The following is a 393081-nucleotide window of genomic DNA, read 5'->3' as shown; positions in this document are numbered from 1 at the left end:
CGCGACGGTGGTGCGCTGGGACCCGGCGGCGCTGCGCGGGCTCGACGTCGACCCGGACGCCGTCGGGTCCTGGTTCCAGCTCGCCGGCGAGGACGAGGACGCGGTCATCAACGAGGTCAGCCAGCTCGCGGTCGACTGCCAGCGGCACCGGGGGGTGGCGGCGGCGCGCGGCCTGCTCCGCCACCAGCTCGCCGTGCTGCTGCTGCGGCTGTCGCTGCTGCCCGAGCGCGCCTCCCGGGCCACGCGGGCGGAGGCGGCCACGTTCCACCGGCTCTGCCGGGAGGTCGAACGCGGCTACCAGCACACCCGCCGCGTCGAGGACTACGCCGACCGGCTGGGCTGCTCGGTGCGTACGCTCACCCGGGCCTGCCTGGCCGTGACCGGGCGCAGCGCCAAGCAGGTGGTCGACGAGCGGGTGGCCCTCCAGGCGAGCCGGCTGCTGGCGGCCACCGACGAGCCGATCGCCCGGATCGGCCGGCGGCTGGGCTTCTCCGAGCCGACGAACTTCGGCCGGTTCTTCACCCGCGAGGTCGGGGTGAGCCCGGGTGCCTTCCGCGCGGCCCGCGAGCAGCCGCTACCCGGGCCGCTCGTGCGGCCCCGCCCGCCCGCCGACGCGACCGGCCGCCCGCGCGGGGCATGATGGCGGGGTGCAGATCTCCGCGCGCGGCGACTACGCGGTACGGGCGGCGCTGAGCCTCGCCACCGCGTACCCCCGGCTGCTCTCCACCCAGGCCATCGCGGCGGAGCAGGACATGCCCCGCAAGTTCCTGGAGGCCGTCCTGGCCGACCTGCGGCGGGCCGGCGTCGTGCGGGCGCAGCGCGGCGCGGAGGGCGGCTACACGCTGGCCCGGCCGCCGCGCGAGGTGACCGTCGGCGCGGTGCTGCGCGCCGTGGAGGGGCCGCTGGCCGGGGTCCGCGGGCTGCGCCCGGAGGAGACCAGCTACGAGGGCGCGGCGGAGAACCTGCCGGGGCTGTGGGTGGCGGTACGGGCCGCCGTGCGGCGCGTGGTCGACGAGGTGAGCCTCGCGGAGATAGTCAGTGGCCGCCTGCCCGCCCACGTCCGTAGGTTGACGGCGTTGCCCGACGCCTGGGAGCCACGCTGATGCCCACCCCCGTCCTGCGCACCGCGCGCCTGCTGCTGGAGCCCTACCGGCCCGACGACGCCGAGGACTTCGTCGCCCTGCTCGCCGACCCGGAGGTCGGCCGGTTCATGGGCGACGGGCCGCTGAGCGCCGAGGAGGCCGGCGCCCTCTTCGGACGGGTGTTCACGAAGGTCTACGCCGATGACCTCTTCGACGTCTGGGCGGTACGCCGCGACGGCCGCTACGTCGGGCACGCCGAGGTCAAGCGGACGGACCAGGTCGACGGGCATGAGATCATCTACGCGTTGGCGAAGCCGGCCTGGGGCGTGGGCCTCGGCACGGAGCTGGCCCGGGCCCTGGTCCGCCACGGCTTCGGCACCCTCGGCCTGCCCCGCGTGTACGCGACCGTCGCCGAGGCCAACTACGCCTCGCTGGCGCTGCTGGGCAGGATCGGCTTCGTCCACGAGCGCGACATCGCCGAGGACGACGGCAGCGTCACCCGCGTGCTCGTCGCCGACCGCGCCACCGCCTGACGATCCGCCCGTCCCCGCCACCGGCCGCGTGCCGCCATCCCGTGGACCGCACGACGGTGCCGCCGGCCGACGTGCCGGCGGGGCACCGGCCGGGTCACGCCCGCGTCGGCGGGCCCGTGGTGGTGTAGCCACCCCGGTGGTAGACCAGCGGGTCCCCGTCCTCGCCGCCGCCGAGCGCGAGCGGCTCGGCCACGAAGAGCGTGTGGTCGCCGGCCGGCACCCGGTGCGCGACGCGGCAGAGCAGCCGGGCCAGCACGCCGGACAGCAGCGGCACGTCGAACGGCCCCGGCGTCCAGTGCGGATAGGCGGCGAACCGGTCGATCCCGCCGGTGGCGAAGACCCGGGCGGCCTCCCCCTGCTGGGCGCCGAGCAGGTGCACGGCGACGTGCTCGGCCCGGGCGAACACCGGCCAGCTCGACGAGGCGGTGCCGAGGCAGAACGAGACGAGCGGCGGGTCCAGCGACACCGACGTGAAGGACGTGGCGGTGAAGCCGGCCCGCGCGGGCTCGCCGGAACCGTCGGCGCGGGTCGGCCCGGCGGCGTCCGGGGCGGCGGTGGTGACCACGGTGACGGTGGCGGCCTGCCGGCGCAGCAGCGCCCGGAACAGGTCCCGGTCCACCGGCAGCAGGTCGGCCGCGTCGGGCCGGGACCACTCCACGGTGGTCACGCCGCCACCGCCGGGCGGACGTGGGGCAGCCCTGCGGCGACGGGCGGGCGAGCCGCGTGGAGAGGATCGTCCCGCTGCGTCATCGCCCCATGCTGCCGCCGGCCGCATCCCCGGTCAATGCCCCTATCGAGGGCAGCATCGGCGTCGGTCGACGTCGGCGCCGACCCCTACCCCGGCGGCCGGGCCGCGCAGCGCCCGGCGGCGTAGGGGTTACCGGCGGCCCCTGGGTTCGTTCCACCCCGGACGGAGCGGGTTTCCCGATCCGGTCATCCGGGAACGTTCGGTTTCGACAGGGCAGGGAAGGGATTCGAAGGGAGCTTGAGCGATGGGTCTGATGTTCCGTAAGCGCAAGAAGTACGGCCCGATCATCCTGAACTTCACCGAGAACGGATTCTCGTCCTGGAGCATCAAGATCGGTCGCTGGTCCTGGAACTCGCGGGCCAAGGCGCACCGCGTCGACCTGCCGGGCCCGCTGTCCTGGAAGCAGGACAAGTCCCGGGCGTGAGGTCCCGAGGTCGAGCGGGGTGCCGGTGATCCACCGGCACCCCGCTCGGCGTCGGGTCAGGGGGCCGTCGCGGCGCCGTGGGCGGCGATGACCACGTCGCCGCCGAGCCGGCCGTGCTCCGGCTCGCGGGTCGCCTCCCCCGCGTCGAGCAGCCCGGTCAGCGCGCGGACGGCGTCGGAGGACCGGTAGGCGGTCGCGGTGAGGGCGTGCCGGCGCAGCTCGGTGACCGTACGCGGGCCCGAGCGTCGCAGCTCGGCGAGCAACTCCTCGCGCAGCGGGCCCGCCTCCGGGACCTCGACGACGTCGAGCAGCCCGCCCGCCGGGTCCCGGTAGCGCACGCCGGAGGCGCCGTCGCCCGCCCAGAGCGCATCCTTGAACGCCTCCAAGCTCTTGTCCGACCCGGTCGCGAAGGCGAACAGCCGCGCCGGGTCGCCGTCGGCGGTCACCAGCTCCACCTCGCTCGTCAGCGGGAAACCGGCGTCGGCGAGGGCCGCCCGCGCCGGGGTGCCGACGGCGGTGGCGAGCAGCACGTCCGCCGGCTTGCCGGCCGCCGCGGCGGTCAGCACGGCGGGATCGGCGGCGTCGTCGTCCACGACGGACAGCAGGGGCGCGCCGGCCGCGCCGGCCGCCTTCACCGCGACCGGTAGCCGGGCCGGGCCGCCGGGCACGAGGTGCACGGCGACGCCTGCCGGCAGTTGCGCCTCCACGGCGCCGAGCCGTGCCGGCAGTTCCTCGGTGCCGTCGGCGAGCACAAGCACGGTGAGCTGCCGGCCCCGCAGCCGGTCGGCGTGTCCGGCGACCACCCGCAGCGCGGCCTCCGCGCAGCCGGCGTCGCCACCGGCGTACGCCAGGGCGAGGGTGGCCCGGCGGGCGCGGTGCAGCGCCCCCGGCAACCAGGTCTCCAGGTGTCGGACGAGCAGCTCGCGCAGGACGGCGTCGGTCGGCATGCTGCCGTTCTACCGCACGCCGCCCCGGGCCGGGGCACGGCTCCCCCGACAGCGCGGGCGTCGCGACACCCGGCCGGAACCCTTCGCGACGCCCGGCCGGGGCTCGTCACCGCACCCCCGGCGGGCCCGCCGGGTCCCGTGTCGGCTGCCGACGGGCCCCGCCGAACGCCCAGGGCGGGTCAGGCCGGGACGGAGACGCCCACGCCGCCCCGGGTCTGGCCGCCGTAGCGCCGCCGCTCGGCGTCCAGGTCGAGCCGGCCGATCCGCTTGCGCGCGGCCAGGGCGGTCTCGTCGAGCCGGTCGGCCGGCACCAGCCAGACGATCTCGAACTCCAGCCCGTCCGGGTCCTGGCCGTAGAGGCTCTTGGTGGTGCCGTGGTCGGACGCGCCGACGAGCGCGCCGGCGGCGGCGAGCCGCTGCGCGGTGGCGTCCAGCTCGTCGAGGGTGTCGACCTCCCAGGCCAGGTGGTAGAGGCCCACGGTGCCGCGGCCGGCGGTGGAGCGTCCGGCGCCCGCGCCGACCTCGAACAGGCCGAGGTCGTGGTCGTTGGTGGAGCCGGGCGCCTGGAGGAAGGCGGCGCCCCGGAAACCGTCCGGCGTCATCGGGATCGGCCGGAAGCCCAGCACGTCGCGGTAGAAGTCGACGCTGCGGGCGAGGTCACTGACGTAGAGCACGGCGTGGTTGAGGCGGTGGATTCCCATGCCACCGACGCTAGCGCGGTTTCGTTGAACGTTCAACTACATGCCGTATGATGGGCGTCATGACCCGCTGGCTGGATCCCGACGAGCAGCGCACCTGGCGCGCGTACCTGACCGCCTCCCGGGCGCTCACGGAGGCGCTGGACCGGGAGCTGCAACGCGACGCCGGGATGCCGCACGCCTACTACGAGATCCTGGTCCGGCTCTCCGAGGCACCCCAGCGGCGGCTGCGGATGAGCGAACTGGCCGAGGTCAGCGGCTCCTCGCGCAGCCGGCTCTCCCACGCCGTGGCCCGGCTGGAGGCCGAGGGCTGGGTCCGCCGCGAGGAGTGCCCCACCGACCGGCGCGGGCAGATCGCGGTCCTCACCGACGAGGGATTCGCCACCCTCGCCGCCGCCGCGCCCGGCCACGTCGAGGGGGTACGCCGGCACCTGTTCGACGCGCTGACCCCCACCCAGGTGGACCAGTTGCGCCGGATCAGCGAGACGCTCGCCGCACACCTGACCGGTTCTTGACCAATACACTCCCCCTCGGGTCTTGTACTTACCGTCGCCGGATGAGCACGATGGGGCGTGCCTTCCGGCTTCGGTGATCTGACTGACCAGGCGCACCACCTGGTGTCCTCCGGCGACCTCGCTGGCGCCCAGCGGCTGCTCGCCGACGCGCTGACCGACGCCGACCCGCGTCCGGCCAACGCCACGCCCGAGCTGGCCGAGGCCGCCAGCCTCCAGGCCCGCGTACTGGTCGCCCTCGGCGAGCCGCACTCGGCCCGGGGCTGGGCCGCGTTCGCGTACGCGGCCACGACCCGGTTGCACGGGCGCGCCGACCAGCGCACGGTGGCCGCCGCGGCCACCCTCGCGGCGGTGCTGCACCGGGTCGGCAGCTGGTCGCGCGCCGCCCGGCTCTACCAGGAAGTGATCATCGAGCTGACCGCGCTCGACGGGCCGGAGTCGCTGCGGGTGCTCGCCGCCCACGCCGACCTGGCCACCGTGGAGTACGCGCGCGGCCAGTGCCAGGTGGCCCGCGACCGCTTGCAGGACGCCTGGGAGCTGCACCGCGAGGTCTACGGCGACGGGCACCCCAGCGGCATCAAGATGCTGGCGCGGCTCGGGGCGATGCAGCGCGACTGCGGGCAGTTCGCCGAGGCCCACGACAACCTCGCGCTGGCCAGGGAGCTGTGCCGCCAGCACCTGCCGGCGGACGATCCGCTGGCGGCGCAGGTGGCGGGGCTGGCCCGGGCGGCGGCCAACCCGGACCACGTCTGCGCCGACACCGCACCCGTCGGCCGGGACGGCCCGATCGTGCCGTCCGCGCGTACCCCGCCCCCGGGCGACGGGCCGACGACGGCGCAGCACCCCTCGCAGCCGGGTTACCGCCCGGCGGAGCCGGACCCGTACGCCGCGGCGGCACACGCCGACCCGTACGCCGCGCCGCCGCACCCGGTGCCGACGCCCCGGCAGCCGACGGAGGATCCGCCGCCCGGCTGGTGGCCTCCCGACGCCGACGACGGGCCGGCCGACAGCGCCGTGCCGCCGACGGTCGTACCCCTGGCCGGTGGCGCCGCCACCGAGGAGGCCGACGGGGTGCACCGGGTGCACCGGCCCGACACGCCCGAGGAGCCCTACCAGCCGTCGCGGCTGCTGCCGGTGCCGGTGCACCGCGCGCCGGCGCGGCGCGGCAACCGGCTGCTGCCGCTCGCCGTCGGTGGCGTCGCGGTGGTGCTGCTGGGCACGGTCGCGGTGATCACCGGGGTGGCCGCGATGGACGGCGCCCCCGATCCGGCGCCCCCGGCCGCGACCGGCGCGCCGGCCTCCACGCCCGCCGGCGGGTCGACCGGCACGGGCGCCCCGCCCGCCGCCAGCCCGACGAGCGGGGCAGCGGCCTCCCCCGGCAGCCCGCCGGGGGCCGTCACGCTGCGGGACAACCGGGACAACGTGGCGCTGCGCTGGACGTACCCGGCCGGCGGGGAGGGTCCCGTGGTCATCTCGGGCGGCCGGGTCGGCCAGGCGCAGACGGCCTTCGCCAACCTGCCCGCCGGCACCACGACCTTCGTCGTCTATGGCCTGAACCGCAGCACCGACTACTGCTTCACGGTCGCGGTCGTGTGGTCGACGGACACGATCGCCCGCGCGCAGCAGGTCTGCACCCGTCGCGGCTGACGGTTCGTCGGAGCTGACGGCCGCGTCCCGGCTGACGGTCCGTCGCGGCAGTCGGTCCGTCCCGGCAGTCGGCCGGTCGCGGGTCCCGGGGGCGGCGACGCCGATCGCAGGCGTACCGGATGGTCCGGATCGGGCCCGCCCGGCGCGGCGCCGTCCGTCAGGGTCGCTCCGGGTCGGGCAGGGCCGGCAGCAGCAGCCGTACCCGCAGCCCCGGCCCGCCGGTCCGACCGGGGTGGGCGTCGGTCAGCTCGATGCCGCCACCGGCCCGGCGGACCAGCTCGCGCACGATGGCCAGGCCGAGGCCGGCGCCGCCGTCGTCGCGGGCGCGGGCGTCGTCGAGCCGGGTGAACCGGCCGAAAACCCGCTCCCGGTCCCCGGCCGGGATCCCCGGCCCGTCGTCGGTCACCGTCACCAGGTGGTACGCCCCGACGCCGCTGCCGCCCCCGCCGACCGTCCCGCCGTCGCCGCCCGCCTCGCCGGCGCCCGGGCCGGCGGCCAGCACCACCTCGCCGTGGGCGTGCCGGACGGCGTTGTCGACCAGGTTGGTCAGGATGCGGCGCAGCTCGTCGGGATCGCCCTCGGTCCACAGCGGCGCCGCCGGGGCGTCGAGGCGCACCGGCGGCGACGGATACCGGGCGGCCACCGCCGCCAGCAGGGCCCCCAGCTCGACGGGCCCCGTGGCCCGCGCCGGCGGCCGCTCGTCGAGTCGGGCCAGCAGCAGCAGGTCGTCGACGAGCCGCCCGAGGCGCTCGGTGTCGGCGAGCAGGTTAGCCGACACCGCCGTCCAGTCCGTCCGGTCGGCGAGGCGCCGGGCGACCTCCAGCTCGGTACGGATGTTCGCCAGCGGGCTGCGCAGCTCGTGCGCGGCGTCCGCGACGAACGCCCGTTGCCGGTCCCGGGCGGACTCCAGCCGGCCCAGCATCCCGTTGAGCGTCACCGCGAGCCGGTGGATCTCGTCCCGCGACGCCGGTACGGGCAGCCGCCCGCCCCCGTCCCGCCCGGTGATCTCCTCGGCGCCCCGGCGCAGCGCCTCCACCGGGCGCAGGGTCGCGCCGACCACCCGCCAGGCCACGGCGGCGAGCACCGCCACCAGCAGCGGGAAGCTCACCAGCAGGATGGTCCGTACGACGTGCGCGCTGTGCCGCACGTCCGCCAGTGACCGGGCCACCAGGACGGTACGCGGGTCGGCGGCGGTGCCCGCCGGTACGGCCACCACCCGCACCGGCCCGGTCAGGCCGACCCGCTCCCCCGACACCGTCAGCCGCTGCCGCACGCCGGCGTCGAGGCTGCCCGGCGACACCATCGGCACCAGTCGGTCGGCGTCGATGGAGGCGGCCCGCACCCGGCCTGCGGCGTCGATCACCTGCACCCGGACCTGCCCGCCGGCCACCGGCAGCGGATCGGGCAGGACCTCCTCGGCGGCGAGCAGCGCGACCGCGTCGGCGGTCCGGAACGCCTCGGTGTCGACGGCACGTTGCAGGGCCCAGCCCAGCACGGCGAGCAGGACGAGCCCGCCGACGGCCAGTCCCCCCGACACACCGAGTACGCCGACCGCCATCAGCCGCCCGCGCAGCCCGGGCCCGGCGCGCAGCCGCCCGCGCGTCCCCCGCGTCACGGGGCGAGCCGGTAGCCGGCGCCCCGGACCGTCTCCAGGCGCTCCCGGCCGATCTTGCGGCGCAGGTAGCCGACGTAGACCTCGACCGCGTTGGGCGCCGTCTCGACGCTGGCGTCCCAGACGTGGTCCAGCAGTTCGGTCTTGGAGACCACCTCGCCGGGGCGGCGCATGAGGTAGTCGAGCAGCGCGAACTCGCGGCTGGTCAGCGCGACCTCGGCGTCGGCGCGGGTCACCCGCCGCCGCGCCGGGTCCAGCCGGAGGTCGCCGACCGCGAGCACCGTCGGGCGTTCGGGGGCGCCCCGGCGCAACAGGGCGCGCAGCCGGGCCAGCAGCACGACGTACGAGAAGGGCTTGGTGAGGTAGTCGTCGGCCCCGCAGTCCAGCCCGTCGGCCTGGTCGTACTCGCCGTCCTTGGCCGAGAGCATGAGCACCGGCAGCCAGTGCTCCTCGGCGCGCAGCCGGCGTACCAGCTCGTAGCCGGAGAGGCCGGGCAGCATCACGTCGAGGACCATCGCGTCGTACCCGCCGTGGCGTGCCGCGTCGAGCCCCTCCGGGCCGGTTGCCGCCACGTCCACCGCGAACCCCTCGGCCTGCAACCCCCGTTGCAGGGCGGACGCCAGCCGCGACTCGTCCTCCACCACCAGCAACCGCACGCCTCCAAGGGTGCCACCCGGGCGCCCGGGGTCGTACGGCCGTCCTCAGCGCCCTCACAGCGTCGAGGAGGCAGGATGTCCGGCAGGAGGTGTCACATGTCCGTCCTGAAGAGCCGTCCCGTCCTGCGCTGGCTGGTCCCGGTGACCGCCGTCGCGACCGTCATCGGCGGCGGCGCCGCGCTCGGCACGTTCGCCGCCCAGGCTGAGCCGAGCCTGCCACCGCGTACCGCCGCCCAACTCCTGGTCGACCTGCAGACCTCCCGGCTGGAGGGGCTCTCCGGCACCGTCGTGCAGCGTGCCGACCTGGGCCTGCCGCCGCTGGCCGGCCTCGTCGGCGGCGACGGCCTGACCGGCCTGCTGACCGGCACGCACACCCTGCGGGTCTGGCACTCCGGGCCCGACCGGCAGCGCGTCGCCCTGGTGGACACGCTCGGCGAGCACGACATCGTGCGCAACGGCCGGGACGTGTGGGCCTGGAACAGCCGGTCCAACACCGCCACCCACCGCACCCTGCCCGAGGGCACCGCCGGGGCCCAGACGCCGGAGCTGCCGGTCACCCCCGGTGAGGCAGCCGACCGGGCCCTCGCGGCGATCGGCCCGAGCACCGAGGTGAGCGTCGGCCGCTCCGCCACGGTCGCCGGCCGCGACGCGTACGAGCTGGTGCTCGCCCCGCGCGACGCCGCCTCGCTGGTGCACCAGGTGCGCATCGCCATCGACGCGCGGCAGCACGTGCCGCTGCGCTTCGAGGTCTTCGCCGACGGCAGCGACAAGCCGGCCTTCGAGATGGCCTTCACCCAGGTGTCGTACGCCCGGCCCGACGCCGACCAGTTCACCTTCAACCCGCCGCCCGGCGTGAAGGTGACCGAGGAGACCGCCGGCAGGCAGCCCGCCGACGCCCCCGGGAAGCGGCGCGCGGACGGCGAGCGGCCGGACGTGCGTACGGTCGGCGAGAGCTGGACCACGGTGGTGGTCGCGCGGCTCGACGGCGCCGGCGCGCCCGCGGACCGACCCACCACCGGCGGTCGCGCCGGGAACGGACCGACCGGCGACCCGGCGGCGCTGCTCGGCGCGCTGCCGAAGGTCAGCGGCGACTGGGGCAGTGGCCGGCTGCTGACGGGGAAGGTGTTCAGCGCGCTGCTCACCGACGACGGCCGACTCATCGCCGGCGCCGTGACGCCGGAGCGGCTCTACGAGGTGGCGAAGGGCTGAGGATCGGCAGTCCGGGGGCCCGTCACGCGGCGGGCCCCCGCTGTCTGTGCGGGACGAGTCGTGGTGTGGCCCGGCGCGCTTGGTCGAGGCGACCGGCGCACGGTATCTTTCTCAGTTCAGGCAACAAAAAAGAACGGCTTAAATAGCCGTTCCGAGAGAGATGCTAACCAAATGGGAGACGGCTTGTCAAGGCATTCCGCCGATTCCGCCGAATTGCAGCCCGATGACGAGATCGGCCGCGAACAGGAATACGTCTCGATGCTCTATCGCCGGCTGGACGAGCTGCGTGAGCAGGCCTCCCGCCGGCTGACCGACGAGCTGCGGGCGACCGGCGGCACCCTCCAGGCCCGCTCCCAGCGCGACAGCGCGGTGCGGATGTACGCCGACCAGGTCGAGCAGTTCTCCTCGGTGGAGAGCGGCCTCTGCTTCGGCCGGCTCGACACCGACGACGGCGGCCCCCACTACATCGGCCGCATCGGGATCTTCGACACCGGCGGCGACTACGACCCGCTGCTGATGGACTGGCGCGCCCCGGCCGCCCGCGCCTTCTACCTCGCCACCGCGGCCAACCCCCAGGGCGTACGCCGCCGCCGGCACCTGCGCACCCGCGAGCGCAAGGTGACCGCGCTCAACGACGAGGTGCTGGACCTCGCCACCGCCTCCCCCACCGCCCACGAGGAGCTGACCGGCGAGGCGTCGCTGCTCGCCGCGCTCAACGCCGGGCGCACCGGCCGGATGCGCGACATCGTCGAGACCATCCAGGCCGAGCAGGACCGCATCATCCGCGCCGACCTGCCGGGCGTACTGGTCGTGCAGGGTGGCCCCGGCACCGGCAAGACCGCCGTCGCGCTGCACCGCGCGGCGTACCTGCTCTACACCCACCGCGAGCAGCTCTCCACCCGCGGCGTGCTCCTCGTCGGCCCGAACGCCACGTTCCTGCGCTACATCTCCCAGGTGCTCCCCGCGCTGGCCGAGACCGGCGTGCTGCTGCGTACGCAGAGCGACCTCTTCCCGGGCGTCAGCGCCCGCCGGGCGGAGCCGGCCACGACCGCCGCGCTCAAGGGCCGGGCCGTCATGGTCGAGGTGCTTGCCGCCGCCGTCCGCGACCGGCAGTGGGTGCCCGACGAGCCGCTGGAGATCGAGCTGCCGCAGCAGGAGGTACTGCGGCTCGACCCGGAGACCGTCCTCGCCGCCCGCGACCGGGCACGCCGCTCCGAGCGGCCCCACAACCTGGCCCGGGCGCTGTTCGACGTCGAGATCGTCCACGCCCTCGCCGCCCAGGTCGCCGAGCGCATCGGCGCGGACCCGCTGGGCGGGGAGAACCTGCTCGACGAGGCCGACGTGGCCGAGATCCGCCGCGAGCTGCGCGAGGAGCCCGAGGTACGCGCCGCGCTGGACCAGCTCTGGCCGGTGCTCACCCCGCAGCGCCTGCTCGCCGACCTGTACGCCAGCACCGACCGGATCGCCACCGCCGCGCCCATGCTCAGCGACGCCGAGCGGGCCATGCTGCACCGCGAGCCGGGCGGCTGGACGCCGGCCGACGTGCCGCTGCTCGACGAGGCGGCCGAGTTGCTCGGCGAGGACGAGCGGGCCGCCGCCGCCCGCCGGGAACGGATCCGGAGCCTGCAACGGGAGTACGCCGAAGGCGTACTGGAGATCGCCCGGGGCTCCCGCTCCATCGACGTCGAGGACGAGGCCGACGGCGGTGAGATCCTCGGCGTCACCGACCTGCTCGACGCCGACCGGCTGCTCGAACGGCAGGAGGAGGCCGACCGGCTGACCACCGCCCAGCGGGCCGCGGCCGACCGGCGCTGGGCGTTCGGGCACGTGATCGTCGACGAGGCGCAGGAGCTGTCGCCCATGGCCTGGCGACTGCTGATGCGCCGCTGCCCGAGCCGCTCGATGACCATCGTCGGCGACGTGGCGCAGACCGGCGCGCTGGCCGGCACCCCGTCCTGGGCCGACGCGCTGGAGCCGTACGTGGCGCAGCGCTGGCGGCTGGAGGAGCTGACCGTCAGCTACCGCACCCCGGCCGAGATCATGGCGGTCGCCGCCGAGGTGCTCGCCGAGATCGACCCGGCGCTGCGCCCGCCCCGCTCCGTACGCTCCAGCGGGGTGCCGCCGTGGGACCGGGCGGTGCCGGCGGAGCGCCTGGCGGCGGAGCTGGTCGCCGCCGCCACCCGGGAGGCGGCCGGTTTGGACGACGGCCGGCTCGGGGTCATCGTGCCGGCCGGGCGGGTCGACGAGCTGGGGGGCGCGCTCACCGCCGCCGTGCCCGAGGCCGCCATCGGCGAGGACCCGGCGCTGGAGAGCCGCGTGGTGGTGCTCACCGTCGGCCAGGCCAAGGGGCTCGAGTTCGACTCGGTCCTCCTGGTCGATCCCGACCGCATCGTGGCGGAGTCGCCCCGGGGTCGCAGCGACCTCTACGTCGCCCTCACCCGCGCCACCCAACGCCTCGGCATCGTCCGCCCCACCTGACCCACACGCCCGCCTCCCACCACGCCCGCCTCCGGACGCCGATGATCATGAGGTTGGCGGCGGTGTCGATATCTACAGCTGCCGCCGACCCCATGATCGACCCGGTGGGTCATGGCGGAGGGGGCGGGGAAGGGCGGCGGGTGGGCCTGTCAGTCCGGGGTGAAGTCGCCGACCTGGCTGGCGGGGCCGGACTGGTCGCTGGTGGAGCCGCCCGCCGGGGTACTCAGGCCGCCGGTGGTGGCGTCGCCCGTGGTGGTCGGGGCCACCTTGCCGGGGTGCCGCTCCGGCTGCCGCGCCACCCGGCGCACGCTGGCCGGGCCCGCGGTGCCGCCGGTCGTGGTGACCGCGCCCTGCCCTCGGGTGGGTCCGCCGTCCCGCAGCACCTCCGGGTCGATCGGGACGTGGGCGGGGTCGTCCGGGTCCTCGTCCTGGATGACCCGCTGCACGTCGGTGCGGGGCACGGTCACCTCGTCGAGGGCGCCCTCGCCGTACACGCCGCCGGCGATCCGGTCCTCGGCCTGCCGGGCGGCTTCCTGTCGCATGTCGTCCTCACGCACGTCCATCACCTCGCAGAAGTGTCGGTGCGGATTGCGTGCCCGAGGGCCGGCCCGGCAAACCCGCCCCGACGCCCCACCCCACACCTCGGTCGATCATGCAGTCGTGGTGCCGGTCAGATGCCCGTTCGGGCGTTTTGCCTCCCATCACCACCGCATGATCGACGCCGGCCTCCGGGGCGCGGGGGCAGGGCAGGGGTGGTCGGCTATTCGGGCAGCCGTGGGGGTTACTGGCCCCCACGGCTCGGGTAGACGGCGGGTGCCCCCGCCATGAACGCGAACCGTGCCGTGGCCGACACGCGGTAGCGGGGCGAGGGAACGCAGGTACGACTCATCGCATCCTGAGGAGGACAAGATGAGCACGCAGGCTGCTTCCACCAGGCCGATGAACCGGCCGACGCAGGACATGCCCAACCGGGCGATGCAGGACAGGGCCATGCAGGAGACGCCCACCCGTCCGATGCCGATGATGCACGACGGGCACCGGGAGGCCATGCAGGCGCCCGGCACGGAGACCAAGCCGTCGCTGCGGACGACCGAGTTCTGGGTCTACATCGCGGCCGTGATCGGCGTGCTGGCCGCCTCGCAGCTGGTCGGCCGGAACTCGGCCGGGGTGGACATCTTCCGGGCCGACAACGCCTGGTTCATGATCACGCTGCTGACCATCGGGTACCTGGGTAGCCGTGGTCTGGCCAAGGCCGGCAGCAACTGGCGCAGCGGCGAGGAGCGCAAGGCCCGGCACTGACCGGCACCGCGTAGCCGCGCACCACGGCACCGCAGTGGCCCCCGGGACTGTCGTCCCGGGGGCCACCGTCGTGTGTGGTCCTACTCCTCGAAGCCGCCGAAGTCCTCGCCGTCGCCCTCGAAGGCATCGCCGATCATGTCACCCACGATCATGCCGCCGACGGCTCCCACCGCGGCGCCGGCGACGACGCCGCCCATGCCGACGCCCCGGCCGTGACCGTGCCCGTGCCCGCCGAAGCCGTGCGCGCCGCGCAGGCTGCCGTAGCGGGACGTCGTCTCCCGCAGCCAGCCGTCGACCACCTGGACCCAGTCCGTCCCGTCGGCGTCGGTGTGCGCGACCCGGTAGTGACCGAACGCGTCGTGACCCGGGGTGAGGAACCCGCCGCGCTTGTCGCACTCGAGGATGACCTCGACACCGTGCGGGCTGGTCACGAAGGTCAGCTCGACCTCGTTGATGGTGCTCGCGTACTGGGGCGAGGCGAAGAACTCGATCTCCTGGTAGAACGGCAGCGTCTGCTGCGTGCCCCGGATGTGGCCGCGCTCCAGGTCGGCGTGCTTGAACCGGAAGCCGAGCCGCTGGAACGCCTCCAGGATCCGCTCGTGCACCGGCAGCGGGTGCACGTTGACCTGGTCCAGGTCACCCTTGTCCACCGCCCGGGCGATGGCCAGCTCGGTACGCAGGCCCATCGTCATGCCGCGCAGCCGCTGACCGTAGACGTCGGTGATCGGGGTCTCCCACGGCATCGGGAGCTGGAACGGAATGGCGAGCTGCTGCTTCGCGGCGAGCTGGAGCGGGCCGCTGACCGGCAGCCGGTGGAACTCCATGACACCGGCGTACTCCGTGTCGTGGCCCTCGATCTCGACCCGGGTGACCAGGCCGACGACGACCTGCTCGATGTTGGCCGGCGCGTCGCCGCCGAGCAGGTTCACCTGCCCCTCGAGGGTCAGGCCGGGCCGGGTGTTCGGGTTGGTCAGGACGGTGTCGACGCTCGGCCCGCCCACGCCGAACGCGCTCAACATCTTCTTGAAGACCATCGGAACTCCCGTGCAAAGACACCGCGCTCCACCCTGGAGCCGGTCGCTGACTTCCCGGGACCCTATCCGTGGGCGCTGTGAAGTGCCTGTGAAGGCCCGCCGTCCGACGTGGAGAGATCGCGTGGATCGACGGCGGCGGTACGCGATGATCGGCTCATGTCGCTGTGGGAGGCCACCTGGCGCGTCGGGGCACCGCTGTTCGTCGTCGTCTGCGCCGCAGCCGCCGTCCTCGTCGCCGTCTCCGACCCGCCGGACAGGTTCTCCCGGCCACGCGGCTGGCAGTGGGCGTGGGTGGGACTGTGGCTCATGGCCACCGGTGGCGCAGGCGTGTCCGGCCCACGCCGGGCTCCACGGGCTGAGGGTCACGCCCCCGTACGGGGGGCGGTAGGCACCGGTCAGCCGCCCTCGACGACGACCAGCTCCCCCACCTGGTCGGCGAGCTGAGCGCGCGCCTCCGGGGGCAGGCCCGCGTCGGTGACGAGCAGGTCGGCCGCGGAGAGCGGGGCGATGGTGGCCATCCCGACGGTCTCCCACTTGGTGTGGTCGGCCAGCACCACCAGGCGCCGCGACGCCTCGATCAGGCACCGGTTCGTCCCGGCCTCCAGCAGGTTCGGTGTGGTGAACCCCGTACGCGGGCTCATGCCGTGCACGCCGAGGAAGAGCACGTCGACGTTGAGGGAGCCGATCGCCGCCTCGGCCACCGGGCCGGTGAGGGCGTCCGACGGGGTACGGATGCCGCCGGTCAGCACGACCGTCCGGTCGGCGCGGGGGTGCTGGTGCAGGGCGTCGGCGACGGGGATCGAGTTGGTCACCACGGTCAGGCCGCGTACGTCGGCGAGCAGGGTGGCCAGCGCGGCGGTCGTGGTGCCGGCGGAGAGCGCGACGGCCATGCCGGGCTCGACGAGGGCGGCGGCCCGCTCGGCGATGGCCCGCTTCTCGGCCTGCTGGCGGACCGACTTCGCGGCGAAGCCGGGCTCCTCGGCGGAGCCGGGGCCGGGCAGGGTCGCGCCGCCGTGGACCTTGTCGACCAGCCCCAGCTCGGCCAGCACCTCCAGGTCACGCCGGATCGTCATGTCGGAGACGCCGAACCGGCTGACGAGGTGGCTGACCCGCACGCCGCCGTGCTGCCGGATCAGGTCGAGGATCGCGGTCTGCCGTTGTCGGGCCAGCATCCGGAAGTCCTCCTTCGCGCCGTCACCGGGCCGCGCCGGCGGCCGGTTCCTCGCGGACCACGGCCACCTCGCCGGCCGGCACGACCAGGTGGCCGGCGCAGGGTGCCCCGGTCAGCAGCTCCACGCCGGTCGCGTCGAGCCGGGCGTCGGCGTCGGTGTGGTTGATCACGAAGAGCCAGCTGCGCCCGCCGGCACGCCGTCGGACCACCTCCACCTCGGCGGGGGCCTGCGCCGCCGGGCGTACGCCCGCCTCGGCCACCAGCCGGGCGACCAGCCGGTCGGTCGCCGCCGCGTCCAGCCGGGTGCCGACGTACCAGGCCGCGCCCGCGCCGACGGCATGCCGGGTCAACGCCGGCACGCCCGGCAGGGGCCCGTCGGCGTACGCGGCGAGCACCTGCGCGCCCTCGGGGTGCAGCCACTCCGTCCACACGTCGGCGGCGGAGCCGTCGTCGAGGGTGACCCGCTCCCCCGCCCGCAGCGGGAAGAACTCCTCGACGCGTACGCCCAGCAGCTCCCGGAACGCCCCCGGGTAGCCGCCGAGGCGGATGTGGTCGTGGTCGTCGACGATGCCGCTGAAGTACGTCACCAGGGCGGTGCCGCCCGCCTCGACGTACGCGCGCAGCGCGGCGGCGTGCGCGTCGCGTACCAGGTAGAGGGTCGGGACGAGCACCAGCCGGTAACGGGCGAGGTCGGCCGACGGGTGCACGACGTCGGCGGTGATCCCGGCCCGCCACAGCGCGTCGTGCAGCGCGCCGAGGCGGTCGGCGTACGTGACGTCGACGGTGGGGTGCGAGTCCAGCTCGGCGCCCCACCACGCCTCGTAGTCGAACAGGATCGCCACCTCGGCGTCGACCCGGCTGCCGCGCACCTCGGCGAGGGCCCGCAGGTCCGCGCCGAGCCGGCACACCTCGCGGAACACCTTGGTCTCCGGGCCGGCGTGCGGCAGCAGCGCGGAGTGGAACTTCTCCGCCCCGGCGCGGGAGGCCCGCCACTGGAAGAAGAGCACCCCGTCCGCGCCGCGCGCCACGTGCGCCAGGCTGTTGCGCCGCAACTGGCCGGGTGCCTTGGCGACGTTGCGCGGCTGCCAGTTGACGGCGCTGGTGGAGTGCTCCATGAGCAGCCACGGCGCGCCGCCGGCGACGCCCCGGGTGTGGTCGGCCGCGAGGGCGAGGTCGACGTGGGCGCGCGGGTCGGCGGCGGTGAGGTAGTGGTCGTTGGCGACCAGGTCCACGTCGGACGCCCACGAGTGGTAGTCGAGGTGCTTGATGCCGGTGCCGACCATGAAGTTCGTGGTGACCGGCTGGCGCACCAGCCCGCGCAGCACCTCGGCTTCGGCGCGCAGTTGGGCGCGCTGCTCGTCGGAGGAGAAGCGCAGGAAGTCCAGCTGCTGGGTGGGATTGGCGAAGGTCGGCGCGGTGCGCGGCGGGTTGATCTCGGCCCAGTCGCCGTAGCGCTGGCTCCAGAAGGCGGTGCCCCAGGCGTCGTTGAGCCCGTCCAGGTCGCCGTGGCGCTCGCGCAGCCAGCGGCGGAACGCCTCGGCGCTGACGTCGCAGTAGCAGTGCACGTTGTGGCAGCCCAGCTCGTTGGAGACGTGCCACATGACGACGGCGGGGTGCTCGGCGTACCGGGTGGCGAGGGCCTCGACCAGGGCCAGCGACCGCTGCCGGAACACCGGCGAGCTGGGGCAGTACGCCTGCCGTCCGCCGGGCCAGAGGATCGCGCCGTCGGCACGCCGGGGCAGCGTCTCCGGGTGCCGGTGGGCCAGCCACGGGGGCGGGCTCGCGGTGGCGGTGGCGAGGTCGACGGAGATCCCGCCGCCGTGCAGCACGTCGAGCACGCGGTCGAGCCAGCCGAACTCGTACGCGCCGGGGGCGGGCTCCAGCAGCGCCCAGGAGAAGATGCCCACCGACACCAGGTTGACGCCGGCGCGGCGCATCAGCTCGACGTCCTCGGCCCAGGTCGACTCGGGCCACTGCTCGGGGTTGTAGTCGGCGCCGAACCACATGTCGTCGCCCTGCCATCGCCGCATGAACGCAGAGCGTGCCCGGCGGAGCCGGCCAAGTCAACACGTTCCAACATCGATCATCTTTACAACGTTTACCTCCCAATGCCCTTGTCGCGGCCGGATTGGTGGGCTCCCGCCGCCCTCTTGACAGCGCCCGGAGGACGAGTAGCTTGAGGCGCCACTGGCAATTCGTGTTCGCCAATGTGGATTCGCGATGGATCCGGATGTGTGATCACGGTTGCCGGGGCACCGCCACCGACGGCCCTCGGGCACTCCTCTTCATCCGCAGGAGGCACCATGTCCCGTCCCCGCACCCGAGCCGAGTACCTCGCCCGGCTCGTACCCCCCTCCGTGGCCGGCCTCAACCGTCGTTCGCTGCTGGCCGGCGCCGCCGGCAGCACCGCGCTGCTCGGCACGGGCCTGCTCGCCGGCTGCGGTTCCGACTCCGGCGGCGCCGACGCCAAGACGGTGTCGCTGGGCTCCAACCAGTCCGACCCGAAGCCCAAGGAGGTGGTCGCGAAGGTCGTGGACGGGTTCCAGACCTCGTCCGGCCTCCAGGTCGCGGTCAACACCGTCGACCACAACACGTTCCAGGAGAACATCAACAACTATCTCCAGGGCAAGCCGGACGACGTGTTCATGTGGTTCGCCGGCTACCGGATGCGGTTCTTCGCCGCCCGGGGCCTCGCCGGGGACCTCAGCGACGTCTGGGGCAGGCTCTCCGGGATGTCCGACGCGTTCCGCAAGGCGTCGACCGGGGACGACGGCAAGCAGTACTTCGTGCCGTCGTCGTACTACCCGTGGGCCGTCTTCTACCGCAGGTCGGTCTGGCAGCAGAACGGCTACCAGGTGCCGAAGACCCTCGACGACCTGACCGCGCTCGCCGGCGAGATGAAGAAGGACGGCCTCACGCCGATCGCCTTCGCCGACAAGGACGGCTGGCCGGCGATGGGCACCTTCGACATCCTCAACCTGCGGATCAACGGCTACCAGTTCCACATCGACCTGATGGCCGGCAAGGAGTCCTGGACCTCCGAGAAGGTGAAGAAGGTCTTCGACACCTGGCGCGGCCTGCTGCCCCTGCACCAGCCCGACAGCCTCGGCCGGACCTGGCAGGAGGCCGCCCAGTCGTTGCAGCAGAAGAAGAGCGGCATGTACCTGCTCGGCCTCTTCGTCGGCCAGCAGTTCGACGGCGACGACCTTGCCGACCTCGACTTCTTCACCTTCCCCGAGATCGACCCGGCGATCGGGGCCAGGGCCCTGGACGCGCCCATCGACGGCTACATGATGGCCCGCAAGCCGAAGCAGGAGGCCAACGCCAGGAAGCTGCTGGAGTACGTCGGCTCGAAGGCCGCCGCGGACATCACCGTCAAGAACGACCCGAGCACGCTCGTCGCCAACGGCGAGGCCGACACCAGCGGCTACAGCGCCCTGCAGAAGAAGGCCGCCGAGCTGGTCGGCTCGGCCACCGAGATCGCCCAGTTCCTGGACCGCGACACCCGCCCGGACTTCGCCTCGACGGTGATCATCCCGGCGCTCCAGCAGTTCATCAAGGACCCGAAGGACATCGACGGGCTGACGTCCAGCATCGAGAAGCAGAAAAAGTCGATCTTCACCGACTGACGGCGAGAGGGTGAGGGCACCGTGTCCGACCTGCCCCTGATCCAAGCGGATCGCGCCGCGCCGCCGCCGGCGGCGGCCACCACCCCCACGGGTGGCCGCCGCCGGCGCGTACGGCTGCTGTCCCGCACCGACCGCGTGGTCGTCGCGCTCATGGTGGCCGTACCGCTGCTACTCGTCGTCGGCCTGGTCTGGCTGCCGGCGGGCGCCACCGTGCTGCTCTCCGGCACCGACTGGGACGGCATCGGCCCGGTCTCCGGCATCGAGTGGGTCGGCGGTCGCAACTACGCCGACGTGGTCCAGAACTATCCGCCGTTCGTACCGGCCGTGCAGAACAACCTGCTCTGGCTGGCGGCGCTGTTCGCGGTGGCCACCCCGTTCGGCATGTTCCTGGCCGTCCTGCTCGACAAGGAGCTGCGCGGCACCCGGTTCTACCAGACCGCGCTCTACCTGCCGGTGGTGCTCTCCCTGGCGCTGATCGGGTTCGTCTGGCAGCTGCTCTACTCCCGCGACCAGGGCCTGCTCAACGCCGTCCTCGGCACCGACGTCGACTGGTACGGCGACCCCGACGTCAACATCTGGGCCGTGCTGGTGGCCGCCGGCTGGCGGCACGTCGGCTACATCATGCTGCTCTACCTGGCCGGGCTCAAGGGCGTCGACCCGTCCCTGCGGGAGGCCGCCGCCGTGGACGGCGCGTCGGAGGCCCGGACGTTCTTCAAGGTGATCTTCCCGGTCCTGCGGCCCATCAACATCATCGTGCTGGTGGTGACGGTGATCGAGTCGCTGCGCGCGTTCGACCTGGTCTGGGTCATCAACAAGGGCCGCAACGGCCTGGAACTGATCTCGGCGCTGGTCACCCAGAACGTCGTGGGCGAGGCGAGCCGCATCGGCTTCGGCTCCGCACTGGCGACGATCATGCTGGTCGTCTCGCTGCTCTTCATCACCGTCTACCTGGCGACCGTGCTGCGGGAGGGACGCCGATGAGCACCGCTACCGTCACCCGGGATGCCGGCACCGCCCCCGCGTCCCGGCGGCGCCCGCCGCCGCGCCCGGCGCGGATCGTGCTGCACGTCTTCCTCGCCGCGGTGGCGATCGGTTGGCTCTTCCCGATCCTCTGGGCCGTGCTGACCTCGCTGCGCTCCTACGAGTACACGGCCACCAACGGCTACGTCTCGCTCGGCGGGTGGACCTTCGACAACTACGTCACCGCCTGGCGGACCGCCGAGTTCGGAAAGCACTTCCTCAACTCCGTCTACATCACCGTGCCGGCGGTGCTGCTGACCCTCTTCCTCGCCTCCTGCGTGGCGTTCGTCATCGCCCGGTTCAGCTGGAAGACCAACATCGTCCTGCTCGGCCTGTTCACCGCCGCGAACCTGCTGCCCCAGCAGGCCCTGCTCATCCCCCTGTTCCGGCTCTTCACCCAGGTGCCGCTGCCGGCGTTCATGAGCGACTCGGAGGTGCTCTACGACAGCTACTGGGGGCTGATCCTGGTCAACGTCGCCTTCCAGTGCGGCTTCTGCGTCTTCGTGCTCAGCAACTACATGAAGGCCCTGCCGCACGACCTCTACGAGGCGGCGATGATCGACGGGGCGAGCGTCTGGCGCCAGTACTGGCAGGTCACCGTGCCGCTGTGCCGACCGGCCCTCGCCGCGCTGGCCACCCTGGAGGTGACCTGGATCTACAACGAGTTCTTCTGGGCCACCGTGCTCATGCGTACCGGCGACAAGTTTCCGGTGACCAGCTCGCTGAACAACCTGCGCGGCGAGTTCTTCACCGACAACAACCTCGTCTCGGCCGGCTCGGTGCTGGTCGCGATCCCGACCCTGGTGGTGTTCTTCCTGTTGCAGAGGCAGTTCGTCCGGGGCCTGACCCTGGGAGCGTCGAAGGGATGAGCGTCGTCCACCTGCGCCGTGCCCGGACCAGCCTGGTGCTCGACGCGCGCGGCCCGGGGCTGCCCCGCCTCGCGCACTGGGGCGCCGATCTCGGCCCGGTCCCGGCCGACGACCTGCCCGCCCTGCTCACCGCGACCGTCGCGCCGGTCGTACCGAGCAGCTTCGACGCGCCGACGGTGCTGTCCCTGCTGCCCGAGGCGTCGGCCGGCTGGGGCGGCCGGCCCGCGCTGGCCGGGCACCGCGAGCGCCGGGACTGGTCCACCGCCTTCCGGCTCGACGGCGTCGACGTGGCCGACGACGGCAGCGGTCCCGCCCGGGTCACCGTACGGGCGGCCGACGCCGCCGCCGGGCTGTCGCTGACCGTCGAGCTCACGCTCGACGCCACCGGGCTGGTGCTGCTGCGCCACCGGCTGCGCAACACCGGCGACCACCCGTACGAGCTGCGGGAGCTGACGCCGGTCCTGCCGGTGCCGACGGTCGCCACCGAACTGCTCGACCTGACCGGCCGGTGGTGCCGGGAACGGTCCCCGCAGCGGCACCCCTGGCCGATGGGCACCTGGGTACGCGAGGGCCGGCACGGCCGCACCGGGCACGACGCGACCCTGCTGCTGGTCGCCGGCACGGCGGGGTTCGGGTTCGGTCACGGCGAGGTGTGGGCCGTGCACACCGCGTGGAGCGGCGATCACGTCACCTTCGCCGAGCGGCGGCCGACGGGCGAGTCGGTCCTCGGCGGCGGCGAGCTGCTCGCCCCCGGCGAGGTGGTGCTCGACCCCGGCGGGGAGTACGCCACTCCCCTGCTCTACGCCGCCTTCTCCGCCGCCGGGCTGGACGGGATCAGCGACGTCCTGCACACCCACCTGCGCGCCCGCCCGCAGCACCCGGCCACGCCCCGCCCGGTCACCCTCAACGTCTGGGAGGCCGTCTACTTCGACCACGACCTGGAGCGGCTGCTTGCGCTGGCCGACCACGCCGCCGAGGTCGGGGTGGAACGCTTCGTGCTCGACGACGGGTGGTTCCGGGGGCGTCGCCACGACCGCGCCGGCCTCGGCGACTGGTACGTCGACGAGACCGTGTGGCCCGACGGCCTGCACCCGCTCGTCGACCACGTACGCGGGCGCGGGATGCAGTTCGGCCTCTGGGTCGAACCGGAGATGGTCAACCCGGACTCCGAGCTGTTCCGCGCCCACCCGGAGTGGGTGCTGTCGACGCCCGGCCGGCTGCCGCCGACGTGGCGGCACCAGCAGGTGCTCGACCTGGCCCACCCGCCCGCGTACGCCCACCTGCTGGAGCGGCTCGACGCGCTGCTCACCGCGCACCCCGGCATCGACTACCTCAAGTGGGACCACAATCGGGACCTGACCGAGGCCGGTCACCACGGCCGCCCGGGGGTGCACGGGCAGACCCTCGCGGCCTACCGGCTCCTCGACGAGCTGCGCCGCCGCCACCCGCGGGTGGAGATCGAGAGCTGCGCGTCCGGCGGCGCGCGGGTGGACCTGGAGATCCTGCTGCGCACCGACCGGGTCTGGGCCAGCGACTGCAACGACGCCCTGGAACGGCTGGCCATCCAGCGCTGGACAGGGCTGCTGCTCCCGCCCGAGCTGGTCGGCAGCCACATCGGGCCGGAGCGCTCGCACACCACCCACCGCGTGCACGACCTGGGTTTCCGCGCCGCGACCGCGCTCTTCGGCCACCTCGGCATCGAGTGGGACATCGGCGCGATCGACGCGGGACGGCGTCGCGAACTGGCCGCCTGGGTCGCGCTGCACAAGCGGCTCCGCCCGCTGCTGCACGCCGGCCGGGTGGTCCGGGTCGACCACCCCGACCCGGCCGTCTGGGCGCACGGCGTGGTCGCCCACGACGGCTGCCGCGCGGTGTACGCCGTGGCCCGGGTGGCCACCTCGGTGGCGCAGACGCCCGGGCCGGTCCGGCTCCCCGGCCTCGACCCCCGCCGCCGGTATGCGGTGCGGCCCGTCGCCGGCGTGCCGGAACCCGCCACCCTCGAACTGACCGGGCCGGGTTGGCTGGCGGACGGGAACGGCGTGACGCTCGGCGGCGCGGTGCTGGCGACCGTCGGGCTCCAGATGCCGGCGCTGCACCCCGAGCAGACCCTGTTGCTCGAACTCACCGCCACCGACGAGTGACGGCCGGCGGCGGAGCGGCGCCGCCGCCCGCCCGATCCTCATGAACCGTCGAAGACGCGGTCCGGGCGGCAATGTGGATGGTGGGGCGGGATGTCACCGACTGTGTCGTCGTGGCGTCAGGTGCGGGCCGCCGTGGGTTTCGTGTCGCCGGCCGGTCGGGGGCAACGGCACCGGTGGCTGAAGGTGGCTACTCTCGCCCGCATGCCGCACTTCCGCCCCAGAGCGCGTTACGTGGCCCTCCTCGCGCTTGCCGTTACCGCAGCCTTCTTCTGGCACATGGCAACGGACGCCGACGAGCCGGACCTGCCGACAGAGCTGTTCGTGGTGACGGGCACGGTCGACTCGATCGGGACCGCACAGGAGATGTCGGGATCAGGCAATAGAAGGACCTTCGTCGTGCGTAATCTGGTGAAGCTCCGCGAGCACCCCGGGGTCGAGTTCAGGGTACGGAGTCTGCCGGGCAGGGAGCTGGTGCCCGGCACGCCGGTCCGGTTCGAGCTGCGCGAAGACCCCGCGCCGACGCTGGAGAACGCCAGCTCCCTCGGCAAGGTGCACCACCGGATCACCGCCGACGGTTTCGTCGCCGACGGCACTGTGGTCTACACGGCGACCGAGGCCCAGGTACGCCGCGACGCGGCAGTCAAACGGTTCCGCAGCATCTCTCTGTTGCTGTGGGCTGTGGTGGTCTTCTGGATCGCGCTACTGGCCTGGCGGCACCGGGTATTTCTGCAATCTCTGCGGCAGCCCGACGGCGCGTCAGCCGTGGCTGACAGGTTACGGAAGTGGGTGTACAGGGAGTAGGGCGACAACACCGCCATGCGAATGCGTAACGCATCGACGCAGGAGAGATGGACGAGCCGGAGCTGTCTGCAGCTCTGGCGGTCGGCGTGGGCGGGGGCGGTCATGTGTCGATCGCACGGACGGGGCAGCTCGACAGCGTGTACGGCAGGGTCCCACCGGTGGCCGGGGACACGCGGACCGGCCACCGGTGGGAGCGGGTCTCAGCTCGCGGTGCAGGTCACCGCAGGCGTGGCGTTGGTGCCGTTCCAGCTGGCGATGAAGCCGAAGCTGGTGCTGGCGCCGGCACCCAGCCGGCCGTTGTAGTCGACGTTGCGGGCGGTGACGGCCGACCCGCTGCTGCTCAGGGCGGCGTTCCAGGACTGGCTGACGGTCTGGCCTCCTGCGAACGTCCACTTCGTCGTCCAGCCGGTGATCGCGGCCGAGCCGGCGGTCACCTTCACCTCACCCTGGAAGCCGCCCTGCCACTGGTTGGTCACCGCGTACGTCGCCGTGCAGCCGCCCGGCGGCGGGGTGGACGGCGGCGGGGTCGTGGGCGGGGGCGTCGTCGGCGGCGGGGTGGTCGGCGGGGGCGTCGTGGGCGGCGGGGTGGTCGGCGGCGGGGTGCTGCCGAAGACCGTCGCCTCCTTCGCGGTGGCCTTGATCCCGTTCGCCCCGTTGAAGATGCGCTGGCCCCAGGTGGTCAGCGCGGCGGGGTTGAAGCTGGTGACCATGTCGAGGTACTCGACGCCGCCGCCGTTGCCGCTCCACGACCAGCCCAGGTAGCCGATCCCGTTGGCCTGGGAGTAGGAGAGGATGGTGTCCTCGTCGGGGTTGCCGTCGGAGTGGTCGAAGCCGAACTCGCCGACCACGATCGGCAGCTTTGCGGCGCGGAACCGGCCGAGGTAGTCGCTGATCTCGGCGGCGGTGTCGAAGACGCCGTACATGTGGATGGAGAAGACGGTGTTCTTCTGCGGGTCCGCCGCGAAGACCGACGCGGCGTTGTCGCGCATGGTGAACGACCAGTCCTGGCCCCAGTTGGGGGCGTCGACCATGATCGTGTGGGTCAGGCCGCCCGCCCGCAGCCGCTTGATCGCGTTGGCGGTGTCGGTCGCCCAGGTGCCGTAGCCCTGGTTGCCGTACGGCTCGTTGCCGATGTTGACGATGACGTACTTCTCCTGGCCGGCGAGGGCGCTGGAGACGCTGAGCCAGTAGTCGGCCGCCTGGTCCAGGGTGGCCGCCCCGCTCTGCTCGCCGAAGCCGGTGGTGTCGTGCACCTCCAGCACGCAGATCAGCCGGTTGGCCTTGCACAGCGAGATGACGTTGGCGACGTCGGCGGTGTCGTTCTTCGCCCACCGCTGGCCGCTGGCCAGCACCACGCGCACCGTGTTCGCCCCGAGCGCCTTGATGTTGGCGAAGGAGCTGGTCTGCTGCTGGTACCAGGTGTGCGCGTGGTTGACGCCGCGCATGACGAACTCGCTGCCGTTGGCGTCGTAGAGCTTGCCGTCGGCGACGGAGAAGCCGGTGGCGGCCCGCGCGGGCTGGCCGAACGCCAGTACGGCGACCAGCAACGCGAGCAGGGCCGCACCGGCGGCGGAGAGTCTCTTCTTCATGGCCTTCCTCAGAGGGAGGACCCCCACTGCCCAGGTGGGGGTGGGACGTCACAGGGGATGGCGGCTGCAGCCCGGCAGCCGCCGCCCGGCTCCCGGCGGCGCAGGGATCAGCGTAGGCGGGTCGGGCCGGTCACGCAATGAACCGGTTAAGCAGCAGTCGGTCGACACCGGACGCGGGGGGTTGACCGGGGCTGGCCGGGGTATCCGGGGATGATCCGCCCGGGTCGGAAGGAGACATCCATGGTCAACGTCGGCTACACCCTGATGTGCGAGCAGGCCGGTCCGAAGCAACTGGTCGACTACGCGGTGCGGGCGGAGGCGGCCGGCTTCGACCAGCTCGTCATCTCCGACCACTACTACCCCTGGCTGGACTCCCAGGGCCACTCCCCGTACGCCTGGTCGGTGCTCGGCGCGGTCGCACACGCCACCAGCCGCGCGGAGCTGATGTCCTTCGTCACCTGCCCGATCCGCCGCTACCACCCGGCGGTCGTGGCGCAGAAGGCCAGCACGGTCGGGGTGCTCTCCGACGGCCGGTTCACCCTCGGCCTGGGCGCGGGCGAGAACCTCAACGAGCACGTCGTCGGCGGCTGGCCACACGTGCAGCAGCGGCACGAGATGTTCGAGGAGGCGCTCCAGATCATCCGGCCGCTGCTCAACGGGGAGACGCTCACCTTCTCGGGCAACCACTACGACGTGCCCGACGCCTACGTGTGGGACCGCCCGGCCCGGCCCGTGCCGATGGCCGTCGCCGCCTCCGGCCGCCAGTCGGTCACCCTCGCCGCCGAGTACGGCAACGGCCTCGTCGCGACCGAGCCGGACCCGCACATCATCGAGATGTACGACGAGGCCGGCGGCGCCGGGCAGCCCCGCTACGGCCAGGTGGCCATCTGCTACGGCCCGGACGAGGCGGAGTGCCGCAAGATCGTGCACGACCAGTTCCGCTGGTTCGGGATGGGCTGGAAGGTCAACGCGGACCTGCCCGGGCCGGAGTCGTTCGCCGCCGCCACGCAGTTCGTCCGCGAGGAGGACGTGGCCGAGGGGATCTCCTGCGGGCCCGACGTGGACCGGCACGTCGAGGCGTTCCGCAAGTTCGTCGACGCCGGCTTCACCCACGTGGCGATCGTGCAGGTGGGCGGCGAGACGCAGCCGATGTTCCTGGACTGGGCGCAGGAGCAGCTCCTGCCGAGGCTGCGCGAGCTGTGAGGACCACACCGACCCGGCGGCCCCGGGTGAGCCCGCCGGGCCGGTTCGGTCCGGCGGAGCTGCGCGTCGCGCTGGCCGCCCCGAGACCGGCCGCCGGGCTGACCAGCGAATGGCGGCTGGTCGACGGGCTGCGTACGCACACCCGCCGCGCGGGCGACCCCGGCACCGCCGCCACCCCGGTCGTGCTGGTGCACGGGCTGGCCGTGTCCCACCGCTACCTGACCCCGCTCGCCCTGGCGCTGGCCGACACCCATCCGGTGTACGTGCCCGACCTGCCCGGCTTCGGGCTGACCGAGCGCCCCGGCCGCGCGTACGACGTGCGCGAGCACGCCGCGCACCTGGCCGCCTGGCTGGCCGCGTACCGGATGCCGCCCGTCTGCCTGCTCGGGCACTCGTTCGGCGCGGAGGTCGTCGCGGCGCTGGCCGCCCGGCACCCCGACGCGGTCGCAGCGGTGGTGCTCGCCGGCCCGACCAGCGACCCGGCCGCCCGGTCCCGGCGGGCGCAGTTCGGACGCTGGCTGGTGGACACCCTGTGGGAGGCGCCGTTGCAGGCGCCGATCCTGCTGCGGGACGTCGTCGACGCCCGCCCCTGGCGGGTCTACGCGACGCTGTCGCACTCGGTACGCAACGGCGTCGAGGCGGATCTCGTCCGCATCGCCGCACCCACCCTGGTGGTCGCCGGCTCCCGGGACCCGATCGTGCCGCCGTCCTGGCGTACGCAGGTGGGCCGGCTGGTGCCGCACGCCCGTACGGTCACCGTGCCCGGCGCCGCGCACAACGTCGCCACCACCGCGCCGACGCAGCTCGCCGACGCGGTGCGCGCCCTTCTCGCCCCCTCGCTGACGAACAGGTGATCACATGCGTATCGGCAACACGGAGATCCGGCCGGCCGGCGGCGGCCTCGGCTGCCTGCTGATGATCCTCTTCTCGATCGTCGCGTCGGTCGTCCTGACCGTCCTGCTCAACCTGCTCCTGTAACCCGCCCCGCTCCCGCTCCGGAGATCTCGGTACGGGGGTGCCCCTGGAGGGGCCGTTCCGCGCCAAGATCTCGCTCGGGCGCCGCTCACGGGGCCGCGTGGGCGGTCAGCCGCGCAGCCCCAGGGCCGTCGACACCTCACGGGTCGCCTGGCGGACCGGGCCCACGACGGCGCGGCGCACCCAGCGCACGGCCGGCGACACCGTCGCCCGCCACGCGGCGGCCACCGCCCGGCCCACCGGGCGGACGGCGTTCCGCCACAGCCAGCCCGCCGCCAGCACGAAGAGCCGCAGCGTGAGCGCGTAGCACCACCACAGCAGCCGGCCGGCGGCCCACCAGGCCCAGGCGAGCGCGTGCAGCAGCACCCGGCCCGCCGCCGCCAGCCAACGGCCGACCGCCGCGAACCCGGCCACAAGCAGGCGTCCGACTGGGGCGAGCACGCGGCCCAGCCAACGCAGCGGCACCCAGATCAGGTGGTACGCCAGCCAGGCCAGCGGCACCCACACCACCGTCCGGAACAGCCAGCCGAGGCCACGATCGAGCCACACCAGCGGCACCCACAGCAGCATCCGCAGCAGCCAGCCCAACGGGCGCAGCAGCCAGCGGTCCAGGAACCGGCCGACCGGCGCGAGCAGCCAGCGGTGCAGCCAGCCGCCGACGGCGGCGACCAGTTCCCAGGTCAACCGCAGCGGCACCACCACGACCAGCGCGATTCCCCGGGCGACGGCGACCAGCAGCGGAGCGGGCGACGACCCGGTGCGCCCCGGCTCCGGACTCGGCGAGTCGATCACCAGCTCACGGTAGTCCGCAGCGGCAACGCGCCGTCCTCGCGGCCCTCGGGACGGCCAGGTGGTCAGGCGGGGTCGAGGTCGAGGTCCGCGACGACCGGGTAGTGGTCGGAGGCGTACTCGGTCTCGCCGCCGCGCAGCACCCGGCAGTCCCGCACCCGCTCGGCGAGCGCGGCGGTGCCGAACAGGTAGTCCAGCCGCATCCCCGAGAACTCGGCCCCGCCCCCATGCCGGGTGGGGGCCGTCAGCCCGTCGTCCGTCCGGCCGGCCGCCGCGTACAGGTCGACCAGGCCGGCGGCGAGCAGCCGGGCCACCGCCCGGGTCTCCACCGTCCGACCGTCGCGGCGCAGGTGACGACGGCGGTACGCGGCCGGCAGCCGGGCGATGCGGTCGGTGTGCTCGGCGACCGGGTCGAGGGTGTTGAGGTCGCCGGCCAACAGCCCCAGTCGCCCCGGCGCGCGGCGTAGCGCGGCGGCGGCCCAGCCCGCCTCGACGCGCCTCCGCAACCCCGAGTACGGGTCGAGGTGCACGCTCAGCACCGTCAGCGCGCCCGCGGTGGTGGCCACGCTGACGCGCTGCGCGGCGTGGTGGAACGGCCGGCGCACCCGGGTCGCGGCGAGCGCCCGCAGCGGCGGGCGGAGCAGCACCGCCACCGGCTGACCGAAGCAGGACCGGGCCAGGTGGGGGCGCATCCCCACCCGGCCCGCGAAGTCGGCGAGCACGCCGCCCCCATCTGCGCGGAGACCACCGGCGGGGGCAGGCGCAGCCGCCGGCCGGTCGTCGAAGTCCCGCAACTCCTGCAACGCCAGCACGTCCGGCCGCTCGGCGGCGACGACCCGCACCAGCAGGTCCCGGCGGTCGGCGCCGCCCCGGTCGCGCCCGCCCGTGCGGATGTTCCAGGTCATCGCCCGCAGCATGGGCCGGGTCAGTCCGCCCGGCCGGCCTTGGCCAGCTCGTCGTCGAGGGTGTCGACGTCCTCGGACTCGATGCTCGGTTGGTTGCCCTCGCGCAGGTCCTCGTTGGGACGTACGACCCAGTAGAGCAGCCCGATCCAGAGGGTGGTGAGGATGATCGCGCCCATGAAGTCGGTGGGGTGGTGCATCCCCCGGTACATCCGGCTGATCGCCACGCCCGCCGGCATCACGACCGCCAGCGCCACGAAGATCCACCGCCACCACCGGTCGGTACGCGGAAAGACGATCACCGCGATCGCCACCCAGACGCAGAGCGTGGCGGCGATGTGGCCGGACGGGAAGGAGGAGGTCGGCATCGGCCCGTCGAGGTTGCCGACCGGCGGGCGCGGCCGGTCGACCGCGGCGGCGGAGGCGAGGAAGAGGCTCAGCTCGCCGAACATGGTCAACGCCACGAACAGCACCGGTCGCCAGCGCCGCCACACCGCGAGCACGAGCGGGCAGAAGACCAGCGAGATGAGCAGGATCGCGTGGGTGTCGCCGACCTTGCTCCACCAGTAGCTGAAGTCGTCCCTGCCCGGGGTGCGGTGCTCGGCGAACCACCGTGGCACGTCGGTGTCGAGGGTGGCGAAGAAGGTGCCGTCGGCGTAGTAGCTGACGAACATGCCGAAGCCGTACAGCGCGCCGAGGACGAGCACCCAGCCGACGATCAGCTCGAACACGGCGGCCCGGGGGTGCGGTAGCAGGTGCGCCTCGTCGGGGGCGGGCGCGACGTCGTGCGCGGCCTCCGGCTCCAGCCCGTCGGTCAGCGCCGGGACCGGACGGCCCCGCTCCAGCCGCCAGAGCCGGAAGGCGTACGCGGTGACGCCGAGCCAGGCGGCGCCGAGCAGCCAGGCCCCCAGCACGTCCGAGACGAAGTGCACGCCCAGCGCGATCCGGGTCAGGCCGATGAGGAAGACGACGAGGGCGACCAGGGCGATCGCGGGCTTGCGCCAGCGGCGCGACATGGCCGGCAGGAAGACCAGCAGCAGCGCCCCGTACGCGACCATCGAGCCGAGCGCGTGGCCGCTGGGGAAGCTGTCCCCGGCGTACGTGCCGATGGGCACCTCCACCTCGGGGCGCAGCCGGTCCACCAGGGTCTTGAGCGCCGGGTCGAGGACGAGGGCGCCGACGCCGGTGACGATCAGGAAGACCGCGAGCCGGCCCTGCTTGCGGATCAGCAGGCCCACCACGGCGACCGACACCAGCCAGATGATGACGGCCCGCCCGCCGAGGTCGGTGAGGGCGTTGAGCACGGTCACCAGTGGTCCGTGCGGGGCGACCAGGTCGTTGAGCCACTGGGCCACGCCGTGGTCGACGTCGTAGAGCGGGGTCCACCGGGTCCGGACGAGCACGAGGAGCACCCCGAAGCCGACCCCGGCACCGAGCACGATCGCCAGACCGGCGAGGGTCCGCTCGGTGAAGTGACCCAAGGGTCGTCGTAACACCTCTTTGACCGCGTCCACGGCAGCCTCCCTCTCGCCTCTGGCGTGCCGCAATACCCGATCGGCGCTCCGCGTACACCGGGGGTGTCCGATGCGGAGCTACAGCGAGGTCATCTCGCCGGTGTCGTGGGTCTCCTCGCGCGTGGCCTCGGGCTCCCAGAGGTCGGGCTGGGCGGGCTCCCGCACGCCGATGCGCAGCGCCTCGAGCTGGGCGGCGAAGGAGAGTCCACCGAACAGCGCCATGCCCGTCAGGTTGGCCCAGAGCAGCAGCGCCATCATCCCGGTCAGCGCCCCGTACGTCTGGCCGAACCCCCCGCTGACGCGCACGTACGCGGCCAGCAGCAGGCTGGCCAGCCACCACAGGGCGGTGGCGATGCCGGCGCCGAAGAAGAGCCAGGACAGGCCGGGCTGCTTGCGGCGGGGGGCGTGCCGGAAGATCACGGCGACGGCGAGGACGGTCAGGCCCAGGCTCAGTGGCCAGCGCACCACGTCCCAGAGGCCGTTGGCGAGTTCGCCCCAGGCGTAGTGCCGCTGCACGGAGTCGCCCATCGGGCCGCCGCCGACGAGGATCAGGAACCCGGTCAACGCCGGTACGCCGGCAGCGAGCGCGAGGATGGTCGCGCGGACGTACTTCCACAGCGCGGGCCGGTCCCGTTCCACGCCGTAGATGCGGTTGGCCCCGCGTTCGATCTGGGCCATGGTGCTGGTCAGCGCGACCAGGCCGGTGAGCATGCCCAGGCCGAGCGCCAGCTCGCCCGCCCGTTCGGTGCGGTCCCCCTCGCCGAGCAGCTCGGCCACCATCGGCTCGCTCGCCCCGGGGGTGAGGGCCAGGACCGTGTCGGCGACGACCTGGCCGCCCTCCTCCACGCCGAGTTCGCTGATGAGGCCGGTCAGCGCGATCAGGAACGGCACCACGGCGAGGCAGAGTTGCAGCGCGAAGGCGCGCGAGTGGCTGAACCCGTCGCCGTAGCGGAACCGGATGAACGCGTCGCGCAGCAGGTGCCAGCCGCCCTGCCGGCGCAGGGTGTGCCAGGCGTCGTCGGCGTTGAGTTCCTCGTCCGACATCAGCCGGGTCTCCGGCACGATGCGGGTGCTACTCACGGCGGGCTTCCTCGATCAACTGCTCACCACGCTCGGCGGCCGCATGCGCGTCCTCGGCCAGGTCGGGATCCTGCTCCGGCTGCGGCACGCAGAGCCACAGCGCCCGTCGCCGGATCTCGGCCTTGAGGGTGCGCCCCGGCTCGATGAGATCGCCGTCGAGCTCCCGGGGCTGGGCCCGGTTGCTGGTGATCTCCACCCGCCGGGCCCGGAAGACCTCCATCCGGGGCACACGGTCCTGCTTGCGTACGACCGCCCAGCCGAGCGCGAGCCAGTGCCGCAGCGTACGCGGCGTGAGCACCGCGACGTCGAGGTAGCCGTCGTCCGGTTCGGCCTCGGTGAGCAGGCGTACGCCGCCCTGGAGGCGGCCCACGTTGGCGACGAGGACGGAGCGGGCCCGGCGGCGCAGCGGCTGCTGGTCGTCGATGCGGATGGAGACCCTCATCGGCCGGTCCCGCAGGTGCCGGGCGGCCCCCACCACGTACGCCGGCCAGCCGATGCGCTTCTTGGTGGTCTCCGAGGTGTCGGCGAGCATCTGGGCGTCGAAGCCCATGCCGGCCATCACGGTGAAGTAGTGGTCCTCGACGGCGCCGACGTCGAGCAGCCGGCGGCCGCGCTCGACGGCGACCTCCAGCCCGGCGGCCAGGTCACCCGACAGCCCCAGGTTGGCCGCGAGCAGGTTGCCGGTGCCCTGCGGCAGCACGGCGAGCGCCACGTCGGTGCCGACGAGGCCGCTGACGCAGGCCATCACGGTGCCGTCGCCGCCGCAGGCGAAGACGACGTCCACGCCGGCCGCGACCGCCTCCTCCGTCTGGCCCCGGCCCGGGTCCTCGACCGTGGTCTCGAACCACAGCGGCTCGGGCCAACCGGCCGCGGCGAGGGCGTCGTGGACCGTACGACGCAGCTCGTCGAGGTCGGCCACCTTCACCGGGTTGACCACCACGGCCGAGCGCAGACCGCCGTCGTGCGCCGGGCGTCCCTTGTCCTGTCCAGCATCCACGGCGCCAGTGTGCAGCAGATCCGGCACGGCAGCGACCCGGCGGCGCGGTGACGTTACGCGCAGCGCCAACACGTTTGCCGCGCCCCGGTGCCGCTCCGGCCTCCTCCCCCACTTCCGCCTCACCCGCCTCGCCCGCCGCGTCCCGTCGTCCGGGAGGCCGACGGCGGGGACGGGAGGTCAGGCGGGCGTGCGCAGCGCGGTCTCCACCCGGCGGCGCAGGTCGTCGAGGTCGGCGCCGGCCTCGGTGAGCACCAGCGCGCCGAGGCCGTGGCCCTCGCGGAGCACGCCGAGCAGGATGTGCTCCGTGCCGATGTGCCGGTGGCGCAGGCGCAGCGCCTCCCGCAGGGCCAGCTCCAGCACCTTCTTGGCGCGCGGGGAGAAGGGGCCGCCCGCGTACCGTCGACGACCCCAGCGGCGACGCGGCGCCGGCGCGGCCTCGCGCAGCGCGTCGGGGCCGAAGGACTCCTCGATCCGGGCCACGATGGCGGCCAGGTCGATGCCGATCTCGCGCAGGGCCGCGGCGTCGGCGTCGCCGAGGCCGGTGGCTCCCCGCTCGGTGTGCCGGCGGATGCGGGCCCGCAGGTCGTCGGCGCGCAGGCCGGCCTCGGCGAGCACCCGGGCGGCGAGGCTGTCGCCGTCGGAGAGCAGGGCGAGCAGCAGGTGCTCGGTGCCGACGGGCCGCTGGCCCTCGGTCCGGGCCTCGTCCCGGGCGTCGCGCACGACAGTGCGGGCCCGGTCGGTGAACCGTTCGAACATCACGCCTCCCAGGAGGATCCGACCGCCGGACGACCGGCGTGCTTCTTGTGGACCGCCTGCCGGCTGACTTCCAGCTCGTCGGCGATCTCCTGCCAGGACCAGCCCTGTCGACGGGCGTTGTCCACCTGGACCACCTCGAGCCGCTCGAGCAGCCGGCGCAGCGCGCGGACGGCGCGCAGCCCGACCCGGGGGTCGGTGCTGCCGGCTGCCGCCGCGAGTTCCGTTGCCTGACTCATGTCGTCAACCTACGTTGACACCGCGGAACTGTCAACCCATGTTGACAGCGGCTATGGTGTATCGATGGCGTCGATCAGGCAGGTACAGATCACCTTCGACTGCGCGGAACCCGAGCGCGTCGCCCGCTTCTGGTGCGAGGTGTTGGGCTACGTCGTACCGCCGGCACCGGAGGGGTACGCCACCTGGGACGGCTTCGATCGCGCGCTGCCGCCCGAGCGACGGGGTTCGGCGTTCGCCTGTGTCGACCCCTCAGGCGCAGGCCCGCGACTGTTCTTCCAGCGCGTCCCCGAGGGCAAGGTCGCCAAGAACCGGCTGCATCTCGACGTACGCGTCGGCACCGGGCTCGTGGGCGAGGAGCGCCTGGCCGCGCTTGAGGCCGAATGCGCGCGGCTGGTCGCGCTCGGCGCGGTACGCGTGCGACTGCTGCGCGCCGACGGCTACGACGAGTCGTGCCTCGTGATGCAGGACGTCGAGGGCAACGAGTTCTGTCTCGACTGAGTGGCCGCTGACGCCTCTCAGTCGAGCAGGTAGGCGGTCAGCCGGTCGGCGAGCCGCTCCGGATGGCTGAGCGCCACCGAGTGCCCACCGTCGATCTCGTCCGGGGCGACGCCGAGCCGCTCGGCGGCCACCCGGCGCTGGAAGTCCGCCAGGAAGAACTGGTCGTCGCGGGCGATGAGCACCTTCGTCGGCACGGCCGGCCAGGCGTCCAGAGGCCACGGCTCGTTCCACTCCACGCTGACCTGCGCCCGGCTGTGCGCCGCAGCCTCCGCGACGACCTCGGCCGGCAGGCCGTTGTAGAACTGCTCCTCCTCGCTCAACCCCTCCGCGACCCGGTGACCGGTGTCGTCCCACCAGTCCCCGGGCCTCTCACCGGGCTTGGGCACCATCGGCGCGAGCAGGACGATCAGCCGCACCGGCAGCCTGTCGGCGATCAGCGGCGCGGTGAACGCCCCGTACGAGTGCCCGACGACCACGAGATCGCCCCGGTCACCGATCGCGCCGACGACCGCTTCGCGGAACTCGGCGAACCCCGCCGAGGCGTCCCCGATCGGCAGCTCCGGCACCACCACGTCGTGGCCACGACCGACCAGCTCAGGGGCCAGGAGATGCCAGTCCCAGGCGCTGCCCCCGCCGCCGTGGATCAGAACGAAAGTCGCCACGTACCGAAGCCTCACACACGCGTACGACAGCAAGCCGGACACCCGGCCCGGTCCTGGTCGTGCGCGCGTCGCCAGCTGCAACAAACCTGCATGTCTTCCACTCTTGCCTCCCCGGCAAGCGCTTTCCTAGCCTGTGTTTCATCGATGTTTCCGATTCTCGACCGGGCCGAGGGTGCGGACACGAAGCCACCTGCGGTGCCGGGCGGCAAGGCAGCGCCCCGCGCCGCGCCTACTCCTGAGGAGTCCCAACAGTGAGAACCGCAGTGCGACACAAGCTTCTCGCCGGCGGCACCGCCGTGGCCGCCGCAGCCGCGGTCGCCGCGGCGCTGCCGATGACCCAGGCGTCGGGTGCGTCCGGCGGCCCCAGTCCCGCATCGGTGAGCGCCAACGCGACCAACCTCAGCCTCGGGGGCGACTCCGACGGCTCCAGCAAGGCCAGCGGCACCAGCTACGGCAACGTGCGTGACGGCAACATGAGCACCTACTGGTCACCGGCAGGCTCGACCGGCCGCATCTCGATCAAGTGGGATTCCGCCACCACGGTGGCCTCGATCAACATCCGGGAGGCGGCCGGCGCCGTCGGGGCCATCGGCTCCTGGCGGGTCGTCAACCACGACACCGGCACCACCCTGGCCAGCGGCGCCGGGGCGGGGGCCATCAGCTTCGCCGCCACCTCGCTTCGCAAGATCAATTTCGAGATCACCAGCTCGACCGGCACCCCGAGGGTCGCCGAGTTCGAAACGTACGCCTCTGGCACGACGACCCCGCCGCCGACGACCGGGCCGACCACGCCCCCGCCGACCACGCCCCCACCCACCACACCGCCGCCGACCACGCCCCCGCCGTCGAGCAACACGCTGTACGTGGCACCGACCGGCACCGACAGCGCGGCCGGCACCGAGGCGAACCCGACGACGCTCACCTCCGCGATCACCCGGATCACCGCCGGCGGCACGATCTACCTGCGCGGCGGCACCTACCGCTACTCGCAGACCATCACCATCGGCCAGGGCAACAACGGCACGTCGAGCGCGCGCAAGAACATCTTCGCCTACCCGGGCGAGACCCCGATCCTGAACTTCTCGGCCCAGAGTGAGGACCCGGCCAACCGCGGCCTCGCGGTGGGCGGATCGTACTGGCACATCCGCGGCATCATCGTCGAGCGGGCCGGGGACAACGGCATCCTGCTCGCTGGAAACAACAACATCATCGAGCGTACGGTGACCCGCCACAACCGGGACTCGGGACTCCAGCTCTCGCGGCTGGTGGCCAACGCGCCCCGCGACCAGTGGCCCTCCAACAACCTCGTGGTAAGCACCGTGTCGCACGACAACGTCGACTCCGACGGTGAGGACGCCGACGGTTTCGCCCCGAAGCTCACCGTGGGCCCGGGCAACGTCTTCCGCTACACCGTGGCCCACAACAACATCGACGACGGCTACGACCTCTACACGAAGAGCGACACCGGGGCCATCGGCGCGGTGACCATCGAGTCCTCCCTCGCCTACGACAACGGCACCCTCAGCAACGGCGGCCAGGCCGGGGCCGGCGACCGCAACGGCTACAAGCTCGGTGGCGAGGACATCGGGGTGAACCACATCGTCCGGGGCAACATCGCCTACGACAACGGCAAGCACGGATTCACCTACAACCGCAATCTGGGCACCATGCAGGTGTCGAACAACGCCAGCATCGGCAACACCGAACGCAACTTCACCTTCGACGGCGGCTCCTCGGTGTTCCGGAACAACACCTCGTGCGACGGCGGTTCGAACGACAAGATCGTCGGCAACTCCGACAGCTCGAACCAGTTCTGGTCCGGCACCAACGGATCCCGGTGCTCCCAGTACTCCGGCGCCCTGGGCTGGTCCTTCGCGTCCGACGGTCGCCTCGTCGTGACCTTCGGCGGCAGGGTGGTCACCCCGTAACGAGCGGGACGACGTCGGCGTCACCGCAGCGGTGACGCCGACGTCCTGCTGCCGCGCCGCAGACGCCGCTGGCCGGCACCCCGGGTGGGGTGCCGGCCAGCGGCAGTCGTTCACACTGCTCGGGGTCAGCTGTTCCAGTGCTCGGCGACCAGGTCGGCGGCCATCTGCTCCCACTGGGCGTAGTGGTCCGGGTACGCCGACACCTGCACGGTCTGCGCGGCCTTGGTCAGGGGCATGTCCTGCCACCCGTCGACCTGCTTGAGGCCCTTCAGGAACGCGGTGGTCGAGTACTCGGGGTCGGTGATCTGCTCGACCGTGCCCCAACCACTGGACGGACGCTGCTGGAACAGGCCCTGCGAGTCGTGGTCGTTGCGGTCACCCAGGTGACCCAGGTTCTCCAGCTTCGACTCCTGCAGGGCGGTCGCGATCGAGACGACGGCGGCGCGCTCGTCCATGCCGGCCTTCTTCGTCGCCGCGATGATCGCCTTGACGTTCTCCACCTGCTCGTCCGACAGGTCGATGTGCGACTGCGCGCCCTGCACACCGTGCGGCACCAGCTTGCTCTTGTCCACCGACGGCTTGTCGGCCTGCACGACGGCGACAGCCGTGGCCCCCACGCTCGGGGCGCTGGTGTGGGTGGTGTCGGTCATCGGGCCGGCGGCCACACCACCGGCGAACGCGAGACCGGCGATACCGAGAACGCTGTTACGGATGATCGTGTTCATCGCAGATGCTCCATTCGGGGGTTGGCACCCACGCACCGAAGGGGGATCGGCTTTCGCGCGGGTGCAAGCACCGTCCGGCGCCCAAGAAGATCAGGGGGATCTCCAGCCGAACCGGAGGGATCTCCGGCGTCGTACCAGAGGAAAGATCAGGTCGGCCGTGTCGGCCGGATGTCCGACCTGTGCGGGTCGGAAGAGGCCGGCTGTTTCGCGGGGCGGGGGGTGCCCTCACGACGGCCGGACCATGTGTAACGACCGCCGGCCCGCCATCATTCCGGGACCCCGGCACGCCATCCCGTAGAAGCGGCGTGGCCTCGGTGCGTGGCCTTGCTCGGTCGTACGCAGGGTGTAACGACCCCGCCCCGCCCACGATTCCACCCCCACGATGCCCCCGACCACACCCCCAAACCGGACACCCGCCCCCGGAGGGCTCGAACACCGCCGCCCTAACCGAGCCCACCCGGACAGCAACGCCGGAACCGGACAGGCGACGCAAGCGGGGCGGGGCGGCGATGCACGGAGATCTTGGTACGTACCGGCCCCTGGAGGGGCGCGTTCCTACCAAGATCTCGCCGGAACCCGAACCGGAACCGGAGCCGCCGCGGCCGGACGTGGGAGTGGGCACCGAGGGGTGTGGCCCGCCGCAGCGCAAACCGACCTCACCCCCACGCCGCGCATCGACCCACCCGAGACCCCTCACAACCGACCCACCCAGGACGTCCCGCAACCGACACACCCGCCGAGCAGGTACGACGCAGCGCAACCAGAGACCGCGCCACCAGCCACGGCAGAGACCAGCAGGTCGCGACACGCGATCCCGCCCCACCCACGTACGGACGCGACTAGCCTCGACAGGAGGGCCGGGCGCGACGCCTGCGGAGGTGATTCGGATGGCCGCACCCACCGACGCGGCGGTGCTGGTCGGGCTCGGCACGGAACGCAACCTGCCGGTGGTCCGACTGGCGGCGCAGGAGGCCGCCGCGCACGGGCGTCCGCTGTGCCTGTTGCACGCGTTCGACTGGGCGGCCGCGCTGGAGGCGCCGTCGGTCGCGGGGCCGCGCGCGGACGCCGAGGAGCTGATCTCCCAGGCCACGCAGGTCGCCAACGAGGTCGAGCCGGCGCTGCCGGTGAGCGGCGAGATCCTCGAGGGTGCCCTCGTCCCCACCCTGGTCCGCCGGTCGGAGTCGGCGTTCCTGCTCGCCGTCGGGGACGGCGGCATGGCGGCCAGCGGCGAGTGCGTGTCGGTCGACGCGCCGGCGGTACAGCTCGCCGCCCGGGCCGGTTGCCCGGTGCTGGTGGTCCGCCGGGATCCACCGCCGCAGGGGCCGGTGCTGGTCGGGGTGGACGGCTCGGACAGCTCACAGGCCGCGCTGGAGTGGGCGTTCGAGTGCGCGGCCGGGCGGGAGGCGCGGCTGTTGGCGGTCCGCGTCGTCGAGCCGGAGGACGGCGACGAGGATGCCGGGCCGCTGGTCGGGATGGTGGCGCGCTCGGCTCAGCGGTTCCCGTCGGTGGCCACGGAGTGCCACACGATCCGGGGTGATCCCGGCACCGTCCTGGTGGAGCAGTCCCGCTCGGCGCAGGTGGTGCTGGTCGCCTCCCGGGGCGACGAGCCGTGGCGGGGCATGCTCGGGGCGGTGAGTCAGGCGCTGCTCTACCACTCCCCCGCGCCGCTGATCGTGGTGCGCGGGCTGACGGGGATTCCGGTGGACGGGCGCAACGCCCGCCACCCACGGGACCAACGGCCCTGATCCACATCGGCGTCGACCGGCGACGATGGGGCCGGCCCGGATGAATCCGCGCTCTGAGGATGCAGGATTCCCCTACCCGCGAGAGGCTCATGCAGTATGGACACCGCTCTCGACCTGCACGGCCCCCTGACCGAAGACGAGCTGCGCCGGCTGGACGCCTACTGGCGGGCGGCGAACTACCTGACCGTCGGGCAGATCTACCTGCTGGACAACCCGCTGCTGCGCGAGCCGCTGGCCCCCGAGCACGTCAAACCGCGCCTGCTCGGCCACTGGGGCACCAGTCCCGGCCTGAACCTGCTCTACGCCCACCTAAACCGGGTCATCGTCGCCCGTGACCTGTCGGCCCTGTTCGTCACCGGCCCCGGTCACGGCGGTCCGGCGATCGTCGCCAACACCTGGCTGGAGGGCACCTGGAGCGAGGTGTACCACCACATCGGCCGCGACGAGGCCGGCATGGCCAGGCTGTTCCGCCAGTTCTCGTTCCCCGGCGGCATCCCCAGCCACGTGGCGGCGGAGGTGCCGGGTTCGATCCACGAGGGCGGCGAGCTGGGGTACGCGCTCAGCCACGCCTACGGCGCGGCGTTCGACAACCCCGACCTGTTGGTGGCCTGCGTCATCGGCGACGGGGAGGCGGAGACCGGCCCCCTGGCCGGGAGCTGGCTCTCCAACGTCTTCCTGAACCCGGCCCGGGACGGGGCGGTGCTGCCGATCCTGCACCTCAACGGCTACAAGATCGCCAACCCGACGGTGCTGGACCGCATCCCCGAGGACGATCTGCTGGCCATGATGCGCGGCTTCGGCTACGAGCCGTACGTGGTCGCCGGTGACGACCCGGCGACGGTGCACCAGGCGCTCGCCGGCACGCTGGACCGGGCGCTGGACGAGATCGCCGCCATCCAGCGGCGGGCCCGCTCGGGCGGCGCCGTCGAGCGCCCCCGCTGGCCGATGATCGTCCTGCGTACGCCGAAGGGCTGGACGGGTCCGCACGACGTCGACGGCAAGCAGGTCGAGGGCACCTACCGCGCGCACCAGGTGCCGCTGTCGGAGGTACGCAAGAACCCGGAGCACCTGGCGGAGCTGGAGCGCTGGCTGCGCAGCTACCGGCCGGAGGAGCTCTTCGACGCCACCGGCGCCCCGGTCGCCGAGCTGGCCGAGCTGCCGCCCCGGGGCGAGCGGCGGATGAGCGCCAACCCGGTCACCAACGGCGGGCTGGTGCTGCGTGACCTGGTGCTGCCGGACTTCCGCGACTACGCCGTCGACGTGCAGCGGCCCGGCGGGACCGTGGCCGGGGCGACCGGCACCCTCGGCCCGTGGGTACGCGACGTCATCACCGCCAACCCGGAGACGTTCCGCCTCTTCGGTCCGGACGAGGTCGCCTCGAACCGGCTCGGCGCGGCGTTCGAGGTCACCGACCGGGCCTGGGTGGCCGGCACCGTGCCCGGCGACGACCACCTCTCGCCCGACGGGCGGGTGATGGAGGTCCTCTCCGAGCACCTGTGCCAGGGCTGGCTGGAGGGCTACCTGCTGACCGGCCGGCACGGCATCTTCACCAGCTACGAGGCGTTCATCCACATCGTCGACTCCATGCTCAACCAGCACGCGAAGTGGCTGAAGGTGACCCGGGGCATCCCGTGGCGCGAGCCGGTGGCCTCGCTGAACTACCTGCTCTCCAGCCACGTGTGGCGGCAGGACCACAACGGTTTCTCCCACCAGGACCCGGGCTTCATCGACCACGTGATGAACAAGAAGGCCGAGGTGGTACGCGTCTACCTGCCGCCGGACGCCAACACCCTGCTCTCCACCATGGACCACTGCCTGCGCAGCCGGCACTACATCAACGTGGTGGTGGCCGGTAAGCAGCCCGCCCCGAATTGGCTGTCGATGGACGAGGCCGTCCAGCACTGCCGGCGCGGCATCGGCATCTGGGACTGGGCCAGCACGGACGCCGGCAGCGAACCCGACGTGGTGCTGGCCTGCGCGGGCGACGTGCCGACCCTGGAGACGCTGGCCGCCGCCGACCTGCTGCACAAGCACCTGCCGGAGCTGAAGGTGCGGGTCGTCAACGTGGTCGACCTGATGCGGCTCCAGCCGCCCACGGAGCACCCGCACGGGCTGTCGGACAAGGAGTTCGACACGATCTTCACGCGCGACAAGCAGGTCATCTTCGCGTACCACGGCTATCCCTGGCTGATCCACCGGCTTACCTACCGCCGGACCAACCACGACAACCTGCACGTGCGCGGCTACAAGGAGGAGGGCACCACCACCACGCCGTTCGACATGGTGATGCTCAACGACCTGGACCGCTTCCACCTGGTCATCGACGTGATCGACCGGGTGCCGGGGCTGGCCGACCGGGCCGCCCACCTGCGGCAGGAGATGGTCGACGCGCGGCAGTCCTGCCGGGACCACACCCGCGAGCACGGCGAGGACGACCCGCGGGTCGCGGAGTGGCGATGGGTGCGCGAGACGGACCCAGGGCTGCGGGGTGACCAGTGAGCGCGAGGAGTGAGCTTGCGAGCCCCGCAGTCGCGCACGAAAGGCCAGCCCAGTGAGCGGGAGGAGCGCAGTCGCGAACGAGAGGTGGACCCGATGAGCGGCAACGAGATCCTGGTCGGCTACGACGGCTCCGCCGACGCCTCCGCCGCGCTGGAGTGGGCGTTGGAGGAGGCCGGCCGCAGCGGGCGGCCGGTGCGGCTGGCGTACGTCTTCGAGTGGCTCACGGTGGCCGGCTGGATCGGCCCCGGCGTCGCCCCCGGCATCTGGCCCGACGAGACGGCCCGCCGGCAGGTCGAGGAGCTGGTCCGCAAGGCGGCGGCGGACGCGTCCGCCGCGCACCCGGAGCTGACCGTCACGGGCGAGGTGTTCGACGGGCCGCCCGCGCTGGTGCTCCAGGAACGCTCGGCGCAGGCCGACCTGCTGGTGCTGGGCACCCGGGGGCACGGCGGCTTCGGCGGGCTGCTCGTCGGCTCGACCGCGGTCGCCGTGGCCGCCCACGCGCACTGCCCGGTCGTGGTCGTGCGCGGCGAGGCCGCCGCCGGTGGGCGCAGCGGGCACGTGGCGGTCGGCGTGGACGGCTCCGACTGTTCGCTGCTGGCGCTGGGCTTCGCCTTCGAGCAGGCCGCCGCCCGGCGGGTACCCCTGCACGTGGTGCGGGCCTGGCAGCCACCGACCGGCCAGCGCCCGCCGTCGGGCCCCGAGGCGCGGGAGGCCGCGGCGGCCGACCGGGCCGAGCTGGACGAGCCGCTGGCCCGGTGGGGCGCGACGTTCCCCGACGTGCCGGTCACCGTCGAGGTGGCGGAGGGGCGCCCGGCGTCCCTGCTGGTCGACGGCAGTCGCAACGCGTGCCTGGTGGTGGTGGGCACCCGGGGCCGGGGCGGCCTGAAGGGGATGCTGCTCGGCTCGGTCAGCCAGCAGCTCATCCAGCACGCGCACTGCCCGGTGGCGGTGGTCCGCGAGCGCTGAACGGGAGGCCCCCCGCCGACGTGCGGGGGGCCCTTCGGTGCGGTCACCGGGTCTCGGCCGGTTCCGCGGGGCTGAGCGAGAAGTAGTCCTCCTCCTCCTGGGCGAGGTGCAGCCGCAGGATCGCCTCCAGGCCGTAGAGGGTGGCGAGCAGGTCGGTGAGCTGGTCGCGGCGCAGCGGGCCGTCGCCGGCCTGCGCGAGGTGGGCGCCGAGCCGCTCCACCAGTCGCCGGATCTCCACGTGGGCGCGGCTCATCGTCGAGGTCGCCTCGGCGCTGCCCAGCGGGTCGGCCAGCGCCGGGTAGAGCTGCCGCTCCTCGGCCGCCTCGTGCGGCAGCACCTCCCCGGTCAGCCTGCGGTGCGTCCCGCGCAGCGCCGGCAGGCACTGCGGCGCGTCCGGCGCGGTGGCGACCAGGTCGGCGGTGTCCCGCAGAGCGGCGAGCACGTCACGGACGCCGCCGTGTTCGGCCGCGTACCGGTCGAGCAGTTCGCGGGTGCCCGGCGGCACGTCGCGGCGGCGCAACCCGCCCCCGAGGGCGCGCAACGCGTTGAGGATCACCAGCACGTCGATGCCCTCCTGGAGGAACGCGCCGGCGACCGGGGGCAGCCGGCCCAGCGCGGCGGCCAGCATCGCCAGCACCGCGAGGCCCATCCCGACGGTGGCGCTCTGCACCGCGATGCGGCGCGCGTGGCGGGCGATCTCCACCGCGTCGGCGAGCCGGTCGAGTCGGTCGACGGTGAGCACGGCGTCGGCGACGTCGGCCGAGGCGGTCGCCCCGGTTGCGCCCATGGCCACGCCGACGTGCGCCTCGGCGAGGGCGGGGGCGTCGTTGACCCCGTCACCGACCATCACGGTGACCGCCCGGTGCGCCTCCTCGCGTACGCGGGTCGCCTTCTCCGGCGGCGAGCACCGGGCCACCACGTCGTCCACGCCGACCACCCGCGCGACCTGGGCGGCGACGTCGGGCCGGTCCCCGGTGACCATCACGATGCGCCGCAGCCCCGCCTCGCGCAGCCGGCGCACGGTGCGGCGGGCGTCGGGGCGTACCGGGTCCTCCAGCAGGATCGCCCCGAGCGGGCCCCGCTCGCCGCTGACCCACACCACCGAGCGGCCTGCCAACTCGGCCCGGGACCGGGCCCGCCCCGCCCAGTCGGGCAGGTCGCCGTCGAGCTGACCGACCCGCACCTGCCGCCCGTCGACCGCCCCGCGTACGCCCCGGCCCGGCTCCTCGGTCACCCCCGCCGGCTCGGTCAGCGGCAGGCCCCGCCCGCGCGCCTGCGCCACCAGCGCGCGGGCCAGCACGTGCGGGGAGAGCTGCTCCACCGAGGCGGCCAGCCGCAGCACGTCGTCGCGGTCGCCGCCGGGGGCGGCCACCACCTCGGCGGCACGGGGGCGGCCCGCCGTCAGCGTGCCGGTCTTGTCGACCAGGAGGGTACGGGCCCGGCCGAGCAGCTCCAGCGAGCCGCCGTCGCGGACCAGCACCCCGCGCCGGGCGGTACGCGACAGCCCCGACACGATGGCGATGGGGGTGGCCAGCAGCAGCGGGCACGGGGTGGCGACCACCAGCACGGCCACCGCCCGGACGAACTCGCCGGAGAGCAGCCAGCCCAGCCCCGCCAGGACCAGGGTGAACGGCACGAACGCGGCGGCGTACCGGTCGGCGAGGCGGACCATCGGCGCCTTGCGGGCGGTCGCCTCCTCGGCCAGCCGGACGATCCCCGCGTAGGTACTCCCCGCCGCGTCGCGCGTCGCGCGCATGCCGAAGCCGGCGCCTGCGTTGACCACGCCGCTGGCGACCTGCTCGCCCGCCGCGCGCCGCACCAGCCGGGACTCGCCCGTCACCACGGACTCGTCGAGGGTCACCGGCTCGTCGACCTGCCCGTCGACCGGCACCACGTCCCCCGGGCCGACCAGCAGCCGGTCCCCCGCCGCCACCCGGTCCAGCGGCACCTCCTCGACGCCCCCGCCCGGGGTACGCCGGCGGGCGGTGCGGGGGGCGCGGGCGAGCAGCGCACGCAGGTCACGGGTCGCCCGCCCCTGGGCGTACGTCTCCAGCGCCCGCCCGGTGGCCAGCATCACCGCGATCACCGCCCCGGCCAGGTACTCCCGGACGACCAGCGCGCCGACCAGGGCCAGCACGGCGATCACGTCCACCCCGAACTGCCGGCGCCACAACTGACGCAGCACCGACCAGGCGGCGGGTGCCAGGGCGGCCACGGTGGCGGACGCCCACACCGCCTCGGCCGCGTCCCGCCGCCCGGCGAGGCGCAGCGCCGCCCCGACCAGCACCAACGCCGTCACGCCGGCCAGCGGCGCCCAGAGCAGCAGGCGCGACCGGTCCCGCCGTACCGGCCTTTCCGGCACGCACTCGCGCGGCTCCGTTCCCACCTGCGGATCGTCTCAGCGCCCACCGCGTCACGGAGGGCATCCGGGCGAACCGGAGGGGGCGACATGCCCTGCCGCGCCGGGACCTGCGTACCGTGCGTCGGCACGGCCGATGGCGCAGGATGGAGCGGCAACCCCGCCCGGGGCACCGTCGGGCTGGGGCACGATGGGGAGAAACGGAAAGGTCGTGACCATGAGCCACGAGACGCCGGCGACGGATCGTCCGCTGACCACCGCACTCGCGGAGGCCGCCGCGACGGCCGGGCACGCCCCGTCGGTGCACAACGCCCAGCCGTGGCGGTGGCGGGTCCTGCCGGACGCGCTGGAGCTGCGGGTGGTCCGCGATCCCCGGCTGGCGGCCACCGACCCGGAGGGCCGGCTGGTGGCGTACAGCTGCGGGGCGGCGCTGCACCACGCGCGGGTCGCGCTGACCGCGGAGGGCTGGACCGCCGTCGTGGAGCGGATGCCCGATCCGGCCGACGGGGACCTGCTGGCCCGGCTGACCGAGCTGGCCCGCGCGCAGGCCGACCCCGGGGCCATGCGCCTCGTGCAGTGCATGCAGGTGCGGCACACCGACCGGCGCCCGGTCAGCGACGAACCCGTGCCGACCGCCGCGCTCGGCGAGATCGCGTCGGCGGTCGCCGCCGAGGGCTGCCAGCTGCAGTTCCTCGACCGCGACAACGTCCTGGAGCTGGCCGCCGTCGCCAGCCGCGCCGCCTCGGTCGAGGCGGAGGACTCGCAGCTGCGCGAGGAGCTGGAGTACTGGACCAGCCGGGCCGGCACCGGCACCGGACTGCCGCCGGAGGTGCTGCCCGCCGAGGCGCCCCGGACCACCGTGCCGGCCCGTGACTTCGGCCGCCCCGGCACCCTGCCCGTCGGCCCCGGGCACGACCGGACGGCCGTGTACGGGGTGCTCTACGGCGACGAGGACGAGCCGGACAGCTGGCTGCGCGCCGGCGAGGCGCTCTCGGCCGCCTGGCTGACCGCGACCCGGCTCGGGGTCTCCGTGGTGCCGCTGAGCGGGGTGGTGGAGGTCGCGGGCACCCGGCAGACGCTGCGCGGACTGCTGGCCGGCCTCGGCTACCCGTACCTCGTGATCCGGCTGGGGCTCGCGGACCCGGCGCACGCCGGCCCGCCGCACACCCCGCGCCTGGACGTCGCGCAGGTCGTCGACACGTCCGCGGTGCGCTCCCCCGACGCGTAGCGGAGCCCGGGCCACGGCCACCGGGCGATACCATCGCCCGGTGGCCAGCACCCCGAATCCCCGCCCCGAACCGCACGTGACGCCCTCGCTGGGGCTCAGCCCGCTGTCCCGGGTTCGGCTCGACGAGCTGCTCCAGGAGATGCTGGACCGGGTCGGCGAGGTGGTGACCAGCCGGGAGCGGCTGCGCGCCCTGCTCGACGCGGTGGTGGGCATCGGCACCGACCTCGACCTGCGCAGCACCCTGCAACGGATCGTGCAGTCGGCCTGCGACCTGGTCGGCGCCCGCTACGGCGCGCTCGGCGTGATCGGCCACGACCGCCTGCTGCACGACTTCATCACCCACGGCATCGACCCGGAGCTGCACGCCAGGATCGGTGACCTGCCCCACGGGCGGGGCGTGCTGGGCCTGCTCATCGACGATCCGCGTCCGCTACGGATGCCCGACATCACCCAGCACCCGAAGTCCTACGGGTTCCCGCCGAACCACCCGCCGATGCACAGCTTCCTCGGCGTGCCCGTACGCATCCGCGACCAGGTGTTCGGCAACCTCTACCTGGCCGAGAAGCAGGGCGGCGCGCAGTTCACCGAGGACGACGAGGAGATCGTCGTGGCGCTCGCCGCGGCGGCCGGCGTGGCGATCGAGAACGCCCGCCTCTACGCGCTGGCCCACCGCCGGGAACGCTGGCTGGCGGCGACCGCCGAGATCACCGCCGTGCTGCTGGGCGAGGTGCGCCGCACCGACGCCCTCACCCTCGTGGCGCGACGCGCCCGCGAGGTCGCCGAGGCCGAGGTCGCGCTGGTGCTGCTCTACGACCCCGACGCCGAGGAGTTCACCGTCGAGGTGGTGGACGGCGCCGACGAGCAGGCCGGTGCCCTGGTCGGCACGGTGCTACCGGCGGCCGAGACGAGCTTCGCCGCCGCCGTCGTCGAGGGGCGGCACGACCGGGTGGACGACCTGGCCCACGCCGCGCCCTGGCCGGCGCTGCTGCGCACCGGCCCGGCGATGGTCGCGCCGCTGACCACCGCCGACACCCTGCACGGGGTGCTGGTGATCGCGCACCGGGCCGACCGGGCGCCCGTCGCCAACGACGACGACATGGCCCTGCTGGGCAGCTTCGCCGGCCAGGCCGCACTGGCCATGGAACGCGCCCGGGGGCAGGAGGAACGGGAGTTGCTGGTGGTCCTGGAGGACCGCGAGCGCATCGCCCGGGACCTGCACGACGTGGTCATCCAGCGGCTCTTCGCCACCGGCCTGCAGTTGCAGAGCGCCGCCCCGATGACGACGAAGCCGGAGGTCGCCCGGCGGATCAACGCGGCGGTCGACGACCTGGACGCCACGATCAAGGACATCCGCCGCACCATCTTCGAGCTGCGTACCCCGATGAGCGCGGCGCTGCGCACCGAGATCCGCGAGGCGATCGAGGTGGCCGCCGAGTCGCTCGGCCACCGCCCCCGCCTGGAGCTGAGCGGGCCGATCGACAGCGCCGTGCCCGACGCGGTCCGCCCCGACCTCACCGCCGTGCTGCGGGAGGCGCTCTCCAACGCCGTACGGCACGCCCGGGCCGACCGCGTGGCGGTGGCGGTGCGAGTCGACGCCGGCCGGGTAACCGTGACCGTGACCGACGACGGGGTGGGCTGCGATCCGGCCGCCGCGCGGGGCGGCCTGGTCAACCTGCGCGAGCGCGCCGAGCGCCACGGCGGCGAGTTCCACGTACGCCGGGCCGAGCCCCGCGGCACCGAGGTGTGCTGGTCGGTGCCGCTGCGGGACTGACCCGCGGGCGTCGGGGGTCTCGCCGAGCAGGCGGATCGGTCAGGGGGTCTTGCCGAGCAGGCGGGTCGCGAGGACGGCCGCCTGGGTGCGGCGCTCCAGGCCCAGCTTGGCCAGCACGCTGGAGACGTAGTTCTTCACCGTCTTCTCGGCGAGGAACATCTTGCCGGCGATCTCCCGGTTGGTCAGGCCCTCGGCCACGTACTCCAGGATCCGCCGCTCCTGCTCGGTGAGCGACTTCAGCTCGCGCGGCTGCTCCACGCCGCTGCGGATGCGCTCCAGCACCCGCGTGGTGATCGCCGGGTCGAGCAGCGACTGCCCGGCCGCGACCCGGCGCACCGCGTCGACCAGGTCGGTGCCGCGGATCTGCTTCAGCACGTAACCCGACGCACCGGCCATGATCGCGGCGAAGAGCGCCTCGTCGTCCTCGTACGAGGTCAGGATCAGGCCCTTGATCGAGGAGTCCACGGCCCGCACGTCGCGGCACACGTCGATGCCGTTGCCGTCGGGCAGCCGCGCGTCGAGGATCGCCACGTCCGGCCGCAGGGCCGGGATGCGCCGGGCCGCCTCCTGGGCGAGGCCGGACTCGCCGACCACCTCGATGTCCCCGCTGCTCTCCAGCAGGTCGGCAAGGCCACGACGGACGACCTCATGGTCGTCGAGCAGGAACACGCGGATCATCCCTCGTTTCTACCCCCGCCCACCGCTTTCCGCACGGGCCGAAGGTCCCGAACCGGCAACACCCGCGCCGCCGGCCGGGGGCGACCGCCACGGGCGCGGACGTCGGTGGCCGGTCGGGTCGACGTTCCTGGACGGGGCCGGTCGGGCCCGGCGGGACGGGACGTCCGGCCCTGCCCGGGAGCCGTCGTCGTGACGCACCGTGGATACGTACCACCCCCGCCGGCGCAGGACCTGTCACGGAAGGAGCACGACCATGGACACCGGCTTCACCGTCGAGCAGCTACGGGCCGCCGCCACCGACGCAGTCCGCGCGCCGTCGCTGCACAACACCCAGCCGTGGCGGTTCCGACTGCGCGACGGCGGCATCGAGGTGCTCGTCGACCCGGCCCGGCGCCTGCCGGCCACCGACCCGAACGGCTGGGGCGTCCGCATCGCCTGTGGGGCGGCCCTGTTCAACCTGCGGCTCTCCCTGGCCGCGGCCGGCACCCCGGCGAAGGTACGGCTGCGCCCCTACCCGGCCGAGCCGGACGTGGTGGCCCGGCTGGTCCCGGACCTGCCGCGCCGCCCCACCCCCGCCGAGCAGGCCCTGCACGCGGCCATCCCCCGCCGGTTCAGCAACCGTGCGCCGTTCTGGCCCGACCCGGTGCCCGCCGACGCCCGCTGGCGCCTCGCCGAGGCGGCCCGCGCCGAGCAGTGCTGGCTGGAGCTGCTGGTCGGCGTGAGCGCCGTGAACGCGTTCGCCGAGATCGCCCGCAGCGCCCACCGGGTGCTGGAGCGCAGCCCCGAATACCGGGCCGAACGCCAGGAGTGGGTACGCGCCACGCCCGCCCCGGACGGCATCCCGGCCGCTTCCGGCGGACCGCAGGGCGAGCCGCAGGACCTGCTGCCCTCCCGGGGCTTCGGCGGCCTCGACCGGGCACCGGGGCGGGACTTCGAGCCGGAGCCGCTGGTCGCGGTGCTCGGCTCCCCGGGCAACACGGCCGTCGACCAGGTCGTCGCCGGGCAGGCGTTGCAGCGGGTGCTGCTGACCGCGACGGACTCGGGGCTGTCGGTGTCGATGCTGTCCCAGCCGATCGAGGTGCCGTCGGCGCGCGAGCAGCTGCGGCTGTCGCTGGGGCGGTTCGGTACGCCGCAGATGGTGATGCGCGTCGGCTACGGCCAGCCGGGCTGGCCGACCCCGCGCCGCGAGGTGGACGAGGTGCTCGATCTGGCGGTCGTCCGGTCCTGACCGGCAGCGGGCCGGCGGCACCGCGTCACCCGGTCGGCGCACCCGCCCGCTCAGGTGCCTGTCGCGTGCGTGGCGGAGAGCAGCACCGCCTCCCGGTCGGGGTCCAGCCCGACGGGGGCGCGCTGCGGTCGGCCCGCCCGGGGCGGGACGGTGCCGACCTCCCGCAGCCACGCCCAGGTGTCGGCGACCGTCTCGGTCACCGGGCGACAGGTCAGCCCGGCCGCGTACGCCCGCTCGACGCCGCGCTCCTGCAACCAGCGGTACTCGTGCCCGACCGGGATCCAGATCGGCAGGTCGTTCCACGGCACGACGCCGGCGGCCAGGATCGGTTCCGGACCGGTCCAGCGCAGCCGGGCGTCGGCGCCGGTGACCGTGACGCAGGCGTCGAGCAACTCCCCCATCGTCGTGTGCCCGGGGCGGCTGACCACGTTGAACGTTCCGCCCGTGCCCGCCGCGCCCCGGTCCAGCAGCCAACCCGCGAGGTCACGCACGTCGACGTACTGCACCGGCAGGTCGACCGGGCCGGGCGCCAGCACGTCCCCGCCCCGCGCGACGCGCGTCAGCCACCAGGGCAGCCGGCCGATGTCCTCCCCCGGCCCGAGGATCAGCCCCGCCCGGGCGATCAGTGCACGCTCGCCGAACGTCTCCCGTACGGCCCGCTCGGCACCGGCCTTGTTGGCCGCGTAGTCGCCGTCGTCGGCGTCCGGCTCCGCGTCCACCAGCGGGGCGTCCTCGCCCACGCCGGGGGCGACGGGCTCGGCGTAGACCGAGCCGCTGGAGACGTAGACGTACCGGTCGACCTGCTCGGCCAGCGCGCGGGCGGCGTCCCGCGCCGCGCGGGGCGCGCCGTCCCAGGTGTCGACCACCAGGTCCCACTCGCCGTCCGCGAGCGCCGCCAGGCCGTCGGGCGCGCTCCGGTCACCCCGCAACCGGCGTACGCCCTCCGGCGTCGCGCCGTGCAGCCCACGGTTGAACGCCGTCACCGACCAGCCCCGGCGCACCGCCTCGGCGACCGTCGCGCCGCCCACGAATCCCGTTCCGCCCAGCACCAGCAGCCTCATGCGCTCCACTGTGCCGGCTGCCGGCGGCGACGCGGTCCCGTGTTCACCGTCGGCGGATCTGCCCTCGGCAGAGCCCGATCGCGGTCGGGGCGTACGCGTGGTGGGACCCGTCAGCTCGGTCCGCTCGCGGCGGTGTTCCCGCTCACGGCGGGACAGGCTGGCAGTCGGATGGTGGGCGATACTGGGTTTGAACCAGTGACCTCTTCCGTGTCAAGGAAGCGCGCTCCCACTGCGCCAATCGCCCGGGGTGACCGCCCGCTCCGGCGGACCGGAGCACGTGGGGCGGATCGCGAGCGGACGACGGGATTCGAACCCGCGACCCTCACCTTGGCAAGGTGATGCGCTACCAGCTGCGCTACGTCCGCGTGTCGCCGGTGTTCGTCGGCGACGAGGGAAACTCTACCCGACGGCAAGATCGCCTCACACGCCACCCCGCCGGGGGCCCGACCGGGCGAGGATTGCGCTGCTCACGCGAAGGGTACTGAGGTCCATCGACGGCACACCACATCCCTGACGAAGGAGGCTGTCGTGGGTATCGGCACCAGCATCTTCCTGATCGCGCTCGGCGCGATCCTCACCTTCGCACTCGACGCGAACCTCGGCGGTCTCAACCTCGACGTCGTCGGGTGGATCCTGATGGCCGCCGGCGTGCTCGGTCTCATCATGACCACGCTCATCTGGGGGCGCCGCCGCCGGGTGGTCAGCACGGCCGAGCCGGTCGAGTACCGGCGCGTCGAGGAGCGTCGGGACGTCGCCCCGCCGCTCTGACGCGGGCTCCACGCGGCCGCCGGAGCTGAACGGTCGCGCGGCACACCGTCGATGTGCCGGTCACCCGGCCGAGTGAGCAGACGACGAAGGCCCGTCACCGGATGGTGACGGGCCTTCGTGCTGGTGGGCGATACTGGGTTTGAACCAGTGACCTCTTCCGTGTCAAGGAAGCGCGCTCCCACTGCGCCAATCGCCCTCGCTTGTTACCGAGGTGGGGACGGGATTTGAACCCGCGTACACGGCTTTGCAGGCCGTTGCCTCGCCTCTCGGCCACCCCACCGAGGTTGCCCCCGTCATGCGTGGCGGCAGCTCCGAGCGGACGACGGGATTCGAACCCGCGACCCTCACCTTGGCAAGGTGATGCGCTACCAGCTGCGCTACGTCCGCTTGTCTCCGGCGTTAACCGGTGACGGGTGAGAACTTTAGCCGAGCCGGCGAGCGGTTGCCAAATCGGGGGCACTCCCGGCGCGTCCGACAGGGTCGGGCCTGCTTTGACCACGACGTGATCGACTCCGGCGCAGGGCGCGCGGGGCGCGGGGTGACGTCCGCCTCCCGCTCTAGCCTTCCTAGGAGGATGGGTCGGGATCCTCGGGGCCGCCTCGCGGCCGGCGGGGCGGGGTGGAAACTGTCCGGCTTCCGACTGCATCGGGGCAACGGGGCCGTGATCCGTAACTGCTCGTGTTCGGCCGGATGGGCTACGGTAACGGCGTGACGAGACGTGCGGCCGAGATCCGCCTGGATGCCCTGCTGCGCACGGCCTGTGACGTGATCGTGGAGCGCGGTCTGGCCAACACCCGCACGGCCGACGTGGCGCAGGCCGCCGGGGTGAGTCAGGCGCTGGTCTTCTACCACTTCGCCACCAAGGACCGGCTGCTCGCGCAGGCGTTCGCGTACGCGGTGGAGCAGGACCTGGCCCGGCTCGACGCGGTGATGCGCTCCAGCGCCCCGCCCCTGACCAAGCTCCGCCGGATCGTGCGGCTCTACACGCCGGCGGGCCGGGCGACGTCCTGGGCCATGTGGATCGACGGCTGGGCGGAGTCGCTGCGTACCCCCGAGTTGGAGAAGGTCTCCCGCCGACTCGACCTGCGCTGGCGGGAGGACCTGGCCACGGTCATCGCGGACGGGGTCCGCGACGGCACCTTCGAGTGCGCCGACCCGGCCGGGGCGGCGTGGCGGATCAGCGCGGTGGTCGACGGGCTGGCGGTGCAGCTCGCGGTGCACGAGCGGGTGATCTCCCGTCGGCAGTTCGCCGAGTGGGTACGCCTGCTCACCGCCCGCGAGCTGGGGCTGGACCCGGCACAGCTGGACTGATCCGGGCGGCGGCGGGAGGGCCGCGAAGCCGGCAAAACGGCTCGGCTGCCCGGGGCAGCCGGAACAATCGTCGGCATGGACCCGCTGGAGACGTACCGCCGCAGCCTGGCCGAGTTCACCGACCGGGTGGACCGGGTCGGCCCCGACCAGTGGTCGGACCCGACCCCGTGCCCCGACTGGGACGTCCGGACGTTGGTCAACCACGTGGTGGGCGAGGACCGCTGGAGCGTGGCGCTGCTCGCGGGGCGGACGATCGAAGAGGTGGGCGACCGCTACGACGGCGACGTGCTCGGCCCCGACCCGGCCGGCACGGCCCGGGAGGCGGCGGGGCAGGCCGAGCTGGCCTTCACCCACCCGGGGGCGCTGGAGCGCACGGTGGCGCTCTCCTCCGGCGAGACCCCCGCCGACGAGTACCTGCACCAGTTGATCGCAGAACACCTGATCCACGGCTGGGACCTCGCCGTGGCGATCGGCGCGGACCCCCGGCTGGACGCCGACGCGGTCGCCGCCTGCGCGCGGTGGTTCGACCAGCGGATCGGCGACTACCAGCGCGGCCGGCTCGTCCGCCCGGAGGTCGACGTGCCGGCGCGGGCGGACCAGCAGGACCGCCTCGTCGCCGCCTTCGGCCGCGACCCCGACTGGACGCCCTGAGGAGCCCTCGGAGGGCCAGCCGCCGCGACGCGGGTCCGCGTCAGTCGGCCCCCGGGCCCCGGCGGCGCTCGCGCAACCGGCGCAGCGCCAGCGGGTGGACGTTGGCGCGGCTCAGGTCGCCGCCGTAGTGGGCGAGCACGCGGTGGTCCATCAGCCGGCGCCACACCGGCGGCACCAACGCGGCCACCACCATCGTGGCGTAGCCGGCGGGCAGCTGCGGGGACGACTCGAAGGTGCGCAGCGTCTGGTAGCGGCGCAGCGGGTTGGCGTGGTGGTCGCTGTGGCGCTGGAGCTGGAAGAGGAAGATGTTGGTCACGCTGCGGTCGCTGTTCCAGCTGTGCCGGGGGTCGACCTTCTCGTAGCGTCCGGCGGGGGTGCGCTGCCGGGCCAACCCGTAGTGTTCCAGGTAGTTGACCACCTCGAGCAGGGAGAACCCGACCACCGCCTGGAGCGCCAGGAACGGCAGTACGCCCGGGCCGAAGGCGACGGTCAGCGCCGCGTAGAGCGCGAGGGTCATGGCGAACGCGTTGAGCACGTCGTTGCGCCACGTCCACGGGCTGCGGCCCCGCAGGCGGAACCGGGCCGCCTCCAGCCGCCACGCCGAGCGCAGGCTGCCTGAGACGGTACGCGGCCAGAACGCCCAGAAGCTCTCCCCCAGCCGGGCGCTGGCCGGGTCCTCGGGCGTGGCGACGCGGGTGTGGTGGCCCCGGTTGTGCTCGACGTGGAAGTGCCCGTACGCGGCCGGCGCGAGGGCCACCTTGGACAGCCAGCGCTCCACCGTCTCCCGCTTGTGGCCCAGCTCGTGGGCGGTGTTGATGGCGATGCCGTCGACCACCCCGATCGTGGCGACCAGGCCGGCCGCACCGGCCACCGTGAGGCCGCCCCGGGCCCAGACCGCGCAGCACAGCACGAGGGCCGCGTACTGGGCGGGCAGGTAGAGGTAGGTCAGCCAGCGGTAGTAGCCGTCGGCGGCCAGCCGGGGCACCGCCTCGTCGGGCGGGTTGCGTCGGTCCTCGCCCACCAGCAGGTCGACCACCGGGATCAGGACGAAAACGGCCGCCGGGGTGAGCCACCAGGCCCACGCGTCGCCGGTGGCCCGCCAGGTCGCCCAGCCGACGAACGGCAGCGAGGGGACGAGCAACGCCAGCGGCCAGAACGGTCGGCGGGCGTCCCGCCAGCCGGCGGCCGAGGCTGTCGCTGCGGGGTCGAGGGCCATGGGCCGGCCTCCGAATCTGTCGCGGTCCTGCCTCGACTGTGACAGCCGTCACGCTCCTGTACAAGGGACTGTTTTTGTCGAAACCGACGCGGGGAGCGGTCCCGCGGCGCGGCGCCCCCGCGGGCCGCGGGGCCGCCTTGAGTAGGTGCGCCCCTTGTTCCCGACCAGGCAGGCTGATATCCACAGATGCGCATGCGTAAGCGCACTGCGCGGGCCGGCGGAGAGAGCCGGTCACCCCGCTCCCACGAGGAGGTCCCGTGGCACAACCGGAGTGGACACCCTGGATGAGCCGGCGGCGACGCCGGCTCATCCCCGTCCTGGCGGCGACCGCGGTGGCGGCCGCGCTGCTGCCCACCGGCCCCACCGCCGCCGCCCCGGCCGGCGGCGCCTCCGCCGAGCGGCGCTCCGGCCCGTTCGCCGAGGGGCAGCACCAGCACGCCGACGTCGACAACCGCCCCGGCACCGCCGCCCCCGACGCGCGGCAGCGGGGCCTGGCGCGCAAGGCCGACCCGGACGCCCGCTGGAACTGGCTCGGCACCCCGCACGCGCTCGGCCCCGGCAGCGCGCCCCTCGCCACCGGCCTGCCCGCCGAGCCGGAGGCGGCCGCCCGCGCGTACCTCACCGGCCACCACGACCTCTTCGGCCTGGACGCCGCGGCGGTCGACGCGATGGACCGGGTCCTGGTCCGCCCGATCGGCGCCGGCGCCGTCGTCACCCTCCGGCAGCGCTTCGGCGACCTGCCGGCCGGGCACGACGGTCTGGTCACCGTCGCGGTCGCCGGCGGCAAGGTCCTCGCGGTCAGCTCCTCGCTGTCCCGGGACACCGCCGCGCCGGCACCGGCCACCCTCACCGACGAGCAGGCGTACGCCGCGGCCCGCGCCGACGCCGGCCTGAGCGCCGAGGCGGTACGCAGCCACAGCGTCCGGGCCGTCGCCGTGCCCACCCCGCTCGACGGCCCCCGGGCCGCCTACGAGGTGACCCTGATCGGCGCGGACGCCGACCACCCGGCGGCGTTCACCACCTACGTCGACGGGATCACCGGTCAGGTGCTCGTCCGCGAGGACCTCGTCGACTTCGACTCGGACAACCCGAGCTGGGCGGTCTTCCCGGCCACCCCGCCGCGCGACCTCGGCCCCGGGCAGGACCCGCGGGTGCGCTGGTGCGGCGACCCCGCGCCGAACTGCGAGGCGGCCTTCCGCGACCCGGCCACCGGCCAGCCGTGGGACGTCGACGCGGCCACCGGCACGCCGACCGGCACCGCGCGCGGCAACTCCGCCAACACCGTGCTCTCCTGGGGCGGCGGCACGCCGGCCGTACCGGCCACGCCCAGCCTCCAGCGCCGCTACGAGTACCCGTTCACCGACCGGTGGCACCAGGCCCGCTGCAACCCCGAGGTGTTCACCTCGGCGCAGCGCAACGACGGCGACGCCGCGATCGCCAACCTGTTCGCCATGCACAACCGGATGCACGACTGGGCGTGGCACCTCGGCTTCACCGAGGCGACCTGGAACCTCCAGGCGGTGAACCTGACGCCGGAGGGCCGGGGCGGCGACGCCGAGCAGGGCCGCGCCCAGCAGGGCGCGCTCAGCGGCAACCGGAACAACGCCAACCAGGGCACGCCGCGCGACGGCCTGCCGCCGACCACCAACATGTACCTGTGGCAGCCGCAGGCCGGCGGGCCGTACCCGCCGTGCGTCGACGGCGACTACGACATGACGGTGATCGGGCACGAGTACACCCACGCCATCACCAACCGCATGATCGCCGGCCCGGACAGCGGCATCAGCGGGCACCAGGGCGGCTCGATGGGCGAGTCGTGGAGCGACCTGCTCGCCGCCGAGTACCTGTTCCAGCACGGGCTGCGCGCCCCCGGCGAGACGCCCTACGTCACCGGCGGCTACGTCACCGGCAACCTGGTCAGCGGCATCCGCAACCACGACTTCAGCCGCAGCCCGCTGAACTACTCCGACGTCGGCTACAACACCGGCGGCCCCGCCGTGCACGCCGACGGCGAGATCTGGAGCGCCACCAACTTCCGGGTGCGCGCCGCGCTGATGAAGCGCTACGGCGCCGGCACCCCGCAACGGCAGCTCGACTGCGCGCAGGGCAGGGTGGCGGTGGAGCAGTGCCCGGGCAACCGGCGCTGGTCGCAGCTCGTCTTCGACTCGTTCCTGCTCCAGGCCGCCAGCCAGGTGAGCATGCTCGACATGCGGGACAACATGCTCACCGCCGACCTGCTGCGCTTCGGCGGCGCCAACCAGGACCTGCTCTGGGCCGAGTTCGCCCGCTCCGGGATGGGCCGCGACGCCGCCACCAACGGCGCCGCCGACACCGACCCGACGCCGAGCTTCGCCGCCCCCGGCGCCGACAACGCCGTGCTCACCCTCCGCCCGAAGGGCGACAGCGCGCAGGCGCCGATCCGGGTGTACGTCGGGGCGTACGAGGCGCGGGCGGTGCCGGTGGCCGACACCGACCCGGCCACCGCGCTGCCGGACACCGTCGAGCTGGTGCCCGGCACGTACCAGTTGCTCGCCGTCGCGCCCGGCTTCGGCCACCAGCGGCTGACCGTCGTCGCCAAGGCCGGCAAGCAGGGGTACGTCGACCTGCGGATGAGCCGGAACCTGGCGTCCACGGCGTCCGGCGCGACCGTCACCGGTGACGGGGTCAACCTGGATCGCATCGCGGACGACACCGAGGCCACCAACTGGGCCTCCCTCGACGGCGTGGCCGGCCGGCAGGTCACCGTGGCGCTGCCCGGAGGCGCCCCGCAGGTCGTCAAGCGGGTGAACGTCAGCGCCATGCTGCGCCCGGCGATCGCCGGCGACGCCGACGCGGGCGGCCAGAACGCGCTCAGCGCGCTGCGCTCGTTCGCGGTGTCGGCGTGCAACGCGAAGACGACCGACTGCGCGGACCCGGCGAACTGGCGGCGGATCCACACCAGCGCGCCCGACGCGTTCCCGGGCGGGGCGTACCGGGCGTACGTGCCCGACATCAACCTGCGCGGGTTCGCGGTGCCGACCACGCTGGCCACGCACCTGCGGTTGGAGGTGCTCGCCAGCCAGTGCACCGGCGGCCCCGCCTACGCCGGTGAGCAGGACGACGACCCGGCGACCACCACCGACTGCGCGACGGCCAGCCCGGCGCGTACGCAGGTGCGCATCGCGGAGTTCCAGGCGTTCTCGAAGTGACCGCCCGTCGGGGCCGGTCGGCGTACCGGCCGGCCCCGACGGACCACCGCCGGTCAGCGGCGCGCCGCCCGCCACCGTGCGGACGCGACGGGTCGTTCCCGGCGTCGGTCCGGCCCGGCGTCGGCGTCGCCCGCGTCGGTGGCCCGGGTCAGGTGGCGCAGCCGCAGCAGCAGGCCGAGACCGAGCGAGAGCAGCAGCCCGCCCAGCAGGAACGCGGCCTGCACCACCCCGAAACCGCCGGATTCCGCCACCGGCCGCCCCGCGCCGGCCGGGGGCGGCCCGTCGGACGCGGGGTCGTCGGTCACCGGCTCGTCGGTGACGGTTTCCGCTCCGCGCTCCGTCGCCCCGGTTTCCGTCGCCCCGGTCTCCTCCGCCGCCGGTGGGGTCGGCTCAGGCGGGGTGTCGCCGGGCGCCGGCTCCCCCGTCGGGGCCGGCCGGGCGTCCGGTCCGACGACCGACCGCGTGGCCGTCTGCCGCGACAGCAGCCGCAGGTTCGCGTCGTACGCCTCGGCCGCCAGGGTGATGCGCCCCCGGGTGACGTCCCCCGCGAAGGCCACCCGGTAGCGGGCGGTGACCGTCCGCCCCGGGCAGAGCGTGCCCGGGTCGAGCCGGCGGTCGGTCAGCCGGGCCACGTCGCCCTCGGCGCGGACCTCCAGCGGGAACGAGCCGGTCTCCTCGATCCGGTCCATCCTGACCTGGTCGAGCCGGAGCCCGCGCACCCGCAGCACCATCGACCAGCGGACCTTGACGCAGCCGCCGTCGTCGCGGGAGACCACGGCGGAGACGGTCCGCACCCGGTCCCCGGCGGTGAACTCGTCCGGCAGTCCGCTCAGCTCGGTGGTGAAGGCCGCCTGCGCGGGCGCGGGCAGCCCCGCCCCGGCCAGGCAGGCGAGCACCACCGCGGCCCGTAGCGCGTACCGCCACACCGTCGCCACCCTCGCCACCTCCCGTCCGTCGCCGCCACCCCGCAACGCTGCCAGCGCCGCCGGCCGGCCGGTAGACGGGCGTGTTCGCACCGGTCGCCAACCATGGGGCCCACTTTCACCGACGGTGGTGAACCGGTCACCCCTCCCCCGCGACACGCCGATCGTCCGACGCCGGCGGGTCGACGGCCGGGTTCGCGGGGACCGGCGGCCGGGTCGCGGGGACCGGCCGGGGTGGCGGCGGTCGGCCGGTGCGGGTGAGGGGGGACAATCGCCGGCGTGTCCGAGCTCTCCACCGCCTTCGTCCGGCTGCACGCCAGCCTCACCCCCGTCGCCTTCGTCCCCGAGGTGCGGCTGCACCAGGCGGACGACGCCATCGGGCTGTGGGAGTTGACGGAGGGCGAGTTCCGCAGTTCGCAGCCGCCGCCGTTCTGGGCCTTCGCCTGGGCCGGCGGGCAGGCGTTGGCCCGGTACGTCACGGATCACCCGGAGCTGGTCGCCGGCCGCCGGGTGCTCGACCTCGCCGCGGGCTCCGGCCTGGTCGCCATCGCCGCCGCGCGGGCCGGCGCCGCCGCCGTGCGCGCCGTCGAGATCGACGAGCTGGCCGTCGCGGCCGTCGCGGTCAATGCCGAGGCCAACGGGGTACGCGTCGACGCCGAGCTCGGCGACATCCTCGACGGCGACGCCGGCGGGGCCGAGGTGGTGCTCGCCGGGGACGTCTTCTACAGCCAGGCGATGGCCAACCGGGTACTGCGCTTCCTGCTGCGGGCCGCCCGCGCCGGGGCCCGGGTGCTGGTCGGCGACCCCGGCCGTGCCTTCCTGCCGCACGACCGCTTCGACGAGCTGGCCGTCTACGACGTGCCGGTACCCGAGACGCTGGAGAGCGTACGGGTGAAGCGCACCACGGTGTGGCAGTTGCGGGCGGGGCTGCCGGGCGCGGGCCGCTAGCGTGTCGGCGTGCTGTTCCGGAGCTGGGCGCAGACCGCCGACGCGCACTGGCCGGACGTGGCCCGGGTCTCGGACCACGTGGGGGTCGCGCACCTGGTGGTGACCCGGCACGCCCTGGTCCGCCAGGTGCTCACCGATCCGGCGACGTACCGGCCGGACAACGCGCTCGACGCGGTGACCCCCGTCCCGGTCGCCGCCCTGCGGGTGCTGGCCGGGCACCGGTTCCGGCTGCCGCCGACCCTGGCGAACAACGGTGGCGCCAGCCACCCGGCGATCCGGGCGATCGTCGCCGACGCCCTGCACCCGAGCCGGGTCGCCGCGCAGCGGCCCTGGCTGACCGGGCTGGTGCGGGAGCGCGTCGCGAGGATCGGCGCCGCCCTGGACACCGGCACGCCGGTGGACCTGCACGCCGAGCTCGCCGCCGACCTGCCGCTGCTGGTGCTGGCCCGGCTGGTCGAGCTGCCGGACGCGCCGGTCGGCGCGGTGAAGGAGTTCGCCCGCGCCGCGCTGGAGCTGTTCTGGGCGCCGCTGGACGCCGAACGACAGCAGGCCCTCGCCGCCGAGGTGGGCCGCTTCCACCGGGTACTGCGGGAGTTCGCCGCGACCGGGGGCGGGCTGGCCGGCTCGCTGCGGTCCGCCGGGCACCCGCCCGACGTGGTGGTCGGCGCGCTGTTCTTCCTGCTGGTGGCGGGCCAGGAGACCACCTCGCAGTTCCTCACCCTGCTGCTGCACCGGCTGGCCGGCGAGCCGACCGTACTCGCCGGGCTGCGCGACGGCACCGTCGCGGTCGCCGACGTCGTCGAGGAGGGACTGCGGCTGGAGCCGCCGATCGTGACGTGGCGGCGGGTGGCGGCGCTCGACACCACACTGGGCGCGACAGCCGTGCCGGCGGGCAGCAGCATCGTGCTCTGGCTGGCCCGCGCCGGCCGGGACCCGGCCACCGTCGAGGCGCCGGACGAGTTCCGGCCCGGGCAGCGCGGCTCCCGCCGGCACCTGGCCTTCGGGGCGGGCGCGCACCGCTGCGTCGGCGACCAGCTGGCCCGGATGGAGGCGGCGGTGGTGGTCGCCGAGACCGCCGCGCTGCTGGACGGGCTCACCGTCGTTCGTGAGCCGTGGTGCCCGGACAACCTCACCTTCCGCATGCCCGACGCCTTCGTCGTCCGCCGCCGCTGACCGGCCCGCGCACGCCGTACCGCACCGGCCCGGGGTTGACGCGCTCCCCGGGGTGCCCCCGATGGCCCGCTGGTCCACTCGGACATACCCCGGCTCGCCGAACGGCACGCGGCTCGCCGAGCGGCACACGGCTCGGTGATCAGGACGCCATGGACCTTTGCCGGTGGTTTTAAGGTCCATGGCGTCCTGATCACCACCGGTCACCACCGACGAGGCGGCACCGCGGGCTGCGTCGGCGGGCGGTGAGCAGGTCGCGGCGGCGGCCCATGTGGGAAAGGGGCGGCCCGCGTGGGAGAGGTCGCGGCCCATGTGGGCGAAGGGGTGGCCCGCGTGGGAGAGGTCGCGGCCCGTGTGGGCGAAGGGGCGCGGGACTCGACGAAAGTCAGTGGACGGTGGTGCCGTTCGGGCGCGGTCGGGGCGGGGGTTCCGGACCTAGCGTCGACGCATGATCACATTACGTGGGTTGACGAAGCGGTTCGGGGACGTGACCGCCGTCGACGCCCTGACCGTCGACATCGGACCCGGGCGGGTCACCGGCTTCCTCGGCCCGAACGGCGCGGGCAAGTCCACCACCATGCGGATGATCCTGGGGCTGGACCGGCCCACCGCCGGTCAGGCGCTCGTGGGCGGGCGGACGTACGGGGAACTGCGGCGGCCGCTGCACGAGGTCGGCGCGCTGCTCGACGCACGGGCGGTGCACCCCGCCCGGTCGGGTCGGGCGCACCTGTTCGCGATGGCCCGCAGCAACGGGATACCGGACCGTCGCGTGGACGAGGTGCTCGCCACCGTGGGGCTGGACGCCCGCGCCGCCGCCAAGCCGGGCCGCACCCTCTCCCTCGGCATGGGCCAGCGGCTCGGCATCGCCGGTGCGCTGCTCGGCGACCCGCCGGTGCTGATGTTCGACGAACCGGTCAACGGCCTCGACCCGGACGGCGTGCGCTGGGTACGGCAGCTGATGCGGTCGCTGGCCGACGAGGGCCGGACGGTCTTCGTCTCCAGCCACCTGATGACGGAGATGCAGCTCACCGCCGACCGGCTGGTGGTGATCGGCCGGGGTCGCCTGCTCGCCGACGCCCCGATCGACGAGGTGATCGCCGGCAGCGCGGTGGCGGTGCGCGTACGCAGCCCGCAGCCGGCCGGCCTCGCGGCGCTCGCCGCGCGGCTCAGCGCGACCGGGGCCGCCGTCGAGGCCACCGGACCGGACGAACTGACCGTCACGGGCGCCACCGTCGAGCGGATCGGCGATCTGGCGTACGAGCTGGGGGTGCCGCTGCACGGGCTCAGCCCGCACGGGGCGTCCCTGGAACAGGCCTTCATGGAACTGACCGCCGACAGCGTCGAGTACGCCGGCACCCCGACCCGGAGCGAGGCACGATGAACACGATCTCCGCCGAGTGGACCAAGCTGTGGTCCGTACGTTCCACCTGGTGGTCGCTGCTGGCCGGGGTGCTGCTGATGGCCGCCACCGCCGGTCAGCTCGCCATCTACGCCGCCAACGCGAACACCAACGACGACCCGGCCGACGACGCCGGGATCGTCACCGTCGGCAGCGTCGTGATCGGCTCGGTGGAGCTGACCCAGTACGCCGTGCTGGCCCTGGGCCTGCTCGTGGTCACCAGCGAGTTCACCAGCGGCACCATCCGTACGACCCTGCAGTGCACGCCCTCGCGCGGCCGGGTCCTGCTGGCCAAGGCGGCGGTGACCGGGGCGGTGACGTTCGCCCTCGGGCTGCTGCTGGGCACGGTCGGCGCGCTCGTGGCCCGCCCGGTGCTCGGCCGCTGGGGCGCCGCGCCGGCGGGGGGCACGGTCGGCGACGTGCTGGCGGTGGCGACCTACCTGGCGCTGGTCGGCGTGCTGGCCCTGGGGCTCGGCGCGGCCCTGCGCAGCGCGGTGCTCGCCCTCGTCGTGCTCGTCGCCACGCTGATGATCGTCCCGCTGTCGTTGCAGGAGCCGGACATCGCCGTGCTCGACCGGATCGCCGACGCCTTCCCCGGGGTCGCCGGCGGGCACTTCATGGCCGGGGACACCGGCCCGTACCCGGCTCCGGTCGGGTTGCTGCTGCTGGCCGCCTGGGCCGGCGCGGCGCTGCTGCTGGGCCGGGCCGCGCTGCGCCGCCGGGACGCGTGAGGCACCGGAGAGCGGGCGGGGCGGGTCAGCCGGTCGGCTCGACCAGCCCCGCCTCGTACGCGAGGATCGCCGCCTGCACCCGGTTGCGCACCTCCAGCCGAGTGAAGACGCTGGTCAGGTAGCTCTTCACGGTCCCCTCGACCAGGTGCAGCCGGCGGGCGATCTCGGCGTTGGACAGCCCGGCCCCGACCAGCGCGAGGACCTCCCGCTCCCGCTCGGTCAGCCCGGCCAGCCGGTCCCGGGCCACCGGCCGGCGGGCGACCCGGTCACCGCCCATTTCGATGACCCGGCGGGCGACCCTCGGCGAGAGGTACGCGCCGCCCTCGGCGACCGCGTGCACCCCGGCGATCAGCTCGCGCGGGTCGCCCGCCTTGAGCAGGAATCCGCTCGCCCCGTGCCCGAGCGCCCGGGCGACGTGGTCGTCCTCGCCGAACGTGGTCAGCATGAGCGTCGCCGTCTCCGGCACGAGCCGACGGATCTCGGCGGCGGCGGTGAGCCCGTCGAGCCTCGGCATCCGGATGTCCAGCAGCGCCACCCGGGGCCGGTGCGCCCGGACCAGCTCCACCGCGCTGCGGCCGTCGCCGGCCTCCGCCACCACCTCGATGCCCGCATCGGTGGCCAGGATGGCCCGGACCCCGGCCCGGATCATCGCCTCGTCGTCGGCGAGGACGACCCGCACCGGGCCGGCCGTGTCGGCGTTCATCCGTCGATCCGCTCCTTGCTGACCAGTCGGCCCTCGACGAAGCAGAGCCGCCACGTCGGCTGGGCCAGGGGGAAGTTGCCGTCGGTGTAGTGCTCGCAGCCCGGGCGCACCGTGCCGTCGGGCGGCGTGAGCTGCCGGCGGGGCAGCCCGGTCAGCTCGGCGCGCTGCGCGCCGAGCGGCAGCCGCGCGAAGGTCCCGTCGTCGAGGACCGTCCCGGCGGTGGCGACCGGGTAGTAGACCAGCGAGAGCACCAGCGCCAGGCCCGCCGGGGCGCCGAGTGCGGTCAGCAGGCTGAGCCGGACCCGACGGCGGGCGTCGCGCAACCGCCGCTCGGCCTCGGTCGCGGACTTCGACGGCGACGGTCCCGGCCGCTCCCCCGGCGACCGGCCGTCCGACGCGTCGGTGCCCGCTCCCGGGGCGACCGGAAACCCCGGCTCGTCCGCCCCGCCCGCTGGCCAGCCGCCCACGCTGACGGAGCTACCCCCGCGCGGCGGGAGGGCGTCGCCGCCTGCCCGGGCCGCCACCGGCAGGCGGGCGCGGACGGCGAAGCCGCCACCGTCCTGGTGACCGGTCGTCAGGGCGCCGCCGACGAGCCGGACCCGCTCGGCGAGGGCGAGCAGGCCGGAACCGGTGGACGGCGGTCCCGGCAACGGCCCGGCCGGTGGGGGCGCGTTGACGACGGCCACCTCGATCCGTTCGCCGTCGCGGCGCAACACGACGTCGACCGCCGCGCCGGGTGCGTACCGGGCGGCGTTGGTGAGCGCCTCGCGGACCACCCGGTGCGCGGCGTGCGCGGCCATCGGGGGCAGGTCCGCGAGGGCGTCCGCGCCGTCCAGCCGTACCGCCATGCCCGCCTCGCGGGCCCCGTCGACCAGCTCGCCGACGCTCTCGTCGGCGGCCCGGACGGTCGCCGCGCCGTCCGGCTCCCGGAGCACCCCGATGATCCCGTGCAGCCGCTCGGTGGCGGCGGCGACGCTGGCGCGCAACTCCCCGGCGGCGGCCCGGTGCCGGGGCGCCAGGTCGCCGGCGACCTCCAGCGCGGCGGCGCGCAGGGCGATCAGGCTCAGGTCGTGCCCGAGCGAGTCGTGCATCTCCTGGGCGATGCGGGCCCGCTCCCGCAGCCGGATCCGCTCGGCGGCGCCCCGCCGCTCCCGGTCCCGCGCCTCGGCGTGCCGGCGACCGGCCTCGGCCAGCACGGCCTGCTGGCGCCGGTACCGCCCGACGAGCCAGGGGAAGACCCCGGCGAAGAGCAGCACGGAGGCGAGCAGGAACCAGGTGGCCGCGCCAGTGCCGAGCAGCCCCAGGTTGAGCACGGTGCCGCCGGCCGCGAGCACGGCGAAGGCGACGGCGGCCGGGACGGCGGTGGCGCTGCGGCGACCGGTCAGGTAGGCGAACACCGGGATCGCGAAGAGGAAGTTGCCGTCCAGCAGCGACCCGAGCACCACGACGACCAGGGCGGCCACCGGCCATCGCCGGCTGGCCGCGACCGCCGCGGCGAGCAGCAGCAGCGCGCCGAGCGTCAGGGCGGTGGCGCGCCCCGAGTGCGGCGGGGTCACGCCCGCGTACCCGATCGGAGCGGCGGTGCCCGCCCACAGCAGCAGGTCGGCGGCGCGCCGCCGGACGACCGCCCGGGACCACCGACCGACGCCCGCCCGGGCGGACCAACAGCTCTCCACGGCGGCCAGGCTACCGACGCCCGACCTGCGCCGACACCGACGAAAGTCAGGTGCTCAGCTGATCTCCTCGGCCCACGCACGCCAGTCGTCGAGCACCCCGTACAGCGGCGGGGTTAACCAGCCGGGCGCGGACCGGCGGAAGACCCCCGGGTCCATCGCCCCGGTGCCGGCGGGCAGGGCGCCCAGCAGCTTCGGCACCAGGTCGGTCAGGTTGGCCCAGTGCACCAGCTCCGGCGCGGCCGGCCAGGCGCCGACCACCACGCCGGCCGGCACCGCCCGGCGCTCCAGCGCCTCCAACGTCAGCGCCGTGTGGTTCAGGGTGCCCAGGCCGGCCCGGGTCACCACCACGGCCGGGCAGCCCAGCTCCACCGCCAGGTCCGCCACCGTCCAGGGCTTCCCCTCCGGCCACAGCCCCATCGGTACGAGCAGGCCGCCCGCGCCCTCGACGAGCACCAGGTCGTGCTTGTCGGCCTCCTCGTGGACCGCGTCGACGGCGGTGTGCAGCTCCAGCGGCGGCAGCTGGGCGACCCGGGCCGCCGCCAGCGGGGCGAGCGGGTCGGGGAAACTCGCCAGGGTCCGACCGGTCAGCGGGGCCGCCAGCCGGTTGACCGCGTCGACGTCGCCGGGGTCACCGCCGGCCGTACCCGTCTGGGCGGGCTTGACCACCGCGACCCGCAGGCCGGCGGCCTGCGCGGCGGCGGCGATCGCGGCGGTGACCACCGTCTTGCCGACGTCGGTGTCGGTGCCGGTCACCAGCACCGGCCCACGCCAAGGCCCGGTCACGTCACCACCCCGGCTCACGGGGCCACCTCTGTTCGCGACTGCGGGGCTCGCCAACCCCGCTCACTCCTCGCGCTCACGGGGCCACCTCTGTTCGCGACTGCGGGGCTCGCCAACCCCGCTCACTCCTCGCGCTCACGGGGCACACTCCACGATGGTCTCCAGGGCACGCTCGAAGTCCGCCCGGGGGACGCCGGCGCCGATGGTCAGGCGCAGCCGGGACCGGCTGTCGGGCGTGGACGGGGGCCGGAAGCAGCCCACGGCGACCCCCCGGTCGCGGCAGTCCGCCGCCCAGGCGGTCGCCGCCTCGGGGCCCGGCGCGGTGACCGAGACGACCGCGCCGTCGGGGACGGAGACCGCCAGCCCGGCGGCGCCCAGCCGGCGCGCGGCCAGGGCCGCCCGGTCGGCCAACTCGGCGCGCAGGTCGTCACCGGCGCGGGCCAGGCCGACGGCGGCGTGCACGCCGGCGGCGACGGCCGGGGGCAGCGCGGTGTCGAAGATGAAGGTGCGGCCAGTCTCGATCACGTGCCGGACGAACTCCGCCGGCCCCGCCACCACCCCGCCCGCGCCGCCGAGGGCCTTGGAGAGGGTGGCGGTGACGACCACGTCGGGCTGGCCGGCGAGGCCGGCGGCGGCCACTCCCCCGGCGCCGGACGGGCCGGTCACGCCGAGGGCGTGCGCGTCGTCGACCAGCAGCAACGCGCCGTGCGCCCGGGCGACGGCGTGCAGCCGGGCCAGCGGGGCGAGGTCGCCGTCGACGGAGAAGACCGACTCGGTGACGACCACCGCCGGACGGCCCGGCGCGGCGGCGAGCGCGGCGGCCACCGCCGCCACGTCGGCGTGCGGGGTCACCACGGTCTCCGCGCCGGAGATCCGGCAGCCGTCGATCAGGGACGCGTGGTTGTGGGCGTCGGAGACGAGCAGCGTACGGGGCCGCACCAGCGCCCGCACCGCCGCGAGGTTGGCCAGGTAGCCGGAGGAGAAGACGAGGGCCCGTTCGGCGCCGAGCCAGTCGGCGAGGGCGTCCTCGAGCGCGTGGTGGGCGTCGGTGGAGCCGCGCACGAGCCGCGACCCGGTGGCCCCCAGCCCGTACGCCGACAGCGCCCGCGCCGCCGCGGCGGTGACCTCGGGGTGGGTGGCCAGGCCCAGGTAGTCGTTGCCGGCCAGGTCGACCACGGCGTCGCCGGCGGCCCGGGCCCGCAGCTCGCGGGTCAGTCCCGCCTTCGCGCGCAGTTCGGCGCGGCGGTCGAGCGCCGCCAGCCAGTCCGCCACCGTCACCCCCCACGCGCCCGCGCCGGCCACCGTCGGCCGCTTCCGCCGGGCGAAATTACCACCCACCGGCCACCGCCCGGCGTGTCCACCCCGCCGTCGGAGCCCCGACACGCGGGCCGTTCGCCCCGGCCGGGCGGCCTTGTAGGGTACGAGCCATGCCAGAGATCCTCGACCAGGCCCGAACCCAGGTGCTGGAGAACGGCGTCGGTCTCGACGAGGCCGGCGTCCTCGCCGTGCTGAACCTGCCCGACGAGCAACTGCCCGCCGCCCTCCAGCTCGCCCACGAGGTGCGGATGCGCTGGTGCGGGCCGGAGGTGGAGGTCGAGGGCATCGTCTCGCTGAAGACCGGCGGGTGCCCCGAGGACTGCCACTTCTGCTCGCAGTCGGGCCTGTTCACCTCCCCGGTGCGCTCGGTCTGGCTGGACATCCCCTCGCTGGTCGAGGCGGCGAAGCAGACCGCGGCGACCGGGGCGACGGAGTTCTGCATCGTGGCCGCCGTGCGCGGCCCCGACGCCCGGCTGATGAAGCAGATGCGCGAGGGCGTCGCCGCGATCAAGGCCGAGGTCGACATCCAGGTGGCGGCGTCGCTGGGCATGCTCAGCAAGGAGCAGGTCGACGAGCTGGTCGACATGGGCGTGCACCGCTACAACCACAACCTGGAGACCTGCCGCTCCTACTTCCCCAACGTGGTCACCACGCACTCGTGGGAGGAGCGCTGGGAGACCCTGCGGATGGTCCGCGAGTCGGGCATGGAGGTCTGCTGCGGCGGCATCCTCGGCCTCGGCGAGACGGTGGAGCAGCGGGCCGAGTTCGCCGCGCAGCTCGCCGAGCTGAACCCGCACGAGGTGCCGCTGAACTTCCTCAACCCCCGCCCCGGCACCCCGCTGGGCGACCGCCCGGTGGTGGAGGGCAAGGACGCGCTGCGCGCCATCGCCGCCTTCCGGCTGGCCATGCCGCGCACCATCCTGCGGTACGCGGGCGGCCGGGAGATCACCCTCGGCGACCTGGGCACCCGTGACGGCCTGCTCGGCGGCATCAACGCCGTCATCGTCGGCAACTACCTGACCACCCTGGGCCGGCCGGCGACGGCCGACCTGGAGCTGCTCGACGACCTGAAGATGCCGGTCAAGGCGCTCTCCGCGACGCTGTGACCATCCCGGTGACGACGAGTGACGCGGCGACGGCGGCCGTCTGGTGCGACCGCTGCGGCGACGCCGTGACGGCCGGGTCGCACGGCGCGTGCGCGGCGGCCCGGGTGCTGGAGCCGCCGCGCTTCTGCGCGTACTGCCGCCGGCGGATGAAGGTGCAGGTGCTGCCGGTCGGCTGGGCGGCGGTCTGCGTCGAGCACGGCGAGACGCGGGGCTGAGGGCGATGCTGCGGGGCCGGGCGGTGACCCTGCGGCCGGCGACGGCCGGGGACGTGGCGGCGCTCGCCGCGATCCGGGCCGACCCGGAGGTCCGGCGCTGGTGGCGCGGGGGCGACGACCTGGTCGCGGCCGTGCGGGCCGACCTCGCCGACGAGGCCCTGTCGGTGTACGCGATCGAGCACGACGGCCGGGTGGTCGGCGCGATCCAGTGGTACGCCGAGGACGACCCCGACTACCGGCACGCCAGCATGGACGTCTTCCTCGACCCGGCGGTACGCGGCGCGGGGCTGGGCGGCGACGCGATCCGCACCCTGGTCCGGCACCTGATCGACGAGCACGGCCACCACCGGTTCACCATCGACCCGGCGGCGGCGAACACGGCGGCCGTGCGGGCGTACGCGAAGGTCGGCTTCCGCCCCGTCGGGGTGCTGCGCCGCTACGAGCGCGGCGAGGACGGGCGCTGGCACGACGGGCTGCTGATGGACCTGCTCGCCGACGAACTGGCCGACTGAGCCGGTCAGCCGTCCCGCCCGTCGGTCAGCCGTCCCAGACGAGGTCGCCGTCGGGCAGCCGGCGGGCGCCGTCGGCGGGGCGGTGCGGGGTCAGCCGGCCGTCGGGCATCAGGTGGCACACCGGCACGCCGCGCCCCAGCACGGCGACGTCGGCGACGAGCCGCCGATGGCAGCGCCACCAGACGCTCTCGCTGCACATCACCGCCGTGCTCCGGGCCGCCGCGTCGGCCAGCACCGCGTCCAGCGCCGCCCGGAAGTCGGCGGTACGGGTGTACGCCGCGTACGCCCGGAAGGCGGCCACGGTCCACCAGGTGTCCGGTTCCTCGGTGCCGGCCGGGGTGTGCCGCCGGCCGCCGAGGCGCTGCTCCCAGCGGTAGTCCACGCCCGCCGCCGGCAGCCAGCGGGCCAGCTCCTCCCGGCGTACGTCCGGGTTGGTCCGGCTGGCCGGGAAGCGCCGCACGTCCACGACCAGCGCGACCCCGGCGTCGGCCAGCAGCTCGCCCAGCCGCTGCCGGTCCGCCGTCCCATGTCCCACCGTCAGCAGTGTCACGCCTTGGGAATGCCCCGAATCCCGGGCGGCTACCACCCACGCGAGGCGGAGATCGCCCGGAATCTGCGGGCGGGCGGCCGGCGGCGAGGGTGGTACGGGGGTGCCCCGACCGTCCGGCCGACGAGGCCGCCGCGTCCTGACGGCCGCCGGCCGGCGCCGCGCAGGACAGGCCCTGGACTGTCACCGTCGCGCGGGAACGGCGACCGTCCCAGGTGCCGCGGGTGGCCCGGACGGCGACGTCCGGGCCACCCGCGGGTGGTGCGTCAGGAGACGGTGCAGGGGGTGCCGTCGAGGGTGAACGCGGCGGGCTCGGGGTTCGAGCCGGTGTGGGTGCCGTTGAAGCCGAAGCTCGTCGACGCCCCCGGCGCGAGCCTGCCGTTGTAGGAGATGTTGGTGGCGGTGACCGCGGTGCCGGTCTGGGTCCAGGTCGCCGACCAGCCCTGGCCCACCTTCTGGCCGGCGCTGGGGAAGGTGAAGGCGAGCGTCCAGCCGTCGATCGTCGTCGTGCCCGTGTTGGTGAGGGTGACGTTCGCGGTGAAGCCGGTGTCCCAGCTGCTGGCCGTCCAGGTCACGGCGCAGCCGCCGGACGTGGGCGGGTCGGCGGTGGTGACGGCGACCGGCGCGGACGCCGCCGAGACGTTGCCGGCCGCGTCCACGGCCACCACGTGGAACTGGTACGCCGTGGCGGCGGTCAGCCCGGTCACCGCGAGCGTGGTGCCGGTGGGCGAGCCGACAAGCGTGTTCCCGCCGGCGGCCGACCGGTAGACCCGGTAGCCGGTGACCCCGACGTTGTCGGTCGACGCCGCCCAGCTCAGGGTGAGCCCGGTGGCGGTGACCGCCGAGGCGGTCGGCGTGCCGGGGCGCGTCGGCGCGACGGTGTCGGGGGCCGGGGCGGCCGGCGTGGTCACCTCCGCCACGGGCGAGGCGGTCGAGCGGTTGCCGGCGCCGTCGCGGGCCCGCACCGTGAACCGGTACGTCCGCTCGGGCAGCAGCCGGGTCACGGCCAGGGTGTTGGTGGCCGAGTTGAGCAGGACGAGCGCGTCGCTGCCGACCTGGACCTGGGTGACCTCGTAGCCGGCCAGCCCGCTGCCGCCGGCGTCGGTGGACGCGGGCCAGGTGAGGGTCAGCCCGGTCGCGGTGACCGCCGAGGCGACGGGGGTGCCGGGGGTGGTCGGCGCGGTGGTGTCCGGGATGGCCGGCCCGGGCTCCTCGCCCCAGATGCGGGTGGCGCCGGAGTGGAGCGTGACCTTCCGGTTCGGCCCCGCCGTCGCCTGGTACGACGGGTCGTTCGTCGGGTCCCAGGTGCCGCCCTCGGGTACGCCGATCTTGAACTGCACCTCCATCCGGTGCTGCGACTGCCCGGCGGGCGCGATGGTGTGCCCGGTGCAGTCCACCTCGACGTACCAGACGTCGCCGGAGAACTGCCTGGCGCTGGACGGCGACGGGCAGCCCTGGGTGTAGCCGGGGGTGACGGTGACCGGGCCGGTGCCGTCGGGACGGAAGTAGTAGCGGAACTTCCCGTCGGTCAGGGCGCGGGCCGGGAACGCCGACTTGTTGTAGACGATGGCCTTGAGGCCGGTGGCGCGCGGCTCGGCCTGCATCACCGTGGTCTCGACGGTCAGCTCGTCGATGTCGGGCGTCTCGGCGCGGGGGAAGCCGGCGAGCGGGGTGCCGCCGTACTCCTTGGTGAGCCGGGCCAGCGCGGAGGTGAAGCCGGCGTTGTAGTCGGTGGCGACCTCGTTCATCACGTAGTCCGACCGGTTGTCGGTGTACGCGTCGTTGGCCGCCGACGGGCCACCGACCAGCGCGCCGTAGAGGGTGTGCCGCGTCTCGACGGGCACGGTCTGGCTGTCCCACCAGGAGCCGTGCGCGGTGCGGTGGTGCGGGTTCTTCGGCGGGTTGGCCCCGAAGCCGATGACGTAGCTGGAGGCGCGCGGGTTGTCGCCGAGCGCGTAGTCGATCTGCCGGACGGCGAAGTCGTGGTAGCGGGCCTTGCGCGTGGCGTCGGTGGTCCTGTCGCTGTAGACGAGGGCGGCGAAGGCGGTGTTCGCGGCGTAGCGCAGCGCCCCCCACGAGTCGAGCACCGCCATCCCGCCGGGCGAGTACGGCACCCGCTGCCCGTTGACGCCGACGGTCCAGTAGTCCAGCCAGCGGTTGGCGTCGTCGACGTACTTCTGCTTGCCGGTCAGGTTGGCCAGCAGCACGTACGCCCCGAACTGCTTGTTGTCCCAGGCGATGGTCCACTTGTAGGAGCGGGTGGTGCTCTGGTTCTCGGTGCCGAGCCTGTCGTACTCGCTCTCGGCCTTGGCCAGGTAGGCGGCGTCGCCGGTGGCCCGGTACAGCCAGATGGCGGACCAGACCAGCTCGTCCTGCCAGCCGCTCCAGGAGCGGTAGAAGCTGGTCGCGTCGGTGATGCACTCGTGGTAGTTCTTCCGCACGGTGTCGGCGAAGGTGTGCAGCTGCTTCGCGTGCCCGAGCAGCCGGTCGGCGTAGGCGGCGTCGGTGGGCCGGAAGACCATCGACGACGCGGCCATCGCCGCCGCCGTCTCCCCGGCCAGGTCCGCGCCGCCACAGCTCGCGTCGATCTTGTACGCGGGCCGCGCCATCGGCATCACCTCGGCCGGGCCCCACCACTTGTGGTCGTCGTCGCCCTTGCCGACCTGCCCGTAGAGGACGTTCGGCGCGGGGTGCGCCTTGACGAAGTAGTCGTTGACGAAGCGCAGGTTGTTGAGCAGGTGCGGCAGTTGGCCGCTGGCCACGTAGCCGTCGCGGTACTCGACCGCACCCCAGGCGAGCATGGTGGCGCTGAACGCCATCGGGAAGCCGAACTTCACGTGGTCACCGGCGTCGTACCAGCCGCCGGTGAGGTCCACCCCGACGTCGGCGCCGTCGGTGAGCGCGGAGTCGCCGCGCCAGGAGACCCGGTTCCACGCCGGCAGCGGGCCGGACTGCTGCGCCTCGTAGAAGTAGAGCGACTTCTGCAACGCCTCGGCGTAGTTGAACGCGCCGGCCGCAGCGGGTGCGGTCCGTGTCGTGGCGGTCGCGGCGGTTCCCGTGGCGTCCACGGCGGACGCGGGCGCCGGGCCGGTGACGGCGAGGGCGAGGCCGGCGACGAGGGCGGTGCCGGCGGCCAGCAGGCGGCGCGACCGGGGCGGGGCGCCCGGCGGGCGTGGAGAGCTCGGATGGCGCATCAGGTGCTCCTGTCGGTGGTGTCGGTGGTGTCGCCCTTCGGGCACCGTCGGGCGCGGCGCTGCGGTCGGTGCGGGTCCGCGTGGCGACGAGGTGGTGGGTGGCAAGGGCAGGGTCGGTGCGGTACGACCACGGTCGCCGGGAGCGCTCCCATGGATAGACGACAATGTAAGGCGGGCGCGGACGATTTGGGAAGCGTCGCCGCGCCGGACAGGGCGACCCGGTGCCGCCGGAGCGCCCGCGGGACCGAAAGCGTTACAGCGACACGCCCACCGAGAGTCACGGATTCCCGTGCCGTCGAGAAGAGAGGTGACGCGTATCGGCAGCTCAGCCCGATCGCCCGATGCCCGGGACCGTCACTCATCGTGCGATCATGGGCCGTCCCCTCGATCAATTCCGGAGGAATCCTCATGGCACACCGTCGGCGCGTGGCGCGCGCGGCCGTTTCCACCGCAGCCGCCACCGCCTGTCTCGCCCTCGCCACCCCGGCGTGGGCGTCGAGCACCATTGCGATCAACCCGGACCACCGGGACGAGACGGCCGGCGGATTCTCCACGCGGGACTGCGGCGACCCGCGGTTCGCGGACCGCCCGGCGGACCACGACGGCTGGCACTTCGTCCTGCCCGGCGGCAAGGCCTCGGGCGGCTTCGAGAGCCTGACGCTGACCTTCGGGACCGGCACGGGCGAGGTCACCGTCACCGTGCCGGACGCCGACGACGCCTACCCCGACGCCCTCTACCCGGCGGGGAGGAACGAGGACCGGCTGATCCACGCCTACCTCTTCACCCCGGCCGGCTGGACCCTGCTGGACGGCAGCGCCGTCATCACCGGCACCGCCGGCAAGTTCAACCTGAGCCACACCTGCGGGGGCACCGCGCCGTCGCAGTCGCCGAGCCCGAGCCCGTCGCCGACCACCTCGGAGTCGCCGCAGCCGTCGGAGTCCCCGTCGGAGTCGGCCTCCCCGAGCGCGTCCGCCACGCCGTCGGAGTCGGAGTCGCCGTCGCCCTCGGACTCGCCGTCGACGCCGGCCACCGCCTCGCCGACCGCCAGCTCCGGTGGCAGCGGCGGCGGTGAGGGCGGCCTGCCGCTGACGGGCGTGGCGACGACCAGCATCGCGCTGGGCGGCCTCGCCCTCATCGGCGGCGGCGCGCTGCTGATGCTGCGCCGCCGTCGCGACGACATCACGTTCACGAGCTGACCCCACCCAGCGCCGACCCGGCCGCCGGACACCTCGTCCGGCGGCCGGTCCTCGTCTCCGCCCCGGACGCCCGCCACCCGGACGCCCAACGGGCCTCCCGCGACCACCGGACGTGCATCACATAATCTAAGTACGTCGATGGATTGACGACATATGCCCAGGCCAGGCCACCGGACGGCGTCCGGAAACGTGCGGCGGGACCGGCGGGACGCGGGGCCGGCGTTCCGGCATACGAACGTACTGTTGCCGCGCCGCTTTCCGGCGCGCGACAGTACGCCTCACCAGCGGTGCCATCGACGCCGCCGCTCCCCCGGTCAACCCTGAGGAGATCGCGATGGCTCTACGACTCGCCGACGGCACCGCCTGGTCCGACACCCTCGCCCGCGCCGTGGCCGCCGCACCGGAGGCGTTCGGCTCCCCGGTCGACGGCGTCACCACGCTGCACAACCTCGTACGCGGCGACTGGCACGCCGTGGGCTCACCCAGCCCGGTCCGCACGCCGGTGGACAACACCGTGCTGGTCAACCTGGCCCGCCTCGACGCCGACTCCGCCCGCGCCGCGGTCGCGCACGCCGCCGCCGCGCACCGTGCCTGGGCCGACACCCCGCTCGCCGAGCGCAAGGCCCGGGTCAGCGACGCCCTGGACGCCCTCACCGCCCACCGCGACCTGCTCGCCATGCTGCTGGTCTGGGAGATCGGCAAGCCCTGGCGGCTGGCCTGCGCCGACGTGGACCGGGCGCTGGACGGCGTCCGGTGGTACGTCGGCGAGATCGACCGGATGCTCGCCGACGGCCGGGAGCCGCTGCCCGGACCGGTCAGCAACATCGCGTCCTGGAACTACCCGATGAGCGTGCTCGTGCACGCCGAGCTGGTGCAGTTGCTCGCCGGCAACGCGGTGATCGCGAAGACCCCGTCGCAGGGCGGGGCGGTCTGCCTCACCGTCGCGCACGCGCTGATGCGCCGGGCCGGGCTGCCCGCCACCCTGGTCTCCGGCGGCGGCGAGGAACTGTCCGAGGTGCTCGTACGGGCGCCGGAGATCGGCGCGGTGGCGTTCGTCGGCGGGCGCTCCAACGGCGGCAAGGTCGCCGCCGCGCTGCTCGACTCCGACAAGCGGCACTTCATCGAGCAGGAGGGCCTCAACGCGTGGGGCATCTGGGACTTCTCGCAGTGGGACCTGCTCGCCGGGCACCTGAAGAAGGGCTTCGAGTACGGCAAGCAGCGCTGCACCGCGTACCCGCGCTTCGTGGTCCAGCGGGACCTCGTCGACGAGTTCCTCGACATGTACCTGCCGGTGGTGCGCTCCGTCCGGTTCGGACACCCGCTCGCCGTCGGCGACGACTGGGCCGCCGGTGACCCGCTGCCCGAGCTGGACTTCGGCCCGCTGATCAGCGGCGCCAAGGCCGACGAGCTGCGCCGCAAGGTCGACGAGGCGGTACGCGGCGGCGCCGTGCCGCTGCACCGGGGCAAGCTGCACGGCGCGCCGTTCCTCGACGGGCAGGACACCTCCGCGTACGTGGCCCCGTCGGTGCTGCTGGCCCCGCCCGGGCGGTCCCGGCTGATGCACGCCGAGCCGTTCGGCCCCGTCGACACGATCGTCGTGGTGGACACCACCGACGAGTTGCTGGCCGCGATGAACGCCTCGAACGGCGCGCTGGTCGCCTCGCTGGCCTGCGACGACGAGGAGCTGGCGGGCAAGCTCGCGGTCGACCTCCAGGCGTTCAAGGTGGGCATCAACAAGCCGCGCTCGCGGGGCGACCGCGACGAGCCGTTCGGCGGCCGGGGCGCGTCCTGGAAGGGCGCCTTCGTCGGCGGGGACCTGCTGGTGCAGGCCGTCACCCAGGGCGGCGACGGCCGGCTCTACGGCAACTTCCCCGACTACAGCAGCTACCCCGCCACCTGAGACGCGAGGCAGGGCCCCGGTGCACGTCGCAGGGGCCCTGCCGCCACCACGGCCGCGTACCGTCGAGCGATGTCGATCATCGCGCAGCTCTCCCTGGGAGTGTCCGATCCGCAGCGGGCGGCGGCCTTCTGGTCAGCCGTGCTGGGCTACCACCGCCGCCCGCTGCGGTACCCCGGCGACGACTGGATCGTGCTGGAGCCGCCGCCCGGCGTGCCGGGCACCGCCATCGCCATGGACGTCAGCGAGAGCCCGGCCGAGGAGTTCCCCCGCATCCACCTGGACATCGACGCCGGCGACCGGGACCTCGACGAGGAGGTGGCGCGGCTCGTGGCGCTCGGTGCTCGCCCGGTCGACTGGCGGCACTACCCGACCGACCCGCACCCGGCCGAGCCGCCGTACGTGGTGCTCGCCGACCCGGAGGGCAACCGGTTCTGCGTGCAGGGGACGCGCGCACCCGCGACGTGACGCCTCCGCGCGCCCGCCGCGTCAGCAGGAGCCCCGCCCGTTGACCGAGGGCACGCCCGCGGTGAGCGGGACGGTGAGGCTGACCAGCGCGCCGTCCCGCTCGGCCGCGGCCGGCCGGTCGAGCCGCCGCACGGTGCGCAGCATCGGCGTGTTCTCCGCGTGGACGTGCAGCACCAGGGCCGCGTGGCCGGCCTGCTCGGCGTGCCGGACCAGCCGGCGCAGCAGGGCCGAGCCGAGGCCCCGCCGCTGCCAGTCGTCGCGCACCAGCAGCGCCGCCTCGGCCTCGTCGCCCTCGGCGAGCAGGTTCGCCATCGCCACCACCGACCCGGTCGCGCCGGCGTCGCCGGCCGTGGCGAGCAGGGTCACGCCCCGGGCCGGCTCCAGCAGCCGGCGCAGCCGGGCCGGCGAGGGAGCCGCCGCACCGCCCAGGTAGCGGCGGTGCCGGCTGCGCGCCGAGCAGCCCTCGTGCAACTCGACGACGCCGGGCAGGTCGTCGACGGTCGCGGGTCGTACGGCCGCCTCGGCGCCGTCGGGCAGCACCAGGGTGACCTGCTCGGCGGCCCGGCGCGCGACGGCCGCCGACAGCTCGACCAGGGCCTGGGCGCGGGCGTACTCGGCCGGGGTGAAGCCCGGCACGGCGCGGCGCAGCGCGAACGACCCACCGGCCGGGTCGTCCAGCAGCATCGTGGTCTCGGCGAGCCCGCCGCCGGAGCCGGTCGACGCGGGCCGCCAGGCGACCGCGTCCGCGCCGAGCAGGGCGCGCAGCGCCTCTCCGGTCGCGTCCGGGTCCCGCACCAGCCGGGTGGCCAGGCCGAGCGCCCGGGTCGGCTGGTCGGCGAGCCCGCGCGCCTCGCTGCGCGCCACCCAGCAGTCCCGGCCCCGCCCCCGGTGCACGGCGGCGACGAGGCCGGCCTCGTCGAGCGAGTCGGGCGCGTCGACCAGGAAGTCGTCGACGGCGCCCCGCTCGGTGGTGTGCACCTGCACGGCGAGGATGTTGACCCCTCGCAACGCCAGGCTCGCCGTCAGCACCGACAGGTAGCCCGGCCGGTCGTCCACGGTCGCCCGGATCCGCCACAGCGTCATGGTTCGCTCCCTTCCCCCGTACGAGGCTCACCGGTCGCTGTTGCGGGCCGGTTGCTACCGGGTGACGGCTCCGGTCCCGGCACGGCGACCTGCGCCACACCGACCGCCGCCGGGCGGCCCGGCTCAGGGGTTCGCGGCCACCGGCGGCGCCCCGACCAGGTCGAGCCGGTCGCCGAGGATCACCGCGGCGGCCCGCACGAGCTGCGCCAGCCGGTCCACCTCCGTGGCGTGGAAAGCCGCCGCGGCCGGCGTCCCGGCGCACTCGCGGGCGGCCACCAGCACCAGGCCTGCCCGGCCGAACGGAGCGACCGCGACGTGCGGGCCCGCCGCGACGCTGATCGCCCGGGCGCGCAGCGGGGTCACCTCCGGCAGCGGCGGCGGTACGGGGGCGCGCCAGCTCGCGTAGCCGACGGTCGCCTCCCCGGCGGCGCCGGTCCGGGAGGCCCAGTCCACGGGCACCACCGCGGCCACCGCCCAGTCGGCGGCGAGCAGCCCGGGCACGGCGTCGACCAGGGTGGCGACGCCGTCGACCGGGTTGGCCGCGACCTGGGCCAGCAGTTCGGCGTCCTGCCCGGAGGTGGTGGGCGCGCCGATCGCCCGCCACACCCCGTCCACCCGGACGCCGGGGATCGCCGCCAGCCCGGCGAGCAGCCGCTCGACCCGCGCCGCGCCCGGCCAGACCACGGTGAAGTCGTCCACCGCCCGCCCGCCGAGCCGCTCCAGGACGACCACCTGGACGATGTCCGCACCGGACACGCCCATGGTGCGCGCCACCTGACCGAGCGTGCCCGGACGGTCCGGCAGGGTGACCCGAACTCGCAGCAACATGTCTGAACCCTCCGCTCGGCGGGCCGGCACCGCTGGCCGGCAGGCTGGGCCCCAGCCTGGTGGGTGGCCGTTTCACCCCTGTTGCAGCGGCATGTCCCGAGGGTCAAATCCCGACCTTGACAGAATGGCGGAGCTGCCATCAACTAATCGGATGACCGAGCCGGCCGTCGACGCGCACGGGCCGGGCAGCGTGCCCGCCTCCGCCTCCGCCTCCCCCCGCGGGCTGGATCTCGACCGGCTCGCCGATCATTTGGCCCGGCACCGGCCCGACCTGGCCGACGGCCCGCTGCGGGCCCGGCTGATCGCGGGCGGCAAGTCCAACCTGACCTACCTGCTGGCGCTCGGCGAGCGCGAGGTGGTGCTGCGCCGCCCGCCGCTCGGGCACGTGCTGGCCACCGCGCACGACATGGCCCGGGAGTACCGGGTGATCTCCGCGCTGGCGCCGACCGACGTGCCGGTGCCCGCCGCGCTGCTGCTCTGCGAGGACGCCGAGGTCATCGGCGCGCCCTTCTACCTGATGGAACGGGTGCACGGCGAGGTGTTCCGCACCCGCGCCCAGACCGATCCGCTCACCGCCGAGCAGCGGCGGGAGCTGGCGCTGGCGATGATGGACACCCTCGCCGCGCTGCACGCGGTCGAGCCCGCCTCGGTCGGGCTGGCCGACTTCGGCCGGCCCGAGGGCTACCTCGCGCGGCAGGTACGCCGCTGGGCGGGCCAGCTCGACCGGTCCCGCAGCCGGCCGCTGCCCGGCATCGAGGAGCTACGGGACCTGCTCGCCGGCACCGCGCCGGAGGGCGCCAACGCCGGCCGGATCGTGCACGGCGACTACCGGCTGGACAACCTGCTCGCCACCGTCGACCCGGTGGCCGTACGGGCCGTGCTCGACTGGGAGATGGCCACCCTCGGCGACCCGCTGGCCGACCTCGGGCTGCTGCTGACCTACTGGGACGTGCTCGGCGGCAGCGACTCGGCCGCCGGCAACCCGGTCGCCGACGGGCTCGGCCCGCGCGCCGGGTTCCCCACCGGCACGGAACTGATCGCCCGGTACGCGGGGCGCGGCGACGTCGACGTCGGGCCGCTGCACTGGCACGTCGCGCTCGGCTGCTTCAAGCTCGCGGTGATCTGCGAGGGCATCCACTACCGGCACACGCTCGGGCAGACGCTCGGCGAAGGCTTCGACCGGATCGGCGACATGGTGGCACCGCTGGTCGAACACGGGCTGACCGCCGCCAGGGAGCGGTGATGGACTTCGCGTACGACGCCCGCACGGAGCAGCTGCGGGCCGAGCTGACGGACTTCCTGGAGCAGCACGTCTACCCCTCGGAGCCGGTGCACGCCGCGCAGGTGGCCGCCGCCGGCGACCCGTGGGCCCGGCCCCCGGTGATGGCCGAGCTGAAGGCCGAGGCGCGCAAGCGCGGCCTGTGGAACCTCTTCCTGCCCGACCCGCGCCACGGCGCCGGCCTGACCAACCTCCAGTACGCCCCACTGGCCGAGCTGACCGGGCGCAGCCCGCACCTGGCCCCGGAGGCGCTCAACTGCGCCGCGCCCGACACGGGCAACATGGAGCTGCTCGCCGAGTTCGGCTCGCGGGAGCAGCAGGAACGCTGGCTGCGGCCGCTGCTGGAGGGCGAGATCCGCTCCGCGTTCTGCATGACCGAGCCGGAGGTGGCGTCCTCGGACGCGACCAACATCGCCACCCGGATCACCCGCGACGGCGACCACTACGTGGTCGACGGGCGCAAGTGGTGGTCGTCCGGGGCGATGGATCCGCGCTGCGAGATCTTCATCGTGATGGGCAAGACCGACCCACAGGCCGACCGGCACCGCCAGCAGAGCATGATCCTGGTGCCCCGGGACACCCCCGGCGTCGCCGTGCGGCGGGGCATGACGGTGTTCGGCTACAGCGACGCCTCGCACGGCGGCCACGCCGAGATCGACTTCACCGACGTCCGCGTACCGGTGGAGAACCTGGTCGGGTCGGAGGGCACCGGCTTCGCGATCGCCCAGGCCCGCCTCGGCCCCGGCCGCATCCACCACTGCATGCGGCTGATCGGCATGGCGGAGCGGGCCCTGGAGCTGCTCTGCCGGCGGGCCCTCGACCGGGTCGCGTTCGGCCGGCCGCTCGCCGAGCAGGGCGTGGTGCGCGAGTGGATCGCCGAGTCGCGGGTGCGCATCGAGCAGGCCCGGCTGCTGGTGCTCAAGACCGCCTGGCTGATGGACACGGTCGGCAACAAGGGTGCGCACACCGAGATCCAGGCCATCAAGATCGCCACTCCCGCCATGGCCGAGTGGGTGATCGACAGGGCCATCCAGGCGTACGGCGGCGCCGGCGTCAGCCAGGACACCCCGCTCGCCGCCCTCTGGGCCCAGTCACGGACGCTGCGCCTGGCGGACGGCCCCGACGAGGTCCACCGCTCCTCGCTGGCCAAACGCGAACTGCGCCGCTGGTCGAACTGACCCCAGGACACCCCACACCGCGCTTCCCGCCCGCTCCCCCGGCCCGACCCGGCCTGTTGATCATGAGGTTGTTGTCGCGACACGCCGACGTCGGCGGCGACAACTTCATGATCAACCCGAGGTGGGTGGGGTGGGCGGGTCAGGCGGAGGCGCGTTCGATCAGTTGGGTGTCCAGGAGGATGTGGGGGGACGGGAGCTCGTCGCCGCGGATGCGGCTGACCAGCAGGCGGGCCATCTGCCGGCCCATCTCCTCCACCGGCTGGAAGACCGTGGTCAGCGGCGGCTCGGCCTGCCGGGCGATCGGGGCGTCGTCGAAGCCGATCACCGCCACGTCCTCCGGCACCCGCCGGCCCGCCTCGCGCAGCGCGCGCAGCGCCCCGAACGCCATCAGGTCGGAGGCGACGAAGACGGCGTCGAGGTCGGGGCAGGCCTCCAGCAGCCGACGCATCCCGGCCGCCCCGCTGCCCTCGCTGAAGTCGCCGTACGCGATCAGCGCGGGGTCGACCCCGCGCCCGGCGGCCTTGACCGCCTCCTTATAGCCGGTCAGTCGGCCCAGGCCGGCGCCCATGTCCTGCGGGCCGGCGATGGTCGCGATGCGCCGCCGCCCCCGGCCGGCCAGGTGTTCCACCGCCCGCCGGGCACCGCCGACGTTGTCCACGTCGACGTAGTACGCCGGCTGGGCGCCCGGTTGCAGCATCCGGGCCGGACGGCCGCCGAGCACGGTGGGCAGGCCGCGCTCCTCCAGCAGGGTGGGCAGCGGGTCGGAGTCGTGCAGCGACAGCAGCAGGACGCCGTCGACGTGCTGGTTGGTCAGGTGGTGCTCGACCCGCTCCCGCTCGATCGGCGACTGCACCATGGCCAGCCAGAGCTGCAACGGGGTCTCCAGCAGCCCCGAGCTGACGCCCCGGACGATGCCGGCGAAGAACGGCTCGGTGAAGACCCGGTCGCCGGATTCGGAGACCACCAGGGCGATCGAGTCGGTGCGCTGGGTGACCAGGGCGCGGGCGGCCCGGTTCGGCACGTACCCCAGCTCGGCGATGGCCTGCTGCACCGCGGCGCGCGCCTCGGGGCTCACCTGCGGCGAGCCGTTGACCACCCGGGAGACCGTCCCGCGACCGACGCCGGCGCGGGCGGCGACGGCGTCGAGGGTCGGGCGCCCGAGCGACCGGGTGCGCTGCGTTGTCATTGTCTGCTCCTCCGACGGCGGACCGGCCCCGGCGCCACCCCCTGCGGGGTGGCGCCGGGGCCGCCCGTTGATGACTGGCCCTGGCCTATTGTGCGGCCAGACCGTTGCGTCGGATCACCTCGGCGTACCACCTGGCGCTGGACTTGGGGATGCGCACCTGGGTGTCGTAGTCGACGTGGACCATCCCGAACCGCTTGGTGTAGCCCCAGGCCCACTCGAAATTATCCATCAGCGACCAGGCGAAGTATCCCCGCAGGGGCACCCCTGCCTCGATCGCCTCGTGCGCGGCGCGCAGGTGGGCGTCGAAGTACGCCAGCCGGTCGACGTCGTCGACCCGCCCGTCGACCACCTCGTCGACGAAGGCGGAGCCGTTCTCGGTGACGTAGAGCGGCAGGTCGGTGTACTCCTCGTGCACCCGGCGCAGCGTCTCCACCAGGCCGGGGGCGTCGATCTCCCAGTTCATGTCGGTGACCGGCACGCCCCGGGTGACGAACCGCACGTCCTCGCTGCCCGGCCAGCACGACGGCGCCCGCCAGTACGGCTCCGGCTCGGCGTCGGGCACCGGCGCGGCGACGACGTGGCGGCTGTAGTAGTTGACCCCGACCACGTCCAGCGGGGTGGAGATGGTCGCGAGGTCGCCGTCGCGCACGTGCCCGAAGTCGGTGACCCCGGCGAGGTCGGCCATCAGGTCGGCCGGGTAGGACCCGCGCAGCAGCGGGTCCAGGAAGAAGCGGTTGGCCAGCCCGTCGATGCGCCGCGCGGCGTCGACGTCCGCGGGCGCGTCGCTGGCCGGGGTGACCGGGTAGAGGTTGACCGTCACCCCCACCTCGGCGCTCGGCCGGGCCGCGCGCAGCGCCTGCACCGCGAGGCCGTGCCCGAGCATCAGGTGGTGCCCGGCGCGCACCGCGTCGGCGCCGTCCGAGCGGCCCGGCGCGTGCACGCCCGAGCCGTAGCCGAGGAACGCCGAGCACCACGGCTCGTTGAGCGTGGTCCAGTAGCGCACCCGGTCGCCGAGCGCGTCGGCGACCAGCGTGGCGTAGTCGGCGAAGCGCGCGGCGGTGTCCCGGGCCGGCCAGCCGCCGGCGTCCTCCAGCGGCTGCGGCAGGTCCCAGTGGTAGAGGGTGAGCCACGGCTCGATGCCGTTGGCGAGCAGGTTGTCCACCAGCCGCCGGTAGAAGTCCAGACCGGCCTCGTTGGCCGGGCCGGACCCGCCCGGCTGCACCCGGGGCCAGGAGACGGAGAACCGATAGGACTTCAGTCCCAGCTCGGCCATCAGCGCCAGGTCGGAGTCCAGCCGGTGATAGTGGTCGCAGGCCACGTCGCCGGTGTCCCCGTTGACCGTCCGGCCGGGGGTGTGGCTGAAGGTGTCCCAGATCGACGGGCCCCGGCCGTCCTCGGTCGCGGCTCCCTCGATCTGGTACGCCGCGGTGGCGGCACCCCACAGGAAGCCGGGCGGGAAGGTGAGCGGCGGACGCTCGGCGAGGGCACCGGAGGCCGGCGGGCGGGCGGGGTTGCTCACGATTTGACGGCACCTTCCATGATCCCGCCGATGATCTGGCGGCCGAACAGGAGAAAGACGAGCACCAGGGGAATGGTGCCCACCGCCGTGGCGGCGAAGACCTGCGAGTAGTCGGTGTAGTAGGCGTACGAGAGGAAGGAGAGCGAGACCTGGAGGGTCGGGTTCTCCGGGGAGAGGATCGCGTACGGCCAGAGGAAGGAGTTCCAGGTCTCCATGAAGGTCAGCAGGCCAAGCACGCCGGCGGCCGGACGCAGGGCGGGCAGCACGATGCTCCAGTAGATCCGGAACGTGCTGGCGCCGTCGACCCGACCGGCCTCGATCAGCTCGTCGGAGATCGCCTGGCTGGCGTACTGGCGCATCATGAACACGCCGAAGGCGCTGACCAGGAACGGCACGGTGACGGCGTAGAGGGTGTCGTACCACTTGAGTTCCTGCATCATGCCCCAGAGCGGGATGAGGCCCATCTGGGTCGGGATCATCATGGTGACGATGATCGCCAGCAGCAGGACGTTCCGGCCCCGGAACTTGAGCTTCGCGAAGGCGAACCCGGCCAGCGACCCGGTGAGCACCACCGACAGGGTGACCACCGAGGACACGATGATCGAGTTCATCATGCCCTTGAGGAAGTTGGCCGCGTCGTTGTCGAGCACCCGGCCAAAGTTGTCCCCGAACGCCCCGGCGGGGGTCAGCGGCGGTGGCACGTCGTTGATGGAGTCCAGGCTGCGGGTACCGATCACGATCATGTAGTAGAAGGGGTAGATCGACAGCAGCGCCGCCAGGACGAGCGCCACGTAGGTCAACGGACTGGTGCGCCACAGGCGCTGGGAACCCGAGATCACCGAGCTCTCCTCACTTCGCCGAGCGGCGGACGAGTAGGAAGTTGATCAGGGACACCAGAACGATGATCATGAAGATCGCCCAGGCGACCGCGGCTCCGTAGCCGGCGGTGTTCAGGTTGACGATGCCCATCTCGTACATGTACATGGCCAGCGTCTGGAACTCCCGCTGGTTGCCGCCGATGATGTTGCCGTTGCCGAAGAGCAGCGGCTCGGTGAAGAGCTGCATGCCGCCGATCGTGGACAGGATGACCACGAAGATGAAGGTCGGCTTGAGCATCGGCAGGGTGATCTGCCAGAACTGCCGCCACTGGCTGGCACCGTCGATCGCCGCGGCTTCGTAGAGGTCCTTCGGGATGGCCTGCATGCCGGCGAGCAGGATCAGCGTGTTGTAGCCGGTCCACCGCCAGTTGACCATGGAGGCGATGGCGGTCCAGGAACTCCACCGTTGGCCGTCCCAGTCGACCGCGTCGACACCGACGAGGCTGAGCAGCCAGTTGAACAGGCCGAACTCCCGCTGGAACAGCATGCCGAAGACGATCGCGACGGCCGCCACCGAGACCACGTTCGGGACGAAGATGGCCATCCGGAAGAAGGTCTTGGCGCGCAGGAACGTGCGGTTGAGCAGGTTCGCCAGGAAGAGCGCGAGCAGCAGCTGCGGGATGGTCGACAGGGCGAAGATGCCGATCGTGTTGCGCAGCGCGTTCCAGAAGTACTCGTCGGACAACAACCGGGTGTAGTTGTCGAATCCGATGAACGAGTGGTCGCCGATCATGTCCCAGTCGTGCAGCGACATCCAGGCGGTACGCACCATCGGGTACAGCCCGAACGCGCCGAAGATCAGGAAGAACGGGGCGATGTAGAGGTACGGCGAGTACTTGAGATCGAGGCGGTTGAGGAGGTATCTCCGGCGACGCCGGGACGTGACGTCTGGAGGTGGCGGTGCTGCTGGCGACGGCGGCGCCGTCGTGGCCGACAGGCTCATGCGAATTTCCTTTTCCGGCGAGGCCCGGGGGCCCTCGGCAGGGTGCTACGCGGAGGGGACCGACCGGTGGCGTCCGGGGAGTCCCGAACGCCACCGGAGGGGAATCACTCAGAAAGCACCCTGAGTCTTCGCGTCCTTCGTGAACTGCTCCCAGGCCTTGCCCTTGTCGGCCTGACCGTTCTCGAACGCCCGCAGAGCCGGCTCGAGCGCGTTCTCCTTCACCGCCTGGTGCTTCGGGCCCAGGTGCACCGGCTGGATCTTGCTGACGCTCTCGCCGAAGATCTTGCCGGTCGGCGCGTTGCTGAAGTACTCGTTGGTGTAGCTGAGGAACGCCTCGTTCTTCAGCGCCTCCAGGTTGGTGGGCAGCGGGCCCTTGGCCTTGAAGGCCTCCACCTGGCTGGTGGCGTTGGTCAGGAACTCGGCGAGCTTCGCCGCCTCCTTCTGGTACTTGCTCTGCTCGGGAACCGCGAGCCACGAGCCACCCCAGTTGCCGCCGCCGCCCGGAACGGCCGCCACGTCCCACTTGCCCTTGTTCGCCGCACCGGAGTTGTCCGCGACGATGCCGAGCATCCAGGACGGGCAGAAGGTCGCCGCGAAGGTGCCCTGCTTGAAGCCGCCCGACCACTCCGGCGACCAGGTGGACGCCTTGGCGGAGATGTCCACCATCGAGGTGGCGGTGTCCCAGGCGGCCTTCACCGCGGGACTGGTGTCCGCGATGATGTTGTTCTCCTTGTCGTAGAACAGGTCGCTGCCCTGCTGGAAGAGAACGCCGTTGGAGACGGCGGTGATCGAGTCGATGAACGCCTTGCCGCCGCTGCCCTGCTTGTACTTCTTGCCGGCCTCGTGGAAGCCGTTCCAGTCCGGCCAGAGCGCCGACACCTGGTCGCGCTCGGTGGGCAGGCCGGCCGCCTGGAACAGGTCCTTGCGGTAGCAGACGGCGAGGCTGCCGACGTCGGTCGGCAGGCCGATCAGCCGGCCGTCCGGCGCCTTGCCGAGCTCCCACTTCCAGGGCAGGTACTCCGTGGAGTGGTCGGCGACCAACGGGTTCAGGTCGGCCCAGTTGCGCGGGTTGGCCTTGAACTCGTTGAGGATGCCCTCCTCCAGGGCGGTGACGTCCGCCGCGCCCTTGCCGGTGGCGAGGTAGCGGACCAGCTTGGGCCGGTACTCACCGAGCTGCGCGGTCTTGCGCAGCTCGACCTTGATGCCGGTCTCCTTCTCGTACTGCTTGACGAGCTCGTCGTAGCCCATCTCGCCGAACGTGTCGACGACCAGCTTGGCCGGCTTCTCGCCGGCAGCGGGCTCGTCGTCGTCGTTGCCGCATGCCGAGAGACCGCCGACGGCGGTGATCGCGGCCAGGGCGACGGCCGCCAGGCGGGTACGCCGCGTGGTGAGGCGCATCTGTAACCCCTCTTTCGGTGGTGAGGCTGTCAGTCGGGTGTGGTGGGGGGTGCCGTGGTGCGTCCCGGTGGGTGCCACCCCGGATGGCGCCCGGTGCGCGGCGGGTGACCCGCACCACTCCGGGAGCGCTCCCATGAGATTGCCGGGGGGTGTCGGGAGTGTCAATAGGCCGTTTGGGAGCGTTCCCAGATCGTTACCACCAGGACGTTTGCCGATCATCACCGGCTGCCGACCTGCGCCGAAGCGGTTCAGCGCCGAATCATGCCCGGGGTCACGCTGACCGGTGATCGCTCACCCTCGCCTGCGCCATCATCTGCCTGGCGCCGACTCCAACGCTCAAGGAGTTAGGACCTTCAAGTCGGCGCGAGCGGTCAGCAGAGCCGACGCAGCAGGGTCGACACCGATCCGGGGTCGAAGGCGGCCGGGTCGAACCGCTCCCCCACCCAGGCCCGCATGTCCCGGTGTTCGGGATGACCGGGATCGCCCCACGCGGCCAGCAGCACCCGGTAACCGTCCGGTCCGCCGACGTCCTCCGGCGGTCCCGCCCGCTCCCCGTCGAGGCAGACCGGGTAGCGCTCCCGCGGGTCGGCGGCGCAGACGTCCTCCACCAGCAGATCGTGCTCCCACCAGTCGCCGAAGTCGTAGGTGTAGTGGAACCGGCTGCCCTTGCCGACCACGGCGTCCAGCCGGACGTCCAGCTCGTCGTGCACGGCCAGCTCCCCGTCCTGGTCCGGCTCGCCGTACTGGGTGCCGTCGACCTCGAATGAGTGCAGGTGGCAGTCCCGCCAGCCCACCGCGTACTGCACGACCCGGTGCACCCGGTCGAGGGTGAAGCCGCCGGGCACCAGGACCCGACGCCAGACCGGGGGCCGGACCCCGGTCACGGAGATCCTCAGTTGGAAGATCTGACGTGGCATGCGCTCCCACCCTCCTCCGGGGAACTAGGCTGCCAACATGATCTGCCGAGCGTGCCGGGCGAGGCGGCACGACGACTGCCCGGGCCGGAACTGGTGCGACTGTCAGCACCGTACCTCCCGACCCACCCCTCCGGTCACCGGTCCGGCCGGCGAATGACCGTCGGGATCCCGATCTCCCGGCTCTGGCCCGACCCGGCCGCCGAGCCGTTGGACGACGCCGCGCTGACCGCCCTCTACCGCCGCGCGGACCACCCCCACCTGCGGGTGAACTTCGTGGCCAGCGTCGACGGCGCGGTCACCGTCGACGGCTACTCCGCCGGCCTGTCCGGCGAGCCGGACAAACGGGTCTTCGGCCTGCTCCGGATGCTCTGCGACGCGCTGGTGGTCGCCGCCGGCACGCTGCGGCACGAGGGTTACCAGGCGGTCCGGCTCAGCCCGCGGCGCCGGGCCTGGCGCCGGGAACACGGCCTGGCCGAGTACCCCACGCTGGTGGTGGTCTCCGGCTCGCTGGACCTGGACCCCGGGCAGGCGGCCTTCGCCGACGCCCCGGTCCGGCCGGTCGTCCTCACCCACGCGCGGGCCACCGCACCGCCCGGGCTGGTCGACGTCGCCGACGTCGTACCCGTCGGCGACGACCGGGTCGACCTCGCCGCCGGCCTGGCCGAGCTGCGCCGACGCGGTCTCGGCCAGGTGCTCTGCGAGGGCGGCCCGCAGCTGTTCGGCGCGCTCACCGGGACCGACCTGGTGGACGAGGTCTGCCTGACCGTCGCCCCGCTGCTCGCCGGGCCGGGCCCGGGCCGGATCACCGCCGGCGCGGCCGCCGCCGTCCGGCACCTGTCGCTGCGGCACGTGCTGGCCACCACCGACGGCGTCCTCATGCTCCGGTACGCCCGGGCCTGAACCCGAGCGGCCGCCGCCGGGCGACGACACAGCGCGGCGAGAAGGCGACCGTGGGTGGCGGTGCCGCACGGACCACGTGGCGTCCGCCGCGTCGCGTGGCAACCTGTCGTACTCCTCGGGCAGGATGCAGGCGTGTGCCCCGACCGCGACGACCAGCCGACCGGAGTTGCCCGATGACTGACGACGGGTTCGACGGCCCGGGCGAGGCGGTCGGCCGGGTGCTGGGCACCGCCGACGCCACCCCCCTGCAGTTCTGGACGGCGGTCTCCCCCGGCAGCTACCTCCAGCTCGACGACGTGGTGGTGACCCGGCGCGAGCTGCCCGACCGCGAGCCGGTCACGATCGCCGGGGTGGTCACCCAGGTGCGGGCCCGGCACGAGGGCGCCCAGTTCGAGTCCGACGTCTTCGCCATCGCCGACGGCACGCTGCCCGCCCAGGTGCAGGAGGCCGCCGAGGTAACCACCACCCGCGTCGACCCGGAGCTCTACGTGCCGCCGTCGCCCGGTGCCGTGGTGCACCGCGCCGAGGGCGACGCCCGGGCCCGCGCGCTGCACTTCGACCGGATGGAGCGGCGCATCCCCATGGGCATGGGCCGCGACGGGGTGCCGGTCTACCTCAACGCCGACTTCCTCGACGGCAGCCGGGGCGCGCACGTGTCGATCTCCGGCATCTCCGGCGTCGCCACGAAGACGAGCTTCGCCACCTTCCTGCTCTACTCGGTGTTCCGCTCCGGCGTGCTGGGCGGCGACGCGGTCAACGCCAAGGCGCTCATCTTCAACGTCAAGGGCGAGGACCTGCTCTTCCTCGACCACCCCAACACCCGGCTCGACGACGCCACCCGCGCCTCCTACGCGAAGCTCGGCCTGGTCGCCGGCGCCTTCCCCGACGTGCGGGTCTACGCCCCGCCCCGGGTGGGCGACTCCTCCGGCACGCCCGACGTGAGCAGCCGCCTCACCGGGGTCGACAGCTTCTACTGGACGCTGAGCGAGTTCTGCGCCGACCGCCTGCTGCCCTACGTGTTCGCCGACGCCGACGACGAACGCCAGCAGTACACGATGGTGGTGCACTCGGTCGCCGCCCACCTGGCCCGCTACGCCCAGCCCGCCGACGGCGGGGTGAGCATCGACGGGGTGCGCCTCGGCTCGTACGCCGACCTGGTCGACCACGTCGTCGAGCAGCTCAACGACGACGAGACCCGCTCCGACTGGGCCGGCAGCGCCGTCGGGCTGGGCACGGTCAACGCGTTCGCCCGGCGGCTGATCGGCAGCAAGAAGGACCTGTCCCGGCTGATCCGGGGCGACCTGGCCACCCGCCGCCCGCACAGCATCAACACCGCCGAGAGCGCCCAGGTCACCGTGGTCGACCTGCACAACCTCCCCGACCGCGCGCAGCGGTTCGTGGTCGGCGTGACGCTCAAGAGCGAGTTCGAGCGCAAGGAGAAGGCCGGCACCGCCAAGCCGCTGCTCTTCGTGGTGCTCGACGAGCTCAACAAGTACGCCCCCCGCGAGGGCTCCTCCCCCATCAAGGAGGTGCTGCTCGACATCGCCGAGCGGGGCCGCTCCCTCGGGGTGATCCTGGTCGGCGCCCAGCAGACGGCGAGCGAGGTGGAACGGCGCATCGTCACCAACTCGGCGATCCGGGTGGTGGGCCGGCTCGACCCCGCCGAGGCGTCCCGCCCGGAATACGGCTTCCTGCCGCCCGCCCAGCGACAGCGCGCGCTGCTGGCCAAGCCGGGCACGATGTTCGTCAACCAGCCCGACATCCCGGTGCCACTCTGCCTGGAGTTCCCGTTCCCGGCCTGGGCCACCCGGGTCTCCGAGGCCGGCCGCGCCCCGTCCGAGACGCTCCGGTCGCTCACCCAGTCCGTCGACCCGTTCGCGGTGGTCGGCTCCGGCGGCGGCACCTCCGACGACGACATCCCCTTCTAGGGAGTGACCCGTGAAGATCCTGCACACCTCCGACTGGCACGTCGGCAAGGTCCTCAAGGGGCAGTCGCGGGCCGAGGAGCACAAGCGGGTCCTGGCCGGCGTGATCGACGTCGCCCGCGCCGAGGCGCCCGACCTGGTCATCGTCGCCGGTGACCTCTACGACACCGCCGCCCCGACGCCGGAGGCCACCCGGCTGGTCACCCGGGCGCTGACCGCGCTGCGTCGCACCGGCGCCGACGTGGTGGCAATCGGCGGCAACCACGACAACGGCCAGGCCCTCGACGCGCTGCGGCCCTGGGCCGAGGCCGCCGGCATCACCCTGCGCGGCGGGGTCCGGGACAACCCCGACGAGCACGTCATCGACGGCACCACCGCCGGCGGCGAGCGGTGGCGGCTGGCCGCGCTGCCGTTCCTCTCCCAGCGCTACGCCATCCGCGCCGTGGAGATGTACGAGCTGACCGCCGCCGAGACCACCCAGACGTACGCCGACCACCTGGGCCGGGTGCTGGGCCGGCTGACGGAGAGCTTCACCGAACCGGACCGGGTGCACCTGGTCACCGCCCACCTGACCGTGGTGGGCGCGACCACCGGCGGCGGGGAGCGCGACGCGCACACCGTGCTGGGCTACGCGGTGCCCGCCACCGTCTTCCCGGGCACGGCACACTACGTGGCGCTGGGCCACCTGCACCGCTCGCAGCGGGTGCAGGGCCCCTGCCCGATCCGCTACAGCGGCAGCCCGCTCGCGGTCGACTTCGGCGAGCAGGAGAACGTGCCGTCGGTGACCGTCGTCGAGGTCACCGCGACCACGGCGGCCCAGGTACGGGAGGTGCCGGTGACCGCCGCCACCACGCTGCGTACGGTCCGGGGCACCCTGGCCCAGCTCGCCGAGATGGACGTGCCGGACGCCTGGCTGCGGGTCTACGTGCGGGAACAGCCGCGCGCCGGGCTGCGCGAGGAGGTGCAGGAGCTGCTCCCGCAGGCCCTGGAGATCCGGATCGACCCGGAGCTGGTGCCCGCCCCGGGCAGCGGCGCGCGGGTGGCGCAGCGGGCGGGCCGCTCGCCCCGGCAGCTCTTCGCCGACTACCTCGACAGCCGGGGGCACACCGACGACGGGGTGCGGGAGCTCTTCGACGAGCTCTTCGAGGAGGTCGACCACTGATGCGGCCGATGCGGCTGGACATGGCGGGCTTCACCGTCTTCCGCGACGAGACCACGATCGACTTCACCGACGCCGACTTCTTCGCGCTGGTCGGGCCGACGGGCTCCGGCAAGTCGACGGTGCTGGACGCGATCTGTTTCGCCCTCTACGGCACGGTGCCCCGCTGGGGTGGCGCCCGGGGCCTGACCAACGCCCTGGCGCCGTCGGCCACCGAGGCGCGGGTCCGGCTGGTCTTCGAGTCCGCCGGTTCCCGCTACGTGGCGACCCGGGTGGTCCGCCGCGACGGCCGGGGCAACGTCAAGACGGCCAACGCCGGATTGCAGCTGATGCCGGCCGGTTTCGACGTGACCAAGCTCGACACCGGGCTGAGCCCGGAGGACCTCGGCGAGGTGGTGGCCGGCACCCCGGCCGAGATGGAGCAGGCGGTGCTGGAGGCGGTCGGGCTGCCGTACGAGCAGTTCACCAGCTGCGTGGTGCTGCCACAGGGGCAGTTCGCGGACTTCCTGCACGCCAAGCCGGCGACCCGGCAGCAGATCCTGGTCAACCTGCTGGGCCTCGGGGTCTACGAGGACGTGCAGAAGAAGGCGACCGCGCGGGCCGCGCAGGCCGAGGCGAAGCTGGAGGCGGTCGACCGGGCGCTCGCCGGGCTCACCGACGTCGACGACGCCGCGCTGGAGGCGGCGACCGGGCGGGTCGACCGGATGCGGGAGCTGGCGGGGGCGGTGGCGGGCGCCGTACCGGAGCTGGAGGCGGCCCGGGCGGCGGCGCGGGAGGCGGGCGCGGCCCTGGCGGCCCTCGACGCCGACCTGGCGGTGCTGGCGGCCGTGCGGGCACCGGACGGGGTGGCGGAGGTGGCCCGGGCGGTGGCGTCGGCGCGGGCCGGCGCGGACGAGGCGGCGACGGCGGTGTCGCTGGCCGAGGAGCGGGAGGAGAAGCTGCGCGGCGAGCTGGCCGCCGCCGGTGACGAGAGCGCGCTGCGGCTGCTGCTGCGGGCGTACACCGATCGGGAGAAGCTGGCCGGCGAGGCGGCGGCGGTCCGCGCGGCGGTGACCGGGGCGCAGGCCGAGCACGGCGCGGCGGTGGCGGCGCTGGCCGAGGCGCGGGCGGCGGCCGAGCGGGCCGAGACGGAGCTGGAGGCGGCCTTCCGCGCCCACGAGGAGGCGAAGGCGACCGACCAGGCGGTGGCGTTGCGCGCGCACCTGCGCGCCGGGGCGCCCTGCCCGGTCTGCGAGCAGACCGTCGCGACGGTGCCGGCGGTGCCGGCCGACTCGGCGGTGGCCGCCGCGACGGCGGCGGGACGGGCGGCGCGGGCCGCCAGCAAGGCCGCCCAGTCGGTGGTGCAGGAGCGCGACGGGGCGGCCCGGGAGCTGGAGCGGGTGCTGCTGCGCGCGCGGGCCCGGCAGGACCAGGTGCAGGCCCGGCTGGCCGAGCTGGACGACCAGTTGGCCGGGGCGGCCGAGCCGATGGTGCTGCGCCGCGAGCTGGACGACCACGCGCGGCTGCGCCGGGCGCTGGAGGAGTCGGCGGCGGCGGTGCGGGCCGGTCGGGAGGCCGCGCGGCGGGCCCGGGCGGCGGTGGACGCCGCCGAGGAGCGGTTGCGGGCGACCTGGCGGGCGTTCGACGCGGCCCGCGACGGGCTCGCCCGGTTCGGGCCGCCGACGGCGGACCGCGACGACCTGGGGGCCGCGTGGGCCGCCCTCACCGGCTGGGCCGGCGAGGAGGCGGAGCGGCGCCGCGCCGAGCGGGCCGGACGGGCCGGGGCGGTGGCGGCGGCCGAGGCGGCGGCCGCCGAGGTCGGCGAGCGCATCGCGGGCGTCCTCGCCGCCGCCGGGCTGCCGCCCGCCGACGATCCGCTGCGCGCCACCGACCGCGCCCTCGAGCGGGCCGAGGCCGACCTGCGCGAGCTGGAGCGGCGCCGGGAGCAGGCCGGTGGCCTGCGCGAGCAGCGGGCCGGCTACGAGCGCGAGGCGCAGGTGGCCCGGGCCCTCGCGGGGCACCTGCGGGCCAACAACTTCGAGCGGTGGCTGCTCGCCGAGGCGTTGGACCTGCTGGTCGACGGCGCCTCGGGCATCCTGCGGGAGCTCTCCGGCGGGCAGTACGACCTGGTGCACGACAAGGGCGAGTTCTTCGTGGTCGACCACCACGACGCGGGGTTGCGTCGGGGCGTACGCACCCTGTCGGGCGGTGAGACCTTCCAGGCGTCGCTGGCGCTGGCGCTGGCGTTGTCGGAACAGCTCGCCGGGATGTCCACCACGGCGGCGAGCCTGGAGTCGATCGTGCTGGACGAGGGCTTCGGCACGCTCGACGCGGCCACCCTCGACACGGTGGCCGCCACACTGGAGAACCTGGCCGCCCGGGGCGACCGGATGGTCGGTGTGGTCACCCACGTGCCGGCTCTCGCCGAGCGCATCCCGGTCCGGTTCGAGGTCAGCAAGGACGCCCGGTCGGCCCGCGTCGAACGGACCGGCCGGTGAGCGGGGCCCCGGCGCGCGCGACGGGAGGTCCGCTGCGGTGACCGATCCCCGGTTCTTCGTCGACGCGTGGGACCCGGCGTACGGCGCGTCGTTCGAGGCGTCCGGCGGCGGTCCCGCCGCGCCGAGCAGCGCCCAGGTCGACGCGGACGCCGAACTGCCGGCGGTGGACTGGCGGGCGATCGGGCCGCGCTCCGACGTCCGGGCCCCCGACGTGGTGCTGCTCGTCGACGGGGTGCGCCGCATCGACGCGAGCGTGTGGACGGCCGAGGACGACGGCGCGTCCTTCCCCGGCCTCGCCGCGTCGTACGCCGCCGGCGTGGTCCGGTGCGACCTGGAGCGCGGCGCGGCGCAGCTCGCCGGGGCGAAGGTGGGCCGGGGCCTGTTCACCGCCAGTCCGTCGGCGGTGGACGTGGTGGCCGGCAGCGTCCGCTACCCGGTGCACCGGGTGAGCGGCACGGGCGAGCTGAACAAGCTCCCGGCCGCCGTGCAGGGGCCGCTGACGGCGCTGGAGGTGGAGGTCTCGGGGGCGGCCCGCACCGACGGCGACCTGCTGGTGGTCGACGGTCCGCTGCGCAACCGGCGGCAGCTGCCGCGCACCCTCGGCTACATCAAGACCCAGCACAGCCAATACCTGGACGCCCGGCTGACCGCCGTGGTCACCGGGTTGGCGGCCGGCGAGCGCTCCCCGGTGTTCAAGCTCGGCACGGCCTGGGGCGGCTGGTCGTGGTATCTGCGGCTGCCGGTGGCCCTCGGCGCACCGTGGGCGGGCATCGTCCGGATGGAGTGCTCCGCCGAGCTGGGCATCGACGAGGCGGTGGGGCTCGCCGACCTGTCGCTGGTCACGCTGCCCCGGTTCGCGTCCACCCCCTACAAGGACCCGCGGGCACCGCAGAACCTGATCCCGATCGCCGGCCTGGAGCGCCGGCTGCGGTCGCTGCTCGGCGACGCGCGGCTGCTGCACCGGGTGCTCACCACCGCCGCCCGGGCCCGGCGCTGATGGGCCGCAAGCGGGCGGCCGACACGGTGGCCGCGCGGGTGGACACCGGCCAGGCCGAGCTGGTGCCCGATCCGGACCGGCCGGGATCGTGGACCCTGCTGCTCGACGGGGCCCCGCAGTCGCACGTGGACCTGGCCGATCCCACGCACCTGGAGTTCGAGTACGTCCGGCGGCTCGCCGCCGCGATCGACCTGCTGGCCCCGGCCGGGGCGCCGCTGCGGGTGCTGCACCTCGGCGGCGGCGCGCTCACCCTGCCCCGCTACGTGGCGGCCACCCGGCCCGGCTCCACCCAGCGGGTCGTCGAGGTGGACGGCGCGCTCGTGGAACTGGTCCGCCGGGCCCTGCCGTGGCCGCCGGACCCCCGCCTCAAGGTGCGGGTGGCCGACGCCCGGGCGGTGCTCGCCGCCAGCCGGGACGCCAGCTACGACGTCGTGCTCGCCGACGTCTTCGCCGGTGCCCGCACGCCGGCGCACCTGACCTCGGTGGAGTACGCCGCCGAGGTGGCCCGGGTGCTGCGTCCCGCCGGCTTCCACCTGGCCAACGTGGCCGACGGCCCGCCGCTGCGCCACGCCCGGGCGCAGGTCGCCACGGTCCGCTCGGTGCTGCCGCGGGCCTGCCTCGTCGGCGACGCGGCGGTGCTGCGCGGGCGTCGCTACGGCAACCTGGTGCTGGTGGCCGGCCGGGTCGAGCCGCCGGTGCCGGAGCTGACCCGGCGCGCGGCCGGGGACTGGTTCCCGGGCCGGGTCCTGGCCGGCGAGGAACTCGACCGATTCGCGGGCGGCGCGGCGGTGGTGCGCGACGTCGACGCCACCGACTCGACCCCGCCGCCGCCCGGGATCTTCTCCGTGGGCCGGTGAGCGGAATCTTTTCCGCGCGCCGTTGATCCGTTCGCCCCGTGGCCGCGTACCACCCGGCGGCCGTGCCCGCGGGGGACGGCCGATGTCATCGGACACCCGGAGGTCTGCATGCATGCGGTGGCGGCGGCCGGTTGGCCCGGCGACGGGGCGCGGGGGGACTGGATGTCCGCGCGGTCCCAGTCCCGGCCGGGCACGGCGGCACGCGGGGTCGACGCCCGCGAGGCGCCTCGCCAGAATGGGCCGGTGACGCCGAGATCCGCCCCCGGACGCCACCAGGCGGCACCGTCCACCGAGGCGGGTCACTCGGACCGGCTGATCCGGCTGCTCTACGCCGAGCACGCCGGGCCGCTGCTGGCGTTCGTCATGCGGCTCACCGGCGGCGACCGGCAGCGGGCGGAGGACATCGTCCAGGAGACGCTGCTGCGGGCGTGGCGCAACGCGCACCGGCTCGGCGCGCAGGGGCAGGGCTCGCTGCGGCCGTGGCTGGTCACGGTGGCCCGCCGCATCGCCATCGACGAGCACCGCAGCGAGCAGGCCCGGCCGGCCGAGACGTACGACCGGGACCTGACCGCGTTCGCCGAGGCGGACAGCACCGACCGGGTCCTGCGCACGATGACGGTGGCGGACGCGCTGCGTACGCTGAGCCAGTCGCACCGGGAGATCCTGGTGGCCACGTACTTCCGGGGTCGCACGGTGCCGGAGGCGGCCGAGGAGCTGCGCCTGCCGCTCGGCACCGCGAAGTCGCGGGTCTACTACGCGCTGCGCGCGCTGCGCACGGCTCTGCAGGAACGGGGGGTGACGGAATGAGCCGGGCGGACCACATGGACGTCGCGGCGTACGCGCTCGGCGTGCTGGACGAGCACGACACGCAACGGTTCGAGGAGCACCTCGCCGCCTGCTGGGCGTGCGCCGCCGAGCTGGAGACGATGGTGCCCGTCGTCGGCCTGCTCTCCGACATCGACGGCGAGACGATGGCCGCGCTGGAGCAGACCCGCACCGATCCGGCGCTGCTGGACCGGACGCTGGTCGCGGTCCGCGCCCACCGGCGGCGCAACCGGGTCCGGCAGCTGCTGGCCACGGCCGCCGCGGTGCTGGTCCTGGGCGGGCTGACGGGGCTCGGGTTCGCCCGGATCGCCGGTGACAGCGCGCCCGAGGTGGTGGCCGAGCCGACCGCGACCGCGCTGGTCGCTCCGCCGACGGCCAGCCGCTCCAGCGACCCGAACGACCCGGACATCGGCGGTACGTTGCCGGAGGGCGACCCGGTCAACGTCGTCGACCCGACCACCGGCGTCGAGGCGACGTTCTTCGTCGTGTCGAAGGACTTCGGCACGGGCGTGGACTTCATCCTCGCCAAGCTGCCCGGGCCCCGGACGTGCCGGCTCGTCGTGGTGCGGCAGAACAACAGCACCGAGGTGATCTCCAGCTGGTCGGTGCCCGGCACCGGGTACGGCACCAACGCGCGCGCTGCCAAGTTGAGCCTGTCGGCGTCGACGTCGACGCGTCTCGGCGACATCAAGCAGATCCAGGTGCAGTCGGTGGACGCCGGCGGGGTGGCGAGCCCGCTGGTCACGGTGCAGCTGTAGCAGCCACCGCGGGACCGGCGCCGGCCAGCACGACGACCGGCGACGGTCCCGCGTGCCGTCGCGGCGCGGTCTCCCGGCCGCGGGCGGATGGCCGCCTGCGCGGCGACGAAGACGCGGGAGGCGGTCTCGCGCGGCGCGGTCCTTCCGGGGAGGAACCGCCCTCGTGGCGGGAAACGGATCTCCGGCCCGTTCGGTTCAACGGTTTCCGGTGACATCGACCACGATCGCGCGTTCAACCTTGACAACGCTCCCTCCGTATCAATCGGTGAACCGCCATAACCGAGGAGGGCACGTGGCACAGATGAAGCGAACCGTCATCGTCGCGAGCGCGATGGTCGCATTGACGGCCTGCGCTCCCGCGGGTTACGAGGGGGCGAACTCGGGCGCGGCCGAGCCGGTCGCCGTGACCGCCGCCGAGCCCAGCGCGGCCGTCGAGCCCGAGGCGTCGCCGTCCCCCACCGCCGCGCCGTCCGACGCGGAGTTGACCGACGAGCTCAACGGCAGGAAGGTCGCCCGGATGGGCAGCGTGGTCACCGACCAGGACGGTTGGATCCTCTACCGCTTCGACAAGGACACCAACGACCCGCCCTCGTCGAACTGCGTCGACAAGTGCGCCCAGGTGTGGCCGCCGGCGCTGACCGACGGCGCCCCGGACCTCAACGGGGTCTCCGACGACAAGGTCGGCACCGTCACCCGGCAGGACGGCACCCGGCAGATCACCCTGGACGGCTGGCCGCTCTACCGCTACGTCGGCGACAAGAAGCCCGGCCAGTGGAAGGGCCAGGGCGTCGGGGGCACCTGGTTCGTGGTCGCCCCGGACGGCAAGAAGAACCTGAGCTGCCTGCCGACGGGCACCCCGAAGCCGGTCGCCCCGCCGGCGGACGAGAAGGCCGACTCGAACTACTCGTACTGACCTGCACGGGACCCGGTCGCAGCCTCGGCGGGGCGCGACCGGTCCCCGTGCCGCCGGTCGACGCCGTGGACCGGCCGGGCCGCCGGTGACGAGGCAGGACGCGTCGGCCGTGTCGCCGGTCACGGGGCCGGGACGTGACAGCATGTGCGGGTGACCGGGACCGAACCCACCGCGCGTCGGGAGCTGCGCCCGCCCGCCGGGTACCGGCTGGCCGCCTCGGTGCGGGCGCTGACCTTCAGCCCGTACGACCCCTGCGCGCGCGTCGCGGCCGGCACCTTCTGGTGGGCCACCCGGACCCCGGACGGGCCGGCCACCCTCGCCCTACGGCCGTCGGGTGGCGCCCTGCTGGCCGAGGGCTACGGCCCGGGGGCCGACCGGGTGGTGCAGCGGGCGGACGCGATCGCGGGGCTGCGCGACGACGTCAGCGGGTTCGCGGCGCTCGCCGCGAACCATCCCGTGGTGGCGCGGCTCGCGGCCCAGCACCGGGGACTGCGGATGCCGGCCACCGGGCAGGTCTTCCGCCAGCTGCTGCGGGCGGTCTTCGAGCAGAAGGTCACCGGCAAGGAGGCGTACCGGGCGTACGCGGCGACGGTGCGGCACTTCGCCGAGGCGGCACCCGGACCGATGCAGCCGCTGCTGCTCCCGCCGGACCCGGCGGCGGTGGCCGCCGCCGGGTACTGGGTGTTCCACCCGTTCGGCGTGGAGCAGCGCCGGGCCGAGACGCTGCGCCGCGCGGCGGCCGTCGCGGACCGGCTGGAGCGTTGCGCGGACTCCGCCGAGGCCACCCGCCGGCTGACCGCCGTCGCCGGCATCGGCGCGTGGACCGCCGCCGAGGTGGTGCGGATCGCGTACGGGGACCCGGACGCGGTCAGCGTCGGCGACTTCCACGTGCCGAACACGGTGGCGTGGGCGCTGGCGGGCGAGCCGCGCGGCGACGACGCCCGGATGCTGGCCCTGCTGGAGCCGTTCCGGGGTCACCGGGGGCGGGTCTGCGTACTGCTGGCGGCCGGTGGCGTCCAGGCGCCGAAGTACGGTCCACGGATGCCGATCCGCTCCTTCGCCCGCTTCTGAGGCGGGACGGCGGTGCGGGGTCAGCGCCGGGCGCAGAGCCGGCGCAGGGTGCGCCCGAGCCACCAGGCGTACGCCCGCTGGAAGGCCCGACCGGCGGGCCCGGCGGCGCGCATGACCCAGCGGTCCGGCCGGCTGAACGCGAGCACCTCGAACCAGACGTGGCCGGCGGCGTCGCGGCTGACCACGAACGCCTCCTCGCCGCGCGCCGGATGCCCGGGCAGCGTGCCGTAGCCGAAGCCGACCCGCCGCCCGTCGTCGACGGCCCAGACCACCTCGCAGGGCGCGGCCAGCCGCAGCGGGCCGACGCCCAGACCGGAGACCACCCGGACCCCGGGCGCGGCCCGCTCGGCGTCGGCGTCCATCCGGATGCCGGCCGCCCGGTGCAGCCGCCAGCCGAGCACGGCGTCCCCGGCGGTGGCGAAGCAGGAGTCGGGCAGCCGGACCCGGTGCCGCACGTGCCGCCAGCCGGGTGGCAGCGCGCCGGTCTCGGTGGCGCCCACGTGCGGATAGGTCAGTGCCGGCACGACGTACCCCCACGACTCGACGGGACCACCGCCAGCGTACGGGCGGTGCGGGCGGCCCGCCCGGCGACCTGTGGTTGGCTGTCGAGGTGATCACCGAGCCGCGCATCGCCCCCGCCGACGTCGCCGACGCCGACGAGATCCTCACCGTGCAGCGCGCCGCGTTCCTCACCGAGGCACAGCACTACGCGGACCCGTTCCTGCCCCCGCTGACCGAGACCCTGGACGAGGTGCGGGCCGCGCTGGCGGGGCCGGCGACGGTGCTCACCGCCCGGCTCGGCGACCGGTTGGTCGGTTCCGTCCGGGCGCACATCGACGGCGACACCGCGCACGTGGGCCGGCTCTCCGTCGCCCCCGACCAGCAGGGCCGGGGCGTCGGCGGGCGGCTGCTGCGCGCCGTGGAGGCGGTCTGCGCCGCCCGGGTACGCCGCTTCGCGCTCCTCACGGGCGCCGACAGCGCACAGAACCTGCGGCTGTACCAGCGGCACGGCTACCGGGTCGTCGGGCACCGGCCGGACGCGAACGGCATCCGGCTCGCCCTGCTGGAGAAGACGCCGCTCAGTCCCGCTCGCAGCGACGCCTGAGCCCGTCGGCCTCCAGCCACAGGTAGCGGCGCATCAGGTCGCCGTAGAGCCAGCCGACGGGCCCGGCCAGCGGCCCGGTCTGCGTGACGGCCAGCTCGACGCGGCTGCGCCCGCCGGGCAGCGGCAGCACCCGGTGCTCGCCGAGGGTGCGCACCCCCGGGCTGCCCGACACCCAGGAGAACGACCGCCCCTCGGCCAGCTCGGTGACCCGCCACACGGCCGGTCGCAGCTTCGGCTGCTCCAGCCGGGCGGTGGCGCCCACCGCGAGCGGCCCGGACTCCCCCCGTCGCGCCCGGCGCACCGAGGGCGTCCACTCCGGCCACCGCTCGACGTCCACCAGCAGCGCCCAGACCCGTCCGGCCTCGGCGGCCACCTCCGTACCGGCCTCGAACCGCATGGTGCCCCCTCCCGTGGGCGGCACCCGACCGGCGCCGCTGCCGTCCCGACGACGCTGCCCCACCGATCGTGACAGCGGCGGGCACCTTCCGGCCCGACCGGGGCCGGGCCGGCGGATCGCCGGGGTGTCCGCCGGGCTCGGCCGCCGCCGGGTCAGCCGGCCTCGCGCAGGTCGGCCAGCCCGAGAGGGGTACGCCGCCGCAGCAGCTCCGCCAGCTCCTCGACGGAGCCGACCTCGCCGAGCACGTCCTTACCCCCGCCGAACTGGCGGGGGTAGCGGCGCACCAGCCGGTACCGGTGGCGGCCCCGGATCAGCTCGACGCTCACCCGCCACCGCCCGCAGCACCCGCAGACCCACTCCGACACCCCGCGAAAGTAGCTCTGACCTGCGGTTTCCTGATTCGCCCGGCGCGGCACGAGCGGCGCGGGGCGGGACACGCCGCCCGTTCACCCGTCGTGATCTGCCTCACCACTGTCGGTGCGGTCTGGTTGACTGTCGCCGTGAAGCTGCCGATCAGTCCGCCGGTCGAGCCGATGCTGGCCAAGAGTGTCCCGCGGGTCCCCACCGCGCCCGGGATGACCTACGAGCCGAAGTGGGACGGCTTCCGGTGCATCGTGTTCCGCGACGGCGACGAGGTGGAGCTGGCCAGCCGGGGCGGCAAGTCGATGACCCGCTACTTCCCCGAGGTGGTCGAGCAGGCCCGCCGCCAGCTGCCCGAGCGGTGCGCGGTCGACGGCGAGCTGATCGTCATCCGGCGCGACGGCCCGGGCGGGCAGCCCCGGCTCGACTTCGAGCTGCTGGCCCAGCGCGTGCACCCGGCCGCGTCGCGGGTGAAGCTGCTGGCCGAGACCACGCCGGCCGACTTCGTCGCCTTCGATCTGCTCGCCCTCGACGACGAGACGCTGCTCGGCGAGCCCTATCCCCGGCGGCGGGCCCGGTTGGAGTCGGCGCTGGCCGGGGTCCGCCCGCCGGTGCACGTCACCCAGGTCACGACCGACGTCGACACCGCGCACCGCTGGTTCGACGTCTTCGAGGGCGCCGGCCTGGACGGCCTGATCGCCAAGCCGGCCGACCTGCCCTACGAGCCGGGCAAGCGGCTCATGTTCAAGGTCAAGCACGCCCGTACGGCCGACGTGGTGGTGGCCGGCTTCCGCTGGCACAAGTCGGGCCCGGTGATCGGCTCGCTCCTGCTCGGCCTCTACGACGACGACGGGGTCCTGCACCACGTCGGGGTGAGCGCCTCGTTCACCATGGCCCGCCGGGCGGAGCTGCTGGAGGAGCTGGAGCCCTACCGCGAGGTGGGCGCCGACCACCCGTGGGTGCACGGCGACCACGAACGCGGCCAGCGCCTCCCCGGCGGGGTGAGCCGCTGGACGGGCACCCGCAACCTCGAGTGGGAACCGCTGCGCCCCGAGTTGGTGGTCGAGGTCGGCTACGACGCCATGGAGGGCGACCGGTTCCGGCACACCGCCCGGTTCGTCCGCTGGCGGCCCGACCGTGATCCCCGCTCCTGCCGCTACGACCAGCTCGACCGGCCCGTACGGTTCGATGTGGACCAGGTGCTGCGCGGCGATCCCACGGTGACCGTGGGGCCCGCCACCGGTCCGGCGTAGCCTGGCCGTCGACTCGACCACGGAGGCTCGCTCGTGACCCGCACCCCCGCCCGGACCCGCCGGTTCCGGCTGACCCTCGCCGGGCTGGCCGCCGCCGCGCTGGTCGCCGCCGGTTGCACCCTGCCGGCGATCGCACCCCGGACGGAGGCCGGCGGCGAGGCCGCCGCGCCCGGCACCGCGCCCACCTGGCGGGCCTGCCCCGAGGTGGCCGAGGAGCTGGTCGGGCGCGGTGCGTCGGACATGCGCTACGAGTGCGCGCGGATCAAGGTGCCCCGCAACTGGGGCACGGGCGCGGCCGGCGGGGCGACCGCCGGTCCCGGCGCCGGGCAGACCTTCGAGATCGCGCTGCTGCGGGCCCGGTCGACCAAGCAGCGCGACCGGATCGGCTCGCTGGTCGTCAACCCGGGCGGTCCCGGTGGCTCCGGCGTGGACACGGCCGTCTACCTCTCCTTCGGCCCGGCGTTCGGCGGTCTGCCCGCCTCGATCACCGACCGGTTCGACATCGTCGGCTTCGACCCGCGCGGGGTGTCCCGCTCCAGCCCGGTCGAGTGCATCCCCGACAAGGACCTCGACGCCAGCTTCGGCTACGACCCCGACCCGCGCAGCCAGGAGTCGTTCGACGGGTTCGTGGCGCTCAGCCGGCGGATCGGGCGCGGCTGCGGCGACCGTTACGGCGACCAGCTGCCGCTCTACGGCACCGAGCAGGCCGCCCGCGACATGGACGCGGTCCGCGCCGCCGTCGGCGACGACAAGCTGACCTACCTCGGCTACTCCTACGGCACCCTGCTCGGCGCCACCTACGCCCAGCTCTACCCGCAGCGGGTGCGGGCGCTGGTCCTCGACGGCGCGGTCGACCCCCGGCAGGGCCTGGTCGCCGGATCGGAGGGCCAGGCCAAGGGCTTCGAGCGGGCCTTCGGCAACTTCACCACCTGGTGCGCGGCCAATGCCGGGCGCTGCCCGATCGCCCCGGACGCCCGGGCCGCGGTCACCTCGGCGATCGACAAGGCGCGGGTGTCGCCGGTACGCGGGGACGACGGCCGGGAGGCCACCGCGGGCTGGGTCTTCTACGCGATCATCTCGTCGCTCTACACCGAGTCGGGGTGGCAGGAGCTGGCCGGCGCCATCGACAAGCTGGAGGGCGGCGACCCGGCAGACGTGTTCCGCCTCGCCGACGCGTACGCCGACCGGGACTCCGACGGGCGCTACTCGAACATGTTCGACGCCAACCTGGCGGTCAACTGCGCCGACGAGGAGGAGAAGCCGAGCCGCGAGCGGATCCGGCAGCTCCAGTCGCAGTGGCGGGCGAAGTACCCGCTGTTCGGGCCGGCCCTGGCCGTCGGCCTGCTCTCCTGCACGGAGTGGCCCGGCGGTCGCGACCCGTACCCGACGGGCCCGGCCACCGGGGCGCCGCCGATCCTGGTGGTGGGCACCACGGGCGATCCCGCGACGCCGTACGAGCAGACCCCGGCGCTGGCCGCGATGCTGGGCGTGGGCCGGGTGCTCACCTGGGAGGGCGAGGGGCACACCGCGTACCCGCAGACCGCCTGCATCACCCAGGCCGTCGACGCCTATCTGATCGACCTGACCGTGCCCAGGGAGGGGCTGCGCTGCCCGGCCCGCTGACCGGCCGCTCCGGCGGCAGGTCAGGCAGGTCGATGCCCTGCCGGGCGGCCATCTCCTCCAGCAGCGCCCGCATCCGGCGTACGTCGGCCTTGAGCTGCTCCTGCTCCTCATGCTCGAAGGCGTCGTCGTCAACGATGAGCTGGCTGGCGAAGTGCGCCGTGATCAACGGGATGACCAGTAGCACCATGGTGGAGATGAGCAGCGCGGCGAGGGTGCGGCCCTGCCAGCTCACCGGTGAGATGTCGCCGTAGCCGACGGTGGACGCCGTCACCACCGCCCACCAGACGGCGTCCGCCGGGCTGCGGTTCTCCACGCGGCCGTAGATCACGCCGGCCACCACGATCATCAACAGGTACGAGATGATCAGCGTCCGGGGCGAGTTGGCGAACCAGACCAGCCCCCGGTAGATCAGCCGGAACGGCAGCAGCAGGGCGTCCATGGACAGTCATGTTGCCTGGCTGGGGCAAGCGCCGCCCGTCCATCGGTCCGGCTCGCTGTGCCACGCTGGGCGGCATGAGTGATGTGATCTTCCGCGAGGCCGTCCGAGCCGACCTGCCGGCCGTGGTCGCCCTGCTCGCCGACGACGTGCTCGGCAGGACCCGCGACTTCACGGAGGTCGACGCCGCGTACGAGAAGGCGTTCGCCGACATCGACGCCGACCCGCGCAACCAGCTGATCGTGGCCGACGCGGACGGCGAACTGCTCGGCTGCATGCAGCTCACCTACATCCCCGGCCTGGGCCGGCACGGCGCCGAGCGGCAGTTGATCGAGGCGGTCCGGGTCCGCTCCGACCTGCGCGGGCGGGGCGTCGGCGGGCAGATGATCAACTGGGCGATCGACCAGGCGAGGCAGCGTGGTTGCGCCCTGGTCCAGCTCACCACCGACAAGACCCGCCACGACGCCCACCGCTTCTACCTCAACCTGGGCTTCCTCCCCACGCACGAGGGCCTGAAGTTCCCCCTCTGACCCCCCACGCCCCATCCCCCGCAGCAGGGCGGGGTGGGGCGGGGTCAGGCGGGGAGGAGGTGGCCGTCGCGGAGGGTGAGGACGCGGTCGGCGAGGTCGATCAGGGCCGGATCGTGGGTGGCGACCAGCGCGGTCATGCCCCGGGCGTGCACCACCGCCCGGAGCAGGTCCATGATCGACCGGCCCGTCTCGGAGTCGAGCTGACCGGTGGGCTCGTCGGCGATCAGCAGGTCCGGCTCGTTGGCCAGGGCCCGCGCCACCGCCACCCGCTGCTGCTGCCCGCCGGAGAGCTCGTACGGGCGCTGGCCCGCGTGCCCGCCGAGCCCGACCAGCTCCAGCAGCACCGCCACGCGCTCCTCCCGCTCGGCCGCCGGGACCCGCGCCAACCGCAGCGGTACGCCGACGTTCTCGGCGGCGGACAGGATCGGCACGAGTCCGAACGTCTGGAACACGAAGCCGACGGTGCCCCGGCGAATCTCCAGCAGCTCCTTCTCGCCGGCGCCGGTGACGTCGTGCCCGGCCACCACCACCCGGCCCGAGTCGGGGCGGTCCAGCCCGCCGACCAGGTTCAGCAGGGTCGTCTTGCCCGCCCCGGAGCGGCCACGCACCGCGACCAGCTCGCCCCGCCCAGCGGAGAACGAGACGTCCCGTACGGCGTGCACGGCGTGCTCGCCCCGACCGAACGTGCGGTTGACCCCCTCGACCCGGACCACCTCGTCGGTGACCGTGGCACCCGCCACCGCCCCACCGGCACGTCGCAGGCCCGCCCCGTCGGCACCGGCCACGCCCGCCGCCGGTGCGGCCGGTCGTCCGTCCGGTGTCACGTCCCGTTCGCTCACTGCCCCGCCTCCCGCTCCTCCTGCGCCCGGTCGCCCGGCCGCACCTCCACGTGGTCCGGCTCCAGGTTGAGCCGCACCCGGTCGCGCAGCGACAACGCGTCCACGAACGGCGCCGGCAGCTGCAACCGGCCGCTGCGGTCCAGCACGGCGTACTCCTCGCTGACCAGCTCGGTACTGCCGTCCGCGCCGATGCGCGCGGTCCGGCGTACCTCGGAGGCGGTCCGGCCGTCGCGGATCGCGACGGTCCGGCGGACCTGGGTGGCCACGGCGTGGTCGTGAGTGACCACCACGATCGTGACGCCGAGCTCGGCGTTGATGGTGCGCAGCGCCCCGAAGACCTCGGCCCCGGTCGCCTCGTCCAACTCGCCGGTCGGCTCGTCGGCGAAGAGCACCTCCGGGTCGTTCGCCACGGCCACCGCGACCGCGCAGCGCTGCTGCTCGCCGCCGCTGAGCTGCCCGGGCCGCCGGTCGGCGCAGTAGCCGACCCCGACCATGTCGAGCAGTTCCCGGGCCCGCTCGCGGTGGGCCCGTCGGCCGCCCCGCCGCCCGGCCAGCCGCATCGGCAGCTCGACGTTCTCCAGCGCGGTCAGGTACGGCAGCAGGTTGCGGCCGGTCTGCTGCCAGACGAAGCCGACCATGCTCCGCCGGTAGCTCAGTCGCCGCCGCGCGGAGAGGTTGAGCAGGTCGTACTCGCCGACGCGGGCGATGCCGGCGGTGGGCGTGTCCAGCCCGGAGAGGATGTTCAGCAGCGTCGACTTGCCGGACCCGGAGGCGCCCACGATCGCCACCAGCTCGCCCCGGTCGATGACCAGGTCGAGCCCTTGCAACGCGACGACCTCCACCCCCTCGGTCTTGAAGATCCGCACCAGCCCGTCGCAGACGATGTGCCCGCGCAGCCGGTCCCGGCCGCCGGCCCGCTCGGCCGCCCGCTGGGCGGCCCGCTGTTGCAGGGTGGCGAGGTCCGGCGCGGCGGTGCTCTCCGCGGTAGCGGTCATGGTCAGTTCTCCTCTCCGAGCCGGAGCACCTCGCCGAGGCGCATCCGACGGTTGTTCAGGGCCTCGACGGCGACCGCGAAGCCGAGGGCGAGCGCCCCGAGGGCGACGACGGCGGCCACCAGGCCGGGCTCGAACGCCACCCGGACCTGGACGCCGTCGGTGAACGCGGACAGTCCGAGCACCGGGTTGAGCAGCAGCGGCAGGGCCGTGCCGACCAGCGCTCCGGTCAGCACCGAGACGCCCACCAGTGGCGCCAGCTCCACCAGCAGCAGCCCGCGCCACTGACGTCGGGACAGCCCGAGGGTGCGCAGCCGGGACAGCACCTGGCCGCGCTCGCGGGCGCCGGCGAGCACCGTGAAGGCGATCGCGAGCAGCCCCAGCGCCGTCCCGCCGGCCGCGCCGGCGGTGAAGCCGAAGGCGAGTACGCCGTTCGCGCCACCCTCGCCCACCTGACGGCGGGTGTCCGCGTACGTCAGCACCTCCACGCCGCGCGGGGGCTCCCGGCCGGTCACCGTCCCGCCCGTCTGGAAGCGGGACTGTCCCGCGTCGCCGGCCCGGCGCAGCGCCTCGGCGTCCAGGTCGTCGCCGGCCACCAGGAAGCCGGTCGGCACGGCGGCGTAGTCGCGGCGGGGCAGGGCCTGCCAGGGCAGGACGACGAACCGGGCGCTGTCGGCGCGCAACAGCGGGAAGCTCTCCGCCCGCTCGGCCACCCGGAACTCGTACCGCTGGCCCTGGGCGCTGACGAAGGCGGAGCCGGTCAGGCCGGCGTCGGCCAGTTCGGCGGCGACCGTCGGGGAGACCACGGCGGGCAGCGGGCCGGAGCCCCCGGCGGGGGCGAGCAGCGCCGCCGGCACCGTCACGTCGACGTCGGCCTGCCTGGCCATGCGGGCCACGGCCGGGCCGTCGACCATGAGCACGGTCACCCCGCCGAGCCGGGTCTCGGTGCCGATCGCGTCCTTCGCGAGGCGCTGGCCGGCCTCGCGCAACACCGGGCTCGCGGCGCGTACCCCCGGCAGCCGCTCCAGTTCGGCGGCCGTGTCCGCGGCGATGCGCTCGCCCAGGATCAGGGCGTCGGCCGGCACCACCCGGCTGGCGGCCCGGTCCCGGCTCGCCTCGATCGCGGCGGCCGTCACCGCGCAGAACGCCGCCGTCGCGATGGCGAGCACGACGACCACCAGCGGTACGGCGACGACCGACCGGCCGGCCCGCGCGGTGCCCAGGAACGCGACGCTGCCCCGGGCGCGGGAGGCGAGCCGGCTGACCAGCCGCAGCGGCCACGGGTACACCCGCATCGCGACCAGCGCGGCGGCGACGGCCAGCAGCACCGGCACCGAGACCAGCAGCGGGTCGACCTCGCCGGGGGTGAGGCCGCGGCGGCGCAGCAGCACGACCGCGAGACCGGCGAGGACCAGCAGCCCCGCCTCCACCGTGAGCCGGCGCGCGGAGGGGCGCGCGCGGACCAGGTCGCGCCGCCCGGTGCCGCCGGTGGACGCCGCGAGGGTGGCCACGGGCAGCGCCGCCGCCACCAGGACGGCTGCGGCGAGGGCGTACCACCGGGTCTCCCCCGGCGCCCCGGGGACGAGGCCGCCGACCAGCCAGCCGAGTACGGCGGCGGGCGGCACCACGAGCAGCGCCTCCGCCAGGCTGCGGCCCGCGCTCGTGGTTCTCGCCCCGCCCCGGGCGCGCAGCAGGGTGAACTCCGCCCGGCGCCGGCGCACCAGCAGCCCGGCGGCCAGCACGACGAGCCCGGCCAGCGTGGCCAGTACGCCCGCCGCGATGACCCCGAGCACCGTCCGGGCGCTGTCCACCTCGGCGGAGAACTGCCGCAGCGGGATGTCCAGCCCCTGCACGAGGTTGCGGCCGGCCGCCTCCCGGGTCATCTGCTGGAGGGCGTCGAGCACCTGGTCCAGCTCGCGGGCGTCGATGCGGTCGGCGCCCATCCGGTAGCGCCAACTGAACGTCAGGGGCCGGCCGGCGACGGCCTGGCGGTTCAGCGCGGCGCCGTCGACGACCCCCACGGCGATGAAGGGTTCACCGTCGCCCACCGGCTCGACGATGCGCAGCAGCGGCGGCAGGCCGTCCCAGAACCCGTCGGCGCCGTCGCGGGGCGCGAACAGACCGACCACGGTGATCGGGGTGGGGGGCGGGGAGTCGGGGGTGAGCGGCTCCGGCGCGGCGAGGGTGAGCCGGCTGCCGAGCCGCAGGTTCAGCGTGCGCGCGACGTCCGCGGCCAGCGCCACCTGCACCGGCTCGTCCTTCGGCACGTCGGCCGGCCAGCGTCCCTCGACCAGGGTGCCGGCCTCCTGGATCCCGGTCACGGACCGCAGGCCGAGGTCGACCAGGAGGTTCTTCGCCGCCAGGTCCGGGCCCCGCACCCGGCTGGCCGGGGTCTCCCCGGCGTACCACCGCTGCTCGACCATCCGCCGGACGACCGGCGGCATCGCGCTCTCGATCGCCGCCAGGTCGCCCTCGTGCGCGGCCACCAGCGAGGTGCCGTTGTCCGTCGCGGCGAGCGCGCCGGTCGAGTACGTCACGTCCCGCTGCTGCGGCGCCACGGTGTCCAGGTGCGCCCGCAGGCCCTCCTGGGCGTGCCCGTTGACGATCCTGGGCACCCCGCTGATCACCAGCGTGGTGACCAGCGTCAGGGTCGCGAGGAGCAGGAACTGCCCCCCGTACGCCCGCACCCGGCGCGCGACCGCCCCGATGCTCACCACGCCCCGACTCCGATCCCGCTCGTCCCTACGCTCCACCCGGTCACCGGTCTCCCCCGATCCGCAGCTGCGCCACGGCCACCCGCTGCCGGATGCCGAGGGCGATGAACGCGCTGAAGGCGAGTGCCGCCAGCAGCAGGCCGAGCGCGGTCAGGCCGATGGGCAGCCAGGGCAGCACGAACGCGGCCTCCGGCACCGGCCGGCCGGCGGACGGCGTGAGGATGACCAGCGGGGCCATGGTCGCGCCGACCGCGGCGCCCAGCAGCAGGCCCACGCCGACGCCGATCCCGGCCAGGAAGGTCTGCTCGGCCAGCAGCGCCCGGGCCAGCAGCCGGGGGCTGGCGCCGAGCGTGTGCAGCACGGCGAACTCCCCCAGCCGGTGCCGGGCGGTCGCCCAGACGTCGACGATCAGCCCGACGAGGGCCAGCAGCACCGAGCCGAGCGCGGCGGCGAGCAGCCCGGTGCGGGCCCCCTGCCAGTACGGGTCGTCGGCGGCCCGTTCGGCCACCGCCCGCCGGTCGAGCAGCGTGGTGCCGGTCAGACCGGCCGCCGCGCGGGCCGCCTCGGCGTGGCCGCCGCCGTCGGTGCCCAGCCACCACTCCGCGACCGGCCGGACGCCGCCCCGGTCCCGCATCAGCCACTGCGCCGCCGCCGGCAGGTCCAGCAGTACGCCCTCGCCGGCCGTGGACGGCACCTCGTCCAGCTCGCCGACCAGCGTGACCGGCAGCGTCGCGCCGGACAGCACGAGGTCGACCGTCTCGCCGACGTCCAGGCTCAGGGCGTCGCGCACGGCCGGGGTCATCAGCGCCGGTACCGGCCGGTTCTCGCCGGCCGGCACCACGGCGAAGCGGCTCGGCGGCTGGAACGCGAACCGGCCGCCCGCCCGGTAGTCGACCTCCCGCTCGGCGCTCAGGCCGCCGGCCGTGACCGCCGCGCCGGCCGCCTCGCCCTGCCCGTCGACGGCCGCCCACTCGCCGTCCAGCGACGCCGACCGGGCCGCGCCGTCGGCGCCGACCAGCCGCAGGTCCGACAGCTCCACGCGGTACGCCCGCCCACGCGCGCTCCCGCCGTCGACCTCGAAGCCGGTCAGTCGCACGGGGCCCTCCCTGTCGGGAACGGCGACCGTGAACGGCGCCGGCCGCCCGTCGCTGCCGCTGCTGCCCGCCGGCAGCCGGAAGGCCTGCCCGTCCGCCCGGGTCAGCAGCGCCCAGAGGCCGATCTGGTGCGGCGTGACGGCGGCGCGCACGGGCGTACGCACCGTGCCGGTGAGCGACCGGGTGCCGGCGGGCAGCTCCAGGCCGGTCGGCGCGGCGCGCGCCCGGGCCAGCCGGTCCAGCAGCGCCGGGGCCGGCTCGTCGGCCAGCCGTTCGTTGAGCCGGAGCACACCGGCCGCGCTCGCGGCGTCGAGGCTCACCACCGTCGCCGGCAGGTCGCCACGGCCGAGGCGGATCTCGTCCCGCCAGGCCGGCAGCGCCGCGTCGACGCCGGGCAGCGCGCCGAGCTGGGCGGCCCGCTCGGCCGGTGCCGCGCCGGTGCGCTCGACCACCCGCAGGTCGGCACCGACGCTGTGGTCGGCCTGGTCGGCCTGCGACCGTTCGCCGGTGGTCACCAGCGACCAGGCCAGGGTGCTGCCGCCGACGGCGAGGGCGAGCAGCAGCACCGGGCCGGCGTGCGGGCGCCGGCCCGCCTGCCACATGCCGAACATGGTCGCGGTCCACGGTTTGCGGTCGACGAACCGCTCGGCGAAGCGGGTCGCGGGCGGCAGCAGCCGCAACGCCACGACCGCGCCGGCCAGCACGCCCAGCGTCGGCGCGGCGACCAGCAGCGGGTCCACCCCGAGCCGGCCGGCAGCCCCGGCGACCGGCGACGAGTACTGGCGCAGCTGGGTCCAGGCCAGCACCGCGAAGCCGACCAGCACCAGGTCGACGCTGGCGCGTTGCACGCTCGCGGCGCGGGTGGGACGGGACCGGGCCGCCATGTCGGCGACGTACGTGCCGGCCCCCCGCAGCGTCGGGACGACCATCGCCACCAGGCAGCCGGCGGCGGTGGCGGCAGCGGCGGCCCAGACGAGCGTGGTGTTGCCGGGGGAGAGCGTCAGCGGCGCGGCGCCGCCGGTGCCCACGTGCCGCAGCGCCTCGCCGGCGATCAGGGGTCCCAGCACGCCGGCGGGCAGGACGACCAGGGCGGCCTCCCGGGCCGCCAGGCCGGCGAGTTGCCGCCGCGCGGCGCCCCGGGCCCGCAGCAGGGCGGTCTGGCTGCGCCGGTCCTCGTGCAGCAGGGCGGCGACCAGCACAAGCGCGTACCCGCCGAGGACGACGATCAGCAGCAGCGGGGTGGCCAGCGAGGAGCGGCCCACCAGGTCGGCCCGGGTGACCCGGTCGAGGAGCCGGTCGAGCGCCGTGACGGTCTGGCCGGAGGAGCCCAGCCCGGCGGCCTCGGGCACCTCGGCGAGGGCCGTGTTCAGCGCCTGCCGCACGTCGGGCAGCCGACCGGCGCCCGCCACCGCCACGAGGTCCGGCTCCACGATCCAGGACGCCGAGACCGGGCCCGGGTAGGTGGCGACGAAGTCCGCCGGGTCCAGCACGAACGGCCCGTACGAGGTGTCGGCCTCGACGGCGCCGGCCCCCACTCCCGGCGCCAGCCGCCAGTACGCCTCGGCGGGGTCGCGGGGCCGCCAGGTGCCGACGAGCACGACCCTGCTGGCCTCGTCGGAGCGACGGTCCAGCATCGGCACCTGCTCGCCTACGGTCATCCCGAGCGCGGCGGCCACCTTCTCGGGCAGCGTGACCTGCAACGGCGTGGCTCCCGGGGCGGGCCAGGCGCCGCTGGTCAGCTCGGCGTGGGCGGCCAGGTCGTTGAGGGTCGCCAGGCTGGCGAAGACCGGGTCGTCGCCGTCGCGGACCACGGAACCGAGGTCGCCGGTCAGCTCGCGGCCACCGCCGTACCGGGCGGCCCCGACGGTGATCGGCACCCCGCCGAGGCGGGCGGCGAACCCGTCGCGGATCGCCCGGTCCCGGGTGGCGAACTCGGCGGCGTCCCGGCCGGCCGTGCCGCTGACCAGGAGGCTGCGCTCCTCGAACGACGCGCCGCTGAGCAGGGCGCGCTGGCCCGCCTCGACGGCCCGCCGGTTGTAGTCGGACAGGCCGGTGACCAGTGCGACTGCCACCAGGGCCGCGACCACCGCGGCGAGCAGCAGCCCGCGTGCCTCGCGGGCCCGCCTCCACACCAGCTTCATCCGACGCCCTCCCCTGGCCCGGGGTCGGGCCGACGACCAGGGAGAGCGGCGACGGGCCGGGAAAGGTTCGCGCCCGTTACTTGATCGTTATCCGGGCGCGTGGTCGGGTCAGTTCTCGGGCGCACCGGGCGACGCCGGCGCCGTGGCGTGGATGTGCTTCCATCACCGGATGGAGATCACCCTCGCCGGTCTGATGGTGGCCGTCGTCGCACTGCTGGCCGCCCAGTTGCCGGCCAGGACCGAGCAGGCGCGGACCGCGTACCGGCTGGCCGAGATCGAGCGCCGGCTCCGGCTGGTGATGGACCACCTGGGCGTGGTGGACCCCTCGCCCGTGCCGCCGGAGGTGCAGCAGCACCTGGCCCGGGGCGACAGGATCAAGGCGATCGCCGCGTACCGGGAGGCGACCGGCGCGGACCTGCTCTCGGCGAAGCAGGCGGTGGAGGCGTACGAGGGCCGGCGGTGACGGCGCGTGCCAGCGGGCGGGTGGCGCCGGGCGGGCGTCGGATGACGACGCCGTGCCGGGGCGCGACGGTCAGCGGGGGCGGTCGCGGTCCTTGGAGGGCTGCACGCGCTTCGGCTCGCCGGGCATCTTCGGGTGGTCCGGCGGGTAGGGCATGTCGCCCTGGCCGGCGGCGTCGTCCCGGTCGGCCCACTCCAGCAGCGGGGTGATGTCCCACCCCGTGTCGTCGATGCCGGCGTGCGGATCGCCGCGCTCGGCCAGCCGGGCCGGGACGGTACGCAGGTCGAAGTCGTCCGGGTCGACGTCGGGCAGCTCGTCCCAGGTGACGGGGGTGGACACGGTGGCCCGGGCGTTGGCCCGCAGCGAGTACGCGCAGGCGATCGTGCGGTCGCGGGCCATCTGGTTGTAGTCGACGAAGACGCGCTCGCCCCGCTGCTCCTTCCACCAGGCGGTGGTCACCAGCTCCGGCCGGCGCCGCTCCAGCTCGCGGGCCAGCGCGATGGTGGCCCGCCGCACCTCGGTGAACGTCCAGCGCGGCGCGATGCGCAGGTAGACGTGCACGCCCCGGCCGCCGGAGGTCTTCGGCCAGCCGGTGACGCCCAGCTCGTCGAGCAGCCCCCGCAGCTCGCCGGCGGCGGTCGCCGCGGCGGCGAAGTCCGTGCCGGGCTGCGGGTCGAGGTCGATGCGCAGCTCGTCGGGGCGGTCGACGTCGGCGGCGCGCACCGGCCACGGGTGGAACACGATGGTGCCCATCTGGGCGGCCCACGCCACGTGGGCCAGGTCGGCCGGGCAGAGCTCGGCGGCGCTGCGGCCGCTCGGGAAGCTGATGGTCGCCGTCCGCACCCACGGCGGCACGCCCCGTGCGGGCACCCGCTTCTGGAAGAACGCCTCCCCCTCGACGCCCTCGGGGAAGCGCTGCAACGTGGTGGGTCGGTCGCGCAGCGCGCGCATGATGCCGTCGCCCACCGCCAGGTAGTAGTGGAAGACGTCGCCCTTGGTGAAGCCGCGCTGCGGGAAGATCACCCGGTCGGGGCTGGTCAGCCGGACGTCGCGCCCGGCCACCTCGATCTGCTCGGCTGCGGCCTTCGTGCCACCCATTGCGCGACCATATGCCACACCCCCGACGTCCGACGTACCGTTGGCGGGTGAGTCTTGACGAGAGTGAACTGCCCCGTACCGAGGAAGAGTGGCGGGTCCGGCTCAGCCCGGAGGAGTTCCGGGTGCTGCGGGAGGCCGGCACCGAGCGCCCGTGGACGGGCGAGTACGTCGACACGAAGACGCCGGGCACCTACCACTGCCGGGCGTGCGGCGCGCAGCTCTACCCCAGCGACACGAAGTTCGACTCGCACTGCGGGTGGCCCAGCTTCGACGACGCCATCCCGGGCGCGGTCAAGGAGATCGAGGACCGCAGCCTGGGGATGAGCCGCACCGAGATCCGCTGCGCCCGCTGCGACAGCCATCTCGGGCACGTGTTCCGGGGCGAGGGCTTCACCCCGAAGGACACCCGGCACTGCGTCAACTCCGTCTCCATCCGCCTGGAGCCGCGCGCCGACGCCTGAGGGCGTACGCCCCGGGTGACCCCGGCGGGCGGCCGGGCCGCCGCCCGCCGGGGTCACGGCCGGGCCGGCGTCAGCCCGGCCATCAGCGAGACCTCGGCCGTACGCGAGCGTTCGACGCGCCCGGCGAGGTCGCGTACGCGCGGATCGGCGCCGACCGTCTGCTGCGCCCGGGCCAGGTCGGCGGCCGCCTGCTGGTGCGGGGCGAGCAGGTCGAGCAGGACGCGGTCGACCTCCCCGTCCGGGGCGGCCCGCAGGCGTGCCATGTCCTCGGCCGCGATCCCGTGCCCGTCGTGGTCGTGCCGACGGGCGGCCTCGGCGGCCTCCGGCCCGGCGTCGCGCAGCCAGCCGCGCATCGTGGCGAGTTCGTCGGTCTCGGTGACCTCGATGGCGGCGACGAGGGTGCGCAGCTTCCGGTCGGTGATCCGGTCGCGGCTGATCCGCACCATCTCCAGCGTCTGCTCGGTGTGCGCCGCCAGCGTGGCGAGGAAGACCACGTCGAGGCCGTTCATCCCGGTCCCGGTGCCCGCCGCGGGACCCGTCGGCGCGGGGGCGGGCGGCGCCGGGGCGCAGGCGGGGACCAGCAGCAGGGCGGCGAGCAGGACGACCGTGCGCAGCCGTCGCATGGCGTACTCCGATCCACAGAGGGGTGACGGGTGCGGCGGGCGCCGGCAGGCGGGCCGCACCCGTGCGGTCAGACCTGGGTCCAGAGCGCCGGCACGTACGGCGGTTCCCAGCCGGGGATCGCGGTGTGCGCCTGCCGGCAGCGGTACGTCAGCCCGCCGTAGGTGACCTGGTCACCAACCTGGTAGGCCCGGCCCGCCGTCCAACTGCCGCCCGGGGCGGGAGGGGTGGTCGGGGCGGCGGTGGGGGTCGGGGTGGGCGACGGGGCCGGCGGCGTCGGGCTCGCGGTGGGCGACGGGTTGCCGCCCCCGCCGACCTGGAGGTCGACGCAGGAGTAGAACGCGTTGGCGGTGTCGGCGATGTTCCACACGGCGAGGACCTTCTGCCGCCCGGAGTAGCCGCCCAGGTCGACGGTGTGCGAGACGCTCGCGCCGGGCTGCTGCCCGCCGCCGCTGAAGACGGCCACCCGGGTGCCGCCGATGAAGTACTCCCAGTTGCTGGTGGCGTGCCGGGCGGTGTTGGTCCAGGTGAAGGTGACGGAGCTGCCGACCGAGGTGGCGGGCCAGCCCCGGCTGTCGTCGTTCAGCACGGCGAACTGGGCGATCCCCGCGTGGCAGCTGCGCAGCCCCTTGGGCCCCTCGACGCTCTGCGGCTCGTACTTGATCTGCCCGCAGTCGGGGACCCGGCCCTGGGCGCAGAGCGCCTGGCGGCTCGGTGGGCCGGAGACGTAGCCGTGGGCCTGGGCGGGCGCCGCGACGGCCAGTGCGGAGACGACGGCGCCCGTCGCCACGAGCGGGATCGTGATTCTTCGGCGCATGGTGGCAGCTCCTTCGGACTTAAGCCTGGTGAGGTGCCCTCCAACATAAATTAAACCTTGTTAACAGTAAAGACTCCTGTCGATAGGAACATCGGACGGAACAGGCACGCAGCGTGACCGGTCAGAGCAGCAGCAGACTGCCCCGCTCGTCCACCCGGTCGGCGGACTCGTCGTCCAGCCACACCCCGCCGGTGGCGAGGTAGCGGAAGCGGTGCTCCCCCGGGCCGAGCCGCACCGTCACGGTGCGGGTGCCGTCGCGGCGCGGGACGAGTTCGTGCCGCCCCGGCTCCCAGCCGTTGAAGGAGCCCACCACGCTGACCGGGCCGGGCGGGGCGTCGCGGGGCAGGCTGAAGGTCACCCGCACCTGGTTGCCGAAGAGCTTGTTCCGCTTGATCATGTCGTGTTCCTCCGGGGTCGTACGCGGTCACCGGGTACAACGCCCGACACGCCGGGGGCGACACGCCGCCGAACCCGGGTGACCTGGACGGTTTCGCCCGTCCGGCGACGCGCGGTGCCGCAGGCTGGGGCAAAGGTGTCCGCGTTTCGGGGGGTTCTGTCGTGGCGACGTGCGAGGTCTGCGGTAACGAGTACTGGATGGCGTTCGAGGTGCGGACCGTCAGCGGCGACGTGCACACCTTCGACTGTTTCGAGTGCGCCGCGCACAAGTTGGCGCCGATCTGCGAGCACTGCCAGGTCAAGATCGTCGGGCACGGGGTGGAGGTGTCCGGCCGGTTCTTCTGCTGCGCGCACTGCGCCCGCGCCGAGGAGGGCACCCAGGGCGCCGAGATCCGCGACGCGGTCGGCGCCCGCCCCGCCTGAGCCCGGGACCGGGTCGGACGACGGCCGGGGCGGCGGGCCCGCGGACGCGGCCTACCATCGCACAGTGCCGCAGACCCCCCTGACGAGGGCCGCCTCGTTCGCCGACCTCGACGCCCGCACCTTCCACGACCTGCTCCGGCTCCGGATCGACGTGTTCGTGGTGGAGCAGGAGTGCCCGTACCCGGAACTCGACGGGCGCGACGTCGAGCCGGAGACCCGGCACCTCTGGCTCGACGACGGCGACGCGCCCCTGGCGTACCTGCGGATCCTCGCCGACCCGGGCGGCGTGGCGCGGATCGGGCGGGTGGTGGTGGCGCCGGAGGCGCGCGGCGGCGGCCACGCGGGCCGGCTGATGGCCGCGGCGCTGGAGCTGGTCGGCGACCGCCCCTGCGTGCTGGAGGCCCAGTCCCACCTGGTCGGCCTCTACGCCCGTCACGGCTTCGCCGTCGCCGGCCCCGAATACGTCGAGGACGGCATCCCGCACACCCCCATGCGACGCGAAGGCATTGACCAGAGCCGATAGATGTGGGAGCCTCCGGGCAGAGCCGTCGCGGAAGCCACGCAGCGCGCACGGGAGGGGCAACTCCCGCGCCGTCCGGGCGTCGTTCGTCCGACCTCTCCCCCCGGGGGCTCCATGTCCACTCAACTTCGATCATCCCGCCTGGCGTGGCCGCTCGCCGTCGCGGCGACCGCCGTGCTGCTGCTGACCACCGCCCTGGCCAACCCCGCGTCGGCGCACGGCTCCGTGGTGGACCCGGCGTCACGCAACTACGGCTGCTGGCAGCGCTGGGGCAGCGACTTCCAGAATCCCCGGATGGCCACCGAGGACCCGATGTGCTGGCAGGCCTGGCAGGCCAACCCGAACGCCATGTGGAACTGGAACGGCCTGTTCCGCGAGGGCGTCGCCGGCAACCACCAGGCCGCCATCCCCGACGGGCAGCTCTGCTCCGGCGGCCGCACCGAGGGCGGTCGCTACAACGCCCTCGACACGGTCGGCGCCTGGAAGACCGCCCCGGTCTCCAGCAACTTCCGGGTCCGCCTGTACGACCAGGCCAGTCACGGCGCCGACTACATCCGGGTGTACGTGACGAAGCAGGGCTTCGACGCGCTCACCGAGCCGCTGGGCTGGGACGACCTGGAACTGGTCGGCCAGATCGGCAACACCCCGGCGTCGGGGTGGAAGCCGGAGCCCACCGGCGTGTCCATCGAGATCCCGGCGAACGCGCCGGGGCGGACGGGGCGGCACGTCGTCTACACCATCTGGCAGGCCAGCCACCTGGACCAGTCGTACTACCTGTGCAGCGACGTCGACTTCTCCGGCGGGCCGACCACCCCGCCACCGACGACGCCGCCGCCGACCACTCCCCCGCCCACGACCCCGCCGCCCACCACGCCGCCACCGACGACCCCGCCGCCGGCCGGGGCCTGCACGGCCACCTACCGGGTCGTCGGGCAGTGGGGCGGAGGCTTCCAGGGTGAGGTGACGGTGACCGCCGGCGGCGGCGCCGTCAAGGGCTGGTCCGTGACCTGGACCTACGCCGACGGCCAGCAGGTCACGTCGGCGTGGAACGCGACCGTGACCACCAGCGGCACGCGGGTCGTCGCCCGCAACGCGGCCCACAACGGGTCGCTGGCCCCCGGGGCGAGCACCACCTTCGGGTTCCTCGGCTCGTGGTCCGGCACCAACGGCAGCCCGACGCCCACCTGCACGACCGTCGTCTGATCCGCACCGGGACCCCGGCCGGGGCCGCGTCCCACTCCCTCCGGGACGCGACCCCGGCCGGCCCGCGCGTCAGACCAGGCAGTTGACGATGTCGGCGACCGAGCGACGGCGGCCGGTGTAGAACGGGATCTCCTCCCGGACGTGCCGGCGGGCGCCGGAGCCCCGCAGGTCGCGCATCAGGTCGACGATGCGGTGCAGCTCGTCGGCCTCGAACGCCAGCATCCACTCGTAGTCGCCGAGCGCGAACGAGGCGACCGTGTTGGCCCGCACGTCCGGGTAGCCGCGGGCCATCTTGCCGTGCTCGGCGAGCAGCTCGCGTCGCTCGGCGTCCGGCAGCAGGTACCACTCGTAGGAGCGGACGAACGGGTAGACGCAGACGTAGGAGCGCGCCTCCTCGCCGGCCAGGAACGCCGGGATGTGGCTCTTGTTGAACTCCGCCGGCCGGTGCAGGGCCATCTGCGACCAGACCGGCGTGAGCGCCCGGCCCAGCGTGGTGCGACGGAACCGCAGGTACGCGTCCTGGAGGTCGTCGCTGGAGGCGGAGTGCCACCAGATCATCAGGTCGGCGTCGGCGCGCAGCCCCGAGACGTCGTACGTGCCGCGGACCACCACGTCCTTGCCGGCCAGCTCCGCGAAGAGGGCCTCGACCTCGCCGGTGACGTTCTCACGCAGCGACGGCAGCGGGCTGCTGGCCCGGTACACCGACCACATCGTGTAGCGGATGCTGTCGTTGAGTTCCCGCAGCCGGGCCGCGTTGGTCTGCTCGGTCATGTCCCCGATCCTCCCAGTGCTGTGATGATCTCCTCGGCCGCCGTCTCGCCGGAGCGGACGCAGACCGGGATGCCGACCCCGTCGTACCCGGCACCGGCCAGGACCAGCGTCGGGTGGCCCGCCCGCAGCGCCGCCCGCGCGACGGCCACCCGGTCGCCGTGGCCGGGGGTGTACTGCGGCAGCGACCCGCCCCAGCGCTGCACGTGACCGGCGACCGGTGCGGGCAGCGGCACACCGAGCACCGCCGACAGCTCCCGGTGCACGGTGGCGGCCAGGTCCTCGTCGGTGCGCTGCACCTGCCGTTCCTCGCCGTAGCGGCCCACCGAGGCGCGGACCAGCGCCAGCCCGTCGGTGCGGCGCAGGTGGCCCCACTTGGTGGTGAAGAAGGTCGACGCCTTGATCAGCAGGCCCTCGGTGCTCGGCACCAGGAAGCCGGACAGCTCCGGCAGTTCCGGCTCGGGCAGCGCCAGGGTGACCAGCGCGACGCTGGCGTAGTCCAGCCCGCCGACGCCCTCGGCCACCCGCGGCGCCCAGCCGGCGAGCAGCCGGGCCGCCGGGCGGGCCGGCACGGCCAGCACCACGGCGTCGACGTCGACCAGCTCCGCGTCCCGGGTGGAGCCGACGGTCAACCGCCACCCGGGGCCGGCCGGCGTCAGCTCGCGGACCGCCGCGCCCCGCCGGACCGTCGCCCCGCTGGCCGCCGCCGCGGCCTCGACCAGGGTGCTGAGCCCGCCGGCCAGGGTGCCGAAGACCGGCGCCCCGGGCGCGCGGGGGGCCGCCGCCTGCGCGGCGCGCACCGCGCCGACCAGGGTGTGTTCCACCCGGGCGGCCCGGGCCAGCGCCGGCATGGTGGTCACCAGGGACAGGTCGTCGGCCCGGCCGGCGTAGACGCCGCCGAGCATCGGGTCGACCAGCCGGTCGACCACCTCGTCGCCGAACCGGGCGCGCACCAGCGCGCCGACGGAGACGTCGTCGTCCGCGCCGAGCAGCGGTCGGCCGGCGTCGGGGTCGGCGTCCGCCGCCGGCCGCGCGACCGTGGTCACCCGCTCCAGGTCCCCGGGTACGCCCACCAGCGTGCCGCCCGGGATCGGGCGCAACCCCCCGTCGACGACGAGCGCGGCCTGCCCGACGGTGGGGTGCACGATCCGCTCGCCGAGGCCGAGCCGGCGGACCAGGGCCACGGCGGCGGACTCGCCCCCGGCCGGGTCGCGCATCAGGAACGACTCGGCGCCGAACTCCACCGGTGAGCCGGCCAGCTCGCCGGTGCGCAGCTTGCCGCCGAGCCGGCCGGACTGCTCGTACACCGTGATCTCGGTGCCGGCGGGAGCGCGGTCGCGCAACCGGACCGCGGCGGCCAGCCCCGCGATCCCGCCGCCGACCACCGCCACCCGCCACGGCGCCCGCATGCCGCTCAGCCCCGGTCGCCCGACTGGGCGGACAGCTCGTGCACCAGGGCGACCACCCGGGTCAGCACGTCGGGGTCGGTCTCCGGCAGCACCCCGTGCCCCAGGTTGAACACGTGCCCGGGGGCGGCCCGGCCCTGCTCCAGGATCCGCCGGACCTCGGCCTCGACGACCGGCCACGGCGCGAACAGCACGCACGGGTCGAGGTTGCCCTGCACCGCCCGGTCCGGCCCGATCCGCCGGGTCGCCGCGTCCAGCGGCGTACGCCAGTCGACGCCCACCACGTCGGCGCCGGCCTCGCCCATCGCGGCGAGCAGCTCGCCGGTGCCCACCCCGAAGTGGATCCGGGGCACGCCCGCGTCGGCCAGCCCGGCCAGCACGCCCGCCGAGTGCGGCAGCACGAAGCGGCGGTAGTCGGCCTCCGACAGCGCGCCGGCCCACGAGTCGAACAGCTGCACGGCGGAGACCCCGGCGGCCACCTGGACCCGCAGGAACGCCAGCGTCACCTCGGCCAGCCGGCCGCAGAGCGCGTGCCACAGCTCCGGCTGGCCGTACATGAGGGCCTTGGTCTTCGCGTGGGTCCGCGACGGCCCGCCCTCGACCAGGTAGCTGGCCAGGGTGAACGGCGCGCCGGCGAAGCCGATCAGCGGGGTGTCGCCCAGCTCGGCGACGAGCAGCCGCACCGCCTCGTCCACGTAGGAGACGTCGTCGCGGGTGATCGGTCGGATCCGTTCCACGTCGGTCAGGGTGCGTACGGGCTCGGCGACCACCGGGCCGGTGCCGGGCACGATGTCGAGGTCCACCCCGGCGGCGGCGACCGGCACCACGATGTCGCTGAACAGGATCGCGGCGTCCACCCCGTGCCGGCGTACCGGCTGGAGGGTGATCTCGGTGACCAGGTCGGGGCGGCGGCAGGACTCCAGCATCCCCACGTTGGCCCTGATCGCGCGGTACTCCGGTAGCGACCGGCCGGCCTGGCGCATGAACCAGACGGGGGTGTGCGGGCCGGGCTGGCGACGACAGGCCCGGACGAAGGGCGAGTCGGCCGGACCGCCGGGACGGGGGTCTTCGTCTCGGGCGTCGGCGCCCGTCGTCGTGGTGCTCATCGCGGCCATCGTGCCACGCGGGACGCGGAAGGCAGCCGGCACCGCCGCCTTTTGTGACCCGGTCGGCCCGGCGGGGCGCGGGTGCCGAGGGACCCCTGTCCCAGGCGGTAGGGGTCACGGCGTGGGCGGCCTCGGCGCGCCTCTCGGGCGGGCGGGCGGCTTGCGGCATAGGCTGCCGGCATGGCCCCCCCGATCGCGCTCCCGGAGACCTTCGCCCGCGCGGTCACCGGGCTGCGGTCCGCGGCGCCCCGGTCGGAGATCGTGCTGGAGGAGGTCGGCGCCCCCCAGCGGCTCGCGCCGTACGCCTTCGCGCTCTCCGCCACCGTCGGACGCGACGGCGACGAGGTGGCCTCCGGGCGGCTGATCCTGCTGCACGATCCGGCCGGCCACGAGGCGTGGCAGGGCACCCTGCGGCTGGTCACCTACGTGACGGCGGAGCTGGAGGTCGACCTGGCCGCCGATCCGCTGCTGCCGGGGGTGGGCTGGACGTGGCTGACCGACGCCCTGGAGGCGCAGGACGCGCGGCACCGGGCGATCGGCGGCACCATCACGCAGACCCTGTCGACCCGGTTCGGTGACCTGGCCGGCCCGCCGGCGGCCGGCGACATCGAGATCCGCGCCTCCTGGACGCCGGTCGACGACGACCTCGGCCCGCACCTGCTGGCGTGGTGCGCGCTGCTGGCCTCCACCGCCGGGCTTCCCCCGCCCGGGGTGACCGCGCTGCCGGAGCGTCGCCCCGCCGGCGCGGCCTGACCCCGGTTCGGGTCACCTCACAGATACTTCTCGGCCTCGTTGCAGACCTTGTCCATGCCCTGGATGGCCTTGTCGTAGGCCGACTTGTTGCCGTTCGCCGCCGCGGCGAGCGCGGTGGTGAGCTTGTCGAGGCAGCTCGCGATGACCTTCTTCTGCCGGGCCTGCTCGTCCCGGTCGTTGCGGGTGCCCGTGAGGTCCTGCTCGGTGTCGCCGAGCTTGTCCCGGACCGCCTGGAGATCGGTCTTGAGCTTCTCGATCTCCTTGCCGTTCGCCGCGATGGTGCCGTCGCGCTGGCTGACCTCGCTGGCCATCTTCTTCTCGGTCCGGTCCAGCTCGTTCGTGGTCGACACGAACAGGCCGGTCATCACCCCGCCCAGGACGAAGAGCAGCCCGGCCACGACCGCCAGGATCAGCACCTTGTGGCTCTTGCCGGGGCCACTCGGCGCGGGGGCGCCGAAGGGCGGGGCGGAGCCGGGCGGCGTGGACATCGGCTGCCCGAAGGCCGGACCGGAGGCCGGGGGGACCGACATCGGCTGCCCGAAGGCCGGCCCGCCGGAGGCCTGCCCGGCATGCGGCGACGCGCTGCCGGGGCCGTAGCCGGGCGACGCCGGCGGCGCGGACTGCGGGTAACCGGAGGGTCCGGCCGGCGGCGCGGACTGCGGGTAGCCGGCGGACGGGGCCGGCGGCGCGGACTGCGGGTAACCGGCGGACGGGGCCGGGTTGTACTGCTGCGGGGTCGCGGCGTACTGCTGGCCGGCGTCCGGCTGTTCGGGCGAGTACTGGCGCGGGCTGCCGTAGGTGGTGCCGTGCGGGGCGCCGCCCGACGGCGGCTGACCGGGCGCGGCCGGCGGGTACGGCGGGTAGCCCTCCGGCCCGGTCGGTGGCTGGGACATTCGTTCTTCCTCCACGTGTGCTGGTCCGGGCGGCGTGCTCCGCCGGGCCGAGGGGGTGGGTTGGGCGCTGACGGGGTCAGCAGATCTTGAAGCCGTCGCAGGCCACCTTGATGGGTACGGCGAGGCCGATCCCCTCGGCGTCACGGGCCTTGGCCGTGGCGATGCCGACGACCTGCTTGCTGCCGTTGATGACCGGACCGCCGGAGTTGCCGGGATTGATCGGGGCGTCGAACTGGATGACCGGGCCCTCGCCGCCGCCGGCCTGACGGAAGGCGCTCACGACGCCGGTGGTGACGCTGTCCTCCAGGCCGAGCGGCGCGCCGACGACCACGATCTGCTGCCCGGACTTCACGGCGGCGGGCGCGGCGACCAGGCCGGTGAACTTGCCGTTGGTGCGCAGGTGGGCCACGTCGTTCGCCTCGTCGACCCGGACGATGGTCGCCGGGAAGCGCTGGTCGGTGCGCTCCAGGAAGACCTCGCGCTCGCCGGTCTGCCAGAGCGCGTCCACCACGTGGTAGTTGGTGAACAGGTTGGTGCCCCCGCCCGCGGCCGGCTTGCCGATCGCGAACGCGGTGCCGGTGGAGTTGCCGGCCCGGACCCGGAACACGCTGGGCAGCACGGCGCTGGCGACGGCCTCCGGGTTGAACGCGGCGCCGGCCTGCTTCTCCAGTGCCCCCGCCCGGGACTCCAGGCCGTCGAGCCGGGTGCTGTCGGCCGCCTGCCCCGCCGCCACCTTGCTGTCGGTGTCGCCCAGCCGGTTCGAGAGGCGGTTGATCTGGTACGCCTGCACGCCCGTCACCACGGCGAGCAGGCCGGCGAGCACGAGCGCGGCGAAGGTGAGCCCGCGCCCCCTCGTCGCCGGGACGGGGTAGGGCTGGCCCGGCCCGGGACCCTGGGGGTGGCCCGGGGCGGCGACGCCCGACGGCACCGGCCCGGACGCGGGGGGCCAGGCGGGCCCCGGCGGGTTCCCGGGCGGCGACGACGGGCCCGGGGTCGTGGACGGCGCGCCGCCCTGCCGCCAGCCACCGGCGGCGGGCGTGGCGGCCGGGGCGGGCGCGTTGGCCGGGGCCGCGCCCCACTGGCCCGGCTGGGCCGGCGGCGACCAGGCGGGCGAGGGCTGCCCGGGAGCGCCCGGCGGCAGGTACGCGGGGGCGGCCGGCTCGATCCGGGGCGGCAGGGGCCCGGGACGAGCCGTCCCCCGCGGGAACCCGCTGTCGCCCGGTCCCGCCGGGCCCGTGTCCGCCGACCCGTAGCCAGCAGTCATTCGCCTTGCCCTCCCCGTAGACGCCCCGCTCCGTTCCGGGACCTGATGATGCCCTACCCGCGCAACGGCTCGATGGACCGTACCTGCGCCAACGGTCTTTGTCTTCCCCTATGTCCGGCTCCTGCGGGTACGCGTGGCGGTCGTCCCGTCGACACACACCGGACCGGCTTCACCCACCGCGTCGCGTCGCGCACTAGGGTTGTCAGGTGACCGACGAACCACCCCTGCGCCGTCGGCCCGCCGAAAGCCGTACGGGAAACGATGCGCCCCACCCGCCGTCGGCCCGACCGGAGCCGGAGGCCGCGGGGACCGAACCGACCGCCGACGGGCCCGTGCCGCTGACCGCTCCGCGCGAGGGCACACCCCAGCCGGCCGCCACGCCCGACGAGCTTGCCGAGGTCGTGGCCCGCTTCGCGGCGGGCAGCGGCCCTGTCGCCCTGGACGCCGAACGCGCCTCGGGCTACCGCTACAGCCAGCGTGCCTACCTGGTGCAGCTGCGTCGGGCCGGTTCCGGCACGGCGCTGATCGACCCGTTGCCGCTGCCCGACCTGAGCACCCTCGACACGGTGATCGGCGAGGCCGAGTGGGTGCTCCACGCGGCCAGCCAGGACCTGGCCTGCCTGGCCGAGCTGGGGCTGCGCCCGCGCCGGCTGTTCGACACCGAACTGGCCGCCCGGCTGGCCGGATTCGAGCGGGTCGGCCTGGCCGCGCTGACCGAGCAGCTACTCGGGTTCAGCCTGGAGAAGCACCACTCGGCAGCCGACTGGTCGAGCCGCCCGCTGCCGGAGTCCTGGCTGACCTACGCGGCGCTCGACGTGGAGATGCTGGTCGACCTGCGCGACGCGCTCGACGAGGAGCTGACCCGGCAGGGCAAGTCCGCGTGGGCGGCGGAGGAGTTCGCCGCGCTGGTGCGCACCGGGGCCCGCCCGCCACGGGCACGCGCCGAGCCGTGGCGTCGCACGTCCGGCATCCACCGGGTGCGTGGGGCACGGGCGCAGGCCCGCGTCCGTTCCCTCTGGTACGCGCGGGACCAGATCGCCGCCCGGCGCGACGCCGCTCCCGGGCGGGTGCTGCCGGACTCGGCCATCGTCGCGGCGGCGGAGCTGGATCCGAAGGACGAGAAGACCCTGCTCACCCTGCCCGGCTTCGGCGGTCGCTCGGTGCGTCGGCTGGCCCGCACCTGGCTGGCCGCGCTGGACGACGCGCGGCAGTTGCCCGACGACGCGCTGCCGGTCGCCCCGACGGTCGAGGGTCCCCCGCCGCCGCACCGCTGGGCCGAACGGGACCCGGTGGCGGCGGCCCGGCTGGCCCGCTGCCGGGAGGTGGTGGTCCGCGTCGCCGGCGCGCACCAGCTGCCGCCCGAGAACCTGATCGCCCCCGACTCGATCCGCCGGCTGGCCTGGGTGCCCCCGGAGGAGGTCACGGAGGCGACGGTCGCGGAGACCCTCCGGGGCCTCAACGCCCGCGAATGGCAGATCGCCCTCCTCCTCCCCGCTCTCGCCGAGGCCCTCACGGATCCACCCCCCGCCCCCTGACCCTCCCTCCCCCGGCCTTCCCGTTTTCATGCAGTTGTTGTCGCCCAACCCGGTGGGTCGGCACGACAACTTCATGATCAACGAGCCGGCCGATGGCAGGGTGGTGTGGGGTGGGCCACACGGGGGCGGGTGCCGGCGATGGTTACTGGCGAGTAGCATCCGGGGGAACACGCCCGTGCCGGCGACCTTCGTTCCGTCCGTGGTGCCGCCCGTCGGCGCGGCGGCCGAATCGTGGTCGAAGAGGAGGCTCAAGTGCCCCGTGAAGTTCGGGATGTCGTCTTCGTCGACGGCGTCCGTACCCCGTTCGGCAAGGCGGGTGGCATGTACGCCAACACCCGCGCCGACGACCTGGTGATCCGCTGCATCCGCGAGCTGCTGCGCCGTAACCCGCAGCTGCCGCCGGAGCGGGTCGAGGAGGTCGCGATCGCCGCCACCACCCAGATCGGCGACCAGGGCCTGACCATCGGCCGGACCGCCGCCCTGCTGGCGGGCCTGCCCAAGACCGTCCCCGGCTTCGCCATCGACCGCATGTGCGCCGGCGCCATGACCGCGGTGACCACCGTCGCCAGCGGCATCGCCATGGGCGCCTACGACGTCGCCATCGCCGGCGGCGTCGAGCACATGGGCCGCCACCCGATGGGCGAGGGCGTCGACCCCAACCCGCGGATCGTCGCCGAGAAGCTGGTCGACCCGTCCGCGCTGGTCATGGGCGCGACCGCGGAGAACCTGCACGACCGGGTCCCGCACATCACCAAGGAGCGCACCGACGCGTTCGCGCTCGCCTCGCAGCAGAAGACCGCCAAGGCGTACGCCAACGGCAAGCTCCAGGACGACCTGGTGTCGGTGGCGGTCCGCGACGAGGAGAACGCCTGGGGCATGGCCACGGTCGACGAGGCGCCCCGGGACACCTCGCTGGAGAAGCTCGCCACCCTGAAGACCCCGTTCCGCCCGCACGGCAAGGTCACCGCCGGCAACGCGGCCGGCCTGAACGACGGCGCCACCGCCAGCCTGCTCGCCTCCGAGGACGTCGCCCGCGAGCTGGGCCTGCCGGTCGCCATGCGGCTGGTGTCGTTCGGCTTCGTCGGCGTCGAGCCCGAGGTGATGGGCGTCGGCCCGATCCCGTCGACCGAGAAGGCGCTGCGCCTCGCCGGCCTGACCATCGACGACATCGGCCTGTTCGAGCTGAACGAGGCGTTCGCCGTGCAGGTGCTCGCCTTCCTCGACCACTTCGGCATCGCCGACGACGACCCGCGGGTCAACCCGTGGGGCGGCGCGATCGCCATCGGGCACCCGCTCGCGTCCTCGGGCGTGCGGCTGATGACCCAGCTCGCCCGGCAGTTCGCCGAGCACCCCGAGGTCCGCTACGGCGTCACCGCCATGTGCATCGGCATCGGCATGGGCGGCACCGTGATCTGGGAGAACCCCCACTGGGAGGGTGGAGACAAGTGAGCGCGCTCGCCGCTACGAACGAGGTCGTCACCAGGGCGCTCCTGCGCCAGGTGAACGTACCGGGGCTGGACCGGCCGGCCGCCCTCATCACCCTCGACAACGGCTTCGACCACACCAAGCCGAACAGCTTCGGCCCGGGCGGCCTGACCAGCCTGGACGAGGCGATCACCGCCGCCCTGGCCGCGAACCCGGCGTTCGTCGCGGTCACCGGCAAGCCGTACGTCTTCTGCGTGGGCGCGGACATCACCAGCCTCCCGCAGCTCGCCGACCGCGAGCAGGCGCTGGAGATCGGCCGGCTCGGCCACCGGGTCTTCGCCCGGCTCAAGGACAGCGAGATCCCGACCTTCGCCTTCGTCAACGGCGCGGCGATGGGCGGCGGCCTTGAGCTGGCCCTGCACTGCCACTACCGGACGCTCTCCGGCGGCGCGGCGGCGCTGGCGCTGCCCGAGGTCTTCCTCGGCCTGGTCCCCGGCTGGGGCGGCACGCAGCTGCTGCCGAACCTGATCGGCATCCCGGCCGCGACCCAGGTGATCATCCAGAACCCGCTGATGCAGAACAAGATGCTCAAGCCGAAGCAGGCCGCCGAGATGGGCATCGCGGACGTCCTGCTGGAGCCGGCGGACTTCCTGGAGCGATCCCTGGAGTGGGCCGCCGGCGTGGTCCGGGGCGAGGTCACCGTGACCCGGCCCGAGGTCGACAAGGACATGTGGGCGGGCGTGCTCTACTTCGCCCGGCAGACCCTCGACGCGCGGCTGCACGGCGCGGTCCCGGCCGCCTACAAGGCGCTGGACCTGCTGGAGACGGCGAAGGACGCCGACTTCGCCACCGGCACCGCCGCCGAGGACGAGGCCCTCGCGGACCTGGTCTTCTCCGAGGAGCTGCGCAGCGGCCTGTACGCGTTCGACCTGGCGCAGCGGCGGGCCAAGCGGCCGGCCGGCGCGCCGGACAAGGGCCTGGCCCGCCCGGTCACCAAGGTGGGCATCGTCGGTGCCGGCCTGATGGCCAGCCAGCTCGCGCTGCTCTTCGCCCGCCGCCTCCAGGTGCCGGTCGTCATGACCGACCTGGACCAGGCCCGCGTCGACAAGGGCGTCGGCTACGTGCACACCCAGATCGAGAAGGCCGTCAGCAAGGGCCGGATGGACAAGGGCACGGCCGCCAAGCTGTACGGCCTGGTCAGCGGCTCGGTCGACAAGGGCGTCTTCGCGGACGCCGACTTCGTCATCGAGGCCGTCTTCGAGGACCTGGGCGTCAAGAAGCAGGTCTGGGCGGAGCTGGAGAAGATCGTCAAGCCGGAGGCGGTGCTCGCCACCAACACCTCCAGCCTGTCGATCACCGCGATGGCCGAGGAGCTGGAGCACCCCGAGCGGGTGGTCGGCTTCCACTTCTTCAACCCGGTCGCGGTGCTGCCGCTGCTGGAGATCGTCCGGGGCGAGCGCACCGACGACGCCACGCTCGCCACCGCGTTCGCGGTCGGCAAGCAGCTGAAGAAGTCGAGCGTGCTGGTGAAGGACGCCCCGGCGTTCGTGGTCAACCGGCTGCTCACCCGGTTCCTGGGCGCCGTGTTCGCGGCCGTCGACGCCGGCACCCCGCTGGAGGTGGCGAACAGGGCGCTGGACCCGCTGGGCCTGCCGATGCGACCGCTGGCCCTGCTCCAGCTCGTCGGGCCGGCCGTCGCGTACCACGTGGGCGGCACCCTGCACGCCGCGTTCCCGGACCGCTTCGGCGTCAGCGAGAACCTCAAGCGGATCGCCGACTCGGGCCAGCCGATCGTCGTCGACGACCAGATCAACGACGAGGTCGCCAAGCTGCTCGTGGTCGGCGACCAGCCGCTCACCGAGGAGCAGGTACGCCAGAACGCGCTCGACGCGCTGGCGCAGGAGATCCGGCTGATGCTCGACGAGGGCGTCGTCGCCGAGGCGCAGGACATCGACCTGTGCATGATCCTCGGCGCGGGTTGGCCGTTCCACCTGGGTGGCGTCACGCCGTACCTGGACCGGACCGGCACCTCCGAGCGGGTCACCGGCCGCCGGTTCCTGCCGCACGGGGTGGCCAGCCTGCCCGCCTGATCCGCACCACCCCCGCGTTCGCGGTGGTTGCCCCGTCCAGCTTGGATGGTGGTGGCCACCGCGATCGTCGTTGCGGCCGATACGGTCGGGATCGGGACAGCGGTACCGTGCCGTGGCTGGCTACGATCACCCGTTCGCAGACTCGCCTGGAGCTGATCATGTCCCAACCGCCGGTCGATCCCTGGTCCGGGCAGCCGGAGCACGACACGCACTACGACTTCCACCCGCCGCGGCCCGACGGCTACCCGGCGCCGCCCGCCGACGGCTGGACTCCCCCGCCCGGCGGCCAGCACCCGTCCGGCGGGGGGTGGCCCGCCACGCCGCACCCCGGTCCCGCGCCGACCCAGCCGTACTCGGGCCCACCGGCCCAGCCGCACTCGGGCCCACCGGCCCAGCCGTACTCCGGCCCACCGGCCCAGCCGTACTCCGGCCCACCGGCCCAGCCGCACCCCACCCAGCCCTACGGCGGCTACCCCGTCACGCCCCAGGCCGGCGTCCCCACCAGCCCGTACGCGGGCTACGCGCCGCCGGCGCAGGGCGCGGGCCAGCCGGCGAGGCCCCACCAGCTGATGCTGACCCTGGGCCTGGTCGGGCTCCTGGTGCTCTGCCTCGGCGGCGGCGGCATCGCCTACCTCGCCTACGACGGCGATCAGGGCGCCGACCCCCGGCCCACGCCGAGCGCGTCCCCGAGCGCCGCGGCGTCGAGCGCCACCCCGAGCGCCGCCACGTCGTCCGAGGCCGCCCCGTCACCGGAGTCGTCCAGCGACGCCCCGCAGATCCGGGTCGTCACGCCGGAGACGCTCGCGGGCCGCCCGAAGAGCACCGAGCCGACCCTGCGCAAGGCCGCCGACGACATGGTCCGCGAGCTGCGGGCCTCGGTGAACGGCGAGACCGGCGTGGCCGGCGCCTTCTACGGCAGCGCCGACGAGCGGAACATGGTCATGGTGATCGCCGCCGCGTCCTTCGTGCTCAACCCCGAGCGGGAGCTCGACGACGCGATCAAGGGCATCTCCAAGGACCTCGCCGTCACGAAGATGACCACCATCGCCCCGGGACCGCAGGGCGGCCTGGCCAAGTGCGGCGACGGCGAGTCCGCCGGCGTCCCCCTGGGCGTCTGTGCGTGGGCCGACCACGGCAGCGTCGGCATGATCGTGATGTTCTTCTCCTCCGCGGCCGCCTCGGCGGCGGAGTTCGTCGCCATCCGGGGCCAGATCGAGCAGAAGTACTGAGCCGTACGGCAGCGCGGAGGGGCCCGCCCACGACGTGGACGGGCCCCTCGCGTCAGGCCGCCGTGGCGGCCCGCTCGGCGGCGCTGCGCAGCACGCAGAACTCGTTGCCCTCCGGGTCGGCGAGCACCACCCAGCCCGAGCCGTCGGCACGGCGCTGGTCGGCGACCTGGGTCGCACCGATGGCCAGCAGGCGCGCCACCTCCTCGTCCCGGGTCCGGTCGACCGGCTCCAGGTCGAGGTGGAGGCGGTTCTTCACCTGCCTGCCCTCGGGCACCGCCACGAAGAGCACCTCCGGGCCACCCGGGGGCAGCAGCATGGCCTCCGGGTCGCCGGGGAAGTCGTCCGGCTGGCGGGGGCAGTCGAAGACCTGCGCCCAGAAGCCGGCCAGCGCGTACGTGTCACGGCAGTCGATGCTGACGTTGTGGATCCGTGCGCTCACGGGTGTTCCTCCTCGGTGGTCGTACCCGCCCGCTCCGCCGCGCCGCGCAGGACGCAGAACTCGTTGCCCTCCGGGTCGGCGAGCACCACCCAGCCCGTACCGTCGGCGCGCCGGCGGTCGCTCACCGGGACCGCGCCGAGGCCGATCACCCGCTCGACCTCCTGCTCCCGGGTCCGGCCGGTCGGTCGCAGGCAGACGTGCACCCGGTTCTTGACCGTCCTGGCCTCGGAACCCCGCTGGAAGAAGACGTGCGGGGTGGTGTCGTCCGGGGGCAGCAGCACCGCCTCCGGATCGCCCGGGGCGTCGTCGGCGTGCCGGGCGTACCCGAGCACCGCCGACCAGAAGCCGGCGAGGGCGTAGGTGTCGTGGCAGTCGAAACTGATGTTCTGGATCCGTGGATGCACGGGTTCCTCCGCTAGGGATGGAGGCGCCCCGCGTGCGTGAGAGTCAGCCGGCGGGACGGGGCGCGGAAGTCATGACGGTGGACATCGACGCACCCCCCTCCGGTCCTCGTGCTGACGCCATGATCCTTCCACCGGGCCGGCTCCCGCCGCAACCCCCGCAGCGCGAGCCGCACCCCCACGGCGCGAGCCCTAACCCCCCGCGGCGTGAGCCGCACCCCCGCCGGCCCCGTCAGCGACGGGCCGCCGGCTCCTCGGCGGTGATCGCCGGTGCGGCCTCCGCCGCCGGCAGGGTCACCGTGACCTCCAACCCCCCGCCGGCCTGAGCGATCACCTTCACGGTGCCGCCGTGCGCGTCGCAGACCGCCCGGACGATGGAGAGCCCGAGCCCGGAGCCGCGTGCGCCGGTACGCTCCCGGCCGCCGCGCCGGAACGGCTCGAACAGGCCGGGCACGTCGGCCTGGTCCACCTCGAAGCCGGTGTTGCCCACCACCAGCCACGACCGGCACCCGTCCGACCCCGTACGCACCCAGAGCCGGCCGTGCAGATGGTTGTAGCGGATCGCGTTCTCGATCAGGTTGCCCGCCAGCCGGTCGAGCAGCCCGGGATCGCCGACGACGGGCGCGGACTCCAGCGAGGTCTGCACCCGCAGCTTGATCCGCTCCACCTCCCGGCGTACCGCCGACAGGGCGTTGGCGGTGCCCGCGGCGAGGTCGCACTCGGTGCGCCGGCCCAGCCGGCGGCCCGCCTGGGCCTCGCTGCGGGCGAGCACCAGCAGGGCGTCGACGAGCCCGTTGGCCCGCTCGGAGGCGTCCCGGACCACCATGGCCATCCGGCGGTACTCGGCCGCGTCCGCCTCGTCGTCGCTGAGCGTCACGTCGATCTCGGTGCGCATCACCGCGAGCGGGGTCCGCAGCTCGTGCGAGGCGTTCGCCACGAACCGCTTCTGCGCCTCGAACGCGGCGGCTATGCGGTCCAGCATCTCGTCGAAGGTCGCCGCCAGCTCCGCGACCTCGTCGTCGGCGCCCGAGTAGCCGATGCGCTGGTCCAGCGTCGTCTCGCCGAGCCGGCGGGCGGTGGCGGTGACCTGGTGCAGCGGGCGCAGCGCCCGCCCGGCGACCGCGTACGCGCCGGCCACCCCGACGACGCTGATCGCCAGCAGCGCCACCAGCCCCTTGACCAGCAGCTCCCCGCTGGCGGCGTCGACCAGCTGACGCTGCCACTGTGCGGCGTCCAGCGACCGGCCGTCGGCCAGCACCACCGTGGTGCCGGGCAGCAGCTCGTCGGTCGGTCGCAGCGCGTCGCGGACCAGCAGCCAGGCCAGCAGCACCAGGATCGCGCCCGCGCCGACCAGCAGCACCCCGTTGAGCAGGGTCAACCGCAGCCGTAGCGTGGGCCGCAGCCGGGTCCGCCGACTCGCGGCGTCGGCCCTCGTCCGCGACCGCCCGGCCTTCAGCACCGGCTCACTCCTCGCGCTCACTTTGCCACCTTCGTTCGCGACTGCGGGGCTCGCAAGACCGGCTCACTCCTCGCGCTCACAAGCCCACCTTCGTTCGCGACTGCGGGGCTCGCAGGACCGGCTCACTCCTCGCGCTCATGCCGACGGCTCCGCCGTGCGGTAGCCCGCGCCGACCACCGTCTCGATCAGCGGCGGGTCGCCGAGCTTCTTGCGCAGCGTCATCACGGTGACCCGGACGATCGTCGTGAACGGGTCCGTGTTGGCGTCCCAGACCCGTTCCAGCAGCTCCTCGCTGGAGACCACCGCGCCGCGCGCCTTGAGCAGCTCGCAGAGCACGCCGAACTCCTTGTTGGTCAGGTCGACCGGCTGCCCGCCCCGGGTGGCCACCCGGCGGGCCGGGTCGAGGACCAGGTCGGCGAGTTCGAGCACCGGCGGCGCGGCCGGGGTGGCCCGGCGGCCGAGGGCCTGCACCCGGGCCACCAGCTCGTCGAAGGCGAACGGCTTCGGCAGGTAGTCGTCGGCCCCGAGCTGCAACCCCTCCACCCGGTCGGCGACGGTGCCGCTGGCCGTCAGCATCAGCACCCGGGTCAGGGTGCCGGAGGCGGCCAGCTCCGCGCAGATCTGGTCGCCGTGCACGCCGGGCAGGTCCCGGTCCAGCACCACCACGTCGTACCGGGTGACGAACGCCATCTCGTGGCCGCTGTCGCCGTCGTAGGCGACGTCCACCGCCATGCCCCGCTTACGCAGCCCCCGCGCGATCGCGTCGGCGAGGTTGCGCTCGTCCTCGACCACCAGTACCCGCATCCCGGCCTCCTCGCGCCCCTGACCACTGACAACCTAGTGGCGGTAGCCAAACCCGGCCGCACCCGCCGTCCCCGGCCGACCCCGTTGCAGAAAACCTTCGTCGTACGCGATGCTCTCGGCACCAAGCTTCGTGCGACGGACGGGGAGACGCATGACCGACGCGGCGCCGACGATCCGGCGGGACGTCACCTACCGGGGCTTCCGCCTCCCCGACGACGCCGGGCTGGGCGACCTGTCCGGGCTGCGCGCGGGCGGGCGCGGCCTCGAACTGGCCGACCCGGCCGACCGGCTCGAGCACACCGACGCCGACGGCCGCACCCGCCGGTACGCGGCCGGCAGCTGGACGTCCCCGCCGGTGCCGGTCGGCTTCGCCGTACGCGACGTGGTGCCCTCGTGGACCGGCGAGACCCCCGGCGACTGCTGGCTGCGCGTGGAGCTGCGCGGCTGGCACGACGACGCCCCGGCCACCGGGTGGTACGTCCTCGCCGACTGGGCGGCCGACGACCACGCGATCCGCCGGACGACCGTGCCGGGGCAGCGCGACGCCGACGCCCGGGTGGACACCGACACCCTGCTGGTGACGGACGCGACGGTCACCGGCTGGCAGGTGCGGGTGACCCTGCTCCGACCGGAGGACGCCGACGCGACCCCGGTGCTGCGCGCGGTCGGGGCGGTCGCCGCCGGCCCCCGCCCGGCGGCGACGACCGGACCGTCCCGCCTGGCCGGGGAGGACGCCCCACCCACGGGCTGGGGCACCGTGCTGGACGTGCCGCGCTACTCGCAGCGGCTGCACGCCGGCAGCCACCCGCAGTGGGGCGGCGGCGGAGACTCCTGGTGCAGCCCCACCTGCACCTCGATGGTGCTGGCCTTCTGGGGTGCCGCCCCGGCCCCGACCCGGTACGCGTGGGTGGCCCCGGCCGGCCCCCGCCCGGTGGTGGTGCACGCCGCGCGGCACTGCTACGACCACGCCTACGCCGGGGCCGGCAACTGGGCGTTCAACACCGCGTACGCGGGCCTGCACGGCGTGGACGCCTTCGTCACCCGGCTGCGCTCGCTGACCGAGGCGGAGGCGTTCGTGGCCGCCGGCATCCCGCTGATCGTCTCCGCCGCGTTCACCGCCGGCCAGGTGCCCGGGCTGGACTACGACACCGCCGGGCACCTGATGGTGCTGGTGGGCTTCACCGACACGGGTGCTCCGGTGCTCAACGACCCGTACGCGCCGGACGACGACGCGGTGCGCCGGATCGTCGACCGGGACCGCTTCGAGGCCGCCTGGCAGGGCGGCAGCGGCGGGGTGGCGTACGTGCTCCGGCCGCCCGGCGTGCCGCTGCCCCCGGCACCGGAGCAGCCCAACTGGTGACCACGCCGGTGCTCGCCGCGCGGCGGGCTCAGCCGGGATAGCGCCAGACGCCCAGCTCGCCGGTGCGCAGCCGGCACACCACCGTGTCGGCCCGGCTGCGGCAGTTGCCGGAGGCCTCCCGGAGCACGTCCAGCACCCCGGCCCGACCGGCAACGACGTCCAGCTCGGCCACCACCAGCCCGCCGCCGGCGACGGCCGGCCGCACGGTCAGGAGCCGCTCGTCGGGATACCAGGGCAGCAGCTGCCAGCTGCCCAGGTCGGCCACCTGCCGGCCGGTCGCCGCGTCGAGCACGCCCAACCGGTCGCCGAGGGGCCCGGGCGCGACCGCCAGGAGCCGGTCGCCCCGGGTCGCCAGCACCCCGAACCACCGCTCGCCGGTCCACCGCTGCGCGCCGGTCGCCGGGTCGAGCGCGACGAACCTGTTCCCGCCGGGCGCGCACAGCAGCTCGCCGCACTCGTTGACGTGCTCCACCATGGGCACGCGCGCCTCCCAGCGCCGCCGCAGCCCGTCCAGCCCGTAGGCGGTCACCACGCCCTGCGGCGGCCGGACGACCAGCAGCAGGTCGTGCGCCACCACCACGTGCCCGGACGCCTCGCCGAGGCCCAGGTCCGCCGCGTGCACCAGCGCGCCGGAGCGGGGGTCGCGCACCTCGACACGGCCCGTGGCGGGGGCCAGCACGATCCGCTCGACGCGCCCGTCGCGCAGGGCGTACGTCGCGGCCTCGGGCGGCGTCGGCACCGACCACAGCGCCCGGCCGGAGGCCGGATCCACCGACCGTACGGTGCCGCCGTGCGGCCCGCCGGTCTGCATCAGCAGGATCCCGGTCGGGTCGGACCAGGGATGGCCGGGCTGCCGCCAGCGTTCGCGGCCGGTCCCGTCGTCGAGGGCCACCGTCTGCCCGTCGTCCTGGTCCCCGGTGATGGAGAACAGCACCGTCCCCGGCCCCGTCTGGACGTGCCAGAACCGGCCGGCCGCCACGAGCCGGGTACGCCAGAGCGGATCGGGCGGGCCGGCGTCCGCCGGCGCCCGTGCGGGCAGGGCGTACGCGCGCACCTCGACGGTCCCCTCGGGCTCCCCCTCGGCCGGTTCGACGACGTAGAGCCGGTCGCCGTGCGGGAACGCCTCCGCCCCGAGGCGGGCCGGAACGACGAGTGCGACCCGTGCCGACACCGGCGCGGCCGCCGCCACGGTGGCCAGGAGGAACGCGAGCGCCAGCGCGATCCGCAGCGGCCTGCCGACGGCGCGGGGCGGGCGGGGCGCCGGCGCCTCCCGCTCCGGCTCGTCGCGCACCTCGCCGAGGTCGATGAGCGTCACGTGCCGTCCTCCCCGTCACACCCGGCCTCCGGCGGGCCGGCAAATCGGCCGTGGGGGCACCGGCTGAGGCAAAAGCGACGCCGGCGCGCCTGTACGATGGCGCGTCGTGGCTGTGCCGGTGGTAGACCCCTCGCTGAACTCCGTCTCCGAGCCCGTCGCGGCCGAGCCGACGCGCCGGCTGCGGCGTCGGCCCTCCCGCGCCGACGTACTGGCCATCGGAGCCTATGTCCTGCTCGGCGTTCTCGTGTGCCTGAACTACTGGGCGGACGTGCACAACCGGGTGTCGTCGCACCTGCCCACCGACCACAGCTGGTTCGAGTGGCTCTTCTCGCACGGCGCGTACTCGGTGCGGCACCTGGAGAACCCGCTGTTCACCGAGCGGCAGAACGCCCCGGACGGGGTGAACATGATGGCGAACACCTCGCTGCTCGGGGTGACGCTGCCGCTGGCGCCGCTGACCATGCTCCTCGGCCCGCAGGTCATGTACGCGCTCTACCTGGGCGGCGCGCTGGCCGCGACCGCCGGCACGTCGTACTGGATGCTGTCGCGGCACCTGGTGCGCTCCCGCGCGGCGGCCTTCGTCGGCGGCGCGTTCCTCGGCTTCGCGCCGGGCATCGTGCACCACGCCAACGGCCAGCCCAACTTCGTGTCGAACTTCCTGCTGCCGCTGATCGTGGTGCGGGTGCTCCGGCTCGGCGAGCCCGGCCGGTGGCGGCGCAACGGCATCGTGCTCGGCCTGCTGGTGGCGTACCAGATCTTCATCAACGAGGAGATGCTGCTGCTCACCGCGCTGGCCTGCCTGGTCGTCGTGCTCGCGTACGCGATCATGCGCCCGGCGCGGACGCGGGCGGTGGCCGGCACCTTCGCCGCCGCGCTCGGCGTCGGCGGCGGGTTGGCGCTGCTGCTGACGGCCTACCCGATCTGGTTCCAGTTCAACGGCCCGCAGTCCTACCGGGGCTTGCAGGGCGGGGTGTTCCACAGCTGGGGCGAGGACCTGGCCGCCTTCGTCACCTTCGCACGGGACACCGTGGCGGGCGACGAGGCCGTGGAGAAGACCATCGGGCTCACCGAGCAGAACACCTGGTTCGGCTGGCCGCTGGTGCTGCTGTCGGTGGTCGCCCTGGCGCTGCTGGTCCGCCGCTCCCTCGCCGCCCGGATCCTCGCCGTGCTGGTGGTGGTGTTCACGGTGGCCTCGATCGGTCCGAAGGTGCGGATCAACGGGGTGGAGACGGATACGGACGGTCCCTGGGCCTACATCTCCGACGACCTGCCGCTGGTCGAGATGATGATGCCGACCCGGCTGGCCCTGGTGGTGGCGGCGGCGCTCGGCGTGCTGCTCGCCCTGGCCTGGGACACCGTCGCCCGCAGCGGCCGCCCGTCGGTGCCGGCCCCCCGCGCCGGCACCGACGACAGCGCGGCCGGTGCCGACGCCGCCGGGCCGCGACGGCGCTGGCTGCGCCCGGTCGGGTACGCGGCCGTCGCGCTCGCCGTGCTGCCGCTGTTCCCGCGCCCGCTGCCGGCGCAGCCCGTCGAGCCGCCGCCGCACTTCATCACCGCCGGCGGCTGGCGCCCGTACGTGCCGGACGGCCGGACGCTGGTGCCGGTGCCGATCCCGAGCAACGTGCACGGCCTGCCCACGCTGCGCTGGAGCGCTCTGACGCAGCACGCGTTCCCGATCCCGGGCGGCTACTTCATCGGGCCGAACGAGCGGGGCGAGGGTGTCTTCGGCGCGCCGAACCGGCCGACCAGCACCCTGATCTACTCCACGATGGACAAGAACGCGGTGCCCGCGCTCACCGAGGAGAACCGCCGCCAGGCGGTCGAGGACCTGCGCTTCTGGCGGGCCTCCGTGGTCGTGCTCGGCGCGCATCCGCGCGAGGCGGCCCTGCGAGAGCTGATGACGGCGCTGATCGGCCCGCCCCAGCGCGTCGACGACGTCTGGCTCTGGGACGTCCGGCCGCTGGTGGGCTGACGGCTCAGCCGACCAGGGGGCGGACGTCCCAGACGTGGGCGCCGGCCACCTCGCGGCCGGGGCCGAGGAGCGCGTCGACCGTACGCCGGACCGGGTCGCCGTGGTGCAGGCCGCCCTGGACCACCAGGGCGGCGCGCCAGTGGCGCAGGTCCTCGACCGCCTGGCGACGGTGCTCGTCGGTGACCACCGGCACCTCGCCGGTCTCGGCGACCCGGCGCAGCAGCGCGGCGGTGGGGCGGTCCGGGGCGCCCCACCGCGCGGTCGGATCGTCGGCGGCCCGGGGGCCGATGAAGTAGCCGCCCGGAGCCGGGAAGGCCAGTCCGGTGCGGGCCGACCAGAGCATCGCCGGGCTGACCCCGGCGCCGGTCACCGGCGGCACCGGGACCAGGGTCCGGCCCGGCGGCACGTGGGCCCGCCAGCCGCCCTCGGCCACGAACGCCGGCACGGGCCAGGCCGGCACGGTCCGGATCGGGGTGGGGATCAGCGGCAGCAGCGCGGCGGCCACCGCCCCGCCCCAGAGCAGCCGCACCGGCACGGCACCCACCCGGGCCTCGGCCCCGGCCTCGGGGCGCAGTCGGCCCGCCCCGGCCTCGGGGCGCAGCCGGTCCAGGGAGAGGGCGAGCAGGATGCCCAGCACCGGGACGCAGACCAGCGGGAAGCGCGCCGGCACCGCGTGGTCGAGCAGCGGCAGCTCGGCGACCAGCCGGTACGGCCCGGGAATGCCGGTGGAGGTGCCGTCCAGGCGGACCTGCTCGCCCAGCGAGAGCAGCGCGAAGAGCAGCCCGCAGGCGGCCAACGCGCGCACCAGCGGCCGGCGCCACAGCCAGATCACGATCACCACGGCGAGCACCAGCAGCCCGGGGCCGAAGAAGGAGTTCTCCTCGGTGGGGTTCGGCGCGAGCAGGCCGGGCAGATGGTCGTCACCGAGCACCGTCTGCCGTGCCGAGGCGGTGAAGGACGCGGCGTCGAGCTGGTAGCCGTACGCGTGGAAGGGCATCCCCCGGTAGTGGCCGGGGCCGAAGAACTGGAACCACAGCGGGTACGCCAGCAGCGGCAGCGCGACCGTCACCCCGATCGCGAGCCGGCCCAGCAGCGCGGGTACCAGCCGGCGTGCCGTCGCCCGGTCGGCCGCCGCGTACGCCAACGTGAACGTGCCGGCGGCGAGGACCAGGAAGAACGCCACCTCCTCGCCGAGGAAGACCTGGTACGCCACCAGCAGCCCGAGCAGCGTGCCGTGCCGCCGCAGCCGGCGCGGGTCGGGGTGGAACACCAGCGCCAGGATCACCGGCACGAGGAACTGCGCCGCCATGTGCAGGTGCGCCCCGGCCTGCGCGACCATGCCGGGGGCGAAGCCGCAGAAGAGCCCGCCGACGGCCGCCGCGGCCCGGGAGTCGACCAGCCGGTGGCGCAGCAGCGCGTACCAGGCGGTCGCGGTGCCGGCGAGGCAGCAGACCACGGCCACCAGGAACGCGACCTGCGAGCCGAAGAGCAGGGTGACCGGCGTCAGCGGCACCCCCAGACCCAGCACGGAGGTGTTGGCCATCAGGTTCACCCCGTCCGGGGCGTTCAGCTCCGCGCTGTACAGCGGGTTCTCCAGGCGGGTCACCGCCCGGGCCGCGCGGGCCAGCATCCACTCGAAGAGGATCTGGTCGCCGGCCTGGTGGAACAGCCGCCCGGGGCGGCCCCACTGGCCGACGGTCAGCAGCACCGCCAGGGCGAGGTAGCCGGCGACGACCAGCGCGTCCGGCGCGCGTACCGGCAGCCGGCGGGACCGCCGGGCGGGTGTCGCCTCGGCGGTGCCGGTCGCCGCCGGGGCGGCCATCAGGCCGGTCGGTCCGTCAGCGCCCGGACGTCCCAGACCCAGACGTCCAGCTCCCGCCGGCCAGGGCCGACCAGTTGCTCGACGGTGCGCCGCAGCTGCTCGGAGTGGTGCTGGCCGACCGGGAGCACGAGGATGGCCGCCCGCCAGTGCCGCAGCTCGTCGAGGGAGCGGCGGCGCTGCCGGTCGTCCAGCTTCGGGATGCGGCCGGTCGAGGCGACCTCCTCCAGCAGCTGCCCGACGCCGCTGGGCCGGCCGCCGAAGCGGCCGGGGTCGCCGGTGTTGCCGTTGCGCGGCGCCAGGAAGTAGCCGCCGGGGATCTTGAAGTCGAGGTTGGTGGAGGCGGCCCAGCGCATGCCGTGGGTGTGGCCCATGTTCGGCACCGGGATCGGCACCAGGGTCTGGTCCGCACCGACGTAGCCGCGCCACCGGTCGGCGGTGATGAAGTCCGGCACCGGCGGGCGGGAGGTCACCTTCAGCGGCATCGGCGCGATCGGCAGCAGCGCGAGGACGAGGCCGGCCACGGTGAGCGTACGCAGCGTCCGCCGCTCCAGCGGCAGCGCCCGGGAGCGCTCGACGGCCAGCGCCAGCAGGATGCCCACCACCACGCTGGTGATCAGGCCGAAGCGGGTGGGCACCACCGCGTCGAGCAGCGGCAGCCGGACCAGCCACTCCCAGGGCCCGGTGAACAGCTCCCGGTGCCACCAGGACACCCGCTCGCCGAGGGAGAGCACCGCGAAGAACGCCCCGGTCGCGGCGAGCGCCCGCACGAGCATCTCCCGGCGCAGCCAGGCCACGATGCCCACGGCGATCAGGGCGAGGCTCCAGCCGAAGAAGGCGTTCTCCTCGGAGTAGTTCGGCGCGAGGTTGACGTTGGCGCGTTCGTCGCCACCGATCGTCGGCGAGCCGGGGGCGAAGAAGGCCGCGATGTCGTTGCCGTAGTCGCGGACCGCGTCGCTCAGGCCGTGGTACGCCATCGGCCCCGCGAACTGGACGTAGAGCGGGTACGCCAGCAGCGACCCGGCGAGCACGGTGCAGATCGCGAGGGCCTTGGCCAGGGGCCGCCAGGCCGTCGACCAGAGCGCGGGCCGCTGGGCGAGCACGGCGAGCAGGAAGACCCCGCAGGCGAGCGCCGTGAAGAGCAGGATCTCCTCGTTGATGAACGCCTGGGCGGTGACCATCAGGGCCAGCAGCACGCCGTCGCGCCACGGTCGCGCCGACCGGGTGATGACCAGCACCCGCCAGACGATGAACGGCAGCAGGAACTGCGAGATGATGTTGGGGTGCCAGTTGGCGTGCGACAGCATCGCCGGCGAGAACCCGCAGAACCAGCCGCCGACGGCCGCCGCCAGCGGGCTGCGCACGACGTGCCGGGAGAGCACGAAGTACCAGGCCGAGGCGGTGCCGGCGAGCGCGAGCGTGACCAGCACCACGAAGGTCACGGCCGGCCCGAAGAGCAGCGTCACCGGCACCATCGGGATGCCCAGCGCGAGGATGGCCGTGTTGGCCATCAGGTTGACCCCGTCGGGGTAGTTGAACTGCTCGGTGAAGAACGGGAACTCGCCGTGCAGCACGACGCGTACCGAGTGGGCGAGGAAGAACTGCACCTGGGCGGGGTCGCTGCTGTAGAGCGAGGCCACCCGGCCGGCCGGGTCCACCCAGATCTGGCTGGTCACCCACACCGCGGCGAGCAGGAACAGGCCGAAGACCGTGAGGTCCTGCCGCCGCCGGCCCCACCGTCGGGGCCGGGCCGCGGCGTCCGCCCCGCCGGAGGGGGTGGCGGCGTCGGTCGTCGCGGCGGCCACGCCGGGACCGGCGTCGCGGGCGGCCCCGTCCGGCGTACGGTCACCGGGGTCGACGGGCGGCGCCACGGGTTCGGACGCGGGGGCCTCGGCGGCGTCGGATTCCGACCAGGATTCGGCGCGGGTCTCGGCAGGCGTCACAGTCGGCGGAGTCTACCCGAGCGGGACATTCACCCTGAAACCACGGCACTGTCCTCTGTGGTTCGTGTCGGGCAGGGGCCCCGACCTGGGCGCGGGCGGCCGGCGAGGTGGCGCGTCCCGGTGATCCGACATCTCGTACTATGGCGCTTTCCGTTGAACGACGGCTGAGGCGATCGAGGGGGCGTACAGGTGGCTCCAGTCCGCCGGCGCGGCATCACGGCCACCGCACTGCTGACCCTGCTGCTCACCGCGACGGCCTGCGGGCCGGTGGCCGACCGGCAGCCGGGCGACCTGCGGGCCGGCTACGACAGCCTGGACGGCGACCTCACGGTCTGGCCGCCTCGCGGCACGCTCGCGGGCGACGACGCCGTCCGGTCGGCCGTGACCGGGGCGGTGCGCGACTGGCGGTCACCGGCCGACGACCGGGTGCACCTGCCCACGTCCGGGATCCTCTGGTCCGGCGAGGTCGACGGCGCGCCGCTGGCGCTGGTGGCCGCCGACGTGCCCGGCGAGAGCGCCTCCTGGCTGCTCCAGGTCACCGCCGAGGGCGGCCGGTACGCGGTCACCCGCGCCGCCGAGTACACGGACCCCGGCTACCTCGTCTACTCCGACGTGCTGCCCGTGCACACCTCCGACGGGCGGCGCTACCTCACGTCGGGCCGGGTGCAGCGGCTGCTCGGGCCGGACGGACGCGCCCTGCGCGACACCGACGGCCTCACCGAGCCGGTGGACGTGCCGGCCTGCCGGGCGGTGCCGGTGACCGCCACGCTCAAGGCCACCCGGGCGCTGCCCCGGGGCCGGGCCGCCGACCGGCTGCTGGACCTCGGCACCGGCACCACCGACCCGCGCTACCCGCTCGTACGCGACGAGAGCGGCTCCGGCAAGCGGGCCCTCACCGGCCTGGACACCTGCGTGCTCGCCGGCGAGGATGGCCCGTTCGGCAGCGTCCCCCGGCGCATCGGCGACCGGGACGCGCCGCGCTCGGTGCCGTCGTCGTGGCCGATGACCAAGCTGACCGTACGCACCCTGGGCGAGGTCGCCCTCGGCGGCGGCGAGCCGGCGGAGCTGGAGCAGCTGACCTGGGAGACGGCCGACGGCACGATGACCGCCGTGGTCTACCGGCCCGCCGACGGGGGCGCCGCGGTGGTCTCCCCCGCCGACCGGTCCCACCCGTTGCAGACGTACAAGCTGCCGGTGCCGGGTCAGCCGCTGGCCGTGCTGAGCTGGCGGCCGACCGCCGACAGCTCGCTGGCGACGCCGCCGGACACGCTGCGGCTGGTGGACCGGCCGGGGCTGGTCGTGGTGCCGATGCCGACCCGCTCGGAGACGTTCAGCCTCGCCGAGGCGGAGAAGACGCACTACCGCTCCCTCGGCGGTCGCTGACCCGGCACGCGAAACGCCGACGGCGGGCGTCCCGGGCGACCGGGGCGCCCGCCGTCGGCGGTCGGGGGCTCAGTTCGGCGCGGTCGCGTCGTCGGCGGTGATCACCGGCTCGACCGGCTCGACCGGCTCGACGTCCAGCCGGGAGATCCAGCCGGTGACGTCGCGGGCCACGTCCTGCGCGGTCAGGCCGAGGTCGGCGAGGATCTGGGCGCGGGTGCCGTGCGGGTGCCAGTCGGCCGGTACGCCCAGGTCCTTCAGCGGCACCCGGACGTCGGCGTCCCGCATCGCCTGGGCGAGGGCGTCGCCGACGCCACCGACGCGGACGCCGTCCTCGACGGTGACCACGAGCCGGTGCCCGGCGGCCAGCTCGACCAGCTCGGCCGGCACCGGGCGCACCCAGCGCGGGTCGACCACGGTGACCCCGAAGCCCTGCCCGGCGACCCGGGTGGCGACCTCCATGCCGAGGTGCCCGAACGAGCCGACCGCGACCAGCAGCACGTCCTTGCGCGCCGACTCGGCCAGCACGTCGACGGTGCCGACGCGGCGCACGGCCGGCAGGTCGGCGGCGACGGTGCCGGTCGGGAAGCGGACGATGGTCGGGCCGTCGTCGACGGCCACCGCCTCGCGCAACTCCTCGCGCAGGGTGGCGGCGTCGCGGGGCGCGGCGATCCGCAGGCCCGGCACGACCCCGAAGACGGACATGTCCCACATGCCGTAGTGGCTGGGCCCGTCCGGGCCGGTGATGCCCGCCCGGTCCAGCACGAACGTCACCGGCAGCCGGTGCATGGCCACGTCCAGCAGGACCTGGTCGAAGGCGCGGTTGAGGAACGTCGCGTAGACCGCCACCACGGGGTGCAGCCCGCCGAGCGCCAGGCCGGCGGCCGAGGTGGCCGCGTGCTGCTCGGCGATGCCCACGTCGTAGACCCGGTCGGGGTGCTTGCGGGCCAGCTTGGCGATGCCGGTCGGCTCGGCCATCGCCGCGGTGATGCCCACCACGTCGGGCCGCTCGTCGGCGATCGCGACCAGCTCGTCGGCGAAGACGTGGGTCCACTTCACCGAGGGGGCGGCGACCAGCTTGCCGGTCTCGATGTCGAAGGCGCTGCCCGGGCCGTGCAGGCAGTCGGCCTCGTCCTCCTCGGCCGGGCGGTAGCCGTAGCCCTTGCGGGTGACGGCGTGCACGATCACCGGGCCGCCGAAGTTCTTCGCCGCGCGCAGCGCCGACTCGACCGCGGCCACGTCGTGCCCGTCGACCGGGCCGACGTACTTGATGCCGAGGTCCTCGAACATGGCCTGCGGGGCGACGGCGTCCTTGATGCCCCGCTTGACCGCGTGCAGCACCTCGTACATCGGCCGGCCGACCAGCGGCGTCGAGCCGAGCGCCTCCTTGACGGTGTCGAGGACCTTCTCGTAGCCGGGGTTGAGCCGCAGCGAGGAGAGGTGGTCGGCGAGGCCGCCGATGGTCGGCGCGTAGGACCGGCCGTTGTCGTTGACCACGATCACCAGCGGGTTGCGGGCGGTGGCGATGTTGTTGAGCGCCTCCCAGCACATGCCGCCGGTGAGCGCGCCGTCGCCCACCACGGCGACCACGCTGCGCTGCTCGCCCCGCAGGGCGTACGCCTTGGCCAGGCCGTCGGCGTAGGACAGGGCGGTGGAGGCGTGCGAGTTCTCGATGAGGTCGTGCTCGCTCTCGGCCTGGCTCGGGTAGCCGGAGAGGCCGCCGCGCTGGCGCAGCCGGTCGAAGCCGGTCTGCCGGCCGGTGAGGATCTTGTGCACGTACGCCTGGTGGCCGGTGTCGAACAGGAGCCGGTCGCGCGGGGAGTCGAAGACCCGGTGCATGGCCAGGGTGAGCTCCACCACGCCCAGGTTGGGACCGACGTGCCCGCCGGTGCGCGAGACCTTGGCGATCAGGAAGTCCCGGATCTCGGCGGCGAGGACGTCCAACTCCTCGGCGGACATCCGCTTGACGTCCTGCGGACCCCGGACGGTGGCCAGCAGCCCGGTGTGGTGGACCGTGCCCTCTTCAACGCTCATGACGCAAGAGTCTATCGGCCGTCCGGTACTCCGCAGCCTGGCCCGGACGCCCGCCCACCCGCCGGGGGCGCTGAGCGCCAGGTCAGGTGCCGGATGGATCGCGGGCGCCAGGGACGGTCAGGTCACGATCCGCAGCCGCCGGGGCGCCGCCGCGGACGGGACGCCCCGGTACGCCGGGCCGGAGGGGGTCCAGGAGCCCAGCACGCTGGCCCGGGTGGCGCCGGTCACCGAGGGCAGCGCGCCGGGCAGCCCGTGCCAGGAGAGCCAGCCCAGCAGCGCGAACGCGTACGCCTCCTTGGCCTGCGCGGGCACCCCCAGCTCGTCGGTGGTGCGCAGCCGCCAGCGACCCGCCCCGAGGGCGGCCAGCCGGGCGGTCAGCGTCGGGTTGCGCACGCCGCCGCCGGCCGCGACCACCTCCGCCACGCCGTGCCGGTCGCACTCGGCGGCCACCACCCGGGCGGTCAGCTCGGTCAGGGTGGCGAGCACGTCGTCGGCCGGCACCGCCTCGCCGAGGGCGGCCAGCCCCGCGTCCAGGTAGTCGGCGTGGAACAGCTCCTTGCCGGTCGACTTGGGCGGCGGCGCCGCGTAGTACGGCTCGGTGAGCAGCAGCTCCAGCAGGCCGGGGTGCACCCGACCGGCCGCCGCGCGGACGCCGTCGAGGTCGCAGGGGCGGTCGAGGAACCGCCGCGCCGCCGCGTCGAGCAGCGCGTTGGCGGGCCCGACGTCGTACCCGAGCACCGGCGCGCCCGGCGCGAGGACCGTGAGGTTGGCGATGCCACCCAGGTTGAGCGCGGCGCGCGGGGCCGCGCCGTCGACCGGGTCGAGCAGCAGCGCGTCGAAGGCCGGGACCAGGGGCGCGCCCTGCCCGCCGGCCGCGACGTCCGCCGAGCGCAGGTCGCTGAGCACGGGTACGCCGACCCGGGCGGCCACCCGGGCCACCGCGCCCAGTTGCAGGGTGCCCCGGGCGCGCCCGCCGTCGACCCAGTGGAAGACCGTCTGCCCGGGCGAGACCACCGCGTCGACCGCGCCGCCGGCCAGCTCGACGCCGAGGGCCGCCGCCTCGGCGAAGACCTCGCCGAGGCGGTTGTCCAGCCGACAGACCGCCTCGATCGTGGTGCTCCCGGGCGGCAGCAGCGCCCCGATGCCGGCGCGCAGCCCGTCGTCGTAGTCCAGGCCGCGATGGCCCAGCGGGCGCAGCAGCAGCGTGTCGCCGTCGAGGGTGAACTCGGCGGCGGCCACGTCCACCCCGTCGTAGGAGGTCCCCGACATCAGCCCGACGATCTTCATCGCGTCAGGCTAGCGGGCGGCTCCGTCGGGCGGCAGGAGCAGACCGACCAGCTCGACGTGCTGGGTCATCGGGAACAGGTCGAAGCCGCGCAGCGCGGCCAGCCGCCAGCCCAGCCCGGCGAAGGTGCGCACGTCGCGGGCGAAGGCGGCCGGGTCGCAGGCCACGTACGCGACCGCGCGCGGCCCGGCGGCCACCACGTCGCGCACCACCCGGGCGCCCGCGCCGGAGCGCGGCGGGTCGAGCACCACCACGTCGACCGGCCCGGTGATCCGGCGGCGGGCCAGCGCGGTCTCCACCCGGGCCGCTACGACCTCCACCCCGGGCAGGTCGCGCAGGTTCTCGCGGGCGGCGGCGACGCCCTGCGCCGCCGACTCGACCAGGGTGACGCGGCCCGTCTCGCCCACCCGACCGGCGAGCGCGGCGGCGAAGAGCCCCGCCCCGCCGTAGAGGTCCCAGGCCCGCTCCCCCGGGCGCGGGTCGGCCAGCTCCAGCACGGCGCCGACGAGGGTGTCGGCGGCGGCCGGGTGGACCTGCCAGAACGACGAGACCGGCAGCGTCCACTCTCGGCCGGCCGCCACCTCGCGCACGCGTTCCGGGCCGCTCACCGGGTGGGGCACCCCGTCGGCGACGGCGGTCACCGCCACGTCCCCGCCGGTGGAGGCGACCGTCTCGACCGCGTCCGCGTCCGGCCAGCGCGCCCCGGTCGGGGCCAGCACGGGCAGCTCCCGGATCGCCGGGTGGGCGATCAGGCAGCGGTCGATCGGGACCACCTCGTGCGAACGGTGCTTGAGCAGGCCGGCCCGGCCCGCCCCGTCGACGGCGTAGCGGACCCGGGAGCGCCAGCCGAGCGGCCCGCCGGGCAGCGCCTCGACCCGCACGCCGAGGGCGTCCAGCTCGGCGTCGGTGAGCCCACCGAGGCGGGTGAGCTGCTCGCGCACCACCGCGACCTTCCAGTCGAGCTGCGCGGCCGGGGCGACGTGCTGAAGGTCGCATCCGCCGCAGCGGCCCGGCTTCGCGTACGGGCAGGGCTGCTCGACCCGCTCCGGGGCGGCCTCGAGCACGCTCACCGCGTCGGCCCGGACGAACCCCTTGTGCACCTCGGTCACCTCGGCGACCACCCGCTCACCGGGCAGCGCGTGCCGGACGAAGACGACCTGCCCGTGCACCCGCGCGACGCAGTGCCCGCCCGGCGCGACCGCCCCGACGGTCACCTCGACCCGCTCGGCCTCCTCCAGCCCCCGGCCGTCCTCCTGCGGGCTCACCGCTCACCCCCACCACTCGGGCCGCCCTCGCCGGGCGGCGCGGACACGACGGGCGGGACGCTCGGCGGCAGGGTGCCGCGCGGCGCGACCCGGGGACCGCGCGCCGGGCCCCGGGTCAGGGTGGCGTCCAGCCGGTCCAGATCCTTGCCGGCGGTCGAGGCGAGCTGCCACGGCACGCTGGTCACCATCACCCCCGGTTCGAAGAGCAGCCGGCCCTTCAGGCGCAGCGCGCTCTGGTTGTGCAGCAGGTTCTCCCACCAGCGCCCCACCACGTACTCCGGGATGAAGACCGTGACCACGTCGCGCGGCGACTCCCGGCGCAGCCCGGCCACGTAGTTCAGGATGGGACGGGTGATCTCCCGGTACGGGGAGTCGACGACGGTCAGCGGCACGGGCAGGTCCCGCCGCTCCCAGTCCGCCTGAAGGTCCCGGGTGTCCTTGTCGTCGACGTTCACGGTCACCGCGGTCAGCGTGTCGGGCCGGGTGGCCCGGGCGTACGCGACGGCCCGCAGGGTCGGCTTGTGCAGCTTGCTGACCAGTACGACGGCGTGGTTGCGGGCCGGCAGCACGGCGCGGCCCTCGTCCGGCGGGGTCAACTCCGCGGCGACCCGGTCGTAGTGCCGGCGGATGGCCAGCATCAGCGTGTAGATCATCGCCATCGCGGCGATGGCGATCCACGCGCCGAGCAGGAACTTGGTGACGAGCACGATGACCAGCACCGTGCCGGTCATCGCCATGCCGAAGGTGTTGATCGCCCGGGAGCGGAGCATCCGCCGCCGCGCCTGCGGGTCCCGCGCGGTCTTCAGATGCCGGTTCCAGTGCCGGATCATGCCGGCCTGGGAGAGCGTGAACGAGACGAACACGCCGACGATGTAGAGCTGGATGAGCCGGGTCACCTCGGCCTGGAAGCCGACGATCAGCACGATCGCGGCGACGGCCAGGAAGACGATGCCGTTGGAGAAGGCCAGCCGGTCGCCGCGGGTGTGCAGCTGCCGGGGCAGGTAGCGGTCCTGGGCGAGGATCGAGCCGAGCACCGGGAAGCCGTTGAACGCGGTGTTCGCGGCCAGGAAGAGGATCAGCGCGGTGACGCCGGCGACCACGAAGAGCAGCACCGAGCCGGAGCCGAAGACCGTCTCGCCGAGCTGGGTGGTGACGGTCTTCTGCACGTACCCGTCGGGGCCGGAGATGATCTGGAGCTTCGGGTCCTCCACGAACTGCAGGCCGGTGAGCCGGGACAGCCAGATGATGCCGACCAGCATGGCCACCGAGATGGTGCCGAGCAGCAGCAGCGTGGTGGCCGCGTTGCGGCTCTTCGGGGCCTTGAACGCCGGCACCCCGTTCGAGATCGCCTCCACGCCCGTCAGCGCCGCGCAGCCGGAGGAGAAGGTGCGCAGCAGCAGGAAGACCAGGGCGAAGCCGGTGACGCTGTGCTCGGCCTGGATCTCCAGGCCGGCGCTGGGCGCACGCAGGTCGTGGCCGAGCACGAAGACCCGCACCAGGCCGGTGAGCAGCATCCCGACGATCACGATGATGAAGCCGTAGGTGGGGATGGCGAAGGCCGTGCCGGACTCCCGCAGGCCGCGCAGGTTGACCGCGGTGAGCAGCACCACCGCGGTGACGGCGATCAGCACCTTGTGGGTGGCCACGAACGGCACCACCGAGCCCAGGTTCGCCACCCCGGAGGAGACCGAGACGGCGACCGTGAGCACGTAGTCGACCAGCAGCGCGCTGGCCACCGCGACGCCCGCCCGGGGGCCGAGGTTGACCGTGGCCACCTCGTAGTCGCCGCCGCCGGAGGGGTAGGCGTGCACGTTCTGCCGGTAGCTGGCGACGACGGTGAGCATCACCACCACGACGGCCAGGGCGATCCACGGCGAGAAGAAGTACGCCGAGGCGCCGGCGATGGAGAGCGTCAGCAGGATCTCGTCGGGCGCGTACGCGACGCTGGAGAGCGCGTCGGAGGCGAACACGGGAAGCGCGATGCGCTTGGGCAGAAGCGTGTGCTTGAGCCGGTCGGACCGGAACGGTCGACCGAGCAGCAGCCGCTTCAGCAGCGAGGTGGGTCTGGCCACAACCGCCAAGCGTACGACCACGCTGGTGGGCGTCGCGGGGTGGTCGATCGCGACCGCGCGGGCGGGCGGAGTACCGTCGGTCCGCGTCCGCGCCGGGAACGTGGCAGGCTCGCAGACGGCACCCTCACCGGCCGGGCGTTGCGCACCTTGAGGAGGGACGCGGTGCATGTCGTGATCATGGGTTGTGGCCGCGTCGGCTCGACCCTCGCCTACAGCCTGGAGTCCCGGGGGCACTCGGTCGCGGTCATCGACCAGGACGCCGACGCCTTCCGCCGCCTCGGCCCCGACTTCGCCGGGATCACCGTCACCGGTGCCGGCTTCGACGGGGAGGTGCTCCGGCAGGCCGGCATCGAGCGGGCGGACGCCTTCGCGGCCGTCTCCAGCGGCGACAACTCCAACATCATCTCGGCCCGGCTCGCCCGGGAGACGTTCGGCGTGTCCCGGGTGGCGGCGCGGATCTACGACCAGCGCCGCGCGCAGGTCTACGAGCGGCTCGGCATCCCCACCGTCGCCACCGTCCGGTGGACCGCCGACCGGATGCTGCGGCACCTGGTGCCCGAGGGGAACGTGGAGATCTTCCGGGACCCGACGAGCACGGTGTCGATCGTCGAGGTGCCCGTGCACAAGGACTGGGTGGGCCGGCCGGTACGCGCCCTGGAGGAGGCGACCGGGGCCCGGGTGGCGTACCTCATCCGCTTCGGCATCGGCACGCTGCCGACCCGCTCCAGCGTCGTCCAGGAGGGCGACCAGATCTTCATGCTGGTCACCGACGACATCGCGGCGACGGTCACGTCGGCGGCGGCGGCGCCGCCGGAAGGAGGGCTGTGAGCATGCGTATCGCCATCGCCGGTGCGGGCAACGTGGGCCGCTCGATCGCCCAGGAACTGATCGACAACGGCCACCAGGTGATGCTCATCGAGCGTCAGCCCCGGATGCTGCGGCCCGACCGGGTGCCGGCCGCCGACTGGGTGCTGGCCGACGCGTGCGAGCTGGCCAGCCTGGAGGAGGCCGACATCGCCGGGTGCGACGTGGTGGTCGCGGCCACCGGGGACGACAAGGCCAATCTGGTGGTCTCACTGCTGGCCAAGACCGAGTTCGCGGTGCCCCGGGTGGTGGCCCGGGTCAACCGGGCCGAGAACGAGTGGCTCTTCACCGAGCAGTGGGGCGTCGACGTCGCGGTGAGCAAGCCGCGGGTGATGGCGGCCCTGGTCGAGGAGGCGGTCACCGTCGGCGACCTGGTCCGGCTGATGACGTTCCGGCAGGGCGAGGCGAACCTGGTGGAGATCACCCTGCCGCCGGCCGCCCCGTACGTCGGGGAGCCGCTGCGCGCGGTCCCGCTGCCCCGCGACTCGGCGCTGGTGGCGATCCTGCGGGGCAAGCGGGTGCTGGTACCCACGCCGGACGACCCGCTGGAGGCCGGCGACGAGCTGATCTTCGTGTGCACGGCGGAGGTCGAGGACGCCGTCCGCACGGTGATGCTCGGGGCGGACAGCGTCGAACGCACCCGTGGGCAGCGCTGAGGCGGCGGCTCAGCCGCCGGGCTGTGCCGTGAGCCGGCTCAGCCGCCGGGCAGTGCCTCCGGCTCCGACTCCCGGGTCACCCGCCGGACCGTCCAGACCGTGATCAGCAGCAGCAGCACGTACGGCGGGTAGCCCAGCACCAGCCGCGCCACGCCGAGGGCCGTGTCCTGGTGGGCGAGGTAGAGCCCGGCCTGCACGCCCACCTTCGCCAGCCACACCACGCCCCAGAGAACGGTGAGCCCCGTGAAGGTCCGGACGAGGCGCGGGTCGTCGCGCCACTCCGAGCGGCCCTTGGCCACCAGCACCGACCAGATCCACCCCACCAGCGGCTGACGGACCGCCGCCGAGACGAGCAGGGCCAGCCCGTAGCCGATGCCGTAGAGGATGCCGGGGAGGTAGAAGTCCCGCTCGTCACCGGTACGCCAGGCGATCGCGGCGCCGACGGCGATGCCGAAGAGCCCGTTGACCGCGTGCCGTACCGGCCGGCGCTGCGCCAGCCGCAGACCGGCGATCACGAGCGCCACCGCCACCGAGGCGATCACGGCGGGCCGCAGCTCGCCGATGATGTTGGCCAGCACGAAGACGACCACCGGGATGCTGGACTCGACCAGCCCCCGCCAGCCGCCGAGCTGGTCGGCCATCTGCTCGGCGAGGGTGGGCAGCGGCTCCTCGCCCTGCGGGTCGCTCTCCGGCTGTGCCGCCCGGTGCTGTCCCGTCGTCATCGCACGCCTTCCGTCCGCCGCGGCCACCGGGTCACTTCGGCGGTTCCAGCTCGTAGTACGGGTTGTAGATCACCTTACGGTCGTCGCGCACGGCCACCCGCCCGCGCGCGGTCAGGTGCCGGCCGGGTTCGATCCCGGCGATGTGCCGCCGGCCCAGCCAGACCAGGGTGACCACGTCGCTGCCGTCGTAGAGGTCCGCCTCCAGCGTGGGCAGGTTGGTCCGCGGGGTGTAGACCACCGTGCGCAGCCTGCCGGCCACGGAGACCACCTGGCCCCGCGTGCACTGCCCGGCCGGGACACCGCCGTGCTCGGCGCTCTCCCGGCGCAGCTCCTGCGCCTCGATCTCCGCCTCGCTCGCGGTGAGCCGTCGCAGCATGCGGCGCAGCGAACCCCGGCCCTCGTCGGTCGACATGACCTCCGCGTCACCCTCTCCACGCTGGCCGACGCGTCGCCGGCACCCGGGCGGGCCCCGGCGACGCCGGAACCGTCCCGCCAGCGTACGCCGACGGGGCCGGTCCCGGCGCGTCGTGCCGGACGGTCAGGCCTCGCGGGGCGCGGGCGCCGGGTTGCCGTCGGCCGCCGCCTGCTCGCCCGCCTGGTCGGTGACGTCGCGGGGCAGCCGCAGCGGCAGCGGCTCACGCACCGGCTTGGCCTCCTGGCCCCGGTCGACCACGAGGCCGTCGAGGCACTCCGCGAGCGGGCCCGCGGCGCCCGGATCGGTGGCCGCGTCGCCCTGGTAGACGCCGCGGACCATCCAGCGCGGCCCGTCGATGCCGACGAAGCGCAGGTCGGTCAGCCCGTCCGGGGTACGCACCCGGGCGCGCAGCTCGGTGCCGTACTCGCCCTGGACCTCCTGGGCGGCGGCGCCGTCGTTGAACAGCGACTGGCGGATCTCCTCGCGCACCTCGTCCCAGATGCCCTCGGAGCGCGGCGCGGCGAAGACGCCGAGCTGGAGCGCGTTCGAGCCGTGCACGAGCACGACCTGCTGGATCACGCCCTCCGGGTCGGCCTGCACCCGCACCTCGACGTCACGCACCGCCGGGATGTGCAGGCTGCCCAGGTCGAGCCGCTGCACCCCCTCGGGCGCCTCCGAGAGGTCGTACGGGCCGCGGGCCGGGGCCGACTCCTCGTGGGAGTCGAGGACCTCGGTCGTCCGCTCGTCGCGGGCGTGCCGTGCGGCACTGTCCCGCTTCCGGGAGAAGATCACTGCGCCAACCCTCCGCTGTTCGTGCTCACCCTGCCACCTCTTCCGTCCGGCCGCCTGCCCGGTCCCGCTCTTCCCGTCGCGCGTCCGGCACGTCCGGCGCCCGCCGTGCGTCCAGGGTCGTGCCCTGGCCGCCACCCGTGGGGGACGGCGCCAGGCCGGCGTGGCCGCCCGTGGAGCCGTGCCCGCCGCTGCCGCGCCGGGACTCCGGCAGCTCGGTCGCCGGACGGAAGTCCGCCCGCGCCACCCGCTGCACGACGAGCTGCGCGATGCGGTCGCCACGGGAGATCTTCGCCGGTGTCTCCCGATCATGGTTGATCAGGTTGACCAGGATCTCACCCCGGTAGCCGGCGTCGACCGTACCGGGCGCGTTGAGCACCGTCACGCCGAGTCTGGCCGCGAGCCCCGAACGGGGGTGGACGAGGCCCACGTACCCCTCCGGCAACGCGATCGCCACGCCGGTCGGGACCAGGGCCCGGCCGCCGGGTGGCAGCTCGACGTCCGCCGCCGCCACCAGGTCTGCCCCGGCGTCACCGGGATGGGCGTACGCCGGCAGCGGCAGCTCGGGGTCGAGCTGCCGTACGGGCACGGGTACGACGTCGGTCACGGTTCCCCTCTTCCGTCCGATTCCTGGGGTGTCCCTGCCATCCTGCCGGTTCCGTCGGGCTTCGTGCGCCGTACCCTGGCAGGAGTGAGCCTGTCACCATCCTCGCCCTCCCCGGCGCCGGCCGCCGCGAGCCCCCCGCAGTACGCCGAGCGGCTCACTCTGCCCTGGTGGCTGTGGCTGGGCGGGCTGGGCGCGGCGGCGCTGCTCGCCCTGGAGGTCTGGATGGGCGCGCCCGGCGTGCGCGCCTGGCTGCCGTTCGTGGTGCTGCTGCCGGCGACCGTCGCCGGCCTGGTCTGGCTCGGCCGGATCAGGATCGCCGTACGCGACGGCGAACTGCGGGTGGACGACGCCCGGCTGCCGGTCCGGTTCGTCGCCGACGTCGTCCCGTTGGACGCCGCCGGCCGGCGTGAGGTGCTCGGGGTCGGCGCCGACCCGCTGGCGTTCGTGGTGCAGCGGCCGTGGGTCCCCGGCGCCGTCCAGGTGGTCCTCGACGACCCGGCCGACCCCACCCCGTTCTGGGTGGTCAGCACCCGCCGCCCGGTCGAGCTGGCCGAGGCGCTCCTCGCCGCCCGCGACGCCGCCCGGCCCTGAACCCGCCGCGACGCGGTGGCGCCGCCCGTCCGTGAGTCGTCCCGGCTCCTGCCGGACCTGGAACACCCCGCGACGCCTCGGTGGTCCCGGGGCCGCCCGTGCCTGAGTCGTCCCGGCCGCTGCCGGACCTGCCCCCGGCGGGTCAGTCGGCGCCGGGGAGGGCCGGCGGGCTGCCCGGCAGGGCTTTGGACCGGCGACGCAGGTCGCTGCGGAGCTGGTCCGCCATCGTCCGGGTGGCCCGGCGGTTGAGGTAGCTGGCCACCGCCGCCCCGGTGAGGAAGGGGCCGAGGGTGGTCAGGTTGCGGCCGAAGCGCTTGAGCAGGGTGTCGCGCAGTTCCTTGCGCGCTGCGGTGCCCAGCACGGCGCCCACCCCGACGCCGGGCATCATCGGGTTGATCCCCCGCTGCCCGGCCCAGGACTGCACCAGCGCGACCGCCCGCTGGGTGCCGCCGGCCGGCACCGGCGCCCCGTAGACCTCGTGCAGCTCGCCGATCAGCTTCAGCTCCACGGCCACCACGGCGACCGTCTCGGCGGCCAGCAGGACCGGAGCGGAGAGCAGGGTCGGGGCGACCGCCCACTCGACCGCCGCCACTCCTCCGCCGGCGGCGCCGATCCCGGCGGTCGTCCGCGCGGCGTTGCGCACCAGCCGCTCGGCCAGCTCCTCGCCGTCCAGGCCGTCGAAGTGCCGACGCAGGGTGGCCAGGTCCCGTACGGGCACGTGGGGGGCGATCTCGGCGACCGTGTCGACCATCCAGCGCACCGCGCTCTTCGGCTTGAACAGGTCGGTCAGCCCACGCGCGCGTGCCTGCCCGACGAGTCGGCCGAGCAGTTGCCGCCGGCGGGCCGGCTCGATGTCGTCGGCGGTCAGCGCCGCGACGGTGGCGCCCAGCTCGTCCGCGCCGCGCGCGGACGCGACGTCGGCCTGGCCACCACCTGCGGGCACGGTGCCGGCGTGGTCACCCCGCGCGGGCACGGTGCCGGCGTGGTCACCCCGCGCGCCGGGCTCGCCCACGACGCCGGTGCGGGGCGGGTCGGTGCCCCGCGTGCCGCCGGACTCGCTCCGCTCGCTCATGCCCGACCTCCCGAATGGACCGACGTCGACATGACGGTCACCCGTCAACGAGTCAAGCAGGTCCCCGGGGGTACCGCACGGCGACTCGATCAGCGGCGGCCCCGACGAGGGAGCCGCCGCTGGTGCGGACGCACGATGTCAGACGCACTCGCGGCAGATGAGCTCGCCGTTGCGTTCCACCGCCAACTGGCTGCGGTGGTGCACGAGGAAGCAGCGGGCGCACCGGAACTCGTCCTGCTGCATCGGCAGCACCTTGACCGTGAGTTCCTCGTCCGCCAGGTCGGCGCCGGGCAGCTCGAAGCTCTCGGCCACCTCGGCCTCGTCGACGTCCACGGCGCCCGACTGTGAGTCGACGCGTCGGGCCTTGAGCTCTTCCAGGCTGTCCTCGCCGAGGTCGACCTCGTCGCGACGCGGGGCGTCGTAGTCGGTGGCCATCGGTTTCACTCTCCCATATCGATGTTGTCGCTTCCGGTTGTAACGCCGGACGACGCTGTTTCGGTTCCGCTGGCCGGCCACCACTTGTGTCGGTCACCCGACCCGAAGACAGCACGGACGGAGGCATCCCCAAGGAACACCCGGCGAGCGCGGAACATACCCCCCCTTTGGGCGAGGCATGTATACCGCCCTCGTGGCTGAGATGTACGCCCCCGCACGCGAAGTTGTTCCCAATGTGACTCAGGCGACACGAAGATAGGGGTAGTACTACCCGGTTCCCGGGTGGCGCGCCGGCATGTCCGGCTGTTTCCACGCGACGGCCGGACAACCGTTAACCTCAGCGGCGTACTCGACGGCCGGCGGGGCGGCCCGTCCACCGGCGGCCGCCACCACCCACCCACTGTCCGGGGAGCACCCTGATGAGCTTTGCGCGAGTGCGAGCACTCGTTGTCGTCGGCCTGCTGGCGGTGCTGGCCCTCGTCTTCGTGGTCGTCGCGCTGGTCCGCGACACCCAGAGCAGCGCCGGCCTCGCCGGAGGTTGCCCGGAGGGCTGGCCGATGGCCGACGTGACCCTGCGGGAATCCAAGGACGTCAAGATCAACGTCTACAACGCGACCGACGAGCCGGGTCGGGCCAGCACCGTGGCGGACGACTTCCGCAACCGCAAGTTCCAGGTCAAGAAGGTCGGCAACGAGAAGAAGCAGATCGACGACATCGCGGTCCTGCGCTACGGCCCGAAGGGAGTCGGCTCGGCGCACCTGCTGCGGGCGTACTTCCTCGACAACGCCGAGTACGACTACGACGCCAAGCGCACCGACGACGTCGTGGACGTGGTGCTCGGCAGCAGCTTCCAGCAGCTCGCCACCACCACCGAGGTCAACCAGTCCCTGGGCGACCTCGGCGCGCCGGTCGCGCCGGCCGGCTCCTGCCCGGTGTCCGAGGACGACTGACCGCGCCGCGCCCCCGGTTCCGCCGGGGGCGCGGGCCGGCCGGTCAGGGACCGCCCGAGGCGTCCAGGTCGGCGAGGCGGTCGTGCAGCGGCTTGAACAGCGCCGACGGCGCGGCGATCACCAGGTCCGGGCCGGCCGGCAGTCCGCCCAGCCCGGCGACCAGCAGCCCGGCCTCGGTCGCGACCAGGGCGCCGGCGGCCTGGTCCCAGGCGGCGAGCCCCTTCTCGTAGTAGGCGTCCACCCGCCCCTCCGCCGCGAGGCAGAGGTCCAGCGCGGCGGCGCCGAAGCGGCGGATGTCACGGATGTGCGGGATCAGCTCGGCGACCACCCGGGCCTGGTGGGCCCGGCGCCCGGGGTCGTAGCCGAACCCCGTGGCGACCAGCGCCTGGCCGAGGTCGGTCTCCGTGGAGCAGCGCAGCCGCTCGCCGGCGCGCCAGGCGCCCCCGCCGACGGTGGCCGTCCACTCCTCGCCGGTGCTGACGTTGCGCACCACCCCGGCGACCACCTGGCCGTCGACCTCGGCGGCGAGCGACACCGCGCAGTGCGGGATCCCGTAGAGGTAGTTGACGGTTCCGTCGATGGGGTCCACGATCCAGCGGACCCCACCGGGGCCGACCGGGCCGGTCTCGCCCACCCCGTACTCCTCGCCGAGGACGGCGTCGCCCGGCCGCAGCCGGCGCAGCGCGTCGATCACCTGCCGCTCGACCGCCCGGTCGGCGGCGGTCACCACGTCGGTGACCGTGCTCTTGGTGGCGGCCACCGAGACGCCCTCGACCCGCATCCGGTGCGCGGTCGCGGCCGCGTCGCGGGCCACGTCGACCGCGATCTCCAGCAGTTCCGACGGCGTCGAGCGATCCATCGTTCGTCCCCTTCCCACACGGCCGGGGTGTTCCGGGCCACGCGCGGTACCATCCTTACAAAGTCCACATCTGCGTCGAATCGGCGGCCCCCGCCGCCGGTCCGCCGTGCGGCGACGGATGATCGCCGCAGACGGCGTTACAATTCACCCCTGCCCACGCTGCGACGGACCGCCAACGACCGGCCGGCCCGGGACACGGGGGTCCCTCAACCACATCGCCCGGCAAGGTGCCCCGCTCTGCGTCGGACGACCCGGCCGTGCTCGCTCTTCGCCTCCGGAAGGTCATTCGTGACAGAACCCCGCCAGACCGGCGCCGACGTTCGCTCGCTCACCGACACTCTGATCGCCCACGCGCAGAGCGCCGGTGGTCAGCTCACGTCGGCTCAGCTCGCGCGCACCGTCGAGTCCGCCGAGGTGACTCCGGCCCAGGCCAAGAAGATCCTGCGGGCGCTCTCCGAGGCGGGAGTGACCGTGGTGGTGGACGGCTCGGCGAGCACCCGCCGCCGCGTCGCCGCCGCTCGATCGGCCACCCCGGCGTCCCGGGCCACCACCGCCAAGACCACCAAGAAGGCCGTCGCGCCCGCCCCGAAGCAGGCGCCCGCCGCCGACGAGGCTCCGGCGCCCGCCCCGCGCAAGGCCGCCCCCCGCAAGGCCGCCGGCACCACCGCCGAGGTGGCCGCCAAGGCCGCCGCGCCGGCGAAGGCGACCAAGTCGACCCGGGCCACCAAGGCGACGGTCGCGGCGGCCGGCGCCAAGCCGACCAAGGCCGGCGGCAAGGCCAAGGGCGAGGGCGAAGGCGACATCGACCCGGAGGAGCTGGCCGCCGAGATCGAGGACGTGGTCGTCGAGGAGCCCGCGGAGCTGACCCGGGCCGCCGAGACCGACGCCGCCAACTCGGCCAGCGACAACGACTTCGAGTGGGACGACGAGGAGTCGGAGGCGCTCAAGCAGGCCCGCCGCGACGCGGAGCTGACCGCCTCCGCCGACTCCGTCCGGGCGTACCTCAAGCAGATCGGCAAGGTCCCGCTGCTCAACGCCGAGCAGGAGGTGGAGCTGGCCAAGCGGATCGAGGCCGGGCTCTACGCCGCCGAGCGGCTGCGCGCGTCCGAGGAGGGCGAGGAGAAGCTCACCCGCGAGATGCAGCGGGACCTGGGCTGGATCTCGCGCGACGGCGAGCGCGCCAAGAACCACCTGCTGGAGGCCAACCTCCGGCTGGTCGTCTCGCTGGCCAAGCGCTACACCGGCCGCGGCATGGCCTTCCTCGACCTGATCCAGGAGGGCAACCTCGGCCTGATCCGCGCGGTCGAGAAGTTCGACTACACCAAGGGCTACAAGTTCTCCACGTACGCCACCTGGTGGATCCGACAGGCGATCACCCGCGCCATGGCCGACCAGGCCCGCACCATCCGCATCCCGGTGCACATGGTCGAGGTCATCAACAAGCTCGGCCGCATCCAGCGCGAGCTGCTCCAGGACCTGGGCCGCGAGCCCACCCCGGAGGAGCTCGCCAAGGAGATGGACATCACACCGGAGAAGGTGCTGGAGATCCAGCAGTACGCCCGGGAGCCCATCTCGCTGGACCAGACCATCGGCGACGAGGGCGACAGCCAGCTCGGCGACTTCATCGAGGACTCGGAGGCCGTGGTCGCGGTCGACGCGGTCTCGTTCTCGCTCCTGCAGGACCAGCTCCAGCAGGTGCTCCAGACGTTGTCCGAGCGTGAGGCGGGTGTGGTACGCCTGCGCTTCGGCCTGACCGACGGCCAGCCGCGCACGCTGGACGAGATCGGCCAGGTCTACGGGGTGACCCGGGAGCGCATCCGGCAGATCGAATCCAAGACGATGTCCAAGCTGCGCCACCCGTCGCGTTCGCAGGTGCTGCGCGACTACCTGGACTGATCGCGATCGTCAACCGAACGTGTCGTTTTGATCACCTGGCGTGCAACGTCGGAAGGTGACCGTGCGGTTGCACGATTGTGATCGTTGACGTGGCACCCTTGGTGCACGGCACACTGTCCGTGCCATGTGTGACCTCGGTCCCCCGCGGGCACACAGGGAAGGCAGCGCCGGGACAGGGTGTTGCACGATAGGTGAGCAACGACCGAAGAGATTGTTCATCGGTGACGACCAGAGGAGGAAGGCGATGACCCCGACCCTCACGCCGCCGCCCGAGACGGTGGCTCCCCCAGCCGCCGATGAACGGTGCGACCGCTGCAATGCTGCCGGCAAGCTCCGGATCACTCTGGCGGGTGGGAGCGAACTGGTGTTCTGTGGGCACCACGCGAACAAGTACGCGGAGGATCTCGTGAAGATCACCGTGCGATTCGCGACGGACCCGGAGTTCAGCTGGCGTGGCGCCGATCTGATGGCGAACTGAGAGATTTCGCAGATCCACGACATAGCCGGCCGGAGGCCCCCGCAAGGGGCCTCCGGCCGGCTTTTCGGGTCCTTCGGGCCGATGGCGCCGTCTCTGGTGCCAGCCGATGGCGATGCCCACCCGGGCGTCCCTACGGGCTGGCGCCGTCCCTCGGACCGGGCGGCGTCCCGCCGACCGGAGGCGTCGCTCTCACCGGAGCCGTCCGCCGTGCCGGCGGCGGTGATCCGGCCGCCGTCAGAGGGTCTGGACGGTGGCGATACGTTCCTCGAGCTGCTCGATGGTGGCCTGGGCGCTCGGCGGGCCGCCGCAGAGGCGGCGCAGCTCCGCGTGGATCTTCCCGTGCGGCTGCCCCGTGCGGTGGTGCCGGGCGGCCACGAGGGCGTTCAGCTGGCGGCGTAGGGCGACCCGACGCTGGGCGGCGCTCATCGGTACCGGCGGCGCCGTGGGGGCCTCAGCGGCCGCCTCAGCGGGCCGGGTGGCCCGGCGTCGCTGGGCGGCGAGCTGCTCCTGCTGGCGCTTGGTGAGCAGCAGGGCCACCTGGTCGGCGGTGAGCAGGCCGGGCAGGCCGAGGTATTCCTCCTCCTCGGGGGTGCCGGCCTGGGCGGCGGTGCCGAACGAGGCGCCGTCGAAGATCACCTGGTCCAGCTCGGCCGTCGCGGAGAGCGCGGCGAACCGCTTCTCCAACTCGCCGCTGGCCTGGTCGTCGCGCTGGGCGCGCTCCAGCAGGTCGTCATCGAAGCCCTCGCGGTCCTTGGGCTTGCCGAGGACGTGGTCCCGCTCGGCCTCCATCTCGCTGGCCAGCCCGAGCAGGTGCGGCACGCTGGGCAGGAAGACCGAGGCGGTCTCGCCGGGGCGGCGGGCGCGGACGAACCGGCCGATCGCCTGCGCGAAGTAGAGCGGGGTGCTGGCGCTGGTCGCGTAGACGCCGACGGCCAGCCGGGGGATGTCGACGCCCTCGGAGACCATCCGGACCGCCACCAGCCAGCGCTGCTCGGACGCCGCGAACGTCGCGATCCGCGCCGAGGCACCCACGTCGTCGGAGAGCACCACCGCCGCGCGCTCGCCCGTGATTTGCTCGATGAGTTTCGCGTACGAGCGGGCGGTCTGCTGGTCGCTGGCGATGATCAGCCCGCCGGCGTCGGGCATCCCCGCGTTGCGCAGGACGGTCAGCCGGGCGTCGGCGGCCCGCAGCACCTGCGGCATCCAGTCGCCCGCCGGGTCCAGCGCGGTACGCCACGCCTGCGCCACGAGGTCCTGGGTCATCGGCTCGCCGAGCCGCGCCGCCAGTTCGTCCCCGGCGTTGGTGCGCCACCGGGTCTCCCCCGAGTACGCCAGGAAGAGCACCGGCCGGACGACGCCGTCGCGCAGCGCGTCGGCGTAGCCGTAGACCGAGTCGGCGCGCGAGCGCAGCAGGCCGTCGCCGCCCCGCTCGTAGCTGACGAACGGGATCGGGTTGTCGTCGGAGCGGAACGGGGTCCCGGTGAGCATCAACCGGCGCTCGGCACCCTCGAAGGCCGCCTTCACCCCGTCGCCCCAGGAGCGGCTGTCCCCCGCGTGGTGGATCTCGTCGAGGACGACCAGGGTGCGCCGGGTGAGGGTGCGCCGCTTGTGCACGTGCGGTGCCATGCCGACCTGCGCGTACGTGACGACGGCGCCGTGGAAGTCGGCGGAGGAGTGCAGGTCGGCGTTGCGGAACGCGGCGTCGAGCTGGATGCCGACCCGGGCCGCCGCCTGTGCCCACTGGGTCTTCAGGTGCTCGGTCGGGGCCACCACGGTCACCGCCTCGACGGTGCCGTCGGCGAGCAGTTCGGCGGCGATCCGCAGGGCGAAGGTGGTCTTTCCGGCGCCCGGGGTGGCGACCGCCGTGAAGTCGGGGTCCCGCCGGCGCAGGTACTCCACGAGTGCCTTGCGCTGCCACGCGCGTAGTGCCGGAAACGTCTCGATCGCCGGCATCCGGGCCGCCACGGGAAGCTCCTCTCCGACCGCCTGACGGCGGACCCCGGGCGAGGGCCACGGGTACCGCCGCCCATGAAAACGCCTCCGCGCAGATGGTGCCGCGAAGGCCGACTCAGCATAACCAGCGCGGCCCGCCCGACCCAGCCGACGCCACGCTGGTCACATCCGTCACCGGAGTCAGGGGCGGTTGCCGGAGGTCCCCGTACGCGGGGGACGCAGGGTGGCCACCGGCGCCGACCAGCGCCGCCGCAGCGCCACCAGGCGCAGCAGGAAGACCACGACCGCCGCCGCGGTCAGCCAGCCGGCGTTGGCGTGCCCGAGCGCGTCCAGCAGGGCCACGAGGATCGAGCCGACGAGTGCGGCGACGGCGTAGATCTCCCGCCGCAGCACCACCGGGATCTCGGCGGTGAGCAGGTCGCGACCGAGGCCGCCGCCGATCGCGGTGAGCATGCCGATCACGCAGGCCCCCACCGCCGGCACCTGGGCGTCGAGGGCCTTGACCGTGCCGGTGACGGTGAACAGCGCCAGCCCGGCCGCGTCGAGCACCAGCACGGTGGTGCGCAGCCGGGCGAACTGGGGGTGCAGCCAGAAGACGGCGGCGGCGGTGACGGCGGCCGTCGCGGCGTAGCGCCAGTCGCCGAAGGCCAGCGGCGGCGCCTCGTCGATCGCCAGGTCACGGAAGATCCCGCCGCCGAGCGCGGCCACGAAGCCGACGAAGACGACGCCGAAGAGGTCGAGCCGTTTGGCCACCGCCGCGGAGGCCCCGGAGGCGGCGAAGACCGCCACCCCGGTGAGGTCGGCGAGGAGCAGGGCGGTGGAGGTGGTCACCGGCGAAGGTTACGTGCGCGCCCCGGAGGGTCGCCCACGTTCACTCGCCCCAGGAGTCGTAGATCTCCTTGCACTTCGGGCAGACCGGCGAGCCGGGCTTGGCGGCCTTGGTGACCGGAAAGGTCTCCCCGCACAGCGCGACGACGAACGTGCCCATGACGGCACTCTCGGCGATCTTCTCCTTGCGCACGTAGTGGAACATCTCGGGACCGGTGTCGGCGTCCTTCAGCTCCGGACGCTCGAGAACCTCTGTGCTCACTTCTGCACCTCCGACCGTCAAGTCTGGCAGGTCACCCCCGCTCCGGTCCACTTCAGGTCGCCCGGACGGGGGCCGTACGGTGGTTACGTGACCGACTTTCACATCCGCTACGGCAGCGAGGTTGCCGACGCCCTGCGCGACGGGCGTCCCGTCGTCGCCCTGGAGAGCACCATCGTCTCGCACGGCCTGCCCCGGCCGGACAACCTGCGGGTGGCCCGCGAGATCGAGCAGGCCGTCCGGGACGCGGGCGCGGTGCCGGCGACCATCGGCATGGTCGGCGGGCGGCTCGTGGTGGGCCTCGACGACGCGGAGCTGACCCGGCTCGCCACCGTCGACGGGGTCGCCAAGCTCTCAGTACGCGATCTCGCCCTCGCCGCCGCGACCGGCGCGGACGGTGCCACGACCGTGGCCGCGACCAGCGCGGTGGCCGCGGCCGCCGGGATCGCCGTGTTCGCCACCGGCGGCCTCGGCGGCGTGCACCGGGAGGCGGCGCAGACCTTCGACGAGTCGGCCGACCTGGTCACCCTGGCCCGTACGCCGATCGCGGTGGTCTGCGCCGGGGTCAAGTCGATCCTCGACGTGGGCGCCACCCTGGAGCGGCTGGAGACCCTCGGCGTCGGCGTCGTCGGCTTCCGGACGCGGCGCTTCCCCGGCTTCTTCATCACCGACGGCGGCTTCGACCTGGACTGGTCGCTGGAGTCGGCGGAGCAGGTCGCGGACGTGCTGGTGGCCCGGGAGCAGCAGCGCGTGCACCACGGCGGCCTGATCGTGGCCAACCCGCTGCCGACCGACGAGCAGCTCGACCCGCAGCTGCACGACCGGACCCTCGCCGACGGGCTGGCCCTGCTGGAGCGCGACGGGGTGACCGGCAAGGCCGTGACGCCCTACCTGCTCGCGCACTTCCACTCGGCGACCGAGGGGGCGAGCCTGGCGGTGAACGTCCGGATCATCCTGCGCAACGCCGACCTCGCCGCCCGGATCGCCGTCGCTGCGGCCGCCCGCCGCGCCGGGGCATGAGCGCAGGCCGCGTCCTCGTCGTCGGTGACCTGATCACCGACGTGGTGGCGGTGCTGGCCGGGCCCCTGACCACCGGGTCGGACACCCCGGCGGCGATCCGGTTCAGCGGCGGCGGGCAGGCCGCCAACACCGCGGCCTGGCTCGCCGCCCAGGGCGTACCGGTCACGCTGGTCGGCGCCGTCGGCGACGACGACGCCGGCCGGGACCGGGTGGCCGAGCTGGAGCGCGCCGGGGTCGACTGCGCGACGACCGTGTGCCCCGACCGCGCCACCGGGACGGTCATCGTGCTGGCCACGGCCGGGGAGCGGTCGATGGTCACCGAGCGGGGCGCGAACCTGCGGTTGGCCCCGCGCGACGTCGACGCGGCGCTGGCCACGGCGCCGGACGCGCGGCACCTGCACCTGTCCGGGTACACCCTGCTGGACGACGAGTCCCGACCGGCGGGGCTGCGGGCGCTGGCCGCCGCCCGCGAGCGCGGTCTCAGCACCAGCGTCGACGCGGCCTCCGCGGCCCCGCTGCGGCGGGTCGGCGCGGCGGCCTTCCTGTCCTGGGTACGCGGGGTCGACCTGCTCCTGGTCAACGCCGACGAGGCGACGGTGCTGGCCGGCGGGCTGGACCCGGCGGCGCAGGGGCGGGTCCTGTCGGCCTCCGCCCGGCGGATCGTCGTGAAGCAGGGCGCCGCCGGGGCGGTCTGGGTGGACCGGGCCGCGTCGGTCGCCGTCGCGCCGGCCCGCCGGGTGGCGGTGGTCGACGTCACCGGCGCCGGGGACGCGTTCGCGGCCGGGCTGCTGGCCGCCTGGCTCGACGGCGCCGAGCCGACGGTGGCGTTGGGCCGCGCCGGCGACCTCGGCGCCCTCGCGGTCTCGCAGATCGGCGCCCGCCCCGCTCCGTGACCTGCCGGCCTGCCGGGCAGGTGCGGGCGCCGGGCCTCCCCCGGCGGGCGGGTGGGTCAGGGCTCGGCGTCGATGATCTTGTGGGGGCGCTCCTGGGCGGTGAGGCTCATCGGCGGGGTCTCGTCGCGGTGCCGCGGCTGGAACCGGTTGGCCAGTCGGTGCTGCTCCTTGGGCGGGCGGTCGTTGGCCAGCAGGACCGCCAGCCACGGGATGAGCACCATGCCCAGGGCCACCATCGGCAGCCAGAGCCAGAGCAGCGGGGCCTGCACGCCGACCAGGACGGCACCGACGATCACGCAGGCCACCCGGATGCCCATCATCAGCACGTAGCGCTTCTGACGGCTGGTGAGCTGGTCGTCCTGGCTGCGTGAGGCGTCGGTGATCAGGATCGGCTGGTACGCCTGACGCTTCACCATGGACCTCCTCGAGGGGGTTACGCCCCATCCTGACACCTCCGGCGCGTGATCAGCGAGAATCGCTCGACCTGGCCTCGTGTTACCTCCGTGGTACGCTCGCGCCGTGGGCAGCAGGTTCAGCTTCACCGACGAGGCGTTGGCCAACCTGAGGGTCTACGACGTCACGCCCGGGGAAGTCTGGGAGGCGCTGCACAGCACCCGCCGGGTGATCCGGCACCTCGGCGACGACGTGATGGTCGTCTACGCCGCCGCCCGCCGGGGGCGCCGACTGGCCGTGCTGCTCGCCGAGGCCGACGGCACCGACAACGACTGGGACGTCCTCTCCGCCCGCGAGCTGAGCGACGTCGAGGCGAAGCGCTACGACGAGGCCGTGCGGAGATCTCGATGAGGAGGCGGTGACGATGAACCGTAACGACGCGACCAAGCAGTTCCACAGCGGCGGTGACCGGCTCGCGGAGCTGATCGACGGGAGCCCACAGGTGGAGCTGCCCGCCCCCGACACCGACACCCCCATGGTCAGCCGCTCGGTGCGCCTGCCGCTGGAGACGTACGAGCGGGTCCGCGCCGCCGCCGACGCGCGCGGCATCGGGGTCACCACGCTCATGCGGCAGTGGATCGAGGCCGGCCTGGCCGACCTGGACGACTCCGCCACGGTCTCCCTCGCCGACGTCCGGCGGGCCCTGGCCGCCCTCTCCCGGCCGACCGCCGCCTGACCCCGCACCCCGATCACGGGGCCGGGTGGAAGCCCGTCTCCCCCGCTTCGCCGTGCCCGAGCGGCGAGGCGGACCTCTCGGGCGTACGGCCCCGGCTGCGTCGCGCGTCGGCGACCGCCACCCCGGCCAGCACGGCGGCGACCAGCGTGAGCGCCCCCATGGGCGGGGCCAGGGCGAGCACCGGCGTTAGCAGGAGCAACGCCAGCAGGCCGCCCATCCGGGACCAGGACACCCGGCCGAAGATCTCGTACTCGAAGCGGGCCCAGGGCCGTCAGGAAGAGCGCCGGACCGCCGACGATGAAGACCAGCCAGGCCGGGTCGGCCGGGCCGTACGGGTCGTGGATCACCAGCTCGTAACCGACGGCGGTGCTCAGCACGCCGACGACGATGGGCAGGTGGGTGCCGCCGACGGAGGCACCGAGCCGCCCGGGCGACCGGGCCACCCGCAGCGCCTCGCCGAGCAGGTGACCCGCCCGGTGGAAGTAGATCCGCCAGAGCAGCGCCGTGGTGACGAACGCGACCGCGAAGGCGCCGGCCCGATCGGCCGTGAAGTCCACACCGCTGTAGGTCAGCCCGATCACCAGGATGGTCTCCCCCAGCGAGATGAGGAAGATCTGCTGGTACCGGTCGGCCAGGTGCTCGCCGGCGATCAGCCAGCCGGACGCGCGCGCCGGACCCAACCGGGGCAGCGGCCAGCCGAGCCCGAGGCCGATGCCGTCGACAGCCAGCGCGAGCACCCACAGCGGCAGGCGCAGGTGTTCCGGCGCGAGCGCCCCGGCCAGCCACGGCACGGCGCCCGCGACCGCCCAGGCGCCGAGTCGCAGCGGGACCGTGCGGCGCGGGTGGTGGCGCAGCGCCCAGGCCATGACCAGCGGCCGGCCGATCATCACCGCCAGGTACGCGAGCACGAACGACAGGGCCCGTTCCTCGAACGCCCGGGGCAGCGCCACGGCCATCACCATGGCGCCGAACATCGACCCCACCACGACGAACTGGATCACCACCCGTTCCGGCTCGTACCGGCTGGTCACCCAGGCGGTGATCGACCAGAGCAGCCAGAGGGCGAGGAAGAGCGCGCCGGTGCGCACGATCTCGAGGACCAGTTCGCCGAAGGGGGCACCGGCGGCGTCGACCAGGCGCACTGAGACCCGGGTCAGCGCGAAGACGAAGACCAGGTCGAAGAAGAGTTCCAGGAAGGTGGCCCGGGGCGAGCTGTCCTCCGGCCGCAGCAGCCGCCCGGCGCGTTCGTCCGTCATCGGCTGCCCGTCGTCACCATCCTGGCTACAACGACCGGCTCCACCCCGCGGTTGCGTCAGCCCCCGACGGTCTTCGCCTTCGCCGCCGCCTTCATCTGCTGCTTGTACTCGCGCACCCGGCGCAGCGAGTCGGCGTCGGTCACGTCGGCCACCGACCGGTGGGCGTCCGCGTCGCCGTAGCCGCCGGCCGCCTCCCGCCAGCCCGCCGGCGTGACCCCGAACCGCTTGCCGAGCAGCGCGAGGAAGATCTGCGCCTTCTGCGCGCCGAAGCCGGGCAGGTCGGCGATGCGGCGCAGGAGCTCCCGGCCGTCGGCAACGTCGGACCAGAGCCGGGCGGCGTCGCCGTCGTACCGGTCGACGAGGACCCGGCACACCTCCTGCACCCGGGACGCCATGGCCTTCGGGAACCGGTGCAGCGCCGGCGGCTGGGCGAACAGGGCGACCAGCGCCTCCGGGTCGTGTCCGGCCAGCTCCCGGGCATCCAGCTCGCGCCCGAGGCGCTGAGCCAGCACGTACGGCGAGGAGAACGCCTTCTCCATCGGCACCTGCTGGTCGAGGACCATGCCGAGCAGCAGCGCCAGCGGGCTGCGCTCCAGCAACCGGTTGGCCTCCGGGTCGATGGGCAGTGCGAGCGTCATGGCGTCCATGCTGTCACCACGCCGACCGGCCGGTGCCCGGACACGCGCGTTCGCGTACCGCCCACGGGTCGCGGGAGGTGGGCCCCGGGATCGCCGGGTGGCCGCGTGCCCGCGCCGCGCACCAGGCAGGATGGCGACGTGGACGGACACGACATGTTGCTCTCCCCCGCCGGCGTCGAGGCGCTGCGGACCGCGCTGACCCGCGCGGGATTCACCTCGAACGGCATCGCCACCCGGCTCGGCGCGCAGGCCACCGGCGGGGTCGCCCGCAACGACTTCCGGGCGGCGCTGCGCGCCACCGAGGACCGCGACCCGCTCGGCACACTGATCCGCGTGTTCGTCTGCGAGCAGACCGAGCCGGAGGCCGCCGTGGCCGCCGCGCTGGCGCCGCTGTCGCTGGACGAGGCGCTCGCCGGGGGCCTGGTCGAGCGGCACGGCGACGGGCTGCGGATGGGCGTGGACCTGGAGCCGTACGGGGACGACTGGTGGGTGCTCGCCGACGTGCCCGCCAGCGCCCGGCCCGGCCGCCCGCTGCACGCCGAGCACGTCCTCGGCATCGGCGGGGCGACGCAGACGCTGATCGGCGCGACCGTACGCCGGCCCGTCGAGACCGCGCTGGACCTGGGCACCGGTTCCGGCGTACAGGCCCTGCACCTGGGCACCCACGCGGGGCGGGTCACCGCCACGGACCTCTCGGCGCGGGCGCTGCGCTTCGCCGCCACGACGGCCGCGCTCAACGGCCAGGACTGGGAGCTGCTCCGCGGCGACCTGGTGGCCCCCGTCGCCGGGCGGCGCTTCGACCTGGTGGTGAGCAACCCGCCGTTCGTGGTGGGCCCCGGCACCACGACGCACGTCTACCGCGACTCGGGGCGGGTCGGCGACGCGATCGGCGCCGAACTGGCCGCCGCCGCGCCCGGCCTGCTGACCGAGGGCGGCACCATGCAGTACCTGGCCAACTGGGTGCACGTCGCCGGGGAGGACTGGGCCGAGCGGGTGACCGGCTGGTTCGCCGGCACAGGGCTGGACGCCTGGGTCATCCAGCGTGAGGTGGCCGACCCGATGGCGTACGTCAACCTGTGGCTCACCGACGTCGGCGAGGCGGCCGACCCGCGCCGGATGGCGGACTGGCTGGACTGGTTCGACGCGCACAAGGTGGAGGCGGTCGGCTTCGGCATCGTCTCCCTGCGCCGCTCCGGCCACGACGATCCGGTCCTGCGGGTGGAGGACCTGCGCCAGCGGGTGCAGGCGCCGCTCGGCGACCGGGTCGGCGCGTGGTTCGACCGCCAGGACTGGCTGCGCGGCCGCGACACCGACGGGCTGCTCGCCGCCCGGTTCCGGGCCGCCGACGGGCTCCAGCTGCGGCAGGAGGCCACGATGGGCGACGAGGGCTGGGCGGTGGACCGGCAGGTACTGGCCATGCCGCACGGCCTGCGCTGGACCGAGGAGATCGACCCACTGGTCCTGGCCCTGGTCGGCGGGGCCGACGGGCGGCTGCCACTGCGCGACCAGCTCGCCCTGCTCGCCGCCGCGCACGACGTGGCCCCCGGGGAGCTGGCCGAGGCGGCCGGACCGATCGTCGCGCACCTCGTCGAGCGGGGCTTCATCGAGCCGGTGGCCGACTGATGCGGGCCGTGGTGCAGACCGTCGGCCGGGCCGCCGTGACGGTCGACGGCGAGGTGGTCGGCGCGATCGACGACGGGCTGCTGGTGCTGCTCGGGGTGACCCACACCGACACCGTCGAGACCGCCCGCACGATGGCTCGCAAGGTGCACGAGCTGCGGATCCTCGACGACGAGCGGTCCGCGGCGGACGCCGGCGCGCCGATCCTGGTGGTCAGCCAGTTCACCCTCTACGGCGACGCCCGCAAGGGCCGCCGTCCGAGCTGGACGGCGGCCGCCCCGGCGGAGGTCGCGGAGCCCCTGGTGACGGAGGTCGTGGCGGCGCTGCGCGCCCGGGGCGCGAAGGTGCAGACCGGCCGCTTCCGCGCCCACATGCTGGTCGAGAGCGTCAACGTCGGTCCCCGTACGGTGCTGCTCGACCTCTGAGCGCACGCTCCCGCCTCTCCTCGCCGCCCACGGGGACGACGGCCACCAGGCCCCGTCCCGTCGCCCTCGGGCGCGGCCGGAGAGGTCGGGCAGGCGTCAGGAGAAGAGACCGCGGCGCTGGAGCGACTGGCGGATCCAGGCGTCGAGCTGGGCGGCCCAGTCGGTGCGCTCGGCGGTGGCGTGGTCGATGGTGAAGCGGCCGAACGCGTCGCGTCCCTCGGTGAACAGCCCGCCGCGCTTGTCGAGCTCCAGCACCACCTGGATCTGCTGCGGGTCGGTGACGAAGGTGACCTCCAACTGGTTGATCGCCCCGGCGTACTGCGGCGCCGGGTAGAACTCGATCTCCTGGTAGAAGGGCAGGCTCTGCCGTACGCCGTAGATGTGGCCCCGCTCCACGTCGGCGCGGGCGAACCGGAAGCCCAGCCGCAGGAACGCCTCCAGGATCTTCTGCTGCGACGGCAGCGGGTGTACCGCCACGGCGTCCAGGTCGCCCTTGTCGACCGCGCGGGCCACCTCCAGCTCCGTACGCAGCCCCATCGTCATGCCGTGCAGGTGCTGCCCGTACAGCTCGGTGAGCGGCGTCTCCCACGGCACGGGGAAGCGGAACGGGATGTCGTGGCGTTGCCCCGCGTCGAGCCGGAACGCGCCGGTCACGGCCTGCCGGTGGAACTCCTGCGTGGTCTCGTAGTCGTTGTCGCCGCTCTCCACCTCGACCCGGGTGACCAGGCCCAGGGCGACGTACTCCACGTCGACGGGGTGGTCGCCGCCGGCCACGTGGACGACGCCCTCCAACTGCCCGCCGGGGCGGCAGTTCGGGTTCGCCAGCACGGTTTCCACCGACGGGCCACCCACACCCATCGCCTGCATGAGCCGCTTGAAGACCACGCCAACCTCCTTGACCAGTTCGCTGCGCCGGTGTCACCGGCGACGCCGGCCGTACCGGCCGACCGCTGGCACGGTAACCGCCTGCGGCAACAACCGCTCGGCGACGAGCCGCGTACGCTGAGCAGGCCATCGACGCGTTTGGTGTCGGGTCCCCGATCGCCTCACTCCCGTTTCACGCCCCGCCCGCCAAGCTGTGTGTCACACCGGCACCACTGGGCCGGAACCAACGGCACAGACGTGGACACGGGGAGAACTGAGATGGCCCAACAGATGACGGAGCACCGGACACGCCCGGCCGGCACCACCGAGGCCGCGAGCGCCACCGACACCCTGACCGACCTCGACGCCACCGACGAGCGCGGCGTCTCCACGGATCTGGTCCGGGCATACCTGAACGGGATCGGTCGCACGAAGCTGCTGACCGCCGCCCAGGAGGTCGACCTCGCCAAGCGGATCGAGGCCGGCCTGTTCGCCGAGGAGAAACTGGCGACCTGCACCCCCGTCTCGACGGAGCTGCGGGCCGACCTGGAGCTGATCGTCGCGCAGGGTCGGGCCGCGAAGGACCACCTGCTGGAGGCCAACCTGCGCCTGGTGGTCAGCATCGCCAAGCGCTACACCGGCCGCGGCATGGCCTTCCTCGACCTGATCCAGGAGGGCAACCTCGGCCTGATCCGCGCGGTCGAGAAGTTCGACTACGCCAAGGGCTACAAGTTCTCCACGTACGCCACCTGGTGGATCCGACAGGCGATCACCCGCGCCATGGCCGACCAGGCCCGCACGATCCGCATCCCGGTGCACATGGTCGAGCAGGTCAACCGCATGGTCCGGGCCCGTCGCGAGCTCTCCGTCTCGCTGGGCCGCGAGCCCACCGTCGCCGAGGTCGCCCGGGCCATGGACATCCCGGAGTTCCAGGTGATCGAGCTGATCTCGTACGACCGGGAGCCGGTGAGCCTCGACCAGGCGGTCGGCGAGGACGGCGAGAGCGCGCTCGGCGACTTCGTGGCCGCCGTCGACCCGAGCGCCGAGCCGGGCGACGCCGCCGCGCAGGGTGAGTTGCGCAACGAGGTGAGCATCGTGCTGTCCACCCTCTCCCAGCGGGAGCAGGCCGTGATCCGGCTTCGCTTCGGCCTCGACGACGGCCGGCAGCGCACCCTCGACGAGGTGGGCCGGGAGTTCGGCCTGTCGCGGGAGCGGATCCGGCAGATCGAGAAGGTGACCCTGCTGAAGCTGCGCGACCCGGAGCGGGCGCAGCGCCTGGAGGCGTACGCCTGCTGACGTCCCTGCGCCACGCGAGGCCCCGGCGGTTCGCCGGGGCCTCGCGTTCGTCCGGCGCGCCGGAACGGTGCTTGCCCCGGCGGCGCCGCCGGGTTATAAAACCATCTGGTTATTGAACCGGGAGGTTATCGAATCGTGCGCGCCGACCTGCTGGACGCGACCTTCGCGGCGCTGGCCGACCCGACCCGACGGGCCATCCTGGCCCGCCTGGCGGCCGGCGAGGCCACCGTGACCGAGCTGGCGGCGCCCTTCGCGATGAGTCAGCCGGCCGTCTCCAAGCACCTGCGCGTGTTGGAGCGCGCCGGGCTGGTCAGCCGGGGCCGCGACGGCCAGCGCCGACCGTGCCGCCTGGAGGCCGGCCCGTTGCGGGAGGCAACCGCCTGGCTCGCCGGCTACCGGGACTACTGGGCGGAGAGCTACCAGCGCCTCGACGCCCTGCTCGACGACCTCCAGCCCACCGACCGGAGGGTCGGCGCCCCCGCCGGCACCGGGCGTGACGACATCCCGGACGCCAACCGGTGACCGGCGACGGCGACCCACTGGTGGTCCACGCGCCGGGTGACCGGGAGATCGTGCTGAGCCGGCTGTTCGACGCGCCCGCGTCCCTGGTCTTCGCCGCCTTCACCCGCCCGGAGCTGCTCGTGCGGTGGTACGGCGCGCGCGGTTGGCGGCTGGTCGAGTGCGAGGTGGACCTGCGGGTGGGCGGACGGTGGCGCTTCGTCTCGCAGGGCCCGGGCGGGGAGCGGATGGGCCAGAGCGGGGTGTACCGGCACCTCGACCCGCCCCGGCGACTGGTTCTCACCGAACTCTTCGACGACCAGTCCTATCCGGGCGAGACCCTGATCACCCACGAGTTCGCCGAACTCGTCGGGCGCACCACCGTCACCAGCACGCTGCGCTACGCCACCCCCTCGGGCCGCGACAGGGTGCTGCGCTACCCGATGGCCCGGGGCGTCGGCGAGAGCTTCACCCGCCTCGCCGACCTGCTGGGCCGGCCAACGACGACAGGAGGAGCGACAGCATGAACTGGACCCTGGAAGTGGTGATCGTGCCGGTCTCCGACGTGGACCGCGCCAAGTCGTTCTACGCCGACCGGCTCGGCTTCGTCGTCGACCACGACACGGTGATCGACGACGCTGCGCGGATCGTCCAGCTGACCCCGCCCGGCTCCGGCTGCTCCGTCGTGATCGGCAAGGGGGTGGTGCCGCAGATGCCCCCCGGCTCGCTCAAGGGCCTCCAGCTCGTCGTGCCCGACCTGCGCAGGGCGCGGGCCGAGCTGGTCGAGCGCGGCGTCGAGGTCAGCGAGATCCAGGTCGTCGGCGAGAACCCCCGCCCGGTGCCCGACCCGCTGGACAACGTCGGCTTCATCCACTTCGCCGACCCCGACGGCAACGCCTGGGCGGTGCAGCAGATCTCCGAGCGGGCCTGAGCGCCACGCCGCCGCAGGGCGCCCTGCGCACCCGGCGCAGGGGCCCCTCCTCACAGGCGGCGGGGGCCGGTGTCGGGGCGGGCCACGGCGGAGCCGACCCGGACGGTGGCGTGCAGCACCGAAATGCCGTCCGGACGGGCCAGCACCGGGTTGAGGGTCAGCGCGCGTACCCGGGGCTGCTCGTCGGCGAGGCGGCCGACCCGCAGCAGCAGCTCCGCCAGCGCCGCCCGGTCCACCGGCGCCGCGCCCCGGTGCCCGCGCAGCAGCGGCGCCGCCCGGGGCTCGTCGACCAGCTCGGCGGCGTCCAGGTCGGTCAGCGGCACCGCCCGCCAGGCGCGGTCGCCCAGCAGCTCGGTGGCGACGCCGCCCAGCCCGAAACCGACCACCGGGCCGAACGCCGGGTCCTCCACCAGCTCGACCACGCAGGCCACGCCGGGCGGGACCATCGGCTGCACCAGGACGTCCGCGCCGAACAGCGCCGACATCTCCGCGTACGCGCGGTGGACCGTGGCCGCGTCGGGCAGGTCGAGCCGGACCGCGCCGAGGTCGAGGCGGTGCCGCAGGCCGGGGGCGGCGGCCTTGAGGGCCACCGGGAAACCCAGCCGCGCCGCCGCCTCGGCGGCCTCCCCCGCCGAGCGCGCCGGCACCGACTCGACCACGTCGATCCCGTACGCCGCGAGCAGCCCCGCCGGATCGAGGGCCTCCGGGCGCAGGGCGGCGTGCGCCGCCGAGCGGTCCACCCGGGTCAGCTCCGGCGGCACCCCGGCGGGCCGGCGCAGCCAGTCGGCGTACGCGGCGACCCGGGCGAGGGCGCGCACGGCCTCCTCCACGCTCGGGTACGCGGGCACCCCGGCGGGCGCCCGGCCGACCAGGAACGTCGCCACGGCCGGCTTGCCGGCGGCGAACGCGCTCGGCAGCGCGGCCGTGAAGTCGGCGTCGGTGTCGGTGAGCTGGCCGGGCAGCGGCGGGGCGAACACCACCACCAGGGCGTCCACCTCGTCGTCGGCGCCCGCCTCGGCGAGCGCGGCGGCGAACTCGGCGGCGCCGGCGCGCGGGCCGACGTCGCGCGGATAGCCGCGGGCGACGGTGAGCCCCTGCGCGGCGCAGGCGGTGGCCGCCAGCCCCGTCAGCGCCGAGGAGTTGCCGACCACGCCGACGCGCGGCCCGGCGGGCAGCGGCTGGTGGGCCAGCAGCACCCCGACGTCGAGCAGTTCGGCGACGGTGTCCACCCGGATCACGCCCGAGTGGGCGAACAGCGCGGCGACCGCCACCTCGTCCGGGCCGGCCGAGTCGCCCACCCCCGGCGGCCGGGCCGGCGACGCCAGCGCCACGACCGGCTTGTCCCGGCCGATGCGGCGGGCCAGCCGGGCGAACTTGCGCGGGTTGCCGAAGGTCTCCAGGTACAACATGATCACGTCGGTGCCGGGGTCGTCCTGCCAGTACTGGAGCAGGTCGTTGCCCGAGACGTCGGCCCGGTTGCCGGCCGAGACGAAACTCGACAGCCCCAGCCCGCGCCGGTCCGCCTCGGCCAGCAGCGCCACCCCGAACGCGCCGGACTGGCTGAAGATGCCCACCCGACCGGGCACCGGCAGCCGGGGGGCGAGCGTGGCGTTGAGGCGTACGGCCGGGTCGGTGTTGGCCACCCCCAGGCAGTTCGGGCCGACCACGCGCATGCCCGCCGCGTGCGCCGCGCGGACCAGCGCGCGCTGCGCGGCCGCGCCCTCCCCGCCGGCCTCGGCGAAGCCCGCCGAGATGACCACCAGGCCGTGCGCGCCCGCGGCGGCCGCGTCGGCGACCACCTTCGTCGCCGCCTCCGGCGGAACCGCCACCACCGCCAGGTCGACCGGCACGCCGGCATCGGCCGCCGAGGGGTACGCGGGCAGCCCGGCGACCGACGCCGCGCCCGGATGCACCGGGACCACCGCGCCGGTGTAGCCGCCGTCGCGCAGGTGCCCGAGCACCGCGGCGCCGACGCCCTGCCCCGTGGCGCTGGCGCCGTAGACGGCGACGCCCCGCGGCGCGAGCAGGCGGGCGACGGAGCGGGCCTCGGTGCGGTGCTCCCGACCGCGCTGCACCTGAAGCGTCGCGTCGGTGGGGGCGATCGGGAAGGTCAGATGGACCACGCCGTCGGCGAACTGCCGCTGGACCTGGTAGCCGAAGTCGGAGAAGACCCGCAGCATCGCGCCGTTGGCCGGGAGCACCTCGGCCACGAAGCTGGCGATGTCGTTGCGGCGGGCCGCGTCGGCCAGGTGCTCCAGCAGCACCGAGCCGATGCCCCGGCCCTGGTAGGCGTCCTCGACCACGAACGCCACCTCGGCCTCCGGCGCTTGCGGCCCCAGCCGCTCGTAGCGGCCGACGGCGACGATCCGCTCGCCGACCAGTACCACGAACGCCTCCCGGTCGCGGTGGTCGACGTTGACGAAGCGTTGCAGGTCCCGCTCCGGGATGCGCGGGTACGGCGAGAAGTAGCGCAGGTAGCGGGTGCGCTCCGAGAAGCGGGAGTGCATCGCCACGACGCCCGGCCCATCCGACCGGCGGATCGGGCGCAGCTGCACGGTGGTGCCGTCGCTGAGCAGCACGTCCACCGGTTGTTCCACCCTGGTCACCTGTGCGGTCCCTTCCGGCACCGGTTCAGTCGCGTGGGTCGTGCGGGTCGAGCCCGAACAGCGGGAAGGCGGTCTTGCGGGCCGCCGCGATCGCCCGGTCCACCGCGCTCGGCTCCCCCGTCGGCTGCCACGGCTCGTACGCCGGGTCGACGTCGTCGGTCATCCGCAACGGGATCTGCCGGCCCGGCCGGCGCGCGGCGGCCAGCTCCCGCCACGCCGGCGGGGTCAGCGTCGCCGGGTCGACCGGGTCGCCGGCGGCCACCGCGAGCAGGTGCGTCCAGGCCCGGGGCACCACCTCCACCAACGCGTACCCGCCGCCGCCGGTGGCCACCCAGCGACCCTCGCACAACTCGTCGGCGAGCGCCCGCAGGGCCAGGTAGGTGGCGCGCTGCCCGTCCACGGAGAGGTTCAGGTCGGCCAGCGGATCGAGGCGGTGCCCGTCCGCGCCGCACTGGGTCACCAGCACCTGCGGCCGGAACGCGCGCAGCACCGACGGCACCACCGCGTGGAAGGCGCGCTGCCAGCCGGCGTCGTCCACGCCCGGCGGCAGCGGGAGGTTCACGGCGCTGCCCTGGGCGCCCGGCCCGCCCGTCTCGTCGGGGAAGCCGGTGCCCGGGAAGAGCGCCAGCGGTGTCTCGTGCACGCTGACCGTGAGCACCCGCGGGTCGTTCCAGAAGACCTGCTGCACCCCGTCGCCGTGGTGCACGTCCACGTCCACGTACGCGACGCGCTCGGCGCCCAGGTCGAGCAGGCGGGCGATCGCCACCGCCGGGTCGTTGTAGACGCAGAACCCGGCCGCGCGGGCCGGCATGGCGTGGTGCAGGCCGCCGGCCACGTTGACCGCCCGCCGGGCCTCGCCCCGCCAGACCGCCTCGGCCGCCGCCACCGTGGCGCCGGCCACGAGCGCGCTGGACTCGTGCATCCCCTCGAAGACCGGGTTGTCGGAGGTGCCCAGCCCGAAACCGGCGAAGAGCGGGTCGCGGGGGGCGACCTTCACCGCGGCGAGGTAGCACGGGTCGTGCACCCTGCTCAGCAGCGCGTCGTCGGCCGGCTCCGGCTTGACCAGCCGCACCCCGGGACGGGCGAGGACGCCCAACTCCCGGGCCAGGGCGAACGTCAACTCCACCCGTACCGGGTCGAGGGGATGATCCCCCATGTCGTAGGCGAGCAGGGACTCGTCCCACACCACCACCGTGTCGTCGGACATGGCCCCATCGTCGCACGCGCAGCCGGGCGGGCCCGCGCACGCGCTGCCCAGCCGCCGGGTGTCGCCCGACGCAGTTCCCCGCTCAGCCGCCGGGTGCCGTCGGTGCCCCCCCCCCCCCGCTCCTCGCTCAGCCGGTCGGGGTCGGCCCCGTCGCCACCGGGCGGTCCGGGTCGGCGACCCAGTTGCTCCACGACCCGACGTAGAGGGCGGCGTCCGGGCGGCCGGCCAGGTGCAGCGCGAACACCGCCTGCGCCGCCGTCACCCCCGACCCGCAGTACGCCCCCACCGGCCGGTCCTCGCCCACCCCGGCGGCGGCGAACCGCTCGCGCAGCGCCTCGGCGGCCGGGAACCGGCCCTCGGCGACGTACTCGCCGGCGGGCAGGTTCACCGCGCCGGGCACGTGCCCGGCGACCGGGTCGATCGGCTCGGTCTCGCCCCGGTAGCGGGGTGCGGCGCGCACGTCGAGCAGGACACCGTCGTCGGCCGCGGCCAGCCGGGCCGCCCCCGCCGCGTCGAGCACCGGCAGCGCGCCGGGACGCACCTCGACGTCGCCCGGCTGCGGGGTCGGCACCGTCGTGCTGACGGGCAGCCCGGCGGCCTGCCACGCCGGGAAGCCGCCGTGCAGCAGCCGTACCGGCCGGTGGCCCGCCCAGCGCAGGGTCCACCAGGCACGGGCGGCGGCCATGCCGTCGCCGCCGTCGTACACCACCACGGGGTGACCGGCGCGGACGCCGGCGGCCCGCAGCGCGGCCTGGAGGGCGGCGGGGTCGGGCAGCGGGTGGCGGCCGGCGGGGCCGGGCGGGCCGCAGAGCGCGGTGTCCAGGTCGACGAAGACCGCGCCGGGCAGGTGACCGGCGGCATGGTCCTCCCGCCCCGGCGGGCCGACGAGCCGCCAGCGGACGTCGAGCAGCGTGGGCGGGTCTGCCTGGCCGAGTTCGACCGCGAGCCGACCGGCCTCGACAATGAGATCATCGGAGGCGGGCATGGCGTCCAGTCAACACCATCCCGGCGCGGACCTGGCGGTTCGCCGTGGGTCGTTCGGTGAACGCCGAGGTAGCATCGTTGGCCGGAGGTCCGCTGACGTGAAGCATGATCTGGTCGACACGACCGAGATGTACCTCAAGACCATCCTCGAGCTGGAGGAGGAGGGGGTTCCGCCGCTGCGTGCCCGCATCGCCGAGCGGCTGGGGCAGAGCGGGCCGACCGTCAGCCAGACCGTCGCCCGGATGGAGCGCGACGGCCTGCTGACCGTCGAGGGCGACCGCCACCTGGCGCTGACCCCGCACGGCCGCAGCAACGCGGTCTCCGTGATGCGCAAGCACCGCCTCGCCGAGCTGCTGCTGGTCAACGTGATCGGGATGCCCTACGAGGAGGCCCACGAGGAGGCCTGCCGGTGGGAGCACGTGATGAGCGACGCCGTCGAGAAGCGGGTCTACGACCTGCTCAACCGGCCGACCCGCTCCCCCTACGGCAACCCGATCCCGGGGCTGGACCAGCTGGGCACGCCGGAGCAGACGACCGCCGCCCCGATCGAGGGCGAGCGCAACCTGGCGTTCCCGGGGCTGTCGGGGCCCGTCGTGGTGCGACGCATCTGCGAGAGCGTGCAGACCGACGCGGACGTGCTCCGGCAGCTGCACGCCGCCGGCGTCGACCCGGGCGCGACCGTCACGGTGGCGCAGGAACGCGACGGGGTGTCGATCGACCGCTCCGGTGACCGCATCAGGTTGCCGCGCGAGATCGCCTCCCGCGTCTTCGTCGCCGCGCACTGATCCGTTCCGGGCACGTCGCTTCCTCGGCCGGCTCGGGCCGGACGCAGGGCGCACCGGCCGACGCGCGGGCGGCGGCCCGGGGCCGGAGTCAGAGCGCCCGGACGTCGAGTTGCCCGGCCAGCGTGACGAGCGCCTCCGTGAGCCGCTCGGCGTCGGCCTTGGCCGTGTCGCGGGCGGTGGCGTAGCGCAGGGTGACGAGGCGGGCCTCGGCGGCCAGCCAACCCACCTCCGCGACCGGCCCGGCGCCGCCCTTGGCCGAGACGGTCCGCCGGTACGCCCGTTGGCCGAGCCCGGGCACCTTGGCCGCCCTCTCCGGCACCACGTCGGCGGTGAAGGTCGCCGCGTCGATCGACGTCCGCGTGACGGTCAGCGTCAGCTCCGGTAGGGCGTCCTGACCCGCGCGCACCACGCAGGTGTGGCTGTCGCCGGTCGCGCTGGCCGCCGCGACGTCGAAGCGGACGCCGGCGTGCTGCTCGATGACGCCGAAGTCCAGCAGGCGGCACGCCCCGCCGGAGGAGGCGGCGGCCACGTCGACCGCGACCGGTGCGGGAGGCGGTACGGCCACCGGCTCGGCCTCCGCGCCGCAGCCGGCCACCACCAGCACCGCCACCCCGGCACCCAGCATCCGCCCGCGCACGCTCACTCCTCCGCTGTCCACTCCGACGCGCCCGCCGGAAACCGTACGATGTGGCCCGGCCGGGCGGTAGCCCTCAAATGGACTCCCTCAGTCGTCGACGTACGGGCAGTGTCGGCAGCCGCGCCCGCAGCAGGTGCCGCGCCGGGCCAGGAAACCCGCGCTGAGCACGAACAGCCCGGTGGCCGGGTCGAGGTAGCCCGCCCCGCCGGCGGTCAGGGCGGCGGCGTGCGCGGCGAGGATCCGCTCCCGGTCCGGGTGCTGCGGCGGCAGGCGGGACGGGTGCGGCTCGGTCAGCGGCCGGTCCGCCAGCGGTCGTCGCTCTCCGGTCACCGGCGCAGTCTAGAGACGTGCTCGGCCTGCCCGGGCGGGGCGCCGGGCCACCGTCGGGTCCCGCAGGTCGCGGCACTGCGGATGGTCGACAGGGCACGGCTCGCTGCCGTCGACCAGCCGGGCCAGCGCGCGCCGCCCGTACGGGGATCGGATAACCAGTGGCGTCGATCCGGGCGGCGCCGGCAGGCTGACCGGATGGACCACGGACGGGCCGGGCGCCCGCGAGCCGCGTCGGATCCCACCAGGTCGCCGGCCTCCCCACGGCGATCACCGGCCCGCACCGGAAGCCCGGCGTGACGCAACAGGCGGCCAGGCCCGCCGCAGGTGCCGCCCCGAAACGACCCTCGCTGCTGCGCAGCCGCAACTTCGGGCTGCTCCTGGCCGGGCAGACGGTCAGCGAACTGGGCACCCGGGTCTCCAACGTGGCGGTGCCGCTGCTCGCCGTCGGCACACTCGACGCCAGCGTCTTCCAGGTGGCGCTGCTGACGGCGCTCGCCTGGCTGCCGTACCTCATCTTCTCCCTGCCCGCGGGCGTCCTCGCCGACCGCGTCGACCAGCGGCGGCTGATGGTCGCCTGCGACCTGGGCCGGGCCGGGCTGCTGCTGTCGGTGCCGGTGGTCGCCCTGGTCGGCCAGCTCACCCTCGGCTTCCTGTACGCGGTGGTCGGGCTCTCCGGCGTGCTCACCGTCCTGTTCACGGTGGCCTACAAGAGCATGCTGCCGAGACTGGTGCCGCCGGAGCGCCTCGTGGACGCCAACGCGAAGCTCACCGTCGGCCAGGACTCCGCCGAACTCGTCGGCCCGACGATCGGCGGCGTGCTGGTCGGGCTGGTCGGCGCCGCGAGGACGCTCGTCGTCACCGCCGTCGCCTTCGCCGTGAGCGGGTTGACCCTGCTGCTGATCCGGGAGGTGCCGACCGGGCCCGCGCCCCGGCGCGACCGTGTCCCGCTGCGGGTGGAGATGACCGAGGGGCTGGGCTTCATCCGCCGCCAGCCGATCCTGCGCAGCATCCTCGCCTGCACCACCACCTCGAACTTCTTCGTCATGGCGTCCGGCTCGATCGAGGTGGTCTTCCTGCTCAAGGAGCTGCACGCCACGCCGGCGCTGGTCGGGCTGGTCTTCTCGGTGAGCGCCGTGGGCGGCCTGGTCGTCGGCGCGTTCGCCGACCGGTTGACCGCGTGGCTCGGCTCGGCCCGGGTGATCTGGGTGGCGATGGCCGCCCCGGGCCCGCTCTACCTGCTGATGCCCCTGGCGCAGCCCGGCTGGGGCGTGCTGCTCTACGGCGTCGGCCTGGCCGCGTTCTCCGCCAACGCGGTGCTCTACAACGTGGCCGCCATGACGTACCGGCAGCGGATCACGCCACCGGCTCTGCTGGGGCGGGTGAACGCGGCGTTCCTCTGGGTCTGCTTCGGGGTGATCCCGCTCGGCGCGCTCACCGGCGGCGCCCTCGCCAGCCAGTTCGGGTTGCGGCCGGCGCTGTGGATCTGCGTGCTCGGCACGTGGAGCGCCGCGCTCTTCGTCGTCTTCTCGCCGCTGCGGCGGATGCGGGACATGCCGGCGGCCTGACCGGGTGAGCCCCGGGCACCGGCCGGCCCTCGTGGGCACGGAAGCACGTTGGCTTTCCGATCCGCCCGGCCTATGGTGGCTGCATGTGTTCGACCGGTCAGCGCAGCAGCACCGCCGTCATGGTGACGGCGGCGTCCGCTGCTGCCTGCCGGTGCGCCCTGCGGGTGACCGTGGCGACCCGGGTGGTGCGATCCGCAGTCGCACCGTCGTGCGCCGGCTCGGTCGCCTCCCGACTGCCGAGCCCCGCCGGACGTAGCCCTCCGTGGACCGGTCGCAACTCTCGCGAACGGCCACCAGGGCGAAGCTATCCAGCTTCGGCCCTTTTTCTTTTTCCGCAAGAAGGAGCTACGCCATGACCACGCCCACCCAGTCCACCGAGCAGAAGTGGCTCGACGACCTGCGGACGACACTGACCAACGACTTCGAGGCGCAGACCGTCCGGCTGACGCAGCTCACCGCCGACACCGGCGACCCGGGCGAGGCGCACACCCAGAGCGCGCTGATCGCCGCCACCCGGCAGAGCATCGAGCAGATCAGCGGGGCGCTTCGCCGCCTCGCCGAGGGCCGCTACGGCATCTGCGAGCGGTGCTCCGCCGCGATCCCCCGGGAGCGCCTGGAGGTGCTGCCGCACGCCCGCTTCTGCGTGCCCTGCCAGCAGAAGCAGCACTGACGTACGCGGGGCTGCCGTGCCGGAGGACGGCACGGCAGCCCGGCCGGGTCAGCCGAACCAGGTCATCGCCTGCCCGTGCGAGCGCGTCCAGGCGAGTGGCCGGCCATCCAGCGCGAGCACGTTGTACGACGCCCCGTCCGGCGGTTCCGGCAGCGCGTCGAGAGGCAGCACGCCCGGAGACTCGTTGGAGATCCAGTGGCCGGGCAGGCGGCGTACCGCGTCCGTGAACGCCGCCCGGCGCGGTGCCGGCACCTGGTAGAGCACGGAGGTGTGGAACACCACCAGCGTCGCGCCCGCCGGCGCCCGCGCGGCCAGCGCGGGCAGGTCGTCCACCAGGTCGCCGCGCACGAGCAGCGGCGGCTCGGCCACGGCGACGGCCGCAGCGGCCCGCAGCCGGGCGCGGCGATGTGTGTGCTCCGGCCAGATGAGGGCGTCGAGCCAGGCGACGTCCGCCGGCTCGGTCACCCGCAGCGGATTCAGGTCCAGGCCGGCCCGCCACACCACCTCCGGCAGCCGGTCGGGCGGGGCCATACCGGTGGCGGCGCATCCGAAGGCCGGGTCGCCCGCGCCGAGCGCGTGGTCGTTGTAGCGGTAGGCGTACCGGTCGGGGTAGAGGCAGAGCCCGGCGGACGCGCCGACCTCCAGCAACGCCAGCGGCTGCGGTAACGCGGCGAGCACGGGCAGCAGTACGGCACACCGCCCGGGCTCGTTCGTCTGGGTCGCCCGGCTGCGCAGTTCCGCCTCGATCGCCGGCCAGTTCGCCAGCGCGAAGTCGTGGAAGGCCGCCGGGTCGTCGACCGGGCCGCCGAGCAGCCGTACGACGCCGAACAGCAGGTTCGGCTGCCGCTTTCCTGGCGGGAGCGCACCGATCAGTGCGAGCACCTCTTCGTCGCGGGAGACGGCGAGGGACAGGCGTTCGTAGGTCGGGGAAACGCCGCGCGCCTCACGGGTGCCGAACTCGACGTAGCTCTCGGCGATCGTCATGTTCCGATGGTCGCAGTCGACGCCTCACGGTGTTCGCCCCCCGTGACGCGGCTTTCGGCCCGCCGAGATCTCCTCCAGGTGCTGGAGCTGGTGCTGCCGCACCATCGCGTCCCAGGCCTCCTGGTCGTAGTCCGGGTCCGGCGGGATCCACTTGTGGGAGCCGTCGCTGTAGTGGAAGCGCTCGTCGCCGCGCCGGATGACGCTCACCGCACCCACCCCAGGAAGCGCCGGTGCAGCAGCCCGGCGGGCACCCAGGTCAGGTCCTCGGCGGCCCAGACCAGGTAGGACCCCATGAAGAGGGACAGCGACACCGGCGCGCCCTCGAACTCGGCGTGCAGTTCCCTGCGCCGCGTCCCGCACGACCAAGGGGCGTCGCAGCCGCCACAGGTCCACAGGGGTAGGACGGGGCCGTGGGTGGTCACGACTGCTCCTCCCCCGGCCAATGGCCTCGACGAATCGGGGTGCGGTGCCGGGCCCGGCAGGGCAGCTCCGACCCGCATCGGCAGACGCGACGCCAGAGTCGCCAGGACCAGACCGGGCGGTGCCGACGGGCCAGGGTGAGCGCCACTGCCAGCAGATAACCGTCGTACGACACGCGCTTGGGCACCTGACCTCCCGGGATCCGTCGTCCCGCTGTCACCAGCGGACCCCGCTACACCACACACCACCTCCTTTTGGGTTGTCAATCTGTAAGTGACGATCGCAAAGAGAATGTCGCACTTACCTTCAGGCCGTGAAGCGACCCCGCTTGTACGGGCCTGGCGAGTTGGCCGCCCTGTTCGGCGTGTCGCGTCAGCGGGTCCTACAAATCACCCGTAGGCCTGGCTTCCCGGAACCCATCGCCCGCTTGATCGGGACGACTGTCTGGGACGCGGACGAGGTGGACGAGTGGGCCCGGCACAATCGCCCGCCCCGCCCGACCGACGGCGACGAGGACCGCTGACGAGACGCCGCGCGCGGACACGGCGACGTCCAGGCACATCGCGAAGGTAGCTGGCGCCGACGTCGGGACAGCCGCGATCTGGGTTCCGGCCGTGATGCTGCGAGCGAGTCCTCGGCCGTCGTTGCCGATGTCCTGCTTGGTGTCGGCCGCATCTGCCCCGTCCCAGTCGAGGCGCAGTGGATCCAGATCGGCGTGCTAACCACTCGGACACAGGAAGACAGGCGTCCAACAACGAACAAGGTGGGCCGGCGGATGTCCGCCGGCCCACCTTTGTCACTCGTACGTCAGCTGCAGCCGCTGGTGGAGCCGCAGCCCTCGCAGACGTAGCAGCTACCGGCGGGGCGCATCTTCGTACCGCAGGTGAAGCAGAGCGGCGCGTCGGCGGCCTTGCCGATCACGGCCTCCAGCAACTCGGTGCTGGAGCCCACGGGCGGCGCCGGCTTGGCGGCGGCGACGGCGGCGGTCTCCTGCGCCGGCTGGGCGATCGGGCCGGTCTTCGGCTCGGCCGGCGCTTCGACCGGGGCGGAGGCGGCCATCGCGGTGAGGTCCGCACCGCTCGCCTCCGCCTCCGCCTCGGCCCGGAGCTGGGCGGCCCGCTCGCTGGCGGTGAAGATGCCCAGTTCCGCGCGGCGCTCGTACGGCAGGAAGTCCAGCGCCAGGCGACGGAAGATGTAGTCCATCACCGAGGCGGCCATCCGCACGTCCGGGTCGTCGGTCATGCCGGCCGGCTCGAAGCGCATGTTGGTGAACTTGCTGACGTACGTCTCCAGCGGGACGCCGTACTGGAGACCGATGGAGATGGCCACCGAGAAGGCGTCCATCACGCCGGCCAGGGTGGAGCCCTGCTTCGACATCTTGAGGAAGACCTCGCCGAGGCCATCGTCCGGGTAGGACGAGGCGGTGAGGTAGCCCTCGGCGCCACCGACGGAGAAGCTGACCGTCTGGGACGGGCGCTTCTTCGGCAGCCGCTTGCGCACCGGGCGGTACTCGACGACCTTCTCGACGACCTTCTCCACCTCGGCCGGGGCCTCCGTGGTCGCGACGGCCTTGTTGGGCTTGGCGACCGACAGCGGCTGGCCGACCTTGCAGTTGTCGCGGTAGATCGCCAGCGCCTTGAGGCCGAGCTTCCAGCCCTCGAAGTAGATCTTCTCGACGTCCTCGACGGTCGCCTGCTCCGGCATGTTGACCGTCTTGGAGATGGCGCCGGAGATGAACGGCTGGACGGCCGCCATCATCCGCACGTGGCCCATGGGGGCGATCGAGCGCTCGCCCATCGCGCAGTCGAAGACGGGGTAGTGCTCCGGCTTCAGGCCGGGGGCGTCGACCACGTGGCCGTGGTCGGCGATGTGCTCGACGATCGCCTCGACCTGCTCCTCGGGGTAGCCGAGGCTGCGCAGGGCGCGCGGCACGGTCTGGTTGACGATCTGCATCGAGCCGCCGCCGACCAGCTTCTTGAACTTGACCAGCGCCAGGTCCGGCTCGACGCCGGTGGTGTCGCAGTCCATCATCAGGCCGATGGTGCCGGTCGGGGCGAGCACGCTGGCCTGCGAGTTGCGCCAGCCGAACTTGTCACCGATCTTGTTGCCCTGGGTCCACTGCTTCGTGGCCTCGCGGACGATCGCGGTGGCCACGGTGCCCGACGGCTTGATCTCGTCGTTGGCGGCGGCGTGCTTGCGCATGACCCGCTTGTGCGGCTCGGCGTTGCGGGCGTAGCCGTCGTACGCGCCGACGACGCCGGCCAGCTCGGCGGAGCGGCGGTACGCGGTGCCGGTCATCAGCGAGGTGATCGCCGCGGCGACCGAGCGGCCCTGCTCCGAGTCGTACGGCAGGCCGGAGGCCATCAGCAGGGCGCCCAGGTTGGCGTAGCCGATGCCGAGCTGCCGGTAGGCGCGGGTGGTCTCGCCGATCTTCTCGGTCGGGAAGTCGGCGAAGCAGATCGAGATGTCCATCGCGGTGATGACGAACTCGACGGAGCGGACGAACTTCTCCACCTCGAAGCCGCCGTCGGCGCGGAGGAACTTCATCAGGTTGAGCGAGGCCAGGTTGCACGAGGAGTTGTCCAGGTGCAGGTACTCCGAGCACGGGTTCGACGCGGTGATCCGCCCGGTCTCCGGGCAGGTGTGCCAGTCGTTGATCGTGTCGTCGTACTGCAGGCCGGGGTCGGCGCACTCCCAGGCGGCGTGGGAGATGGTGCGGAACAGGTTCTTGGCGTCGATGGTCTCGATCACCGCGCCGTCGAGCCGGCCGCGCAGGTCGAAGCTGCCGCCGTTCTCCACGGCGGTCATGAACTCGTCGGAGACCCGGACGGAGTTGTTGGCGTTCTGGTACTGCACGCTGACGATGTCGGCGCCGCCGAGGTCCATGTCGAACCCGGCGTCGCGCAGCGCGCGGATCTTGTCCTCCTCGCGCGCCTTGGTGACCACGAACTCCTGGATGTCCGGGTGGTCCACGTCGAGGATGACCATCTTCGCCGCGCGCCGGGTGGCGCCGCCGGACTTGATGGTGCCGGCGGAGGCGTCGGCGCCGCGCATGAAGCTGACCGGGCCGGAGGCGTTGCCGCCGGAGGAGAGCAGCTCGCGGGAGGAGCGGATCCGGGACAGGTTGACGCCGGAGCCGGAGCCGCCCTTGAAGATCAGCCCCTCCTCCTTGTACCAGTCGAGGATGGAGTCCATCGAGTCGTCGACGGCCAGGATGAAGCAGGCGCTGACCTGCTGCGGCGAGGGCGTGCCGACGTTGAACCAGACCGGCGAGTTGAAGCTGAACACCTGGTGCAGCAGCATCCAGGTCAGCTCGTGGGCGAAGACCTCGGCGTCGGCCGGGCCGGCGAAGTAGCCGTACTCCTCACCCGCCGTGCGGTAGGTGGTGACCACCCGGTCGATCAGCTGCCGCAGCGACCACTCCCGCTCCGGGGTGCCCACGGCGCCCCGGAAGTACTTGGTGGTCACGATGTTCGCCGCGTTGACGCTCCACGACTCGGGGAACTCGACGCCGCGCTGCTCGAAGTTGACCGAGCCGTCCCGCCAGTTGGTCATGACGACGTCGCGGCGCTCCCAGGCGACCTCGTCGTAGGGGTGCACCCCCTCGGTCGTCCAGACCCGCTCGATCTTGAGCCCCGCGCCGGCCTTGTTGCGTGCCCTGCTGGTTGTCACACCGTCCCCCGACATCTCATCCGCCCCCTCGTCCGCACGGCCAACCGCCGCCCGATCCGACTGTCAACAAACTGCGAAGAATTCAACTGGTACGGCCGGCGGCCCCGGCCGCGTCGGCCCCGGCGCCCTCCCGGGCGCGCGCGGCGGCCCGCAGCGTCTCGATCTCGCGCTCGAAGTCGGCGAGCGAGTCGAACGACCGGTAGACGCTGGCGAACCGCATGTAGGCGACCTCGTCCAGGTCCCGTAGCGGGCCCAGGATGGCCAGCCCCACCTCGTGGCTGGGGATCTCGGCGGCCCCCTTGGCCCGGACGGTCTCCTCGACCTTCTGCGCGAGCAGCGCGAGCGAGTCGTCGTCCACGGGCCGGCCCTGGCACGCCTTGCGCACCCCGCCGACGATCTTCGTACGGCTGAACGGCTCGGTCACCCCGCTGCGCTTGACGACCGCGAGGACCGCCTCCTCCACCGTGGTGAACCGCTTGCCGCACTCCGGGCAGGACCGCCGCCGGCGGATCAACTGGCCGTCGTCGGCCTCCCGCGAGTCGACCACCCGGGAGTCGGCGTGCCGGCAGTACGGACACCGCATCGCACCCGACCTCCTTCGTCGATCGCGGGCCCGCCGACCGCTTCCCGGGCACGCGTGAGCGCGACGGAGCCATCTGTCGATGGTCTTCGCCGTGTCGACGGTGCCGGAGTGCGGTCGGTAGTCGAACCCAACCTGTAGGCGACTTACGCCCGTGTGACTACTACATCTAGGGGTCGACCGTAGGCCGCTGCGGATCGGAGGTCAAGTTGGCCGGCGTGTCCGGCGCGTCACCCTGACTCCGGGGCCGACCAGCACGCCGCCCGCCGCTGGACCAACCGCGCGACGCCCCCGGGGGTTACCGGTCCGACCGTCGCGAAACGGCCGACGATCGGGCGAAAGTCGAACACCCGTTCGATCCGACGTACCATTTATCAGAACACGAGTACGAGCGGACCGATTTTTCATCCCGACACGCCGAGCAAGGTCGTACAGATGTTTGAAAATGACCGATCTCACCTATACGGTCTTGAAGAACCGGGCGCGGAATCCTCCGTCCACCGGTCAGCTCGCACACCGCAGCACCGCACGCACCACGAGCCGCCAAGGCACCCAGCGCCGACCAGGGAGGACGGACGTGACCGAGGATCGGGCCAGCCGGCCGAAGAGCCCGCAGCAGATCACCGAGGCGGGCCCGCCAGCCACCCGACGCCGGGGCGCCGCGCGCAGCCGGACCGGGCAGCCGGCCGTACGCCCGGTCACCCCGGTGGTCAGCGCCTTCCCCGACCCCGCGACGGTGGATCTCACCGCCCGGCAGCGCCGGATCCTGGAGTTCATCCGCACCTGGGTCGAGCGGCACGGCTACCCGCCGAGCGTGCGCGAGATCGGCGAGGCCGTCGGCCTGGTCTCCCCGTCCAGCGTCGCCTACCAGCTCAAGGAGCTGGAGAAGAAGGGCTTCCTGCGCCGCGACCCCAACCGGCCGCGCGCCGTGGACGTCCGGGCGCCCGCCGACGTCGACGACGAGCTGGCCCGCTCGCAGCGCCCCGCCCCGGCCTACGTGCCGATGCTGGGCCGGATCGCGGCCGGTGGCCCGATCCTGGCCGAGCAGGCCGTCGAGGACATCTTCCCCCTCCCCCGCGAGCTGGTGGGCGAGGGCGAGGTCTTCATGCTCCAGGTCAAGGGCGACTCGATGCTCGACGCGGCCATCTGCGACGGCGACTGGGTCGTGGTCCGGCAGCAGCCGACGGCCGAGGCCGGCGACATCGTCGCCGCCATGCTCGACGGCGAGGCGACCGTGAAGACCTACCGCCGCCGCGACGGGCACGTCTGGCTCATGCCGCAGAACCCGGCCTTCGACCCGATCCCCGGTGACGACGCCACCATCATGGGCCGGGTCGTCGCGGTGCTGCGCCGCATCTGATCCGCACCACCACACCGGGTGGCCGCCGCCGGCGGTCACCGTCGGTCCCCTCACCGCCGACGGTCCCTCAGGACCGTCGGTCCGGCGGAATTCAGTAGCGATCGCCCCGGTAGCCCCGGCCGCCTCCGGGCACGTGCCCGTAGCCGCGACCGTCCTCGGGGCCGTCGTCGCGCCGGCGGACCGGCCGCTGGCCACGGGGATCCGGCTCGCCACCCCGACGCGGCGGCTCCGCCCGGCCACCACCGTAGACGCCACCGCCCGGCTGGCCCCCGCCACCGTAGACACCGCCACCGGGGCGACCGCCCTCCTGGCGTCCGCCACGGCCACCTTGCCGGCCCCCGCCGCCCTGGCGGTCACCCGCGCCACCGCCCTGGCGGCGACCACCGGGTGGCGGTCCGCCCAGGCCGGGCGGCGGCCCGTCGACGGGCGGACGGCCGCCGCCGTAGACACCGCCGCCGGCAGCCGGACGGGCTCCGCCGTAGACGCCGCCACCAGCCGGACGGGCACCGCCGTGCCCCCCGCCGCCGGACGGCGGACGGCCACCGCGCCCACCGGCAGGGCCGCCGTAGACCGCCCCTGCCGGCGCACCGCCGTAGACGCCGCGCCCCCGGTCGCCCGGCGCCACGAAGTCGTCGTCCGCCGGAGCACGCCGGTCGTCGCCGAGGGCGTCGTCGCGCTCCGGACCGCCGTCGCGGACGGGCGCCGGCCTGCGCCGGGCCCGGAGGATGCCGAAGACACCGGCCGCCACCATCAGCGCGCCGATCACCCCCACTGCCGCGATCAGGTACGTGATGTCGCTCAGGCTCAGGCCGTCGACCCACGACTGGCCGGCCTTCTTCGGCGTCTCGCCCCCGCCGGCCACCGGCTTCGCGCCCTCCGTGGAGGGGGTGTAGCCGAGGATGTCGATCGGGGCGTCCTCGTCGAGCTGGCCGCCGTCGGAGACGGTGAGGAAGGTCTTGCCGTCGGGGCTGTAGGTGATCGCCTCACCGAACGGGTCGGCGAGCGCCGTCACCCGGGGCTTGCCGCCGGTGAGGGCGGCCAGCACGTTGCCGTCGGTGACGTCGTACTCGAAGGCGTCAGCGTAGGTGCGCACCACGACCCGGGCGCCGTCCGGTGAGCGGGCCGCACCCGTGATCGCCACGCGGCCGGGAGCGCCGAGACGGTTGTCCGTGTCGGTCTCCGGCAGGCTGATCTCGCCGACCTTCTTCATCGGCACGGGCGGCGTGTCCCCGCTCTTCATCTTCTCGGTCGGGGAGAAGATCTGGGCCTTGCCGGACATCACCTTGGTGATGATCAACGGGGCGCCGTCGTCGCCGATCAGCAGCGCCTCGGCGTCGTGCGGCTTGCCCTCCGGGTAGGAGAGGCGGTGCAGCACCGGCCGCTTCGACCCGTCGACCGGCATGCTCCACAGCGCCACCCGCTCACGACGCTCACGGCTGGTGACGTTGTCGCCGGTGTCGGCGATCCACACGGTCTTGCCGTCCGGCGAGAGAGCGAGATCCTCCGTGTCGAACGGGCCCTGCCCGGAGTAGCGGACCGGCTCCTTCGAGATTCCGCACTTGGCGTCGAGGAAGAAGACCCGCTTGCGGCTCTCCACCTCGGTGCCGTCGTTGATCACGATGTAGCCGCTCTTGGTGGCCACCAGGCCCGACAGCTCCCGCAGCCGCTCGTCGGTGACCGTGCACCGCTTCTTGCCCGGGGCGGCCGCGAGCGAGGACGCGGCCGAGGCCGGTGCCGCAGCCAGGGCGACTCCGGTACACGCCACGGTCGCCCCCAGCAAGCCGAGGACGACCGTGACCGAAGAAACAGCGCGGCGCATTGAATCAGTGTCGCATGCCGGGCGTTTCCGACGTGTGACGCCGGGAGCGCGTCACCGGGCGCCCGCTACCGCCGGATCCTCCTCCGCCCGGAACGGCGCCAACTCGGCGGCGAGCGCCTCGCCGACCCGTACGTGCACCAGGGTGCCCTCCGGCAGGTGGGAGGTGCTCAGCACCTCGCCCTGGCGGTGCACCCGGGCCACCAGGTCGCCCCGGTCGTACGGCAGCACCGCGCGGACCTCCACCGCGGGGCGGGGCAGCCGCGCCTCGACGGCCTCGCGCAGCCCGTCGATGCCGCGACCCGTGTGCGCGGAGACGAAGACCGCCTCCGGCCAGAGCCGCTTGAGCCGCAGCAGCGTCTCCTCGTCGGCCGCGTCGGTCTTGTTGACCACCAGCAGCTCGGGCAGCCGGTCGGCACCCACCTCGGCGAGCACCTCGTGGACCGCCCGGACCTGCTCCTCCGGGTCCGGGTGGGTGCCGTCGACGACGTGCACCACCAGGTCGGCCTCGGCGACCTCCTCCAGCGTCGAGCGGAACGCCTCGACGATCTGGTGCGGCAGGTGCCGGACGAACCCCACCGTGTCGGAGAGGGTGTAAAGCCGCCCGTCGGCCGTGGTGGCCTTGCGGGTGGTCGGGTCGAGGGTGGCGAAGAGGGCGTTCTCCACCAGCACGCCCGCCCCGGTCAGCCGGTTGAGCAGGCTCGACTTGCCGGCGTTGGTGTAGCCGGCGATGGCCACGGCCGGCACGGCGTTGCGGGAACGCCGGGCGCGCTTGGTCTGGCGTACCGTCTTCATGCCCTTGATCTCCCGGCGCAGCCGGGCGATGCGGTGGCGGATCCGGCGCCGGTCGGTCTCCAGCTTCGTCTCACCGGGACCGCGCAGACCCACGCCGCCGCCGGCGCCACCGCCGCGACCGCTACCACCGGTCTGCCGCGAGAGGGTCTCACCCCAACCGCGCAGGCGCGGCAGCAGGTATTCGAGCTGGGCCAGCTCGACCTGCGCCTTGCCCTCCTTGCTCTTGGCGTGCTGGGCGAAGATGTCGAGGATCAGCGCGGTGCGGTCGACCACCTTGACCTTGGTGCGCTGCTCCAGGTTGCGTAGCTGCGACGGCGACAGCTCACCGTCGCAGATCACCGTGTCGGCGCCCGTGGAGAGCACCACCGAGCCGAGGTCGTCGACCTTGCCCCGGCCGACGTAGGTGGCGGGGTCCGGGCGGTTACGCCGCTGGATCAGCCCTTCGAGCACCTGCGAGCCGGCGGTCTCCGCCAGCGCAGCCAGCTCGGTGAGGGAGTTCTCGGCGTCGCTCTGCGTGCCCTCGGTCCAGACGCCGACGAGGACGACGCGCTCCAGGCGCAGCTGGCGGTATTCGACCTCGGTGATGTCCGCGAGTTCGGTGGAGAGGCCGGGGACCCGCCGCAGCGCCTGCCGCTCCGACAGCTCGAACTCACCGGTGGTGGCGTCGAGCTCGTCGTCCTCGTAGGGAAGTAGGGTCTCCTGGTTGTGCAAGCCGGTCTCCTGTCCGTTCTGTCACGTACCGAGCAATCCTGACATGTGCCAACGCGGAACGCACCCGCTATATGCCCGCTCGAACGGGCCACAAAAGTGGGGGCGGATGCCGGAGGGGACGGCCGGGGCGAGTAGAAATGCGGGGCGAGCCGTTCAGCGTCGACGGAGGGATCCCGTGGCCATCACCCGACTTCCAAGTGCCGGATTCTCGATCACGATTCGGATCGCCGTGCCGGCGGACGCGTCCTCGATCGGCCGGCTGACCACATCCGTGGGTGAGGCCGGGGCGATCGTCACCGCGCTCGACGTGGTGGACTCCGACCCGACCCACGTGCTCGTCGACCTGACCTGCGACACCGCCGACGCCAGCCACGCCGACCAGGTGGTCGACGCGTTGACCGCGCTGGACGGCGTGGACGTGCGCAAGGTGTCCGACCGGACCTTCCTGCTGCACCTCGGCGGCAAGATCGAGGTCAGCTCGAAGGTGGCGCTGCGCAACCGCGACGAGCTGTCCCGGGCGTACACCCCGGGGGTGGCGCGGGTCTGCATGGCGATCGCGGAGAACCCCGCCGACGCCCGCCGGCTGACCATAAAGCGCAACACCGTCGCCGTGGTCAGCGACGGCTCCGCCGTGCTGGGCCTGGGCAACCTCGGGCCGGCGGCGTCGCTGCCGGTGATGGAGGGCAAGGCGGCGCTGTTCAAGCGCTTCGGTGGGGTGGACGCCTGGCCGGTCGTGCTCGACACCCAGGACACCGACGAGATCGTGCAGATCGTCAAGGCCATTGCCCCGGCGTACGGCGGGATCAACCTGGAGGACATCGCGGCGCCGCGCTGCTTCGAGATCGAGGCGCGGCTGCGCGAGGCGCTGGACATCCCGGTCTTCCACGACGACCAGCACGGCACCGCGATCTGCGTGCTGGCCGCGCTCACCAACGCGCTGCGCGTCGTGGGCAAGCAGCTCGCGGACGTCCGGGTCGTGGTCTCGGGCGCGGGCGCAGCCGGCACCGCGATCATGAAGCTGCTGCTCCGCCAGGGCGTCGGCGACATCATCGCGTACGACCGCCAGGGCGCCCTGCACCGCGGCCAGAGCGGGCTCAACCCGGCGTGGCAGTGGCTGGCCGAGAACACCAACCGGGAGAACTACTCCGGCGACCTGGCCGGGGCGGTACGCGGCGCGGACGTCTTCATCGGGGTCAGCGCGCCGAACCTGCTCACCGGCGACGACATCGCCACGATGGCCAAGGACTCGATCGTCTTCGCCCTGGCCAACCCGGACCCGGAGGTCGACCCGCGGGAGGCGCGCAAGTACGCCGCCGTGGTCGCCACCGGCCGCTCCGACCAGCCGAACCAGATCAACAACGTGCTCGCCTTCCCGGGCGTGTTCCGGGGCATGCTGGACGCGCACGCCGAGGAGTTCACCGAGGAGATGGCCATCGCGGCGGCCCGGGCCATCGCGGACGTGGTCGGCGAAGACAAGATCAACCCGACGGTGATCGTGCCCAGCGTCTTCGACTCCCGGGTCTCCCCGGCGGTCGCCGCGGCGGTCCGCGCCGCCGCCCAGAACCCGGCCCCGGCCCCCGCCGCCGACCCCGGCCCCGCCGACCTCCCCGAGATCGCCGCCGAAGCCAGCGCCACCCCCTGACCCACACCCACCCACCCCGCGCCTCCCCCGCCCCGCCCCCGTCGATCATGAAGTTGTTGCCCTCGGAAACGCTCTCCAGGGCAGTAACTTCATGATCGACGGGGAGGGTGGGGTGGGTGACCGGCAGCAGACTCGCAGGACGGCGTTTCGGCCGTTGCCGGTTCTCGCAATTCGTCCGCCCTGCCGGATGCGGGTTCCGCCGGGGGCAGGTCGCGTCACCGCTCGCCGTCTGTGAGGCGGCCCTGATCGTTGGCGGTCGAGCTCGTCGACACGCCGCCGGTCGAGCAGCTCAACTGTCAACGATCAGGGGACGGGTGGGGGCGGAGAGGTGGGGTCAGGCGGGGGGTGGGGGGTCAGGGCGGTGGGGTCGAGGGTGCCGGTGGCTACCAGGGTGGCCGGGCCGGCCAGCCAGCAGGAGTCCTCCGTCACCGTGACCGAGAGGCGTCCGCCCGGGACGTCCACCGCCAGTACGCCGGTGTCCCGCCCGGCGTCGCGCAGGGCCACCGCGGCCACCGCGCAGGCGCCCGTACCGCAGGAGAGGGTCTCGGCGGAGCCGCGCTCGTACACGCGCATGAGCACGTGGCCGTCGGTGTCGTCGACGGGCTCGCCGGGCGCCGTGAACTCCACGTTCACCCCGGCGGGGAAGACCGTCGCGTCGACCTCGGGGGCCCGGGTGAGGTCGAGCGCGCTCAGTTCCAGCCCGGACGGCAGCGCGCAGACCAGGTGCGGGTTGCCCACGTCCACCGCCGTACCGGGCAGCGTCAGCCCGCCGAGGGTGGCCGTCGCCGTGTCGTACAGCCGGGGGCGGCGCATCTCGACGGCGATGGCGTCGGCCGTGACCAGCGCGCGCACGACGCCGGCCCGGGTCGCCACGGGCAGCGCCCCCTCCGCCGGCTCGGCCAGCCCGGAGGCGACCAGGTAGCGGACGAAGACCCGGGCGCCGTTGCCGCACATCTCCGCGAACGACCCGTCGGCGTTCCAGTAGTCCATGAACCACTCGGCCTCGCCGGCCAATCCGGCGCCCTCCGGGTGCGCGGCCGCCCGGACCACCCGCAGCACGCCGTCGCCGCCCAACCCGCGCCGGCGGTCGCAGAGGGCCGCGACCAGCCCGGGTGTCAGGTCGAGCCGGTTGTCCGGATCGGGGAGGATGACGAAGTCGTTGCCGGTGCCGTGGCCCTTGGTGAACTGCACGCCCCCATCATTCCGCAAGAGCGGGCAGCAGACGCAGGGCGGCAGTCACCAGGTCCGGCGCGGCCGAGTCCAACCAGTGGATGCGCGGGTCGCGGCGGAACCAGGAGCGCTGCCGCCGCACGAAGCGCCGGGTGGCCCGCACGGTCTCGTCGTGCGCCTCGGCCTCCGTCAGCTCCCCGGCGAGGAGCCGCAGCACCTGCTGGTAGCCGAGCGCGCGGCTGGCCGTACGCCCCTCGGGCAGGCCCTGCCCGACGAGGTCCCGCGTCTCGGCGACCAGCCCGTCGGCCCACATCCGGTCCACCCGCAGGGCGATCCGCTCGTCCAGCAGCGCGGTGTCCAGGTCCACCCCGAGCTGCACGGACGGGTAGTACGGGGTCGGTTCGGGCAACGCGGCCGTGAACGGCGCCCCGGTCAGCTCGATGACCTCCAGGGCCCGCACGATCCGCCGCCCGTTGCCGGGCAGGATCCCCGTCGCGGCGGCCGGGTCGGCCTCGCGCAGCCGGGCGTACAGGGGCGCGGGGCCGAGCGCGGCGAGCTCCCGTTCCAGCCGCTCGCGCACCGCCGGGTCGGTGCCGGGGAACTCGAAGCGCTCCAGCACCGCCCGCACGTAGAGCCCGGAGCCGCCGACCAGCAGCGGCACCCGGCCCCGGGCCAGGACGTCGTCGACGGCGGCGCGGGCCAGCCGCTGGTACTCCGCGACGCTCGCCGGCTCGGTGACGTCCCAGATGTCCAGCAGGTGGTGCGGCACCCCCTCGCGCTCGGCCGGGGTGAGTTTGGCGGTGCCGATGTCCATGCCCCGGTAGAGCTGCATCGAGTCGGCGTTGACGACCTCGCCGTCGAGGGCGTGCGCGAGCGCGATGCTCAGCGCCGACTTGCCGGCCGCCGTCGGCCCGACCACGGCGACGACCGTCCCGGCGGGCGGGCGGGCGGTCACGCCGGCGCCCAGGAGGAGACGAGGTAGGCGACGCCGTAGGGCGCCGAGTGGTGGCGCAGCTCGCCGCGCCAGTCGCCGCCGGTCGCGCGGACCGCGCCGGCCAGCACCTGCCAGGGCGCGCGCCCGGCGACCTTGAGCTGCGCCGACAGGGCCGGGTCCAGGCCGAGCAGGGCCTCGGCGTCCGCGTCGGCCAGGGCGCGGGCGACCCCGTCGTCGTACGCCTCGGCGCGCGGGTCGTCGTAGCCGGGCGACTTCGGGCCCCGGCAGGCCGACCCGTCCCCCGCCACCAGCAGCGCGGTGCGCGGCTCCGTCGCCGCGCCGAGCGCCGCACCCAGCTCGGCGCACTGCGCCGGGGAGGCATCGGCCGCGACGGACCGGGCCAGCCGGGGCAGCTCGGTGCGGGAGCGCCCGAGCAGCCACGCGCCGATGGTCAGGCTCAGCGGCAGCCGCTCGCCGCCGGCGCAGTTCACCTTCCACAGCCGCACCTGCCGGTCGAGGCCGTACGGCCGCAGCGAGCCGTGGTCGGCCGCGTGGAAACGGGTGGTCTCCGGACCACCGCCGACGAGGACGACCACCTCGGGGTCGGCGGCGAGCAGCCCGGCGACCGCGGCGTCGCAGGCGGCACGGAGCTCGTCCAGCTCGGGCGCGGCGGCGCCCGCCAACTCGGGGACGATCAGCGGCGGATGGGGGCAGACGGCGGCGGCGACCAGGGGCACCAGGCAACGGTATCGGCACGACGGCGCCCACCACCCCGCACCCGGCCCGGGAACGCCCGGCACGTCGCAAACGCCGCACGACGGATTGCGACACTCCCCCCAGGGAGCCCGTCCGCGGGCGGTAGGACACCGTATGGTCACGGTCGGCGATAGGCGCTCGACGGGAACGGGGTCGCACCTGTGACAATGCCGGGGGAAACTTTGCTGCGCCGTGGCGGCGATCGCGGGACTGCTCCCCGACGCCGGGAGAACGAGGATGGGCACATGAGCGACTGGACTGCCTTCGGACGGGTGGACGCGGACGGCACCGTGTACGTCAAGACCGCCGACGGCGAGCGGGTGGTCGGATCCTGGCAGGCGGGAGCGCCCGAGGAGGGGCTGGCCCACTTCGCCCGCCGCTTCGACGACCTGGTGACCGAGGTCAACCTGACGGAGGCCCGGCTCAACTCGGGTGCCGCGGACGCCGGCCATTCACTGACCACCATCCGGCGCATCCGCGCGTCGCTGGCCGAGGCGCACGTCGTCGGCGACATCGACGCGCTGGCGGCCCGGCTGGACCGGCTCGCCACGGTCGCCGAGGAGAAGGCCGGCGAGGCCAAGGCCGCCCGGGAGGCCGCCCGTGGCGAGGCGCTCGCGCGCAAGCAGGCCCTCGTGGAGGAGGCGGAGAAGCTCGCCGCCGAGTCGACCGGCTGGAAGACCGCCGGGGACCGGCTCAAGGAGATCCTCGACGAGTGGAAGACCATCCGCGGCGTCGACAAGAAGACCGACGGCGAGCTGTGGAAGCGCTTCGCCGCCGCGCGGGACGGCTTCACCCGCCGCCGGGGCGCCCACTTCGCCTCCCTCGACGCGCAGCGCAAGCAGGCGCAGACGGTCAAGGAGGAGCTGGTCGCCGAGGCCGAGAAGCTCAAGGACTCCACCGACTGGGCGGCCACCGCCAACCAGCTCAAGGAGCTGATGAACCAGTGGAAGGCCGCTCCGCGGGCCTCCAAGGAGGCGGAGCAGAAGCTCTGGGAACGGTTCCGGGGCGCGCAGGACGAGTTCTTCACCCGGCGCAGCGAGGTCTTCTCCGCCCGCGACAACGAGCAGCGCGGCAACCTGGAGCGCAAGCAGGCGCTGCTCGCCGAGGCCGAGGCGCTGGACGTCGACGGCGACCCGAAGGGCGCGCAGGCCAAGCTGCGCGAGATCCAGGCCCAGTGGCACGAGGCCGGTCGGGTGCCCCGCGAGGCGGCGGCCGGGCTGGAGCGCCGGCTGCGCGCGGTCGACGAGAAGGTCCGCGAGGTGATGGACTCCGCGTGGCGGCGCACCACCAAGGAGGACAACCCCCTGCTCGCCCAGATGCGGGCGCAGGTCGCCGAGGCCGAGGAGCGGTTGGCCCGGGCCCAGGCGGCCGGGGACGCCCGGCGGGTCAAGGAGGCCGAGCAGGCGCTGGCCTCGAAGCGGCAGTTCCTCCAGCTCGCCGAGCAGGCCGGCTGAGCCGTACGCCCCAGGCTTGGCTCGCCCGGCGAGCGTCGCGCACCGAGTTGCCACGGAAGCCCCCGGTCCATCACGGACCGGGGGCTTCCGACTGTCCGGCCCGCTGCCGGGCGGGAGGCCCGGCCACGGTGACGTGGGTGGCCCGGCCGGAGGCGCCGGTGTGCCCGACGGCGACGTTGGCGGCGGGTCCTTTCGCCCGTCCGCCCGAGGACGGGGCGGTTGACGCATCGAGGCGGGCTGATCAGAATGAGCGCGGAGCCAGGTCCGGCACCGGCGCGAGGGCGCCGACGGCGCACGTCACGTCGTCGGGGGACGCCGGTGGTCCCGCGAGCGGCCGCATCCCACGTGGCACGTCCCGTCGCGCCCTGTCCGCGTACCGCTGAGGGCAGCCCGACGGACGTCGCCCGGTTCCCGCCCGCGCCGCCCAGGCGGCGGCGGGCAGTTCGAAGTGGAGCTCGCATGCACCGACGCAGCGCCCTCGGCGGCGCGATCACCGCGCTCGCCACCGCCGCGGCCGGCGTCCTCGTCGCCGCCGCCGTCAGCACCGCCCCGGCCGTCGCCGCCCCCGCCGGCACCGGCACCGGCTACCTGCACACCAACGGCAACAGGATCGTCGACAGCACCGGCGCGACGGTACGCATCACCGGCATCAACTGGTTCGGTATGGAGACCGACAACAAGACCTTCCACGGGCTTTGGTCCACCAACCCGTGGCGGGGCCAGATCGACAAGATGGCCAGCCTCGGCTACAACACGCTGCGCGTGCCGTACTCGAACGACGCGCTGAAGCCCGGCGCCACGGCCAGCGGCATCAACGACTTCGTCAACCCGGACCTGGTCGGGCTCTCCCCGCTGCAGATCCTCGACAAGGTCATCGGGTACGCCGGCGGCAAGGGGATGCGGGTCATCCTGGACCGGCACCGGCCGACGTCGGCCGGCCAGTCCCCGCTGTGGTACACCCCGACGGTCTCCGAGGCGACCTGGATCAACGACTGGAAGATGCTCGCCCAGCGGTACGCGGGCAACACCACCGTGATCGGGGCGGACCTGCACAACGAGCCGCACGCAGAGGGGACGAACCCAGCGGCCACCGGCGCGTGCTGGGGCTGCGGCGATCCGGCCCGGGACTGGCGGCTGGCCGCCGAGCGGGCCGGCAACGCGATCCTGTCGGTGCAGCCGAACTGGCTGATCTTCGTGGAGGGGGTGAGCTGCCCCAGCGGCGGCCTCTCCAACGTCTGGGACAACGACCCGAGCAACGACGAGGACTGCGGCTGGTGGGGCGGCAACCTGACGAAGGCCAAGGACTTCCCGGTGCGGCTCGACGTGCCGAACCGGCTGGTCTACTCGCCGCACGAGTACGCCACCTCGGTCTTCGAGCAGAACTGGTTCAAGTCCCCCGACTTCCCCGACAACCTGCCGGGCATCTGGGACAAGTACTGGGGTTACCTGCACAAGCAGAACATCGCGCCGATCATGATGGGCGAGTTCGGCAGCACCCTGGCCGACCCCCGGGACAAGGTGTGGCTGGAGAAGCTGATGGCCTACACCGGCACCGGGCTCGACGGGATGTCGTTCACGTACTGGTCGTGGAACCCGAACTCGGGTGACACCGGCGGCATCGCGCTCGACGACTGGACCAGCATCAACACCACCAAGCAGGCGATCCTCCAGCCGTACCTGATCCCGCCGGTCGGCGGCGGGGGCGGCCCGACGCCGACCCCGACGGCGACGCCGACCTCGACGCCGTCGCCGACCGGGGGCTGCACGGCCGCGTACCGGCAGGTCAACGCGTGGCAGGGCGGCTTCCAGGGCGAGCTGACGGTGACGAACACCGGCACCGCGACGGTCAACCCGTGGCAGGTCACCTGGAGTTGGCCGGCCGGGGTGAGCCTGGCCAGCGGCTGGAACGCCACGGTGACCCAGTCCGGCACCACGGTGACGGCGGCGGCCCCGACCTGGGCGGGGGCGCTGGCACCGGGCGCCTCGGTGACCGTCGGCTTCACCGCCGACGGCTCGTCCGCCGCGCCCGGCACGGTCAGGCTCAACGGCGCCGCCTGCTGATTCCACCTCCGGTCGCCCGCACGGCGGCCGCTGACGCTCCGGCCGGGGCCCGCGCGTGCGGGTCCCGGCCGGTCGCGGGTCAGTGCGCGGCGCAGCCGGTCGTCGGCGCGGGCGCCGCGGCCGGCGCGCCGATCGTGGGCAGCCCGAGCAGCACCCCCGGCGTACGCGGGGCGCGTCCCGCCTCGGCCGCGTCGCCGGCCCGGGTGCGCCGGTGCGACAACGGCTCGCCGTCGGCGTTCAGGTGGTGCGGGGCGGCGTAGGTGATGGTGGTGTGCACGACGTCGCCGGGACGGATCAGCCCGGCGTCGCCACGCTGGCCGTTCGCGCCGGTCGCGAAGTGGACCAGGCGGCCGTCGCGGGCGCGGCCGGACATCCGGCCCGTGCGCTCGTCCTTGCGCCCCTCGCCGACGGCGACCAGCACCTCGACGGTCTCCCCCACCAGCTTCTTGTTCTCCGCCCAGGTGATCTCCTCGACGCAGGCGATCAGCCGCTCGTAGCGCTCCTGCACGACCTGCTTGGGCAGCTGGCCGTCCATGGTGGCGGCCGGCGTGCCGGGGCGCTTGGAGTACTGGAAGGTGAACGCCGACGAGAAGCGGGCCTCGCGGACCACGTCGAGGGTGCGCGCGAAGTCGGCCTCGGTCTCGCCGGGGAAGCCGACGATGATGTCGGTGGTGATCGCCGCGTCCGGCATCGCCGCCCGGACCTTTTCGATGATGCCCAGGTAGCGGTCGGCCCGGTAGGAGCGGCGCATGGCCCGCAGCACGTCGTCGGAGCCGGACTGCAACGGCATGTGCAGCGAGTGGCAGACGTTGGGCGTCTCGGCCATCGCGGCGATCACGTCGTCGGTGAAGTCCTTCGGGTGCGGGCTGGTGAACCGCACCCGCTCCAGCCCCTCGACGTCGCCGCAGGCGCGCAGCAGCTTGCCGAAGGCCAGCCGGTCGCCGAACTCGACGCCGTAGGAGTTGACGTTCTGCCCGAGCAGGGTCACCTCCAGCACGCCCTCGTCGACGAGCGCGCGGACCTCGGAGAGGATGTCGCCGGGGCGGCGGTCCTTCTCCTTGCCCCGCAGGGAGGGCACGATGCAGAACGTGCAGGTGTTGTTGCAGCCGACGGAGATCGACACCCAGCCCGCGTACGTGGACTCGCGCCGGGTGGGCAGCGTCGAGGGGAAGACGTCGAGGGACTCGAGGATCTCCACCTCGGCTGCCGCGTTGTGCCGGGCCCGCTCCAGCAGCACCGGCAGCGACCCGATGTTGTGCGTGCCGAACACCACGTCGACCCAGGGCGCCTTGCGGACGATCTCGCCCCGGTCCTTCTGGGCGAGACAGCCGCCCACGGCGATCTGCATCTCCGGGTGCCGGGCCTTGACGGGGCGCAGGTGACCGAGGTTGCCGTAGAGGCGGTTGTCGGCGTTCTCCCGGACGGCGCAGGTGTTGAAGACCACCACGTCCGGGTTGTCGTCGGCCTCGGTGGCGCGCACGTAGCCGGCGCCCTCCAGCAGGCCGGAAATGCGCTCGGAGTCGTGCACGTTCATCTGGCAGCCATAGGTGCGCACCTGATAGGTGCGCGGGCTGCTCGCCGCTGCGGTAGTCATGACCCCGACAGCGTATCCGCCGCCCGCCGACCAACCCGAACGAGGAGGAGCCGTGTGCCGGAGCATCAAGACCCTGCGTGAGCCGTACACCGAGGAGGTGACCCCGGCCGACGTGGACGCCGCGGCGTTGCAGTACGTCCGCAAGATCTCGGGTTTCCGCAAGCCCGCGGCCCACAACGCCGCCGCCTTCGACGCGGCGGTCGCCGCCGTCGCGTCGGCCACCGCGACCCTGCTCGCCCAGTTGGAGGTACGCGGCGGCCGCTCCGCCGGCCCGGCGAGCTGACCCGCCGAGCCGACGAGGGCCGGCTCGCCCGCCGGAAACCCCGGGGCGCGGACGCCCGGCGGGGCCGGCGGGCCGGCGGGCGGGGTCAGGCGGCGGCGAGCGCCGGGAGCACCGAGTCCGGCGCCCAGCGCGAGCGGTGGCACTGCGACCAGCCGCGACAGCGGGGATCCGCCTCGGTGCACAGGCGCTGGTTGGTGAGCAGTTCGCCGTCGTCGGTCTCCCGGACGTCGAAGTGCACCGGCCGGATCGTGCCGTCGGGCGCGACGAGCAGGTGCCGCCCGGCGTCGAGGGTGTCGTCGCGCAGCAGGCAGTTGCGGTCCAGCAGCCGCGCCAGCGCGGCCACGCTGCCGTGCTCGGAGAGCCGTTCGGGCACCCCGTAGCAGTCCACGATCGTGGCGAACTCGCCCGGCGCCTGCCAGACGTCACAGATCACCGCGTACGTCGGCAGGCGGGCGGGGTCCGCCGCCGCCAGGGGCATCACCACCCGGCCGAGCGCCTCGGCCAGTGCCGGGTAGACCTCCACCGGCCGCACCTGCTCGATTCTCCAGTTCCACAGCTCGGTCATGCCGCCTCCTCGCTGTGCTCGTCCCACCGGCCTCCGGATCGGGCCTTACTGACGATGGTGGGGGGCATATGACCTCAGCCGGGGGCAAGTTACCGGTCTGTGACCATTCCGGGCAAAATTTCCTCGAGCGCCATTGCTCGGAGTAGCGGGAAGGTGACAGTTTATCGGGTACGGTGGCCCGCTCCGCCCGCCACACGCCGGCCGGAAAAGACCGCCGCGGGCGGGCCGCGCCCGTCCTCGACAGCCGCCCGGCCGGCGACCCCCCACAGCGCCAGGGCCGCCCCTCAGCGCACGATCACCCGGTGCTCCCACGGCGGCAGCAGCTCGCCGACCACGGTGGCGCCCGGCAGCTCGCCGGCGACCAGCAGGCCACCCGAGGTCTGCGCGTCGGCCAGCAGCAGCCGGTCCTCCTCGGCCACCCGGCCGAAGTCGGTCCACGGCGTGACCCACTCCAGGTTGCGCCGGCTGCCGCCGCTGACGTGCCCGTCGCGCACCGCCTCCCGGGCGCCGGGCAGGTAGGGCACCCGGGCCGCGTCGATCGCCACCGTCAGCCGGCTCGCCCGGGCCAGCTTGGACGCGTGCCCGAGCAGACCGAAGCCCGTCACGTCGGTGCCGCAGCGCACGCCGGCCGCCACCGCCGCGCGCGCCGCGTCCCGGTTGAGCGTCGTCATCGCCGCGACCGCCTCGGGGAAGCTCTCACCGGTGGCCTTGTGCCGGGTGTTGAGCACCCCGACGCCGAGCGGCTTGGTCAGCGACAGCGGCAGGCCCGCCCGGCCCGCGTCCAGGGTGATCAGCTCCTCCGGCCGGACCACCCCGGTGACGGCCAGGCCGTACTTGGGGCCCTCGTCGTCGACGCTGTGCCCGCCGGCGAGGTGGCAACCGGCGTCGCGGGCCACGTCCTGCCCGCCGCGCAGCACCTCCCGGGCCAGCTCCAGCGGCAGCACGTCGCGCGGCCAGCAGAGCAGGTTCAGCGCGACGAGGGGGGTGCCGCCCATGGCGTACACGTCGGAGAGGGCGTTGGTCGCGGCGATGCGCCCCCAGTCGTACGCGTCGTCGACGACCGGGGTGAAGAAGTCGGCGGTGGTGACCAGGCCGGTGCGCTCGTCGAGCCGGACCACCGCGGCGTCGTCGCCGTGGTCGAGCCCGACGAGCAGCTCGGCGGTGCCGGTGGCCGGGCCGAGGCCGGCGACCATGACCTCCAGCTCCCCCGGGGGGATCTTGCACGCGCAGCCGCCACCCCGGGCGTACCGGGTCAGCCGTACCGGTTCCGTCATCCCCACATGATCTCCGCACCGCCCCGGCCCCGCCAGGGAGAGCGGCGTCCGGCGCGGTCAGAATCGGACTCTTGACCCCCATCCGAACTGGTGTTATCGCTCCGTGACCAACCGGGTTGCGTACTGCCACATCCCCCCGCCTACAGTTGCCCAACCGGGGGTCACCCGACCCCGCGCGACGACAGGGACGGTGAACGACGTGACGACGGGCGAACCGCTCATCGTGCTGGACTCGGTCAACAAGTGGTTCGGGCCGCTGCACGTGCTGGACGACGTCTCACTGTCGGTCGGGCGCGGCGAGGTGGTCGTCGTGATCGGCCCGTCGGGCTCCGGCAAGTCGACGCTCTGCCGCGCCATCAACCGCCTCGAACCGATCAGCTCCGGCACGATCACCTTCGACGGGCAGCCGCTGCCGGCCGAGGGCAAGGCGCTGGCGAAGCTGCGCAGCGAGGTCGGCATGGTGTTCCAGTCGTTCAACCTCTTCGCGCACAAGACGATCCTCGAGAACGTCACCCTCGGGCCGGTCAAGGTCCGCAAGGAGAAGCCGGCGGCGGCTCGCGAGCGCGGCCTGGCCCTGCTCGACCGGGTGGGCATCGCCAACCAGGCCGACAAGTTCCCGGCCCAGCTCTCCGGCGGTCAGCAGCAGCGGGTCGCGATCGCCCGGGCGCTGGCCATGCAACCCAAGGCGATGCTCTTCGACGAGCCGACCAGCGCGCTGGACCCGGAGATGGTCGGCGAGGTGCTGGACGTGATGACCTCGCTGGCCAGCGAGGGCATGACCATGGTCGTGGTGACCCACGAGATGGGCTTCGCCCGGCACGCGGCGAACCGCGTCATCTTCATGGCCGACGGCCAGTTGGTCGAGGACGCGCCGCCGGCCGAGTTCTTCGCCAACCCGCGCAGCGAGCGGGCCCGGGACTTCCTCTCCAAGATCCTCACGCACTAGGCGTCCGTACCCGGAGCGCGCCGTCCCCCGGCGGGTTCCGTCGAAGAAGGAGAAATGTATGCGTATCACGCGCGTAGCGGCGCTCGCCGCGGCCGCCACCCTGGCACTCGGCATGACCGCCTGCGGTGGCGACGACGCCGACGAGGGCACCGGCGCCGGCAGCAAGTCCTTCGCCGCCGGCAGCACGATGGAGCGCCTCAACAAGGCCCAGGCCATCAAGATCGGCACGAAGTTCGACCAGCCCGGCTTCGGCCAGAAGGGCCTCTCCGGCAAGCCGGAGGGCTTCGACGTCGAGGTCGCGAAGATCATCGTCAAGGAGCTCGGCATCCCCGAGGACAAGATCGAGTGGATCGAGGCTCCCTCGAAGGTCCGCGAGGACGTGATCGTGAACGGCACCGTCGACCTGGTCGCCGCCACCTACACGATCAACGACAAGCGCAAGGAGCGCATCGCGTTCGCCGGGCCCTACTACGAGGCCGGCCAGAACATCATGGTGAAGAAGGACGACACCTCCATCACCGGGCCGGACTCGTTCAAGGACGGCACCAAGAAGGTCTGCTCGGTCACCGGCTCCACGCCGGCCGAGGAGATCAAGAAGTACGTCAAGGACGTCGCCACCCAGCTGGTGCTCTTCGACACCTACGACAAGTGCCGCGACGCCCTCAAGGGCGGGCAGGTCGACGCCGTCACCACGGACAACGTGATCCTGCTCGGCTACATCGCCAAGGACGAGGCGTCGTTCAAGCTGGCCGGCGAGAACTTCACCAAGGAGCCGTACGGCCTCGGGGTGAAGAAGGAGGACACCGACTTCCGCAACTTCGTCAACGACACGCTGGAGAAGGCGTTCGCCGACGGCAGCTGGAAGAAGGCCTGGGACGACACCGCCGGCAAGTTCGGTGCCGAGCTGGGTTCCGCGCCGACCGTCAACCGCTACTGATCTGATCCGTTGATCTGGAGGGTGGGGAGGAAGACCGGCCCGTGAGTGTGCTCATCGACAAGTTCGACGTCTTCGCGGGTGGTTTCTGGCTCACCCTCCAGATCTGCGTACTCGCCGCGGTCGGCGCCCTGATCCTGGGCGCCGTCCTGGCGGTGCTGCGGATCTCCCCGGTGCCGCCGCTGCGGGCGGTCGGCACCGGCTACGTCAACGTCTTCCGCAACATGCCGCTGACCGTGGTGATGTTCTTCGCCGCGTTCGGCCTGCCGGCGCTCGGCTCCAACGCCGATTTCCTGCGCATCCCGGTGCTCGACTCGTTGTTCAGCCGGCTCGGCACGGATCTGCCGTACTTCCGCTTCGCGCTGATCGCGCTGGTGCTCTACACCGCCGCGTTCGTCTGCGAGGCGCTGCGCTCCGGCGTGAACGCCGTACCCGCCGGGCAGGCGGAGGCCGCCCGGTCGCTGGGCCTGACCTTCGGGCAGAACCTGCGGTACGTGGTGCTGCCGCAGTCCTGGAAGGCCTCGATCGTGCCGCTCGGGTCGGTGATCATCGCAATGATCAAGAATTCGGCGCTGGTCGGCTTCTTCGGTGTCGTCGGCGACCTCTCGCAGACCGCCGACCAGCTGACCTCGGCCGAGGGCTACGCCTTCGTCCCCGTCGCCATCGGCATCTCGATCGGATATCTGATCATGACCGTCCCCCTCGGCGCGCTCCTCGACCGGATCGAGAAGCGGCAGGCGGTGGCCCGATGAGCCAGCAGAGCGTCCTCTACGACGTCCCCGGTCCCCGGCAGCGCCGGCTCACGCTGATCGGCAGCGTGGTGGCGACGGTGCTGCTGCTCGCCGCCGCGTACTTCCTGATCTACCGCCCGCTGGACGACAAGGGCCAGTTCTCGATGGAGCTGTGGGGGCCGCTGATCGACCCCTCCGACGAGAACTTCTCGCTGGTGTGGGACCGGATCGGCACCGGCTTCAAGAACACCCTGACCGCCGCCGCGCTGGCGATCGTCTCCTCGCTGGTGGTCGGCACCCTGCTCGCGGTGCTGCGGATCCAGCTCAAGAGCCTGACCCGGCGCCGGTTCACCGGGCTCGCCACGCCGCTGGCGTACCTGCTGCGTGGGCTGAGCACGCTGCTGTCGGCGGTCACCCGGGTCTGCGTCGAGGTGTTCCGGGGCCTGCCCGTGGTCATCACGATCTTCTTCGTGGCCCGCGGCTTCCCCGAGTTCGGCGTCTCGTTCGACACGCTGTGGTACCTGGTCATCGGCCTGACCATCTACAACTCCGTGGTGATCGCCGAGATCCTCCGCTCCGGCATGGAGGGCCTGCCCGGCGGGCAGGCCGAGGCGGCGGCCGCGATCGGCCTCTCCCCGTTGCAGACCACCCGGATGATCCTGCTGCCGCAGGCGTTCCGGATCATGCTGCCGGCGCTGATCAGCCAGCTCGTCGTCGTGCTCAAGGACACCTCGCTCGGCTTCATCATCAGCTACGAGGAGACCCTGAACATCGGCAAGCAGATCATCGGCGTACTGGACAACCCGATCCAGGTCTACGTGGTGATCGCGGTCATGTTCATCGTGGTGAACTACGCGCTGTCGAAGCTGGCCCAGTACGTGCAGCGCCGGCTCTCCCAGGGCCGCAAGACCGCCGGCACCCCGGCCCAGGACCCGCCCCCGGCCGCGCTCAGCGCGCAGGCGGAGGGCACCGGCGGCGCCTGATCCACCCCCTGACGACGAAGGGCCGGCCCGATGTTCGGGCCGGCCCTTCGTGTCGTCGCCGTCAGCGGGCGATCTCGGTGACCCGGGACTCGCGGACCACGGTCACCCGGATCTGACCCGGGTAGGTCAGCTCCTCCTCGATCTGCTTGGCCACGTCCCGGGCCAGCACGGCGGCGCCGATGTCGTCGACGTCGTCCGGCTTGACCATCACCCGGATCTCGCGGCCGGCCTGCATGGCGAAGACCTTCTCCACGCCGAGCTTGCCGGCCGCGATCTCCTCGATGCGCTCCAGCCGCTTGACGTACGCCTCCAGGCTCTCCCGCCGGGCCCCCGGCCGGCCGCCCGAGCAGGCGTCGGACGCCTGGGTGAGGACGGCCTCGATGGTCTGCGGCGGCACCTCGTTGTGGTGCGCCTCGATGGCGTGGACGACGTCCTCGATCTCGCCGTACTTGCGGGCCAGGTCGGCGCCGATGATGGCGTGGCTGCCCTCCACCTCGTGCGTGAGCGCCTTGCCGATGTCGTGCAGGAACGCCGAACGCTTGATGACCGGCACGTCGAGCCGCAGCTCGGCGGCCATGATGCCGGCGATGTGCGCGGTCTCCACCAGGTGCTTGAGCACGTTCTGCCCGTACGACGTCCGGTAGCGCAACCGCCCCAGCAGGGTGACGAGCTCCGGGTGGATCTCGGTGATCCCGACCTCGACCAGGGCGTCCTCGGCGGCCCGCTGGCACAGCTGGTCCACCTCGTGGCGGGCCTGGTCGTAGACCTCCTCGATGCGGTGCGGGTGGATCCGCCCGTCCAGGACCAGCTTCTCCAGGGTCAGCCGCCCCACCTCCCGGCGCACCGGGTCGAAGCAGGAGAGCAGCACCGCCTCGGGGGTGTCGTCGATGATCAGGTTCACGCCGGTGACCGACTCGAAGGCGCGGATGTTGCGGCCCTCCCGGCCGATGATCCGCCCCTTCATCTCGTCGCCGGGCAGGTGCAGGACGCTGACCACGCTCTCGGCGGTCTGCTCGCTGGCGACCCGCTGGATGGCGTCGACGACGATGTGCCGGGCGCGCTGCTCGGCGGTGCCGCGCGCGTCGGACTCGATGTCCCGGACCAGCAGCGCGGCCTCCCGCTTGGCCTGCACCTCGATCGCTTCGATCAGCTCGGCCCGGGCCGCGTCGGCCGTCAGGCCGGCGATCCGCTCCAGCTCGCGGCGCCGCTGCTCCTCCGCCTCGGCGAGCTCGGCCTCGCGCTGGGCGAGCGCGGCCTCCCGGGCCGACAGGGCCGCGCTGGCGGCGGTGAGCTGCCGTTCGCGCTCGGCGAGGCGCTCCACCTCCTCGGTGTGCAGCCGCTCGCGCTCGTCCATCCGGGCGGCCCGCCGCTCCACCTCGGCGGCCTGCTCCCGGGTGGTGGCGGCGAGCACCGCGACCTCCCGCTCGCCGCTGCGACGGGCGGTGGCCCGCAGTTGCTCCGCGTCGGCCTCGGCCTGCTTGTGGGCCCGTTCCAGGACGGTGTCGGCCTCCGCCCGGGCGTCGTCGAGCACCCGGCGCGCCTCCGCCCGGGCCGCCTTGGCCTCGGCCTTCGCTGCGGCGGCCTCGGCGTGTGCCGCCGCGGCGGCGGACTTCGCCACGTCGATCGTGCTGTTGGCCTCGTCGGCGGCGGTACGCAGGGCCGCGAGGGACTGCTCCTGCCGGTCCTTCTCGGCGATGAAGGCGGGATCCTCCGGTGCCGGCGCCGCACCGAAGCGGCGCAGCGCCCGTACGCCGAGCAGCACCGCCCCGAGCACGACCACGGTCAGGACCAGCACCACGGCCAGGATCACGACGTCGAACCCGCTCATGCCGGCGCCCCGTCCCGCGACGCGGCCGAAGCGGAAGGGCCGCGAAGCGGCCCTGGGGTCCGAGGCGCGCGGGGTGCCCCGACGAGCACGGGCTCCCGCCCGGCGACCGGCCGGCTCATGTCGGCACCCCCGTGCAACTATGCCGCCTGGCCATGGCCGCCTCCCCTGAACGTCGGGACCGCAGCGACCGTGCCGATGGGCACGCACCCTGCGGCTGTGGACGCCCGACCGGAGCGACTGGCCGTGGGGTAGCTTCCGTTGGCGGTGCCCACCTGGAGCATCGCCGACGGCCGGGTGCAGTTGTCGCGGCAGCGTCGGACCGGCCAGTCCGAGCTGTCGCCGATGACCGATCGGATCGGTCAAAGTGATGCTGTTCCGTTACGCGATCTATGTTGTGCGCTTAGCCTGCGCTTGGTCGGGCAATGTGAGCCTGTATGGCGAGGCTAGGTCTCCCGGGGTGCTCCGGTCAAGAACTCATGATCAAACCCCCCGAACGGAGAGAAGTTGCCGCGTCACGCACCGCTGACGCGCGCCCGGACACGGGCGGACAAAACGGCAGCCGATCAGCTCTCGCGGCACATCCGCCCAGCTCAGCCGGGCGCGGCTGCGTCCGCCCAGGCTGAGGCCCCTGTGACGGGCTGTGACGCACGTATCCGCGCCGCCGCACCCACCGGCCCCCGCCTGTCACCTCACGACGGCGACGGCGAGCCGGCGGAGGGCCAACGGGCACCGGCCGTCAGGGCCGCCGTCACCAGGGCGGCGTTGTCGGGGGTGGTCGAGCCGTCGGGCAGCGACAGCGTGTCCTCGAGCCCGACGCGGCTGTGCAGGCCCCGGCGTACCGCCTCGGTCAGCACCGACCAGGTCGCCGGCCCCTCGGCGTGCAGCAGGACCTGCGGGCCACCGGGCGCGGTAGGCAGCGCCGCCAGCATCGCGGCGGCGTCCGCCAGCGCCACGGCCGGCTCCTCGGCCATGCACTCGATCAGGATCCGCCCGGCCGGCACCCGCCACCGCGCGTACGCGGCGACGGCGTCGAGCGTCCAGAGCCCCGCCTCGACCATGACGCCCCGCTCGCGCAGCGCCTGCGCCACCGCCTGCGCGCCCGGCTCGTGCGCGTTGACCGAGGCGAAGTCGGGCAGCGCCGTCCAGGCCCGGACGGCGGCCACCCGGGCGGCCGGCTCCGGCTCGATCCAGGCCCCGGTGCTCACCCCGACGGGCAGCCCCGGCCGGGCGGCCCGGATCGCCTCCAGCGCGGCGGCGATCACCGACGGGTGCAGGGACTCCCGGCCGTCGGCGTCCCGGGGATGCACGTGGACCGCGTCGGCGCCGAGCCCCGCGCAACGGGCCGCGTCGGCCGCCAGCTCCGCCGGGGTGACCGGCACCGCCGGGTGCTCGGCACGGGTGCGGGCCCCGTTGAGACACGCCTTCAGCATCGAAGCCTCCCCTCCGCCGTCGCCGGGCTCAGCGGGCTCGGCGCCACACGCGCGTCGCCCCGCTCAGCCGAGGGGGCGGCTGTCGCGCTCCAGCTCGCCCTCGGCGTCGGCGAGCGCGTCGGCGTCGATCTGGTCGGCGAACTCGGCCGCCTCGGCGCTCTGCGCGGCGAGCGCGTCCTTCACCGCCCGGATCGCCACGCCCGGCGGGTAGCCCTTGCGGGCCAGCATGGCCACCAGCCGCCGGAAGACGGCGTCCGGCTCGCCCCGGGCGGTGCGCAGCTTCCGCTCGACCAGGGCGCGGGCGGTCTCGGCCTCGGTCTCCTCGTCCAGCTCGCCGAGGGCCTCGCTCGCGACCTCGCCGTCCACCCCGCGCTGGCGCAGCTCGTTGGCCAGCGCCCGGCGGGCCAGACCCCGGCCGGAGTGCCGGCTCGCCACCCAGGCCCGGGCGAACGCGGCGTCGTCGATGATGCCGACCTCGTCGTAGCGGTCGAGCACCTCCGCCGAGACCTCGTCGGAGACGCCCCGCTTCGCCAGCGCCCCGGCCAGCTCGGCCCGGGTGCGAGGGCGGACGGCGAGCTGACGCAGGCAGATCTCCCGCGCCAACTCGGCCTCGTCACGTGGTGGGGCCGGGGGCGCCTCGGGGTCGGTGTCGCCGGACTGGCCACGCCGGGCGCGACGGGGCCGGGGCGCGTTGTCGTCGTCACCCGCGCGGGCGGGGCTGGCGTCCCAGCCCCGCCCGGTGCGGGCGCGTCTTCCTGCCACAGGTCAGGGACCGGTCAGAAGTCGACCGGCGGCAGCTCCGGGCCGCCGGCGGCGTCACCCGCGCCGACCCCGACGCCGAGCTTCTCCAGGATCTTCTTCTCGATCTCGGCGGCCACGTCCGGGTTCTCCCGGAGGAACTCGCGGGCCTTCTCCTTGCCCTGGCCCAGCTGGTCGCCGTCGTAGGTGTACCAGGCGCCGGACTTACGGATGATCGCCTGCTCGACGCCGACGTCGATCAGCGAGCCCTCGCGGGAGATGCCCTTGCCGTACATGATGTCGAACTCGGCCTGCTTGAACGGCGCGGCGACCTTGTTCTTCACGACCTTGACCCGGGTGCGGTTGCCGACCACGTCGGTGCCGTCCTTGAGGCTCTCGATGCGGCGCACGTCGAGCCGGACCGACGCGTAGAACTTCAGCGCCCGACCACCCGTGGTGGTCTCGGGACTCCCGAACATGACCCCGATCTTCTCGCGGAGCTGGTTGATGAAGATCGCCGTGGTGCCGGTGTTGTTGAGCACGCCGGTGATCTTCCGCAGCGCCTGGCTCATCAGCCGGGCCTGCAGACCCACGTGGCTGTCGCCCATCTCGCCCTCGATCTCGGCGCGCGGCACCAGCGCGGCCACCGAGTCGATGACGATGATGTCGATCGCGCCGGAGCGGACCAGCATGTCCGTGATCTCCAGCGCCTGCTCGCCCGTGTCGGGCTGGGAGACCAGCAGGGCGTCGGTGTCGACGCCGAGCGCCTTGGCGTATTCCGGGTCGAGCGCGTGCTCGGCGTCGACGAAGGCGGCGATGCCGCCGGCCCGCTGGGCGTTGGCCACCGCGTGCAGCGCCACCGTGGTCTTACCGCTGGACTCCGGGCCGTAGATCTCGACGACCCGGCCCCGGGGCAGACCGCCCACGCCGAGCGCCACGTCGAGCGCGATCGAACCCGTCGGAATCACCGAGGTCTGGACGACCGGCCGCTCTCCCAGCCGCATCACCGAACCCTTGCCGAACTGCTTGTCGATCTGAGCGAGAGCAAGGTCGAGTGCCTTCTCCCGATCGGGCCCTGCGGCCATGTTTGCCACCCCTGCCTTCGCCGGCGTCTTTCCTGAGCTTCGCGTCACGCGGACACGCTAGGCGCTGGGTCCGACAGAAAACCAGCCGACCGGCCGTGAGCTGTGGACGAGCGCCCCGCTGTGGACAATAGCCGAACAGGTGTACGAGTCGGCAAGCGACACGCGGAAGCGACGAAACGGCTGCTCAGCGTAGTCGCGCGGGCACCCGGTCGGGATAGGCGGCGCAGACCGCGCGCCACACCACGTGGGTCTGCTCACCCGACGCCAGGGCCTGTTCGACGGTCCGCCCGCCGAGCTGCGCGAGCACCTGGTCGCGGGCGATGCTGGCCGCGTAGCCGGGCCCGAACGCCTCCTCCAACCGGGACCAGAAGTCGGTCAACCGCACGTGATCATTCCTCCTCGTCCGGTGCGCCCACCGGCACCGGCCGCAACGCTAGCGTCACCAGGGGCACCACCGCGACCGCCGCGAGCCCGGTGAGCACCGGATAGCCGGCCGCCGCCACGACAAACCCGCTGACCGCCCCCGCGCCGGCGCCGGCCAGGCCCATCGTCAGGTCCGAGAGCCCCTGCACGCTCGGCCGGATCCCCACCGGCACCGACTCCGACAGCAGCGTCGAGCCCGCCACCATGGTCCCCGACCAACCCAGCCCGAGCAGGAACAACCCGACCGAGAGCCGGGCCGTGTGGTGCCCTGCCGTGCCGGCGACCGCGCACGCCGCGAGCAGCAGCCCGACACCGCCGAGGATCACCGCTCGGCGGCCGACCCGGTCGGTGAGCCAGCCCGCCACCGGGGCGAGAGCGTACATGCCGGCGATGTGCAGGCTCAGCACGAGACCGACCACCCGCAGCACGTCGGCGTCGTCGTGCCACTCGTGCAGGCGTACCGGGGTCATCACCATCACCGCGACCATGACCAGGTGGCCGACCGCCACCGCGACGATGCCGAGCCGGGCGGCCGGCCGCGTGCGTACCACCGCCCAGGCGGCCCGCATGCCCGCGCCGTGCCGGGCCGTCGCCGCCGGCGCCGCGACGGGGGCCGGCGGGGTGCCGGCCGCTGCCACGCGGCGCGCGGTGAGCAGCGGGTCCGGCCGCAGCAGCGCCAGGATCGCCACGGCGGCCAGCGCGAGCGCGGCGGCGCTGAACGCGAACGGGCCGGCCAGCGGCGGCAGCCCCCAGCCGCTGGTGGTGCGGTCGGCGAGCGAGGCGAAGTTCGGCGCGGCGACCGCGCCGATGGTGGTGGCCCAGACGATCAACGAGAGCTGGCGGCCCCGGCGCGCCGGGACCGCCAGGTCGACCGCCGCGTAACGGGCCTGGAGGTTGGCCGCGCTGCCGCCGCCGAACAGGAGCATGCCGAGGAAGAGCAGCGGAACCCAGCGGGTCACCGCGGCGAGGACCACCAGCACGCCGCCGGCCGCGCCCGTCAGGTACGCCACGACCAGGCCGGGTCGCCGGCCCCGGACGGTCATGATCCGGGTGACCGGCACGGCCAGCAACGCCCCGCCGACCACGGCGGCGCTGCTGACCAGGCCCGCGACGGCGGTGCCGGCGACGGCGGAGGCGAGCAGCGCCCCGACGGCGACGCCGATGGTCACCCCGATGCCACCGATGATCTGGGTGGCGAAGAGCAGCCGCAGCGTACGCCGCTGGATGGGCGCGACGTCGGGCGCGGCGAGCGTCGCGGCCAGGTCGGTGGCCATGGCGGCTCCTTCGAGGTAAGGGGCGAGGTGCCGTCTCATCCTTGCGCACCCGCCCCGCCGCCCGGCAGCCGGTTGACGGGTTACAGCCCGAGGCCCCGGCCGATGATCTCCTTCATGATCTCGGTGGTGCCGCCGTAGATGGTCTGCACCCGCCCGTCCAGCCAGGCCTTCGCCACCGGGTACTCCAGCATGTAGCCGTAGCCGCCGTGCAGCTGCACGCAGCGGTCGGCGACCCGGTTCTGCAACTCGGTGGTCCACCACTTCGCCTTGGCCGCGTCGGTGACCGAGAGCCGGCCGGCGTCGTACTCCGCGACGCAGTGGTTGACGAAGGTGCGGGCGATGGTGACCTCGGTGTCCAGCTCGGCGAGCAGGAAGCGGTTGTGCTGGAACGCGCCGATCGGCCTGCCGAACGCCTGCCGGGAGCGCGCGTAGTCGAGGGTGACGGCGAGCAGCCGCTCGGCGGCGGCCACCGCGGCGACGGCGATGCTGAGCCGCTCCCGGGGCAGGTTGGCCATCAGGTGGTAGAAGCCGTGGTTCTCGGTGCCGATCAGGTTCTCCGCCGGGACCCGGCAGTCGTCGAAGAACAGCTCGGCGGTGTCGTTGGCCTTGAGCCCGACCTTGGCCAGCCGCCGGCCCCGGGAGAAGCCGGGCGTGCCGCTCTCCACGGCGATCAGGCTCACCCCGTGCGCGCCCTGGTCCGGGGCGGTACGCACGACCACGACCACCAGGTCGGCCATCTCACCGTTGGTGATGAAGGTCTTCTGGCCGTTGAGCACCCAGCCGTCGCCGTCGCGGACCGCGCTCGTACGGATCCCGGCCAGGTCGGAGCCGGCGCCCGGCTCGCTCATCGCGATCGCGGTGACCAGGTCGCCGGAGCAGAACCCGGGCAGCCAGCGCTTGCGCTGCTCGTCCGTGGTGAGTTCGGTCAGGTACGGCGCCACCACGTCGTTGTGCAGGCCGAAGCCGAGTCCGGTGCAGCCGGCGGCGACGATCTCCTCGTCCAGCACGGCGTTGAACCGGAAGTCGCGCTGCCCGCCGCCGCCGTACTCCGTGTCGACGTCCATGCCCAGCAGGCCGGCGGCCCCGGCGCGGCGCCACACCTCGCGGTCGACGATGCCGTCGGCCTCCCAGCGCTCGTGGTGGGGCACCGCCTCGCGGGTCAGGAACTCGCGGCACAGCTCGCGGAACTCCTCGTGGTCGCGCTCGTAGAGATGCTGCTCCATGGCGGCAAGTGTGGCACCGCTCACCCGCCCTGCCCAGGGCCGCCGAGAGCCTGCTGCGCGGTCGACGCCTCGCTACCGGCCGGCGAGGGCGCGGGCGGCCACGGTGAGGTCGGCGACCAGCCCCTCGTACGCCTTGTCCTGGTCGTCGGCGCGCAGCACGGCGGACGGGTGGATGGTGGCCAGCAGCCGGGCCGGCGGGGCGTCCGCGACGGCGCCCGCGGAATCCACCGGCACCCGCCGGAAGTCCTCCGGGTGCTGGGCCGACTCCGGCCAGGGCAGCAACTCGCCGCGCTGGCGGGTGACCCGGAACGTCGGGCCGAGCAGGGCCTTGGCGGCGGTGGCGCCCAGCACCACCACGATCTCCGGGCGGAGCTGGGCGAACTCGGCCACCAGCCAGGGCCGGCAGGCGGTGACGTGCACCCGGTCCGGGGTCTGGTGGATGCGCCGCCTGCCGCGCAGCTCGAAACGGAAGTGCTTCACCGCGTTGGTGAGGTAGATGTGGCCGGGGTCGAGCCGGGCGTCGTCGACCGCCCTGCGCAGCAGCCGGCCGGCGGGGCCGACGAACGGCAGGCCCTTCTGGTCCTCCAGGTCGCCGGGCTGCTCGCCCACGAAGACCACCCGCGCGCCGGCGTCGCCGCGACCGAAGACGGTCTGCGACGCGTCCCGGTAGAGCTCGCAGCCCCGGCAGCCGGCGGCGGCGGCGCGCAGGTCGTCGAGGGTGTCGGCGCGCGGCGGGATGAACTTCTGCGCGCCCGGCGCGGTCCCGGTCTGCGTCTGCTCGGCCATGGCGACTTTTCTACCCGGTGTGGTCTCGAACACGCGCGGGGGCCCGCCGGTCGGCCGTCGGCACGACCACGGGTCAGGCGGCGAAGCCGCTCGGCGGGGCGGGCCGGACCGCCCGGGCGACCGCCTCGGCCAGCTCCGGGATCTCCGCCTCGTCAAGCGAGCTGACGGTGATCCGCAGCGCCGGCGGGCCGGCGATGCGGTGCAGCGCGCCGGGCGCGACCGCCCAGCCGGCGTCGCGCAGCGCGGTCAGCACGCTGGTCTCGTCGTCGACCGGCAGCCACACGTTGATGCCGCTGCGTCCGTGGGCGGTCAGGCCGTGCCCGGCGAGCGCCGCGATCAGTGCCGTACGCCGCCGCTCGTAGCTGCCGGCGGCCCGGTCCACCAGCGCGGCCACGGCGGCGTCCCGCCAGAGCGCCAGGACCAGCCGTTGCAGCACCGTGGAGACCCAGCCGGCGCCGACCCGGGCGCGCCCGGCCACCCGGGCCACGGTGGTCTCGTCGCCCACCAGCACGGCCAGCCGCAGGTCGGGACCGAACGGCTTGCTCACCGAGCGGACGAAGGCCCACGTCGGGGTCGCCCCGGCGAGCGGGTGCAGCGGTACGCGGGCCAGCTCGGCGGCGTGGTCGTCCTCGATCAGCAGCAGGTCGGACCGCCCGGCGAGCAGGGCACGCAGCTCGCCGGCCCGCTCGGCGGAGACCGCTGCGCCGGTGGGGTTCTGCGCCCGGCTCGTCACGATCAGCGCCCGCGCTCCGGCGGCGAGGGCGGCGCCGACCCCGGCGACGAGCGGACCGTCGTCGTCGACCGGCACGCCGATCGGCCGCAGCCCGAGCGCGGCGACCAGGTCGAGCAGGTTGGCCCAGCCCGGGTCCTCGACCGCGACCGCGTCCCCGGGGCGCAGGTGCGCGCCGAGCAGCCGCTCGATGCCGTCCAGCGCCCCGCCGGTGACGGTCAGCTCCGCGGCCGGTACGCCGTCGGCGGCCAGCCGCTCGCGGGCCGCCTCGGCCAGCGCGGGCAGCACCCCGGCGGCCGGGTAGCCGACCGGCTCGCCCGCGGCGGCGGCCAGGCCGGCGAGGTGTGCCCCGAGGGGTGGTAGCAGGCGCACGTCCGGCTCGCCCCGGGAGAGGTCGCGCAGCCCGGCGGCGGGCGGCGGGCGCAACGCGGAGCGGCGGGCCGCCACGGGCGGCCGGGGCCGGACCCGGGTGCCGTGCCGGCCGGCGGTGACCACCAGGCCCCGCTGGCGCAGCTCCTGGTAGGCGCGGGCCGCGGTGGCGGGGCTCACGGCGAGCCGGGCGGCGAGCTCCCGCACCGGCGGCAGCGCGTCGCCGGGGGCGAGGGCGGCGGAGCGGATGCCCGATTCGATGCTGGCCGAAATCTCGGCGGCCGTCGTACCGGCGACCTGATAGCGTGCTGACACAAATCAGGGATTGTACTAGAACAAAGGTCGAGCCATGTACGCACCCACCGACCGGACCACCGCCAGCCGCTCCCGGGAGCGGATGAGCTACGACGGGGCGGCCGCGCACGCCGTCCTCGACGAGGCGTACGACTGCGCGCTCGGGTTCACCGTCGACGGCGAGCCCCGCGTGCTGCCCACCCTGCACGTGCGCGTCGGCGACACCCTCTACCTGCACGGCTCCACCGGCAGCCGGCCGCTGCTCGCCGCCCGGGGCGAGGGGCTGCGGGTCTGCGTCGCCGTCACCCTGCTCGACGGCCTCGTCTACGGCCGCTCGCAGTTCCACCACAGCGCCAACTACCGCTCGGTCGTGGCGCACGGCACCGCGCGGCTGGTCACCGACGAGCGGGAGAAGCTGCGGATGCTGACCGCCCTGGTGGAGAAGGCCGCCCCGGGGCGCAGCGCCGACAGCCGTCCCCCGTCGCGCCGGGAGCTGGCCGAGACGGCCGTGCTCGCCCTGCCGCTGCGCGAGGTGTCGGTGCGCGCCCGCGCCGGCGGCGTACGCGACGAGGAGACCGACCTCGCCCTGCCGCACTGGGCCGGCGTGGTGCCGCTGCGGCTGACCGCCGGGGCGCCCGAGCCCGACGCCGGGGTGGGCGTGCCGGTGCCGGCGTACCTGCGGGAGCGCACCTCACCGTGGCTCGATCCGGCGGTGCTGCGCGGGGAGCACGTGCTGCTGGAACCGCTCGACCTCGCGCACGCCGACGAGTTGCACGCCGCGACCGCCGACCCGGAGGTCTGGCGGCACCTCGGCAGCCCGCAGCCGGCCGACCCCGCCGCCACCGCCGAGGGGATCGCCGTCGCCCTGGCCGCCCACCGGCGGGGCGAGCGGGTGCCGTGGGTGCAGCGCTGCGCGGTGACCGGCGCCGTGGTGGGCACCACCTCCTTCTACGAGGTGGACCCGGAGCGCCGGGCGGTGGCGATCGGCTACACCTGGCTGGGCCGGCCCTGGTGGCGCACCGGGATCAACACGGAGGCGAAGCTGCTGCTGCTCACCCGCGCCTTCGAGGAGCTGGGTGCGGAGCGGGTGGTCTGGCACACCGACATCCGCAACGAGCGCTCGCAGCGGGCCATCGAGCGCCTCGGCGCGTCCCGCGAGGGGGTGCTGCGCCGGCACCGGCTCCGGCCGGACGGCTCCTGGCGGGACACCGTGCAGTATTCGATGATCGTCGACGAGTGGCCGAACGCACAGGTCACGCTCCGGGAAAGGCTTCGCCGGGCGGCATCCGTGGCCTCATGATGGCGGGCGTGCTGGGCATCACCGACATCTGGACGTACGTGCTGGGCACCGTGGCGATCGTTCTGCTGCCCGGTCCCAACTCCCTCTTCGTGCTCTCCACCGCCGCGCAGCGGGGCGTGGCGACCGGCTACCGGGCGGCCGGCGGGGTCTTCGTCGGCGACGGGATACTCATGTTCCTCTCCGCCGCCGGCGTGGCGTCGCTGGTCCAGGCGTACCCGCCGCTCTTCCTCGTGATCAAGTACGCCGGCGCCGCGTACCTCGGCTATGTGGGGTTGACGATGCTGCGCGGCGCGTGGCGGCGCTGGCGGACGCGCAACGACCCGACCACCCCGCGGCTCATCGACGCCGCGGAGCCGGCGGCGCTGCGCAGCCCGTTCCGCAAGGCGCTGGTGATCAGCCTGCTCAACCCGAAGGCGATCCTCTTCTTCGTCTCGTTCTTCATCCAGTTCGTGGACCCGGGCTACGCCTGGCCGGCACTGTCGTTCCTGCTGCTCGGGCTCATCGCCCAGGTCACCAGCGCGCTCTACCTGACCGCGCTGATCTTCACGGGCACGTTCCTGGCGGCCCAGTTCCGCCGGCGCCACCGCCTGGCCGCCGGCGCCACCACGGGCGTCGCCGCGCTCTTCCTCGGCTTCAGCCTCAAGCTGGCCACCGCCAGCGCCTGACCCGGCGGGGCCGCCGGCACGCCCTGGCCCTGCCGGCCGGTCGCCGCCTGACTCCGCCGGGGCGGTGCCTCGCCGCCCCGCTCCGGATCAGGTGCCGTCACCGCCGCCGGAGCCGCCGGCCGCGCCGCCCAGGCCGAAGCCGGGGTGGATCGGCTCGTCCGGCGGGCGGCTGACGTGCGCCGACTCGGAAATGGTCGCGGACCAGTCGGCGTGCGCGGCGGCCGCCGCGTGCCGGTTGATCGCCGCGCGCAGCCAGGCGTCCACGGTCGCGACCCAGTCCCGCTGCTCGGCGCCGGTGTGCCAGACCCGGAACCGGCTGATGCTCTGGTGGGTGATCCCGGCCAGGGCGAGCCGCCGGTCCAGCCAGAGAATCACCTCCAGGCCGGCCGGGTCGGCGATGAAGATCAGCTCCAGCTCGGTGATCGGCCCGGCGTAGAGCGGTGCCACCCAGTAGCCCAGCCGCTGGTGCAGCGGCAGGGTCTGCGCCACCCCCGGCAGCCGGCTGTCGACCAGGCCGGCCTGGCGCATGCTGAAGCCGAGCGTGTCGAGGGCCACCAGGACGTGCGCCTGGGTGGGCAGCGGGTGCACGAAGACCGGCACCATCGCGCCCTGGTCGAGCGCCGGCTCGACAGCCACCTCCGTACGCAGCCCCATCCGCAGGCTGAGCAGGGGCACCCCGCCGAAGACGGTCACGGGGGTCTCCCACGGCAGCGGGAACTCGAACGGGATCGAGCGGCCCCGCCCCGCGCGCAGTACGAAGGCGCCGGCCACCGTGGCCTGGTGGAACTGCACCAGGCGACGGGGTGCCTCCGGGTCGTCCGGTTCGGCCGTGGTGACCAGGCCGAGCCGGACGTGCAGGACGGGTACGTCGGTGGAGCCGGCGACGACGGTGACCCGCCCCGGCAGCCGCAGCCCGGGACGGGTGCTCGGGTTCGCCAGGGCCGTGCGCACCGACAGCCCGGTCCCGCCGGACTCGGGTGACACCCCCGTCAACCGCACGGCACTCCCCCGTCCACGACCGGGCCGGGCCTGCCCGCCACCCGCATGGCCGCGGGCCTCGCGCGGGCACCCCCATCGTCGCGGACCCGGCAGGTGGGGCACCCCCATCGTCGCGGACCCGGCGGGTGGCCGCCCCGACTTCGGCGAACAGCGGCCACCCCTCCGATTCATCTCATGCGTCGCCCGCGCGGCACCGGGTCGGTCTCGTCGTCGAACTCGCCGATGACCTCCTCCAGCAGGTCCTCCAGCGCGACGAAGCCGACCGGCCGGGCCGGCCCGCCACCGTTGCGCACCAGCGCGAGCTGGGACTGCCGGGCGCGCATCTCCGCCACCGCCTCGGTCACCGACGCCGTGGCCGGCAGGGTGAGGGCGTTGGTCATCAGGTCCCCGGCGGTGACCGTACGGCCCGTGGTGGTGGCCCGCACCGCCTCCCGCACGTGGACCAGGCCGCAGACGTCGCCGCTGGCGTCCAGCACGGCCAGCCGCGACCGGCCGCTGTCCCGGCTGACCTGCTCGATGCGGTCGGCCCCCTCGTCGCGGCGCACCGTCACCATCTGGTCGAACGGCTCCATCACCTGCGCCACCGTGGTGCCCTGGAGCTCCAGCATGCTGGTGAGCATCTCGTGCTGTTCGGCGCCCAGCAGGCCGTGCTCGCGGGACTGCTCCAGCAGCATCCGCAGCTCGTCCGGGCCGTGCACCTGGGCGAGCTGGTCCTGCGGGTTGACCTTGACCAGCCGCAGCATCGCGTTGGCCAGCGCGTTCATCACCGACAGCACCGGCCGGGCGACCCGCGCGAAGGCGCGGAACGGCAACGCCAGCAGCACCGCCGAGCGCTCCGGGTGGGTGATCGCCCAGGACTTCGGCGCCATCTCCCCGACCACCAGGTGCAGGAAGGTGACGACGCTCAGCGCGAAGATCAGCGCGATCACGTGGCTCGCGGCGTCCGGCAGCCCGACCGCGTGCAGCAGCGGGCTCAGCAGGTGCTCGATCGCCGGTTCGGCGAGCGCGCCGAGACCCAGGGTGCACAGGGTGATGCCGAGCTGCGCACCGGCGAGCATGAGCGACAGCTCACGTACGCCGTCCAGCGCGGCCCGGGCGGCCCGGCCGCCACTGGCGGCGGCGTGCTCCAGCCGGTAACGCTTGCTGGCCACCAGGGCGAACTCGGCGGCCACGAAGAAGCCGTTCAGCGCCAGCAGGATCACCGACGTGAAGAGCGCGATGCCGGGACTCACGCGGACACCTCCCCGGGCTCGGCGATCCGCAGCCGGACGGAGTCGGCCACGTGCCGGTCGACGGCCAGCACCTCGACGAGGGCGCGCGGTCCCTCCGCGCCGTCCTCGCCGTCGGCCGGCAGGCTGATCTCCAGCCGGTCACCGACCTCGGGTACCCGCCCCAGCTCCCGCATGACCAGGCCGGAGAGCGTGTCGTACTCCGGGGCCTCGGGCAGCGCGATGCCGGTGCTGTCGGCGACCTCGTCGATGCGCCAGCGGGCCGGCACCACCCAGGAGCCGTCCGTCTGCCGGGCCGGGGCCCGCTCCGGCGGGTCGTCCTCGTCCCGGATCGGGCCGACGAGCTCCTCGGCGATGTCCTCCAGCGTGATCACGCCGGCGAAGCCGCCGTACTCGTCGACCACGCAGGCGAGCTGCCGATGGCCGGAGCGCAGCCGGTCCAGCACGGTCGGCAGCGGCAGCGTCTCCGGCACCAGGAGCGGAGGGCCGGCGACCGCGCTGACCGGGGTGCTCGCGCGCTTCTCCGGGGGTACGCCGAGCACGTCGGCGATGCCGACCACGCCGACGAGGTCGTCGACGCCCTCGGTGCCGCGCACGGGGAAGCGGGACTTGCCGGTGTCCAGCAGCTCGACGACCCGGCTGAGCGGCTCGTGCGCGCGTACGGTGTGCACGTCGACGCGGGGCACCATGACCTCGCCCGCGGTGAGCCCCCGGAAGTCGAGCCCCCGGTCGAGCAGCGTGGACATCTCGGCGGTCAGGTGCCCCTCCTGGCGGGACTCGGCGATGATCTGTTCCAGGTCCTGCGGGGTGGCGCCGCTGGGCAGCTCCTCGATCGGCTCGATGCCGACGCGGCGCAGCAGCCGGACGGCGGCCCGGTCGAAGAGCTTGATCAGCGGACCGGCGATCTTGAGGTAGATCAGGGTGGAACTGCTCAGGGCCTTCGCGAGGGGCTCGGGCCGGGCGATGGCGAGGTTCTTCGGGGCCAGCTCACCGAGGACCATCTGCACCACGGTGGCCAGGACCAGGGCCAGGGCGACCGAGAGCGGCAGGCTGAGCGCCGTCGAGACGCCGGCGCCCCCGAGCAGCTCGGCCAGCCCGGCGCCGAGGAACGGCTCGGCGACGTAACCGACCAGCAGGGCGGTGACGGTGATGCCGAGCTGGGCGCCGGAGAGCATGAACGACAGCCGCCCGGTCACCTCCAGCGCCCGTGCGGCGGCCTTGTCGCCGTCGTCGGCCAGTTGCTTGAGCCGGCCGCGGTCCACGGCGACGTAGCCGAACTCCTGGGCCACGAAGTAACCCGTGGCGACGGTGAGAACGATGATGAGGAGAAGACCAACGACGATCAACACGGGTCGCTCAGGGCTCCCGGGGACGTCGGGGTCGGGATACGCCGGGCACGACCCGGCTGGCTACTGCTGCCCTCCTGGGCAGAAGAGTCGATCATGCGGCCCATTTTATCGGGATCGGCTGGATATCCGCTGAAGGTGTGCCGAAGGCCCCCGACACCGGTCGGTCGGGGGCCCCTCGCCGCGTCAGCTCTGGGTGATCCTCACGTCGTCGACGGCCGCCTCCACGAGGCTCGCGCCGCTGGCGTCGGCCGCGTCGATCACGATCCGTACGGTCTGTCCCCGCAGGGCGGAGACGTCGACGCTGGCGCTCTGCCAGGCCGCCGCCCGGTTGGTCGCGGCCCCGGTCGCGTTCAGCGCCGTGACGGTGCCGCTGCCCACCACCCGTACGCGCAGGTAGTCGGCGCTGCTGGCGTTGTTCAGGTGGGCCAGGTACCAGGAGAACGAGAGGTTCAGGGTGCCGGTCGACGGCAGCGTGATGGCCGGCGACTGGATGGTGCTCACCCCGCCGTCGAGGTCGTACGCCCCGGCGCTGCTGCCGGCGAGCGGCCCGGTGACCAGGTCGTAGCTGCCGCTGACGGTCGTGCCGAGCTGGGTGGCCACGCCGGAGCTGGTGGCCGCGGGGTCGCCGCGCTCCCACCGGCCGAGGGTGGCGGTGTCCGTGCCCGCCGGGTTGGCGGTCCACCCGGTGGCGGTCTCGAAGGTGTCGTTGAAGACGGTGGTGCCCGGCGGGGTACCGGTGCCGGCCAGCGCCCACACCGTGTGCGCGATCGCGTCGGCGTTGCGGTCCAACGCGGTGTCGTTGATGTTGCTGGTGGTGTCGCAGGAGCGGTGGTAGCACGGGTCGAACGCCTGACCGGCCGTGCCGCCCCAGAGCGAGGCCTGGGCGCTGGACTTGGTGCCCTCGGCGCCGGTGAAGGTGCCGCCGGCCGGGATGCCGACGTTGATGAACGGCCCGTAGTCGCTGCGGCCGTCGAAGTCGGTGCCCCGGGTGGGCACGCCGATCGAGCTGAAGTACGCCTGGATGGTCTGCTCGATCTGCGCCGAGCCGGCCGGGCCGGGGCCGGAGCCCACCCCGTCGGAGTTGTCGCCGTCGTAGACGAAGTAGCCGGCGTTGGGCGAGCCGACCATGTCGAAGTTCAGGTACTGCTTGATCTTGGTGCGCTCGGTCGACGGCAGGTTGTTCACGTAGTACTGGGAGCCGCGCAGCCCGAGTTCCTCGGCACCCCACCAGCCGAAGCGCAGGTGCTTGGTGGGGGTGAAGCCGCTGCGGGCCACTGCGAGCGCGGTCTCCAGGATCGCGGCCGAGCCGGAGCCGTTGTCGTTGATCCCGGGGCCGGCGGTGACGCTGTCCAGGTGCGCCCCGGTCATGACCACCTGGTTCGGGTCTCCGCCGGGCCAGTCGGCGATCAGGTTGTAGCCGGTGGCGCCGCCGTAGCTGAACGACTGCACCACGGTGGTGAACCCGGCCGCGTCGAGCTTGCCCTTGACGTAGTTGACCGAGGCGAGGTAGCCGGGGCGGCCGTGCGCCCGGTTCCCGCCGTTGGCGGTGGCGATGGACTGGAACTGGGACAGGTGCGCCTTCACGTTGGCCAGCGGGATGTCCGGGGCCGCGGCGAGCGTCGCGGGGGCGGCGGCGGGAACCGTGGTGGTGGGCGCGGCGGTCGCCGAGGAGGCGGTCACGACCGTCGCCGCCGCCACGGCCAGCGCGGCCAGCCAGGCGGAGCGGGGGGTGCGGGGTCTCATTGGTCCTCCGGGGTCCGGTGGTCCCGGTCCCGCCGGGTGGGCGGTGACCGGCGGACGGCCGTTGATCGACAGCCATCACTGCGAAAGCGTGCAGCGGGGCGGACCACCCGGCAAGACGCAAGGCTCAGATTCGTCGCAGTCCCCGAATTGGGACGCCTCGGAAGCGATCCCCCGCAGGCCGCGGGTCAGGACGGATCGCCCCCGCCACCCGTACGACGGTCGGCGGACGCGAGCTCGTCGACGTCGAGCAGGGCCGGCTCGACCCGACCGGCCCGGTACGCGGCCCGGCCGATCATCTGCGCCGCCACGGGAGCGGTGGCCAGTTGGAAGATCCCGACCAGCGCCACCATGCCCAGGTCCGCCGGCGTACGCAGCCGCAGCGCGACGCCGAGCAGCAGGAGCAGCACCCCGAGCACCTGCGGCTTGGTCGCGGCGTGCATCCGGTCCAGCGTGCCCGGGAAGCGCAGCACCCCGATCCCGGCGGCGAGGCTCAGCAGGGCGCCGGCCACCAGGCAGCCGCCGCCCAGCCAGTCGGCCAGCGTGCCCCACATCAGGCCTCACCGTCCTCGCGCACGGCGAAGCGGACCAGCGACACCGACCCGACGAAACCGAGCATGGACAGCGCCACCAGCACCGGCAGGGTGGTGGCGTGACGGTTCACCGCGGCCTCCGCGCCCACCGCGCCCACCATCGTGGCGAGCAGCATGTCGGCCGCGACCACCCGGTCGATCAGCGACGGCCCGCGGTAGAGCCGGATCAGGGACAGCAGCGCGGTCACCGAGAACAGGAGGGTGAGGGCGGCGGCGAGGAACGTGGTCACGGTTCGGGTCCCCTCTCGACGGGATCGGCGCTGACCCGGCGCACCTCGGCGGCGGAGCCGACCGCACGCACGAGCCGCCGCTCGACGGCGAGGATCCGCCGCCGGCTGCCCCTGAGGTCCTGCGGGCCGCGGGTGTCGAACACGTGCACGTAGAGGACGCCGGCGTTGCGGTCGACCTCGACGATCAGCGTGCCCGGCACCAGCGACAGCGCCTCGGCGGTGAGCGCCAGGTTCAGGTCGGTGTGCACCCGCAGGCGGACCGCGATGATCGCCGCCCGCGGCTGGTAGCCGGGCTGCACCGCGACCCGCGCGACGTGCGCGCTGGCGCTGACCAGTTCGCCGACGAAACGCACCGCGAAGACCAGCAGCGGCCCGAGGCGCAGCCGGCCGCCGAAGCTCACCGGCGGCAGCGGGAAGAACACCAGCACGGCGCCGGCCACCAGCACCCCGCCCACGAGGTTGCCCCAGGAGAGGTCCCCCCACAGCAGGATCCAGACCAGCACCAGCCAGCCGAAGGCGATCAGCTGGTCGCGGCGCCGCCCCCGCCCGCGCGGCGGCGCCTGCGGGGCCGGGTTCACGGGGCACCGACCGGCAGCACGGAACGGATGTACGGGGTGCGCTCGCGCAGGTCGACCGCCGCGTCGGCGGTGACGTCGAACAGCGGCCCGGCGACGACGGTCAACGCAAGCCCCAGCCCGACCAGTGCGATCGTCGCGCCGACCATCAACGCCGGCAGGCGCACGACCGGCTCGGTGGTGGCCAGTTGCGGGGCACGCCAGAAGGCGATGTTCCACACCCGCGAGGCCACGTAGAGGGTGAGCAGGCTGGTGATGGTCCCCGCCGCCACCAGCGCGCCGGGCAGCGGCTCGCCGGCCGCGACGCCGGCCTGGAGCAGGCCGAGCTTGCCGAGGAACCCGGAGAAGGGCGGGATCCCGGCGAGGTTCATGGCCGGGACGAAGAAGAGGACGCCGAGCAGCGGGGCCGCCCGGGCCAGCCCGCCGATGCGGCGCAGGTCGGTGCTGCCGGCCCGCTCCTCGACGAGGCCGGCGACCAGGAACAGCGTGGTCTGGATGGTGATGTGGTGCACCACGTAGAAGATCGCGCCGGAGAGCCCGGCCACGGTGCTCAGCCCCACGCCGAAGACCATGTAACCGATGTGGCTGACCAGGGTGAAGGAGAAGAGCCGCTTCATGTCGGACTGGGCCACCGCGCCGAGGATGCCGACCAGCATGGTCAGTCCGGCCACCACCATCAGCGGCCCGGCGAGCTGGCCGCCGGGGAACAGCAGCGTCTCGGTGCGGATGATCGCGTACACGCCGACCTTGGTGAGCAGGCCGGCGAAGACCGCCGTGACCGGGGCCGGGGCGGTCGGGTAGCTGTCCGGCAGCCAGGCCGAGAGCGGGAAGACCGCCGCCTTGACCCCGAAGGCGAGCAGCAGCATCAGCTGGAGGGTCAGCCGTACGCCGTCGGGCAGCGCGTCCAGCCGGTGCGCCAGCTGGGCCATGTTCAGGGTGCCGGTGGCCGCGTACACCAGGCCCACCGAGGCGAGGAAGATCATCGAGGAGAGGATGCTGACCACCACGTACGTCGAGCCGGTGCGGATCCGGGTCTCGGTGCCGCCGAGAGTGATCAGCACGAAGCTCGCGGCGAGCAGGATCTCGAAGCCGACGAAGAGGTTGAACAGGTCGCCGGCGAGGAACGCGTTGGTCACGCCGGCCGTCAACACCAGGTAGGTCGGGTGGTAGATGGTCACCGGCACGGTCTCGCCGAAGTCGCCCTGCCCCTGGCCGACGGAATAGAGCAGCACGCACAGGGTCACCGCCGAGGAGACCACCAGCATCAGCGCGGCGAGCTGGTCCGCAACCAGCACGATGCCCACCGGCGCCGGCCACCCGCCGACCTGGACCACCACCGGCCCGTGCCGGTACGCCTGCACCAGCAGCACCGCCGCCACCACCAGCGTGACCGCCAGGCAGGTGACGCTGACGACGCGTTGCAGCCCGGGCCACCGGAACAGCAGCAGGGTCAGCGCCGCGCCCAGCAGCGGCACCACCACGGGCAGCGGCACGAGCCGGCTCATCGGGTGCCCCGTCCCGCGTACCCGGTCATCCGGGGCCGTCCCCGCGCCGGCGCGGCGGCCCCGGGTCGACCTGCTCGGGGTCGGCGTCCGGGCCCTCGCCCCCGAGGTCGGCGGTGGCCAGCTCGTTGCGCTCGGCCGCCTCCCGGACCTGCCGGTCCTCGATGTCGTCGGGGACCTCGTCGTCGCCGGTGAGGTACCAGCTGCGGTAGCTCACCGCGAGCAGGAACGCGGTCAGCCCGAAGGTGATCACGATCGCGGTGAGGATCATGGCCTGCGGCAGCGCGTCGCTCAGCGTGCCGGCGGGCGCCGTGCCGACCACCGGGGCGGCCCCCGCGCGCCCGCCCAGCAGGATCAGCACGTTGACCCCGTTGCCGAGCAGGATGACGCCGAGCAGGATCCGACTCAGGCTGCGTTCCAGCAGCAGGGTGACCCCGCAGCCGCACAACACCCCGGCGGCCACGACCAGCACCAGAGCCGGTCCCGCGACGCCGCTCCTCACGCCCGCTCCCCCCGCCGGTCGACCCGTAGCCCGCCCCCGGACTCGCCGGCCGCCTCGATGTGCCGGTCCACCTCGGCGCCGAGGCTGCGCAGGATGTCCAGCACCAGCCCGACCACGACCAGGTAGACGCCGACGTCGAAGAAGAGGGACGTGACCAGGTAGAAGTCGCCGATCACGGGCAACCACAGGTCGATCCGGGCGCTCTCGAGCACCGACCCGCCCGCGAGCAGCGAGACGGCCCCGGTGCCGATCGAGACGAGCAGGCCGGCGCCGAGCACCGTGCCGGCGCCGACGGGGGCCGCCTCGGCCAGCTCGTAGCGCCCGCCGGCCAGGTAGCGCACCGCCAGCGCCAGGCTCGCCACCAGGCCGCCCGCGAAGCCGCCGCCCGGCGCGTTGTGGCCGGAGAAGAGCAGGAACAGGGAGAAGACCACCACCGTGTGGAAGATCAGCCGGGTCACCACCTCCAGCACGATCGAACGCTGCCGCTCGTGCAGGGTCGCCCCGCCGCGCAACCAGACCCGGTGCCCCGGCCGCTGCACCCGCCTCGGCGGCTCGGGGCGACGTGGGCGGGGCTCGGTGCGGGAGCGCTGGAAGACCAGGCTGGCCACGCCGGTCGCGGCCACCACCAGCACCGACAGCTCGCCCATCGTGTCCCAGGCCCGGATGTCGACCAGGGTCACGTTGACCACGTTGCGGCCGTACCCCTGGGTGACCGCCAGGTCCGGGAACGCGTCGGAGATGGTGGGCGCCTGGCGGGCCGCCGCCGCGGTCAGGGCCAACCCACCGACCACGACGCCGACGACCGCCCCGATCGCGCGGCGCACCCACCGCCTGCGTCTCGGGCGGGCCGAGAACCGCTCCGGCAGCCGGCGCAGCACCAGCACGAACACCGCGATGGTGGCGGTCTCGACGAGGAACTGGGTCAGCGCCAGGTCCGGCGCGCCGTGGGCCACGAAGAGCATCGCGGTGCCGTAGCCCGTCATGCCCACCAGCAGCATCGCCGTCAGGCGGCGGCGGGCGCCCACCGCGAGCACCGCCGCGACGGTCACCACCGTCACCACCAGGACCTGCAACGGGCTGTCCCAGAGGGCGATCCGGTCCCGCCACGGCCGGGTGGCCAGCATCGCCCCGCCGGGCACCACCGTGAGCACCAGCAGGATGACGCCGAGGTACTGCGGCAGCGAGCCGCGCTGGGTGGCGCCGGTGACCTCGATGGCCAGCCGGTCGAGGCGGCGGGTGGTCCACTCGTACCCCTGGTTGCCGGTGACCGGGACGTGCAGCCGGGCCAGCACCGGGGCGAGCGGTCCGCGCAGCGCGAACAGGACCGCGCCGCCGGCCACGGCGAGCGCGGAGAAGCCGAGCGCGGGGCTGAGGCCGTGCCACAGCGCCAGGTCCTTGCCGACCGCGCCGAACAGCTCGGCGTACGGGCGCAGCAGGCCGTCGAGGATCCCGGCGGCCGGGCCGGCGGCCAGCCCGACGGCAGCCAGCAGGGCCGGCGGGCCGAGCATCGACACGGGGACCCGCCCGAGGACGGTCGGCGCCACGCCCGGCCGGGTGGCGAACGCGCCCCAGACGAACCGGAAGCTGTAGGCGACGGTGAGCGCGGTGCCGGCCACCAGCACGGCGAGGACGGCGGGCCGGTCGGTGAAGGCGGCCAGCACGGCCTCCTTGGCGGCGAAGCCGACCAGCGGTGGCAGCCCGGCCATCGACGCGGCGGCGAGCACCGTCACGGCGACGAGCAGCGGCGCGCCGCGCCCGAGCCCGGACAGTTCCCGCAGGTCGCGGGTGCCGGCGCCGTGGTCGATGATGCCGACGACGAGGAACAGCGGCGCCTTGAACAGCGCGTGGGCCAGCAGCATCGCCGCCCCGGCCAGCGCGGTGTCCGGGGTGCCCGCCCCGATCGTCACCGCGATCAGGCCGAGCTGGCTGACCGTGCCGTACGCCAGCAGCAGCTTCAGGTCGGTCTGCCGCAGCGCCGCCCAGCCCCCGGCCAGCATGGTGGCCAGGCCGGCGACCACGACCACCGGTCGCCACGGGCCGACGGCCGCCAGCACCGGGGCGAGCAGCCCGATCAGGTAGACGCCCGCCTTCACCATCGCGGCGGCGTGCAGGTACGCGCTCACCGGCGTGGGGGCCGCCATCGCCACCGGCAGCCACGAGCTGAACGGCAGCAGCGCCGACTTGGACAGCGCCCCGGTGAGGATCAGCAGCACCGCCGTGACCAGGTACGCCCCGCCCGGCAGCGGGGCCGCGACGATCTCCGACCAGCGGTAGGTGCCGGCGTGCCCGCCCAGCATGATGAACCCCACCAGCATCGCCAGCCCGCCGAGCGTGGTCACGGTCAGCGCCTGTGCCGCCGCCCACCGGCTGGCGCGCCGCTCGGCGCTGTGCCCGATCAGCAGGTACGAGAAGATCGTGGTGAGTTCCCAGCACACGTAGAGCAGCAGCAGGTCGTCGGCGAGGACGAGGCCGAGCATCGCCCCGGCGAAGGCCACCATGACGGCCGCGAAGCGGGCCACGCCGGTGGACTCCCGGCCGAAGTAGTGGGCGCTGTAGATCAGGACCAGCGCGCCGACGCCGCCGACGAGCAGGACCATCAGCCAGGACAGGGTGGTCAGCCGCAGCGCCAGGTCCACGTCGAGTTGGCCGATCCACGGGTACGTCTCGACCACCGCCCCGCCGTCGCGCACGGCGGGGGTGCGGGCCAGCGCCCAGCCGAACGCGGCCGCCGGCGCCAGCGCCAGCGGGTAGCAGGCGCGGGGACCCCACCACCGGACGAGCAGCGGCGCGACGAGGGCCGCCACGCAGTGGAGGATCAGCAGTACGAGCACCCGCGCTCCCGGTCGAGGTGGCTGCGGCGCGCGCCTGAGGTGGGACGGCACCTAGGTGCGATCACACGCCAGTTCGTTGCCCGGCGGGCGGTTTTGCGCGAATTCGTCCCGGCTGTGGCGGAACGCTCAGCCGACGATGACCTCGGCGGCGGGGACGACGGGCTCCCAGGCGGGACGCTCGCGCCGGGGCTCCACCAGCAGGTCGGGGCGGCCGAGCTGGACCACGACCTTGTTGACCACCCGCTGGGCGGCGGCGAGGGAGCGCACCGGCAGCAGCCGGCCCCGGCTCTCGCGCCGCAGCACGAAGTAGTGCACGGCGGCGCGGACCTGCCCCCGGTCGGCCGCGCTGGCCTGCGCGGTGGAGACGACCAGCTCCCGCAGCGCGGCGGCGAGCCGCTCGGCCAGCTCCAGCTCCGGGCCGGACAGGCCGGTGCGGACGGCGGCGAGGTGACTGTCGACCTTGCGGATCAGCACGTCGGTGCTTGGCTCGAAGCTCCGCTGCTCGACGGTCAATCCGATCCCCTCCACCCCAGGCTGACGCTCCGAGTGAAGTTACTTTATGTTGTGGGACACAATCAAGCAGTTAAGTAAGACTTAATGGATTAAACGCGCAAACAGCGCGGTGCGGCCGGAGCAGGGCGCCGCGTCCCCGCCGCGGGCCGGAATGTCGGTTCGTCGGGGCAGGATGGACGGCGTGACGGATGCGATGGCGGGTTTCGGCGCGGCCACCCGGGAGTGGTTCGGCGCCGCCTTCGCCGCGCCCACCGCCGCCCAGACCGGCGCGTGGCATTCCGTCTCGGCGGGGCGCAACGCACTGGTGGTGGCTCCCACCGGTTCGGGCAAGACGCTGGCGGCGTTCCTCTGGTCGCTCGACCGGCTGGCCCGCGAGCCCGCCCCGGCCGACCCCCGGCACCGGTGCCGGGTGCTCTACGTCAGCCCGCTCAAGGCGCTCGCGGTCGACGTCGAGCGCAACCTGCGCACCCCCCTGACGGGCATCCGGCAGGCCGCCACCCGGCTCGGCGTCGCGCCGCCGGAGATCACCGTGGGAATGCGCACCGGCGACACCCCCGCCGACGAGCGGCGGGCCTTCGCGCGCACCCCGCCGGACATCCTCATCACCACGCCCGAGTCGCTGTTCCTGCTGCTCACCTCCGCCGCCCGCGACTCCCTGCGCGGCGTCGAGACGGTGATCGTCGACGAGGTGCACGCGGTCGCCGGCACCAAGCGCGGGGCCCACCTCGCGCTCTCCCTGGAACGCCTCGACGAGCTGCTGCCCGCCCCGGCGCAGCGGATCGGCCTCTCCGCCACCGTCCGGCCGGTCGACGCGTGCGCCCGTTTCCTCGGCGGCACCCGCCCCATCGACGTGGTCGCGCCACCCAGCGCCAAGACGATCGAGGTCAGCGTCCAGGTCCCGGTGGAGGACATGACCCGCCTCGACGAGCAGGAGCCGCCGCAGGACGACCTCGGCGGTCTCGGCGCCCGTCGGGCGTCCATCTGGCCGGCGCTGGAGGAGCGCGTCTTCTCCCTGGTCCGGGCGCACCGCTCGACCATCGTCTTCACCAACTCCCGGCGTTCCGCCGAGCGCCTCTGCGCCCGGCTCAACGAGCTGGCCGGCGAGGAGGCGGCCGGGCAGGAGCCGACCGGTGGGTCCCCGCCGCCGGCCGGCGGGGCCGACGGGTGGGGCGGCCCCGCCGGGCCGGTGCGCGTCGGCCGTACGCCTGCGGAGCTGATGGCGCAGGCGGGCGCGGCGGCCGGCGCGCCGCCCGTGATCGCCCGCGCCCACCACGGCAGCGTCTCCCGCGAGGAGCGCAAGCACATCGAGGAGGCGCTCAAGTCCGGTCAGCTGCCCGCCGTGGTGGCCACCTCCAGTCTGGAGCTGGGCATCGACATGGGCGCCGTCGACCTGGTGGTACAGATCGAGGCGCCGCCCAGCGTGGCCGCCGGCCTGCAACGGGTCGGCCGGGCCGGGCACCAGGTCGGCGCGGTCTCCCGCGGCGTGGTCTTCCCCAAGCACCGGGGCGACCTGCTCTCCTGCGCGGTGGTGGCCGAGCGGATGGCCGACGGCGCCATCGAGGAGCTGCACCATCCACGCAACCCGCTCGACGTGCTGGCCCAGCAGATCGTCGCCATGGTGGCGTTGGAGCCGTGGCGCGTCGGCGACCTGGCCGTGCTGGTACGCCGGGCGGCGCCGTTCGCCGAGCTGCCCGACTCGGCGCTGCACGCCGTGCTCGACATGCTCTCGGGCCGCTACCCGTCCACAGCGTTCGCGGAGCTGCGGCCCCGGCTGGTCTGGGACCGCGCCACCGACACGCTCACCGGCCGGCCCGGCGCGCAGCGGCTCGCGGTGACCAGCGGCGGCACCATCCCCGACCGGGGGCTCTTCGGCGTCTTCCTGGCCGGGGCCGAGCGGGCCGCCCGGGTCGGCGAGCTGGACGAGGAGATGGTCTACGAGTCCCGGGTCGGCGACGTCTTCCTGCTCGGCTCGTCGTCCTGGCGGATCGAGGAGATCACCCCCGACCGGGTGCTGGTCTCCCCCGCCCCCGGGCAGGCGGCGAAGATGCCGTTCTGGAAGGGCGACCAGCTCGGCCGGCCCGTCGAGCTGGGCCGGGCCATCGGCGCCCGGGTGCGCGCCCTGCTGCGGCAGGACGACGAGACGGCCGTGGCCGCGCTGCGGGCCGGCGGGCTGGACGACTGGGCCGCCGGCAACCTGATGGCCTACCTGCGCGAGCAGCGCGCCGCCACCCGGTCCCTGCCCGACGACCGCACGGTGGTGGTCGAGCGGTTCCGCGACGAGCTGGGCGACTGGCGGCTGGCCGTGCACAGCGTCCTCGGTGCCCGGGTCAACGGGCCGTGGGCGCTGGCGATCGGCCGCCGGCTCGCCGAGCGCTACGGCGTGGACGCGCAGGTGATGCCGTCCGACGACGGCATCGTGGTCCGCCTGCCCGACACGGCCGACGAGCCGCCCGGCGCCGACGTGGTCGTCTTCGAGCCGGAGGAGATCGCCCAGCTCGTGGAGGAGTCGGTCGGCACGTCCGCGCTCTTCGCCTCCCGGTTCCGCGAGTGCGCCGCCCGGTCCCTGCTGCTGCCCCGGCGCGACCCGCGCCGCCGCCAGCCGCTGTGGCAGCAGCGCCAGCGCGCCGCCCAGTTGCTCGACGTCGCCCGCGAGTACGCCGACTTCCCGGTCACCCTGGAGGCCGCCCGGGAGTGTCTCCAGGACGTCTTCGACCAGCCCTCGCTGGCCGAGCTGATGCGCGACCTGGCCGCCCGCAAGGTGCGCCTGGTCGAGGTGGAGACCGCCCAGCCGTCGCCGTTCGCCCGCTCGCTGCTCTTCGGCTACGTCGGGGCGTTCCTCTACGAGGGCGACGCGCCGCTGGCCGAGCGCCGGGCCGCCGCGCTCGCGCTGGACTCGACCCTGCTCGGCGAGCTGCTCGGCCGGGTCGACCTGCGGGAGCTGCTCGATCCGGCGGTGCTGGCCGAGACGGAGCGGCAGCTGCGCTGGCTGACCGGGCAGCGCCGCCCGCGCGACGCGGAGGACGTGGTCGAGCTGCTGCGCGTTGTCGGCGACCTCTCCGAGGCGGAGCTGGTCGAGCGGGGCGCCTCACCCGGGTGGCTGACGGAGCTGGCGGCGGCCCGCCGGGTGCTGCGCGTACGCGTCGCCGGCGAGGAGCGCTGGGTCGGCATCGAGGACGCGGCGCGGCTGCGCGACGCCCTCGGCGTGGCCCTGCCCGTCGGGGTGGCCGAGGCGTACCTCGCCCCGGTGGCCGATCCGCTCGGCGACCTCGTCGCCCGCTACGCGCGTACGCACGGGCCCTTCGCCGCCGCCACCTGCGCGGCCCGCTTCGGGCTCGGCGTCTTCGTGGTCGAGCAGGCGCTGCGCCGACTCGCCGCCACCGGGCGCGTGGTCGCCGGCGAGTTCACTCCCGACACCGCCGGCAGCCAGTGGTGCGACGCGGAGGTGCTGCGGCTGCTGCGCCGCCGTTCCCTGGCCGCGCTGCGCCGGGAGATCGAGCCGGTGCCGCCCCGCGCGCTGGCCGCGTTCCTGCCCCGCTGGCAGCAGGTGGGCTCCTCCGCGCGGGGGGTGGAGGCGCTGGCCGCCGCCGTGGAGCAGTTGCAGGGGGCGGCGGTGCCGGCGTCGGCGCTGGAACGGCTGGTGCTGCCCGGCCGGGTAGCCGACTACTCCCCCGCCCAGCTCGACGAGCTCTGCGCCAGCGGCGAGGTGCTCTGGGCCGGCTCCGGCGCCATCTCCGGCGGCGACGGCTGGGTCACCCTCGCGTACGCGGACGTCGCGCCGCTGCTGCTTCCCCCGCCCGACGAGTCGCTCACCCGCACCCCGCTGCACGACGCGGTCCTGGACGCGCTCGGCGACGGGCAGGCGCTGTTCTTCCGGTCGCTGTCCGACCGGGTCGCCTCGACCGACGACGCCGCGCTGGCCGCCGTCGTCTGGGACCTGGTGTGGGCCGGTCACCTCACCAACGACACCCTGGCGCCGTTGCGCGCGGCGCTCGGCGGCGGCGGGGCGCACCGGTCCCGTCCCACCGCGCCGCGCACCCGCTACCGGCGCCCCGGGCGGGTGGCCCTGCCGACGCGGGGCGGTCCGCCGACCGTCGCGGGCCGCTGGTCCCGGCTGCCGGAACGCGACACCGACCCGACCCGCCGCGCCGCGGCCCTGGCCGACGTGCTGCTCGAACGGCACGGCGTGGTGACCCGGGGCGCGGTGCTGGCCGAGCAGGTCACCGGCGGTTTCGCCGCGGTCTATCCGGTGCTCTCCGCGCTGGAGGAGCGCGGCGCGGCCCGCCGGGGCTACTTCGTCGAGGGCCTGGGCGCGGCGCAGTTCGCGGTGCCGGGTGCGGTGGACCGCATCCGGGCGCTGGCCGAGCCGACAGACGGCGGGCGGGGGCGCGGCGGGCCCGCCCTGGTGCTCGCCGCCACCGACCCGGCCAACCCGTACGGCGCGGCGCTGTCCTGGCCGGAGCGGGCCGTCGACTCGGGCGACGGGGCCGCCCCGGCGACCGGGCACCGGGCGGGGCGCAAGGCCGGTGCCGTGGTGGTGCTGGTCGCCGGCGACCTGGTGCTCTACGTCGAGCGCGGCGGGCGGACCATCCTCTCCTTCACCGACGAGGCGGACCTGCTGGCGGCGGCCGGCAAGGCACTCGCCGACGCGGTGCACTCGGGCGCGTTGGGTGCGATGTCGGTGGAGCGGGCCGACGGCGAGGCGGTGCACTCCTCGCCGTTGCACGACGCGCTCACCGCGGCCGGCTTCCGCGCCACCCCGCGCGGCCTGCGCCTGCGCGGCTGATCAGCCCCGACACGCCCACGCACCGCCGCGCCAAGCCGGGCGAGGGTGGGGTTCGGGGAAGCTGACGAACCATTACTGCCGGAACGCTGATACCTCTGCGGCATGAAAATACCTGTCTGGTATCGGAACGAGCGGAGTGCACCGCTGGCACTCGATGCCCGGCACACCAGCCAAGGGCTTGTGCGCAGGGACGTAGGTGCCGAAACGACGACCGAGTACAGCGGCGCCGCCGAGCCGGGCCCGCGCCGCACCGGGTCGAGGACGGTGGGCCCGGGCAGTCAGCGCAGGCCCGTCAGGACCTTCTCGTAGCGGGCGCGGTCGGCGGTGGGGGTCTTCGCCTCCAGGTAGTTGAGCACCACCGTGCCCCGCCGGAACGACTGGCCGCCCCACGTCTCGGCGATCTCGCTGGCGCTGGTCTCGTCGGGGAAGACGTAGACGGTGACCGCGTCGGTGGCGATCAGCTCGGAGCAGCCCAGGCCGAGCCCGTCCGGACCGCACTCGACCGACCGGTCCCGAGGGTTCGGCACCTTCAGCCCGGCGGCCTTGAACGCGTCCACGACCTGCCGCGCGCCGGGCGTACCGGTCGGCCGGGCCGGCAGCTTCACGGGCGGCGGGCTGGCGGGACGGCGCTCGGTCGCACCGCCGGCGCTCGGAACCGCCGGACCCGCCCCGGTCGGCGAGGCGGCCGGCGGGGCGGGCCGCGTCGGCGTGGCTGCGGGCGCCTCGGCCGGGCCCGACGACGGTACGGCGGCCGGGGTCGACGCCGGGGCGGCGGAGGGCGCGGCGCGCCGGTCCCCCGCGTCGTCGCCGCAGGCGGCGGTGAGGGCGGCGGCGATCACGAGCACGGCGACGGCGGGCAGGCTCCGGTTGGTCACCCCTGGCAGTCTGCCCAACCGGGTCCCGTCCCGGCAGTGGCCGGTCGGTCAGTGCCGCTGTCCCATTTCCGCCAACCCGCCCCGGTCGGCCGGCACCGGTACGATCCCGACCGGTCGACGAGGGAAGCCGAGGACGACGGGGGTGGACGCGATGACCGGGACAACCGTCCGGCCGGCGCGGGCCGAGGACCGCGCGGCGGTCGACGCGCTGCACGAACGCGAGTGGGGTGGGCCGTACGTCGTCGCCCACGACACCCGCCACGACCTGCGTACGCTGCCGACGCTGGTGGCGGCCGACGGCGCGGGCGCGGTGCTCGGGGCGCTCGTGTACCGGGCCGACGCCGACGGGCTGGAGGTCGTCAGCGTGGTGGCCGCGACGCCCGGCGGCGGCGTCGGCACGGACCTGCTGGCGGCGGCCGCCGAGGTGGCCCGGGCCGGGGGCCGGCACCGGCTCTGGCTCGTCACGACGAACGACAACCTGCGGGCGCTGCGGTTCTACCAGCGGCGCGGGCTGCGGCTGGTGCGCGTGGACCGGGGCGCGGTGGACCGGGCCCGCCGGCTCAAGCCGAGCATCCCGATGGTCGGCGAGGACGGCATCGGACTGCACGACGAACTGGTCCTGGAGCTGCTGCTCGCCACCGGCGATCGGGTGCCCGACGGCCGTGCGGAGCACGGCGCGGACCGCGCCCCGTGGATCTCGCTGACCACCGACTACGGCCTCGCCGACGGGTTCGTCGCCGCCTGCCACGGGGTGATCGCGCGGCTGGCGCCGCAGGCCCGGGTCGTCGACGTGACCCATCTGGTCCCGCCGGCCGACGTACGCCGGGGCGCGGCGGTGCTCGCGCAGGCCGTGCCGCACCTGCCGGAGGGGGTGCACGTGGCCGTCGTCGACCCGGGCGTGGGTACGGCCCGCCGGGGCGTCGCGCTGGCCACCCCGCGCGGGCTGCTGGTGGGGCCGGACAACGGCCTGCTGGTCGACGCCGCCGAGGCGCTGGGCGGGGTGAGCGCGGCCGTCGAGCTGACCGATCCGGACTGGCTCGCGCCCGAGGTGTCCCGCACGTTCCACGGCCGGGACGTCTTCGCGCCGGTCGCCGCGCGGCTCGCGCTCGGCGCGCCGCTGGCCCGGTTCGGCCCGGCGGTCGACCCCGGGTCCCTGGTCCGGCTGCCGGCACCGGTGCTCCGGCGGGAGGCGGACGGGTTCGCGGCCGAGGTGCTGACCGTCGACCACTTCGGCAACGTCCAGCTGGCCGCCCCGGGCGAGCTGCTGGCGCCGCTGCCGGCCCGGGTCCGGGTGGGGCCGGGCACCGGTTCCGCGCCCGGCCGGGAGGCCGTGCACGGGCGCACCTTCGGCGACGCCCAGCCGGGCGGGCTGGTGGTGCACGTCGACTCCGCCGGCCGGGTCGCCGTGGCGGTCAACGGCGGCCGGGCCGTGGACCTGTTGGCGGTTGCGCCGGGCGACCTGCTGCGCGTCGCGGCCGGCTGAGCAGCCGGATCGCCGCCTGACCTGGCCTGGCACCACAGCGGGCCGGCCGGATTCCGCCGACCGGCCCGGCGGGCGTACGGGGTGGGGGTCAGCAGAGCGGCACGGTGCCGCCGTAGACCGCCGAGACGTACGCGTGGCTGACGTACTGGCCGCTGGCGAGGCGGTTCCACCGGTTGGTGGTCCGGTACGGGCCGGCGACGGTCTGCCCGGTCACGTAGCACTGGATCGGCACGTTGGCGTACCGGGCGGCCAGGCCGCGCACCGCGTAGCCCGTACCGGCGCCGGTGCGGATGTTGAGTGGGCCGTCGCCCACCACGCCGCGCGGGCCGCTGCCGGTCCACAGGTACGCGACGTCCACCCAGGCGTTCGTGGTCAGCTGCAACCCGTCCCAGAAGGTACCGTCGGCGAGGTCGACGCCGGCCGGGTTCAGCACCACCCGGCCGAACTGGTCCCGCCCGCCGTTGTAGCCGGACTGGTAGGCCGCCTGTGCCTGCGGCCGGCCCTGCGGCAGGTCCTTCCAGTTCTCCCGTACGGCGCTGAGGTTCCAGTAGTCGTCGCGGGTGTTCCAGGGGCCGACGTCCCAGACCGGGGCGTACTCGCAGCGGCTGCCGGTGGTGGTGCAGACCCGGACGGTGTAGTCGCCGGTGTTCGCCGGGGACAGGCCGCGCCGCGACGGCAGCGCGACGAAGTGGTCCCGCGTCACGATGGTGTGCCCGTTGGCGGTCACCTCGCCGACCAACCCGATGCGGGTCGCGTACACCCGGTAGGTGAGGCCGGGCGTGGCGGCGGAGACGGCGGCGACGGTGTCGGCGGCGAGCCGCACGGCGCGCACCTCGGCGGTGGCGCCGGGCCGGCCCGCGGTGAGCACCACCCGGGTCTGCACGCGGGTGACCGGCCGGTCGAAGACCGCCCCGCCGGTGGCGTCGCGCCACTCGGTCCAGCCCGCCGCCCGCCACCCCCGCACCTGGGCCTCGGCGGTGCCACCGCCGGCGGTACGGGCGACGACGGTGGCGCTGACCCGGGTGGCGGGCCGGGTCAGGGTGCGCGGCGGCGCGAGGAAGATGCCCTCGGCGACCGCGCCGCGGGGTGAGCGGGCGGGTGCGGGGCGGGAGTCGACCAGGCGGAGCCCCGCGCGGGTGTGCCGGACGTTGACGTCGTCGCCGTCGACGCGGGAGAGGTCGGCGCTCCACCGCTCGCCGGCGTCGGCGAGCGCGGGGCTCGGGGAGGGCAGGAGGGCGAGGGCGAGGATGACGGTCAGAGCGGTGGTACGGGCACGACGTTGGGGCAGAATCATGGGCATTCTCCTCAGAACCCCCTGATCGTGCCCTTGTGGGTAGATCGATAGGAACCTCCATACAAATAGCGACACATGCGAATTCGCCTCGGACGAGGAAGGATGGACGGGTGCCCGAAGGCGACACCGTCTGGAACACCGCCCGTGTGCTGCACCGCGCCCTGGCCGGCGCCCGCCTGACCGGCAGCGACTTCCGGGTGCCGCAGCTCGCCGCCACCGACCTCACCGGCTGGACCGTGCGGGAGTCGGCCAGCCGGGGCAAGCACCTGCTGCTCCGTCTCACCGCCCCACCGGAGGCCACGCCCCCGCCCACCGGGGCGACCTCCTCGACGGGCGCGGGCCCGACCGCGGGCGACGACGCCGGTGCGCGCTGGACGCTGCACTCGCACCTGCGCATGGACGGCGCCTGGCGGGCGTACGCGCCGGGGGAACGGTGGACGGCCCGGCCGGCGCACCTGATCCGGGTGGTGCTGCGCAGCGAGCGGGCCGTCGCCGTCGGCTACCACCTGCACGACCTGGCGCTGCTGCCGACCGCCGAGGAGGAGTCCCTCGTCGGGCACCTCGGCCCCGACCTGCTCGGCGCGGACTGGGACCCGGCGGAGGCCGTACGCCGGTTGGCCGCCCACCCGGACGCCACCATCTCGGAGGCGCTGCTGGACCAGCGCAACCTGGCCGGCGTCGGCAACCTCTACAAGTGCGAGGTGCTCTTCCTGCGCGGCGTCTCGCCCTGGACCCCGGTACGCGCGGTGCCGGACCTCGCGGGCACCGTGGCGCTGGCACGGAAGCTGCTCGCGGCCAACCGGGGCCGCTGGACGCAGAGCACCACCGGGTCGCTGCACCGGGGGCAGACCAGCTACGTCTACGGCCGGCGTGCCCAGCCCTGCCGCCGGTGCGGCACGGCGATCCGCAAGGACGAGCTGGGCGAGCGGGTCACCTACTGGTGCCCGGTCTGCCAACCCGAACGCCAGGCGGACTGACGCCCGGGTCGGCGTGTCGGGCGGGACACTCCGGCGCTGCGGCGGCGAGTCGCATCCCCGCCACAGAAACGGACGATTGGGTACTTCCTAACCCCGCCGTCGAGGTCGCATGCTGCGGTTGACTCCTCACGCATCGTCAGCGACGCGCGACCGGGTCCGCCACGTCGCGGTGGCGGCCGCCGCGCCCGACACCGGGGAGAGCCATGGAGCTGTTCCGCAGACTCCGCGTCCCGTGGGCGCAGCGGGTGCCGGCCCGTCCCGACGACGGGGCCGGGGCGGGTCCCGTCCCGGCGACCCGGCGCGCGCCGGAGCCGCTCGTCGCGCCGGCCAGCCTCGATCCGGCCGCCGTCCCGCGTTACTTCGGCCCGGTGCCGAACCACGCGCGCAGCCCGCTGCCGGTCGTCGACACCGACGGCTCCGTGGTGCCCGGCACCGGCATCCGCAAGTTCGTCGACGCGCTACCGCGCCTCGGCGCGCCCGGCCGCACCGAGCTGGGCGCCCGCCTGCCGGTGGCGGTGCCCGACACCGTCAGCTACCCGGGGTGCGACTACTACGAGATCGGCCTGGAGCAGTACGCGCAGCGGCTGCACCGGGACCTGCCGGCGACCCGGCTGCGCGGCTACCGGCAGCTCAACCTCGGCACGGACGCCCACGGGCACAACACGGTCGTGCCGGCGGGGCGGCCCTGGCACCTGGGTCCGTTCATCCTGGCCCGGCGGGGCCGGCCGGTCCGGGTCAAGTTCATCAACCAGCTGCCCACCGGCCGCTCCGGCGAGCTCTTCCTGCCGGTCGACGCGACCGTCGACGGCGCCGGGGCCGGCCCGCTCGACGGCCCGGCGCCCTACCCGCAGAACCGCGCGGTGCTGCGGCTGGCGGGCGCGCACACCGGCTGGACCAGCGCCGGCAACCCCTGGCAGTGGGTCACCCCGGCCGGTGAGATCACCCCGTACCCGACGGGGCCCGGCCTGACCCACGTGCCCGACATGCCGCCGCCCGGCGCGGGCGCCACCACGCTCTACTACCCGAACGAGCAGAGCGGGCGGCTGTGCTGGTTCCACGACAACACCGTGGGCCTGGCCCGGCTCACCGTCTACTCCGGGCAGCTCGCGCTCTACCTGCTCACGGACCCGGCCGAGGAGCGTCTCGTCGCCGACGGGGTGCTCCCCGCCGACCAGTTGCCCCTGGTGTTCGAGGACAAGACCTTCGTGCCGGAGGACGCCCAACTCGCCGCGGAGGACCCCACGTGGGACCGGGACCGCTGGGGCTCCCGGGGCAGCCTCTGGCACCCGCACGTCTACCAGCCCCGGCAGAACCCGCACCGCGCCGACGGGGCGAACCCGACCGGCCGGTGGGACTACGGCCCCTGGTCGCGTACCGCCGACGACACCGGGCAGCGGGACCAGCCGGCCACGTTCCACCCGACGGGCCCGGTGCCGAACCCGCACCACGATCCCGTCGCCGAACCCGACGAGCCGCCGCTGGCGCCCGGCGTACCGCACCCGTCGGCGGTGCCCGACGCGTTCGGCGACACCGTGCTGGTCAACGGGATCGCGTACCCGTACCTGGAGGTCGAGCCGAGGACGTACCGGTTCCGGATCCTCAACGCCTGCCTGGACCGCGCCCTGAACCTCCAGCTCTACCGGGCCCGCTCGGACGGGCCGATGTGGGACGCGGACGGCGCGCTGGCCGACGCCGACGCCGGTGAGGTGCCGATGGTGGAGGCGGCACGCGCGCCGGACCGGCCGGCCGGCTGGCCGACGGACGGGCGCGAGGGCGGGGTCCCGGACCCGCGCGCCGCCGGCCCACGCCTCGTCCAGATCGGCAACGAGTGCGGCCTGCTCCCCGCGCCGGTGCCGGTGCCGAACCAGCCGGTCGGCTACCGGTACGACCGGCGCGACCCGACCGTGCTCAACGTCGACGCGCACGCGCTGCTGCTCGCCCCGGGGGAGGTCGCCGACGTGCTGGTCGACTTCTCCGCCGTCGCGCCCGGCGGCACGCTGATCCTCTACAACGACTGCCCCGCCCCGCTGCCCGGCTTCGACCCGCGCGCCGACCACTTCACCGGTGGCCCGGACCGCACCGCCGAGGGCGGGGCACCGCCGACCCGCCCCGGGTACGGGCCGAACACCCGCACCCTGCTCCAGTTCCGGGTGGCGGGGACCCCGGCGCCGCCGTACGACCTGGCCCGGCTGCGCGAGCGCCTGCCCGCCGCGTACGCGGCCAGCCAGCGGCCGCCGATCGTGCCGCAGCCGGCGTACGACGCCGCGTTCGGCACCCGGACGGCGCGCGACACGGTGGTGCCGGTGCACGCCGCGACGGTCAGCTTCGTCCCGGCCGGCGCCGCCGCCCCGGTGCTCCTGCCGATCGAGGTCAAGTCGGTGCAGCAGGTCTTCGAGCCGGAGCACGGCCGGCTCGTCGGCCGGCTCGGCGTCGGGCACCCGCACGCCGGACCGCTCTCCCCCACCGTCCTGCCGCTCGGGCCGAGCGATCCGGCCACCGAGGTGCTGCACGTCAGCGACCCGGCCGTCGCGGTGGGTGGGCCCGCCGACGGCACCCAGCTCTGGCGGATCCGCGGCAACAGTCGGCAGACCCAGCCCGTGCGGTTCACCGGCTGCGACGTGCAGGTGATCGGCCGGGTCGGCTGGGACGGCGCCACCCGGGCGCCGCATCCGGCGGAGCGGGGCTGGAAGCAGGTCGTCCGGGTCGACCCGCGCGAGGACGTGATCGTCGCGCTCCGGCCGCTCGCGCCACCCCTGCCCTTCAAGGTCGGCGACAGCGTACGGCTGCTCGACCCGCTCCGGCCGGCGGGCGCCCGGACGGGCTCGACCCCGGTCAGCCCGGTGGACGGGCGGCCCGCGCTGGTCGTGAACCAGCTCGTCAACCTGGGCTGGGAGTACCACTGGCACAGCCAGCTCGGCGGCCACCGGGACCAGGGCATGATCCGGCCACTGGTGGTGCGGATGTCGCCCCGGGCACCGACGGGGCTGACCGCGACCCCGGCCCCCGGCTCGGCCACCGCGCTGCCGGCGATCGCGCTGACCTGGACGGGCAACGGCAGTCGTCCCCCGGCCACCAGCCACCTGCTCCAGCGGGCCACGGACGCCGCCTTCACGGACGGGCTCACGTCGATCACCGTGGCTGCCACGGCGACCCGCTACACCGACGCCACCGTCACGCCCGGGGTGACCTACCACTACCGCATCCGGGCGGAGAACGCGGTGAGCTGCTCCACGTGGTCCAACAGCGTGCCGGCCTCGGTGCAGCTCGCCGCGCCGGCCGGGCTGACCGCGACGATCCCGCCCGCCGCGCCGCTGCGGATCGCGCTGCGCTGGGCCAACCGTTCCTTCGCCACCGGGATCGACGTGCAGCGGGCCACCAATCCGACGTTCAGCAGCGGGCCGGGCACCACGGCCATCGGGGTCGGCGACAACCACCTCGACGCAGCCGTCGCCCCCGACACCACGTACTACTACCGGGTGCGGACCACCTACCTCGGCGCCGCCTCGGCCTGGTCGACCGTGGCCCGGGCGACCACCCCGCCGGCGCCGGGCCCGCCGACGGGGGTGACCGCCACCGCGACGGCACCCGGACCGGACACGGCGACGGTGATCCTCGGCTGGGCGGCGAGCACCCCGGCCGCGCCGGGCGCGGGGTTCATCGTGCAGCGGGCGCTGGACCCGGCGTTCAGCCGGGAGGTGGCGACCTTCACCGTCACCGGCCGGGGATTCACCAACACCGGACTGGCGCGCGGCGTCACCTACCACTACCGGATCCGGTCGTTCAACGTGGTCGGCGCCTCCCCGTTCACCGGCCCGATCCCAATGACCACGCCGCCGTGACCGGCCCGCGCCGGGTCGTGAGGCGGGGCGGCGTCAGGGGGTGCGGAGCGGGGCGTTGACGGCGCGCAGTTCGGTCAGGGCCGAGGCGACGCCGTGCAGCAGGTCGGTCGCCTCGGTGAGGCGCGAGGCCGCCGGGTGCGCGGCGTCGGGGTGCGCGTCCCCGGCGACGTAGCCGGCGGCGGCCACGACCAGCCGCTCGTACGCGGTGACGCCCTCCTCCAACTGCGCGGTCAGGGCGCGGTGCGCCTCGGCCAGCGGCGGACGGGACTCGGCCGGGGCGAGCCGCAGCGTGCGCTCGACGCTGGCCACCCGATCGGCGAGGTCGCGCAGCGACCGGTCGGCCTCGGCGGCCTCCAGCACGGCCGGCGACGCCAGCCCCGTCAGCCGCCCGGTCATCCCGGCGAGGGTGAGGGCGGCCCGGTCCAGCCGGGCCCACGGCTCGGCGGCGCTGGTGCCGCGCAGCGCCACCCGCGAGCGCACCCGCCGGACCTCGGCGAGCACCCCCGGGCCGACGGGCAGCCGCTCCACGGCGGCGACCAGCTTGGCGCGCGACCGCGCGGCGGCCTCGGCCGGGTCGAGCGGCGGCGGCGCCGGCTGGGCGGCCAGCGCCCGCAGGTCGATCCAGCGCCAGGCGGCGAGCACCAGCGCGCCGCCCGCGCCGGCCGCCCACGCCGCGTCGGGCAGCCCGAGCCCGGCGTACGGGGTCAGCACGGCGGCGGCGCCGCTCAGGCCACCGGCCGTGACGCTCCACCGGCGTGCGGACCCCCGCAACCTGCTCAGGCGCCGGAAGTACCGCGTGCGCTCGTCTGCCACCTCTGCCTCCTCGACCCGGCCGCTCAGCCGGCGGCGGTGGTGTCCCCGGTGCCGCGCTCGCGGCCCATGCTGGCCCGGATCTCGTTCAGCCGGGCGGCGGCCGCCGGGTCGGCGGCCGGCGCGGCGGGCTGGGCCTGCTCCACACCCGGTCGTTCCTGCTTGGCGCCGAGCTGCTCGCCGGCCATGCTCGACCGGATCTGCTCCAGCCGGGAGGAGCCGGCCGAGTCCAGGGTCGACTTCTGGATCTCCAGCATGCGGCCCTCGACGGAGTTGCCGGCCAGCTCGGCGCGGCCCATCGCCGTGGCGTAGCGCTGCTCGATGCGGTCGCGCACCTCGTCGAGCGAGGGCGTGTTGGCGGGAGCGGTCAGCGACGACATCGACTCCAGCGAGCGGGCCACGCTCTCCTGCATCTTGGCCTGCTCCAGCTGGCTGAGCAGCTTGGTGCGCTCGGCGAGCTTCTGCTGGAGGATCATCGAGTTGTTCTCGACCGCCCGGCGGGCCTGGGCGGCGGCGCCGAGCGCCTGGTCGTGCAGGGTCTTGAGGTCCTCCGTGGCCTGCTCGGCCGAGACCAGCTGGGTGGCCAGGGTCTGCGCGGACTGCTCGTAGCGGCCGGCCTCGGTCTCGTCACCCCGGGCGCGGGCCTGGTCGGCGAGGACCAGGGCCTGGCGGGCGTTGGCCTGCAGCCGCTCGACCTCGGACATCTGACGGGACAGCTTCATCTCCAGCTGCCGCTGGTTGCCGATCACGGCGGCGGCCTGCTGCACCAGCGCCTGGTGCTGGCGCTGAGCCTCCTCGATGGCCTGCTGGATCTGCACCTTCGGATCGGCGTGCTCGTCGATCCTGGCGCCGAAGAGCGCCATCAGGTACTTCCACCCCTTGACGAACGGGTTCGCCATCTTTGCGTTGTCCCCTCAGTAGCGTCGCTCCGCCTCGACCGCGCCGGATGCTCCCGGCCGGCTCCGGCGCGGCAGTGGCTCCATCGTCCCAGCCGGGCGCCACCCGGGCACCCGTACCGGCGAGCGAAGCGAGCGCCGACGCCGTCCGCGATCAAGGGTACGCGGCCCCGTCGAGGCCGACCACGTGGCGCGAGAGCGGAAGGTGGATCAGGCGGCGCAGACCACGTCGCGCTCGCTGCCCCGGACCCGGGAGCTGCGCAGGGTGGCCTTGAGCGGGGAGTCCTGACGGACCTGGACGGCGACCGTGCCGTCCGAGCTGACCTGGTGCACGCCTCGACCCGTGCTCCTGCGCACCGCGACGGGGGCGGCGGGCACGGCCGGCTCGTCCTGCACCGGCACCAGCACGCCGGGCATCTGCTCGGCGAGGGCGACCGTGTCGCTGACCTCGCGCAGCAGCTCCGACAGGCGCGCGCCGAGCGCGTCGCAGATCGCCGCCAGCAGCTCGCTGGAGGGTTCCTTCTGGCCGCGTTCGATCTCGGAGAGGTAGCCGAGGCTGACGTTGGCGGCGGAGGAGACCTCCCGCAGGGTGCGGTGCTGCCCCTGCCGGCGCGCCCGCAGTGCGTCACCGATCACGCGGCGTAGCAGGACCATTCGCACCTCCCCCTGAGGGACACCACTCTTTCACGCGGCCCGTCCGGTGCGTCGAGCCGCACCGGTCGCCGGAGCCTTCCCGCAACCGTACCCGTTGCGGGCCCTCACGACATCCCACCCCGCCCCTCGGATCCGGGGAGAACCGTCACCGGCGACCCGCACCGGCCGCATCGGTCCGCCCGCCGTCGGCCCCGGCCGCCCGGGTGTCGGACTCCGCCGGCCCGGCGGCGTCGGCCTCGTGGATCCGCCCGGCGAGCAGCCGCAACGCCTCGACGACCGCGGCCGAGCGGATGTGGTCGCGACCGCCGGCCAGGTCGAGCTGCCGGACCTCGGTGCCGGACGGCCCGGCCACGGCGACGTAGACCAGCCCGACCGGCTTGCCGTCCTGCGGTTCGGGACCGGCCACCCCGGTGGTCGCCATGCCCCAGTCGGCCCCGCAGCGTCGCCGTCCGCCCTCCGCGAGGGCCACCGCCACGTCCGGGTCGACCGGCCCCCGGGCGGCCAGCAGCTCCTCCGGTACGTCGGCGAGCAGCGACTTGAGCTCGGTGGCGTAGACCACCAGGCCGCCCCGGTAGATCCCGCTCACCCCGGCGATCTCGACGATCGAGGCGGCCAGCAGCCCGCCCGTGAGCGACTCGACGGTGGCGAGGGTCTCGTGCCGCTCCGAGAGGCTGTGCACCACCCCGGCCGCCGGGCTCCCGACCGGCCGTGCTCCGTCCGCGTCACTGTCCATGTCCCGGATCCTTTCCCCGCCCCGCTGGCCCTACTCATCCTTCCCGACGGGCGCGGGGCCGGGCGGGAGAGGGGCGGGGCAGGGCAGGGCCGGGCACCGGGTCAGGTGGTGGTGCGGCGGAGCCGGAGGGCCTGGGCGACGTAGTCGAAGCCGGTGACCACCGTGACGCCGACGGCGGCGGCCATGATCCACGGGCCGACGGCGGCGAGCACGGCCGGCATCGGCCACAGGTACCACGTGATGGCCAGGATCTGGAGCGCCGTCTTGGCCTTGCCGCCCCGGCTGGCCGCGATCACGCCGTGCCGGATCACCCAGAAGCGCAGCGCGGTGATGCCCAGCTCGCGGGCGAGGATCACGGCGGTCACCCACCAGGGCAGCTGGTCGTACCAGGAGAGCAGCAGCAGCGCCGCACCGGTGAGCGCCTTGTCGGCGATCGGGTCGGCGACCTTGCCCACCGAGGTGACCAGGGCGAACCGGCGGGCGATCCAGCCGTCCACGAGGTCGGTCGCCGAGGCGACGGCGAAGATCAGGCAGGCGACCATCCGCCAGCCGGCGTGGGTCATCGCCGAGGCGACCACGGACGCCGCGAAGACCGGCACCAGGACCAGCCGCAGCGCGGTGAGCGCGTTGGCCGCGTTCATCACCGGTACGCCGGCCACCACCGGCGCCGGCGTCGAGTCCGTCGCCCCGGTCACCGCCGCGCCCCGCTCCGGCGGTCGTGGCGTACCTGGCACCCCACCACGTGGCTCCCCCGCTCCGTCCGGGCCCGCCGTCACCGTGTTGCGCCGGGCGCCGCCGAGATCATCTCATCCGGGACCGCCACCAGGTCCACTCCCTCGGTGCTGGTCACCGTCGCCCGCACCAGGTCACCCGGGCGCAGCGCGGCCAGATCCACCCCACCGTCGGCCGGGGCGACGAGGGTGGTCGAGCCGTCGACCTCGGGGGCCTGGTGGGCCGCGCGCCCCTCGACGACGCCGTCGTCGACCGAGTCGACCAGCACCTCGACCGTGGAGCCCAGGCGCTCCTCGGCGCGCTGCGAGCAGAGCTCGTCGGCGAGCGCGCTGAGCCTGTCGTAGCGGCGCTTGACCGTGGCGGCGGAGACCTTGCCGGGCAGGCCGGCGGCCTCGGTGCCGTCCTCGTCGCTGTAGTCGAACACGCCGATCGCGTCGAGTCGCGCCTCGGTCAGGAACCGCACCAGCTCCTGGTAGTCGGCGCGGGTCTCGCCGGGGAAACCGACGATGAAGTTGCTCCGCGCGCCCGCCTCCGGGGCCAGCGCGCGGGCGCTCGCCAGCAGCTCCAGGAACCGGTCGGTGGAGCCGAAACGGCGCATCCGGCGCAGCACCGGCTCGCTCGAGTGCTGGAACGACAGGTCGAAGTAGGGCGCCACGCCGGGCGTGGTGGCGATCGCCTCGACCAGGCCGGGCCGGGTCTCGGCCGGCTGGAGGTAGCTCGCCCGCACCCGGACGATGCCGTCGATCGCGGCGAGCTGGGGCAGCAGCTTCTCCAGCGCCCGGGGGTCGCCCAGGTCCTTGCCGTAGGAGGTGGAGTTCTCGCTGACCAGCACCAGCTCGCGGACGCCGGTCTTGGCCAGCCACTCCGCCTCGGCGAGCAGCTCGTCGGGCGTACGGGAGACGAAGGCGCCGCGGAAGGCGGGGATGGCGCAGAACGCGCAGCGCCGGTCGCAGCCGCTGGCGAGCTTGAGCGAGGCGACCGGGCCGGTGTCGAGCCGGTGGCGCAGCACCTGGCGCAGGTGGGCCGGGGTGTGCTCGTCGGTCTCGGTGACGCCCCGGACCGGGGTGCCGTGACCGGGCAGCGACACCGCGCTGTCGCGCCGCGAGACGGGGGTGAGCGGCAGCAGCTCACGCCGGTCGCGCGGGGTGTGCGCGCCGATCCGCTCGCCGGCGACCACGGCGTCCAGCCGGGCGGCGATGTCCGGGTAGTCGTCGAAGCTCAGCACCGCCTGCGCCTCGGGGAGGCTGTCGGCCAGCTCGCGGCCGTACCGCTCGGCCATGCAGCCGGCGGCGACCACCTTGGCACCGGTGTCGGCGGCGGCCAGCAGCGTCTGGATGGAGTCCTGCTTCGCCTTCTCCACGAACCCGCACGTGTTGACGACCACCACGTCGGCGCCCTCGCCGTCGGTGGTCACCTGCCAGCCGTCGGCGTGCAGCCGGGCGGCCAACTCCTCCGAGTCGACCTCGTTGCGGGCGCAGCCCAGGGTCAGCAGGGCGACCCGACGGCCGTCGGCGGGGGAAGGGGAGGTGGCAGACACCATCCGAGGGTACCGGGCCGGCGGGCGGCGGCCGTCAACGGCGGGCCGCCGCATCGACCGCCTCACACTGCCCCGCCGCGACGGCCGGCTCAGGCCACCGCCGCGCCGACCCGGACCAGCCGGTCGAGCAGGAAGACCTCCGTGCCGGCCAGGCCGGTCGAGCAGAAGACCGAGACCTGGTCCGCGTCGGTCCGGCCGGGAACCGTGCCGGCCAGCACGGCGCCCAGGTCGCGCAACCGCCCGGCGTACGCAGGCAGCGCCGCCAGCATCGGCGGGTCGTACGCGGCCGCTTGCGCGGGCGAGTCGGTCACCAGCAGGTCGGCGGCGTCCAGCAGGTCGGCGCCGAACTCGTGCCGGTCGACCTGCTTGAAGCCGACCGCGTTGACGTGGGTGCCGGGGGTCAGGTCGGCGGCGTCGAGCACCGGGGTGACGGCGGTGGTGGCGAGCACCACGACGTCGCGGTCGCGGACGGCGGCGCGGGCCGACCCCACCGCCCGCGCCGGCACGCCCAGTTCGGCGCGGACCCGGGCGGCGAACGCCTCCCGCCGGGCGACGGAGCGGCTGTGCACGGTGACCTCGCGCAGCGGGCGGACGGCGGCGGCGGCCCACACCTGGGTCCACGCCTGCCCGCCCGAGCCGATCACGCCCAGGGTGGCGGCGTCCGGCCGGGCCAGGGCGTCCACGGCCACCCCGCCGAGCCCGCCGGTACGCCGGGAGCCCAGCTCCTCGCCGACCGCCACCGCCCGGACCGCCCCGGTACGCCCGTCGTGCAGCACCACCACCTGCTCGCTCCCCGGGTGCCCGAACGTGTCGTACGAGCGGTAGCCGTACCACTCGCCGGTGAGGTGCCCCGCGGTGAGCACCATCCGTCCCCCGCCCAGCGGCGCGGCGGCCCGGGGCGGGGCCACCAGGCGGCCGGCGTACGCGGCGAGCAGGGCGTCGCGCATCGCGGCCACCGTGGTGGGGGCGTCCAGCGCGGCGGCGACGTCGGAGTCGGCGAAGAGCAGCGGCATGATCCGATACTGCAAGTTGAAGCGAGGTTCACGTCAAGTCGTGGTGGCCCGGCTCACCCGGGCCGTCGGCCGGCCGGTGCTAACGTCGGCCGTGGCGGCCACGGTCGCCCCGGACGAGTGGTGGGCGTACCCGGTCAGGCCAAGACGCCCCGCGTGTGTTACCCGACCCACTCGTCCCGGCCCGACGGTCCGGGCGCCGACGCAGAGGTGATTCCCATGGCCTGGATCGTGCTGGTGATCTCCGGACTTCTCGAGACCGCGTGGGCGATCGCCCTCGACCGCAGCGCCGGCTTCACGCGGCTCGTCCCGTCGCTGGTCTTCGGGGTGACCCTGGTGCTCAGCATGGCCGGGTTGGCGTACGCGCTGCGCGAGATCCCGGTCGGCACCGGCTACGTCGTGTGGGTCGGCATCGGGGCGGTCGGCACCGCCCTGGTCGGCATGCTGGCGCTGAACGAGCCGGCCAGCCTGCCCCGGATCGCCTGCCTGCTGCTGGTGGTCGCCGGCGTCGTCGGCCTGAAGATCTTCCACTGACCGGCGTCCCCGGACCAGGCGTGGCGGACGACCACAGTGGGTAGAGCTGTGCCTGGCACCGAAAGGCTCTCACCCACGGAGGCAGACATGGCCAACATGCACTCGACCGCCCGCCCGCGCACCAACGCCGCCCGCATCTGCACGATCCTGGCCTTCGTGTTCGCGGTCCTCGCGCTCCTGCTCAGCCCACTCATCTTCGGCGTGATCGGGCTGGTCCTGGGCATCGTCGGAGCCGTGCTGGGCGACAAGCCGCTCGGCTGGTACGCCGCCGCCGCCAACGTGGTCGCCATCATCCTCAGCCTGCTGATCGTCAGCGCGATCATCAACAACTGACCCCCGCTCCCCCGGGCGAAGACCGGGCCCGCCGGCGTGCCGGCGGGCCCGTCGCCTGTGCGCCCTGCCGGGCGGCTGCCGGCGCGGCCCCGCCTGGCGACGATCGGGAACGGCCCCCACGCCGTCAGCGGCCGGCCGGCCGGCCTACTCCTCGCCGCCGCGCAGGCCGGCCAGGACCTCCTCCAACTCGTCCGGCTTGACCAGCACGTCACGGGCCTTGGAGCCCTCCGACGGGCCGACGACGCCCCGGGTCTCCATGAGGTCCATCAGCCGCCCCGCCTTGGCGAAGCCGACCCGCAGCTTGCGCTGGAGCATCGAGGTCGAGCCGAACTGCGAGGTGACGACCAGCTCGACCGCCTGCACCAGCAGGTCGAGGTCGTCGCCGATCTCCTCGTCGACCTTCTTCTTGCCCGTGTCGGGCGCGGCGAGCACGTCGGGGCGGAACTCCGGCTCGCGCTGGTCCTTGCAGAACTTCACCACGTCGGCGATCTCGCGCTCGGTCACCCAGGCGCCCTGGATGCGGATCGGCTTCGAGGCGCCCATCGGCAGGAACAGGCCGTCGCCGCGGCCCAGCAGCTTCTCCGCGCCCGGCTGGTCGAGGATGACCCGCGAGTCGGCGAGCGAGGAGGTGGCGAACGCCAGCCGCGACGGCACGTTCGCCTTGATCAGGCCGGTGACCACGTCGACCGACGGGCGCTGGGTGGCCAGCACCAGGTGGATGCCGGCCGCGCGGGCGAGCTGGGTGATCCGGACGACCGAGTCCTCCACGTCGCGGGGGGCGACCATCATCAGATCCGCCAGCTCGTCCACGATCACCAGCAGGTACGGGTACGGGCGCATCTCCCGCTCGCTGCCCGGCGGCGCCTTGATCTCGCCGTTGCGGACCTTGCGGTTGAAGTCGTCGATGTGCCGGACCCCGTTGGCGGCGAGGTCGTCGTAGCGCATGTCCATCTCGCGCACGACCCACTCCAGCGAGTCCGCCGCCTTCTTGGCGTTGGTCACGATGGGGGTGACCAGGTGCGGGATGCCCTCGTAGCCGGTCATCTCGACCCGCTTCGGGTCGATCAGCAGCAGCCGCACCTCGTCCGGCGTGGCCCGGGTGAGGATGGACACCAGCAGCGAGTTCAGGCAGGACGACTTGCCCGCACCCGTCGCGCCGGCGATCAGGATGTGCGGCATCTTGGCGAGGTTGGCCACCACGTAGCCGCCCTCGATGTCCTTGCCGAGCGCCACCACCATCGGGTGGTGGTCGCTGGTGGCGGCCCGCGAGCGCAGCACGTCGCCGAGCGCCACGTTCTCCGGGTCGGTGTTCGGGATCTCCACCCCGACCGCGCTCTTGCCCGGGATCGGGCTGAGGATCCGCACGTCGGGCGACTTCACCGCGTACGCGATGTTGCGGGAGAGCTGGGTGATGCGCTCGACCTTGACGCCCGGGCCGAGCTCCACCTCGTAGCGGGTGACGGTCGGTCCGCGGGTGAAGCCGGTGACGGCGGCGTCCACACCGAACTGATCGAAGACGCCGGTGAGCGCGACGATGACCTCGTCGTTGGCCTTGCTCCGGGACTTCGGGGCCGCGCCGCTGCCGAGCATGTTGGCCGGCGGCAGCGTGTAGTCGCCCGACAGCCCGGTCAGCGCGAGCTGCTCGGCGCGGGTCGGGGCGGGCGAGTGCTCCGGCGGCTCGGCCGGCTTGCGGGTGGCCGGGACCCGGCCCGGGGGCTTGCGGGGCAGCACCAGGGTCTCCTGGAGGTCCACCCCGTCGAGGTCCTCGTCGAACTCCGCCGGGTCGAGCGGCGGCGGGGCGGCCCGCTTCGCCGGACGCTTACGGCGCGCGGGCCTGGCGGGCGCCTCGTCGGCCTCCTCCGAACCGACCGGCGGGGCGATCCGGGTGCCGAACAGCAGGCCGAGCCGCTCGGGGACCTTGTTGATGGGGGTCGCGGTGACCACCAGCAGGCCGAAGACCAGCAGCAGGATCAGCAGCGGCACGGCCACCCAGGCGGTGACCGCCCGCTCCATGAGGCTGCCGACGCCGGCGCCGACGAGGCCGCCGGCGAAGTCGCGCTGGCCCGCGTCGGCCGGCTCCTGTCCGATGTGCAGCATCGCGGCGGTGGCGACCAGCATGGACGTCCAGCCGACCAGCCCCCGGCCGCGGTGCTCGGGATCGACGGGCTCGCGCATCAGCCGCCAGGCGCCGATCATCAGCAGCACCGGCACCACGACCGAGATCGCCCCGAGGAAGAGCCGGACGGTGTCGGCCAGCCGCGCGCCGACCGGGCCGGCGCCGGAGAACCAGAGGGCGACCGCGCTGAGCAGGGCGAGGCCGAAGACCAGCAGGCCCGCGCCGTCACGACGCTGCTCCGGGTCGAGCCCCCGCGCGGAGCCGGCCTGCCGGAACGCCCAGCCGACGCCGTGCGCCATCCCCATCCACAGCGCGCGGACCGCCTGTCCGACGATCGGACCCGGGCCGGGCCGGGCCGCCGGCCGCCGGCGGGGCGCCGCCCGGCCGGCCTTCTTCGCCGGCTGACGGGCACGACTGTTCGTGGTGCCACGCGGCGACGCGCCGCGCCGCCGACTCGCCTGAGGGGTACGGCCCGCCATAGCATCAACCTAATGGCGTGACCCGGCAGATCGCCGCCTTTCCGGGTCGTGTCCGCGTGTCGCAGCGCGGGCCCCGCCGCGTCACGTGATATCTGCCTCAGAAGGGGTGCCCCCATGGCGTCGCCGGAGACCGAGGACGGCCGGGACGGCCCCCTGACCGGACACCCGGGGGCGCTGGAGCCGCTGACCGGCGAGCTGATCGCCGCCGTGCTGCGCAGCCGGGGATACCACGTCGGGGCCGACGCCGACGGCGACCTCGTCGGCCGCTGGGACGACAGCCTCATCTGGTTCCTGCGCCCCGGCACCGCCGGAGAGCTGCTCCAGGTCCGCACCCTGACCGCGCCGACGTTCCCCATCGAGTACGTGCCGGCGCTGCACGCCTTCTGCAACGCGTGGAACCACGACCGGCTCTGGCCGAAGGCGTTCGTGCACGTCGAGGACGACGGGCGGGCCCGGATCTGCGGCGAGGTCATCACCGACCTGGAGCGCGGCGTCACCGCACACCAGCTCGACCAGCTGCTCGACTGCGGCATCGCCACCGGCTGCCAGCTCGCCACCGAGGTGGCCCGGCTGCCCGGCGGGGTGGTGGCGTGACGGGTCAGGGCGGGGGCGTGGCCGGCCGCGGCCTCGACCCGTTCGGGCTGCCCGGCTGGTGGAGCGGGCTGCGGCGCGGGGGCCGGCGGCCCGACCCCGCGCTGGCCGGCGCTCTCGCCGACGCTTGCGACACCGGAGACGGCGAGGCCCGCAGCACCGAGCTGGAGCGGATCGCCGCGCACGCCGACGCCACGGGCGACGACCGGACGGCGCTCGCGGCCCGGTTCGCGTTGATCGAGGCGTACCTCCTGCACGGGGAGCGGTGGCGGCTGGTCGAGCCGCTGCGCCGCTGCCTCGCCACCGCCGGGCGCCGCCCCGAGCTGCTGGCCGGCGACCAGGCCGAGCTGCTGCGGCGCCACCGGCGCTACGCGGTCGAGGCCCTGCTCGGCTCGCCACGGGTCGGGCTGGACCAGGCCCGGGCCATGTTGGACGATCTCGCCGCGTGTGCCGCCGACGACCCGGCGGTCCTCGCCGAGCTGCGCTGCCGCATCGCCGACCACCTCGGCGACGAGCCGACCGCCCGGCGGTGCTACGAACGCTGGGCGGCGGAGGATCCGGGCCCGGTCGGCGGCTGCCCGGACTGCGCGGCGGCCCGGCGGGCGGAACTGCTCGCCGGATGGGGCGACCATCCGGCCGCGCTCGCCGCCCTGGGGGACGTCGCCGACGGCGCGGACGGCTGCACCGAGCAGCCGGAGCGGGCGCTGGCCGCCGGGATGCTGTCCTGGCTGCGGGCCGGCCAGCCGGAGCGGGCGGCCGAGGCGCACGTACGGGCGTACCGGCGGCACCGGCGGGAGCGGGCCGCCTTCCCGCTGCTCGCCGCGCACCTGCGGTGGTGCGCGCTGGCCGGGCACCCCGCCCGGGGGCTCGACGTCCTCGCCGAGCAGTTGCCCCGGCTGGACCGGCCGCACGACGACCTGTCGGCGATGGAGTTCGCCGCCGCCGGGGCACTGGTCTGCGCCCGCGCCGTGCAGGCGGGGCTCGGCGGCCGGACGGTGCACCGCCCGGCGTACGGGGTGCGGCCGGCTGCCGACCTGGACGTGGCCACGCTGGGCGCGACCCTGCTCGGGGTGGCCACCGCGCTGGCCGGCAGCTTCGACGCCCGCAACGGCACCGGCCACCAGTCCGGCCGGATCGCGTCCTGGCTGGCCGAGCGGCCGGCCGCCGCGCCGGTGCCCCTGCCGCCCGACGACGACCCCGACGACGTCGACGAGCCGGGCGAGGAGGCCCCGCCGCCGGACGACGAACCCCGCCCGCTGAGCGTGGCGATGATCACCGCCGCCCTCGACCGACGCGGGGACCGCTACGAAGTGGACGATCGCGGTGCCGTGACGGGCCGGTGGGGCGAGGCGCTGATCCAGTTCCGGCGCGGCGGCGAGCGGGGCGAGGTCCTCCAGGCCCGGTCCGTGGCGAGCCGCCGGCTGCCGGCCGACCGGCTCACGGAGGCGTACGCCTTCTGCAACGCCTGGAACCACGACCGGCTGCTGCCGAAGGCGTACGTGCACGAGCAGGACGGCGAGCTGATGCTGGCCGGCCACGTCGCCACCGACCTGGCGCACGGGGTGGCCCCCGCCCAGCTCGCGGTCCTGCTCGACGCGGCCGTGCAGACCTGCGTCGCGTACGCCGACGCGGTGGCCGCCCTGCCCTGACCGGCCGGCGGCCCACGGGTGGTGTCCGAAACCCGCCGGACGATCTCCTCGCGCCCTGGTGGACTGGTGCCCATGACGACGACGCACCAGCAGCACGCCGCCCAGCTCCTGCACTCCCTGCACCGCCCGGGCACACCGCTCGTCCTGCCCAACGCCTGGGACGTGGCCAGCGCCCGGATCGTGGCCGACTGCGGCGCGGCGGCGGTCGCCACGACCAGCGCCGGCGTCGCGTGGAGCCTGGGCGCCCGGGACGGCGACGAACTGGACCGGGAGCACGCCCTGGCGGTGGTGGCCCGCGTCGCCGCCGCCGTCACCGTCCCCGTCACGGCGGACATCGAGAGCGGGTACGCCGCCGACCCGGCCGGGGTGGCCCGCACCGTGGCCGGCGTGCTGGCCGCCGGCGCGGTCGGCGTGAACATCGAGGACGCCCCCGCGGTCGGGACGTCGGCGCTGCGGCCGGTCGACGAGCAGTGCGCCCGGATCCGGGCGGCCCGGGAGGCCGCCGACGAGGCGGGGGTGCGGCTCTTCGTCAACGCCCGCACCGACGTCTACCTGCGGGCGGTGGGCGACCCGGCGGACCGGTTGACGGAGACGCTGCGCCGGGCGCAGGCGTACCGGGCGGCGGGCGCGGACGGGATCTTCGTGCCGGGCGTCGTCGACGCCGAGACCATCGGCGCGCTGGTCGCCGGGATCGACGGGCCGGTCAACGTGCTCACCGGGCCGGGTGGGCTGCCCGTCGCCACGCTGGCCGCGCTGGGGGTGGCCCGGGTCAGCCTCGGCTCGGCCGTCGCCGGGGCCGCGTACGGGCTGGTCCGGCGGGCCGCCGAGGAGGCGCTGCGCTCCGGGTCGTACGACTCGCTGGCCGGCGCGATCAGCTACGGCGAGCTGAACGCGCTGCTGGCCTGACCGGCGGAGGCCGGTCCGGTGCCCCACGACGACGCCCGCCGGCACACGGGGTGCGGGCGGGCGTCGTCGGCGCGGGTCAGACCTCGACGACGGTGGGAACGATCATGGGCCGACGCCGGTACGCGTCGTTCACCCACCGCCCCACGGTGCGCCGGACGATCTGCTGGAGCTGGTGCGGGTCGGTGATGCCGTCGGAGGCCGCGCGGTTGAGGGCCTCGGTGACCAGCGGGATCACCGGGCTGAACGCCTCCGGGTCCTCCGAGAAGCCCTTCGCCGAGAGCGTCGGGCCGCCCACCACCTTGCCGGTCACCGAGTCGACCACCACCGTGGTGGCGATGAACCCGCCGTCGCCGAGGATCCGGCGCTCGGTGAGCAGCGACTCGCTGACGTCGCCGACGGCGAGGCCGTCGACGTAGACGTAGCGGCTCTTCACGTGCCCGACCAGGCTGGCCCGGCCCTCGACGAGGTCGACGACGTCGCCGTCCTCGCAGAGCACCACCCGGTCGGGGGCGACGCCGGACTCGATGCCGAGGCGGGCGTGCGCGCGCAGGTGCCGCCACTCGCCGTGCACCGGCATCAGGTTGCTGGGACGGACCACGTTGAGCAGGTAGAGCAGCTCGCCGGCGGGCGCGTGGCCGGAGACGTGCACCTTGGCCACGTCCTTGTGCACCACCACGGCGCCGGCCCGGGCGAGCCGGTTGATCACCCGGTAGACCGAGGTCTCGTTGCCGGGCACCAGCGACGAGGCGAGCACCACCGTGTCGCCTGGGGCGATGGTGATGTGCCGGTGGTCGCCGCTGGCCATCCGGCCCAGGGCGCTCATCGGCTCGCCCTGCGAGCCGGTGGACATCAGCACGATCTGCTCGGGCGGCATGTTCGTCGCCTCTTCCAGCCCGACGACCAGCCCGGCCGGGATGTTGAGCAGCCCCAGGTCACGGGCGATGCCCATGTTGCGGACCATGGAGCGACCGATGAGAGCGACCTTGCGGCCGTGCTCGGCGGCGGAGTCGAAGACCTGCTGCACCCGGTGCACGTGCGAGGCGAACGACGCGACGATGATCCGGCCCTTGGCCTTCGCGAAGATCGAGTCCAGCACGGGCCCGATCTCCCGCTCGGGGGTGACGAAGCCGGGGATCTCCGCGTTGGTGGAGTCCGAGAGCAGCAGGTCCACGCCCTCGGCGCCGAGCCGGGCGAACCCGGCCAGGTCGGTGATCCGGCCGTCCAGCGGGAGCTGGTCCATCTTGAAGTCGCCGGTGTGCAGCACCAGGCCGGCGGGAGTGCGGATCGCCACCGCGAGCGCGTCGGGGATCGAGTGGTTGACCGCGAAGAACTCGCACTCGAACGGGCCGAGCCGCTCCCGGCCCCCCTCCCGCACGGTCAGCGTGTAGGGCTGGATCCGCCGCTCGGCCAGCTTCGCCTCGACCAGGGCGAGGGTGAACTGGGAACCGACCAGCGGGATGTCGGGCTTGTGCGCGAGCAGGTAGGGCACCGCGCCGATGTGGTCCTCGTGGCCGTGCGTCAGCACGATCGCCTGGACGTCGTCGAGCCGGTCCAGGATCGGACCGAAGTCGGGCAGGATCAGGTCGACCCCGGGCTGCTCCACGTCGGGGAAGAGCACCCCGCAGTCGACCACCAGCAGCTTGCCGTCGTACTCGAAGACGGTCATGTTGCGACCGATGGCGCCGAGCCCGCCGAGCGGGATGATCCGCAGCCCACCCTCCGGCAGCGGCGGGGGCAGTTCCGTCTCGAAGTGCGCCTCGGTCACGCGTCCACCTCATTCTGCGACGCCGTCACTCGGCGTCCGTCGTGTCGTTCGGTCATTCGGGCAGTTCCAGGCCCGCCGCCGCGCTGTCGGCGCGGAGCTGGGCGATCTCGTCGTCGGTCGCGTCCACCAGCGGCGAACGCACCGGTCCGGCGGGCTTCCCGGCGGCCGCCAGGCCCGCCTTCACCAGGATCACGCCCTGGGTACGGAAGATGCCGGTGTACAGCGGCAGCAGCCGCCGGTGCAGGCTCAGCGCGGTGGCGGTGTCCCCCGCGTCGTACGCCTCGATCATCTGCTTGGTGAGCGCGCCGGTGAAGTGGGTCGAGGTGCCGACCACGCCGACGCCGCCCACGGCCAGCGAGGGCAGGGTGAGCGAGTCCTCGCCGCTGTAGAAGGCGAGGTTCGTCCGGCTGGTCACCCAGCTCGTGGCGGTCAGGTCGCCCTTGGCGTCCTTGACCGCGACGACCCGGGGGTGTTCGGCCAGGCGCACCATCGTCTCGGTGGCGATCGGCACGCCCGCCCGGTGCGGGATGTCGTAGAGCATCACCGGCAGGCCGGTGGCGTCCGCGACGGCGGTGAAGTGCCGCAGCAGGCCGCTCTGCGGCGGCTTGTTGTAGTAGGGGGTGACCACGAGCAGGCCGTGGGCGCCGGCCTTCTCGGCGGCCACGGAGAGCTCGATGGTGTGCCGGGTGTCGTTGGTGCCGACCCCGGCCACGACCTTGGCGCGGTCACCGACGGCCGCCACGACGGCCCGGATGAGCTGTTCCTTCTCCGCCTCGGTGGTGGTCGGCGACTCGCCGGTGGTGCCGTTGACCACCAGCGCGTCGTTGCCCTGCTCGTCGACCAGGTAGCTGGCGAGCTGCGCGGCGCCGTCGAGGTCGAGCGAGCCGTCGGCGGTGAACGGGGTCACCATGGCCGTGAGCACTCGCCCGAAGGGGCGGGACACCGCCCGGGCGGGCGTGTCAGGGTGGTCGTGCGTCATGCCACCAACCTAGCGGACGACCACCGGCGCCCCGCCGGGGAAGGCCTCAGGACAGCTCGGCGTGCGGGCTCGCCGCGACCTCGGTGCCGTCGGGCAGGGCCGAGACGACGAAGTCGGCGAAGACGTTCGGGGCGACGCCCTGGAGCTGCCGCAGGCACTCCACCGCCAGCTCACGGATCTCCACGTCGGCGTGCTCCGTCGCGCGCATGGCGATGAAGTGCCGCCAGGCCCGGTAGTTGCCGGTGACCACGATGCGGGTCTCGGTGGCGTTGGGCAGCACGGCGCGGGCCGCCTGACGGGCCTGCTTGCGCCGCAGCGTGGCGTTCTCCACGTCGGCGAAGCGCCGCTCCAGCCCCTCCAACAGCTCGTTGTACGCGCGCACGCTCGCCTCGGCCGCCTCCACGAACTTCTTGTGCAGCTCCGGATCGTCGGCGATCACCGAGGGCTCGACCATGGCCGCGTCGCGCTCCGGCACGTACCGCTGCGAGAGCTGCGAGTACGAGAAGTGCCGGTGCCGGATCAGCTCGTGGGTGAAGGAACGGGACACCCCGCTGAAGTAGAAGCTGACCGAGCCGTGCTCCAGCACGCTCAGGTGCCCCACCTCGAGGATGTGCGCGAGGTAGCCGGCGTTGGTGGCGGTGGCCGGGTTGGGCTTCTTCCAGCTCTGGTAGCAGGCCCGGCCGGCGAACTCCGCGAGCGCCTGGCCGCCCTCGGCGTCGGTCGACCACGGCACCTCGTCGGGGGCCTCGAAGTGGGTCCACGCGATGAGCTTGACCTGGGGCTGCACCATCTCCGGCATTCCTGGGACTGTAGCGGCGGCGCCCCGGGCCACCCAAGCCAGGCTCGCCGGGTGCAATCTCGGTCACCGGACGGCACCGGCGGCCGGATCGCGGTAGCCCGGTGCGGTGAGCGGGGTGACGGCAGGTTCGTAGGCGCGACCGGCCGGCGCAGGCGCGGACGTCAGGCCCAGCGCCACCGCCGGGTGGCAGGCGTGGACGTCGGGCCAGGCGCGGGTCAGACGTAGAGGGAGGTGAAGGGCGCCCAGGGCAGGTTGCGCAGGATCGTGAAGGCGAGCCAGGCGGCCAGGAAGACGCCGATCGCCCGGGAGCTGATCCGCAGCTCGGGCAGGCGCCAGCCGAACGCCTGCTTCCCGGCCCAGGCGACGAAGAGGTAGGCCAGGAAGGGCAGCGCGAAGACGAAGAGGAAGTGGTGCCGGGCGGCGGCCGGCAGGTCGCCGTGCAGGACGTACCAGAGCGCGCGGGTGCCGCCGCAGCCCGGGCAGTCCAGCCCGGTGGTGAGCTTGAGCAGGCAGGTCGGCGCGGCGTCCGGCGCGGAGCGCGTGGGATCGCTGATCAGCGCGTAGCCGATGCCGGCGGCGACGCAACCGAGCGCGGCCAGCGGCACGGCCCAGCGCGGTGAGCGGTCGTAGAGGCGGACGACGAAGCGGGTGAGCCGGTCCGGCTCGGCGACGGGGTAGGCCGCTGCCCCCGGATAGGGCGAACCCGGATAGGGCGAACCCGGATAGGGCGCCCCGGGGTGGGGCGAACCCGGATAGGGCGAACCCGGGTGGGGTGGCGCCTGGTCCGTGGGCCGTCCGTCGGCCGGTGCCGCCGGGCCCGCCTGGGGCGGGGCGTCGAGCCCGCCCGTCTGCGGATGCGACGGGGAGGCCGGTCCGTCAACGCTCGTCACGTCGCTCACCGTACACCGGCCACGCCCACCAGCGCGGCGGCCAGCGGCGCGGCCAGGTCGCCGGCGGCGGGCGGGGCCACCGCGTCGAGCCCCAGCCAGCCGGCGAGGCGGTGCAGCTCGGCGGCGAGCGCCAGGGCGGTCTCGCCCCGGTCGACGCCCGGCTCGCCCCACGCGGCCGGCACCAGCAGCACGCCGGCCTTCCGGTCGGCCTTCAGGTCGACCCGGGCGGTGAACCGCTCCCCCTGGAGGAAGGGCAGCACGTAGTAGCCGTGCACCCGCTGCGCCGCCGGCACGTAGATCTCGATGCGGTAGCTGAAGTCGAAGAGCCGCTCGGTGCGCGCCCGCTCCCAGACCAACGGGTCGAACGGGCTGACCAGGGTGTTGCCGCGCACCCAGCGGGGCAGGCGCGCCCCGGCGTGCAGCCAGGCGGGCCGCCGCCAGCCCTGCACGGCGACCGGCAGCAGCTCGCCCGCCTCGACCAGCTCGGCGATGGCCTGCCGGGCGCCGGCCACCGGCAGCCGGAAGTAGTCGCGCAGCTCCGGCTCGGCGGCCACCCCGAGCGACCGTGCGGCGATGCCCACCAGCGCGCGGTGGGCCTCCGCGTCGGTCGGCGTGGGCGCGTCGAGCACCGCGGCCGGCAGCACCCGCTCCGGCAGGTCGTAGCGGCGGGCGAACGACGTGGTGCGCTCGGCGGCCGTCACCTCCCCCGCCCAGAACAGGAACTCCAACGCCCGCTTCACCGCCGACCAGTTCCACCCCCAGTTGCCGGTCTCCCGGGGCGCGTCGTGCTCGATGTCGGCGGCCGTGAGCGGCCCCCGGACCGCCACCTCGTCGCGGACCCAGGCGACCAGGCCGGGCTGCTCCTCGACGATGCGCCGCATCCCGCCCCAGGCCTCCGAGCGGGCCCGGGCCATCCGCCAGCGCAGCGCGGGGTGCAGACCGACGGGCACCAGCGACGCCTCGTGCCCCCAGTATTCGAACAGCTCCCGGGGGCGGCGGTAGGCGGCGGCGTCGAGCAGCGACGTCGGGTAGGGCCCGAGACGGCTGTAGAGCGGCAGGTAGTGCGCCCGTTGCAGCACGTTGACCGAGTCCATCTGGATCAGCCCGACCCGGTCGAGCACCCGGCGCAGGTGCCGGCGGGTGGGCACCCCGGTGGGCGCGGGGTCGGCGAAGCCCTGGGCGGCGAGCGCCACCCGGCGTGCCTGGGCGAGCGAGAGCGATTCCGGTGCGGTCATCGTCGGGCACCCTAATCCAGACGTACGACACCGGTGCGGACGCTGGACCGGTGACCCGCCGGGGCATACAACGGACGCATGCTCACGATCCGTCGCGAGGCACCCGACGACGCCGAGGCGGTCGCCCGGGTGCACATCCACGGCTGGCAGGCCGGCTACGCCGGCATCATGCCCGAGGAGGTGCTGCGGCGGCTCAACGTCACGGCCTGGGCCCAGCGCCGCCGGGACGTCGGCACCGCCGACCCGGAGCACCCGTTCACCACCCTGCTCGCCGAGGTCGACGGGGCGCTGGTCGGGTTCACCACGTTCGGCCCGTACCGCAACAACCAGGACCGGGGCGACCTCGACGCCGCGCACGGCGAGGTGGTGGCGATGTACGTCGAGCCGGCGTACTGGGGCGACGGCACGGCGCGGGCACTGCTGGCCGCCGCACGGGCCGGGCTGGTCGCGCGGGGCTGGTCGGACTACCGGCTCTGGGTGCTGGAGGCCAACCACCGGGCCCGCCGGTTCTACGAGCGGGCCGGGCTGTCACCGGACGGTGAGCGCTCGACCTATCCGGTGCCGCTGGCCGGCGGGGCCGCGCCGGTCGGGCTGGTCGAGCTGCGGTACGCCGGCCGTCTCGACGGCTGACCCGGCCGGCTCCGCCCAGCGACGGCTGAGTCGGCTGGCGTCGCCCAGCGACGGATGGGCAGGAACGCCAGCAACGCCAGGCTGATCCAGACGTAGGTGTTGCTGCCGAGGAAGCCGTCGAGGCCGGTGAAGTCCTTCTCCCAGGCCCAGACGATCCGGCTGATCAGGAAGCCGTACCCGACGATCGCGGCGCCCAGCAGGACGCGACGCCGGCGGCTGCCCGCGGGCGCGGCCATCCCGTTGTCCACCAGCAGGATCAGCGCGGGCAGCAGCCAGACCAGGTGGTGCACCCAGGTGACCGGGCTGACCAGGCACATCACCGCGCCGGTCAGCGCCAGGCCGGTCGCCTCGTCGCCGGCGGCCACGGCGGCGCGGGAGCGCCAGGCCCACAGCACCAGGGTGGCGAGCACCAGGGCCAGCCAGGCCAGGGTGCTCGGGTGTTCCGGGTTCAGCCGGGCGACCACGCCGCGCAGCGACTGGTTGGAGACGAACGCCAGCTCACCGACCCGGCCGGTGTTCCACAGCGCCTCCGTCCAGAACTCCCGCGAGGCGTCCGGGAAGAGCGCGGCGGCCAGCAGCGTCGTGCCGGCCGCGGCGGCCATCGAGGTGACCGCAGCCCGCCAGCGGCGGGTGACCAGCAGGTAGACGATGAAGATGCCCGGGGTCAGCTTGATCGCGGTGGCCAGGCCGATGCCCACGCCCGCCCACCGGCTGCCGGCCGGCAGCAGCCGCAGCAGGTCGATCGCGACCAGGAAGAGCAGCAGCATGTTGACCTGGCCGAAGTTGACCGTCTCGCGCATCGGCTCGTACGCGGCGGCCAGGCAGAGCGCCACGGCGAGGGCGAACCAGCGGGTCCAGCCCGACCGGCGGGAGATCGGGTCGACCAGCCACCAGAACAGCACGGCGGTCACCACCACGCTGGCCGCCACGCTGACCGCGATCGCCGCCGTCCACGGCAGGTACGCCATGGGCAGCATGACCAGGGCGGCGAAGGGCGGATAGGTGAAGCCGTACTGGGTGCCGGGTTTGAGGAAGTCGTAGATCTCCCCGCCGTCGTGCACCCACCACGTCAGCGCGCCGTAGTAGACCTTGAGGTCGAAGAAGCCGTGCCGGACGGCGGCCACGGAGAGGAAGGCGGTCACCGCGACGGCTAGCCCGACGACGCCGGTGACCTGCCCGATCGTCTTTCTGGCACCCTGCGCCACCATCGCCTCCCTGGCCCTGCGTAGGCTTCCGTCCCATGGCTCTCGGGTACGTCCGCCCGGCGCGTCCGGAAGACGCCGGCGAGATCGCACGCATCCAACTCGCGACCTGGCGGGTCGCCTATCGCCGGATCCTGCCCCGGCACGTGCTCGACAACCTGGACGAGGCGTGGCTCGCCCGTCGGTGGAGCGCGGCCGTGCAGGAGCCGCCCTCCGGCGCCCATCGGGTGCTGGTCGCCGTCGAACAGGCCGAGCAATCGTATCTGGTGGGGTTCGCCGCCTCCGGTCCGGCCGACGCCGAGGCGCTCGCGCCGGGCGAGCCGGCGGAGGTCCTCGGGCCGGACGTCGCGGCGGTGACGGACCTGCTGGTGGAGCCGCGCTGGGGCCGGCGGGGGCACGGCAGCCGACTGCTCGCCGCGACCGTCGACCTGTGGCGTGCCGACGGGTTCACCCGCGCGCTGGCCTGGGCCTTCGACGGCGACGCGGCGACCCGGAAGTTCCTCACCAGCACCGGCTGGGAGCCCGACGGGGCGGCCCGGGCGCTGGACGTGGAGGACATGCTCGTCGCGCAGGTGCGCCTGCACGTGGCAGTGCCCGGTGACGCGGACCCGGCGGACGCGACGCCCGCCGAGGCGACGCTGCCGGACCTGAGGCCCGACGAGTCGTCGCCCGTGACGCCCGGGGACTGACCGACCGGCGTTCCCGGAGCACGCCACGCGGTGCCCACGTTCCGCCGGAAACCGTCGGGGGCGTCGCCTACGGTGACCCCATGGTCGCGGTGACGGCGTCCACGACAGGGAGGCGACAGGCATGTTCACGGACACGAGGGCGTGGAGCAGTTTCTCGGTGGACGACACCGGGCAGGCCGAGCGGTTCTACACCGACACGCTCGGTCTGCGGGTGTCGCGCGACGACGACATGGGCGGCCTGCTGACGCTGCACCTGGCCGGCGGCCGGGACGTCATTGTCTATCCGAAGGCGGACCACACCCCGGCGGCCTACACGGTGCTCAACTTCCCCGTCGAGGACGTCGACCGGGCCGTCGACGAGCTGACCGCGCGCGGGGTCCGCTTCGCGCGCTATCCCGCGATGCCCCAGGACGAGCGGGGCATCATGCGCGACAACGGGCCGACCATCGCGTGGTTCACCGACCCGGCCGGCAACATCCTGTCGGTGATCGAGGCGGGCTGACCCGCCGTCGTGGGCGGGCGGGGCCGGGCCCGGGCGGTCCGCCGGAGCGAGGCGGGCTCGGGTCAGGTGCGCGGTCGGCCCCGCACGGACGGCAGGAGCTCGACGACCAGCTCGTCGTCCTCCATCACCCCCGTGGGCACGAATCCGAGGCTCGTGTAGAGGCGGGCGGCCTGGGCGTTGTCGGGGTGGTAGGAGAGCCGGACGGGATGTCCGCCGTCCTGGTCGCCCAGCCACGCGGCCAGGGTGCGCACGGCCGCCCGGCCGACGCCCCGGTCCTGCTCGGCCGCGTCGATCACCATGCCGCCGATCCAACGCGACCCGTCGTCGTCGACGCCCCACATGACGTGCCCGACGACGGTGTCGTCCGCGTACACCGCCAGCGAGTTCCACACCTCGGAGCGCATGCTCAGCAGCAGGTAGCGGGCGGCCAGCGCCGCGACCCACGCGCGCTGGTCGTCGCGCGGGGCGACATCGGCCACCGCCCGCCAGTTGTCGTCGTCCACCGGGCGCAGGGTGACCCGGCGCCCGGCCCGGTCGGAGAGTCCAGATTCGATCACCCGGGCAGCCTAGGGACCGCCCGGGTGCTCCGCGAAAGGTTTACCGTCAGTCGAGCAGGGCGTCCAGGCCGACCGTCAGCCCGGGCCGGGTGCGGACCGCGCGGACGGCCAGCAGCACCCCCGGCATGAACGAGACCCGGTCGTACGAGTCGTGCCGGATCGTCAACGTCTCCCCCACGGTGCCGAAGAGCACCTCCTGGTGGGCGACGAGCCCGGTGGCGCGCACGGCGTGCACGCGTACCCCGTCGATGTCGGCGCCCCGGGCGCCCGCGACCTCGTCCTTCGTGGCGTCCGGGACGGGGCCGAGCCCGGCCTCGGCGCGGGCGGCCGCGACCAGCCGCGCGGTGTGCGTGGCGGTGCCGCTGGGGGCGTCCAGCTTGCGGGGATGGTGCTGCTCGACGATCTCGACCGACTCGAAGTGCCGGGCGGCGCGGGCGGCGAACTGCATCATCAGCACCGCGCCGATGCCGAAGTTGGGGGCGATCACCACGCCCACCCCGGGCTTGTGGGCCAGCCAGCCGCGCACCCGCTCCAGCCGCTGCTCGGTGAAGCCGGTGGTGCCGACCACGGCGTTGATGCCCTGGTCGATGCACCAGTGCAGGTGGTCCATCACGACGTCCGGGGTGGTGAAGTCGACGACCACCTCGGCCCCGGCGTCGGACGCGGCGAAGAGGCCGTCGCCCTGGTCGACCATGGCCACCAGTTCCATGTCGGCGGCGGCGTCCACGGCCCGGCACACCTCGACGCCCATGCGCCCCCGGGCGCCCAGCACGCCGACCCGGATCAGCTCGTCCGGGCTCTTCTCCTGCTCGTCACTCACGGGGCACAACCTATCCCAATCGGGACGCGCGCGTCCGAGCGGACCGTCAGCGGCCGGAACGCACCCGTCCCGGGCCGACCGGCCGCCGCCGGGCAGCACCCATCCGGGCGGACCATCGGCCGCCGGGGACGCGCCATCGCGGGCAGGCCGGTGCCGGGCAGGAGTGCGGGACGGGTCAGCGGGTGGCGAAGTCGTTCGCGTCGAACGGGCCGACCACGGCCAGCGACATCGGCCGGCTCAGCAGCTCGGCGGCCAGGGTGTTGACGTCGGCCACGGTCACCGCGTCGACCCGGCCGAGCAGCTCGTCGACCGGCATCAGGTGGCCGTAGAGCAGCTCGCCCTTGGCGAGCCGGCTCATCCGCGAGCCCGTGTCCTCCAGGCCCAGCACGAACGAGCCCTTGCTCATCCCCTTACCCCGGGCCACCTCGGCCTCGGTCAGGCCGTCGGCCGCCACCCGCGCGAGTTCCGCCCGGGTCAGCTCCAGCACCTCGTCGACCTTGCCGGGCGCGCAGCCGGCGTAGACGGCGAAGAGGCCGGTGTCGGCGTACTGGCTGGCGTAGGAGTAGACCGAGTAGGCGAGGCCGCGCCGCTCGCGGATCTCCTGGAACAGTCGGCTCGACATGCCGCCGCCGAGGATGTTGTTGAGCACGCCGAGGGCGAAGCGCCGCTCGTCGAGCCGGTCGATGCCGGGGCAGCCGAGGATGACGTGCGCCTGCTCGGTCTCCTTCGGCTCCACCAGTGTGGTGGCGGGCTTCGTGCGTACGGTCGGGGTGGCCGACCGGTGCGGCGCGGGCGTCGCCGGGTCGGTGTCCAGCGGGGTGCCGCGCAGCGCCTGGCGGACCAGCTTGACCACCGTGGCGTGGTCGAGGTTGCCGGCGGCGGCGACGACGATCCGCGACGGCGTGTAGTGGCGGCGGTAGAAGCCCTGGATCTGCCGCCGGGTCATCGGCGTGACGGTCTCCTCGGTGCCGGAGATCAGCCGGCCCAGCGGGTGGTCGCCGTAGGCGGCGCGGGCGAAGAGGTCGTGCACCTCGTCGCCGGGCTCGTCGTCGTGCATGGCGATCTCCTCGAGGATCACGCCCCGCTCGGTCTCCACGTCGGCCGGTTCCAGCAGCGAGTCGGCGACCGCGTCGCACATGACGTCGATGGCCAGCGGCAGGTCCTCGTCCAGCACGCGGGCGTAGTAGCAGGTGTATTCCTTGGTGGTGAAGGCGTTGGTCTCGCCGCCCACCGCCTCGATCTCGGCGGAGATCTCCAGCGCGCTGCGCTTGTTGGTGCCCTTGAACAGCAGGTGCTCCAGGAAGTGCGCCGCGCCGGCCTGCGGGCCGGTCTCGTCGCGCGAGCCGACCGCGACCCAGACGCCGAACGAGACGCTGCGCATCGCCGGGATCGCCTCGGTGAGCACGCGCAGCCCGCTGGGCAGCACGGTACGCCGTACCGTGCCGCCCAGCGGGTCGTCACTGATCGTGCGGGTCACCGCCCGGGCGGCGCCGCCGGAGCGGGCCGCCCCGGTGCTGCGGTGCGAGGCCCCCGCGGGGCCCGGGACGGACGCCACCCCCCGTCGATCCGGCGGAAACGGCGCGCTGACGGCCCGACTCACGTGTTGCTCCCAGATCGACGAGGGGTGGGTGATGCGATGGTGCGGTGGGTCAGCTGCGCCGGGTGCGGCGGCGCGGACGCTCGCCGCCCTCGCCACCCTCGCCGCCGCCCTCGCCGCGCTCGCCGCCGCCCGGGCCACGACCGCCCCGGTCGCCGCCGCGCTCACGGTCGCCCCGGTCGCGCGGAGCCCGGTCGTCGCGGTCCCGACCGGCCGGACGCTCGCCGCCGGCGGCCTCACCGGCGGCCGGCGCCTCGGCGCCCTCCGGGCGGACCTTGTCCAGGTAGATCTTGCCGCGGGCGTCGATGTCCGCGATCTCGACCTCGACCCGGTCGCCGACGTTGAGGAAGTCCTCGACCTTGTCGACCCGCTTGCCGTCGCCCACCTTGGAGATGTGCAGCAGGCCGTCGCGGCCCGGCAGCAGCGAGATGAACGCGCCGAACGCGGCGGTCTTGACCACCGTGCCGAGGAACCGCTCCCCGGCCTTCGGCAGCGTCGGGTTGGCGATGCCGTTGATCCGGTCCACCGCCGCCTGGGCCGACGGGCCGTTGGTGGCGCCGACGTAGATCGTGCCGTCGTCCTCGATGGAGATCTCGGCGCCGGTCTCGTCCTGGATCGCGTTGATGGTCTGACCCTTCGGGCCGATCACCATGCCGATCTTGTCGACCGGGATCTTGACGGTGGTGACCCGCGGGGCGTACTCCGACATCTCGGCCGGGCCCTCGATCGCCGCCTGCATCACGCCGAGGATGGTCTGCCGGGCCTCGTACGCCTGCTGCAGCGCGGCGGCCAGCACGTCCGACGGGATGCCGTTGAGCTTGGTGTCGAGCTGGAGCGCGGTGACGAACTCCGGCGTGCCGGCGACCTTGAAGTCCATGTCACCGAAGGCGTCCTCGGCACCGAGGATGTCGGTCAGCGTCACGTACTGGGTCTTGCCGTCCACCTCGTCGGAGATGAGGCCCATGGCGATGCCGGCCACCGGCGCCTTCAGCGGCACACCGGCGGAGAGCAGGCCCAGCGTCGAGGCGCAGACCGAGCCCATCGAGGTGGAGCCGTTGGAGCCGAGCGCCTCGGAGACCTGCCGGATGGCGTACGGGAACTCCTCGCGCGACGGCAGCACCGGGATCAGCGCCCGCTCGGCGAGCGCGCCGTGGCCGATCTCGCGCCGCTTCGGCGAGCCGACCCGGCCGGTCTCACCGGTCGAGTACGGCGGGAAGTTGTAGTTGTGCATGTAGCGCTTGCGGTTCTCCGGGGACAGGGTGTCCACCATCTGCTCCATGCGCAGCATGTTGAGGGTGGTGACGCCCAGGATCTGGGTCTCGCCACGCTCGAACAGCGCCGAACCGTGCACCCGGGGCAGCACGCCGACCTCGGCGGTCAGCGGGCGGATGTCGCGCGGGCCGCGGCCGTCGATGCGGACCTGCTCGCGCAGCACCCGGTTGCGCACCTCGGACTTGGTGAGCGACCGGAAGGCGGCGCCGAGCTCCTTCTCGCGGCCCTCGAAGCGACCGCCGAGCTCCTCGGCGACCTTGGCCTTGATGCGGTCCAGGGCCTCCTCGCGGTCGGCCTTGCCGGCGATCTGGAGGGCCTCGGCGACCTCGGCGCGGGCCAGGTCGGCCACCGCCCCGTAGACGTCGTCCTGGTAGTCGAGGAAGACCGGGAACTCGGCGACGGGCTTGGCGGCCACCTCGGCAAGCTCGGCCTGCGCGCGGCACAGCTCGCGGATCGCCGGCTTCGCGGCCTCCAGGCCGCTGGCCACGATCTCCTCGGTCGGGGCGGTCGCGCCGCCCGCGATCAGGGTCACGGCGTTCGGCGTCGCCTCGGCCTCGACCATCATGATCGCGACGTCGCCGTCCGGCAGCGAACGGCCGGCCACGACCATGTCGAAGGTGGCCCGGGCCAGCTCCTCCAGGGTCGGGAAGGCGACCCACTGGCCGTCGATGTGCGCGACCCGGGTCGCCCCGATCGGGCCGGAGAACGGCAGGCCGGAGAGCTTGGTCGACATCGAGGCGGCGTTGATCGCCACGACGTCGTAAGGGTGCTGCGGGTCGAGCGCGAGGATGGTCTCGACGACCTGGACCTCGTTGCGCAGGCCCTTGACGAACGACGGGCGCAGCGGCCGGTCGATCAGCCGGCAGGTGAGGATCGCGTCCTCGCTGGGCCGGCCCTCGCGGCGGAAGAACGAGCCGGGGATGCGGCCCGCGGCGTACATCCGCTCCTCGACGTCGACGGTCAGCGGGAAGAAGTCGAACTGCTCCTTCGGCTGCTTGCCGGCGGTGGTGGCGGAGAGGACGACCGTCTCGCCGAGCTGGGCGACGACGGAGCCGGCGGCCTGACGGGCCAGCCGGCCGGTGGAGAAGGTGATCTCACGGGTGCCGAAGGACCCGTTGTCGATCACGGCGGTGCGGGATTCGGTGCCGAGGTTGGTCTCGGTCATGGTGCTGTCGTGCTCCTTCGCATCGGGGGCCCACGACGCGGGGAGCTGCTCAGACGGCCGGTCTTCGATCGAAGCGCCCGGGTGGCCGGCGCGAGGCCGGGATGCCCGGGGGCCACTACCGGAGACCGGTACGCTGACCGGCTCCCTTTTCAGGTGGTCGCGCGGCCCGGTTTTCGTGTGGCGGCGAAGCGGGGGAGCGGCCCGGTCGGGCCGCTCCCCCGTCACGTCACCGGCGCAGGCCGAGCCGCTCGATGAGCGACCGGTAGCGGTTGATGTCCTTCTTCTGGACGTAGTTGAGCAGCCGACGGCGACGGCCGACCAGCAGCAGCAGCCCACGGCGGCTGTGGTGGTCGTGCTTGTGCACCTTCAGGTGCTCGGTGAGCTCGGCGATCCGCTTGGTGAGGACCGCGACCTGCACCTCCGGCGAACCGGTGTCGCCCTCGGCGGTCGCGTACTCCGCGCGGATCTTGGCCTTGGCTTCCTGGTCGAGCGCCATGTTCTCCCTGTTTCGTGGGTTGTTCGATGATGTCCGTCGGCTCGGTCAGTGGACCGGAAACGGACCGGTACCTCGCACCCGCGGCGTCGTGCAGGCACGCGAGGCCCCACGTCGGTCAGCCGACGTCCCCGCCAGACTACCAGCCCGGCCGGGTGGCGGCCTGTCAAGGGCCGCGACGCGGTCAGCCGAGCACGCGCCGGGTCCGCTCGACGTCCTGGTTCATCTGGGCGATCAGGGGCTCGATCGCGTCGTAGCGGATCTGCCCGCGCAGGTGCGCCACGAAGTCCAGCGCCAGCCGCTCGCCGTACAGGTCGCCGGTGAAGTCGAGCACGTACGCCTCCACCCGCCGCTCCCGCCCGGAGAACGTCGGGTTGGTGCCCACCGACACCGCCGCCGCCAAAGGCTCGGGATGGCCCCGGCGCACCAGCCGGGCGGCGTAGACGCCGTCGGCGGGGATCGCCGCGTACCGGTGGCAGAGCAGGTTGGCGGTGGGGAAGCCCAGCTCGCGGCCCCGCTGGTCGCCGCGGACCACCACGCCCTCCACCCGGTGCGGACGGCCGAGCGCGGCGGCGGCGGCCGTCACGTCCCCGGCGTCGACGCAGGAGCGGATGTACGTGGAGGAGAAGACGGTGCCCGCCTCGGCGACGAGCGGCGCCCCCTCCACGGCGAAGCCGAAGGTGCGTCCGAGCCGCTCCAGCAGCGCCACGTCGCCGGCGGCCTTGTGCCCGAAGCGGAAGTTGTCGCCCACCACCACCAGGGCGGCGTGCAGGTGCTCGACGAGGATGTCGTGCACGAACGCCTCGGCGGGCAGCCGGGAGAACTCCGGGGTGAACGGCACCACGCAGAGCACGTCCACGCCGAGCGCCTCGATCAGCTCCGCCTTGCGGGCGGTCTCGGTGAGCACCGCCGGGTGTGAACCGGGGCGCACCACCTCGGCCGGGTGCGGGTCGAAGGTGACCACCACCGACTGCACGCCCAACTCGCGCGCCCGGGACACGGCGTGCCCGATGGTCGCCTGGTGCCCCTTGTGCACGCCGTCGAAGACGCCGATGGTGACGACCGACCGCCCCCAGCCACCGGGCGCCGCGTCGTACCCCCGCCACCGCTGCATGCCGCTCCTCCCCTGCCTCCGCGGCGGCCCGCGCCGGCCGCCGGTCCTACGCCCCGCGCCCGTCAGGCGGGGGCGAGCACGATCTCCGCGCGGGCCCGGCCGTCCCGCTCGCTGACGATAGCGATCAGCCCGCCGTCGGGGCCGAAGACCGCGTAGGGGCCGGCGATCCCCGCCGGGTCGAGCGGCCCGCCGTGGGAGAGCACCTTCGCCTCGTCGGCGCCGGCGTCGCGGCGCGGGAAGAACCGGTCGGCCGCCGCGGCCAGCGGCAGGTTCACCACCTCGGGGGCGCGCTGCTCCAGCTCGTCGAGGGTGGCGGCCTCGGTGAGGGCGAAGTTCCCCACGGCGGTACGGCGCAGCGCCGTCAGGTGGCCGCCCACCCCGAGCGCCAGGCCCGCGTCGCGGGCGATCGCCCGGATGTACGTCCCCGAGGAGCAGGTCACGTCGATGTCCACGTCCACGACGTCCGGCGTGTCGCGGCGTACCGCCAGCAGTTCCAGCCGGGACACGGTGACCCGGCGGGCGGGCAGCTCGACGCTCTCCCCCTCGCGCACCCGCTTGTACGCCCGCTGCCCGTCGATCTTGATGGCGCTGACCGCGCTCGGCACCTGGTCGATCTCCCCGGTCGACGCGGCGAGCGCCGCCCGGATCGCCTCGTCGGTGACCGTGCCGGCGGGCGTGGTGGCGATCACGTCGCCCTCGGCGTCGTCGGTGACGGTGGCCTGGCCGAGCCGGACGGTGGCGGTGTAGCTCTTGTACGCGCCGATCACGTAGGTGAGCAGGCGGGTGGCCCGCCCGACCCCGATCACCAGGACGCCGGTCGCCATCGGGTCGAGGGTGCCGCCGTGTCCCACCCGGCGGGTCCGCGCCAACCGGCGGATGCGCGCCACCACGTCGTGCGACGTCATGCCGCCGGGCTTGTCGACCACGATCAGACCGTCTGTGCTCACGACACCCAAGCCTGCCAGACCGGGCCGGACGCCCCGCCGCCGCCGTACGGGGTCGGGCGGGCGGCCGTCGCGTCGTCCACGTCCTGGAGCGTCAGCGGCTGCGACCCGGCCTGCCGGCGGCCACGCCGAGCGACGACGTCGACGGCCCCGACCGGCGGCCCGGCGACGGCGAGAGCCGCTGACCGGCACCGACAGCGTCGACGCCCGTCCTGGTCGTCGGGGCACGGCTCAGCGCACCGCGCCGACCACGGCCCAGCCCCCGGAGCGCAGCCGCAGCAGCAGGGCCACCAGCCGGATCACCACGAACAGCGTGAGTCCCGCCCAGATGCCGCCGAGGCCGAGGCCGAGCCCGTACGCCAGCCAGATGGCGGGCAGGAAGCCGCCGAGCGCGGCCACGATGGTGAGGTTGCGCAGGTAGCGGACGTCGCCCGCGCCGATCAGCACGCCGTCGAGGGCGAACACGACACCGGCCAACGGCTGCATCGCCACGAACCACGGCCAGGCGAGCATGGCCTGCTCGCGTACCTGCGGATCGGAGCTGAACCAGCCGGGGACCACGCCGGCGCCAGCGGCGATGAGCACGGCGAACGCCACGCCGCAGACGCCGCCGAGCAGCCCGATCCGGCGGGCGACGTCCCGGGCCGCGGCGGCGTCGCCCGCTCCGAGGGCCGCGCCGACCAGCGACTGGGCGGCGATGGCGAGCGCGTCGAGCACCAGGGCGGTGAAGAACCACAGTTGCAGGGCGATCTGGTGCGCGCCCACGGCGGCGGCCCCGAAGCGGGCGGCGACGGCGGTGGCGGAGAGGAAGCTGGCCTGGAACGCGACGCCCCGGATCAGCAGGTCCCGGCTGAGCGCCAGTTGCTGCCCGATGAGCCGGGGCCGGGGCCGCAGCGACACCCGTTCGGCGACCAGCGCCCCGGCGAAGAGCATCCCGCAGATGGTCTGCGCGATGACGTTGGCCACGGCGGAGCCGACCAGGCCCAGCCCGGCCGGATAGACCAGCAGCGGGCAGAGCAGGGCGGAGAGCAGGTTCGGGCCGAGCACGAACACCAGCGGTCGGCGCATGTCCTGCACGCCGCGCAGCCAGCCGTTGCCGGCGGCGGCGAGCAGGAGCCCGGGCGCGCCGAGCGCCGCGACCCGCAGCCACTGCGCGGCGGCGTCGGCCACCTCGCCGGGGCCTCCGGCGAGGGTACGCGCCAACGCCCCACCGCCGACCTGCATGCCGAGGGCGACCAGCACCCCCACCGCCAGGGCGAGCCACGACGCCTGGACGCCCTCGGCGACGGCGGACGCCCGGTCCCCCGCCCCGAAGCGTCGGGCCGAACGCCCCGTGGTGCCGTACGCGACCACGGTGCCGAGCCAGGCGATGAGCGTCAGCACCGTCCCGCCGACGGCGAGGGCGGCCAGCGGCACCCGACCGAGATGCCCGACCACCGCCGTGTCCACGAGCACGTAGATCGGTTCGGCGGCCAGCACCACCAGCGCCGGCAGGGCCAGCGCGGCGATCCGGCGGGGCGCGGCGGCCCGGTCGAGGGCGACGGTGTGGCTCATCGCCGCCGATCCTGACACGGCATCGGTAAGGATCGCAAGCTAGCCGATCACTTACCGGATGCCCGGCCCGTCCGTCGCCGGCGGGACGCCCTCCACGGCCCCGAACAGGACCACTCCCCCGACGAGCACCGGCACGGGCGGCGACTCCCCGACGAGCCGGCCCGCAAGCAGTACGGCGGCGCGCGCCTCCGCCCGGATGCCGCTTCACCGACTCCCCGTCTCGCCGGCAGCTGCGCCGGGGAGACGAGACGGCCAGTTGATCGTGCTCTACCCCCAGGCGCGCGCGGCACCGCCGCGACCGGCGCGACCGGTACGACCGGCGTGGGCCGGCGTGGGCCGGCGGCGACCGGCGCGGATCGGCGGCGACCGGCGTGGGCCGGCGGCGACCGGCGCGGATCGGCGGCGACCGGCTTGGAGCAGGGCGGGAAGGCGCCACCCGTGGGTGCCGGCGCCGGGACGCACGCCCTCGCCGTGGCAGGGGGCGGACCAGGACCGACGGGCACGGCCGGGCCGCCGACCCCGTCGGGGTGCCGCGTGACACGGACGGCAAGCCGACCAGCGCGACCAGGGACGTCCTGGGGCCCCTCACCTTCGCCCTCACCCGACGCGAGCCCACCGCCCCGCCTGACACCGCACGAGCGCCCCCCGGTGATCAGGACGCCATGGACGTTATTCGGCCTTCTTCAGGTCCATGGCGTCCTGATCACCGGGCGTTCCGGGCGTCCCTGACTGCGCCAGCGCTCAGCGGGCGGACATCCACCCGGCCTGCGGCATACGGGCAGCAGGCGGTCAGCGGACGACAGACAGGCATCGGACGGGCAGCAGGCGGCAGGCGGCAGGCGGCAGGCGGCAGGCGGCAGGCGGCAGGCGGCGGGCGGCGGGCGGCGGGCGGCGGGCGGCGGGCGGCGGGCGGCGGGCGGCGGGCGGGCGGCAGGCGGCAGGCGGCAGGCGGGCAGGCTGCGGGCGGCGGGCGGGCAGGCATCGGACGGGCAGCAGGCGGCAGGCGGCGGGCAGCGGGCAGCGGGCGGGCAGCAGGCCCTCGGCGCAGCCCCGGTGCCGGGCGACCAAAGGCGCGGGCTTTCGTGGCGGGCACGCGGAGCGGGGCTACCGGGAAAGGCGCGGCCTCCGTCGCGGGGCGCGCAGGTGCCAGGCCACTCGAAAGGCGCGGGCCTCCGTCGCGGGCACGCGGTGAGCGGGGCCACCGGAAAACGCGGGCCTCCGCTGCGGGCGCCGGGCCGATGGGAGAGCGCGGGACGTCCCTGGCGGGCACGCGGGCGAGCCACCGGCTGGGCGCGGGCTTCCCTGGCGGGCACGCGGGCCGGGCCACCAGGAGGCGCGGCTGCCGTGCTGGGCATTGGGGCGCCGGGACGGGCATGAAGGGTGGGGGACGAGGTGGGCCCGGAGGGAGGGCGGATTGGTGCTCAGGGCCCGGTGCGGGGTGACGCTGTCGGCGCGGGAGGCCGGCAGCGTCACCGCCGGTCGGCGTCTGTCACTGACGGGTGTCCATGGACGTCTGCAGTGCGCGGCGCATCTGCTCGCGGGCCTCGTCGGTGGTCTGCGGCTTGGGCTTGCTGGGCATGGTGGTCCCCTTCCAGGGCGCGGGCAGCCGCCTGAGCGGCAGCCCTCACGGGCGGTCGTGCTGAGCGCCCGGCAGCGGCCCGGGGTCACCGGAGCGGCTGGTGGGCAGCGTTAGCCCGGGTCGGTTCGACCCTGGAGGAAGGCGCCGCCGGGTGTGGCGACACCGCCCACAGCCAGCGCCGCCACACGACGCCGGCCGATTCCCAAGCTATCGTTCAGTTCCACATACTGCCCGGTCTTCCCGCGATCTGGACTCATGTTCGTCCGGAGCCGGCGCGCGGCACGGCGCTCCGAGGGGAACGCGGAGGGGGCCAGCAAGCGCGGAACCGGGCCAGCCGACGCGGAGCCGGACCAGCCGACGCGGAACCGGACCAGCCGACGCGGAACCGGGCCAGCCGACGCGGAGCCGGGTCAGCGGGCCAGGAAGTGCCAGCCCAGCCACCACCAGAAGCCGAACAGGCCGATCCGGCCGACCGGCACCGGGCCCACCTCGTAGCGCATCACGTAGGCGCAGACCTCGCCGAGCGTGGGGATCCGGGAGCCCTCGCGGCGGGCGGCCCACTCGACGGCGGCGAAGAGCACCAGGGAGACCAGGAAGCCACCGATGGCCAACGTCCGCATCATCGCCGCACCAGTCCCCAGAACGCCGCCAGCCAGCCCAGCCAGGCCGCCGAGCGGACCAGGCGGTCCTCCAGCAGCGGATCGGCCAGCCGCGAGAAGGTGGGGAAGTCGTCCCCCGCCGCCAGGACGAACGTGGTCCCCTCGAAGACCCCGAAGACCACCACCGGCAGGGCCCACCAGGCGGCCGGGGCGCCCAACCGGCGCGGCGCGGGCCGCCGGGGCACCCGGTTGCTCAGGCCCAACCAGATCAGCACCCCGCCGGTGCCGAGGGTCCAGAGATTGGCCTCGGTCGAGAACGACGGGAACCGGCCGCCGACCAACGAGAGGCAGACGAGCACCGGCACGGTGACGGCGGGACGGTCCCAGGCGCGGGGCGCCTCGACGGTGAGGTCGTGGGGCTGTTCCATCCCGCGATTCTCCCCGTACTCGCCGCAACCGGGAAGACGGACACTCCCCGGGCTCACCCTGATATTCCCGCGCCCGCCTGTCCGGGTCAGTGCCGGCCGGCGCCGGTCAGCGCGCCGTCGAGCTCCGCGCGGATCCGGCCGACGACCTCGTCGAGCGTGCCGGAACCGGTGAAGCCGGCGGCGAAGCGGTGCCCGCCGCCGCCCAGCGCGACCGCCACCCGGCTGACGTCCACCGCGCCCTTGCTGCGCATCGACACCGCCCAGTCTCCGGTCGTGGTCTCCTTGACCACACAGCTCACGTCGGCCTCGGCGGTGCACCTCACCGAGTCGATCAGCGGTTCCAGCACGTACGGGCGCTGGTCGTGCCGGGCCAGGTCGTCCTGGGTCGCGTACGTCCACACCAGACCGTGCCCCGCGGCCACGGCGGGCTCCAGGCGGGCCCGGCCGAGCACCTCGCCGAAGAGGCGGACGGCGCCGAACGGTCGGGTGTCGAAGACCCGGCGGGAGATGTCGCCGGGCCGGATGCCGGTGGCCAGCAGGCGTGCCGCCAGCTCGTGCACCGCCGGGGTGGTCGCCTCGAACCGGAACGAGCCGGTGTCGGTGCTCAGCGCGACATAGAGACACTCCGCGATCCCGGCGTCCAGCTCGACGCCGAGGCGGCCGAGCAGCCCCTCGGCGACCACCGAGGTGGCCGCCGCGTGCGGGTCCACGAGGTTGATCCGGCCGAAGTGGGTGTTCGACGCGTGGTGGTCGAGCACCAGCGCGGCGCGGGCGGTCTCCAGCCGGTCGACCAGTTCGCCGAGGCGCGACCCGCTGGCCGCGTCGAAGCAGATGACCAGGTCCGGGTCCGGGTACGCCTCGGTCGCCGGCACCAGCAGGTCGAGCCCGGGCAGCCCCCGGAACGGCTCCGGCACCTCCGGCGGGCCGGGGAACGTCGCCTGCATCCGCCGCACCCCGAGCTGGCGCAACCCGAGCCCGAAGCCCAGCATGCTGCCCAGCGCGTCCCCGTCCGGGTTGACGTGGCAGATCAGCAGCACCCGCCCGTCCGGCGGCAGGTCCCGCACCGCCGCGACGGCGGCGGTCCAGTCCGCCTCGGTCGGGCCGGCGTCGAGCGGTGGCGCGGCCTCGGCGAGGGCGCCACCGGCCGGCCCGCCGGAGGGCTCGGTCACCGCGCTTCCCCGCCCCGCGAGGGGGTCTCGTCGGCGTCCTCGGCGGGCGCCTCGTCGCCGTCCTCGTCCTCGTCCAGCCGGTACGGCTGGGGCTCGCCCGCGTACTCGGCCCGGGCGGCGATGCGCTGCACCTCGGCGTCGGCGCTGCGGGCCTGGGCGAGCAGGTCGTCGATGTGCTTGACCTGATCCTGCACGTCGTCGAGGACGAAGGTCAGCGTCGGCGAGTGCCGCAGACCGAGCGCCTTGCCGACGGTGCTGCGCAGCATGCCCTTGGCGCTCTCCAGCGCCGCCGCCGTGCCCGCCTGGGCCGCCGCGTCGCCGAGCACCGTGTAGAAGACGGTGGCGTCGCGCAGATCGGCGGTGATCCGGGCGTCGGTGATCGTGATCATGCCGAGCCGGGGGTCCTTGATCTGGCTGCGCACCACCGACGCGACCAGTTCACGCACCCGCTCCGCGTGCCGGCGTACCTTGGCCGGATCCGACATCTCGCCACCTCCACGGCGTCCTGCTCCCGGCCGCCGTCCGGCGACGCGGAGCGCCCCGGAGCCGACGGCCCAACAAACTCGAACACTACCCGCGCGGCCACCCGCGTCGCGCGGCGCCGGCTCCGTCCCGGCTTCGGCGGACAGCGCCGCCGGTCAGTCCTCTTCGCCGTACAGCCGCCGGCGCACCGAGAGCAGCTCGGTCTCCGGCCGGCCGGCCACCAGGCGCTCGCAGGAGTCCAGCACCTCGCGGACGTGCGACGCCTCGGCGGCCACCACGGCCACGGCTATCTCGGCCCGACCGTGCAGGTCGAGCGCTCCCACTTCGGCGGCCGACACCTCGAAGCGGCGCAACGCCGCGACGATCGGCCGTACGTATGATCTCTTGGCCTTGAGCGACCGGGAGTCGCCCGGCAGCAGCAGGTCGAAGACCGCGGTTCCGGTGAACATCGCCCCGGACGATACCCGTACGGACCCCCACATGATCAAGGGGTTTACGCCCTGCGGCGTAAACCCCCCGATCAGTGGTTCACCGGATCAGGCGCGAACCTTCTCCCGCATCTCGAAGGTCTCGATGATGTCGCCGACCTGGACGTTGTTGTAACCACCCAGGGTCAGACCACACTCGAAGCCCTCGCGCACCTCCGTGGCGTCGTCCTTGAACCGCTTGAGCGAGCTGACGGTGAGGTTGTCCGCCACCACCGAACCGTCGCGCAGCAGGCGCGCCTTGGCGTTGCGCCGGATGATGCCCGACCGGACGATGCAACCGGAGATGTTGCCGATCTTGGACGAGCGGAAGACGTCGCGGATCTCCGCGGTGCCCAGCTCGACCTCCTCGTACTCCGGCTTGAGCAGGCCCTTGAGCGCCGCCTCGATCTCCTCGATGGCCTGGTAGATCACGGTGTAGTACCGGATCTCCACAGCCTCGCGGTCGGCCATCTCGCGGACCTTGTTGGCGGCCCGCACGTTGAAACCGATGATCGTGACCGGCTCGGACGACGCGCTCGCGAGCATGACGTCGCTCTCGGTGATCGCGCCCACGCCCCGGTGGATGATCCTGAGCTGGACCTCCTCCGGGATGTCGAGGTTGAACAGCGCGTCCTCGAGGGCCTCCACGGAACCGGAGACGTCGCCCTTGAGCACCAGGTTGAGCGAGGTCTTCTCGCCCTCCTTGAGCTGCTCCATGAGCGTCTCGAGGGTGGCCCGGCCGCGGGAGTTGGCGAAGGACGCCGCCCGCCGCCGTGCCTGCCGCTGCTCGGCGATCTGGCGCACCGTGCGGTCGTCCTCGGCCGCCAGGAACGTGTCGCCGGCACCGGGCACCGCGGTCAGACCGAGCACCAGGACCGGACGCGCCGGACCGGCCTCGGAGACCTGGTTGCCGTTCTCGTCGAGCATCGCCCGGACCCGGCCGTGCGCCCCACCGGCGACGATGGAGTCGCCCGCCCGCAGGGTGCCCTTCTGCACCAGCACCGTCGCCACCGCACCGCGACCCTTGTCCAGGTGCGCCTCGATGGCCACACCCTGCGCCGGCCCGTCGATCGGAGCGGTCAGCTCCAGCGACGCGTCGGCGGTCAGCAGGACCGCCTCGAGCAGTTCGTCGATGCCGATGCCCGGCTTCGCCGCCACGTTGACGAACATGGTGTCGCCGCCGTACTCCTCGGCGACCAGGCCGTACTCGGTCAGCTGCTGGCGGACCTTGTCCGGGTTCGCCTCCGGCTTGTCGACCTTGTTGACCGCGACCACGATCGGCACGTCGGCCGCCTTGGCGTGGTTCAACGCCTCGATCGTCTGCGGCATGACGCCGTCGTCGGCCGCGACGACGAGCACCACGATGTCGGTGACCTGGGCACCACGGGCACGCATGGCGGTGAACGCCTCGTGACCCGGGGTGTCGATGAAGGTCACCGCGCGGTCCTCGCCCTCGTGCGGCACGTGGACCTGGTAGGCACCGATGTGCTGGGTGATGCCACCCGCCTCGCCGGCCACGACGTTCGCCTTGCGGATCGCGTCGAGCAGCTTGGTCTTACCGTGGTCGACGTGACCCATGACGGTCACGACCGGCGCACGGCTGACCAGACGGTCCTCCGCGACCTCGGCGTCGAGGTCGATGTTGAACTGCGCGAGCAGCTCACGGTCCTCGTCCTCCGGGCTGACGATCTGCACGTTGAAGCCGAGGTGCTCACCCAGCAGCAGCAGGGTGTCGTCGGAGCACGACTGGGTCGCCGTGACCATCTCGCCCAGGTTGAACATCTCCTGGACCAGCGAACCCGGGTTGGCGTTGATCTTGTCGGCGAAGTCCGACAGCGAGGCGCCACGGGAGAGCCGGACGACCTGACCCTGACCCCGGGGAGCACCCGAGCTCATGGTCGGAGCCGACAGGTTGTCGAACTCCTGTCTGCGCTGCTTCTTGGACTTGCGACCGCGCGTCGGCCGGCCACCCGGACGCCCGAAGGCACCCGCGGCGCCGCCGCCACGGCCACGACCGCCGCCGCCGGGGCGACCGCCGCCACCGGCCGGAGCGCCCGGACGGAAACCGCCGCCCGGAGCACCGCCGCCGCCACCGGGACCGCCGCGGTAGCCACCGCCACCGCCGCCGCCACCGGGACCGCCGCGGAAGCCACCGCCACCGCCGCCGCCACCGGGACCGCCGCGGAAGCCACCGCCACCGCCGCCACCGGGACGACCCGCGCCGCCGCCGGGACCGCGACCGGCACCACCGGGGCCGGGGCGACCCGTGGCGGGGCGCTGGCTCGGCATGGAGGCCGGGCTCGGACGCGGCGGCATGGAGGCCGGGCTCGGACGCGGCGGCATGCCGGCCGGGCTGGGCCGGGGACCACCCGCACCGGCGGCCGGGGGCCGCTGCTGCTGCTGGCTGCCCTGGATGCCGAACGGGTTGTTACCGGCGCCGCGCGCCGGCGGACGCCCGCCCGGACGGCCACCCGGGCCCGGCGTCGGCGCGCCGGGACGACCGGCGGCCGGGGAACCCGGGCGGGGCGGCATGGCACCCGGACCCGGTCGGGGACCGGGACGGTTGCCACCGTCGGCCGGGGGCTCCCGGCGGACGTTGTCACGCTGCTGCTGCCGAGCGGCCTGGGCGGCCTTGACCGCCGCCTCCTGCTCGGCCTTCAGCGCGGCGGCACGCGCCTCGGCGGCCGCCACCTCGATGTCGTGGGCACTCGCCGGCTTGGCGACCGGGGCCGCGGGCTGCGGCGGACCGGGCACCGGGCCCTTGGGCTTCGGGCCGGGCGTCGGCGCGGCCGGCCGCCGGGGCGGCATCGGCTTGGCCGAGACCCGGGGCCCACCAGGGGCCGGGGAGGGCGTCGGGGTCGGGGTCGGCGCCGGGGCGGCCGCCGGCGGGGCGGCCGGTGCCGGCGAACCGGCGGAGGCGACGAACGCGCTGCGCAGCCGTCGGGCGACGGGCGCCTCGACGGTGCTGGACGCGGACTTCACGAACTCGCCCATCTCCTTGAGTTTGGCGAGAACGGTCTTGCTTTCGACCCCGAGCTCTTTTGCAAGCTCGTGTACGCGGGCCTTACCTGCCACTGCACTCCTCACTCCGAGGTCGTGCGGGCAGCACCCGCAGCGACCTCACTCGTGCACTTGAAGCCTGGTCATTTCAGGGACTTCATCGTGTGCTCATGTCGGTCGTCCTACCTTGCTAGCGACCCTCGTCCGATCGGGCTGACCGGACGTAGTGGTTGGCGCATCGACGTGCTCCGCGAGCTCACCGTGGTCGGGGACCCCGGTGATGCGCAGCGCACGCCCGAAGGCGCGTCGCCGCACCGCTTGCGCGAAGCAGGCCGGATCCGGGTGCATGTTCGCTCCCCGACCCGGCAGCCTGCGGGCCGGATCGGGCCGAAGGCTGTGACCAGCCTCGTCGCCGACCGCGACGATCCGCAGCAATTCGCTGGCCGGCGCACGTCGTCGGCAACCCACACAGGTGCGTTCCGGCAGCGCGCGTCGTACCACTGGAGAAAGTCTACCCCTAGGCGCCCGAGATCGCGCCGCCCGGCTCCGGGACGTGATCAGCCCCGGCCCGGCCGGAGCCGCCAACCTGCTCGGCGTCGGACCGGATGTCGATCCGCCAACCGGTCAACCGGGCCGCAAGTCGGGCGTTCTGCCCCTCCCGGCCGATGGCGAGGGAGAGCTGGAAGTCCGGGACGGTGACCCGGGCGGTACGGCTGGCCAGGTCGACCACCTCGACCCGCAGGGCCTTGGCCGGCGACAGGGCGTTGCCGACGAACGTCGCCGGGTCGTCCGACCAGTCGATGATGTCGATCTTCTCGCCGTGCAGCTCGCTCATCACCGCGCGGACCCGCTGCCCCATCGGCCCGATGCAGGCGCCCTTGGCGTTGACGCCCTGGGTCGTGGAGCGGACCGCGATCTTCGTGCGGTGACCTGCCTCACGTGCGATCGCGCCGATCTCGACCGTGCCGTCGGCGATCTCCGGCACCTCGAGCGCGAAGAGCTTCTTCACCAGCGCCGGGTGCGACCGGGAGAGGGTGATCTGCGGGCCGCGCATCCCCTTCGCCACGTGCACCACCACGCAGCGGATCCGCTCGCCGTGCGCGTAGCGCTCGCCGGGGACCTGCTCGGACTGGGGCAGCACGCCCTCCAGCTTGCCGAGGTCGACGCTGACGATGCCCTTCTCGCTGCGCGCCTCGTGCGCCTGCACCACGCCGGTGACCAGGTCGCCGTCGCGGCCGACGTACTCGCCGAAGTGCACCTCGTCGGTGGCCTCCCGCAGCCGCTGGAGGATCACCTGCTTGGCGGTCATGGCGGCGATCCGCCCGAAGTCGTGCGGGGTGTCGTCCCACTCCCGCACCACGGTGCCGTCGTCGTCCAACTCCTGGGCGTAGACCAGGGCCGCGCCGGACTTGCGGTCGATCTCCACCCGGGCGTGCGACTCCGCCCCCTCGGTGTGCCGGTAGGCGGTCAGCAGCGCGGTCTCGATCGCCGCGAGGATCGTGTCGAACGGGATCTCCCGCTCGCGCTCGAGTGCGCGCAGCGCCGCGAGGTCGATGTTCACCTCTCCTCGTCCTCCACATCATCTTCGTCGTCGAAGTCGTCGGTGTCGTCCATGTCGTCGGGTTCGTCCGTCTCCTCGATCTCGTCGAGGCGGTGGAACTCGACCTGCACCCGGCCGGGGCCGAGCTCTGCGTACGTCCAGGTGGCGCGGCCGGCGTCGGTCTCCAGCACCACGCGCTCGTCGTCGGCCTCGACCACCCGGCCGGTGACCTGCCGGTCGCCGGTGGCCTGCCCGGCCTGGGCACCCGCGCCGCGCGCGGTCACCTTCACCAGCCGGCCGACGTTGCGCCGCCAGTGCCGGGGCAGCGTGAGCGGCCGGTCCACGCCGGGGGAGCTGACCTCCAGCTGGTACTCCCCGGCGACGATGTCGCCGCCGGCCTCCTCGGCCGCGTCGAGGGCCGCCGAGACGGCCCGGGACACCTCGGCGACGGCGTCCAGCCTGATCCCGCCGTCGGCGTCCACGATCACCCGCACCACGTGCCGTCGGCCGGCCCGGGAGACGGAGAGCTCCTCCAGGTCGTAGCCGGCGGCGGTGACCACCGGCTCGATCACGTCACGCAGCCGGGCCCGCCGGGCGGCGAGGTCGCCGCGCGGGCCGCCGGCACGCTCCCCGCCCCGTGGGGCGTCGGCGCGTCGGGGCCTCCCCGCCGGACCCGTCGACCTCGTGGCACGGCCACGCTGCGTCATCTCCGCACCCTCCTGCTGATCGACGGCACCCGGTCGGCCGCCATGCCGGCACGCCACCGGAGCTGACGCGCCGGTGGCTGCGCAGAGCGTAACGCGCCTACCGGGCGCCGGGCCGGGCGGCGCACCGACGCCGGTGGCCCACGTACGGCCGGTGATGGTGTTGACTTGTCCGGTGGCGACGGGCAGAACGACACGACGCGGCGAGACAACCGGGCATTCCCGGCGCAACGTGCTGCGCGCCGGGGCGCTCCTGGCGCTCGGCGGGGCCGCGGCGCCGCTGACCGGATGCGGTCTGCTCGACCGCGGCGACGAACCCGCCCCCGAGCCCGACCCGCTCACGCCGCTGCTCGACGAGTCGCTCCGGCTCGCCGCCGGGCACCGCGACGCCGCCGCCGCGCACCCCGCCCTCGCCGCCCTGCTCACCCCGATCGCCGAGGCGCACCGCGCGCACGCGGCCGAGCTGGCCCGGCTCGTCGGCGTACCGCTGCCCTCGGGATCCGCCCCCGCCACGGCCGCCACGCCGGGCGACCCGGCGGCGGCGCGGGCCGCCCTGCGCGAGAGCGAACGGGCCGGCCGGGAGGCGGCGACCAGGGCCTGCGCGGCGGCCCCGGCGGAGCGGGCCGCGCTGCTCGCCTCGATCGTCGCCGCCCGGGCCACGCACGTGGAGGCGTTGAAGTGACCACACCGACACCGGCCGGGCCCGCCGGGGCGCTCGCCGCCGCCCTCACCGCCGAGTACGCCGCGATCTGGGCGTACGGGCCCATCGGGGTACGCCTCACCGGCGCCGCCCGGACCGCCGCGAGGGAGGCGGAGGCCGCCCACCGACGCCGCCGCGACGAGCTGATCGTGCAGTTGAGCACCGGCGGCGCGAGCGTCCCGGCGGACCGGGCCGGCTACACGCTGCCGTTCCCGGTCACCGACCGGGCGAGCGCGCTGCGGCTGGCCGTCGAGGTGGAGGAGCGCACGGCGGCGTTCTGGCGGGCGGCGGTGCCGGCCACCACCGGCGCCGACCGGGACCGGGCCCTGGCCGCCCTGGTCGAGTACGCCCTGCGGGCCACCCGGTGGCGACGGACGGCCGGGATCACCCCGCTGACGGTGCCGTTCCCGGGTCGCCCGGCCTGACCGGCCCGACCCCGTCGACCCCGCTCCGGTTGCGGGTCGCATACCAGGTATGCATACTCCGTTGCCATGTCCATCCGTCACGGGCTGCTCGCCCTGCTCGAACGCGGCCAGATGTACGGCTACCAGCTGCGCGCCGCGTTCGAGGAGTCGACCGGCTCGACCTGGCCGCTGAACATCGGGCAGGTCTACACCACCCTGTCCCGGCTGGAGCGGGACGGGCTGGTCCGGTCGCTGCCCGAGAGCGAGACGGGGCAGCGCCCGTACGAGATCACCGACGCCGGACGGGCGGACCTGGCCCTGTGGTTCGCCACCCCGATCAGCCGCACCGACCGGCCCCGGGACGAGCTGGCGATCAAGCTGGCCCTCGCCCTGACCACCCCCGGCGTCGACGTCCGGTCGGTGGTGCAGACCCAGCGCAGCGCGACCATGCGGGCGTTGCAGGAGTTGACCCGGTTGAAGTACGCCAGCGACCGCCCCGAGGACCTGCCGTGGCGGCTGGTGCTGGACGCCATGGTCTTCCAGGCCGAGGCCGAGGTGCGCTGGCTGGACCACTGCGAGACCAGCCTCGTGCGCTACCGTCCGGCGCAGCCCGGGCGCGTCGCGACGACGCCTGCGGAGGCGGTGGACCGGGCCGACGAGGAGGCGCGACGGTGACCACGGGGAACCCGCCGGCGGCCGGTGGCCCGAACGCGCCCGTGCTGGACGTACGTGACGTGCACCGCACCCACGGCGCCGGCGCGGCGGCCGTACACGCGCTGCGCGGGGTGAGCCTCGCCGTGCGCGCGGGGGAGCTCGTCGCCGTGATGGGCCCGTCCGGCTCCGGGAAGTCGACCCTGCTCGCCCTGGCCGGCGGGCTGGACGGCCCGACCGCGGGCGAGGTGTACGTCGAGGGCGAGCCGCTCGGCGCCCTGGACCGGCGGCGGCTGGCCCAGGTGCGGCGACGGCGGATCGGCTACGTCTTCCAGGATCTCAACCTGCTCGGCAGCCTGAGCGCCGTGGAGAACGTCGCCCTCCCCCTCGAACTCGACGGCACGGGCGTACGGCGGGCCCGCCGCCTGGCGCTCGACGCGCTGGCCGAGGTGGGTCTGCCCGAGCTGGGCGACCGGTTCCCCGACCAGCTCTCCGGCGGGCAGCAGCAGCGGGTGGCGATCGCCCGCGCGCTCGTCGGCGAACGACGGCTGGTGCTCGCCGACGAGCCGACCGGCGCGCTGGACTCGCAGACCGGTGAGGCGGTGCTGCACCTGCTGCGCCGACGGGTCGACGCCGGGGCCGCCGCCGTGCTGGTCACCCACGAGGCGCGGCACGCCGCCTGGGCCGACCGGGTGGTCTTCCTGCGCGACGGGGTGCTGGTCGACACGACGGCCCCGCTGGGCAGCGTGGAGCAGCTGCTGAGCGGCAGCGGTCGGTGAGCGCGGGCGGCCGGCTCGCCCGGACGGCCGGCTCCTGGTGGGTGGCGCTGCGGATCGCCCGGCGGGAGGCCCGGCGGGCCCGGGGGCGTACGGCGCTGGTGCTGGCGATGATCACGCTGCCGGTGCTGGTGCTGACCTTCACCGCGGTGAGCTGGCGGATGTCCGAGCTGACGCCGGTCGAGCGGGCCGACCGCCAGCTCGGCGCGGCCGACGCGGAGCTGAGCTGGGTGGTGCGGGTCCCGATCGTGCAGAGCGCCTGGGCCGAAACCTGGCGCTCCGACCCGGAGGACGTTCCCTCGGCCGGGCCCGTCACCGCCGGGCAGGTGACCGCCCTCCTGCCGCCCGGCAGCCGGGTGGTCCCGCTGCGCCGCTGGGTGGCGTTCGACGCCCGGGTCGGCGAGCGGGTCGACGACGGCCTCACGGGGCACGCCGTGGACCTCGGCGATCCGCTCGGCCGCGGGCTGGTCCGGTTCCACTCGGGGCGGGCGCCGGCCGGGCCGGACGAGATCGCGGTCAGCCCGGCGGCCCTGCGCCGCCTCGACGCCCGCCTCGGCGACACCGTCACCTCCGGCGACGGCGCCCGCTCCTGGCGGGTGGTCGGCGTGGTCGAGTACCCCGACGACCTGGGCCCGGTGGTGACGTTGCACCCGTCGGAGGGGCGGATGGAGACCGACCCGGGCACGAGTTGGCTGGTCGACCTGCCCGGGACCGCCGACGAGGCGCTGTTCCGCCGGCTCAACGCGCACGGCGTCCTGGTGCACGCCCGCGTCCCCGCCCCGGCGTCGGGCACCGTCACGTTCGCGCCGTACGGCCGCTCCGCCATGGACGTGGAGGGGATGAGCGTCTCGGTGCTCGTCGGCGGGCTGGGGCTGCTGGAGGTGGTGCTGCTCGTCGGACCGGCCTTCGCCGTCGGCGTACGGCGGCGGCGCCGGGACCTCGCGCTGGTCGCCGTGGCGGGCGGGGACGACGCCCACCTGCGCCGGATCGTGCTGGCCGACGGCGTGGTGCTGGGTGCCGTCGGCGCCGCCGTCGGGGTCGCGCTGGGCGTCGCCGTCGCGTTCGCCGGCCGCCCCCTGGTGGAGCAGCACCTCTTCGGCGCGCGCTTCGGCGCGTACCGCTGCTGGCCGGAGGCACTCGCGGCGATCGCCGCCGTCGCGGTGCTGGCCGGGGTGCTGGCCGCGCTGGCCCCGGCCTGGACGGCCGCCCGGCAGGACGTGGTGGCGGGGTTGGCCGGCCGGCGCACCCCGCCGGCGCACCGGCGGCGCTGGCTGACCGTCGGGGCGGCCCTGGCCGTCGGCGGGGCCGCGGTGGCCGCGTTCGGGGCGGCCCGGACGGCCCCGGCGGTCATCCTGGCCGGCCTCGTCATCGGCGAGCTGGGCCTGGTCTTCGCCACCCCGACGCTGGTCGGCGTGCTCGCCCGCCTCGGCTGGTCGCTGCCGCTGGCGCCCCGGATCGCGCTGCGCGACGCCAGCCGCAACCGGTCGTCGACCGCGCCCGCGATCTCCGCCGTGATGGCGGCGGTCGCCGGCAGCGTCGCCGTCGGGGTGTACCTGGCCAGCGACGACGCCCGGTCGGCGACGATGTACCTGCCGACCCTGCCGTCCGCCACGGTGCTGGTCACCGGGTCGGACCCGGACCGCCCGCCCGACCTGTCCCGGGTCGGCGAGGCCGCGCGCGACCACCTGGGGGCCCGCACGGTGGCGCCGCTGGTGGAGCCCCGGTGCGGGTCGGACACCGAGCTGTGCATCGTCTCGCCGGTGCTGCCCGCCGAGCGCGTCTGCCCGTGGACGCCGGGCGACCGGCTCACCCCGGCGCAGCAGCGCCGGGCCCGCGCGGACGCCCGCTGCGCGGAACCCGAGGACCAGCTCGGCAGGACCTTCCAGGTGCTGGTGGACGACGGGACGGCCCTGCCGGTGCTCACCGGCGCCGCCCCCGCCGACGTCGCCGCCGCCACCGCCGTGCTGCGGGCCGGCGGCGCCGTGGTGACCGATCCGCGCTACGTGCGCGACGGGCGGGTCGACGTGCGGGTGACCCGCACCGGGCAGGTCCGGCCCGACCTCCCGGCCGTCACCGCCGTCGCCGGGTATCCGCTGCCCACCGGGCTGGGGGCGGACCGGATGCTGCTCTCCCCGGCGGCCGCCCGACGGCTCGGCCTGGGCGTCCAGCCGCTCGGCTGGGCGATCGCCGCCGACGGCGTGCCCGACGAGGACCGGCAGGGCCGGTTCGTCGCCGCCGTACGTCCGCTCCGCGCACATGTCGAGATCGACCCGGGTACCCAGGGCGACGCGGGACGGCCGCTGCTGCTCCTGCTGGCCGCCGCCGCCGGGGTCGTCACGGTGGGCGCCGCCGGCATCGCCACCGGGCTGGCCGCAGCCGAGGGTCGGGCGGACCTGTCGACCCTCGCGGCGGTCGGCGCCGGGCCGGGGCTGCGCCGGCTGCTGTCGCTCTGCCAGTCCGGGGTGATCGCCGTGCTGGGCTCCGTGCTCGGCATCGCCGCCGGCCTCGGCTCCGCGTTGATCATCCTGACCGCCCTCAACCGCCGCTACGCCAGCCTGTGGCCCGGCCCGGAGCCGTACCCGGTCGTGGTCCCGTGGGCCACGCTCGGCGTCCTGGTGGTGGTGCCGCTGGTCGCGATGCTCGGCGCGGGACTGTTCACCCGCTCCCGGCTGCCGGTCGAGCGACGTCTCGACTGACGGGCGGACAGGGGGCACACTGGTGCCGTGCCCGTACTGGGAGCCCTCACCCGCCGGGTCGGCCACCACCGCTGGTTCGGCGCCGCCGTCCGCCTGCTCGTCCCCGCCGACCGGATGGTCGGGCGGCTCACCCGGGGCCGGGTGGTCGCGCTCGGGCTCATCCCGTCACTGGTCATCACGACCACCGGCCGCCGCTCCGGCAGGCCGCGCAGCAATCCGCTGCTCTACGTGCCCGACGGCGACGCGTACGTGGTGGTCGGCTCCAACTTCGGCCAGGCCCACCAGCCGGGCTGGGCGATGAACCTGCGCGCCGATCCGGCCGCCGAGGTGGCCGTCAAGGGTCGCCGCGTGCCGGTGCGCGCCCAGGTCGCCACCGGCGCCGAACGGGACCGCCTCTGGAGCCTGCTGGTCACCGAGTGGCCCGCCTACCGGGCGTACGCGCGGCGGGCCGGCGGTCGGGAGATCCTCGTCTTCCGGCTGGTGCCCACCGGGCGCGGCGTGCCGGGCGGGCCGGGCGCCCCCGCATAGGCTGGCGCGGTGACCGGCGCCGACGGCGAACCCCTCCCCGACGATCCACGGTGGGCGGTGGCCGGGCGGGTCGCCGACGCCGTGCGCCGGCGGTTCCCGGCCGACGTGCTGGCGGTCGCGGTGCACGGCCCGCTGGCCCACGGCGACGACGACGGCGGCGGAGACGGCGAGGTCGGGCTGCTGGTGGTGACGTACCGGCCCGGCGGCGGCCCCTCGCCCGCGACCCGGCGCGTCGACGGCGTCCTGGTCGACCTGACCGTGGCGGGCGCCGACGACTACCTGCGCCAGGCCCGGGTGATCTCCTCGCTCTGGCCGCTGACCGCCGACCGGTACGTCAGCACCCGCGCACTGCACGATCCGACCGGCTGGCTGCGCACGCTGCGCGACGAGCACCTCGGCCGGCTGGCCGGGGCCCGGCCGGGCGAGTTCAGCACGGCGGCCCGCCGGGCCTGGTACCGGGGCAGCGCGGCGCACGCCCGGGCCGCCCGGCTGGCCCAGTGGTACGAGACCGACCAGGCGCTGCTGATGCTCGGCGAGGCGCGACTGGCGGCGGCCACGGTCAACGGCCTGCTCAGCCGCACCTACTTCCGTGACCCGGGCGACGCCGTACGCCGCACCGGCCTGGCGGGCGCGGACATGACGGAGGTGGGCACCGTCCTGGCCCGCCAGGCGGACGAGCTGGCGGCCCGGGGCCGCCCGGTCGACGGCACGGTCGACGACCTGCTCGCCGGCTGACCGGGCGCAGGGCTCAGCCGAGGCCGCCCTGGACGCCGATGAGGGCGCCGATCAGGTACGTCGCGCCGGCCGCCGCCGCGCCGAGCAGGAGCTGGCGCAGGCCGCCGGACCACCAGGAGCGGGCGGTGAAGCGGGCGACCACCGCACCGGCCAGGAAGAGCCCGAGCCCGCCGACCGCGAGCGCCAGCCACAGGCTGGTCGCGCCGAACAGGTAGGTCAGCAGGGGCACCAGCGCCCCGACCGAGAAGAACAGGAACGACGAGATGGCCGCCGCCCAGGGGCTCGGCTGGTCGTCCGGGTCGACGCCGAGTTCCTCCCGGACGTGCACCCGCAGGGCCTCGTCCGGGTTACGGCGGACGGCCTCGGCGACCTGCATGGCGAGATCGGGGGCCAGCCCCCGGGCGACCCACGCCGCGGCCAGTTCGCGTGCCTCGGCCTCGGGGTGCCGCTCCAGCTCGCGGCGTTCCTTGGCGACCTCGGCGGCGACCTGCTCGTTGGCCGAACGGACGCTCGTGTACTCCCCCAGCCCCATCGAGATGGCGCCGGCGACCAGGCCGGCCACGCCGGTGAGCACGACGCTGCGGGGCGAGACCCCGCCACCCGCCACGCCGGCGATCAGGGCGATGTTGGTGACCAGACCGTCCATCGCCCCGAAGACGGCCGGGCGCAGCCAGCCGCCGGAGACGTCGGCGTGGTGCGCCTCACGCAGCGCCGCCGGAGTGTCCGTCACGGCAGGGTGAGGATCTCGTGACCGTCCTCGGTCACCACGATGGTGTGCTCGAACTGGGCCGTCCAGCGACGGTCCTTCGTCACCACGGTCCAGCCGTCGTCCCACATGTCGTACTGGTGGGTGCCGAGGGTGATCATCGGCTCGATGGTGAAGGTCATCCCCGGCTCCATCACGTCCGTGGGACGCGGGCTGTCGTAGTGCGGCACGTAGAGCCCGCTGTGGAAGGCCTCGCCGATGCCGTGGCCGGTGAAGTCGCGTACGACGCCGTAGCCGAAGCGCTTCGCGTACGACTCGATGACCCGGCCGATCACGTTGATCTGGCGGCCGGGGGCGACCGCGCGGATGCCGCGCATCATCGCCTCGTGGGTCCGCTCGACCAGCAGCCGGGCCTCCTCGTCGACCTCGCCCACGCAGAAGGTGGCGTCCGTGTCGCCGTGCACGCCGTCGAGGTACGCGGTGACGTCGACGTTGATGATGTCGCCGTCGGCCAGCACCGTGGAGTCGGGGATGCCGTGGCAGATCACCTCGTTGAGGCTGGTGCAGCAGGACTTGGGGAAGCCCTTGTAGCCCAGCGTCGACGGGTAGGCGCCGTGGTCGCAGAGGAACTCGTGCACGACCCGGTCGATCTCGTCGGTGGTCACGCCGGGCTTGCAGTGCTCGCCGGCGAGCTGGGTGGCCTGCGCGGCGAGCCGGCCGGCGACCCGCATCTTCTCGATCGTCTCCGGTGTCTGCACGTGCGAGCCGCGCCATTCCTGGGGACGCTTCTTGCCCACGTACTCCGGGCGGACGATGTGGGCGGGCACGGGCCGCAGCGGGGAGAGCGTGCCTGGGGTCAGCGGCGCACGGACGGTCATGGCCCGAGTTTATCGCCGCGACGATGGTGACCCCCGCCACCGCCCGCCGGGAACGGTTGTTGCCGTGCAAGGTCCGCTGTGCCATTGTGGCTCCGTGGATCAAGGGGGCGGCACGTCTCCCGTCTTCTCCGCCAGCGCGGAGATGGACGGCGCCCACCTTCGTGTCCTGGTGACCGGCGAGGTCGACATGGCCACCGCCGACGTCATGTACCAGACCGCGCTGCGGGAGCCGGCCGAGCAGGTGACGCTCGACCTGCGGGCGGTCACCTTCTTCGACTCGGCGGCGATCCACGCGGTGGTCCGGCTGGCCCAGCAGTTCCCCGGCACGCTCGCCGTGCTGCCGTCGCGGCAGGTCCACCGGGTGCTGGAGATCTCCGGCCTGGCCGACCAGGCCTGGCTCCGCCCGGCCTGAGCCCCGCGCAAGGCAGCGCCGCCGGTCGCGCTCAGTCCGACAGCCGCCGGCGCAGCGTCACCTCGGTCCCCTCGGCGGTACGGGTCACCGACAGCTCCCCCAGCGCCTCGATGAGGGACAGCCCCCGCCCCCGGAAGCCCGAGCCGGTCGACTCCCGCCACCGGCCGCTGTCGCGTACCGAGGCCACCACCGTGCGGTCGTGGATGGTCACCTCGACGCTGATCGTCGGCTCGGCCGGCTCGACGGGGTGCTCGATGGCGTTGGCCGCCGCCTCGGAGATGGCGACGGTCAGGTCGAACAGGTCCGTCTCGGTGACCTGGTGCGCGACGAGGAAGTCCTCCAACCGCTTGCGCAGCACGCTGAGCCGGGTGGGATCGGCCGGCAGCCGCAGCGCGAACCGGTTGAGTTCCGCCGCCTCCAGGGCGAGCACCGCGACGTCGTCGCGCAGGGGCCGGCCGGCGACCCGCTCCACCACGGCGTCGATCAGGTCGGTCACGTGCTCGCCGGGGGTGGCCGCGTCCTGCCGCAGCAGGTCCAGCGAGGCGTCGATGCCGAGCTGCCGGTCCTCGATGAGCCCGTCGGTGTAGAGCAGCAGCCGGCTTCCGGCGGTCAACTCCCCCTCGACCGTCCGGTAGGTCATGTCGGGGATCGCCCCGACCGGCGGCCCGAGCGCCCGGCCGTGCAGGAACGCCACGTCGTCTCCTCGGATCAGCAGGGGGGACGGATGGCCGGCGCTGGCGTACCGCACCCGGCCGGTGCGCGGACTGAACCACAGGCAGAAGACGGTCGCGAAGGACCGACCCTCGGTCGTGCCGACGAGCCGGTTGAGCCGGGTCAGCGACTCACCGGGGTCGAAGCCCTCCAGCAGGTACGCCCGCAGCCCGTTGCGCAGCTGGCCCATCGCCGCGGCGGCCGGTACGCCCTTGCCCACCACGTCGCCGATCGCCAGCACCAGCTCGTCGTCGCCGAGCGCGATGACGTCGTACCAGTCTCCGCCGACCTCCACGTCGGCGCTGCCCGGCAGGTAGCGGCTGGCCACCAGGGCGCCTGGCAGCTGCGGCAGCGACCGGGGCAGGAGGCTGTGCTGGAGCGTGGTGGCGATGCGGTGCTCGGCCTCGTAGAGCTGGGCGTTCTCCAGCCGCACCCCGACCAGCCGGGCGAGCTGGGTGAGCGCGGCCTCGTCGGTGTGGGCCCCGTCGCCGTCCGGTCGCCAGACCCGCAGCTCGCCGAGCCGTTCGCCGGTGGTGCCGGTCAGCGGCAGCACGAAGGACGGCTCGATCGAGGCCAGCCCGCCGCCGTCGGCCTCGAAGCGCATCCCGGTGGCCGAGACCACCACCCGGGCGGCCTCGGCGAGGCTCAGGGCGTGCCGCGCGGCGACCTGGAGCACGTCGGCGGTGGAGCGGGCGGTGTTGACCGCCACCGCCGCGTCGGCCAGGGCCCGCAACCCCCGGATGATCTGGCCACGGAGCTGGCCCAGCTCGACGTTGGCCCGCACCCGGGCGGTCAGCTCCTGACCGGAGAAGGGCTTCGTCAGGTAGTCGTCGGCACCCACCGCCAGCCCGGCGACCTCCTCGGCGGAGCCGGCGCGGGCGGAGAGCAGCACGATCGGCACGTGGCGGGTACGCGGATCCGCGCGCAGCGCGGCGACCAGGCCGAACCCGTCCAGCCGGGGCATCATCACGTCGGTCAGCACCAGGTCGAACGAGCCGTCGACGGCGTGCCGCAGCGCCTCCACTCCGTCGGTGACCGCGACCACCTCCCAGGACGGCGAGAGCAGCCGGGTGACGTGCTCGCGGAGGTCGGCGTTGTCGTCGGCGACCAGGATCCGCCCGGCGGCGCCGGTCCCCCGCGTCCCCCCAGCCCTGTCGGCGGGGCCGGCGGAGCTTGTCCAGAGCGCCGTCTCCGCGACGTAGAGGTCGGCGTGCGCCAGGTCGAGCTGCGCCGTCGGCTCGGCGTGGGCGATCCGCTCGGCCGGCAGGTGCCCGGCGCCGAACGGAACGGTCACCGTGAACGTGCTGCCCTCGTCGACGCGGCTGCGCACGGCCACCTCGCCGCCGTGCATCTCGACCAGCTCGCGGACCAGCGCCAGGCCGATGCCGGTGCCCTCGTGGCTGCGTGAGCGCATCCCGGGCACCCGGTGGAAGCGCTCGAAGATCTGCGGCAGCTCCTCCGGCACGATGCCGACGCCGGTGTCGGTGACCTCCAGCCGCGCGGCCCCGTCGACCGCGCGGACGCGTACCCGGATCTCGCCGTCGAAGGTGAACTTCACCGCGTTCGAGACGAGGTTGAGGACGACCTTCTCCCACATGTCCCGGTCCACGAGGACCGGCGCCGGCAGCGGTGGGCAGTCCACGACCAGGCGCAGCCCGGTGCGCTCGGTGGCCGACCGGAACGTGCTGGCCAGTCGGGCGGTGTAGTCGGCGAGGTCGGTGGGCTGGTAGCGGGCGGTCAGCCGCCCGGACTCCAGCCGGGAGAAGTCGAGCACCGTGTTGACCAGCTTGAGCAGTCGCAGCGCGTTGCGGTGCATGATGGTGAGCCGGTCGGTGTACGCCTCGGGCAGCGCCGGGTCGGCCAGCAGGTCCTCCAGCGGGCCGAGCACCAGGGTCAGCGGGGTGCGGAACTCGTGGCTGACGTTGGCGAAGAAGTTGGTCTTGGCCCGGTCGAGAACGGCCAGCTCGGCGGCGCGGGCGCGTTCCTGCTCGTACGCCCGCTGCCGCCCGACGGCCCGGGAGATCTGCGCGGCGACCAGGTCGAAGAAGTCCCGGTACTCGTCGGTGAGCGGCTGCCGGCGGGCCACGCCGACCGCCAGCGTGCCGACGGTCTCGTTCCCGGCGGTGACCGGCAGCACCAGTGCCTCGCCGGTCGCGTCGTCCGGGGCCTCGGCGAGCAGGTCGGTCACCGCGACGGTGGCGGCGGTGCCGGACGCGACGACCTCGGCGAGCCGCGCCGGCACGGACGTGACGACCGTCCCGGGATCGACGCCGCTGCACCCGGCCAGCACCACGTCGCCGGTCGCGTCGGGCAGGTGCACCACCGCGAACGGCACGTCCGACCGGTGCCGGTCGAGCACCGCCGTGGCCGCCCGGCCCAGCGCGGGGCTGCTGTCGACCTCAGCCAGCTCGGTGCCCAGCTCGGCCAGCAGCCGCAGCCGGCGTTCCCCGACCACCCGGCCGGTGGTCTCGTTGACGATGCACAGGACGCCGTCGACCGTGCCGTCGGTGCCCAGGATCGGGTCGTAGGAGACGTCGAAGTACGTCTCCTCCACGAAGCCGCGACGGTCGAGCGGGAAGGGGTGGTCCTGCGCGCGGTACGACCGGCTGTCGCGCCGGACGCCCTCCAGCAGGGGCCCGAGCACGCTCCAGGTCTCCGCCCAGTGCTCACGGGCCGGCCGGCCCAGCACGTCGGGGTGCTTGTCGCCGATCGTGGGGCGGTAGGCGTCGTTGTAGAAGGCGAGTTCGTCCTCGCCCCAGAAGATGACGATCTGCGCGCTCGAGGCGAGCATCAGGCCGATCGCCGAGCAGAGCGTCGCCGGCCAGCGGTCGGGCGTGCCGAGCGGATGGGCCGACCAGTCGATGCGGCGCATCAGCTCGCCCATCTCGCCGCCGCCGGCGAAGGCGGCGGCCAGCATCGGGGGGAACTCGACGTGCTGCCCTCCCTCGGCCGGGCAACCCTCGTCCACGCCCCCCTGGGCCGAGCTCATAGTTCCTCCCGCTCCGGCCATCACCGCCTCGGCCCGGTGATCCAACCGGCCGTGCCCCGCTTGGTACCCCGACGGACGAGCAACGTAACGCATGCCGCCCGCCGTGCGCTGGTTACGTCCGCCGCACCGGGCCGCCGGCGCCTCGCGGCGGCGGCGCGCGGCCCGGTCCACCCGCGACGGCGCTCGCCCGAATCCCCACCAGCGCGGCATTTCAGTCCCGCCGACGGGACCACAACGAGCCGAACCCGCCTCCCTCGATACACGGCTGTGATCTGCGACACCTACCCGCGTGATTCCTCCCGGGCCGGCCGGTGCTCCCCGGCCGCCCGGACCAGGGCGGCGATCGGCCGGGGGTCGGGCTCGTTCTCCGGGTGCCACTGCACACCGAGCAGGAAGGGGCGGTGCGGGTCCTCGACCGTCTCGACCACCCCGTCGTCGGACCAGCCCGTCGCCGTCAGCCGGCCCGGGTCGGCCACCGCCTGGTGGTGGTACGAGTTGACCCGGACCACGCCGGCCAGCACCGTCGCGGCGAGGCTGCCCGGGGCGAACCGCACGCCGTGCCCGCCGTAGACGCCAGGGGCGGGACGGTGCAGGTCGTGCCCCACGACGTCCGGCAGGTGCTGGTGCAGCGACCCGCCGGCGGCGACGGCGAGCAGCTGCATCCCCCGGCAGACGCCGAGCACCGGTAGGTCCGTGTCGAGGGCGGCGGTGAGCAGGGCCAACTCGCCCGCGTCGCGCCCGGGACGGCTCTCGGTGCGGGGCGCCGGCAGCTGGCCGTACCGGGCCGGGTCGACGTCCGCGCCGCCGGCCAGGAGCAGCCCATCGAGCATCCGCAGCACGTCGGCGTCGCGGTCGTCCGGCGGCAACACCACCGCCCGGCCGCCGGCCGCGGTGACCGCCCGCACGTACGCCTCGGGCAGCAGCACCGCCGGCACGTCCCGCCACACGCCCCAGCCGACCGGCTCGACGTACGCGGTGATCCCGATCAGTGGCCGGCTCACAGCGGCGTGACGTACGCGCCGGTGATGCCGCCGTCCACGACGAACTGCGCGGCGGTCATGAAGGACGAGTCGTCGCTGGCCAGGAACGCCACCGCGGCGGCGATCTCCTCCGGCTTCCCGAACCGCCCCATCGGCACGTGCACCAGCCGGCGGGCGGCGCGCTCCGGGTCGGCGGCGAAGAGTTCCAGCAGCAGCGGGGTGGCGACCGGGCCGGGACAGAGCGCGTTGACGCGGACGCCCTCCCGGGCGAACTGCACGCCCAGCTCCCTGGTCATCGCCAGCACCCCGCCCTTGCTCGCCGTGTACGCGATCTGAGAGGTGGCCGCCCCCATCAGCGCCACGAACGACGCGGTGTTGATGATCGAGCCCCGGCCCTGCCGGCGCATGTGCGGGATGACGTACTTGCAGCAGAGGTAGACGCTCGTGGTGTTGACCCGCAGCACGCGCTCCCAGGCGTCCAGGCCGGTGGTCAGGATCGAGTCGTCCTCGGGCGGGGAGATGCCGGCGTTGTTGAACGCCACGTCGATGCGCCCGTGCCGCTCGGCCACCCCGTCGAACAGGTCCCGTACGGCCGACTCGTCGGCGACGTCCGTGGCGACGAACTCCCCGCCGACCTCCTCGGCGGCCCGCCCACCAGCCTCCGGGTCGACGTCCACGCAGACCACCCGGGCCCCCTCGGCGGCGAAGCGCCGCACCGTGGCCAGCCCGATCCCGCTGCCCGCCCCGGTGACCACCGCCACCCGGTCCTCAAGTCGACCCCGCACCTGATCACTCCTCCGTCGCGATGAACACGTTCTTGACGTCCGTGAAGGCGTGCAGCGCGTCCGGGCCCAGCTCGCGGCCCAGCCCGGAGCGCTTCATCCCGCCGAACGGCGTCCAGTACCGCACCGAGGAGTGCGAGTTGACGCTGAGGTTGCCCGCCTCCACGGCCCGCGCCACCCGCACCGCCCGGCCCACGTCCCGGGTCCAGACCGAGCCCGACAGGCCGTACTCGGTGTCGTTGGCCAACCGGATCGCGTCGGCCTCGTCGTCGAACGGCAGCACCGAGACGACCGGGCCGAAGATCTCCTCGCGCCAGTGCCGGTCCGCGGGCGAGTCGGCGAGCAGCACCGTCGGGGCGTACCAGAAGCCGGGGCCGTCGGGGCGGGAGCCGGCGAAGGCCACGTTCGCCCCGTCGACGTACCCGGCCACCCGGTCCCGCTGGGCCGCGGAGATCAGCGGCCCCATCTCGGCGGTCTCCCGGGCCGGGTCCTCCACCCGCAGCGCGCGCACCGCCGGTTCGAGCAGCTCCAGGAACCGGTCGTACGCCGGCCGCTGGACCAGGATCCGAGAGCGGGCGCAGCAGTCCTGGCCGGCGTTGTCGAAGACGGCGTACGGGGCGGTGGCCGCCGCCCGTTCCAGGTCGGCGTCGGCGAAGACGAGGTTGGCGCTCTTGCCGCCCAGTTCCAGCGTCAGCCGCTTCACCTGCGCGGCGCAGCCGGCCATGATCCGGGTGCCCACCTCCGTGGAGCCCGTGAAGCAGACCTTGCGTACGGCGGGATGGGTGACGAACCGCTCCCCCACCACCGACCCGGCGCCCGGCAGCACGGTGAACACGTCGTCGGGCAGCCCCGCCTCGCGCGCCAGCTCGCCCAGGCGCAGGGCGGTCAGCGGGGTCAGCTCGGCGGGCTTGAGCACCACGGTGTTGCCGGCCGCGAGCGCCGGGGCGAAGCCCCACGCGGCAATCGGCATCGGAAAGTTCCAGGGCACGATCACGCCGACCACGCCGAGCGGCTCGTGGAAGGTCACGTCCAGCCCGCCCGGCACCGGGATCTGCCGCCCGGTCAGCCGCTCCGGCGCGCCCGCGTAGTAGTCGAGGACGTCGCGGACGTTGCCCGCCTCCCACCGCGCGTTGCCGATGGTGTGCCCCGAGTTGCGTACCTCCAGCCGCGCCAGTTCCTCCAGGTGCGCGTCGACGACCGCCGCGAAGCGCCGCAACACCCGCGCCCGCTCCCCCGGAGCCACCGCGCGCCACCGTACGAAGGCCGCGTCCGCGCGCGCGATGGCCGCGTCGACCTCCTCGGCCGACGTGGCAGCCACGCGTCCCACGACCTCCCCGGTGGCCGGGTCCACCACCTCGCTCACGTACCCACCCCTTCGCGACGTCGATCATGCAGTCGTGGTGCCTCCGCCGCAGGGGCGGGGTCAGAGGCGTTCGAAGCCACGGTGGAGTTCCCAGTCCGTCACGGCGGCGTCGAAGGCCGTCAACTCAACCCGCGCCTGGTTGGCGTAGTGGGCCGCCACCTCGTCCCCGAACGCCTCGGCGGCCAGCGTCGAGCCCTCCCAGAGGGCCAGGGCGTCGCGCAGCGTGCCGGGGACCCGCTCGGCGGCCGGGTCGTCGTACGCGTTGCCGGTGCACTCCTCACCCAGTTCCAGCTCCCGCTCGATGCCGTGCACCGCGCCCGCGACCAGCGCGGCGATGGCGAGGTACGGGTTCACGTCCGCGCCCGGCACCCGGTTCTCCACCCGCATGCCCTGCCCGTGCCCGACCAGCCGCAACGCGCAGGTGCGGTTGTCCGTGCCCCAGCGCAGCGCCGTGGGCGCGAACGACCCGGGCTGGTAGCGCTTGTACGAGTTGACGTTCGGCGCGAACAGGAGGCTGAACTCGCGCATGGTCGCCAGCAGCCCGGCCAGCACCCGCTGCCCGGTCGTCGACAGGTGCGCCGGCCCGTCGCCGAGCATCGCCGAGCGACCGTCGGCGTCGCGCAGCGAGAAGTGGATGTGGCAGGAGTTGCCCTCGCGCTCGTTCGGCTTGGCCATGAAGGTGATCGACATGCCCTCCTGGGCGGCGATCTCCTTCGCCCCGTTCTTGTAGATCACGTGGTGGTCGGCGCAGGCGACCGCCTCGTCGTAGCGGAAGGCGATCTCGTGCTGGCCGAGGTTGCACTCCCCCTTGGCGCTCTCCGGGGTGAGCCCCGCCCCGGCCATCTCCCGCCGGATGCGGCGCAGCAGCGGCTCGACCCGGGCGGTGCCGAGCAGGGAGTAGTCCACGTTGTACTGGTTCGCGGGCGTCAGGTCGCGGTAGCCGCGCCGCCAGGCGTCCTCGTACGAGTCGCGGAACAGCACGAACTCCAGCTCGGTGCCGGCGTACGCGGTCAGTCCGTGCGCGGCCAGCCGGTCGAGCTGCCGGCGCAGGATCTGCCGGGGCGAGGCGACGACCGGGGAGCCGTCCAGCCAGGCCAGGTCGGCCAGGAGCAGCGCGCTGCCCGGCTGCCAGGGCACCCGGCGCAACGTGTCGAGGTCCGGCACCATGGCGAAGTCGCCGTAGCCGCGTTCCCAGCTCGACATCGCGTACCCGTCGACGGTGTTCATGTCGACGTCGACGGCCAGCAGGTAGTTGCAGCCCTCACTGCCGTGGGCGGCCACCTCGTCGAGGAAGTAGGGCGCGTGGAACCGCTTGCCCTGCAACCGGCCCTGCATGTCGACCAGGGCCAGCACCACGGTATCGATCTCACCCTCTGCGACGGCGACCCGCAGCTGTTCCAACGTGAGCGGAGCTCTTCTCATCGGCGGGCCTCCATCACCAAGGTCTACTGGCTTACCGGATGCCCGTCAATGCCCCGCCCGGCGTCCCGGCAACCGCCCCGGCGCCGGGGTTGCCGGCCGCGCCCTGTCGAGCTGCCCCGTCCATGAGACCGCCGCGCACCGTGCCCGACGAGCCCGGGCCGAGCCGAGCGGGTCGACGCGAGCGGGGGCCAGCGCGGGGTGAGGGCCGGCGCGGGGTAGAGGCCGGCTCGGGGCGGGGACCAGCACGGGGTGAGGGCCGGCGCGGGGCGAGGAACGGCGCGGGGCCAGGAACGGCGCGGACCACGGGGTCGGCGCGAACCACGAGGCCGGCGTGAACCACGGGGCCGACGCGAACCACGAGGCCGACGCGAACCGGCCATGGCGGGGGCCGGACGCCCCGCCTCGTGGGGCAGCTCGACAGGTGGTCGGATGGGGCACCCCCGTGCCGGCCCGCCCGGCGCCCGCGTCGACCCACCGGGCCACCGGGCAACCGGGCAAATTGGTTGCCGTTTCGGCTGGTCCGACGCATGCTTGAGCCCGTGACCAGGCCCGATCGCGACGGGCCACCGCCGGGCGCTCGGACCGCCCGGCACGCGGCGGCGCGGGGCACGTCACCTCTCTCTCACCGTACGGCGCTGCGCCGTACCCGACGCCCGCCCCGCGCCGTCGCCGCACCGCGCTGCCGCGCCCCCTGCCCCACACCGCGCTGCACCGCCTCGCACCGCTGCACCGCCTCGCACGCGCCGCACCCGCACCGCGCCGGCTCAGGTGAGTAGCAGGCCCGCCACCCAGAGCCCGGCGACGAGCAGGCCGGCGAGGAACTCGACCAGCATGGACAGGCCGGCCGCCGCCACCGCCTGCTTCGTCGCCGGCCAGGCCAGCCGGGAGTCGCCCAGGCGCAGCCGCTCCGCCACCCACACCCCGCCGACGAAGCCGAGCACCAGCCCGACCACCGGGACCACGAAGAAGCCGACCAGTCCCAGCAGCCCCCCGGCGAGCAGCGAGGAGGTGGGCACGCCGGTACGTTTCAGGTTCCGCCCCGGCCAGGCGTACTTGACGACGGTGCCGCCGGCCACGACCACGGTCGCGGCGGCGAGCACCGCCCAGCGGCCGGGCCCGGCGCCACCGAAGACCGCCCAGATCAGCACCCCGCCCCAGCACAGCGGCAGCGCCGGCAGGCCGGGCACCACCACGCCGGCGAGCCCGGCGAGGATCGCGATCCCGGCGAGTACGCCGACCGCCGCCTCGCTGTCCGTAAGGCTCATGCCGTCGCTCCCCGCTCCTCGGCGCGCAGCCGCTCGGTGATCTCGCTCGCCGGGGCGGGTGGGCCGAAGAACCGTCCCTGCCCGGTGTCGCAGCGCAGCGCGCGCAGCCGCTCCGCCTGCACCCCGGTCTCCACCGCCTCGGCGGTCACCCACAGCTCCAGCGCGTGCGCCAGCCGGACCAGCGCGTCCACGATCCGCTCGTCGCGGTGGTCGGCCGTCGCGTCGGCGTCCTCGCCCCGGATGCCCTCGACGAACGGCCCCGCCAGCTTCAGGCAGTGGATCGGCAGCCGGCGCAGGTACGCCAGGTTGGAGTAGCCGGTGCCGAAGTCGTCGATGGCCATCCGCACGCCCAGGGTGGCCAGCCGGTGCAGCGACCGCAGCGGCTCCCCGGCGGTGCCCATCACCGCGCTCTCGGTCAGCTCCAGTTGCAGCAGGTCCGCCGGCAGCCCGGTGGACGTCAGCGCGTCGGCGACGGTGTCGACGATCCCCGGGTCGTCGGCCTGCCGGGCGGCCAGGTTGACGCTCACGACCAGCTGGGCCCGGGGGAACTCGCGCCGCCACGCCTCGGCGTCCCGGCAGGCCTGCCGCAGCACCCACTCGCCGAGCCGGACGATGAGGCCGGTCTCCTCGGCCAGCCCGATGAAGCGGTCCGGCCCGATCAGCCCCAGCTCGGGGTGCTGCCAGCGCACCAGCGCCTCCACCGCCAGCATCGAGCCCTCCAGCAGGGACACGATGGGCTGGTAGTGCACCACGAACTCGCCCCGGTCCAGCGCCGCCGGCAGCCCGGCGGCGAGGGCGGAGCGGGCGATGTCGCGGGCGCCGCGCTCCGGGTCGTAGACCGCCCACCGGCCGCGCCCCTCCGCCTTGGCCCAGTAGAGCGTGGTGTCGGCGGCCTTCATCAGCTCCGAGGCGCTCGTCCCGCCGACCGGGCACTCGACGATGCCGATGCTCGCCGACACCGCGAGCTGGTGCTCGCCGATGCGGACCGGGGCGGACACCGCCGCCAGGGCCACCTCGGCGACCCGCACCGCGTCGTCGATCCCGGCGCCGTCGTCGACCAGGATGACGAACTCGTCCCCGCCCATCCGGGCGACGAGGTGGCCCCGGCCGGCGACGCAGTCGGCCAGCCGCCGGGCGATCACCACGAGCAGCCGGTCGCCCAGGTCGTGGCCGAGGCTGTCGTTGACCGCCTTGAAGCCGTCCAGGTCGAGAAAGCAGACCCCGACACGCTGGGTCGCGTCGGCGACGTCGAAGACCCGGCCCAGGGTCTCGAAGAACAGGGTCCGGTTGGGCAGCCCGGTGAGCGGATCGTGCAGCGCCTGGAAGCGCAGCCGCTGCTGGAGCTCGTACCGCTCGGTGATGTCCTCGATCATCGCGACGGTGAACCGGGGCCGGCCGTCGTCGTGGCGGATCAACGAGACGGACAGGTCCGTCCAGACCACGCTGCCGTCCTTGCGGTAGTAGCGCTTCTCCACCCGGGCCCTGTCCTGCTTGCCCTCGATCAGCTCCTGGTAGAGCTCCCACATCCCGGCCGCGTCGTCGGGGTGGAACAGCGCGGCCACGTTGGTCTGCCGCAGCTCCTCGATGGAGTAGCCGAGCATGCCCGCGAACGCCTGGTTGACGTCGATGATCCGACCGTCGACACCGGCGATGCCGATCCCCGTGGCCGCGCCCACGAAGACCGCCCGGAACCGGGCCTCGCTGTCGCGCAGGGCCTGCTCCACGTCGTCGCGGGCCTGCCAGGCGGAGCGGGCGATCCGCTCCTGCTGGGCGAAGGTACGGTCGCGCAGGGCCCGGGCGAAGCCGGCGGCGAGCCCGCCCTGCAACGCTGCGACCCGTTCCGCCGTCTCGTCCCGGTGGGCCCGGCCCGGCAGCACCCGGGCGGCGAACCGGTCGCCGAGGGCCCGCACCGACCAGTCGAGCACCCGGGGCTCGGTCAGGTGCTCCTCGACCAGCGCGCGCCCCACCTCCTCGGCCGGCAGGGCCGAGAACGGCTCGGCCAGCAGGGCCTGGGCGAGCCGGACGGTGTGCAGGTGCAGCAGCCGTTCGGTCTCGGCCGCGCTGAGCGGCACGAAACCGAGCCGGCGCACCGCCCGGGCCCACTCGGCCGCGTACCGCTGGGCGCCCGACCGGCTGAGGTCGTCGCCGCCGGGCTCCGGGACGGCGGCCATCGGATCAGGCGGTGGGCTGGTCGTACCGGGCGACGCCGCCGAAGGCGCCGAACCGCTCCGGGTGCTCGTCCACGTCGGAGGGCGAGTCGGGGCGCCACAGCGGCATGTGCACCACGCCCGGCTCCAGCAGCGTCCAGTCGCCGAAGAAGCTCGTCACCTCGGCACGGGAGCGCAGCGTGATCTCGGTGTCGGTACGCGCGGAGAGGCGCTGCGCGTCGAGCATCTCCTGCGGCTGGTCCTCGAACGTGGAGTGCGAGATCACCAGGTGGCTGCCCGGCGCCGCGGCGGCCCGGAGGGTGGCCAGGACGTCGCCGGGGCGGTCGGCGTCTCCGATGAAGTGCACCACCCCGGCGAGCAGGATGCCCAGCGGCCGGTTGAAGTCGAGCAGCCCGAGGTCACGGGCCCCGGCCAGGATCCGCTCCGGCTCGCGCAGGTCGCCGTGGATCACCCCGGTCAGTTCGTCGCCGGCGAGCAGCTCACGGCTGTGCGCCACCGCGACCGGGTCGATGTCGACGTAGACCACCCGAGCCTTGGGGTTGGCCGCCTGGGCGACCTCGTGCACGTTGCCGACGGTGGGGATGCCGGAGCCGATGTCGAGGAACTGGTCGATACCGGCGTCGAGCAGCGTCCGTACGGCGCGACGCAGGAACTCCCGACCGGCGCGCATGGTCGCCGCCAGGTTCGGGGTCATGCTCGCGATCTGCTCGGCGAGCTGCCGGTCGATCTCGAAGTTGTGCGCCCCACCGAGGAAGTAGTCGTAGACCCGGGCCGCGCTCGGCCGGGACAGGTCGATCTCGGCGGGAAGTCCGTCCGGCATCTGCACTGCTGCACCTCATGGTCGTCGCCGCGGTGCGGGAGGGGACCGGTGCCGGGGTGCGTGGGGCACGCGGGGCACCGGCCGACCCGCGGGTCGTGTGGTGCTCACCACTCTAGGCCGCGAACTCCCGCCTCCGGGAGGTCCCATGACCCACTTCGTCGGCCCTTCCGGCCCTCGTCACGGTCCGTACGACGCACCGGACCGACCCGTCACGGTCGGGGCGCCCGACGCGCACGCGCGGGTCGGAACCCCCGTAGGTGCCCGGCAGCCCGGCCCACGTGGGTCAGGCCGCCTCGAGCAGCAGCGAGATGCCCTGCCCGACGCCGACGCACATGGTGGCCAGCGCCCGCCGGCCGCCCCGGCGGCGCAGCTCCAGCGCGGCCGTCAGCGCCAGCCGGGCTCCGCTCGCGCCGAGCGGGTGCCCGAGCGCGATCGCCCCGCCGTTCGGGTTGACGTGCTCGGCGTCGGTCGGCAGGCCCAGCTCGCGCAGCACCGCGACGGACTGCGCCGCGAACGCCTCGTTCAGCTCGATCACGTCGACCGCGTCGAGGCCCAGGCCGTGGCGGTCGAGCAGCTTGCGGGTGGCCGGCACCGGCCCGACGCCCATCACGCGCGGCGGTACGCCGGCCGCGGCGGCCCCGGCGACCCGGGCCAGCGGGGTCAGGTGGTAGCGGGCCACGGCCGCCTCCGAGGCGACCAGCAGCGCCACCGCGCCGTCGTTGACGCCCGAGGAGTTGCCGGCGGTCACCGTGCCGCCCTCGCGGAACGGGGTGGGCAGCGCGGCGAGCTTCTCCAGCGAGGTCTCCCGGGGGTGCTCGTCGACCTCGACGAGCTTCGTCTCGCGCCGACCCGCCGGCACGGTCACGCCGACGATCTCCTCGGCGAACCGGCCGTCGGCCTGTGCCTTCGCGGCCCGCTGCTGCGAGCGGTACGCGAACTCGTCCTGCTCGGCGCGGCTGACGCCGTACTCGGCGGCGACGTTCTCCGCCGTCTCCGGCATGGAGTCGATGCCCCAGTGCTCCTTCATCAGCGGGTTGACCAGCCGCCAGCCGATCGTGGTGTCGTAGACCTCGGCGGTGCGGGAGAACGGGGTGGTCGCCTTCGGCATCACGAACGGGGCGCGGCTCATGCTCTCCACCCCGCCGGCCACCACGAGGTCGGCCTCGCCGGCGACGACGGAACGGGCCGCCGTGGCGAGGGCGTCCAGGCCGGAGCCGCAGAGCCGGTTGACGGTGCTGCCGGGCACCTCCTCGGGCAGCCCGCCGAGCAGCGCCGCCATCCGTGCCACGTTGCGGTTGTCCTCGCCGGCCTGGTTGGCGCAGCCCAGGACCACGTCGTCCACCCGCGCCCAGTCCACCGACGGGTGCCGGCCGACCAGCTCGCGGATCACGTGCGCGGCCAGGTCGTCGGGGCGGACGCCGGCGAGGGCGCCGGCGTACCGGCCGATCGGGGTGCGGACACCGGCCACCAGGTATGCCACGGTCATCAGCGCGATCCTTCGGGGGGGGTGGGAAGGGCGGGGGCGGGGCGGTTCCGGGTCGCGGGGACGCCCGGCAGCCAGGATATCCGCGCGGGCGGCGGATAGGTTGGCGGCATGGCCCGGGCCCAGTTCAGCGCAGAGACCAGCGGCGGCGGCGCGTTCGTCCGCCAACCCAACCGGTTCACCGGTCGGGTCACCCCGGACTCCGACTCCCCGCCCGGAGGCGGGCCCGACGCGCGGGGCCGCTGGCCGCTGGAGGCGGGACGCTACCGGCTGATCTGGTGCCGGGCCTGCCCGTGGGCGCACCGGGCCCGGATCGTACGCGACCTGCTCGGCCTTCAGGACGCGATCTCCCTCGGCACCGTGGACCCGATCCGCGACGAGCGGGGCTGGCGGTTCGCCCTCGACCCGGACGGGTTCGACCCGGTGCTCGGCATCGGCTTCCTCTCCGAGGCCTACCTCGCCACCGACCCCGACTACACCGGGCGGGTCACCGTGCCGGCGCTGGTCGACACGCGCACCGGCCGGGTGGTCACCAACGACTATCCGCAGCTCACCCTGGACCTGTCCACGCAGTGGCGCGGCCTGCACGGGCCGGGGGCACCGGACCTCTACCCGCAGGCGCTGCGGCCGGAGCTGGACGCCCTGATGGCGGAGATCCACCGCGACGTCAACAACGGCGTCTACCGGTGCGGCTTCGCCACCTCCCAGGCGGCGTACGAGGAGGCGTTCACGGCCCTCTTCGCGCGGCTCGACGCGCTGTCGCAGCGGCTCGCGGGGCGCCGCTACCTGATGGGCGACGCCATCACCGAGGCCGACGTGCGGCTCTTCACCACCCTGGTCCGCTTCGACGTGGCGTACCACGGTCACTTCAAGTGCAACCGGCACAAGCTGACCGAGATGCCGGTGCTCTGGGCGTACGCGCGGGACCTGTTCCAGACGCCGGGCTTCGGCGAGACGGTCGACTTCGACCACATCAAGCGGCACTACTACGGCACCCACGCGGCGATCAACCCGACGGGGATCGTCCCGCTCGGCCCCGACACCTCCGGCTGGACCACGCCGCACGGGCGTGGCTGAGCCGCGCCGGGCCGGCCCGCGCACCGCACCGCCCCGGGCCGCCGCCGCGTCGGCCTCCGCCGCCTGCGTGGTCGGGGGCGCGGTCGCGGTGACCGTCGCCGTGGTCGCCGGTCCGGGGCCGGGCCTGACCGGGTACGTCAGCGAGGCGGGCGTCACCGACAGCGCGTACGCCCCGGCGTACCGGATCGGGGTCTTCGCCCTGGCGGCCGGGTTGTTGCTGCTCGCGGCGGCGCTGCCCCCGGTGCTGCGGGCGGCGGCCGGGCTGCTCGCGGCCGGGAGCGTCTTCGCGCTGGTCTCCGGGGCGGTGACGTGCAGCGCCGGCTGCCCGCTGCCGCCGTTCGAGCGGGCGACCACGGCGGACCTGGTGCACGGCGCGGCGAGCATCCTCGCCGTGGCCGCGGTGGTCCTCGCGATGCTGGCGGTCACGCTGACCCGGGCCGCGCCGTCGACGCTGCGCCGGCTGGCCGCGGTGGCCCTGGCGGCGGCCCTGCCGCTGGCGGCCGCGACCGCCGTGGCCCTGGTCTTCGTGGGGCGCGGCGGCCTGATCGCCGTCCTGGAGCGGCTGCTGCTGCTGGTGGCCGTCCTGTGGGGTGCGGCCACCGCGACCGCCGTCGCGCTCCGCCGGTAGGGGACCAGCCCCACCTTCGCGCCGGGGAGAGATCCGTCCCGGGGCCGCGCTGTAAGGAGCGTCACCGCACGGACTCCTTCCGCTGCATCGACAGCCGGCGTTAGCCTCGGCGGGCGATGACCAACGTCTGGCACCTGACCGTGCGCCTGTATGTCGACCTCCGACTGCAGGCCAGCGGCGTCTGTCCGGCGCAGCCGCTCTCCTGACGCTGCCCGTACCGACCCTCCAGACCTGGGACACACCCTCATGGCTTCCGCCCTGCGCAAGATCCCCTTCTCCGTGCAGATCCTGCTCGGTCTCGTCCTCGGCGTGGCGCTCGGCTTCCTCGCCCGCGCCAACGACCTGAGCTGGCTCGCCAGCACCCTCGACACCGTCGGCGGCCTCTTCGTCCAACTGCTCAAGCTGGCCGTGCCGCCGCTGGTCTTCACCGCCATCGTGGTCAGCGTGGTCAGCCTGCGCGGCGTGACCAACGCCGCCCGGCTGGCGCTCAAGACCCTGCTCTGGTTCGGCGTCACCGCGCTGATCGCGGTGGGCGTCGGCATCGGCCTCGGCGTGCTCACCGACCCGGGCCGGGGCGTCACCCTCGACACCGCCGGCGCCGCCGCGCCGGCGAAGACCGGCTCGTGGACCGACTTCCTCACCGGCATCGTGCCGACCAACCCGGTCGGCGCGTTCGTGGACGGCAACGTGCTCCAGATCGTCTTCCTGGCCCTCGTCGTCGGCGCGGCGGCCCTGCTGGTGGGCGAGCCCGCGGAGCCGTTCGTGGCGATCAACCGCGCGCTGCTGGAGATCGTCCAGAAGGCGCTGTGGTGGGTCATCCGGCTCGCCCCGATCGGCACGCTCGGCCTCATCGGCAACGCCGTCGCCTCGTACGGCTGGGACCTGGTGGCCCCGCTCGCCAAGTTCACCACCGCCGTCTACGTCGGCTGCGCGATCGTGCTCTTCGTGGTCTACCCGCTGCTGCTGGTGGGCGCCGGCCGACTCAACCCGCTGCGCTTCTTCGCGGGCGCCTGGCCCGCGATCGAGCTGGCCTTCGTCTCCCGCTCCTCGGTGGGCACGATGCCGGTGACCCAGCGCTCGGTCGAGCGCCTCGGCGTCCCCCGCGAGTACGCCTCGTTCGCGGTGCCGTTCGGCGCCACCACGAAGATGGACGGCTGCGCGGCGGTCTACCCGGCGCTGGCGGCGATCTTCGTCGCCCAGGTCTTCGGGGTGCAGCTCGGGATCACCGACTACCTGCTGATCGCCTTCGTATCGGTGGTCGGCTCGGCCGCCACCGCCGGCCTGACCGGCGCGATCGTGATGCTGACCCTGACCCTGAGCACGCTGGGCCTGCCGCTGGCCGGCGCCGGCCTGCTGCTGGCGATCGACCCGATCCTGGACATGATCCGCACCGCCACCAACGTCGCCGGTCAGGCGCTGGTCCCGACGATCGTCGCCGCCCGCGAGGGCACCCTGGACCGGGCCGCGTACGACTCGGCCGGCCGGCGCCCGCTGCTCGCCCCGACCGACGTCGACACCGGGCCGCGCCGGGCCGGGCAACCGGCCCCCGTACCTGCCTGAGCCACCCGCCGCGAACGAGCGACCCGACGACGCCGGGGGGCCCACCGCGGGCCCGCCCCGCCTCCGGAGAGGATGACCACATGAGTGTCCTGTTCACCCCGTTGACCCTGCGCACGGTGACCCTGCCCAACCGGATCGCCCTGGCGCCGATGTGCCAGTACACGGCCGGCCCGGACGGCCTGCCCACCGACTGGCACCTGGTGCACCTGGGCGCCCGCGCGGTCGGCGGTGCCGGCCTGGTGATGACCGAGGCCACCGCCGTACTGCCCGAGGGGCGGATCAGCCCGCAGGACACCGGGCTCTGGTCCGGGGCGCACGTCGACGCCTGGCGGCCGGTGACCGCGTTCGTCGCCGCGCACGGCGCGGTGCCGGTCGTGCAGCTCGCGCACGCCGGGTTCAAGGCGTCGACGTACCGGCCGTGGGCGCCCCGGCGGGGCGGGGTGCCCGACGCCGAGGGGGGTTGGACGCCGGTCGGCCCGGGGGCCGCGCCCTTCGTTCCGGACTACCGGGTGCCGACGGCGCTGGACCAGGCGGGGATCGCCGGCGTGGTCGAGGCGTTCGCGGCGGCGGCCGGTCGGGCGGTCGACGCGGGGTTCGCGGCCGTGGAGATCCACGCCGCGCACGGCTACCTGCTGCACGAGTTCCTCTCCCCGCTGACGAACCACCGCGACGACGGCTGGGGCGGGGATCGGGCCGGCCGGATGCGGCTGACCCTGGACGTGGCGCGGGCGGTCCGTGCGGCAGTCGGCGAGGACGTGCCCGTGCTGACCCGCATCTCGGCCACCGACTGGGAGCCGGCGGGCTGGACGCCCGCGGACAGCGTGGTGCTCGCCGGTGAGCTGGCCGCTGCCGGGGTGGACCTGGTCGACTGTTCCTCTGGCGGCGCCTCGGCCACCGCGAGCATTCCGGTCGGCCCGGGCTACCAGGTGCCGCTGGCCGCCCGGGTACGCCGGGAGGCGGGAATCGCCACCGGTGCGGTCGGCCTCATCGTCGAGCCGGGGCAGGCCGAGGAGATCGTCGCGTCCGGCGACGCCGACCTGGTCCTGCTCGGACGGGAGCTGCTGCGCGACCCGTACTGGCCGCACCGGGCGGCCGCCAAGCTCGGCGTCACCCCCGCCTGGCCCGCCCAGTACGCCCGCGCCTGACCCCACCCCACCCTCACCCCCTGCCCCGCCGCCCCCCACGTCGATCATGAGGTTGGCGGCGATGTCGATCTCCATCCGTGCCGCCAACCTCATGATCGACGTGGCCGGGGCGGGGTGGGCCGGGGGTGGGGTGGGTGGGCCGGGGGGGTGGGTGGGGTGGGTGGGTCAGCCGGCCAGGTGGGACCACTGGGGTTCCAGGTCGTGCCACGGCCCCTGGGCGGCGACCGTGCCGGAGCGCAGGACCACGACGTGGTCGGCCCGCACCAGGGCGGCCCGCTTCGACGTCGAACCCACCACGGTCACCCCGTGCTCGCGCAGCGCCTGCCACAGCGCCAGCTCCGTGGTGACGTCCAGCGCCGAGGAGACGTCGTCGGCCACCAGCAGCTCCGTACGCGGGGCGAGCGCCCGGGCCAGCGCGAGGCGCTGCAACTGACCGCCCGAGAGCCGGGTGCCCTTGTGCCCGATCAGCAGCCCGAGCCCGCCGCCGGCCGCCGCCAGGTCGTGGGCGAGCTGGGCGGTCGACACCGCCGCCGCGGCGTCCACCTGGTGGCCGAGGGTGATGTTGTCGGCCACCGTGCCGGATAGCACCCGGGGCAGCTGGCCGACGTAGCCCACCTGCTGGGGACGCAGGAACAGCTCCGGCTCGGTGACGGGGTCGCCGTTCCAGGTCAGCCGCCCGGTGTGCGGGGCGATGCCGGCCAGCGCCCGCAGCAGCGACGACTTGCCCGAACCGACCGGGCCCACGACCAGCACCAGCTGCCCGCGTTCCACCGTCAGGTCGACGTCGCGTACGGCCACCGTCCCGTCGGTGTGCCGGACGCCGAAGCCGGTCAACTCCAGCCGATGCAACGGGTGCCGGGGCGGCACCACGGGAGCCGGGGCCGTCCCCGCGCCGAGGTCCACCCCCGGCACCGACGCCGAGTATGCCTCCACACCGGTCATCGCCACCGTCCGCCGGGTCCACACCCGCGCCGACGGGATCTGCGAGATCAGCGAGGCCGTCGTCCAGGCGAACCAGCGGGCGGCGGCCAGGGTGGCGACCGCGACCAGGGTGGCGCCGGCCGAGAGGTGCCCGGCCAGGAAGAGCGCCCACGCGCCGATCGGCAGCAGGCCGCTGACCAGCGACGGGGTCGACCGGGACCAGACCTGCACGGAGATCTCCCGGCGTTGCCGGTCGCTGCGCACCACGTCGAGGTCGGCCAGGTGGGCCAGCACCGGGCGGGTGGCGCCGGCGAGTTTGACCGTACGGGCGGCCGACAGCGAGGAGACCAGCGCGGTGGCGAACGCGGCCCGCGCCGCGACGGTGGCCCGCGCGCAACGTTCCAGGTGGGGGCCGAACAGCGTCGCGGCCAGCCCGGAGACCAGCATCGTGCCCGCGAAGAAGAGCCCCGGCACCACGCTGCCGGTGACGGCGGTCATCGTGACCAGGAGCAGCAGCGAGAGCCCCTGGTCCATCAGGTTGTCGGCGAGCTGCACCACCCGCTCGGTGTCGCCGCCCTGGGCCACCACCTCCGCCGGCGTGTGCCGGCTGACCCGGCGGGGTCCGGTCTGGCCGTGCACCAGGCGCAGGCTGATCCGCAGCATCTGCCGGACCCACCACTGCGGGAAGCGCAGGCCGTTGAGGTACGGCACCGGCAGGGTCACCAGCAGGCCGACGACGATCCCCAGCGCGGGCTTCCACGGGTCACCGGTGCCGTCGACCACGTCCGCCCAGAGCCACGGCAGCACCGGCCCCTCCAGCCCGAGGAGCACGAGCAGCAGGAACAACGCCAGCGAGGCCAGCCCGTACCGCGCGTCGTTGAGGCACAGCCGCAGGATCTCCCGCAGCTCGCGCAGCCCGCGCGGGGAGGTCGACACCGGGTCCCCGGAGGCCGCGGACCCGCCCCCGTCCGCCCGGCCGTCGACCGACCCGGCGGACTCCGCCGGGATCGCGGGGGCCGGCCCGACCGGCGGCACTACCGAGGACGTGGCCGGCGGTCCAGCCGAGGACGTGGCCGGCGGCACGACCGACGCCCCGACCGGCGGCACTACCGAGGACGTGGCCGACGAGACGGCCGGCGGCCCGGGAAGGGGTGCCTCCGGTGGGAGTGCCTCGTCGCGGCCGGTGCTCGGCCACGGCTCCGACGGGCCGGTCAGCAGGTCGACCCCGCCGGAGCGGCCACCCGGCGCCGCGTGGGCGTACGCGGTGGCGTGGCTGGTGGCGAGCAGCTCGGCGAAGCGTTCCGAGGAGTCCAGCGGCCCGGCCTCGACGACCGCTCCGTCGGCCATCACCACCACCTCGTCGCAGCGGCGTACGGAGGAGAGGCGGTGGGCGATGACGATGCCGATCCGGTCACGCAGCAACCGCTCGGTGGCCTGCTGCACCCGCGCCTCGGTGACCGGGTCGAGGCGGGCGGTGGCCTCGTCGAGGATCACCACGTGCGGGTCGCGCACCAGGATCCGGGCGAAGGCGACCAGCTGCTCCTGCCCGGCCGAGAGCACGTGCCCGCCGTCGCCCAACCGGGTCTGCAACCCGGCGGGCAGCTCGGCGATCCAGCCGTCGAGGCCCAGCTCGCACAGCGCCCGGGCGGCGGCGTCGAGCAGCTCCGGATCGAACAGCGCGACGTTCTCGGCCAGGGTCCCGGCGAGGATCTCGGTGCGCTGGGGCACCACGGCGATCCACCGGCGCAGCGCCTCGACGTCGAGGCCGCACACGTCGTCGCCGGCCAGGAAGACCGTGCCCGACGGCACGTCTACGGCCCGGGTGAGCACCTTCGCCAGGGTGGACTTGCCGGAGCCGGTCCGGCCGACCAGCGCGTACGAGCGGCCCCGGGTGAAGGTCAGGTCGACGTCGCGCAGCGCGGGGCCGCGCCCGTCGTCGGCGCCCCCGTAGCGGAAGGTGAGGCCCCGCACCACCAGGTCGCCCTCGACCGGGACGCCCCCGCCCACGGGCTCCTGCCGGGAGCCCGCCAGCAGCTGCACCCGCCCCCAGGCGCCGAGTGCGTACTGGAGTTCGGGCACCATCCGGCTGACGTGCTCGACGGTCATGCCGAAGCCGATGGCCAGCAGCCAGATCGCGGTGAGCCGGGCGCCGTCGACCCGGCCGGTGACCAGCGCCCACGCGCCGCCGAGCACCACGGCCGCGACCCCGGCCCGGATCACGCCGGCGGCCACGGTGGTGACCTGGGCCGACATCCGCCACACGCGCACCCCGCGACTGAGCACCTCGGCGGCCCGCCGGGCGTAGAGGCGCAGCACGTACGGCCGGGCCAGGCTGGTGCGTACGTCGTCCTGGCCGTGGATCGCCTCCTCCATCACCGCGGCGAGGTCGGACCAGGCCTCCTCCTCGGCCATCCGGGCGGGACCGATCCGCGCCGTGGGCTTGCGCAGGCCGAGGGCCAGCAGCACGGTCAGCACCAGCATCCCGACGCCGGCCGGCCACCACACCGCGAGGGCGACGACGGTCGACAGCACGCCCGCGGCGAGGCCCTGCGCGATCCGTACGCCCTGGTTGCGCACCGCGGCGGCGACCTGGTAGACGTCGCCGTCGATGCGGTCGAGCAGTTCGCCGACCGGGGTGGTCTCCAGGGTCGGCAGGTCCTGCCCGAGCGCGACCCGACACAGCCGGCGGCGCACGTCGGCGGACCAGTCGGCGGTCAGCCCGGCCATCAGCAGGCTCACCGCGAGGTCGGTGAGGACGGCCGCGACCAGCGCGACGGCGAGCAGCGCGAAGAACCCGGCGGCGCGGTGCACCAGGACGGGGCCCGCCAGCGCGGCGGCGGCGGCCTGACCGCCGGCGCCGAGCACGATCAGGCAGGTCACGATCGCCATTCGGCGGGGCGAGGTGGCCCACATGTCCCGGAGCAGACGCATGACGGAGTCCCTTCGGGCAGATCGGGCGGAGCATCCAGCCTGCTCGGTGAAGCCGGCCGGCTCAACGCATTTACCGGCCGTTCACCTGCCCGGACACCGGTGCCGAGGGCGTGCGCCGGACGGAGGGTCGGGGGTGTGCCGGTCGCGACGTCGGGGCCCGACCCGCGGGCGGACGCCGTACGCGCCCGCGCCCGCAGCGCGTCCGGGTCGCTGCCGTCGCCGGTGGCTCAGAAGAGCACGGTGGCGAGCGTGCCGACCGGGCGGAAACCGCAGCGCTCGTAGACCCGGCGCGCCGGGAGGTTGAAGTCGTTGACGTAGAGGCTGACGGTCGGGGCGACCCGCAGCAGCGCGTCGCGCACCACCGCCGCCATGGCCGCCGACGCGATGCCCCGGCCCCGCCACTCGGGGGCCACCCAGACGCCCTGCACCTGGGCGGTCCGGCGGGTCACCACCGCCAGCTCGGCCTTGAACACCACCTGACCGTCGATGAACCGGGCGTACGCCCGGCCCGTCCGGACCAGGTCGGTGACCCGCCGCCGGTAGCCGCGCCCGCCGTCGTCGGCGAGCGGCGACACGCCGACCTCCTCGGTGTACATCGCCACCGCCGCCGGGAAGAGCCGGTCGATCTCGCCGGCGCGCACCAGTCGCACCTGCGGGTCCGCCCGCAGCGCGGGCAGCGACTCGGTCGCCAGCAACGGCTGGTTGGGGCGTACGTCCCGGGCCGGCCCCCAGACGGCGGAGAGCCGGTCCCAGAGGCCGAGCACCGCGTCGGCCCGGCCCACGATCGACGAGCAGAGCCGCTCCTCGCCGGCCAGCAGGTCGGCGTAGGCGGCGACGGCCGGCTCGGTGGCGAGCACGGGGGTGAGGTTGCCGCCCAGCCAGCAGATCGACTCCAGGTTGCGGCGGCTGCCGTAGCCCAGCACGCGTCCCTCGGCGCGCCACCAGGCCAGGCCACGCGCGGTGACCCGCTCGGCGACCTGCGCGCCCGCGAACGGGTCGAGGTCGAGCAGCCGCTCGACCGCGCGGCGCTCCGACTCCCCCAGTTGCCGTACCGGCACCGTCAGCACGGATACCAGCCTGCCAGATCCGCCCGGTGCCGCGCGGGCCGTGTGACGAGTGGGACCACGGCGCCGGCACCGGACGGGCCGACTGCGGGACGGTTCAGTGCACGCTGACGGTGGCGCCGGGGAGCAGGCCGCGCAGCTCCTCGGGCAGCTCGGCGCCCATCTCGTCGGCGATGCGCAGCGCCTCCTCGATCAGGGTCTCCACGATCTGCGCCTCGGGCACGGTCTTGACCACCTTGCCCTTGACGAAGATCTGGCCCTTGCCGTTGCCGGAGGCCACCCCGAGGTCGGCCTCGCGGGCCTCGCCCGGGCCGTTCACCACGCAGCCCATCACGGCGACCCGCAGCGGCACCGGCAGCCCCTCCAGGCCGGCGGTGACCTCCTCGGCGAGCTTGTAGACGTCGACCTGGGCCCGGCCGCAGGACGGGCAGGAGACGATCTCCAGGCCCCGCTCGCGCAGCCCGAGCGACTCCAGGATCTGGTTGCCGACCTTGATCTCCTCCACCGGCGGGGCCGACAGGGAGACCCGGATCGTGTCGCCGATCCCCTCGGCCAGCAGCGCGCCGAAGGCGACCGCCGACTTGATGGTGCCCTGGAAGGCCGGACCGGCCTCGGTGACGCCCAGGTGCAGCGGGTAGTCGCACTTCTCGGCCAGCAGGCGGTACGCCCGGATCATGACCACCGGGTCGTTGTGCTTGACCGAGATCTTGATGTCGCGGAAGCCGTGCTCCTCGAACAGCGAGCACTCCCACAGCGCCGACTCGACCAACGCCTCGGCGGTGGCCTTGCCGTACTTGGCGAGCAGCCGCTTGTCCAGCGAACCGGCGTTGACGCCGATCCGGATCGGTACGCCCGCGTCGCCGGCCGCCTTGGCGATCTCCTTGACCTTGTCGTCGAACTGACGGATGTTGCCCGGGTTGACCCGGACCGCCGCGCAGCCGGCGTCGATCGCGGCGAAGACGTACTTCGGCTGGAAGTGGATGTCGGCGATCACCGGGATCTGCGACTTCCGCGCGATCGCGGGCAGCGCCTCCACGTCGTCCTGGCTGGGCACGGCGACCCGGACGATCTGGCAGCCGGACGCGGTCAGCTCGGCGATCTGCTGGAGCGTGGCGTTGACGTCGGAGGTGAGGGTGGTGGTCATCGACTGCACCGACACCGGCGCGCCCCCGCCGACCGGGACCGGACCGACCATGATCTGGCGGCTGACCCGGCGCGGGGCGAGCGGCGGGGGCGGTACGGCGGGGATACCGAGACTGACAGCGGTCACTTCAGGCACTCACCTTGAGAAGAGCGTGATCGGGTTGACGACGTCCGCGGTGATGGTCAGCAGCGTGAACACGCCACCGATCAGGATCACCGCGTACGTGAGGGGCATGAGCTTGAGGTAGTCGACGCGTCCGGGGTCGGCGCGGCCGATGCGGGCGTAGAGCCAGGAGCGGGCCCGCTCGAACCAGGCGATGGCGATGTGCCCGCCGTCGAGGGGCAGCAGCGGCAGCAGGTTGAACACGCCGATGAAGAAGTTCAGCGAGACGAAGAGCATGAAGAACAGCAGCCAGGCGTCGTTCTCGACGGCCTCGCCGCCGAGCCGGCTGGCGCCGACCACGCTGATCGGGGTGTCGATGTCCCGCTCCTCGCCGGTGATCGCCGCCCACAGGGCGGGGACCTTCTGCGGGATGCGCTTCATCGCCTCGTACGTGTTGACCGCCATGTCGCCGGTGAAGTCGGCGGTCGCACCGACCGCGCCGACCGGCCCGTACGTCACCCGGGTCGGGGTGCTGGGCACGAGGCCGACGCCGAGCGCGGCGACCGGGGCGACCTGGCCCTTCGGGTCGTCGAGCGGGGGCCGCTGGGTCTGCGCGAGCACCGTGCTGGTCGTGGCCGGCTGCCCGTCACGCACGTACGCGATCTGCGCCGTGTCGCCCGGCTTGAGGCTGCGCAGCGTGGTGAGCAGTTGCCCGTAGTCGTCGATCGTCGTGCCGTTGATGGCGGTGATCCGGTCGCCGTCGCGCAGTTGCGCCTGGGCGGCGGGGCTGGCCGGGTCGGCGGCGGTGCACTCGCGCAGGGCGTTCTCCGGGACCACGCACTTCGACAGCTGGATGACCGCCGGCTCCTTGCGGATCTCCGCCTCGGTGCTCGGGAACTGCGGGTTGGGCAGGCCGGCGCTGATCGCGATGATCCAGAGGGCGATCACGGCGAGGGCGAAGTGGGTGATCGAGCCCGCGGACATCACGATCGTCCGCTTCCAGACCGGGAACCGCCACATCGCGCGCGGCTCGTCGGCCGGGTCGACGTCGTCGTCCTGGGGGGTCATTCCGACGATCTTGCAGAAGCCGCCGAGCGGGATGCCCTTGACGCCGTACTCGGTCTCACCCCGCTTGAAGGACCAGAGCGTGGGGCCGAATCCGACGAAGTACTTGGTGACCTTCATCCCGAACGCCTTGGCGGTGAGCAGGTGCCCCGCCTCGTGCAGGCTCACCGAGACGAGGATCGCGAGGGCGAAGAGCACCACCCCGAGCAGGTACGCCATCAAGCTCCTTCCACCGAACCCGCGATGATGATCTCCTGCGCGTGCGCGCGCGCCCACGACTCCGCCGCGAGCACGTCCTCGACGGTACCTGGTTCGTCGAAGTCGGGAGCGTCCTCCAGCACCCGCCGGAGGGTGTCGACGATGCCGAGGAAGGGCAGCCGGCCGGCCACGAACGCCGCGACGCACTCCTCGTTCGCCGCGTTGTAGATCGCCGGCCGGCAGCGGCCGGCCTCGCCGGCGGCCTTGGCCAGCGCCACCGCCGGGAACGCCTCGTCGTCCAGCGGCGCGAACTCCCAGGTGTGGGCCTTCGTCCAGTCGACGGCGGCTGCGGCGTCGGGCACCCGGTCCGGCCAGCCGAGGCCCAGCGCGATCGGCAGCCGCATGTCGGGCGGGCTGGCCTGGGCGAGGGTGGACCCGTCGGTGAACTCGACCATCGAGTGGATCACCGACTGCGGGTGCACCATCACGGCGATGTCGGCGTACGGCACGTCGAACAGCTCGTGCGCCTCGATCACCTCCAGCGCCTTGTTGACCATCGTGGCGGAGTTGATCGTGACGACCGGTCCCATGTTCCAGGTCGGGTGGGCCAGCGCCTGCTCGGGCGTGACCCGCGTCAACTCGTCGCGCCGCCTGCCCCGGAACGGCCCGCCGCTGGCGGTGACGACCAGCCGCCGCACCTCGCCCCGGGCGCCGCCGCGCAGGCACTGGGCCAGCGCCGAGTGCTCCGAGTCGACGGGGACGAGCTGCTCCGGCCGCGTCACGGCGGCCTTCACCAGCGAGCCGCCGGCGACGAGGGACTCCTTGTTGGCGAGCGCGAGCGTACGCCCGGCGCGCAGCGCGGCCAGCGTCGGCGCGAGCCCGAGCGAGCCGACCACGCCGTTGAGCACCACGTCGCAGGGCCACTGCGCCAGCTCGGTCATCGCGTCCGGGCCGGCCACGATCTTGGGCAGCTTGAAGTCGCCGGTGGCCCAGCCGCGCCGGCTCGCCTCGGCGTAGAAGGCGAGCTGGAGGTCCTGCGCGGCGGACGCCTTCGCCACGCCGACCGCCTCGACGCGCAGTTCGAGGGCCTGGGCGGCGAGCAGCTCGACGTTGCCGCCGCCGGCACCGAGCGCCACCACCCGGAAGCGGTCCGGGTTGCGCCGCGCGATATCGATGGCCTGTGTGCCGATCGAACCGGTGGAGCCGAGCAGGACGAGTTCCCGGGGCGAAGTCACCGGGCCATTCTTCCCCACCGTCGCTGTGCCCCCGCTGGGAGCCTCAACCCTCGGCGTCGGCCTGCCCCGCCGCGCTCTCCTCGCCGTCCTCCGGCGCTTCCTCGTCTCCCTCGAGTGCCTCCTCGTCGAGGAGGTCGGCCGGGTCGACGGCGAACGCGAACGGCTCGATCATGGTGAAGGTGCTGCCGGCCGCCGCCGCGCTCAGCGGCGTGTACTCCCCCTCGGTCAGCTTGAACAGGGCCATGGTCGGCACCCGGTTTCGCAGATCGACCCGGAGGAAGAACGGCACGCCAGCGGCGGCGTACTCCCGCGGCCGGTCGATGACGTCCTTGCGACGGTTACCCGGTGACACGATCTCGCCCAGCAGAACGGCCTGACCGATGTCGACGGCCGGTCGGCCACCGCCCGAGGACCGGAGCACGGCGACGTCGGGAATGAAGAGGTCCCTGCCCGAGACCACGTTGATCTCGGGGTAGACCCACAGGCCCGCCCTGCGGGCGGCACGGTGCAGCAGATAGGGCAACTCACGTTCCACCGACTGGTGGTCGATTCCGGCGTGCGGGGTCACGATCACGCTTCCGCTCAGGACCTCAACCTTGGGGCCGTTGGTCTCCGGCAACAGGTCGAGGGCGAGCTGGGCGGTCCACGGCTCGTCGCGCCACCGCAGCACGTCGAACGACGGCTCGGTGGGCTGCGGCGCCGGCTCGGGCGCGAAAGCTGCCTGGGCCATCCGGGCTCACCCCCTCAGCGGACATTCTGCTCAGGTCAGCCTAGCCGCCGCAGCCCCCGCCGCACGGGATCGCACACCGGGTCCGCCGCCGGCTGACCCCCGGCCCGGCGCACGCAGCTTTCTTTCAATACATCGATCGTCATGGTTGAATTTCGGCATGCGAAGAGGTCTCGTCTGGCTGGCGGCCCTGCTGGTCGCCGCTCCCCTGCTCGTCAGCCCGGGCGTGGCCCAGGCCGCCACCACCACACCCTCGCTGGTCATCGCCAGCGACTTCCCCGACCCCGACGTCGTCAAGTTCGGCAGCACCTACTACGCGTACTCGACGAACAACGGCCACGGCAACGTCCCCGTCGCCACGGCCAGCTCGCTGACCGGGGCGTGGACCAGGCGACCAGACGCGATGCCGACCCTCGGCGCCTGGGCCAACGGGGGCCTCACCTGGGCACCCGACGTGTCGCAGCGGGCCGACGGGCGCTACCTGCTCTACTACACCGCCCGCAGCCGGGCCACCGGCCGGCAGTGCCTCGGCGCCGCGCTGGCCGCCTCCCCGCTCGGGCCGTTCACCTCCGTCGGCACCGGGCCGCTGGTCTGCAACGCCGGCGAGGGCGGCGACATCGACGCGGCGAGCTTCACGGACAGCACCGGCCTGCGCTACCTGCTCTACAAGGACGACGGCAACGCCATCGGCCAGCCGACGAGCCTCTGGCTGCAACGGGTCGCCGCCGACGGCGTGACCCTCCAGGGCGCCCGCGTCGAGCTGCTGCGCAGCGGTCGCGCCGAGGAGGGCGGCATCATCGAGGCGCCGGTGCTGACCAAGGTCGGCGCGCAGTACGTGCTGTTCTACTCGCTCGGCGGTTACGGCGGCGACGGCTACCAGACCAGCTACGCCACGTCGACCTCGCTGACCGGCCCGTACACCAAGGCGTACCGCTCGCTGATGACCACGGCGTCGCTGGACTCCGCCGTGCGGGGGCCGGGCGGCGCGGACGTGGTCCGCGAGGCCGGCGGCGACCACATCGTGTTCCACGGCTGGATCAACAACTACTCCGCGCGCGGCATGTACGTCGCGGCGCTGGGCTGGGCCGGCGGCAACCCCGTGGTGCGGGGCAGCCGGGTGCGGTACGAGGCCGAACGCGGCACGCTCAGCAACTGCGCGGTACGCGCCGCGCCCAACACGTCGCAGGGCCAGGTGGTGGCGTACATCGACTACGCGGACAGCTGGGTCGAGGTGACCGTCTTCGCGCCCCGGGCCGGCGGGTACCGCGCGCACGTCGCCTACGCGGCCGGCTACGGCGACGCCCAGCACACGCTGACGGTCAACGGCGCTAACCCGAAGGTCGTCACCTACTCCAACACGGGCTGGGACGTCTGGCGGCAGGTGGGGGTGGACGTCACGCTGAACGCGGGCTTCAACACGCTCCGGTTCACCCACCTGAGCCGCTGGGCGGAACTCGACTTCGTCGAGGTCGCGTAGCTGTACTGCCGCGCTTCGCCGGAGGCGCGTGGAGATCTTGACGGGAAGGTGCCCCGGTTCCCGCAAGATCTCGACGCGGAGCAGGCGGGCTGGGCGTCGAACGGCTCAGTCCCCGGCAGCGGTCAGCACGAAGGTCTCCAGGGACTCGCCGCCGTACCAGTCCGTGCGGCGGCCCACGTGGGTCATGCCGAGCCGGCGGGCCACCGCCATCGACGCGGTGTTGCCCGGCGCCACCACCGCGTAGACCTCGCGGGTACCGGCGGCCAACTCGCGCGCCACCGCCGCCCGGGCGGCCTCGGTGGCGTACCCGTGGCCCCACGAGTCGGGGTGCAGGTGCCAGCCCACCTCGATGTCCTCGGTCGGCACGTTCTCGTCCCGCCCGGGCAGCGGCTTGAGCAGCACCGTGCCGACCACCACGCCGGTGTCGCGCACCTCGATCGCCCACGTGCCGTACCGGTCGCCGTGCCCCGCGTGCCGCTCACGCCACGCCGCCAGCCGGTCGGCGGCCTGCGCCGGCGCGGTCAGCGGCAGGCCGGGCGCGCCCAGCCAGCGGGTGACCTCGGGGCGGGAGTAGATGTCGAAGATCCGGTTCAGGTCGGCCGGGTCGGCGGTCCAGTTCCGGACGACCAGGCGTTGCGTGGCGAAGATCCCCATTCCGGCGATCCTAGTGAGCGGTGCCGCCCCCGGGGACGACGAGCGCTCCCACTCAGACGCAACGGGGACCGTCCACGGGCCCGGCTGCCGGGAGCGACGTGCCGTACGGCACCCACGCGGGCGGCGATCTCGTGCGTGACGCGGGGCGTCACGGGGAAAGAAGCCGCGATGAGCGACGGATGGCGACGGGCGAAACGCGTGACCAGTGCGGCGTTCCGCCCGCTGCGGGGGCGGGACCTGTCCCTGCACGCCGCCGCCATCACCTTCTACGGGGCGATCGCCGTGGTGCCGGTGGCCCTGCTGGCGATCTGGCTGACGTCGCTGCTGGCGGGAGGCGAGCGGGTGCGCCGGCTCACCTCGTACGCCGTGGAGACGCTGCCGGACGCGATCGGCGCGCCCCACGCGGTGCAGGCGCTGGTCGGGGCGGGGGTGGGGTTGACCCCGCTGCTGGCCCTGGCGTCGCTGCTGCCGGCGTCGCTCTACGGCGAGGGACTGCGCCGCGCCTTCGTCTCAGTCGCCGTGCCGCGCAGCGAGGAGTCGCTGGTCGGCTGGCGGGGCCGGCTGCTGCTGCTACCCCTGCTGGCGCCGGCCCCGGCCCTGCTGCTGTCGATCCTGCTCGCGCTGCCCACCACCACCGGGCTGGTACGGCAGGGCGGCTGGACCGGCGCGCTGGGGGTGGTGCTGTCGTTCCTGGCGGTCTGGCTGGTGCTCACCCCGGTGCTGCTCTGGGTGTTCCGGGTGGTCGGCCCCGCGTCGCCGGACTGGCTCTCCGCACTGGGCGTCGGGTCGTTCACCGCGGCCAACCTGTCGGGCTTCCTGCACGGCTTCGTGCTCTTCGCCTCGCTCCCGATCGACCTGGGGGTGCCGTTCGGGGGCTTCGACGAGATCGGCGCGGGGGTGGCGGTCCTGCTCTGGCTCTACCTCTTCCACGTGATCGTGCTGGCGGGCTACTCCGCCACCCTCGCCCTGTCCCGGTGGCGCAGCACCCGATCCGGAGCCGCCGGCCCGGGCTCGTCGTCGGACTCCTTGATGCCGAAGCGGCGGTAGACGCGGGCCAGCGGGCCGGGGGCCCACCAGTTCCAGCGGCCCAGCAGCCGCATCGTGGCCGGGACCAGCAGCGCCCGGACCAGCGTCGCGTCCACCACGATCGCCACGATCATGCCGATCCCGATGAGCTTGATGTACGCCATCTCGCCCGTGGCGAAGCCCGCCACCACGATGATCAGCAGCAGCGCCGCCGCCGTGATGATCCGGCCAGTGCGCTGGAGCGCGGTGGCCACCGACGCGGTGTTGTCGCCGGTGCGGTCCCACTCCTCGCGCACCCGGGAGAGCAGGAACACCTCGTAGTCGGTCGCCAGCCCGAAGAGCACGGCGAGCATGAGGATCGGGTTGCTCGGTTCGATGAACCCGGTCGGGGTGAAGCCGAGCAGGTCGGCGAAGTGCCCGTCCTGGAAGATCCAGACCACGACGCCGAACGACGCGCCGATCGACACCAGGTTCATCAGCACCGCCTTGACCGGCAGCACCACCGAGCCGAAGGCGAGGAAGAGCAGGACCAGGATCGCGGCGGCCATCAGCAGGGCCATCCAGGGCAGCCGGTCGGCGAGGCCGTCGATCAGGTCGAGGTCGACGCCGGGCCGGCCGCCGACCAGCACCTCGGCGCCGCCCGGCGCGGGCAGGGCGCGCAGCGCCCGGACCACGTCGTGCGCGGCGTCACCGGTCGGCTCGCCCGGGTAGGTCACCGTCAGCAGCGTCGACGTGCCCCGGTTGGCCGCCACCTGCACCCCGGTCACGCCCGGCACCGCGGCCACCCGGTCGGCGAAGGGCTGCACCTGCTCCGGGGACACCCCGGAGACCAGCACGTCGATCGGCGCGATCGTGCCGCCGGGGAACTCCGCGGCGATCCGCTCGGAGACCACCCGCGGCTCGGCGCTCGCGGGCAGCACCCGGTCGTCGAACCCGCCGAACTCCATCCGCAGGATCGGCGTGGCCAGCAGCAGGAGCAGCACGGAAACCCCGACCAGGTAGCGCACCGGGCGGCGCATCACGCTGTGCGCGATCCGGGCCCAGGCACCGCCCGTCTCCCCCGCCGCCGGCCGCCCACCGCGCGCCCCGCGCCGCCACGGCAGCGGTACGCGCAGCGCGTCGATCCGGTGGCCGAGCACCGCGAGCAGGGCCGGCAGCACGGTCAGCGCGGCCAGCATGGCGACCAGCACGGCGGCCATCCCGCCGAGCGCCATCGAGCGCAGGAACGCCTGCGGGAAGATCAGCAGGCTGGCCATGGCGGTCGCGATGGTGAGCCCGGAGACCAGCACCGTCCGCCCGGCCGTGGCCATCGTCCGCCGGATCGCGGCCGGGGTGTCCCGGCCGGCGGCCAACTCCTCGCGGAACCGGCTCACCACGAACAGGGCGTAGTCGACCGCCATGCCCAGGCCGATCAGGGTGATGACGTTGATCGCGAACACCGACACGTCGGTGACCATGTTGACCAGCCGGACGGCGACGAACGCGCCGAGGATGGCGAGCCCGCCGATCAGCAGGGGCGTGGAGGCGGCCACCAGTCCGCCGAAGATCAGCACGAGCAGCACCAGCAGCACCGGCATGGAGAGCAGTTCGGCGCGGGTGATGTCCTCGGTGGTCTGCGCGTTCGACTCCTGAAGGGCCGCCGTGGCGCCGCCGACCTCGGTCCGTACGCCGGGCGCCGCCAGGGCGGGCCGCAGTTCCTCGTACGCGGCGGCCTTGTCGTCCTTGTCGGCGGCCCGGAGCTGGATCAGCGCGTAGGTGGCCCGGCGGTCGGTGGAGAGCAGCGCGGGGGCCTGGGTGTCGTACCAGGTGGTGACGCTCGTGATCTCCGATCGCTGGCGCAGCCCGGCGACGGTGGCCGCGACCGGGTCCCGGAAGGCGGGCTCGTCGACGGTCGGCCCGTCGCTGGACCAGAGCACGACGAGGTCGGCACCCTGCGGCCCGAGCTCGCGGGTGATCCGCTCGGCGGCCCGGCTGGACTCGCTCGCCGGGTCGTCGAAGCCGCCGCCGGTGAGCTGCCCGAAGACCCCGACCCCCCAGGTGGAGCCGACCGCGACGAGCACCAGGGCGGCGGCCAGCACCGACCAGCGCAGCCGCACGACCATCTGTCCCCACCAGGCGAACATTCGCCTCCCCCTCCGACGACGGCTAGGCTGTGACCATCGCTCATTTGAGTGAACGCCGTTAACTATGGCAACGGCGGTCGATTCGGTCAAGGGAGTCAGCCGGATGGACGCACCGAGCCGACGGGAACGCCTACGCTCGGCGACGGTCGCCGAGATCAAGGACGGGGCTCGACGGCTGTTGGTGACGGGCGGGGTCGACGCCGTCTCGCTGCGGGCCATCGCCCGCGACATGGGCATGACCGCGCCGGCCATCTACCGCTACTTCCCCAGCCTGGAGGCCCTCGTCGCGGCGCTGGCCGGCGACCTCTACGACGAGCTGCGGCTGCTGCTGGAGGCGACCCGGGACGACGCCGGGCCCGACCCGGTCGACCAGCTGCTCACCATGTCCCGGACGTTCCGCGCCTGGTCGGTGGCACACCCGGCCGAGTTCGGGCTGATCTTCGGTGCCCCGACCCCCGGCCGCAACGCGCTCGACGGCGGCGTCGACCAGGGCCACCCCGGTTCCCGCTTCGGCGCGGTCTTCATCCAACCGATCCTCGACCTCTGGCACCGCTCCCCGTTCCGCACCCCGCCGCCCGAACTGCTCCGCCAGCGCCTGGGCGGGCGGCGATTGGAGCCGCTGCGGATCAGCCACGGCGAGGTGCCGGTCGAGGTCGCGTACGCCTTCCTCTCCGGCTGGACCCGGCTCTACGGCCTGGTCGCCATGGAGGTCTTCCACCAGTTCGACTGGGCGGTCACCGACGCCGAGGCGCTCTTCGAGCTGGAGCTGGAGACGTTCACCGCCCAACTGCTGGCCGCCCCACCGACGGACGACCACCCGTCGACGGCCGCCCCGGCGGTGCAGGGCTGACCGGTGGTGAGCGCTGAGCGGCGGTGAAGGGCCGACCGGGTGGTGAAGGGCTGACCGGCGGGGCCTGCGGGCAGTAGGCTCCCCCGGCATGGGTGACGAGCTGCCGACCCGGGCCGACGTGGTGATCGTCGGTGCCGGGCACAACGGTCTGGTGTCCGCGATCCTGCTCGCCCGCGCCGGGCTCGACGTGCTGGTGCTGGAGGCGGCCGACGTGATCGGCGGGGCCACCCGCACCGAGGCGCCGTTCCCCCGCGTGCCGGGGCTGCGCCACTCCACCGGGTCGTACCTGCTCGGGCTGATGCCGCCGGAGCTGCTCGCCACGCTCGACGTGCGCATCCCCGTGCTGCGCCGCGACCCGCACTACTTCCTGCCCACCCCCGGCGGCCCCGGCTCGCCCTACCTGCTCTTCGGCAGCGACACGGCCGCCACCCGGGCGCAGCTCGCCGAGTTCTTCTCCCCCGCCGACGTGGCCGCCGACGACGCCCTCCAGGCCGAGCTGGCCGCGCTGCGCGACGACCTCGCCCCCGCCTGGCTGGCCGAGCCGCTGCCCGTCGAGGAGACCGCCGAGCGGTACGTCCGGCCGGCGCTGCGGCAGGTCTTCGTCGACCTCGTCCGCGGCTCGGTCGCCGCGCACCTGGCCCGCTTCGACTTCCGCTCCGAGCTGCTCGTCAGCATGTACGCGGTCACCGACGGCCTCTCCGGGCTCAACGCCGGCCCCGACGACCCGGGCACGGGGCACAACTTCCTCGTGCACAACATGTGCCGGCTGCCCGGCTCCGACGGCACGTGGATGATCGCCGAGGGCGGGATGGGCACCGTGTCGCGCACCTTCGCCGACGCCGCCCGCGCCGCCGGCGCGACGATCCGCACCGGCACGCCGGTCAGCGCGATCGCCCTGGACGGCGGCGCGGCCAGTGGGGTCGTCCTCGCCGACGGGCGGGAGGTCGCCGCGCGGGTGGTGCTCGGCGCCTGCGACCCGTACCGGCTGATGGACCTGCTGCCCGACGGCGCGCTCCCGGCGCCGCTGGCCGAGCGGATGACGGCGGTCCGCCGCCCCGGCACCACGCTCAAGCTCAACCTGGCGCTGACCGGCCTGCCCCGCTTCTCCTGCCTACCCGAGGGCGCGCCCAGCCCGTTCGGCTCGACGATCCACCTGCTGCCCGGCTCGGACTCGCTGACCGGCTCCGGCGGGGAGTCGCCGATGGCGGCGCTGCGCGCCATGTGGGCGGACGTGCAGGCGGGGCGGCTGCCCGACGAGCCGACCATCGAGTGGTACCTGCACACCACCGTCGACCCTTCGCTGTCCGACGGCCGGGGGCACCACTCGTCGGCCCTCTTCGTGCAGTCGGTGCCGTACGCGCTGGCCGACACCACCTGGGACGAGGCGCTGCCCGGCTACGTCGACCGCCTGATCGGCATCTGCGAGCGGTACGCCCCCGGCACGGGTGACCTGATCGCCGACGCGGTGCCGCTGGCGCCGCCCGGCATCGAGGCGCACTTCGGCATCACCGGCGGGCACATCCACCACGTCGACAACACCGTCTCGTTCACCGACCGGATGCCGTACGCCACCGGCGTCGACGGCGTCTACGCGGGCAGCGCCGGCTGCCACCCGGCCGGCAGCGTCATCGGCGCCGCCGGCCACAACGCCGCCCGCCGCATCCTCACCGACCTGGCCCGCTGACCGGCTTCGGGAGCTAGCTGAGGGCCTCGCCTGCGGGGGCGGGGGTTTCGGCGTCGACGCGGTGGGCGCGGACCTTGTGCCCGACGCTGGTCAGGCAGCGGCCGCTGGGCAGGTCGAACCGCCAGCCGTGCAGCTGGCAGGTGAGCTGGTCGCCGTCGACGATGCCGAACCGGGTCAGGTCGGCCTTCAGGTGCGGGCAGCGCCGCTGCACCACCCAGTCGCCGAGGGTGATGTCCTCGGCGTCGCTGGAGCGCTCGTGCTCGTCGTACCAGCCCTCGGCGTACTGGAGGCGCTCGGTGGAGAGGCACTTGAAGAACGCGTAGACGAACTCGTTGTACTGGCCGATCCGGGCCGCCGAGAAGCGGCAGGAGAGGAAGAGCGAGTTGACCCAGTCCACCTCGCCGATGTGCAGCAGGTGCTCGATCAGCGCCCGCTCCGTACGGAACCGGTAGCGGACCTTCTCGTCGGCGTACGGGCGGACCTGCTTGCCGGGGAAGTCCACCACGATGGATTCGACGGTCTCCCCGCCCGAGCTGTCGGTGCCCACCAGGTCGAAGCGGACCGGGCCGCCGACCCCCTTGGCCAGGTAGATCGACTCGTCCAGCAACGGCTCGATCCGGCGCTGCATCTCCTTGAGCACGTCAACCTCGGGGTGGCGCCAGGACGCCTTCTCCGCCTCGATGACCGGCCGCTTGCGCTCGCGCATCTCCTCCAGGTGGGCGACCTTGTTCGCGAAGAACTCGTCCACCGGCACCTGGTGGCTGGTCTCGCAGCTCTCGGTGGTGATCTCCGCGACGCTGCCCGGGAGCAGCACGACGCCGTTGGTGCCGCCGACCTTGGCGTACTCGCTCAGGAAGACCGACTGGTCGGGGAAGATGTTGCCCTCGTCGCCGTGGATGTCGTTGAACTGCCACAGCTCGTCGTCGAGGAAGCACGGCGGGCCGGCGATCGGGAAGACGTGGTCGGCCTTCAGGTCGTCGATGTAGCGCCACGTGCGGTCGAACTGCCGGTCCCGCTTCTGCTTGCCGAACGCCGTCTTCGCCGCCTGCGGCAGCTCGTAGACCATCGGGTACCAGATCGCGCCGGAGAACTGGAGCATGTGCGCGTGCACGTGCCCCAGCTCGGCGAAGACACCCAGGTCGGTGGGGCGGGCGTCGTTCTGGTTGAGCAGCCGGACGCCGTCGTACTCCACCCAGAGCGAGGAGTCGCCGATCGGGCCGTCGGTCGGGCTGGTCAGCGCCTGGATCATGATCTTCAGGCCGCCGTCCAGCTCCACGACCTGCTCGTTCGGCGCCTTGAGGAACTTGGTGAAGCCCAACTCCCGCAGCTCGTCCTCCATCTCGGAGGTGGGGAACGCGGGCAGCAGCACGGTGGCGTCCTTCGACACGAAGCGCTTCAGGTGCGCCGCGTCGAAGTGGTCCCGGTGCAGGTGGGAGACGTAGAGGTAGTCGACGTCACCGAGGGCCGCCCAGTCGAGCAGCGAGTTGTCCGGAAACGGAAACCACGAGGCGAAGTAGGCCGGATTGACCCACGGGTCGCACAGGATGCTGCCCGCGGCCGTGTCGATCCGCATGCTGGCGTGCCCCGTACCGGTCACTCGCACCGCAGTTCCCCCTCAAAACGACAAACAAGGTGTACGCCAGAAACGCTACCGGAGGGAGTCTGGCAACCCACCCGCGACGCCGGTAGTGCCGATGCGCCCGGGTGACGTCGGGACCTTGGTCCCCCGACCGCCACCCTCGTACGCCCTCCGGCCGACGCCCGTCCCGACCGGGCGGATCGTGCGGTCCGCCCCATCGGTCGGACCCAGCGCCGGGCCCGGCACGGGGCGTGCCAGACTAACCGGAGATCCGATCGCGAGGGAAGGACCGACAGTGGCAGGAAGCGAGCCGGTAACGTCGCCAGACCAGCACAAGCCCGGGCACCGCAAGTCCGGGCGGATCGGTGCGGTGGTCTCCGCGCTGGCCCTGTTGGCGATGCTCTGCGGCAACCACGAGGGCAGGGTCGAGAACATCTGGCTGATCGGCCTGGCCGTGCTGCTGCTGGTCATCGTCATCGGCGACGCCGTGCTGCGGCGCAACGGCCTGCGGTCCTGACGCACCCGCGCCAGCCGGCGTCGCACCGGTCCGCGCGCCGGAGACCACACGCACGAGGGCCCGCCCCCGACCGGGGAGCGGGCCCTCGCCGTACGCGGATCAGCGCCCGAACAGGATGTCCTGCACGTCCTTGAGCGCGGCGTCGACCTCGGCCTCGAAGTAGCCGCCCGGCACCAGCGGGAAGCGCAGCGTGTCCAGCTCCTTCGGGTTCACGGGCATCGCGTTGCGGCCCTGCATGCCCCCCAGCAACGTGTCGAAGAACCGGTCGACCTGGTCCGGGTCGTAGCCGCTGCCGAACCGGCGCACCTGGAAGCTGCGACGGATCTGGTCGACGCGGTAGAGGTCGCTGCCGGGCGGGCCGGCCATCGGCGGACCGACCATCGGTGGCGGGCCACCGACCGGGGGCCCGCCCACCGGAGGGCCACCCACGGGCGGGCCGGCGTTCGGCGGGCCACCGAAGCCCGGCTGCGGGGGCGGGCCGGCCGGGCCGCGGTCCCGCAGGTCGCGCAGGTCGCGTTCCGGCATACGGATCTCGGCGGTCATGTCGGCGCGAGCGCGCCGGCCGGCCTCGAAGCCGTCGAAACGCGGCTCGTCGCCGTAGCCACCGGGACCGTCGCCGTAGTTGCCGGGACGGTCGCCGTAGCCGCCACCCGGACCGTCGCCGTAACCGCCACCCGGACGGTCGCCGTAGCCGCCGCCGGGGCCGTCGCCGTACTTGCCGGGGCCGTCGCCGTAGCCACCACCCGGACGGTCGCCGTAACCACCACCCGGGCCGTCGCCGTAACCGCCACCCGGGCCGTCGCCGTAGCCGGTGGGGCCGGCGGGGAGGCCGCGCGGCGGCGGGCCGCCGTGGCCCATCGGGCCGCCCGGTCCCATCGGGCCGGGGCCGCCCGGGCCGCGCGGCGGCTCGTAGCCGCCCCGGGGCCCGTCGTATCCGCCGGCGAAGGCGCCGGTGGGCTCGTCGTAGCGGCCGTAGCGGTCGGCGGGCGGCCCGGCCTGCGCGGGCATCGCCCGGGGTGGCATCGGCTGCGGGACCGGCGACATGCCGCGATCGTCACGCGCCGGCGGCCCCATCCGATCCGGCGGGCCCATCCGGTCGGGCGGGCCGAGGCGGTCGGCGTCCCGGGGGTCGCCGCCGCGCCCGCCGACGCCGCCGCGCTCCTCCAGCTCGGCCAGCTGCCGCTCGACCCGGTCGAGGTGCAGGTCGACCTGCCACTCGTCGTAGCCGTTGAAGCGGACCCGGAAGACGACGTCGTGGACCTCCTGGGAGGCGACGGGCGCACCCACGGGCCGGCCGTCGAGCGTCGCCTCGACCCGGTCCAGGAAGGCATCGACCTCGTCGACCTTGTATCCCCGGCGGAGCGCCTTACGCCGGAAACGCTGACCCTGACTCGCCACTATGTCTCCTGGTCTCGTTCGCTACGCCCGGTCACGCCTTCTCCCCGGCCCGGTCGGTGTCCATGTCCTCGGCGGCGGCGAGCTGCCCACACGCTCCGTCGATCTCGCGACCCCGGGTGTCCCGTACCGTCGTCGACACCCCGGCCTCCCGCAACCGCCGGACGAACTCGCGCTCGACCGGCTTCGGGCTGGCGTCCCAACGGCTGCCCGGAGTCGGGTTCAGGGGGATGAGGTTCACGTGGGTCAGCTTCCCGGCCAGCAGCCGCCCGAGCAGATCGGCTCTCCACGGCTGGTCGTTCACGTCTCTGATCATCGCGTACTCGATCGACACGCGACGCCCCGTGCGGTCCGCGTAGTCCCAGGCCGCATCCAGCACCTCGGACACCTTCCAGCGCTGGTTGACCGGCACGAGTTCGTCGCGCAGCTCATCATCGGGGGCGTGCAGCGACAGCGCAAGGGTCACCGAGAGGTCTTCGCTGGCCAGTCGGCGGATGGCCGGGACCAGCCCGACCGTGGAGACCGTGATGTGGCGCTGCGACAGCCCGAGCCCCTCGGGCGCCGGGGCGACCAGCCGACGGATCGCCGCGACCACCCGGGAGTAGTTGGCCAGCGGCTCGCCCATGCCCATGAAGACCACGTGCGACAGGCGCGGCGGCGAACCCGCCACCGCCCCGGAGGCGGCCACCCCGGCCAGGTAGACCGCCTGGTCGACGATCTCGGCGGTGGAGAGGTTGCGGGTCAGCCCCGCCTGGCCCGTCGCGCAGAACGGGCAGGCCATGCCGCAGCCGGCCTGGCTGGAGATACAGACGGTGACACGGTCCGGGTAGCCCATCAGCACGCTCTCCACCAGCGAGCCGTCGTGCAGCCGCCAGAGCGCCTTGCGGGTCGCGCCGTCGTCGCACGCCAGCTCCCGGACCGGGGTGAGCAGCCGGGGCAGCAGCTGGTCGGCGAGCTTCTCGCGGGTGGCGGCCGGCAGGTCGGTCATCTGCCCCGGATCGCGCACCAGGCGACCGAAGTAGTGGGTGGAGACCTGCTTGGCGCGGAACGCCGGCTCCCCCAGCTCGGCGACCAGGGCCCGGCGGCCGGCGAGGTCGAGATCGGCGAGGTGACGGGGAGGCATCGCGGGCCGCCGCCCGGGGGCGTCGGGGTCTGCGGGGATCAGGGGCAGGCTCGTCATGGCCCGTCCAGTCTGTCACGCCGGACTGTCGACACACCTGTCCGGAGGTGGCGAATCGCCCTCCGCCGCCCGGGCGGGACCGCTGACGACGGGTGATTCACGCCTCACTCCAGCACCGGGACGAAGACTGCCAGGAGCAGGTACGCGGTCGGCAACGCGAAGAGGATCGAGTCCAACCGGTCCATCAGGCCGCCGTGGCCCGGGAGCAGGTTGCTCATGTCCTTGACCCCGAGATCCCGCTTGATCATGGATTCGGCGAGGTCGCCGAGGACGGCGGCGCCGGAGACCGCCAGCCCGAAGAGCGCGCCCCACCACGGGGCCACGTCGAGCAGCAGCCAGAGCAGCAGGGCGCTGCCCAGCGCCGCGGCGGTGACCGAGCCGGCGAAGCCCTCCCAGGACTTCTTCGGGCTCACCGAGGGGGCCATCGGATGCTTGCCGAAGTTGACGCCGGCCGCGTACCCGCCGGTGTCGGAGAGGACCACCGCGGCCAGCGTCACCAGCACCCGCAGATGCCCGTCCTCGGGCGCCGCCGCCAGCAGCGCGGCGAACCCGCCGAGGAACGGCACGTACACGGCGATGAGGGTGGCGGCGGTCAGGTCCCGCTGGAAGCCGCCCGGCCCGTCGCCGAGCCGCCAGACCATGGTGCCCAGCACGGTCACCAGCAGGCCGAGGCTCAGCGCGTCGGGACCGGAGAACCAGGCCAGCCCGACGGTGAGCACCCCACCGGCGATCAGCGGCACCAGCGGCGGGTGCGCGCCGCTGCGGCGTACCGCCCGGGCCATCTCCCAGATGCCGACGCCGACCGCCGCGGCCACCACCACCAGGAAGACGGGCGGATAGAAGAAGAGCGGCACCACGACCAGGGCAGCGAGGGCCACGCCGACGGCGATGGCCGCCGGCAGGTTGCGTCCGGCCCGGCTCGGGGCGGGCTGCTGGGTCGGTGGCCGGTCGAGACCGGCCCGGCGCCGGCCGCGCTGCCGGCGGCCCGGGGGCGGCGCGGGGATCGGCTCCGGCTCGACGTCGCGGATCGGCTCCAGCTGGGTGGTCGGGTAGTCGGAGTCGTCGGGGTCGCGGTGGCCGTTCGACGCGGCCGCGTCACCGCCCGCCGGCATCATCCCGGCCTGCGGGCGGGGGCGGGCCGGCGCCTCGGCGTACGCGTCGGGGAGGACGGCGGGACCGCGGTGCCACTGGCCCGGCTCGATCTCGGGCTCCGGCCAGGGAAGGGCGGGCGCCGGTGCGGGGGCGGGGGTGTCGGGACGGTCCCAGCCGCGGGGCTCGGCGCTACCGTGGGGCTCGAGGTGGGACATCACGCACCGAGCGGGACCGGTACGAGATCCACCGACTGACGCACAACCACAACCATTCCCCTACCCGCGCGACTGTTCCGTCCGGTTGACCCGCCCGACGGCCGGCCGATCCCCACCGTTCACCGCAGGGTGGCCGGGAATCCTGCCGAGCCTACTGCACCCACCGATTCCTCACGTCGGACCGGGCCCGTGACGGCCCTCGGACGACGGTGGCACCGGGCCCCGCCGCCCGATCGGACGGCGGAGCGCCGGTGCCACGATGCCGTCGTCGGCGGCGGAGGCCAAGCGTACGACTCACACCTCGAGGAGTTCGTTCTCCTTGTGCTTGACCAGGTCGTCGACGGCGGCGACGAAGCGCTGGGTCAGGTCGTCGAGTTCCTTCTCGGCGCGGCGGCCGTCGTCCTCGCCGACCTCGCCGTCCTTGACGAGCCGGTCCAGCTCCTCCTTGCCCTTGCGGCGGATGTTACGGATGGCCACCTTGGCCTCCTCACCCTTGTGCCGGGCGACCTTGATCATGTCTCGGCGGCGCTCCTCGGTCATCTGCGGGAGCAGGATGCGGAGCTGGTTGCCCTCGTTGTTCGGGTTGGCGCCGAGGTCGGAGTCGCGGATCGCCTTCTCCATGGCGTTGATCTGCGAGTTGTCGTACGGCTTGATGATCACCATGCGCGGCTCGGGAACCCCGATGGACGCCATCTGGGGCAGCGGCGTCGGGCTGCCGTAGTAGTCGATGATGATCTTGGAGAACATGGCGGCGTTGGCGCGACCGGTACGGATCGCGCCGAACTCCTCCTTGGCGTGCTCGATGGCACGCTCCATCTTCTCCTCGGCCTCGAGGAGGGTGTCGTCGATCACCGGTCTCCTCGCCTCCTTCTGTGCTCGTCGTGGGCTTGTCGTGTCGGAGGGACCGCTGAGGTCGGGGTCACGCGACCGCTCAGGCGGTGATCAGGGTGCCGATCTTGTCGCCACCCACGGCCCGGATGATGGTGTCGTCGCCCTGCGCGCCGAAGACCAGCATCGGCAGGCCGTTCTCCATGCACAGGCTGAACGCGGCGGCGTCGGCCACCCGCAGGTTACGCCGCAGCACCTCGGAGAAGGTGATCGAGTCGAACTTGCTGGCGGTCGGGTCGATCCGCGGGTCGGCGGTGTAGACGCCGTCCACGCCGTTCTTGCTCATCAGCACCACGTCGGCGCGGATCTCCAGCGCCCGCTGGGCGGCCACCGTGTCGGTGGAGAAGTACGGCATGCCGGCGCCCGCGCCGAAGATCACCACGCGGCCCTTCTCCAGGTGCCGGATGGCGCGCAGCGGGATGTACGGCTCGGCGACCTGGGCCATCGTGATCGCGCTCTGCACGCGCGTCTCGATGCCCTCCTTCTCCAGGAAGTCCTGCAGGGCGAGACAGTTCATCACGGTGCCGAGCATGCCCATGTAGTCGGCCCGGGCCCGGTCCATGCCGCGCTTCTGCAGCTCGGCACCCCGGAAGAAGTTGCCGCCGCCGACCACCACCGAGACCTGCACGCCGCGGCGGACCACGGTGGCGATCTGCCGGGCGATGGCCTGTACGACGTCCGGGTCCACCCCGATCGCGCCCCCGCCGAACACCTCACCGGAGAGCTTCAGCACCACCCGGCGGGCCCGGCCGGGAGGTGGCGCCGTCGGATCGTCCGCCGCCAGACTCCGGTCACTCACAACCTGCGTCATCCGCCCGCCCTTCCCCATGCGCACGTCCCGTACGCCCCGTAACCGCGAAACTGCCGTAGCCGACCCTATGTGACGAGGAGGCCGCGGTGCCTGTCACGTACACCGGCGGCCTCCTCGTCGACGTTCCCCTGCCCGCGGCGCGCGAAGCGCCCGGGGCGGCTCAGGCCTGGCCGACCTCGAACCGCACGAAGCGGGTGACGTCGATGCCGGCCTCGGCCAGCAGCTGCTTCACCGTCTTCTTGTTGTCGGCGACGGACGCCTGCTCGAGCAGGACGTAGTCCTTGAAGAACGCGTTCACCCGACCCTCGACGATCTTCGGCAGGGCCGCCTCGGGCTTGTTCTCCTCGCGGGCGGTCTGCTCGGCGATGCGCCGCTCGGACTCGACGACGTCGGCCGGCACCTCGTCGCGGGTGAGGTACTTCGGCCGCATGGCGGCGATCTGCATCGCGACGCCCCGGGCGTCCGAGTCGGACGCCTCGTCGCCGGCGGTGCTGGTGTACTGCACCAGCACGCCGACCGCCGGGGGCAGGTCCTGGCTCTTGCGGTGCAGGTAGACGGCGGTGGTGCCGTCGAGCTTGGCGAACCGGTTGAGGACGAGCTTCTCGCCGATCTTGGCGGACTGCTCCTGCACCAGGTCGGCGACGGTCTTGCCGTCCAGCTCGGTCGCGAGCAGCTCCTCGGCGGTGCCGACGCCGCTGCGCTCGCCGTGCTCCACCAACTGCTGGGCCAGCTCGATGAAGGCGTCGGTCTTGGCGACGAAGTCGGTCTCGCAGTTGAGCTCGAGCAGCGCCTTGCCGGAGTGGGCGATCAGACCGTTGGCGGCCGTACGGCCGGCCCGCTTGCCGACGTCCTTGGCGCCCTTGACGCGCAGGATCTCGACGGCCTTGTCGAAGTCGCCCTCGGCCTCGGTCAGCGCCTTCTTGCAGTCCATCATGCCGGCGCCGGTGAGGTCGCGGAGCTTCTTGACGTCCGCGGCGGTGAAGTTGGACATGGCTCTCTCTTCGGTGTTGAGACTGCGGGTGGGTTGGTCCTGGTGCCGGTTACCCGGATCCGGGCGCGACGTGCCCGGCGTACCTGCCGCTCCCCGCCGCCCGGGCGAACGGGCGGCGGGGAAGCGGCGGTGCGGTCACTCCGCGGCGGCGGTCGCCGGCTGCTCGGCCGGAGCCTGCGGGGCCTGCTCGGCCGGAGCCTGCTCGGCCGGAGCCTGCTCAGCCTGCGCCTGCGGGGCCTGCTCGTCGGCCTTCTTCGGCTCCTCGAGCAGCTCGCGCTCCCACTCGGCCAGCGGCTCGTCGGTGGCGACGCCCGGCTCCGGCTTCTCGTCGCTGCCGCGACGACGGCCGGAACGGGCGATCAGGCCGTCGGCGACGGCGGCGGCCACGACCTTGGTCAGCAGCTCGGCCGAGCGGATCGCGTCGTCGTTGCCCGGGATCGGGAAGTCGACCTCGTCCGGGTCGCAGTTGGTGTCGAGGACCGCGATCACCGGGATGCCCAGCTTGCGGGCCTCGTCGACGGCGATGTGCTCCTTCTTGGTGTCGACCACCCAGATCGCGGCCGGAAGCTTCTGCATGTCCCGCAGACCGCCGAGGGTGCGGGTCAGCTTGATCTTCTCGCGGGAGAGCTGCAGGGTCTCCTTCTTGGTGTACCCGGCGGCGGTGCCGCTCAGGTCACCCAGGGCCTCCAGCTCCTTCATCCGCTGGAGCCGCTTGTAGACCGTCTGGAAGTTGGTCAGCATGCCGCCGAGCCAGCGGTGGTTGACGTAGGGCTGACCGACCCGGGTCGCCTGCTCGGCGATGGCCTCCTGGGCCTGCTTCTTGGTGCCGACGAAGAGGATGCTGCCACCCTCGGCGACGGTCCCGCGCACGAACTCGTAGGCCTTCTCGATGTAGTCGAGGGTCTGGCGCAGGTCGATGATGTAGATACCGTTGCGCTCGGTGAAGATGAAGCGCTTCATCTTCGGGTTCCAGCGCCGGGTCTGGTGCCCGAAGTGGACACCGCTCTCCAGCAGCTGACGCATGGTCACGACGGCCATGGTGGGGTACTCCTCGTGGTCCCTGGTTGTTCCGCCCGGCCAGGCGGCCGGGCGTCCTGGCGCCCGGTCGGCGGCCATGGCGGGCCCGACCAAGATCGGGACCAGGGAGGCCGTCGCCCCACGACGGCTCGTGGAGAGGGCGCGCGAGGTCGACCGCGCGAGGCGGTCGCCAGTCGACCAGTGTACGCCCCTTCCCCGCCCCCGATGCCTCGGGTGCGGGGAAGGGGTCGGATCGCCCATTTCCGGCACTCGGCGCGCCCGCCCCGACCGGTGCTCTCCGTCGGCGGAGCCGTCCCACGGGCACCGGCAGGGTGAGGTCCTCGGCCTCCCGCACACGACGTGGCCCCGGGGAGCTGGCCGAGGCGGCCGGTCCGCACCAGCCGCGTTGCCGGGCGGCCGGTCCGCTGCCCGGCGGCCTGCTGATCGCCGTCGGCGGCGAGGCGGATGCAGCGCTCCGCGGGCACCGCGCGGAGCCGCCCCGCAGGCCCGGGTGGCCGGCTCGACGGTCGAGGGTCAGCCGACCGCGAGGGCGGCGGCGACGAAGAGCACCAGGCCGACGGTCAGGTACGCCGTCGGCGGGCGCAGCCAACCCCGGCTCCCCTCCGCCAGCGACAGCCCGCCGGTGCGCAGCCCGTACAGGCCGATCGCGAAGATCGGCAGGCCGCAGACCAGGAAGATCCCCACCACGACGTCGGCGGCCGAGACCGGGTCGCCGGTAACGCCGCTGAGCAGCACCCGCAGCGCGGGCACCTCGAACACCAGGACCAGCAGCGTGAAGAGCGCGGCCAGCGCCGGCCGCCGGGTCCGGTAGACGCCGTCGCCCGCCGGGGCCCCCGGGTGCGGGGCGACCACCGGGGGGTACGCCGCCAACTCTCCCGGCGCGAGCTCGGTGCGGGGCGCGATCGGCGTCATCGGCCCGGTCGGCATCTCCAGCGGGTTCGGGGGCTCGACCGGCCGGGCGGGCTCGTCGACCGGCGTCTCCGCCGGGCTCGCGGCCTCGGCCGCCCGGGCGGGCGCGACGATCGGATAGCCGCCCAGCGGCGCCGGGCGGGTCGGGTCCACGGCCCGCTCGACGGGCCCCGCCCCGGCCAGGGCGTCGACACCGGAGGTCGACAGCGCGTCGCGGGCGTCCCTCGACTCCCGGGCGGCGCGTCGCCCCGGGCGGTCGGCGGGCAGTTCCCCCGAGACGTCCGGGTCGGTCCCGGCCCGACGCGAGCGGCTCGCCCGGTATCCCTCGGTCTCCGACCGGGGGTCCCCGAGCGGCGGCACCGCCGCGAAGCGTCCCGAATCGCCGTCGCCGAACCGCCCGGACTCCGCCCCCGTGACGGCGAACCGACCGGAGTCCTCGGGGCCGGTCACCGCGAACCGGCCGGAGTCCTCCGGCCCGGTGACGGCGAACCGCCCGGAGTCCTCCGCTCCGCCGACCGCGAACCGACCCGCGTCCTCCGGCCCCGTCACCGCGAACCGACCCGAGTCCTCCGGCCCGCCGAAGCGGCCCCGGTCGGCGTCGACGGCGCCGAAGCGGCCGGAGTCGGGCTCCGTCGACGCGCCGAAACGTCCTGCTTCGCCGCGCCGGGTCCCCATGGCCTCGCCGTAGCGGGCGTCCTCGGCGGCCCGGCGCGGCTCGGGGGCGCTCAGGTCGTCGTCCCGGTACCGCGTCTCGGCCGGGCCGCGCCAGTCCGCCTCCCCGAAGCCGCTCTCACGGTCACGGTCACGGTCGCGATCGGCCGGATACCAGCGCGACTCCTGATCTTCGACAAAGTTCCGTCGTCCGTCCACGTTCGGCACCGTATGCGACCGGCTCCACGGGCGCCATTCGCCCCCTGGGCACCCGCGTCCCCCGCGCACCGGGTCACCGCACGGCGACGCTCAGGGACGGCGGTCCGGCCGCATAGCACGGCGAGGGCATGATCGTCCGTCCGTCCACAGCTCGTCCGCCGTCCACAGATCACGGGACGCGGGGCGGCGTCGCCCCGCCCGCCGGGGCACCGTGCCGGACATGACGAAGCGGAACCAGGCGGTCGGCGCGTACGGGGAGCGGTGTGCCGTCCGGCACCTGATCGGGGCGGGACTGCGCCCGGTGGCCCGGAACTGGCGATGCGCCGCCGGGGAGATCGACATCATCGCCTGGGACGGGCCGGTGCTCGCCTTCTGCGAGGTCAAGACCCGCCGGACCGACCAGTTCGGTCCGCCGGCCGAGGCGGTCGTACCGGCCAAGGCGCGACGGCTGCGCGGGCTCGCCGCCCGGTGGCTCGCCGACACCGGCACCACCGCCGACGAGGTGCGCTTCGACGTCGTCTCGGTACGCCTCACCGGCGCCGGCGCGGCCCGGATCGAGCACCTCAAGGGAGCGTTCTGATGGGCGGACGCGACCGGACGGAATCGTGCGGCGGGCGCCGGTGGGCGGCGTCGTGAGCTACGCGAAGGTGCTCTGCGTGGGCCTGGTCGGCGTCACCGGGCATCTGGTGGAGGTCGAGGCCGACCTGGCGGCCGGGCTGCCGGCCGTGGTGATCTCGGGGCTGCCGGACACCGCCCTGCACGAGGCCCGGGACCGGGTCCGCGCGGCCGTGGTCAACTCGGGTCAGCGGTGGCCCAACCGGCGGATCACGCTCAATCTGCTCCCTGCCGACCTGCCGAAGTTCGGTTCCGCGTTCGATCTGGCGATCGCGGCGGCCCTGCTCGGTGGCTCCGGTGAGCTGCCGCTGCTGCCGCTGGAACGCGTGGTGGTCCTCGGCGAGCTGGGGCTCGACGGCGCGGTCCGCCCGGTGCGCGGCGTGCTGCCGATGGTCGCCGCCGCCGCCCGGGCCGGCGTCGGGAAGGTGATCGTCCCGGCCGGCAACGCCGCCGAGGCGGCGGTCGTTCCCGGGGTCCGGGTCCGCGCGGTCGACACGCTGCACCGGCTGGTCAGCTTCGTCCGCGACGGCTCGCCCCTGATCGAACCGGGGTCGGACGGCCCGCCACCGACCGGCGGTGGGCCGGACCTGGCCGAGGTAGCGGGGCAGGGTCTGGGCCGCAGGGCCCTGGAGGTCGCCGCGGCGGGCGGGCACCATCTGGCACTGGTCGGGCCGCCGGGAGCGGGCAAGACCATGCTCGCCGAGCGCCTCCCGTCGATCCTGCCTGAGCTGGACGACGAGGCCGCGCTGGAGGTCACCGCGCTGCACTCGATCGCCGGGCTGCTGGCGCCGGGCGGCCGGTTGCTGCGCCGCCCGCCGTTCCAGGCGCCACACCACACGGCGACGGTGCCGTCGCTGGTCGGCGGCGGGTCCGGGCTGGCGCGCCCCGGCGCGATCTCACTCGCCCACCGGGGCGTGCTCTTCCTCGACGAGGCGCCCGAGTTCAGCAGGGGCGCGCTGGAGGCACTGCGCCAGCCGCTGGAGCACGGCCGGGTCCGGCTGGCCCGCAGCCGGGGCGGCGCCGAGTACCCGGCCCGTACCCAGCTGGTGCTGGCGGCCAACCCGTGCCCGTGCGCCAGGCCGGCCGGGGACGCGTACTGCGAGTGCGCGCCGCAGGCCCGGCGTCGCTACCTCAGCCGGCTCTCCGGGCCCCTGCTGGACCGGATCGACGTGCAGGTGCGGCTGCCGCCCGTCCGGGCGGCCGAGCTGATGGAGGCCACCGTCGACAGCGAGGCCTCCGCCACCGTCGCCGAACGGGTGGCGGCGGCCCGGCAGGCGGCGGCCGCGCGCTGGTCGGTGCTCGGCCACCGCGTCAACGCCGAGATACCCGGCCCGTACCTGCGCCGCCCGCCCTGGCGGTTGCCCGCGCCGGACACCGCGGAGCTGCGGGCCCGGCTCGACTCCGGGTCGCTGTCGGCCCGGGGCTTCGACCGGATCATCCGCCTGGCCTGGACCATCGCGGACCTGGACGGTCGGGACCGTCCCGACCGGGAGGACGTGCGGGAGGCCATTCAACTGAGGACGGGGGACGCGACGTGAGCATCGACGAGGAGACGCTGGCCCGGGTGGCGCTCACCTGGCTCGCCGAGCCGGGCACCCGGTCGGTGCACCGGCTGGTCGACCGGCTGGGTCCGGTGGCGACGCTCGACCTGCTGCTCGACGGGGGCGCACCGGACGAGACGCTGCGCAACAGCGTGGCGGCCCGTTGCGCGGCCGGCGACGCCCGGGCCGTCGCGGCCGAGGCACTGGCCCGTACGGACCGGCTCGGCGCCCGGCTCGTCGTCCCCGGCGACGAGGAGTGGCCCGTCCGGGTCGACGAGCTGCGCCGGCTCCGGCTGCCCGAGGCCTACCGGCGGGTGGACGTCGAGACCGCTCCCCCGCTCTGCTTCTGGGTACGCGGCTCGTGGCCGCTCGGGGAGGCCTTCGACCGCTCCGTGGCGGTGGTCGGTGCCCGCGCCGCCAGCGGCTACGGCACGCACGTCGCCACGGAACTCGGCTACGGGCTGGCCGAGCGGGACTGGACCGTGGTCTCGGGCGGCGCCTTCGGCATCGACGCCGCAGCCCACCGGGGCGCCCTCAACGCGGGTGGGCGCACCGTGGCGGTGCTCGCCTGCGGCGTGGACCGTCCGTACCCGATGGGCAACGCGGCGCTGTTCGACCGGATCGCCGACACCGGGCTGCTGGTCAGCGAGTGGATGCCGGGAGCCGACCCGCTCCGGCCCCGGTTCCTCATCCGCAACCGGGTCATCGCGGCCGGCACCCTCGGCACGGTGCTGGTGGAGGCGGCCGCCCGCAGCGGTGCCACGCAGACCACGCACCGGGCGCTCGCCCTGGGCAAGCCCAGCATGGTGGTGCCCGGCCCGGTCACGTCGGCGATGTCCGTCGGCGCCCACGAGACGCTGCGGGAGCATCCGAAGGCCCGGCTGGTGACCGGCGTCGCGCAGGTGCTGGAGGAGGTCGGGCGGATCGGTGACCTGGCACCCGTACCGCGTGGCCCCCAGCGGCCGGCCGACCTGCTCGACGACGACGCGCGGGCCGTCGTGGAGGCGTTGCCCCGCCGGGGCGCGGTGGGCGTGGACGTCCTCGCCGCGCGGGCGGGAGTGCCCGTCCGTACCGCGCTGCGGAAGCTGTCGATGCTCGAGGAGTTGGCGTTGGTGCTCCGCCGCGACGACGGGTACGCCCTCGCGCCACCGCCCAGGGAGCAGACCGCGAGGCGAGCGGCGACGCCGGACGGAGCGTGAGGTGCCGGACGGAGCACGAACCGCGTCAGTCGCCCTCGAAGCGGACCTCCATCGCGCGCTCCTGCCGGCAGCGCCGCACCAACCGGTCGAGTAGGCGCACGTGCGTCATCTCCGGCGTCGACCGGGCCACCTCGGCGAGGCAGCGCACCTCGGCGAGGAGCTGCGGCACCTGCGCGGCGGGGACCACCAGCTCACCGACCGGGTCCATCCGGTCGAGCAGAGGGGTGCGCCCGGCGCCACGGACCCGCCGGACGAGATCCAGCAGCACGTCGTCGGGATCGGGCAGCACCTCGGCCGGCACGACGCGCCGCCGGCCGGAGCCCGCCCCGACCGCCCGGTAGAGGACGACGTCCACCCCCATGTCCGGTCCCCCTTCGACGCGCCTGATCCCGTCGCGCGGCGACCACGACCACGGCCCACGACCACGGCCCACGACCGCCGGTACGACCAGTCTGCGCGCACCGACCGGCGCAATCCATCACCCCGGCCGCGCCACCCGGCCGAGATCGTCACCCGACGGCGCGACCCGGCCAAGATGGTCACCCGACGGCGCGACCTGGGGCGAGGTCGTCACCGACCCGGTCGACCCCCGGTGAGCCGGCCCGGTGTCCTGCCGGTTCCGTTGGCCGTCCGTAGGCTGGGCCCGTGCCGCCCGAGGATCCGCCGTCCGCCGCCGTCACGGCCTCGACCCGCACCGCCGCGCCCGCTCGACCGGGCGGGACGCCGCCGCGAGGTGCGCCGGCCGGCCGGCGGGTGCCCGGCGGGGAGCTGCGGTGAGCCGGGAGGCGAAGGGCACCCGGGCGACCCACGAGGCTCTCCCGCCGGGCATGCGGGAGGCGGTGGACGACTTCGCCGCGCACCTGGCCGGGGTGCGCAACCGTTCCGCCCACACCGTGCGCGCGTACGTCGGTGACGTGGTGTCGCTGCTGGACCACGCCCACCGGATGGGGTGCGCCGAGTTGCCGGAGCTGGACCTCTCCGTGCTGCGCAGTTGGCTGGCGAAGCAGCGGACGACGGGGGCGGCCCGGACGTCGCTCGCCCGCCGGGCGGCCTCGGCGCGGACGTTCAGCGCGTGGGCGCACCGCCGCGGGCTGCTCCCCGCCGACGTGGCCGGTGCCCTGGCCAGCCCACGGGCCCACCGGGACCTGCCGACCGTGCTGCGCGCCGACCAGGCTGCCGCCCTGGTCGAGGCGCCGGGCCGGCTCTCCGCTCCCGGGCCGACGCCGCCCAGCCGGGACGAACCCCGGCCGGCGTCATCCGCGGCGGACGGCGCCGGGTTTGTGTCGCCGGCGTCGCCGGAGCCGTCCCGTACGCCGGACGGGACTGCCGAGGCGGTGCTGCTGCGCGATCGGGCGCTGCTGGAGCTGCTCTACGGCACGGGGGTGCGGATCAGCGAGGCGTGCGGCCTCGACGTCGCCGACGTCGACCACGCGCGCCGCGTCGTGCGGGTGTTCGGCAAGGGCGGCCGGGAGCGTGCGGTCCCGTACGGGGTGCCGGCGCAGCGGGCGCTCGACGAGTGGCTGCGCCACGGCCGGCCGGCACTGGCCGCACCGCGCTCCCGCGACGCGCTGCTGCTCGGCGCCCGCGGCGGACGGCTCAACCCGACGACGGCACGGCGGATCGTCGGCGGGTACGCGCAGGCCGCCGGCCTGCCTCCGGTCAGCCCGCACGGGCTGCGGCACTCGGCGGCCACCCACCTGCTCGAGGGCGGCGCCGACCTGCGGGCGGTGCAGGAGTTGCTGGGGCACTCCTCCCTGGCCAGCACCCAGATCTACACGCACGTGTCGGTGGAGCGGCTCCGCGCCGCCTACCGCCAGGCCCACCCCCGCGCGTAGGTGTTGCAGAAGTGGGTCACCGCCGCCGGAACACCCCGACCAGCCGGCCGGGCAGCATCCGCTCCGCTGATACCTGCGGGGTATAAAAATACCTGTGTGGTATCGGGCGAGCGGGATGCACCGCCGTCGTCGAGATCCGGCGCAGCCAGTCACGGTTGAAACAGACGGCAGCGTCGAGGTGCCGTCGTGGCGCGGGAACGGGGCGGCCCGCCCGTACCCGTGCGTGTTCGAGGAGGCCGGGCCCCGGATCAGCCGCGGAACGGCGGCGGGACATCGACGGGTCGCTACGATCATCGGGTGAGCCTGCCGCAGCCGCCCGAGCCGATCGTGGCAGCCCGCCTGCTCTTCTCGCTCGACCCGGCGGTCAGCCACCTGAACCACGGCTCCTTCGGCGCGGTGCCGCTCGTCGTGCAGCGGGCCCAGCAGCGGCTGCGCGACGAGATGGAGGCCAACCCGCTGCGCTTCTTCACCCAGGGCCTGGTCGACCGGATCGCCCACGCCCGCCGGCACCTGGCCGGTTTCCTGGGCGCCGACCCCGACGGCACCGCCCTGGTCCCGAACGCGACCACCGGCGTGGCGGTGGTGCTCCAGTCGCTCGGCCTGCGCCCCGGCGACGAGGTGCTCGCCACGGACCACGGCTACGGCGCGGTCGGCCTCTCCGTCGCGCGGGAGTGCCGGCGTACGGGGGCCGTCGCCCGCGTGCTGCCCGTGCCGTTGACCGCCCCGGACGAGGAGATCGTCCAGCTCGTCCGCGCCGGGCTGCGCCCCGGCCGGACCCGACTGCTCGTCGTGGACCAGCTCGCCTCGGCGACCGCCCGGTTCTTCCCCGTCGCCGCGCTCGTCGGCGTGGCCCGGGAGCACGGGATTCCGGTCCTCGTCGACGCCGCCCACGCCCCGGGCATGCTGCCGACGCCGGTCAGCGACGTCGGCGCCGACTTCTGGGTGGGCAACCTGCACAAGTGGGCGTACGCGCCGCGCGGCACCGCCGTGCTGGTGGTCGCCCCGTCGTGGCGGGAACGGATCGAGCCGCTGGCCGTCTCGTGGGAGCAGGAGTCGGGGTTTCCCCGCCGGGTCGAGTGGGCGGCGACGCAGGACTACACGGGCTGGCTGGCCGCGCCGGTGGGCCTGTTCACGCTGCGCAGCCTCGGCCTCGACCGGGTACGCGGGCACAACGCCGCGCTGGCGGCGTACGGCCAGCGGGTGCTGGGGGACGCGCTCGGGGTGGCCCCCGCCGACCTGCCGCACCCCGGCGGGCCGGGGGTCGCCATGCGCATCGTGCCGCTGCCGGCGGGCCTCGGCACCACGTTCGAGGCGGCGCGGGCGCTGCGGGAACGGATCGCCGACCGGCTCGCCACCGAGGTCGCCGTCATGGCCTGGAACGGACAGGGCTGGCTGCGGCTCTGCGCGCAGGTCTACAACACCCCGGACGAGTACGAGCGGCTCTCGGTGCGGCTGCCTCCGCTGCTCGCCCAGCGCTGAGGGCCGGTTCGGCGCCGTCGAGCGGCAGCAGCCGCACGGGTCCCAGGCCGAGCAGGGCCAGCGGATCGAGGTATTCGGCGCCGCGCCGCAGCCCCCAGTGCAGGCAGGCGGGGGCGGGGCAGCCCGGGTGGCCGGCGAGGAGGGCGCCCAGCGGTGCCCCGAGCGCCAGTGTCTCGCCGGGGCGGACCGCCGGCGACACCGGCTCGTGGGTGGTCCGCAGGCCGCCGGCGTGTCCGACGGTGACGACGGGACGGCCGGCGACCAGGCCGGCGAAGAGCACCGTGCCAGCGCCGGCGGCCCGCACGGTGGCGCCGGGCGCGGCGGCCAGGTCGACGCCCCGGTGCCCGGGCAGCCACGGTCGCGGCGGCGGGTCGAACCGGCGCACCGGGCGCGGAACGCCGTCGAGCGGCCACCGGAACCGCGCCACCCCGGGCGACACCGCAGCGGCCGGCACGACCGCGCCGAACGGCCGTGCCGCCGAGACCGGCCGGACCACCGGCGTGGACGGCCAGGGGCCGGGCGTGGACGCCCGGACGCCGGACGCGGCCGACCGAGGGACGGGTGCGGCGGGCCCGAGGCAGAGCAGGGCGGCGCAGAGCGCGACGGCGGTACGGGTGGCAGGTCGCATGGGCGCAGCCTGCCCGGCGCCCGCCCGCCCCCGCCACCGGCGACATCGTCGCCTGTGGACGACGGTCGTCCTGTGGACGGCCCCCCACAGGGCCGGGCGGTCTGCTAGGGGCAACGCCCACGCCGGATCGTCCACACGGCCGGTGGCGGCTACGCTGCGACGGGTGACGCGCGACTGGTACGCCTGGCACGGTGACTACGACGAGGCGGGTTCGGCGCTGTCCCGCCGGCTCGCGGAGGTGCGGCTGCGGGTGCGGGAGGCGCTCGACACGGCCCCGCCCGGCGCGTTGCGGGCGATCAGCCTCTGCGCCGGCCAGGGCCGCGACCTGATTCCCGAGCTGGCGGCCCACCCCCGCCGCGACGACGTGGTGGCGCGGCTGGTGGAGTGGGACCCGCGCAACGCGGAGGTGGCCCGGTCCGCCGCCCGCGCAGCCGGCCTGTCCCGAGTGGAGGTGGTGACCGGCGACGCGGCGCGCACCGACGCGTACGCCGGTCTGGTCCCGGCTGACCTGGTGCTGGTCTGCGGGGTGTTCGGCAACATCAGCGACGCGGACGTGCACGCCACGGTGCGGCACTGCGCGGCGCTCTGCGCGACCGGCGGCACGGTGGTCTGGACCCGGCACCGGCGGGAGCCCGACCTGGTCCCGACCATCCGGGGCTGGTTCGAGCAGGAGGGCTTCACCGCGGGGACGGTCAGCACCCCGGCGGGCGGCGTGGGCGTGGGGGCCCAGCGTTTCCTCGGCGTACCCCGTGCCCTGCCGCCCGGCGCGACGATGTTCACGTTCGTCGGCTGACGGCCGGCACGCGTCCCCGGCGCTCTCGACGCGGGTGGCCGCCCGCGGCGACGCGTCGGAGCGGTGCGGGTTAGCCCCTCGTCCGGCGGGTATGCCGCCGCCTGCACCTGGCCAGAGGGGGCTGGAGGTCGGATTCCGGTGACCGAAGCGTTCTTCGAACAGTTGGCGAGTACGGAGTTTGAACCGCGGCTGTGCCGGCTGTCCGGCAGTGTCCGGTTCGACATCCGCGACGGTGATCGGGTGCGGAAGTGGCTGCTGACCGTCGACCAGGGCAGGCTGCGGCTGTCTGAGGACGGTGGTCCCGCCGATGCCGTGTTCACCATGTCCTCCGAGATCGCGGACGCCATGGCGCGGGGTGAGCTGAACGGGCTGGCCGCGATCCTGCGCGGCGAGATCATGGTCGACGGCGACTTCGGCCTGGCGCTGCGGATGGGTCTGCTGTTCCCCGCGCCGGCCGTGCCGCGCGAGGCCGGTGCGCCCGGGACGCGGGGGGCGGCCAGGTGAGGGACATCGCGGGCACCGTGTCGTGCATCGACGGCAACTCGTTCATCGTGTCGGACTCCAGCGGTGACGTGGACGCCGCGCCCGCCACGCCGGCCGGGTTGTTCGCCGCCGACACCCGCTTCCTGTCCCGCTGGATCCTCACGATCGGCGGCGAGCGGCTGACCGCGCTGTCGGTGGACGACAGCCAGTACTTCGAGGCGGCGTTCTTCCTGGTTCCGGGCGGGCAGATCGACTACGTGCAGGCCGACGTGTCGGCGATCCGGCGGCGGCGGATCGGGCCGGACCTGACCGAGTCGGTGACGGTGTTCAACTACGGCGAGCACGACGTCGACCTCGACGTGCGGTTGGAGGTGGCCGCCGACTTCGCCGACATCTTCGACATCAAGTTCGACGTACGCGAGAAGGCCGGCACCTACTACTCCGAGGTCGGTGACAGCGAACTGGTGCTGGGCTACCGACGCGGCACGTTCCGGCGGGAGGTGCGCGTCTCGGCGAGCGAGCCGGCCAGCGTCGATGCGCGCGGCGTCCGGTTCCGGCCCCGGCTGCGGCCCGGGCAGCAGTGGTCCACGCAGCTACGGGTGACGATGCGGGTGCTGCGGCCCGACGGCCACGACTGGCGCGCGTCGGTGCGCGCACAGCGCCCCGACGACTCGACCCTGCCGGACGCCGTACGCGCGTGGGTCACGCAGGCCCCCCGGCTGGACACCGACAACAGCGCTCTGCGGCAGGTGTACCAGCGCAGCCTCGTGGACCTGGCGGCGCTGCGCTTCGCACCGCTGTCCCTCGGCGGCGCCACGGTGCCAGCGGCGGGGCTGCCCTGGTTCATGACCCTGTTCGGCCGCGACAGCCTGCTGACCTGTCTACAGACCCTGCACGTCACACCGTCGCTGACCCCGCCGACGCTACGCATCCTCGCGTTCCTCCAGGGCGGTCGCCGGGACGACATCCTCGACGAGGACCCCGGCCGGATCCTGCACGAGCTGCGCTACGGCGAATCCGCCGCCTTCGAGGAGCAGCCCCACTCGCCGTACTACGGCACCGTGGACGCCTCGCCGCTGTTCGTGGTGTTGCTCGACGAGTACGAGCGGTGGACCGGTGACGGGGCGCTGGTCATGGAGTTGGAGAAGGAGGCCCGGGCGGCCCTGGAGTGGATCGACCGGTACGCGGACCTCACCTCCACCGGCTACGTCTGGTACGAGCGGCGCAACCGCGCGACCGGCCTGGAGAACCAGTGCTGGAAGGACTCCTGGGACGGCGTCTCCTACGCCGACGGCAGGCTGCCGGGCTTCCCCCGGGCCACCTGCGAGGTGCAGGGCTACGCCTACGACGCCAAGGTCCGCGCGGCCCGCCTCGCGCGCGCGTTCTGGGACGACGCCGCGTACGCCGACCGGCTGGAGCAGGAGGCGGCGGCGCTGAAGGACCGGTTCAACCGGGACTTCTGGATCGACGAGCGCGGCTACTACGCGCTCGCCCTCGACCACGACGGCACCCCCGTGGACGCCCTGTCCTCCAACATCGGGCACCTGCTGTGGAGCGGCATCGTGCCCCCGGACCGGGCCCCGCGCGTCGTCGAGCACCTGATGGGCCGCGCGCTCTTCTCCGGCTGGGGAGTACGCACCCTCGCCGAGGGTCAGGGCCGCTACAACCCGCTGGGCTACCACAACGGGACCGTCTGGCCCTTCGACAACTCGTTCATCGCCTGGGGCCTGCGCCGCTACGGGTTCGCCGCCGAGGCCGGTCGCATCGCCGAGGGCGTCATCGACGCCGCGACCTACTTCCACGGTCGCCTGCCGGAGGCCTTCGGCGGCTTCGACCGCCAGACGACGCGGTACCCCGTCCGCTACCCCACCGCCGGCAGCCCCCAGGCGTGGTCCAGCGGCGCGTCCCTGCTCCTCATCCGGGCCATGCTCGGCATCGATCCGCACGAGGGGCACCTCGCCGTCGACGCGGCGCTCCCACCGAGCTTCCAGCGGATCGCGCTGCTGGACATTCCCGGCCGCTGGGGCAGGGTCGACGCCTTCGCCCGGCACCGCCCCGACCAGCCGCCGACCGACGACACCGGCGGCTACCCCTCCCCCCTGCTCGGCTAGCGACCGGCGGAGCCCATCGAGCACGGTGGCCGGTGCCGCAGGGCTGCGGCGGTCGGAGCCGATGGGCGCAGCGGGTCGAGCCCGTGGGGCGTGGCGCTCGGAGCCGGAGGGCACGGTGGGTGACGGCGTGGGGAATCACCCGGCGTCCCCGGCGCGGCGGCGTCGGCCCTAGGCTGGAACGGGCGCACGGCGGAGCCGCCGCCGTCGGCCCCCGGGAGGCCTCGATGACCACAGTGGACGACGCCAGCGGGCCGTCACGCGTGGCGGAGCCCGGCGAGGGGATCACCACCGAGGAGTTGCAGCTCGCCGCCCGCAACCACGGCATCCCGCTGGAGGCGCTGCGCTACGACGTGACCCCGGCCGGCCTGCACTACCTGCTCATCCACTACGACATCCCGGACCTCGACCCGGACACGCACGCGCTGACCGTGTCCGGCGCGGTGGACCGGCCGCTGGCGCTCGACCTGGCCGCGCTTCGCGAGCGGCCCCGGGTCACCCGCCGGGTGACGCTGGAGTGCGCGGGCAACGGGCGCGCCCTGCTGCATCCGCGCCCGGTCAGTCAGCCGTGGCTGGTCGAGGCCGTCGGCAACGCCGAGTGGACGGGCACCCCGCTGGCGCCGCTGCTGCGCGAGGCGGGCATCGCCGCCGACGCCGTGGACGTGGTCTTCACGGGCGCCGACCACGGGGTGGAGCGCGGCGTCGAGCAGGACTACCAGCGGGCGCTGCCGGTGGCCGACGCGCTGCGTGAGGAGGTGCTGCTGGCGTACGAGATGAACGGGGCCCCGCTGCTGCCGCAGCACGGCGCCCCGCTGCGGCTGATCGTGCCCGGCTGGTACGGCATGGCGCACGTCAAGTGGCTGCGCGCGATCGACGTACGCACCGAGGCGTTCGACGGCTACCAGAACGCGGTGGCCTACCGGCTGCGTGAGGACGCCGACGACCCCGGGGTGCCGGTGACCCGCATCGAGCCGCGGGCGCTGGTCCGGCCGCCAGGCTTCCCCGACTTCATGTCCCGTACCCGCGTGCTGCGCGCCGGTCCGTGCACGCTGGACGGTCGCGCCTGGTCGGGCCACGCCCCCGTCGCCTCGGTGGAGGTGACCACCGACGGCGGGGTCAGCTGGCGGCCGGCCACTCTGGACGAGCAGGTCGGCGGGGAGTTCGCCTGGCGCCGGTGGCTCTACGAGTGGACGGCGACGCCGGGCAGGCACGTCCTCGGGGCCCGTGCCACCGACGCCTCCGGCCGCAGTCAGCCGGTCGGGCAGCGGTGGAACCGGGGCGGCTTCGCCAACAACCTCGTCCAGCGCGTCGAGGTCGTGGTGCGGTCGGACTGAGGCCGGACGCCGGGGCGGAGGGCGACGACGGCCGCGCGGCGGTGGGGACGCCGAGGGGGCCGTACGCCCGACGGTGGGCCCGGCGGTGGGTCAGCCGCCGAAACCGGAGTCGGCGGGCAGCGAGATGTCGGGCTTCTCCAGCTCCTCGACGTTGACGTCCTTGAAGGTCATCACCCGGACGTTCTTCACGAACCGGGCGGGACGGTACATGTCCCACACCCAGGCGTCGTGCATCTCGACCTCGAAGTAGACCTCGCCATCGGAGTTGCGCACGTGCAGGTCGACCTGGTTGGCCAGGTAGAACCGGCGCTCGGTCTCCACCACGTAGGAGAACTGGCGGACAATGTCGCGGTACTCCCGGTAGAGCTGGAGCTCCATCTCGGTCTCGTACTTCTCGAGGTCTTCCGCGCTCATCGCACTCCGCCTTCCATGACCACATCTTCCCCCACCGACGCCGGAGGCCGAGGCTGCTCGCCCAACGCCACGCCGACGGTACCCCCTGGCGGGCAGGAGCGCTCCATCGGCTCGTCCCGCCTCGCATCCGCCGGCCGACGCGCGCGGGGCGGAGCGCCGTCGCGACCGGACACCGCCGCCACGTTGACGTACGAGAACCGGTGCTCCCGGCACGGCCCCCGCTCCCGCAGCGCCGCGGTGTGCTCCGCGGTGATGTAACCCTTGTGCTCGGCGAACCCGTAGCCCGGGAACGCCCCGTCCAGCTCGACCATCATCCGGTCCCGGGTGACCTTGGCCAGCACGCTCGCCGCCGCCACGCAGGCCGCCACCCGGTCGCCCTTCCACACGGCCAGCCCCGGCACGTCGAGGCCGTCCACCCCGAAGCCGTCGGTCAGCACGTAGTCGGGCCGGGTCGTCAGCGACGCCAGCGCGCGGCGCATCGCGGCCAGGTTGCACACGTGCAGGCCCCGCTCGTCGACCTCCTCGGCGGGAACGACCACCACGGCGTACGCGAGCGCGCGGGCCACGACCTCGTCGTGGATGCGCTCCCGGCTGGCGGGGGTGAGCAGCTTGGAGTCGGCCAGCCCGTCGATCTCGCCGCGCCGCCCCTCGGGCAGGATCGCGGCGGCGGCGACCAGCGGCCCGGCGCAGGCGCCGCGACCCGCCTCGTCGGCCCCGGCGACGTGCCGGAAACCACGCCGCTGCAACGCGCGCTCCAGCGCGTAGAGCCCGCCCTCGCGGCGCACCACGGTGCGCGGGGGCGTCAGCACGGCGCGTCCTCGTGGCCGTCGACGCCTTCCTGGCGCCCGCCCACCCTGATCGTCGGCGCCGCCGGGGCGGCCAGCGCCCGGGCCAGCACCGCCGGCAGGTCCGGCGGGTAGTACCGCTCCCCGCTGGCGACCAGGTCGTCCGGCGGCCACCACCGGTGCGCGGCGACGCTGGCCCGCTCGACGTCGCTGAAGCCCGCGGTGTCGACGTCGTGACCCGTCACCCGCACCAGGAAGAACTCCTGTTCCTGCCTGTACCACACGCCGTCGAAGGGGAACTCCGTCACGTCGCGGTGCACGGGCGCCCCGAACGCCGTCGCCGGCAGCCGCAGCCCGGTCTCCTCGGCCAGCTCCCGCGCCGCGCACTCGGGGTAGGTCTCCCCCTCGTCCAGGCCGCCGCCGGGGGTGAACCACCAGCGCCCGTGCTCGGGACGGGCCGGGTCGGAGCCGCAGAAGAGCAGCACCCGACCCGCCGCGTCGACGAGCAGGACGCGCGCCGCGCGCCGAGGGGTGTAGACGGTCACCGCACCAGCCTGCCAGACGCCGCCGACAACGCCCACGCCCGGCGGCCCCTATGGTTCGGGAATGGCCTCGTACGACTCGGGCACGCTCAGCCAGGTGGCCCGGCCGACGGGCCAGAAGACGGTGAAGGCCCGCCCCACGACCTCGCCCTCGGGGATGGTGGCGACGGTGATGTCCTGACCGGACTGCTGCCAGTGCTCCAGCGAGTCGCCCGACGCCTCGCGGTGGTCGCCCATCACCCAGAGCCGGCCCTTCGGGACGGTGATGTCGAACTCCTCGGCGGTCTTGTCGCCGGGGTAGATGTAGGGCTCGTCCAGCGACTTGCCGTTGATCACCAGCCGGTCCTGCGCGTCGCAGCAGACCACGTGGTCGCCGCCGACGCCGATGACGCGCTTGATGAAGTCCTCGCCGTCGGGGTTGGCGCTCCACTCCACGGGGGCCTTGAAGACGATCACCTCGCCCCGGTGCGGGGACCGGAAGTCGTAGACCAGCTTGTTGACCAGCACCCGATCGTCGATCTGGAGGGTGTTCTCCATCGACGGGGAGGGGATGAAGAAGGTCTGCAGCACGAAGGCACGCACCAGCACCGCGACCAGGATCGCCACACCCAGGAGGATGGGCAGCTCCTTCCAGAAGGAACTGCGCGGCTTGTCGGTCTGCTCGTCAATCACGGCACGAGCCTACGTTGCCCGGCCGGACGCCACCGTCCGGAACGCGCGAGAACGGCGAGCGCGGCGGCGGTCGGGGCCAACAGCACCAGATCGCCGTCCGGCGTGGGGCGGACCGGGGGCGGGGCGCCGGTGGAGGCGGCCGGCGGGTCGGCGACGTCGTCGAAGGTCGCGGGCACCGACAGCCCGCTCCACCGCGACGACGGCCAGACCACCGTGAACGCCCGGCCCACCACGTTCTCGATCGGCACCGGTCCCTGGCAGCGGGCGTCCTGGGAGACCATCCGGTGGTCGCCCATCACGAAGATCTGCCCGGGCGGGACCACGACCTCCTCGAAGCGCCGGGAGCGGCACTCGCTGGGGTTGGGCGGGATGTCGAGCGGCGAGTCCCGCAGGACGTACGACGACTCGTCGAGCGGGGTGCCGTTGACCAGCACCCGCCCCTCGGCGTCGCAGCACTTCACCCGGTCGCCGGGCAGGCCGATGACCCGCTTGATGAAGTCCTTCTCGCCGGGGCGGCTGACGCCGACCAGGTCGCCGACGGTCCTGCTGAGCTTGCCCGCGAACCCGGGCTCGGGCTCCTCGTCGACCTGCGGGGCCCAGCGCTCGGTGCCCCGGAAGACGACGACCTCGCCCCGCACCGGGTCGCGTACGTCGTAGACGACCTTGTTGACCAGGACCCGGTCGCCGACGAGGAGGGTGTCCTCCATCGAGCCGGAGGGGATGAAGAACGCCTGGAGCAGGAAGGTGCGGATCAGCACCGCCAGGCAGAACGCGACGACGAGCAGCAGCGGCAGCTCCTGCCAGAGGGGCATCTGTCGGCGGGGCCGACGGGCCCGACGTCGCCACGGGTCGACGGCGCCGTCCTCGTCAAGCGTCTGCACCACGCCACTCTCCGGTCAGCAGAAATGACACTACCGCCCGGGAACCCCGTCGGGGCTCCCCGGGCGGTAGTGGCCGTCGCTCCGCCGTGGTGGCGGGACGTCGCCCGGCTGCGCCCGTAGCGACCAGGGTAGTGCGGTCCGGTCGGTACGACATACGCGCAGCTCGGGCGGCGTGGCGAGCGCGAGGGTCAGCTGGGCTGCTTCTCGCGCTTCTCCTTGATCTTGGCCTTCTTGCCGCGCAGCTCGCGCAGGTAGTAGAGCTTGGCCCGGCGCACGTCACCGCGGGTCACGACCTCGATCCGGTCGATACCCGGGCTGTTGATCGGGTAGGTGCGCTCGACACCGACGCCGAAGCTGATCTTGCGGACCGAGAAGGTCTCGCGCAGACCGTCACCCTGGCGGCGGATGACGACGCCCTGGAAGATCTGGACACGGGACCGGGCGCCCTCGACGACGCGGGCGTGCACCTTGACGGTGTCACCGGCACGGAAGTCGGGGAGGTCGGTGCGCTTCGACTGGGCGTCAAGGGCGTCCAGGATGTTCATCGCTGCGTCCTCGTGAGGCTCACGGCGCACCGTCAATCGGTGCGCGGGTGGGTGATTCTGATCCCCGGGTGGCGGTCGGTGACCCGACCCCGGTCGAGGATCCTCGCAGCCGGCCGCGGCGCGGCCGGTTGCGGCAACCCCCCTACTTTGCCACATCCCCCGGCGGCACCTGAAATCCGGCCCGGTCCAGCGCGGCGACGTCCCGCTTGTCGAGCCGGCCCGGGTCCACCGCGGCGAGCATGTCGGGCCGGCGGTTCGCGGTGCGGGTCAGCGCCTCGTCGCGCCGCCAGCGGGCGATCCTGCCGTGGTCACCGGAGCGGAGCACCTCCGGCACCTCCAGCCCGCGCCAGGTCGCCGGCTTCGTGTACATGGGGGCCTCCAGCAGCCCGTGCGCGTGCGACTCCTCGGCCAGCGAGCCCGCGTTGCCGAGCACGCCGGGCAGCAGCCGGGTGACCGCCTCCAGGATCACCAGCACCGCAACCTCCCCGCCGAAGAGGACGTAGTCGCCGAGGGAGACCTCGGTCACCGGCATCCGGGTGGCCGCGTGGTCGAGCACCCGCTGGTCGATGCCCTCGTACCGGCCGCAGGCGAAGAGCAGGTGCGGCTCGGCGGCCAGCTCGTGCGCCAGGGCCTGGGTGAAGGGGGCGCCGGTCGGCGCCGGCACCACCAGCCGGGGCGCGGTCACCTCCGCCGGGGCGAGGGCGTCGAGCGCCTCGCCCCACGGCTCCGGCCGCATCACCATGCCGGGCCCGCCGCCGTAGGGCGTGTCGTCGACCGTGCGGTGCACGTCGTGGGTCCAGATCCGCAGATCGTGTACGGCCAGCCGCAGCGTGCCGTTCGCCCGCGCCCTGCCGATCAGCGACAGGTCCAGCGGAGCGAAGTACTCGGGGAAGATCGACACGATGTCGACGCGCATGCGGGGGTGCTCCAGCGGTTCTACAGATCGAGCAGACCGGCCGGCGGGTCGACGACGACGCGACCGCCGGCGAGGTCAACCTCGGGGACGATCGCCTTGACGAACGGAATGAGCGCGGTGCCGCCCTCGGGACGGCGCAGCACCAGCAGGTCGGAGGCGGGGGCGTGGTCGATTCGGGCCACCTCGCCCAGCCGCTCGCCGGCCGGGGTGACCACGGCCAGCCCGACGAGCTGGTGGTCGTGGAACTCCTCCGGGTCCTCCGGCGCGCCGACCTCGCCGCTGTCGACCCCGATCAGGGTGCCGCGCAGCGCCTCGGCGACGTCCCGGTCGAGAATGCCCTCGAACGCGACCAGCATCCGCCCCTGGTGCCAGCGGGCGGACTCCACGACCAGCTCGGCGGGCACCCGGAATGCCTCCCCGCGCTCGGACGCGGCCGGCGGCGGGGCCGCCCCGGGCTCGGTGCGCAGCACCTTCCCCGGGGCGAACCGCGCTTCGGGCTCGTCGGTCCGCACCTCCACGGTGACCTCACCGCGGATGCCGTGCGGCTTGCCGATCCTGCCGACGATGAGCAGCATCAGTACGAGTCGACGATGTCGACGCGCACACCGCGCCCGCCGATGGAGCCGATCACCTGGCGCAGCGCCTTGGCGGTCCGCCCGGACCGCCCGATCACCGTGCCGAGGTCCTCCGGGTGCACGCGGACTTCCAGCCGCTTGCCCCGACGGGAGTCGACCATCCGGACGCGTACGTCATCGGGGTGGTCGACGATGCCCTTGACCAGGTGCTCCAAGGCCGGACGCAGAGGCATGTCAGGCCTGCTCACCGGCGTCGGCAGTGGCAGCCGGGGCCTCGGCCGGAGCCTCGGTCTTCGGCGCCTCGGCCGGAGCCTCCGCCTTGGCGACCTTCTTGGCCGGCTTGGCCGGCGTCTCGGCCAGCCCGGCGGCGGCCTTCGCCTCGGCCTCGTACGCCGCGGTGCGGTCGACCCGCTCCGGGGCGACCTTCAGCGGCGGCGGGGCCGGCAGGCCCTTGAACTTCTGCCAGTCACCGGTCAGCTCCAGCAGCCGCTGCACCGCCTCGCTCGGCTGGGCGCCGACGGACAGCCAGTACTGGACCCGCTCCGACTTGACCTCGATCACCGAAGGGTCTTCCTTCGGCTGGTAGACCCCGACGAACTCGATCGCCCGGCCGTCGCGCTTGGTGCGCGAGTCGGCGATGACGATGCGGTACTGCGGGTTGCGGATCTTGCCCATCCGCAGGAGCCGGATCTTTACGGCCACAGTTGTTTCGCTCCTGTTGCGATCTCACCTGCCCGAACGGGCGGTGCACGGGTGAGTGTCGACCGGCACAGTGGGGTTGGGCCGGAGACTGCTCGGTGGACTGGCGACGCGCCCGGGTTAGAGGGCGCCGGACGCGCGCCGGATACCAGCCAGCCATTCTGCCAGATCCGGCCCGGATCTCTCACACCGGACCGCCCCGGGTCACCCGCGCGGCGGCGGAAGTGACCGAAAGCACAGTCGCCGGCCGGCTGCGGGTGGGCGCGGGATCAGCGCACCGGCGGCCGGTCCCAGCCCGGCGGCAGCTTGTCGGGGACCAGCCAGTCGGACGGCGGGGTGAAGTCGCACCAGGTGCCGTCGAACGGGAACTCCCCCGCCTCGGCCAGCGCGATCACCCGCTTGCCCTCGGCCCGCACCGCGTCCGGGTCGGGCACCCAGTAGTGGTCGGGGAAGGCCAGCCGCTCGGCGAACTCCTCCTCGTCCTTCCACTCCCAGCTGCGATCCGGGCGCACCAGCACGTCGAGGTCCTGGTCCACCATGTCGACGCCGGCGAGGGTGCCGTCGTCCCAGCGCACCCCGGGCTCCTCCAGGTTGACGTACCAGGTGGCGAAGCGGTCGTGCGCGTCGCGGAACCACCACACCGAGTGGGCGGCCCCGGCGGGCAGGAACTTCAGCACGGACGGGCCGTCCCACCGGCCGGTGGCCAGCCCGTACGACGAGGAGATCCACTCGGTGAACGGCACCGCCCGCATGCCCAGCCCGGCCTCGGTGACCTCGCTCGCGACCGGCGCGTCGCGGGGCACCCAGAGCAGCAGGCCCCGGTCGTCGTCGCTGACCACCCGCGCGGTGCGGGCCCAGCCGATCCGCCCCCGCCGCACGTTGCGGTGCACGACCAGCCGCCCAGGTTCGAATCTCACGCCCCGACCCTACCGGCGCCCTGCGGGCTCCCGCCCCGTCGACCCGCGGGCGCCGGAACGCGCACGGCCGGCCCCGCGAGGCGGGACCGGCCGTGCGGCGTACGGGTCGGTCAGTAGGCGCGGGCCAGGATGGCGACCAGGTCGGGCTCGTCCTCGGAGTCGGGCACCGAGCCGTCGGCGCGCAGCAGGCAGCGCACGGTGACGCCCTGGCCGTTCGCCTCCGCCTCGCCCTGCACGCCGACCGCCGACCACGGCACCCGGGCCCAGCCCGTGGCCGCCGCCTCGATCGCCTCGGCCAGCGTCGAGACCTCGACGGTGCGGGACTGCCGGTGGGCCAGCGCCTGGTCGTGCAGGGCCCGCTGGTCGGCGTCGAGGGCGGCCAGCACGGCGGTGACCACGTCGGCCACCGGCGTCGGGGACTTCGAGCCGTCGGTGCGCCGGACCACGACCGCGTTGCCGGCGGCCAGGTCGCGGGGGCCGACCTCGACGCGTACGGGATAGCCGCGCAGCTCGGCGTCGACGGCCCGGCGGCCGAACGGGGTGTCGGTGCGGTCGTCGAGCGCGACCCGGACCCCGGCGTCGCGCAGCGCGTCGGAGAGCTTCTTCGCGGCCTCCCCGACGCCCTCGCCGTCCTTGACCACCATGACGTACGCCTGCACGGGCGCCAGCTTCGGCGGCACCCGCAGGCCGTTGTCGTCGCCGTGGCACATGATCAGGCCGCCGAGCATGCGGGTGGAGGTGCCCCAGGAGGTCGTCCAGGCGTGCTCCCGGCCGCCCTCGGCGGAGGAGTAGCTGATGTCGAACGCCTTGGCGAAGTTCTGCCCCAGCTCGTGGCTCGTGCCGAGCTGGAGGGCCTTGCCGTCACCCATCATGCCTTCGCAGGTGTAGGTGGCGGTGGCCCCGGCGAAGCGCTCCCGGGCCGTCTTCAGGCCGACGACCACCGGGATGCCGAGCACGCTGACCATCAGGTCCTCGTACGCCTCGTGCAGGATCCGGCGCGCGTAGGCGCGGGCGTCGTCGCGGGTGGCGTGCGCGGTGTGCCCCTCCTGCCAGAGGAACTCGCTGGTGCGCAGGAAGATCCGGGGGCGCAGCTCCCAGCGGACCACGTTGGCCCACTGGTTGAGCAGCAGCGGCAGGTCCCGGTAGGAGTCGATCCACTTGGCCATGAACTCGCCGATGACGGTCTCGCTGGTGGGGCGCACCACCACCGGCTCGGCGAGCTGCTTGCCGCCGCCGTGGGTGACGACCGCGAGTTCCGGCGAGAAGCCCTCGACGTGCTCCGCCTCGCGCTTGAGGTAGCTCTCGGGGATGAAGAGCGGGAAGTACGCGTTCTCCGCGCCCGCCGCCTTGATCCGGGCGTCCATCTCGGCCTGCATCCGCTCCCAGATGGCGTAGCCGGCCGGCCGGATGACCATGGTCCCCCGGACCGGGCCGTTGTCGGCCAGCTTCGCCTTGGCGATCAGGTCCTGGTACCAGCGGGGAAAGTCCTCCGCACGGGGAGTGAGCACGCGTGCCATGACCGCACATCCTATGCGTCGGCCGAAGGGACGACGCCATCGGGCGCGACGTCGCCGGTGTCCGCCGTGCCGGCCGGTGTGGCGGGTCGTAGGATTCGACCACCATGGGTGACGTGAGGGAGGGCACCCGTTCGCGGGAGACGATCGTCGAGGCAGCCCGGGCGTTGACCATCGCGACTGGCTGGGACGGCGTCCGGATGGGTGCCGTCGCGCGCGCGGCGGGAGTGAGCCGGCAGACGGTCTACAACGAGTTCGGCACCAAGGCGGGGCTGGCCGAGGCGCTCGCCCGGTGGGAGGTCGACCGGTTCGTGGGCGCGGTACGCGCCCTGCTCGACGCGCACGGCGACGACGTCCGGGCCGCCGCGCACGCCACCATCTCGCACACCCTCGCGGAGGCGGCCAACGACCCGCTGATCAAGGCCGTGCTGACCAGCACCCGGGGCGGCTCGGACGAGCTGCTGCCCTACCTCACCACCCGCTCGGAGCTGGTCCTGACCGAGGCCACCGAGGTGCTGCTGGAGTGGGCCGACCGCGTGCTGCCGGGCGCCGACCGGGACGCGGTCGCCTTCGCCACGGACTCGGTCATCCGGTTGGTGATCAGCCACATCGTGCTGCCCGGCGCCCCCGTCGCGCAGACGGCCGCCGCCCTCGCCGACCTGGCGGTGTTCCTGCTCGCGCACGCGCTCACCCGGGGCGACGGGACCGGCTGACCGGCCGCCGGGTCAGCGCACCACGCGGCCGCGCAGCACGATGCGGGCGGGGCTGCGTACGGCGCGCAGGTCGGCGCGCGGATCCTCGGCGTAGACCACGAGGTCCGCCAGGCCGCCCTCGACCAGCCCGGGGAAGCCGAGCCACTCGCGGGCCCGCCAGGACGCGGCGGCAAGCACCTCCGTGGTGGACATGCCGGCCTGCTCGTGCAGCAGCAGCATCTCCTCGGCGGCGAGGCCGTGGTCGATGCCGCCGCCGGCGTCGGTGCCCACGAAGATCGGCACGCCGGCCTCGTGCGCCGAACGGACCACCTCGGGGAACCGGTCGCGCAGGGCGAGCATGTGCTCGGCGTAGCCGGGGAACTTCTCCCGGGCCTGCTCGGCGATCCCGCCGAACGTCCGGATGTTGATCATCGTTGGGACGAGGGCGGTGCCCCGGCGGGCCATCTCGTCGATCAGGTCCAGGCTCAGGCCGGTGCCGTGCTCCACCGAGTCCACCCCGGCGCGCACCATGATCTCCACGGCCGACTCGGAGAAGGTGTGCACGGCGGCGCGTACGCCGGCGGCGTGCGCGGCCTGGACGGCGGCCGTCATGGTGTCGGCATCCCACGCCGGGGCCAGGTCGCCGACCCCCCGGTCGATCCAGTCGCCGACCAGCTTCACCCAACCGTTGCCGGCGCGCGCCTGCGCGGCCACCGTCGCCGCCACCTCCGCAGCCCCCACCTCGACGCCGATGTCGCGCAGGTAGCGCTTCGGCGGCGCGACGTGGCGGCCGGCGCGGGCCAGCCGCGGCAGGTCGGGCTCGTCGTCGAGTTCGGGGTACGGGTACGGCGACCCGGCGTCGCGGATGGCGAGGACCCCGGCGTCCCGATCGACGCGGGCCAGCTCGCGGGCCTGGTCGAGCGAGGTGACCGGGGCGCCGCCGCGGGCGATGCCGATGTGGCAGTGCGCGTCGATCAGGCCGGGCAGCACGAACCCGCCGTCGGCGATCGTCTCCGCGCCGGGGACCGGGGTGAAGGTGACCCGATCGCCGACCAGCCACAGGTCACGGACCTCGTCGTCGGGCAGCACCACGCCGCGTACGTGCCAGGCCATGCGTCCTCCGTCTGCGCGCAAAGGGGGCGGTCCGCCCGTCATTCTTCCCGGTCGACACGGGTCGGGAACGCCCGGGTGCGGCGGATGCACCGGTCCGCCGGCCGCGCCCGGCCCCACTCGGCGCGGCGACCCCCGACTCCGCTGCGTAGCCCTTCCACCACCGAGTGACACGAACGGTTGATTGACAGATTTCTTTATTTACGCATGTCTTGATGAAGAGATCCTTCGTCACCAGGATGCTCCCAGGCGCCCGGACACGGGCGTCCACAGTGTCGCCTCACCCCAAAAGGAGCGTCGGGACAGTGTCACCACGACGATGGCGAATGGCCGCGGTCGGCCTGGCGGTCGGCCTCACCCTGCCGATCGGCGCCGCGGCGCCGGCCGCCGCCGCACCGGACTCCGCCGACACGAAGGTCAGGGCGGTGGCCGCGAAGGTCGACAGGAAGGTCACCACCCGGCTCGCCCGCGAGGGCAGGGCCAGCTACTGGGTCTTCCTGGACAGCAAGGCCGACCTGTCCGGCGCGGCCCGCCTGCGCGGCAAGACGGAGAAGGCCGCCCACGTCCACCGCACCAAGACCGCCCACGCCGAACGCAGCCAGGCCGGCCTGCGCGCCATGCTGACCCGCGAGGGCGCGGATTTCACCCCGTTCTGGCTGGTCAACGCGATCAGGGTGACCGGCGACGCCGAGTTGCTCGGTGACCTCGCCGTGCGCACCGACGTCGCCGAGATCCTCGCCGACGAGCCGGTCGAGATCCCGAAGCCGCTGCCCGGCGAGACCGTCCCCACCACCAACGCCACCGAGTGGAACATCGACCGGATCAACGCGCCGCGGGTCTGGAACGAGCTGAACGTACGCGGCGAGGGCATCGTGGTCGCCAACATCGACAGCGGCGTCGACGTCACCCACCCCGCCGTGGCGGCCAGCTACCGGGGACGCAACGGTGACGGCACCCTCGACCACAACTACAACTGGTTCGACCCGGCCGACGTCTGCCCCACCGACGCCCCGTGCGACAACAACAACCACGGCACGCACACCATGGGCACGATGGTCGGCTCGGACGGCGCCAACGTGATCGGCGTGGCCCCGGGCGCCCGGTGGATCGCCGCCAAGGGCTGCGAGACCAGCGGCTGCTCGCGGGCGTCGCTGCTCGCCTCCGGCCAGTGGATCGTCGCCCCCACCGACCTCGACGGCGCCAACCCGCGCCCCGACCTCGCCCCGGACGTCGTGAACAACTCCTGGGGCTCCAGCGCCTACGACCCGTGGTACACCGAGATCGTCTCGTCGTGGGTGGCCGCCGGCATCTTCCCGGCCTTCTCCAACGGCAACAGCGGCCCGAGCTGCAACACCTCGGGCAGCCCCGGGTCGTACACGATCAGCTACAGCTCCGGCGCGTTCGACGTGAACAACGCGATCGCCAGCTTCTCCAGCCGGGGCACCGGCGAGAACGGCGACATCAAGCCGAACATCGCCGCGCCGGGCGCCAACGTCCGCTCCTCGGTGCCGGGCGGCTACTCGGCGCTCAGCGGCACGTCGATGGCCTCCCCGCACACCGCGGCGACCGTGGCCCTGATGTGGTCGGCCTCGCCGGCCCTGCAGGGTGACGTCGCCGAGACCAAGCGCATCCTCGACGACACCGCGATCGACGTCGACGCCCTCACCTGCGGCGGCACCGTCGACGACAACAACGTCTTCGGCGAGGGCCGGCTCGACGCGTACGCGGCGGTCGACGCCACCCCCCGGGGCGCCCTCGGCGCGCTGGGCGGTCGGGTCACCTCCGGCGGCAACCCGCTGGCCGGGGCGGACGTGACGGTCACCGGCCCGATGACCCGCGTCACCAGCACCGGCGCCGACGGCTCGTACGCGCTCGACCGGCTGATGGTGGGCGGCTACACGGTCTCGGTGAGCAAGTTCGGCTACACCACGGCGACGACCTCGGTGACGATCACCGAGAACCAGACGGTCGACGCGGACGTCGCCCTCGAGGCGGCCCCCTCGGCCACGCTCAGCGGCACGGTGCGCACCTCGAACGGCACGGCCGGCGGCGCCACCGTCGCCGTCCTCGGCACCCCGCTCACCGCCACCGCCGACGCCGACGGCCGCTACTCCGTGACCGTGCCGCACGGCACGTACGACGTCCGCTTCGCGCACACGTACCGCTGCTCGGACGAGGTGACCCGCTCGGCGCAGGTCGGCGCGGACACCGTCCTGGACGTCACCCTGCCCGACCGGGTCGACTCCTTCGGGTACGCCTGCGGCCCGGCCGGCGGCTCGTTCGTCGCCGGCACCCAGCTGCTGGAGACGTTGACCGGTGACAACAGGTCCGTCCCCGTCACGTTGCCCTTCCGGGTCCCGCTCTACGGCAACTCCTACCGGCAGGCATGGGTGGGCACCAACGGCGTGCTCGGCTTCGGCACCTCGTCGACCAGCCGCCTCAACACCGCCCTGCCGAACACCACCAACCCCGACCTCGCGCTCTTCCCGTTCTGGGACGACCTCTACGTGGAGGAGGACTCGGGGTCTACACGGCCGTCACGGGCACCGCGCCGCGCCGTACCTTCGTGGTGGAGTGGCGCAACGTGTCGATCTTCGCCGACCGGTCGACGCGGCTGACCTTCAGCGCCGCCATCGGTGAGGACGGCTCGATCACCTACCGGTACGCCGACATCGACGGCGACGGCGCGGAGACCGGCACCGGCGCGACGATCGGCCTGGAGAACGTCGACGGCACCGTCGGCTTCGAGTACTCGTACAACGCCCAGGCGGTCGCCGACGGCACGGCGATCACGTTCCGCACCACCCGCAGCGGGGTGCTCTCCGGTGTGGTCACCGACGCCAACGACGGGCGCCCGGTCGCCGGGGCCACCGTGACCGCCCGGGTGGGCGACGCGACGGCCACCCAGACCACGGAGGCCGACGGCACGTACCTGATCCAGGCCCCCGTCGGCACGGTCGAGTTCACCATCGACAAGCAGCACTACGAGGCGGCGTCGGGCTCCGTGGCGGTGCAGGCCGGCGCGGCCGAGGTCCGTTCGGCGGCGCTGCGTACCGCACGCGTCGGCACCCCGACGAGCGAGCTGACCGTCGTCTCGGGGGCCGAGCAGACCCGGAGCCGACAGATCACCCTCAGCAACACGGGGGTGCTCGGCACCGGCGTCACGGTCACCGAGCTGAACTCCGACGGCACGCCGCAGGACGTCAGCTGGCTCGGCCTGTCGGGTGCCACCGTCACCCTGGGCAGCGGCGGCCGGCACACCGTCGGCGTGGCGACCAGCACCGCCGGCCTGGCCCCCGGCAGCTTCCACCAGGCCAAGCTGCGGATCTCCTCGGCCAGCGGGCGCCAGCCCGTCCTGGACGTCCCGGTCACCCTGGTGGTGCCGCGCACCACCCTGGCGATCGACGCCGGCGCGACGTCGGCCCGGGCCGACGTCGAGGGCCAGACCTGGTCGCCGGACCGGGCCTGGACCGCCGGCGGCGCCGGCTACCTCGGCGCCTCCAGCCGCCGGACGACCAGCACCCCGATCACCGGCACCAACGACCCGGCCCGCTTCGCCAGCCAGCGGGAAGGGATGTACGAGTACCGCGTCGACGGTCTCGCGGACGGCCACTACACGGTGGAGCTGGACTTCGCCGAGGTGAAGCGGCAGTCCCCGGACCGGCGGGTCTTCGACGTGCTGATCGAGGGCCAGGAGGTGCTGCCGTCGCTGGACGTGGCCGGCGAGGTGGGCAGCTACGCCGCGCTGAGCCGGACGTACACGGTGCGGGTGATCGACGGCCAGCTCAACGTGCGGTTCGTGACGCACAAGGGCTACGGCGTGCCGATCGTGAACGCGCTGCGCGTCACCGACCGGCCGGACCTGCTGTCCTGACGGTCGCACGAGAAACGGGGCCCGGCCGGTGACGGCCGGGCCCCGCCCGGGTGGACCGCGGGTCGCTCAGTCCCCGGCGCGGTCGAGCAACCCGGCCCGCCGTGCCGTCAGCGCGGGCAGGTCGACGGAGACCTTCCAGGGCCGCTCGGTGACGAAGAGGTCCTCGGTGTGGGTCACCGCCTCGTACTCGCCGGTGGGGCCGAGCGCGTATTCCGTGAGGGTCATCCGCTCGTGCAGCGGGTCGACCACCCAGTACGTCCGCACCCCGGCGTGCGCGTAGATCCTCGCCTTGTCGTAGAGGTCGCGGAACGTGGAGGTCGGCGAGAGCACCTCGACGGCCAGCAGCGCGTCCTCGACGGGAACGGGCGAGCGGTCGGCGTGCTCGCGGCGGATGGCGACCACGTCGGGGCGCGGCTCGTTGCGGCGGTCGATGCGCATCGACAGGTCGATGCTCACCAGGTAGTCGGCGGGGCAGTTGACCTCGAGTGCGAGCAGCAGTCGCACGCAGAGGTCCTGGTGCACGGCGGTGGGGGACGGCACGATCAACCTTCCGTTGACCAACTCGTACGGAAGGTCCTCCGGCAGGTCGCCGAGGTCGTCGACCGTCCACTCCGACCGGTCGGGCAGGATGGGTGCCACGGTCATGACTCCTCCTTCCAGGGGCGACATCACCCTACGCAGGGATCATGTCACCCGCCGTCAGCGACACGCCTCAGCGGGGCCGGCCGTCGCCGCCCTTGCCGAGCTTGTTGAAGTCGATCTTCGGCAGCTTGAAGCCCGGCGGGAGGCCCTGGCCGCCGGCCAGGTCGTTCGGGTCCACGCCCGGCGGAAGCTGCGGCATGCCGCCCGGGAAGCCGCCCGGCATCCCGGCGCCCGCCCCGGCGCGCGGCCGGTTGCCGCCCTTGGTGCCCTTGCGCTTGTTCTTCGGCGACTTGGTCGCCTTGCGCCGGCCGCCGCCCGGCAGGCCCATCATGCCGCCCATCTGCTTCATCATCTTCTGCGCGTCGGCGAAGCGGTTGAGCAGCTGGTTGACGTCCATCACCGTGACGCCGGAGCCGGTGGCGATGCGGGCCCGGCGCGAGCCGTTGATGATCTTCGGGTTGGTGCGCTCGGCGGGGGTCATCGACCGGATGATCGCGGTGACCCGGTCGAAGTGCTTGTCGTCGACCTCGGCGAGCTGGTCCTTCATCTGCCCCATGCCCGGCATCATGGCCAGCACGTTGGCGATGGGGCCCATCCGCCGGACCGCGATGAGCTGGTCGAGGAAGTCCTCCAGGGTGAACTGCTCGCCGCCCATCAGCTTGGCGGTCATCTTCTCCTTCTGATCGGTGTCGAAGGCCTGCTCGGCCTGCTCGATCAGAGTGAGGACGTCGCCCATGCCGAGGATCCGGCTGGCCATCCGGTCGGGGTGGAAGACGTCGAAGTCCTCCAGCTTCTCGCCGGTGGAGGCGAAGAGGATCGGCTGCCCGGTGACCTCCCGGACCGACAGCGCGGCACCACCGCGGGCGTCGCCGTCGAGCTTGGAGAGGACCACGCCGGTGATGCCCACGCCGTCGCGGAACGCCTCGGCGGTGCGCACCGCGTCCTGGCCGACCATGGCGTCGATGACGAAGATGACCTCGTCCGGCTCGACCGCGTCGCGGATGTCGGCGGCCTGCTGCATCATCTCGGCGTCGATGCCGAGCCGGCCGGCGGTGTCGACGATGACGATGTCCCGGGCGGCCCGCTTCGCGTGCTCGATCGAGGCGCGCGCCACCTGCACCGGGTCGCCGGTGCCGTTGCCGGGCTCGGGGGCGTACACCTCGACGCCGGCGCGGCCACCGAGCACCTGGAGCTGCCCGACGGCGTTGGGGCGCTGGAGGTCGGCGGCGACCAGCAGCGGCTGGTGGCCCTGGGCCTTGAGCCAGCGGGCCAGCTTGCCGGCGAGGGTGGTCTTTCCGGAGCCCTGGAGGCCGGCGAGCATGATCACCGTCGGCGGCTGCTTGGCGAACTGGAGCCGCCGCCCCTCGCCGCCGAGGACGTTGATCAGCTCCTCGTTGACGATCTTGATGATCTGCTGCGCCGGGTTGAGCGCCTGGGAGACCTCGGAGCCGCGCGCCCGCTCCTTGACGTTGGCGATGAAGCCCTTGACCACCGGCAGCGCGACGTCCGCCTCCAGCAGCGCGAGGCGAATCTCGCGCGCGGTGGCGTCGATGTCGGCGTCGGTGAGCCGACCCTTGCCGCGGAGCTTGGTGAAGATCCCGGACAGGCGGTCACTCAAGGTGTCAAACACGCGAACATCCCGTTTGTCAGTGTTTCGGCGGGCACATCGGCGACCGGGCGAGGTGTCCGGCCACCGCTAGGGTAGCCGGCCGGGCCGCACGGCCGCTCCGGGCCGGGCGCAGCCGGGGCGACCGACGCGGGCCGTGGCCCGGCTGGGGCTTGCGGCCGCGGTCCAGGCGGCGCACGGACGTTGGCAGGGGTCCCTTGCTCTACCTCGGGCGTTGACAGGGGGCCCTTCCTTAGACTGCGGCGAGCACCGCGGCCTCCAGACGGGCCCGGGTGGCGTCGTCCGGCCAGCCGCCGACGAGGTAGAAGGCGTCCACCACGTCGCCGCCGAGGGTGGAGATGCGGGCCGCGCGCACCTGGGCGCCGGCCTCGTCGAGGGCGCAGGTGACCCGGTAGAGCAGCCCTACCGCGTCGGCGGCACGCAGCTCCAGCAGCACGGCGTCCGTGGCCGCCTCGCGGTGCCAGACCACCCGGGGCGCGGCCGGATCGGACCGCGCCGCCAGGGCCCGGCCGCGCAGCCGCTGGGTGACCGAGACGTCGCCGTTCACCGCGCGGCGCAGGTCGGCGCCGAGGGCGATCGGGTCGGGCGCAAGGCCGTACCGGGGCTGCACGCGGCACTCGACCAGGGCCCGGCCGTCGACGGTGGAGGCGTCGGCGGAAAGCACCTCCAGCCGGTGCAGCGCCAGGCAGCCGGCCACCGTCGCGAGCAGGCCGCGCCGGTCCGCCGCGGCCACCGCCACCCGGTCGGCCGTCAGGTGTACGACCGGCAGGGGCCCCGCCAGCAGGGCCGGGTCGGGGGCGGGCGGGGCGGGCAGCGCGCCCGTGTCCAGCGCGGTCCGTACCCGGGTGACCAGCTCGGCGACCAGCCGGCCCTTCCACTGCGACCAGGCGGCCGGGCCGGTGGCGGCGGCGTCGGCCCGCACCAGTGCGTGCAGCAGGTCCAGCGTGGTCGGGTCGCCGACCCGCTCGGCCACCCCGGCGATGGTGACCGGGTCGGCGAGGTCCCGCCGGGTGGCCACGTCGGGCAGGAGCAGGTGCAGCCGGACCAGCGTGCCGATCAGCGCCACCTCCGGCGCGGGCAGGCCGATCCGGGCGGCCACCGCCTCCGCCAGCGGCACCCCGACCGTGCTGTGGTCGCCCGGGAGCCCCTTGCCGACGTCGTGCAGGAGGCCGCCGAGCAGCAGCAGGTCGGGACGGTCCACCTCGCGGGTGTGCCGGCTGGCCTCGTACGCGGTCTGCACGAGGTGCCGGTCGAGGGTGAACCGGTGCACGGGGTTGTGCTGCGGGAGGCTGCGCAGCCGCGTCCACTCGGGCAGCCAGCGCTCGATCAGCCCGTACCGGTCGCAGGTCTCCCAGGCCGGCACCAGGCCAGGACCGGCGCCGAGCAGGGTGATCAGCGCGGCCCGGGCCTCGGCCGGCCACGGCGCCGGCAGCGGCGGGCAGTACGCGGCCAGCCACTCGCAGGTGGCCCGCGCGATCGGCAGCCGGGTGACGGCCGCGGCGGCGGCGACCCGCAACGACAGGCTCGGGTCGGGGCGCGCCCCGATCGCGGTGCGGGCCAGCACCAGCTCGCCGTCGTGCTCGACGACGTCCCGGGCGACCGGTCGGCGCAGCGGCCGCCCGTCGGCGCCCCGGCGGCGACCCGAGCGCAGCCGGTCGGCGGCGCGGAAGGCGTCGTCGAGGGCGTGGCTGACGGTCCGGGCGTCCCCGGCGACCCGGCGCAGCAGCGCGTCGCCGTCGCCGACGACCCGGGCGTCCCGCGGGGCGTCGGACGGGTCCGGCCGCACGGGTTCGCACGGCGGGAGGTGCCGAAGCCCGAGCAGCGCGGCCACCCCGTCGCGTTCCTGGGCGACCAGGCGGTCGACCCGGCGGCCGACCTGCCGGTGCAGCGCGTCGCGGGTGTCCAGCAGCCGCAGGTGCGCGGCGCGGACGGCGGGGCGCAACGCGTCGGTGATCCCGGCGGTGGCGACCGCCCGCAGGATCCCGACGTCGCGCAGCCCGCCGGCCGCCTCCTTCAGGTCACCCTCCAGCAGGAACGCCAGCTCGCCGTGGGCGGCCCAGCGGGCGGCGGTGATCTCGCGCAACGCCGGGAGCTGCCGCACGGCGGTCCGCCGCCAGTGGTCGGCGGCGGTGCGCACAAGCGTGTCCGCGAGCGCGGCGTCCCCGGCGAGCAGCCGCGCGTCGAGCAGCCCGAGGGCCACCTTCACGTCGTCCTGGGCGACGGAGAGCGCCTCGGCGACGGTCCGGACGGAGTGGTCCAGCCGCAGCCCGGCGTCCCACACGGGATACCAGACCGAGGCGGCCAGCTCGTCCACGCCGGGCACCCCGGCGTGCAGCAGGACGAGGTCGAGGTCGCCGTGCGGCGCGCACTGCCGGCGGCCCAGCCCGCCGACGGCGATCAGCGCCACCCCGGGCCGCTGCGGGAGCAGCCCGCGCAGCCACCGATCGTACGCGTCGGCCCGCGCCGCCCGGGCCGCCTCCCCGACGCCGACGACCTCGTCGACCAGGAGTCCGGCGCCGCCGGTGTGCTCCGACGCGTCCTTCCTGGTCGACGAGGTCATGTCGGTCAGAGCGCGTCGAGGCCGCGCTCGCCGGTACGGACCCGGACGACCTCCTCGACGGCGGTCACCCAGACCTTCCCGTCGCCGATCTTGCCGGTCCGGGCGGCGCCGACGACGGCGTCCACGATCTTGTCGACGTCCATCTCGTCGGTGAGCACCTCCACCCGGATCTTGGGCAGGAACTCGACCGTGTACTCGGCACCCCGGTAGACCTCGGTGTGCCCCTTCTGCCGCCCGTACCCCTGGACCTCGCTGACGGTCAGGCCGGCCACGCCGAGGGCGTGCAGGGCCTCCTTCACCGCGTCCAGCTGGTACGGCTTGATGACCGCGGTCACCAGCTTCATGTCCAACCCCTCCATCCCAGGAACGTTAACCGGCGACCTTCTCGTCGACCGGCGCGGCGGGTGCGGCCGGCTCGGTCGACTCCGCGGGCGCGGGTGCCGTCGGCGGCTTGGTGCCGGTCAACCCGGCCATGGCGAACGCGCTGCCCCCGCCGCTGCCGGCGGCCGGCGACAGGTCGTAGCCGCTCTCGGCGTGCTCGGCGATGTCGATCCCGCCGACCTCGTCCTCGGCGCGCAGGCGGAAGCCGATCGTCTTCTCGATCGCGAAGGCCAGCACCCAGGCCACCGCGAAGGACCAGGCCGTGACGATAAGGCCGGCCAGGGCCTGCCGGCCGAGCTGGGTGACCCCGCCGCCGTAGAAGAGTCCGTCGGAGGCGCCGATCACGTCGCCGATCGCGCCGTTGACGGAGTTGGTGGCGAAGAGGCCGAGCCAGAGCGAGCCGATCCAGCCGCCGACGAAGTGCACGCCGACCACGTCGAGCGAGTCGTCGTAGCCGAGCTTGTACTTGAGGCTGATCGCCAGCGCGCAGACCGCGCCGGCCACCAGGCCGAGCAGCACCGCCGCCCACGGCGCGATGAAGCCGCAGGCCGGGGTGATGGCGACCAGGCCGGCGACGGCGCCGGACGAGGCGCCTACCAGGGTCGGCTTCCTGTCCTTGATCCATTCGACGACGATCCAGCCGAGCACCGCGGCGGCCGTGGCGAGCTGCGTGTTGACGAAGGCCAGGCCGGCGACCGAGTCGACGGTGAGCTCGGAACCGGCGTTGAAGCCGAACCAGCCGAACCAGAGCAGCCCGGCGCCGAGCGCGACGAGCGGGATGTTGTGCGGCTTCATGCCCTCCCGGGGCCAACCGAGCCGCTTGCCCAGCACCAGCGCCAGGGCCAGGGCCGCCGCGCCGGCGTTGATGTGCACCGCGGTGCCGCCGGCGAAGTCGAGCGCGTGCAGGTCGCCGCCGATGATGCCGCCGCCCCACACCCAGTGCGCGACCGGGAAGTAGACCAGCGTCGCCCAGCCGAAGGCGAACAGCAGCCAGCCGGCGAACTTCGCCCGGTCCGAGACCGCGCCGCTGATCAGCGCGACGGTGATCACGGCGAACATCATCTGGAAGGCCATGAACACGTAGAGCGGGACGCCGATGCCGCTCGGGTTGTCGGCCGTGGCGCCCCAGAGGTCGGTCTCGGCGAGGAAGGTCTTGGTGCCGAGGTAGGCGCCCGGGTCGCCCCAGAGCCCGTTGACATCGCTGCCGAAGGCGACGCTGAAACCGTAGAACCACCACAAAACGGAGATGAGCCCGATAGCGGAGAAGCTCATCATCATCATGTTCAGTACACCCTTGGCCCGGTTCAGGCCGCCGTAGAACAGCGCCAGTCCGGGCGTCATGAGCAGCACGAGCGCCGTCGACACCAGCAACCAGACGGTGTTGCCGGAATCGATCGTGGGTGCCTCAGGCACGCTGGCCTCCTAAAGGTGAAGTTCCCTCCTTCACGGCTTCCGGGGCAGCGTCGCCCGTACGCCGGATGGGCGGAAGCCTGCTCGCTCCCTGTTTCCCCCAGCGTCACCCGTCGATTTCCATGCTGTGACGGGTTGTTTCGGACGTGTGAAGCAATCCTCACCGACCGGCGGCACGAACCGCTCGGCTCAGCGCAGCGCGTACTCCAGGGCGTTGCGCTCGTAGTCGAGCAGCCGCAGGTCGCGCATCGGCCGGCGCAGGTGCCCCTTGTGCACGATCCGGACGAAGGCCGGTTCGCCGGCGGCGGCCATCCGGCGGATGCCCTCCACGTGGTCCACGATCCGCTTGCGGATGGTCCGGATCAGCCGGTGCCGGTCGCGGGGGATCAGCCCGTACGCGTCGGCGAAGAGGCGCAGCCGGCGCGGCCGGTCGGGCTGCTTCCAGCCGAGCGTGATCGAGTCCCGGTCGGAGAAGATCGGCACCCAGGTCCAGGCCGCGTACGCCACGTCGTAGATCCGGGCGCCGGGCGAGGCGAGGTCGAAGTCGATCAGCCCGAGGGTGCCGTCGGGCCGCCAGATCACGTTGTGCGGGGCGGCGTCGTGGTGGCAGACCACCTCGGTGTCCGGCGGCGGCGGGCCGAACGAGCGCCACACCGCCCCGGGCGGCGGCACGAAGCCGTACTGGGCGTCGTGGAACATCCGCAGCATGGTGGCGACGGTCACCAGTGCCTCGTCGGTGACCCAGTGCGGGGCCAGCGGGTATTCCCCGCACTCCCCCTCCAGGTACGACAGGACCTCCCGGTTGCGCTCGTCCATGCCGAGCGCGCGGGGGGCGCCGGTGAAGCCCACGTATTCCAGGTGGCGCAGCAGGGCGTGCACGGAGGGCGTCCACGGCCCGGCGTTGCGCCGGACGGTGTCGCCCACCCGGACGACGGTGCTGACGTTCCCGCCGTGCAGCGGGATCTCCTGCGAAGTCACGTACGGTCTCCCGAGGCGCGGCGACGGGTGGCTGGGGTCGCGCCACCCGGCGTAGGCGCGATCGTCGGTCGTCACTGCGAGGTTACGCGTCCCGGGCGAGCGGCTCGGTACCGAGCAGCGCGTCGACGAACTGGGCGGGGTCGAACGGGGCCAGGTCGTCCTTGCCCTCACCGAGCCCCACCAGCTTGACCGGGATGCCCAGCTTGCGCTGCACGGCGATGACGATGCCGCCCTTGGCGGTGCCGTCGAGCTTGCTGAGCACGACGCCGGTCACGTTGACCACCTCGGTGAAGACCCGGGCCTGCTCCAGCCCGTTCTGCCCGGTGGTGGCGTCGAGGATCAGCAGCGTCTCGTCGATCGGGCCGTGCTTCTCCACCACCCGCTTGACCTTGCCCAGCTCGTCCATCAGGCCGATCTTGTTCTGGAGCCGGCCGGCGGTGTCGATCAGCACGGTGTCGACGCCGGTGTCGATGCCCCGCTTGACGGCGTCGAAGGCCACGCTGGCCGGGTCGGCCGCCTCGGGCCCACGGACGGTCTCCGCGCCGACGCGCCCGCCCCATGTCTCCAGTTGGTCCGCGGCGGCGGCCCGGAAGGTGTCGGCGGCGCCGAGCAGCACAGTGCGCCCGTCCGCGACCAGCACCCGGGCGATCTTGCCGCAGGTGGTGGTCTTGCCCGCGCCGTTGACGCCGACGACCAGCACCACCGCCGGCACGCCCGCCTTGGGCGCGGTGCGCAGCGACCGGTCCAGCGTCGGGTCGAGCGCGTTGACCAGCTCGGCGGCGAGCAGGGCGCGCAGCTCGCCCGCGGAGCGGGTGCCGAGGACCCGGGTCCGCTCGCGCAACCGGTCGACGATCTCCCGGGTGGCGTCGATGCCGACGTCGGCGGTGATCAGGCTGTCCTCGATCTCCTCCCAGGCGTCCTCGTCGAGGTGGTCGCGGCTGAGCAGGCCGAGCAGGCCCTTGCCGAAGGCGTTCTGCGAACGGGACAGCCGCGAGCGCAGCCGGACCAGCCGCCCGGCGGTCGGCTCGGGGACCTCCAGCACCGGGGCCGGGGCCTCCACGACCGGCGGCTCCACCAGGATCCCGGTGGACAACTCGGCCTCCGGCGCCTCCACCGGCGGGCCGGCGAGATCCTCCTCGGCCCGGGTCTCGACCTCCGTCTCGGGCAGCGGCGGCTCCGGTCGCCGGCGCAGCCGCGGCACGACCAGCCCGATGCCGCCAAGGATCAGCACGCCGAGCAGGGCGAGCGCGATGAGGAGGTATTCGGTCATGCCGGAATCCTGTCAGATGCCGGCGAAGCTGTCCCAGCCACCGCTCCCGGCCGCGCCAGGGAAGCCGCCGGTAGGCTCGGTCACAGCCAGCAGTGGTGCGACCGCCGGCCGGGTAGTAAAGATGAAGTCCGCTCATCTGGAGGTCGACCATGCCCGCGGCACACCTGCTCATCGGCCCGCTGCTCCGCAGAGTGGTGGGCACGCGGGCCACCATCTGGGTCGAGACCAGCGCGCCCGCGGTGGTCACCGTCCGCACCGCCGACGGCGCCGTCGGCACCGCGCCCACCTTCTCGGCGTACGAGCACCACTACGCGCTCGTCGTGGTGGAGGGGCTCACCCCCGACAGCGCCACCACCTACGAGGTGCTGATCGACGACGAGGTCGCCTGGCCGGTGCCGAAGAGCGACTTCCCGCCCAGCGTGATCCGTACCCGGGCGGCCGACGACCTCGACCAGCCGGTCCGGTTGGTCTTCGGCTCCTGCCGGGAGACCACCCAGCACGCCACCACCCGGCGGCTGCCCCCGGACGCGCTCGACGCGTACGCCCGACGGCTGATGGCCGACCCGGAGACGACCGAGGTGCCCGACCTGCTGGTGCTCCTCGGCGACCAGGTCTACGCGGACGTGACGTCGCCCACTGTCCGGCGGCTGCTGAAGCGGCGCCGCCGGCGGCCCAAGGGCGCGCCGAGCGACCAGGTGGTCAGCTTCGACGAGTACACGAAGCTCTACCTGGAGTCCTGGCGGGACCCGGAGATCCGCTGGCTGTTCTCCACCGTGCCGAGCGTCATGATCTTCGACGACCACGAGGTCATCGACGACTGGAACACCTCGGCCTCCTGGCGCTCCGACATGCGCGAGCAGCCGTGGTGGGCGGAGCGGATCACCAGCGGCCTCGCCTCGTACTGGGTCTACCAGCACCTGGGCAACCTCTCCCCCGACGAGATCGCCGCCGACCCGGTCTACGCCAAGGTCGTCGCGGCGGAGGACGCCACCGGCGTGCTGCGCGAGTTCGGGCAGCGGGTCGACACCGAGGCCGACCTCGCCCACGACACCGAGCGGTGGCGCGCCGTGCAGTACCAGTGGAGCTACGCGCTGGACCTGGGCCGCACCCGGCTGGTCATGCTCGACAACCGGTGCAGCCGGGTGCTGGAGCCGGGCCAGCGGGCGATGCTGCCCCCGGGCGAGTGGTCGTGGTTCCTCGACCGGGCCCACGGCGTCTACGACCACCTGGTGGTCGGCGCGTCACTGCCCTGGCTGCTGCCGCCGGGCATCCACCACGTGGAGGCGTGGAACGAGAAGCTGGCCGACTCGCGGCGCCCCTGGGTGGCCCGGCTGGCCGAGAACCTGCGCCGGGGGCTGGACCTGGAGCACTGGGCCGCGTTCCGCCGCTCGTTCGAGGCGCTCGGCGCGCTCTTCGCCCGCCTCGGCAGCGGCACCCCCGGCGAGCCCGGCGAGCGCGTCGGGGCCGGCCCCGCGTACGCGCCACCGGCGTCGATCAGCGTGCTCTCCGGCGACGTGCACCACTCGTACGTGGCGCGGGCCCGGTTCGACGACCGGAGCGTGGTCACCCCGGTGCACCAGCTCACCTGCTCGCCCATCCACAACCAGGTCCCGGCCGGGATGCGCCCGCTGATGAAGCTCGGCTGGTCGTCCGGGCCGTCCGGGGCCACCCGGGCCCTCGCCCGCACCGCCGGGGTACGCCGCCCGCCGTTGCGGTGGAAGCGGCTCGCCGGTCCGTACTTCGGCAACGCCGTCGCCACGCTGGTGCACGCCGGCCGGACGGCCGAGGTGACCATCGAGGGCACCACCAGCGAGGGCCACCTGCGCGAGGTGATGCGCCAGCGGTTGACCCGCGAGGGGTGAGCGGGCGCGCGGCGACGCCGTTAACCGGTCGCGGAGTGTCGGAGGGCTCCACCAGGATGACCGGCATGACCTGGAGAGCACCGGAGATCACCCGGACCCCCGAGCCCTACGTCGGCGACGAGCGCACCATGCTGGAGGGCTGGCTGGATTACCACCGGCAGACCCTGCTGCTCAAGTGCGCCGGGCTGACCGCCGAGCAACTGCGCACGCCGAGCGTCGAGCCCTCCGGGCTCACCCTGCTCGGCCTGGTCCGGCACCTGGCCGAGGTGGAGGCCTGGTGGTTCCGGGAGAACTTCGCCGGCCAGCAGGTCGACTACCCCTACTTCACGCCCGACAACCCGGACGCCGACCACGACGTCAGCGCCGCCGACGCCGAGGCCGACCTCGCCACCTTCCACCGGGAGGTCGCGCTGGCCCGCGCCGCCACCGCCGGCCGGTCGCTGGACGAGACCTTCACCGAGGTCGGCCCGAAGCGCCGCACGTTCAACCTGCGCTGGGCCTACGTGCACATGATCGAGGAGTACGCCCGGCACAACGGCCACGCCGACCTGATCCGCGAGCGCATCGACGGCGTCACAGGCGAGTAGCCCGCGCCGGGGCGGACGGCTCAGCCGGTCAGTACGCCAGCGCCGCCCGCGCGTACCGCAGGTCGGCCGGGCCGCTCCAGCGCAGCGCCGACAGGCCGGCGACGCGCGCGCCCCTGATCGCCCAGTCCTCGTCGTCGAGGAAGAGGACCCGGCCCGCCGGGGTCTCCAGGGCCGCGCAGGCCGCCTGGAAGTACTCCTTCGCCGGCTTGTTGACCCCGATTATGGACGAGTTGACCACCGCGTCGAACTCGTCCGTCAGGTCGAGCGCGGCGAGGTCGGCGTCGAGCAGGTCGGTGGCGTTCGTGCCGAGCCCGATCCGGATGCCGCCGGCCCGCGCCTCGCGGACGAAGGCGAGCACCTCCGGGTCGACCTCGCCCCGGTAGCGCTGCCACTGCTCCACGGCGGCCCGGGCGCGCTCGGGGCCGCCCACGGAGTCGGCCAGCGCGTCGGCCACGCTGCTCATCCAGTCGGCGTGGCTGACCCGCCCGGTCAGCACCGGCTGGAGCCGCCCCCACTGCATGGCGATCTCGGTGAGCACGCCCTCGGAGAGGCCGTACTCCCGCTCCACCCCGGCGGCCACCGCCGGGTCCCACCGGCGCAGTACGCCGTCGAAGTCCACCAGGAGCGCCGTCGCCCGTTCCCGACCCACTACTCGTTCTCCTCGCCGCGGTCACGCCGCTCGTCTCCGTCGGCCCGGTTGAGCCGCTGGCTGATCACCTGGGTCACCCCGTTGCGCATGGTCACGCCGTACAGGGCGTCGGCGACCTCCATCGTCCGCTTCTGGTGCGTGATGACGATGAGCTGGCTCTTCTCCCGCAACTGTGCCAGCAGCGTGATCAAGCGGCCCAGGTTGACGTCGTCGAGCGCCGCCTCCACCTCGTCCATGATGTAGAACGGGCTGGGCCGGGCCCGGAAGATGGCCACCAGCATCGCCACCGCGGTCAGCGAACGCTCGCCGCCGGAGAGCAGCGACAGCCGCTTGATCTTCTTGCCCGGCGGGCGGGCCTCGACCTCGACGCCGGTGGTGAGCAGGTCGTCGGGGTCGGTGAGCACGAGCCGCCCCTCGCCGCCGGGGAAGAGCACCGTGAAGACCTGCTGGAACTCCCGGGCCGTGTCCTCGAACGCGCTGGCGAAGACCTCCAGGATCCGGTCGTCGACGTCCTTGACCACGGTGAGCAGGTCGCGACGGGTGGCCTTGAGGTCCTCCAGCTGCTCGGAGAGGAACTTGAAGCGCTCCTCCAGCGCGGCGAACTCCTCCAGGGCCAGCGGGTTCACCTTGCCGAGCAGGGCCAGTTCCCGTTCCGCCTTGGCCGCCCGCTTCTCCTGCACCGGCCGCTCGTAGCGGACCGGCTCGGGCACCGGCAGGCCGTCGCGTTCGGCCGCCGCCACGTCGGCCTGGGTGGGCGGGACGGGCTGGGTCGGGCCGTACTCGGCGACGAGGGTCTCCACGTCCAGCCCGAAGTCCTCGGCGGCCTTCGCCTCCAACTGCTCGATGCGCAGCCGCTGCTCGGCTCGGGCCACCTCGTCGCGGTGCACCTGGCTGGTCAGCCGCTCCAGCTCCGCGCCGAGCCGCTTGGCGGCGCCGCGTACCTCCTGGAGCTCGGCCTCGCGGGCGGCGCGCTCGCGCGCCACGGCGTCGCGGTGCTCCTCGGCCGTCGCGATGGAGGTGGCCAGCCGGGTGAGGGCCTCCCGGGCCCCGCCCGCCACCGCCCGGGCGATCCCCGCGCCCCGGGTGCGGGCCGCGCGCCGGGCCGCCGCGCGTTCCCGCGCGGCCCGCTCGGCCGTGGCCTGCCGGCGCAGCGAGTCCGCGCGGCCGGCGATCGAGGAGACCCGCTCCTCGGCGGTACGCACCGCGAGCCGGACCTCCATCTCGTTCTGCCGTGCCTGCGGCACCATCGCGGCGAGCTGGTCGCGTTCCTCGGTCGACGGTTCCGCGTCGACCGGCGTCTCCTCGGCCAGCCGCAGCCGCTCCGCCAGCTCCGCCAGGGTGAGCAGGTCCCGCTCCCGGGCGGCCTCGGCGCGGGCCCGGGACTCGCCGAGCCGGTCGGTCTCCGCCTTCGCGGAGCGGGCCGCCGCGCCCAGCTCGGCCAGCCGGCGGGCGGCGGCGTTGCGGTGGCTCTCCGCCTCCCGCTTGGCGGCGGCGGCGTGCTGCACGGTCTCCTTGGCCGCGGCCACCTCGGCGCGGGCGTCGACGAGCTGTTCGCGCAGCTCCGCGCCGGTCTGCTCGGCGGCGAGCCGGTTCGACCGCGCCTCCTCGACGGCGGCCTGCACCTCGATGAAGCTGGGCGCCTTGGCCGACCCGCCGGCCGCCGCGTACGCCCCCACCACGTCGCCGTCCGGGGTGACCGCGCGCAGCTCCGGGTTGCCGGCGACCACCTCGGCCGCCGCCGCGAGATCGTCGACCAGCACCACGTCGCGCAGCGCCCGGTGCACCGCCGGGCGGATCTGCGGGGAGCACTCCACCAGGTCGGGCGCCCAGCGGGCGCCGTCGGGCAGCTTCGGCCGCAACGCGTCGACCGGGGCGTCCATGCCCGGCCCGGCGGGGCTGCCGACCAGCAGGCCGGCGCGGCCGGCGTCGGAGATCTTCAGCAGCCGCATGGCCTCGACCGCCTCGTCGACGCCGCTGACCGCGACCGCGTCGGCGAGCCCGCCGAGGGCGGCGGCGAGCGCGGCCTCCTGCCCGGGGGCGACGGTGAGCAGCCCGGCCAGGCTGCCCAGCAGGCCCGGGACCTCGTCCGCGCGGGCCAGTAGCGCCCCGGCGCCGTCCTTGCGGCGCAGGCCGAGGGCGAGCGCCTCCTCCCGGGCCTTCCAGGTGGCGGCGTCCTTCTCCGCCGCGCGCTCCGCGTCGGTCAGCGACCGTACGGTGGCCTGCGCCCGCTCCTGGGCGGCGACCGCCTCGGCGTGCCGGGCGTCGAGGTCGGCGTTGTCCCGGTCCGCCTCGGTGGACTGCTCGGCGACGGCGTCGAGTTCGGCCTGGGCCAGGTCGGCCCGGGCGAGCGCGTCGGCGTGCGCGGTGGCGAGCCGCTCGATCTCCTCGCCGGCGCTGGTGGTACGGGCGCGGGCGGAGTTGACCTGGCCGGTCAGCCGGGCCAGGCCCTCCCTGCGGTCGGCGATCGCCTTGGCCGCGGCGACCAGCTCGCGCTCGGCGGCGGCGAGCTGCCGTTCCAGCTCCTGGCGGTGCTCGACGGCCTCGGCCAGCCGGATCTGGTCGTCGGTGAGCGCGCCGCGCAGCTCCTCCTCCTGCTCGCGGATCCGCTCGGCCTCGGCCTCCAGCTGGTCGGGGTCGCGACCGGGGCGCTCGTCGTCGGGCGTGGCGCTGAGGTGCCGCAGCCGTTCCCGGGCGAGCTGCTCGATGGAGCGGAACCGCTCGGAGAGGGCGGAGAGCTTGTACCAGGTGTCCTGGGCGGCGGCCAGCAGCGGCGCGTCCTCGGCGAGGGCCGCCTCCAGCTCGGCCAGCCGCGCCTGCACCTCGGTGTGCTCGGCCTCGACCTGCTCGCGCCGCTCACGCACCGCGGTCTCGTCGGCGATCTCCCGGTCCAGGGTGGCCCGCAGGGTGGCCAGGTCGTCGGCGAGCAGCCGCAGCCGGGCGTCGCGCAGGTTGGCCTGGATGGCGGCGGCGCGGCGGGCCACCTCCGCCTGCCGGCCCAGCGGCTTGAGCTGACGGCGCAGCTCGGCGGTGAGGTCGGTGAGCCGGTTCAGGTTCGTCTGCATCGCGTCGAGCTTCCGCAGCGCCTTCTCCTTGCGCTTGCGGTGCTTGAGGACGCCGGCCGCCTCCTCGATGAACGAGCGCCGGTCCTCCGGCTTGGCGTGCAGCATCCCGTCGAGGCGGCCCTGGCCGACGATGATGTGCATCTCCCGGCCGATGCCGGAGTCCGACAACAGCTCCTGGATGTCGAGCAGCCGACAGGTGTCGCCGTTGATCTCGTACTCGCTCTCGCCGGAGCGGAACATCCGACGGGTGATCGACACCTCGGTGTACTCGATCGGCAGCGCGCCGTCGGTGTTGTCGATCGTGAGGGTCACCTCGGCGCGGCCCAGCGGTGCCCGGCCGGCGGTGCCGGCGAAGATGACGTCCTCCATCTTGCCGCCGCGCAGCGCCTTGGCGCCCTGCTCGCCGAGCACCCAGGCGATGGCGTCGACGACGTTGGACTTGCCGGAGCCGTTGGGGCCGACCACGCAGGTGATCCCCGGCTCCAGCTTCAGCGTCGTCGCGGAGGCGAAGGACTTGAAGCCCTTCACCGTCAGGCTCTTGAGATGCACCTTCTCGATCCTCGTCCGGTGGCCGCCGTACCGTCGCCGGCTGCGCGGACCTGGGTGAACCCGCAGACTAACCCGGGACGGGGAACCGCCGGGCACGCGACCCGCCTGGCGACCGGCGGGCGCTCATCCGGCTGACGCGGGCCGAGGTGGCGGAAGAGGGGCGCGGACAGAGCTGCGCGCCGGCACGGAAGTGTCGGCGCGCTCTTTTTGCGTGGTGCGATTCAGTTGTGCGATCCGGAGATCAGGTCAGCGCGGGCTCGGCCAGACGGAGCAGGTCGTCCGCCTCCGCCGCAGCCGCCGCGAGCCGATCGTTCTCGGCACGCAGCCGCGTGATCTCGAACTCCAGAGACCGAACCGTGGCACGCAGTCGGGTGACCTCGTCGAGCAGGCGCCGATCGGACGCCGCACCTACGTGGCCGTACAGGGCCTTAGCCATGTTGACTCCTTGATATGCGCTGCCGGAAGGGCCGGCCAACGCGCGCCCAAATGTGTACGCGGCTGTCATCCCAGACGATTCTGGGCATGACCGGGCGCGACTGGCGACACCTACATATTGAGCCGACACCCCCTCTTTCGTCAAGTTCTCGCAGGCCGTAGATCATCTCCACGTCGACCTGACCACTTGCCGGGGGGCTGCCACAAGGCGCGGACACACTCTGTCCGGACACCCTGACTCTACGCCTCGGATCCCGGGAAGTCCCCACCCTGGCGTCCGGCTTCCCCTTAACTCTTCCTTAGCCACATTGCCGCTGTTCGCGCCCGCCACGTAGCGTCACCCCGGCCCGCAAGCGACCCCTTGGAGGCACAGGCGTGTACGGCTGGACCGATCCGAACGACCCGGCCGGCGCCCCCCGGCGCCACGAGCAGCCGCTCGGCGACGAGCCGCCGGCCTGGCTCACCGACCGTCCGGAGCCGAGGTCGGCCTACCTGTTCGGGGACGACCCGCAGCCGCCCGCCGACGAGTGGCACCGCGACCAGCCGACCGCACGCTGGCAGGCGGAGCACACCGACGCCCGGCCCGGGCACTGGCAGGCCGGACCCGCCGACGCCCCCACCGCACGCTGGCAGGCCGAACCCGTCGACGCCCGGCCCGCGCACCGGCAGCCGGCGTTCGACGACGCCCCGACCGCGCGCTGGCAGGCCGCGCCCGCCGACGCCCCGACCGCTCCCGTGGACCTCGCCGCGCTGCGGGCCGCCCCGGCCGAGGCGACGCCGGTCGTCGCCGAGGGCCGCCACCGCCCGCGTCGGCGGATCTCCCGTCCGCTGCTGATCGGTGGCGCCGCCGCGGCCGCCACGCTGGTGGTGAGCCTCGGTGTGGGCGCGGTCGCGCTGACCGGCGACGGCCCGGCGACCGATCCGGCCGCCGTCGACGACCCGATCGCCGCCGCCCCGGTGCTGCCCGACACGGAGCCGACCCCCGGCGACGCGCTGGTCCCGCCCACCCCGAGCACCGCGCCGACCACCGCCAGGCCCACCCCGTCGGCCACGAAGACCGCCAGGCCGACGCCGGCGCCGTCGCGTACCACCGCGCCCTCGCGGCGCATCGCCGAGCGGAGCACGGCGCCGGCCGGCGGCGGTACGAGGACCCCGACCGGCAGCACCGCGGCCGGCAGCCAGGCCAGCCAGGTGGTCGCCCTGGTCAACGCCGAGCGCGCCAAGGCCGGCTGCGGCGCGGTGAGCGTCGACGACAAGCTGACGACCGCGGCCCAGCGGCACAGCCAGGACCAGGCCGATCACCGGAACATGTCGCACACGGGCAGCGACGGCAGCAACGTCGGGACCCGGCTGGACCGGGTCGGCTACTCCTGGCGCACCTACGGCGAGAACGTCGCCTGGAACCAGAAGACGCCCGCCGCCGTCATGGACGCCTGGATGAACAGCCCCGGGCACCGGGCCAACATCCTGAACTGCGCCTTCACCGAGATCGGCGTCGGCGTCGCCAGCAGCAACGGGCCGTACTGGACGCAGGTCTTCGCCGCGCCGCGCTGAACGCGAGTCGTGGCCGGGTCCGCGCTCGTTTGACCGGGTGAGGTACGCCGGCACGGCGTACCCGCTCCGGGCGGTGAGCCGCCGCCCGCGACCCGGGAGCTGCCGATGCGGATCCGGCCGCGTACGCGCGCCGTGGGGCGGGCCCTGCCGGCCTGTGTCGCGCTCGCGCTGCTGAGCGTGGTCGCCGCCTGCCGGGTGGGCCTCACCGCGCCGGGCGCCCCGACCACCTGGCCGGCCTCGTCGGCGGGCCGGTGGCAGTGGCAGTGGCAGCTCAGCGGCGTGCTGGACCCGACCGTCGACGCCGACGTCTTCCTGCTCGACCCCGTCGCCACCACCGCCGCGCAGACCGCCGAGCTGCGCTCCCGCGACCGCCGGCTGGTCTGCCAGGTGCACGTCGGCTCGTTCCTGCCGAGCGACCCGGATGCGGACCGCTTCCCGGCCGCCGTACGGGGTGCAGCGTCCCGCCGGCCGCAGAGCCGCTGGCTCGACGTACGGCAGTGGGACGCGCTACGCCCGGTGCTGGCCGACCGGTTCCGGCTCTGCCGGGGCAAGGGCTTCGGAGCGGTCGCGCTGGCCGACGCCGACGGGTACGCGAACCGGTCCGGCTTCCCGCTCGGCTTCGACGACCAACTGCTGTTCAACCGCCGGTTGGCCGCACTGGCCCGCTCGCTGAGCCTCTCCCCCGGCCTGATCAACGACCTGGGGCAGGTGGCCGCGCTGGCCCCGGACTTCGACTTCGCCGTCAACGAGGAGTGCGTACGGCGCGACCAGTGCGCCCGGCTGCTGCCGTTCGTCGAGGCGGGCAAACCGGTGTTCCACGTGGAGTACGCCGGCTCGACGACGGACTTCTGCGTCACCACGGTCGGCTACGGTCTCTCCTCGATCCGCAAGGAACGCGAGCTCGACGCGTGGCGGATCCCCTGCCCGACGCCCTGACCGGCGGCGGGGTCAACCCCGAAGCGCCGCCCGGGGGCGGGGCTGACAGCGCGGGCAGCTGTACGACGAGCGGTTCATGAACGCCTCGCGCCGCACGGGCGCGCCGCAGCGGGGGCACGGCAGCCCCTCCCGCCCGTAGACGTTCAGCGCCCGGTCGAAGTAGCCGCTCTCCCCGTTGACGTTGACGTAGAGGGCGTCGAAGCTCGTGCCGCCGGACTTGATCGCCTCGGCGAGGACGTCCCGGACGTGGCCCAGCAGCCGCAGCGCGGCCGGGCCGGTCAGCGCGTCGGTGGGGCGGGCGCCGTGCAGCCTCGCCCGCCACAGCGCCTCGTCGGCGTAGATGTTGCCGACGCCGGAGATCAGCGTCTGGTCCAGCAGCGCCCGCTTGACCTCGGTACGCCGCCGGCGCAGCGCTGCGGCGAACGCCGCGTCGGAGAACTGCGGGTCCATCGGGTCCCGGGCGATGTGCGCGATCTCCGCCGGCAGCTCCGCGCCCCCGGCCGAGACCGACAGGCCGCCGAAGGTGCGCTGGTCGACGAAGCGCAGCTCGGGGCCGTCGTCGTTGAACCGGAACCGGACCCGCAGGTGCGGCTCGTCGGGCGCCTCGGCCGGCTGCACCAGCAGCTGGCCGGACATGCCCAGGTGCCCGATCACGGCGTCGCCGCTGTCGAGCGGCAGCCACAGGTACTTGCCGCGGCGGCGCACGTCCAGCACGGTCCGGCCGGCCAGCACGTCGGCGAAGTGCCCGCCGCCGGGGGTGTGCCGGCGTACCGCGCGGGGATGGCGCACCTCGACGGAGGAGATCCGCCGGCCGGTGACCCATCGGGCCAGCCCCTGCCGGACCGTCTCGACCTCCGGCAGCTCAGGCACGGCCCAGGCCCGCCTCGGCGGCCTGCGTCGTCGGGTCCCCGGCCACCGGGTCGACCGCCGCCGCCGGCTCCCGCTCCGCCTGCTCGTTCAGCGTCCGCCAGGCCGCCTCGGCGGCCCGCTGCTCGGCCTCCTTCTTGCTGCGCCCGTCGGCCCCGCCGTAGCGGTTGCCGGCGACCACCACCCAGGCGGTGAACGTCTTGAGGTGGTCCGGGCCGGTGCCCTCGATGCGGTACTCGGGCACGCCGAGCCCGAGCGCGGCCGTCAGCTCCTGGAGGCTGGTCTTCCAGTCCAGGGCCGCGCCCCGGCCGGCCGACTCGGCCATCAGCGGGTCGAACAGCCGGTGGATCACGATGGCCGCGGTGTCCAGCCCGTACTGGAGGTAGATCGCGCCGAGCAGCGCCTCCAGGGTGTCGGCGAGGATGCTCGCCTTGTCCCGGCCGCCGGTGGTCTCCTCGCCCTTGCCGAGCAGCAGGTAGGCGCCGAGCCCGTCCGGGCCGAGGCCCCGGGCCACGTCGGCGAGGGCGCGCATGTTGACCACGCTGGCCCGCAGCTTGGCCAGCTGCCCCTCGGGCAGGTCGGGGTGGTTGTGGAACAGCGCGGTGGTGATCACCACGCCGAGCACCGAGTCGCCCAGGAACTCCAGCCGCTCGTTGGTGGGCAGGCCGCCGTTCTCGTACGCGTACGAGCGGTGGGTCAGGGCGCGCTGGAGCAGCTCCGGATCCAGGCTGACGCCGAACGCGGCTTCCAGGTGACCGACGGACGCCCGCCGCCGCTTGTCGTTGCTCATGATGTGGGTACCTCGGTGTCGGTGGTGCGGTCGGTGCGTTCCTCGCGGTCGCCCGCCTCGGTGCCGTCGAGCAGTGCGCGTACCTGGTCGGTGGCGCGACGCCGCCAGAGGTGGGCGGCCAGCCCGATGCCGGCGGCGACGTCCTCGGACCGGGCGGCGCCGTGACAGACGACCACCGTCCCGGCGACCCCGAGCAGGGCCGCCGCGCGGGGGGCGCCGCCGCCCGTCGGGGGCCCGCCGGCCATCGCGTACGCGCCCTCGATCGCCTTGAGCAGCACGTTACCGGTGAACCCGTCGGTGACCACCACATCGGCGCGCGCGCCGAGGGAGACGTCGTACCCCTCGACGAGGCCGACGTAGCGCCCGTCGCAGGGCAGCGACGTGGCGGCGAGGACGGGATCGGCGAGGCGGCGGGCGCGGTCGCCCTTGCCCGCCTCGGTGCCCACCGACAGCAGCCCCACCCGGGGCGCGGCGACGGCGTGCGCGACCGCCGCGTACGCGGTGCCGAGCGCGGCGTGGCGGGCCAGGGTGGCCGGGCGCGGCTCCAGCGAGCCGCCCACGTCCAGCAGGACCACCGGGCCGGCGACGGCCGGCAGGGTCGCGATCAGCGCCGGACGGCGCACGTCCGGCCAGCGGCCGAGGCCGAGCGCCACGGCGGTGACGGTGGCGCCGGTGGAGCCGGCGGAGACGAGCGCGTCGGCGACGCCGTCGCGGACGGCGTGCACCGCGGCGCGGACCGTGCTGTCGGCACGAGCGGCCACGGGGTGGTCGGCCATGCCGACCACCGTGCGGACCGGCCGTACCGTGACCCGGGCGCGCTGCGCCGGGTCGAGGGCACGGATCAGCTGGCCGGCGGCCTCGGCCGGGCCGACGAGCAGCAGGTGCAGGTCCGGGTCGGCGCGCACGGCCCGCAGAGCGCCGTCAACCACGACGGCGGGAGCGTCGTCCCCGCCGAGGAGGTCAACGGCGATCCGCGCGGTGCCCGACTCCATCGGAACGCCGGCCGAAACGGACCGGCCGGCGTCGGAGGGAGCCGGGACACCGGGCGAGTGCCAGGGTGCGCGTGCCGCCCGACCAGGGGTCGGGGGCGTCACTCGGCGTCCAGGTCAGACCTCGAGGACCTGGCGGCCGTTGTAGGTGCCGCAGACGGAGCAGGCGGCGTGCGGCAGCTTCGCCGACTTGCACTGGGGGCAGGCCACGGTCGCGACCACGGTCGCCTTCCAGTTCGCCCGGCGGGCGCGGGTGTTGCTGCGCGACATCTTGCGCTTGGGGACGGCCACGGTTCCTACTCCTCTTTACGGTTCAGTTGCGACAGGCCCGCCCAACGCGGGTCGATCTGCTCGTGACTGTGGTCGGCCGGCAGATCGTCCCAGTGCACCCCGCATTCGGGGCACAGTCCTGGGCAGTCCTCCCGGCAGAGCGGGTTGGTCGGCAGCGTGAGCACCACCGCGTCCCGCAGCGCCGGCTCCAGGTCGATCAGATCGCCCTGCATCCGGCCCACCTCGTCCTCGTCGGTCGTGGAGTCCGTGGTGCTGTTCTCGTACGCGTACAGCTCCTGGACCCGCACAGCCAGCGAGTCGTCGATCTCGCGTAGGCAGCGACCGCACTCGCCCCGGACGCGACCGCTGACGGTCCCGGAGACGAGCACGCCCTCGGACACCGACTCCAACCTCAGGTCGAGGTCGAGGTCCGCGCCCTGCGGCACGGCGATCATCTCGCCGCCGAGGTCCGCCGGTGCCGGCACCACCCGCTTGACCGTACGCAAGGCTCCAGGCCGGCGCGGCAGCTCC

351 protein-coding genes, 5 tRNA genes, 3 pseudogenes and 1 riboswitch (1 of these 360 only partly in view) are annotated in these 393081 nt (G+C 74.3%); of the genes and pseudogenes, 144 read left to right on the top strand and 215 right to left on the bottom strand.

Features of this window, described 5'->3' with window-relative positions; translation table 11 throughout:
- From CLT72_RS31450 to CLT72_RS31440, 3 genes are all read left to right on the top strand, one after another.
- The coding region (locus tag CLT72_RS31450; protein ID WP_101415486.1) for a helix-turn-helix domain-containing protein at positions 1–640 on the top strand (640 nt) is incomplete at its 5' end.
- A 7-nt stretch (positions 641–647) separates the two neighbouring features.
- Positions 648–1103, top strand: coding sequence for an RrF2 family transcriptional regulator (locus CLT72_RS31445; RefSeq protein WP_089001265.1), 456 nt, complete (start codon positions 648–650; stop codon positions 1101–1103).
- The gene (locus tag CLT72_RS31440; RefSeq protein WP_101414834.1) at positions 1103–1615 is read left to right on the top strand and encodes a GNAT family N-acetyltransferase; all 513 of its coding nucleotides are present in this window, start codon (positions 1103–1105) and stop codon (positions 1613–1615) included. The genes CLT72_RS31445 and CLT72_RS31440 overlap by 1 nt, the downstream gene beginning before the upstream one ends.
- 94 nt (positions 1616–1709) lie before the next feature.
- Here CLT72_RS31440 and CLT72_RS31435 read toward each other — a convergent pair whose 3' ends face one another.
- The gene (locus tag CLT72_RS31435) at positions 1710–2282 is read right to left on the bottom strand and encodes a flavin reductase family protein (protein ID WP_358165152.1); all 573 of its coding nucleotides are present in this window, start codon (positions 2280–2282) and stop codon (positions 1710–1712) included.
- Positions 2283–2607: 325 nt separating this feature from the next.
- On the opposite strand from CLT72_RS31435, the gene CLT72_RS31430 reads away from it, so the two are divergent.
- Positions 2608–2787 (top strand): DUF4236 domain-containing protein, encoded by a 180-nt coding sequence (locus CLT72_RS31430; RefSeq protein WP_007075522.1) that lies wholly within the window; start codon positions 2608–2610, stop codon positions 2785–2787.
- A 56-nt stretch (positions 2788–2843) separates the two neighbouring features.
- On the opposite strand, the gene CLT72_RS31425 is transcribed toward CLT72_RS31430, so the two are convergent.
- Together CLT72_RS31425 and CLT72_RS31420 are read right to left on the bottom strand one after the other, a co-directional pair.
- Positions 2844–3734: a hypothetical protein gene (locus tag CLT72_RS31425; RefSeq protein WP_101414832.1), complete on the bottom strand. Its 891-nt coding sequence runs from the start codon at positions 3732–3734 to the stop codon at positions 2844–2846.
- Positions 3735–3913: 179 nt separating this feature from the next.
- Positions 3914–4435, bottom strand: coding sequence for a VOC family protein (locus tag CLT72_RS31420; RefSeq protein ID WP_101414831.1), 522 nt, complete (start codon positions 4433–4435; stop codon positions 3914–3916).
- Positions 4436–4485: 50 nt separating this feature from the next.
- Between CLT72_RS31420 and CLT72_RS31415 the strand changes: the two genes are divergently transcribed.
- Both CLT72_RS31415 and CLT72_RS31410 read left to right on the top strand, forming a co-directional pair.
- Complete coding sequence (locus CLT72_RS31415) at positions 4486–4947, top strand: MarR family winged helix-turn-helix transcriptional regulator (protein WP_101414830.1); 462 nt, start codon at positions 4486–4488, stop codon at positions 4945–4947.
- A 57-nt stretch (positions 4948–5004) separates the two neighbouring features.
- Positions 5005–6591: a tetratricopeptide repeat protein gene (locus tag CLT72_RS31410; RefSeq protein ID WP_101414829.1), complete on the top strand. Its 1587-nt coding sequence runs from the start codon at positions 5005–5007 to the stop codon at positions 6589–6591.
- Positions 6592–6748: 157 nt separating this feature from the next.
- Here CLT72_RS31410 and CLT72_RS31405 read toward each other — a convergent pair whose 3' ends face one another.
- A complete protein-coding gene (locus CLT72_RS31405; RefSeq protein WP_101415485.1) occupies positions 6749–8149 on the bottom strand; it encodes a sensor histidine kinase in 1401 nt (466 codons plus the stop codon).
- A 53-nt stretch (positions 8150–8202) separates the two neighbouring features.
- Positions 8203–8859, bottom strand: coding sequence for a response regulator transcription factor (locus tag CLT72_RS31400; protein WP_089001271.1), 657 nt, complete (start codon positions 8857–8859; stop codon positions 8203–8205).
- A gap of 96 nt (positions 8860–8955) precedes the next feature.
- On the opposite strand from CLT72_RS31400, the gene CLT72_RS31395 reads away from it, so the two are divergent.
- Entirely contained in the window at positions 8956–10068 is a 1113-nt protein-coding gene (locus CLT72_RS31395) for a sigma-E factor regulatory protein RseB domain-containing protein (protein ID WP_101414828.1), read from the top strand.
- Between the two features lie 171 nt (positions 10069–10239).
- Positions 10240–12546, top strand: coding sequence for an ATP-binding domain-containing protein (locus tag CLT72_RS31390; RefSeq protein ID WP_101414827.1), 2307 nt, complete (start codon positions 10240–10242; stop codon positions 12544–12546).
- A 149-nt stretch (positions 12547–12695) separates the two neighbouring features.
- On the opposite strand, the gene CLT72_RS31385 is transcribed toward CLT72_RS31390, so the two are convergent.
- Positions 12696–13103, bottom strand: coding sequence for a hypothetical protein (locus CLT72_RS31385; protein ID WP_101415484.1), 408 nt, complete (start codon positions 13101–13103; stop codon positions 12696–12698).
- A gap of 352 nt (positions 13104–13455) precedes the next feature.
- On the opposite strand from CLT72_RS31385, the gene CLT72_RS31375 reads away from it, so the two are divergent.
- Positions 13456–13845, top strand: coding sequence for a hypothetical protein (locus CLT72_RS31375; protein WP_089001274.1), 390 nt, complete (start codon positions 13456–13458; stop codon positions 13843–13845).
- Between the two features lie 80 nt (positions 13846–13925).
- Here the strand turns inward: CLT72_RS31375 and CLT72_RS31370 are convergent, their stop codons facing one another.
- The 3 genes from CLT72_RS31370 to CLT72_RS31360 all read right to left on the bottom strand — a co-directional run bounded on the left by CLT72_RS31370 (position 13926) and on the right by CLT72_RS31360 (position 18080).
- Complete coding sequence (locus CLT72_RS31370; RefSeq protein WP_101414826.1) at positions 13926–14879, bottom strand: sporulation protein; 954 nt, start codon at positions 14877–14879, stop codon at positions 13926–13928.
- A gap of 395 nt (positions 14880–15274) precedes the next feature.
- Positions 15275–16051 carry a DeoR/GlpR family DNA-binding transcription regulator gene (locus CLT72_RS31365; RefSeq protein WP_101414825.1) on the bottom strand — a complete coding sequence of 259 codons (777 nt, stop codon included), beginning with the start codon at positions 16049–16051 and terminating at the stop codon, positions 15275–15277.
- A 22-nt stretch (positions 16052–16073) separates the two neighbouring features.
- Positions 16074–18080 (bottom strand): beta-galactosidase, encoded by a 2007-nt coding sequence (locus CLT72_RS31360; RefSeq protein WP_101414824.1) that lies wholly within the window; start codon positions 18078–18080, stop codon positions 16074–16076.
- 273 nt (positions 18081–18353) lie between these two features.
- Here CLT72_RS31360 and CLT72_RS31355 point away from each other — a divergent pair, with 273 nt between their 5' ends.
- From CLT72_RS31355 to CLT72_RS31335, 5 genes are all read left to right on the top strand, one after another.
- Entirely contained in the window at positions 18354–19679 is a 1326-nt protein-coding gene (locus tag CLT72_RS31355; RefSeq protein WP_101414823.1) for an ABC transporter substrate-binding protein, read from the top strand.
- Positions 19680–19700: 21 nt separating this feature from the next.
- Complete coding sequence (locus CLT72_RS31350) at positions 19701–20660, top strand: carbohydrate ABC transporter permease (RefSeq protein ID WP_101414822.1); 960 nt, start codon at positions 19701–19703, stop codon at positions 20658–20660.
- Positions 20657–21568, top strand: a complete 912-nt coding sequence (locus tag CLT72_RS31345) for a carbohydrate ABC transporter permease (RefSeq protein ID WP_101414821.1) — start codon at positions 20657–20659, stop codon at positions 21566–21568. Before CLT72_RS31350 ends, CLT72_RS31345 begins: the two co-directional genes overlap by 4 nt.
- Positions 21565–23709: an alpha-galactosidase gene (locus CLT72_RS31340; protein WP_101414820.1), complete on the top strand. Its 2145-nt coding sequence runs from the start codon at positions 21565–21567 to the stop codon at positions 23707–23709. Before CLT72_RS31345 ends, CLT72_RS31340 begins: the two co-directional genes overlap by 4 nt.
- A 201-nt stretch (positions 23710–23910) precedes the next feature.
- Positions 23911–24510: a hypothetical protein gene (locus CLT72_RS31335; protein ID WP_101414819.1), complete on the top strand. Its 600-nt coding sequence runs from the start codon at positions 23911–23913 to the stop codon at positions 24508–24510.
- 200 nt (positions 24511–24710) lie between these two features.
- Here the strand turns inward: CLT72_RS31335 and CLT72_RS31330 are convergent, their stop codons facing one another.
- Positions 24711–26099: a cellulase family glycosylhydrolase gene (locus CLT72_RS31330; RefSeq protein WP_101414818.1), complete on the bottom strand. Its 1389-nt coding sequence runs from the start codon at positions 26097–26099 to the stop codon at positions 24711–24713.
- Positions 26100–26339: 240 nt separating this feature from the next.
- Here CLT72_RS31330 and CLT72_RS31325 point away from each other — a divergent pair, with 240 nt between their 5' ends.
- Entirely contained in the window at positions 26340–27302 is a 963-nt protein-coding gene (locus CLT72_RS31325; protein ID WP_101414817.1) for a TIGR03557 family F420-dependent LLM class oxidoreductase, read from the top strand.
- A complete protein-coding gene (locus tag CLT72_RS31320) occupies positions 27299–28156 on the top strand; it encodes an alpha/beta fold hydrolase (protein ID WP_101414816.1) in 858 nt (285 codons plus the stop codon). The genes CLT72_RS31325 and CLT72_RS31320 overlap by 4 nt, the downstream gene beginning before the upstream one ends.
- A gap of 229 nt (positions 28157–28385) precedes the next feature.
- Here the strand turns inward: CLT72_RS31320 and CLT72_RS31315 are convergent, their stop codons facing one another.
- The 7 genes from CLT72_RS31315 to CLT72_RS31285 form a co-directional block, all read right to left on the bottom strand.
- Positions 28386–29069, bottom strand: a complete 684-nt coding sequence (locus tag CLT72_RS31315; RefSeq protein ID WP_101414815.1) for a hypothetical protein — start codon at positions 29067–29069, stop codon at positions 28386–28388.
- A gap of 62 nt (positions 29070–29131) precedes the next feature.
- Positions 29132–29983 (bottom strand): endonuclease/exonuclease/phosphatase family protein, encoded by an 852-nt coding sequence (locus CLT72_RS31310; protein WP_101414814.1) that lies wholly within the window; start codon positions 29981–29983, stop codon positions 29132–29134.
- A gap of 8 nt (positions 29984–29991) precedes the next feature.
- Entirely contained in the window at positions 29992–31482 is a 1491-nt protein-coding gene (locus CLT72_RS31305; protein ID WP_101414813.1) for a phosphatase PAP2 family protein, read from the bottom strand.
- Between the two features lie 78 nt (positions 31483–31560).
- Complete coding sequence (locus CLT72_RS31300; protein ID WP_101414812.1) at positions 31561–32562, bottom strand: YihY/virulence factor BrkB family protein; 1002 nt, start codon at positions 32560–32562, stop codon at positions 31561–31563.
- Positions 32555–33559, bottom strand: a complete 1005-nt coding sequence (locus tag CLT72_RS31295) for a diacylglycerol kinase family protein (protein WP_101415483.1) — start codon at positions 33557–33559, stop codon at positions 32555–32557. The genes CLT72_RS31300 and CLT72_RS31295 overlap by 8 nt, the downstream gene beginning before the upstream one ends.
- Before the next feature lie 177 nt (positions 33560–33736).
- Positions 33737–34315 (bottom strand): Clp protease N-terminal domain-containing protein, encoded by a 579-nt coding sequence (locus CLT72_RS31290; protein WP_101414811.1) that lies wholly within the window; start codon positions 34313–34315, stop codon positions 33737–33739.
- Positions 34315–34551 carry an HTH domain-containing protein gene (locus tag CLT72_RS31285; protein WP_089001290.1) on the bottom strand — a complete coding sequence of 79 codons (237 nt, stop codon included), beginning with the start codon at positions 34549–34551 and terminating at the stop codon, positions 34315–34317. Before CLT72_RS31285 ends, CLT72_RS31290 begins: the two co-directional genes overlap by 1 nt.
- Positions 34552–34615: 64 nt before the next feature.
- Between CLT72_RS31285 and CLT72_RS31280 the strand changes: the two genes are divergently transcribed.
- Positions 34616–35050: a VOC family protein gene (locus CLT72_RS31280; protein ID WP_101414810.1), complete on the top strand. Its 435-nt coding sequence runs from the start codon at positions 34616–34618 to the stop codon at positions 35048–35050.
- Positions 35051–35067: 17 nt separating this feature from the next.
- Here the strand turns inward: CLT72_RS31280 and CLT72_RS31275 are convergent, their stop codons facing one another.
- Positions 35068–35712 (bottom strand): alpha/beta fold hydrolase, encoded by a 645-nt coding sequence (locus tag CLT72_RS31275; RefSeq protein WP_101414809.1) that lies wholly within the window; start codon positions 35710–35712, stop codon positions 35068–35070.
- Between the two features lie 251 nt (positions 35713–35963).
- Here CLT72_RS31275 and CLT72_RS31270 point away from each other — a divergent pair, with 251 nt between their 5' ends.
- On the top strand, positions 35964–37640 hold the full coding sequence (locus CLT72_RS31270) for a cellulose-binding protein (RefSeq protein WP_350823819.1): 1677 nt from the start codon (positions 35964–35966) through the stop codon (positions 37638–37640).
- Between the two features lie 125 nt (positions 37641–37765).
- Here CLT72_RS31270 and CLT72_RS31265 read toward each other — a convergent pair whose 3' ends face one another.
- Complete coding sequence (locus CLT72_RS31265) at positions 37766–38365, bottom strand: hypothetical protein (protein WP_101414808.1); 600 nt, start codon at positions 38363–38365, stop codon at positions 37766–37768.
- An 887-nt stretch (positions 38366–39252) separates the two neighbouring features.
- Here CLT72_RS31265 and CLT72_RS31260 point away from each other — a divergent pair.
- The 3 genes from CLT72_RS31260 to CLT72_RS31250 all read left to right on the top strand — a co-directional run bounded on the left by CLT72_RS31260 (position 39253) and on the right by CLT72_RS31250 (position 43575).
- The gene (locus tag CLT72_RS31260; RefSeq protein WP_101414807.1) at positions 39253–40110 is read left to right on the top strand and encodes a universal stress protein; all 858 of its coding nucleotides are present in this window, start codon (positions 39253–39255) and stop codon (positions 40108–40110) included.
- A gap of 96 nt (positions 40111–40206) precedes the next feature.
- Positions 40207–42609, top strand: coding sequence for a phosphoketolase family protein (locus tag CLT72_RS31255; protein ID WP_101414806.1), 2403 nt, complete (start codon positions 40207–40209; stop codon positions 42607–42609).
- Positions 42610–42702: 93 nt separating this feature from the next.
- The gene (locus tag CLT72_RS31250) at positions 42703–43575 is read left to right on the top strand and encodes a universal stress protein (RefSeq protein ID WP_101415481.1); all 873 of its coding nucleotides are present in this window, start codon (positions 42703–42705) and stop codon (positions 43573–43575) included.
- A 43-nt stretch (positions 43576–43618) separates the two neighbouring features.
- Here CLT72_RS31250 and CLT72_RS31245 read toward each other — a convergent pair whose 3' ends face one another.
- Positions 43619–45961 carry a heavy metal translocating P-type ATPase gene (locus CLT72_RS31245; RefSeq protein WP_101414805.1) on the bottom strand — a complete coding sequence of 781 codons (2343 nt, stop codon included), beginning with the start codon at positions 45959–45961 and terminating at the stop codon, positions 43619–43621.
- A 190-nt stretch (positions 45962–46151) separates the two neighbouring features.
- Here CLT72_RS31245 and CLT72_RS31240 point away from each other — a divergent pair, with 190 nt between their 5' ends.
- Both CLT72_RS31240 and CLT72_RS31235 read left to right on the top strand, forming a co-directional pair.
- The gene (locus CLT72_RS31240) at positions 46152–47162 is read left to right on the top strand and encodes an Acg family FMN-binding oxidoreductase (RefSeq protein WP_101414804.1); all 1011 of its coding nucleotides are present in this window, start codon (positions 46152–46154) and stop codon (positions 47160–47162) included.
- A 139-nt stretch (positions 47163–47301) separates the two neighbouring features.
- Positions 47302–48933: a sensor histidine kinase gene (locus CLT72_RS31235; protein WP_250102043.1), complete on the top strand. Its 1632-nt coding sequence runs from the start codon at positions 47302–47304 to the stop codon at positions 48931–48933.
- Positions 48934–48972: 39 nt separating this feature from the next.
- Here the strand turns inward: CLT72_RS31235 and CLT72_RS31230 are convergent, their stop codons facing one another.
- On the bottom strand, positions 48973–49611 hold the full coding sequence (locus CLT72_RS31230; protein ID WP_101414802.1) for a response regulator: 639 nt from the start codon (positions 49609–49611) through the stop codon (positions 48973–48975).
- 253 nt (positions 49612–49864) lie between these two features.
- Between CLT72_RS31230 and CLT72_RS31225 the strand changes: the two genes are divergently transcribed.
- Positions 49865–50839 carry an Acg family FMN-binding oxidoreductase gene (locus CLT72_RS31225; RefSeq protein WP_101414801.1) on the top strand — a complete coding sequence of 325 codons (975 nt, stop codon included), beginning with the start codon at positions 49865–49867 and terminating at the stop codon, positions 50837–50839.
- A 50-nt stretch (positions 50840–50889) separates the two neighbouring features.
- On the opposite strand, the gene CLT72_RS31220 is transcribed toward CLT72_RS31225, so the two are convergent.
- From CLT72_RS31220 to CLT72_RS31210, 3 genes are all read right to left on the bottom strand, one after another.
- A complete protein-coding gene (locus CLT72_RS31220) occupies positions 50890–51900 on the bottom strand; it encodes an NAD-dependent epimerase/dehydratase family protein (protein WP_101414800.1) in 1011 nt (336 codons plus the stop codon).
- 169 nt (positions 51901–52069) lie between these two features.
- Positions 52070–52144 (bottom strand) — tRNA-Val (locus tag CLT72_RS31215).
- A 48-nt stretch (positions 52145–52192) separates the two neighbouring features.
- Positions 52193–52265, bottom strand: a tRNA-Gly gene (locus CLT72_RS31210).
- A 163-nt stretch (positions 52266–52428) separates the two neighbouring features.
- Between CLT72_RS31210 and CLT72_RS31205 the strand changes: the two genes are divergently transcribed.
- Positions 52429–52668 carry a DUF6458 family protein gene (locus CLT72_RS31205; protein WP_089001306.1) on the top strand — a complete coding sequence of 80 codons (240 nt, stop codon included), beginning with the start codon at positions 52429–52431 and terminating at the stop codon, positions 52666–52668.
- 121 nt (positions 52669–52789) lie between these two features.
- Here CLT72_RS31205 and CLT72_RS31200 read toward each other — a convergent pair.
- The 3 genes from CLT72_RS31200 to CLT72_RS31190 all read right to left on the bottom strand — a co-directional run bounded on the left by CLT72_RS31200 (position 52790) and on the right by CLT72_RS31190 (position 53055).
- Positions 52790–52864, bottom strand: a tRNA-Val gene (locus CLT72_RS31200).
- Positions 52865–52877: 13 nt separating this feature from the next.
- A tRNA-Cys gene (locus tag CLT72_RS31195) sits at positions 52878–52948 on the bottom strand.
- Between the two features lie 34 nt (positions 52949–52982).
- Positions 52983–53055, bottom strand: a tRNA-Gly gene (locus tag CLT72_RS31190).
- A 321-nt stretch (positions 53056–53376) separates the two neighbouring features.
- Here CLT72_RS31190 and CLT72_RS31185 point away from each other — a divergent pair.
- Positions 53377–53979 (top strand): TetR/AcrR family transcriptional regulator, encoded by a 603-nt coding sequence (locus CLT72_RS31185; RefSeq protein WP_089003611.1) that lies wholly within the window; start codon positions 53377–53379, stop codon positions 53977–53979.
- 75 nt (positions 53980–54054) lie between these two features.
- Positions 54055–54630, top strand: coding sequence for a TIGR03086 family metal-binding protein (locus CLT72_RS31180; RefSeq protein WP_101414799.1), 576 nt, complete (start codon positions 54055–54057; stop codon positions 54628–54630).
- Positions 54631–54670: 40 nt separating this feature from the next.
- Here the strand turns inward: CLT72_RS31180 and CLT72_RS31175 are convergent, their stop codons facing one another.
- Positions 54671–55846: an alkane 1-monooxygenase gene (locus tag CLT72_RS31175; protein WP_101414798.1), complete on the bottom strand. Its 1176-nt coding sequence runs from the start codon at positions 55844–55846 to the stop codon at positions 54671–54673.
- A gap of 257 nt (positions 55847–56103) precedes the next feature.
- Between CLT72_RS31175 and CLT72_RS31170 the strand changes: the two genes are divergently transcribed.
- Positions 56104–59034 (top strand): M36 family metallopeptidase, encoded by a 2931-nt coding sequence (locus CLT72_RS31170; protein WP_101414797.1) that lies wholly within the window; start codon positions 56104–56106, stop codon positions 59032–59034.
- Positions 59035–59087: 53 nt separating this feature from the next.
- On the opposite strand, the gene CLT72_RS31165 is transcribed toward CLT72_RS31170, so the two are convergent.
- Positions 59088–59969 carry a hypothetical protein gene (locus CLT72_RS31165; RefSeq protein WP_250102033.1) on the bottom strand — a complete coding sequence of 294 codons (882 nt, stop codon included), beginning with the start codon at positions 59967–59969 and terminating at the stop codon, positions 59088–59090.
- A gap of 267 nt (positions 59970–60236) precedes the next feature.
- On the opposite strand from CLT72_RS31165, the gene CLT72_RS31160 reads away from it, so the two are divergent.
- The 4 genes from CLT72_RS31160 (at position 60237) to CLT72_RS31140 (ending at position 64205) form a co-directional block, all read left to right on the top strand.
- Entirely contained in the window at positions 60237–60905 is a 669-nt protein-coding gene (locus CLT72_RS31160) for a class I SAM-dependent methyltransferase (protein ID WP_101414796.1), read from the top strand.
- A gap of 9 nt (positions 60906–60914) precedes the next feature.
- Positions 60915–62078 carry a cytochrome P450 gene (locus CLT72_RS31155; protein ID WP_101414795.1) on the top strand — a complete coding sequence of 388 codons (1164 nt, stop codon included), beginning with the start codon at positions 60915–60917 and terminating at the stop codon, positions 62076–62078.
- A 445-nt stretch (positions 62079–62523) separates the two neighbouring features.
- A complete protein-coding gene (locus tag CLT72_RS31145; RefSeq protein WP_101414793.1) occupies positions 62524–63456 on the top strand; it encodes an ABC transporter ATP-binding protein in 933 nt (310 codons plus the stop codon).
- Entirely contained in the window at positions 63453–64205 is a 753-nt protein-coding gene (locus CLT72_RS31140) for an ABC transporter permease subunit (protein ID WP_101414792.1), read from the top strand. The genes CLT72_RS31145 and CLT72_RS31140 overlap by 4 nt, the downstream gene beginning before the upstream one ends.
- A gap of 25 nt (positions 64206–64230) precedes the next feature.
- Here CLT72_RS31140 and CLT72_RS31135 read toward each other — a convergent pair whose 3' ends face one another.
- The 4 genes from CLT72_RS31135 to CLT72_RS31120 all read right to left on the bottom strand — a co-directional run bounded on the left by CLT72_RS31135 (position 64231) and on the right by CLT72_RS31120 (position 68636).
- Positions 64231–64908, bottom strand: a complete 678-nt coding sequence (locus CLT72_RS31135) for a response regulator (protein ID WP_101414791.1) — start codon at positions 64906–64908, stop codon at positions 64231–64233.
- Positions 64905–66584, bottom strand: a complete 1680-nt coding sequence (locus CLT72_RS31130; protein ID WP_101414790.1) for a histidine kinase — start codon at positions 66582–66584, stop codon at positions 64905–64907. The genes CLT72_RS31135 and CLT72_RS31130 overlap by 4 nt, the downstream gene beginning before the upstream one ends.
- A gap of 54 nt (positions 66585–66638) precedes the next feature.
- Positions 66639–67343 (bottom strand): dethiobiotin synthase, encoded by a 705-nt coding sequence (bioD, locus tag CLT72_RS31125; RefSeq protein ID WP_101414789.1) that lies wholly within the window; start codon positions 67341–67343, stop codon positions 66639–66641.
- A 156-nt stretch (positions 67344–67499) separates the two neighbouring features.
- Positions 67500–68636, bottom strand: coding sequence for an 8-amino-7-oxononanoate synthase (locus CLT72_RS31120; protein ID WP_101415480.1), 1137 nt, complete (start codon positions 68634–68636; stop codon positions 67500–67502).
- Positions 68637–68791: 155 nt separating this feature from the next.
- Here CLT72_RS31120 and bioB point away from each other — a divergent pair, with 155 nt between their 5' ends.
- From bioB to CLT72_RS31105, 3 genes are read left to right on the top strand one after another with little or no spacing between them, the layout of a single operon-like run.
- Positions 68792–69787 (top strand): biotin synthase BioB, encoded by a 996-nt coding sequence (gene bioB / locus CLT72_RS31115; RefSeq protein WP_101414788.1) that lies wholly within the window; start codon positions 68792–68794, stop codon positions 69785–69787.
- An 8-nt stretch (positions 69788–69795) separates the two neighbouring features.
- The gene (gene bsaP / locus CLT72_RS31110; RefSeq protein ID WP_199184682.1) at positions 69796–70002 is read left to right on the top strand and encodes a biotin synthase auxiliary protein BsaP; all 207 of its coding nucleotides are present in this window, start codon (positions 69796–69798) and stop codon (positions 70000–70002) included.
- A gap of 5 nt (positions 70003–70007) precedes the next feature.
- Entirely contained in the window at positions 70008–70514 is a 507-nt protein-coding gene (locus tag CLT72_RS31105) for a GNAT family N-acetyltransferase (protein ID WP_101414787.1), read from the top strand.
- Between the two features lie 25 nt (positions 70515–70539).
- Here CLT72_RS31105 and CLT72_RS31100 read toward each other — a convergent pair whose 3' ends face one another.
- Positions 70540–71049 (bottom strand): DUF488 domain-containing protein, encoded by a 510-nt coding sequence (locus CLT72_RS31100; RefSeq protein WP_250102036.1) that lies wholly within the window; start codon positions 71047–71049, stop codon positions 70540–70542.
- Between the two features lie 278 nt (positions 71050–71327).
- Entirely contained in the window at positions 71328–74255 is a 2928-nt protein-coding gene (locus CLT72_RS31095; protein WP_101414785.1) for a glycoside hydrolase family 9 protein, read from the bottom strand.
- Positions 74256–74681: 426 nt separating this feature from the next.
- On the opposite strand from CLT72_RS31095, the gene CLT72_RS31090 reads away from it, so the two are divergent.
- The 3 genes from CLT72_RS31090 (at position 74682) to CLT72_RS31080 (ending at position 77817) form a co-directional block, all read left to right on the top strand.
- A complete protein-coding gene (locus CLT72_RS31090; RefSeq protein WP_350821066.1) occupies positions 74682–75452 on the top strand; it encodes an LPXTG cell wall anchor domain-containing protein in 771 nt (256 codons plus the stop codon).
- 334 nt (positions 75453–75786) lie between these two features.
- The gene (locus CLT72_RS31085; RefSeq protein WP_101414783.1) at positions 75787–77352 is read left to right on the top strand and encodes an aldehyde dehydrogenase family protein; all 1566 of its coding nucleotides are present in this window, start codon (positions 75787–75789) and stop codon (positions 77350–77352) included.
- A 69-nt stretch (positions 77353–77421) separates the two neighbouring features.
- Positions 77422–77817, top strand: coding sequence for a VOC family protein (locus CLT72_RS31080; RefSeq protein ID WP_101414782.1), 396 nt, complete (start codon positions 77422–77424; stop codon positions 77815–77817).
- A gap of 21 nt (positions 77818–77838) precedes the next feature.
- On the opposite strand, the gene CLT72_RS31075 is transcribed toward CLT72_RS31080, so the two are convergent.
- Both CLT72_RS31075 and CLT72_RS31070 read right to left on the bottom strand, forming a co-directional pair.
- Positions 77839–78900, bottom strand: a complete 1062-nt coding sequence (locus tag CLT72_RS31075) for a GNAT family N-acetyltransferase (RefSeq protein WP_101414781.1) — start codon at positions 78898–78900, stop codon at positions 77839–77841.
- Between the two features lie 123 nt (positions 78901–79023).
- Positions 79024–79728 (bottom strand): ACT domain-containing protein, encoded by a 705-nt coding sequence (locus CLT72_RS31070; protein WP_089001326.1) that lies wholly within the window; start codon positions 79726–79728, stop codon positions 79024–79026.
- Between the two features lie 151 nt (positions 79729–79879).
- On the opposite strand from CLT72_RS31070, the gene CLT72_RS31065 reads away from it, so the two are divergent.
- Positions 79880–80971 (top strand): phosphotransferase family protein, encoded by a 1092-nt coding sequence (locus tag CLT72_RS31065; protein ID WP_101414780.1) that lies wholly within the window; start codon positions 79880–79882, stop codon positions 80969–80971.
- A complete protein-coding gene (locus CLT72_RS31060; protein WP_101414779.1) occupies positions 80971–82185 on the top strand; it encodes an acyl-CoA dehydrogenase family protein in 1215 nt (404 codons plus the stop codon). Before CLT72_RS31065 ends, CLT72_RS31060 begins: the two co-directional genes overlap by 1 nt.
- Before the next feature lie 139 nt (positions 82186–82324).
- Here CLT72_RS31060 and CLT72_RS31055 read toward each other — a convergent pair whose 3' ends face one another.
- From CLT72_RS31055 to CLT72_RS31030, 6 genes are all read right to left on the bottom strand, one after another.
- Entirely contained in the window at positions 82325–83371 is a 1047-nt protein-coding gene (locus CLT72_RS31055; RefSeq protein ID WP_101414778.1) for a LacI family DNA-binding transcriptional regulator, read from the bottom strand.
- An 85-nt stretch (positions 83372–83456) separates the two neighbouring features.
- Entirely contained in the window at positions 83457–84890 is a 1434-nt protein-coding gene (locus CLT72_RS31050; RefSeq protein ID WP_101414777.1) for a GH1 family beta-glucosidase, read from the bottom strand.
- The gene (locus CLT72_RS31045) at positions 84887–85729 is read right to left on the bottom strand and encodes a carbohydrate ABC transporter permease (protein ID WP_101414776.1); all 843 of its coding nucleotides are present in this window, start codon (positions 85727–85729) and stop codon (positions 84887–84889) included. Before CLT72_RS31045 ends, CLT72_RS31050 begins: the two co-directional genes overlap by 4 nt.
- Positions 85730–85739: 10 nt before the next feature.
- The gene (locus CLT72_RS31040) at positions 85740–86711 is read right to left on the bottom strand and encodes a carbohydrate ABC transporter permease (RefSeq protein WP_101414775.1); all 972 of its coding nucleotides are present in this window, start codon (positions 86709–86711) and stop codon (positions 85740–85742) included.
- Positions 86712–86819: 108 nt separating this feature from the next.
- Positions 86820–88109, bottom strand: a complete 1290-nt coding sequence (locus tag CLT72_RS31035) for an ABC transporter substrate-binding protein (RefSeq protein WP_101414774.1) — start codon at positions 88107–88109, stop codon at positions 86820–86822.
- A 371-nt stretch (positions 88110–88480) separates the two neighbouring features.
- A complete protein-coding gene (locus CLT72_RS31030; protein ID WP_101414773.1) occupies positions 88481–89026 on the bottom strand; it encodes a plasmid pRiA4b ORF-3 family protein in 546 nt (181 codons plus the stop codon).
- Positions 89027–89179: 153 nt separating this feature from the next.
- Between CLT72_RS31030 and CLT72_RS31025 the strand changes: the two genes are divergently transcribed.
- The 10 genes from CLT72_RS31025 (at position 89180) to CLT72_RS30980 (ending at position 100908) form a co-directional block, all read left to right on the top strand.
- Positions 89180–89926 (top strand): pyrimidine reductase family protein, encoded by a 747-nt coding sequence (locus CLT72_RS31025; RefSeq protein WP_101414772.1) that lies wholly within the window; start codon positions 89180–89182, stop codon positions 89924–89926.
- Between the two features lie 173 nt (positions 89927–90099).
- Complete coding sequence (locus CLT72_RS31020; RefSeq protein WP_101414771.1) at positions 90100–91854, top strand: ATP-binding protein; 1755 nt, start codon at positions 90100–90102, stop codon at positions 91852–91854.
- 10 nt (positions 91855–91864) lie between these two features.
- Positions 91865–93013, top strand: a complete 1149-nt coding sequence (locus tag CLT72_RS31015) for an exonuclease SbcCD subunit D (RefSeq protein ID WP_101414770.1) — start codon at positions 91865–91867, stop codon at positions 93011–93013.
- Positions 93013–95487 (top strand): AAA family ATPase, encoded by a 2475-nt coding sequence (locus CLT72_RS31010; protein ID WP_101414769.1) that lies wholly within the window; start codon positions 93013–93015, stop codon positions 95485–95487. The genes CLT72_RS31015 and CLT72_RS31010 overlap by 1 nt, the downstream gene beginning before the upstream one ends.
- 37 nt (positions 95488–95524) lie before the next feature.
- Entirely contained in the window at positions 95525–96484 is a 960-nt protein-coding gene (locus CLT72_RS31005; RefSeq protein ID WP_089001339.1) for a hypothetical protein, read from the top strand.
- Positions 96484–97341: a spermidine synthase gene (locus tag CLT72_RS31000; protein WP_101414768.1), complete on the top strand. Its 858-nt coding sequence runs from the start codon at positions 96484–96486 to the stop codon at positions 97339–97341. The genes CLT72_RS31005 and CLT72_RS31000 overlap by 1 nt, the downstream gene beginning before the upstream one ends.
- A gap of 108 nt (positions 97342–97449) precedes the next feature.
- Complete coding sequence (locus tag CLT72_RS30995; RefSeq protein ID WP_101414767.1) at positions 97450–98148, top strand: sigma-70 family RNA polymerase sigma factor; 699 nt, start codon at positions 97450–97452, stop codon at positions 98146–98148.
- Entirely contained in the window at positions 98145–98924 is a 780-nt protein-coding gene (locus CLT72_RS30990; protein ID WP_101414766.1) for an anti-sigma factor family protein, read from the top strand. The genes CLT72_RS30995 and CLT72_RS30990 overlap by 4 nt, the downstream gene beginning before the upstream one ends.
- A 292-nt stretch (positions 98925–99216) precedes the next feature.
- Positions 99217–99837, top strand: coding sequence for a hypothetical protein (locus tag CLT72_RS30985; protein ID WP_101414765.1), 621 nt, complete (start codon positions 99217–99219; stop codon positions 99835–99837).
- Positions 99838–99987: 150 nt separating this feature from the next.
- Positions 99988–100908, top strand: coding sequence for a DNA-3-methyladenine glycosylase family protein (locus tag CLT72_RS30980; RefSeq protein ID WP_101415478.1), 921 nt, complete (start codon positions 99988–99990; stop codon positions 100906–100908).
- Between the two features lie 20 nt (positions 100909–100928).
- Here the strand turns inward: CLT72_RS30980 and CLT72_RS30975 are convergent, their stop codons facing one another.
- Positions 100929–101432, bottom strand: a complete 504-nt coding sequence (locus CLT72_RS30975) for a DUF1990 domain-containing protein (RefSeq protein ID WP_101414764.1) — start codon at positions 101430–101432, stop codon at positions 100929–100931.
- Positions 101433–101521: 89 nt separating this feature from the next.
- Here CLT72_RS30975 and CLT72_RS30970 point away from each other — a divergent pair, with 89 nt between their 5' ends.
- Positions 101522–102013, top strand: coding sequence for a GNAT family N-acetyltransferase (locus tag CLT72_RS30970; RefSeq protein WP_486484392.1), 492 nt, complete (start codon positions 101522–101524; stop codon positions 102011–102013).
- Here CLT72_RS30970 and CLT72_RS30965 read toward each other — a convergent pair.
- On the bottom strand, positions 101988–102410 hold the full coding sequence (locus CLT72_RS30965) for an SRPBCC family protein (protein ID WP_101414762.1): 423 nt from the start codon (positions 102408–102410) through the stop codon (positions 101988–101990). The genes CLT72_RS30970 and CLT72_RS30965 overlap by 26 nt on opposite strands.
- A 152-nt stretch (positions 102411–102562) precedes the next feature.
- Entirely contained in the window at positions 102563–102775 is a 213-nt protein-coding gene (locus tag CLT72_RS30960; RefSeq protein ID WP_101414761.1) for a hypothetical protein, read from the bottom strand.
- 135 nt (positions 102776–102910) lie between these two features.
- Here CLT72_RS30960 and CLT72_RS30955 point away from each other — a divergent pair, with 135 nt between their 5' ends.
- Positions 102911–104023 carry an ATP-dependent DNA ligase gene (locus CLT72_RS30955; protein WP_101414760.1) on the top strand — a complete coding sequence of 371 codons (1113 nt, stop codon included), beginning with the start codon at positions 102911–102913 and terminating at the stop codon, positions 104021–104023.
- Positions 104024–104056: 33 nt separating this feature from the next.
- A complete protein-coding gene (locus CLT72_RS30950) occupies positions 104057–105646 on the top strand; it encodes an alpha/beta hydrolase (protein ID WP_101414759.1) in 1590 nt (529 codons plus the stop codon).
- Here the strand turns inward: CLT72_RS30950 and CLT72_RS30945 are convergent.
- Positions 105573–106085, bottom strand: a complete 513-nt coding sequence (locus CLT72_RS30945) for a potassium channel family protein (RefSeq protein WP_101414758.1) — start codon at positions 106083–106085, stop codon at positions 105573–105575. The genes CLT72_RS30950 and CLT72_RS30945 overlap by 74 nt on opposite strands.
- 74 nt (positions 106086–106159) lie before the next feature.
- Between CLT72_RS30945 and CLT72_RS30940 the strand changes: the two genes are divergently transcribed.
- A complete protein-coding gene (locus CLT72_RS30940) occupies positions 106160–106612 on the top strand; it encodes a GNAT family N-acetyltransferase (protein WP_101414757.1) in 453 nt (150 codons plus the stop codon).
- 44 nt (positions 106613–106656) lie between these two features.
- Here the strand turns inward: CLT72_RS30940 and CLT72_RS30935 are convergent, their stop codons facing one another.
- The 4 genes from CLT72_RS30935 to CLT72_RS30920 form a co-directional block, all read right to left on the bottom strand.
- Entirely contained in the window at positions 106657–107352 is a 696-nt protein-coding gene (locus tag CLT72_RS30935) for an ABC transporter ATP-binding protein (RefSeq protein WP_199184818.1), read from the bottom strand.
- Positions 107353–107447: 95 nt separating this feature from the next.
- Positions 107448–108446 carry an ABC transporter ATP-binding protein gene (locus CLT72_RS30930; RefSeq protein WP_101414756.1) on the bottom strand — a complete coding sequence of 333 codons (999 nt, stop codon included), beginning with the start codon at positions 108444–108446 and terminating at the stop codon, positions 107448–107450.
- Between the two features lie 2 nt (positions 108447–108448).
- Complete coding sequence (locus tag CLT72_RS30925; protein WP_158242088.1) at positions 108449–111160, bottom strand: FtsX-like permease family protein; 2712 nt, start codon at positions 111158–111160, stop codon at positions 108449–108451.
- A 40-nt stretch (positions 111161–111200) separates the two neighbouring features.
- The gene (locus tag CLT72_RS30920) at positions 111201–114392 is read right to left on the bottom strand and encodes an ABC transporter permease (protein ID WP_101414755.1); all 3192 of its coding nucleotides are present in this window, start codon (positions 114390–114392) and stop codon (positions 111201–111203) included.
- A 169-nt stretch (positions 114393–114561) separates the two neighbouring features.
- On the opposite strand from CLT72_RS30920, the gene CLT72_RS30915 reads away from it, so the two are divergent.
- Positions 114562–114855, top strand: coding sequence for a hypothetical protein (locus tag CLT72_RS30915; protein ID WP_101414754.1), 294 nt, complete (start codon positions 114562–114564; stop codon positions 114853–114855).
- Positions 114856–114924: 69 nt separating this feature from the next.
- On the opposite strand, the gene ligD is transcribed toward CLT72_RS30915, so the two are convergent.
- Entirely contained in the window at positions 114925–115950 is a 1026-nt protein-coding gene (gene ligD, locus CLT72_RS30910) for a non-homologous end-joining DNA ligase (RefSeq protein WP_101414753.1), read from the bottom strand.
- 47 nt (positions 115951–115997) lie between these two features.
- Here ligD and msrB point away from each other — a divergent pair, with 47 nt between their 5' ends.
- Complete coding sequence (gene msrB / locus CLT72_RS30905) at positions 115998–116411, top strand: peptide-methionine (R)-S-oxide reductase MsrB (protein WP_101414752.1); 414 nt, start codon at positions 115998–116000, stop codon at positions 116409–116411.
- A 53-nt stretch (positions 116412–116464) separates the two neighbouring features.
- On the opposite strand, the gene CLT72_RS30900 is transcribed toward msrB, so the two are convergent.
- The 3 genes from CLT72_RS30900 to CLT72_RS30890 form a co-directional block, all read right to left on the bottom strand.
- Entirely contained in the window at positions 116465–117034 is a 570-nt protein-coding gene (locus CLT72_RS30900) for a DUF305 domain-containing protein (protein ID WP_101414751.1), read from the bottom strand.
- A gap of 68 nt (positions 117035–117102) precedes the next feature.
- Positions 117103–117849 (bottom strand): lytic polysaccharide monooxygenase, encoded by a 747-nt coding sequence (locus CLT72_RS30895; RefSeq protein WP_101414750.1) that lies wholly within the window; start codon positions 117847–117849, stop codon positions 117103–117105.
- A gap of 121 nt (positions 117850–117970) precedes the next feature.
- Positions 117971–118246 carry an isoamylase early set domain-containing protein gene (locus tag CLT72_RS30890; protein WP_089001358.1) on the bottom strand — a complete coding sequence of 92 codons (276 nt, stop codon included), beginning with the start codon at positions 118244–118246 and terminating at the stop codon, positions 117971–117973.
- Between the two features lie 161 nt (positions 118247–118407).
- On the opposite strand from CLT72_RS30890, the gene CLT72_RS30885 reads away from it, so the two are divergent.
- From CLT72_RS30885 to CLT72_RS30875, 3 genes are all read left to right on the top strand, one after another.
- Positions 118408–118668, top strand: coding sequence for a Prokaryotic metallothionein (locus CLT72_RS30885; RefSeq protein WP_089001359.1), 261 nt, complete (start codon positions 118408–118410; stop codon positions 118666–118668).
- Positions 118669–118732: 64 nt separating this feature from the next.
- Positions 118733–119191 carry a GNAT family N-acetyltransferase gene (locus tag CLT72_RS30880; RefSeq protein ID WP_101414749.1) on the top strand — a complete coding sequence of 153 codons (459 nt, stop codon included), beginning with the start codon at positions 118733–118735 and terminating at the stop codon, positions 119189–119191.
- A 111-nt stretch (positions 119192–119302) separates the two neighbouring features.
- Positions 119303–120391: a lytic polysaccharide monooxygenase auxiliary activity family 9 protein gene (locus CLT72_RS30875; RefSeq protein ID WP_101414748.1), complete on the top strand. Its 1089-nt coding sequence runs from the start codon at positions 119303–119305 to the stop codon at positions 120389–120391.
- A 69-nt stretch (positions 120392–120460) separates the two neighbouring features.
- Here CLT72_RS30875 and hemQ read toward each other — a convergent pair whose 3' ends face one another.
- From hemQ to hemE, 3 genes are read right to left on the bottom strand one after another with little or no spacing between them, the layout of a single operon-like run.
- Complete coding sequence (gene hemQ, locus CLT72_RS30870) at positions 120461–121162, bottom strand: hydrogen peroxide-dependent heme synthase (protein WP_101414747.1); 702 nt, start codon at positions 121160–121162, stop codon at positions 120461–120463.
- Entirely contained in the window at positions 121159–122568 is a 1410-nt protein-coding gene (gene hemG, locus CLT72_RS30865) for a protoporphyrinogen oxidase (protein WP_101414746.1), read from the bottom strand. Before hemG ends, hemQ begins: the two co-directional genes overlap by 4 nt.
- Before the next feature lie 5 nt (positions 122569–122573).
- Positions 122574–123671 carry a uroporphyrinogen decarboxylase gene (gene hemE / locus CLT72_RS30860; protein WP_199184681.1) on the bottom strand — a complete coding sequence of 366 codons (1098 nt, stop codon included), beginning with the start codon at positions 123669–123671 and terminating at the stop codon, positions 122574–122576.
- Positions 123672–123851: 180 nt separating this feature from the next.
- Between hemE and CLT72_RS30855 the strand changes: the two genes are divergently transcribed.
- Positions 123852–124424, top strand: coding sequence for a DUF3000 domain-containing protein (locus CLT72_RS30855; protein WP_089001365.1), 573 nt, complete (start codon positions 123852–123854; stop codon positions 124422–124424).
- Between the two features lie 17 nt (positions 124425–124441).
- On the opposite strand, the gene CLT72_RS30850 is transcribed toward CLT72_RS30855, so the two are convergent.
- Both CLT72_RS30850 and CLT72_RS30845 read right to left on the bottom strand, forming a co-directional pair.
- Positions 124442–125317: a hypothetical protein gene (locus tag CLT72_RS30850; RefSeq protein WP_101414744.1), complete on the bottom strand. Its 876-nt coding sequence runs from the start codon at positions 125315–125317 to the stop codon at positions 124442–124444.
- Positions 125318–125393: 76 nt separating this feature from the next.
- Positions 125394–126581, bottom strand: coding sequence for a S1C family serine protease (locus CLT72_RS30845; RefSeq protein ID WP_101414743.1), 1188 nt, complete (start codon positions 126579–126581; stop codon positions 125394–125396).
- A 206-nt stretch (positions 126582–126787) separates the two neighbouring features.
- Here CLT72_RS30845 and CLT72_RS30840 point away from each other — a divergent pair, with 206 nt between their 5' ends.
- The 4 genes from CLT72_RS30840 (at position 126788) to CLT72_RS30825 (ending at position 132860) form a co-directional block, all read left to right on the top strand.
- A complete protein-coding gene (locus CLT72_RS30840; RefSeq protein ID WP_101414742.1) occupies positions 126788–128116 on the top strand; it encodes a ribonuclease D in 1329 nt (442 codons plus the stop codon).
- Positions 128117–128368: 252 nt separating this feature from the next.
- Entirely contained in the window at positions 128369–129565 is a 1197-nt protein-coding gene (locus CLT72_RS30835) for a thiolase family protein (RefSeq protein ID WP_089001369.1), read from the top strand.
- Positions 129562–131631 carry a 3-hydroxyacyl-CoA dehydrogenase NAD-binding domain-containing protein gene (locus tag CLT72_RS30830; RefSeq protein WP_101414741.1) on the top strand — a complete coding sequence of 690 codons (2070 nt, stop codon included), beginning with the start codon at positions 129562–129564 and terminating at the stop codon, positions 131629–131631. Before CLT72_RS30835 ends, CLT72_RS30830 begins: the two co-directional genes overlap by 4 nt.
- Positions 131632–131789: 158 nt before the next feature.
- On the top strand, positions 131790–132860 hold the full coding sequence (locus tag CLT72_RS30825) for a hypothetical protein (RefSeq protein WP_144082357.1): 1071 nt from the start codon (positions 131790–131792) through the stop codon (positions 132858–132860).
- 52 nt (positions 132861–132912) lie between these two features.
- On the opposite strand, the gene CLT72_RS30820 is transcribed toward CLT72_RS30825, so the two are convergent.
- From CLT72_RS30820 to CLT72_RS30805, 4 genes are all read right to left on the bottom strand, one after another.
- Positions 132913–133299 (bottom strand): VOC family protein, encoded by a 387-nt coding sequence (locus tag CLT72_RS30820; RefSeq protein ID WP_101414739.1) that lies wholly within the window; start codon positions 133297–133299, stop codon positions 132913–132915.
- Entirely contained in the window at positions 133296–133703 is a 408-nt protein-coding gene (locus CLT72_RS30815; protein ID WP_101414738.1) for a VOC family protein, read from the bottom strand. The genes CLT72_RS30820 and CLT72_RS30815 overlap by 4 nt, the downstream gene beginning before the upstream one ends.
- Before the next feature lie 229 nt (positions 133704–133932).
- Positions 133933–135102, bottom strand: coding sequence for a sensor histidine kinase (locus CLT72_RS30810; RefSeq protein ID WP_101415475.1), 1170 nt, complete (start codon positions 135100–135102; stop codon positions 133933–133935).
- Positions 135103–135294: 192 nt separating this feature from the next.
- Positions 135295–135963, bottom strand: a complete 669-nt coding sequence (locus CLT72_RS30805; protein WP_101414737.1) for a response regulator transcription factor — start codon at positions 135961–135963, stop codon at positions 135295–135297.
- Positions 135964–136114: 151 nt separating this feature from the next.
- Between CLT72_RS30805 and CLT72_RS30800 the strand changes: the two genes are divergently transcribed.
- A complete protein-coding gene (locus CLT72_RS30800; protein WP_486484356.1) occupies positions 136115–137323 on the top strand; it encodes a C39 family peptidase in 1209 nt (402 codons plus the stop codon).
- Between the two features lie 28 nt (positions 137324–137351).
- Here the strand turns inward: CLT72_RS30800 and CLT72_RS30795 are convergent, their stop codons facing one another.
- The gene (locus CLT72_RS30795; protein WP_101414735.1) at positions 137352–138638 is read right to left on the bottom strand and encodes an outer membrane protein assembly factor BamB family protein; all 1287 of its coding nucleotides are present in this window, start codon (positions 138636–138638) and stop codon (positions 137352–137354) included.
- A gap of 106 nt (positions 138639–138744) precedes the next feature.
- Between CLT72_RS30795 and CLT72_RS30790 the strand changes: the two genes are divergently transcribed.
- The gene (locus tag CLT72_RS30790) at positions 138745–140610 is read left to right on the top strand and encodes a DUF6311 domain-containing protein (protein ID WP_101414734.1); all 1866 of its coding nucleotides are present in this window, start codon (positions 138745–138747) and stop codon (positions 140608–140610) included.
- 4 nt (positions 140611–140614) lie between these two features.
- Here CLT72_RS30790 and CLT72_RS30785 read toward each other — a convergent pair whose 3' ends face one another.
- Together CLT72_RS30785 and CLT72_RS30780 are read right to left on the bottom strand one after the other, a co-directional pair.
- Complete coding sequence (locus CLT72_RS30785; RefSeq protein ID WP_486484355.1) at positions 140615–142432, bottom strand: glycosyltransferase family protein; 1818 nt, start codon at positions 142430–142432, stop codon at positions 140615–140617.
- The gene (locus tag CLT72_RS30780; protein ID WP_396801293.1) at positions 142432–144234 is read right to left on the bottom strand and encodes a DUF6311 domain-containing protein; all 1803 of its coding nucleotides are present in this window, start codon (positions 144232–144234) and stop codon (positions 142432–142434) included. Before CLT72_RS30780 ends, CLT72_RS30785 begins: the two co-directional genes overlap by 1 nt.
- 327 nt (positions 144235–144561) lie before the next feature.
- Between CLT72_RS30780 and CLT72_RS30775 the strand changes: the two genes are divergently transcribed.
- Positions 144562–145755: a hypothetical protein gene (locus CLT72_RS30775; RefSeq protein WP_101414732.1), complete on the top strand. Its 1194-nt coding sequence runs from the start codon at positions 144562–144564 to the stop codon at positions 145753–145755.
- A gap of 69 nt (positions 145756–145824) precedes the next feature.
- On the opposite strand, the gene dxs is transcribed toward CLT72_RS30775, so the two are convergent.
- The 4 genes from dxs to CLT72_RS30755 all read right to left on the bottom strand — a co-directional run bounded on the left by dxs (position 145825) and on the right by CLT72_RS30755 (position 152408).
- Positions 145825–147786 carry a 1-deoxy-D-xylulose-5-phosphate synthase gene (dxs, locus tag CLT72_RS30770; protein WP_101414731.1) on the bottom strand — a complete coding sequence of 654 codons (1962 nt, stop codon included), beginning with the start codon at positions 147784–147786 and terminating at the stop codon, positions 145825–145827.
- Positions 147787–147903: 117 nt separating this feature from the next.
- Positions 147904–149073: an anhydro-N-acetylmuramic acid kinase gene (locus CLT72_RS30765; RefSeq protein ID WP_101414730.1), complete on the bottom strand. Its 1170-nt coding sequence runs from the start codon at positions 149071–149073 to the stop codon at positions 147904–147906.
- Positions 149074–149082: 9 nt separating this feature from the next.
- Positions 149083–150336, bottom strand: coding sequence for a class I SAM-dependent RNA methyltransferase (locus CLT72_RS30760; RefSeq protein ID WP_101414729.1), 1254 nt, complete (start codon positions 150334–150336; stop codon positions 149083–149085).
- Complete coding sequence (locus tag CLT72_RS30755) at positions 150333–152408, bottom strand: APC family permease (protein WP_101414728.1); 2076 nt, start codon at positions 152406–152408, stop codon at positions 150333–150335. The genes CLT72_RS30760 and CLT72_RS30755 overlap by 4 nt, the downstream gene beginning before the upstream one ends.
- A gap of 162 nt (positions 152409–152570) precedes the next feature.
- On the opposite strand from CLT72_RS30755, the gene CLT72_RS30750 reads away from it, so the two are divergent.
- Positions 152571–153236 carry a potassium channel family protein gene (locus CLT72_RS30750; RefSeq protein ID WP_101414727.1) on the top strand — a complete coding sequence of 222 codons (666 nt, stop codon included), beginning with the start codon at positions 152571–152573 and terminating at the stop codon, positions 153234–153236.
- A 2-nt stretch (positions 153237–153238) separates the two neighbouring features.
- Complete coding sequence (locus tag CLT72_RS30745) at positions 153239–153928, top strand: potassium channel family protein (RefSeq protein WP_101414726.1); 690 nt, start codon at positions 153239–153241, stop codon at positions 153926–153928.
- 38 nt (positions 153929–153966) lie between these two features.
- On the opposite strand, the gene CLT72_RS30740 is transcribed toward CLT72_RS30745, so the two are convergent.
- The 4 genes from CLT72_RS30740 to dut all read right to left on the bottom strand — a co-directional run bounded on the left by CLT72_RS30740 (position 153967) and on the right by dut (position 156461).
- On the bottom strand, positions 153967–154650 hold the full coding sequence (locus CLT72_RS30740; RefSeq protein WP_089001386.1) for a DUF3159 domain-containing protein: 684 nt from the start codon (positions 154648–154650) through the stop codon (positions 153967–153969).
- A 31-nt stretch (positions 154651–154681) separates the two neighbouring features.
- On the bottom strand, positions 154682–155062 hold the full coding sequence (locus tag CLT72_RS30735; protein WP_089001387.1) for an OB-fold nucleic acid binding domain-containing protein: 381 nt from the start codon (positions 155060–155062) through the stop codon (positions 154682–154684).
- Between the two features lie 126 nt (positions 155063–155188).
- Entirely contained in the window at positions 155189–155857 is a 669-nt protein-coding gene (locus CLT72_RS30730) for a DUF3710 domain-containing protein (protein WP_089001388.1), read from the bottom strand.
- A gap of 25 nt (positions 155858–155882) precedes the next feature.
- Positions 155883–156461 (bottom strand): dUTP diphosphatase, encoded by a 579-nt coding sequence (dut, locus tag CLT72_RS30725; protein ID WP_350821083.1) that lies wholly within the window; start codon positions 156459–156461, stop codon positions 155883–155885.
- Between the two features lie 90 nt (positions 156462–156551).
- On the opposite strand from dut, the gene CLT72_RS30720 reads away from it, so the two are divergent.
- Positions 156552–157052: a DUF3093 domain-containing protein gene (locus tag CLT72_RS30720; RefSeq protein ID WP_089003619.1), complete on the top strand. Its 501-nt coding sequence runs from the start codon at positions 156552–156554 to the stop codon at positions 157050–157052.
- A 142-nt stretch (positions 157053–157194) separates the two neighbouring features.
- On the opposite strand, the gene CLT72_RS30715 is transcribed toward CLT72_RS30720, so the two are convergent.
- Together CLT72_RS30715 and CLT72_RS30710 are read right to left on the bottom strand one after the other, a co-directional pair.
- The gene (locus CLT72_RS30715; RefSeq protein ID WP_350821084.1) at positions 157195–158124 is read right to left on the bottom strand and encodes a hypothetical protein; all 930 of its coding nucleotides are present in this window, start codon (positions 158122–158124) and stop codon (positions 157195–157197) included.
- A 138-nt stretch (positions 158125–158262) separates the two neighbouring features.
- Complete coding sequence (locus CLT72_RS30710) at positions 158263–158559, bottom strand: DUF4193 domain-containing protein (protein WP_007075406.1); 297 nt, start codon at positions 158557–158559, stop codon at positions 158263–158265.
- A gap of 434 nt (positions 158560–158993) precedes the next feature.
- On the opposite strand from CLT72_RS30710, the gene CLT72_RS30705 reads away from it, so the two are divergent.
- Positions 158994–159509, top strand: a complete 516-nt coding sequence (locus CLT72_RS30705; protein WP_199184680.1) for a LytR C-terminal domain-containing protein — start codon at positions 158994–158996, stop codon at positions 159507–159509.
- 43 nt (positions 159510–159552) lie between these two features.
- Here CLT72_RS30705 and CLT72_RS30700 read toward each other — a convergent pair whose 3' ends face one another.
- Complete coding sequence (locus tag CLT72_RS30700; RefSeq protein WP_101414724.1) at positions 159553–160368, bottom strand: inositol monophosphatase family protein; 816 nt, start codon at positions 160366–160368, stop codon at positions 159553–159555.
- A 288-nt stretch (positions 160369–160656) separates the two neighbouring features.
- On the opposite strand from CLT72_RS30700, the gene CLT72_RS30695 reads away from it, so the two are divergent.
- Positions 160657–162264 carry an RNA polymerase sigma factor gene (locus CLT72_RS30695; protein ID WP_101414723.1) on the top strand — a complete coding sequence of 536 codons (1608 nt, stop codon included), beginning with the start codon at positions 160657–160659 and terminating at the stop codon, positions 162262–162264.
- A 244-nt stretch (positions 162265–162508) separates the two neighbouring features.
- The gene (locus CLT72_RS30690; RefSeq protein WP_074474066.1) at positions 162509–162742 is read left to right on the top strand and encodes a DUF7455 domain-containing protein; all 234 of its coding nucleotides are present in this window, start codon (positions 162509–162511) and stop codon (positions 162740–162742) included.
- Positions 162743–162976: 234 nt separating this feature from the next.
- Here the strand turns inward: CLT72_RS30690 and CLT72_RS30685 are convergent, their stop codons facing one another.
- From CLT72_RS30685 to CLT72_RS30675, 3 genes are all read right to left on the bottom strand, one after another.
- Positions 162977–164707, bottom strand: coding sequence for a DEAD/DEAH box helicase (locus CLT72_RS30685; RefSeq protein WP_101414722.1), 1731 nt, complete (start codon positions 164705–164707; stop codon positions 162977–162979).
- A 168-nt stretch (positions 164708–164875) separates the two neighbouring features.
- Positions 164876–165526: a trimeric intracellular cation channel family protein gene (locus CLT72_RS30680; protein WP_101414721.1), complete on the bottom strand. Its 651-nt coding sequence runs from the start codon at positions 165524–165526 to the stop codon at positions 164876–164878.
- A gap of 40 nt (positions 165527–165566) precedes the next feature.
- Positions 165567–165785, bottom strand: a complete 219-nt coding sequence (locus tag CLT72_RS30675; RefSeq protein WP_089001394.1) for a DUF3039 domain-containing protein — start codon at positions 165783–165785, stop codon at positions 165567–165569.
- A gap of 87 nt (positions 165786–165872) precedes the next feature.
- Between CLT72_RS30675 and CLT72_RS30670 the strand changes: the two genes are divergently transcribed.
- Both CLT72_RS30670 and CLT72_RS30665 read left to right on the top strand, forming a co-directional pair.
- On the top strand, positions 165873–166802 hold the full coding sequence (locus CLT72_RS30670) for a pseudouridine-5'-phosphate glycosidase (protein WP_101414720.1): 930 nt from the start codon (positions 165873–165875) through the stop codon (positions 166800–166802).
- Complete coding sequence (locus tag CLT72_RS30665) at positions 166799–167695, top strand: carbohydrate kinase family protein (protein ID WP_101414719.1); 897 nt, start codon at positions 166799–166801, stop codon at positions 167693–167695. The genes CLT72_RS30670 and CLT72_RS30665 overlap by 4 nt, the downstream gene beginning before the upstream one ends.
- Before the next feature lie 56 nt (positions 167696–167751).
- Here the strand turns inward: CLT72_RS30665 and CLT72_RS30660 are convergent, their stop codons facing one another.
- Positions 167752–168111 carry a DUF3099 domain-containing protein gene (locus CLT72_RS30660; protein ID WP_172896557.1) on the bottom strand — a complete coding sequence of 120 codons (360 nt, stop codon included), beginning with the start codon at positions 168109–168111 and terminating at the stop codon, positions 167752–167754.
- A 103-nt stretch (positions 168112–168214) separates the two neighbouring features.
- On the opposite strand from CLT72_RS30660, the gene CLT72_RS30655 reads away from it, so the two are divergent.
- Both CLT72_RS30655 and CLT72_RS30650 read left to right on the top strand, forming a co-directional pair.
- Positions 168215–168499 (top strand): hypothetical protein, encoded by a 285-nt coding sequence (locus CLT72_RS30655; protein ID WP_350821085.1) that lies wholly within the window; start codon positions 168215–168217, stop codon positions 168497–168499.
- Positions 168500–168512: 13 nt separating this feature from the next.
- Positions 168513–168824: a hypothetical protein gene (locus CLT72_RS30650; RefSeq protein ID WP_101414717.1), complete on the top strand. Its 312-nt coding sequence runs from the start codon at positions 168513–168515 to the stop codon at positions 168822–168824.
- 13 nt (positions 168825–168837) lie between these two features.
- On the opposite strand, the gene CLT72_RS33145 is transcribed toward CLT72_RS30650, so the two are convergent.
- The 3 genes and pseudogenes from CLT72_RS33145 to CLT72_RS30640 form a co-directional block, all read right to left on the bottom strand.
- Positions 168838–169056 (bottom strand): hypothetical protein, encoded by a 219-nt coding sequence (locus tag CLT72_RS33145; RefSeq protein ID WP_350821086.1) that lies wholly within the window; start codon positions 169054–169056, stop codon positions 168838–168840.
- A gap of 76 nt (positions 169057–169132) precedes the next feature.
- Positions 169133–170080: pseudogene (locus tag CLT72_RS30645) on the bottom strand (low temperature requirement protein A); the annotation flags it as partial.
- Between the two features lie 56 nt (positions 170081–170136).
- Positions 170137–170727, bottom strand: coding sequence for an HhH-GPD-type base excision DNA repair protein (locus CLT72_RS30640; RefSeq protein WP_101414716.1), 591 nt, complete (start codon positions 170725–170727; stop codon positions 170137–170139).
- A 129-nt stretch (positions 170728–170856) separates the two neighbouring features.
- Here CLT72_RS30640 and CLT72_RS30635 point away from each other — a divergent pair, with 129 nt between their 5' ends.
- Complete coding sequence (locus CLT72_RS30635) at positions 170857–172341, top strand: DUF7782 domain-containing protein (RefSeq protein WP_199184679.1); 1485 nt, start codon at positions 170857–170859, stop codon at positions 172339–172341.
- Positions 172341–172763 carry a D-aminoacyl-tRNA deacylase gene (gene dtd / locus CLT72_RS30630; protein ID WP_101414714.1) on the top strand — a complete coding sequence of 141 codons (423 nt, stop codon included), beginning with the start codon at positions 172341–172343 and terminating at the stop codon, positions 172761–172763. Before CLT72_RS30635 ends, dtd begins: the two co-directional genes overlap by 1 nt.
- A gap of 96 nt (positions 172764–172859) precedes the next feature.
- Here the strand turns inward: dtd and CLT72_RS30625 are convergent, their stop codons facing one another.
- Positions 172860–173648, bottom strand: a complete 789-nt coding sequence (locus tag CLT72_RS30625; RefSeq protein ID WP_101414713.1) for a sporulation protein — start codon at positions 173646–173648, stop codon at positions 172860–172862.
- Positions 173649–173906: 258 nt separating this feature from the next.
- Here CLT72_RS30625 and sigB point away from each other — a divergent pair, with 258 nt between their 5' ends.
- From sigB to CLT72_RS30605, 4 genes are all read left to right on the top strand, one after another.
- On the top strand, positions 173907–174923 hold the full coding sequence (gene sigB, locus CLT72_RS30620) for an RNA polymerase sigma factor SigB (protein ID WP_392567260.1): 1017 nt from the start codon (positions 173907–173909) through the stop codon (positions 174921–174923).
- 111 nt (positions 174924–175034) lie between these two features.
- On the top strand, positions 175035–175445 hold the full coding sequence (locus CLT72_RS30615) for an ArsR/SmtB family transcription factor (RefSeq protein ID WP_199184816.1): 411 nt from the start codon (positions 175035–175037) through the stop codon (positions 175443–175445).
- Positions 175442–175948, top strand: coding sequence for an SRPBCC family protein (locus CLT72_RS30610; protein ID WP_350821089.1), 507 nt, complete (start codon positions 175442–175444; stop codon positions 175946–175948). The genes CLT72_RS30615 and CLT72_RS30610 overlap by 4 nt, the downstream gene beginning before the upstream one ends.
- Entirely contained in the window at positions 175945–176352 is a 408-nt protein-coding gene (locus CLT72_RS30605) for a VOC family protein (RefSeq protein WP_101414711.1), read from the top strand. Before CLT72_RS30610 ends, CLT72_RS30605 begins: the two co-directional genes overlap by 4 nt.
- A gap of 50 nt (positions 176353–176402) precedes the next feature.
- Here CLT72_RS30605 and CLT72_RS30600 read toward each other — a convergent pair whose 3' ends face one another.
- The 3 genes from CLT72_RS30600 to CLT72_RS30590 form a co-directional block, all read right to left on the bottom strand.
- Positions 176403–178958 (bottom strand): bifunctional GNAT family N-acetyltransferase/acetate--CoA ligase family protein, encoded by a 2556-nt coding sequence (locus tag CLT72_RS30600; protein WP_101414710.1) that lies wholly within the window; start codon positions 178956–178958, stop codon positions 176403–176405.
- Positions 178959–178983: 25 nt separating this feature from the next.
- Entirely contained in the window at positions 178984–180165 is a 1182-nt protein-coding gene (locus CLT72_RS30595; RefSeq protein WP_101414709.1) for an acetoin utilization protein AcuC, read from the bottom strand.
- Positions 180166–180292: 127 nt separating this feature from the next.
- Entirely contained in the window at positions 180293–181150 is an 858-nt protein-coding gene (locus CLT72_RS30590) for a sulfurtransferase (protein ID WP_101414708.1), read from the bottom strand.
- A gap of 97 nt (positions 181151–181247) precedes the next feature.
- On the opposite strand from CLT72_RS30590, the gene CLT72_RS30585 reads away from it, so the two are divergent.
- The gene (locus tag CLT72_RS30585) at positions 181248–181934 is read left to right on the top strand and encodes an iron-dependent transcriptional repressor DtxR (RefSeq protein ID WP_089001407.1); all 687 of its coding nucleotides are present in this window, start codon (positions 181248–181250) and stop codon (positions 181932–181934) included.
- 88 nt (positions 181935–182022) lie between these two features.
- Here CLT72_RS30585 and CLT72_RS30580 read toward each other — a convergent pair whose 3' ends face one another.
- The gene (locus tag CLT72_RS30580) at positions 182023–182571 is read right to left on the bottom strand and encodes a hypothetical protein (protein ID WP_101414707.1); all 549 of its coding nucleotides are present in this window, start codon (positions 182569–182571) and stop codon (positions 182023–182025) included.
- Between the two features lie 87 nt (positions 182572–182658).
- On the bottom strand, positions 182659–182901 hold the full coding sequence (locus tag CLT72_RS30575; protein WP_101414706.1) for a DUF5522 domain-containing protein: 243 nt from the start codon (positions 182899–182901) through the stop codon (positions 182659–182661).
- A 293-nt stretch (positions 182902–183194) separates the two neighbouring features.
- Between CLT72_RS30575 and CLT72_RS30570 the strand changes: the two genes are divergently transcribed.
- Positions 183195–184466: an MFS transporter gene (locus CLT72_RS30570; RefSeq protein WP_101414705.1), complete on the top strand. Its 1272-nt coding sequence runs from the start codon at positions 183195–183197 to the stop codon at positions 184464–184466.
- A 352-nt stretch (positions 184467–184818) separates the two neighbouring features.
- Complete coding sequence (locus CLT72_RS30565) at positions 184819–185136, top strand: TraR/DksA family transcriptional regulator (RefSeq protein WP_101414704.1); 318 nt, start codon at positions 184819–184821, stop codon at positions 185134–185136.
- 48 nt (positions 185137–185184) lie between these two features.
- Here CLT72_RS30565 and CLT72_RS30560 read toward each other — a convergent pair whose 3' ends face one another.
- The 3 genes from CLT72_RS30560 to CLT72_RS30550 are packed head-to-tail and all read right to left on the bottom strand — an operon-like array spanning position 185185 to position 186542.
- Positions 185185–186120 carry a DUF2332 domain-containing protein gene (locus CLT72_RS30560; RefSeq protein WP_101414703.1) on the bottom strand — a complete coding sequence of 312 codons (936 nt, stop codon included), beginning with the start codon at positions 186118–186120 and terminating at the stop codon, positions 185185–185187.
- Between the two features lie 24 nt (positions 186121–186144).
- Positions 186145–186327: a hypothetical protein gene (locus CLT72_RS30555; protein WP_101414702.1), complete on the bottom strand. Its 183-nt coding sequence runs from the start codon at positions 186325–186327 to the stop codon at positions 186145–186147.
- Entirely contained in the window at positions 186324–186542 is a 219-nt protein-coding gene (locus tag CLT72_RS30550) for a hypothetical protein (RefSeq protein ID WP_101414701.1), read from the bottom strand. Before CLT72_RS30550 ends, CLT72_RS30555 begins: the two co-directional genes overlap by 4 nt.
- A gap of 311 nt (positions 186543–186853) precedes the next feature.
- Here CLT72_RS30550 and CLT72_RS30540 point away from each other — a divergent pair, with 311 nt between their 5' ends.
- A complete protein-coding gene (locus CLT72_RS30540) occupies positions 186854–187063 on the top strand; it encodes a DNA-binding protein (protein ID WP_101414699.1) in 210 nt (69 codons plus the stop codon).
- Between the two features lie 284 nt (positions 187064–187347).
- On the opposite strand, the gene CLT72_RS30535 is transcribed toward CLT72_RS30540, so the two are convergent.
- A complete protein-coding gene (locus tag CLT72_RS30535) occupies positions 187348–190227 on the bottom strand; it encodes a vitamin B12-dependent ribonucleotide reductase (RefSeq protein WP_101414698.1) in 2880 nt (959 codons plus the stop codon).
- Between the two features lie 67 nt (positions 190228–190294).
- Positions 190295–190795, bottom strand: coding sequence for a transcriptional regulator NrdR (gene nrdR / locus CLT72_RS30530; RefSeq protein ID WP_101414697.1), 501 nt, complete (start codon positions 190793–190795; stop codon positions 190295–190297).
- A gap of 574 nt (positions 190796–191369) precedes the next feature.
- On the opposite strand from nrdR, the gene lexA reads away from it, so the two are divergent.
- Positions 191370–192152, top strand: a complete 783-nt coding sequence (gene lexA / locus CLT72_RS30525; protein ID WP_101414696.1) for a transcriptional repressor LexA — start codon at positions 191370–191372, stop codon at positions 192150–192152.
- 91 nt (positions 192153–192243) lie between these two features.
- On the opposite strand, the gene CLT72_RS32070 is transcribed toward lexA, so the two are convergent.
- Entirely contained in the window at positions 192244–193971 is a 1728-nt protein-coding gene (locus CLT72_RS32070) for a hypothetical protein (RefSeq protein WP_101414695.1), read from the bottom strand.
- Positions 193972–194022: 51 nt separating this feature from the next.
- Positions 194023–195474: a GTPase HflX gene (gene hflX / locus CLT72_RS30515; RefSeq protein WP_101414694.1), complete on the bottom strand. Its 1452-nt coding sequence runs from the start codon at positions 195472–195474 to the stop codon at positions 194023–194025.
- Positions 195475–195649: 175 nt separating this feature from the next.
- On the opposite strand from hflX, the gene CLT72_RS30510 reads away from it, so the two are divergent.
- Complete coding sequence (locus tag CLT72_RS30510; RefSeq protein ID WP_101414693.1) at positions 195650–197116, top strand: NAD-dependent malic enzyme; 1467 nt, start codon at positions 195650–195652, stop codon at positions 197114–197116.
- 303 nt (positions 197117–197419) lie between these two features.
- On the opposite strand, the gene dapF is transcribed toward CLT72_RS30510, so the two are convergent.
- From dapF to CLT72_RS30495, 3 genes are read right to left on the bottom strand one after another with little or no spacing between them, the layout of a single operon-like run.
- A complete protein-coding gene (dapF, locus tag CLT72_RS30505; RefSeq protein WP_101414692.1) occupies positions 197420–198307 on the bottom strand; it encodes a diaminopimelate epimerase in 888 nt (295 codons plus the stop codon).
- Between the two features lie 7 nt (positions 198308–198314).
- Entirely contained in the window at positions 198315–199241 is a 927-nt protein-coding gene (miaA, locus tag CLT72_RS30500) for a tRNA (adenosine(37)-N6)-dimethylallyltransferase MiaA (protein WP_101414691.1), read from the bottom strand.
- Complete coding sequence (locus CLT72_RS30495; protein ID WP_101414690.1) at positions 199238–199957, bottom strand: class III extradiol ring-cleavage dioxygenase family protein; 720 nt, start codon at positions 199955–199957, stop codon at positions 199238–199240. Before CLT72_RS30495 ends, miaA begins: the two co-directional genes overlap by 4 nt.
- 264 nt (positions 199958–200221) lie before the next feature.
- Between CLT72_RS30495 and CLT72_RS30490 the strand changes: the two genes are divergently transcribed.
- Both CLT72_RS30490 and CLT72_RS30485 read left to right on the top strand, forming a co-directional pair.
- A complete protein-coding gene (locus CLT72_RS30490) occupies positions 200222–201430 on the top strand; it encodes a DUF349 domain-containing protein (protein WP_101414689.1) in 1209 nt (402 codons plus the stop codon).
- A 459-nt stretch (positions 201431–201889) separates the two neighbouring features.
- The gene (locus CLT72_RS30485) at positions 201890–203491 is read left to right on the top strand and encodes a cellulase family glycosylhydrolase (RefSeq protein ID WP_101414688.1); all 1602 of its coding nucleotides are present in this window, start codon (positions 201890–201892) and stop codon (positions 203489–203491) included.
- Positions 203492–203570: 79 nt separating this feature from the next.
- Here the strand turns inward: CLT72_RS30485 and miaB are convergent, their stop codons facing one another.
- The gene (gene miaB / locus CLT72_RS30480; RefSeq protein ID WP_101414687.1) at positions 203571–205085 is read right to left on the bottom strand and encodes a tRNA (N6-isopentenyl adenosine(37)-C2)-methylthiotransferase MiaB; all 1515 of its coding nucleotides are present in this window, start codon (positions 205083–205085) and stop codon (positions 203571–203573) included.
- 52 nt (positions 205086–205137) lie between these two features.
- Here miaB and CLT72_RS30475 point away from each other — a divergent pair, with 52 nt between their 5' ends.
- Positions 205138–205368: a DUF2277 family protein gene (locus CLT72_RS30475; RefSeq protein ID WP_089001425.1), complete on the top strand. Its 231-nt coding sequence runs from the start codon at positions 205138–205140 to the stop codon at positions 205366–205368.
- Positions 205369–205453: 85 nt separating this feature from the next.
- On the opposite strand, the gene CLT72_RS30470 is transcribed toward CLT72_RS30475, so the two are convergent.
- Together CLT72_RS30470 and selD are read right to left on the bottom strand one after the other, a co-directional pair.
- Positions 205454–205933, bottom strand: a complete 480-nt coding sequence (locus CLT72_RS30470) for a hypothetical protein (protein WP_089001426.1) — start codon at positions 205931–205933, stop codon at positions 205454–205456.
- A gap of 284 nt (positions 205934–206217) precedes the next feature.
- On the bottom strand, positions 206218–207207 hold the full coding sequence (selD, locus tag CLT72_RS30465) for a selenide, water dikinase SelD (RefSeq protein WP_101414686.1): 990 nt from the start codon (positions 207205–207207) through the stop codon (positions 206218–206220).
- 190 nt (positions 207208–207397) lie between these two features.
- Here selD and CLT72_RS30460 point away from each other — a divergent pair, with 190 nt between their 5' ends.
- Genes CLT72_RS30460 through CLT72_RS30445 form a run of 4 tightly spaced genes read left to right on the top strand, consistent with a single transcriptional unit; the run spans position 207398 to position 210801 of the window.
- Positions 207398–208153 carry an amino acid ABC transporter ATP-binding protein gene (locus CLT72_RS30460; protein WP_101414685.1) on the top strand — a complete coding sequence of 252 codons (756 nt, stop codon included), beginning with the start codon at positions 207398–207400 and terminating at the stop codon, positions 208151–208153.
- 58 nt (positions 208154–208211) lie between these two features.
- Positions 208212–209090 carry a glutamate ABC transporter substrate-binding protein gene (locus CLT72_RS30455; protein WP_101414684.1) on the top strand — a complete coding sequence of 293 codons (879 nt, stop codon included), beginning with the start codon at positions 208212–208214 and terminating at the stop codon, positions 209088–209090.
- 41 nt (positions 209091–209131) lie between these two features.
- A complete protein-coding gene (locus CLT72_RS30450) occupies positions 209132–209839 on the top strand; it encodes an amino acid ABC transporter permease (protein WP_101414683.1) in 708 nt (235 codons plus the stop codon).
- Entirely contained in the window at positions 209836–210801 is a 966-nt protein-coding gene (locus CLT72_RS30445; protein ID WP_101414682.1) for an amino acid ABC transporter permease, read from the top strand. Before CLT72_RS30450 ends, CLT72_RS30445 begins: the two co-directional genes overlap by 4 nt.
- 61 nt (positions 210802–210862) lie before the next feature.
- Here the strand turns inward: CLT72_RS30445 and rny are convergent, their stop codons facing one another.
- The 9 genes from rny to CLT72_RS30400 all read right to left on the bottom strand — a co-directional run bounded on the left by rny (position 210863) and on the right by CLT72_RS30400 (position 221002).
- Positions 210863–212629, bottom strand: a complete 1767-nt coding sequence (rny, locus tag CLT72_RS30440) for a ribonuclease Y (RefSeq protein WP_101414681.1) — start codon at positions 212627–212629, stop codon at positions 210863–210865.
- Positions 212630–213318: 689 nt separating this feature from the next.
- A complete protein-coding gene (locus tag CLT72_RS30435; RefSeq protein WP_101414680.1) occupies positions 213319–214059 on the bottom strand; it encodes a 3-keto-5-aminohexanoate cleavage protein in 741 nt (246 codons plus the stop codon).
- A 63-nt stretch (positions 214060–214122) separates the two neighbouring features.
- Positions 214123–214821: a regulatory protein RecX gene (locus tag CLT72_RS30430; protein ID WP_101414679.1), complete on the bottom strand. Its 699-nt coding sequence runs from the start codon at positions 214819–214821 to the stop codon at positions 214123–214125.
- A gap of 14 nt (positions 214822–214835) precedes the next feature.
- The gene (gene recA / locus CLT72_RS30425; protein ID WP_089001435.1) at positions 214836–215882 is read right to left on the bottom strand and encodes a recombinase RecA; all 1047 of its coding nucleotides are present in this window, start codon (positions 215880–215882) and stop codon (positions 214836–214838) included.
- A gap of 184 nt (positions 215883–216066) precedes the next feature.
- Positions 216067–216267, bottom strand: a complete 201-nt coding sequence (locus CLT72_RS30420; protein WP_089001436.1) for a DUF3046 domain-containing protein — start codon at positions 216265–216267, stop codon at positions 216067–216069.
- Between the two features lie 4 nt (positions 216268–216271).
- Positions 216272–217579: an MFS transporter gene (locus CLT72_RS30415; protein WP_358164944.1), complete on the bottom strand. Its 1308-nt coding sequence runs from the start codon at positions 217577–217579 to the stop codon at positions 216272–216274.
- A gap of 80 nt (positions 217580–217659) precedes the next feature.
- Positions 217660–218802 carry an acyl-CoA dehydrogenase family protein gene (locus tag CLT72_RS30410; RefSeq protein ID WP_089001438.1) on the bottom strand — a complete coding sequence of 381 codons (1143 nt, stop codon included), beginning with the start codon at positions 218800–218802 and terminating at the stop codon, positions 217660–217662.
- Positions 218803–218874: 72 nt separating this feature from the next.
- Entirely contained in the window at positions 218875–219588 is a 714-nt protein-coding gene (locus CLT72_RS30405) for a UdgX family uracil-DNA binding protein (RefSeq protein WP_101414677.1), read from the bottom strand.
- 73 nt (positions 219589–219661) lie between these two features.
- On the bottom strand, positions 219662–221002 hold the full coding sequence (locus tag CLT72_RS30400) for an aminotransferase class I/II-fold pyridoxal phosphate-dependent enzyme (RefSeq protein WP_101414676.1): 1341 nt from the start codon (positions 221000–221002) through the stop codon (positions 219662–219664).
- A gap of 34 nt (positions 221003–221036) precedes the next feature.
- On the opposite strand from CLT72_RS30400, the gene CLT72_RS30395 reads away from it, so the two are divergent.
- The gene (locus CLT72_RS30395; protein WP_101414675.1) at positions 221037–222281 is read left to right on the top strand and encodes a bifunctional pyridoxamine 5'-phosphate oxidase family protein/GNAT family N-acetyltransferase; all 1245 of its coding nucleotides are present in this window, start codon (positions 221037–221039) and stop codon (positions 222279–222281) included.
- A complete protein-coding gene (leuE, locus tag CLT72_RS30390) occupies positions 222278–222946 on the top strand; it encodes a leucine efflux protein LeuE (RefSeq protein WP_089001442.1) in 669 nt (222 codons plus the stop codon). Before CLT72_RS30395 ends, leuE begins: the two co-directional genes overlap by 4 nt.
- A gap of 87 nt (positions 222947–223033) precedes the next feature.
- Here leuE and CLT72_RS30385 read toward each other — a convergent pair whose 3' ends face one another.
- The 11 genes from CLT72_RS30385 to CLT72_RS30335 all read right to left on the bottom strand — a co-directional run bounded on the left by CLT72_RS30385 (position 223034) and on the right by CLT72_RS30335 (position 235024).
- Positions 223034–223945 carry a sporulation protein gene (locus CLT72_RS30385; protein WP_101414674.1) on the bottom strand — a complete coding sequence of 304 codons (912 nt, stop codon included), beginning with the start codon at positions 223943–223945 and terminating at the stop codon, positions 223034–223036.
- 167 nt (positions 223946–224112) lie between these two features.
- Entirely contained in the window at positions 224113–225177 is a 1065-nt protein-coding gene (locus CLT72_RS30380) for a hemolysin family protein (protein WP_101414673.1), read from the bottom strand.
- The gene (locus tag CLT72_RS30375; protein ID WP_101414672.1) at positions 225174–226523 is read right to left on the bottom strand and encodes a hemolysin family protein; all 1350 of its coding nucleotides are present in this window, start codon (positions 226521–226523) and stop codon (positions 225174–225176) included. Before CLT72_RS30375 ends, CLT72_RS30380 begins: the two co-directional genes overlap by 4 nt.
- Positions 226524–226706: 183 nt before the next feature.
- On the bottom strand, positions 226707–228266 hold the full coding sequence (locus tag CLT72_RS30370) for a M28 family peptidase (RefSeq protein WP_101414671.1): 1560 nt from the start codon (positions 228264–228266) through the stop codon (positions 226707–226709).
- A gap of 185 nt (positions 228267–228451) precedes the next feature.
- Positions 228452–228817 carry a monovalent cation/H(+) antiporter subunit G gene (gene mnhG / locus CLT72_RS30365; RefSeq protein WP_101414670.1) on the bottom strand — a complete coding sequence of 122 codons (366 nt, stop codon included), beginning with the start codon at positions 228815–228817 and terminating at the stop codon, positions 228452–228454.
- Positions 228817–229086, bottom strand: coding sequence for an MrpF/PhaF family protein (locus tag CLT72_RS30360; RefSeq protein ID WP_101414669.1), 270 nt, complete (start codon positions 229084–229086; stop codon positions 228817–228819). The genes mnhG and CLT72_RS30360 overlap by 1 nt, the downstream gene beginning before the upstream one ends.
- Positions 229083–229664, bottom strand: a complete 582-nt coding sequence (locus tag CLT72_RS30355) for a Na+/H+ antiporter subunit E (protein ID WP_101414668.1) — start codon at positions 229662–229664, stop codon at positions 229083–229085. The genes CLT72_RS30360 and CLT72_RS30355 overlap by 4 nt, the downstream gene beginning before the upstream one ends.
- Complete coding sequence (locus CLT72_RS30350) at positions 229661–231166, bottom strand: Na+/H+ antiporter subunit D (RefSeq protein WP_101414667.1); 1506 nt, start codon at positions 231164–231166, stop codon at positions 229661–229663. Before CLT72_RS30350 ends, CLT72_RS30355 begins: the two co-directional genes overlap by 4 nt.
- A gap of 25 nt (positions 231167–231191) precedes the next feature.
- Positions 231192–231665 (bottom strand): Na(+)/H(+) antiporter subunit C, encoded by a 474-nt coding sequence (locus CLT72_RS30345; RefSeq protein ID WP_101414666.1) that lies wholly within the window; start codon positions 231663–231665, stop codon positions 231192–231194.
- The gene (locus tag CLT72_RS30340; RefSeq protein WP_101414665.1) at positions 231662–234496 is read right to left on the bottom strand and encodes a Na+/H+ antiporter subunit A; all 2835 of its coding nucleotides are present in this window, start codon (positions 234494–234496) and stop codon (positions 231662–231664) included. The genes CLT72_RS30345 and CLT72_RS30340 overlap by 4 nt, the downstream gene beginning before the upstream one ends.
- Before the next feature lie 126 nt (positions 234497–234622).
- A complete protein-coding gene (locus CLT72_RS30335; RefSeq protein ID WP_250100711.1) occupies positions 234623–235024 on the bottom strand; it encodes a hypothetical protein in 402 nt (133 codons plus the stop codon).
- A 136-nt stretch (positions 235025–235160) separates the two neighbouring features.
- Between CLT72_RS30335 and CLT72_RS30330 the strand changes: the two genes are divergently transcribed.
- Positions 235161–239792, top strand: coding sequence for an ATP-dependent helicase (locus CLT72_RS30330; RefSeq protein ID WP_374208826.1), 4632 nt, complete (start codon positions 235161–235163; stop codon positions 239790–239792).
- A gap of 278 nt (positions 239793–240070) precedes the next feature.
- Here the strand turns inward: CLT72_RS30330 and CLT72_RS30325 are convergent, their stop codons facing one another.
- Entirely contained in the window at positions 240071–240667 is a 597-nt protein-coding gene (locus CLT72_RS30325; protein WP_101414663.1) for a hypothetical protein, read from the bottom strand.
- Between the two features lie 151 nt (positions 240668–240818).
- Here CLT72_RS30325 and CLT72_RS33140 point away from each other — a divergent pair.
- Both CLT72_RS33140 and CLT72_RS33135 read left to right on the top strand, forming a co-directional pair.
- A pseudogene (locus CLT72_RS33140) lies at positions 240819–241166 on the top strand (GNAT family N-acetyltransferase); the annotation flags it as partial.
- Positions 241167–241316: 150 nt separating this feature from the next.
- Positions 241317–242150 carry an SAM hydrolase/SAM-dependent halogenase family protein gene (locus CLT72_RS33135; protein ID WP_250100727.1) on the top strand — a complete coding sequence of 278 codons (834 nt, stop codon included), beginning with the start codon at positions 241317–241319 and terminating at the stop codon, positions 242148–242150.
- Positions 242151–242238: 88 nt separating this feature from the next.
- Here CLT72_RS33135 and CLT72_RS30315 read toward each other — a convergent pair whose 3' ends face one another.
- Positions 242239–243444, bottom strand: a complete 1206-nt coding sequence (locus CLT72_RS30315) for a hypothetical protein (RefSeq protein ID WP_101414661.1) — start codon at positions 243442–243444, stop codon at positions 242239–242241.
- 110 nt (positions 243445–243554) lie between these two features.
- On the opposite strand from CLT72_RS30315, the gene CLT72_RS30310 reads away from it, so the two are divergent.
- Positions 243555–244421 (top strand): DNA-formamidopyrimidine glycosylase family protein, encoded by an 867-nt coding sequence (locus CLT72_RS30310; RefSeq protein ID WP_101414660.1) that lies wholly within the window; start codon positions 243555–243557, stop codon positions 244419–244421.
- Between the two features lie 203 nt (positions 244422–244624).
- Positions 244625–248260 (top strand): hypothetical protein, encoded by a 3636-nt coding sequence (locus tag CLT72_RS30305; protein WP_101414659.1) that lies wholly within the window; start codon positions 244625–244627, stop codon positions 248258–248260.
- A 33-nt stretch (positions 248261–248293) separates the two neighbouring features.
- Here CLT72_RS30305 and pspM read toward each other — a convergent pair whose 3' ends face one another.
- From pspM to CLT72_RS30270, 7 genes are all read right to left on the bottom strand, one after another.
- Positions 248294–249073 carry a phage shock envelope stress response protein PspM gene (gene pspM, locus CLT72_RS30300; protein WP_089001459.1) on the bottom strand — a complete coding sequence of 260 codons (780 nt, stop codon included), beginning with the start codon at positions 249071–249073 and terminating at the stop codon, positions 248294–248296.
- Positions 249074–249096: 23 nt separating this feature from the next.
- A complete protein-coding gene (locus CLT72_RS30295) occupies positions 249097–249969 on the bottom strand; it encodes a PspA/IM30 family protein (protein ID WP_101414658.1) in 873 nt (290 codons plus the stop codon).
- 207 nt (positions 249970–250176) lie between these two features.
- Positions 250177–250620, bottom strand: a complete 444-nt coding sequence (locus CLT72_RS30290; protein WP_089001461.1) for a helix-turn-helix domain-containing protein — start codon at positions 250618–250620, stop codon at positions 250177–250179.
- A gap of 145 nt (positions 250621–250765) precedes the next feature.
- A complete protein-coding gene (locus CLT72_RS30285) occupies positions 250766–251353 on the bottom strand; it encodes a CinA family protein (protein ID WP_101414657.1) in 588 nt (195 codons plus the stop codon).
- Positions 251354–251454: 101 nt separating this feature from the next.
- A complete protein-coding gene (pgsA, locus tag CLT72_RS30280) occupies positions 251455–252048 on the bottom strand; it encodes a CDP-diacylglycerol--glycerol-3-phosphate 3-phosphatidyltransferase (protein WP_199184678.1) in 594 nt (197 codons plus the stop codon).
- A gap of 77 nt (positions 252049–252125) precedes the next feature.
- The gene (rimO, locus tag CLT72_RS30275; protein WP_101414656.1) at positions 252126–253625 is read right to left on the bottom strand and encodes a 30S ribosomal protein S12 methylthiotransferase RimO; all 1500 of its coding nucleotides are present in this window, start codon (positions 253623–253625) and stop codon (positions 252126–252128) included.
- An 86-nt stretch (positions 253626–253711) separates the two neighbouring features.
- Positions 253712–254635 carry an ornithine cyclodeaminase family protein gene (locus CLT72_RS30270; protein WP_101414655.1) on the bottom strand — a complete coding sequence of 308 codons (924 nt, stop codon included), beginning with the start codon at positions 254633–254635 and terminating at the stop codon, positions 253712–253714.
- A gap of 88 nt (positions 254636–254723) precedes the next feature.
- Positions 254724–254789, top strand: a riboswitch (guanidine-III (ykkC-III) riboswitch).
- Positions 254790–254851: 62 nt separating this feature from the next.
- Between CLT72_RS30270 and CLT72_RS30265 the strand changes: the two genes are divergently transcribed.
- On the top strand, positions 254852–255166 hold the full coding sequence (locus tag CLT72_RS30265; protein WP_101414654.1) for a DMT family transporter: 315 nt from the start codon (positions 254852–254854) through the stop codon (positions 255164–255166).
- Between the two features lie 87 nt (positions 255167–255253).
- Positions 255254–255499 carry a hypothetical protein gene (locus tag CLT72_RS30260; RefSeq protein WP_101414653.1) on the top strand — a complete coding sequence of 82 codons (246 nt, stop codon included), beginning with the start codon at positions 255254–255256 and terminating at the stop codon, positions 255497–255499.
- Between the two features lie 144 nt (positions 255500–255643).
- Here CLT72_RS30260 and CLT72_RS30255 read toward each other — a convergent pair whose 3' ends face one another.
- A complete protein-coding gene (locus CLT72_RS30255; protein WP_101414652.1) occupies positions 255644–258094 on the bottom strand; it encodes an FtsK/SpoIIIE family DNA translocase in 2451 nt (816 codons plus the stop codon).
- Between the two features lie 114 nt (positions 258095–258208).
- Here CLT72_RS30255 and CLT72_RS30250 point away from each other — a divergent pair, with 114 nt between their 5' ends.
- From CLT72_RS30250 to CLT72_RS30240, 3 genes are all read left to right on the top strand, one after another.
- Positions 258209–258688, top strand: coding sequence for a type III secretion system chaperone family protein (locus CLT72_RS30250; RefSeq protein WP_101414651.1), 480 nt, complete (start codon positions 258209–258211; stop codon positions 258686–258688).
- Positions 258685–260334: a YbjN domain-containing protein gene (locus CLT72_RS30245; RefSeq protein ID WP_250100708.1), complete on the top strand. Its 1650-nt coding sequence runs from the start codon at positions 258685–258687 to the stop codon at positions 260332–260334. Before CLT72_RS30250 ends, CLT72_RS30245 begins: the two co-directional genes overlap by 4 nt.
- Before the next feature lie 72 nt (positions 260335–260406).
- Complete coding sequence (locus tag CLT72_RS30240; protein WP_101414649.1) at positions 260407–261240, top strand: isocitrate lyase/PEP mutase family protein; 834 nt, start codon at positions 260407–260409, stop codon at positions 261238–261240.
- A gap of 76 nt (positions 261241–261316) precedes the next feature.
- Here the strand turns inward: CLT72_RS30240 and CLT72_RS30235 are convergent, their stop codons facing one another.
- The 5 genes from CLT72_RS30235 to CLT72_RS30215 form a co-directional block, all read right to left on the bottom strand.
- Positions 261317–263005, bottom strand: a complete 1689-nt coding sequence (locus CLT72_RS30235; protein ID WP_089001472.1) for a ribonuclease J — start codon at positions 263003–263005, stop codon at positions 261317–261319.
- A 52-nt stretch (positions 263006–263057) separates the two neighbouring features.
- A complete protein-coding gene (gene dapA, locus CLT72_RS30230; protein ID WP_101414648.1) occupies positions 263058–263984 on the bottom strand; it encodes a 4-hydroxy-tetrahydrodipicolinate synthase in 927 nt (308 codons plus the stop codon).
- A gap of 46 nt (positions 263985–264030) precedes the next feature.
- Complete coding sequence (thyX, locus tag CLT72_RS30225; protein ID WP_101415470.1) at positions 264031–264774, bottom strand: FAD-dependent thymidylate synthase; 744 nt, start codon at positions 264772–264774, stop codon at positions 264031–264033.
- A gap of 224 nt (positions 264775–264998) precedes the next feature.
- On the bottom strand, positions 264999–265682 hold the full coding sequence (locus CLT72_RS30220) for a DUF2752 domain-containing protein (RefSeq protein ID WP_396801178.1): 684 nt from the start codon (positions 265680–265682) through the stop codon (positions 264999–265001).
- Positions 265679–266908 (bottom strand): winged helix-turn-helix domain-containing protein, encoded by a 1230-nt coding sequence (locus CLT72_RS30215; protein WP_101414647.1) that lies wholly within the window; start codon positions 266906–266908, stop codon positions 265679–265681. The genes CLT72_RS30220 and CLT72_RS30215 overlap by 4 nt, the downstream gene beginning before the upstream one ends.
- 78 nt (positions 266909–266986) lie before the next feature.
- Between CLT72_RS30215 and CLT72_RS30210 the strand changes: the two genes are divergently transcribed.
- A complete protein-coding gene (locus tag CLT72_RS30210; RefSeq protein ID WP_101414646.1) occupies positions 266987–267538 on the top strand; it encodes a GNAT family N-acetyltransferase in 552 nt (183 codons plus the stop codon).
- Here CLT72_RS30210 and CLT72_RS30205 read toward each other — a convergent pair.
- A complete protein-coding gene (locus CLT72_RS30205) occupies positions 267460–268743 on the bottom strand; it encodes a glycosyltransferase 87 family protein (RefSeq protein WP_101415468.1) in 1284 nt (427 codons plus the stop codon). The two genes, CLT72_RS30210 and CLT72_RS30205, sit on opposite strands and share 79 nt — an antisense overlap.
- A gap of 35 nt (positions 268744–268778) precedes the next feature.
- On the opposite strand from CLT72_RS30205, the gene CLT72_RS30200 reads away from it, so the two are divergent.
- Positions 268779–269429 carry a GNAT family N-acetyltransferase gene (locus CLT72_RS30200; RefSeq protein ID WP_250100706.1) on the top strand — a complete coding sequence of 217 codons (651 nt, stop codon included), beginning with the start codon at positions 268779–268781 and terminating at the stop codon, positions 269427–269429.
- A 121-nt stretch (positions 269430–269550) separates the two neighbouring features.
- Positions 269551–269931 (top strand): VOC family protein, encoded by a 381-nt coding sequence (locus tag CLT72_RS30195; RefSeq protein ID WP_101414645.1) that lies wholly within the window; start codon positions 269551–269553, stop codon positions 269929–269931.
- A 62-nt stretch (positions 269932–269993) separates the two neighbouring features.
- On the opposite strand, the gene CLT72_RS30190 is transcribed toward CLT72_RS30195, so the two are convergent.
- The 17 genes from CLT72_RS30190 to rimP form a co-directional block, all read right to left on the bottom strand.
- The gene (locus CLT72_RS30190; RefSeq protein ID WP_101414644.1) at positions 269994–270488 is read right to left on the bottom strand and encodes a GNAT family N-acetyltransferase; all 495 of its coding nucleotides are present in this window, start codon (positions 270486–270488) and stop codon (positions 269994–269996) included.
- A gap of 46 nt (positions 270489–270534) precedes the next feature.
- Positions 270535–271308 (bottom strand): 4-hydroxy-tetrahydrodipicolinate reductase, encoded by a 774-nt coding sequence (gene dapB, locus CLT72_RS30185; protein ID WP_089001479.1) that lies wholly within the window; start codon positions 271306–271308, stop codon positions 270535–270537.
- Between the two features lie 175 nt (positions 271309–271483).
- On the bottom strand, positions 271484–272908 hold the full coding sequence (locus CLT72_RS30180) for a M16 family metallopeptidase (protein ID WP_101415467.1): 1425 nt from the start codon (positions 272906–272908) through the stop codon (positions 271484–271486).
- Between the two features lie 49 nt (positions 272909–272957).
- On the bottom strand, positions 272958–275342 hold the full coding sequence (locus tag CLT72_RS30175) for a polyribonucleotide nucleotidyltransferase (protein ID WP_101414643.1): 2385 nt from the start codon (positions 275340–275342) through the stop codon (positions 272958–272960).
- Between the two features lie 226 nt (positions 275343–275568).
- Entirely contained in the window at positions 275569–275838 is a 270-nt protein-coding gene (gene rpsO, locus CLT72_RS30170) for a 30S ribosomal protein S15 (RefSeq protein ID WP_043962418.1), read from the bottom strand.
- A gap of 181 nt (positions 275839–276019) precedes the next feature.
- Complete coding sequence (locus tag CLT72_RS30165; RefSeq protein WP_101414642.1) at positions 276020–276949, bottom strand: bifunctional riboflavin kinase/FAD synthetase; 930 nt, start codon at positions 276947–276949, stop codon at positions 276020–276022.
- 62 nt (positions 276950–277011) lie between these two features.
- Positions 277012–277896, bottom strand: coding sequence for a tRNA pseudouridine(55) synthase TruB (gene truB / locus CLT72_RS30160; RefSeq protein ID WP_101414641.1), 885 nt, complete (start codon positions 277894–277896; stop codon positions 277012–277014).
- A gap of 228 nt (positions 277897–278124) precedes the next feature.
- Positions 278125–279447 (bottom strand): MATE family efflux transporter, encoded by a 1323-nt coding sequence (locus tag CLT72_RS30155; protein ID WP_101414640.1) that lies wholly within the window; start codon positions 279445–279447, stop codon positions 278125–278127.
- A 1989-nt stretch (positions 279448–281436) separates the two neighbouring features.
- Positions 281437–281646, bottom strand: coding sequence for a DUF6186 family protein (locus CLT72_RS30145; RefSeq protein ID WP_172896697.1), 210 nt, complete (start codon positions 281644–281646; stop codon positions 281437–281439).
- Positions 281646–282053, bottom strand: a complete 408-nt coding sequence (locus CLT72_RS30140) for a hypothetical protein (protein ID WP_101414639.1) — start codon at positions 282051–282053, stop codon at positions 281646–281648. The genes CLT72_RS30145 and CLT72_RS30140 overlap by 1 nt, the downstream gene beginning before the upstream one ends.
- A gap of 86 nt (positions 282054–282139) precedes the next feature.
- A complete protein-coding gene (locus CLT72_RS30135) occupies positions 282140–283117 on the bottom strand; it encodes a DHH family phosphoesterase (RefSeq protein ID WP_250100726.1) in 978 nt (325 codons plus the stop codon).
- A gap of 101 nt (positions 283118–283218) precedes the next feature.
- Positions 283219–283707 carry a 30S ribosome-binding factor RbfA gene (gene rbfA, locus CLT72_RS30130; RefSeq protein ID WP_101414637.1) on the bottom strand — a complete coding sequence of 163 codons (489 nt, stop codon included), beginning with the start codon at positions 283705–283707 and terminating at the stop codon, positions 283219–283221.
- Positions 283708–283860: 153 nt separating this feature from the next.
- Positions 283861–284154 carry a DUF503 domain-containing protein gene (locus CLT72_RS30125; protein ID WP_101414636.1) on the bottom strand — a complete coding sequence of 98 codons (294 nt, stop codon included), beginning with the start codon at positions 284152–284154 and terminating at the stop codon, positions 283861–283863.
- An 87-nt stretch (positions 284155–284241) separates the two neighbouring features.
- The gene (gene infB, locus CLT72_RS30120; RefSeq protein ID WP_101414635.1) at positions 284242–287247 is read right to left on the bottom strand and encodes a translation initiation factor IF-2; all 3006 of its coding nucleotides are present in this window, start codon (positions 287245–287247) and stop codon (positions 284242–284244) included.
- A 93-nt stretch (positions 287248–287340) separates the two neighbouring features.
- Positions 287341–287673 (bottom strand): YlxR family protein, encoded by a 333-nt coding sequence (locus CLT72_RS30115; protein ID WP_089001491.1) that lies wholly within the window; start codon positions 287671–287673, stop codon positions 287341–287343.
- 16 nt (positions 287674–287689) lie between these two features.
- Entirely contained in the window at positions 287690–288733 is a 1044-nt protein-coding gene (nusA, locus tag CLT72_RS30110) for a transcription termination factor NusA (RefSeq protein ID WP_101414634.1), read from the bottom strand.
- Positions 288730–289419, bottom strand: a complete 690-nt coding sequence (rimP, locus tag CLT72_RS30105) for a ribosome maturation factor RimP (RefSeq protein ID WP_101414633.1) — start codon at positions 289417–289419, stop codon at positions 288730–288732. The genes nusA and rimP overlap by 4 nt, the downstream gene beginning before the upstream one ends.
- A 229-nt stretch (positions 289420–289648) precedes the next feature.
- Here rimP and CLT72_RS30100 point away from each other — a divergent pair, with 229 nt between their 5' ends.
- From CLT72_RS30100 to CLT72_RS30070, 7 genes are all read left to right on the top strand, one after another.
- Positions 289649–290098 carry a hypothetical protein gene (locus CLT72_RS30100; protein ID WP_101414632.1) on the top strand — a complete coding sequence of 150 codons (450 nt, stop codon included), beginning with the start codon at positions 289649–289651 and terminating at the stop codon, positions 290096–290098.
- On the top strand, positions 290095–290541 hold the full coding sequence (locus CLT72_RS30095; RefSeq protein WP_101414631.1) for a ferritin-like domain-containing protein: 447 nt from the start codon (positions 290095–290097) through the stop codon (positions 290539–290541). Before CLT72_RS30100 ends, CLT72_RS30095 begins: the two co-directional genes overlap by 4 nt.
- Positions 290542–290607: 66 nt before the next feature.
- The gene (locus CLT72_RS30090) at positions 290608–291195 is read left to right on the top strand and encodes a PadR family transcriptional regulator (protein WP_101414630.1); all 588 of its coding nucleotides are present in this window, start codon (positions 290608–290610) and stop codon (positions 291193–291195) included.
- The gene (locus CLT72_RS30085; RefSeq protein WP_250100700.1) at positions 291192–291950 is read left to right on the top strand and encodes an ABC transporter ATP-binding protein; all 759 of its coding nucleotides are present in this window, start codon (positions 291192–291194) and stop codon (positions 291948–291950) included. Before CLT72_RS30090 ends, CLT72_RS30085 begins: the two co-directional genes overlap by 4 nt.
- The gene (locus CLT72_RS30080; protein ID WP_101414629.1) at positions 291947–294643 is read left to right on the top strand and encodes an FtsX-like permease family protein; all 2697 of its coding nucleotides are present in this window, start codon (positions 291947–291949) and stop codon (positions 294641–294643) included. The genes CLT72_RS30085 and CLT72_RS30080 overlap by 4 nt, the downstream gene beginning before the upstream one ends.
- Positions 294644–294670: 27 nt before the next feature.
- Positions 294671–295171 carry a nitroreductase/quinone reductase family protein gene (locus tag CLT72_RS30075; protein ID WP_101414628.1) on the top strand — a complete coding sequence of 167 codons (501 nt, stop codon included), beginning with the start codon at positions 294671–294673 and terminating at the stop codon, positions 295169–295171.
- A 9-nt stretch (positions 295172–295180) separates the two neighbouring features.
- Positions 295181–295906 carry a hypothetical protein gene (locus tag CLT72_RS30070; RefSeq protein ID WP_101414627.1) on the top strand — a complete coding sequence of 242 codons (726 nt, stop codon included), beginning with the start codon at positions 295181–295183 and terminating at the stop codon, positions 295904–295906.
- 13 nt (positions 295907–295919) lie between these two features.
- Here the strand turns inward: CLT72_RS30070 and CLT72_RS30065 are convergent, their stop codons facing one another.
- Both CLT72_RS30065 and map read right to left on the bottom strand, forming a co-directional pair.
- On the bottom strand, positions 295920–296636 hold the full coding sequence (locus tag CLT72_RS30065) for a VIT1/CCC1 transporter family protein (RefSeq protein ID WP_089001501.1): 717 nt from the start codon (positions 296634–296636) through the stop codon (positions 295920–295922).
- A complete protein-coding gene (gene map / locus CLT72_RS30060; protein WP_101414626.1) occupies positions 296633–297490 on the bottom strand; it encodes a type I methionyl aminopeptidase in 858 nt (285 codons plus the stop codon). Before map ends, CLT72_RS30065 begins: the two co-directional genes overlap by 4 nt.
- Before the next feature lie 94 nt (positions 297491–297584).
- Here map and CLT72_RS30055 point away from each other — a divergent pair, with 94 nt between their 5' ends.
- On the top strand, positions 297585–297902 hold the full coding sequence (locus CLT72_RS30055; RefSeq protein WP_250100697.1) for an STAS domain-containing protein: 318 nt from the start codon (positions 297585–297587) through the stop codon (positions 297900–297902).
- A 31-nt stretch (positions 297903–297933) separates the two neighbouring features.
- On the opposite strand, the gene CLT72_RS30050 is transcribed toward CLT72_RS30055, so the two are convergent.
- The 9 genes from CLT72_RS30050 to pcaF form a co-directional block, all read right to left on the bottom strand.
- Entirely contained in the window at positions 297934–301602 is a 3669-nt protein-coding gene (locus CLT72_RS30050; protein ID WP_101414624.1) for a SpoIIE family protein phosphatase, read from the bottom strand.
- A 281-nt stretch (positions 301603–301883) separates the two neighbouring features.
- Positions 301884–302603, bottom strand: a complete 720-nt coding sequence (locus CLT72_RS30045; RefSeq protein WP_101414623.1) for a gamma-glutamyl-gamma-aminobutyrate hydrolase family protein — start codon at positions 302601–302603, stop codon at positions 301884–301886.
- Complete coding sequence (locus CLT72_RS30040; protein WP_089001506.1) at positions 302600–303367, bottom strand: 3-oxoacyl-ACP reductase; 768 nt, start codon at positions 303365–303367, stop codon at positions 302600–302602. Before CLT72_RS30040 ends, CLT72_RS30045 begins: the two co-directional genes overlap by 4 nt.
- A gap of 4 nt (positions 303368–303371) precedes the next feature.
- On the bottom strand, positions 303372–304727 hold the full coding sequence (locus tag CLT72_RS30035) for an aldehyde dehydrogenase family protein (RefSeq protein WP_101414622.1): 1356 nt from the start codon (positions 304725–304727) through the stop codon (positions 303372–303374).
- A gap of 60 nt (positions 304728–304787) precedes the next feature.
- On the bottom strand, positions 304788–306149 hold the full coding sequence (locus tag CLT72_RS30030) for a glutamine synthetase family protein (protein ID WP_101414621.1): 1362 nt from the start codon (positions 306147–306149) through the stop codon (positions 304788–304790).
- Between the two features lie 764 nt (positions 306150–306913).
- Positions 306914–307414 carry a DUF456 domain-containing protein gene (locus CLT72_RS30025; protein ID WP_101414620.1) on the bottom strand — a complete coding sequence of 167 codons (501 nt, stop codon included), beginning with the start codon at positions 307412–307414 and terminating at the stop codon, positions 306914–306916.
- Positions 307411–309585: a putative bifunctional diguanylate cyclase/phosphodiesterase gene (locus CLT72_RS30020; RefSeq protein WP_101414619.1), complete on the bottom strand. Its 2175-nt coding sequence runs from the start codon at positions 309583–309585 to the stop codon at positions 307411–307413. Before CLT72_RS30020 ends, CLT72_RS30025 begins: the two co-directional genes overlap by 4 nt.
- A 4-nt stretch (positions 309586–309589) precedes the next feature.
- Positions 309590–310408, bottom strand: a complete 819-nt coding sequence (locus tag CLT72_RS30015) for an SAM-dependent methyltransferase (protein WP_101414618.1) — start codon at positions 310406–310408, stop codon at positions 309590–309592.
- 277 nt (positions 310409–310685) lie between these two features.
- Positions 310686–311888 (bottom strand): 3-oxoadipyl-CoA thiolase, encoded by a 1203-nt coding sequence (pcaF, locus tag CLT72_RS30010; protein WP_101414617.1) that lies wholly within the window; start codon positions 311886–311888, stop codon positions 310686–310688.
- A 108-nt stretch (positions 311889–311996) separates the two neighbouring features.
- Between pcaF and CLT72_RS30005 the strand changes: the two genes are divergently transcribed.
- The 4 genes from CLT72_RS30005 to CLT72_RS29990 all read left to right on the top strand — a co-directional run bounded on the left by CLT72_RS30005 (position 311997) and on the right by CLT72_RS29990 (position 316295).
- Complete coding sequence (locus CLT72_RS30005) at positions 311997–312962, top strand: glutathione S-transferase family protein (protein ID WP_101414616.1); 966 nt, start codon at positions 311997–311999, stop codon at positions 312960–312962.
- The gene (locus CLT72_RS30000; RefSeq protein WP_101414615.1) at positions 312955–313590 is read left to right on the top strand and encodes a DUF998 domain-containing protein; all 636 of its coding nucleotides are present in this window, start codon (positions 312955–312957) and stop codon (positions 313588–313590) included. Before CLT72_RS30005 ends, CLT72_RS30000 begins: the two co-directional genes overlap by 8 nt.
- A gap of 258 nt (positions 313591–313848) precedes the next feature.
- Entirely contained in the window at positions 313849–315150 is a 1302-nt protein-coding gene (locus CLT72_RS29995) for a dicarboxylate/amino acid:cation symporter (protein ID WP_250100725.1), read from the top strand.
- An 80-nt stretch (positions 315151–315230) separates the two neighbouring features.
- On the top strand, positions 315231–316295 hold the full coding sequence (locus CLT72_RS29990) for an NADH:flavin oxidoreductase/NADH oxidase (RefSeq protein WP_101414613.1): 1065 nt from the start codon (positions 315231–315233) through the stop codon (positions 316293–316295).
- Between the two features lie 165 nt (positions 316296–316460).
- Here CLT72_RS29990 and CLT72_RS29985 read toward each other — a convergent pair whose 3' ends face one another.
- The 6 genes from CLT72_RS29985 to CLT72_RS29960 form a co-directional block, all read right to left on the bottom strand.
- Positions 316461–320147 carry an ATP-binding cassette domain-containing protein gene (locus CLT72_RS29985; protein WP_101414612.1) on the bottom strand — a complete coding sequence of 1229 codons (3687 nt, stop codon included), beginning with the start codon at positions 320145–320147 and terminating at the stop codon, positions 316461–316463.
- 227 nt (positions 320148–320374) lie between these two features.
- The gene (locus tag CLT72_RS29980) at positions 320375–321214 is read right to left on the bottom strand and encodes a GNAT family N-acetyltransferase (RefSeq protein ID WP_101414611.1); all 840 of its coding nucleotides are present in this window, start codon (positions 321212–321214) and stop codon (positions 320375–320377) included.
- Between the two features lie 94 nt (positions 321215–321308).
- Complete coding sequence (ispG, locus tag CLT72_RS29975; RefSeq protein WP_101414610.1) at positions 321309–322481, bottom strand: flavodoxin-dependent (E)-4-hydroxy-3-methylbut-2-enyl-diphosphate synthase; 1173 nt, start codon at positions 322479–322481, stop codon at positions 321309–321311.
- A gap of 9 nt (positions 322482–322490) precedes the next feature.
- Entirely contained in the window at positions 322491–323741 is a 1251-nt protein-coding gene (locus CLT72_RS29970; RefSeq protein ID WP_101414609.1) for a M50 family metallopeptidase, read from the bottom strand.
- Complete coding sequence (dxr, locus tag CLT72_RS29965) at positions 323741–324955, bottom strand: 1-deoxy-D-xylulose-5-phosphate reductoisomerase (RefSeq protein ID WP_101414608.1); 1215 nt, start codon at positions 324953–324955, stop codon at positions 323741–323743. Before dxr ends, CLT72_RS29970 begins: the two co-directional genes overlap by 1 nt.
- Positions 324956–324998: 43 nt before the next feature.
- Positions 324999–325685, bottom strand: coding sequence for a Uma2 family endonuclease (locus tag CLT72_RS29960; RefSeq protein WP_101414607.1), 687 nt, complete (start codon positions 325683–325685; stop codon positions 324999–325001).
- Between the two features lie 157 nt (positions 325686–325842).
- On the opposite strand from CLT72_RS29960, the gene CLT72_RS29955 reads away from it, so the two are divergent.
- Positions 325843–327159 (top strand): family 43 glycosylhydrolase, encoded by a 1317-nt coding sequence (locus CLT72_RS29955; protein WP_101414606.1) that lies wholly within the window; start codon positions 325843–325845, stop codon positions 327157–327159.
- 105 nt (positions 327160–327264) lie between these two features.
- Here the strand turns inward: CLT72_RS29955 and CLT72_RS29950 are convergent, their stop codons facing one another.
- On the bottom strand, positions 327265–327813 hold the full coding sequence (locus tag CLT72_RS29950) for a GNAT family N-acetyltransferase (RefSeq protein WP_101414605.1): 549 nt from the start codon (positions 327811–327813) through the stop codon (positions 327265–327267).
- A 168-nt stretch (positions 327814–327981) separates the two neighbouring features.
- On the opposite strand from CLT72_RS29950, the gene CLT72_RS29945 reads away from it, so the two are divergent.
- Positions 327982–328860, top strand: coding sequence for a YhjD/YihY/BrkB family envelope integrity protein (locus tag CLT72_RS29945; protein WP_101414604.1), 879 nt, complete (start codon positions 327982–327984; stop codon positions 328858–328860).
- On the opposite strand, the gene CLT72_RS29940 is transcribed toward CLT72_RS29945, so the two are convergent.
- Positions 328761–330962 (bottom strand): MMPL family transporter, encoded by a 2202-nt coding sequence (locus CLT72_RS29940; RefSeq protein ID WP_101414603.1) that lies wholly within the window; start codon positions 330960–330962, stop codon positions 328761–328763. The genes CLT72_RS29945 and CLT72_RS29940 overlap by 100 nt on opposite strands.
- Before the next feature lie 103 nt (positions 330963–331065).
- Between CLT72_RS29940 and CLT72_RS29935 the strand changes: the two genes are divergently transcribed.
- Positions 331066–331812: a TetR/AcrR family transcriptional regulator gene (locus tag CLT72_RS29935; protein WP_158242086.1), complete on the top strand. Its 747-nt coding sequence runs from the start codon at positions 331066–331068 to the stop codon at positions 331810–331812.
- 88 nt (positions 331813–331900) lie between these two features.
- On the top strand, positions 331901–333496 hold the full coding sequence (locus CLT72_RS29930; protein WP_101414601.1) for a phytoene desaturase family protein: 1596 nt from the start codon (positions 331901–331903) through the stop codon (positions 333494–333496).
- Between the two features lie 13 nt (positions 333497–333509).
- Here CLT72_RS29930 and CLT72_RS29925 read toward each other — a convergent pair whose 3' ends face one another.
- Positions 333510–335099: a Rieske 2Fe-2S domain-containing protein gene (locus CLT72_RS29925; RefSeq protein WP_101414600.1), complete on the bottom strand. Its 1590-nt coding sequence runs from the start codon at positions 335097–335099 to the stop codon at positions 333510–333512.
- Positions 335100–335370: 271 nt separating this feature from the next.
- Here CLT72_RS29925 and CLT72_RS29920 point away from each other — a divergent pair, with 271 nt between their 5' ends.
- The gene (locus CLT72_RS29920; protein WP_101414599.1) at positions 335371–335592 is read left to right on the top strand and encodes a DUF2631 domain-containing protein; all 222 of its coding nucleotides are present in this window, start codon (positions 335371–335373) and stop codon (positions 335590–335592) included.
- A gap of 99 nt (positions 335593–335691) precedes the next feature.
- Here the strand turns inward: CLT72_RS29920 and CLT72_RS29915 are convergent, their stop codons facing one another.
- The 8 genes from CLT72_RS29915 to CLT72_RS29880 all read right to left on the bottom strand — a co-directional run bounded on the left by CLT72_RS29915 (position 335692) and on the right by CLT72_RS29880 (position 344981).
- On the bottom strand, positions 335692–336990 hold the full coding sequence (locus CLT72_RS29915; protein WP_101414598.1) for a DivIVA domain-containing protein: 1299 nt from the start codon (positions 336988–336990) through the stop codon (positions 335692–335694).
- A 31-nt stretch (positions 336991–337021) separates the two neighbouring features.
- A complete protein-coding gene (gene rlmN, locus CLT72_RS29910) occupies positions 337022–338167 on the bottom strand; it encodes a dual-specificity RNA methyltransferase RlmN (RefSeq protein ID WP_089001532.1) in 1146 nt (381 codons plus the stop codon).
- Between the two features lie 104 nt (positions 338168–338271).
- Complete coding sequence (locus CLT72_RS29905; RefSeq protein WP_101414597.1) at positions 338272–339474, bottom strand: phosphatidate cytidylyltransferase; 1203 nt, start codon at positions 339472–339474, stop codon at positions 338272–338274.
- A 294-nt stretch (positions 339475–339768) separates the two neighbouring features.
- The gene (frr, locus tag CLT72_RS29900; protein WP_101414596.1) at positions 339769–340326 is read right to left on the bottom strand and encodes a ribosome recycling factor; all 558 of its coding nucleotides are present in this window, start codon (positions 340324–340326) and stop codon (positions 339769–339771) included.
- Positions 340327–340405: 79 nt separating this feature from the next.
- On the bottom strand, positions 340406–341173 hold the full coding sequence (pyrH, locus tag CLT72_RS29895; protein WP_089001535.1) for a UMP kinase: 768 nt from the start codon (positions 341171–341173) through the stop codon (positions 340406–340408).
- Positions 341174–341333: 160 nt separating this feature from the next.
- Complete coding sequence (gene tsf, locus CLT72_RS29890) at positions 341334–342164, bottom strand: translation elongation factor Ts (RefSeq protein ID WP_089001536.1); 831 nt, start codon at positions 342162–342164, stop codon at positions 341334–341336.
- A gap of 135 nt (positions 342165–342299) precedes the next feature.
- Positions 342300–343202, bottom strand: coding sequence for a 30S ribosomal protein S2 (gene rpsB / locus CLT72_RS29885; protein ID WP_101414595.1), 903 nt, complete (start codon positions 343200–343202; stop codon positions 342300–342302).
- A 513-nt stretch (positions 343203–343715) separates the two neighbouring features.
- The gene (locus CLT72_RS29880; protein WP_486484354.1) at positions 343716–344981 is read right to left on the bottom strand and encodes a hypothetical protein; all 1266 of its coding nucleotides are present in this window, start codon (positions 344979–344981) and stop codon (positions 343716–343718) included.
- A gap of 220 nt (positions 344982–345201) precedes the next feature.
- Between CLT72_RS29880 and CLT72_RS29875 the strand changes: the two genes are divergently transcribed.
- The 3 genes from CLT72_RS29875 to CLT72_RS29865 are packed head-to-tail and all read left to right on the top strand — an operon-like array spanning position 345202 to position 348336.
- Positions 345202–345561: a YraN family protein gene (locus CLT72_RS29875; RefSeq protein WP_089001538.1), complete on the top strand. Its 360-nt coding sequence runs from the start codon at positions 345202–345204 to the stop codon at positions 345559–345561.
- A 52-nt stretch (positions 345562–345613) separates the two neighbouring features.
- Positions 345614–347134 carry a YifB family Mg chelatase-like AAA ATPase gene (locus tag CLT72_RS29870; RefSeq protein WP_101415465.1) on the top strand — a complete coding sequence of 507 codons (1521 nt, stop codon included), beginning with the start codon at positions 345614–345616 and terminating at the stop codon, positions 347132–347134.
- Positions 347131–348336 (top strand): DNA-processing protein DprA, encoded by a 1206-nt coding sequence (locus CLT72_RS29865; protein ID WP_101414594.1) that lies wholly within the window; start codon positions 347131–347133, stop codon positions 348334–348336. Before CLT72_RS29870 ends, CLT72_RS29865 begins: the two co-directional genes overlap by 4 nt.
- 25 nt (positions 348337–348361) lie before the next feature.
- Here CLT72_RS29865 and CLT72_RS29860 read toward each other — a convergent pair whose 3' ends face one another.
- Positions 348362–348697: a hypothetical protein gene (locus CLT72_RS29860; protein ID WP_101414593.1), complete on the bottom strand. Its 336-nt coding sequence runs from the start codon at positions 348695–348697 to the stop codon at positions 348362–348364.
- 466 nt (positions 348698–349163) lie between these two features.
- Between CLT72_RS29860 and CLT72_RS29855 the strand changes: the two genes are divergently transcribed.
- Together CLT72_RS29855 and CLT72_RS29850 are read left to right on the top strand one after the other, a co-directional pair.
- Positions 349164–350171 carry a tyrosine recombinase XerC gene (locus CLT72_RS29855; RefSeq protein ID WP_101414592.1) on the top strand — a complete coding sequence of 336 codons (1008 nt, stop codon included), beginning with the start codon at positions 349164–349166 and terminating at the stop codon, positions 350169–350171.
- 297 nt (positions 350172–350468) lie between these two features.
- Entirely contained in the window at positions 350469–351650 is a 1182-nt protein-coding gene (locus CLT72_RS29850) for an aminotransferase class V-fold PLP-dependent enzyme (RefSeq protein ID WP_101414591.1), read from the top strand.
- Here the strand turns inward: CLT72_RS29850 and CLT72_RS29845 are convergent.
- A complete protein-coding gene (locus CLT72_RS29845; protein WP_101414590.1) occupies positions 351538–352278 on the bottom strand; it encodes a murein hydrolase activator EnvC family protein in 741 nt (246 codons plus the stop codon). The genes CLT72_RS29850 and CLT72_RS29845 overlap by 113 nt on opposite strands.
- A gap of 163 nt (positions 352279–352441) precedes the next feature.
- On the opposite strand from CLT72_RS29845, the gene CLT72_RS29840 reads away from it, so the two are divergent.
- The 4 genes from CLT72_RS29840 (at position 352442) to CLT72_RS29825 (ending at position 356996) form a co-directional block, all read left to right on the top strand.
- On the top strand, positions 352442–353071 hold the full coding sequence (locus CLT72_RS29840; protein ID WP_101414589.1) for a class I SAM-dependent methyltransferase: 630 nt from the start codon (positions 352442–352444) through the stop codon (positions 353069–353071).
- A 138-nt stretch (positions 353072–353209) separates the two neighbouring features.
- The gene (locus tag CLT72_RS29835) at positions 353210–353575 is read left to right on the top strand and encodes an SCP2 sterol-binding domain-containing protein (protein ID WP_158242085.1); all 366 of its coding nucleotides are present in this window, start codon (positions 353210–353212) and stop codon (positions 353573–353575) included.
- Complete coding sequence (locus CLT72_RS29830) at positions 353572–355665, top strand: amylo-alpha-1,6-glucosidase (RefSeq protein ID WP_374208825.1); 2094 nt, start codon at positions 353572–353574, stop codon at positions 355663–355665. Before CLT72_RS29835 ends, CLT72_RS29830 begins: the two co-directional genes overlap by 4 nt.
- Positions 355666–355889: 224 nt before the next feature.
- Positions 355890–356996 (top strand): sulfite oxidase, encoded by a 1107-nt coding sequence (locus CLT72_RS29825; protein WP_101414587.1) that lies wholly within the window; start codon positions 355890–355892, stop codon positions 356994–356996.
- Between the two features lie 90 nt (positions 356997–357086).
- Here CLT72_RS29825 and CLT72_RS29820 read toward each other — a convergent pair whose 3' ends face one another.
- The 12 genes and pseudogenes from CLT72_RS29820 to proS all read right to left on the bottom strand — a co-directional run bounded on the left by CLT72_RS29820 (position 357087) and on the right by proS (position 365459).
- The gene (locus CLT72_RS29820) at positions 357087–357410 is read right to left on the bottom strand and encodes a DUF2469 domain-containing protein (protein WP_007075222.1); all 324 of its coding nucleotides are present in this window, start codon (positions 357408–357410) and stop codon (positions 357087–357089) included.
- Complete coding sequence (locus CLT72_RS29815; protein WP_101414586.1) at positions 357407–358219, bottom strand: ribonuclease HII; 813 nt, start codon at positions 358217–358219, stop codon at positions 357407–357409. Before CLT72_RS29815 ends, CLT72_RS29820 begins: the two co-directional genes overlap by 4 nt.
- A complete protein-coding gene (locus CLT72_RS29810) occupies positions 358213–358740 on the bottom strand; it encodes an NUDIX hydrolase (protein WP_101414585.1) in 528 nt (175 codons plus the stop codon). The genes CLT72_RS29815 and CLT72_RS29810 overlap by 7 nt, the downstream gene beginning before the upstream one ends.
- 48 nt (positions 358741–358788) lie before the next feature.
- Positions 358789–359409 (bottom strand): signal peptidase I, encoded by a 621-nt coding sequence (lepB, locus tag CLT72_RS29805; protein WP_101414584.1) that lies wholly within the window; start codon positions 359407–359409, stop codon positions 358789–358791.
- Positions 359410–359418: 9 nt separating this feature from the next.
- Positions 359419–360293, bottom strand: a pseudogene (gene lepB / locus CLT72_RS29800) (signal peptidase I).
- Positions 360294–360478: 185 nt separating this feature from the next.
- Entirely contained in the window at positions 360479–360835 is a 357-nt protein-coding gene (gene rplS / locus CLT72_RS29795) for a 50S ribosomal protein L19 (protein WP_101414582.1), read from the bottom strand.
- 142 nt (positions 360836–360977) lie between these two features.
- Positions 360978–361751, bottom strand: coding sequence for a tRNA (guanosine(37)-N1)-methyltransferase TrmD (trmD, locus tag CLT72_RS29790; protein WP_101414581.1), 774 nt, complete (start codon positions 361749–361751; stop codon positions 360978–360980).
- 20 nt (positions 361752–361771) lie between these two features.
- A complete protein-coding gene (gene rimM / locus CLT72_RS29785) occupies positions 361772–362323 on the bottom strand; it encodes a ribosome maturation factor RimM (RefSeq protein WP_199184814.1) in 552 nt (183 codons plus the stop codon).
- Positions 362324–362325: 2 nt separating this feature from the next.
- Positions 362326–362586, bottom strand: a complete 261-nt coding sequence (locus CLT72_RS29780; RefSeq protein ID WP_172862164.1) for an RNA-binding protein — start codon at positions 362584–362586, stop codon at positions 362326–362328.
- Positions 362561–363028 (bottom strand): 30S ribosomal protein S16, encoded by a 468-nt coding sequence (gene rpsP / locus CLT72_RS29775; RefSeq protein ID WP_101414579.1) that lies wholly within the window; start codon positions 363026–363028, stop codon positions 362561–362563. The genes CLT72_RS29780 and rpsP overlap by 26 nt, the downstream gene beginning before the upstream one ends.
- 266 nt (positions 363029–363294) lie before the next feature.
- Entirely contained in the window at positions 363295–363942 is a 648-nt protein-coding gene (locus CLT72_RS29770) for a ribonuclease FAU-1 family protein (RefSeq protein ID WP_101414578.1), read from the bottom strand.
- A 110-nt stretch (positions 363943–364052) separates the two neighbouring features.
- Complete coding sequence (proS, locus tag CLT72_RS29765) at positions 364053–365459, bottom strand: proline--tRNA ligase (protein ID WP_101414577.1); 1407 nt, start codon at positions 365457–365459, stop codon at positions 364053–364055.
- Between the two features lie 104 nt (positions 365460–365563).
- Between proS and CLT72_RS29760 the strand changes: the two genes are divergently transcribed.
- On the top strand, positions 365564–366169 hold the full coding sequence (locus CLT72_RS29760) for a TetR/AcrR family transcriptional regulator (protein WP_101414576.1): 606 nt from the start codon (positions 365564–365566) through the stop codon (positions 366167–366169).
- Between the two features lie 12 nt (positions 366170–366181).
- On the opposite strand, the gene CLT72_RS29755 is transcribed toward CLT72_RS29760, so the two are convergent.
- Complete coding sequence (locus CLT72_RS29755) at positions 366182–367261, bottom strand: amidohydrolase family protein (protein ID WP_101414575.1); 1080 nt, start codon at positions 367259–367261, stop codon at positions 366182–366184.
- 323 nt (positions 367262–367584) lie between these two features.
- Here CLT72_RS29755 and CLT72_RS32455 point away from each other — a divergent pair, with 323 nt between their 5' ends.
- Entirely contained in the window at positions 367585–369876 is a 2292-nt protein-coding gene (locus CLT72_RS32455) for a S8 family serine peptidase (RefSeq protein WP_199184676.1), read from the top strand.
- Entirely contained in the window at positions 369843–371132 is a 1290-nt protein-coding gene (locus CLT72_RS32450) for a malectin domain-containing carbohydrate-binding protein (protein WP_486484353.1), read from the top strand. Before CLT72_RS32455 ends, CLT72_RS32450 begins: the two co-directional genes overlap by 34 nt.
- Before the next feature lie 66 nt (positions 371133–371198).
- Here the strand turns inward: CLT72_RS32450 and CLT72_RS29745 are convergent, their stop codons facing one another.
- The 7 genes from CLT72_RS29745 to ftsY all read right to left on the bottom strand — a co-directional run bounded on the left by CLT72_RS29745 (position 371199) and on the right by ftsY (position 380000).
- On the bottom strand, positions 371199–371777 hold the full coding sequence (locus CLT72_RS29745) for a Uma2 family endonuclease (RefSeq protein WP_101414574.1): 579 nt from the start codon (positions 371775–371777) through the stop codon (positions 371199–371201).
- A gap of 67 nt (positions 371778–371844) precedes the next feature.
- Positions 371845–373404, bottom strand: a complete 1560-nt coding sequence (gene ffh / locus CLT72_RS29740; RefSeq protein WP_101414573.1) for a signal recognition particle protein — start codon at positions 373402–373404, stop codon at positions 371845–371847.
- Positions 373405–373633: 229 nt separating this feature from the next.
- Positions 373634–375961 (bottom strand): [protein-PII] uridylyltransferase, encoded by a 2328-nt coding sequence (locus tag CLT72_RS29735; RefSeq protein WP_101414572.1) that lies wholly within the window; start codon positions 375959–375961, stop codon positions 373634–373636.
- A gap of 5 nt (positions 375962–375966) precedes the next feature.
- Entirely contained in the window at positions 375967–376305 is a 339-nt protein-coding gene (locus CLT72_RS29730) for a P-II family nitrogen regulator (protein WP_172896701.1), read from the bottom strand.
- Positions 376306–376330: 25 nt separating this feature from the next.
- Positions 376331–377755 (bottom strand): ammonium transporter, encoded by a 1425-nt coding sequence (locus CLT72_RS29725; protein ID WP_101414571.1) that lies wholly within the window; start codon positions 377753–377755, stop codon positions 376331–376333.
- Positions 377756–377941: 186 nt separating this feature from the next.
- A complete protein-coding gene (locus CLT72_RS29720) occupies positions 377942–378805 on the bottom strand; it encodes an aminoglycoside phosphotransferase family protein (RefSeq protein WP_199184674.1) in 864 nt (287 codons plus the stop codon).
- A gap of 7 nt (positions 378806–378812) precedes the next feature.
- Positions 378813–380000, bottom strand: coding sequence for a signal recognition particle-docking protein FtsY (gene ftsY, locus CLT72_RS29715; protein ID WP_101414570.1), 1188 nt, complete (start codon positions 379998–380000; stop codon positions 378813–378815).
- A 149-nt stretch (positions 380001–380149) separates the two neighbouring features.
- On the opposite strand from ftsY, the gene CLT72_RS29710 reads away from it, so the two are divergent.
- Positions 380150–381862: an alkaline phosphatase D family protein gene (locus CLT72_RS29710; protein ID WP_101414569.1), complete on the top strand. Its 1713-nt coding sequence runs from the start codon at positions 380150–380152 to the stop codon at positions 381860–381862.
- Between the two features lie 65 nt (positions 381863–381927).
- Complete coding sequence (locus CLT72_RS29705) at positions 381928–382449, top strand: DinB family protein (RefSeq protein WP_101415462.1); 522 nt, start codon at positions 381928–381930, stop codon at positions 382447–382449.
- A 28-nt stretch (positions 382450–382477) separates the two neighbouring features.
- On the opposite strand, the gene CLT72_RS29700 is transcribed toward CLT72_RS29705, so the two are convergent.
- The 3 genes from CLT72_RS29700 to CLT72_RS29690 all read right to left on the bottom strand — a co-directional run bounded on the left by CLT72_RS29700 (position 382478) and on the right by CLT72_RS29690 (position 387145).
- On the bottom strand, positions 382478–383098 hold the full coding sequence (locus CLT72_RS29700) for an HAD-IA family hydrolase (RefSeq protein ID WP_101414568.1): 621 nt from the start codon (positions 383096–383098) through the stop codon (positions 382478–382480).
- On the bottom strand, positions 383098–386709 hold the full coding sequence (smc, locus tag CLT72_RS29695; RefSeq protein ID WP_101414567.1) for a chromosome segregation protein SMC: 3612 nt from the start codon (positions 386707–386709) through the stop codon (positions 383098–383100). Before smc ends, CLT72_RS29700 begins: the two co-directional genes overlap by 1 nt.
- A 241-nt stretch (positions 386710–386950) precedes the next feature.
- The gene (locus tag CLT72_RS29690; RefSeq protein WP_101414566.1) at positions 386951–387145 is read right to left on the bottom strand and encodes a hypothetical protein; all 195 of its coding nucleotides are present in this window, start codon (positions 387143–387145) and stop codon (positions 386951–386953) included.
- Between the two features lie 374 nt (positions 387146–387519).
- Between CLT72_RS29690 and CLT72_RS29685 the strand changes: the two genes are divergently transcribed.
- Positions 387520–388698, top strand: a complete 1179-nt coding sequence (locus CLT72_RS29685) for a CAP domain-containing protein (RefSeq protein WP_101414565.1) — start codon at positions 387520–387522, stop codon at positions 388696–388698.
- A gap of 105 nt (positions 388699–388803) precedes the next feature.
- Positions 388804–389634: an endo alpha-1,4 polygalactosaminidase gene (locus tag CLT72_RS29680; RefSeq protein ID WP_101414564.1), complete on the top strand. Its 831-nt coding sequence runs from the start codon at positions 388804–388806 to the stop codon at positions 389632–389634.
- Positions 389635–389646: 12 nt separating this feature from the next.
- On the opposite strand, the gene mutM is transcribed toward CLT72_RS29680, so the two are convergent.
- The 5 genes from mutM to CLT72_RS29655 form a co-directional block, all read right to left on the bottom strand.
- Entirely contained in the window at positions 389647–390504 is an 858-nt protein-coding gene (mutM, locus tag CLT72_RS29675) for a bifunctional DNA-formamidopyrimidine glycosylase/DNA-(apurinic or apyrimidinic site) lyase (protein WP_101414563.1), read from the bottom strand.
- Complete coding sequence (rnc, locus tag CLT72_RS29670) at positions 390497–391291, bottom strand: ribonuclease III (protein WP_486484352.1); 795 nt, start codon at positions 391289–391291, stop codon at positions 390497–390499. The genes mutM and rnc overlap by 8 nt, the downstream gene beginning before the upstream one ends.
- A complete protein-coding gene (locus CLT72_RS29665; protein WP_101414562.1) occupies positions 391288–392283 on the bottom strand; it encodes a phosphate acetyl/acyltransferase in 996 nt (331 codons plus the stop codon). Before CLT72_RS29665 ends, rnc begins: the two co-directional genes overlap by 4 nt.
- Before the next feature lie 114 nt (positions 392284–392397).
- Positions 392398–392571 carry a 50S ribosomal protein L32 gene (gene rpmF / locus CLT72_RS29660; RefSeq protein ID WP_018786309.1) on the bottom strand — a complete coding sequence of 58 codons (174 nt, stop codon included), beginning with the start codon at positions 392569–392571 and terminating at the stop codon, positions 392398–392400.
- Between the two features lie 5 nt (positions 392572–392576).
- Positions 392577–393081, bottom strand: the 3' portion of a protein-coding gene (locus CLT72_RS29655; RefSeq protein WP_089001570.1) for a YceD family protein. The gene runs 59 nt beyond the window's last position; the window shows 505 of its 564 coding nt (coding positions 60–564); its start codon lies beyond the right edge, outside the window — the gene reads right to left on this strand; it ends in the stop codon at positions 392577–392579.

It is taken from the genome of Micromonospora sp. CNZ309 (genome assembly GCF_002846525.1).
This window is presented reverse-complemented; position numbering and strand designations above follow the sequence as displayed.

Coding starts and splice junctions, on each gene's coding strand:
- CLT72_RS29745 (WP_101414574.1), bottom strand. CDS start 371,777: ATGACCGTGGCACCCATCCTGCCCGACCGGTCGGAGTGGACGGTCGAC.
- CLT72_RS29680 (WP_101414564.1), top strand. CDS start 388,804: ATGCGGATCCGGCCGCGTACGCGCGCCGTGGGGCGGGCCCTGCCGGCC.
- dapA (WP_101414648.1), bottom strand. CDS start 263,984: ATGACGCACGACCACCCTGACACGCCCGCCCGGGCGGTGTCCCGCCCC.
- CLT72_RS31070 (WP_089001326.1), bottom strand. CDS start 79,728: ATGTTGCTGCGAGTTCGGGTCACCCTGCCGGACCGTCCGGGCACGCTC.
- CLT72_RS30535 (WP_101414698.1), bottom strand. CDS start 190,227: ATGTCGGGGGACGGTGTGACAACCAGCAGGGCACGCAACAAGGCCGGC.
- CLT72_RS31080 (WP_101414782.1), top strand. CDS start 77,422: ATGTCGATCATCGCGCAGCTCTCCCTGGGAGTGTCCGATCCGCAGCGG.
- CLT72_RS29665 (WP_101414562.1), bottom strand. CDS start 392,283: ATGGAGTCGGGCACCGCGCGGATCGCCGTTGACCTCCTCGGCGGGGAC.
- CLT72_RS30850 (WP_101414744.1), bottom strand. CDS start 125,317: ATGTCCCAGCCACCGACCGGGCCGGAGGGCTACCCGCCGTACCCGCCG.
- CLT72_RS29690 (WP_101414566.1), bottom strand. CDS start 387,145: ATGGCTAAGGCCCTGTACGGCCACGTAGGTGCGGCGTCCGATCGGCGC.
- pcaF (WP_101414617.1), bottom strand. CDS start 311,888: ATGACCGTGGCATACCTGGTGGCCGGTGTCCGCACCCCGATCGGCCGG.
- mnhG (WP_101414670.1), bottom strand. CDS start 228,817: ATGTGGGGCACGCTGGCCGACTGGCTGGGCGGCGGCTGCCTGGTGGCC.
- CLT72_RS31280 (WP_101414810.1), top strand. CDS start 34,616: ATGGCGTCGATCAGGCAGGTACAGATCACCTTCGACTGCGCGGAACCC.
- hemQ (WP_101414747.1), bottom strand. CDS start 121,162: ATGACCGAGCAGACCAACGCGGCCCGGCTGCGGGAACTCAACGACAGC.
- rplS (WP_101414582.1), bottom strand. CDS start 360,835: ATGAACATCCTGGACGCCCTTGACGCCCAGTCGAAGCGCACCGACCTC.
- CLT72_RS30370 (WP_101414671.1), bottom strand. CDS start 228,266: ATGAGACCCCGCACCCCCCGCTCCGCCTGGCTGGCCGCGCTGGCCGTG.
- CLT72_RS29730 (WP_172896701.1), bottom strand. CDS start 376,305: ATGAAGCTGGTGACCGCGGTCATCAAGCCGTACCAGCTGGACGCGGTG.
- CLT72_RS29935 (WP_158242086.1), top strand. CDS start 331,066: ATGGACGCACCGAGCCGACGGGAACGCCTACGCTCGGCGACGGTCGCC.
- CLT72_RS30740 (WP_089001386.1), bottom strand. CDS start 154,650: ATGACGACGGGACAGCACCGGGCGGCACAGCCGGAGAGCGACCCGCAG.
- CLT72_RS31360 (WP_101414824.1), bottom strand. CDS start 18,080: ATGCGGCGATGGCAGGGCGACGACATGTGGTTCGGCGCCGACTACAAC.
- CLT72_RS31060 (WP_101414779.1), top strand. CDS start 80,971: ATGGACTTCGCGTACGACGCCCGCACGGAGCAGCTGCGGGCCGAGCTG.
- nrdR (WP_101414697.1), bottom strand. CDS start 190,795: ATGCGGTGTCCGTACTGCCGGCACGCCGACTCCCGGGTGGTCGACTCG.
- CLT72_RS30900 (WP_101414751.1), bottom strand. CDS start 117,034: ATGCGACGGCTGCGCACGGTCGTCCTGCTCGCCGCCCTGCTGCTGGTC.
- CLT72_RS31180 (WP_101414799.1), top strand. CDS start 54,055: ATGGACCCGCTGGAGACGTACCGCCGCAGCCTGGCCGAGTTCACCGAC.
- CLT72_RS29755 (WP_101414575.1), bottom strand. CDS start 367,261: ATGGCCTGGCACGTACGCGGCGTGGTGCTGCCCGACGACGAGGTCCGT.
- CLT72_RS30445 (WP_101414682.1), top strand. CDS start 209,836: ATGAGCCAGCAGAGCGTCCTCTACGACGTCCCCGGTCCCCGGCAGCGC.
- CLT72_RS29820 (WP_007075222.1), bottom strand. CDS start 357,410: ATGAGCGCGGAAGACCTCGAGAAGTACGAGACCGAGATGGAGCTCCAG.
- CLT72_RS29875 (WP_089001538.1), top strand. CDS start 345,202: ATGACGAAGCGGAACCAGGCGGTCGGCGCGTACGGGGAGCGGTGTGCC.
- rbfA (WP_101414637.1), bottom strand. CDS start 283,707: ATGTCGGATCCGGCCAAGGTACGCCGGCACGCGGAGCGGGTGCGTGAA.
- CLT72_RS31085 (WP_101414783.1), top strand. CDS start 75,787: ATGGCTCTACGACTCGCCGACGGCACCGCCTGGTCCGACACCCTCGCC.
- CLT72_RS30285 (WP_101414657.1), bottom strand. CDS start 251,353: ATGGACAGTGACGCGGACGGAGCACGGCCGGTCGGGAGCCCGGCGGCC.
- CLT72_RS31075 (WP_101414781.1), bottom strand. CDS start 78,900: ATGACGCTGTGGCGGATCCGGGCGACCGTGGACGACCGGCCGGGCTAC.
- CLT72_RS30175 (WP_101414643.1), bottom strand. CDS start 275,342: ATGACCGAGACCAACCTCGGCACCGAATCCCGCACCGCCGTGATCGAC.
- map (WP_101414626.1), bottom strand. CDS start 297,490: ATGACCGTCCGTGCGCCGCTGACCCCAGGCACGCTCTCCCCGCTGCGG.
- rny (WP_101414681.1), bottom strand. CDS start 212,629: ATGAGCGGGTTCGACGTCGTGATCCTGGCCGTGGTGCTGGTCCTGACC.
- miaB (WP_101414687.1), bottom strand. CDS start 205,085: ATGACTACCGCAGCGGCGAGCAGCCCGCGCACCTATCAGGTGCGCACC.
- ligD (WP_101414753.1), bottom strand. CDS start 115,950: ATGGGTGGCACGAAGGCCGCAGCCGAGCAGATCGAGGTGGCCGGGCGC.
- CLT72_RS30405 (WP_101414677.1), bottom strand. CDS start 219,588: ATGGCCGAGCAGACGCAGACCGGGACCGCGCCGGGCGCGCAGAAGTTC.
- leuE (WP_089001442.1), top strand. CDS start 222,278: ATGATGGCGGGCGTGCTGGGCATCACCGACATCTGGACGTACGTGCTG.
- dtd (WP_101414714.1), top strand. CDS start 172,341: ATGCGGGCCGTGGTGCAGACCGTCGGCCGGGCCGCCGTGACGGTCGAC.
- CLT72_RS30825 (WP_144082357.1), top strand. CDS start 131,790: ATGTCCCAACCGCCGGTCGATCCCTGGTCCGGGCAGCCGGAGCACGAC.
- CLT72_RS30265 (WP_101414654.1), top strand. CDS start 254,852: ATGGCCTGGATCGTGCTGGTGATCTCCGGACTTCTCGAGACCGCGTGG.
- CLT72_RS30215 (WP_101414647.1), bottom strand. CDS start 266,908: ATGACCGCACCGGAATCGCTCTCGCTCGCCCAGGCACGCCGGGTGGCG.
- CLT72_RS30455 (WP_101414684.1), top strand. CDS start 208,212: ATGCGTATCACGCGCGTAGCGGCGCTCGCCGCGGCCGCCACCCTGGCA.
- dxs (WP_101414731.1), bottom strand. CDS start 147,786: ATGAGCGTTGAAGAGGGCACGGTCCACCACACCGGGCTGCTGGCCACC.
- CLT72_RS31140 (WP_101414792.1), top strand. CDS start 63,453: ATGAACACGATCTCCGCCGAGTGGACCAAGCTGTGGTCCGTACGTTCC.
- CLT72_RS30690 (WP_074474066.1), top strand. CDS start 162,509: ATGACCCCGACCCTCACGCCGCCGCCCGAGACGGTGGCTCCCCCAGCC.
- CLT72_RS31440 (WP_101414834.1), top strand. CDS start 1,103: ATGCCCACCCCCGTCCTGCGCACCGCGCGCCTGCTGCTGGAGCCCTAC.
- CLT72_RS30990 (WP_101414766.1), top strand. CDS start 98,145: ATGAGCCGGGCGGACCACATGGACGTCGCGGCGTACGCGCTCGGCGTG.
- CLT72_RS31355 (WP_101414823.1), top strand. CDS start 18,354: ATGTCCCGTCCCCGCACCCGAGCCGAGTACCTCGCCCGGCTCGTACCC.
- CLT72_RS31420 (WP_101414831.1), bottom strand. CDS start 4,435: ATGGGAATCCACCGCCTCAACCACGCCGTGCTCTACGTCAGTGACCTC.
- CLT72_RS30240 (WP_101414649.1), top strand. CDS start 260,407: ATGACGACGACGCACCAGCAGCACGCCGCCCAGCTCCTGCACTCCCTG.
- CLT72_RS30785 (WP_486484355.1), bottom strand. CDS start 142,432: ATGGCCGCCCCGGCGGCGACCGGCACCGCCGAGGCGACACCCGCCCGG.
- recA (WP_089001435.1), bottom strand. CDS start 215,882: ATGGCCGCAGGGCCCGATCGGGAGAAGGCACTCGACCTTGCTCTCGCT.
- CLT72_RS31415 (WP_101414830.1), top strand. CDS start 4,486: ATGGGCGTCATGACCCGCTGGCTGGATCCCGACGAGCAGCGCACCTGG.
- CLT72_RS30945 (WP_101414758.1), bottom strand. CDS start 106,085: ATGGACGCCCTGCTGCTGCCGTTCCGGCTGATCTACCGGGGGCTGGTC.
- tsf (WP_089001536.1), bottom strand. CDS start 342,164: ATGTCCAACTTCACCGCCGCGGACGTCAAGAAGCTCCGCGACCTCACC.
- CLT72_RS30920 (WP_101414755.1), bottom strand. CDS start 114,392: ATGAAGCTGGTGTGGAGGCGGGCCCGCGAGGCACGCGGGCTGCTGCTC.
- CLT72_RS30260 (WP_101414653.1), top strand. CDS start 255,254: ATGGCCAACATGCACTCGACCGCCCGCCCGCGCACCAACGCCGCCCGC.
- CLT72_RS30565 (WP_101414704.1), top strand. CDS start 184,819: ATGACCACGCCCACCCAGTCCACCGAGCAGAAGTGGCTCGACGACCTG.
- CLT72_RS30350 (WP_101414667.1), bottom strand. CDS start 231,166: ATGAGCCGGCTCGTGCCGCTGCCCGTGGTGGTGCCGCTGCTGGGCGCG.
- CLT72_RS31325 (WP_101414817.1), top strand. CDS start 26,340: ATGGTCAACGTCGGCTACACCCTGATGTGCGAGCAGGCCGGTCCGAAG.
- CLT72_RS30995 (WP_101414767.1), top strand. CDS start 97,450: ATGCATGCGGTGGCGGCGGCCGGTTGGCCCGGCGACGGGGCGCGGGGG.
- CLT72_RS30895 (WP_101414750.1), bottom strand. CDS start 117,849: ATGCGCCGAAGAATCACGATCCCGCTCGTGGCGACGGGCGCCGTCGTC.
- CLT72_RS30330 (WP_374208826.1), top strand. CDS start 235,161: ATGTCGGTTCGTCGGGGCAGGATGGACGGCGTGACGGATGCGATGGCG.
- pyrH (WP_089001535.1), bottom strand. CDS start 341,173: ATGACGCAGGTTGTGAGTGACCGGAGTCTGGCGGCGGACGATCCGACG.
- CLT72_RS30940 (WP_101414757.1), top strand. CDS start 106,160: ATGAGTGATGTGATCTTCCGCGAGGCCGTCCGAGCCGACCTGCCGGCC.
- ftsY (WP_101414570.1), bottom strand. CDS start 380,000: ATGACCGAATACCTCCTCATCGCGCTCGCCCTGCTCGGCGTGCTGATC.
- CLT72_RS30155 (WP_101414640.1), bottom strand. CDS start 279,447: ATGAGCCACACCGTCGCCCTCGACCGGGCCGCCGCGCCCCGCCGGATC.
- CLT72_RS31290 (WP_101414811.1), bottom strand. CDS start 34,315: ATGTTCGAACGGTTCACCGACCGGGCCCGCACTGTCGTGCGCGACGCC.
- CLT72_RS30020 (WP_101414619.1), bottom strand. CDS start 309,585: ATGGCCGCCGTCCCGGAGCCCGGCGGCGACGACCTCAGCCGGTCGGGC.
- CLT72_RS30855 (WP_089001365.1), top strand. CDS start 123,852: ATGGCCCCCCCGATCGCGCTCCCGGAGACCTTCGCCCGCGCGGTCACC.
- CLT72_RS31250 (WP_101415481.1), top strand. CDS start 42,703: ATGAGCGGCAACGAGATCCTGGTCGGCTACGACGGCTCCGCCGACGCC.
- CLT72_RS30875 (WP_101414748.1), top strand. CDS start 119,303: ATGTCCACTCAACTTCGATCATCCCGCCTGGCGTGGCCGCTCGCCGTC.
- CLT72_RS31370 (WP_101414826.1), bottom strand. CDS start 14,879: ATGGTCTTCAAGAAGATGTTGAGCGCGTTCGGCGTGGGCGGGCCGAGC.
- CLT72_RS30915 (WP_101414754.1), top strand. CDS start 114,562: ATGGAGATCACCCTCGCCGGTCTGATGGTGGCCGTCGTCGCACTGCTG.
- CLT72_RS29955 (WP_101414606.1), top strand. CDS start 325,843: ATGCGAAGAGGTCTCGTCTGGCTGGCGGCCCTGCTGGTCGCCGCTCCC.
- CLT72_RS30715 (WP_350821084.1), bottom strand. CDS start 158,124: ATGAGCGAGCGGAGCGAGTCCGGCGGCACGCGGGGCACCGACCCGCCC.
- CLT72_RS30890 (WP_089001358.1), bottom strand. CDS start 118,246: ATGATCAAGCGGAACAAGCTCTTCGGCAACCAGGTGCGGGTGACCTTC.
- CLT72_RS29705 (WP_101415462.1), top strand. CDS start 381,928: ATGACCTGGAGAGCACCGGAGATCACCCGGACCCCCGAGCCCTACGTC.
- CLT72_RS31395 (WP_101414828.1), top strand. CDS start 8,956: ATGTCCGTCCTGAAGAGCCGTCCCGTCCTGCGCTGGCTGGTCCCGGTG.
- CLT72_RS32455 (WP_199184676.1), top strand. CDS start 367,585: ATGGCCGCGGTCGGCCTGGCGGTCGGCCTCACCCTGCCGATCGGCGCC.
- CLT72_RS31255 (WP_101414806.1), top strand. CDS start 40,207: ATGGACACCGCTCTCGACCTGCACGGCCCCCTGACCGAAGACGAGCTG.
- CLT72_RS30315 (WP_101414661.1), bottom strand. CDS start 243,444: ATGATTCTGCCCCAACGTCGTGCCCGTACCACCGCTCTGACCGTCATC.
- thyX (WP_101415470.1), bottom strand. CDS start 264,774: ATGGTGCAGCCCCAGGTCAAGCTCATCGCGTGGACCCACTTCGAGGCC.
- CLT72_RS29760 (WP_101414576.1), top strand. CDS start 365,564: ATGGGTGACGTGAGGGAGGGCACCCGTTCGCGGGAGACGATCGTCGAG.
- hemG (WP_101414746.1), bottom strand. CDS start 122,568: ATGCGGGCGCCGTGGCGGGTGGCGGTGGTCGGCGGCGGGATCGCGGGG.
- CLT72_RS29710 (WP_101414569.1), top strand. CDS start 380,150: ATGCCCGCGGCACACCTGCTCATCGGCCCGCTGCTCCGCAGAGTGGTG.
- CLT72_RS30605 (WP_101414711.1), top strand. CDS start 175,945: ATGAACTGGACCCTGGAAGTGGTGATCGTGCCGGTCTCCGACGTGGAC.
- CLT72_RS31000 (WP_101414768.1), top strand. CDS start 96,484: ATGGGCCGCAAGCGGGCGGCCGACACGGTGGCCGCGCGGGTGGACACC.
- CLT72_RS29945 (WP_101414604.1), top strand. CDS start 327,982: ATGAGCGACGGATGGCGACGGGCGAAACGCGTGACCAGTGCGGCGTTC.
- rpsO (WP_043962418.1), bottom strand. CDS start 275,838: ATGGCGCTCGACCAGGAAGCCAAGGCCAAGATCCGCGCGGAGTACGCG.
- CLT72_RS30665 (WP_101414719.1), top strand. CDS start 166,799: ATGAGCGCAGGCCGCGTCCTCGTCGTCGGTGACCTGATCACCGACGTG.
- CLT72_RS31230 (WP_101414802.1), bottom strand. CDS start 49,611: ATGATCCGCGTGTTCCTGCTCGACGACCATGAGGTCGTCCGTCGTGGC.
- CLT72_RS29735 (WP_101414572.1), bottom strand. CDS start 375,961: ATGACCTCGTCGACCAGGAAGGACGCGTCGGAGCACACCGGCGGCGCC.
- CLT72_RS30930 (WP_101414756.1), bottom strand. CDS start 108,446: ATGACCGCTACCGCGGAGAGCACCGCCGCGCCGGACCTCGCCACCCTG.
- CLT72_RS30640 (WP_101414716.1), bottom strand. CDS start 170,727: ATGGACGCCATGACGCTCGCACTGCCCATCGACCCGGAGGCCAACCGG.
- CLT72_RS30270 (WP_101414655.1), bottom strand. CDS start 254,635: ATGCCGCTGCTCTTCGCCGACTCCGACGTCGCCGCCGCGCTGGACGCC.
- CLT72_RS31135 (WP_101414791.1), bottom strand. CDS start 64,908: ATGAACGCCGACACGGCCGGCCCGGTGCGGGTCGTCCTCGCCGACGAC.
- rimO (WP_101414656.1), bottom strand. CDS start 253,625: ATGGTGTCTGCCACCTCCCCTTCCCCCGCCGACGGCCGTCGGGTCGCC.
- CLT72_RS29825 (WP_101414587.1), top strand. CDS start 355,890: ATGACCACAGTGGACGACGCCAGCGGGCCGTCACGCGTGGCGGAGCCC.
- CLT72_RS30210 (WP_101414646.1), top strand. CDS start 266,987: ATGCTCACGATCCGTCGCGAGGCACCCGACGACGCCGAGGCGGTCGCC.
- CLT72_RS30255 (WP_101414652.1), bottom strand. CDS start 258,094: ATGGCGGGCCGTACCCCTCAGGCGAGTCGGCGGCGCGGCGCGTCGCCG.
- CLT72_RS31390 (WP_101414827.1), top strand. CDS start 10,240: ATGGGAGACGGCTTGTCAAGGCATTCCGCCGATTCCGCCGAATTGCAG.
- CLT72_RS30295 (WP_101414658.1), bottom strand. CDS start 249,969: ATGGCGAACCCGTTCGTCAAGGGGTGGAAGTACCTGATGGCGCTCTTC.
- CLT72_RS30250 (WP_101414651.1), top strand. CDS start 258,209: ATGGCGTCGCCGGAGACCGAGGACGGCCGGGACGGCCCCCTGACCGGA.
- CLT72_RS31020 (WP_101414771.1), top strand. CDS start 90,100: ATGACTGACGACGGGTTCGACGGCCCGGGCGAGGCGGTCGGCCGGGTG.
- CLT72_RS30590 (WP_101414708.1), bottom strand. CDS start 181,150: ATGCCCGCCTCCGATGATCTCATTGTCGAGGCCGGTCGGCTCGCGGTC.
- CLT72_RS29985 (WP_101414612.1), bottom strand. CDS start 320,147: ATGCGTCTGCTCCGGGACATGTGGGCCACCTCGCCCCGCCGAATGGCG.
- CLT72_RS30415 (WP_358164944.1), bottom strand. CDS start 217,579: ATGGCCACCGACCTGGCCGCGACGCTCGCCGCGCCCGACGTCGCGCCC.
- sigB (WP_392567260.1), top strand. CDS start 173,907: ATGGCCCAACAGATGACGGAGCACCGGACACGCCCGGCCGGCACCACC.
- rpsB (WP_101414595.1), bottom strand. CDS start 343,202: ATGGCCGTCGTGACCATGCGTCAGCTGCTGGAGAGCGGTGTCCACTTC.
- CLT72_RS30765 (WP_101414730.1), bottom strand. CDS start 149,073: ATGAAGATCGTCGGGCTGATGTCGGGGACCTCCTACGACGGGGTGGAC.
- CLT72_RS30490 (WP_101414689.1), top strand. CDS start 200,222: ATGAGCGACTGGACTGCCTTCGGACGGGTGGACGCGGACGGCACCGTG.
- CLT72_RS31285 (WP_089001290.1), bottom strand. CDS start 34,551: ATGAGTCAGGCAACGGAACTCGCGGCGGCAGCCGGCAGCACCGACCCC.
- CLT72_RS30050 (WP_101414624.1), bottom strand. CDS start 301,602: ATGAGCTCGGCCCAGGGGGGCGTGGACGAGGGTTGCCCGGCCGAGGGA.
- selD (WP_101414686.1), bottom strand. CDS start 207,207: ATGACGGAACCGGTACGGCTGACCCGGTACGCCCGGGGTGGCGGCTGC.
- CLT72_RS30560 (WP_101414703.1), bottom strand. CDS start 186,120: ATGACGATCGCCGAGAGCTACGTCGAGTTCGGCACCCGTGAGGCGCGC.
- rimP (WP_101414633.1), bottom strand. CDS start 289,419: ATGACGCAGCGTGGCCGTGCCACGAGGTCGACGGGTCCGGCGGGGAGG.
- CLT72_RS31335 (WP_101414819.1), top strand. CDS start 23,911: ATGCCGCACTTCCGCCCCAGAGCGCGTTACGTGGCCCTCCTCGCGCTT.
- CLT72_RS30025 (WP_101414620.1), bottom strand. CDS start 307,414: ATGAGCCTTACGGACAGCGAGGCGGCGGTCGGCGTACTCGCCGGGATC.
- CLT72_RS30595 (WP_101414709.1), bottom strand. CDS start 180,165: ATGTCCGACGACACGGTGGTGGTGTGGGACGAGTCCCTGCTCGCCTAC.
- CLT72_RS30030 (WP_101414621.1), bottom strand. CDS start 306,149: ATGAGAAGAGCTCCGCTCACGTTGGAACAGCTGCGGGTCGCCGTCGCA.
- CLT72_RS32070 (WP_101414695.1), bottom strand. CDS start 193,971: ATGCGCCGCGCTGTTTCTTCGGTCACGGTCGTCCTCGGCTTGCTGGGG.
- CLT72_RS31365 (WP_101414825.1), bottom strand. CDS start 16,051: ATGCTGGCCCGACAACGGCAGACCGCGATCCTCGACCTGATCCGGCAG.
- CLT72_RS31025 (WP_101414772.1), top strand. CDS start 89,180: ATGACCGTCGGGATCCCGATCTCCCGGCTCTGGCCCGACCCGGCCGCC.
- CLT72_RS29855 (WP_101414592.1), top strand. CDS start 349,164: ATGCGGGAGGCGGTGGACGACTTCGCCGCGCACCTGGCCGGGGTGCGC.
- rnc (WP_486484352.1), bottom strand. CDS start 391,291: ATGAGCAACGACAAGCGGCGGCGGGCGTCCGTCGGTCACCTGGAAGCC.
- CLT72_RS31065 (WP_101414780.1), top strand. CDS start 79,880: ATGACCGAGCCGGCCGTCGACGCGCACGGGCCGGGCAGCGTGCCCGCC.
- CLT72_RS30845 (WP_101414743.1), bottom strand. CDS start 126,581: ATGACTGCTGGCTACGGGTCGGCGGACACGGGCCCGGCGGGACCGGGC.
- CLT72_RS31220 (WP_101414800.1), bottom strand. CDS start 51,900: ATGAGGCTGCTGGTGCTGGGCGGAACGGGATTCGTGGGCGGCGCGACG.
- CLT72_RS30395 (WP_101414675.1), top strand. CDS start 221,037: ATGTACGCACCCACCGACCGGACCACCGCCAGCCGCTCCCGGGAGCGG.
- CLT72_RS29940 (WP_101414603.1), bottom strand. CDS start 330,962: ATGTTCGCCTGGTGGGGACAGATGGTCGTGCGGCTGCGCTGGTCGGTG.
- CLT72_RS31145 (WP_101414793.1), top strand. CDS start 62,524: ATGATCACATTACGTGGGTTGACGAAGCGGTTCGGGGACGTGACCGCC.
- CLT72_RS30140 (WP_101414639.1), bottom strand. CDS start 282,053: ATGGAACAGCCCCACGACCTCACCGTCGAGGCGCCCCGCGCCTGGGAC.
- CLT72_RS29990 (WP_101414613.1), top strand. CDS start 315,231: ATGAGTGTCCTGTTCACCCCGTTGACCCTGCGCACGGTGACCCTGCCC.
- CLT72_RS30800 (WP_486484356.1), top strand. CDS start 136,115: ATGACCGACGCGGCGCCGACGATCCGGCGGGACGTCACCTACCGGGGC.
- CLT72_RS30470 (WP_089001426.1), bottom strand. CDS start 205,933: ATGACCGAGCTGTGGAACTGGAGAATCGAGCAGGTGCGGCCGGTGGAG.
- CLT72_RS31040 (WP_101414775.1), bottom strand. CDS start 86,711: ATGAGCCTGTCGGCCACGACGGCGCCGCCGTCGCCAGCAGCACCGCCA.
- CLT72_RS29930 (WP_101414601.1), top strand. CDS start 331,901: ATGGGTGACGAGCTGCCGACCCGGGCCGACGTGGTGATCGTCGGTGCC.
- CLT72_RS30660 (WP_172896557.1), bottom strand. CDS start 168,111: ATGGTGAAGCGTCAGGCGTACCAGCCGATCCTGATCACCGACGCCTCA.
- bioB (WP_101414788.1), top strand. CDS start 68,792: ATGCCAGAGATCCTCGACCAGGCCCGAACCCAGGTGCTGGAGAACGGC.
- CLT72_RS31225 (WP_101414801.1), top strand. CDS start 49,865: ATGGACACCGGCTTCACCGTCGAGCAGCTACGGGCCGCCGCCACCGAC.
- CLT72_RS31375 (WP_089001274.1), top strand. CDS start 13,456: ATGAGCACGCAGGCTGCTTCCACCAGGCCGATGAACCGGCCGACGCAG.
- CLT72_RS30700 (WP_101414724.1), bottom strand. CDS start 160,368: ATGGATCGCTCGACGCCGTCGGAACTGCTGGAGATCGCGGTCGACGTG.
- CLT72_RS31265 (WP_101414808.1), bottom strand. CDS start 38,365: ATGAACACGATCATCCGTAACAGCGTTCTCGGTATCGCCGGTCTCGCG.
- CLT72_RS30805 (WP_101414737.1), bottom strand. CDS start 135,963: ATGCGGGTACTGGTGGTCGAGGACGAGCGCAACCTCGCCGACGCGATC.
- CLT72_RS30195 (WP_101414645.1), top strand. CDS start 269,551: ATGTTCACGGACACGAGGGCGTGGAGCAGTTTCTCGGTGGACGACACC.
- CLT72_RS31055 (WP_101414778.1), bottom strand. CDS start 83,371: ATGACAACGCAGCGCACCCGGTCGCTCGGGCGCCCGACCCTCGACGCC.
- CLT72_RS30305 (WP_101414659.1), top strand. CDS start 244,625: ATGGAGCTGTTCCGCAGACTCCGCGTCCCGTGGGCGCAGCGGGTGCCG.
- CLT72_RS31095 (WP_101414785.1), bottom strand. CDS start 74,255: ATGCGCCATCCGAGCTCTCCACGCCCGCCGGGCGCCCCGCCCCGGTCG.
- CLT72_RS29960 (WP_101414607.1), bottom strand. CDS start 325,685: ATGGCCCAGGCAGCTTTCGCGCCCGAGCCGGCGCCGCAGCCCACCGAG.
- CLT72_RS31310 (WP_101414814.1), bottom strand. CDS start 29,983: ATGCTGCGGGCGATGACCTGGAACATCCGCACGGGCGGGCGCGACCGG.
- CLT72_RS29950 (WP_101414605.1), bottom strand. CDS start 327,813: ATGGGGATCTTCGCCACGCAACGCCTGGTCGTCCGGAACTGGACCGCC.
- CLT72_RS30290 (WP_089001461.1), bottom strand. CDS start 250,620: ATGGTCCTGCTACGCCGCGTGATCGGTGACGCACTGCGGGCGCGCCGG.
- CLT72_RS30965 (WP_101414762.1), bottom strand. CDS start 102,410: ATGCGGTTCGAGGCCGGTACGGAGGTGGCCGCCGAGGCCGGACGGGTC.
- CLT72_RS31030 (WP_101414773.1), bottom strand. CDS start 89,026: ATGCCACGTCAGATCTTCCAACTGAGGATCTCCGTGACCGGGGTCCGG.
- proS (WP_101414577.1), bottom strand. CDS start 365,459: ATGGCACGCGTGCTCACTCCCCGTGCGGAGGACTTTCCCCGCTGGTAC.
- CLT72_RS30735 (WP_089001387.1), bottom strand. CDS start 155,062: ATGTCGACCGACGAGGGCCGGGGTTCGCTGCGCCGCATGCTGCGACGG.
- CLT72_RS30145 (WP_172896697.1), bottom strand. CDS start 281,646: ATGCGGACGTTGGCCATCGGTGGCTTCCTGGTCTCCCTGGTGCTCTTC.
- CLT72_RS30200 (WP_250100706.1), top strand. CDS start 268,779: ATGGCTCTCGGGTACGTCCGCCCGGCGCGTCCGGAAGACGCCGGCGAG.
- CLT72_RS30485 (WP_101414688.1), top strand. CDS start 201,890: ATGCACCGACGCAGCGCCCTCGGCGGCGCGATCACCGCGCTCGCCACC.
- CLT72_RS31405 (WP_101415485.1), bottom strand. CDS start 8,149: ATGGCGGTCGGCGTACTCGGTGTGTCGGGGGGACTGGCCGTCGGCGGG.
- CLT72_RS30410 (WP_089001438.1), bottom strand. CDS start 218,802: ATGGAGCAGCATCTCTACGAGCGCGACCACGAGGAGTTCCGCGAGCTG.
- CLT72_RS31260 (WP_101414807.1), top strand. CDS start 39,253: ATGGCCGCACCCACCGACGCGGCGGTGCTGGTCGGGCTCGGCACGGAA.
- CLT72_RS31010 (WP_101414769.1), top strand. CDS start 93,013: ATGCGGCCGATGCGGCTGGACATGGCGGGCTTCACCGTCTTCCGCGAC.
- CLT72_RS30435 (WP_101414680.1), bottom strand. CDS start 214,059: ATGCTGAAGGCGTGTCTCAACGGGGCCCGCACCCGTGCCGAGCACCCG.
- CLT72_RS29860 (WP_101414593.1), bottom strand. CDS start 348,697: ATGGGGGTGGACGTCGTCCTCTACCGGGCGGTCGGGGCGGGCTCCGGC.
- trmD (WP_101414581.1), bottom strand. CDS start 361,751: ATGCGCGTCGACATCGTGTCGATCTTCCCCGAGTACTTCGCTCCGCTG.
- CLT72_RS31430 (WP_007075522.1), top strand. CDS start 2,608: ATGGGTCTGATGTTCCGTAAGCGCAAGAAGTACGGCCCGATCATCCTG.
- CLT72_RS31340 (WP_101414820.1), top strand. CDS start 21,565: ATGAGCGTCGTCCACCTGCGCCGTGCCCGGACCAGCCTGGTGCTCGAC.
- rlmN (WP_089001532.1), bottom strand. CDS start 338,167: ATGACGAGCCTGCCCCTGATCCCCGCAGACCCCGACGCCCCCGGGCGG.
- CLT72_RS31330 (WP_101414818.1), bottom strand. CDS start 26,099: ATGAAGAAGAGACTCTCCGCCGCCGGTGCGGCCCTGCTCGCGTTGCTG.
- CLT72_RS30745 (WP_101414726.1), top strand. CDS start 153,239: ATGCGTATCGCCATCGCCGGTGCGGGCAACGTGGGCCGCTCGATCGCC.
- CLT72_RS31345 (WP_101414821.1), top strand. CDS start 20,657: ATGAGCACCGCTACCGTCACCCGGGATGCCGGCACCGCCCCCGCGTCC.
- CLT72_RS31175 (WP_101414798.1), bottom strand. CDS start 55,846: ATGGCCCTCGACCCCGCAGCGACAGCCTCGGCCGCCGGCTGGCGGGAC.
- CLT72_RS29905 (WP_101414597.1), bottom strand. CDS start 339,474: ATGTCCCACCTCGAGCCCCACGGTAGCGCCGAGCCCCGCGGCTGGGAC.
- CLT72_RS30710 (WP_007075406.1), bottom strand. CDS start 158,559: ATGGCCACCGACTACGACGCCCCGCGTCGCGACGAGGTCGACCTCGGC.
- CLT72_RS31425 (WP_101414832.1), bottom strand. CDS start 3,734: ATGCCGACCGACGCCGTCCTGCGCGAGCTGCTCGTCCGACACCTGGAG.
- CLT72_RS29845 (WP_101414590.1), bottom strand. CDS start 352,278: ATGCGACCTGCCACCCGTACCGCCGTCGCGCTCTGCGCCGCCCTGCTC.
- CLT72_RS31240 (WP_101414804.1), top strand. CDS start 46,152: ATGAGCCACGAGACGCCGGCGACGGATCGTCCGCTGACCACCGCACTC.
- CLT72_RS31035 (WP_101414774.1), bottom strand. CDS start 88,109: ATGCGCCTCACCACGCGGCGTACCCGCCTGGCGGCCGTCGCCCTGGCC.
- CLT72_RS31105 (WP_101414787.1), top strand. CDS start 70,008: ATGCTGCGGGGCCGGGCGGTGACCCTGCGGCCGGCGACGGCCGGGGAC.
- CLT72_RS29970 (WP_101414609.1), bottom strand. CDS start 323,741: ATGGCGTACCTGCTCGGGGTGGTGCTCTTCGCCCTCGCGATCCTCGTC.
- CLT72_RS30005 (WP_101414616.1), top strand. CDS start 311,997: ATGGCCCGGGCCCAGTTCAGCGCAGAGACCAGCGGCGGCGGCGCGTTC.
- CLT72_RS31235 (WP_250102043.1), top strand. CDS start 47,302: ATGCTGGACCGGGTCGGCGAGGTGGTGACCAGCCGGGAGCGGCTGCGC.
- CLT72_RS30650 (WP_101414717.1), top strand. CDS start 168,513: ATGAACCGTAACGACGCGACCAAGCAGTTCCACAGCGGCGGTGACCGG.
- CLT72_RS30125 (WP_101414636.1), bottom strand. CDS start 284,154: ATGTTCACCGGAACCGCGGTCTTCGACCTGCTGCTGCCGGGCGACTCC.
- hemE (WP_199184681.1), bottom strand. CDS start 123,671: ATGAGCACCACGACGACGGGCGCCGACGCCCGAGACGAAGACCCCCGT.
- CLT72_RS30090 (WP_101414630.1), top strand. CDS start 290,608: ATGTCCATCCGTCACGGGCTGCTCGCCCTGCTCGAACGCGGCCAGATG.
- CLT72_RS30165 (WP_101414642.1), bottom strand. CDS start 276,949: ATGCAGCGGTGGCGGGGGTACGACGCGGCGCCCGGTGGCTGGGGGCGG.